This is a genomic window from Streptomyces sp. NPDC018000, from assembly GCF_044328025.1.
Lineage (GTDB): Bacteria > Actinomycetota > Actinomycetes > Streptomycetales > Streptomycetaceae > Streptomyces.
In genome coordinates this window covers 1-461,373 of sequence record NZ_JBIRGM010000004.1, presented here as the reverse complement: position 1 = coordinate 461,373, position 461,373 = coordinate 1, and the positions used below count along the sequence as shown (strand labels likewise).

The following is a 461,373-nucleotide window of genomic DNA, read 5'->3' as shown; positions in this document are numbered from 1 at the left end:
ACATCGACGGCCGTCTTTTGCGTGGCGGCGAAATCCGCCGGCGCGAACCACGACTTGAGCGGACGATGCGGGACATCGGACAGATCTGCCAGGTCGCACAGGTCCGTGGCCTCGGCCAGTGAGCGCGGCTCATCGACGCACAGGAGCCGCGTGAGCTCGCAAGCCGATGCGGTGGTCTTCGTGAGCAGGTCGGCTGCCTTGCTGAAGTCCAAGCGCAAAGCCTGTGCCTGATGCTCAGTCAGACCTGCCAACTCCAGACCTCGCGGCTCAAGAGCAGCCAAGGCTTCCTCCACCGTGGGTGGTTGGGGACGAAGCCTCGGGGAGATCTCCTGCCAGCGGACACCCACCAGGTCCCGTGCGGTCTGCTGGGCACGCTGTACGCGACGCAACACGTTCAGGAAGGACTCGACCGGATCGGTGATGGCGACGGCGGCGTCCGTGTCGGTGAGCCACGACGGGGGTACGGGCTGCCGCGCGTCCAGCAGGTCGAGCAGCCGGACGAGTCGGTCCACCTGGTCCGATGTTGTGAAGGGTGCGCCCGCCGTGTTGAGATCCTGGTAGCCGTCGAGGGCGGCCAGAAGAGCCGTCAGAGATGTGCGCGCCTCCTCCAGAGCCGGACCGGGGTGGGGGCTGTCCGTGCGCAGGCCGCGCCACGGAAAGTCAGGGTCGGCCACGGCCTGCCACGCCTCGCCGATGTCCTTGGCGGCTGTGAGCACGTCGTCCATGCCGACCGAGGAAAGGGATGAAGCATCGAACTGCCGGGACGTGTCGTCACCGGAGGTGGAGAGGTAGGCGACAGGGGCCTCCTCGAGTTGGCCAACCCGTCCGATGACATCGTGCAACGTGCGCCCCAGGGGCTGACGTACTTCGTTCATCGCGGTGGCGTAGGCGGAGAGCGCCTTGCGGTCGAGCTGCGCCTGCATCCGCTCCCGGTCGGGAAGCCCGGACGCCTGTGGCTGCTCGGACAACGCGCGACCCAACTCCTGCGCCACGGCCTTGCGGCTGGTGTTGCGGCTGTGCAGGGCGAAGGCGTACGAGTCCAGTCCCACCGACTTCAGGCGTTGCAGCACGACGTCGAGCGCCGCTGCCTTCTCACTGACGAAGAGCACGCTTCGGCCCGCATGCATCAACCCGGCGATGATGTTGGTGATGGTCTGGCTCTTGCCCGTTCCCGGAGGACCGTCGAGCACGAAGGACCTGCCGGCCACGGCGGCGGCAATGGCCTGCCGCTGCGAGGTGTCCGCGTCCAGGACCAACGGCGTGTCCTCCGGAGGGGTCAGCTCGTCGACCCGCTCCGACGGCACTTCCTCGAAGTCGAAGCGGTCGGAGGCCACCGCGTTCCCGGCGCCCAGGGCCACCGCGCGTACCAGATCGCTCGAGACAAGCCGACTTTCGTTCTCCAGCAGGTCCTGGTGCATCGACTCCTTGTGAGAGGCGAAGAGCGCCATGATGGCCCGCTCTTCCACCTTCCACAGGGACTTGCCGGCCACGGCCTTGCGTACGGCTGCGATCACCGCGTCCATGTCACGGCAGTCGGTATCCGCGACGGGCGCCCAGTCGATGCCGAACTGTTCCAGCCTGATGGGCAGCGCGGGATTGAGTTGTGGATCCTCGTCTTTGTTCGCCTGGAGCAGCACTTGCCCGGTGGACGTGCGTACGAGTTCCACCGGGAAGAGGATCAGTGGTGCCTGACTACTCGTGGAGGCCCCGTCCTCACGCCAGTGCAGAATGCCGATGCCCAGCTGAAGGGTCCACAACCCATAGTCGTTGAACACCTGCGTTGCCTTGGAACGGAGGGTGCGCAGCGCCCTCTGCAAGGCTGGGGCTGTGGCTTTCTGCGTGACGATCTCGTACTCCCCGGGCGGAGAGAGCGCCAACTCCCCTTCCTCCGCAGGCAGATCGTCCGGCAGTGCGGCGAAGTGCAATGCGCGGTGGTCGAGTTGGTTCATCAGAACCGAAGGTGACGGGGCCGACAGCTCAAGCGACGCGGTCCGGGTATGCCTGAAGTTCAACAACCTGTTGCGCCCACTGAGATCCACGAGCGACTTGCGCCAACCCGACAGGGCCCTCTTGAGGCGTTCCAGATCGCTACTGCCCCCGAATTCACCCGGAATGGTTGTCACGGTTGGTCGTCCCTGCTCTCACGTTGCGTTGTCGGGGCCTGGAAGGAAGCATCGACGTCTTCGCTGGGGCGTGGCTGCACGAACGGCCGCACGGTTCCCCGAGCAGTTCCCCCGCGTACGACACGTTCGTCTCATCGCCCTGCCCCCCACGGACAGACGAATTCTAGGGTGACGGTTTGGAAAGCAGAAGCGGACAGGGGCAGGCTGAAGAGGGTGCCGCACAGGCCGCTGGTCGTGCCGGTGCCGGGCACCAGCGCGTTCAGCCGACGAGGGTTCCCTGGTGGAAGTACATACGCCAGCCCGTCTCCGTCAGGCGCCAGAGGGAGCTTCGCCGTGCCCGTCGGCCCTGATGGTCGGCGAAGTACGTCAGGTGGACGACGCCCGGGGCGAGGAGGACTCCCGACATTTCGCTGACCTCGACAGGGGACTCCGGGGACACAGTGTCGCTACTGGTGACCGCGAGGATCGACTCGACGTCCCATTGCCGTCCCGAAGCGCCGATCTCGGTGAACTCCGGGTCCAGAAGCTCCAGGACACGGTAGGGGACTGCGCGTACCGTGGGGTCGAGAAGCCGCATCTCCCCGTCGATGGCCGCTTGAACGAACCGCTCATTCTCATCCGTCATGCGGAAACCCTACGGACCGTCGCCCCTTCGGTACCCTCCCCGTCCTCTGCCGGACGACGTGGTCGTACTCTGCAGGTGATCACTCCGTCACCGGACGCAGGAGGCCAGTTGCACCCCTCGGACGTTCCCCCGGCCGGCTACTTCGAGCGCGTCGACGAACGGACCTATCGGCCCACCGTGCACGCCGGTGGCGCCTGGCAGTCGGACGAACAGCACTTCAGTCCGCTCGGCGGGCTGATTGTCCACGCCATCGAGCGTTTTCTGGCCGCACGCGGGCGTACGGGACCGGAACTGCACTTGAGCCGCATCAGCTACGACATCCTCGGTCGCATCGCCGTCGACGACACCGAGATCCACGTCGAGACGATCCGCCCCGGCCGCACCATCGAGCTGGTCGAGGCGACCGTGGTCATCGCGGGGCGGTCCACGGTGCGCGCCCGCGCCTGGCTGCTCGCGGTGGGCGACACCGCCTCCGTCGCCGGGGGCGAGGCCGAGGCACTGCCCCACCCCGACGGGGTGGACCCGTGGCCGATGTCCTCGATGTGGTCCGGCGGGTTCATCGCATCGCTCGACGTGCGGGCCGTCGACCCGCCACAGCCGGGGCGGGCCAGGACCTGGCTGTCGACCGGCATGCCCCTCGTGGCCGGTGAGACGGCGAGTCCGCTGGCGTCCTACGTGGGCCTCGTCGACACCGCCAACGGCGTCGCGGTACGCCAGCCGCCCGGCAAGTGGATGTTCCCCAACGTCGACCTGACCATCCACCTGCACCGTCGGCCACGGGGCGGCTGGGTCGGTCTGGACACCTCCGTCGTCTTCGGCGCCGAGGGGCACGGCCTCACCAGTACCGTCCTCCACGATGTTCACGGGCCCGTCGGACAGGCCCAGCAGATACTGACGGTGAGACCGTTGCAAACGCCCTGAGGGATGTGACGCGCGAGGACGGCCCCCGCGGAGAGCAGGACGGCGACCGTCTCCGGGTACGCGCCGCTCCGCGCCTCGGACCACCGCTGGGACGAACGCCCGAACTGCCGACCCTGACCGCACGTTTATCCGTACAACCTCTAATATCATCTGACATTCTCGGCGGACGCTGACGCCCGCTCGGCCATGTCCGCCGTCCAACGCCCAACGCGATACGACGACGTCCACCGCATGGCGATGGAGTCGAGCATCGAGGAGAGGAACGTGCATGCGCGCCCGGAGCATCGGCGCGGCCGCCGCAACAGCATTGGCGCTGGTGGCCGCCCGCGACCTCATTCAGAAGAAGCACGCACTGCTCCGGAACTTCCCGGTACTCGGGCACGCCCGGTACCTGTTGGAGACGATCGGGCCGGAACTGCGGCAGTACGTCGTGACCTCCAACGAGGAGGAGCGCCCGTTCAGCCGTGACCAGCGCACCTGGATCTATGCGTCGGCGAAGGAGGAGAACAACTACTTCGGGTTCGGAACCGACGTCGACGTCGAGCACGTGCAGGGGCACGCATACCTGAAGCAGCGCACGTTCGCCGGCACGCTGCCCGACGCGCAGGACCCGCAGGCCCCGCTGCCCTCGGCCAAGGTGCTGGGCGGGCCGCGCGGGCGCGCCAAGGCGTTCCGGCCGGCGAGTGTGGTGAACATCTCGGCGATGAGCTTCGGATCGCTCTCCGGCGCGGCGATCACGGCGCTCAACAAGGGGGCGGCGCTGGCGGGCACGATGCAGAACACGGGCGAGGGTGGCCTCTCGCCGTACCACCGCAACGGCGGCGACCTCGTCCTTCAGATCGGTACGGCGTACTTCGGCTGCCGTGACGAGGACGGCAGTTTCAACCTCGACAAGCTCAAGGACGTGGTCGCCGGCGCCCCGGTCAGGGCGATAGAGATCAAGCTCTCCCAGGGCGCCAAGCCCGGGCTGGGCGGGATGCTGCCGGGCTCGAAGGTGACCCCGGAGATCGCCAAGATCCGCGGCATCCCGCCCGGCAAGGACTGCGCCTCCCCGTCGCGGCACACCGCGTTCAGCGACGTCGACTCGATGCTCGACTTCGTCGAGCTGATCGCCACCGAGACCGGTCTGCCGGTCGGTGTCAAGAGCGCGGTGGGAGAAATGGAGTTCTGGCAGGAGCTGGCCACGCTGATGGCGCGTGGTGACCGTGGTGTCGACTTCGTGACCATCGACGGCGGCGAGGGCGGCACCGGGGCGGCGCCGCTGATCTTCACCGACTCGGTGTCGCTGCCGTTCCGGATGGGCTTCTCCCGGGTCTACGGCACCTTCGCCGAGCTGGGGCTGACCGACGACCTGACCTTCATCGGCTCCGGCAAGCTCGGCCTGCCCGAGAACGCCGCGGTCGCCTTCGCCCTGGGTGCCGACATGATCAATGTGGCCCGTGAGGCGATGCTGTCGATCGGCTGCATCCAGTCGCAGAAGTGCCACACCGACAAGTGCCCCACCGGCGTCGCCACCCAGAACCCGTGGCTGGCCCGCGGCCTCGACCCGGCCTCGAAGGCCACCCGGGCCGCTGTCTACCTGCGCACCCTGCGCAAGGAGCTGATGAAGGTCTCGGCGGCCGTCGGCGTCGCCCACCCGGCACTCATCACAGCCACCGACGTCGAGATCATGAACGGCGACTACGACGCCCGCACCCTGGCCGGCGTCTACGGCTACAAGGACGGCTGGGGCGAACTCGGCCCGCACCTCGCCGATGAGATCACCGCACTGCTCGCCACCAAGCCGACCTCCTCCCAGAAGCCGGCCGTCTGACGCGCCGACAGCGACGAGCACCGCGCTTGCTGCGGGTGGGACCGGAGCCGGCCGCCCGGAAGCACCTGACGTATCGTCAGAGCAGAGGCCGGCAACGGTCGATCTACACTGTGGCCGACTGTCTGTACAGACACCGCACTGGCTGCGCAGGACGCCGAGGGGGAGCGAGGACGCCGTGGAGCCGTTGAGAGGTGATGACCCCACCTGCATCGGGAGCTATGTCCTGCGCGGCCGGATCGGCTCCGGTGGCATGGGCCGAGTGTTTCTCGGCGAGTCGCCCGCCGGTCAGCAGGTGGCGGTCAAGGTGATCAAGTCGTCCGTGCTGGACACCGAAACCCGCAGCAGATTCGTCCTCGAGGTAGAGAATCTGAGGAAGGTCTTCGGCCCGCGCGTGGCGGCCTTCGTCGCCGCCGACCCGGTGGCCGACCGGCCGTGGCTGGCCGTCGACTACGTACCGGGCCCCGACCTCCTGCGGCACGTCCGCGACCACGGCGTCCTCCCGCTGGTGGAGACCGCCAGCCTCGGTGCGTTGCTGGCTGAGGGACTTACCTCGGTCCACCAGGCGCAGCTGCTGCACCGGGACCTCAAGCCGCAGAACATCCTGCTCGGCCCCGACGGCCCCAAGGTGATCGATTTCGGTCTGGCCGTCCTCGCTGAACGCCGTACGACACTCACCGCGACGGGCGTCGTGGTCGGCAGCGTGCTGTGCATGCCGCCCGAGCAGGTGGAGGGCAGTCACCACCTGACCGCGGCGGCGGACGTCTACGCCCTCGGCGTGGTGCTGCTCTTCGCCGCGACCGGCCACTATCCGTACGCCGGTGAGAACTGGCTCGCGGTCGCGGCGCGCATCGGCGACCCGAACCAGGCTCCGGATCTGACCGGGCTGCCCGAGGAACTGGTTCCCGTGGTGTCGTCGATGCTCGCGTTCGACGCGGGGGACCGGCCCGCTCTGCCGGAAGTGGCCGCCGCACTGGTGGCGATCCTCGCCGGCGCGGATGTCACCGCTCGGCAGGCACGGTACCGGTTGATCACGCGGACCGCGCCGCATGCCGACGGCAGGCTGGTGCCGCCTCCAGGGCCGATCGCCGAGTACGCCCCCACGGTCATCGATCCGGAAGCGCAGCCTTTCGAGGAGCAGCCGGACGCACCGGGTGCACCGGACGCACCGGACGCAGAGGATGCAGGGGGCGCAGGGGATGCAGGGGGCGCAGCGGGCTCCGCCGCCGACGAGCCGGGCGGTCCTGCCCTCCCGGTCGACGTCGCCGTCGCCGTCGACGTCGACGTCGCCGTCCCTCCGCCGTCGGCCCCCCGCCCCGCACCTCGGGCGCGTATCCCGCACGGCCGCACCCCGGACGCCGCCACGGCTCACGCCGTCGCCGAAGCCCTGCGCTCCGCCTACGCCCGCGAGGCTTCCTTCGTGCCGGTCCACGCCGGGAGCCGCTGACCGGTCGGCCGCCCGGATCCCGCTTCCCGCAGCGATCCGCACGGACACCGCGCGCCATGGAAGACTTGCACGGCATTCGCCTACTTCCGGGCGACGGCAGACACAGTGTGCGCAGGACGCGGAGGCAGCAGCGTGACCCACCAGCCGGACGGGCGGCCGGAACGGCCGATGGTCGCCGAGGCGTCGGACGCATCGGAGAACAGGTTCCCGCCGGGGGCCCAGATCCTCGTCCGTGACGAGGAGTGGCTGGTCAAGAACGTCACCCCGAGCCGGGACGGCGCCAAGATCGAGGCGGTCGGCGTCTCGGAGTTCGTCCGTGACGAACCGGCCGTCTTCTTCACCGAGATCGAGCGCCTGGCCGGCGACGGCGTCAAGCTCCTCGACCCGGAGGACACCGAGCTGGTCGAGGACCCCACCGACCACTTCCGCCGAAGCCGCCTCTTCCTCGAAGCCCTGCTGCGCAAGACCCCCCTCCCGCAGACCGAACGCGGCCTGGCCCTCGCCGACCGTTTCCTCGTCGACCCGCTCAGCTACCAGCAGCGCCCCGCCGAGCTGGCTCTCTCCCTCGCCAACCTGCGCCCCCGCCTGCTCATCGCCGACGTCGTGGGCCTCGGCAAGACCCTGGAGATCGGCCTGACCCTGGCCGAGCTGATCCGCCGCGGCCGGGGCGAGCGCATCCTCGTCGTCACCCCGCAGCATGTCCTGGAGCAGTTCCAGCACGAGCTGTGGACCCGCTTCTCCATCCCGCTGATCCGCCTCGACTCGGTCGGCATCCAGCGCATCCAGCGGGAGATCCCGGCCGGCCGCAACCCCTTCACCCACTACAAGCGGGTCATCGTCTCGGTCGACACCCTCAAGAACATCGGCCAGTACCGCCACCACCTGGAGAAGATCCACTGGGACGCGGTCGTCATCGACGAGTCCCACAATCTCATCAACCGCGGCAGCCAGCGCAACGCCCTCGCCCGCGTCCTCGCACCCAACACCGATGCCCTGCTGCTGGCGAGTGCCACCCCGCACAACGGCGACGGCAAGTCCTTCGCCGAGCTGATCAGTCTCCTCGACCCGGCGGCGATCGCGGACCCGAGCGCGTACGACGCCGAGAAGGACCTGGGCCATCTCTTCATCCGCCGTACGAAGGTCCACCCGGAGGTACGCGACCAGATCGGCAAGGAGTGGGCCGACCGCGACCCCACCGTCTCCGTTCCGTGCACCGCGACCGACGCCGAGGAACGGATCTTCGCGGAGCTGACGGAACACTGGATCCCGGCCCCCGACACCTCGGCCGAGTTCGGCACCGCGCCGTCCCGCCGCCCGGCGCTCACCGAGGACCGCCTCTTTCCGTACACGCTCCTGAAGGCCTTCCTCTCCTCCCCCCGGGCTCTCGCCAAGACCGTCACCACGCGCAGGAACAACCTGAACGACAAGGCGGCGAAGACGGCCCCCGGCACCCCGGCGGCCGACCGCATCGCGGTCGAACTCGCCGCCCTGGAGCGGCTGTTCGTGCTGACGTCCGCCATCGGGGAGGCCGGTGCGCCGGGCGACGTCGCCAAGCTGGACGCCCTTGTCGAGCAGCTCACCGACATCGGTGTACGGCCCGGCGCAGCCACCCGGGTCGTCGTCTTCTCCGAACGCGTCGAGACGCTGAAGTGGCTCGCCGAGGTCGTCCCCGCCAGGCTCGGCTTCACCGAGGAGCAGGCGAAGCAGGCCGTGAGGATCATGCACGGTGGCCTGTCCGACAAGGAGCAGATGGCCGTCGTGGAGGCCTTCGGGCTGGCCCACCACCCCGTTCGCATCCTCTTCACCGGCGATGTCGCTTCCGAGGGGGTCAACCTGCACCGCCAGTGCCACGACCTCGTGCACTACGACATCCCCTGGTCGCTGATCCGCATCGAGCAGCGCAACGGCCGCATCGACCGCTACGGCCAGAAGCACAACCCCCGCTTCCGGGCGCTGATCCTGCACTCCGCGACCGAGGGCGCCAAGGACGACCGCACGGTCGCCGAGAAGCTCCTCGAGCGCGAGGAGGAGGCCTACCGCCTCGACGGCACCGCGGAGGCGGTCACCGGCCTGTACCGCGCGGAGGAAGAGGAACGCCGCCTGGTCAAGGACCTCCTCGCCGGCCGCACCGTCGAGGAGTCCCTCGCCGCCTCGCCCACCCCCGGCGACCCGCTGACCGCGCTCTTCTCCCAGCCGTCCGTACTGCCGGAGCACCGCCCCGTGCCCAGGGCACAGGTCACGTCGCTGTTCGGCGGCGACACGGAGGCGTTCGTCCGGGCAGCCCTCGACGAGGTCTACGACGAACGCCCGCACGACGCGCTGGACCTCTCCGAGCACCGCCACACCGTCCCGCGCGGCGAACCTGCCCCCTACCTCAGTCTCGCCACGGCGAAGGCACCCGACCTCCTCCACCGCCTGGACATCCTGCCCCCCGACTATCTGCGGGACCAGAAGCTGAAGGAACGGCTCCTGGTCACCTTCGACCGGGGCCTCGGACAGCACAGCCTGGACGAGGCCCGGGGCAGGTCCGGTTCCAGCTGGCCCGCCATCGGCTACCTCACCGACATCCACCCCCTGGTGGAGTGGCTGGTCGACAAGGTGCTCGTCCAGCTCGGCCGCCAGCAGGCCCCCGTCATCCTCACCCCGGACGTGACCGGCCCGGCCTTCCTCGTCCAGGGCATCTACTCCAACAAGCTCGGCCGTCCCACCGTCGTGGAGTGGATGGCCGTCCGTGGCCTGCCCGACGCCCCGGAGGTGGTGCCGATGCCGGACGCCCTGAGCGAGGCGGGCGTCGGCCCCGACATGGCCAACCCGGCCCCGCCCCGCGACCTCCCCGCCCTCCAGACCCTCGTCCCGGCCGCCGTCGAGGCTGCCCGCCGGCACCTGGAGGAGCGCAAGGACGCCTGGACCCGGCAGATCAGTGACCAGCTCGACGACTACCGCGCGCGCCTCGGCCGCTGGGAGCAGGAGTCCCTCCTGCCCGGCCGGATCGTCGAGGACACCATCCGCCACCAGACGGAACTGGCCGACAAGCTCAGCGCCACCGGCCGCCCGCTGCTGCGCGTCCTGGCCGTCCTCGACCGTGCCTGACCGGCAGAACAAGCCCCGCAACCCTCGAAGCCACCCGCAGAAACGGTCCTCGACGTGACGTACGACTCGCTGGTCAACCACGGCGACTACTTCTCCGCGCACTACCTTGCCGAGGTCCTCCCGAAGGACCTCAAGGCGAAGGACGGGCTGCTCGCCCGCTGGTGCGAACACGAGGCCGAGGAGGGCAGGAAGCCGGCGGACGAGCCGCGGACCCTCACCCCCCGCCAGGGCCTGCGGGCCCTGCGCACCCCGTACTTCGCCGACCGGGCCTTCCTCGCCGAGCGTGCCCAGGCCGAAGTGGACGCCCCCGAGGAGGAGTCGGGCCGGCGCACCTACGACGACGCCCGCTGGACCAAGACGGTCGCGGACCTCCACGACCAGGTCCTGCGCGCGCTCGGCTACACCCCCGCCCCGGCGGCGCTCACCGTCGAACGCGCAGGCCGCACCCATGACGTCGAGGTCGCCCACGCCGAACCCGGCCTGGTCGCGATCGCCTGCGGCTGGGCCGCCGAACCGGACGCGGCTCGCGATCCCGCGGGCCCCGGCCGGCTCCTGCACCCGGTCGACGTCCAGCAGGGCGAGCCGATCACCGACGCCGACGCCCTGGTCCGCCTGCTCTTCGCCGCCGACGAGCCGCCCCGCTACGCCCTCGTCCTGGTCGGCGGTGTCGTCGTCCTCGCCGACCGCACCGCCTGGAGCGAGGGCCGCTACCTCGCCGTCAGCCTCGACTCGGCCCTGGAACGCCGGGACGACCGGCCCGGCGGCGAACTGGACACGATCGCCGCCCTGTTCGGCGCGGACTCGCTCCGTGTCCCGGAGACCGGCGGCACGAACCCCCTCGACGACCTCGTCTCCAAGTCGGGCAAACACGCCGTGGGCGTCTCGACGGATCTCCGCGAGGGCCTCAAGGACTCCGTCGAGCTCATCGCCCGGGCCGTGCTGGACCGGCTGTCCGAGCAGGGCGTGAGCGCCGCCGACCTCGACGACCCCCAGCGCCTGGCCCGCCGCCTCACCCGCGAATCGCTGCGCTACCTCTACCGCATCCTGTTCCTGCTCTACGCCGAGGCCCGCCCCGAACTGGGCATTCTCCCCTCGGACTACCCGGAGTACGGGGCCGGATACGGCCTTCAGCGCCTGGGTGACCTGGCCGTCCGGGACCTGGTCGGCCCGACGGCCCGGGACGGCTTCCACCTGTACCAGTCGATCGACCTGCTCACCCGCATGGTGAACAAGGGCCACCGCCCGTACGGCACCGAGTCCGAGGACCGGGCGACGGAGGCGGCGGACCGCGAGGCGGAAGCGACGGAGGCTGCCGAACTCACGGCGTCGTCGAGCGAGAACCTGACGGAATCTCAACTGACCCTGCGTGCCCGCCGTTTCGAACAGGCTCGCCGGGCCCGGCGCAGTGAGGACGTCGGCCTGCGCTTCGAGCCGCTGCGTTCCGACCTGTTCGAACCGGGTGCGATCCGCCTGATCGGTCCCAAGGTCCCCAACCCCGCGCACGACGAGGACGACCCGTCCGCAGGGCCGGAGTTCTTCGACACCAGGCTGCGCAACGCCACCCTGTACAAGGTGCTGCGCGGCCTGATGCTCACCAAGGGCCGCAAGGGCGAGCGCGGCGGTTTCATCTCGTACGCCAAACTCGGCATCAGCCAGTTGGGCGCCGTGTACGAGGGCCTGATGTCGTACACCGGCTTCATCGCGGACGAGACCCTCTTCGAGGTCGCGAAGGGCGGCGACCCCGCCAAGGGCAGCTGGATGATTCCCGAGTCCCGGGCCAACGACTACCCGAGCGAGGTGTTCGTCCAGCGGGAGAGTGACGAGACGGGCCTCACGGAGCGGGCCGAGTATCCGCCCGGGTCGTTCGTCTACCGGCTGGCGGGCCGCGACCGCGAGAACACGGCCTCGTACTACACCCCGGACTCCCTGACCCAGGTGACGGTCGAACTGGCCCTCAAGCACCGCCTCGACCAGAACGGTGAGACGTCCGCGCGCGAGCTGCTGGGGTGGAAGATCTGCGAGCCCGCGCTCGGCTCGGGCGCCTTCCTCAACGAGGCCGTCAACCAGGTCGCCGCCGAGTACCTGAAGCGTCGTCAGGCCGAGACCGGTGTGGAGATCGACCCCGACCATCGGGCGGTGGAACTCCAGAAGGTCAAGGCGTACGTGGCCCTGCACAACGCGTACGGCGTCGACCTCAACGCCACAGCGGTGGAGCTGGCGGAGGTCTCCCTCTGGCTCAACACCATGCACCCCGGGATGCAGGCCCCCTGGTTCGGCCTGCACCTGCGGCGCGGCAACTCCCTCATCGGCGCGGGCCGGAAGATCTACGGCAAGGACGCGCTGGGCAAGGGCAAGTGGCTCTCGAAGAAGGACACACTCGCTCCGACAGAACTTCCCTTCAGGGAGGGCGAGTTGCCGGAGGGCGCGGTCCATCACTTCCTGCTGCCCGCGCTGGGGTGGGGGGCGGTGGTCGGGGACGCCAAGTCCAAGAAGATCGCCGAGGAGCTGGACAAGGCGGCCGTCCAGCGGATGGAGAAGTGGCGGTCCGGCATCCAGCGCGCACCGAAGACGGTGACACAGCGACGCCGGCTCCAGGGGGTCGCGCGGCGGGCCGAGTTCCTGTGGAAGCTGGTGGTCGAGCGGCTGAGCCAGTCCGAGCGGGAGATCTCGCGCGAGATCGACGTCTGGGGCGCCGACTGGCTCGATCACCCCGAACACGCGGTCCCGAAAGAGGTCGTGTACGACGACCTGACGCGTCCCGGGACGCCGTACTGGCGGCTGAAGACGGTCATGGACGTGTGGTGCGCGCTGTGGTTCTGGCCGCTGGACCGGGTGGCGGAACTGGACGGTGCGGGGGTTGCGCCGCACGGCGAAGGCGAGGGTGACGATGCCGGGGCCGGGGCCGGGGCCGAGGAACAGCCGTCGGCGGAGGCCGTCGCAGAAGTGGCCGGTCCCGCGCCCGGGGATCAGACCTGGGTGGAGGGCAGCCTGTTCGACGACGGGCTTCCCCAGCAGCTGGTGATGGAGGCGGGGACCGGGGCGGAGAAGAAGCCGACGCGGAAGAGGAGCGAGGGCCGGCCGAAGGGGCGGCGCGAGGTCATCCCCCTTGCCACGCTGGACGACTGGATCGACTTCCTGGAGTGCGCGCTCGGCACGAAGGACGTGCCGGCGGATTCTCTCGTGGCCGAATTCGCGAACCTGGACGCACTGCGGGACTTCGAGGTGAACCTCGACGGGTTCATGGCGATGGACTCGCCGTTCCGGCTCAAGGCGCGGTTCCCGTGGCTGGACACGGTGGAGGACGTGGCCGGGAGCGAGGACCGGGACGATGCCGGAGCGGACGGAGGGATGGGCTTCTTCCACTGGGAGTTGCAGTTCGCGCATGTCTTCGCGGGGGAGGCCGGTGGGTTCGACTTGCAGGTGGGGAACCCGCCGTGGGTGCGGCCCAGGTGGGAGGAGGACGTGCTGCTCGCCGAGTTCGAGCCGTGGTTCGTCCTCCAGGACAAGCCGGCTAAGGCGGAGAAGGACCGGCGGCGCGCCGAGCTGACGGAGCGGGCCGAGGTCGGCTCCTACCTGTCGGCCGAGCTCGCGTCCAACACGGGCGTGGTGGCCATGCTCGGCTCGCCGGTTGCGTATCCGCTACTCACGGGCACGCAGCCGGACCTGTACCGGGCGTTCATGTGCCAGACGTGGGCGCATGCGGGCGGTGACGGCACGATCGGCCTTGTCCACCCCGACTCGCACTTCAGCGGCGACAAGGAGGCCCGGCTGCGGGAGGCCGCCTACAAGCGGCTGCGCGTGCACGGTGACTTCGTCAACGCGGGCAACCGCTTCTTCCCGCCACCGGTCGGCCGGTCCAGCCACTTCGGTGTGCACGTCTACGGGCCCGAGGGCGAGATTGGCTTCAACCATCTTTCGTGGCTGTTTTCCGTGGATGCGCTGCGGCTCTCCGCACAGCACGACGGTTCGGGGCCGGACCCGGGTGTCCGGTACGGGGACACGTGGGACGAGCGGCCGCACAAGAAGCGGGTCATTCGGGTGGACCGGGCGACGCTGGAGCAGTGGCAGCGGTTGACCGGTGATGAGGGGCAGCCGGCGGAACAGGGGCGGTTGCTGTCGCCGGTGAGTATGGCGGAAGGCAAGGCGATCAAGGCGTTGGCGGACTATCCGCTGAGGCTGGGCGCTCTGAACCCGCAGATTGCCCGAGGTTTCGACGAGAGCGGCGCCAAGAAGGACGGCCTCATCGACTACAACCTCCCCAAGGAGGGCGGCTCGGTCTTCCGGCCCGAGAAGTGGGACGACGTTATCCTCAAGGGGCCCCAACTCGGTCTGGCCAACCCGATGTTCAAGCAGCCCAGCCAGGGTGGCGGGGAGGTGCTCGGCCTCAACCACCTCCTGATTCCCGATGACGCGGTACCGGAGACGGAGTACGTGCGCGTCGCGACGCCGGAGAGGTACGCCGAGAAGCAGGACCAGTGGCTCGACCGGGGCGGGCTGGCTCGGCTGCGGGCGTCGGAGGAGGCGGCGGCTGAGGCTCGGCGGGCGTTGGCGGAGGCTCGGAAGGTGCCGGAGGACGAGATCGCTGCCGATGAGATCGACCGGTACTTTGTGGGGCGGTCGACTGGGCCGTACACGAAGTTCTACAGGGCCGCATGGCGCGAGTTCATTGCACCTGACACCGAGCGCAGCCTGTACGCGGCGATCGTGCCGCCAGGCGCTGCGCACATTCACGCGGTGCGCAGCGCTTACTTGGGCGACAACCGCCTGACTGCTCTCACGGCCGGTTTCTGGGCAGCCATCCCCGTCGACTACCTCCTGCGCACGACACGCCTGCGCCACCTCGATGTGGCACCGGCTGGGCGTATGCCTGTTCCGGATGCGGAGCATCCTTTGGCGCCAGCCCTGCTGCTACGCACTCTGCGTCTGAACTGCCTCACGAAGCACTATGCGACGCTTTGGTCCGAGCTGTACGACCCGACCTGGCCAGGCTACGAGGCCTGGGCCAGGGATTGGCCTCAGCTGGAGCCGCTGCATGAGGTGGGTCCCGAGTGGACCCGGGCCAGCGCACTACGGACCGAACGCGCGCGCCGTGCGGCTCTGGTCGAGCTTGACGCGTTGGTCGCAGTATGGCTGGGCGTGGACGCCGACGCGCTTGTCGCCATGTACAAGGCCCGCTTTCCGATCATGCAGGACTTCGACTCCGTCACCTGGTTCGACGCCGAGGGACGCCGGATCGCGGGCGACCGCTACACGTACGGCCACGACCAGACCAAGGAGCACTACGCACAACTCCGTGCTCACCTCGACGGCGAACGCAAAGATCCGCCGGACGGCTACACGCCCTTCTTCTACAAGGCGAACCGTGAGACCGAGATGAGGGAAGCACACGCCTATTTCTCGGCGCGTCTTCAGAAGGCCATCGATCGGGGGAGGTGGACTCCGCCGTCCACCTGACCGGATACGCCGACGCCCCGCGCCCGGTACAGAACCGGACGCGGGGCGTCAGCATGGTCGTACGTCAGCTATCGGTGGCATACGAGACGAAGGCGGCCCATTCCTGGGGCCCGAAGGCGAGTTGGGGGCCCTGCGTGTGCTTTGAGTCCTGTACGTGAATGGCCTCAGGAGCGAAGGCGACCTCCACGCACGCCGGGCCGTCATTCGTGCTGTAGCTGCTCTTGAACCAATTCAGCACGGGACTGTTCCCTGTCGAGGGGTTGGTCATCATGTCTCTCCCAGCGTTTTCTCGATGTAGGCCAGTGACTCACGGGGCGTGAGAGCCTGGGCCCGGATGATGCCGTGGCGGATCTCGTGGATCTGGACCTCCTTGGGATGAGAGATCAGCCGACTGGTGAGCTGAACCTCGTTGTGTCCCAAGGTGTCCCCGTCCCTGAGTCGGAGCAGCTGAAATGACCCTGCGAGGCCGGCGTGGTCCTCGCGATCTGTGGGCATCACCTGGATCTCCACGTTCCGCTGATGGCCGACCTCCAACAGGTGTTCGAGCTGCTGCCGCATCACCATTCTGCCCCCGATCGGGCGCCGCAGTGTCACCTCTTCCTGGACGAAACCGAAGACGGGGACAGGCTGCTGATCGAAGACCTTCTGGCGTGTCAGTCGTGCGGCGACAAGCCGTTCGACTTCCTCCTCGCTGAAGGCCGGACGCCGCATCCCGTACAGGGCCCTTGCGTAGTCCGGAGTCTGGAGCAGGCCGTGGACGACGGAGTCGTCGTAGGCGCAGATCTCGACCGCCTTCGCCTCCAACTTCGCCAGATCCCGCACCTTCTTCGGCAGCCGAGCCTCCTCCGCATCCTTCCTCAACCCGGCGATCAGCCCACCGGCCTCCAGCACCTCGTCGGCCTTCTCCAGAAACGCCTCACTCGGCGCCCGCCGCCCCCGCTCCACCGAGGACACCTGCTCCTCGCTGTAGCCGATGGCCGTTCCCAACTCGGCCTGGGTGAGCCCCTTCCGCTCGCGGCACGTCTTCACGACCCGGCCGACCGTCCGCAGTACGGCCGCCGACTCCTCGTCGTCACCGTCGTACGGCTCCATGCCGTCGCCGCTCTGTGTTCCCTGACCCGTCACACCCACGTTCGCGTACCTCCACGTCCGCCCCGTCCGTACCCAACTCCTCGTCGGCGCACCGCGTAACGCCGCGCCGCCCGGACAGAGCCGGACAGCACCCGGACAGTGACGCTGCGTACCGTCGTCGTTACTGGTCAGAGTAGAGGCAGCCGACCACGCTGAGTGACATGAATCCCGATACTGCCCACTCGTCGGCACTTCGCCCCGGGCCCGCGCAACACACCGCTCCCGCCCGCCACTTCACCATCCTGCTCTCGGCCACCCCGCGCGGCGCCCGCCTCGCCCGTCGCCTCGCGGCCGAGGAGCTCCACCGCTGGGGCTGGCCGTACGACACCGAGGCCAACCGGACAGCGACGCTCCTCGTGGCGGAACTGGCCGCGAACGCGGTGCGGCACGGGCGCGTACGGGGCCGCGACTTCCGCCTGCGGCTCACCCTCCGCCCAGGGGGCCCAGCCCTCCGTATCGAAGTCACGGACCCGAGCCCCGACCGCGTCCCACCCGCCCCCGGCGCGGTCCCGCCGCCGTCCCCCGACCTCGAATCCGGCCGGGGCCTCCTCCTCGTCGAAGCCCTGTCCACCCACTGGGGAACCGCCGACGACGACCCGTACACCAAGACTGTCTGGTGCGAGGTCGCCCTGTCCTGACCCTGTCTCGTATGGCTACGGCGAACGGACATGTAGCGCTCAGCGACTTCCTTGGCCTCGTTTCCCCTTGAAGTGAACGAAGCCAACAGCACGTGCGCTCACTCAGCGCGATGGCGATACCAAGCCCAGTTCATAGGCGATGATGACCAACTGAACCCGGTCACGGGCCGCCAGCTTGGAGAACAGCCGCCCCACGTGGGCCTTGGCCGTGGACGGGCTGATGAAGAGCCGGCCGGCGATCTCGTCGTTGGACAGGCCGCGTCCGATGAGGGTGAGTACCTCGCGTTCCCGGTCGGTGATGCCTTCGATCGCCCCGTGCCGGGGCGCGGCCGTGGGTTCGGGGCGTGCGGCGAACTCCTCTATGAGGCGGCGGGTCACGCGCGGCGCGATCAGAGCTTCGCCGACGGCGACCACACGGATCGCGGTGAGGATGTCGTCCAAGTCCATGTCCTTGACGAGGAATCCGCTCGCGCCCGCGCGCAGCGCGCCGTAGACGTACTCGTCGTCGTCGAAGGTGGTGAGGACGAGGACCCGTGCCGTGTTCGGGCCGGCGGTGATCAGCCGGGTTGCCTCGATGCCGTCCATGCCGGGCATGCGGATGTCCATCACGACCACATCGGGCCGGACGTCCTGGACCAGCTGGACCGCTTCGGCGCCCGCGCCGGCTTCTCCCAGGATCTCGAGATCCGGGCTGTCCGCGATGAGCACGCGCAGCCCGGCGCGCACCAGCGGCTGGTCGTCGACGAGCACGACACGGACGCGGTCAGGAGTCATCGCATCCCCGCCGGCACCGGCAGCCGCGCCGTCACGCGGAAGCCGCCTTCGGGACGGGGTCCGGCGGTGAACCGGCCGTGCAGGAGGAAGGCCCGCTCGCGCATGCCGGTGATGCCGTAGCCGATGCCCGCAGGTGTGGGCCCCTGACCGTCGTCGGTGATCTCGATGGACAGTTCGTCCTCCTGATAGTCGATGACCACCCGGCACTCGTGCGTGTCCGCGTGGCGAACCACGTTGGTCAAGCCCTCCTGGATGATGCGGAAGGCGGACAGATCGATGTCCATGGGGAGCGGGCGCCCGTTCTCCTCGCCACTCCACGTCGACCCTCACGCCGCCATTCCGTGTCGCCTCGCCCAGCCGGTCGACGTCCGTCATGCCCGGCGCGGCGGCCAACGGCGCCTCTTCCGGCTCGGCCTTGCGGAGGGATCCCAGCATGCGCCGCAGCCCGGCCAGGGTGTCCCTGCTGGTGGTCTCGATGGTGGCCAGCGCGTTGCGGGCCTCGGCCGGCTGGGTCTCGATGACCCGGCGGCCCGTGCCGGCCTGGATGGCGATGATGCCGATGCTGTGCGCGACCATGTCGTGCAACTCGCGGGCGATCCGCAGCCGCTCGGCGGTGACTGCTTGCTCCGCGGCCTGGACCCGCACCGTTTCGGCGTGCTCGCGGCGCTCTTGAACGAGATAGCCGGTCAACCAGGCAAGGGCGAGCATCAGAACGAGGAACACGATGGTTGAGACGAAGACGTCCCGCCCGGTCCGGTAGTGGCCGGCGGCGGCGATCTCCTCGGCGAGCGTCAGCGCTGCAGCGGCGAGCGCGGTCCGGCGCGTCCGGGTGGCAGCGATCCAGGCGACGGCGAGATCGGTCAGCAGAGCCTGCAGACAGCCGATCTGCCATGCCTGCCCCGGCGCCATGAAGGGGAACGCCGCGAATTTCGACGCCGCTGTCAAAGTCGCGGCGAACGAACCGGCGAGCATCAGCATCAGGGCCGGCAACGGTCGACGCCGCAGCAGGGGAATGCTCAGAACCGAGATGACGGTCGGCAGGAGAAGCCGCACACCGGTGGGTTCGCGTTCGTTGAGCACCGCGACGTACAGCAGGATCGGGTAGGTGAGGGCCCCGCACCAGGCCAGGGCCTGCGCCGCGGTCGGCCGCAAGCGCCAGGAGAGGGCGGCGCGGGGTGAGACGCTCATGCCGCGATCATAGGTAGGGGCCGGTTCCGGGGCATCGGCCTCGGGGCGTACGCCCCGAGGCCACAAGCGGATCCTGAGAGTGTGGCCCGCGGGCCGGTGCCGTGCGGGCGCGGCCCACGGCACCGTGGGCCGCGTGATCGAAGCCAACGAACTGACGAAGCGATACGGCGCCACCACCGCGGTCGACCGCCTGACCTTCACCGTCCTCCCCGGCCACGTCACCGGGTTCCTCGGCCCCAACGGCGCCGGCAAGTCCACCACGCTGCGGATGATCCTCGGCCTGAACGACCCCAGCAGCGGCACCGTCACCGTCGACGGGCAGCCGTTCCGGGGACGCCCACGAGGGCTGCGGCACGTCGGGGCCCTGCTGGACGCCCATGACGTGCACGGCGGACGCAGCGCACGGTCGCATCTGTCGGCACTGGCGCACGGCAACGGGCTGCCGCGGCGCCGGGCGGACGAAGTCCTGGAGGAGGTGGGACTGACCGCCGCTGCCCGGCGCCGAATCGGGGGGTTCTCGCTGGGGATGAAGCAACGGCTCGGCATCGCCGCCGCGTTGCTCGGTGACCCGCCCGTCCTGCTGTTCGACGAGCCGCTCAATGGGCTGGACCCGGAGGGCGTGCTGTGGGTGCGCGACCTGTTCCATCGGCTGGCCGCCGAGGGCCGTACGGTGCTGGTCTCCAGCCATCTGATGCGCGAGATGGAGCACACCGCCCAGCAGCTGATCGTCATCGGCCGGGGCGAGCTGATCGCCGCGGAGAGCCTGGCGGAGTTCGCGGCTCGTGGCACCCGGCTGACCGTGACCGTCCGAACACCCGAGGCCGCCCGGCTGACGTCCGTCCTCACCAAGGAGGGAGCGGCCGTCCGCGGTGAGGCCGACGGCTCGTGCACGGTGACCGGCATGGGTGCGGATCGCATCGGCGAGCTTGCCTTCCGCAGCCGCGTCCTGCTGCACGAACTCGCCCCCCGCTCCGCCTCCCTGGAAGAGGCGTTCATGGGACTCACCGCCGACAGTGTCGAATACAGCGCAGGAGATGCACGATGACCGCACAGACAGTCGCCGGGCCCAAAGCGTACGCGACCGCCCTCGACTCACCCACCCGGTTCCACCACCTCCTCATCGCCGAGTGGATCAAACTGTGGTCGCTGCGCTCCACCTACTGGGTCCTCGGAGTCGGCCCCCTGGCCGTCATCGGGATCAACGTGAACTCCGCTCTGTCGAATGCCGACCGGCTGGCGCATCAGCCCGAACTGCCGCCTGCCCCACCACCAGGGCTTCCCGAGCTGCCACAGATGCTGTTCGATCCCCTGTCGTCCGCCTTCGTCGACCCCGCCTGGCAGCTCCTCATCGTCATCGCCGGCAGTGTCGGCGCCATCGCTGTCTTCGGCGAGTACACCAGCGGACTGATCCGCACCACCTTCGCGGCCGTTCCCGCACGCCGTGCGGTGATGACAGCCAAGGTGGCCGTCATGGCGGCTGTCATGCTCGTCCTCGGCACGGTCACCGCCGGCGCCTCGTTCGGCGTCACCCAGGCGATCCTGCAGGATCACCGCGGCATGTCCATCGGCGACACCGGCGCACTGCGGGCCGTTGCCGCCTCCGCGCTGCTCGCGCCACTGTGCGCCCTCGTCGGCATGGCCCTCGGGGCACTCATCCGCCACGCCGCGGGCACCGTCGTCGCTGTCGTCGGCGTGCTCCTGCTGCTGCCCACGCTGTTCATGGGCGAGACCTATCGATGGGTCAAGGAGATCGGCAACGCGATGCCGCTCAGCGCATGGCGAGCTCTGGTCCAGAACCCTGGACGCAACTACAGCGTGGACAAGTACCCGGTGTCGGTCACCGAGGGGGGGATCGTGTTCGGGGCATGGTCGCTCGTCGCGGCGGCCGTCGCCGTGGCCGTCGTGCACCACCGCGATGTGTGAGCGGACCAGGCCGGTTTCGTGTTTCTCACAAATGGCCCTTTGTCCGAGCAAGATCAAAACCGGCGCCCCGGTGATCGCGAAGCGCCGGTTCGGTTCGCAGAACCCGTTCTCACTCAAGGCGGTCGGCGTGGCCATCGATGAGGACGGGCCGGATCCCCGGACGAGGCCCCCGTGACCGGCACGGCAGCGGTGAGAAAGGATGAGGAAGCGGGCACGGCAACCTTGCAGATCGTGAAGCGTAGAGAACTTCATGATCTACAAGTGCCGTGCCCGCTCTGCATTCGGAGCCCGCCACATGATCAAATAAGGCAAACGCAACTCTCCCCCGGGGCCTTGGTAACAACCCTGCAAACAAGACGAGTTGATAATCTGATCCTCATTCGCGCGATTGTGGGACGGTGCATGCGAAGACTCTCCACACCGTCCTGCCCCGGGTTAGAATCTGTCACTCCATCATTCGACTTTCACGGGGGAAGGAGAAGGCGTGACTCGGAGGGTGAGAATCACGCTGATCACCGCCGGCGCTCTCTGCGTGGCGACGACGCCGCTGGTCTGGGCGCTGTTCGGCCAGGAGAACGGGGAGATGGCCGGTGTCGTGCTGCAGGTGGCGGCGGGTGTGGCGGCGTTACTGCTCGGGCTCCTGAAGAGGGAGCCGCAGAGTGTCGTCGTGGAGGCCGTCGACACGGGGAAGGCGGTGGCGAACGTTGGCTCCGCCAACTCCGGCGTCGTCCTGGGCGGATCGGCCGGCACGGTCTCGTCGGCGCGCGCCGAACGGACCGGGGACGCGACCGCTGAAGGCGGAGGGAACGCCAACTCCGGTGTGAGCGGCACATGAGCGGGGAGAAGGTGCCGCCGGACGCCGACATCGTCGCGTCGGCCTCGCGGACCGGGAGCGCCGAGGCGCAGACCGGGGGGACGGCGGTCAGCGGCACGGTCATCAACAGCGCCTTCAGCAGCCAGACGATCGGCCACCAGAGCAACCACTGGTACTCGGTGTTCGCCCGCCAGGAGAAGCGGGCGTCCGGCTGGGGCGGCCTGACCGCGCTGGTCCTGCTGGTCACCGTCGTGGTGCTGTACATGCGGCCGGAGGGGCCGGAGAGCCAGTTCGTCATCTCCTACGTCCTCCTGGCCACCGCCAACGTTGTGTCCGTCCTTCTCGCTGTCGACGCGTGGACCCGGGCGGGAGAATCCCGGTCGGTACGGCTCTGGCCGGGGCGCACAGGAGGCATTCCCGTCGGCGCGAGACTGCTGTTGTCAAGTCTGTGTCTGATTCTGGCCGCGCTCGCACTGCTGCAGATGGACCATGTCAGGAAGTACGGCAGGGTGGACGTCGCCGCCGACGAGATCGACATCAGTCCGAGGGGCCCGCTCGAGAACCTCGAGCAGACCGTGCTCACGGTTCGTCCGGCGGCCGAACGGCGCTACCTCGGGCTGGTGATGACGATCTCGTCCTCGAGCCCCGGCGCGTGCCTCACGACGTTCTCCCTGGCAGTGGGCGAGCAGCCTCCGGAGAAGGAGCACGAGAAGCTCAAGGGCGGAGATCTCGTGAAGCTGGATCTGGAGAAGGGCCGTCCTGAGATCAAGCTGCGGCTGACCGTGGCCACGGCGGCGGACTGCGAAGTGAACATCGGTGTGGCGCAAGCCTCCGTGTACAGCTGAGGAGTGGGTGCGTGAACAACTGGCGACCAAACGCGAGACGGGCAGCCTGCGCGCTGGGGACGGCGGTCCTGCTCGCGGTGACCGTCTCCTGTGACGAGCCGGAACACGAGCCGTCACTCAGGGGCGCGCCGAGAGTGAACGTCGGTTACAAGGGGGACCAGCCCGGTACGTCGTACAAGGACGAGTCGAGCAACGCATTCGACGGCTTCGAGGTCGAACTCGGCCACCACATTGAAAAGGGGCTGAAGACCCGCTTCACACCGTTCGACCTCACCTCCAAGGACAGGGTGGAAGCGCTGAAGAAGGACGTGGATCTGGTTCTCGCCACCTTCTCAGTCGAGGACAAACGGATTGAGCAGGTCGACTTCGCGGGAATCTACATGAAGACGCTGCAGGGGCTCCTGGTGTGGGGGGAAACCTCTGAGTACGAGTCCAAGGGCTCCGGGATGACAGTCTGCACGCTGGAGAATTCCACCAGCTACGACATTCTGACGAAGAATCCGCCCAACGAGTTGTCCGAGGTGGAGGTCGAGTCGAGACCCAAGATCAGGGACTGCGTCGGACTCCTGGAGGAAGGTGAGGTCCAGGGGATCTCGACCGATCAGGTCATCCTTTACGGCCTTGCGAAGGATAACGGAGATTTTCGTGTGGTGCCCGGACTGACCTTTGGTCCTCCTCAGTACTACGGCGTCGGAATCAAGAAGCAGAAGAAGGACAGGGGCGACTGCAGGGAGGTACAAGAAATTGTCGACGACTATGTCGAAAGCAACGCCTGGGAGCAGAATTTCAAGATCAAGCTCCCCTTGGCGGATGAGGCGGAGGGGTTCAGGAAATTCCGCCCGACTCGAAACGACAGCAACTTGATGTCGTGTCGGGACGAGGTGGGGCCATGAGGGCCTCCGTCGCCGGTTCACCATTCTGAGGCCCGTGGCCGCGCGATGACCCGTGCCGGGCACAACTCTCTTGTCTCCATCGCGGAATGGGCACGGCGGTGCGAACCGAAGGTTCTGGCACGACTCGGCTGCCCGTACGATCCCTGCGCCGGGCGCTACCGCGACAACGAACGATCCCGTCGCCGTGCGGTAAACGTTCGGGCATTCCTTCTCTCCGCACTCGCCGTTGCCACTGCCCGTGAGCCGGGTAAGTGCCGCACGCTCAGACATGCCAAACCCCCTTGCTCTGGCCCTGGTTGGACCGCCTGAGCACGACGGTGGAGGGGGCACTGTCGATACGCCTATGCACCCTCGCGACTATGCCCGTTGTTGCATAAACCGGCGGCACCACGGGTGCTGGTCGCGCCTGTGCGGGGCGATCCCGTCCTGCCCCCACTGCGCCGAGCATTCGGCCGTCACCGAGAGTTCACGGCCGGTCGAGCGGGAGGTCACCGAGGAGGGCGTCGATCAGATCACCTCGCCGTTCGACCCCGAGCACATCGACATCGAGACCCGCACGACCACGGTCGACCTGCTGATCTCCCGGCTCCGCAACGAGATGATCGACCTCGCGCCCGACTTCCAGCGCCGGGCCGGCATCTGGACGGACGAGAAGCAGAGCCGCCTGATCGAGTCGCTGCTTCTGCGCATTCCCATTCCGTCCTTCTACGCCGCCGAGCAGAAGGACGGCAGCTGGGCCATCGTGGACGGCATCCAGCGTCTGACCTCGATCGCCCGTTTTTTCGACGCCGAGACAGTCGACGCTCCGCCGCTGAGACTCAAGGGCCTGGAGTACCTGCGCAACTTCGCGGGGGCGGGCTTCCACGACCTCTCCGGCAAGCTCCAGATCCGGTTGCGCGAGACCGAGGTCGTTGTCCACGTGATCAGGCGCGGCACCCCCGAGCCGGTCATGTTCAACGTCTTCGCCCGCATCAACACCGGCGGCGAACCCCTCACCCGGCAGGAGATCCGGCACGCGCTGATCCCGGGCCGCTCCAGGACCCTCTTGGCGAAGCTCGCCGATTCCGAGGATTTCCGCAGCGCCACCGGGTACAGCGTGGTCGGGGACCGGATGGCCGATCGCGAAATGGTCCTTCGCTTCCTGGCCTTCCGGCTCACTCCTCCGGACGGATACCGCAGCGGCGACTTCGACGGGTTCCTGGCAGAGGCCATGCACCGCATCAACCGCTTCGAGCCGGCGGACGAGGCGCAGCTGCGGTACGAGTTCGCCGGCGCCATGACGGCGGCCCAGTCGATCTTCGGCGTCCATGCCTTCCGTAAGTACCGCTCGGGCCAGCAGCGCAAGTCGCCCATCAACAAGGCGCTTTTCGAGACCATCGCGGTGAACCTGGCAGTGCTCGACGAGGACCAGCACGACAGGCTGAGGCAGCTGGACGCGCTGGATGCCTTCGCGGACCTCATGGAGGACACCGAGTTCGAACGATCGATCTCCGTGGCCACCGGCGACCCCAAGAAGGTACAGAAGCGGTTCGAAGCCGTGCAGGAACTCTTCGAAGACCTCCTCGAACACGGAGACGCCTGACAGTGATCAACCAACTCACTCTGGTCAACTTCAAGGCGTTCCGCCGCCTCGAACTCCCCCTGGGACCGCTGACCCTCCTGACAGGCCTGAACTCGTCCGGCAAGAGCAGTGTTGTCCAGTCCCTCGCACTCCTCCGTCAGTCCTTCGAGAACGCTCGGTCGGCCGGTGCCGCAGCCGGGCTGCTGCTCAATGGTGAGCTGGTGGAGCTGGGCACCGCGCGCGATGTCCTGCACGACGACTTCGGCCCCGCCGACGACCTGCTGGCCACGGACGCTCCCGTGGTGGGTCTCGTCGTCGAAGCGGGTGAGTCGGTCAGTTTCACCGCGTTGTACGACTCAGAGGAGCCCGACGAAGATGTGATGGAGGCGCAAGATCCGCATCGCACACATCGGAGGCAAGATCCGGCCGGATCTCTGACCTTCCTCAGAACAGCGCCTCCTGCCCCTCCGGCACGCGCGGCCCCTTCGCCCTGGGTGCCGGGGGAGCCGTTTCCGGGACCGGCGCGGGTGTCGGAGGAGCCGTTTCCGGTACCAACGCGGGCGCGGGCTGGGCCGCCGCCGGCACACATGGCTCGGGCTTCCGCCTGCGCCTCCGCGTCACGCGCGGCTCCGGTACCCCACCCGCCAGCACCGTCTTCAACCGGTCCCGGGCCAGGGTCTCCAGCTGCCGGATGCGCTCCCGCGTGACGCCGTACTCCTTGCCGATCTCGTCCAGCGTCTGACGCTCACCGCCCACCAGCTCGCTGCGCCGCCGCATCACATCGGCCTCGCGCTCGGTGAGGCCGGCGAGGGCCAGCAGCTCCTCCACCCGCTGCCGCGAGTACTTGGGGTGGAGCACTTCTTCCGGTGTCGGCGCCAGGTGGAGTGCCGCCACCAGTTCGCCCAGATGCGTCCCGTCGCCGATCTCGCGGTCTAGGGAGTCCGTGGGCCGGCTGATCCGGCGCACCGTGTCGACCTCGGCCACGGTGAGGTTCGCCGCCACGGCCACCGCGCCGGCGGAGACGGGCTGTCCCTGGGCGGCCAGTCGCGCCTCGGTCACCGCGACCTTGCGCACCTTCTCGTACACGTGCACCGGAATGCGGATCAGCCGGCCCTCGTTGGCCACTGCCCGGTCCAGGGACTGCCGGGCCCACCAGGTCGCATATGTGGAGAACTTGAACCCCTTGCTCGGATCGAACCGGCAGGCCGCGTGCATCACTCCGGTCATGCCGTGCTGCACCAGGTCCTCGTATTCGAGGCCCTGGCCCTGAAACCGCTGGGCCAGCTTGTGTACCAGCCGGCCATTGTGCATGACCAGCGTCTCGTAGGCCCGGCGGCGGACGTCGGTGGCGGGGAGGGCCGCCAGCTCGGTCTCCTCCGGGATACCGTCGAGGTGTTCGGGGCCTCCCTTGAGGAGAACGCTCAGCCCGACCTCCTCCTCGGCGGTGAGCAACGTCTTCCACGCGGTGTGCCGGAAACGGTCCTCGTCCATGCGGGCGTGCGCGGCGGCCATCGCCGCGTCCAGGTCCGTGAGGACCTCGCCCTTTCCGCCGAGCTCCTCCGCCCGGGGCCCCTCGACCGGTTCGTCTCCCTCGGACTTCTCCGCCTCCTCGGCTGTGACGGCCGCGGTCTCCGAAGTCTCCGAAGTATCCGAAGCCTCCGCTCGCCCGGGATCCGGGATCGCGGCGATCGCCACTCCCTCATCCCGCAAGGCCGCCGTCAGCAGCTCCCGCTCGGCGGAATCCAGCCCGCACAGCGAGACCAGCCCGGTGAACGCAGGGGCTGGGACCACACCGGCCGCGATGTACTTGCGGGCGAGCCCCAGGGCCCGGCCGATCCGTGCACTCTCCCGGGAGGCGGGGGCGGCCCGAGCCACGGTCAGACCCTGCTGGGCCAGCGCCGCTTCCAGCCTTTTCAGGCCTTCGGCGTCCAGCCCCAGCGGAGCCGTCGCCGCCCTGAAGTCCTCCTGAGCCACCCGCCCGTCGCGCGCGCAGGTGTGCAGCCCGGCCAGCAACGTCGACAGTGCGCCGCGCAGTTCACGCACCCTGTTCCCCCGGGTGCCCGGTGCGTTCGCGGTCATGAAGAGACTCTGGCACAGGGCACTGACATTCATCCCTGGGACGAGACGCTGTGTGCCGCTCCCATGGCTGGATGTGAGCGATTCCCCGGTACGGTGAGCGCCATCCGGCATATGCCGGATACGATCTTGTGGGCTGGTTGTGTTCGGCCGCCACGGGGGGCATGGGGGAAACGGGAGCCATGGAGCCCAGAGAAGAATTCGTCGAGTTCGTACGCGCCCAGCTCGTCGGGCCCGCCCAGGGTGAGCACGAGACGGTGACCTCCCCGCCCGACCGGCAGTACGTGATGGGCACCCTCTATCCCCAGGACGCCGATCTTCACCGCCAGTTGACGCTCTCCGCCGAAGTGCTCGACGCGCCGGGCGCGGAAGAGCAGCGGGAGGACACCGCCCACCGGGACGATCCCGTTCCCGAGGCGAACTCGTGGCTTCCCTCGTCCCTCGGTCTGTCCTTGTTCACCACGGCCGCGGAGCTTCGCGTCACGGTCGAGGGAGCCCGCTATCTCACCGAGCGGGGTGAGCGCGGCCGGCGCTGGCGGCGTGTCCCGCTGCTTGCCGAGCCGCACTCCTTCAAGCCGGGGGAGCCGGGGGCCCTCGTGTTCGACGGACGCGGGGAGATCCGCGTGACCTGGCGGACGTTCGGGCACGGCCGACTGGTCACGGTCGCCCTCGTCAACACGGCCCGCGCGTCCCGCCAGTCCCTCGGCGCGGCCGAACGCGAGCGGCAGTGGGACAACATGCTGTTCCAGGTGGGACTCGACGTGGACGTGATCGACGGGGAGGTCCTGCCGTACCCGGGAGTCCGGCTGGCCAGCCGCGACGAGGAGGAGCAGGAACTCCGCCTCCAGTACCGGCACGTCAAGACCTACGCCGTCGGCCACGGCTGCGCCGCGCGGGAGGAACACGCGGGCCACGGCCCGGTGACCCGTGTCCGCGCCGAGGTGATGCCGCAGACCGAGGTGCCCGTGGTGCGGGCGGCAGGACCGAAGACCCCCGCACTGCTGCTGGAGCGGCTCGCCGACGAGTCGCTGCCGGTCGCCCGACTCCGCGCGGATCTGTCCGAGTTCGCCGGTGGCTACCGCGACTGGTACGAGAAGCAGCGGGCCACGGACGTACCCCCCTGGGCCCGGCCCGCCGCCCGTCGCGTCCTGGAGCGGATCGAAACCGCCGTACAGCGCATCGAATCCGGTGTGGAAGTGCTGTGTGCTGAGGAGAACGAGGATCTGCGGCGGGCCTTCCGCACCGCGAACGCAGCGATGGCACTCCAGATGCGGCACAGCGAACCCGACCAGGCCGGGCAGCGGCACGCCCGTTCCACGGCCGTACAGCTGGATCCGGCCCCCGACCCGACCGCAGCCTGGAGGCCCTTCCAGCTCGCCTTCTTCCTCATGGCGCTGGAGGGCGCGGCCGATCCGACGCACCCCGACCGGGAGACGGTCGACCTGATCTGGTTCCCCACCGGTGGTGGCAAGACGGAGGCGTATCTGCTGCTCGCGGCGTTCGTCATGGTCCTGCGGCGACTCCGCCCGCGCGGCACCCCCGGCGGCGGGACCGCCGTGCTGAGCCGGTACACGCTGTCTCTGCTGACCACGCAGCAGTTCCAGCGGGCGGCGACCACCGTGTGCGCCCTGGAACGCCTCAGACGAGCCGATCCGGCGGCCCTGGGGAGCGAGCCCTTCTCCATCGGGCTGTGGGTCGGTGAGGCGACGACACCGAACTCGTACCAGGCGGCCGTGGACGCCTTCGACGAGGTGCGCGCAGCCGCCACCCCGGACGACCGTTTCATCCTCGACCGCTGCCCCTGGTGCGGCACCCGCATCGTGCCCGAACGCAAGTCGCCGGACCGCTCCGACTACGGCATCGACGCAGGTGCCTCGTCCTTCCGGTTCTTCTGCCCCCGTGACGACTGCGCCTTCCACGACAGGCTGCCGGTCGCCGTCGTCGACGACCATCTCTACGACAAGCCCCCGACGTTCGTCCTCGGCACTGTGGACAAGTTCGCCCGGCTCGCCTGGGAACGGGACGCCGGCCGGCTCTTCGGCAGCGGCGGCGACCTGCCGCCCGACCTCGTCATCCAGGACGAGCTGCACCTGCTCACCGGTCCTCTCGGCACCACCGTCGGCCTGTACGAGGCGGCCATTCTGCAACTCTGCTCGCCCGCCCAGCAGGGACCGAAGATCGTCGCCTCCACGGCCACCATCCGCCGTTCGGGCGAACAGGTCCGCAGGCTGTACGGCCGGCCCGTGCAACTCTTCCCGCCCGCAGGGCTCGACGCGCGCTCCTCCTACTTCGCCGAGCCCGACACCGGGCGTCCCGGCCGTCTGTACATCGGTGTCATGGCGCAGGGCCACACCGCCGGCCGTGCCACCGTCGCCACCGCCGCGACCCTGCTCCAGGCGCCGTTGCAACTGCCCGAGGAGCACCGCGACGACTACTGGACCCTCGTCGCCTACCACCACAGCCTGCGCGAGCTGGGCCGTACCGTCACCGCCGCGGCCGACGACATCCCCGCACAGCTCGCCGGCATCGGCCCGGTCGACGAGCGGCGCGTGCTCACCGAGGGGCAGGTGCAGGAGCTCACCAGCAGCCTGGACCGCAGCGAACAGCCGCTCGTCCTCGACCGGTTGGAGAAGCCCTGGGACCATCCGTCGGCGATCTCCCTGCTGCCGTGCACCAACATGCTGTCGGTGGGCGTCGACGTGAAGCGCCTCGCCCTGATGCTGATGCTCGGCCAGCCCAAGGCCACCGCCGAATACATCCAGGCCACCAGCCGGGTGGGACGGCACGGCGTGCCCGGACTCATCGTCACGTTCCTCAACGCCACCAAGCCGCGCGACCGTTCGCACTACGAGACGTTCGGCACCTACCACTCGGCCCTGTACCGGCACGTGGAGCCGACGACGGTCACCCCCTGGTCCGTGCCCTCCCGCAGGCGTGCCCTGCACGCGGCCCTGGTGGTGCTCGTCCGGCACGGCCTCGGGCTCAGTGCCGAGGACGCGGCCGGGGAGGTCCTGGACCGGGTCGCCGACATCAGTACGCAGGCGGAAAGGCTCGTGGAATGGGTCACGCGCAGTGATCCGGAGGCGGCGCCCGGAGTCCGCGATGATCTCTTCCGGCTGTTCCATGAGTGGCAGGAAGCGGCGCGGGAGGCGCAGAGCGACGGCAAGCGCCTGCACTACCGCACCCAGGGCAAGGGCCAGCACAACCTGCTGCGCGACTTCGACCGTGGCGGGGGCCTGTGGGAGACCCCGCACTCCATGCGCAACGTCGACCGCGAATGTCAGGTCGTGGTGAAGGGAGCCGACGCATGAGCCGCCGCAGGGTGCGCCAGGCGCAGACCGTGGTGCCCTTCGGCACCGGTGCGGTCCTCGACGTCCAGGGCGAGTCCTTCGTCGCCGCGGGCATCGGCGACTGGCCCCGCGCCCACCAGCCCGTGTCCTCGCCCCGGTTGGCCGCGCGCCTCGGTGTCAGCGGCTTCCGCGCGGCGCCGCCCGCTCCGCACGGCGCCTGGGACATCCCGGACGCCGCCGGGCCGCCGTACATCCGCTTCCCCGCCTGGCTGTTCTGTCCCGCATGCCGTCGGATGACCCACTGGCGCGTGGCCGACGAGCGGCCCGGTATGCCGCCGCGCTGCCGCAGCTGTTCGCCGCAGCGGCAGCTCACCCCGATGCGGTTCGTCCAGATCTGCCCCTCCGGCCATCTCGGCGACGTCGACTGGTGGTACTGGGCACACTCCGAACTCACCCCGGAACAGCGGGAGGCCTGCCACAGCCGCGAGCATCTGCGGTTCCGTTTCGAGGCACGAGCGACCGGTCTGGAGGCCCTGTCGGTCGCCTGCTCGGCACCGGGCTGCCCCGGTCCCTCCCGGGACCTGCTCGACGTTCTCGGTGCGAAACGGCTGCGCTGCACCGGACGCAACCCGTGGCAGCGGCGGAGCGAAGCGGTCAAGGGCTGCCCGGGGCCCGTCCAGATCGTCCAGCGCACCGCCGGAAACCTCTACTACCCCGTCGTCCACTCGGCCCTCGACATCCCCGAGAGCGGCGAGTCCGTCGCGGACGGCGAACTCGCCGAGCACGTACTCCTCCACCCCATGTGGCTCGCCCTGTGCACGGCGCCCGACGGACCGCGCGCCCCGCTCATCAGGTCCATGATCACAGAAGACACGGGGGCCGACGACGCCCTTCTCGACGCCCTGCTCGCGGAGGAGACGGGCAGTCCGGCCGACGAGCCCGCCGGACGCGCCCACCAGGTGGTGTACCCGGACCTCAGCAGCGACGAATGGGCCGCCTTCACGGCTCCCGCCCCGGAGCCCACCCGGGACTTCGTCATCCGGGAGGCGGGGCTCGGACTGGAGGACGAACAGGAGGCTCCCTGGGTGAACCTGCGGGAGAAGGTCGCTCGCGTGGTCGTGGCGGACCGGCTGCGTGAGGTCCGTGCCATCCAGGGCTTCAGCCGGGTCACCCCCACAGCCAGGTTCGTTCCCGTGGACACGGGCCGCCGGGCCCGCTGGCTGCCCGCCGTCGAAGTCTTCGGCGAGGGAGTCTTCCTGGCTCTGGACGAGCGTCGGCTGGCCGAATGGGAGCAGGACGGCGCCGTACGCAAACGGGTGCGCGGACTGCAGGCCGACCTCGACCGGGCCTTCCAGAAGGACCGGCTCGCGGCCCTCACCGGGCCCGAAATGCTGCCCCGGTTCGTCCTGCTGCACACCCTCGCCCACCTCCTGGTCCGACAGCTCTCCTTCGAGTCGGGTTACTCCACCGCGTCCCTGCGCGAGCGCGTGTACGCCCGGTCGGGCGGCGCATTTCAGGCAGGCGTCCTCGTCTACACCGCGGCCGGGGACGCCGAGGGCACCCTGGGAGGGCTCGTCCGGCAGGGCGAGCAACCCCGGCTCGCCGAAACCCTGCTGCGCCTGACCGAGAGCGCCGCATGGTGCTCCGCCGATCCCTTGTGCGCGGAACACACAGGACAGGGGTACGCCAACCTCAACCGGGCGGCCTGCCACGCCTGTTGCCTGCTGCCCGAGACCAGCTGCGAGACCGGCAACGCGCTGCTCGACCGAGTCCTGCTCGTGGGCGGGGCCGGCGTTCCCGGTTACTTCGAGGACGTCATCACGGCGGCCCGGGAGCTCGCCGCCCGGGAGATCGAGGACGATGCCTGATGAGCCTGACCTATCTGGACCTCAGCGAGGAACAGCAGGACCTGCTGCGGGACATGCCCTTCGAGGGGAACCACCTGGTCACCGGGGAGCCGGGCTGCGGCAAGAGCGTGCTCGCCTCCCAGCGCGCCGCCCTGCTCGCCCTCACCGGTGTCCGCGTCCACCTGCTCACCCGGTCCAACCTGCTCCGCCAGAACCTGGCGGTCCACGGGGACGTCGAGGTCTCCACCGTGCACGCGTGGATACACGCCTGGCACCGGGCCCGTACCGGGGAACCCGCCCCGCAGGCCGCCGAGAACTGGTTCGACTGGCCCGAGCTGTTCGCACTCGCCGCGGTCGAGGAGCCGGCGCGGCCGTTCGCCGTCGTCGTGGACGAAGGACAGGACCTGCCCCGCCCCTTCTACCGGCTGTGCCGCCTGCTCGGCGTGCCCGTCACTGTCTTCGCCGACGAGTGCCAGCGCATCACCGACACGCAGTCCACCCTCGACGAGATCAGCACAGCGGTGGGCGACTGCACTCGCCACCAGCTTCCCCACCAGTACCGCACGACCCGGCCCATCGCGGCTCTGGCCGCCCGTTATTACACCGGAGCGACACCACCGCCCCTGCCCTCGCGCACGGGGCCCGTTCCCCGGCTGTGGCGGTACGGCGACCAGCGAGCCCTGGTGGCCCAGCTCGTCGGCCACGCCGAACGGCATCCGCAGCGCACCATCGGTGTGGTGCTGCGCACGACACGGCAGCAGCTCACCCTGCACGAGCAGCTGGAACGCACCGCACCACGGCTGCGCTCCCAGGTCTACGTCGGCGGCGCCGCCGAGGGCCGCCACCGCACGCTCGACCTGCGGCGGCCCGGCATCCGTGTCATCAATCGGACCAGCGCCAAAGGGCTGGAGTTCGACAGTGTCTTCGTGCCCGACGTCCACACCGACAGCGGTGACCCGGGAGCGGCCGCGCTGAGGATGACGTACTACGTGCTTCTCACCCGGGCGCGGGAAGAGGTCCACCTCGGGTACGAGGGACACCGGGAACCGGCGCCGGTCGCCGGCATCCCCGCCGATCTGCTGCTCCGCACCGCATAAGAGACTACGTACCAGCCGGAGTTCCGCACGGGTCACCCGTGACGGGAAGGGAAGACAAGGAGCCAGCCGGGTGCGCCCCACTCTCGCCGCCGAACAGGTCGGGGACAGCCTCACCCAGTACCTGACCACCACGTTCGCCCTGGCGGACGAGGGAGAACGCCGCGCCCTGGAGGACTTTCTGCGGGACGAGCAGGACGGCATCTTCCGCGGCCCGTACCTGCGGATCCGGACCCCCTTCAAACCGGCGGGCAAGGCCTGGAAGCCGGCTCTGGACTGGGTGCCCGACGGCTTCGAACCCCACCGGCACCAGGCACAGGCCTGGCAGCGGCTGTCCACCCTGCGCGGGCCCGCCCGGCCCACGCTGATCACCACCGGCACTGGATCGGGCAAGACCGAGTCCTTCCTGGTGCCCGTGCTCGACCACTGCCGCCGCGCGCGGGCGGCCGGCCGGGACGGCGTCAAGGCGATCCTGCTGTACCCGATGAACGCGCTCGCCACCGACCAGGCCCAGCGCCTCAACGACCAACTCAAGGACCCACGCCTCGCCCAGGTGTCCGCGGCGCTCTACATCGGCGACGAGCCGGCCACCGGCTACACGCACGTGGAGACGGACCGGGCGCACATCCGAGGCAGGCGGCCCGACATCCTCATCACCAACTACAAGATGCTGGACCTGCTGCTCCAGCGCGCCGAGGACATACCGCTCTGGCAGGACGAAGCCCTCGCCTACGTCGTGGTCGACGAGTTCCACACCTACGACGGCGCCCAGGGCACGGACGTGGCCATGCTGATGCGACGGCTCGGTGCGGCCACCGGCAAGGCGCGACCGGGCCGCCCGCTCGGCGACGTCTGCCCCGTCGCCACCTCGGCGACCCTCGGCGAGAGCGCTCCCTCCGCGACAGGGGCACTCCACCTCCCGGCCGCGGAGGGCGGCGGCACCATCCTCGACGTGGCGAGTCAGGTCTTCGGCACGCCGTTCGGCCCGGACGCGGTGATCGGCGAGGACCGCATGACCGTCCAGCAGTTCGCCGGGAAGTCGGACTTCACCCTCCCCTTCCCGGCCCCGCAGGACGTCATCGCCCTCGGTGACCCGCTGCGCGACCCCGACGCCATGGACCGTCTCCTCGACGCCTTCACCCGTCGGCCCGGCGAGCACCGCGACCAGCCACCGACCCCCGTCGAACTGGGTGAGATCCTGCGCACCCACCGGCTCACCGCCGCCGTCCTCGAAATCCTCGACGGACGCCCCAAGACCCGCGCCGAGATCATGGACGCGCTGCCGCGCTACGCCTACCACTGGGGCATGGCCGTTCAGCAGCAGCCCGAGGAGGCCGCGCAGGCCCTGTCCCGGTTCATCGCTCTCCTCTCCGTCGCGCAAGGGGCGGACAGCACGGAGGAACGGCCGCGCCCGCTGCTGACGGTGGAGGTGCACCAGTGGGTGCGGTCGGTCTCGCGTGTGCTGCGCGGGGTCGGTCCCAGGCCGGAGTTCCGATGGGACGAGGACCGGCCCCGGGAGGAGCGGACGGCGTCCGCCGGCGCAGACGACGGCCCCGCGGCAGACGAGCCCGAGGGAGCTGCGGCCCTCGACTCCGCCGTACCCCCGGCCAACGTCTTCCTGCCCGCCGTGCACTGCCGGCAGTGCGGCCGGTCGGGCTGGGCCGCGCTCTCCCGTGAACACGACCGGGCCGAGCTGGAGATGAGCCCGGCGAAGATCCGGCAGGCGTCCCTCAGCAGGGACAAGCGGCTGGTGCGCGCCCTGATCGCCGCCACGGTCGCCGAGGCACACCGGTCCGCCTTCGACCCGGCCGAGGACACGGGACGGCGCGGATCCGTCTTCGTCCTCGACGCGGAAGCGGGCCGCATCCGGCCCATCGACCCCGGCAAGGACTTCGAGCGGCCCGACCGTTACGGCGTGCGGGCGGCCAAGGGCCTGAGGGACGCCGCGTTCGTCCGCGTCGACCTCATGAACGACCAGGCCGCCGCCGACGACCGCTGCCCCAACTGCGCCACCGGCAACTCCATCCGCTTCCTCGGCCGCGGCCTCGCGCCCCTGGCCGCCGCCTCCGTCACCCAGCTGTTCACCGGCGGCGAGCTGGCCCCCGGACCGGAGCGGCGCACCCTGCTGTTCAACGACTCCGTGCAGGACGCCGCCCATCGCGCGGGCTTCGTCGCCAACCGGGCCTACGACTTCTCCCTGCGCGCCCTCCTGGCCGCCCAACTGGACGAGGAGACGGCGCGACCGCTCAACGACATCGTGGCGGACTGCCTGGCCGAGGTCGTCGACCGCGACGTCCTGGCCGCTGTCGCGCCCCCGGACCTGCACGACATCCACGGTGTGGATCTGCTGCTGTCCGGCCGCAGCAAGGGCAGCCGCGCCACCTGGCAGCTGATCGGTGAGCGCCTGTCCTTCGCCGCCGTACTCGAGTTCGGACTGCGCTCCCGCCAGGGCCGCACGCTGGAACTGACCCGCACCGCCGCGGCCGAGGTCGGCCTCGCGGACCCTGCCCTGGCCGGCGAACTGGTCCGGGACCTGTTGCAGAGGACCCCGGCGCTGGTGGCCCTCCCGGACGGAACCGTGCCGGACGAGGAACGCTACCGCGGCTATGTCCGCGGCATCCTGGAACGGCTGCGTATCCGGGGCGCCGTGCGCCACCGCTGGCTCGACCCCTGGCTGGACGAGGCCGGAGTACGCCGCTGGCTGGTGTGGGGCGGGCGTCCGGCGGGCATGCCGGCCTTCCCGCCCGGCATCTCGGCACCCGCCTTCCTCCTCGACCGCGGCAAGGACAGGACACAGTTCGACACCCTCGGCTCCGCACAGAACTGGTACCAGGACTGGACCACTCGCTCCCTCGGCCTGCCCCGCGACGCGGCCGCCGAGTTCGTCCGGGCGCTGCTGCCCCGCCTGGCCGAGGCAGGCATTCTCCGTGCCCGCACGGCCAGGGACGGCGCCACTCGTGTCTACGGCCTCCAGCCCGGCCATGTACGAATCCGGGCGCTCGCCGACGACGTCGTGGGCGACGCCTATGCGCGCTGCCACGCGTGCGCCTGGCAACAGACGGTGCACCCCGATCACCTGGAGCACTGGCACCGTCAGCCCTGCCCGCGCTACCAGTGCCCCGGCACACTCCTCGCCGCCGGATCGGAGAGTTCGGAGCCCGACAGCGGCCCAGTGGTTCGCCTGCGCGACTACACCAAGGACTACTACCGGAGGCTGTACCGGGAAACCGGTGCGTACACCGTGGTGACCGCCGAGCACACCGGCGCCCTCACCCGGAAGGAACGCGAGACCGTCGAGGCCGCCTTCCGGCGTGGCACCCGCTACACCGACCCCAATGTGCTGTCCTGCACCCCCACCCTCGAACTCGGCATCGACATCGGTGCGTTGTCGGCCGTCGTGCTCGCCTCCCTGCCCAAGGGGCCCGCGAACTACGTGCAGAGGGTCGGCCGCGCCGGACGGTCCAGCGGCAATGCCTACCTCCTCACCCTCGTCGACCGCGGCCCGCGCGACCTCTACTACCTCCAGGAACCACGGCAGATGATCGCGGGTGAGATCCACCCGCCGGGCTGCTACCTCTCCGCCGCCGAGATCCTGCGCCGCCAGTACATGGCCCGCCTCATCGACCTCGCGGCCCGCGGCATGCTGCGCGGACCCGACGAGGACGGCACTCCCGAGGTCCTCCCGCTGCCGCGACTGGCCTCCGCGCTCTTCGGCGACACCGGCTGGCTGCACGACCTCACCGACGCGGCCCTGGCCCGGGGCTCGCACCTCGTGGCGGAGTTCCTGGACCTCTTCGTGGACCAGAACGACGTTTCCGCGGTGGACGAGGAAACGGCGGACGCTCTGCGCTCCTTCGCCGCCGAGGGACTGCGTCCGGCCGTCGAACGGGCGGCCGCCACCTGGGAAGAGCGTCTGACCGACCTGCGTCGCCGCCTCACCGCGATCGACGAAGCGCGCGCCCAGCTCATCGCCAGCGACCCCGAGCACGCCCGGCAGGACCGCGAGCTGCGCGCCGAACGAGCCGCCGTCGGCCGCCGATTCGCCGAGATCGGCCGGGAGAGCGCCCACGGCACCCTGGTCGACCTCGGCCTGCTGCCCAACTACAGCCTGGTGGACGGCGGTACGGAACTGGAGGCAACGCTCACCTGGAGCGAGGAGGACGAGGGCGGCAACACGGTCTACGACAGCAAGGTCGTCAGCCATGAGCGGGCAGCCCGGCTGGCACTCACGGACTACGCGCCGGGCAACCTCTTCTACTTCAAGGGCTACAAGCACCGCGTCTCCGGCCTCGACATCGGCAGCGCCGAACGCCCCAAATGGCTGGTGTGGCGGGTGTGCCCCAGCTGCGGCTATGTCCGTACGCACCGGGCCGAGGACGACACGGCCCGCTGCCCGCGCTGCCACGGCACCGCCATCGGCGACCGCGGCTGTCTGCACAGGGTGCTCCAGCCCACCCGCGTCACGTCCCGCGACCGGCGTGACGACGCCCGCGTCAGGGACGAGTCCGACGACCGCGAGCGGCTGATGTACACGGTCGTCACCGCCGTGGACATCGCCACCGACGACATCGAGTCCGCGTGGCGGCACCAACAGGCCACCTTCGGCTGGGACTTCAGCCGACGGGCCGCGGTCCGCGCGTTCAACCTCGGACAGGCCCGCTTCGATGTTCCCGCCGCCGACTCCTTCGCCGGCGAGGACGTCCGGCTCAACCCCTTCTACGTGTGCACCCAGTGCGGCGGAGCGACAGCGAAGGGACGGCCGGCACCGGACCAGTCTCCGGACGCCCTGAGCCCGTCCCTCGCACGCCGCCCCGACCGGTCCCACCACCGGCCCTGGTGCCCGCGCTTCCGGGGCCGGGGCCGACCGGACGCCGACGTCTCCCTGCTGCTCGCCCACGAACTGCACACAGAGGCCCTGCGCATCCTGCTGCCCGCCGCCACGGCCCACGTGGAGGAGCGGCTGTCCTCCTTCAAGGCGCTGTTGCGGGCGGGTATCGCCGAGACCTACGGGGGCAACCCCGACCACCTGGAGGCCGTCGTCGCCTCCATGCCGGACCAGTCCGGCGGCGGGGAGATCCGGCGCCGCTTCCTCGTGGTGTACGACACCCTCCCCGGCGGAACCGGCTATCTGCACCGCCTCGCCGACCCGGCCACCTTCCGGGACGTTCTCGTGGCGGCACGCCACCGTATCGACACCTGTCCCTGCCACGAGGAGGGCAAGGCGGCCTGCCACCGCTGTCTGCTCCGGCATGTCTCGGGCACCGAGTACGCGCACGTCAGCCGGGTGGCGGCACTCGGCATGCTGCGCGAAGTCCTGGGCGACACGGTCGAGGGCTGGGAGATAGCCCCCGTCGCCGCCACCCACGAAATCCCGCTGGGACGCCAGGTGGAGAGCGAACTCGAAGCCCGGTTCCTGGAAGGCCTCGTCGCATGGGCCCGGCGCAAGGACACCCAGGCGAGCGTCCGGCACGCCCAGGACCCGTCCGGCACCATCGCCACCGACCTGCGGCTCACCGCACCGGACGGGCACACCGTCGTCCACTGGCAGATCAAGCCCCAGGAGGACCTCGGCTGGACCCGTCCGGACTTCGTGGTCCGCAGGCTGGACGCCGAGCCCTTGCGTATCGCGATCTACCTCGACGGCTTCCAGTACCACGCTTCGGCGGACCACAACCGCATCGCCGAGGACGCGGCGCGCCGGGCCCGTCTCCGCGGCGAGGGGTGGGTGGTCTTCCAGCTGACCTGGACGGACCTCGCTCGTTGGGACGGGGAGGGCGCTGCGACCGACCGGCCGGTGTGGGAGCCCTACCAGAACAACGCCATGCGGGTGGCCGGACAGGTCCTCCAGGGACAGTACGGCGGTGATCCTCGCGAACTGCGCGACAACGTCTGGCAGAACCCGGTGGTGACGCTGCTGAAGTTCCTTGCCGACCCCGACCCGCGGCGCTGGCGGCACCGCACCCAGGCCGCGCTGTCCGGCCTGATCGCCCTGCCGGAAGCGGCGCGGACGGCGGCGACGGTTCAGGACGCGGCTGCCGTGCTCCACGGTCACCTCCTTGGCGAGGACGGCGCGGGGACCGGCGGCCAGGGGCCCGTCCAGGTGGTGCGAGTGGCCGACGCGAACGGCTGCCCGCTGGTCCTCGCGGTCGACATGTCCCCGGGCCCCGTGGACGCGGCCTGGACCGCACTCGCCGTTCTGGACGACAGCCCCGACGCCGTGACCAAGGACCCGGCGGCCCACCAGCGGCGCTGGCAGGCCTGGCTGTACTGGGGCAACCTCCTCCAGTTCCTCGGCGAGGGCGACGGCGACGCCCGGCAGCTGGCCGCGAGCCGGCTGCCGCACTTCGACACCGCCCAGCTCTCGATCGCCGCAGGCATCGTCGGGCAGGGCGGCGAGCGGCCGCAAGTGGCCCGGGATCCGGCCTGGGACGAGGTGCTGCCCCTCCTCGACGCCGAGGAACCGGCACTCCTCGACCTCGCCCGCCGCCTGGCCGAGGCGGGCGTGCCCGCCGGCCAGGCGGGATACGAACTGGGCGACGCGGGCTGGCAGGCCGAACTGGCCTGGCCCACCGCGAAGGCTGCCGTCGTCCTGGCCGCGCAGGAGGACGAAGGACCGGACTTCGAGGCCGCGGACCGCGACCGTGCCTACGCGGACGCGGACTGGGACGCCCGGACCGCCGTCCAGTGGGACTCCACCGGCCTCGCACGACGTATCACCGGCACGAACCGCACGGGAGACGAACGATGACCACGCCCACCTCCGCCGCACCGGCCAAGGTCACGCTGCGCCTGCTGGAGAAGACCGACCGGGAGATCGTCAGGCTCGACCGTGCGATCGTGGGCGCCGTCTACAAGTTCCAGCACGACTTCCGGGCCAACCCCCGTCACCCCGGCCTGCGGCTGAAGCAGCTGGAAGGCCACGACCGCCTGTACTCCGCGCGCGTCAACGCCGACTACCGGGCCCTTCTGCTGCATCTGAGCGAGTCCGAGTGGCTGCTGGTGGCGGTCAAGCACAGGGGCAATGTGTACGAGAACCTGGACCGGCTCTCGTACGGCATCAACCAGGTCACCGGCAGCATCGACTACGTCGACCTGGAGATCGTCGAATCCGGCGTGCTGCGCAAGGGCAGGCCGCCCGCGGCGCAGGCCACGCCCCAGCAGGACCCCGCCCCGTCCCGGCCCGCGCGGGAGCGTCCGCTGTTCGCGGACGTGACGCCCGACCAGCTGGCCACGCTCGGCGTGGCGCAGCCCCTCATCCCGGTCGTCGGACGGCTCACCACCGACGAGGAGTTGCTCGGCCTCGTCGAGTACGCGCCCCGGCACACCGGCGAAGTGCTGCTGCGGCTGCGGGACGCCCCGTACGAGCAGGTCCTCGAAGAGGTCACCCGGCCCGTGGAGGTCAAGGACGTCGACCCGGAGGACTACCAGGCGGCGGTCGAGCGTACCGACACCACGGTCATCACGACCGACAAGGATCTCGAAAGCATCATCGAGGAGGGCGACTTCGGGCGCTGGAAGGTCTTCCTCCACCCCACCCAGAAGCGGCTCGTGGACCGCCGGTACTCCGGCCCGGCCAAGGTCGGCGGCGGTCCGGGCACCGGCAAGACGATCGTCGCCCTGCACCGGGTGAAGCACCTCGTGGACCGGCTCGGCCCCGGCCACGGCAAGCAGGTCCTGCTCACCACCTTCAACAAGAACCTGGCGGCGGACCTGCGCGCGCGGCTGCTGGCCCTCGGCGGCCCCGAGACCGTCGCCAGGGTGGAGATCGCCCACGTCGACCAGCTGGCGACCCGCGTGGTGCGGGAGGCGGACCCGGGCGGAGGCAAGAGCCGGATCGACGACACACGCGCCCTGAACGAGTGGCGGCAGATACTGCTCGAAACCGGCGAGACCAAGTGGGACGCCGAATTCCTGATGGACGAGTGGACTCAGGTCGTCCTCGGTCAGGCGGTCAACTCCCGTGCCGGATACTTCAAGGCGCGCCGGGCCGGTCGGGGCAGGAGCATCACCCGCGTGGACCGGGCCGAGATCTGGCAGCTGACCGAACGGTTCACCCAGCGGCTCGACGAAAAGAACCTGGAGACCCACCGCCAGGTCGCCGAACGGGCCGCTCGCCTGGAGGTCGAACGCACGTCGCGGATCGAGGCTGCGGCGCGGGCCAAGGAAGAACGTGGCGGACTCGGCAATGTGCACGCCGAGTCCGCGACCGGCGCCTGGCAGCGACACCGCTACCGGCACATCGTCGTCGACGAGGCCCAGGACCTGGCCGCCGCCCACTGGAAGATGCTGCGGGCCATGGTCGCCTCCGGGCCGGACGACATCTTCCTGGTCGGCGACACCCACCAGCGCATCTACGACAACCGCGTCACCCTGGGCAGCCTCGGTGTACATATTCGCGGCCGCTCCGCCAAGCTGACCCTGAGCTACCGGACGACTCGCGAAATCCTCAAGTCCGCCCTCGGCATGCTCGGCGACGAACGCTACGACGATCTGGACGGCGACGAGGAGACGCTGGCCGGGTACCGCTCGGTGCTCTACGGCAGCGACCCGGTGGTGCGACGCACCAATTCCGCCGAGGACGAACTGGACGCGATCACCGAACAGATCACGGCCTGGCACGACATCCGCCGTGAGGACATCGCGGTGTGTGTCCCGACGAACGACATGGTCACCCAGGTGGCAGTGCGTCTGGCGAAGAACGGCATCGTGTCCACCGAGATCACGGCCGACGGCCCGCGGGGCGACGAAGGCGTGCACATCGGCACGATGTACCGGTTCAAGGGTCTTGAGTATCAGCGGATGATCATCGCGGGCGTGCAGCGGGGGCTCGTCCCAAGGGCATCGGTGGAGGCGCTGCGCCGGACCGATCCGCCCCGGTACCAGGCGGAGTGCAAGCGGGCCCGCTCGCTGCTCTTCGTCGCGGCGACCAGGGCCAGGGACGCGCTCACCATCGTCTGGCAGGGCGAGCCCAGCCCTCTGCTGGGAGATCTGCCGGTCACTGCCGGTACGCGCTGAGGGGATGCCGTTCCCGCACGGGCCGTACCGGCATCCGCCGGTCGCGCGGGGTCCGGGACGTATCGCGCGTCCTGGCGTGGACTGCCGAGAACCGCCCGTGGCGGGTGCGGCAGTCCACGCCTCGTCAGCCTGAGCGGTCACCTCTGCCGTGTGCGCGCCGATGACGACGCCGCCGACCTCCTTGGCGATGCTGATCACCAGCGCGTCGACCATGGCCGGCAGCAGGCTGCCTTTGTTCGTTGCTCCTGGGAAGTGTGCTGTGACAGCATTCGGCGGGTGTTCGATAACGGGGATGAGATGGCGGAGCCGCCTGCCAGGCATTCAAAGATCGCCGACTTGGCCGACTGGCCTGCGCCTGACGTGCCGGCGGCCCCGTGTGAGGCGCCGGGCCCGGTTCCTGCCATGACGCCGGAGGTTGATCCGACGGCGGCGGCTCGACACGAATTTGCTGTGTTGCTGGGTGAGTTCCGGCGTACGGCGGTGCTGGTGCCGCTGGATGAGGCCGGGGATCTGTGGTCGGCGGAGCAGAACGGTGTGCGCTGGATCTGTGCGTTCTCGGACGAGGAGGCGCTGGCCCGGTTCGCGCGGGCTCGTGGGGAGGCCGGGCGGGAGTGGGCGTATCAGGCGGTGTTGGGGGCGCGGTTGTTGGATGTGATGGTGCCGTTGTTGCCGGGGCCGGCGGGGGTGGCGCTGGATGCGGGGAGTGAGGACGGCGGGATGTTGTTTCCGCCGGTGGCGGGGATTGTGCCGGATGCGGTCGCGGTGGATCTCGGGGGGATGCAGTGAGCGGGCAGAGTTCTGATCTTCAGGTGCCGCCGGAGGCGTTGGCTGCGATCGCGAAGGGGATCGATCTGGCGCATGCGGAGTTGAAGGATCTCGGCATGATCGGGCAGGCGTCGATGGGGCGGGGGTTCTCGGATCTTGCCCTGTCGGGGCTGGAGTTGGGGCATGGCGGGCTGACGTCGGAGTTCGAGACGTTCTGCAACCGGTGGGAGTGGGGCGTGCGGGCGCTGACGCAGAAAGGCAACAACTTCGCCCTGGGGGTGGGGTTGTCGGCGGGGTCTTTCGCGGAGCAGGAGCAGTACGTCAAGGACTCGTTCAAGATCGGCGTGAACTCTTTGAACGGGAATCCGCACCTGTCCGAGGACGAGGTGAAAACCATGAGCTGGGACACGATCAGCAAGCAGACCGCATATGACGACCCGGACTTCAGCATGGAGTCGATGCTGAAGGCGGATGAAGAGGTGAAGCAGACCTGGAAGGACACCGCCTACGACGTGGAGGACGCCGCGCTCGACTCGATGGAACGCACCGGGCTGGTGGACCCGGCGGTGCGAGCAGCGGCGGACGAGCGGCTGAAGGAGCAGCTTGATCCGTCGCAGGAGACGATTGATCAGGCCGAGCAGCCGCGGTGGGGGGAGAGTCGCTGATGGTGGACTGGGGGAAGCTCGGCGGAGATCTCTACGACGGTGCCGGCAAGCTGGTCGACAAGGGCAAGGAGCTCGTCGGCGAGGGGATCGACAAGGGCACCGATTTCGTCGGCGCCGGTCTGGAGAAGGTCGGCGCCGACGACTGGGCGGACGCGGTCGAGGACTGGGGCGACGAGACCGCGTCCTCGCTCGGTGCGGAGGTCGGTGAGAAGCAGCTCGGACAGACCGAGGAAACGGATGAGCTGATCCACGGCAGGCCGGAGAAGATCAGCGCCGCGGTGAAGAACCTCCGCGACTTCCAGAAGGCGTTCGATCTCGTCGGCGGCGGGATGAAGAAGCTCGACTCCGGCCACTGGAAGGGTGAGGCCGCCGACGCGTTCCGGGCGGCGTTCGAGACCCTGCCGACCGACTGGCTGCGTGCGGCGGATGCGTTCGAGGATGCGGCCAAGGTGCTGGAGACGTATGCCGGGACGGTCACGAGCGCGCAGGGCAAGGCCCGTGAGGCGATCGCTCTCTACAAGGAGGGCAAGCAGGACTACGAAACCGCTGCTGCCGCGTTCCGGGAGAAGGCGGCAGCGTACAACGCGGTCCGCAACACCGATCACCCGCTCCCACACCCGGGGCAGTTCTCCGATCCGGGGGTGGCGAAGCGGCAGCACGCTCAGGAGATCCTTCAGGGCGCGCGGCAAGCACGCAACGAGGCCGCCGAAGCGGCCAAGAGCGCGATCGCCGCGGCGATGGCCCACGCCCCGAAGGAACCCACCGGTCTGGACCGGGCGAAACAGGAGTTCGTCGACTACGAGGTCGGCCAGGGCATCGAGCTGGCCCACTTCGGCGGCGGAGTCATCAAGGGCACCGCGGGCCTGCTGAACTTCGTCCGCTCGGTCAACCCCACCGACCCCTACAACCTGACGCACCCGGCCGAGTACTACAAGGGCGTCAACATGACGCTCGCCGGCCTCGTCTCCACCGCCGCCAACCCCGACCGGGCACTCAAGAACGCCTGGGACGCCGCCAAGGGCGACCCCTCCGAATTCTTCGGCCGCTTCGTCCCCGAGTTGGTCGGGACCAAGGGCGGCGGTCTGATCAAGGGCGGCCTGCGGGCCGGGATGAAGGACGCCGTAAAGGGGGGACTTAAACCGGGCCCCGGGCGGAAGGGAGTCGAAGACCCGGCGAAGCCGTCCCGTACCGAGAGGGCACCTGAGAACGACCCGTCGGACCCGATCGACCTGGCAACCGGCACGATGTACCTCCCACAGACCGACCTCGCTCTGCCCGGCACACTTCCCCTCGTCTTCCGTCGCCGCGTCGCTTCCGACTACCGGGTCGGCCGCTGGTTCGGCCCCTCCTGGGCATCCACCGCGGACCAGCGCCTGGAGATCGACTCCGAAGGAATCGTCTTCATATCCGAGGACGGCCTGCTGCTGTCCTACCCCCATCCCGCACCCGGCGTCCCGGTCCTGCCCAGCCACGGCCCCGAATGGCCACTGGACGTGAACCCCGACGGCGACTACACGCTCACCAACCCGGACACGGGCCACGTCCGGCACTTCACCACACGTCACAGCACCGAAGCACTGCTCGCACAGATCGACGACCGCAACGGCAACTGGATCACCTTCGAGTACGACGCATCCGGGACACCGACATCGATCGTCCACCACGGCGGCTACCACCTCGAACTCACCACCGACAACGGCCGCATCACCGCCCTGCGCCTCAAAGGCGGCGCCCCCGACGGCACCGACCAGCAAATCCTCGCCTACGGCTACACCGACGGTCACCTCACCGACATCACCAACTCCTCCGCCAGCCCCCTGCGCTTCAGCTACGACGAGCGCGGCCGCATCACTTCTTGGACCGACACCAACAACAGCCGCTACGACTACACCTACGACGACCAGGACCGCTGCATCACCGAAGGCGGCGTCGAAGGCCACATAGCACTACGCCTGGACTACGACGGCATCGACCCCGCGACCGGCCTACGGGTCACGACGGCGACCGCCAGCAGCGGCGCCGTCCACCGATACCTGATCAACGACGCACACCAGATCGTCTCGGAGATCGACCCGCTCGGCGCGGTGACCCGCTTCGAACGTGACCGCCGCAACCGGCTGCTGTCCCGCACTGACCCTCTCGGCCACATCACCCGCTTCACCTGCGACGAGACAGGACGACTGACCACCGCGGTCCGCCCCGACGGCCTGGAATCATCCGTGCAGTACAACGATCTCCGGCTACCAGTCCGCGTCACCAACCCGGACCGGACCGTGGTCGAGTACGCGTACGACGAACGCGGCAACCGAACCGCGGTCACCGACCCGTCCGGCGCCATCACCCGCGCCGCCTACAGCCAAGCCGGTCACCTGATCTCCGTGACGGACGCACTTGGCAGCACCACCCGCATCCGCAGCAACACCGCCGGACTGCCCATCGAGATCACCGACCCACTCGGTGCCACCACCCGCATCGCCCGCGACGCCTTCGGCCGCCCCACCACGCTCACAGACCCCCTCGGCGCCATCACCCGCCTGGAATGGACGGTCGAGGGCAAACTCTCCTGCCGCACCGACGCGGACGGCGCCACACAGTCCTGGACCTACGACGGCGAGGGCAACTGCCTGACCCACACCGGCGCCTCCGGCGGCGTCTCGAGCTACGAATACACCCACTTCGACCTTCCGCTCGCCAGCACCCGCGCCGACGGCGGCCGCTACGAGTTCGAGCACGACAACGACCTGCGCCTCACCCGGGTCACCAACCCGCAGGGCCTGACCTGGACTTACGAGTACGACGCGGTTGGCAACATCGTGTCCGAGACCGACTTCGACGGGCGCACCCTGACCTACCGTGTGGATGCCGCGGGTCAGCTCGCCGAGCGGGTCGACGCGCTCGGCGGCACCATCTCGTTCGTCCGTGATCAGCTCGGCCAGGTGCTCCGCAAGAACGTCGACGGCCGGGTGACGACCTACGCCTACGACAGGGCCGGACGCCTGCTGGAAGCGATTGGACCGGACAGCGAACTCCGGTACCAGTACGATCGCCGCGGACAGGTCAAGACCGAGCTGGTCGACGGCCGCCCCCTTGTCTACGCCTACGACAACCTGGGCCGCCGAATCCGCCGCACCACACCGACCGGTCATGTCACGTCGTACTCCTACGGCGCCGACGGCCTGCCCGAGCAACTGACCACCGGCGGCCTGCGGGTCGACTTCACCCACGATGCCGCCGGTCGTGAACTGGTCCGCGCCTTCGGGGACGCGATCGCCATGACATCGGCCTGGGACGAGGCCGGACGGCTCGCCGCGCAGCACATCACGGCAGGAGCCCGGGCCGTCAACAGCCGCGCCTACGCCTACCGCGGCGACGGGCATCTGCTCTCCGTCGCGGACCGGCTGTCGGGCACCCGCACCTTTGATCTCGACCGCATGGGCCGCGCCACCGCTGTCCATGCCCCGGGCTGGACGGAGCGGTACGCGTACGACGACGCGGGCAACCAGACCTCGGCGTCCTGGCCGGACCGGCACCCGGGCAGCGAGGCCACCGGGGAGCGCGCCTACAGCGGCACCAGCATCACCCGCGCCGGAGGCGTCCGCTTCGAGCACGACGCCCTCGGCCGGGTCACCCTGCGTCAGAAGACCCGCCTGTCCCGAAAGCCCGACACCTGGCGCTACAAGTGGGACACGGAGAACCGTCTCACCTCCGTCACCACCCCCGACGGGACCCGGTGGCGGTACCGCTACGACCCCCTGGGCCGCCGCACCGCGAAGCAGCGTCTGGCAGCCGACGGCGAGACCGTGGTCGAGGAGGTCCGTTTCACCTGGGACGGCCTCACTCTCTGCGAACAGACCAGCCACCGACCGGACGGCCCGAACACGGTCACTCTCACCTGGGACCACCGGGACGTCGTCCCACTGGCCCAGACCGAGCGCATCTTGACGGTTGGCAGCCAGCAGGAGGAGATCGACCGGCGGTTCTTCGCCATCGCCACCGACCTCATCGGCACCCCGACCGAGCTGATCGACGAGTCCGGCGACATCGCCTGGCGCAGCCGAAGCACCCTCTGGGGCACCACCGCCTGGGCCCGTGACAGTAGCGCCTACATCCCGCTGCGCTTCCCCGGCCAGTACTACGACCCCGAAACCGGGCTCCACTACAACTGCTTCCGCCATTACGACCCGGAGACCGGCCGCTACACCTCCCCTGACCCCCTCGGCCTCGCTCCCGCGCCGAATCCCATCGGCTACGTGGACAACCCGTACGCGGGGTGCGACCCGCTTGGTTTGATGCCCAAGTACACGAAGGAGGAGAAGGAGGAAAAGAAGGCCCAGCAGGCCAGGGAAAGGGCCGCCAAGGCCGTGGACGGGATCATCGAGAGGGCGCAGGGCGGGGCCTTCCGCAAGCACCCCAAGTATCACGGGGACGAGGGACACGGTTTCACCGACGAACGGGTCTTGGAAATCTTGAAGAATCCGGACGCGGTGTACCAGTCGACGGGTAGCGCCGGAAAGCTCGTCTTCCGGCAGGGCGAGGATATCGTCGTGACCCATGGGCCCGGCTCCCAAGCCGGCCAGGCCATCACGGCGTACGGGCCTTCGGGCATCAAGGGCGAGTCCGGCGCGACGGCGCTGGGCGGTAAGGCCACGGATCCCGGTGCGCCAGTCACACATGAGGACATTGTGAGGGGACGAATCCCCAGCAAGGACGGATTTATGCCCCGCGCGGATCAAGTGAGGCAACACTGACCATGAGGCTGACCTTCGACAACGACTGGCACGCAACGGTGACGGGCGAACCGCTGCCCATCACACCTCGTTTTTCGGGCAACTCTTTGTACATCGCGCACTACAAGGACGTGAAGGAGCGTGAGCGCTTCCTCCTGGACACCTTCGGTAGCCAGGAGTGGCTGTGGGACACCCCGGACACGCTTGGGTTCGACCGGGCCAGCCGTGAGCTGATCGGCGCCGAGTTCGAACTGCCCTGCGAGTCCGCCTCCGCCGAGGACTGCGCCCGCCTCCCCTCCACGCCCCCCGTTCTCCCGGGCGGGCTGCGCGCGGACGAAGAGCGGAACTGCCGCCTTGAGGTGACCTCGGTGCTGTGCCGTGCGCCCGGGGACGCCGTGCTGACCTGTCTGCGCGACCTCGACGTCCTCGACGAACCGCTGGAGGCCCGCATCGGCATTGCTCCGGACGTGGCGCTCCTGGTCCAGCACGGCTCCATCATCGGCTGGAGCCTGACCGATCCCGCGCGCTATCTGACCACCGGTTACGCCGCCCCCAACCCCGCCCCGCCGTCCCCGGCCACCCGTCGACTGCTCAGCGCATGCCTGGACCTGATCACTGATCCGCTGCTCGACGACGTGATGGACCGCGAGCCGGCCGCGCTGGCCCGGCTCCGGACGGTCCACCAGGCCCTGCAGACCCAGCGCGAGGACCGGCACCGAGCCGACGCGCTGCTTGCGCTCATCGCCAACTTGGTGGAGGACTACAGGAACTGGTGACGGACGGTGCCGCCGAGTGAGCGGATGCGTTCGAGGACGCGGCCAAGGTATTGGAGACGTATGTGGGGACGGTCACCAGCGCGCAGGCTGGCGAGTTGATCGCTCTCTGCAAGGAGGGCAGGCAGGACTACGAGACGGCGGCTGCCATGTTCCGGGAGAAGGCGGCGGCCTACAACGCGGTCCGCAACACCGATCACCCGCTCCCGCACCCGGGAAAGTTCTCCGATCCGGGGGTGGCGAAGCGGCAGCGTGCTCAGGAGATCCTGCAGGGCGCGCGGCAAGCACGCAACGAGGCTGCCGAAGCGGCGAAGGGCGCGATCACCGCTGCGATGGCCCACGCCCCGAAGGAACCCACCGGTCTGGACCGCGCCAAGCAGGAGTTCATCGACTACGAGGTCGGCCAGGGCATCGAGCTGGCCCACTTCGGTGGCGAAGTCGTCAAGGGCACCGCGGGCCTGTTGAACTTCGTCGAGGAGGCACACCAACGTGCTGGATAACGTGCCGGAGAAAGCAGCCCTGAGCATCGAATCCATCGAGTCCGTGACGCCGGGCGTTACCGACTCGGCGGACGACGTCGCCGTGTGCGTGGTCCGCTGCGTTGAGGGGACGGCACGGCTGGGCATGGTGTTCCAGCACCCGGGTTCCGTAGTCGGCCCGGGCGCGGCCACGCCAGGGTTCTTGCTGACCGCCATTGAGTGGTACGGCAAGCAGGTCGAGCAACTGGACACCGTTCACTCCGGCAAGGTCACGCTCACCGGAGCCGGAGCGGAGACGCTGGCCAAGCGCGATGTCCTGAACTCGGCACCGCGGCACTGAACGACCCCGTCGGCCCGGCCGCCGAAGACCTCACCCCTCCTGGGGGCCGGCGGGGCAGTTACCGGCCCGCTCACGTGGCTGCAACCGTCGGCCCGCACGTGCGTCACCTGCGCCGGAACGCCCGAACGATCTCTTCCGAAGCGTCGAGAACGATCGAGTGGGAGCCGTCGATCCGGGACACGATGGCCTCGCGCGGACCGTGCCGCCATGCGTCGCTGCCGTAGAACGTCTCCTCCTGAATACGGTGTTCCTCAAGAGAAGCGAACGCGCGGATCAGGTACGCCTCCTCGTGCCCACCTTCTGCCACTAGGGAAGCCCCGCAGTCCACAACCCGGATACCGGCTTTCTCCAGCAACGGCACAGACTCCTCCCGCATGACGCGAACGAACTCGTCACCGGTGCCCGGCTTCAGCCGGTACGTGCGGATCTCAAGAATCACAGCCACTCTCCTGTGGTATGCGGGTCAAGACTCGGCGCAGCGCCGATGTCCATCACCCCCCGACACTACTGGCGACCTCTGACACCCTGACAGGGAGAAAAGCTGACCGTCACCCTGCAGGCCGCTTAATCGCGGACCGAGTCGTTACCAGGAAGCTCACCGATTCGCGAACGAAGACTACGATTGGGAACAGCACATTCCGCTATTCAAGCGGGAAGATTTGGAAGGTGAATGATGATGGCTTCGCTCGTGTATTTTCGAAAGATTTCCGAATCAGCCGAATCGGTCGAATATGTCTTCGGATTCGACACCAATGACCCTCCTCGTCGACTAGTGATGGACACGAAGAGTCGCAGATCTCGACCGATTGACGGAGAAATCGATTATGCATTCCTGAAAGCGTCACGTAAAATTAATGCGCTTTACGAAGAGACATCCCAGTGGCCTGAGCGCGGAATGAGCGTCAGCTAAATATGCGGCAAGGTCGGGACTACGCTTGCACCTGTTTCGGCGCCCTCTCCCCTGGCTGCCATTCACGCCGTGACAGGTGTCGACGTGGAGCCAACTATCACCGTCGCGAAGGGGTAAAAATCCGCCCTTGCGGAACTTGATCGCCTGTGGCGGGCACATATTTCCGATCGACTGGGCCCTTCGGGGAATATCGAATTCATCGTCCTGTCACCCGGAGGTGGGGGTGCTGCTGTCGGTTGGGTTCGGGTGAGATGCGCCATCGGGCTAAACCTTCCGTCAGGGATCGCTGCAGTGACTGATTCGCCAGAATTTCTCAGCAGACGGAAGTTGTCTGTTCGCGGTTTCCGAGGAGGATGACGAATACTGGATCATTGCCCGAAATTTCAATTAAGGCCGTGTCCTGCTTGGCGAGAAAGAGCGAGGGTAACTCTGATCTTGAGGTGCCGCCGGAGGCCGCGATGCGAGGCACCCCGGCCGGCCTCGCACCCCGGCCAGGAAGCCCTCGGCGCACGTGAGTACACCGGCACGACCATCACTCGCGCGGGCAACATCCGCTACGAACACGACGCCCTCGGTCGGCGCACGGCCGAGAGACCCGCGCTCTCCTCAACGAACGTGGCCTCCATGGCCGCATCGCGCCGACGCGGGTCAGTTCGTTTCGCCAGGGCCAGGTGGCGGAGCCGCACGGGCCCTACCGGCATCCGCCGGTCGTGCGGGTGGCTTAGGGCTGTCCCGTAATCCCTGGTGGGCGCGCGACGACAGCTGCGGCACCTCGCCGCGTTGTCGGAACGCCCGAATACATCCAGTATTCGGGCGTCCCTCCGCCTTGCGATGCACCACATCTGACGCCGCGCGCTGATCCACCACGGATTACGGGACAGCCCTTTGGCAGGCGAACAGGCCGGACAGGTCTTCGAACGCCGGCGCGGCCGGGGTGCCTCGTCCTGTCGGAAGGTGATGCGGGGATGTCGGGTCAACGCTGGAGATCAGGCTCCGGGTCCACGAGCACGCAGCGGGTGCCGCTGTAGATGGTGGGCATGCAGCGGTTGCAGTGGACGCACAGGGACGTGCTGCTGGTTCCGGCCGTGTAGCGGTTGACCAGGTCGGGCTCGCGCAGCAGGGCGCGGCCCATGGCCACGAAGTCGAAGCCCTCGGACATGGCCTGTCGAGCGGTCGCGAGGTCGGCGATGCCGCCGAGCAGGATCAGCGGCAGGTCCAGTGCGGCGCGGAACTGACGGGCCGACTCCAGCAGGTACGCCTCCTGGTAGGGGTAATCGATCAGGAAGCGCCCGCCGAACGCCTGCACGCCGAGCCGCTGCGGCTGTGGGAAGGCGGCGGCGAACTGGCGTAGTGGCGCTTTGCCGCGGAAGAGGTACATCGGGTTGAGCAGGGAGCTTCCCGCGGTGAGCTCCAGCGCGTCGACCGTACCGTCTTCCTGGAGCCACCGAGCGAGCTGCAGACTCTCGTCCAGCCAGATGCCCCCGGAGACACCGTCGTCCATATTCAGCTTGGCGGTGACGGCGATCCGGTCGCCGACCGCGTCGCGCACCGCGCGGGCGGCCCCTCGCGCGACCGCGGCCCGGTTGGCGAGGCTGCCGCCGTACCGGTCCCGGCGCCGGTTGAGCTTGGGGCTGAGGAACGCGCTGGCGAAGTAGTTGTGACCGAGATGGATCTCCGCGGCGTCGAAGCCGGAAGCGACGGCGACCTTCGCGGCCTCACCGTGCGCCCGGATGATCCGGGCGATGTCGGCCTCGGTGGCAGCCCTGGTCGTTCTCATGCTGAGTGGACTGAACCGGCGGGTGGGGCCGAGCGCCGGGCTGCGGTTGGAAGCGGCATCGGCGACCGGTCCGGCGTGGCCGATCTGCGCCGACACCGCGGCGCCTTCGGCGTGCACAGCGTCTGTCAGACGGCGCAGGCCGGGGACGGCTTCGGGGCGCATCCAGATCTGGCGACGCTCGGTGCGGCCCTCCGGGGTCACTGCCAGATAGGCGACGGTGGTCATGCCCACCCCGCCGGCCGCGGGTCTGCGGTGATACTCGATCAGCTGGTCGGTGACCAGTGCGTCCGGGGTGGCACCCTCGAAGGTTGCAGCTTTGACAATGCGGTTGTGCAGAGTCAGTGGGCCGAGCCTCGCCGGGGCGAGGACATCGGGGACGTTACGAGGCACCGATGCGAACATCAGTCAGGCATCCTCTCGTGCGCGTGGACGACGGAACAGATCCCACACAGCAGTGCGATGACGTCATGTCGGTTCGAGCCGTTCGGTGTGCAGGCCGCCGAAGGCTGGTCCGTGCCGCGGCGGGCAGGCGTGCCCTGCAGGAGAGCACAGTCTCCCTGCACTTTCAATCACGAGTGCGGATGTGCAATTGACCCTCGCCCGGCGTGACGCCTTCTCGGCATAACCTTGTCCGCCGCACTTCCATTGTTAACGCATGTGCGTTAGCTTCCGCGTCATGGACAGCCAGAGCGCAACTACCAGGCTCTATCTGATCGCGACCGCTGAGCGCCTTTTCGCGGAGCACGGCATCAACGCCGTCTCCATGCGGAAGATCGCCGCGGATGCCGGCCAGCGCAACGACAACGCGGTCCAATACCACTTCGGCTCCAAGCAGGGTCTGGTAGACGCGATCTTCAAGCATCGTCAGGTGCCGATCGACGTGCGCCGCATGGCCCTGATCGACGCATTCGACCGTGAGGGGCGGGGCGACGACCCGTACGCGATCGCCGAGGCGTTCGTCCGGCCCCTGGCCGAACTGCTGGACGATGCGCCGTCGGGCAGTTGGTACTTGCGGTTCTGCGTGCAGGCTGCCTACACCGTGCACCGCGATGTCGCCACGCTGACGCTGAGCGACCTGGAATCGCGTCCCGGTGCGCTCGGCCTGGCGGTGCTGCGTGAGCGCGCCTGTCGGATGCTGCGCGACACCCTGCCCGAGCCGCTGGTCGCACAGCGCTGGTGGCACTTCACGGGTTTCCTCGCCCACGCGCTCGCCGACCTCGAAGCCCGCCGGCATGCAGGCGGGCTGCACCACCTGGGCTCCGCTGAGCTCTTCGTCGCCGGCCTGCTCGACTCGGCGGCGTCTGTCCTCACGGCGCCGTGCCGCCCATCGACCTCGCGACTGGCGAAGACCGAGTCCGGCGCGGCGGTTCGTGGCGGCTGAACCCGGCGCGGCCCGTACGCCGCGGACCCGGAACCTCGCACCCCGTGCCCAGAACCGTCCCAGGGAGGACTGCCATGACCACCCCCAAGTCCGGAACTGATCGCCCGGTCTTCGACAACGGTGTATCGGCCGTGCCCGTCCGCGAGCTGACCCCCACCGGAGGCTTCGGTCCCCGTGCACCGTACGAGTTGTTCGAGCTCGCTCCGTGCAGTCCGACCATCGGCGCCGAGATCTCCGGCGTCGACCTGGCCCGGCCCCTCACGCCGGAGCTGCACCAGGAGTTGCACCGCGCGCTGCTGGAGTGGAAGGTGCTCTTCTTCCGCGACCAGCACCTGACGCCCCACCAGCATGTCGACCTCGCGCGCTGGTGGGGCGTCCCGGAAGTTCACCCCTTTCTGCCCAAGGCCGACCTGCCCGAGGTGGTCCGGCTCTCCCGCGGTGCCGACTCCCCGGCCGTGGAGAACGTGTGGCACTCCGACGTCTCCTTCGAGACCATGCCGCCCATGGGGTCCATCCTGCGCGCCGTACACGTGCCCGACGTGGGTGGCGACACCTTGTGGGCGGACATGGCAGCCGCCTACGACGGACTGCCCGAGGCGACGAAGTCGCAGCTGGAGGGCCTGTGCGCCGTTCACGACTTCACCCAGTCGTTCGGCAAGCAGCTCAGCGCCGAGGATCTCGCACGCGCGCAGGAGAAGTACCCCCCAGTGGTGCACCCCGTGATCCGCACGCTTCCCGAGTCCGGCCGCAAGCTCATCTACGTCAACCGGATCTTCACCAGCCGCATCGAGGGCCTGGAGCCGGAGGAGAGCCGAGAACTCCTGGATTTCCTCTTCGATCAGGCCCGTCACCCCGAGTACCAGTGCCGCCTGCGCTGGCGCCCCGGCACCGTTGCCTTCTGGGACAACCGCGCCGCCCAGCACTACGCCAACGGCGACTACTACCCCCACACCCGTGTCATGGAACGCGTGACCATCCTCGGTGATCGTCCCGAGTGACCAAGGGACCCGAGTGACCAAGGGACCCGAGTGACCAAGGGACCCGAGTGGCCAAGGGACTCGAGTGGCCAAGGGACGTGTGTGCTCCCCGCGCCGGGTAGCTCGCCGAAATGCGAGCACTGCCAGGAATTCCGCTCTCTCCAGTACGAGGAAGGGGCAACATGGAGTCATCACGGTCGCAGGAACGGCGCCGAGGACATCACACAATCCGCGTGATCTTCTGGCTTGCCGGCCTCTACTTCGGCTGGCGTTGGGCCAGCGAACCCGGTCCGGCGTGGCGGCACGCCCTGCACGTGCTGTTCATCATGCTCGCCGCCATGATTGCGGTGCACCTGGTACAACGGTGGCGCAGTCGGCACGACAGAGGCGAGGGCGTCCTCGGGAGCGTCCCCCTGCACGCTCTCTTCCTCGCCAAGCTCGCTCTGGTCGCTTCGGCGCTCGCCCTCGAGTACCTGTTGCGGTGCTGGATTGCCCCACAGCCCGCCCGAACCATCGTCGGAGTCGGGCTGGGTGCGGCCTTCGCCATCATCGGCCTTGTCCTGCACCGGCGACACGACAGCCTGCGACCCGAAGTGGAAGGTCGCTCCTGACACAGATCGCCGTCGAGGACGCGTTTGCCGGTGGGGGCGGACCGGCACGGGGGTGCCACGGTCACGGGGGAGTGCCTTCCAACGGTCGCGGGGCCGGTCAGTGGTTGAAGGCCAGGAGTTTGGCGATGCCGTTGCGCTGGATCTCGGAGGTGCCGGTGAGGATGCGGAACATGCGGATCTTGCGGAAGAGGTACTCGATCTCGTTGCCTTGCGTGAGTCCTTCCTTGCCGTGGATCTGGACGGCCTCGTCAAGGATGCGGAAGGCGGACTCGGCGACGAACAGCTTGCACATGAAGGCTTCCGTGTGGACCTCGCGCCCCTCGTCCAGCGCCGCCAGCGCGGCGTACGTCATGGAGCGCGCGGCGTAGAGTTCGGTGGCCATGTCGGCGACCTTGTGCTGGATGGCCTGCAGCATGAGCAGGGGCTGTCCGCCCGCGACCGTGCGCGTCCGGGTCCGGTTCAGCGTCAGGTCGAGGGCCCGGCGGGTCGCGCCGAGCACTGTGGGGCAGTGCAGCAGTCGGTTGGTGGTCACCCGGCCCAGCGCGATGCGCATGCCCCTGCCCTCCTCGCCGAGGAGGTTGGCGGCGGGGACGTGGCAGTCCTCCAGGACGATGTCGCTCTCGATGTGTTCGCCGGACATCGGGGTCGCCCCGTCCTCGACACGGCAGCCGGGGCTGTCGAGGTCCACCAGGAACGCCGAGAACCGCGGCTTGTCGCCCTCCTGCTCGCCGGTGCCTGCCATCCGCGCGACGACGATCGCGAAGTCGGCGAAGGGGCCCGCGGAGGAGAACACCTTGTGCCCGGTGAGCCGGTAGCCGTCGCCGTCGCGAACGGCGACCGTGCGCATGGAGCGGACGTCGGAGCCGGCGTCGGTCTCGGTGAGGGAGAAGCAGCAGGCCCGCTCGCCGCGGATCAGCGGCAGCAGGTACGTGTCCAACTGGTGCGGGGTGGCGTGCTTGAGGATGTCGCCGGCGCGCAGGGGGCCGCCCATGTCACCGAGCACGCTGTGGGCGAGGACGCGCCCGCTGGCACCGATCTCCTCCTTCAGGGCGGCGAGTTGGGTGTGGGTGAGATTCTGTCCGCCGTGCTCCTCGGGCAGGTGGATGCCGTAGAAGCCGAGTTCGCGGCTGCGGCGCCAGACGGGTTCGAGGTCCGTGCGGGTGAGGCGGGTGGCGGGGGTGATGTCGTGCCGGCGCTCGTAGTCGGCGAGTTCGCCGTCAAGGTAGTCGCGCAGTCGGTCGACGAGATCTGCGGTGGTCGGGTCGTCGTAGGTGGGGTGCAGGGAGAAGGTCACCAGGTGCTCCGAGTGCGATGGGTCAGTTGACGCGGCGGGCGGCGTTGGCCCAGTACGGTTCGCGGACGGCTTTGCGGTCGAGCTTGCCGTTGCGGTTGTGGGGGAGTTCGGTCACGAAGTCGACGGAGCGGGGCTTCTTGAAGCGGTCCAGTCGCTCCGCGCAGAAGGCGATCAGGTGGTCGGCCGTGGCGGTCGTGCCGGGGTGAGGGACGACCACGGCCTTGACGGCCTCGCCCCACTGTTCGTCGGGGACGCCGACGACACAGGCTTCCTGGACGCCAGGGTGCTCGTACAGGGCTGCCTCGACCTCGGTGCAGTAGATGTTGAAGCCGCCCGAGATGATCATGTCTTTCTTGCGGTCGACGAGGAACAGGTAGCCGTCCTCCCGCATCCAGGCGAGGTCGCCGGTGTGCACCCAGCCGTCGCGGAAGGTCTCGGCGGACAGCTCGGGTTCCTGCCAGTACTCGCGTACGCAGTCGGGCCCGCGCACGATGATCTCGCCGATCTCGCGCGGACCGAGCTCTCGGCCCGCCTCGTCCACGATCCGTATCTCGGTGTCGTAGGAGGCGCGGCCGCACGACTGGAGGAGTTCGGGGTCCTCCTTCACCGCGTGGGTGATCTCGTCGCTGCTCAGGCCCGCGACCACGCTGGTGGTCTCGCCGAGCCCGTACCCCTGGGCGACGACGGGCCCGAAGAACGCAACGGCGTCGCGCAGACGCTGAGGCGAGATGGGCGCGCCGCCGATCCGGACGCTCGTCAGGGAGGACAGGTCGTACCGCTCGGCTCCGGGGTGGGCGAGGACCATGTTGACCATGGCCGGTACGAGGAAGGTGGCGGTGATGCGTTCCTTCTCGACGGTCTCCAGGAAGCTCTGCGGGCTCCAGGTGGGCAGGACGTACGTCGTCGAGCCGCCGAACACGCCGGCCAGCAGGCCCATGCCGGTGGCGTGGGTGATGGGGCCGCAGGCCAGGTAGCGGGTGCCCGGGCGGGGCCGGGACTCGTCGGCCATCAGCAACTTGCGCATGTTCGCGAGGCGGTTGCCGACCGTCTGGACCGCGGCCTTCAACGCTCCCGTGGAGCCGGAGGTGAAGTTCAGGACGCACGGCTCCGACTCGTCCACCTCGACGAGGAACGGAGCCTCGTCGCCCTCGGCCAGCAGCGTGCCGTAGGAGACCTCGGCCGAACCGGGCTCCTGCGGGGCGTCGAGCGGGACGGGCAGGCAGTCGGTGCCCGCGGCGGCGATCGCGGCCAGGGCGTCGTCGCGGTGGGCCGCGTCGAAGGCCAGGGCCCGTACGGGGGCGTAGCGCAGGATGTGCTCGATCTCGCGGCGCCCGAGGCGTGCGTTGATCGGGGCTCGTGTCAACCCCGCCTTGTACAGGGCGAATTCGACCTCCACGAGCTCGCCGCGGTTCCATGCGAGCGAGGCCACCGCGTCGCCGGGGCGCAGTCCCCGGGCGGAGAGGGCGGAGGCCAGGCGGTTGGCCGCGCGGTCGAGTCCGCAGAAGGTCCAGGACCGGTCGCCGCACACGAGGGCGGGGGCCTGGGGCCAGTAGCGGGCGCTGCGCGACAGGTAGGTGCCGAGGTTCATGAAGAGACCTGCTTCCGAACGGAAGGGTGAGAAGGCCGAGGCGGCAGGTCTGCCGGCCCCGGCAAGGAAACTGTACTCATTGATCAATTGCAGACAGTTTGTTCAATAACGTGTGGGGTGTCAAGAGTCTCTAGACTGGGCGCGCATGCAGAGCGCTGATCGAGGAGGGGTCCATGGCCGAGGACAGACGGACGAGGCGGTCGCGCGGCGCCCTGCGGGCGGCCCTGGTCGAGCTGGTCCTGGAGCGGGGCTTCACCGCGTTGACCGTGGAGGACATCACCGAGCGCGCGGACGTGGCGCGAGCCACCTTCTACGCCCATTTCCGTGACAAGGAGGACCTGTTCGCCCGTGTGACGGCCGACCTCCTGGACGGGCTCGCCGAGCGGCTGGCCCCCGCGGTCGCCGACAGCGCGATCGGCTTCACGGGCAAGCCGGTCCTGGAGATGCTGCGGCACGCGCGTGAGGAGCGCGACCTGTACCGGATCGTGCTGCGGGGCGAGGGCGACGGCAAGCCGCTGCAGATGTTCGTGGACGCCTGCGCGAAGGCGACGGCGGAGGAGTTCCGTGCCCGCGCGGAGCGCAACGCGGTCCAGCCGCGCATCGACCCCGATCTGCTTGCCCGGGTGTGGGTGGGCGAGCAGATCGCCGTGCTGCGGTGGTGGGCCGAGCAGGAATCCCCGTCCCTGCCCGCCGAGGAGGTCGTGCGGATGCTGCTCGATCTGGCGCTGCACGGGCGGTACTGGGCCAGCGGCTTCGAGCCGTCGGCCTGAACGGACGGGCGGTGAACGCCCCCGGCCTGCCCTGCCGGCCGACGATCTCATGACGTGGGATCGACCGTGACGGTCAGGCCCAACCGTCGGGCGTCGCGCTCCGGCCGGATGGCCGTCAGGGCCGTGAGCCCGCAGACCGTCATCACGCCTGCGGACAGGACGAAGGCTTGGGTGTACCCGGCGCTCTGGGAAGCGGCGGTGTCCAGTAGATACCCGGTCAGATACGGGGCGAGCAGCCCGGGCAGGGTCCCCGTCGCGGCGACGATGCCGAATACCGCCCCGCGCTGGTGCGGGGGCGCGACGGCGGAGGCGGTCATGTAGTGCAGGGGGAAGACAATGACGTGGCCGCCGAACGCCAGGGCGAGCAGGACGAGCCGGGTCCCGCCACCGGCGAACGGGAAGGCGGCCATGGCCAGGGCCGCGACGGTCACGGCGATGCCCTGCGGGGCGCCGCTCGACCACCGGCGCGAGAGGCCGCGCCGGTGCAGCAGGTCGAGGACCGGGGGTACGGAGAGCAGTAGGACGAGGCTGAAGGCGGAGACGGCGCTGATGAGCGTGGCCGCCGTGCCGGGTGTCATGTCGAGCTGTGTGCGCAGGTAGACGGGCAGCCAGGCGTGGCTCAACGCCATCGCCCAGGAGGCGCCGAACGCTCCGGCGATGCTCCCGAGCGCCGTGCCGTTCAGGAGCAGGCGCCGGTAGGGCAGCCTGTCCGTACGAACGGTCGCGCCCGGAGTGCCGGCGGGGGTGTGCGCTCCCGTGCCCGGCGCATGCTCATGGCCGTACGGGCCGTCGTGCCCCACTCCCCACCACACCAGGCTCCACACCAGGCTCGCCGTCGCGAGCACCGCGAACGCGGACCGCCATCCGAAGTCGGTGATCAGCCACGTCAGGACCGGCGCCGCGATGAGCATGCCCAGCGCGGCACCGCTGATCTGCAGAGCCGAGGGCAGGCCGCGCCGGTCTGCCGGGAACCACTTGTACAGGGCGTGCATCGACATCGACGCCGCGGGCCCCTCCGCCGCCCCGAGCAGCATCCGCCCCGCCACCAGCGCAGGCACCGACGCCACGAACAGCACCGGCAGCTGAGCCACCGCCCACAGGGCGGCCATCGCGAAGAGCAGAACCCTGCTGGAAACCCTCGCCGAGACGAAGCCGACGATCAGCCCGGACAGGCTGAACAGCAGCGCGAACGAACTGGAGATCAACCCGTACGCGCTGTTGCTGATGCCCAGCTCGTCCATGACCGGCACGGCCGCGAGTCCGAGCACGGCTTTGTCCGCGTAGTTGATGAGCATGAACGTCACGATCATCGCGGCGATCAGCCAGGCCCGCCGCCGGTCGAATACCGGCCTCGGTGGCACTCCGGCGCTCTCACGGGGCGGAACGGACGAAGACGGTTCGGCCATGGGGTACTCCTGCGGCTCGGAGGGGAAGGGCGCGGAGACGGTACGAACGCGCCGATCCGGCGGGCAGTCGACGGCTCACGCGGGAACGCGCATGGCAGGCGTACGGCGACCGACGTCGATCGAGGCCTGTCGCCTGCTGCTGAACAGGTTGTACGTTAACGGTGTACTTGTTCAAGACCTTTGCCGTAACGGAGTGACCTGTGACCGACATGCCCCGACTGGGAGATCTCTCGTGGACCCGTGGCTACACGGACCCCTCCTGGATCCGCCTCTTCACGTCCGCGGGCCGCGAGCTCACACCCAGCCGCCGCGTGTGGCGCGGCCCGGAGCCCGCCCGAGCTCTGCCCGGCGAGCCCGCCGGCCTCGATACGGTCGCCATCGACCTCGGCGGCACCACGATCAAGCTGCCGGACCTGTTCACCGCGGCCCAGACGGACGCGTTCCTCGTGATGCACCGCGGCTGCGTCGTCCACGAGACGTACCGGCACGGCACCGAAGCGCACACCCCGCACTTCAACGCCTCGGCTGCCAAGTCCTACATCGGCCTGATGGCGGCGACGCTGGCGCACCAAGGACTTCTGGACCGCTCGGCCCGGGCATCCGCCCACATCCCCGAACTCGCCGGTACGGCCTTCGGCGACGCCACGATCGAGGACCTGCTCCACATGGGCACCCAGGTCAGCTACGCGGGACGGCCCTTCGACAAGGCGATCGAGGCCCAGCGGTACTTCGCCGTCATCGCCCCGCAGTTGCGGCCGTTCGGCTACAACGGCCCCACCACCATCCGCGAACACCTGCTGACCGCCCGCGCCACCGGAAAGCTGGGAACCGGGTTCCGCTACGAGAACGGCAACGTCGAGACGCTGGCCGAAGTGCTGCGCCGGATCACGGGCCTCACCACCTCGGCGTTGCTCAGCGAACTCATCTGGTCGAAGATCGGCGCCGAGGAGGACGCCTACTACATCCTCGACAGCGACGGTGTCGAGGCGGCGTGCGGCGGCTTCAGCGCCACGGCGCGCGACGTCGCCCGCCTCGGCGAGATGCTGCGCTGCGGCGGGGCGGTCGGCAGCAGGCAGGTCCTGCCCGAGGAAGTGGCCACGACGATCACCAGTGGCGTCCCCGACGGCTATCCCCGGCGCGTACGGTTCCCCGCCGCACCCCCCGACTCGCCGGCCACGCTCTCGTACCACGACCTGTGGTGGATTCCGAACGACCCCTACGGCTCCTACCTGGCCAGCGGCATCCACGGCCAGCGGCTCCTCGTCTCCCCCGGCCTCGACCTCGTCGCCGTCCACTTCGGCTCCCAGGTCATCTCCCCGGACGTGCCGGTCGCCCCGCTCGTCCAGGCGTTCCTGCGGATCGGGGCCCACCTCGCCGCCGCACGCTGACCGGCATTCGGTGAACCTTCTGTGAATCACGGCGTGACGACCGGGGTAATGCCCGATTTCCGCCGCTCCGGCCCCGTGCGGCCGTCGCACTTCTCAGAGAACTCCCAGGATCTCTCCGGGGGTGATCAGGGTGGGCTGACACCGTCGGTGCCGCGCCGACGTGACGGCTCCGCTCCTCGACTGCCTCTTCCCCGGGCAGGGCAACGGGGCGAGCGCTCGTCGGCCTTCCGATAGTCCTCGACCTGACGTGGAGCCTTTGCTGTGGCCACATTCCTTTCCAGGCTGGGCCGGTTCTCCTTCCGGAGGCGCTGGCTGGTCGCGATGCTGTGGGTGGTACTGCTCGTGGGGACGGGGGTGCTGGCCGGGCGGGCTCCCGCAGCCCCGCCGAACGACTTTTCGATGCCGGGGACGGAGGCGCAGCAGGCGTACGACCTGCTGAACGAGCGTTTCCCGGAGCTGAAGGCCGACGGCGCGACGGCCCGGGTGGTGTTCCGCGCGGAGGACGGCAAGGTCACCGGCCCCGAGGCGAAGAAGGCGATCGGGGAGACCGTCCGAGCGCTCGGCGACAATCCGCAGGTCGCCCGGGTCACCGACCCGTACGCGACCCGATCGGTGAGCAAGGACGGCACCACCGCCTACGCACAGGTCTCCTACAAGGTGCCCACGTCGAAACTTGAGGAGAGCTCGCGCACCGCGCTCCAGGACACGGTCGAGCAGGCACGCTCGCAGGAGCTGACCGTGGAGGTCGGCGGCAACGCCGTCAACGAGGTGCCCACCGGGGGGCATTCCTCGGAGGCCATGGGACTGGCCGTGGCCGCCGTGGTACTCGTCCTCACCTTCGGCTCGCTCCTCGCGGCCGGTCTTCCGCTGCTCACCGCCATCCTCGGAGTGGGCATCGGCGGCCTTGCGATCCGGGTGCTGGCCGAGCCGCTCGGCCTCGGTTCGACGACGACGGGCCTGGCCGTCATGATCGGCCTTGCCGTCGGCATCGACTACGCCCTGTTCGTGGTCTCCCGCTACCGCGCCGAACTCGCCCGTGACCGCAGCGGCGAGGAGGTGGCCGGGCACGCGGTGGGCACCGCGGGATCGGCGGTGGTGTTCGCCGGTCTGACCGTGGTCATCGCCCTCGCGGGACTGAGCGTGGTGGGCATCCCGATCCTGACGCAGATGGGCCTCGCCGCGGCCGGCACGGTCGTCATCGCGGTGCTCATCGCCATCACGCTGATCCCCGCGCTGCTCGGGATCTGCGGCCGACGGATCGGTCCGGCGCGGCCGCGGCGCCGTGGCAAGGACGACAGGCCGAGGCCGGCCATGGGCGTGCGCTGGGCCCGGTTCGCCGTCAAGCGGCCGATCGCCGTCCTTCTGGCCGGGGTGGCCCTGCTCGGCGTGACCGCCGTGCCGGCGGCGTCGCTGGAGATGGGGCTGCCGGGCGACGAGAGCAAGCCCGCCTCGACGACGCAGCGCCGGGCGTACGACCTGGTCGCTGAGGGCTTCGGCCCGGGTTCCAACGGCCCGCTGACCGTGGTCGTCACGGCCGCTGACGGCAGCGGCAGCGCCCAGGCGGCTGCCGAGGGCATCGCCGAAGAGGTCCGCGGCAGGAAGGACGTTGCCGCGGTCGCCCAGCCGAGGCTGAGCGAGTCCGGTGACACCGCCGTACTCAACGTCGTGCCGGCCACCGCGCCGGCAAGCACCGAGACGGCCGACCTCGTGCACGCGCTGCGCGATCCGGAGCTCGCGAGCGGAAGCGATGCCCGCGTCCTGGTCGCCGGAACGACGGCGATGAATGTCGACGTCTCGCAGAAACTGTCCGACGCCCTGATCCCGTACCTGGCACTCGTGGTCGGTCTGGCGTTCCTGCTGCTCATCGCCGTCTTCCGCTCCCTCCTCGTCCCGCTCAAGGCGGCCCTGGGCTTCCTCCTTTCCGTACTGGCCGGCCTCGGCGCGGTGGTCGCGGTGTTCCAGTGGGGCTGGCTCGCGTCCCTCTTCGGGGTCGCGGAACCCGGACCCGTGATGTCGATGATGCCGATCTTCATGGTCGGCGTGGTCTTCGGCCTCGCCATGGACTACGAGGTGTTCCTGGTCACCAGGATGCGCGAAGGGTACGTGCACGGGCAGACGCCGTCCGATGCCGTGATCAGCGGTTTCGAGCACAGCGCGCGGGTGGTGACCGCCGCCGCCGTGATCATGATCTCGGTGTTCGGCTCGTTCATGGGCAGCGACGAACAGATGCTCAAGACCATCGGCTTCGGACTCGCGGCCGCCGTCCTCTTCGACGCCTTCGTCGTTCGCATGGCGCTCGTACCCGCCGTTCTCGCCCTCCTCGGCAGGCACGCCTGGCACCTGCCCCGATGGCTGGACCGACTCGTGCCCGACCTGGATGTCGAGGGCGAGCGGCTCGGACGTGACGCGGGCGATCCCACCGCGATCGCCGTCGAAGCGTCGCCCGGCGGCGAACCGGACCTGGTCATGGAAACCGCGGGAAGCGGCAGCGGCAGCTGAGCCCCCTCCCATTACGGCCTGGGGCCGATAGGGAGCGGGCTCGCGCCGCCCTGCGACTCCGCTTGCCGCGTTGTCGTCGGTCGTCGATGCGCCTTCCCCGAGCTCTCGGCTTCGCTCGACCAGGGGAGACCCCATCCGACTCTCTCCTCCGCCTTGCAATCGAAGCCGCATGACGACGCTCCCTGATCCACTCCCTATCGCCCCCAGGCCGTTACCGGGGCCCGTGCGCCTCGATCCCGCGTCCGCGTCCACGGGGCGGCGGCCCACTCCCGCCGCCCCGTACTCCACCCCGAAACCCCGTAAACACAGGAGCCTGCCCGATGTCCTCCGCCCCACCGCCCTCCGTTCCACCCGGCTCGCCCTGGCGCCACGCCCTCGAAGGAGCACTCTCCGTCGCGACCGCCGTCATGGCGATGACCGCCGCCGCATGGGCGGCACTCACCGTCCTCGGCGCCGGCGCGATCGCACCGGTGAACCGCCTCGTGCCGACGCTGGTCAGCATGGCCTTCGGCGGCGGCCTCACCGTGGCGTCGGCTCCCTCCGCCGAGCCCGCCGAGCCCGCCGGTGACGGCGGCCTCGGCGGCGGCCTCGGTGGTCTGCTCGGGGGGATGGGCGGCGGTGGCGGCATGAGCCTCGGCCTGACCGGTGAGGCGGCGATGACGCCGCTGATGCTGACGTTCCTGGGCACGGCCCTCCTGGCGATCGTCTTCTTCCGGCCCCTGGGCAGGCGGCAGCGGCCCACCCCGGCGCTGCTGTGGGCCCGGTGCGGCGGCGCGCTGCTGACCACGGCGGTGGTCCTGCCGATACTCGCCGGCCTGGCCCAGGGCACGGCCCGGCTGCCGGAGAGCGTGACGGAGAACTTCGGGAAGGGCGCCTCCTCCGGGGCGCTCAGCCGGTTCACCGGGGGCGGCGGGGGAGGGGGCCTCACCAAGGGGCTGTCCTCGGTGACGTTCGAGACGGATGCCGGGGCCACTGTCTTCCTCGGCCTGCTGTGGGTCGCCGCCGTCCTCGCCGTCGGCTGCGTCGCAAGCCGCCGTACGACACTGCCGCGCCCCCTCGCCCTGGGCCGGCTGCGACTGAAGTGGAACGCGGTCACGTCCACGCTGACCGGGATCGCGGCCGTGCTGTGCTGCTCAACCCTCGCCGTCGCGCTCCTCGCCGGGGCCGCGGCCCTGACCGGCCGGGAACAGGCGGCCAAGGCGGCCGGCATACTGCTGCTCCTCGGGCCCAACCTGATCGCCGTACTGCTTACTGCCGGCCTCGGCACCTCCTGGGAGGCGGGGATGCAGCGCCTGCAGTCCGACGGCGGCGGGATGCTCGGCATGCTCGGCGGCGCAGCCCAGGGCGACGCGGCGGGTACGGACAAGTCCCTCGACCTCGGAAGCTGGTCGGGCGCCGGCGTGCCACTGTGGCTCATCGGAATGCTCGTCATGCTGCTTCTTCTGGTGATCGCCGGGTACGTGGCCTCCGCCCGCACCCCGGCCCGCACCCCGCGCGAGGACTCCGAGGCCCTGCTCGACCGTCACACGGAGATCGCCCTGCGCATGGGCGTCGCAGTCGGCCTCTCGGCCCTGCTGCTCCCCCTGCTGACACAGGGGTCGCTGCGGATCGGCATCAGCCTCATGGGCAACGAAATGGGCGGCATGACCGCAGGACTCGACGGAGGCCCGGGACTGTCCGCGCTCACCGGCTTTGCCCTGGCCGCCCTCGCCTCGTACGCTGGCAGCCGCCTGCACAGTCGGCGGGCCCGGCGCTCGGGCCGCGCCCCGCAGCCGCCAGGCATCACGCCCCGACGGTCGGCCACCGCCCGGCCGGCCCCCCGAGTCCCGTCGGACTCGGCGTCGTGAGCGCCATGTGATCTTCTGAGAAGACCCTGTCAGCCCGGCCCAGGCCCCGACCCAGGCCCCAGTCCCCAGTCCGTGAAGGCGGCGATCCACACCATGGCGGCACCCGCCCCTGCACCTTCCCCGCACACCGTGGGTCGCCCCGACCACCACCTGCTCGTCGTCGACGACGAGCCCACCGTCCGGGAACTGCTGCGCACCGCGCTGCGCTACGCCGGATTCGAGGTCGACGCCGCAGCGACCGGCCAGGAGGCCCTGGACCTGGCCGGGCAGCGCACCCCCGATCTCGTCCTGCTCGACGTCATGCTCCCGGACATGGACGGCTTCGAGGTGATCCGCCGCCTGCGGGCCGAGCCGCGCTCACCCCTGCCCGGCCGCGGCGGCGACGTGCCCGTCCTCTTCGTCACCGCACGCGACGATCGCCAGGACCGGCTGCACGGCCTGCGCCTGGGCGGGGACGATTACGTCACCAAACCCTTCGACCTCGAAGAGCTGATCGCCCGCATCCACGCGGTGCTGCGCCGTACCAGGGGCGAGCAGGCGACGCGGATCACGGTCGGAGACCTGGCGATCGAGCCCGAGAGCCACCACGTCACCAGGGCGGGCCGGACCGTGCGGCTGTCCCCGACCGAGTTCCGCCTGCTGCACTTCCTGACGGCCAACGCGGAGCGGACCATGACGAAGGATCAGATCCTGGACCATGTGTGGGAGTACGACTTCGGCGGCGACCCCAGCATCGTCGACACCTACATCAGCTATCTGCGCCGCAAGGTCGACCGGGACGAGCCCAAGCTGATTCACACCGTCCGAGGCGTGGGCTACGTGATCCGCGAACCCCGGCTGTGAAGCGCCCCGCCCTGCGGCTGCCCGGACGCCGACGGCTGCGCCGACTGTCGCTCCGCACCCGTCTGCTCTGTCTGTCCACGACCCTGGTCGCCGTCGGCCTCCTCGGCACGGGCGTGATCGTCACCACGGCCCTGCACGGCTACCTCCAGGACCGGGTCGACGACCGCCTCGTCCTGACCGGGCAGATCGCCGCCCGCCTCGCACCGCCCTCCGGCACCGACACCCCACCGAGCGTGCAGGCCCTCGGCGTCCTCGGCGACACCACCGTGACCTACCTGGACGACGCCGGCGCCACGCGCCGGGCGTTCGACGCGAGCACCGCGCCTCCGGGCGGTGGCCCCGATCTCCCCGCCCTCGACCGCGGGGGCGTCCTCGCCCACCAGGGCCGCCCCTTCACCGTGCCCGCGAAGGACGGCGACCACAGCTGGCGGGTCGTCGCCCTCACCCAGCCCGCCCAGGTCTTCCCGCCCGATCGGACCGATAACCAGGGCACCGTCCTCGTGGCCACCTCCCTGGACCAGGTCGACCGCACCGTCACCCAGACCCGCAACCTCTCCCTGACCGTGGGCGCCGCCCTGCTCGCGCTCCTCACCGCCGCCGGCTGGTTCGCCGTCCGTTCCGGACTGCGCCCCCTCACCCGGATCGAGGAGACCGCCACCGCCATCACCGCCGGCGACTACTCCCACCGCGTCCCCGAACTGGCAGCCCCCCGCACCGAAGTGGGCCGCCTGACCGCCTGCCTCAACCAGATGCTCAGCCAGATCGACACCGCCTTCCAGGCCCGCGCGGAGGCCGAGGCGAGAACCCGGCGCTTCTTCGCCGACGCCAGTCACGAACTCCGCACGCCCCTCGTCGGCATCAAGGGCTACACCGACCTCTACCGCATGGGCGCCCTCCCCACCCGCGAGGACGTCGACCAGACCGTGACCCGCATCGCCGCCGAGTCCGAACGCCTCACCCGACTCGTCGAGGAGATGTTCCTCCTTGCCCGCCTCGACGAGGACTCCCACCGCCAGACCGCCGAGGCAGGCCGGGAACCGGCCTTCGCTCTCGACCTCGCCCCCATGGACCTGCGCACCCTGGCCGCCGACGCCCTCCCATGAGACAAGGCGCCAGGAACAGGTGCGACAGGCCCCGGGCCGAGACCGTGCTGACTCACCCAGTGCCGCGACCGGCACTGGGTGAGCTCGCGTACGGTGCCGCGTGCACAGTCCCCGCGTATCGCTGGGCGAAGCCCGGGTCACTGTCAGCGGTGATGGTGATGTCGTACCGCCCGCCGTCCGCAGGCCACCGCAAGGTGACCCGCTCGCGCGGGCCGACCGGTTGAGTGCGCGCCGTGCCGCCGAAGTCGTTCGGGGTGACCGTGAAGCCCACGGCAGCCGTACCGTCGTTGCTCAGCAGCAACTCGACCCACACCTCGTCATCGCTGCTTCCCAGGACCGCCGCCGCCCGAGGAACAGCGGCGTCGATCCGGTTGGCCCCCGCCACCGTCCCCGCGAAGCGGCAGACGAAGCCGTCGGCGCCGTGGACCGTGAAGTCGTAGCGTCCGCCGGTGCGTACCGCGTCCCACACATAGTCGGCGGTGCTGTGCGGCGAGACGGTGAACGGCGTTCCGGCGAACGGCCGCGCGATGTTCGGGAACACCGTGAAGGGGAAGGCCGCCGTTCCCTCGTTGGCAAGAGTGCAGAGGACCTTGCCGGTGGCGCGGTCCACGGCGATGTCGGCCCAAGGGCGGTACGGCAGTGGCCGGCGCGGGCGTGCGCCACCGGGCTCCTGGGTGGGCACGACCTGTGCGCCGGGCGCCGGGGGCTCCACCGCCGGCAGCTCCGACGCCGCATCGGCCTGCTTCACGAGTGCGCGTGTGTCCGGCAGTACGGGGATCGAGAAATCGGGACGGGCGAAGTCGAAGCAGCTCGTGAGGTCACCGCACACGGCTCTGCGCCACTGCGAGATGTTGGGCTCCCGCACGCCGGTGACGAGCTCCAGGAAGCGCAGCACGGAAGTGTGGTCGAAGACCTGGGAGTTGAACCAGCCGCCGCGCGACCACGGCGATATCACCCACAGCGGGACGCGGTTGCCCAGCCCGATCGGTTGCCCGTCCACGAACTCGTCAGGGGTTCCGGCGGGTGGGAACGGCGGCACCACGTGGTCGAAGTAACCGTCGTTCTCGTCGTACATCACGAGGAACACCGTGTGCCGCCACACCTCCGGGTTCGCGAACAGCGACTGGAGAGCGGTGTTCACCCAGTGCGCGCCATGGGCGGGGCTGGCGGTCGGATGCTCGCAGAACAGGTAGGGCGAGACCAGCCAGGACACCGTCGGCAAGATGCCGTCCTTGCAGTGCGCGTCGAACGCCGACAGGTCCCACTTCGTCATCGCGTTGATGTAACGCGGATCGTCCTTGTCGAAGGTGTGGAACTGGCCGAAGTACTCAAGGGCGTTGTCCTCGTAGTTGCCGTAGCGCTCGTCCAGTCCCGGCGTGTGGTAGACGCGCCAGGTGACGTCGGCGGCCGACAAGCGCTCCGCGTACGTGGTCCAGTCGCAGACCGGGCTTTCGGGCAGCGGTGTGTTGTCGATCCACGGGCCGGTCGTGCCGTCGTGGCCCGGGCCGACCGTGCCGGTCCACAGGTAGAGGCGGTTGGGGCTGGTGGGCCCGGCCAGCGAGCAGAAGTACGCGTCGCACAACGTGAAGGCATCGGCCAGCGCGTACTGGTAGGGGATGTCCTCGCGGGTGAGGTAGCCCATGCTCTGCTCACCCTTGGCGGACGTCCAGCGGTTCATCGCGCCGTTGTTGATGGCATCGTGACCGCTCTCCCAGTCGTGCGGCAGGCCGTCCGCGTTCTGCGCGTCGAACTTCGTGGAGTCCATGCGGTAGGGCAGCAGGAACCCGCCGTCGGGCCGGGCCAGGGCGGGCTGGTGGAAGACGCTGTCGCCGTTCGGGAACGTCAGTGCCTGGCGGTCGTCGAACCCGCGCACGCCGTTCAGCGTGCCGAAGTAGTGGTCGAAACTGCGATTCTCCTGCATCAGGATCACGACGTGGCGGATGTCGTCCATGGCGTCAGTTCCTTTCGGGTGATGTAAGACCGGCGAGCAGGGCCAGATCGGCGCGCTCCAGGGAGTCGAGGACCGTACGGCCGGCCGCGGGCCGGATCGGTACGGTGGAGGGCACGGCCAGCACCGCGCATCCGGCTGCCTCGGCCGAGGCGACACCCGTGGGCGTGTCCTCGACGACCACGCACGCGTGCGGTTCGACGCCCAGGGCGGCGGCCGCGGCGAGGTACGGGTCGGGCGCGGGCTTCGTGCGGACGGTGTCCTCGACTGCGAGAGTCAGAGCGAACCGGTCCTCGCCCAGCGCCTTGCTCACCAGGTCGACGACATGGCGCGGCGAAGCGGAGACGATCGCCGCGGGGACGCCGGCCGCGGCCAGTTCGTCCAGCAGACGCAGTACGCCCGGGCGCGGGACGACCTCGCGGGCGACACGGGCGGTGAACGCGGCGTCCAGCTCGGTGGCGAGCGCGTCGAGGCCGGGGGCCGCCGGGCCGCCGGTGCGGTGCAGGTGAGCGGCGGTGTGCGCGGTGGGGCGGCCCAGCACATGCGGCATGTCCGCGTCGGTCAGCGGCCGCCCGATCCTGTCGGCGACCTGTTCCACTGTGGCCCACCACAGCCGTTCGGTGTCGACGAGCGTGCCGTCCATGTCGAACAGGACAGCGGCGGGAAGGCCGGGTGCTGTTATGCGATGGTTCAAGGCGAGTTTCTCCGGTGATGGAGCGAATATCGCGGCGAATAACGCGGCGAACGGGCGGATGTGCGGGCTTCCCGCTTCGGTTGCCGGGCGTCGGGCGGGTCGATCCGGTCCGACGGCGTCGTCCGGTCGAGCGTCGGCGGGAGCCGTCAGCCCCTGTCACCGCCGCCGTTTCCCCGGCGGCGGTCCACGAGCACCGGGCGGTCCGGCAGGCTCAGCTTCACCGCCGCACCGACCGGGAGCGTGGTCGTGGCGTGAGTCGGCACATCGGCCGTCACCTCGCTGCCGTTGGCCAGCCGCACGGTCAGCCGCGTCGTCGCGCCCAGGAACGCCGCCCCCGTGATCTGGGACGTACCCTTCCCGTCCGCGGTGACCTCGACCGCCTCCGGCCTTACCAGTACGTCCACTTCACCCTTTCCACCGGCGTCCTCGGTGGCGCCGGGCAGCGTCCCGTTGACCGGCAGCGTGCGGCCGAACACATCCACGGTCCCGCCGTCCGCTCCGGCCCGGGCCGGGATCCGGCTCATCACGCCGACGAACTCGGCGACGAACGCGGTCGCGGGGCGTTCGTACAGTTCCGCCGGAGGCGCGCACTGCTCCAGTTTTCCGGCACACATCACCGCGACCCGGTCGGCCATGGAGAGGGCCTCCTCCTGATCATGTGTCACGAACAGGGTGGTGATGCCCAGTTGCTGCTGGAGGCGGCGGATCTCCTCGCGGAGCGTCAGGCGCACCTGTGCGTCGAGTGCCGACAGCGGCTCGTCGAGCAGCAGTACGCGTGGCCGCAGCGCCAGAGCCCGTGCCAGGGCGATCCGTTGCTGCTGGCCTCCGGACATCTGATGCGGAAAGCGGCCGGCGTGCTGCGGCAGTCCGACCAGCTCCAGGAGTTCGGCGGCGCGAGCCCGCCGCGTGGCTTTGCCGATGCCGCTCATCCGCAACCCGAAGGCGACATTGTCGATGGCGGTCAGGTGGGGAAAGAGGCTGTAGGACTGGAACACCATGCCCGCGTCGCGGCGGTGCGCGGGGACGCGCGTGATGTCCTCGCCGTCCACGAGCACCGTGCCCGAGTCGGGCCGCTCGAATCCGGCCAGGGTCCGCAGTGCGGTGGTCTTGCCGCAGCCGGACGGGCCGAGCAGCGCCACGAGTTCGCCCGGCTCGACCGTCAGGTCCAGACCGTTCAGCGCCGTCGTGGCGCCGAAGGAACGATGCAGCCCGCGGAACTCGACGGTGGCGCCGGTCCGCGTCCGGCTGATGGTTTCGGGATCGGTCATCAGGTCGGTCATGAGGTCGGTCATGAGGTCTCCTTGGGACGGCGAGCGCGTCCGGCTGTGGCGATGGTCAACAGCAGCACCCAGGTGACGAGCAGGCCCATCACCGAAACGGCCACCGACATCTGGGCCTGCGATCCGCTGATGGCGAGGATCCACACGGCGAAGGGCTGGTAGCCGAGGATCGCGGCGACGGTGTACTCACCGAGCACCAGCGCCAGGGTGAGAAACGCCGTGTTGAGCAGCGCTCCGCGCAGGTTGGGCAGAACGACATGCAGAAGGGTGCGCGGCCATGGCGCCCCGCAGGCCCGGGCGGCCTCGACGAGCACCCGCAGGTCGATGGCTGCGAGCCCGGTGTCGAGCGTGCGGTACGCCAGCGGCAGCGCCATCAGCGTGTACGCCAGCACCAGGACGAGGGGGAATTGCGGATTCTGCAGTGCGACCAGCGCTTGGAAGAGCGGTGTGCCGACGAAATGATCCGATCCCCAGCCCAGCACCGCGCTGATTCCCGCGACAAGGGCAACGGCAGGTACGACCAGCGGCAGCAGACACACGATCTCTACGAGTGTGCGCAGGCGTGGTGCGGCCAGCCGGACCGTGACCAGAGCGGGCACGAGCAGACCCAGAACGAGCACGATGGTGGCGGCGGCCAGCTTCAGAGTCAGAGCCAGACTGTCGGTGAAGCCGCCGGCGGTGAGGATGCCCGTGTAGGCCTCGAAGCCGATGTCCTGACCCGGGACGCCGGCGCCGATGCTGAAAGCCACGGCACATGCGAGCGGGACGAGGAAGTACGCACCGGTGAGCGCCAACACGGTGGCGCGCCCATATCGGAGCGATTTCAGGCGAGCCATCGCGCGCTCCTGCGCTGAAGCGGCAGCTGAATGGCCATCACGAGCCCCGCGACCAGCACCATGTCGACACCGAGCGCGAGCGCGATGTTGCCCTGGCCGACCAGGACGTTCCCGGACAACGCGTCCGCGATCTGCATGGTGACCAGCGGCACCGAGCTGCCGACCATCGCTGCGGCGGTCGCGTAGGCGCTGAACGCGGTGCCGAACAGCAGGACATAGCCGCCGAGCAGTGACGGCATGAGGACCGGCAGCGCGACATGTATCCAGTACTGGAAGGCGTTCGCGCCGTTGTTGCGGGCGGCTTCCCGCCACTGCCGTCGCAGCCCCTCCAGAGCCGGGGTGAGCGTGAGAACCATGAGCGGCACCAGGAAGTAGAGGTAGACCAGGGCCAGACCCCAGAAGCTGTACAAGCTCCAGCCATGGCTGAGCAGGTTGAACCGGCTCGTCAGGACACCGGCGTTGCCGAGCGTGGCCACGAACGCGAACGCGAGCGGCACACCGCCGAAATTCGCCAGTACGCCCGACCCCGCCAGGGCCGCCTCGCGCAGGGCGCGGAATCGCGAGGTCACGACCACGTACGCGATCGGCAGGCCGACGACGGTGGCGATCAACGCGGAGACGGCGGAGAGCTTGACGCTGCCGAGCAACGCGGTCAGGTAGGGGCCTTGCAGCGAGGAGCTCATGTTCGCGCTGGTGAGGCGGGCCCCTCCCGGCGCGGACTGCGGTGTCGTGAAAGCGCCGAGGACCATCGTCCCGAGAACGAGACCGAACACCACGGTGGCGAACACGAGCAGCGGCACGGCACCGAGCCACCCCGCCGAGCGCGGAATGCGCCGCCGGGCGGACCCGAGCCCGGCCCTGCTGCCGAAGGAGCGGGTCCGGCTGCTGCCCCCGGCCATCTGGACGGCGCTCATCCGGCGACTGCCTGGGACCAGCCCTGGACGACGGCCTGCTTGGCCTTGCTGATCTGGCCCTCGGTGGGGAAGGCGGCCGGGCCGTTGCCGGGTGTCTTCGGCAGTTCGGCGGCGAAGGTCGCGTCGAGAGTCCCGGACTTCTGCATCTCGGGCATCAGCACGGGCCGGGCGTGGCCCTTGAGCCACAGGTTTTGACCCTCGGGGCTGTACAGGAACTCCTGCCACAGGCGGGCCGCGGCCGGGTGCGGTGCCCACTTCACGATCGCCTGGGAGTAGTACTCGGCGTACACACCGTCGGACGGGATGCTCACCTTCCAGTCGACGCCCTTGGGGCGGAGGTCGTCCGCGTACCCGGTGTTGAGGTAGTCCCAGGTGATGCTGATCGGCGTCTCGCCCTTCTGGATGGTCGCAGGGCTCGACTCGACAGGATTGAAGTTGCCGGCCTTCTTCAGGCGGGCGAAGAAGTCCAGGCCGGGCTTGATGTCGTCGAAGGAACCCTTGTTGGCGAGTGCCGAGGCGTACACGGCGCCGAAGGCCGAGCTGGACTTCGTCGGGTTGCCGGTCAGCGCGATCTGACCCTTGTACTGCGGATCCATCAGCTCGGAAAACGTCTTCGGGCACTTCTTGACGCGGGCCGCGTCACAACCGATGGAGACATAGCCGCCGAAGTCGTTGTACCAGCGAGCCTGGGCGTCCTTCTGCGCCTTAGGGATCTGGTCGAACGCGCTGACCCGGTACGGCGCCAGAAGGTTCTGCTCGGCCGCGCTGGTGGCGAAGGCACTGCCCACGTCGATGACGTCCGGAGACCGGTCCTGGCCCTTGCGGGAGGTCACCGCGTTGATTTCGTCCTGGCTGGAGGCGTCGGGGTTCTCGACCTCGACCTTGATTCCGTACTTCTTCTCGAAGGCGTCGATGATCTCGCCGTAGTTCGCCCAGTCACGGGGAAGGGCGATGGCGTTCAACTTGCCCTCCTTCTTCGCGGCAGCGACAAGGGCGTCCATGCCCCCGAAGTCCTCTGCCGAAGTGGCGGTCGCGGCCTTGCCACCGCCGCCACCGGTCTCATTTGCGCTGGTCACGCCGCATGCACTGAGCCCAAGCGTGGCCACGACGACGGAGCAGGCAAGGCCTGCGGTGCGAGCGCGGTGCAGTCTCACAGGGTTCTCCTGGAAAGAGATGGAGTTGGCTGTACAACTTGGCTCATTACCTCTGGGGGCTGTGTACGGGAGGTGAACGCCGATGTACGGGCCGGGGAGCTTCTCCGGAAGAGAGCGCGGGTCACGCAGCGAGAGCGCCCGGCCGGTGAGCCGGGCCCGGGGAGTGGATAGGGTCGGGCCAGAGCGTCGACAGGCGCTGAGGGAAGGAGAACGACATGGCAGTCGCGGGGGGCGGCACCACCGAAGCCCGGTATCGACGGCTGGCGGCCAGCTTGCGTGAGGCCATAGCTGCCGGCGCCTTCGGCTCGGACGGCCGGCTGCCCAGCGAGGAACAACTCGCCCAGCAGTACGGCGTGTCACGCGGCACCGTCCGTCAGGCGTTGGCGGTGCTGCGCGCCAACGGCCTGGTCACATCCCGACGTGGCACGCGGCGGGTCGTGCTCGGCACCGCACCTACCCAGAGCTTCTTCGAACTGCTGAGCTTCACCCGCTGGGCACGTTCGCTCGGAGAGGAGCCGGGAGGCCGCACGATCGACATCAAAAGTTGTCCGGCCAACCCGTCGGAGTGCGAGCAGCTCAGCCTCGCACCCGGGTCGCAGATATACCGGGTGCTGCGGCTACGGACGCTGTCGCGTGTCCCGATCATGATCGAGCGGACCCTCTACCCCGAGCACATCGGCGCCATGATCGCCCGCCTTGAGCCCCATGCGATTTCACATACCGAGCTCCTGGCGGAGGAGGGAGTGGTGTTCGCGGACACAGAGCACACCATTGACCTCGTTCACGCCGAGGCCGACGATGCGCGCCTGCTCGGCTGCGCCCCGGACGCGTCGCTGATGCGAGAGCGGCGGCGGGCCACGGACCAGTCGGGCAGACCGTTGCTGTGGTCGGACGACCGCTTTCTGCCGGGCACGATTGCCTTCACGGTGCACAATTCGGTGGCGACAACGGCTCTGTCGCGCCGACGCGGCTGACCGGCAGGATACGGCGCAGTCTGCCGGGCGGCCCCGGGCGGTTGCGCCACTCGCGGGGATAGCCCACCGACACCTCTTCGAAGCGGACGCCCTCGTGCCAGGTGGTCCGCGGGATGTGGAGGTGGCCGTAGACCATGGCGGCCACGCGGAATCGGCGGTGCCAGTCGGCGGTCAGCCGGGTGCCGCACCACATGGCGAACTCGGGGTACCACAGGACGTCTGTGGGGTGGCGGTCCAGCGGGTAGTGGTTGACGAGGACCGTGGGCAGGTCGTCGGGGAGTGCGGCGAGTCGGCGTTCGGTCTCCGCCACCCGGTCCCGGCACCAGGCCTCGCGGCTCGGGTAGGGGTCCGGGTGCAGCAGGTATTCGTCGTTGCAGACGACGCCGGTTTCGTGCGCGTAGGAAAGCCCCTCGTCCTTGGTGGCGCAGCCGGCCGGCAGGAAGCTGTAGTCGTACAGGAGGAACAGTGGTGCCACGGCGACCGGGCCGCCGGGGCCGTCCCAGACCGGGTAGGGGTCCTCCGGGGTGGTTACGCCCAGTTCGCGGCACAGCTCGACCAGGTGCTCGTAGCGGGCGGCGCCACGGAGGGTGATGGCGTCCTTCGGATGGGTCCACAGTTCGTGGTTGCCGGGAGCCCAGACGACCTTGCGGAAGCGGCTCGCCAGCGTCTTGAGGGCCCAGTGGATGTCAGCCACCTTCTCGGCGACATCCCCGGCCACGAGCAGCCAGTCGTCGTCGGAGTCCGGCGCCATGCGCTCGACCAGGGCACGGTTCTCGGCGTAGCTGATGTGCAGGTCGCTGATGGCCAGCAACTGCCCGGTACCGTCGGCCACCGATGTCCCCCTCGTCCCTCGCACGCACGCGACCGGGACCACGAGAACACACCCTGCCGCGCTCGGACAAGAGTGTTCGAGTGCCAGGGCAGGTGCGTCGCACTGGACCAGCCGCGTACACGTAAAAGACGAAGAGCTGTTGTTTATGTTGTCAACGCACCTCCCTCTGTGACAGGGGTTGCGGCCCGTGTACGCTGGCGGCTATGAGGGACAACTCCGCTTCACCGGTCGGCCCCCTTGTCACCGGTTCCGAGATCGCCCGGTTGGCCGGTGTCACTCGGGCCGCTGTCTCCAATTGGCGTCGGCGCTACGACGACTTCCCCGCGCAGGCGGGAGGTGCCGCGAACAGTCCGCTCTACGCACTCTCCGAGGTCCAGGCATGGCTGGACAAGCAGCGCAAAGGCCATGAGGTGTCACCCGAGGTCGAGCTGTGGCAGGCCATGCGGGCCGCCTACGGGGAACAGATGCTCACGGGCCTGGCCGAGGTGGCTGGGGCGCTGGCCGGAGAGCATGAGCCGGGACTTCCGGGCGATGTCGCCACCCGTGTACAGAGGCTCGCTCGGACCGAAGCGCCTGTCGAGCTCGTCAACGGACTGACGGAACGATTCATGGACTCCGCCCGGCGTGCTGGATCGGACCAGGTGACCTCGGCGCGCGTGGTGCGTGCCGTGTGCCACTTCGCTCCCGAGCTGCCGGCCGACGCCACGGTCCTCGATCCGGCCTGCGGAATCGGGGTGCTGCTCCTGTCCGTCGCCGCCGAAGCGGGAATGCGCTGCTGCGGCCAGGAGACGGATGCCGACAGCGCTCATTTCGCGCAGCGTCGCGCCGACCTCCTGGGTCGTTCAGGCGTGCGCATCGTGCCAGGTGATTCTCTGCGCGCGGACGAATGGCCGGAACTCAAAGCGGACCTCGTTGTCTGCGACCCGCCGGCCGGTGTGACCGAGTGGGGGCGAGAGGAACTGCTGCTCGACTCCCGCTGGGAACTCGGTACCCCGTCCAAGGCCGAAGGGGAGCTCGCGTGGCTCCAACACGCCTATGCGCACACCGAGCCCGGCGGCCAGGTCCTCATGGTCATGCCTGCCTCGGTCGCCTACCGCAAGGCGGGCCGCCGCATCCGGGCAGAACTCGTACGCCGGGGCATCGTGCGCCAAGTGGTCGCCCTGCCACCGGGGACGGCGACCTCGCACGCCCTGCCCGTCCATCTGTGGTGTCTGCGGCGCCCCGAGAACACGGGAACTGCGGACACGAACCGCACCGTGCGCATGGTCGACCTGACCGGCAACAGCCCCGACGGGAGCCTGGAACCACGCCCCGACCAGGTCGCCGACGTGCCGCTGATCGAGCTCCTCGACGACACCGTCGACCTGACGCCCGGCAGCCATATGCGGGCCCGGCACCGGGACTATCCCGGCGAATACGCCACCTTGCGCAAGGAACTGGAGGACCAGATCCGCCGGCTTGCCGCACTCCTGCCCGAACTCGCGCCGGGCGGCGGACCGGGCTCACTGGACGGCGCCACCACCAGCGTTGCGGACCTCGCCCGCGCCGGGCTCGTCGCGCACGACGGTCCGGAACCGGTCTCGGCCAGCGAGCAACTCGACACGGACTATCTGCAGGGATTCCTGCGCAGTTCCTTCAACGCCCGCCGGTCCACCAGTGCCAGCGGGACCTACCGCCTCGACGGCAGGGGTTCGCGCATCCCCCGCATGGGCATCGACGCGCAGCGTCGGTACGGCTCCGCCTTCCGGGCCCTGTCCGTGTTCGGGGAAGGAATGCGCAAGGTCGACGAACTGAGCCGGCAGCTCGCCGAAGTCGCCCGTGACGGCCTGGCCACGGGCGCCCTGACACCGGAGGAGTGAGGGCGGGGCGACTCAAGTGCTTTCCGGAGCGGACGACGAGCGGAGGGGGCGTATGGGGAACCGACGGCTGCATGGGTTTCTCGGCGTTGTGGCCGGGCTGGCTCTCGCGGTGCTTCATGATCACGGGTGTGGTGTGCCCCCGGCCAGCCTTCCGGCGATGTCCCGGAGAGCCGACAGGATCCGTCCAGGTTCCCGGGAGAGGTCGAGGGTGTGCTGGTACAGCCGCACTCCTCGTCCGTCCGGCCCGGTGGTTCCGCGTACCTCGTGGAAGCGCTCCGGTTGCCGTCCCGCCGCGTACACGAGGTGAGCCTCACGCAGACCGAGGACCGTGGCGTACGCGAGGGCCTGGTACAGGTCGGCGTTGAGGAGCCCGTCGGCCTTCTCGATCTTGTACTTGGCGTCGACCACGGCGACCGGAGTGCGACCGTCCCCGGTGCGGACGACGAGGTCGGGACGCATCCTCACCAGACCCGCGGTGTCGAGGCGGTGGGGGTCCTGGAGTCGCGCGGTCAGGCCGTGCTCACGAAGAGCCTCACGCAGCGCGACCGTGACAAAGTCCTCGAACAGCTTGTTCATGTCGAGCAGGAAGCCGTCCACCGCGAGCGGTTCGGCCTCGGCCGGCCGGTGCTCCGGCGAGGCGCCACGCAGGACGGCCTCGGCGAGTCGCAGTGCGGGCTGATAGCGGGAGTTGAGCCGCGACGGATGCCAGAGCGGTAGTTCCTGGCCTCGTATCAGAGGCTGAGCATCGGCGAGACGCAGGCGCTGATGAGCGAGGCGCCGACGGACCGGGCCGGGGACTCCCGGCAGCCGCAACAACTGCTCGACGGCAGCGCGCAGTATGCGGTTCTCGGCGGTGTCGGCGGTGAACGCGTCGTACCTGATCTCCACGGGTGGCGTCCGGCCGAAGTGCCGCCGGATCTGCTCGGCCTCGCACAGCCGCCCGCGCACGACCAGCGCGGACTCCTCCACCTCGCGGTAGCCCTGGAGAACCCCCTGCCGCAGAGCCGCATCGATCTGCCGCTCCACGGCGTGCGCGAGCGCGGGGACGACGTCGTCGTGAGCCCCGGTGTCGACGGCGCCCTCCTGGCTGTCGCGCCAGGCACGTGCCGGGTCGAGGCTGAAGCCGAGGAGGAAGAACAGCCGGCTCACCGGGGTCTTGGGCATGATCCGTACGACAGGACCGCCAGGAGTGCGCACGGCGCCGACCCGGCTGCCCGCTCGTAGCAACCAGTGCCCCTCCCGGCCGGGATCCGGGGTCACGCTCTGCAGGATTCCGGAGGCGGCAAGGGCTCGGCCGGCCTCGGCGGCCAGCGGGACGGAGAGCGCGGGCCCGTACTCGCGCAGCGTCACATCCGGCACGGTCACAGGCGCTGCTCGCGCAGCGAGTCGAGGCCGTAGCGGGCGGCGACGTCGAGACCCTCGCCGTAGTGGTGCTCCTCGAGCAGCGGCAGGATCTTTGTGCGCCAGGTGCGTTCGAGGCCGCCGTCGCGGTACACGCCCGGTTTCATCAAGTAGGAGGGCCCGATGGCGAAGTCCGGGTCGTCGATGCGGGCGTTGAGAGCGTCGAGAAGGTGAGCGGGTTCCAAGTCCTTGCCCTCGCGTCCCAGCCATCGTGCGAGCAGCCCGGCGGTCGGCTCGGTGCGGGGGGACAGCTCCACGAACGCGAAACGGCGCCGCATCGCCGCGTCCACCAATGCGATCGACCGGTCAGCGGTGTTCATGGTGCCGATCACGAAGAGGTTGGGAGGCAGGGCGAAATCGTCTCCGGAGTAGGTGAGACGGACAGACCGCGTCCGGTACTCCAGCAGGAAATACAGCTCACCGAAGACCTTCGCGAGATTGGCCCGGTTGATCTCGTCGATGATCAGGAAGTGTGGGACGTGCCGATTGCCCTCGCGGGAGGCGAGATCGGCGAGTTCCCGCAGCGGCCCCGCCGTCAGCCGGAAGGCCACTTCCCGCGTCTCGCCGTCCTCCACGGGCCGGAACCCCTCGAAGAAGTCCTCGTAGGCGTACGACGGATGGAACTGCACGATCTTGACCTGTTCGGGACCGCCGCCGAAGTGCTCGGCCAACTTCATCGCCAGGTAGGTCTTGCCCGTGCCGGGCGGGCCGTAGAAGACCAACTGCCGCTCATCTGTGAGAAGTTCACGTATCTCATCGAGCCAGTCCTTCTCGTGGACGAGGAGGTCGGCAGCGAGAGCCTCGGTGACGCCCGGCAGCGACAACTCCCGCGGTGCTGCTCGCTCGGTGGTGGGCTGCCGGACGGGCGAGCCGGATGCCACCGGGTCGGAGGGCACGGTGAGTCCGTCCAGCGCTTCCAGGACACCGGTCAGGTCGACGACGTCATGCTGCACGGAGAGCTTCTGCTGTACTTCCTCCGGCAGTTCCTCGTACGGGTGGCTGTCGGGCTGCCAGGAGACGGACCGCCGCAGATTGGACAGGCCGCCCGGGGACCCGGTCTGCACGGCCTCCCCGGTGATCCGCCCGAGGTGAAGTCGGCCGTCACCTATGGTGACCACCGTGTCGCCGATGCGCATCTGCGTCAGGAAGCCGTGCAACTCGTCGACGAGGCCCCGCTTCTGGTTGTACGAGGCCGCGCCCTCATACCCTTCCTCGACGAAGCGACGCAACGCGCTCTTGGTCGGATCGGTCTCCTCCAGGGGTGGCAGATGCGCACCGGCGAGCGAGACGAACCCCTCCTTCAACCACAGTTGCCGCACCAGGTTGTGCCCCGAGACATTGGAGCCACGCACCAACCACGCCTTGCGCGGGGGGCGCCAGGCGGTGGACAGGTAGTCGGCGAGCGGGTGGCCCTCAGCGGTTCGCCAGGACTCCGGCCCGGAACTGTCGTAGCCGTACACCAGCGCGGCGGCGGCGGAGGAGGAGTTGCACGGGATGTGACGTGTCGTCACCCATCGTGGCGGCATCTCTGGCAGGGCGGGGTCCACCGGGGCATCGACCAGTGCGCCGCTCGCCCGCAGATCCGCACGGAGTCGGCGTCCATGGTCACCGAGCCCGGGCCACGCCTCTGCCGCCACCATCGACCCCTCGTGCAGGAGGAACTTGTGCGTGCCGTTCCCGCCGAACTCGGTGAGCAGATGCCCGCGTGCCTCTCCACCGTCCTTGGGGAGCTTGATGCGGAACTCGGGCGCGCCGGGGAGACGGTCGGGCTGTGGCATGGGTGACCTTCCGGTTCGGGCGTGACAAGCGCGACACCGCACAGCCTAACCTGTTGACGCTGTCAAATTACTCTTCGTCACTCCCCGCTGTGAATGTCCCCCTGCTCCACCCGGCTTGACCCCGGCCCAGCACGACTGCCTGAACGCCCTGAAAATCGGCAGTGGCGTCTCTGTGCCGTCTTGCGCGGATGAGAGCGGTAGTCATCGGTCCGGAGCCGTCCGGACCCGGGTCAGGGACAGTGTCACAGTCCAGAAGGCTGAAGCCCGGGCGGCGACCGACCCCGGCTCGGGTTCCGGCCGGCCGGCTCATCCCAGCAGCAGTCGGCGGAAACGACCTCCTGGAGGCTTCACCGACTGGATGGTGTGCGGTTTCAGGCTGCTTCGGCGGGGTGGGCGGCGTTGGTCGGGACAACGTGCGAGAGTCCATGGGAAGCGAGCGGTTTCCGGAACGGTTTCCAGATCGCCGGGTCGGCCAGGTTGGTGAACAGCCCCTGGCAGGTGTTCGTTTCCCCGGTCACCAGTCCGTACACGACAGCCTTGTCCGAGGCGGATGCGTTCGGATCGAACAGCGGCCCGCCGCTGTCGCCGGGCGCGACCCGCGTTGCCGTGGTGCCCGCGCAGATGAACTTCTTGTCCCAGGTGCCTCCTTCGGTGTCGAACTCGGTGACGGGAAGCTTCGCTTCGCGCAGGCGTGACGGTTTGTCCGGATCGGCGAGGTCGGTACGCCCCCAGCCGGCGGCGCGCACGAGGCGACCCGGCTGCAGCTTCGTCCGCAACGGGGCAAGGGACGCACTCGCCTGGTCGGCGGGATCGTCGAGCACGACGAGGCCCAGGTCCGTGTTGGTCAGTGTCGAGAATTCGGGGTGGCTGTAGACGGAGAAGTGAGCATCGGTCACCACCGTTCCCCCGGGCGCACTCGAATCGGCCCGCCCCATGACGAGCCGGATCTTGACCTTGCCCTGTACGACGAACTTCGCGCAGTGCGCCGCCGTGGCGACGACTCGGCTGTCGATGAGAGCTCCACCGCAGAAGTGCGACCATGCCCCGTCGTCATCCTGTTGTTCGATCTGCACGACGAAGGGCCGTTTGCCGTCCGCGACCGGATCTCCGCCTACGATCGCCGAGGCGGATGGCGCGGCGGTACACACGATTCCGAACGCACAGGCACCCGCGAGGGCAGTGACCGCCTGTCGGCTCATTGACTTGCGCAAGAGGACACCCACTTCCGTATGCCACCGGGCACCACCCCGGCGGGCTCGTACGGGACCGGCACCCGGCCGGTCCCTTCAGGCCCCGATCCTGGGCCGGAAGCCCATCCGACGGGTCTCGACACCGTGTCAGGCACATCAGGGCATTCACTCAGCTGTGTATCAGCCATGGGCGGTCGCTTCCGGGGCATGCCCTATGCGGCGCGTCCCGGCACGTGCACGGGTGAGGTGCGGGACCGCCCATCGATCCGACAGATTGTTGTCGAGCTGCACGACCGTCATCCCCTTGCTTCCGGTGTCCGGGAGCCGGTGGCCGTTACGGGCCTGCGGTCTGCCTGACCGGCAAGCGCCCTCCCATTAGCAGGCTATGCGGGCTCTCGTCGGGTAGGGCGATCACTTGCGGGGCAGCGTGGAGAGCACCGCCCGGACGGTCTTGCCGCTGGGCGGGTAGGGGACGGTGTCCCAGTGGTCGGCGAGCGCGGCGACGAGCGCGAGGCCGCGACCGCCGGTGTGGAGCGTTCCGGGTGCGGCGCCCGTGGGTTGAATCAGCGGCCACCGATCTCCGCGGGCGTCGGTGACGTCGATGCGAAGGCGGCCGGGCGAAGCGTCGAACGCGAGCGTGAGCCGGAAGCTCCGGCCGGGCAGGAAGCCGTGGAGGGCGGCATTGTTGGCAAGCTCCGCAATGACACACTCGGCACGCTCCGTGAGGTCCTGCGGAGCGCCCCAGGACCGCAGCTGAGTCACGCCGAGGAGCCGGGCGAGCCGGGCGCCGCGCCGCGTGGACGACAGCAGCTGCGTGAAGGTGAGCTGTGAAACGTCCAGTTGGGGAAGGGACTGGTTCATGGCGTCATCGTGGCGGCCGCATGTGGCCGTATGCGAGCGCCGCACCCCGTACGCGGAGTCAGAGTACGGGCACATGGAGTAGCTGGTACGCGAGATCAGCCGTCACACTGAGTGGTGAACGTGGGTGGCGGCGAAGAGCTGTCGCGGGTGCGGTACGGAGAGAGGAGCGGCGGATGGACATCGTCGAAGGGGAGACGGCCGGGAGTGCCGAAGCCCGGACAACCCCGGCGGGGGAGTGGGAGCGGGAGCCTCATCCGTCGGACAGTCTGCGCACGTTCGGCGCGGTCGCCCAGGCCCTGCGCGAGCACGCCGGGCTCAGCCGGGCCGAGCTCGCCACGCGTGTCCGGTACTCCAAACACACTGTGGAGTCCGTGGAGTTGGGTCGCCGGATGCCGGACGAGGCGTTTGTCGAGCGCGCGGAGGAGGCGCTCGGCAACACGGGTGCCTTACGGAAAGCCGCCCGCCACCTCAGCCGCGGCGAGGTCGGCCTCGCCGCCTGGTTCCGGCAGTGGGCCCGGCTGGAGCGGGATGCGGTGAGCCTCTGCACGTATGAATGTCGGCTGGTGCCGGGGCTGTTGCAGTCGGAGGCGTATGCGCGGGCGGTGTTCGAGGGCACGATCCCGCTGCGGACCGACGATGAGCTGGAGGGCCAGCTCATGGCGCGGATGGAGCGGCAGCGGATGATGCGTGAGCGGCCCACGGTGCCGTTCAGCTTCATCGTCGAGGAGCACGTGTTCCGGCGGCGATTCGGGGACGCGGAGATGATGCGCGGGCTGGTGGACCACGTGTTGGAACGGAGCGCTCCGCGCAATGTGACGCTTCAGGTGGTGCCGTTGGAGGCGGGGTTGCATACGTGCCTGGACGGGCCGGTGCAGGTTCTGGAGACCAAGGAAGGACGGCGACTCGGCTACTCGGAGGGTCAGGAGAACGGGCGACTGATCTCTGACCCGAAAGGTGTGAGTGTGCTCTGCCACCGCTATGAAACACTGCGCTCGCAGGCCCTGAACCCAAAGGAATCCCGGGACCTGCTGGAGCGACTGCGAGGAGAGCTATGAGCAGCGGTACGACGGAACTCGCCTGGTTCAAGTCCAGCTACAGCGGCAGCCAGGGCGACAGCTGTGTGGAGATCGCGGTTGTCGAAGAGGCTGTTCACGTACGGGACTCCAAGGACCTGGCACGCCCGGCCTTCGCCGTGGGGCGCGAGGAGTGGGCGCCCTTCGTGAGGTTCGTGTCGGGTGTCTCGGAGGCGTAACCGAGCGCGGCACGGTTGATGAAACGGTCGCCGAGGTCGGGTTCCGGCCTCGGCACGGCCTTTGGCGTGGATTTCGCGGCCGCCTTCTTCTTCGCGGCGTTCTTGGCGGCCGTTGTGCCGCGTGCCTCGAACTTCTTCCGCAGCAGCGACAGTTGCTCGCGTTCCTGGACGGTCTGGTCGGCGGGCAGGGCGTTGACGAGAGCCCGGGCCCGGCTGAGCCCGTAGCGCTCCTGGGCCCGTTGTTTGGTGTTGATCACCGTACGAATCCGGGTGTGATACTGGTGGGCTCGCGTATTCAACTGTCGCCAGTCCTCGGGGAAACGAGGGCGACGTGGACCGTGTGTAGCGAGAGTAGATCGGTGACCCATTGCCTTGCCCAGGCCGGCTTGGGCGGTGCCGTCGAGTGTGTTCGGCGGCTGCCCTGCTTCGGTGCTCAGTCGTACCTCTCTGCGGGAGTGCTGAACGAGATCCAAACGTCAGGAGGCAAGTCCGGCCGACCTGGCACCCGTCTGCGTTCCTCAGTCCATGCGTCTCCGGCGATCTCCGTGGCGACGCGACGCCAGAAGTTCACCGCGCCCAAGTTGGCGTCCTGAAACGCGACCTCCCACGAACCCGGGTGCTTGGCCACGATCCCCTGAACAGCGCGCAGCCCGATCCCCGTTCTCCGTGCACCGCGCACCACGAAAAAGCTGTTCAGCACGCGCGTCGGGTCGTTCAAACTGCGTACGAACGCGAAGCCGGCAGGGCTGTCACTGATCATCAGGAGGTATGGCGCCCAGTCGGGATCAGAGAAGGCCATGTGGAGTCGATCGTTGCGGAAGGTTCCGTCGGCGTTGGGCAGCAGACCATGGAACTCCGACATGTCATGGCGGAACATCAGCCACAGCCGTTCCGCTATGGGACGGTCGGCAATGCCTGCAAGGCGAATAGATACGTCTGACACGAGACTCCTTTGCAGAGGCGGCCGACCGGCGAGCGCCGCATGCAGGTCAGAAGTCGAAGCACGGCAGCACATGGGTACGACGTCGCCCTTGGCCGTGATCGCCCGGACAGCTCCTAGTAGACCCAGGCCTCCGTGCCGGACCAGCGGCCGTCAGTGATGGCCGGGGTGGCCGTGGTGGCCGGGGTGGCCGTGGCATCTGCCGTGAAGATCAGCGGGCCGTCGCCCCAGTAGTCGTAGAGTGCGAGCAGCGAGTCGCGTGCCCAGGAGCAGGGGCCGTCCTCGTTGCTGTAGCCAGGGGTGTCGGCGGGGGCGGAGCGGCCGCAGGGGCATGCTCCTCCGGGTGGCGGGCAGGGGGTGGGCCGGCCCAGGAGCATGGCGTCCCACGACTTGTCACCCACAGCCGCGCGTTCCAGGAGCCGTTGGATGTCGCCGAACAGATCGATGCCGGCACAGTCTTCGTCGAAGTGCTCGTCCAGCGCCTCGGCGAGCGCGTCGTAACCCTGGCTGTGCCGGCCCGACTTGTAGTTCGCCGTCAGGAACAGGGTCCGGTGCAGTGTCACCGGTATCGGACGGTCGCGTTCGGGGCCGCTGCCGATGTCGCCGAGGTAGTCCAGTTCGGCAGGCGGGTGAGTGGTCCGCAGCTCATGCGCGGGGACGTCGGCGTGGAGGATGACATGATCGGGTTCGGTCTGGACGGACTGTCCCTCGTGGCGGAAGAACCACAGCCAACCGCCGGTCGGCAACCATCCCGCATCGGCCGCACCCGGTACGTCGGCAAGATTGATCTGCGCGGTGAAAGCGAGCGCGGCCTCGGGGGAGTCCGTCACCCTTTTCCCGTTCCGGTACTTGATCTCGACGGTCGGCCATTGCCACCCCTCGGGCAGGTCCGGCAGTCCGCCTATGCGCGAACCGCCGATCTTGGACCGCTCGGTCGCGTTGCGATCCGGGCTGAGCAGCCAGGCGGGACGTACGAGCCCCCGAAGCTGTTCGGTGAGCCGGTCGGCTTCGTCGATCGGCATGTCGGAGGCGTCCCGCACGGCGGCGGTGAGCATCGGGTCCAAGTCGCCGGGAAGCCGGGGCAGATGGTCTGAGGGAGCTGGAGCTGGCATGGGGCGCAGGCTAACCCGTCGCCGAGGAACGAGTGCACGCGACCCGCGTCAACTCGGATTGGCTGAGGTCGCGTTATCGCGCCGGGCGACTTCGACTACCTGCTCCTTGGGCAGCCCTGGCCGATAGGGTCGATCACGTCCGAGAGATCACCGACGCCCTGGTTCGGGGCACCGAGGAGTCGTCGATGCACCACCCGGACCCGCGGTATGCCGCGCGGCTCGCCACATATGGGACCGTGGCCACGCGCCTGTCCCTGCTGAGCGACCGTCGGCTCGGTGAGGTCGTGGCCGATGCCACCCCTCTCGGGTCCGGCATCGGCGGCAGGTCGGCGGAGCTGGACGTCGACGGCACTCGGATTTTCGTCAAGCGGGTCCCCCTGACGGACACCGAGTTGCGGCCGGAGAACGCGCGGTCGACGGCGAACCTCTTCGGACTGCCGATGTTCTACCAGTACGGAGTGGGCTCAGCCGGGTTCGGGGCCTGGCGAGAGCTGGCGGTGCACGTCATGACCACCAACTGGGTCCTCGGGAACCAGTACGAGGGCTTTCCGCTGATGTACCACTGGCGCATCCTGCCCGACTCCTCCCCCGAAGGGTTCGCCGACGAGTTCGGGGGCATCGATGGGGCCGTCGCGCACTGGGAGGGCTCATCTGCCGTGCGCGGGCGTCTGGAGGCCATCGGCCGTTCTTCGTCCAGCCTGGTGCTCTTCTTGGAACACGTCCCGCAGACACTCGGCGACTGGTTGCACGACTACCGGACCGCCGCCCCGGCGGGCGGAGAGGGCTCGCCGTATCTGTGGGCGGAGGAGGCCCTGGCGCGAGGGACTGCCTTCATGAGCTCGCACGGACTCGTCCACTTCGACGCCCACTTCGCCAATGTCCTGACCGACGGTCGACTGCTGTACTTCGCGGATTTCGGACTCGCCCTGAGCTCCGGATTCGAACTGTCAGCGGCCGAGGCGGAGTTCCTCTCCGGCCATCTCGCGTATGACCGCTGCCACACCATGAGCCATCTGCTCCGCCACCACCTGCCCGATGGGCTGCGCGGCGGTCTGGAACACGAGGCGTTCCTGCGCGAATGGATCGCCGGCCACCAGCCCGATGGCGTCCCGCGCGAGATCGCCACGATCATCGACCGGCATGCCCAAGCCGCTGCGGTCATGGGCGAATTCGCCCGCCGTCTGCTCAAAGAGAGCAAGCGGACGCCATTCCCGGCTGCCGAGATCGGGCGGGCATCCAGTGCCGCCCCACTGAGGTCGGACGGCTGCAGGAGATCGCCGTCCTGATGCCGTAGGCCGGTGACAGACGGCCGTCGGCCCGTGACGGGCGTGCAGCACGCGTCACGGGCCGACGGTGGGCTCAGGTGTCCGAACCCGGGAGGTCAGCAGACGGTCATTCCGCGTCGGCCACGACCTCGGCGGAGTTGATCACGACCTGCTCGCGGGGTACGTCCTGCGCGCCCGTCGGGACCTGCCCGATCTTGTCGACGACCTCGTGCCCCTGGACGACCTCGCCGAAGACCGCGTAGCCCCAGCCGTCCTGCCCCGGGTAGTCCAGGAAGGCGTTGTCGACCGTGTTGATGAAGAACTGCGCGCTGGCCGAGTGCGGATCGGAGGTCCGGGCCATGGCTACGCTGTACTTGACGTTCTTGAGCCCGTTGCGCGCCTCGTTCTGCACCTTCTGGGGAGCGGGCTTCATGCGCATGCCGGTGTCGAACCCACCGGTCTGGATCATGAAGCCGCTGATCACTCGGTGAAAGATCGTCCCCTTGTAGTGGCCACTGTTGAGGTAGCTCATAAAGTTCGCGACCGACAGGGGCGCCTTGACATCGTCAAGCGCGAGCACGATGTCGCCCATCGTCGTGGAAAGGCGGACGTTGATCATGGAATCTCCACTCGGCATATCATCATTGGTTCCTTGATTGAACAGAGTACGGACAAGCCCGAGTGGTGGGCGCTGCCATTGGGCCACGCATCCGGGACGGGACCCGGCCCCCGTTGACCAGCGGAATTCTCTCACAGCCACCCGATCGCCGCCCTTGTCGGCGGCCTGGCAGCCCTGTCCTCGGCCGCGTGGTCTACCCGCCGAAGGCGGGGAGAACGAGGACGACCGTCCCGTAGTCGATGAGGGCTGCGACGGCGAGGACGAAGGAGCCGAGGGCCAAGTCACCGGCCACGCCGCCCCACCCTCGGCAGACGACCGCGCGCTTCGGCTTGTGCGGGTGGTAGGCGACCCGGACGCTATCGCCCTTGGGCGGGCTGTAGACGGGGCGGGTCACACCGCTGGTGTCCGTGTACGCATAGGTGTCGTTGCCGTCGAGGAAGATCTGCCTCGCGTCCACGGTGATGCCGTAGCGGGGCAGGTACCAGCTCTCCCACGCCGTCAGCATTGCCGCACATGCGGCGAAGGTGGCCGCAACGCCGAGGGCCCCGAGCAGCAGCGTCGCGATCGCACGGCCCACGTGCTCCCCGGCGATCCCGACGACCACACAGAGAGCCACGAGTGCGACACCGGCGACGAGCGCTGCCCGCTTGACGAGGTTCGGCCCTCCGTCCTCTCCTTCTTCCTCTTCCTCGTCGTCGTCGGCGGCCCTCAGGCTGCGGGTGGTGACGAGCGTGGAGCCGTCGACCGCCTCCTCCCCGGCGGGGCGTTCGGGCAGTGCGCCGTTCACGGCGTCGGCGAAGACGGCAGCCGCGGCCCCGCTCACGTCCTCGACCCGGTACACGGTCGGCTCGGCCCCGGCCGGGGCGGTCAACTCGACGGCGACGTCGCGCCTTTCGGCGCGGACCCGTGCGATCGCCGCGAGCGGGATGCGCAGTTCGTCATCGGGGCGGCGCAGAAGCAGCTCCTCGCCCTCGGAGCGGAGTTCGGTGCCCTTGTCGCCTCGGAGGACGGGTATGGGCGAAGTGATCGACATGCGCGTGATCGTAAAGGCGCATGGGCTCCATGGTGAAGGGGATGTGGGGGTTCCGGTCGGGTCCTGCGCTGCCGTACGGTCCACCTGTGAACATGGTGAATGTAGTGCTCATAGGCTTCGCCGTCGTGTCCGTGCCGGCCTTCGTCTTCTGCTTGATGTTGATGCAGGGCACGCGGGAAGAGCTGAAAAAGATGACGGAGTTGAACGAAACCGGCATCGAGGTCCAAGCGCGCCTGGTGAGCCTGGTGCCGTTCGGCACGAAGGGTTACGCGCACGCCCTGTACGAGTTCGAGGGGCCGAACGGTGAGACCGTCCGGCACCAGAAGGGCGCGACGGCCGGCCCCGCGCACGTGGTGGGCGACACGTACCCGCTCGTCCACCATCCCCAGCGCACGAACCGCCTGCACATGGGGACGAAGAAGACCGTCCGCAAGGAGCGCAGGATGCAGGCGGGCTACATGAGGAACGCGCAGTGGATGGCGCTCATCTCCCTCGTGGCGGGCGCGCTCGCGATCGTGGGCTTTGTCCTCAGCCCTTGACACCGCCGACCGGTCGGCCCGAGCCGATGGACCAACCGCGATCCGGAATCGTGGACGGGCAATGGGCGGGTTCGCCCGGGGGCCGTCATAGCGGGATCGCAGCCGACGCGTCAGAAGTTTCTTGAGTCTTCGGGAAGGCCTCAGGGACGATACAGCGGATGGATCAACCAGCCAGTACGAGGGGGGAACATGATCGATAAGATTCTGCCGTCCCAGGTGGCCGTTAACGAGGCGCTCTCCGACCCGCCCGACGCGGCTCTCCTTCCCGGCGAGGAAGAGCTGATCCGCAATTCCGTGGAGAGCCGGCGCAAGGAGTTCACCACCGTACGCTGGTGCGCCCGCCGCGCGCTCGGCGAGCTCGGTCTCGCACCCGCCCCCATCCTGAAAGGCGAGCGCGGTGCGCCGATATGGCCGCAAGGTGTGGTCGGAAGCATGACCCACTGCGCCGGCTACCGAGCCGCCGCAGTCGCCTTCCGGGCGGATGTGCTCACCGTCGGCATCGACGCCGAACCACATGAGGCGCTGCCCGACGGGGTGCACGAGAGCATCGCGCTCGCAACGGAACAGCAGCGCGAGCTCGAGCTGCGCCGGGCGTCCCCCGAGATCCACTGGGACCGGCTGCTTTTCAGCGCGAAGGAAAGCGTCTACAAGGCGTGGTTCCCGCTCACCCACCGCTGGCTCGGCTTCGAGCAGGCCGACATCGTGCTCCACGAGAACGGCAGCTTCACCGCCGGGCTGCTGATCTCCGCGACTGAGCAGGGTTTGGCCACGGGGGCAACGGCAACCCCTACGGCCTTCAGCGGCCGATGGCTGGTCGCGGACGGTCTCGTGGTGACCGCCATCGCTGTCGAGAGTGAGCCGAACGGACCCACCGGGTAGCGGCCACCGCCGCGGTACATGGCAAGGCGCACAGGTTGGGGGTGACGCGTGAGGAGACCGGCGAGAACCATGCCGGTGGCCGAGCGCGTCGACTCCCTCCTCCGCCTTGGATTCGAAGGTCCCAGACACCGCTCCTTCTCCCACTGCCAATCGTGGGCGAGGTCGTAATCTCTGTACGCATGAGTGCAGACCACATGAGCGAAGACCGCAAGCGTGCACGTGAGTTGAGCATCCCTCTGACAGGTGAGCCGGGGCCGTGGAACGCGATCACGGACGTGCCCGGTGTCGAGGTCGGATACGTCACCCTGGTCGAGGGCGAGGGCGTACGCACCGGAGTGACGGCGCTCCTGCCACGCGGGCGTGACGGTGTGGGTACGCCCTGCGCGGCCGGCTGGCACTCGTTCAACGGCAACGGTGAGATGACCGGAACCGCCTGGATCGAGGAGAGCGGCTCGCTCGCCGTTCCGGTGGTCATCACCAACACGTATGCGGTCGGGCCGGTGCACCGCGGCGTGGTCGAGTGGGTGCGCGCCAATTGTCGTGGTATGGCGCCGGAGTGGCTGCTTCCGGTGGTCACCGAGACCTGGGACGGCCACCTCAACGACATCCATGGCTCGGCCGTGGAGTCCCGTCATGCGGCGGACGCGATCGAGGCAGCGGCCTCCGGCCCGGTCGAGGAGGGATGCGTCGGCGGCGGAACGGGCATGCGCTGCTACGGCTTCAAGGGCGGTTCGGGGACCGCCTCGCGGGTGGTGCGGTACGGCGAGGACCGTTACACCGTCGGCGCCTTCGTGCAGGCCAACTTCGGCGCGCGGCGCGAACTGGTGATCGCCGGTGTTCCGATGGGGCGTGAGCTGTCCGATCCGGCCGGGACGCCGGCCCCCGCACCGGCCTCCGGCGGGGAGCGCCCGGTGCCGCCCGGCGCGGGCTCGGTGATCGTGGTCGTGGCGACCGACGCGCCCCTGCTGCCGGGGCAGTGCAAGGCGTTGGCCCGCAGGGTGACGCTGGGCCTCGCCCGCACCGGCACCACCGGCAGCCACTTCTCCGGGGACCTCTTCCTGGCCTTCTCCACAGCCAACCCGTCTGCGCTGACCAGTACGTTTCCCGAGGACGACGGCAGCGCACCGTACGAGTCGATGCGCTTCGTGCCATGGGGCCGGATGGATCCCTTCTACGGTGCGGTGGTCGAGTCGGTGGAGGAGGCGGTGCTCAATGTGCTCACCGGCGCACACTCGATGACCGGCCGGGCGGGTCACCACGTCCCGGCGCTCCCGCTGGACCAGGTGACCGAACTCCTGGCAGCGAGGAAAGAGTGACGCGGCACGGAAGGCGTCGCTGAACGCGCATTCGGAGGCCGCAGCCGGGAGAGAGGGGCCCACGGTGTGGCGGTCACTGGTCTCGCACAGGTTCGTCGGCCATACTGCCCGCCGTGGAGCAGCGCATAGATCCGAACACTCAGCCCGGGTACGCCGCAGGGACAGACCCGGCGTACATCCCTGGTCTCACGGTCCCCGCTACTGCCGGAAAGCTGGATACGAGCCAGGAGCAGACGGACCAGGAAAAGACAGAGGGGCGGGCGCCCGGCGCCGTCGCCTCCGACGATGCCGGTGCGGAGGTCGTGTCCGAGGATGCGGCAGCCGACGGGGAGGCATCTGCCGAAGCAGCGGCTGACGACAAGGAGGCAGAGGGCGGCCCCGTATTCGAGGTGAGCGACCGCCGCGGGTCGATCACCGTGGACCGTGGCGGCGTCCGGTTCCGGCTGGACGACCAGGAGGCCGAGTTCCGCTGGGACGAGATCGGTGCGTTTGAGGTGAAGACGCCTCGGTTCGGCCGCCGGTTCACTGTCACGGTCCACGTGTCGACCCGTCGATGGTTCAACGCCGAGGTCGAGGCACCGGCCAGGAGCGACCTCAAGCAGTGGGCGGAAGAACTCGACGCGGTCCTGGACGCCTACTTCGAGGAGTCCTGACCACGGCGGCATCGCCCGAGGGGCGGGGCCGGCGGCCGAAACGACCGCCGGCCTCCTCGCGACCGCAGCCGTCGTGTGACCGCTGACCCGCCGCCGGAGCGGATGCCGGGCGGCGGACGGGCTCCGAGGCGGCGCGGGCGTGGGGCACAAGGCCGTCACGCCCTCCCGGCAGGATCCGGGATGCGCTCGACGACGCGCATCGGCCGGTCAGGTGTCCGCGAGCACCACCGAGCGGGTCAGGTGGCGCGGGCTGTCCGGGTCCAGACCGCGGGCGGCGGCGCGGGCGATCGCCAGGCGCTGGACGCGCACCAGCTCGGCCAGCGGGTCCAGGCCGCTCTCCACCCAGCGGGCGCCGGTCGCGAGCACCTGCTCCGCAAGGCCCTCGGGGGCGGTGCCGAACATCCAGGTCGCGGTGCCGGTGGTGGCGATGCTGATGGGACCGTGGCGGTACTCCATCGCGGGGTACGCCTCCGTCCAGGACAGCGACGCCTCCTTCATCTTGAGCGCGGCCTCGTTGGCGAGACCTGCCGTCCAGCCACGGCCCAGGAAGGTGAACTGGGTGCAGTCCAGCAGGCCGTCGGGCAGCGGATCCGCCAGTGCGGTCTCCGCGTCGCGGACCACGGCGTCGGTGTGCAGACCGAGGTGGGCGCGGAGCAGCGTGAGCAGGGTGGTGGCGAACCGGGTCTGCACGACGGACCGCTCGTCGGCGAAGTCGAGCACGACAACCTCGTCGGCGGAGGTCATGACCGGGGTGTCCGGGTCGGCTGTGATGGCCACTGTGCGGGTGACACCACGGAGCCGGTCGAGCAGTTCCAGCACCTCGGTCGTGGTCCCCGAGCGGGTGAGGGCGACGACCCGGTCGTAGCCGCGGCCGAAGGGGAATTCCGAAGCGGAGAAGGCATCGGACTCGCCCTGCCCGGACTCCTCGCGGAGCGCGGCGTAAGCCTGAGCCATGTAGAAGGAGGTGCCGCAGCCGACGACTGCGATGCGCTCACCGGTGGCGGGCAGCGCGGCCGCCTGTGTCCGGGCCAGCTCGGCGGCGCGGCGCCAGCACTCCGGCTGACTGGCTGTCTCGATCTCGACAAATGACACTCTTGCACTCCGTACTCGTAGCGGGATGCTTTTTTGTGCACGTTATGCGCGACGTGTGAGCATTATCAAGCATTCCGTTTTGAGTGAAATCACGCTGGATGTCGCCGTGCTGGGCGTCAACGCGATCGACATCGACACGAGGCATTTCGGCGCCCCCGGTGACAGTGCCGTCCGGCGCCCTCGCCGGAGGTCTTGTTGGAGCTGTTTTCAGCCATGCTCGGTGGGTAGTCGGCTCTTTCCGGTTTGGCGACGGCTCGACGGGTGCCCGTCGTGGCACGTGACACTGCCGGGTGAATTGGGGGTAATCATCCGGAAGGTGCCGTACGGGGGTGCGGCGTGCCGGTCTCGTAGGGTCACCGAGCCGCCGGCGCCGGAGAGTGTGAGAGGCGATTTTGCGCCAATCGGATCTCATGGTGTCCGAGTTCGAACGCATGGCCGGATCTTGGTAGGCATAATCGCGTCCATGCCGAACACGGGTGGAGACGTCGTTGAGCTGGGGCGGGGCCTGTATGCATGGCTTCCGCCGAAACGGGGCTGGGGGCTTGCGAACTGCGGTCTCCTCGTCTCGCACCGTGGCGCGCTATGGATCGACACCCCGTACGACGCCGTGCTGGCCGGCCAGTTCCTGGCCGAGTCCACGAAGCGGCTGCCCGACGGTGTCTCCATCGACCGGGTGATCGTCACCCACGCGAACGGCGACCACTTCTGGGGTGCGGGCGTGCTCCCCGACGCGGAGATCATCGTGACCCGCGAGGCCCGCGAACACATCCATTACGAGCCCACGCCGGGCCAGCAGCACGCGCTCGTCACCACCGGCGATCCGGCCACCGCTCTCGGGGCCTACCTCGGACGTCACTTCGGCCCCTTCGACTGGTCGCAGACCGAGCCGGTCCAGCCGACGACATACTTCACCGGGGAGCTCGAACTGACCCTGGGCGAGTACCCCGTCCAGCTTTCCGCCCTGCCGCCCGCACACACCACCGGCGACCTGATGGTCCATCTGCCCGCGCAGCGTGCCGTGTTCAGCGGGGACATCATCTTCTCCTCCGCCCCCGGCCGGCCGGGCGACCACCCGGTGCACTGGGCGGGTCCGCTGAGCAATGTGATCGCGGCCTGCGAGCGGGTGCTGGCCACCGGCGCCGAGACCATCGTCCCCGGGCACGGGCCGGTTCTCGACCAGGCCGGGGTGCGCGAGCACATCGGGTATCTGGAGTACGTGCGCGAGCGCGCCCACGCCTTTCACGCAGCCGGGATTCCCGCCCTTGAGGCGGCCCGCCGGGTCATCGCCGAGGGGCGCTACCCGGAGCTGGGCCTCCCCGAGCGGCTGGTGGCGACCGTCGGATGCGAGTACCGGCACCTCGACGGCTCCGAAATGCCCGGAGTTCTCCAGGTGATGGCCGATGTCGCCGCGGTCGCCCAAGAGGTGGAGCAGGCCCGCGAGTCGGCAGGCCCGGCGAGATCGTAAGCGAAGCTTCCGCCGCCTCGGCCGGAAGACCGATCCGACAACAGAAACGCGGTGACGGCATGGGATGGATCGTGGCGGTGATCGCCGTCGCTGCTGCCGTGGTGGCCGTTGCCCGCGCGCAGAGCGCGGCACGCTCGGAGCACCTGGCCCTGGCCCGTGCCGAGCTGGCCGAACGGCAGTCGAAGGCCGCCGAGGCCCGTACCGCCGCCCTCACCGACGAGATCCGGCAGCTGGCCCGCGAGCGGATACCCGTCGCGGCGCTCGCCCTCTCCCACCCCACCGCCCGGGTCCCCGGACTGCGGGAAGCGACCGAGGTCGACGGCGATTCCGCCCGGCTGCTCACCGAGGCCGTACAGGCCGCTTGCACAGCGGTCGTCGAGGAGCGCGGGCGCGTCGACGCCGCCGCCCGGGCGGCGATGCGCGGCACCTCGGCCAAGATCCAGTCCCTGCTCAACCAGTCCCAGCAGCTGCTGCACGAGCTCCAGCACGAGTACGACGACCCACGGATCCTGCAGCTGGACTTCCGTAACGAACTGGCCTTGCGGCGTACCCAGTCCACCGCCGTGCTGTGCGACGCCTGGCCGGGGCTCGCCCGCCAGAACTCGCCGCTCGTCGAGATCGTGCTCGGAGCCCAGTCCCGGGTCGCCGGCTACGAGCGCATCAAGGTCGCCAACCATCTGAGAGACGAACGGCTCGCGCTCGTCGCCCGTGCCGCCGAACCCCTCGCGATCGCACTGGCCGAACTGCTGGCCAATGCCACCGCGTACTCGCACCCCGACACCGAGGTACAGGTGACCGTTCAGCAGAGCGGGGGCCGTGGCGCGTTCCTGGTGGTCGACGACGCGGGCATCGGCATGGACGACGATGCGCTCGACCGGGCCCGCGCCCTGCTGGCGGGCCCGTCGGAGATTCTCCTGACCGAGCTGGGCGACCCGCCGCAGACCGGTTTCGCGGTCGTCGGCCGACTTGTCGTGCAGTACGGCTTCAACTGCCACATCGAGGCATCGCCGTTCGGCGGTATGCGTACGATTCTGCGTGTCCCCGCTCATCTGCTCACCGTGATGAAGGACGACCACAGCCTCTCCGCCCTCGCCCCGAAGCCGATGCGGGCGCACGCCTCTTCCCCGGACTCTGCCCCCGTCGAGCCGAAGCCCGTACCGGCACCCCAACCCGTTGGCGGGCCCCCCGCCGAGCTGCCCAGTCGGCGACGACGTCCACCACGCCCGACGCCGGCCCGGTCCGCAGCCGCCGCCGACACCTGGGAGCGGGAAAAGGTGTCTCGTACACCCGAACAGGCCGGGGCTTCCTGGGCGGCACTTCAGCAGGGCACCCTCAATGGCAGGAGCGTCGCCGGGCGGTCATCCGCACCGGCAGCGGACGACCACCACCCGGACAACCACGACGACCAGGACGACCAAGGAGACGACGAGAAGTGAGCGCCCCCACCCCCACCGCCGGTGACATCGCATGGGTGTTGACCCCGCTGCTGGAGCTGCCCGGAGTCCAGCACGCCGTGGTCGCGACCGGTGACGGCCTCGTCGAGGGCGCGTCGCCCGGCCTGGACCGGGCGTCCGGCGAGCGGGTCGCCGCCATGACCGCCACGCTGCACGCCGCCGCCCGTGCGTTCACCACGGCCTTCACCGGCGCCGAGGCACCGCGCCTGGCCCAGACGGTTGTCGAGTCCGATCAGGGCTTCGCCATTGTCGTACCGGCCGGGAACAACACCACACTCGCCCTGTTCGCGGAACCCGGAGCCAAACTCGGCGACATCGCGTACCAGATGCAGGTGCAAGTCACCGCCCTGACCCGGGCGATGAACGCACCCGCCCGCCAACCGGACACCGCCGCCCGGCCATGACATCCGGCCCCGGACGCCGTCTGATCCCCGCCTATCTGGTCACCGGCGGCCGGACCCGGCCCGCCGGTCCCGCGCTCGACCGGCTCGCCGTACTCGTACGCACCGCTACGGACCTGCCCCCGGACACCGACTCGGAACAGCGCAGGCTCTGCGAGCTGCTCGAACCGGGCGCGCTCACCGTCGTCGAATCCGCGGTCCACCTGCATCTGCCGGTCAGCGCCACCGTCTTCCTGGCCACGGACCTCGAGGCCGCCGGACATCTGCACACCCGACCGCCCATCCCCAGCGCCGGGGAAATCGACCGGTCGCTCGTCGAGAGGCTGCTCGTTGGACTCCGCTCCCTCCACTGACCGGACCGGCATCGGCTATCTGCCGCCTGCCGCCCGGACCCTGATGAAGCTCGTCGTCACGGGTCCCTTCGGTGTGGGCAAAACCACCCTGATCCGCACGCTGTCGGAGATCGCCACGCTCCACACCGAAGAGGCGATGACCCAGTCCAGTGCCCGGCTCGACGACACCGCAGGACTGCCGGACAAGACCACGACCACCGTCGCCATCGACTTCGGCCGGCTCACTGTCCTCGACGACCTGGTGCTCTACATGTTCGGCACGCCGGGCCAGCAGCGGTTCCTCCCACTCTGGGAGGACATCGCGCGTGGCGCGCTCGGCGCGCTCGTCCTGGTCGACACCCGCAGGCTCGCCGACTCCTTCGCGGTCATGGACATGGTCGAAGATCAGGGCCTTCCGTACGCCGTCGCCGTCAACCGTTTCCCCGACGCCCCCGCACACGCCGACGAGGTCCTGCGCAAACACCTCGACCTCGCCCCCGAGACTCCGCTGGTGCAGTGCGACGCCCGCGAACGCCGCGGCAGCATCGACGCACTGATCGCGCTCGCCGAGCATGTGCTGACCCGAATGCCCCGGCCCGAGGACCCGTCATGACACCGCCCGTACAGCCGCCGCAGCCCCTCGCGCTGTACGGCCCGGACTTCGCCGCCGACCCGCAGAGCCACTACCGGCGCCTGCGCGAGCACGGCCCCCTGGCCCCCGTCCTGCTCGCCCCCGGCATCGACGCCCTTTTGGTCACCGACTACCAGGCCGCTGCCGATCTGCTGCGCGACACCCACACCTTCACCAAGGACCCGCGAGCCTGGCAGGCCACCGTCCCCGCTGATTCGCCGGTCCTGCCCATGCTCGGCTACCGGCCCACCGCGCTCTTCAGCGACGGCGACGTACACGCCCGCTACCGCGACGCCATCAACGACAGCCTCGCCCTGATCGAGCCGCACGTCCTGCGGGCCGAGGTCGCCCGGGTCGCCCAGCGACTCATCGGCGAATTCGCCGCCACGGGCAGCAGCGACCTGATCGCCCAGTACGCCCGACGTCTCCCGGTGCACGTCTTCGTCACCTCGTTCGGCGTACCGCCGGGCGACAGCGAACGCATCGTCAACGGCATCGCCGGCATGTTCAACTCCGCCGAGGACGCCGCCACCGCGTACGCCGATCTCGTCGAGGTCGTCACCGCCCTGGTCGCCGAACGGCGTGTCCGGCCGCGCCGTGACCTCATCTCGTATCTCCTCACCCATCCGACCGATCTCGACAACGACGAGACTGTGCGTCAGATCACTCTGATCATGAGCGCGGGCCACGATCCGACGACCAATCTGATCGGCAACGCGCTGCTGCACATGCTCACCGACGAGCGCTACGCCGGCTCGCTGCACGGCGGAGCGATGACGGCACACCAGGCGATCAACGAGGTCCTGTGGCAGGACCCGCCGCTGGCCAATTACGCGCCCCACTACCCGCGCCGCGACACGGAGTTCCACGGCGTCCGACTGCGCGCCGGACAGCTGCTCCTGGTCTCCTATGCCGCGGCCAACAATCAGTCCGTGCCCGGCCTTTCGGATCCCGGGGTCCGCTCCGGAGCCAGCGCCCATCTGGCCTGGTCGGCCGGTCCGCACCGGTGCCCGGCGAAGCAGCCGGCGCTGCTCATCGCGATGACCGCCATCGAGCAGCTCACCAGTCAGCTGTGCGACGCGGAACTGGACGTTCCGGTCAGCGGACTGACGTGGCGGCCGGGACCGTTCCACCGTGCTCTGGTGCGGCTTCCGGTACGTTTCACCCCCGTCGACATGACGACGGAGACCGACTGGCACGAAGCGACCGAGGCTGCGTCGGAGGGGCCGTCAGCGGTGTCGATCAGCCCGTGAGCCGTGTCGGTGGTACGCCGAACGGGTGAGGGGCGAGAGAATTGCCCGATGAACAGCGAGCGCAGCGGGCGCAACGCCGACCGAAGCACAGACGGGGTGGTCCGGTGAGCAGGTACGACAGGTACGACGTCACGGACGAGCAGTGGGAGGGGCTTGCCCAGGTCGTACCTCTGCGCGGCCGCAACGAATGGCCGTCCAGGGTCGATCACCGTACGGTCCCCGACAAGGGAGCGGAAGCCGAACAGCGGCGCCTCGTCGTGCTGCGGGTCCAGGTCTTCGCTGACGCGCGGGAGGTGGCGGATTACCTCGTCGCACAGATTCCGGTGCTGCTCGATCTGACCAGTGCGGAGTCGGATGTGGCCAAGCGCATCCTGGACTTCACCAGCGGGGTGGTCTTCGGTCTGGGCAGCGGAATGCACCGGGTCGACCGGAATGTCTTCCTGCTGTCGCCGGTCGGCATGGAGGTCGAGGGGGTTACGGCGGCGGGCGTACCCGGTTCGTAGGGAGACTGCCGGTCGGGTGTTGGCCGTGGGCGTGGTGGTGGACGTCCTCCGATCGTGGGAATGCCGTCCGGGGCAGGGGTTGCCGCGGCGGGGGACATGCCACGCCGGCCGGCAGGCTCGGCGGCGGTGAGTTGAGGTATCTCGCGCTTGCCCCGGTACTCGTCACCGGACCCGGGGTGCCGGCGGTGTCGACCGGGGCGGCCGGGCACCCCAGGCCGGCGGGGACGGTGCGGAGTCAGATGCGGTGCGGGCCCGGGAGACGGCTGGGGTGACGGTGGTAGACCTGGAGCCGTGACAGAACTCGATGTACGTGCCCTGCAGCAACGGCTCGCCGCGTTCGCGGCTGCACGGAACTGGGAGCAGTACCACACCCCGAAGAACCTGGCGGCGGCACTGAGCGTCGAGGCGTCCGAACTGGTCGAAATCTTCCAGTGGTTGACGCCGGAGCAGTCGGCGCGGGTGATGGAGACGCCCGAGACGGCCCACCGGGTGGCGGACGAGGTCGCGGATGTTCTCGCGTATCTGCTGCAGTTCTGCGAGGTGTTGAAGATCGACGCACTGGCGGCACTGGCGGAGAAGATCGACCGGAATGAGACCCGATTCCCGGCGCCGGAACGCCCTGACCCCCCTGACACCACTGAGTCCCCGAATTGTCACTCTTCGGAGTGATCAACTTATTCACAGTCGACTTCGTGTCCACAGATTTCCGAATTCCCCTGGCTTTTCGGTGCTGACGCCCTCACTGTGGGTAGTGGATGAGTTGAGCGGCTTTTCGTACGGACGGGGGTACCGCATGGAAGCGGAGCGGCTTGTGGGAGTCAGTCGTCGTGCTCTGGCACAGAGCCGCGGCACACCGGACATCATTGCCGAGGCATGGCAGGCCCAGGCGCTCGCTCAGGCGATCGGCAGCCGGCTGGCGGCGGACGGGCCCAAAGAGCTACGGGGAGAGGCGCGCGGGCTCAGCGAGATCGGCGGGAGGAGCGGCGGGGCGCTGAACCACCCGGCTGCGCGGGCCTCGGTGGCGCGGGCCGCGCAGCTCTCCGAGCTCGCCGAACCGAGGGCGACGCTGACGGGGCTGGGAACACTGCTCGGGGAGGTGGGGATGGCCCTGGTCGGGGTGGCCTGCGAGACCGACGAGCAGGGGCTCTACTGGCAGTGCATGGAGGCGATCGACGCGGCCGACGAGTCCATGGACCGGGTGCACGGAATGCTCCGGCGCCTCGACGAGCAGGACCGGGAGCGGCAGGAGGACCTGGAGCGCGGCAGGGGGTGGGACGGCCCCTACGGTGTGATCCGCGGACCGGCGGGCTCGGCGGCGGGCCAGCCGTGACCACCAGGATTCGGGAGCGACACCGCCCTCCATCTGCCGGTCGATCGAAGGCGCTTCGGCAGTGGCGGCGCGCGGGAGGAAGGGAATGGCCGGCGTCCGTAGGTGCAGGATGGACGCATGGATCTTCGAATCTTCACCGAACCCCAGCAAGGGGCCGACTACGACACCCTGCTCACCGTCGCCAAGACGGCCGAGGACCTCGGCTTCGACGCTTTCTACCGTTCCGACCACTACCTCCGCATGGGCCCGGGGGACGGGCTGCCCGGCCCGACCGACGCCTGGATCACCCTGGCCGGGCTGGCGCGCGAGACCGAGCGGATCCGGCTCGGCACGCTGATGACCGCGGGGACCTTCCGGCTCCCCGGCGTGCTCGCCATCCAGGTCGCGCAGGTCGACCAGATGTCCGGCGGACGCGTCGAGCTCGGCCTCGGCGCAGGCTGGTTCGAGCAGGAGCACAAGGCCTACGGCATTCCGTTCCCCAAGGAGAAGTTCGGCAGGCTGGAGGAGCAGCTGGAAATCGTCACCGGGCTGTGGGCAACCGAGATCGGCAAGAAGTTCAGCTTCGACGGCACGTACTACCAGCTGACCGATTCGCCCGCGCTGCCCAAACCGGCGCAGGCCAAGGTGCCGATCCTGATCGGCGGTCACGGTGCGACCCGTACACCGCGGCTGGCCGCCCAGTACGCGGACGAGTTCAACATTCCCTTCGCGTCGCTGAAGGACAGCGAGAAGCAGTTCGGCCGGGTCAGGGCGGCGGCGAAGACGGCGGGCCGCGGACCGGACGACCTGGTGTACTCCAACGCCCTGGTCGTGTGCGTCGGCAAGAACGACGCCGAGGTGGCGCGGCGCGCCGCCGTCATCGGCCGTGAGGTGGCGGAGCTGAAGGCGAACGGGCTCGCGGGCTCGCCCGCCGAGGTGGTCGACAAGATCGGCAGGTACGGCGCGATCGGGTCGTCCCGGATCTACCTCCAGGTCCTGGATCTGGACGACCTGAAGCACCTGGAGCTGATCTCCTCCCAGGTCCAGTCCCAGCTCACCTGAACCGGAAGCGTTCCGGTTCACCTGAACCGGAACGATTGCGGCTCACCTGAGGCAGGAGTCGGTCCCTGAGCCAGGGACCGGTCGCCACTCACCCGGGCCAGGTCCAGGCCCGGCTCACGAGGGAGTCACCCGTGCAACCCGTCCGGTCAGCCGACGGTCCGCCCGCCCACGCGCTCGAACGTGCCCTCTTGGAGGGGGCGGTCCTGCTCGACGGCGGGCTCTCCAACCAACTGGAGGCGCAGGGCTGTGATCTGTCCGACGCTCTGTGGTCGGCCCGGCTGCTGGCCGACGGGCCGGGGCAGATCGAGGCCGCGCACACGGCCTATGTGCGGGCGGGGGCGCAGGTGCTCATCACGGCCAGCTACCAGGCGACCTTCGAGGGATTCGAGCGGCGGGGGATCGGACGGGCCCAGGCGGCGGAGCTGTTCGCCCGCAGTGTCCGGCTGGCGCGGCGGGCCGCGGGTGGGGTGGAGCGGGAGATCTGGGTCGCCGCCTCGGTCGGACCGTACGGGGCGATGCTGGCGGACGGCAGCGAGTACCGGGGCCGCTACGGGCTCTCCGTCCGGGAGCTGGAGCGGTTTCACCGGCCGCGGGTGGAGGCGCTGGCCGCCGCAGGGCCCGATGCGCTGGCGCTGGAGACAGTGCCGGACATCGACGAGGCCGAGGCGTTGTTGCGGGCGGTCGAGGTGTGCGGGCTGCCCGTCTGGCTCTCGTACAGCGTGGCGGGAGACCGGACCAGGGCGGGGCAGCCGCTGGAGACGGCCTTCGCCCTCGCCTCGGGGCACGACCAGGTGCTGGCCGTCGGGGTGAACTGCTGTGATCCGGCGGATGCGGACCGGGCGGTGCAGACGGCGGCGGAGGTGGCCGGGAAACCGGTCGTCGTCTATCCGAACAGCGGTGAGCGGTGGGACGCCGGCGGCCGGGGGTGGGTCGGCGCCCCCACCTTCGATCCGGGGAGAGTACGGGCCTGGCAGGACGTCGGCGCCCGGCTGGTGGGCGGCTGCTGCCGGGTCGGTCCGGAGAGCATCGCGAAGCTGGCCGGGCTGCTCGGCGCAGCGACGGCAGGCGAAGGGAAAGGAAAAGAAGGGAAAGGAAAAGGGGCAACAGCGCCGTAAGGGCTGTCCCGCGATCCCTGGCGGGACAGCCCTTGGGCACATGAAAATACCTGGTGGGGGGCGAGTGAAACGGACCATACTCGGACGTGTGTTCCTGACAATCAGCACGACCGGCAACCCGGAACGTCCCGCGACCGATCTCGGCTTTCTGCTGCACAAGCATCCCGAGAAGGCGCAGACGTTCTCCACCTCCCATGGCACCGCGCATGTCTTCTATCCCGAGGCATCCGCCGAGCGCTGCACAGCGGCGCTCCTGCTGGAGGTGGATCCCGTGGCGCTGGTGCGGCGCGGCAAGGGCAAGGGCCGGGGCGGCGCCCCCGATGCGGCGCTCGCGCAGTACGTGAACGACCGTCCGTACGCGGCGTCCTCGCTGCTCTCGGTTGCGATGAGCACGGTCTTCAAGACTGCGCTGAACGGTGTGTGCCGCGCACTGCCCGAACGGGCGCAGGCGCCGCTTCCGCTGCGGATCGAGGTGCCCGCACTGCCCGCACGTGGCGGCGCGGAACTGGTGCGCAAGCTCTTCGGGCCGCTCGGCTGGACGAGCGTGGACGCCGTGGCCGTACCTCTGGACGAGCAGTTCCCGCAGTGGGGGGACTCGAGGTACGTACGGCTGGTGCTGGAAGGCGAGTTGCGGCTGGCGGACGCGTTGCGGCAGCTGTACGTCCTGCTGCCGGTGCTCGACGACGCCAAGCACTACTGGGTCGCACCGGACGAGGTGGACAAGCTGCTGCGGGCCGGTGAGGGCTGGCTGGCCGACCACCCCGAGCAGAAGCTGATCACCAGCCGCTATCTGTCCCGGCGCTGGGGGCTGACCCGGCAGGCGATGCAGCGGCTCGAACTGGTGCGGCTCGCCGAGTCGGACGACCTCGACGTCGAGAGCATCGACAACGCGGTGGACGAGACGACCGACACCGAGGAGAAGCCGGTGCCGCTCGCCGAACAGCGGCGCACCGCGATCCTGGACGCGCTGCGCATCGCAGGGGCGAGCCGGGTCCTCGACCTGGGCTGCGGTCAGGGCCAGTTGGTGCAGGCACTGCTCAAGGACGTGGGCTTCACGGAGATCGTCGGCGTCGATGTCTCCGTGCGCGCCCTCACCATCGCCTCACGACGGCTGAAGCTGGACCGGATGGGGGAGCGGCAGGCCGGACGGGTCACGCTTCGGCAGGGCTCGCTCACCTACACCGACAAGCGGCTGGGCGGGTATGACGCGGCCGTGCTCAGCGAGGTCATCGAACACCTCGACCTGCCGAGACTGCCCGCGCTGGAGTACGCCGTGTTCGGTTCGGCCCGACCGCGGACCGTGCTCGTGACGACGCCGAACGTCGAGTACAACGTCCGGTGGGAGACCCTTCCGGCCGGACATGTGCGCCACGGCGACCATCGGTTCGAGTGGACCAGGGCCGAGTTCCGCGACTGGGCCCAGAAGGTGGCACAGCGGCATGGATACGGGGTCGAATTCGTTCCCGTGGGGCCCGACGACCCCGAGGTGGGGCCGCCCACTCAGATGGCCGTGTTCACGATGACCGCAGTCGATGAGACCAAGACCAAGACCAAGAGCAAGACCGAGAGCAAGAGCGAGAACGAGTCCCGGCGCGAGACCGCCGACGAGACCGAGAAGGAGGCGAAAGTCGCATGAGCAGTACTTCGCGCACGCTGCCGGTGACCGACCTCTCCCTCGTGGTCCTCATCGGAGCCAGCGGTTCCGGTAAATCCACCTTCGCCCGTAAGCACTTCAGGCCCACGGAGATCGTCTCCTCGGACTTCTGCCGCGGCCTGGTCGCCGATGACGAGAACGATCAGAGCGCCAGCCGTGACGCCTTCGACGTCCTCCACTACATCGTGGGCAAGCGGCTCGCCGCCGGGCGGCTGACCGTCGTGGACGCCACCAGTGTCCAGTCCGAGAGCCGCAAGCAGCTGGTCCAACTGGCCAGGAGCCACGACGTGCTGCCCATCGCGATCGTTCTCGACCTGCCCGAAGAGGTCTGCATCGCGCGCAACGCGGCTCGGCCCGACCGCGCCGACATGCCGCGCCACGTCATCCAGCGTCACCGTCGCGAACTGCGCCGCTCGCTGCGCGGCCTGGAGCGCGAGGGCTTCCGCAAGGTGCACATCCTGCACACCGAGGAGGAGGCGGAGCACGCCGAAGTGGTGCTGGAGCGCCGCTACAACGACCTGCGCCACCTCACCGGACCCTTCGACATCATCGGCGACATCCACGGCTGCAGTTCCGAGCTGGAGGCGCTGCTCGGCAAGCTCGGCTACGCCGACGGCAGGCACCCCGAAGGCCGCACGGCGGTCTTCGTCGGCGACCTGGTGGACCGCGGCCCCGACAGCCCCGGGGTACTGCGCCGCGTCATGTCCATGGTGTCGGCGGGTAACGCCCTGTGCGTGCCGGGCAACCACGAGAACAAGCTCGGCCGCTACCTCAAGGGCCGCAACGTCCAGCACACCCATGGACTCGCCGAGACCATCGAGCAGTTGGACCGGGAGGACGAGAAGGACCCCGCTTTCCGCGAGCAGGTGCGGGAGTTCATCGACGGGCTCGTCAGCCACTACGTGCTCGACGAGGGCAAGCTCGTCGTCTGCCATGCGGGACTGCCCGAGAAGTACCACGGGCGCACCTCCGGACGGGTCCGGTCGCACGCGCTGTACGGGGACACCACCGGAGAGACCGACGAGTTCGGCCTGCCCGTGCGTTACCCATGGGCGGAGGAGTACCGCGGCCGTGCCGCCGTGGTCTACGGCCACACCCCGGTGCCCAACACCTCGTGGATCAACAACACAATCTGCCTGGACACCGGTGCGGTCTTCGGGGGGAAGATGACCGCGCTGCGCTGGCCGGAGCGTGAGCTCGTCGACGTACCGGCCGAGAAGGTCTGGTACGAGCCGGCCAAGCCGCTGACCACCGAGGCGCCCGGGGGCAGGGAGGGCCGACCGCTGGACCTCGCCGATGTGCACGGCCGCCGGATCGTGGAGACCCGGCACATGGGCCGCATCTCGGTCCGCGGGGAGAACGCCGCGGCGGCGCTCGAAGTCATGAGCCGGTTCGCCGTCGACCCCCGGCTGCTCGGCTACCTCCCGCCGACCATGGCGCCCACCGCCACCTCGCACGAGGACGGCTACCTGGAGCACCCGGCCGAGGCCTTCGCCCAGTACCGGGCGGACGGTGTCACCAAGGTCGTGTGCGAGGAGAAGCACATGGGCTCGCGGGCGGTGGCGCTGGTCTGCCGGGACGCGAACACCGCCCGCGACCGGTTCGGCGCAGGGGGCACCTCCCACGCTTCCGGTGGTGGGGGAGACCCGACCGGGGCGCTCTACACCCGCACCGGAAGGCCGTTCCTCGACGACGTCGCACTTACCGAGGTGATCCTCGGCAGGCTGCGCACCGCCGTCACCGCCGCCGGACTCTGGGAGGAGTGGGACACCGACTGGGTGCTGCTCGACGCCGAGCTGATGCCGTGGTCACTCAAGGCCGCCGGGCTGCTGCGCTCGCAGTACGCCGCGGTCGGTGCGGCGTCCGGGGCCGTCTTCCCGCAGGCCGGCGCGGCCCTTGCGGCAGCGGTGGCACGTGGGGTGGACGTGGGCGCTCTCGCGGACCGCCAGCAGCGACGAGCCGAGGACGCGGCCGCGTTCACCGAGGCGTACCGCCGCTACTGCTGGAGCACCGAGGGCCTGGACGGGGTACGGCTCGCGCCGTTCCAGATCCTCGCCGTGCAGGGCCGCTCGCTGGCCTCCGTACCGCACGACGAGCAGTTGGCATGGCTCGACAGGCTGGTCGAGCACGATCCGACCGGGCTGCTCCAGGTCACCCGCCGGCTCGTCGTCGACACCGATGACGAGGCGTCGGTGCGCTCCGGCATCGACTGGTGGCTGGAGATGACCGGACGCGGCGGCGAAGGCATGGTCGTCAAGCCGCTCGCCGCGCTCGTGCGGGACGGCAAGGGCAGACTGGTCCAGCCCGGCATCAAGGTGCGTGGCCGGGAGTACCTCCGGATCATCTACGGCCCCGAGTACACCCGCCCGGAGAATCTGGAGCGGCTGCGCGGCCGGTTCCTCGGCCACAAGCGGTCGTTGGCGCTCCGGGAGTACGCGCTGGGACTCGAAGCGCTGGACCGACTGGCCGACGGGGAGCCGCTGTGGCGGGTCCACGAGGCGGTGTTCGCGGTGCTGGCCCTGGAGTCGGAGCCGGTCGACCCGCGGCTGTAGACGGCGGCGTCAGCGGGTTTCCCGATGAGATCAACGGAAAAACCGCTGGCGATTCGCCGGGTGAACGGCGCTCCGCACGGTGAGGATGGAGACATGGGATTCCATGTCGACTCCGAGGCCGGGCGGCTGCGCCGCGTCATCCTGCACCGCCCCGATCTTGAACTGAAGCGGCTCACCCCCAGCAACAAGAACGCGCTCCTGTTCGACGACGTGCTCTGGGTGCGCCGCGCCCGCCAGGAGCACGACGGCTTCGCGGACGTGCTGCGCGACCGCGGAGTGGAGGTGCACCTCTTCGGCGATCTGCTCCGTGAGTCGCTGGAGGTCCCGGTGGCCAGGCGGCTCGTCCTGGACCGGGTCTTCGAGGAGAAGGAGTACGGCCCGCTCGCCACCGAGCATCTGCGGGCCGTCTTCGAGGAGCTGTCCAGCGCCGAGCTGGCCGAGGCGCTGGTCGGCGGGATGACAAAGCGGGAGTTCCTGGAGCGGCACAGCGAGCCGACCTCCGTCCGCTTCCATGTCATGGATCTGGACGACTTCCTGCTCGGCCCGCTGCCGAACCATCTCTTCACCCGGGACACCTCGGCCTGGATATACGACGGGGTGTCGATCAACGCGATGCGCTGGCCGGCCCGGCAGCGCGAGACCGTCCACTTCGAGGCGATCTACCGTCACCACCCGCTCTTCACCGGCCCCGACGCAGGCGTCTTCCACCACTGGTCGGAGGGGCAGCACGACTACCCCTCCACCATCGAGGGCGGCGACGTACTGGTCATCGGCTGTGGGGCCGTACTCATCGGGATGAGCGAGCGCACCACCCCGCAGGCGGTGGAGATGCTGGCCCGCAGACTGTTCGATGCCGGCTCGGCGCACACGATCGTGGCGCTCGACATGCCCAAGCGCCGGGCGTTCATGCACCTCGACACGGTCATGACGATGATCGACGGCGACACCTTCACCAAGTACGCGGGCCTGGGCATGCTCCGCTCGTACACCATCGAGCCCGGTGAAGGGCCGAGGGACCTGAAGGTCACCGACCATCCGCCCGAGCACATGCACGACGCGATCGCGCACGCCCTGGGCCTGGACTCGATCAGGGTCCTCACGGCCATCCAGGATGTGCACGCCGCCGAGCGCGAGCAGTGGGACGACGGCTGCAATGTGCTGGCCGTCGAGCCGGGCGTCGTCGTCGCGTACGAGCGCAACGCCACGACCAACACCTACCTGCGGAAGGAGGGCATCGAGGTCATAGAGATCCGCGGCAGCGAACTCGGCCGGGGCAGGGGCGGCCCCCGCTGCATGAGCTGCCCCGTGGTACGTGATGCGGTATAGCGGTGCATGACCTGGTGCGGCGGTGGGTTCGCACGGTCTCCCGTATAGCGATGCAGGCATTCGTATAGACTTCCAGGGTCACTGTATGTGCGATCCCGCCCCCGACCCAGGAGCAGTCCCATGGCCATAGACCTCGCAGGCCGCCACTTCCTCAAGGAGCTGGACTTCACGGCCGAGGAGTTCCGCGGCCTGATCGACCTCGCGGCCGAGCTCAAGGCCGCCAAGAAGTCGGGGACCGAAGTGCAGCGCCTGCGCGGCAAGAACATCGCGCTGATCTTCGAAAAGACTTCCACCCGCACGCGCTGCGCCTTCGAGGTGGCGGCCGCCGATCAGGGTGCGTCCACGACGTATCTCGACCCCTCCGGCTCGCAGCTGGGGCACAAGGAGTCGGTGAAGGACACGGCCCGCGTCCTCGGCCGGATGTTCGACGGCATCGAGTACCGCGGTGACAGCCAGGCGGCCGTCGAGGAGTTGGCTGCGTACGGCGGCGTTCCGGTATTCAACGGACTCACCGACGACTGGCACCCGACCCAGATGCTCGCCGACGTCCTCACCATGGCCGAGCACAGCGAGAAGCCGCTGGAGCGGATCGCCTTCGCCTACCTCGGCGACGCCCGCTTCAACATGGGTAACTCCTACCTGGTCACCGGCGCCCTGCTGGGTATGGACGTGCGGATCGTCGCGCCCAAGTCGTACTGGCCGGCCGAGGAGATCGTCACCGAGGCCCGCAGGCTCGCCGAGGCCAGCGGTGCGACCGTCACTCTCACCGAGGACATTGCCGGGGGCGTCAAGGGTGCGGACTTTGTCACCACCGATGTCTGGGTCTCCATGGGTGAGCCCAAGGAGGTCTGGGGTGAGCGCATCCAGGCCCTCGCGCCGTACGCCGTGACCATGGACGTCCTGCGCGCCACCGGCAATGCCGACGTGAAGTTCTTGCACTGCCTCCCGGCCTTCCACGACCTCGGCACCGAGGTCGGGCGCGAGATCGAGGCCGCCTACGGGCTGACACAGCTGGAGGTCACCGACGAGGTCTTCGAGTCCACGCACTCGGTCGTCTTCGACGAGGCCGAGAACCGGTTGCACACCATCAAGGCCGTTCTGGTGGCAACCCTGGCGGCCACAGACTGATCGCTGCATGATCATGCGTCCGATTGGGTGAACATGCGTAAAGGCGACTAATATGTTGTCTCCTGGTGGGGTTCGAGCTCGCACGCTCGAACCCCATTTTCATGGGTCACCAGAGCCCGGAGCTCCCCTACGTGCCCCGGGTGCACACCCCCCACGTGCTTCACCAGAGAAGAGACCATCCCCGTGAGTCCGCTACGTCCGCCGAGCTCCCCGCACCCCTCGGGGCCGCGCATCAAGAACCCTCACCAGCTGATCGCCGAGTCCGGCGCCGACCTGGAGGGGCACGGCCTCAAGCGCACCATGGGACTCTTCCAGCTGGTGTGCTTCGGTGTCGGCGCCGTCGTCGGCACCGGCATCTTCGTCGGCCTCTCCGACAGCGTCGCCGAAGCGGGCCCCGCGGTCGTGCTGTCCTTCGTGCTCGCCGCGATCACCTGCATCTTCACCGCGTTCTCCTTCGCCGAGCTGGGCAGCGCGATCCCGGTGTCCGGCAGCTCGTACTCCTTTGCCTACGCGACCCTCGGTGAACGCATCGCGTTCCTCGTCGGCTGGTGTCTGCTGCTGGAGTACGGAGTCTCGGTCTCCGCGGTCGCCGTCGGCTGGAGCCAGTACGTCAATGAGCTGCTGTCCAGTCTGTTCGGCTGGCAGCTGCCCGCGGCGCTCTCGGCGGGGCCCGGCGACGGCGGAGTGATCAATCTGCCCGCGGTCCTGGTGGTCATGATGGCCGCCACCCTGCTGGTGCGCGGCGTCCGGGAAAGCGCGGGGGCCACCACCGCGATGGCGGTCCTCAAGATCGCCATTCTGATCGTTTTCTGCGTCATCGCGTTCACGGCCTTCGAGCACGGGAATCTCACGCCGTTCGCCGCCCACGGGGTGGGCGGGGTGACCGCCGGTGCGTCGCTGGCGTTCTTCTCGTACATCGGCTTCGACGCCATCACCACCGCGGGCGAAGAGGTCAAGAACCCGCGGCGGAACATCCCGATCGCGATCATGGTCTGCATCGGCCTGGTCACCCTGCTCTACTGCGCCGTCGCGCTCGCGGCCATCGGTGCCCTCGGCCCGGAGGCCGTCGCCGACAAGCCGGCCGCCCTTTCGATCGTCGTCGACCAGGTCACTGGCTCGACCGTCGGCGGTGGAATCATCGCCTTCGGAGCGGTCGTCGCGATCGCATCCGTTGTGCTCACGGCGATGTACGGGCAGACCCGCATCCTGATGTCGATGTCCCGCGACGGTCTGATCCCCCGGGTCTTCGAGCGGGTCTCGCCGCGGACGGCGACGCCGGTCGCCAACACCTGGATAGTGGCCGTCGTCTTCGCGATCCCGGCAGCCTTCTCGTCGCTCGACGTGGTGGTGAACCTGACGACCATCGGCACGCTGGCCATCATGGTCGCGGTGAACATCGCGGTGATCGTGCTGCGCCGCCGCAACCCTGAGGTGGCGGGCTCGTTCCGGGTGCCGCTCTACCCGCTGAGCCCGCTCCTGGGCGTCGCCTTCTGCCTCTATCTGATGTACGGGACGGGCCGGGCGGCCTGGGTGCAGTTCGCCGTCTTCCTGATCGCCGGCGCGGCGGTGTATGCCTTCTACGGCCGCAGCCGCTCCCGGCTGGCCGCTGCCGAAGCCGGCCGATGAGGGAGCGGTCGGCCGGTGCCGAGGTGTCCGGTCAGCGCTGAGGCGTACGGGAGGGCAGGGTGAACCACACCGCCTTGCCGTGTTCCGTCGTGCGGTGACCGCAGGACGAGCTGAGCGTACGGATCAGCAGCAGACCCCGGCCGTGTTCCTGCCAGGGGTCCGGCGCGCTGCCGGGCTCCGGATGGGAGAGATCGCCCGGCGGGACCGGATCGCGGTCGTGCACCTCCACCTGCCAGCCGCTCGGCAGGAGCTCCACCACCAGCTCGATGGGCTCATCGCTGCGGGTGTGCTCCACGGCGTTGGCGACCAGTTCGGCAGTGAGGAGCTCGGCAGTGTCGGAATCGGCCGGGGCCTCGATGTCCGCGAGTGCCGTACGGATCAGGGCGCGGGCCACCGGTACGGCCGCCGTCGAATGCGGCAGGGCAATCCGCCAGGAGGCGGGGAGGGGGACATCGGAGAGCACGGCATGGTTCCGTTCCGGAGGTCGTGAACAATCTGGAGGTCGATACTTACGAATTTCAACCTTATGAGGTGAAATGATGCGGACAAGGGTCTGTTGGCCGATATGAGGGGGACGTTCGGCACCACGCTCTCACGCTCCGCTTATTGCGTGCCCGTGACGGCAGTCACGTGCGAGTGATAAGTTCGGTTGCAGGTAGCAGCCCGACGGCTGAAGGGGAGCCCCCTCCATGAGCCCGTTTCCCAGCTCCGCCCCCCGTACGGATGACTGGCGTCATCTGCGGCTGACGACGGATGACGGAGTTGCCACCGTCACCCTCGCCCGGCCCGAGAAACTCAACGCGCTCACCTTCGGCGCCTACGCCGACCTGCGCGACCTGCTTGCCGAACTGTCCCGCGAACGCGCCGTGCGGGCTCTGGTGCTCGCGGGGGAGGGCCGCGGATTCTGCTCCGGCGGAGATGTCGACGACATCATCGGCGCGACACTCGCCATGGACACCGCCCAGCTCCTCGATTTCAACCGCATGACCGGGCAGGTGGTGCGGGCCCTACGTGAAACCCCCTTCCCCGTCATCGCCGCCGTACACGGCGTGGCCGCAGGTGCTGGTGCGGTTCTTGCCCTGGCAGCCGACTTCCGGATCGCCGACCCGTCCGCACGCTTCGCCTTCCTGTTCACCAAGGTGGGCCTCTCCGGCGGCGACATGGGCGCCGCCTATCTGCTGCCGCGCGTCGTCGGCCTCGGCCATGCCACCCGGCTGCTGATGCTCGGCGAACCGGTCCGCGCACCCGAAGCGGAGCGGATCGGACTGATCAGCGAGCTGACCGAAGAGGGCCAGGCGGATGTGCGCGCGGCAGCGCTCGCCCGCCGCCTCGCCGACGGACCCGCCCTCGCCCTCGCCCAGACCAAGGCGCTGCTCACCGCCGAACTCGACATGCCGCTCGCCGCCGCGGTCGAGATGGACGCCGCGACCCAGGCCCTGCTGATGCACGGCGACGACTACGCCGAATTCCACGCCGCCTTCACCGAGAAGCGGCCACCGAAGTGGCAAGGCCGGTAGCGCGATGCCGCCCGACACGAGCGTGACCGGAACCGGGCCCTCCGCCGGGATGATGCCCGGTGCGAATCGGACCGGCGCGACGGCCCCCGGTACGCAGCGGACCGGTGTGAAGCGGATCGCGGTCATCGGCGGCGGCCCCGGCGGGCTCTACGCCGCGGCCCTGCTCAAGCGGCTCGACCCGGAACGCGACATCACCGTCTGGGAGCGCAATGCCCCCGACGACACCTTCGGCTTCGGCGTCGTCCTCTCCGACGAGACGCTCGGCGGCATCGAGCACGCCGACCCCGTCGTCCACCGGGCACTCCAGGCCGAATTCGTACGGTGGGACGACATCGACATCGTCCACCGCGGCGTGACCCAGACCTCCGGCGGCCACGGCTTCGCGGCGCTGGGCCGGCGCAGGCTCCTGGAGATCCTGCACGAACGCTGCGCCTCCCTCGGCGTACGGTTCCGCTTCCGGACCGAGGCCCCGCCGGCCGCCGAGCTGTCCGCCGCGTACGACCTGGTGATCGCCGCCGACGGTGTGCACAGCCTCACCCGTGCCGCTCACGCCGACACCTTCGGCCCCCGTCTCACCACCCACCGCTGCCGCTACATCTGGCTCGCCGCCGACTTCGCCTTCAACGCCTTCCGCTTCGAGATCGCCGAGACCGCGTACGGGGTGATGCAGCTCCACGGCTACCCCTTCTCGGCCGACGCCTCCACCGTCATCATCGAGATGCGCGAGGAGGTCTGGCGGGCCGCCGGATTCGACACCTGCGACGTGGAGCACTCGACCCTGCGCTGCGCGAAGATCTTCACCGACGCGCTCGGCGGCCGGCCGCTGCGCTCCAACAACTCCGCCTGGCTCTCCTTCCGTACCGTCGTCAACGCGCGCTGGTCGCACGGCAACACGGTCCTCATCGGCGACGCCGCCCACACCGCGCACTTCTCCATCGGCTCCGGCACCAAACTCGCCGTCGAGGACGCCCTCGCGCTCGCCGCCTGCATCGAGGAACAGCCCGATCTGGCCGGTGCGCTGTCCGCTTACGAGGCCGAGCGCCGGCCGGTCGTCGAGTCGACCCAGCGGGCCGCCGCGGCCAGCCTGCGCTGGTTCGAGGAGCTCGGCACGTACGTCGACCAGCCGCCCCGCCAGTTCGCCTTCAACCTCCTCACCCGCAGCCGCCGCGTCACCCACGACAATCTGCGGCTGCGCGACGCCTCCTTCACCGCCGCCGTCGAGGAGGAATTCGGCTGTGCCCCCGGCACCCCGCCGATGTTCACCCCGCTGCGGCTGCGCGGTCTCGAACTCCGCAACCGCGTCGTCGTCTCGGCCATGGACATGTACTCGGCCGTCGACGGCGTCCCCGGCGACTTCCACCTCGTCCACCTGGGGGCACGCGCACTCGGCGGCGCAGGGCTTGTCATGACGGAGATGGTGTGCGTCAGCGCCGAAGGGCGTATCACCCCCGGCTGCACCGGCCTCTACACCCCCGAACAGGCCGCCGCCTGGACCCGGATCACCGAATTCGTCCATGCGAGCGCACCCGGTACGGCCATCGGCGTCCAACTCGGCCACTCCGGGCGCAAGGGCTCCACCAAACTGATGTGGGAGGGCATCGACCAGCCCCTCGACCACGGCAACTGGCCGCTCACCGCCGCCTCCCCGATCCCGTACGCCGACGGCGTCAACCAGGTCCCGCACGCCCTGGACCGGGCCGGTCTCGACGCCGTGCGCGAGCAGTTCGTATCGGCGGCCCGGCGCGCCGACCGCTGCGGCTTCGACCTGCTGGAACTCCACTGCGCCCACGGCTATCTGCTGTCCGGCTTCCTCTCGCCCCTCACCAACCACCGCACCGACGAGTACGGCGGGTCGTTGGGAAACCGGCTCCGCTTCCCCCTGGAAGTCTTCGACGCGGTCCGCGCCGACTGGCCCGACGACCGCCCCATGACCGTCCGTATCTCCGCCACGGACTGGGCCGAAGGCGGCACCACGGCCGAGGACGCCGTGGAGATCGCCCGCGCCTTCGTCGCCCACGGTGCCGATGCCATCGACGTCTCCACCGGTCAGGTGGTCCCCGACGAGCGCCCCGAGTACGGCCGCTCCTACCAGACCCCGTACGCGGACCGCATCCGCAACACGTTGTGCGTGCCCGTCATCGCGGTCGGTGCGATCTCCTCCTGGGACGACGTCAATTCACTGCTTCTCGCGGGCCGGGCCGACCTCTGCGCCCTGGCCCGCCCGCATCTCTACGACCCGCACTGGACGCTGCACGCAGCGGCCGAACAGGGCTACAGCGGACCGGGCGCACCCTGGCCGCTTCCGTACCGCGCGGGCAGCCGCACCCCGCCGACGGGCCGCACGGACGCACCGAAGCCCCGGCTCACCCTGGGGTGAGCGTTCGCCTCGCCGTCCGCCCCGCGCCACCGGCCCATTCCCGGGTCAGTCCTCCCGCAGCCGGAAACGCTGCAGCTTCCCGGTGGCGGTCCGGGGGAGTGCGGGCAGGAACTCGATGTCGCGCGGGCACTTGTGCGGAGCCAGTTCGCTCTTCATGTACGTGCGCAGCTCCTCGGCCGACAGTTCCGCACCCTCGCGCAGTACCACGTACGCCGCCACTGTCTGGCCTCGCAGCTCGTCGGCCCGGCCCACCACCGCGGCCTCGGCCACCGCGGGGTGGCGCAGCAGCGCGTCCTCGACCTCGGGGCCCGCGATGTTGTAGCCGGAGGAAATGATCATGTCGTCGGCGCGGGCGACGTAACGGAAGTAGCCATCCGTGTCGCGCACGTAGGTGTCGCCGGTGAGATTCCAGCCGTGCGCCACGTAGTCCCGCTGGCGTTCGTCGGCGAGATAGCGGCAGCCGACCGGACCGCGTACGGCGAGGAGACCGGGCTCCCCGTCCGGCACCTGCCTGCCCGCGCGGTCCAGCACCCGGGCCTGCCAGCCGGGCACGGGAACTCCGGTGGTGCCGGGGCGGATCGCGTCGTCGGCGGCGGAGATGAAGATGTGCAGCAGCTCGGTGGCGCCGATGCCGTTGATGATGCGCAGGCCCGTCCGCTCGTACCAGGACCGCCAGGTGGCGGCCGGAAGGTTCTCGCCGGCCGAGACACAGCGCCGCAGCGCGGTCAGATCGTGCTTGTCGATGTGGTCGAGCATCACGCGGTAGGCGGTCGGCGCGGTGAACAGCACCGAGACACGGTGGGCGGCGAGCGCGGGCAGCAGTTGCGTCGGGCCGGCCTGTTCGAGCAGCAGGGCACTGGCACCGGCCCGCAGCGGGAAGATCACCAGACCGCCGAGCCCGAAGGTGAAGCCGAGCGGCGGACTGCCCGCGAACACATCGTCGGACGTCGGGCGCAGGACATGGCGCGAGAATGTGTCGGCGACGGCGAGCACATCCCGGTGGAAGTGCATACAGCCCTTGGGGCGTCCGGTGGTGCCCGAGGTGAACGCGATCAGCGCGACATCGTCCGCCGCCGTGTCCACGGGGCGGTACGGCCCCGGCCTGGCCTCGGCCAGATGCAGCAGATCGTCCGGGGCGTCACCTCCGTACGCCGTGATGCGCAGCCCCGGCACCTGCGCCTTCACCAGGTCGTCGATCGCCCGGATGTCGCACAGCGCGTGGCTCACCCGGGCGATCGAGCAGATGGTGGCGAGCTCGGCGGACCGCTGCTGGGCCAGCACCGTGACGGCGATCGCGCCCGCCTTCAGCACCGCGAGCCAGCACGCGGCCAGATGGGGTGTGGTGGGGCCGCGCAGCAGAACGCGGTTGCCGGGGACGACGCCCAGACCGGAGGTGAGGACATGGGCGATCCGGTCCACCTGGTCCCGCAGCTCGCCGTAGCTCCAGACTCCGCCGTCAGGGGTACGGAAGGCGGGCCGGCCGGGGCCGAAGCGGGCGACCGTGCGGTCCAGCAGTTCGGCCGCGCAGTTGAGGCGGGCCGGATAGTGCAGTTCGGGCAGGTCGAAGAGCAGTTCCGGCCACTGGTCCGGGGGTGGCAGGTGCTCCCTGGCGAAGGTGTCGAGGTGCGCTGAGGTCTTCGGGTCCATCACGGATCGCCCCCTTGTCGCCTCTGGAGCGTATCGTTTGGGTGACGGTAGTCAACGGTCCGCGATAAGACCGACCGGCACATGGGGGGTGGGAGAAGGAGCGGGGCTGGGTGCGTGCAGCTGCAAGGCGGAGGATTGAGGCAGATGGGGTCTCCCCTGCTCGAGCGCAGCCGAGAGCTTGGGGAAGGAGCCATGGTGATTGACGACAACGCGGCAGATGTGCGTGCCCGGCCCCGCGACGCCGCACCCCATCTGCCGGTCGGTCTAAGACGAGAAGACGGGACGCGCCCGCGCGGGCGCGTCGGACACCGACAAGAGAGGCGCCGGTATGACGGCATTCTCGCTCGATCCGGCACAAACCGCCTGGTGTGAGGAGCTGAGAGTCCTTGCCGAGCAGCAACTGCGCCCCCTCGCCGAGAAGGGCGACCCGGGCCACGTCAACCGCCCCCTGATCGCCGCACTCGGTGAGTCGGGCCTCCTCGGCCGGCTGCTGAACTCCGGCGCCCTCGACCTCTGCCTGCTCCGCGAGTCCCTGGCCCGCGGCTGCACGGAGGCCGAGACCGCACTGGCCCTCCAGGGCCTCGGCACCCATCCCGTGGTCCGGGCGGGAACCCCGGCCCACCGCGAACGCTGGCTCCCCGAGGTGCGCGCGGGCCGCGCCGTCGCCGCCTTCGCACTCAGCGAACCGGGCGCGGGCTCCGACGCGGCGGCCCTCGCCCTCAACGCCGAACACGCCCCCGGCGGCTGGCGGCTGACCGGCGAGAAGTGCTGGATCTCCAACGCGCCCGAAGCCGACTTCTACACCGTCTTCGCCCGTACGACCCAGGGCGCCGGATCCCGTGGCGTCACCGCGTTCCTGGTGCCCGCAGACCGCCCCGGACTGACCGGTACCGCCCTCGACATGCTCTCGCCGCACCCCATCGGTTCCCTGGTCTTCGACGGCGTCCCGGTCACCCCCGACGATGTGCTCGGCGAACCGGACCGCGGCTTCCGGGTCGCCATGGACACCCTCAACCTGTTCCGCCCCAGCGTCGGCGCGTTCGCCGTCGGGATGGCCCGCGCCGCCCTCGACGCCACGGTGGCGCACACCGCCCGACGCACCGCGTTCGGCGGCCCGCTGAAGGACCTTCAGGCCGTCTCCCACCAGGTCGCCGAGATGGCCACCCGTACCGAGGCCGCACGGCTCCTGGTGTACGCGGCCGCCGCCGCGTACGACGCGGGCGAGCCCGGCGTACCGCGCCGCGCGGCCATGGCGAAGCTGTACGCCACCGAGACCGCGCAGTACGTCGTCGACACGGCCGTCCAACTGCACGGCGCCCGCGCCCTGCGCCGCGGCCACCTCCTCGAACACCTCTACCGGGAGGTCCGCGCCCCACGGATCTACGAGGGCGCCAGCGAGGTCCAGCGCACGATCATCGCCAAGGAGCTGTACACGAACCGGGAGGCGTCCGCATGAGTCCGGTCCACCGGATCAACCCCGCCGAACTGTCGCCGCCCGCGGGCTTCTCGCACGCCGTCACGGCCACCGGCGGCCGGCTGATCTTCCTGGCCGGGCAGACCGCCCTCGACCAGGACGGCAAGGTCGTCGGGGCCGGCCTGCCCGAGCAGTTCGCGACGGCGCTCACCAATCTGCTCACCGCCCTGCGCGCGGCGGGCGGCTCCCCGGCGGACCTGGCCAGGGTCACGGTGTACGCCACCGACGTGGCCGACTACCGGGCCCATGCCGCAGAACTCGGCCGGATCTGGCGGCAGTCGGCCGGCCGCGACTATCCGGCGATGGCGGTCATCGGCGTGGCGAGGCTCTGGGACGAGCAGGCGCTGGTCGAGATCGACGGGGTGGCGGTACTGCCGTGAACGCGCCGGTCCGCGGTCCAGGGCGACGGCCGGCCCGAGTGGACACCTGCCGACGGATGGCGCGGCATGGCACCGCCCGGGCGCCCGTGGCTGAGCACCCGAACGGTGCGCGTGCTCGCCGTCGAGGGCGAGTTCACCGGCGTTCGCGCCGCCGGAGAGAGGTCAGGCTGCGCCGCCCTTCGCGTATGCCGTCAGCTCCGCGAGGAACTCCTCGCGCGTGGCGGGCGCCGCCCAGGAGATCTCGATCGCGTTGCGCTGGAGGCGCACCAGGTCGGCGTCGGAGAGCGCAGCGGGCTCACGCAGGGCGGCCAGGTTCTCCGCGACATAGCCCGGGAAGTACGCCGGGTCGTCGGAGTTGACCGTCACCTTCACGTCCTGGTCGAGCAGGGCCCGGATCTCGTCGGCCTTCATGCCATCGGTGACATGCGCATTGGAGATCGGACACACCGTCAGGCCGAGGCCGCGCTCGCGGATCCGCTCGATCAGGGACGGGTCCTCCAGAGCGTTCACCCCGTGATCGATGCGGTCGACGCCGATCTCCTCGATGACCTGGCGGATGTGCTCCGTCGAGTTCTTCTGGTCGACGTCGCAGTGCATCGTCAGGCGGAACCCCTCGGCGCGTGCCCGGGCGAATACCTCGCGGAACTTCACGGGCGGGTTGCCCGCCTCGTCCGAGTCCAGACCGACGCCGGTGATCCACTCCTTGTAGGGGAGCGCCTGCAGCAGCGTGGCCATCGCGAACTCGGCCTGGAAGTCGCGCAGGAAACACATCACGAGGCGGCCCTTGAAACCGGTGGCGCGCTCGGCGTCGTCGAGGGCACGGGTCAGACCGCGGACGACGGTGTCGAAGGCGACGCCACGCGCTGTGTGCGCCTGCGGGTCGAAGAAGATCTCCGCGTACCGCACGTTCTGGGAGTGCGCCTTGGCCGCGTAGGCCGCCGCGAGGTCATAGAAGTCCTGCTCGGCGCGGAGCACGGACATCCCCTCGTAGTAGACGGAGAGGAAGCCGGGCAGGTCGTGGAAGTCGTACGCGGCGCGCAGCGCTGCCTCGTCGGCGTAGGGCAGGTCGATGCCGTTGCGCTGCGCCAGCGCGAACTTCAGGCTGGGTTCGAGGGTGCCCTCGATGTGCAGGTGCAGCTCGCACTTGGGCAGGCCGGCGATGAACGCGTCCACGGGGGCGGGGGCGTTGGTCATGGTGAACTCCTCGACTGGCTCGGTCAGTTGGCGGCGGGGTTCAGGATGTCGACGACGTCCTGGGTGTGGTGGCTGACGACGCCCAGGTCGGTGATGGCGTACTCGGGGATGGCGGTGATCTCCAGGAAGATCAGGTAGCCGAAGGCGGAAGGAAGTTCGCAGCCGAGCACACGGGCGGCGGCCTCCAGACGGTCCTCCGCGGCTGCCATCTCCTCAGGGGTGAGGTCGGCGACGATACCGGCCACCGGCAGCGGCAGGAACTCCTTGATCTCGCCACCGTCCACGACGACCTGACCGCCGCCGTGCTCCGCCAGGTGATTCACGGCGAGGGCCATGTCGGCGCGGTCGGCGCCGACGCAGACGATGTTGTTGTCGTCGGGTGCGGCGGAGGAGGCTATCGCGCCGGAGCGCAGGCCGAACCCGTTGATCATCGCGGTGACGGTGCCGCCGCCGTTCTTTCCGTAGCGTTCGGAAACCGTGACGTACAGGGCGTCCTGTGCGAGGTCGGCGCGGACCGTGCCGTCCACGACCGGCAGGGCCATGTCCACGCCCTTGCGCACGAACGGCACGGTGCGGTCCATCTCGACGACCAGGACGCGGGCCTCGTCGCCCTCGGCCGGAACACCGATCGAGCCCTCGGTGAGCGGGGCGACCTGAAAGGCCGGCGAGAGGGCGGCGGAGCGCTCGGGGGCCTGCGGGGCCTCGACGGTCCGGCCGTCCCGCGCGACCAGCCTGCCGCGCGCGAACACCCGCTCCACCTGGAACGACTCGGGGGAATCGACGATCAGCACGTCCGCGTAGCGGCCCGGCGTGATCGACCCGACGAGGTGGTCGATGCGGTACATCTCCGCGCAGTTGAGCGTTGCCATCTGGATCGCCTCGACCGGCCGCACGCCCGCCCTGATCGCCATGCGCACCAGCTTGTCGAGGTGGCCCTCGCGCAGGATGTCGGCGACGTGCATGTCGTCCGTGCAGAAGCCGACGCGCCGCGACTGGGCACCGAACTCGGTGACGGTGCGCACGTTCTCGTTCATGAAGTGCGCCACCGACGACTCACGGATCAGCAGCGACATGCCCGCGCGCAGCTTCTCCAGTGCCTCCTCGGCGGTGTAGCTCTCGTGGTCGAGCCGGACGCCCGCGGCCGAGAGCGCGTTGATCGTGGTCGTCGCGGCCATGGGCGCGCAGCCGAAGATCGGCAGACGGTTGCGGTGGGCGAGTTCGAGGGCGCGCAGCACCTTCTCGTCGCGGTTGAGGACGAACTCGGCGACGGTCTCCCAAACGCCGAAGCAGTCCGCCCAGTCCTGTGTCTCGGCGTGCTCGTCGGGCCCGAAGGAGAAGCCGACCGTGGTCTCGGGCAGCGTGTACGGCGTCTTGAACGGCGCCCCCCAGAAGATCTTCATCGGGCTGGCGTCCGCCTCGCGCAGCGCCTCGCGCACCCCGTTCAGACCGGCCACGACGAGGAACTGGTCGAGCCCGGAGACGACCGAGGTGGTGCCGTACCGGACGGCGGCGTCGGCGAACATCGTCACCGACAGCTTCGAGCACTCCAGGTGCAGGTGTCCGTCGATGAGCCCCGGCGTCAGGTACTTGCCGGTCGCGCCGACGATCTCGGTGTCCGGGCCCTCGTACGCCGAGACGTCACCGGTCGCGGCGATCCGGTCGCCCGTGATGGCGACATCGGCCGGGTAGATCTCGCCGGTACAGACGTTGACGAGCTGTCCTCCCCTGATGACGCGATCGGCCTTGACGACGCCCTCGGAGGCATCGATGAGTGCGCGGAGGCTGGGCTGGTTCATGAGGTTGGCTCCAGAAGGTGGTACGAGGACGGAGACGGGGCGGAGAGGGAAGCGGGACGGATCAGGCGTCGGAGGTCAGCTCGGCCTCGGCCCGCACGGCGCGGCGGGCGAGCAGCCAGTAGGAGACCCCGGCGACGAGGGCCCCGGCGAACACCGAGAGGTCCAGGCCGCCGGCGGCGCGGGACAGCGGGCCGACGAACACGGTGGAGTTGACCCAGAGCACGGCGGCGGCGAGGCCGAGCAGTACCGCGAGCAGACCGGCCGGGCGGACGCCGCCCCGGTGCCAGTAGATGCCCCGGCGGCCGGTCTCCTCGGGGAACAGCGACGGCACGTCGTAGCGGCCCCGGCGCAGCGCCCAGTCGGTCAGGTAGACGGCGGCCCACGGGCCGAGCCAGAGCACGATCAGGCTCAGGAAATTCGACAGCAGGGTGTAGAAGTCGGCGGAGAAAACCGCCCACAGCGTGATGCCGGTGCACAGCGACAGGTCGATGAAGACGACCATCCAGCGCTTGATCGGCAGGCCGACGGCCAGCAGGTTCAGGCCGGAGGAGTACATGTCGGTGGTGTTCACGGCGAGCAGCGAAACGATCGCGAGCAGCAGGTACGGCGTGCTGAACCAGCTGGGCAGGATCTCCGGCAGACCGGAGATCGGGTCCGTGGCATTGGTGGTCGCGGTGGCGACGGCAGCGCCGAGGACCTGGAGCAGGATGTTGGGCACCATGCCGCCGAGCGCGGCGCACGCGAACACCTTGCGGGGCGCGGAGTCGGCGGGCAGGTAGCGCGAGTAGTCGCTGCCCATGCCGGCCCAGGACAGGCCGCCCGAGGCGGTGACCATGGCGAGGACCAGGGAGACGGTGACGAGGGAGGGCGCCTCGCCGTGGGTGCCGAAGTCCGCCTGGGGGAAGACGAGGAACGCCATCACCGCGAACATCGCGGCAAAGATCCAGGCGAAGTACTTCTGCACCTTCATGATCAGGTGGTATCCGGCCAACGGCAGCAGCATCTGCAGACCCGCGGCAACGGCGATGACCAGCAGCTTCACGGGTGTATCGGTGGTGATTCCGGCCTGGTCGAGCAGCGCGAGCCCGGCGAGCACGATCAGCACCATGCCCCCCGCCTCGAAACCGACGAGCATCACCCAGCCCAGCAGCGCCGGGAGCTTCCCGCCGCGCGGACCGAAGGCGGCCCGCGAGATCGAGTGTGTGGAGGTGCCGGTGCGCGGGCCCTGGAGGCTGGTCAGACCGGTGACGGCGAAGCCCAGCACGTTGCCGGCGACGATCAGCGCGACCGCGTACCAGAAGGACAGGCCGAAGGAGACGACGAGCGCTCCGTAGACGACCGTGAAGACGGTGGTGTTGGTCCCGGCCCAGAGCCCGAGGAGCCGGGTCGGCCCGCCCTGGCGCTCCTCGGCGGGTACGGCGTCGATGCCGCGCTGCTCGACCGTGAAGACGGAGGCGCTGGACGCGGTGGACGGGGTGGATCCGGGCGGGGCGGCGGTGGTGGCCTCGGCCATGGTCGGCAGGCGTCCTTTGCGGACTCGCGTCCCGGCCAGGAGGGACGGGACGGGGGATGTACGGGGAGGTCCGGCGAAGCCGGAACAAGGGGTGCACGACGGTGTGCGAGGGGTTGGCAGCCGGCAGGGCGCGCCCGGGGTATCCGCGAAGGCGTTGCCCAAACGTTTTGGCAACCTGAAGCGGACGCTACTGCCTAAACGTTTTGGCAGTCAACCGGTAAGCTCACCGGCATGTCAGACGTCACAGAGCCGACGGGCGGCACGCCTCGGGAAGCACGTGCCGGTTCCCGTACGCCGGGTGCGCGCAGGGGGGGCGGGCTGCGCGAGGTCGCCCGCCGGGCCGGTGTCTCCGTCACGACCGCCTCGCACGCGCTCAACGGGGTCGGCCGGGTCGGTGCCGGGACCCGCGAGCGGGTTCTCGCCGTCGCCGCGGAGATCGGCTACCGCGCCAATCCCAACGCGCGTGGGCTGCGCGGCGCCCGTACCGGGCTGCTCGGCCTGACACACCGCACCGCCGTCGAGGGCGGCATCACCGACATCGAGTACTTCGTGAAGATCGTGAACGCGGCGACCTGGACGGCGATGGCGCACGACTACTCCCTCGTACTCGTCCCGCCGTCGCTGGACGGGCGCCCCTTCGACTCGTTGCCGCTGGACGGCACCATCGTCATCGACCCGCTCACCCGGGATCCGCTGCTGAGCCGTCTCTCCGGCATGGGGGTTCCCGTCGTCACCACCGGCCGCGACCTGTCCCGCAAGGACGCCTTCCCCTGGGTCGACAACGAGCTGTCCACCTGTGCCGTCGCCGCCCTCGAACATCTCGCCGCCACCGGCGCCCGCCGCATCGGGCTGCTGACCGGTTCGACCGGCCAGTCCTACGACGAGGACGCGGCCGACGCCTACCTCGACTGGTGCGACCGTACCGGCCGCCCCGTGCTGATGGACCGGGCCGAGTCCGGAACCGACTCCACCGCCGCCGCGCACCGCCTGCTCAGCCGCCCCGACCGGCCCGACGCCCTGTACGTCGTGATGGAGAAGTTCGGCTTCGCCACCCTCGCCGTCTGCCGCGAGCTCGGCCTCGGCGTCCCCGACGACGTACAGATCGTGGTGGGTGCCGACGGAGAGTTCGCACGCAGCGCGCGCCCGGAGCTGACCGCGCTCGACCTGGCACCCGAGGAGATCGGCAGACAGGCGGCCGAGCTGCTGATCGACGTGATACGACGGCCGCCTCCGGCCGGAACCAAGCCCGAACACCGTCTCGTCCCGGCCAAGCTGCTGCCGCGCGCCTCCACCCGGCCGGCGGCCGAGCGCTGAGGGCGCTCGGCGCAACGGAGGATGTACGCGGGAGCGGCGTGCCAGTCGGCCCGCCCGCTCCGGCGTGGTCGGGCAGCGCATGCCGGATTGCCGGGCGTCCGTCAGACGTCTTCGTCCTCGGTCGCGCCGACGGTGCTACTCGCCCGCCCGGCAACGCGCGGACCGGCGCGGATCAGTAGGGCTTCACCAGTTCATGCCCCGCGCCCGCGATGCCGACCTTCAGCAGCTCGTCCTCCTCGGGCGTGGTCTCGGTGCCCGTCTCCTGCTTGAGCACCGCACGCGACATGGCCTGCACCCACATGGCCCGGGGGCGACGGCGCGCCTCCCACGCTTCGAGGGCCGCGGTGACACCGGCCTCGGCGTCCAGCGACTCGGCGAGCACCAGCGCGTCCTCGACGGCCATCGCCGCACCCTGCGCGATGTGCGGGGTGGAGGCGTGCGCCGCGTCACCGGCCAGCACCACGCGGCCCACGTGCCACGGTTCCTCGACCGTCACCTGGGAGATCCGCGAGTACACCACCGCCGCCGGGTCGGTGACGGCGGCCAGCGCCTCGGCGACCGGCCCGGAGAACATCGCAAGCCGCTCCGTGAGCTGCTCATGGGCCCGCTCGGGGTCCGGCCGGAAGTCCTCGGGCTCCGCGAACACCGCACCCAGGTACATCAGTTCATCGGTGATCGGGGTGAGCAGCGCCTTGGCCTCCTTGCCCGCGGTGCCCATCACCACCCCCCGCACCCCGGGCTGCCTGGGCACCGTCACCCGCCAGTTGGCGAAGCCGGTGTACTCGGGGGCGTAACGGTCCCCGTACAGCCGGGTGCGCAGCGGCGAACCGATGCCGTCGAAGCCGACCACCAGGTCCCAGCGGCCGGTGGAGCCGTCGGAGAGGGTGACGTCCACGCCCGAGCCGTCGTCGGCCAGTTCGGTGATGGTGGTGCCGAAGCGGATCACGGCCCCGGCGGCGACGGCTGCGGCGTTCAGCACCCGGGCCAGGGCGGGGCGCGGGATGCCGTTGTTGGAGGGGGCGTCGCCCATCCGCGGCTGCGGTATCTCGGCGAGCGTGTTGCCCGCAGGGTCGGCGATGGTCAGGATCTCCCACTCGAAGCCTGCCTTGAGGCAGTCGTCGAGAACGCCGATCTCCCGCATGACATGGAGGGCGTTGGACGGCTGGATGATGCCGACGCCGAGGGCCTCCAGCTCGTCGCGGAGCTCGGCGACCTCGACGGTGTGGCCGCGTCGGGCCAGCGCGGTGGCGAGGGTGAGCCCGCCGATGCCGCCGCCGTGAATCAGGACGCGCAGGGGTGATGCCATCTCAGGTTTCTCCAGAGCGAGAAGAATAGGACCGGTCGGCACATGGGGGGCGTCTCCCGGTCCCCATGCGCCGGCCGGTCCAGGGGGGAACGAACGGTCAGCCGGCCGCGACGGGCAGGCTCATCAGGTGGTCCACCAGGGCCAGGAGCACGTCCCGGCCGAACGGCCGCTCACGGACGTCGCCGACCAGCAGTGGAACATGCGGATCGAGGTCGAGAGCGGCCCTGATCTCGTCCGGCGTACGGGTGTTGTGGCCGTGGAAGCAGTTGATCGCGACCACGAACGGGATGTCCCGGCTCTCGAAGAAGTCGATCGAGGCGAAACTCGTCTCCAGCCTGCGGGTGTCGGCGATCACGACACCGCCGAGCGCCCCGTTGACCAGGTCGTTCCACATGAACCAGAAGCGTTCCTGGCCGGGGGTGCCGAAGAGATAGACCACGAGCTCGGGACTGACCGTGATCCGGCCGAAGTCCAGGGCCACGGTGGTCGTTTCCTTCTGGCCGACACCGGCCAGGTCGTCGACGCCGACGCTGGCCGTGGTCAGGTACTCCTCGGTGCGCAGCGGGGCGACCTCGCTGACCGCGCCCACCATGGTGGTCTTGCCGACGCCGAAACCTCCGGCGATGAGGATCTTGACGGCGGCGGGGGCCGCCTGACTGCTTGTCATTTTGATTCAGAGTCTCCGGAGTCCGTCACGAACGGCGGCCAGCATGCCCATGTCGGTCCCGCCGGCCACCCGCGCCACCGAGAGCGGGGCACGGGCCAGCAGCAGGCCCTGGGCGACGAGGTCGGCCAGCAGGATCTTGGTCACCGACACCGGGAGGCCGAGGCCGGACGAGACCTCGGCGACCGCGGTCGGGCGGTGGCAGCGCTCCAGGATCAGCCGGTGCTCAGGCTGGAGCCTCCCCGGCAGGATCGGCGCACCGTGCTCGTCCCGTGGGTCCTGCGCGGTCGTGAGCACGGTGATGAGGGTGAAGTCGTCCCGCTCGGGAGCGGTCCGGCCGTGGGTGATGGTGTACGGGCGCACCATCGTGTGCGCCCCGTCCTCCTCGGCCTCCTCCTCCCAGTACGGGGTCACGTGCGCTGCCCGTCCCCGGTGCCGAAGGCGTCGAACTCACTGCGGGCCGGGGTGCCGAGCTTCTGGCCGACCTGCTGTACGAGGTTGTGCATGGCGAGCGACATGATCTCGGCATCCACTTCCTGGGAGGCGATCACGGCCAGGTGGGTGCCCTGGGCGGCCGAGATGATGAAGAGCCAGAGGTCCGCCAGCTCGACGATCACCTGGTGCACGCCGCCGCCGTCGAAAAGCTGACCGACACCGCGGGCCAGGCTCTGCTGGCCGGTGCAGATGGCGGCCAGTCGCTCGGCGTCGGGACGCTCGATGGTGCGCGAATGGCTCACCACCAGACCGTCGTCGGAGAGCAGGACGGCGTTCCGGGTCTCGGCCACCGAGTCCACCAGGCCGTCGAGCAGCCAGTCGAGATCCTGGTGAGTGGCGGTTGTGCGTGTCATGACCGATCTTCTCTCGTAGGGAGGGGGGTGGCGGGCGGTGCGGGCTGCGTCGGCGGTTCGTCGGCCGCGCGGGCTGCGCGGGACCGTCGCTGGAAGGCTCCGATCGCGGCTCCGGCACGGCGCGGGGCCGGTCGCAGCAGCGGGTTCTCGGACCTGCTCTGCGGCTTGGGTGCGGCGGACGGGGCAGCCGGGCCGGTCCGCAGCTCGTCCACCAGGCTGGCCTGCCGTACCCGGCGCGGCAGCGGGGGCTCCGCACCGGGCGCGAGCGGGGCGGGCCGGTCGGGCCCGCCGTCCGCACGGACGGCGTCCGGCTCCGGCGGCGCCGGGTGGTCGGGCACGGAGACCGGCAGCTGTGCGGGACGGTCCGCCCCGATGCCGGTGGAAGGGTACGGAGTCCCGTACGGCTGCTGCGGGGACGGGTACGGCCCCTCGGGCGTTGCATACGGCGGCTGGTCCACGGGGTACTGGCCGGCGGCCGTCATGTAGGGCTGCTCGGTCGCGCCGTACGGGGCCTCGTGCGCGGTGTACGGCGCAGCCGGTGCGGCGTACGGGCCGGCGGGCGCCCCGTACGGCATGTCCTGCGCCGGGACCGTGTTCTCCGGCGCCGGGTGGGGCTCTCCACGGCCGCCCGTGAACGCGTTCTCGGACGCCTGGTACGGCTGCTGTTCCTGCTCCGGTGCCGAGTAGGGCTGTTCGGTCACCGTGTACGGCTGCTCGGCGGCGGTGCCGGGCGCGCCGGCCGTGTTCAGCGCGGTGACTCCGGCCAGTGCCTGGCCCTGCACGCGGGTGGGCAGTGCGTCACCGGACGCGGGGGCCGGCTCGGGGGCGGTGGGCGCGGCAGTGGGGGAGGGCACGCCGACCGGGCCGGACTGCGGCTCGGAGACGGTGAGTTCGTCGGGGACGAGCACGACCACCCGCGTACCGCCGTACGCCGAGGTACGGAACTCCACCCGCAGGTCGTGCTGGTTCGCGAGCCGTGCGATCACATACAGACCCAGACGGATGTCGTCGGTGTGGGCCAGCACGTCCATCCGGGGCGGCCGGACCATCAGCTCATTGGCCGCGGCCAGCTGGTCCTCCTCCATCCCCAGGCCCCGGTCCTCGACCTCGATGACCAGACCGCGGCTCACTCTGGCGGCCCTGACCTCGACCGGGCTCGGCGGCCGGGAGAAGCTGAGCGCGTTCTCGATGAGCTCGGCCAGCACATGGGAGACCGGGCCGACGGCTCGCTCCGACAGCCAGGGGCTGCCGTCGAGATCCAGCACCACACGCCGGTAGTCCTGCACCTCGCCCTGGGCGGAACGCATCACGTCCAGCAGCGGAACCGGCTTGCGCCAGCGCCGGTGCGGGGTACCGCCCGCGAGAATCACCAGGTTCTCCTCGTACCGCCGCAGTCGGGCGGTGAGGTGGTCGAGGTCGAAGAGACCGTCCAGCACCTCGGGGTCCTCGTGCTTGCGCTCCATCTCGTCCAGCTTCTTCAGCTGCTGGCCGATCAACTGCTGGGTACGGCGCGCGATGCGCTGGAGCAGCCGCTCGAAGCCCCGGTGCTGGTCGGCCTGTTTGACGGCTGCCGTAAGCGCACTGGTGCGCGCCAGGTTGAGCGCGTCGCCGAGCTGGGTCAGCTCGTCGGTCTTGCTGCCCTTGCTGCCCTTGCTGTCGTGCTCGATGGCGCGGGCCTCGGCCTCGACATCGATGCGCTCGCCCTGTCCCAGCCGCTCGACGACATCGGGCAGGGCCTTCTCCAGTTCCTCGGCCCGCTCCTGCAGGCTGCCGATCCGGCGGCGGAGGTTACGGGTGAGGCGCCAGGTGGTCCAGATGACCGCGATCACGGCCACCAGGCCGATCACCGTGGTCAGCACCGTTCTGAGCAGGAGCGACATCACATGGCTCTTGGCCTCATCGATCACGAGGGTGGTGCGGTGCTCCAGCAGCTTCTCGATCTGGGGATCGAGTTCGTCCATCGCGCCGCGCCAGGTCTTCTCCTTGGCGTCGATGGCGACAAACCCGGAGGCGTCGGCATCGGCCGGGCGCAGCACCTGGTTCTCCACCCGCGTCTTGGTCTTCCAGGCCGAACTGTGGGTGATCTGCTCCCACATGGCCTTCTCGTCCGGCGGCAGATAGGGGACGACCTTGGTGGAGTACTGGAGCGACTGGCCGGAAACAGCCTCCCGGACCTGCTTCAGTTCCTCGGTGCTCAGCTTTCCCTCGGGCCAGCCGCGCGCCAGCAGGGCATCCGAACGGGAGATCATCTCCTTGGTCCAGAACAGATCGACCAGCGGCTGCGAGAGCGTGGTGATCCTGCCGTCGTCGACATGGCTGAGCGCGGTGAAGAGTTCCAGGTCCACCGTGATCAGGTCCGTGTAGTAGCCGTACACGACCTTCTGCTGATCGCTGCCGCCCTCGTCGACGAGGGCGCGCTGGGCGGGCAGTTGGTTCATCGCCTCGCGGGCCTTGTCGACCGCGTCACGGACCTCGGCGGGGGCGTTGTCGGCCGATATGTCGGAGAGCGACTGGAAAGTCTTGACCGCGTCATCGGTCAGCCTGCGCTGCCGCTCCAGCGCATCGGTGGCTCCCTTGTGCCGGGCGAGCGCCTCGGCGCTGAGCCGGCGCTCCTCCTGCAGGTTGTAGTACACGATGTTGGACGGCTGGCCTGCCTTCTCGGCCAACTGTCCCTGGGCTGCCATTCGTTGGAAGTCCAGCAGGGTCTGACCACTGGCGACGGCCCAGAGGGCGGCCAGAGCGACGCCGGGAATGATGGCGAGTACGAGCAGGGCCGTCCGCAGCGACATCGTGGTCGATTCGGTCCGCCGTGAGGCGCGCGTGCGCAGAGCGTGCTCCTTGACGATGATGCCAGCCTCACGACTGGTCAAATCCATTGAGAACTTCGATACATAGATATTAATCACGCTGCAAAAATGAAAAGAAAGTGGGCTCACAAGTGCATCACTGATCAGATCCGGATGTGCCCGGTTCGGGCCGGTTCGAGTAGCGGGCCGGGTGCTCGCGGGGACGCCGGGAGGCAGGTCTGGCGAGAGCACGGGTGAACACACCGCGCCGGGCCGGGTGCGGCGCGCCGTACGGGTGATGCGCCGTCAGGGATATATCTGTATTTAGTGCCCTTTGCCCGTGATGCATCGCCCAGACCCCGGACGCCCGGCCGGGGCGGGCGCGGGACGCCCCCCGGGGTCGTATGACCGCGCTCATCGTCTGCCACTTCGTCCTGGCCGCCTGTGCGCGACCATTGGTACGAGCGCTGGGCAGGCGCGCCTTCGTCGTGCTCGCGCTGCCACCGGCCGCCGCCACCGTGTGGGCGGCCACGCAGTGGGACACCGCCGCGTCCGGCGGCTCGGTCACCTGGTCGTGGCAGTGGATGCCGGCCTACGACGTCACCGCCGATCTGCGACTCGACGCGCTCGCCGAGCTGATGGTGCTGCTCGCGGCCGGAATCGGCACGCTCGTCCTGCTGTACTGCGCCTCGTACTTCACCGACGAGACCCCGCAGCTGGCCGGCTTCGCCGGAAACCTCCTCGCGTTCGCGGGCGCCATGCTCGCCCTGGTCCTCGCCGACGACCTGATCTCGCTCTATGTGTACTGGGAACTGACCACGGTCTTCTCGTACCTGCTGATCGGGTACGACAGCGAGCAGAAACACAGCCGCCGCTCCGCGCTCCAGGCGCTCACCGTGACCACGCTCGGCGGCCTCGCGATGTTCGTCGGCTTCCTGATCATCGGTCAGTCGGCGGGCACCTACCAGATCTCCGCCATCCTCGCCGACCCGCCCGGGGCGAGCCTCGCCGTTTCGGTCGCGGTGGTGCTGATCCTGTGCGGGGCCCTGTCGAAGTCGGCGATCTGGCCGTTCAGCCTCTGGCTGCCGAACGCCATGGCCGCGCCCACCCCCGTCAGCGCCTATCTGCACGCCGCCGCGATGGTGAAGGCCGGTGTCTACCTGGTCGCCCGGCTCGCCCCGGGCTTCGCCGACGTGCCGCTCTGGCGACCCGTCGTGATCGTCCTCGGCGCCACGACCATGCTGCTCGGCGGCTGGCGGGCGCTGCGCCTGAACGACCTCAAGCTCGTCCTCGCCTACGGCACCGTCAGCCAGCTCGGTTTCCTCACCCTGCTCGCCGGGGTCGGCAACCGGGACGCGGCACTGGCCGCCGCGGTCATGATCCTGAGCCACGCCCTGTTCAAGGCCCCGCTGTTCCTTGTCACCGGCATCGTCGACCACGCGGCCGGCACCCGCGATCTGCGCAGGCTCTCCGGCGTCGGCCGGGCACTGCCGCACGTCCTCGCGGTCGCGGCGGTGGCCGCGGCCTCCATGGCCGCCCTGCCCCCACTGCTCGGCTTCGCCGCGAAGGAGGCCGCGTTCGAGGCGCTGCTGCACGGAAACACCGCGGACCGCTGGGCGCTCGGCATCACGGTCGCGGGCTCGGCGCTGACCGTCGCGTACACCGTCCGGTTCGTCTGGGGCGCCTTCGCCCGAAAGCCCGGGGTCGAGGACACCCCCGTGCACCGGGTCGGATGGGCGTTCCTCGCGTCGCCCGCCCTGCTCGCGGTCTGCGGTCTTGTGCTGGGACCGGGCGTCGGACGGACCGACCGGCTGCTCAGCGCGTACGCCGACACGTTTCCCCCGTCCGCGCATCCTTACCATCTCTCGCTCTGGCATGGATTCGGGACCACCCTGCTGCTCTCGGCCGTCGCCATCGCGGGCGGCGTGGTCCTCTTCATGGGCCGCACCACCGTGACCCGGCTCTCCCGGCGGATCGCCTGGCCCACCGCGGACAGTGTCTTCGGACACCTGCTGCTCGGCCTGGAACGGTTCTCCCTCCAGCTCACCGGCTTCGTCCAGCGCGGCTCGCTCTCCGTCTACCTCGCCACCACCCTGCTCGTGATGCTCGCCGGCCAGCTCACCGTCCTCGGCGTGGACCGGCCCTGGAGCGGAGCGGCCGCCCCGAGGGCCTGGGACGTCCCGCTGCAGGGCGCCATCGCCGCACTGACCTGTGCTGCCGCGCTCCTGTGTCTCACCGTCAGCCGCCGGATGAAGGCCGTGGTCCTGGCCGGACTGACCGGATACGGGGCCGCGCTGCTCTTCGTCGTCCAGGGTGGCCCGGACCTCGCGCTCACCCAGTTCTGCGTCGAGACCGTGTCGATGATCGTGTTCGTGCTGGTGCTGCGGCGGATGCCCGTCCACTTCCAGGAGTCGGTCAGTACCTGGCGGCGGGCCGCACACATTCCGGTGGCGCTGGCCGCGGCGGCGACGCTCGGCGTGGTGGTGTGGGTCGCGGCGGCCGCCCGTACGGCGGCCCCGGCGGGCGCGGCCATGGTGGAGGAGACCGCCCACCATGGACTCAAGGACGTCGTGGCCACCATCCTGGTCGACCTGCGCGCCTGGGACACGATGGGGGAGTCCGCCGTGCTCGCGGCCGCGGCCATCGGGGTGACGAGCCTGATCTATCTGCACCGGCGCACCGAGGGACCGTGGCTGCGGGAAGAGGTGCGGGGGCGCACCGCCTGGTCGTTGACGGCCCCCGAGATGACGGGACTTCCGTACGGCGACGAAGGGGCGCCGGAGCGCAGCTGGCTCGCGGCCGGCTCGACGCTCGCACCCGAGCACCGCTCGATCGTCTTCGAAGTCGTGGCCCGGCTGCTGTTCCACCCGGTCCTGGTGCTCTCGCTCTATCTGCTGTTCTGCGCGGAGAACATGCCGGGCGGTGGCTTCGTCGCCGGGCTCGTCGCCGGGCTCGCCCTGATCACCCGCTACCTGGCGGGCGGCCGTTTCGAACTCGCCGAGGCCGCGCCGCTGCAGCCCGGACTCTTCACCGGCCTCGGGCTGTTCATCTCCACCGGCGTCGCCCTGCTCGGCCTGGCCGAGGGAACGGTCCTGCACGCCTGGACCCACCACGGCCGGCTGCCCCTGATCGGCGAATACCACCTGAGTACCGCGGTCCTCTTCGACTTCGGGGTTTATCTGCTGGTCCTTGGCGTGGTGCTGGACATCGTGCGCGCGCTCGGCGCCAAGATCGACCGGCAGACCGAGCGGGCGGCATTCGAAAGGGCCGCCGCGGCGAGCACCGGCGCGCCACCGGGCCCGGCACCCGGGACGGGAGGTGCCCCCGGATGACGGTCAGCTTCTCGCTCCTGGCCACCGCCGCGGTGCTGTGCGCGGTCGGCGGCATCCTCATGCTCACCCGGCCCCTCACCCGCATCCTGCTCGGCGCGGTGATCGCGAGCAACGGCATCAATCTGCTCGTCCTCGCCGCGAGCGGACCGGCAGGCCGGGAACCGCTCCTCTACGGCGTCCCGCTGTGGCAGGTCACCGACCCCCTGCCACAGGCCATCGCGCTCACCGCGATCGTCATCACCCTCGCCACCACGGCGTTCCTCCTCGCCATGGCCTACCGCAGCCACCAGCTGACCGGCACGGACGAGGTCCACGACGACCTGGAGGACCGGCGCATCGCACTCCGCTCCGAAGTGCTCGGGGAACGGGACGAACTGCGCGAGCGGTACCGGGCCGCCACCGACGTCACGGACGAGGAACGCGCCCGATACCGCGAGGAGCGCCGCCGCCTGAGGGCCAGGCTGCGCGCCGACCGCGCCCTGCAGGCCCGCGGCCGGTACGCCACCGGGGACCTCTGGCACGACGTACTGGGCGCGGACCCCGCGGACTACGTCCAGCAACAGGGCCACACCGCCGACGCCGACCCAGGAGCCACCGGATGAACGCACTCGTCCCCCTGCCGGTGCTGCTGCCGCTCTGCGCCACCGGCCTGAGCCTCGCCTTCGGCACCCGGCTCAAGCAGGTCCAGCGCTTCATCAGCGTCGCCGTGCTCACCGCCGTACTCGGACTCTCCCTCGCCCTGATGATCGCCGCCGACACCAGCGGCCCGCTCTCCGTCCACCTCGGCGACTTCGCACCACCGCTCGGCATCACCCTGGTCGCCGACCGGCTGTCCGGGCTGATGCTGACCGTCTCCTCCGCCATCACACTCTGCGTGCTGGTCTACTCCCTGGGCCAGGGCATGGCCGACCGGGACGAGGAAACACCCGTGGCGGTCTACCACCCCGCGTATCTGATCCTGGTCGCCGGGGTGTCCTGCACCTTTCTCGCCGGTGACCTCGTCAACCTCTATGTCGGCTTCGAGATCATGCTGGTCGCCAGCTTCGTCCTGCTCACCCTCGGCGGCACCGGACCCCGCGTCCGCGCAGGCTCCACGTACGTGATCATCTCGCTGTTCTCGTCGATGCTGTTCCTCACCGCAATCGCCATGACATACGCGGCGGCCGGCACCGCCAACTTCGCCCAGCTGGCCGGCCGGCTCGCCGCACTCCCGCTCGGGGTGCAGACCCTGATCCAGGCGATGCTGCTCACCGTCTTCGCCATCAAGGCCGCCGTCTTCCCGCTCGCCGCCTGGCTCCCCGACTCGTACCCGACCGCGCCCGCCCCCGTCACCGCGGTCTTCGCCGGTCTGCTCACCAAGGTCGGTGTCTACTCCATGCTGCGTACGGAGACCCTGCTCTTCCCCGGCAACCGGCTCGGCGACCTGCTGATGGCCGCCGCGCTCGCCTCGATGGTCATCGGCATCCTCGGAGCCGTCGCCCAGACCGACCTGAAACGGCTGCTCTCCTTCACCCTCATCAGCCACATCGGCTACATGGTCTTCGGTATCGGCCTCGCCACCCGGGACGCGTACGGCGGAGCGATCGTCTACGTCGCCCACCACATCACCGTCCAGACCACGCTCTTCCTGGTGGCGGGGCTCATGGAACGCCGGGGCGGCACCACCGAACTCACCCGGATCGGCGGACTGGCCAAGGCCGCCCCGCTGCTCGCCGTCCTCTTCTTCGTACCCGCCATGAACCTGGCCGGCATCCCACCGCTGTCCGGATTCATCGGCAAGCTCGGGCTGATGCGGGCCGGTGTCGCCGACGGCAGCGTCTGGGCGTGGATCCTCGTCATCGGATCGGCCGTGACCAGCCTCCTCACGCTGTACGTGATGGCCAAGGTCTGGAACCTGGCGTTCTGGCGTGCCGCGCCCCCTGGTCAGGCTGCGGACGGCACCGTACTGGAGGCCGACTCCGAGGAGGAGGACAACGACATCGACGAGGGCCCCGACCACATCCGGGGCAGCGGCGACGAACCGGTCCGCCCCCGCCACCAGCCGGCCGGGCGCGCGGTCGCGGCCACCCTGCACGGACATGCCGTCACCACCACCAGGAAACTGCCGAGGCCGATGACCGCGGCCACCGCGGCAGCCGTCGCCCTCGGACTCGCCTTCACCGTGTTCGCCGGACCGCTGACCTCGTACACCGACCGCGCGGCCGCCGAACTCCTCGCACGCGCCCCCTATGTCGAGGCGGTGCTCGGCCGGTGAAACGCCTTTTCGAGCTGTCCTTCCGGAACAAGGACCTACCGCCCTTCAGCTGTGAGTTCGGTGGGCGGGGACGCGTGCTCGACCTCCCGCTGATCGCCTGGCTCACCCTCATCTGGGTACTGCTGTGGTCCAGCCTGAACTGGGCCAACGTACTGACAGGTCTGCTCGTCGCGGTCGCCGTCTGCCTGGCCTTCCCGCTGCCCCGGGTCGACCTCGGCCTCCGCCTGCACCCATGGGGCATCCTGATGCTCGCCGGCTATCTGCTCTACGACATGTACACCTCGGGCGTACGGGTCACCCGTCAGATCTTCGTCGGCCATCCGCACCGGGCCGCCGTCATTGCCGTACCGCTGCGCTGCCGCTCCGACCTCATGCTCGCGGCCACCGCCGTCGCCGTTTCCAATGTGCCCGGCGGATCGGTCGTCGAGGTGCGCCGAGCCACGGCCACCGTCTTCCTGCACGTCCTCGACGCGGACAGACCCGCCGCACTCGAGGCGGCGCGGCACTCCGTCTGGCGGCTCGAGGAGCTGACGGTACGGGCCTTCGGTACCCCCGACGAGATCGCCCGCGTCGCCGAACCGCCTCCGCCGATCAGGCACGACAGGGGGGACGGCGCATGAGCGTGCCGGAGACCATCGACCGGGTGCTGCTCACCGGGGCCGTCGTCATGATCATCATCGCCGGAGCGGGGCTCCTCGCCCGGATCCGGCGGGGCCCCTCCATGCTGGACCGGGCCATCTCGCTGGATGTGTGCGCCGCCCTCATCATCGCGGGCCTCGGCGCCAAATCCGCCTTCGCACGCGACCCGTTCTACTTCCCGATCATGCTGGTGCTGGCCTTTCTCGGGTTCACGGGGTCGGTCGGCATCGCCCGTTTCATCGCCGTACGCGACCGGCCGGCGCCACGACGTGGAGCGGACGGAACCGGGAACCGGGGCGGACGCGACGGCGGCGAGGGGGGAGCACGGTGAGCGCCTGGCTCCAGACCTGCGACACGGCCGGCGCGGTTCTGGTCTTCATCGGTGCGGCGATCTGCCTGCTCGGCGTGATCGGAATGCTGCGGCTGCCGGACGTGCTGTCCCGCAGCCACGCCGCCACCAAACCGCAGACGCTCGGCATGCTCCTGGTCCTGGCCGGGGTGGCCCTGAGGCTGCGCAGCGGTATGGACCTCGGCACGCTCGGGCTGATCGGCTTCTTCCAGCTGATGACCGGACCGGTCGCCGCCCACCTGGTGGCGCGGTCGGCCTACCGGACCGGCCAGACCGGCCAGAGCGAGCTGCTCTTCGACGAACTGGACGAGCAGCTGACCGAGGAGAGGTGAGGCCCTGCGGACCGCCGCAGCGGCGCGGAACCGTCATCCCCGGCCCCTCGCGGAGCCACCGCCACCCGCAGGTTCGGCACACACCAGCGTTCGGATTCCGTGAACCCGCTCGCCCCCGGCCGCAGTAGGTCACGCACCCTGCCTCTCGGCTCCTTGGGCACAGCGACGGTGCTCACCTATGATTCCGGGGATCGCTGCCGCCACGGTGGACTATGGCAGCACCACATTCCGGGGGGAATCATCTGTGGACCCGTACAACGTGCCCGTCGGTCCGGCAGCCATACGCGGGCCCCGTTACCGGTTTCGCGACCCCAGCGGGCCGGCCCTTGTGGCTCAGTCGTTGATCGCCACGTCCGCCATCGCAGACATCTACATCATGGCGACCGGCGGCCCCGACTCGCCTTGGGTCGCAAAGGCTGTCCCTCTTCCCGGCATGCTTCAGGTGGCCTGCTGGATCTCGTTCCTGTTCTGGTTCTACCGCTGCCGCTGCAACGCCGAGGTGCTTGCACCGGGCACCCACAAGTACTCCCCGGCCTTCGCTCTCGGCGCGTGGATCATCCCCCTCGCCATGTGGTGGCTGCCGCGCCGTATCACCCTCGACATCCGCAGGGCCGGCGGTCCGCCCCTTGACGTCTGGCTGATCAACGCCTGGTGGTTCGTCTGGCTCTGCGACGGCCCGATCTCGGTCGCGGTCCACCTCCTGATCCTCCACCAGACCAACTACCACAACCCGGTGGACCACAGCATCTCCGTGCTGACCTCGATCCTGGCGATCGCGATCATCCGCCGGGTGACCGCTGACCAGCCGGCCGGCCCCCTTCCTTACCTGAACATGACGTGAGCCCTTAAGGGTGCACGCTCACCGGGTCTCCGTCGATGCTCCTTCTCCCACTGCCAATCGTGGGTGAGACCGTTAGCCTCCGAACATGCTGCGTATCGCCGACACCCGCACCGGTCACCCCGTGGAGATCCCCGCCGCCCCACGCCGCCTGCTGCGCAGTTGCGTCCATCTGCCGGCCATCGGCACCGGGGTCGGTCCGGTGTACCTGCGTGTGCCGCTGATCGGTGACGTACTGGCGCGCACCGCGGAGCTGAACGGCCTGCAGGTTGTCACGGTCCTCACCACCCCCGACCTGACGGATGAGCAGGCCCGGGCGCTCGGTCGCGTCATGGCCGTGCTCGGCATCCACCCGCCCGTCGTCGTCGCAGGCCACCATCCGGACGGCGCGCTCGGTGGTCCCGCCGACGTACACGTGGTCGCGCGGGGCACCGAAACGGACGACGCCATGGGAGGCGTCCGGATCGATGTGGGGCAGGTCAGCACGGCGCCGCTGGACGAGGGTGTCCCGGACCCCGGCCACCTTCTCTCCCCGGAACTTCCGGACGTACTCGTACCGGAGGTCGCCGATCCACTGGCTGTGCGCCTGCTGTTGCTCGGACACCACTACGGCACACCTGTCACGGTCACCGGTGGAGCGATGGCCGACGCCCGGCGGACACTGCGACAGTGGCGCCGGCAGGTGGCCGACTGGGCGCAGGAGCCGTCCAGGCCGATCCCGGCCGACCTGCTGCGACAGTCATATGCGGCGCTCGTCGACGATCTCGGTGTCGACGCAGTGCTGGATCTGCTGGCCGATGTGGCGGGACGGTCCGACGTACCGGCCGGTGCCAAGTTCGAGACCTTCGCCCATCTCGACCGCGTCCTCGGCCTGGACCTTGTCCGCGACGTCGGCCGACCGCACCGGCCGGAACCGCCGACGGCCTCGTGAATCAGGTGGGGAGCGCATCGCGAAGAGGACGCCGGCCCGTCGTCGGGCGAGGTGCGGACATCTGCGACGACGACGCCCACAGACGCGTCAGCATCTGAGGGCGTCGTCCGCGTGTTCTCCGGATTGCGGAACGCTATGAAGCCGAGGAGGCGGGCTCCGCCACGGCTGCGGCGTCCTTTCCGGGCTGCTTCGCGCGCATGGTGAACAGGAGCAGACCCGCTGCGGCGAATACGACACCAGTGGCTACGTAAAGCGCCCGTGGTGTCCAGCCGGAGTGGAGCAGCCAACCCGCCGCGGAGGGAGCGACGATGGCGCCCACGCGACCGACACTGATGGCCGCTCCCACGCCGGTGGCGCGGAGCTGCGTCGAGTAGACGCCCGGTGTGAGGGCGTAGAGGCCGGCGATGCATCCGTTCACAGCCACGCCGATGACTGCACCGAGGGAAAAGGCCAGGACGAGCACGTCGGTGGAGGCTGCGAACACTGCGACCAGTGCTCCTGCCAGAAAGAGGTAGGTCCGCAGCACGCTGATCAGGGCGAAGCGCGCGGCCAGCGCACCCAGGAGTGCCGTTCCGAAGATGCCGCCCAGGTTGAGCAGCGTGCCGCCGGTCAAGCCCTGGTTCGAGGACATGCCGGCTTCCACCAGCAGCGTTGGCGTCCAGCTGGTGACGAAGTAGAAGGCCGCCATCACCAGGAAGAAGGCTGCCCAGAGCGTCAGGGTGGGGCGGCGCAGCTCCCCTGCGAGCAGAGGACGGAACCCGGCCGGACGTGAGCGCTCGGCTTGGGGCAGGTCGGGAAGCGCGGTGAGCTCGGGATGTCCCATGCGGCGCGCGAGCGAGTTGACCCTGCCCAGGGCGTTCCTGGGTCTCCTCGTGATGAGGAAGTCAAGGGACTCGGGGAGGAACCAGAAGGTGAGCGGTACGACGACCAGAGTGGCTATTCCGCCGACCAGGAATACCGACCGCCACCCGTGGTGGTCGATGAGAGCCACCGATGAGAGGCCGCCGACTGTCGCGCCGACGGCATATCCGGTGGAGTTGAGGCTGACGGCGAGGCCGCGCCAGCGCTGCGAGGCGAACTCGCCGGCGATGACGTTGCTGCAGGCGAGAACGGCGCCTATGCCGACGCCCGTCACGAGACGCAGCGTTGCCAGCTGTTGCCAGTTCTGGCTGGCCGAGGAGAGCATCATGCCGACCGCGGCCGTGATCAGCCCGGCGAGGATGATGGGCCTTCTACCGATCCGGTCCGCCCAGGGGGCGACGAGGAGGGCGCCCAGCGCCATGCCGGCCAGGCCGCTGCTGAGGAGAAGCCCCAGCGTGCCGGAGTCCAGATGCCACTCACCGGAGACCGTCTTCCCGGTGAAGGACATGACCAGCACGTCGAAACCGTCGAGGGTGTTGAGAAGCACACAGATCACGATTGCGCGCCACTGGAAGCGACTCATCCGACCCGTGTCCAGGGCCTCTTGCAAAGAGGCGCTCATCGGACGACTCGCTGAACGGAGACGTGACTGAAGAACATGTACATGGCGGCACTCCACTGTCGACTGCGGTAAGGGTGACGGAGCCCGAAGAGGGGCAAATGGCCTGTGGCGACTTCGGCTGTCGGCGCAGACATGCTCCGAGCACCTGTGCCCGGTGACCAGGGCCTTTTCCGTATGCCGGGAAAGTAATCGTGACGGACACGTGCATCTCAGGAAACATGTGCATCTCAGGAAACATGTGCATCTCAGGAAACACGTGCACCTCAGGAAACACGTGCACCTCAGGAAACAGGCGTGTGAAGTACCCGCGAGATGGCACGGCTGCTGGTTCGTACGAGATCTGCCATTGCCCCCACTGGCATGGATCCGTGCCGGACCACGAGGGAGACAGCCGCCGCGACCTCCCCGGCGGCGGTCGTGACGGGTGCCGCAACCGAGAGGGTGTCGTCAGAAAGTTGCCGGTCACTCACCGCGTAGCCGCACGTCCGCACTTGCGCGAGGACCCTCCTGAGCTGACTGCTGTCGGTCAGGGTGAAGGGGGTGTGGCGCTGAATCGGTCGGGCCAGCGCGGCATCCTGCACATGAGCCGGGGCGTGGGCGAGCAGGACCAGCCCCACGCCGGTAGCCGTGATGGCGAGCCGTCCGCCCACACGTGTCAGCGTGGGCACGGCGCTGCTGGAGCCGATGCGCTCCACGAAGACGATCTCCGACTCTTCACGGACGGCGAGTTGCACGTTCTCGCGTGTGAGGGCAGCCAGATCCTCCAGATAGGGCAGCGCGCGCTCACGCAGCCCTTGGGTACGGGGTGCCAGGGACCCGACCTCCCACAACCGCAGTCCGACACGGTAGCGCCCGTGCTCGTCCCGTTCGAGAGCTCCCCAGGCGAGAAGCTCTCCCAGCATGCGGTGCACGGTGGAGACCGGCAGGTCGGCCTTGCGGGCCAGTTCGCTCAGCGACAGCTGAGGGTGCTGGGCCGTGAAGGTGTCGAGGATCTGCAGGGCGCGGCCGATCACGGGACCCGTGCCGGTGGCCAGGCGGGGCTGCGGCTGCTGCCGCAGGCTGGGCGGGGCTGCTTCAGGAACGCGATAGTGAGGCAAGATGTGACTCCTCATCCGGACCCGGGGCCTGGGGCATCTCGTGCCTGCGTCGATGCGCGGGATGTCCAGGCGCCGGGTGGGCTGTCGCCGAGGCAGCCGCTTACCGGGCGTTACGCCTCGTCGTGGAACGACCTGTCGTCCATGGTGGCAATTCTGTGGAGGATCTCCACGGCCAGAGCCCGCTCGCTCTCGGGGAGTGAGCTCAAGAGCTGCTCGTTGACCCGTTCTGCCGGAGGGATCAGTGAGTCGAGCAGCTCGGCTCCCTGGTCGGTCAGACTCAGCAGGGTTCGCCTGCGGTCGTCTTCGTCCCGCACCTGACTCACGTAGCGCTGGTCGGTCAGACGACGGATCATCTGGTTGACCGTGGAGCGGTCCAGCGAGGTGAGGTGCGCGAGTGTGCGCTGGTCGACGCCCGGCTTCTGGCTCAGAGCGTTCAGGACGGAGAACTGCTGGGAGGTGATCTCCCGGGACACATGCTGGGACCACAGAGCGGTGTGTACCTGTTCCGCACGTCGGATCAGGTGTCCGATGTAGTTGTGCAGATCCAGTGCGCGCGCCACAGTGCTCCGTTCGTCCGTCGCCGAGGTCGTGCCGGCCCGAAAGACGGCCGGCACGACCAGGAGTCTACGAGTGCGCGGCACCACCTCGTGTGCGGCCGCTGCGTCAGCGATCTCGGCGCCCGGGACGCTGCTCGTAGGGGGTGGCCCGGGATCCGTCGACGCCCACTTCCAGGCGACCGACCTGCTCGATGTCCAGAACGACCCGGTCGCCGTGGCTGAGTGGCCCCACACCGGCCGGCGTGCCCGTCGCGATCACGTCGCCGGGGTGCAGCGTCATGACGGAGGAGGTGTAGGCGATCAGTTCACGGACGCCGAAGATCAGGTCTGCCGTGTTGGTCCGCTGCCGGGTGGTGCCGCCCACGTCGCATCGCAGATCGAGGCTGTCCGGGTCCGGTATCTCGTCCGCGGTAACGACCCAGGGGCCGATGGGAGTGAAGGTGTCGAACGACTTCCGCGTGGAGCGGTCCTCGCCGGAACGGACGGTGATGTCCAGCACGCATGTGTAGCCGAACACGTGGTCCAGTGCGTCGTCGGCGCTGACGTGCGTGGCGGTGCGTCCGATGACGACGCCCAGTTCGCCTTCCTGGTCAGTGCGCTTGTCGGTGTAGGGCAGGAGGATGTCCTGGCCGGGCCCGATGACGGACGAGTTCGCCTTGAGGAAGACGCCGAGGTCGGCGACCGAGGTGGTGTACTCCATCTCGGCCTTGTGGTCGAGGTAGTTGACCGGCGCGCCGATGATCTTGCCGGGGCGTGGCAGAGGGGCTTCCAGGACTGCCTCGGCGAGCGGGACGCGTGCGCAGCCGGCGAGGTCGATCTCTGTCGCGCCGCCGCGGGCGGCGGTCTCGATGTGCTGGTGGAGCGCACCGGCCGCACCGGGGGTGCCGGAGCCGGCGAGTTGTTCGGTCACATCGACGAGTTCGTAGCCGTCGACGAGTCCGAGTCGCCCCTTGTTGAACAGGGCCAGACGCATCATGGCCTCCTTCTGAGGTGTCGAATGGGCGGATCAGGCGCCGGGGTCGGCGCTTTCCGTGCGGTAGAGGCCGAGGGAGCGCATGACGGGCTCGTCGCTGTAGGAGAACAGGACGGCGTCCTGCGAGGAGGAGGTGTTCAGGTGCCGGTAGGACGCCCAGCCGGGCACGGCGAAGGTGTCGTTCTCGGACCATTCCAGCCGCACGCCGTCCACGATCGTGGCCCCCTCACCGCGTACGACGCTGAAGATGGTGGAGGCCGTGTGCCTGCGTCCGGCTCCTTGGAAGCCGGGGCGCAGACGCTGGATGCGGCAGCCGATGGTGGGCATCACCGGGCCGCCCGTCCACGGATTCGTGTACTCGAGGACGATGCCGTCGACATCGCTTCCCTCGGCGGTGTCGGCGATGCTTTCCAGGGCCCGATGCGTCTCCTGCCAGGTGTAGCGGGTGACGGGGGAGTTGGGCCCGTCCTGGGAGAGCCAGACGGGGGTCAGCCTGCCGTGCAGGAACTGCCTGCTGCCTGCTTCGTCGGGCCGGGTGACAGGCTGGAGACGCTGGGGGTACTGCTCGTAGAAGCCGGCTTCCAGAGCGTTGACGAGCGGGTAGTCGAGAGCGTCGAGCCAGATCATCGGCTCGTCGCCCTCGTGGGTGTGGTCGTGCCAGTGCCAGCCGGGAGTGAGCAGCAGATCGCCGGGGGACATGAAGACCCGCTCGCCGTTGACGGTCGTCCATGCGCCGCTTCCCTCCAGGATGAAGCGGAAGGCGTTGGACGTGTGCCGGTGCGCCTGCGCGGTCTCACCGGGCAGGATGATCTGCAGGCCGGCATAGAGGGTGTTGACGGTGGCCGGGGGATCGGTCAGGCCGGGATTGACCAGCATGAGGACCCGCCGTTCGGCCTCCTCCAGCGAGAGGGCGTTGGAGAAGTGCAGCAGGTGCGGGCGCAGTTCCTGCCAGCTCCAGCGGTAGGGCACGGCGCGGCTGCGCGGCTGGGCGGGGAACAGGTTCCCGTAAAAGTTCCACAGCGGCGCGGCCCCGAGGCCCTCCAAAGCCTTGTAGGCGAGTTCGTCGGTCATCGTCTCCTCCTGCGGTTGCGGGCTCACAGGGCAGGAACGTCGGTCGCGGTCGGCGTCCACACCCAGGAGATGTCGTCGAAGTCGTCAGGCGTACGGGATGAGAGGAGCACGTTGCGCAGGGTGGCCCCCATGCCCTCCAGGTGACAGATCTCGCCGAAGCGGCGGGCGTTGGTCTGGATACGGGCTGCCCGCTCGCGACGTTGGGCCGCGTACGCGGCGAAAGCGTCGGCCGGGTCGGGGAACCGGCCGAGTGCCTTTCCCAGGGCGACGGCGTCTTCCAGTGCCTGGCAGGCTCCCTGGGCCAGGTACTGCAGCATCGGGTGGGCGGCATCGCCGAGAAGCAGGATCCGGCCGTGCACCCAGTTGTCGATGGGCAGGCGGTCGTACAGCGGCCAGCGCCGGTCGCGCGACACCAGCGGCAGAGAGTCGCGTATGGCCTGACAGGTGCCGGCGAAGCGTTCCTCGAGCTCTGCCTCGGTGCCCCAGTCGTCGGAGTCCGCCGTGTAGTGGTCGCTCTCGAAGACAGCGACCTGGTTGTACAACTCACCGCGCCGCACAGGGTATTGCACCAGATGCATGCGGGGCCCGGCCCACACCATCACCGCCCCCGAAGCGGCATGCTGCGACATCCGGCCGGTCATCTTCTCGGTCGGCAGAGCGCCGCGGAAGGCGACGTAACGGGAGCAGACCGGTTCCCCATCGCCCACCAGAGCCTGGCGCAGACGTGAATGCAGGCCGTCCGCGGCAACGACCGCGTCCGCGGTCAGGATCTCCGACGATTCGGCGAAGTGCAGCTGCGCCCCGGACGCGTCCTGTTCGACGTGGGTGACGGTGTGCCCCGTACGAAGTGTGACGGCAGGGTGCTCCTGGCAAGCGGTCAGCAGCGCGGCGTGCAGATCCGTGCGGTGCGTGACCAGGTAGGGATGCGTGAAGCGCTCGGTGTAGGCCGCGCCGCGAAGGTCGAGGGAGGTGATCTGGTGCCCCGTCAGAGCGTCCATCATCACGAGTCGGGGTGGGGCAACAGCGGTGCGCTGAACAGCCGTGAGGACGCCGAGTTCCTCAAGTGGGAGAGAGGCGTTCGGGGCGAGCTGCAGGCCGGCTCCGATCTCGCCGAACTGGGCGGCTCGTTCCACGAGCGTCACGTGGTGCCCGGAGCGGGCGACTGCCAGCGCCGCGGCCAGTCCGCCGATGCCGCCGCCGACGACGGCGATGCGGAGAGGATCAGGAGTCACGGGCATATGGCCTCCTAGCGTCGAAGGGGTGGAGGACACCGAGAGAGGAGGCGGTGAGCGCGAGCCTCAAAATGATCTGTACGTCAATCATTGGTGTACGGATTATCTTGCGGTGGTGTTACCCCGATGTCAATGGGTTGCCATGGAGAGGTCCGCATCACCCGAACCGGTGGCTCGGGTGATGCCGGCCACCGCGGCGGCGACGTCCTCGGCGCTGCCTCGCCGGGGTACGCACCGCAGGGGGGTGCATGTCGTTCGATGAGGAATGGGCAAGCCTGAAAGCGGAGGCGCTCGCACGCCGGTCCACCGGTATGCAGCTCAACCAGCTGCCGGCCGGCCTTCGTGACATGTTGGCAGAGGCTGACGAGCCCGCCGAGCGGGCTGAGGAAAAGACGCACTGGCATAGTGAGGGAATTCAGCACTATGGGGCTCGCGTCGCCGAGGCGCGCAAGCTGGTGACCAACCTTGCAGAAGGTTGTCGGTGGCCGCGCGGTACAACGGCGGGCCCTACTGGGAAGGAGACCAGGCCCAGGCGTACGGCCGGGGATTCAACAACGACCTCGATAGCGCCAGGGAAGCACTGCGCTGATGTCCGACCAGTTCGAAACCACACGTGCGCCCGGGGATGGCAGCGGTTGCCTTCGACGGGTCATGGCCGTACCGCTGACACTCCTCTACGCGATCGCAGCATTCTGTTGCTATACGGCGCTGATCACACGCCCTTCGGGGAGCTGGGACCAGGATGCGTACGGTGCGATCACAATGATGTGTTTTCTCGCCATCGTGGTCAGCGGCCTCGGACTGCTCGTCACGGTCGTCCCTTCCACCGTTCGGCGCGTGATGGGCCCCTGGTGGCTGGCGCCGCCGCTGAGCCTCAGTGCGATCGCGGTGGCCCGGTGGGTTTTGGGAGGCTGATGGCTGTCCTGATGATGGGGCAGCTTCCAGGCCGGCCGTAACCGCCCGGCGCATCGTGCGCACGTCGCACCCCACCCGACCTGCATCCGTGCAGGTCAGGCAGAGTGCGGCGGCACCCGTCCCTCAGATGTCCCGGAAGATCTCGATCTGCGCGCCCACGGAGTTGAGCCGCTCCGCCAGCTCCTCGTAGCCGCGGTTGATGACGTACACATTGCGCAGTACGGACGTGCCCTCCGCCGCCATCATGGCGAGCAGCACCACCACGGCGGGCCGCAGCGCGGGCGGGCACATCATCTCGGCGGCACGCCACCGGGTCGGACCCTCGACCAGCACCCGGTGCGGGTCCAGGAGTTGCAGTCTGCCGCCGAGGCGGTTCAGATCGGTGAGATAGATGGCCCGGTTGTCGTAGACCCAGTCGTGGATGAGGGTCTGACCGTGAGCCGAGGCGGCGATGGCCGCGAAGAAGGGCACATTGTCGATGTTGAGCCCGGGGAACGGCATGGGGTGGACCTTGTCGATCGGCGCCTCCAGCTTGGAGGGGCGGACCGTGAGGTCGACCAGCCGAGTACGGCCGTTGTCGGCGGCGTACTCAGTCGTACGGTCGCAATCGACGCCCATCTCTTCCAGTACCGCGAGTTCGATCTCGAGGAACTCGATCGGTACCCGACGGATCGTCAGCCGGGACTCCGTCACCACAGCGGCGGCCAGGAGGCTCATCGCCTCGACCGGGTCCTCGGAGGGGGAGTAGTCGACATCCACATCTATGTGCGGGACGCCGTGCACGGTCAGTGTGGTCGTGCCGATGCCGTCCACGCGTATGCCCAGGGCCTCCAGGAAGAAGCACAGGTCCTGGACCATGTAGTTGGAGGAAGCGTTGCGGATGACGGTCGTGCCGTCGTGCCGGGCGGCGGCCAGCAGCGCGTTCTCGGTCACGGTGTCCCCGCGCTCGGTCAGCACTATGGGACGGTCGGGCGTGACCGAGTGGTTTATCTGGGCGTGGTAGAGCCCCTCCGTTGCGGCGATCTCCAGCCCGAACCGGCGCAGCGCGATCATGTGCGGCTCGATGGTCCGCGTACCGAGGTCGCAGCCGCCTGCGTACGGAAGCTTGAACGAATCCATCCGGTGCAGCAGCGGACCGAGGAACATGATGATGGAGCGGGTCCGACGGGCGGCGTCCGCGTCGATGGCGTCCATGTCGAGCCGGGCCGGCGGGACGATCTCCAGATCGACTCCCTCGTTGATCCACTTCGTCCGCACGCCGATGGAGTTCAGTACCTCGAGGAGTCGGTAGACCTCCTCGATGCGGGCCACGCGGCGAAGTACCGTACGGCCCTTGTTGAGCAGCGAGGCGCAGAGCAGTGCCACGCACGCGTTCTTGCTCGTCTTGACGTCGATGGAGCCCGAGAGCCGACGCCCGCCGACCACCCGCAGATGCATGGGCCCGGCGTAGCCGAGCGACACGATCTCGCTGTCGAGTGCCTCACCGATGCGCGCAATCATCTCAAGGCTGATGTTCTGATTGCCGCGCTCGATGCGATTGACGGCGCTCTGACTGGTGGCGAGCGCCTCGGCGAGCTGACTTTGTGTCCAGCCCCGGTGCTGACGGGCGTCACGGATGAGCTTGCCTATGCGTACGAGGTAGTCGTCTGACATGACGAAAGGTTATCTCAGATATGAGATGAGCCTTGCGGCGGGGTGCGCCGTTCGGGTGATGGTTGTGCGCAGGCACGGCAACTGTCCGGCCCTGGCGTGTGATGGGCGGTGTGACAGGCGGTGCGAGTCACCGGTGCGCCGTGCGTTCCATAGTTCACCCGGTTCGCCGCGACGGCGCGCGGTGTACGTCCATCCGGGGTGGGCAGAACCGGCCTGGGCCCGGCCCCGCAGGTCGGGCGATGCCGGGCCGCCGCTGCGCAACGGCGGGGGCGGGGCTGAAGCCTGGTGTCGGATCAGCCGGGCCAGTACGCGCATCAGTACTGGAGCCGCTGTCCGGACCGGCCCGGGAACGTGCGGTAATTCCACGCCACAAGGATCGGGCTCCGAGTGAATTCGCACTCGGAGCCCGATCCTGCGTATATTTGATTCTTCACGACTTCGACAAAAAGCATGAAGAAAAACTCTCTACAAAAACCATATCGCGTCAGGAGCGGAATTGTCAAGCGAGGAAATGCGGCAGGAACAGCAATTCATCACCGGCCTCTACGCACGGCTCGATCTCCTCAGGAAGCAGGCCGAGGAGTCGGTGCGTGCCGCGCTCGCGCAGGTGGGGAACGGTTTCCAGGCAAGGATCGAGCGGGACGTCCTGGTGACAGAACAGTCCGGGCTGCTCAGTGCGATTCAGGCGGGGGAGAACGGGCTGTGCTTTGGGCGCCTCGACTTCCGGGACGGTCGTACCCACCACATCGGACGCATCGGAATTCGACAGGACGACGAATCCCGCACACCGCTGGTCATCGACTGGCGGGCGGATGTGGCACGTCCCTTCTATCTGGCCACCGGCCACACCCCGATGGGGCTGCGGCGACGGCGGCACATCACCACGCAGGGGCGCACCGTCACCGCGCTCCACGACGAGTTGATGGACCTCGCCGACCCGACCCGCACCGGACACGAGGGGGCCGATGCCGACGAGGTCCTGCTGGCCGCGCTCGACGCGTCCCGCACGGGCCGGATGCACGACATCGTCCGGACCATCCAGGCCGAACAGGACGGCATCATCCGGGCTCCGCACCGGGGCGTGCTGGTCGTCGAGGGTGGTCCCGGCACCGGGAAGACCGTCGTCGCGCTGCACCGCGCGGCGTACCTGCTGTACGAGCACCGGGAACTGCTGGCCCGCCGCGCGGTGCTGATCGTCGGACCGAACCCCGCCTTCCTGAGCTACATCGGCGACGTGCTGCCGTCCCTGGGCGAGACCGGGGTACTCCTGGCCACCGTCGGTGAACTCTTCCCCGGGGTGTGCGCCACCGGTACCGACAGTCCGGCCGCCGCCGAGGTCAAGGGCCGGGCCGGGATGGCCGAGGTGCTGGCCACAGCGCTGCGGGACCGGCAGACCGTGCCCGAGCGGGCGACCGCGATCGACCACGAGGGGTACGGGACGCTCCTCCTTGACCGGGCCATGGCCGAGGACGCGCGCCACCGGGCGCGCGAGAGCGGACTGCCCCACAATCTGGCCCGCCCCGTCTTCACGTTCCACATCATCGACGCGCTCACCGAGCAACTGGCCGAGCGGATCGGTGCCGACCCGTTCGGCGGCCCCAATCTGCTGGGGCCCGACGACCTCGCCCAACTGGGCAAGGAGATCGCGACGAGCCGGGAGGTCCACGCCGCCGTCGACGAACTGTGGCCGCTGCTCACCCCGCAGGAGTTCGTCACGGACTTCCTCGCGGAGCCGGTCCATCTCGACGACGAGGAGGCCGAACTGATCCGCCGGCAGGACGAGGAATGGACCCCGGCCGACGTGCCGCTCCTCGACGAGGCGGCGGAACTGCTCGGCGAGGACGACAGCGCCGCCCGTGCCGCGGCCGAGGCCGAACGGCAGGAGCGGATCGCCTACGCGCAGGGGGTGCTGGATCTCTCGGCGGGCTCGGAGACGTACGAGTTCGAGGACGAGGAGTCCGAGGTCCTCGCCGCGCACGACATCATCGACGCCGAGCGGATGGCCGAACGCCATGAGGAGGCCGACCACCGCACCGCCGCCGAACGGGCGGCGGCCGACCGCACTTGGGCGTTCGGCCACATCGTCGTCGACGAGGCGCAGGAACTCTCGGCGATGGCCTGGCGGCTGCTGATGCGGCGCGTACCGACCCGTTCCATGACCCTCGTCGGTGACCCGGCGCAGACCGCCGAATCGGCCGGGCTCGGCTCCTGGGAACGCATTCTGGAACCGTACGTGGGCGACCGCTGGGAGCACGTACGACTGGGGGTCAACTACCGGACGCCCGCCGAGATCATGGAGGTGGCGGCCGGGTTCCTGCGGGCGTACGACCCGTCGTTCGTGCCGCCTGGTTCGGTGCGGTCGACCGGGGTGCGGCCCTGGGCGCTGCGGGTCACCGCGGACGGGCTCGCCGCCGCCGTGGCCCGGGAGGCCGCTGCGGCCGAGGGCGGGGGACGGGTCGCCGTCGTCGCTCCGGCCGCGTTGCACGCGTCGCTCCTGACGCGGTTGCCGGACGCGGGGTACGGGCCGGCACCCGACCTCACCCGGGACGTGGTGCTGCTGGACGCGCGGCAGGCGAAGGGCCTGGAGTTCGACACCGTGCTGGTCGTGGAACCGTCCGCGTACGGGGTGAGCGACCTGTACGTCGCGCTGACCCGCGCCACCCAGCACCTCGGGGTGCTGCACACCGGTGATCTTCCCGAGGCACTCGGGGGACTGGAGAGGGTGCGCCGCTGACCGTTGTCGCCCGTTGCCCGCGGAGCCGTTGAGGCGCGGTCGGGAGCCGGGGCGGGATGTCGGGTGCCGCGCGTTCGGATGCGCCCAGACCGCAGCAGTGGGTCCAGGACTCACTCATGCGCACTGGTCAGGAACGGTCAGGGGACGAGGACGGTGAGGGAAGTACTGGTGAGCCGGAATCCGAGCTTCTCGTAAAGATGACGGGCGCGATTGCCGTCACTCACCACCAACGCCATCTCTGTGAGACCGCGGGACGCGGCGTCTGCCAGCATCCGGCGCAGAAGCACGGAGCCAAGACCGGCACAGTGGGGATCTGGCCGGCGGAAGACGGTCGCGATCCACGGAAGGCCGTCACGGTCCGTAATGATGACTCCGGCGACCACGCGGTCTGTTTCATCTACCGCCAGTGTGCTGCAGGGCATGACCGGGCCCAGCACTTCGCCGGTCAGCAGCGGGGCCAGTTGTGTGTCCAGGGCTTCCCCGTCGCTCCCCTGGAAGTGATCCGGATGTTCGGGAGAGAAGGCAGCCCGCCACGCGGGGAACAGCTCATGGGCCGGACGGTTGCAGGGAGCGATGTGGAGTCCGTCCGGCAGGCTGATGGTTGACCACTCGGACGGGGAAGGGCCGGAGGCCAAGTCAACGTGCATGCTGTGGGCGTGTCGCATGACACGTGCGCCGTGCTGGATCAGCTTTTCGCCAAGTTCCACGGATCCTGACACGGCCCACCCGGACATGCTGGTGAGGATGGACGGCACAGGATCGGGGCCAACCGCCTCGGTGAGGTCGGCCCAGGGGTGACCGTCGCGAGTGCCTCGGATGTAGGTCAGAACGGGCAGCCCATCGGGGCCGGTGAGGGTCTGACGTTGTTCGTCGTGCTGAGTCACCTATGTGTACCTGTCGATAGCGCAATCACTTTCAGTCGGCCCATGCTCCGGTGTCCGACTCGGATGTGCAATCGAAATAGGGCTGCACCAGGGCCAGGACGTGCTTGTCTCCGAGGCGTGCCCGTACCCGCTCCATGAGAGCGGTGTGCGAGATCTCGTCGAAGCAGGCTTTGATGTCGCCTTCCACGATCCACTCGTACTTCTTGGGCATCGTGACCCGCCTGGCGCGTGATCCCCTCGTGGGCGATGGTGGCGCCTAGGGCGTGTTTCGAAAGCAGCGTCGCTTGCTGCCGCCCCCTGCGGTTCATGGCCGAACAGGCCGGCTTGCGCATCGCGGACATTGACGCCGCGCATGCGGTGCCGGTCTCACAGCCTCAGGCTGCCACCGTCTCCTGAAGGAACCAGTCATGTCGAACTTCACCCCGTACCTGGAGCGCAACCGGGCTTTCGCGGCCTCCGGTGCCCAAGCCGACGTCCCCCAGGTCCCGTTCGTCCCCTTCAAGCAGCTGTACCTGATCATCTGCATCGATCCGCGCGTGGAGCCTGCGGCTGTGCTGGGCGCCCGGCTCGGAGAAGCGATCGTCGCACGTAACGTCGGCGGCCGCGTGACGCCGGCGGTCATCAAAGACCTCGCCTGGATCGTGCACCTGCACGAGAACAAGACCCCCGACGCGGACTGGTTCGAGATCGCCGTCATCCACCACACCGACTGCGGCTCGGGACTGCTCGCCGACGACGATCTGCGCGCCGGCTACGCCGCCCGCGGCGGCTGGGACGAACAGACATCCTTGCAGATGGCCGTCCTGGAGCCGTCCAAGACGGTCCAGAAAGACATCGCCAAGCTGCGCTCGGCACCCGAGCTCGCGCCGGCCATCGGCGACATCAAGATCGGCGGCTACGCCTACAACCTCGGGACCGGGGAGATCACCACCGTCGTGCAGCCCGGCTGAGCAGGACACGGCCGGCCCCGGCAGACCCGGTCCGGCGACGAGACGCTGTGACCTGGGGCGACCAGAACGGCTGAGACACCTGGGTGGCCGAAAGAATCTCAGTCGATCTGGAACCTGGCGTCTGAATACTGGCTGTCGTCTCAGTCGATCTGGACTGTTTCCGTCGTTACGAACCGGACAAGTGGAAGGGCCTGCGAGATTGACCATGCACGATGACCAAGTGGACGTGACCACCGACAACGTTGCGACCTTGATCCAAGAACAGTTCCCTCAGTGGAGCGGCAAGGCGATCCAACTCCTGTCGTCGACCGGGACGGTCCACGCCATCTTCCGTATCGGGGACGACCTCTCCGCGCGCTTCCCGCTGCGCCTGACCGATGCCGCGGAGACGCTGGCGGTTCTGGAACGGGAAGCCCAGGCGAGCGCGGAGCTGGCACAGGTGTCTCGGTTCCCCGTTCCGGAACCCGTCGCCCTGGGAAAGCCTGGAGCGGGTTACCCCATGCCGTGGTCGGTCCAGACATGGCTGCCGGGAACGGTCGCCTTCGATGCCGACCCGAGTGGGTCGGACGCTTTCGCCGAGGACCTTGCGGCCTTCATCGCAGCCCTGCGGGACGCCGAGACGCGGGGGCGGCGTTTCAGCGGTGAGAACCGTGGCGGCGTTCTCGCTCACCACGACGACTGGATGGCGAAGTGCTTCGAGGAGAGCAAGGGGCTGCTCGACGTGCCCCGGCTGCGCCAGGTGTGGAGTCACCTCCGGGAGTTGCCACGCACGGCTGCCGACGTGATGAGCCATGGTGACCTGATTCCCGGCAACGTACTGGTCGCCGGAGACCGGCTCAGCGGCGTCCTTGACACCGGCGGCTTCGGCCCGGCCGACCCCGCGCTGGATCTGGTCAGCGGCTGGCACCTGTTGCAACCGGGCCCACGGGAAGTGCTCCGGCGGACACTGGCCTGCGACGATCTGGAGTGGGAGCGCGGCAAGGCATGGGCCTTCGAACAGGCGATGGGTCTTGTCTGGTACTACGTCGAGAGCAATCCGACGATGAGCAGAATGGGGCGCCGGACACTCGACCGCCCGCATCCTGGAGTCGACGAAGTAATGCCGCCCCGATCGTGGGTCGTGACAGAGACGAACGCTTGCCGCCCCCACCGACAACAGCACGAACGGGAACGGATCAGCTGAGACGGCACATCTCGTCTCGATTCAGGAAATTACTGAAAGCGACCCTGGGGAGAGCGGGGGTTTCCTCTTGCGGCATTGTGCCGTGGAGGGCAGTACTGACGGACGTAGTGGCGGAGCATCCTGTAGGGCACGGAGGCTTCGTAGTCGTCCATGAGCCTCAGCCATATCTGTTTCGGCCCGAGGCCCTCACCACGCGACCAGCGAAACGGCCGTACCGCCGGCACGTCCTCGAACCGCGCCGTCACGCAGTCCAGCAGCGGACGCCGTCGACACTCGCGTACAGCGTCCACGTACGGCAGCTCGACATAAGGCTCCGCAAGATCCACTCCGACCGGTAGGGCCACCCAGTACCCCCAGTACGTCCCCTCGTACGACTGGGTTCGCCGGCAAGGAAGGCGGAACGACTGGGTTCGCTGTCAAACGCCTCGTTTGGATGACAGCGGACAACACCCGCCCGCGCATGACCGTGCGGCGGTGATGTACTAGAGTTATCTCGACATCGAGATATATGCCGAAGGCGCACTGCAGTCCGCCAGTCGGTAAGGGTTACCTAACTAAGCCTTACCTTAGCGGATGGTCGAGGGGCCGTAGGCGGCACCACGCGGCGCCCGCCGTAATGAGGCGCGGCGCGGAGTACGCGCACATTGATGAAGGAGACTGTCGTGTCGGCGAACAGCTTCGACGCCCGCAGCACGCTGCGCGTGGGCGACGAGTCGTACGAGATCTTCAAGCTGGACAAGGTCGAGGGCTCCGCGCGCCTCCCTTACAGCCTGAAGGTGCTGCTGGAGAACCTGCTCCGCACCGAGGACGGCGCGAACATCACCGCCGACCACATCCGGGCGCTCGGCGGCTGGGACTCCCAGGCGCAGCCCAGCCAGGAGATCCAGTTCACGCCTGCCCGCGTGATCATGCAGGACTTCACCGGTGTGCCGTGTGTCGTGGACCTCGCCACCATGCGTGAGGCCGTCAAGGAGCTGGGCGGCGACCCGGCCAAGATCAACCCCCTCGCGCCGGCCGAGCTGGTCATCGACCACTCCGTCATCGCGGACAAGTTCGGTACCAACGACGCGTTCGCGCAGAACGTCGAGCTGGAGTACGGCCGGAACAAGGAGCGCTACCAGTTCCTGCGCTGGGGCCAGACCGCCTTCGACGAGTTCAAGGTCGTCCCCCCGGGCACCGGCATCGTCCACCAGGTCAACATCGAGCACCTGGCCCGTACGGTCATGGTCCGGGGTGGCCAGGCGTACCCCGACACCCTCGTCGGCACCGACTCGCACACCACGATGGTCAACGGCCTGGGCGTGCTGGGCTGGGGCGTCGGCGGCATCGAGGCCGAGGCCGCGATGCTCGGCCAGCCGGTCTCCATGCTCATCCCGCGCGTCGTCGGCTTCAAGCTGACCGGCGAGCTGCCCACCGGCACCACCGCCACCGACCTCGTGCTGACCATCACCGAGATGCTCCGCAAGCACGGTGTCGTCGGCAAGTTCGTCGAGTTCTACGGTGAGGGCGTCGCCGCCACCTCCCTCGCGAACCGCGCCACCATCGGCAACATGTCGCCGGAGTTCGGCTCCACCGCCGCGATCTTCCCGATCGACGACGAGACCCTGAAGTACCTGCGTCTGACCGGCCGTGACGAGCAGCAGGTCGCGCTCGTGGAGGCGTACGCCAAGGAGCAGGGCCTCTGGCTGGACCCGGCCGCCGAGCCGGACTTCTCCGAGAAGCTGGAGCTGGACCTGTCGACGGTCGTCCCGTCGATCGCCGGCCCGAAGCGCCCGCAGGACCGCATCGTCCTGGCCAACGCCAAGGAGCAGTTCGCGCAGGACGTCCGCAACTACGTCTCCGAGGACGAGGAGGCAGGCAAGGAGTCCTTCCCGGCCTCCGACGCCCCGGCCTCCTCCAACGGTGTGCCGTCGCGTCCGACCACGGTCACCGCCCCCGACGGGACGACGTACGAGATCGACCACGGCGCCGTCACCGTCGCCGCGATCACCTCCTGCACCAACACCTCGAACCCGTACGTCATGGTCGCCGCGGCGCTCGTGGCGAAGAAGGCCGTCGAGAAGGGCCTGACCCGCAAGCCGTGGGTCAAGACCACCCTCGCCCCGGGCTCGAAGGTCGTCACGGACTACTTCGACAAGGCGGGCCTGACCCCGTACCTCGACAAGGTCGGCTTCAACCTCGTCGGCTACGGCTGCACCACCTGCATCGGCAACTCCGGCCCGCTGCCGGAAGAGGTCTCCAAGGCGGTCAACGAGCACGACCTGGCCGTGACCTCGGTGCTCTCCGGCAACCGTAACTTCGAGGGCCGGATCAACCCCGACGTCAAGATGAACTACCTCGCGTCCCCGCCGCTGGTCGTCGCGTACGCCATCGCCGGTTCGATGAAGGTCGACATCACCAAGGACGCCCTGGGCATCGACCAGGACGGCAAGCCGGTCTACCTGGCGGACATCTGGCCCTCCGAGGCCGAGGTCAACGACGTCGTCGCCAACGCCATCGGCGAGGACATGTTCAACAAGTCCTACCAGGACGTCTTCGCGGGCGACGCCCAGTGGCAGGCGCTGGCCATCCCGACCGGCAACACCTTCGAGTGGGACCCGCAGTCCACCTACGTGCGCAAGCCCCCGTACTTCGAGGGCATGACGATGGAGACGACCCCGGTCGAGGACATCACCGGCGCCCGGGTGCTCGCCAAGCTCGGCGACTCGGTCACCACCGACCACATCTCCCCGGCCGGTGCGATCAAGGCCGACACCCCGGCCGGCAAGTACCTGACGGAGCACGGCGTCGAGCGCCGTGACTTCAACTCCTACGGCTCGCGCCGCGGTAACCACGAGGTCATGATTCGCGGCACCTTCGCGAACATCCGCCTGCGCAACCAGATCGCCCCGGGCACCGAGGGTGGCTTCACCCGCGACTTCACGCAGGACGGCGCGCCGGTGTCGTTCATCTACGACGCCTCGCAGAACTACCAGGCCGCCGGCACCCCGCTCGTCATCCTGGCGGGCAAGGAGTACGGCTCCGGTTCGTCCCGCGACTGGGCCGCCAAGGGCACCGCGCTCCTCGGCGTCAAGGCCGTCATCGCCGAGTCGTACGAGCGCATCCACCGCTCGAACCTCATCGGCATGGGCGTCCTTCCGCTCCAGTTCCCGGAGGGCGCGAGCGCCGAGGCCCTCGGCCTGACCGGCGAGGAGACCTTCTCCTTCACCGGCGTGACCGAGCTGAACAACGGCACCACGCCGCGCACCGTCAAGGTCTCCACCGACACCGGTGTGGAGTTCGACGCGGTCGTCCGCATCGACACCCCCGGTGAGGCGGACTACTACCGCAACGGCGGCATCATGCAGTACGTGCTCCGCAGCCTGATCCGCAAGTAGGCGATCCGGCAGGGCAGTGGGCCGCACCTCTTCGCAGGACGAAGGGGTGCGGCCCTTTCCCGTACCGGCTCACCGCTGCGCGGCCACCGTCAGAGCTTCTTGGGCGAGGTGCAGCCGACGACGTACGGCGCCACCGACAACGGCCACCCCGTCCCGGGCACGTGGAATGCGATCGTGGACCGGGGGTTGCCGACTTCGCAGTACGAACAGCACAGAGAGCGGATGAGACGCATGGGCGAGTTGATCTTGATCCGGCACGGCGAGACCGAGTGGTCGCGGTCCGGGCAGCACACGAGCCACACCGATCTGCCGCTGACCCCCCTCGGCGAACGACAGGCCCGCGCGCTGGCTCCGCTGCTCGCGGACTGGCGGGTCGTGCTCACCCTGGTCAGCCCTGCCGCACGCGCCCGGCGCACCGCGGAGCTCGCCGGGCTCGTCGCACCCCGTGTCACCCCCGAACTGCGCGAATGGGACTACGGCGGCTACGAAGGGGTGACCACCGACGAGATCCGCCGCACCCGTCCCGACTGGAATCTGTGGACCGACGGGGTCGCCCCCGGCCCCGAGGCGCACCCCGGCGAGACACCCGCCGAGGTCGGTGCCCGAGCCGATCGGGTGCTGGCCGAAGTCGCCGAGGCGGCGGACCGGGACACGGATGGGGACATCGCGCTCGTCGCCCACTCCCACTTCCTGCGCGTGCTCACCGCCCGTTACCTCGGCCTGACGCCGGCCGAGGGCACACTGTTCCAGCTCGGCACGGGAGCGGTCTCGCGGCTCGGCACCGAGCATGGCAATCCGGTGATCACGGCATGGAATGTGACATTGCCCGAGAGTCTGTTGCCCCGGGCCGTTCCGGACACCTCGGAGCGGGACTGACCGAAGAGGCTCGGCCGCTCCGCACCCGGCCGACCGCCCGGCATGCGGGTGGCCGGTGCCTCGGAGCGAGACACCGGCCGTCCGCGTGACCCGGAGCGGGCGGAGGATCAGGAGAGCAACTCCACCTCCGCGAGGCTCCCTTCACTCGCGAACACCAAACGGTAGTGCGCGTACGAGCCCGGCGTGCTCACCGAGAAAACCCTCGTCTGCTTGTCCCAGGCGAACGACTGGGCCGACCGCCTGTCGAGGTTCTTCCACCTGGTGCCGTCCGACGACGCCTGGAGGACCCACCCCGTCGGGGCCTTGTCCGCCGCACTCGAAGTCAGCGTGTACTGGACCGCGTTCGTGGCCGAAGGCACCGGCAGGTCCACCGAGGCAACCGGCGCAGAGGTGGCCGAGGTGTTGTCGAACAGGGCGCCCGCGCCCTTCAGCACGTCCGCCTTCGGCGTCGCCACGCTGTCGTCCGTGGTGATCGAGACCGGCGCGGCGTTCTTGCCGGTGCCCCACGAAGAAGGCTTCGCACCCATGTCGAAGTCCAGGGTGCCGCCCTTGGCCAGCAGGTCGTGCGGCAGTGAAGTCGACTTCCACTTCTTGCCGTTGACCCTCAGGCCCTGCACATAGATGTTCTTCGCGCTGTTCTTCGGAGCCCTGACGACCAGGTCGTGGCCGTTCTCCAGATGGACCGTGGTCTTCTTGAAGAGCGGAGAGCCGATTGCGTACTCGCCACTGCCCATCACGAGCGGGTAGAAGCCGAGCGAGGAGAAGAGGTACCAGGCCGACTGCTCGCCGTTGTCCTCGTCGCCGTGGTAGCCCTGGCCGATCTCACTGCCCGTGTAGAGGCGGCTCAGGACCTCGCGGACCTTCTCCTGCGTCTTCCAGGGCTGCGAGGCCGCGTCGTACATGTACGTGACATGGTGCGCGACCTGGTTGCTGTGGCCGTACATGCCCATCCGTACGTCACGGGCCTCCGTCATCTCGTGGATGACACCGCCGTACGAGCCGACGAACTCGGGGCCGGCCGTCTCCGGTGTGGCGAAGTACGTGTCGAGCTTCTTCGCCAGGCCGGCACGCCCGCCGTACAGATTTGCCAGGCCACGGCTGTCCTGAGGGGCCGTGAAGGCATAGCCCCAGCCGTTCGTCTCTGTGTAGTCGTAGCCCCAGACCCGCGGGTCGTACCGGTCCGAAGGGAGTCGCCAGTCGCCCTTGGCTTCCTTGCCCTGGAAGAAACCGGCCTTGCTGTCGAAGAGGCCGACGTAGTTGCGGGCGCGGTTCAGGAAGTACTGGGACTCCTCCTTGTACCGCTCCTTCTTCGTCTTCCTGTGGAGCGTCCGGCCCATCTGCGCGATGCCGTAGTCGTTGAGGTAGCCCTCCAGCGACCAGGACAGGCCCTCGTGCGTGGAGGTGTTCGCGTAGCCGACGAACGGGGACGTCTCCATGCCCTTGCGGCCGACGCCCGAGGACGGCGGGACCACGGTGGCGTTCTTCACGGCCGCGTCGTATGCCGCCTCGGCGTCGAACTTCACGCCCTTGACGTAGGCGTCCGCGAAGGCGACATCCGAGGAGGTGCCGGTCATCAGATCGGAGTAGCCGGGGGACGACCAGCGGGAGATCCAGCCGCCGTCCTTGTACTGCTGGACGAAGCCGTCCACCATCTCGCCGGCCTTGTCCGGTGTGAGGAGGGAGTACGCGGGCCACGTCGTCCGATAGGTGTCCCAGAAGCCGTTGTTGACGCACACCGTGCCGTCGACGATCTTCGCGCCCGTGTGGGTCGGGGTGTCGGAGCCGACCTGCGGGGAGAAGGGGCTGGCGTACTTGTGCTTGCCATCGACCTTCTCGAAGCCCGAGTTCGGGTACAGGTACAGCCGGTACAGGCTGGAGTACAGGGTGGTCAGCTGGTCGTCCGTGGCGCCCTCGACCTCCACCTTGCCCAGGATGTCGTCCCAGGCCTGCTGCGCCCGGTCCTCGACCCGGCCGAAGGAGCGGGAGGCGGGGATCTCGTCGGCGAGGTTCTGCTTCGCCTGGTCGATGCTGATCAGTGAGGTCGCCAGTCGCAGGTTGACCGTGCGGTCCTTGCCCGCGTCGAAGCGGAGGTAGCCCGTGACGTCGTCGCCACCGCCGCCGGACAGCTTCCCGCTCGCGGTGACCGGTGCGTCGAAGACGCCGTGGACGAAGAGGCGGGTGGCTCCGGTCGAACCGCCGCTCTTCACATCGGAGAAGCCGCTGAACGAGCTGCTCTTCGGGTCGAGGGTGAGCCCGCCGTCGTTGGAGACGTTGTCGAAGACGATGCTCGCGTCGTCACCGGGGTAGGTGAACCGCATCCGGGCGGCGTGGTCGGACGGTGTCATCTCGGCCTTGAGGCCGTTGTCGAATGTCACACCGTAGTAGTGCGGCCTCGCCGTCTCGTTCTCGTGGTGGAACGGCAGCGCACGCGCCTTGCGGGAGGCGTCCGGGGTCCCGGAGACCGCCGACGGCATCAGCTGGAAGGTCTGCCGGTCGCCCATCCAGGGACTCGGCTCATGGCTGGCGCTGAAGGCCTGGAGGGTGGGCAGGTTGTCGTCGTTGTTGCCGCGCGCGTACTCGTACAGCCAGCTGGTCGATCCGGCGTTGGTGACCGGCGTCCAGAAGTTGAAGCCATTCGGGACCGCGGTGGCGGGGAAATTGTTGCCGCGGGAGAAACCACCGCTGGAGTTGGTGCCACGGACCGTCGACGCGTAGTCGGAGAGGTGCGAGCGGCGCTTCCCGGGTGCCTTCGGCGCGATCTCGATGTCGTCGATCCAGCCCTGGAACTTCGCCGGGCCCTTGGGGGAGTCGTACGCCACCAGAATCCGGTCGACGGTCCTGCCCGCCGCGACCGTGCCGATCGTCGAGTCGACCTTGTTCCACTGGTTGACGTACAGCCGCTTGGCATCGGCCTGGCCCTGCGGGGTCAGCAGGCCGCCGTTGCTGTCGGTGGCCCGCAGATCGCTCAGATACGTGCCGTCCGTGAACGCCAGGTCGACCGCGACATGCGTCGCCGGGTAGGAGAGGTCCGTCTCACTCATCTGAGGGTAGATCAGATAGGAGAGTGAAGTGTCGCGGGTTACAGCCGTGTTCACATCGAAGATCTTGTTGTACGAGTAGGCGCGGCCGTCCGCCTTGTGCGAACCGGCGTACCGCAGGCCCTTCTTGCCGGTGAAGCCCGCGCCCGCCTTGGCGGTGGGGGAGCCGGACGGGCCGCGGTCGATCTGGCTGCGCATCGAGTCGGGTGCCGGGGCCGAGATGCTGCCGTCGGAGAACTGGACGTCGGCGAGCTGGGTCGCGTCAGAGGCGCCGTTGTTCTTCGTGATCCGCAGACGATAGTGCTGATAGGCCGTGTCAGATGTGAAGTCGTACGACTTCGTCCGGAACCGCTCGCTGAACGTCTGGCCGGTCCGGGAGTCGAGGTCCTTCCAGTCCTTGCCGTCGGTGGAGCCCTGCAGCGTCCAGTCCTTCGGATCGCGCTCGTCGTGATCATTGGCCGACGTCAGTGCGTACGTCACGAGCCTCACCGGTTCGGTGAGGTCGAACTCGACCCAGGCGGTGGGCTCGAAGGACAGCCACTTGGTGCCGGATTCCCCGTCGATCAGGTTCTCCTTCACCTCCCCGCCGCCGGTGTTCTCCCCGCTGGCGCGGACGTCTGTCACCTTGTCTGTGACATTGCCCGGTATTCCTGCGGAGAAGCCGCCATCGACGCCCGATGACCGCTTCTTGCCATCAGGACCTTCTTCGACGGTGTTGCGCCAGTCCGGCTGCTTCTCGTCCGCTTCGAAGGATGAACTGAATGTCCTTTCCTCCAAGGCGCTTTGGCTCATTTCGCCTGTCCCGGCCGACTGCGCGGCGGCCACGGTGGGGGCTGTCACGACCAGAACCAGTGAAGCCGCGATCAGTGCGGCCGTACGGCTTTGTCTCTTGCGAGAACCATGTCGGGGCTGCATGCCGAGCCATTCCTCCCGAGGAAGTGCGCTAGGACAACGTTGTCATGGAAGTGCACAAGGTCCAGTAGGGAGCCAAGTGTGGGATGTGTCAAGGGTGTTGGGTGTGAATCGCCAGTCGAATCGACCGTAATGCGGAAGTCGTTGCACCTGGGCCGGGGCGCACGAGGCCCAGGTATCCGCGAGGTCTCAACTCGGGAAAGACTGCTGTCCGACCTTGCTTTCGATCTTGCTCAGGCGGCTGGGAGTGGACTATACCTGTCGGCGTCTGCACAGCTTTTCCGGCGACGCGGACACGGGGGACACGGGGGGTACGGTCAAGGAGTGCGCAACACGTGCATCCACTGTCCGATTTCCCGAAGCTCCCGCTGCACATGGCTAGCCTGAAATCAGTACCACCCAAGCGCAACTGACCGCGGTGGCGGGGCCCTTCGCCTGAGGCGAGTTTCGACGGGCGACCGGTACACACCGCCTGAGTCCTGGAGAAGGCGAGGACTTGAGCATGGGATCCACCTCCGCCCACAAGAATGAGGGCCTCGGCCGTCGCGATGTGATCAAGCGATCTGCCGCACTCGGCCTGATCACCGTTCCGGCGATGAGCTTCCTGTCGGCGTGTGCGAGCGGCGACAGCAGCAGCGACAAGAAGGTCGAGAAGGGCAAGGTCACCAAGGCGAACCCGCTCGGCGTCAATGAGACGGCCCCGCTCGAAGTAGTCATCTTCAACGGTGGTTTCGGTGAGCAGTACGCGATCGACGCGGAGAAGAAGTACAACGCGGCGTTCCCGAAGGCCCCGAAGGTCAAGCACGTCACGACCCAGAAGATCGCGACGCAGCTGCAGCCGCGCTTCAACGGCGGCACCCCGCCGGACCTGATCGACAACTCGGGTGCCGAGCAGATGGACATGGGCATCCTGGCCGGCAAGAAGCAGCTCATGGACCTGACGCCGCTCATGGACGCCCCGTCCTACGACGACCCGAACAAGAAGGTCCGTGACACGCTGCGCCCGGGTGTCCTGGAGATGGGCCAGCTGGAGGGCGACCCGGTCTGGATCATGTACTACGCGTACACCGTGTACGGCGTCTGGTACTCGCAGACCGCGCTCGACAAGCTCGACGCGAAGTACCCACAGACCTGGGACGAGATGCTCGCCCTGTGCGCGAAGGCGAAGAAGCAGGGCATCGCCGGCTGGACGTACCCGGGCAAGTACCCCTACTACCTGGCGTACTCGCTCTACCCGTTCATCGCGAAGATCGGCGGCCGCGAGGTCCTCGACCGGATGGACAACCTGGAGCCGAATGCCTGGAAGGACCCTGCGGTCAAGGCGGCGTTCGAGGCGTACTACGAGCTGTACAAGAAGGGGTACATCCTCAAGGGCACCCCCGGCCTGACCCACATCCAGTCGCAGACCGAATGGACCAAGGGCAAGGCGCTGTTCATCCCGAACGGTTCGTGGGTGGAGAACGAGGCGTCGCCGACCACGCCCAAGGACTTCAAGATGATGGTCTCGGCGCCGTCCGGCCTGGACGCCTCCGACAAGATGCCGTTCGGCACCATCTGGGCCTCCGGCGGTGAGCCCTTCATCGTCCCGGCCAAGGGGAAGAACACCGAGGGTGCCATGGAGCAGCTGCGCATCATGCTCTCCGAGGATTCCTCGAAGAACTTCACCAAGCAGGTCAAGTCGCTCACCTCCTTCAACGGTGGCACCGACGGCCTGGCCCTGTCGACCGCCCTGCAGTCGGGCGTCGACGCGCTCAAGCTGGCCGGCGACAACGTGCTGAACCCGCGTCTTGAGGGCTGGTACTCGAAGTTCCAGAAGGAGCAGGTCGGCATCGCCGGTCTCGGCGAGATGCTGGCGGGCCGCGCGACCCCGGCCGAGACCATCAAGAAGATCCAGGCCTTCGCCGATGCGACGGCCAAGGACCAGTCCATCAAGCACTACAAGCACTAGTGAGCAACCGTCACCAGCGGCGGCACCCGCGGAAAGATCGGGGTCGGTAAACGATGCAGCACGGCAAGTACCGTTTCATCGTGGGGTTCTTGGCAGTCCCACTGGCGTTGTACGCGGTCTTCGTCATCTGGCCGTTCATCCAGTCGATCTACTACTCGTTCACGGACTGGACCGGTCTGAGCCCGGACTTCAAGATGGTCGGGTTCGACAACTACACGAGGATGCTGAAGGACGACATCTTCTGGAAGTCGTTGCAGCACAGCGTGTTGCTTGTGCTGCTGCTGCCGCTGGTGACGCTGGGCCTGGCGCTTTTCTTCGCCTTCATGCTCAATGTCGGAGGCCGGCGGCGCAAGAACGCCGCGGTCTCCGGCGTGCGCGGGTCGAGTTTCTACAAGATCGCCTATTTCTTCCCGCAGGTGCTCTCGATCGTCATTGTCGCCCTGCTCTTCCAGTTCGCGTTCAACCCGCGTGACGGGATGCTGAATGCGACGCTGAAGGGAATCGGCCTGGGTTCCGTCCAGCCGGACTGGCTGGGTGACCCGAGCCTGGCGCTCGTCTGTGTCATGTCGGTGCTGATCTGGTCGACGGTCGGTTTCTTCGTCGTCCTGTTCTCGGCCGGAATGGCGTCGATTCCGAAGGACTTCTACGAGGCGGCGCTCCTCGACGGTGCCAACCGCTTCACGACGTTCTTCCGGATCACGCTTCCGCTGCTCTGGGACACGGTGCAGTCGGGCTGGGTCTACATGGGCATCCTCGCCCTCGGCGCGGAGGCGTTCACCGTCGTACAGGTCATGACCGTGGGCCCCGGTGGTCCCGACTACTCGACCACGGTCCTGCCGCTGTACGTGTACCAGACGGCCTTCCGCGACGGGCAGGCCGGATACGCGACGACGATCGGTGTCGGACTGCTCATCGTCACCATGGCCTTTGCCGCCATCGTGATGCGACTGGGCCGTCGCGAGCGGCTGGAGTTCTGATGCTGCGATGGACGGGAGACGGCACCCGGACCCCCAGCAGGCACCACAGGTCGGCCTCCGTGTCCGGCTCGACAGTACGAGGTGAGTACACGTGAAGACCACTGAAACCCCTCCCGCGGTCCCGGCGGTGGACCCGGTCCCCGTGGCCAAGGCGTCCGTGCCCGCGGTCAAGGAGAAGAGCAGCGAGGGCCAGGTCCTCAATGTCTTCTCGCACGGTGTGCTGATCATCTGGGCGATCCTGGTCGTCATGCCGTTGCTGTGGGCGGTGATGGCGTCGTTCAAGACCGACGACTCGATCCTTTCGGCGCCGTGGTCACTGCCCGACAAGCTGCACTTCGAGAACTGGTCGCGCGCCTGGAGCCAGGCGCACATGAGCGACTACTTCTTCAACACCGTTGTGGTGGTGGGCTGTTCGCTCGTCGGCACGCTGCTGCTCGGTTCGATGGCGGCGTACGTACTGGCCAGGTTCGACTTCCCCGGCAACCGCTTCATCTACTTCTTGTTCATCGGCGGGATGAGCTTCCCGATCATCCTGGCGCTGGTCCCGCTGTTCTTCGTCATGAACAACATGGCCCTGCTGAACACGCGACACGGACTGATCATGGTCTACATCGCGTACTCGCTGCCGTTCACCGTCTTCTTCCTCACCTCGTTCTTCCGGACGCTGCCGACCTCGGTGGCGGAGGCGGCGATGCTGGACGGAGCTTCGCACAGCCGGACGTTCTTCCAGGTCATGCTGCCGATGGCGAAGCCGGGCCTGATCAGCGTCGGCATCTTCAACTTCCTCGGGCAGTGGAACCAGTACATGCTGCCGACGGTGCTCAACGCCGATCCGAAGTACCGGGTGCTCTCCCAGGGGCTGGTCGAACTGGCCAACAGCCAGGGATACAAGGGTGACTGGTCCGGTCTCTTCGCCGGTCTGGTGATGGCGATGCTGCCGGTCCTCGCGGCCTACATCATCTTCCAGCGTCAGGTCGTCGCAGGGCTCACCGCGGGTGCGGTGAAGTAGCACCCGAACTCTGTGCACGGATGAACCGCCCGCCGGCCATGCGTCGACGGGCGGTTCATCCGTGCACAGACGCTTTTCCGGGCGCGGGCACTGTGCTCACCCGAGGCTCCGCATGCTCAAGGTCTTGACGGGGAGCACTCCAAAACGCTCAGCTTAGAGTTCACATGTTAGAGAAAACGGTAGGAGTGAGAGAGTCGATGGAGACTCCGGGGTCGCAGACATCTCTGCATCGCGCCAACCTTGAGCGGGTCGTGCGCGCGGTACGCATGGCCGGCTCGCTCACCCAGGCGGAGATCGCACGGAGCACCGGCCTGTCAGCGGCGACCGTCTCCAATATCGTTCGCGAGCTGAAGGAGGGCGGCACGGTCGAGGTGACCGCCACATCGGCGGGCGGCCGCCGGGCCCGCAGCGTCTCGCTCAGCGGCGACGCGGGCATTGTGGTCGGCGTCGACTTCGGGCATACGCATCTGAGGGTGGCGGTCGGCAATCTCGCCCACCAGGTGCTCGCCGAGGAGGCCGAGCCGATGGATGTCGACGCCTCGGCGGCTGAGGGGTTCGGCCGGGCGGAGCGGCTGGTCAAACGGCTGATCGAGACGACCGGTATCAGCCCGGACAAGGTGATCGGGGTCGGCCTCGGTGTTCCCGGCCCGATCGACGTCGAGTCCGGCACGCTGGGCTCCACGTCGATCCTGCCGGGCTGGACGGGCATCAACCCCAGCAAGGAGCTCGCAGGCCGGCTCGGTGTGCCGGTGCATGTCGACAACGACGCCAACCTCGGGGCGCTCGGCGAGCTGGTCTGGGGGAGCGGCCGGGGGGTCAAGGACCTCGCCTACATCAAGGTCGCCAGCGGGGTCGGCGCCGGTCTGGTGATCGACGGGCACATCTACCGGGGGCCGGGCGGCACAGCCGGTGAGATCGGGCACATCACGCTCGACGAATCGGGTCCGGTGTGCCGCTGCGGCAACCGGGGATGCCTCGAGACGTTCACGGCCGCGCGATACGTCCTGCCGCTGCTCCGGCCCGGCCACGGGCCCGATCTCACCATGGAACGGGTGGTCCAGCTGGCCCGCGAGGGCGATCCGGGCTGCCGTCGGGTGATCGGGGACGTCGGGCGGCACATCGGCAGCGGGGTGGCCAACCTCTGCAATCTGCTCAACCCCAGCCGGGTGGTGCTCGGCGGTTCGCTCGCCGAGGCGGGCGAGCTGGTGCTCGCACCGATCCGCGACTCGGTCTCCCGCTATGCCATTCCCAGCGCCGCCAGGCAGCTCTCGGTGCTGCCCGGGGCCCTCGGCGGCCGGGCCGAGGTGCTGGGTGCGCTGGCCCTGGTACTGAGTGAGATGGGCGATTCGACTCTTTTGGACAGCACTCGTCCGACGAGCTCCTTGCCTTCACTTAGATAACGAATGGCACCGTTGTCATCTCGTTAAGGATTTACTCCTTGACGCTGATGATGCGGCCGAGTTGACTTCCTGTCACCTCGGCCGCAACGTCGCGGCCTCGTCAGGGAGGTTCGAGAATGAACACGCGTATGCGTCGTGCCGCTGTTGCCGTTGCCGCCACCGCGATGGCGGTGTCCCTCGCTGCCTGTGGCAGTGCCAAGGACGCCGATGGCAAGAAGAGCACGGAGTCGAGCGCCAAGAAGGGCGACGACATCACCATCGGTCTGCTCCTCCCGGAGAACCAGACCGCGCGCTACGAGAAGTTCGACAAGCCGCTCATCGAGAAGAAGGTCAGCGAGCTGACCAACGGCAAGGGCAAGGTCCAGTACCTCAACGCCAAGCAGGACGCACCGACCCAGGCCCAGCAGGTCGACACGATGATCACCAACAAGGTCGACGCGCTGATCGTCGACGCGGTCGACTCCGCCTCCATCAAGACCTCGGTCCAGAAGGCCCACGACGCCGGTATCCCGGTCGTCGCCTTCGACCGCCTGGCACAGGGCCCGATCGACGCGTACGTCTCCTTCGACAACGTCCAGGTCGGACACGTCCAGGGCAAGGCGCTGCTGGAGGCGCTCGGCGACAAGGCCAAGTCCGGCAAGATCGTCATGATGAACGGTGCGATCACCGACCCCAACGCCGCCGACTTCAAGAAGGGCGCGCACGCCGAACTCGACGGCAAGGTGAACATCGGCAAGGAGTACGACACCAAGGAGTGGAAGCCGGAGAACGCCAACGCCAACATGGACGCGGCGATCTCGGCCATCGGCAAGGACAAGATCGTCGGTGTCTACTCCGCCAACGACGGCATGGCCGGCGGTATCATCACCGCGCTCAAGGCCGCCGGTATCTCCCCGCTCCCGCCGGTCACCGGCCAGGACGCCGAGCTCGCGGGTGTGCAGCGCATCGTCGCCGGTGAGCAGTTCATGAGCATCTACAAGCCCTACGTCCAGCAGGGCCCGATCGCCGCCGAGATGGCCGTGAAGCTGGCCCAGGGCAAGGAGCTCGGCTCCCTCGCGACCTCCACGGTCGACAGCCCGACGACCAAGAAGATCCCCTCGGTGATCATCCCGGTCGTCGCGCTGACCAAGGAGAACATCCAGGACACCGTTCTCAAGGACGGCATCTACCAGGTGAGCGAGATCTGCACCCCGAAGTACAAGGCCGCCTGCGACAAGCTCGGCCTGAAGTAGGGATCTCCCTGCCGACTTCCGCGGAACTTTGGCCGGTCGGCCTCTCCATGGCTGCAAGTACGCTGATTCCTCCGCGACTTGCAGCTATGACCGACCGGCAAATGGGGGGGGCGGAACGCTTCCCCCGCTCTCTGTTCTCTTGTTCTCTTCTGCTCGACCACCGCGCCTTCCCCCAGGCGTGGCATCCCCGCCGGTCAGGCGGCGAAGGAGATGGTTCATGTGTCCGCTACGCCCGTGCTGGCGTTGCGAGGGGTCTCCAAGCGATTCGGTGCTGTGCAGGTACTCACCGACGTAGAGCTTGAGGTCCACGCCGGTGAGGTCGTCGCCCTGGTGGGCGACAACGGAGCCGGTAAGTCCACGCTGGTCAAGACGATCGCCGGTGTGCATCCCATCGATGACGGCGTCATCGAGTGGGAAGGCAGGGCCGTCCAGGTCAACAAGCCGCAGGACGCGCAGCACTTGGGCATCGCGACGGTGTACCAGGACCTTGCGCTGTGCGACAACATCGATGTCGTCGGCAACCTCTATCTCGGCCGGGAGTTGCGCAGACGCGGCATCCTCGACGAGGTGGAGATGGAGCGCCGTTCGCTCGAACTGCTCAACACCCTCTCCATCCGCATCCCCAGTGTGCGCATTCCGATCGCCTCGCTCTCCGGCGGTCAGCGCCAGACCGTCGCGATCGCGCGCTCGATGCTCGGCGAGCCCAAGCTCGTCATCCTGGACGAGCCCACCGCGGCGCTCGGTGTCGAGCAGACCGCCCAAGTCCTCGACCTGGTCGAGAGGTTGCGCGAACGCGGCCACGCGGTCATCCTCATCAGCCACAACATGGCGGACGTCAAGGCCGTGGCCGACAAGGTGGCCGTACTCCGTCTCGGCCGCAACAACGGCGTCTTCGACGTGAAGAGCACGTCACAGGAAGAGATCATCTCCGCCATCACCGGAGCCACGGAGAACGCCGTGACCCGTCGTGCGGCGCGCAACGCGGAGGTTCAGAAGTGAGCACCGAAAAGACCGCCGCCCCCACGACCGAGGCCGCCAAGGGCGCCGTCACCGCGGTCGACCCCCGGCTGCTCGTACGCGAACAGGGCCTCAAGGGCTATGTGTCGGAGTTCCAGCGCAAGATACGAGCCGGGGACCTGGGATCCCTGCCCGTCGTGCTCGGCCTGCTGATCATCTGGGTGATCTTCCAGAGTCTCAACTCGAACTTTCTCTCCGCGGAGAACCTGAGCAACATCTCCGTCACGATGGTCGGCACGGGCATGATCGCCGTCGGTATCGTCTTCGTGCTGCTGCTGGGCGAGATCGACCTCTCGGTCGGCTCGGTCAGTGGTGTCTCGGGTGCCGTCGTCGCGGTGATCACGGTCACGCACGGCATGAACGAATGGTTCGCGATTCTCGTCGCGATCGCCAGCGGTGCGGTCATCGGCGCCATCCACGGATTCTTCTTCGCCCGCGTCGGCGCCCCCGCGTTCGCCGTGACCCTGGCCGGTCTGCTGTTCTGGCTGGGCTTCATGCTCCAGATCCTGGGCAGCAACGGCACGATCAACCTGGACTCCGAAGGCGTCGTCGGGCATCTGACCACGTACTACTTCACCGATGTGGCGGCCGCCTACGGTCTGGCCGTATTCGCCGCGGCTGTGTACTTCCTCAGCACGTTCTTCGAGAACCGGCGGCGTGAGGCGGCGGGCATCCCCTCCCGGCCGCTCACCGAGATCCTGGTGCGCACGGGCCTGCTCGCGGTCCTGGCCCTGGTCGCCGCCTATGTGCTCAACCAGTACAAGGGCCTGCCGCTCGCCTTGGTGATCTTCCTCGCGTTCCTGGTGGCCACGGACTTCGTGCTGCGCCGTACCGCCTACGGCCGCAAGATCTTCGCGCTCGGCGGCAGCGTCGAGGCATCGCGCCGAGCCGGTATCAACGTCACGGCGATCCGCATCTCCGTCTACACCATTGCCGGGACGTTCGCGGCCATCGGCGGCCTGTTCCTGGCCTCCAAGATCGCCGCGGCCAACCAGAGCGCGGGCACCGGCGACCTGCTGATGAACGCCATCGCGGCGGCCGTCATCGGCGGCACCAGCCTCTTCGGCGGCCGCGGCCGCACCTGGAACGCGCTGCTCGGTGTCATGGTGATCACCTCGATCCAGTACGGCCTCGCCCTGGAAGGCATCGCCACCCCGATCCAGTACATGATCACCGGTGGTGTGCTTCTCGCCACGGTCGTCATCGACTCGGTCACCCGCAAGACCCAGAAGACCGCGGGCCGCGCCTGACCACGGCCGCGCTCCTGTGCCCGGCACCCTCCGTGGTGCCGGGCACAACTGTGTTCGCGCGTACACACGGTGCCACGGTCACGTACCGAGTACGTCCCGAACACCCCGCCCGATGACCTCGTGCGCGGACGGAACATTAGACTCATCGGATCGGCATGCTCGACCAGCTCGAACGCAAGGAGGAACGGGTGGCTCTGCTGACCCGCATCGGTGGACCGCGTGACCTGGACCGGCTCACTCCCGAGCAGCTGGACCAGCTCGCCGAAGAGATCCGGACCTTCCTCGTCGACGCCGTTTCGAAGACCGGCGGCCACCTCGGCCCCAACCTGGGCGTGGTCGAGCTGACGATCGCCCTGCACCGGGTCTTCGATTCGCCGAAGGACAAGGTGCTGTTCGACACCGGTCACCAGAGCTATGTGCACAAGCTCCTCACCGGTCGCCAGGACTTCTCGAGGCTCAAGAGCAAGGGCGGCCTGTCCGGCTACCCCTCCCGCGCCGAGTCCGAGCACGACATCATCGAGAACTCGCACGCCTCCACCGTGCTCGGCTGGGCCGACGGCCTCGCCAAGGCCAACGAGGTGCTGGGCAAGGACGACCACGTCGTCGCGGTCATCGGGGACGGCGCGCTCACCGGCGGTATGGCCTGGGAGGCGCTCAACAACATCGCCGCCGCCAAGGACCGCCCGCTCGTCATCGTCGTCAACGACAACGAGCGCTCCTACGGTCCGACCATCGGCGGCCTCGCCAACCACCTCGCGACCCTGCGCACCACCGATGGCTACGAGCGCTTCCTGGCCCGCGGCAAGGACATCCTGGAGCGCACCCCCGTCGTCGGCAAGCCGCTGTACGAGACGCTGCACGGCGCCAAGAAGGGGCTGAAGGACTTCATCGCCCCGCAGGGCATGTTCGAGGATCTCGGCCTGAAGTACGTCGGCCCGATCGACGGCCACGACATCGAGGCCCTGGAGTCCGCGCTCCAGCGCGCCAAGCGCTTCGGCGGCCCCGTCATCGTGCACTGCCTCACCGAGAAGGGCCGCGGCTACACCCCCGCCCTGCTCGACGAGGCCGACCGTTTCCACGCCGTCGGCAAGATCCACCCGGACACCGGCCTCCCGGTCGCCACCTCGGGCCTCGACTGGACCTCCGTGTTCGGTGAGGAGATGGTCAAGCTCGGCAAGGAGCGCAAGGACATCGTCGCGATCACCGCGGCCATGCTCCAGCCGGTCGGTCTGACCAAGTTCGAGAAGGAGTTCCCGGACCGGATCTACGACGTCGGCATCGCCGAGCAGCACGGGGCGGTCTCCGCGGCCGGCCTCGCCACCGGCGGACTGCACCCCGTCTTCGCGGTGTACGCCACCTTCCTCAACCGGGCCTTCGACCAGGTCCTGATGGACGTCGCGCTGCACAAGTGCGGTGTGACCTTCGTCCTGGACCGGGCCGGTATCACCGGCACCGACGGCGCCTCGCACAACGGCATGTGGGACATGTCGATCCTGCAGTGCGTGCCCACGCTCCGGATCGCCGCGCCCCGCGACGCCGACCAGGTGCGCGCCCAGCTGCGCGAGGCCGTCGAGGTCGATGACGCACCGACCGTGGTCCGCTTCTCCAAGGGCGCCGTCGGCCCGGCGGTCAAGGCCGTCGGCAAGGCCGGCGGGATGGACGTCCTGCGCGAGCCCGGCACCACCCGGCCGGACGTCCTCCTGGTCTCCGTCGGCGCGCTCGCCCCGATGTGCCTGGAGATCGCCGGTCTGCTGGACGCCCAGGGCATCTCGACGACCGTCGTCGACCCGCGCTGGGTCAAGCCGGTCGACGAGGCCATGGCCCCGCTCGCCGAGCAGCACCGGGTCGTCGTCACCGTCGAGGACAACAGCAGGGCCGGCGGCGTCGGCTCCGCAGTCGCCCAGGCGCTCCGCGACGCCGGGGTCGACGTACCGCTGCGCGACTTCGGCATCCCGCCGCGCTTCCTCGACCACGCCTCCCGCAACGAGGTCATGGCCGAGATCGGGCTGACCGCACCGGACATCGCCCGCCAGGTCACCGGCCTGGTCGCCAAGTTGGACGGCCGCTACGGGGCGGGCACGGACAGCGCCTCCGTGATAGAGCCCGTCCGCGACTGACCGGTACGGCCCCGGTCCTCGCGACCGGCACGCGACACCGCCAATGGGCCGGTCGGAACACCCTGTACGGGTGGTCCGACCGGCCCGTTCGCGTGAAATCGTCCGGTACACGGCACTTTGCTCAAGGCGCGGTCCCAATCATGGCGTACACGACGAGTGCGTGGAGGTACGCCGGTGACTGCCCAGCAGGACACACCACCCAGTAGTGGCGGACTGTTCCGGACCAAGACGGTCGAACAGTCCATCCGCGACACCGAGGAGCCGGAGCACGCGCTCAAGAAGTCCCTCTCCGCGCTGGACCTCACCGTCTTCGGAGTGGGCGTCATCATCGGCACCGGCATCTTCGTGCTCACCGGCAAGGTCGCCAAGGAGACCGCGGGCCCCGCCACCGCCATCGCCTTCGTGGTCGCGGGCGTCGTCTGCGCCCTGGCCGCGCTCTGCTACGCCGAGTTCGCCTCCACCGTCCCGGTCGCCGGCTCCGCCTACACCTTCTCGTACGCCTCGCTCGGCGAGCTGGTCGCCTGGATCATCGGCTGGGACCTGGTGCTGGAGTTCGCGCTCGGCACGGCGGTGGTGGCGGTCGGCTGGTCCGGCTATGTCCGCTCGCTGATGGACAACTTCGGCTGGAGCATGCCCGAAGTGCTCTCCGGAACCGATGTGGCGAAAGGATTCGGCTTCGACATCCTGGCCTTCATCCTGGTGCTTGTTCTGACTGTTGTGCTGGTGCTCGGCATGAAGCTGTCCGCCCGGGTCACCACGATCGTGGTCGCCATCAAGCTTGCCGTGGTCCTGATCGTCATCGTCGCCGGGCTGTTCTTCGTCGAGGCCGCCAATTACTCGCCCTTCATCCCCCCGGCACAGCCGCAGCCTTCCGGTTCCGGACTGACCGCGCCGCTGGTCCAGCTGATGTTCGGCTATGCGCCCACGAACTTCGGCGTCATGGGCATCTTCACCGCCGCCTCCATCGTCTTCTTCGCCTTCATCGGCTTCGACGTGGTGGCCACCGCCGCCGAGGAGACGAAGCTTCCGCAACGTGACATGCCACGTGGCATCCTCGCCTCCCTCTTCATCTGCACCGTGCTCTATGTCTGCGTGTCACTGGTGGTCACGGGCATGGAGGAGTACAGCAAGCTGTCGGTCGAGGCCCCGCTGGCCGATGCCTTCAAGGCCGTCGGTCATCCCGCCTACGCGGGATTCATCAGCTTCGGCGCCGCGATCGGCCTCACCACGGTCTGTCTGATCCTGCTGCTCGGGCAGACTCGGGTGTTCTTCGCGATGAGCCGCGACGGTCTGCTCCCACGGTTCTTCTCCGTGACGCACCCCCGCTTCCACACCCCGTACCGCCCGACCATCCTGCTCGGCGTGATCATCGCGATCGTCGCGGGCTTCACGAGCATCAACGAACTGGCGACGCTGGTGAACATCGGCACGCTCTTCGCGTTCGTCGTCGTGGCCCTGGGCGTCCTGGTGCTGCGCCGTACACGCCCCGATCTGCACCGCGCGTTCCGCACCCCGTGGGTGCCGCTCATCCCGATCCTCTCGGTGGCCGCCTCGGTCTGGCTGATGCTCAATCTGCCGGCCGAGACGTGGCTCCGGTTCGCCATCTGGATGGTCCTCGGCGTGATCATCTACTTCACGTACGGACGCAGCCACAGCCGGATGGCGCAGGGCGATGCCCCGTAGCCGTGGAGCGTCCGGCATGTCGTCAACCGCCGGTGGCGGGGGACTTCTTGGCGGACTCGGGAAGGGTGGCGTCCTTCCGGATCGACCCGTTCTCCCTCTCCGTCGTTCCGAGCCCGAATGAGCGGACGGGCCGTACGGAGGTGATCCCGTACGGCCCGTCCACTGAGAAACCAGGTGCTACGCCGGAACGCTCGCCACGCCCTGCGCCAGGAACTTCTTGCCGTTCACCCGCTCCGACACGCCCTCACGGTCCAGGTACGGCGTGATGCCGCCCAGGTGGAAGGGCCAGCCCGCGCCGGTGATCAGACAGAGGTCGATGTCCTGGGCCTCGGCGACAACGCCCTCGTCCAGCATCAGACCGATCTCCTGCGCCACCGCGTCCAGGACGCGGTCGCGGACCTGCTCCTCGGACAGGACGACATCGCCCTGCTTGAGGAGCGCGGCGACCTCCGGGTCCAGCTCCGGCTGCCCGGAGTCGTACACGTAGAAGCCGCGCTTGCCGGCCCTGACGACCGCGGCCAGGTTCTCGGAGACGGTGAACCGGTCCGGGAATGCGCGGTTCAGGGTCTCGGAGACATGCAGACCGATGGCCGGGCCGACCAGCTCCAGCAGTACCAGCGGCGACATGGGCAGGCCGAGCGGCTCGATGGCCTTCTCGGCGGCCTCGACCGAGGTGCCCTCGTCGATGACGTTCTGGATCTCGCCCATGAAGCGGGTGAGGATACGGTTGACGACGAACGCCGGGGCGTCCTTCACCAGCACCGCGGTCTTCTTCAGCTTCCGCGCCACACCGAACGCCGTGGCCAGCGAGGCGTCGTCGGTCTGCTCACCGCGGACGATCTCCAGCAGCGGGAGGACCGCGACCGGGTTGAAGAAGTGGAAGCCGACGACCCGCTCGGGGTGCTGCAGCTTCGACGCCATCTCGGTGACCGAGAGGGACGAGGTGTTGGTGGCGAGGATCGCGTGCGCCGGGGCGACCGCCTCGACCTCCGCGAACACCTGCTGCTTGACGCCGATCTCCTCGAAGACGGCCTCGATGATGAAGTCGGCGTCGGAGAAGCCCTCCGCCTTGTCCAGCACACCGGAGACCAGGGCCTTGAGGCGGTTGGCCTTGTCCTGGTTGATGCGGCCCTTGCCGAGCAGCTTCTCGATCTCGGCGTGGACATAGCCCACACCCTTGTCGACGCGCTCCTGGTCGATGTCGGTCAGCACGACCGGCACCTCCAGACGGCGCAGGAACAGCAGCGCCAGCTGCGAGGCCATCAGACCGGCACCGACGACGCCGACCTTGGTGACCGGGCGGGCCAGGCCCTTGTCCGGAGCACCGGCCGGGCGCTTGGCGCGCTTCTGGACCAGGTTGAAGGAGTAGATCCCGGAGCGCAGCTCGCCGCCCATGATCAGGTCCGCGAGGGCCTGGTCCTCGGCGTCGAAGCCGGCGCTCAGGTCGCCGTCCTTCGCCGCGGCGATGATGTCCAGCGCGCGGTATGCGGCCGGGGCGGCGCCGTGCACCTTGGAGTCGGCGATGGCCCTGCCGCGGGCGACGGCGTGGTCCCAGGCGTCACCGCGGTCGACCTCGGGGCGCTCCACCGTGACCGTGCCGTTCAGCACGGAAGCCGTCCACACCAGCGACTGCTCCAGGAAGTCCGCGCCCTCGAAGATCGCGTCGGCGATCCCGAGCTCGAAGACCTGCTTGCCCCGCAGCTGGCGGTTCTGGTTCAGCGAGTTCTCGATGATGACGGAGACCGCGCGGTCGGCACCGATCAGGTTCGGCAGCAGTGCGCAGCCGCCCCAGCCGGGGACCAGACCGAGGAAGACCTCGGGCAGCGAGAACGCGGGCAGCGCCTTGGAGACGGTGCGGTACGAGCAGTGCAGACCGACCTCGACACCGCCGCCCATCGCCGCGCCGTTGTAGTACGCGAACGTCGGGACCGAGAGGCCGGAGAGACGGCGGAAGACGTCGTGGCCGCCCTTGCCGATGGCCAGCGCGTCGTCGCGGTTCTTCAGCAGCTCGACGCCCTTGAGGTCGGCGCCGACCGCGAAGATGAACGGCTTCCCGGTGATGCCGATACCGACGACTTCACCCTCGGCGGCCTCCTTCTCGACCTGGTCGAGGGCGGTGTTCAGGTTCGCCAGCGACTGCGGTCCGAAGGTGGTCGGCTTGGTGTGGTCCAGGCCGTTGTCCAGCGTGATGAGGGCGAAGCGGCCCGCACCGGCCGGAAGGTCGAGGTGGCGCACGTGCGCCTGCGTGACGACCTCGTCGGGGAACAGCTCGGCCGCACCCTTCAGAAGCTCAGTGGTGGAACTCACTTGTTGCCTCCGTCTGCCTTGTCGAAGTGCGGGTTCTCCCAGATGACCGTCGCGCCCATGCCGAAGCCGACGCACATCGTCGTCAGGCCGTAGCGGACCTCCGGCTGCTCCTCGAACTGGCGGGCCAGCTGCGTCATCAGACGTACACCGGAGGAGGCGAGCGGGTGACCGTAGGCGATGGCGCCGCCGTACTGGTTGACGCGCGCGTCGTCGTCGGCGATGCCGTAGTGGTCGAGGAAGGCGAGCACCTGCACGGCGAACGCCTCATTGATCTCGAACAGACCGATGTCACCGATGGTCAGCCCGGCCTTGGCGAGGGCCTTCTCGGTCGACGGGATCGGGCCGTAGCCCATGACCTCCGGCTCGACGCCCGCGAAGGCGTACGACACGAGGCGCATCTTGACCGGGAGGCCGAGCTCGCGGGCGACGTCCTCGGCCGCGAGCAGCGAGGCGGTGGCGCCGTCGTTGAGCCCCGCGGCATTACCGGCGGTGACCCGGCCGTGGGCACGGAACGGGGTCTTCAGACCGGCGAGGGACTCCAGGGTCGTACCCGGGCGCATCGGCTCGTCGGCGGTGACCAGGCCCCAGCCCGTCTCGCCGCCCTCCGGGCCGGTGCGGCGCACCGAGACCGGCACCAGGTCCTGCTGGATCTTGCCGTTGGCGTACGCCTTGGCGGCCTTCTCCTGCGAGCGGACCGCGTACTCGTCCGCACGGAGCTTGGTGATCTGCGGGTACCTGTCGTGCAGGTTCTCCGCGGTCATGCCCATGAACAGGGCGGACTCGTCGACCAGCTTCTCCGATACGAAGCGCGGGTTCGGGTCCACGCCCTCGCCCATGGGGTGACGGCCCATGTGCTCGACACCACCGGCGACGACGACGTCGTACGCGCCGAAGGCGATGGAGCCGGCAGTCGAGGTGACGGCGGTCAGGGCGCCCGCACACATGCGGTCGATGGAGTAACCGGGGACGGACTGCGGCAGACCGGCCAGGATTCCGGCGGTGCGGCCCAGCGTCAGACCCTGGTCACCGATCTGGGTGGTCGCGGCGATGGCGACCTCGTCGATCAATGCGGGGTCCAGGTCCGGGTTGCGGCGCAGCAGCTCCCGGATGGCCTTCACGACGAGATCGTCGGCGCGGGTCTCGTGGTAGATGCCCTTCGGGCCCGCTTTGCCGAACGGGGTGCGGACGCCGTCGACGAAGACGACGTCCCGGATGGTACGAGGCACGATGGCTCTCCTCCAGGGTGCGGGATGGCACTGCTGCGGGGCACGCGCACAGGCGCGCCACTCCCCTCATGCTACTTGCGGGTAACCAGACTGCCCAGCCCCTGTGACGGGAGCGGCGAAGGTCACATGCGGGCGGGGCGGGCGCGAGGCCCGTTTCGTCCTCGAACGCCGGACGTGCCGGCAGTGGGCTGCCGGATGTGTCGAGCCTGCGCCGGAAAGCGGCAGTCGCCGGACGGGGCGGTGAAAACAGCCCGTCCGGCGACTGAGGACAGAGTGCGGCGTGCGGCCGTGCAACCTGGCGTGAATACGACCCTGGGCGGCGAGATCTCAGGCCGCCGAGATCAGTGCTCGGACCAGCAGTGGGGTCACCTGTTCGATCTGCCAGCGCCGTGCCCCGTACCCGGTGAGCGCGGACTCGATCGCGTCCGCGGTCGGGTTCTTCGGCGGCTCCCAGCAGATCCGGCGCACTGTGTCCGGGGTGATCAGGTTCTCCTGGGGCATGTGGAGCCGCGCGGCGAGCTCCGACACCGCGGTGCGGGCGGCCGAGAGCCGGGCCGCTGCCGCCGGGTCCTTGTCCGCCCAGGCACGGGGCGGCGGGGGGCCGGCGAGGGTCTGGCCGGGCTGGGGAAGCTCGGCGTCGGGCAGTGCTTTGGCCCGGTCGATGGCCGCCTGCCACTGTTCGAGCTGGCGGCGGCCCATGCGGTGACCGAACCCGGGCAGTGCGGTCAGCGCATGCGTGTTCGGCGGGAGCGCGAGCGCCGCCTCGACGATCGCTGCGTCACCCAGCACCTTGCCGGGGGAGATGTCCCGGCGCCGGGCGACCTGGTCACGGGCGGTCCACAGCTCCCGTACCGCCGCCATCTGACGTCTGCGGCGGACCTTGTGCATGCCGGAGGTACGGCGCCACGGGTCCTTGCGCGGGGGTGCGGGCGGCGCCGAGGCGATCGCGTCGAACTCCTCCCGAGCCCATTCCAGCTTGCCCTGCCGGTCGAGCTCGTCCTCCAGGGCGTTGCGCAGATCGATCAGCAGTTCGACATCGAGCGCCGCGTAGCGCAGCCAGGGGTCGGGCAGTGGGCGTGTGGACCAGTCGACGGCGGAGTGGCCCTTCTCCAGCGAGTACCCGAGCACGCTCTCGACCATGGCGCCGAGGCCGACCCGCGGGAAGCCGGCCAGCCGTCCGGCCAGCTCCGTGTCGAAGAGCCCGGTGGGAGTCATCCCTATTTCGCGCAGACAGGGCAGGTCCTGAGTGGCGGCGTGCAGGATCCACTCGCTGCCGCGCAGGGCGTCGCCCAGTCCCGACAGATCGGGGCAGCCGACCGGGTCGATCAGTGCGCTGCCCGCACCGTCGCGGCGCAGCTGTACGAGGTAGGCGCGCTGGCCGTAGCGGTAGCCGGAGGCGCGCTCGGCATCGACGGCCACCGGGCCGGAGCCCGCGGCGAAGGCGGCGACCACCCGGGCGAGGGCGTCGTCGGATGCCACCACCGGGGGAATGCCCTCTCGAGGTTCGAGCAAGGGGATCGGCGCCGGGGCGACGTCGTCCGGGGGGGCGCCCCCGGTGGTTCGCAGTGAAGTGTCTGCTGCGGTCTCTTGGGCGTCGGTCACGTGTAAAGGGTATCTGTGTATGTAAGGCGCCCGCCGACGGAACGTTCCGTCGGCGGGCGCCGATGAATGTAAACCAGCCGGTCCGTACGGCTGTGTGTACCTTGCGGAGGTGCGGGTTCAGTGGATGATGCCCGTTCGCAGGGCGACGGCGACCATTCCTGCGCGGTCTCCGGTGCCGAGCTTGCGGGCGATTCGGGCGAGGTGGCTCTTGACGGTCAGGGCGGACAGGCCCATGGAGACGCCGATGGCCTTGTTCGACTGGCCTTCGGCGACCAGTCGGAGGACCTCGACCTCGCGACCGGACAGTTCGCGGTAGCCGCCCGGGTGGCTCGGGGTGCCGGGGGGGCGGCGGTGCATACGGGCGGCAGTGGCGCCGATGGGAGCGACGCCTGGACGGGTGGGGTGGCCGATATTGGTTCGGGTGCCGGTGACGACGTAGCCCTTCACGCCGCCCGCGAGGGCGTTGCGTACGGCGCCGATGTCATCGGCGGCGGAGAGGGCGAGGCCGTTCGGCCAGCCGGCGGCTCGGGTCTCGGACAACAGGGTCAGCCCGGAACCGTCGGGCAGATGGACGTCGGCTACACAGATGTCGCGTGGATTGCCGACGCGGGGACGGGCCTCCGCGATGGACGACGCCTCGATGACGTCACGTACTCCGAGTGCCCACAGATGGCGGGTGACGGTGGAACGGACGCGCGGGTCGGCCACGACGACCATGGCCGTCGGCTTGTTCGGGCGGTAGGCGACCAGGCTTGCGGGCTGCTCTAGGAGAACGGACACCAGGCCTCCTGGGGAGTGGCGGGACGGGCCGGCTCGGGGATGAAGCCGGGGCGAACCGTGCTTGAAGGGTCATTGACCTCTTCGGCAGCAGACCCGTCCTCCTTTAGAGGAAGATCACTATTTGGTGAGTAACAATTCGGGCAAATCAGACGTGTGGTCGATTGTACGAAAAAAATGCCGGTGGTTTTGTGACGGTTGTGGCGCGGTGTCGGGGAAAGGTTCAGGCCGGATTCAGGGAGCCTGGGGGCCGCGCCGCTGGGGCAGTGTCACCACCGCAGCATCGGCGGGCCCGGAGGGGGGCAGTCCGGCGATCTGACACAGCAGATCGCCCCACGCCATCAGATGTGCCGCCGTGTCGGGCACCCCGCCACGGCCCTCGCGCGGTGTCCACGACGCCCGGATCTCGATCTGCGTCGCCGGACGCCTAGTGGCCAGCGCACCGAAGTAGTGCGACCCCGTCCGGGTCACCGTGCCACCCGCCTCCCCGTACGACAGACCGCGCGCCTCCAGCGCACCGGTCAGCCACGACCAGCACACCTCCGGCAACAGCGGGTCGGAAGCCATCTCCGGCTCCAGCTCGGCCCGTACCAGCGTCACCAGGCGGAAGGTGCCGTGCCAGGCTTCGTGCCCGGCCGGATCGTGGAGCAGCACGAGGCGGCCGTCCGCGAGATCGTCCTCGCCGTCCACGACCGCGGCCTCCAGGGCGTACGCGAACGGAGCGAGCCGCTTGGGCGGCCGTGTCGGCTCCACTTCCAGCTCGGGGCGCAGCCGCGCCGAGTGCAACGCGTCCACCGCTGACCGGAACGCGGGCGGGACGGATCCACCCTCCGCGCTGTCCTTGCTGTCAGCGCCATCGGATTGATCGGAGAACTGTCCCTGAGCCGGAGCCATGCGGGGAAGAGTAGGCGGAACCGGAGCCTCGTGCAGGGAGAGACACCCGGGCGGGCCCGGCTGCTTACGGCCTCGTGCGAAGATTCTTGGTGTGAGTGCCAACGATCGCCCCATGGGCCAGCAGACGAAGACATCCGCCACCCATGAGTCGGCGTTCCTGAAGGCGTGCCGGCGCGAGCCCGTCCCGCACACACCGGTCTGGTTCATGCGCCAGGCAGGGCGTTCGCTGCCGGAGTACCTGAAGGTGCGCGAGGGCATCCCGATGCTCGACTCCTGCATGATCCCGGAGCTGGTCGCGGAGATCACGATGCAGCCCGTCCGCCGCCACAAGGTCGACGCCGCGATCTACTTCAGCGACATCGTCGTACCGCTCAAGGCCATCGGGATCGACCTCGACATCAAGCCCGGCGTGGGACCGGTCATCGCGGATCCGATCCGCACCCGCGCCGATCTGGCCCGGCTGCGCGATCTCACGCCCGAGGACGTCGGCTACGTCACCGAGGCCATCGGCCTGCTCACCGCCGAACTGGGCTCCACCCCCCTCATCGGCTTCGCGGGCGCGCCGTTCACGCTCGCGAGCTACCTCGTGGAGGGCGGCCCGTCCCGCAACCACGAGCACACCAAGGCCCTGATGTACGGCGACCCGCAGCTCTGGGCGGATCTGCTCGACCGGCTCGCCGAGATCACCGGCGCCTTCCTCAAGGTCCAGATCGAGGCCGGTGTCTCGGCCGTCCAGCTCTTCGACTCCTGGGTGGGCGCTCTGGCCCCCGCCGACTACCGGCGTTCGGTGCTCCCCGCCTCGGCGAAGGTCTTCGAGGCCGTCGCCCCGTACCGGGTCCCGCGCATCCACTTCGGTGTCGGCACCGGCGAACTCCTCGGCCTGATGGGCGAGGCGGGCGCGGATGTCGTCGGCGTGGACTGGCGGGTGCCGCTGGACGAGGCAGCGCGCCGCGTCGGCCCCGGCAAGGCGCTCCAGGGCAACCTCGACCCCGCGGTGCTGTTCGCGCCGACGGCGACGGTGGAGCAGAAGACCCAGGAGGTACTGGACGCGGCTGCCGGTCTCGAGGGCCATGTCTTCAACCTGGGCCACGGCGTGATGCCGTCGATGGACCCGGACGCCCTGACGCGGCTCGTGGAGTACGTGCACGAACGGACCGCGCGCTAACGACCTGGGGGCCGATAGGGAGCGGGCTCGCGCCGCCCTGCGACTCCGCTTGCCGCGTTGTCGTCGGTCATCGATGCGCCTTCCCCGAGCTCTCGGCTTCGCTCGACCAGGGGAGACCCCATCCGACTCTCTCCTCCGCCTTGCAATCGAAGCCGCACGACGACGCTCCCTGATCCACTCCCTATCGCCCCCCCAGGTCGTAAGCGGAGCAGGACACCGGGCACCGCACACGCAGAGCCTGTCGGGTGACCTTCGATCGTCCGCCCGATCAGAGTTCGCCCGACAGGCTCTCAGGCGGTGCCCGCCCGCCGCAGCGCCGTCACCGCCTTGCGAGCCGCCACCAGGACCGGGTCCCAGACCGGTGAGAACGGCGGGGCGTAGCCCAGGTCCAGGGCGGTCATCTGGTCCACCGTCATCCCGGCCGTGAGCGCCACGGCCGCGATGTCCACGCGCTTGGCCGCCCCCTCCCGGCCCACGATCTGCACACCGAGGAGCCGCCCCGTGCGGTACTCCGCGAGCATCTTCACCGTCATGGGCTGCGCCCCCGGGTAGTAGCCCGCCCGGCCCGTCGACTCGATCGTCGCCGTGACGAACCGCAGGCCCACCGCGCGGGCGTCCTTCTCCCGCAGCCCGGTGCGGGCGATCTCCAGATCGCAGACCTTGCTCACCGCGGTGCCCACCACCCCCGGGAACGTCCCGTAGCCGCCGCCCACATTGGCCCCGATGATCTGGCCGTGCTTGTTGGCATGGGTGCCCAGCGCGATATGGCGGGTACGGCCCGCCACCAGGTCGAGGACCTCGACACAGTCGCCGCCCGCCCAGATGTTGTCGTGCCCGACGACCCGCATCGACAGATCGGTGAGCAGGCCGCCGTGCGGGCCCACCGGGAGGCCGACGGCGCGCGCCAGCGTCGTCTCCGGCTCCACACCGATACCGAGCACCACCACGTCCGCAGGGTAGGAGGTGTCGCCGGCGGCGACGGCGCAGACCCGGCCGTCCGGGCCGGTGCTGATCGCGGTGACCTCGGCCCGGTTGACCGTGGTGATGCCCAGGCCGTCCATCGCGTCATGGACCAGCCGCCCCATGTCGGGGTCGAGCGTCGCCATCGGCTGCTCGCCGCGGTTGAGCACGGTCACCTCGAAGCCGTGCTTCAGCATCGCCTCCGCCATCTCGACGCCGATGTAGCCTGCCCCGACGACGACCGCCCGCCCGCGCCCCGGCGCCACCCTGTCCAGCGACTCCAGCAGCGCCTGCCCGTCGTCCAGAGTCTGCACGCCGTGCACCCCGGGCGCGCCCATGCCGGGCAGCGCCGGACGCACCGGCCGGGCCCCCGTCGCGATCACCAGCTTGTCGAAGCCCGTCCAGTACGACTCACCGGTCTCCCGGTCCAGGGCCCGCACCCGCTGTCCGGCCACATCGATCTCCGTGACCTCGGTGCGCATCCGCAGGTCGATGTCGCGGGCCCGGTGCTCCTTCGGCGTACGGGCGATGAGGTCGTCCCGCTCCGTGACGTCGCCCCCGACCCAGTACGGGATGCCGCAGGCGGAGTACGAGGTGAAGTGGCTCCGCTCGAAGGCGACGATGCTCAGCTCGTCGGGACCCTTGAGCCTGCGGGCCTGGGACGCGGCGGACATGCCCGCCGCGTCACCGCCGATGACCACCAGTCTCTCCGCCGTCATGCCTGGTCCCTTCGACACCGAGTCCGAAGGGACCACGCTACGACGCCGGGGGCGTGGACGAGGACCCGGACTGCTCGGGCGCCCGCGGCGCACGGCGTCCGGGCAGGCGGCCCTTCAGCAGCCGCCACAGCAGCAGGAGTACGGCGGCCGCGGCCAGGAACGGGGCCGCGGCGCCCACCGCCATCGCGAGCCACCGCAGCATCGTGACGAACGCGTGCCAGCCGCCGCCGAGCGCGTCCAGGAATCCGGGGTCGTCGTCGCCGTCCTCCGTCACCGTCTCCGGCTCGGAGAGGTCGAGCGTGATCGTGGCGAGCGTGGTGCGGTCCTTCAGCGACTTCTGCCGGGCGAGCAGCGACTCCAACGAGGCCTGACGGCTGCTCAGTTCACCTTCCAGCGCGACCACATCGGTGATCTTCTCGGCCTGGTCCATCAGCTTGCGCACCCGTGCCACACTCGCCCGCTGGGTGGCGATCCGGCTCTCCACGTCGACCACCTGGTCGGTGACGTCCTTCGCCGACGACGTGCGCGACAACAGCCTCCCGGCGCCCGCGAGATCCCGTAGCACCGCGTCGTACTCGCCCTGCGGAACACGCAGCACGATATGTGAAATTTCATATGTATCGTCGATCCGCTCCGTCTCCTCGCGGGCCACCAGGCCGCCCGAACTCTCCGTGACCGAGCGGGCGGCCGCGGCGGCCTTCGGCACGCTCTTCACCTCCACGGAGAGCGAGGCGGTACGTATGACATGGGTGCCGGCGGGCAGGGCGTCGGGCTTCTTGAGCTCCGCCGATGAACCGCCGCCCTCCGGCGCCGCCCTTTGCCCCGGCTTTTCGGCCGCGGAGTCCGCGGCGCCCTGCCCGGCCGGGGCGATCGCCTTCTTGGCGTCCCCGGAACTCACGTCGCTCGTACCGTCGGAGCCGCCGCAGCCGCTCAGCGTGAGGAGGCCGGCCAGAAGCCCGGCGGCCAGGATCGTGCGCGAACGACGGACGGATGAACGGCCAGGATGCCGGTCTGTCTGCATGGCTCGGTCTGTCTGCATAACTGCTCTCCCGGGGCGGGTGGTTGATGGTGCCGGTTCGACGTGCGGGGCAGGGGGCGGGTTGCCCGATACCGGTTTCGAAGCGGTCACGTTCAGGACTCGGAACAGGCTTTGAGAGAGTGGAGGCATGCAGCGTTCAATAAACCGCGCAGACACAGGTACGGGTCATGTCGTCGTCATCGGCGGTGGCATCGCCGGTCTCACCGCCGCCCACCGGCTCCTCGGTGCAGGGCTGCGGGTCACCCTCCTCGAGGCCACCGACCGGCTCGGCGGCAAGCTCATGACCGGTGAGATCGCGGGTACCCAGGTCGACCTGGGCGCCGAGTCGATGCTCGCCCGGCGCCCGGAAGCGGTCGCCCTGGCACGCGCCGTCGGGCTCGGTGACCGCCTCCAGCCGCCCGCCACGGCCGCCGCATCGGTCTGGACGCGCGACGCCCTGCGGCCCATGCCCAAGGGCCATGTGATGGGCGTACCGGGCGACCCGGCGGCGCTCGGCGGAGTGCTCTCCCCGGAGGGCCTCGCGCGCATCGCGCAGGAGCGCGACCTCACCCCGACCACCGTCGGCGACGACGTCGCGGTCGGTGCGTACGTCGCCGACCGGCTGGGCCGCGAGGTCGTCGACCGGCTCGTGGAACCGCTGCTCGGCGGTGTGTACGCGGGCGACGCCTACCGGATCTCGATGCGCGCCGCCGTACCGCAGCTCTTCGAGGTGGTACGGGAGGGCGGCTCGCTGCTCGACGGTGTCCGGCGCATCCAGGAGCGGGCAGCGGTCCTGCAGCAGACCGGACCGGTCTTCCAGGGCATCGACGGCGGCATCGGCACCCTGCCGTACGCGGTCGCCGACGCCGTACGCGCTGCGGGCGGGGAGATCGTGACCGCCACCCCCGTCCTCGGCCTGACCCGTACCACCGACGGCTGGGACATCCGCACGGACAGCCGGGTGATCACCGCCGACGGCGTCGTGCTGGCCGCCCCCGCATGGTCCGCCTCCACCCTGCTCGCCGCCGAGTCCCCGGCCGCCTCCGCCGAGCTCGCCGGTGTCGAGTACGCGTCGATGGCGCTCGTCACCATGGCGTTCCGCCGCTCCGACGTGGCTGCCACCGGCGCACTCGAGGGGCGCTCCGGCTTCCTCGTACCGCCGGTCGACGGCCGCACCATCAAGGCCTCCACCTTCTCCACCCACAAGTGGAACTGGGTCGCCGATTCCGCCCCCGACCTGTTCGTCCTGCGCACCTCCGTCGGCCGGTACGGCGAGGAGGACCATCTGCACCGCGAGGACAGCGAGCTGGTCGACGTATCACTGCGCGATCTCGCCGAGGCGACCGGGCTGGCCGCGAAGCCCGTGGACACCGAGGTCACCCGGTGGATCGGCGGACTGCCCCAGTACCCGGTGGGTCACCTCTCCCGGGTCGCCCGGATCCGCGACGAGGTCGCCAAGCTGCCCGGCCTGCGGGTCTGCGGAGCGGTCTACGACGGGGTCGGCATCCCGGCGTGCATCGCGAGCGCCCACCGTGCCGCGGACGAGATCGCCCGCGACCTCACCGGCGGATCCGGGGAAGAGATCATCGCCACGTCGACCCTGGTTCAGGGCACACGGAGCGAGGCGGGACAATAGCCGTATGAGTGCGCCTGAGAAGATTCCCAACGCCGGCAAGAAGGCCAAGGACCTCAATGAGGTCATCCGCTACACGCTGTGGTCCGTCTTCAAGCTGCGCGATGTCCTGCCCGCGGACCGTACCGGTTACGCCGACGAGGTCCAGGAGCTGTTCGACCAGCTCGCGGCGAAGGACATCACCGTCCGCGGCACCTACGACCTCTCCGGTCTGCGCGCCGACGCCGACATCATGATCTGGTGGCACGCCGAGACCGCGGACGAGCTGCAGGAGGCGTACAACCTCTTCCGGCGCACGAAGCTGGGCCTGGCGCTGGAGCCGGTCTGGTCGAACATGGCGCTGCACCGCCCCGCCGAGTTCAACAAGTCGCACATCCCGGCGTTCCTGGCCGACGAGACGCCGCGCAACTACATCAGCGTCTACCCCTTCGTGCGCTCCTACGACTGGTACCTGCTGCCGGACGAGGACCGTCGCCGCATGCTCGCGGACCACGGCAAGATGGCCCGCGGCTACCCCGACGTCCGGGCCAACACCGTCGCCTCCTTCTCGCTCGGCGACTACGAGTGGGTCCTCGCCTTCGAGGCCGATGAGCTGCACCGCATCGTCGACCTGATGCGTCACCTGCGGGCCTCCGAGGCGCGGATGCACGTCCGCGAGGAGGTTCCGTTCTTCACGGGGCGCAGGAAGTCGGTTGCAGACCTGGTGGCCGGGCTCGCGTAGCGAGCGGGCTTCGACCACCCCAACCCGGAAGATCAGAAGGCGGGCACCGGCGCGTTCCGCGCCGCCCGCCGTTCCAGCGACACCGGGTTCGGCTCCGGGTTCGCCGCAGGCTCCCACCTGCGGCGACCCCGGAACCTACAGAGAAGTCAGCCCGAACCGGACGAGCAGCGAGACCACCGGGACGCCGCCGCCACTCAGGAACTGCTGCCACAACCGGACCCGCCACCGCAGCTGGAACCGCTGCTGCTGGAGCAACTGGAGCCGCTCGACCCGCCGCAGCCGGACCCCGAACCGCAGCTCGACCCCGAGCTGCAACCGCCACCTCCGCTGCTGCTGCCACCGTCATGGGAGCTTCCGCAACTGCCGTTGCCGGGGCCCGTACCGGCACACCACACCGCCGGTGCGACGAACATGCCGGAGGAGTCCGAGGACGAGGAGGACCGTGAGCCAGAGAGCAGCGGCCGCCCGGCCGGGCGCATCCGGGCCGCCGCCGACAGCTGAGCCTGCAGCGCGGGATCGGGGTGGGCCCGCAGTCCGCGCGTGGCCACCAGATGGGCCGGGTGCGGGTTGTACGCATGGGCGGTGCGGTACGCCTCGGCGGCCCGACGCCCCGCCTTGGTGACCCGCCCCCGGGCGACAACGGCGCAGACGAAGCCGATCGGGGAACCGACGAGCAGGGCCGGGAGCACCTTGAAGACGAACGGCACGGAGAAGCCCACGTCGGGCGAGACCTCGGCCATGACCTGCGTAGCCGTCACCACGAAGCTGACCGGAATGGCCAGCACACAGACCAGCCCCTGCGCGATGCCCCAGCGACACCACGTCCGTCTCGCGGCGGGCACGGCCAGCAGGCCGCGGGCCGCGAGCCCGTCGCCGATCTCCTGCACCGCGGGGTGCCGCATCACCGCATAGCGCAGGGTGTGCAGCGCGCCGCTGGGTGCCATGGCGTGTTCCTGGAGCACCGCGCGCTCCACCAAGTCACGGGCATCCACCTGCTGGACGGCGACGATGCCGGGACCACCGATGGCGAGCCGCCCGTCCGTCTGCATCGCGGTGAGCACGGTGTCCACCACCCTGCCCGGGCCACCGTTCAGAAAAGCGACTTCGAAGAGGTCGTGGACGGAGCCGCCGGACCCGCCACGGGCACGCGCCAGACCCACGATCAGGAGGACCGACGAGACCACGACGCCGAGATCCACCAGCACTGCGAGGGCGTTCATACCGGTCACCTTCCGGCCAGGGCCGCGCGGGCCGCTCGTATCAGCCGGGTGGAGCGGCGCGGCGGTCGGGCGGCGGCCCGGTCCTGCCACCAGTGGGTCAGCCGGCGCCGTGCCGCGTCGTCGGCGGGCTCGCCGGCGATCAGCAGCGCCTCGGCGAAGTCCAGCGCGTCGCGCCGGTAACCGGCGGACATGGGACGGGTTCTGGCGTACGCGAGGAAGGCGCCCCGGTAGCCGGCGCCCAGAATCTCCGGCAGCTCGGGTGCCACCTTGGCGACGACCCCGGCCCGCTTGGCGGCCAGGGCACGGCTCTGAATCCCGAGCCGGCGGTGGTCGAAGCCCTGCGGGGCGGGGGTGCCCTCGACGAGGGCGGAAAGCAGCGCGGTCTGGTCGACCGCGGCCCGGTCGCGCACGGATTCCAGGGACGGACCGGGGCTCCGGCCAGATCGCGACACGGAATTCCCGGCGTGCACGGACGCGTCGGCGCCCAGGGCGTGTTTCGGAAGCAGCGTCGTCCGCCCCCGGCCGGACGGGACTTTCGAAACACGCCCTGGGGCCAGCGTGGCGCGGATCGTGATCAGTTCGCCCGCCAGCTCCTCGGCCGACGGGAAGTCGTCGTCCCGTTCCAGGAGGACGCCGGGCGGGTCGACCCGCGAGCGCAGCTCGGCGAGGACGTCGAGCACGGGCTCGGTGACCGGGTGGGCGTGGGTGTCGTGCCAGACGCCGTCCTTCTCGACGCCGCCCGCCACATGTACGTACGCGATGGCCTCCACCGGCAGTTCGTCGAGCGCGGTGGCCGGGTCCTCACCGCGGTTGACGTGGTTGGTGTGCAGATTGGCGACATCGATCAGCAGCCGGACACCGGTGCGCTCGACCAGCTCCGCCAGGAACTGTCCCTCGGTCAGCTCCTCGTCGGGCCAGGAGATCAGCGCCGCGATGTTCTCCAGTGCCAGCGGCACCGGCAGCGAGTCCTGCGCGATCCGTACGTTCTCGCACAGCACGTCCAGCGCGTCCCAGGTCCGCGGCACGGGCAGCAGATGGCCCGCTTCCAGCCCCGGCGAAGCGGTGCGTGGCCCCCCGGCCCGTACGAACGCGATGTGCTCGGTGACCAGCGGCGTGCCGAGCAGCTCGGCCCTGGCCGCGAGATCCGCGAGCCGTCCGGTGTCGGGACGCTCGGCCCCGCCGAGGCCGAGCGAGACGCCGTGCGGGACGACGGTGACACCGCGCGCCCTGAGCCGCACCAGCGAATCGGGCAGATGGCCGGTGCAGATGTTCTCCGCGACCGCCTCCACCCAGTCGATCCCCGGCAGCGCCTCGACGGCGTCCGCGATCTCCGGCCGCCAGCCGATGCCGATTCCCAGCTTCATGCTCGTCCCCCTCCTCCACTCCGTGCAGGGCTGATAGCCCTGCCGGGTGGTGGTGAATCCGAAGAGGGGGACGTTCAGAGGTTGATTTGAGGTTCCCGGCCCGGGGCGGTCAGGGAATCGGCATCGTTGAGAGGTACGCATCGCCGCAGCGGGAGGTTCAACGGGCCCTGCGGGCACGGGGGAACGGCCTCGCCCCCGCTCAGCCGCGCAGCGCGGGGTGGTCGGCGACCACCGTGCACGACCCCGGAGCGATCTCGGTGAACCCGGCGTCGCGCACCACCGGAAGCCCGCTCACCGTGAGTACCTGCCAGCGGCTCGCCTCCGCGGTGGCGACCGACAGCGGGAAGCCCGCCTCGCGCCACGCCTTGCGCTCCGTCCCGGACAGCTCCCACCAGGCGAGCTGCGCACCGTGTCCGGCCTGCGCCATCGCCTTGCCCGCGGACATGTCCAGCTCCGGGTTCAGCCAGAGCACCGGGCCATCGGGATCGGGCGCGGCCGGCGGCTCGGGGTCGTCCAGATCAGTCCCCGACACCTGGAGCTTCGCCAGCTCCTTCGGCCAGCCGTCCAGAGGCACCGGAGGGAAGACCCGTACCTCGGCGCTCTCGCCCGTGACCGTGATGCCGGGCAGCGTGGAAGCCTTGCGCCACTCCGCGCCGCGCGCCCGCCGCACCACCTTGCGGATCCGGGCGTCCTGCCAGTCCCGCATCGCCCGCGCCCACTCGCCCTCGTCGGCCGACCGCTCGTCGGAGAGCATCTCGAGCACCGCGCGCGCGGCGGTCCGCAGCGCGTCGGTGCGGGCCGGAGGAGCCGTCTTCTCGATGTGCACGACCAGCGGCAGCACGTACTGCCGGGCCTCGTCCCGGCGCGTCCGCTCGGACCTGAACGGGCTGTCCGCCGCAGCGGAGCAGGGGGTGGCCGGGGGTACGGACAGGGATACGGGGGTGTCGTTGTCGCTCACTCGTCCCAGTCTGCCAGCCGCCCGAGAATCGTTTCTTGGTGAAATGAATCGCTCTGGGTGAGGATGCACCGCATGAAGAGCGATCTCTTTTCCAGCGAGAACATGGCGCAGCAGGCAACCGCCCCCGGGATGACCCTGCAGAACGCCAAATCCATCAAGTACGCCGTCAACGGCGAGATGCACGCCCGACAGGGATCGATGATCGCCTTCCGTGGTGATCTGCAGTTCGAGCACAAGAGCCAGGGCCTCGGCGGCCTGCTCAAGCGTGCCGTCACCGGCGAGGGGCTGCCGCTGATGGTGGTCCGCGGCCAGGGCGAGGCCTGGTTCGCGCACGAGGCGGCCAACTGCTTCATCGTGGACATGGAGCAGGGTGACGTCCTCACCATCAACGGCCGCAACGTGCTCTGTTTCGACGCCACGCTCTCCTACGAGATCAAGACCATGAAGGGCGCAGGCATGACCGGCGGCGGCCTCTTCAGCACCGTCTTCACCGGGTACGGCAAGCTCGGCCTGATGTGTGAGGGCCACCCCATAGTGATACCCGTCATGCCCCAGCAGCCGGTGTACGTCGACACGGACGCGGTGGTCGGCTGGAGTGCAAACCTGACCACTTCGCTGCACCGTTCGCAGAGCTTCGGCTCGATGATGCGCGGCGGGTCCGGAGAGGCCGTCCAACTGCGGCTGGACGGCGAGGGCTTCGTGATCGTACGACCCAGTGAGCTCAAGCCCGAGAAGGCGTCGGCCAACTGAACCCGAGCGGGGTGGGCCGTCGGTGCGCCTAACGGCGCGTTCGCATCAGGTCGGAGACCTTCACGAAGCGGTACCCGCGCTTGCGCAGCTCCGGGACCAGCCGGCGTACGGCCTCGTCCGTGACCGGAGCCGCGCTGCGGGTGCAGTGCATGACGACCACCGAGCCCGGCTTCACCCCGTCCAGCACCTGCTGCGCCACCGCGTCCGCATCCGTCGCGAACGCATCGCCGCTGACGACGTCCCACTGCACCGCCGTCACCTTCGCGGGTGCGAGGGCGCGCCGTGCCGCGTCGTCGTAGCAGCCGCCGGGGAAGCGGAAGTACGGCACCACATTGCGCACACCCGCCTTCCGGAACGCGGCGAAGGCCCGCTCCACATCGCCGCGCATCTCGTTCTTCGCCACGGTCGGCAGCCCGTAGCAGGGGGACTTGAAGGCGTAGTGGCTGTACGAGTGGTTGGCGACCTCGAAGAGCGGATCGGCGCCGATGGACCGGGCCTGCGCCGGGTACTCATCGGCCCACCGTCCCGTCATGAACACGGTCGCGGGCACCTTCAACCGGCGCAGCAGCGCGATCAGTTCGGGGTTGTCGAAGTGCTCGCCCGCAGCCGCGCGCGGCCCCTCGTCGGCCGTCATGTCGGCGTCGAAGGTCAGCGCCACCACCTTCTCGCCGGTCTTCGCCCCGCGTGCGAAGACCGGCGTCGGCGCGCCGGGAACCGGAGCCGAGGCGGGTGGCTGCTCCCTTGCGGTGGGGGCCGCGCTCACGGGCGGCGGTTTCGGGATCGCATGCGACGGGGCATGGCCGGCAACGGCCGTTCGCCCCGCGTCCGGGTGCCGGTCGGCAGGGGAGCCTGCGGGGCCTCCGCAGGCGGCGAGGCAGCCGAGAGCCGTACCCAGAACAGTCAGAGACGCAAGTTTGCGGGCTGAGTTGATCACTCAGGGAAGGTATCGGGATATCGCATTATCGGTCGCCCGTGGCGCTCCTTCGCATCGAAGTCGGTCTCGGATTCACTCGGGCCGATCAGCGCCACGGCCCCGTCACCGCGAACGTCGTCCCCGGCGTATAGCAGTTGACGAACATCGTCCCGCCGTCCGGAGCGAACGTGACCCCGGCGAACTCGCCCCACGCGGGCTCCTCGGGCGTCCCGATGTTCTGCCGCCCCCGCGCCATCGCGTACACCTCACCGCCCCGCGTCAGGCCGAACACATGCTGTGCGCCGTCGCCGTCCTCGCACACCATCAGCCCGCCGTCGGAAGCAAGGCAGATGTTGTCGGGGGACTCGCCGGGCAGCTGGACGTCCGTACCGGGACCGAAGACGATCACCAGCGTGAGGCGGCGCCGCTTCGGCTCGTACCGCCACACCTGGCCGTAGTGGTCGGCCGCCGAACCCTGCGAGCTGCGCGCGAAACTGGAGACGAAGTAGACCGCGGACCCGCCCCAGTAGCAGCCCTCCAGCTTCTGCGCGTGGGTGATGCCCTTCGGGCCGAAGTCCTGGAACCGGATCGGAGTCACGGCCGCCTGCGGATCCGGTACGGGAACCCACTCGACGCCCTCGAAACTCGCACCGGTCTCCTGGACCGCGGAGAGATCGGGGACGCCAGGCACCCGCATGGCCTCCAGATGGCCGCCGGCCCGCAGCGAGCCCGTCCCGCCGAGTGGTTTCCTCGGCAGGAAGCGGTAGAAGAGCCCGAACGGCTTGTCGAACGCGTCTTCCGTCTCGTACACGATCCCGTTCTTCGGATCGATCGCGATCGCCTCGTGCTGAAAGCGGCCCATCGCGGTGAGCGGCACGGCCCCGGTGCGGTGCGGATCGGCGCCGTCCACCTCGAAGACGAAGCCGTGGTCCTTGGTGTAGCCGTTGGTGCCGGCCTTGTCCTCGGTCTCCTCACAGGTCAGCCAGGTGTTCCAAGGGGTGCGGCCGCCCGCGCAGTTGACCGCGGTACCGGCGATGGCGACGCGTTCGCCGAGGACGTTGTTGCGGCCGTCCAGCTCCAGGGCCGTACAGCCGCCCTTGCCCATCGGGTCGTAGGTGAGGCCCTCGACGGCCGGTACCGGGATTCTTCCGGTGGCGCGGTTCTCGTGATTGCGTACGAGACGGACGTGTCCGTGCCGGCCGGCGAAGGCGGCCATGCCGTCGTGGTTGCTGGGGACCTGGCCCTCGCCGGAGCGGAGCGGGTCGCCCTCCCGGGACAGGACCCGGTAGCGGAATCCCTTCGGGAGGTCGAGCAGCCCGTCCGGGTCGGGCACGAGCGGGCCGTAGCCGCTGTGTCCCCGGGCGGCGGCGGTACCCGCGAAGAGTTCGCAGAACGCCCCGGCGAAGGCGATCGAGGCAACGGCCGCGCCGCTGCCGGCCAGGACCTGTCGTCGTGTTGCGGACTGTCGTGCCGATGCTGATGACATGAGGCAACTCCCTGCTGGCGGACAGGAGATGTGACCCGCATGTGTGTACCACGCGTATCGTCGCGCGGGAACCATGCGGGTCACGAGCCTCATGCGTGTCACTGGCCCACAAAGACCCCCGTGGGGTCAGACCAGGGACGCGGTGAGCGTGATCGTCGTGCCCGTGAGTGCCTGGCTGACCGGGCAGTTCGCCTTGGCGCCCTCGGCGGCCTTGACGAAGCCCGCCTCGTCGAGACCCGGCACCTCGCCCTGGACGGTGAGGTGAATACCGGTGATGCCGGTACCGGCCTGGAAGGTGACATCGGCCTGGGTGTTCAGCCGGGTCGGCGGGGTGCCGGCGGCGGCCAGGCCGTGGGACAGCGCCATCGAGAAGCAACTGGAGTGTGCCGCCGCGATGAGCTCCTCGGGACTGGTCTTCCCGTTCGCCTTCTCCGTGCGGGACGGCCAGGAGACCTCGTAGTCCCCGATGCCGGAGGAGTCGAAGGTGACGACACCCTTGCCCTCGATCAGGTTGCCTTCCCAGACCGTGTGCGCCTGACGCGTGGTAGCCATGCTGGATCCCTTCAAACGGTGTGCGCGGTGATACGGGAGATACGAGGCGCCCGGGGCACCTCGGGCGTACCACCCGAACCTGCATCGGGTGGTGCGCCCCCGAACCTACTGCGCCACCAGACCCTTTGCGTCGCGTGCCAGCGCCGTCAGCCGGGAGATCGCCCGGAAGTACTTCTTCCGGTACCCGCCGTTCAGCATCTCCTCACTGAACAGCTTGTCGAACGGGACCCCGGAGGCGAGTACCGGAACCTCCCGGTCGTACAGCCGGTCGGCGAGGACGACGAGCCGCAGCGCGGTCGACTGGTCCGGCACCGGCTGGACCTCGGTGAGGCAGACGGCCCGCAGGCCGTCCGTCAGCGCGCCGTAGCGGCTCGGATGGACCCGGGCGAGATGGTCGAGGAGCGAGGGGAAGTCGTCCAGGCTGGCGCCCTCGGTGGTGTATGCGGCCTTGGTGACCTGCTCGCCGGAGTACGGCGCGGGGGCCTCGGGCAGCCCGCGGTGGCGGTAGTCCTCGCCGTCGATCCGCAGCGGACGGAAGTGCGAGGACAGTCCCTGGATCTCCCGCAGGAAGTCGGCGGCGGCGAACCGGCCCTCACCGAGCTTGCCGGGCAGCGTGTTGGAGGTGGCGGCGAGCGCGACCCCGGCCTCGACCAGCCGGCTGAGCAGCGACGACACCAGTACCGTGTCACCCGGGTCGTCCAGCTCGAATTCATCGATGCACAGGAGCCGGTGCCCGCTCAGTGTCTGCACGGTCTGCTGGAAGCCCAGCGCACCGACCAGGTTCGTCAGCTCCACGAAGGTGCCGAATGCCTTCAGCGACGGCGCGGCGGGCGTGGCGTGCCAGAGGGAGGCCAGCAGGTGCGTCTTGCCGACGCCGTAGCCGCCGTCGAGATAGACCCCGAGGGGTGCCGCGGGCGCCGCCGGCTTCTTGCTGAACCGCCCACCCGTCGCCCGCCACCACCCCTCCAAGGAAGCGCTTCGCGCGCTCCTGTTCTTGCCGGAGCCGGTGGCATGTGCCCCGCCGAGCCCGGCCGCGAAGCCGCTCAGGACCTTGACCGCCTCGAACTGGCTCGGCTGGCGGGGGTCCGGGACATACGTATCGAAGCGTACGGAGTCGAAGCGGGGCGGCGGCACCATCTCGGCGACCAGGCGGTCGGCGGGGACGTGCGGCTCAAGGGCGCACAGGGACAGCGGGGCCGTTTCGGCTATGGGGCTCTGCCCCGGCACGGCGGTGGAGGACGACACAACCGTCAACCTTACGACCTCGCCCACGATTGTCAGCAGCGTCGCGGCGTCTGGGACCGCACCCCATTTGCCCTTCTGCCCCGAGCGCCGTGCCAGACTGCAGAACATGCGACGCCTCTTCCCTGTGACCGATCTGACACCGGCTGATAACGAGGGGGAGTGGAGCCTGGACCGTCTGGCCGATGCCTACGCGTACCCCGAGCAGGAGGGCCCCTGGCTGCGCGCCAACATGGTTTCGACGCTCGACGGCGCCGCACAGCACGACGGGCGCTCGCAGCCGATCTCCTGCAAGAGCGACATGCGGATCTTCGGTACCCTGCGCGGTCTGGCAGATGTGGTCGTGGCGGGGGCGGAGACCGTACGGCTGGAGGGCTACCGGCCCGCCAGGGCCCGCGAGGCCTTCGCTGCCCGCCGGGCCGCGGCCGGGCAGGGGCCCGCACCGGCGATCGCCGTGGTGAGCGGCAGCCTGGACCTGGACTTCTCGTTGCCGCTCTTCGTCTCGCCCCTCGTCCCGACCCTTGTGCTGACCGGCGCCGGAGCCCCTGCGGACCGGATCGAGGCGGCGCGGAAGGCGGGCGCCGAGGTGGTGATCGCGGGGGAGGGCTCCGGGGCGGACCCCGCCAGGGCCGTACGGGAGCTGGCGGACCGTGGGCTCAAGCGGCTGCTGACCGAGGGCGGACCCAGGATGCTGGGCCAGTTCGTGGCGGCCGGGGTGCTGGACGAGCTCTGTCTGACGCTCTCGCCGATGCTGACCGCCGGAGACGCGCAGCGGATCGCCGGGGGCCCCTCGGTGGCCGTGCCGGAACGATTCGCCCTGACATCGGTGCTGGAAGAGGCCGGGTTCCTCTTCACCCGATACCGTCGGATCTGACATTCGGCGGAATTTGCCGTTCCGGTTAGCTTCCGGTGGGCACAATCACTCTCGCCGGGCCCCGTGCGAGCACGGGGAAGGATCGTTTCAGCAGGGGCCGGTGACGGTCACTGAAGCAGAAGGGCGCCTGTGGTGTTCACCAGCGTTTTGATGATCGAGAAGGCCCTCACTTCCGAGGACGTCGAGTTCGTCACCACCCTGCACGGGGAGGAGCAGACCTCTTTCGTCGTGCTCATGCAGCCGCGCGGTGATCAGGCCGATGTGCTGTTGCGGGCCATTGACGACCTGGCGATGGGTGAACTGAAGGAAGCGGCCCGGGAGGGTGAGGAGCCGGAGGGCAATAATGCCCGGCAGCCCGCCGAACTGGCGCTCGAAGTGTCACTCGAGGCTCTGCGGCAGGCAGGTTCCGAAGCGGTCGGACAGGTGATCGAGGAACACCCGCTGGACAAGCTGAGGGCCGTGGTCGACGACGCGGGGGCTGATGAGGTCATCGTGCTCACCGCGCCGCACTACGTGGAAGAGTTCTTCCACCGGGACTGGGCTTCCAGGGCCCGGCACAAGGTCGGCGTACCGGTGCTCAAGCTCTTCGCGCACAGCGAATAGGCTGGGCGGGTACTGGTTTCGACTTCTGGGGAGACACACGCATGGCACCCGGTATTCCTGCCGCCATGGAACGGCCGCACTTCATCGGCATCGGCGGCGCCGGAATGTCGGGCATCGCGAAGATCCTCGCCCGGCGCGGCGCGAAGGTCGCGGGCAGTGACGCCAAGGAATCGGCAACGGCCGAGGCGTTGAGGGCCCTGGGAGCGACCGTCCACATCGGACATGCCGCCGGACATCTGGCGGACGACGCCTCGTGCGTGGTCGTCTCCAGCGCCATCCGCCCCGACAACCCGGAGCTGGTGCGCGCCGCCGAGCTGTCGATCCCTGTCGTGCACCGCTCCGACGCGCTCGCCTCCCTGATGGGTGGCCTGCGCGCGATCGCGGTGGCCGGTACGCACGGCAAGACGACCACCACATCGATGCTGGCCGTCGCCCTGTCCGAACTGAACCTCGACCCCTCGTACGCCATCGGCGGCGACCTCGCGGGCCCCGGCACCAACGCCGCACACGGCGAGGGCACGATCTTCGTCGCCGAGGCGGACGAGAGCGACCGCAGCTTCCAGAAGTACGACCCCGAGGTCGCGATCGTCCTCAACGTCGAACTGGACCACCACGCGAACTACGCCTCGATGGACGAGATCTACGAATCCTTCGAGACGTTCGCCGGCAAGATCGTCCCCGACGGAACCCTGGTGATCGCCGCCGACCAGCCCGGCGCCGTCGAGCTGGCCAAGCGGGTGCGCGCCCTGTCGTCGGTGAAGGTCGTCACCTACGGCGAGTCCGAGACCGCCGACGTACGCGTCCACAAGGTCACCCCGCGCGGTCTGACCAGCGAGGTCACGGTCCTCCTGAACGGGAAGTACCTCGCGTTCACGGTCTCCGTGCCCGGCCGCCACTACGCCCACAACGCGGTCGCGGCCCTCGCCGCCGGTGTCGCCCTCGGTATCCCGGCCCACGATCTGGCCTCGGCCCTCGGCAAGTACACCGGGGTCAAGCGCCGCCTCCAGCTCAAGGGCGAGGCGGCCGGGGTGCAGGTCATCGACTCGTACGCACACCATCCCACCGAGATGACCGCGGACCTCGAAGCGATGCGCGGCGCCGCATCCGACACCCGCCTCCTGGTCGTCTTCCAGCCCCACCTGTTCTCGCGCACCCAGGAGCTCGGCGCCGAGATGGGCCAGGCCCTCGCGCTGGCCGACGCCTCCGTGGTCCTGGACATCTACCCGGCCCGCGAGGACCCGATCCCCGGCATCACCAGCGAACTGATCATCGATGCCGCGAGGTCAGCGGGCGCAGATGTCACCGCGGTCCACGACAAGGCGGCGGTCCCCGAGGTCATCGCGGGAATGGCGAAGCCCGGCGACCTCGTTCTCACCATGGGAGCGGGCGACGTCACGGACCTCGGCCCGCAGATCCTGGACCACCTGTCGAGCTGAGGGAGCGACGTGCCGTACGACATCGAGAAGCCGGACGAGCAGTGGCGGGCGGAGCTGACCCCCGCCGAGTACGCGGTCCTGCGCCAAGCCGGCACCGAACCCGCCTTCGTCGGCGAGTACACCGAGACCAAGACCACAGGCGTCTACTCCTGCCGCGCCTGTGACGCGGAACTGTTCCGCTCCGACACCAAATTCGAGTCGCACTGCGGCTGGCCGTCCTTCTACGACCCGAAGGACACGGACGCGGTCGAACTGATCCAGGACCGCAGCCACGGCATGGTCCGCACCGAGGTCCGCTGCGCCCGGTGCGGTTCGCACCTCGGCCATGTCTTCGAGGGCGAGGGCTACCCCACCCCGACGGACCAGCGGTACTGCATCAACTCGATCTCGCTGCGGCTGACACCCGACGAGGGCTGACGGCGGAGCGGCCGGGGGCCGAGGGGCGCGACTGAGCGAGGGCCGGCGCCGGGCGTGCGTCAGCCCTCGTTCTCGTCCTCGGGGTTCTCCGGTCGCAGCAGCGGGTGGGCGACCCCCGGGAAGACCCGGGCCCGCACGACCGGCTCCGCCGACCCGCCGCGGACGGCCGTCTCGGCGACGCCCCACGGCCGACCGGGCAGCACCACGGTCAGGATGTACGAGGACGCGCAGCCCATGCAGTCGTAACGGTCCGCCCAGGTCTCCACGTCCGTGACACTGCCGGGGTAGCGCGCCACATGCCGGTGCAACGCGTGACAGCGCTCGCACCTCTCGCCGGGCTCGCACGTACCACCGCAGGGGCACGGAACGTCGAGCGAGTCGGCGGGACGCCAGCGCTGGGTGAGGACGGCCTCACGCGTGGCGCCCATGTCCTTCATCGCCTTCAGATTGCGGGCGGCGACGTTGTACGACTCCCCGGTCGCGGCCATCCGTTCCCGGATGACGTCCTTGCGTCCGCGGTTCGTCGTCATCTGTTCCTCCTGGGGATGTCACGCAGCCCGCCAGGAGCACACGAGATCGATATGTCACACCGTACCGGTCGCCCCGGGCGGGTCATGACATCCCGGGTTCCCGGCGAGACTCCTGCCCCACCACCGCCGCACCCGTGCCGTCGGCCTGCTGCCAAGCCGTCTGCCGAAGCCGCCCGGACGGTTCCACGCCCGGAACGCCTCCACCGTGCGGCTGCCGCCCGTACGCCCGGCGGCCTCCACCGGTTCGGCCCGGCGCGCGGCAAGGATCCCGTCCAGTGCTCCACCATCACGCCAATGGCCTACACACCGCCGGCCCCTTTGGTCGTTGGTCGTCTTCGGATTGATGAATCCCCCGTGGGCGCCGCGATGCGGGCCCAAGGGTCTTTCTGGCTACAGGAGTTGCTCGGATGAATCTCAAGACTCTCTCCGCGACCGCCGCCGTTCTGGCGCTGGCCGGTCTCACCGGTACGTCCACGGCCAACGCGGTGCCCGGCACGGTCTCCGGTGACGGCGGCAACCGCATCGGCACCCTGCGCGCCAACGGTGACGCGTACGTGAAGGAGGGTGGCCTCAGCGCCACTTGGGTCAAGGAGCGCGACAACGTCAAGCAGGTCGCCCTGTCGGGCAACCGCATCGGCGTCCTCACGGGTGACGGCGTCGCCTGGGTGAAGGAGGGCGGCCTCAGCGCGACATGGGTTCGCGAGTCAGACGACGTCAAGCAGATCGCCCTGTCCGGCGACCGCATCGGCGTCCTCAAGGACAACGGCGACGCGTACGTGAAGGAGGGCGGCCTCAGCGCCACCTGGGTCAAGGAGGCTGACAACGTCAAGGAACTGGAACTGTCCCGAAACCGCATCGGTGTCGTGAAGGGCAACGGTGACGCGTACGTGAAGGAGGGTGGCCTCAGCGCCACCTGGGTCAAGGAGCGCGACAACGTCATCGGCATCGACCTGTCGGGCAACCGCATCGGCGTCCTCACGGGTGACGGCGTGGCGTGGGTGAAGGAGGGGGGCCTCAGCGCGACGTGGGTCCGGGAGTCCGACGACGTCATCCAGCTCGAACTCTCGGGCAACCGCATCGGCGTCCTGAAGGACAGCGGTGACGCGTACGTGAAGGAGGGCGGTCTCAGCGCCACGTGGGTCCACGAGTACACCCACACCATTCAGATCGCCCTGTCCGGCAAGCGCATCGGCGTCCTCAAGGGCGACGGTGACGCCCGGGTCAAGGAAGGCGGCCTGAGCGCGACGTGGGTCCTGGAGGCCAACAACGTCACGGAGCTGGCGCTGTCCTGACACTTGATGCCTGACGCGTGATACCCGCCGCGCCGCGCCCCGGAGTTGATCCGGTGCGCGGCGCGGTGTCATGCCGGTTTCGCTTCTGGTCAGCCGTTCACGGCGTACGCGACGAAGCCGGTCCAGGCGGCGGGGGAGAGGGCGAGCTGGGGGCCCTGCTCGACCTTGGAGTCCCGGACGTGGACGGTGGTGGGGCAGGTGGCTACTTCTACGCAGTCGTCTCCGGAACCGCCGCTGTAGGTGGATTTGTGCCAGGAGTGGGCGACTTCTACGCAGGAGTCGCCTGAGGGGCTGCTGTAGCTGCTCTTGAACCAGGCCAGATCTGTGGTGCTCATACCGCTCCTCGCATCCGCTGCAACAGGCTCACGGAGTCTTCGAGGGAGTGAGCCTGTGAACGCATCCTGGCATACCGCATCTGGAGCGTGCTGACCACTGTTGGGTCGGCGTGGAAGTGACCACTCTCTTGACCCTCGCCGTAAGCGAACCACTTGTGGTCGGGCGTCTCCAGTAGCCGCATAGGGCCGTCGAGCCCTGCATGGCTCTCCCGAACCTGAGGCATGATCTGTACCTCGATGTTCCGGAGCTGGGCCAGCCGGAGAACGTGATCGATGAGGTTCCGCGTGACCTCCGCACCGCCTGTTCGGCGCAGGAACAGGTGCTCTTCGAGGATGAAGCTGTACGCAGTGTTCGGCCGTTCTGTCAGTAGTCGCTGTCGGTCGAGTCGAGCCGTGAGCTGCGCCTCGATCTGCTCGTCCCCCAGGGGCGGAAGCTGATTTACGAACAGTGCCCGCGCGTACGCCTCCGTCTGCAACAGCCCAGGAATCAACCGGCACTCGTAGGTGTACAGGCTCAGCGCCTCAGCCTCCAACTGCGCCCACTGCCGGAACCAACTGGCCAACCCCGGCCGCCGTGACAGATGCTTCGCCGCAGCTTTGATGACCCCGAACGCGTCCAGCACCTCTTCCGCCCGCTCCACGAAAGCGAGTGGCGGAAACCGTCTCCCTTGCTCGATCGAGGCGACCGTCGGCACCGAGTACCGCACCTTCGGGGCGAACTGTTCCTGTGTCAGCAGCGCTCGTTTACGGAAGGTCTTGACGACCTCCCCGAACGCCTTCAGGCTGTCCGAGGGCTCCGGCTCCCCGTTCACGCCCGTCGCTCCGCCCGTTCCGCCGATGCCGTCCGTCATGTCCGGCTACCTCCTGTGCCCTGCGCCTGTCCAGGTCCGCAACTCACCCATGGTCACGGACGGTTACACGTACCGTCCACCCTCCGCACCCGTACGCTGACTCAGCGTACGAGTCGCTGAGCTGGTCCGATGGGTGTTCCGGCCGCAACGGTGGGCGCATGGAAGCACTCGTCAACCCCCAACCTCCGTTCACCGTACGTGTGTTCGCGCAACGCTTCAGCTCGACTCCACGAGGAGCGAGGCTCGCCCGTCATCTCGCACTGCACGTGCTGCACGACTGGGGCATCCCGTACCGCAGTGACGCATCGGAGGCGGCGGCGCTGATCGTCGCCGAGCTGGCCACGAACGCGGCAACGCACGGCCGGGTGCCGGGCCGTGACTTCGAGTTGCAGCTCACCCACGCACCGGGTGATACGGATCTGCTCGGCGTCCTGCGGATCGAGGTCAGCGATACGCGGGGCGAGCGGCGCCCACCGGGGCCGGGGGAGCTTGTGGCGCCGCCGCCCGGTTCCGGCTGCGGGCACGGGCTGATGCTGGTGGAGGCGCTGGCCGACCGGTGGGCGGTGCTGGACCGCGTACCGCCGGGGAAGACGGTCCGCGCCGAACTGGACCTGCTGTACTGATCGCGGTGACCGCCGCCACCAGCCCGTTCTGCTTGTTGTGGCGATCGAAAATGGGGCACTCTGGGCACATGACCGCCGAGCCTGCCGACTACAGCCGAGGCATCGACCCCGAACGTGCCCTGAAGTACGCCGTCCAGAACATCCGAGGCGATCGTGCTCAGATCGTCGAAGGGATCATCGAGCCCGTGTCGCCCACCTGGGATCACGAGGCCACGGCCGAGGCGATCCGCGACCAGATCAAGCCGCGCGCCCGTGAACTGGGGTGCGTCACCGGTTCAGGGAACCTGGATCTGCCCGGTTCGTCGAACTGGTACGTACCGGACATCGCTGTTGTGCCGGCCGTGGACGCGAAGGGCGCGGGTGCGTTGCTGCCCGATCAGACGTTGCTCGTGGTCGAGGTGACCAGTGAGTCCAACGCGGGGACGGACCGGGTGGTGAAGCGACGACGGTATGCCGAGTACGGGGCGCCGCTGTATCTGCTGGTCGACCGGGTGGAACGGAGCATCACTCTGTTCGCCGATCCAGGAAAGCTGGGGTACACGCGGGTGGACGGGCCGCACCCGTTCGGGGCCGTGCTTCATCTTCCGGGACCATTCGATCTGGACCTGGACACGGGCGAGTTGTGAGTGCGGGGGGAGCGGCTCCGTCCCAGGAATGCGGGATCGTTGATCGATCCGGGAATTCCGTAGCCGCCGAAACCGCTGGAAAGGTGTGCCATGCCCGCCCTGACAAGTGCTGAGGCACGGGAGAGATTCGCCGCGGCGCGCATCGCCCGCCTTGCGACGACCGACACGGCGGCCCACCCGCACCTGGTGCCGGTGGTGTTCGCCTTGGACGGCGATGCGGTGGTGCTGGCCGTGGACCACAAGCCGAAGCGGACGACGCGGCTGAAACGCCTGGCCAACATCGCCGCCAACCCGTCGGTCTGCCTGCTGGCCGACCACTACGAGGACGACTGGGACCGCTTGTGGTGGGTCCGGGCCGATGGTGAAGCCCGTGTGCTCCCGCCGCCGGACCGGTCAGCCGAGGCAGCCCGCTGCGTCAGCCTGCTCGCGGCGAAGTACCCGCAGTACGCCGACCGGCCCCCCGACGGACCGGTGGTCGAGGTCGGGGTCCTGCGCTGGAGCGGCTGGCGCGCTTCGTGACAGTACGTCCGCAGACAGCAACCTCCGTCGGCTCGTTGGCATGCCGCACCGTCGATGACCTGGTCAGGCCGCATCAGGCGGAGTCGCGGCTCCGCGTCAACCGGCGCAGCCGGCCCCTCCCTCGGAGATCAGCCTTCAACGCGGATCAGGTAGGGACTCATGTCGTCATCGGCATCGCCAGCCTGAAAGCCCGCGGATCCGAGAATTGCGATCAACGTCGCGTACATGTGCTCGGTCACAAAGCTGAAATACCGGAACGCCGATGACTGGATCTCGCCCTTCTGCGCACTCTCCGCTGCAGCGCGATTCAGGGACGGATTGATCAGCCACTGGACGAAGACTCCTCCCCTGGAGTCATCTGCCGGGTCCACCCAGACCAGCGCGCCCTCCGCGGCAGACGCCCGGTTTACGTCCTGATGCACGGTGAACCCAGCCATCGCCAACGCTTCGGCCACCCCACCGGCCAGATCGTTCCGTTGAGCGATCTCCGCCTCGCTCGCCTTTTTGATTTCGAACATCACTACCTGCTGTCATTTCGCCATGAGGTGAGGAGAAGGGGTGGGTGACCCATCGGGTCACCCACCCCATTGCGTCTTACAGGGCTAGCCGGCCGAGATCAGGAGCTAGGGGCGCCCTTGGGCCTGGATCAGACCCGCCAGAATCTTCTCGAATGACTTGTTCATCAATCCATTCGATCCCCACTGCACGGACCACGTGATCTCCGTGCCCTCCTTGAGGAGGTTCTCCAGATTCGGTGTACTGACGTCTGCTGCGAGGGGTGGGCGGGACGTGCGTCCCGCCCACCCCTCGTAACGTCAGTCCCTCTGAAGGCCCTGGTCGACTGCACCTTCCGGGTAGCCGAGACGTTCGCCGAGCGCCACCAGCGCTGCCCGGCACGGGCCGTCTAGCGGCAGCGCGTGGCGTTTGACCGCGCGCAGGAAGAGCCGGAAACCGAGGTCGGCACACGCCCCGGTGATCACCTGCTCCAGCGTTGGTACCAGGGGGGCGGGCAGCGGCAGCGGGTTGAACACCTCTCCTTCCTCGTGCGCCCGCGTCAGCGCGGCGGCCACCGCAGCCGTCGCCCTGTGCACCGCGGCGCACAGCGACTCGTCTGTCACGGGGTCGGCCGGGGGCGGGGTGAAGCCGGGGTCACGGTGGGATTCCGCCGCGAGCCAGGCCGATTCGATCCGCTCCAGCCACTCCCGCGCTCCGACCTGCTGCTTGGCCGGGTCGAACGCGTGGTCGGTTGAGCCGACCCAGGCCGTGCGGATCGTGTCGTCCGCCAGGCCGGAGTCCAGTAGCCGCCGTACGTCACGGCCCAGCTGCAGGGACGCCGGGTGGCCGAGCTCCCGGACCGACCGTTCGGTGATCAGGAGCATGGCCGAGACCGGCCCCCGCTCGATGAGGCAGTCCATCTCCGCAGGAGGCAGGTCCGCCAGCTCATCGCACTGCTCGGAGAGCCAGGTGAGGCCGGTCTCGTATGTCATGTTTACTCCGGGTAGGCGGTGTAGACGACCCAGGTCTTGGGCTTCATATGCCCCTTGGCGAACTTCAGCTGGATTACCACCGTGTTGCCGACGGCCTCGCCTGCCGAGCTGCCGCCTTTCACCCACTTCGTACCGAGCGAGGCGCCGTGCCCGGTGACCTGCAAGCGGATGGGCAGCAGGTCCTTTCTCGGGTCGAAGCCGATGCCCTTGCCGGCCCGCTGGGCCTGCCTGAGGCGCCAGGCCTCCAGCTTGTCCCCGTTGCCGGGCAGCTTGATCCAGTCTGCCATGGCCTGGTCGACCGCCGCGACGGCGATGTCCTTGCTGGCCCACTGCGTGGCCACGCCGTCCTTGGCCAGTTTGTCGGCCAGCTTCTGGGGGCTGAGGTCCACATGGTCCTCGAGGGTGTGCGCACCCTCGAGGCCCTCGTCGGCGAGGATGTTGGTGCAGTTGTGCACCAAGACGTCGCGGGAACGCTGCCCGGCGGTGCCGACGTAGAACGAGTGGAACCCGTCGACCGTGAGGTCGAACACCTCACGGGGCGCCAGGCTGGCGCGGTCCCGCAGGCCCTGCACCCGGTGCCGGATTCCGTCGGGGGTGCGCAGGCGGTCGCCCACCCGCAGGTCCGAGACCAGCGTCCAGCCGCGCTCCGCGACGTAGAACCGGTGACCGGCCGTGCTGGTCAGGACTCCGCCGCTGACGGTGATGTCCACCAGCCGCGTGGTGTCGTGGCTGAAGGTCGCGGTCACCGGCTGGGCCGCGGACTGCCCGCTCTGCGGATCGGTGGCCAGCACCGTCTCACCGACGTGCACGTCGCGGATCGCCTTGTGGGAGCCGTCCGCCATGAGTACCTGGGTGCCTCCGGGGAAACTGTTCCGGATGCAGGTGGTAACCAAGTCCTCGTACGTGTCGACAGTGTTCTCGATCTTGGCGAGGGTCGCCGGGGCGACGTCCAGTGCCTTCAGCGCGTTGAACGCCTCCCGCACCCCGGTGCCCGTGCGCATGGCGGTCTTCAGGGCGTTGAGCCCCTCGACGACCTTGCCCAGCGCCTTACCCGGGATGAAGTTGGACGCCGCCCAGGCGCAGCCGGACACACTGCCGTGCCAGCAGTCCAGGAAGTCCTGGACCAGGATCTGCTTGCCGATCTCGAGATAGGTCTTGAGCAAGCCCTGCAGGATCTCCAACTGAGTGAATGTCTTGGTGATGTCCTTCTTCAGGCCGGTGAAGGGCTCTGAACCCAGGTGCACCGTGTCCACCGAGGGGCAGCCCGACTGGGTCGCCGGCACGTTGGAGTTGGTGCACAGGTAGTAGTCGACCTTGACGTCGAAGGTGTAGGTGAAGGTGACCGTGCAGCTCGTGCCGAGGCCGGGCGGCAGCTCGCACGGCTGGTGCTGCCTGACATCCGTGACCTTGACGCTGTCCTCGTCCACGACGAAGAACGTGCCGCCGCCGAAGCTGGTGCCGGCGCCGTCGCTGACCGTCTGGTTGGCGGCCTTGCGTTCGGCGGACTCGGCTGCCTGCTGTGCTGATTCGGCGTACGCCTGGGCGTCCTTGGCGGCTTCCTCCGCCGCCGTCGCGGCGGCGTCGGCCCGCTCGGCGGCGGCCCTGGCCTGGCTGGCGGACTCTTCCGCCTGGGTGGCGGCCGCGCGAGCGGCGGCGGCGTCGAGGGCGGCGGCGTCGGCGGAGGTGCGGGCGGCTTCGGCGTAGCCTTCGGCGCGGCCCGCGGCCTGGTCGGCGGCAGCCGCGTCGGCCGCGGCCTGCTGGCCGTACTCGATGGTGCGGGCCAGCGACTGCTGCGCCTTCGCCGCGGCGGTCGCCGCTGCGGCCGCGTAGGTCAGTGCCTCCTTCGAGTAGCCGCGGGCGTCCGCGGCGTGCTTGGCGGCGTTCGCCGCGTGCTGGTAGGCGGCCTTGGCGTCGCCCTGTGCCTGGTCGGCGATGACCTGGGCGGCAGCCGCTTCCTCGGCCGCGTTGGTGGCGTGGGCGTCCGCGACGGCCTTCTGCTGCTCGGCGATGGTCTTCGCCGCCTGGCCGGACAGGACCACCAGAGAGGCGGCCGAGTCCTTGGTGACGTATGGCGAGCCGAGCTGGATCGCGTCGTTCGCGGGAGCCGCGACCTGCGCGGCCGAGTTCCCGGCGTCCACTGCGGCCTGCGCGGTGACATAGGCGAATCCCGCCGCCTTCGCCGAGGCGGCGGTGGCCTTGTCGGCCTCGGCCTTGGCCGCGTCCGCCTCGGCCTTGGCCGTCTTCGCCTGCGCCTCGGCCTCGTTGGCTGCCTTGACCGACAACGCGGCCTCGGCCGAGGCGTGCTCGGAGGCGTCGATGGCGTCGGCAGCGGCGCTGGTCGCGGTGCGCACCGCGGCGTCCGCCCGCAGCTTCGCCGCCTGCGCCTCGTCAGCGGCTGCCCGGGAGCGCTTGGCGGCGGCCTCCGCGCGGGTCGCTGCCGCGTCCGCGTCCGCTGCCGCCTGGGTGGCCGCGTCGGCCGCGGTACGAGACCGGCCGGCAGCCGCCTCGGCGTCGTCCGCGTGCCGGTCGGCCTCATTGGCCGCCGCCCGCGCGGCGTCCGCCGCATCCCCCGCTTCCAGAGATTCGGCGTAGGCCTCTTTGGCGTCGGCCTTGGCGCGCGCCGCGTCCGCCTTCTGCTCGGCGTCCCACGCGTCGTCGCGCAGTTCCCTGGCACGATCCCGGGCGGTCTCGGCGTCCTTCTTCCGGGCGACCGCTGTCGCCTCCGACGTCTCGGCCCTGCCCTTGGCGGCCTCGGCGTTGGCCGCTTCGGCTTCTGCGGTCTGCCGGTGCTGGGCCGCCTCCGACTTCTTGAGGTCGGCGGTCTCCTTCTCCTTCTTCGCCGTGGCCTCTTCGGCCTCGGCCTTCAGCCGCTTGGCGTGCGCGTCGGCCGCCGCCGCCTTGGCGTCCGCCTCCGCGACCAGGGACTCGGCGAGCTTGGCCTCGGCCAGCTCCTTGTCCTTCTTGGCGTTGTCACGGTGCAGCTTGGCCGCGTCCGCGGCCGCCTTGGCCTGCAGTTCGGCCCGGTAGGCCGCCTGCTTGCGGAACTCCGCCTTGGACTGCGCGGCCTGCGCCAGCGCCCGCTGGGCGATCGTGGCGCTGTCCGCGGCCGCCGCCCGGGTGGCCGCCTCGGCGGTCTCGCCGGCCTTCACCAGCGCCGCGACCGCGGCCGCAGCGCCCTGCGTGACCTGCGCCTTCTGCTGGCCTACCAGCAGACCACGGCCCCGCGGCGCCCCGTTGGCGTCCGCGATCGCGTACGCCGCCTGTTCGGCGGTGGCGCTGGCGGTCTGGGCGGCCGTCGCGGCCGTCGCCTGGTGCTTGAGCTCGGCCAGCTCGGCCTGCGCTCCTGCGCGCGCGGCGCTCAGCCGCTGCGACGCCTTGGTGAACTCCGTCGACGGCGGAACGCTGCCGTTGTGCTCGGAGACCTTGAACAGCACCTTCTGCGTGGCAGCGTCGCTGCAGGCGGCCGCGAGCACCTCCTGTCCGGCGTTGTACACGGGGGTCAGGCACTTGTTCGCCCCCAGATTCTGCAGGGCGGCTTCGGCCCGGACGCTGAACTTCCACACCTGCATGGGCGTGCCGTTGCAGGTCCAGATCTGGAGTTTCGTCTGATTGGTGGCGACGTCGAGGCACTTCTGCGAGTTCACGTTCTGCAGGCTGTAGCCCTCGCCGTATTCCCCGTTGATCCTCCACTGCTGGGCGGCCGCCGTGGAGCAGGCGACGACCTCGACAGCCGTGCCGTTCGCGGTGCCGGAACCCTGCACGCCCAGGCACTTGCCGGTCGCGCCCGGGAAAGTCGCACCCAAGATCTTGACGGCCATCGGGGAGGTGCCGATCCAACCGATGCCGCCCGAGGACCAGTAGTCCTGCCAGCGGGTGATGTGGTCGGCGACCCACGAGTGGCCGAGCATCTTACCCATCGACTCGGAGCCCACGGTCAGCGCCTGGACGGCGTTCTTGTTCGCGGTCAGGATGTCGTTGCGCTTGGCGGCCTGCGAGCCGATCTCCTGCTGCCACTCCGCCCCGGCGGTCGCGGAGACCTCGGCCAGAACCTTCTCCGGGTCCATCGGATCACGCCACGCACAGGCGGCGAACCGGGACTTGAGGTCCTCGACCGCGACCCGGTGCTCGGCGGTACCCGGCACCGGCGCCTTGTTAGGGAAGCCGCCCGAGCTCAGGAACATGCGGGCGTTGTCCGCGCCCGTCGGCTCCAGGCTCCAGTCCGTCAGGCGCTCGTAGGCGTCCCGCAGGGCGACCTGTCGGTTCCAGTCCGGCAGGGACGGATTGGGGTCGCTGCCGTACAGCGGCTGCCCCAGAGCCTTGACCGCCGCAACGGTCTCCGCGTCGGCCGGCGGAGTTGCGTCCTCGTAGAAGTCGCTCTCGTCCTTCCAGAACCGGTCGGCGATCCACGCCGTGAGGCCGGTCTGGGAGTGGAAGTCCTCACCGTCGTCACCGCTGGTCCCGGGCGGCCACTCGAAGTCGGCGACAGAACCGAAGCCGCCCGGCGTCTCGAGCCCGTATATCTTCCAGCTGTCGTGGAGCGCGTCGAGCCGGTCCAGCTCAGCAAGTGCGGCATCCTGGTCCGACTTGTACGCGGTGGCGAGCGGCGTGTCCTCCCAGTAGTCCCGGTTCGCCAGCTCCCGCAGCCGCTCCGGGCTCTGATTGAGCCCGTCCTTCGCGGTGGCGGCCATGGCCGGCCCGCCCAGCCGCAGTACGTCGCTCATCAGGCACTGGTCCTGCCGCAACTGCTCGGCGGCGGTGTCCTCGTACCAGTCGTAGTCGGCGGCCAACTCGGTCTGCGGTGCCGTGTACCCGTCGCTCACACCCACCCCGGCCAGCAGGGCCATGGCAAGCAACGGCGGGAGCAGACGGCCGGTCAAGCGGGAGAGTCGAAGCAGGGGTCTGGGAGACCCTGGGGGTCTGGAGCGCAATGGAGTACCAGTTCTGGTCAAGGAGCCGACCGAAGGATGCGGCGCGGCCGGCATGACTCAGCGGCCCCGCGCTCTCGAACCTGACGGTCACTCAAGTGGTGGTCCGGACATAGAAAAAGGCCCGAACCTGGGGGCAGGATGGTACCCAGAGGGCGGCAGGCGCGGATAGAGAATTAGCTCTCCCCGTAGGAGAGTTGAGCAGATCAGAGGCGGCCCCGCGGTGCTGCCGAGAGCGGCGTTCTCTGCGCGGGCAGTGCGGCCATTGTCATCCCGAGCGAGGAGAACGTGAGCTCATGGTCGCCCGTGATCTCGGCGGCCGGAACGCCTCCGCATCCGCGGGCAGCACGTGGCCATTCGGTATACGGAACGTCTCGTCGAGGCTGCCTCTTTGGTGTCGTACCCCGCCGTGGCCCAACACGACAGCTACGTCTGCACCGGAAAACTTGGCCCCCTGAACGGCGCGGCCTGCCAAGGTAGGCCGCGCACCACACCACACGACCGCGCACCGAGCACGGACCGCACCATGCGAGGGGACACCATGGCTAAACAGCGCATCACTGTCTGTCTGCCGCCCGTCGGCCCCGACGGGCTGAAGCAGGCGATCGAGCAGGCGATGGCCCCCTTCCGGTACTACCGTGAAGACCGCCCCCACCCTGACTGGGTGGGAGAGTGGGACTACTGGTTCGTCTCAGGGGCGAACTGTCTCTTCGACGTGCTGCCAGGCCACGAGGACGACCCCCGGCTCGTGCGGTACGACGACTGGACCAATTCCCCCGAGGACCTGCCGCCCTCCCGCTGCCACGGCGGGCCGCGCGGCATCCTCGACCTCGACACCCCCCGCGCCGCCGAGGCCCGCCGGGCGGCCGACACCTGGACGGCGTACCAAGCCTTGGCCGACCGCTACCCGCCCGCGCTGCGCTTCCGCCACTTCGAAGAGCGGGCCAGGTTCCTGGAGCCCGAACACGCCAGGGAGGCGGCCGTGGCCGCCTTCCGTGAACAGCCTCTGATCAGGGCGATCGAGGCCGACCCCGCTCTGGAGGAGCGGTTCACCTTCGACCCCGTCCGCCACTTCGACGCGGACCTGGAGACCTACGTGACCCGCCATGTGGCCGCCGTGCTGCCCACCCCCGCCCTGCTCACCCTCGACGGGCGGTGGGTGGAGGCCGGCGGCCTCGACTACAAGCAGATGTTCAACGCCTATCTGGACGGCCTGCCCGGCGACACGATGGTCGTACGGGTGCTCTACCACTCGTGACGGACTAGCTAAGGGCTGTCCCGCAGTGATCGCGGCTCCAAGTAGGTAGCCACCTGAAGAGCCGGCGATGTGTTCAGCCGGTGGTTCGTGGAGTGTCCAGGGACTGGGCGAAGTCGGCGAGCGCGAGGAAGTCGTTCTCCCGTAGGCCGATCCGGGGATTGACGTGGTGCAGCAGCCCGGACCCGCGATGGTGGGCGGTTACGTACGTCTGATCCAACTCGCTCTGTTCGTCGTCCACCCAGGCGAAAGGACGGCCGTTGGCGTAGTCCACCAGCGGACCGGTCTTCCAGTGAACTCCATCAGGGCGCTCTTGGAGCAAGGCGTCGCCGAAGTCGACGAAGGGTAGTTCCGGAAGGCCGAGCACCGGTGCGATCCACCGGTTGGCTTCGTCCATCCATGTGGTGGCCCAGCACAGCTCGAAACCGAGCTGGGGCAGGAATCGCCCGTGCTCTGGGTTGAGCCAGACCCGCGGGGGGCGTCGCCGGGACGAGAGACCCGTGTCCTCCTTATGGGCCCCGCCGTCCAAGGGCACTCTGAGTGTGGTGTACCCGTCGGGACGCTTCTCCGGCTTGGCCGCATAAGGGTTGAGCGGCCCGTCCACATCGAGGAACAGCAGTGGTCGGTTCACGGTTTCCCCCGTCTTGCTCACTATCGACTGCCCCGAGAAGCGTAGCTGCAGAGATCGTCTCGGCATTGGGCCGACCTGAGTGATGATCACGATGTGGTGGGTGTGATCACGGCATCGGAGCCGTCCTGAATAGCCCCGTTACCGGGCTGAGTCCGCGCTGCTTCGGCAAGCTGCTGACCACGCTGCGGCGCAACGGAGCAGACGTGGTTCATCGGGACCGGCCGTGGAGTCTGCCGCTGGAGGACCGGGTGCTGCTGGTCACGGCCTACTGCCGTACCAACTTGACGCTGCGCCAGCCAGCCCCGTTGTTCGGCGTCCGAAGTCCACAGCCTGCCGAGTCATCAACCACCTCGGACCCCTACTCGCGCTCCGGCCCCGCAAGCGGTTCGCCAAGGACAGCGGTCTCATCGTCGACGGCACCCTGGTCCCCACCCGCGACCACACCATCGCCGAGTGGTCGAAGAACTACCGGCCCACGGCTGGCTGTCTGGCCGGTTGTTGCGTCGGACGAGTCCGTAGATCGTCTCCTGCCGAGCAGTTGCGAGTCCCGTATTGAAGGCGGAATGGGCGCCATCGCTGCTCGTTGAGATCTTGCCCTGCTGGTGTGCACGCTCAAAGGTCCACCGGACGTAGTTGCGCAGGATGCGGTTGCCGTCCGGTGCCTTCGCTTCCCGGCCGTCCCAGTTCTCGGGTTCTGCCATGTCCGCCAAGCGGTCGAAGAGGTCGGGATCGCCCGTGCCGCCCCGAAGACTTGCGCCCGATCGCACATACCCCATGTGCGCGTACTCGTAGAGCGCATTGCCAGACAGACCCGACGGACGGTTCGTTCGTGCTGCGGAGAGTAGCGTCGGGCCGTCGAAGTGCTGCTTCAGACGAGCAAGGTCGGCTGGTGACACCATGGGCTGGTTCTCGCTGGTCACCAGCTGACGCGGCTGGGGTCGGCCGGATAGTCCGGCAGGGCCACGGTGCTGCTGACTTTCTCGCCCAGTTTGAGCATGCCGTTCAGGAAAAGGGAGCGCGAGAGCAAGGTATTGCGGAGGCGCATGGCGGTGGCGGTGGCGGGGGCGAGGAACTTCCCGGTGCGGTCGCCGCCTGTCTGGCAGCCCTTGGCGTACTTGCGGAGCCTGCTCTTGTGGGCTGACGGGAAAGGCGATGTGAACAACCTCCCCTTCGACGATGGAAGTCCATTGACTCAGCAACTCATGCTGGACGGGCCTCACCAGGAGGTATTGAAAGGCCTGGCCCTGAAAGTCATCGCGGCTGGCTTCGATGCCCCAGTGGATGAACTCGGAGGTAACAGAGACCATGTGGACGCGAAGTCGAATTTCGGGAAGGATATTCTGGGTATGCTCACGGATGGTGGGGCTGGAAATGAAACGCCTACCGCTTTCCTCGGTAGCTACAACATGGAATACCAGGTGATCGCGCAATCGAAGGAATCTCGCTCCTTCACGGTTGCTTTCGCCTCTTACAATAAGGCGGGAATGGGCTCGCTGACGCATATCCCCGGGGTGAATGACATCCCTTCCGGTCATGCTTTCGCCAGTATTGCGCAGGAGTTCTACGGTACGGTGACAGTTCGTGTCCGATGATTCCGGCATCGCCCAGCCGCTCAGGTCCGCGAAATTGCTGGCTACGACGGCACGGCTTGTCTCTCTGCTGCTCTTGATCGTGTCGTATGCGGCGTATGTGTGCCAGGCGTTCCCGATTCCGAGTACGCAGGAAGACCTCGTGAGTGCTCTCCGGTCGGACAGGCCACCGGCGGTTGAGATCGGGTACGACGATCGTGGGGTGAACCTGCTCTGGGAGACGGCTCCGCTGATCTACCGCGAACTGCACATGCACGTACCGGGTGTGCTCCACGGCAGCAATGACGTGGCCGCTGTGGAGGAAGCGATCGCCGCCAAGGCGGGCATGCGCGTCAAGGATCTCCCTTTCCGGGACCGGCAGCCGCAGTATGAACCAGGCGGCCTGGCCGTTCTTCTGCCCGCGACCTATCCGCTCTTTCTTCGGTCCGCCGTCCTGCGCTTGGCTGTGGTCGGCGTGGGCGTGGCTGTGTTGACTGCGGCTTACGCGCTGCCGCGCAGGTACATGCGGGTGAAGAACCGTGGCGTATGGTTCACCGTCTGTCTGACCACTGGGTTCGGATTCTTCACCTGCCTGTGGCTCGAACGCTTTGCGGCTCCCGATACTGGAGAGCCGCCTGAGCTCAAGCCGCGACACGCGTGGGGAGCGTCGCTTGCGACCGGTGTGATCCTGGCAGCGGGCGGATGGGGGTTGGTCCATGTGATGCGGTGGATGCTGGCTTGATCTTCAATCGGGTCGGGCACGTGGAGAAGTGGCAGCCGGCTCTGGACATGCTCGATGAGACACGCTCGTGGGGCATCGAGGTGCCGCTGGCCATCGCGGACGCCGGATACGGCGACGCCGCCGCGTTCCGGCACGGGGTGCAGGCTCGCGGCCTGAACTACGTGGTGGGGATCTCCACTACGCTCTCGGCCCAGCCCGGCGACGCGGCGCCGGTGACCGAGCCGTACTCCGGGGCCGGACGCCCGCCGGCGGCGAAGTACAGACCCTGCTCGCGGTCTGGACCGGTGCCTACCCCCACCTGCCACCGCGACATACCCACCCCAATACCGACCTGACCAAGCACTGCTAGCCGATATATGACGATGCGGAAGTCGCGCTGCGCCGGCCGCCAGGACCCCGTCCTGGAAGAGCCGGCCGTGTCGCTCAGGCGAGGAGGCCGCGGGTCAGTGCCGCGAGCCGTGCGCGTGCCGTGCCTCGCCGACGAGTTCACCCCCAGGAACGCGACACCCTGCGAGAGCTGCTCGCGCGCTGCGTCACGGCCATCCGGCAGGACTGAGCGCGCGGCGGCATGAAGCGCAGCTGCGGGCGCGCTTAAGAAAACCTCGATGGACCTGTGGCGCGGGGTGCGGCAGATTTCTCCGTGACGGCGCAGGATGGTGCGCGGCAGCCGGTCGACGCGCGCTGCCATGCCGTCCCTCTCATTTTTCCCCGGGCCGCAGGCTTGTCCTCAAGGCTGCCCCCGGCCCGGGGCACTCAACGCCGTACAGCGCAGGGAGCCACCGCCGTGAAGGCACTCGTGAAGCAGAAGGCCGAGCCGGGACTCTGGCTGATGGACGTGCCCGAGCCGGAGATCGGCCCCTCGGACGTACTGATCAAGGTGCTCCGCACCGGCATCTGCGGCACCGATCTGCACATCCGGAACTACGACGGCTGGGCCCGGCAGGCTGTACGCACCCCGCTCGTCCTCGGGCACGAGTTCGTCGGCGAGGTCGCGGAGACCGGTGCCGATGTCGTCGACATCAGCGTCGGCGACCTGGTGAGCGGCGAGGGACACCTGGTCTGCGGGAAGTGCCGCAACTGCCTGGCCGGACGCCGCCACCTGTGCCGCTCCACGCTCGGGCTCGGCGTCGGCCGGGACGGGGCGTTCGCCGAGTACGTCGCCCTGCCCGCGTCCAACGTCTGGGTGCACCGGGTCCCCGTCGACCTCGACATCGCCGCGATCTTCGACCCGTTCGGCAACGCTGTCCACACCGCGCTGTCGTTCCCGCTGGTCGGCGAGGACGTACTGATCACCGGCGCCGGTCCGATCGGCATCATGGCCGCCGCCGTCGCCCGGCACGCGGGCGCCCGTCACGTCGTCATCACCGACGTCAGCGAGCCCCGGCTGCAACTGGCCAGGAAGGTCGGCGTCAGCCTCGCTCTCAACGTCAGCGAGGAGACCGTCTTCGACGGGCAGAAGCGCCTCGGACTGCGCGAGGGCTTCGACGTCGGCCTGGAGATGTCCGGGCGGCCCGAGGCGATGCGCCACATGATCGAGAACATGACGCACGGCGGCCGGATCGCCATGCTCGGACTGCCGTCCGAGGAGTTCCCCGTCGACTGGTCCCGCATCGTCACCTCGATGATCACCATCAAGGGCATCTACGGACGCGAGATGTACGAGACCTGGTACGCCATGTCGGTACTGCTGGAGGGCGGCCTCGACCTCGCCCCCGTGATCACCGGCCGGTACGGCTACCGCGACTTCGAAGCGGCCTTCGACGACGCGGCGAGCGGCCGCGGCGGCAAGGTCATCCTCGACTGGACCGCCTGACCTCCGACCGCCTCCGTACTCAGCTGGGAGACACCTCATGTTCGAATCCGTACGCGACGACATGCGCACCACCCTCGAAGAGATCCAGGCCGCCGGACTCCACAAGCCCGAGCGTGTGATCGGCACCCCGCAGTCCGCGACCGTTGCCGTCACCGCAGGTGGCCGCCCCGGTGAGGTGCTCAACTTCTGCGCCAACAACTACCTGGGCCTCGCCGACCACCCCGAGGTGATCGTCGCCGCCCGCGAGGCGCTGGACCGCTGGGGCTACGGCATGGCCTCGGTCCGCTTCATCTGCGGCACCCAGGAGGTCCACAAGGAGCTGGAGCAGCGGCTCTCCACGTTCCTCGGCCAGGAGGACACGATCCTCTACTCCTCCTGCTTCGACGCCAACGGAGGTGTCTTCGAGACCGTTCTCGGCCCGGAGGACGCGGTCATCTCCGACGCCCTCAACCACGCCTCCATCATCGACGGCATCCGCCTGTCCAAGGCCAAGCGCTTCCGCTACGCCAACCGCGACATGGCCGACCTGGAGACCCAGCTGAAGGAGGCGTCCGGGGCCCGGCGCCGGCTCATCGTCACCGACGGCGTCTTCTCCATGGACGGATACGTCGCCCCGCTGCGCGAGATCTGCGACCTGGCCGAGCGCTACGACGCCATGGTCATGGTCGACGACTCGCACGCCGTCGGCTTCGTCGGCCCCGGCGGTCGCGGTACGCCCGAGCTGCACGACGTGATGGACCGCGTCGACATCATCACCGGCACCCTCGGCAAGGCCCTCGGAGGTGCCTCCGGCGGCTATGTCGCGGCCCGCGCCGAGATCGTCGCGCTGCTGCGCCAGCGCTCCCGCCCGTACCTCTTCTCCAACTCGCTCGCCCCGGTCATCGCGGCGGCCTCGCTCAAGGTCCTCGACCTCCTGGAGGCCGCAGGCGACCTGCGCGAGCAGCTCAATGCCAACACCGCGCTCTTCCGTACCCGGATGACCGAGGAAGGCTTCGACATCCTGCCCGGCGACCACGCCATCGCCCCCGTCATGATCGGGGACGCGGCGAAGGCAGGCAGGATGGCGGAGCTGCTTCTGGAGCGCGGTGTGTACGTGATCGGGTTCTCGTACCCGGTCGTCCCGCAGGGCGCGGCCCGTATCCGCGTCCAGCTCTCCGCCGCGCACTCCACGGCGGATGTGCACCGGGCCGTCGACGCGTTCGTCGAGGCACGGGCCGCGCTGGGGGAGTAGCGCCGCTGGCAGTCGTGGGTGAGGTCGTAAGGACGGGGCGCTGTACGGGCCCCGTCCAAGAGCCTCACCCGCGCGACCGGGTTCCCGCCGTGACCTGGGACAATGGGCCACATGATCGATGCACGGCGGCTGCGCATTCTCCGTGCGGTGGCGGACCACCGCACGGTGACCGCCGCAGCCGCCGCGCTGTATCTCACGCCCTCCGCGGTCTCCCAGCAGCTCGCCGCGCTGGAGCAGGAGACCGGACACCGGCTGGTCGAACGCAACGCACGCGGCGCCCGGCTCACTCCACCCGGCGAGATCCTGCTGACCCACACCAACGCGGTGCTGGCCCAGCTGGAACGGGCCGAGGCGGAGCTCGCCGCATACAGCGCCGGGGATGCCGGTACGGTCACGGTCGCGGCGTTCGCCACCGGCATCGGCCTGGTTCTTGCCCCCGCGATCGCCGAACTGACGCTCACCGCGCCCGGCATCCGGGTCCGCGTCCAGGACGCCGAGGGCGATGCGAGCGTGCCGATGGTGCTCGACCGGCAGGTCGATGTCGCGGTCGCCGTCGAATACCGCGGCGCGCCGGACGAGAACGACCGGCGGCTGACCCGGGTACCGCTGTACTCGGAGCCGTTCGACGCGGTGCTGCCGGTGGACCATCGGCTGGCCGACCGGGAACAGGTGGCGATCGCCGACCTGGAGAAGGACTCGTGGATCGGTCCGTACCCCGGCAACCCCTGCCATGACGTGGTGGTCCTGGCCTGCGAGTTCGCCGGGTTCCAGCCGAGGCTGGAGCATTCCTCGGACGACTTCCGCGCGGTCGTCGCGCTGGCCGGCGCGGGTGCCGGAGTGGCGCTGGTGCCGCGGTCGGCGCTGCGGGGGATGGAGCTGGCGGGGGTGGTGGTGCGGCCGGTGGAGGGCAGCGCCCCGACCCGCCGGGTCTTCGCCGCGGTGCGGCACGGGGCGGAAGGGCATCCGCTGATCGCGCCGGTGCTCGATGCGCTGGCCACGGCGGCGGTACGGGAGGCGGCGCTGCCGCTGTCGGCCTCGCCCTGACGCGCGCCCGGGTGCAGGGGCGTCCGCCTGTCGTGAGGCGCGTCCGCGGTGGGTGCTGTCCTCAACGGCCGTACGGGCTCACGTGCGGCGCTTGAGGACGAACCGGCAGCCGGCGCTGCGGTGGCATTGCGTACTCGCGGATCTGTCGGCGAGCTGGACCCGGTCCCTACTCACCGGAACTCGACGGTGTGGAGGACGGGCGACGGCTGCCGGCCGCGATCGAGGCCGCCGCCTACTTCGTCATCGCCGAGGCCCTCACCAACATCAGCAAACACAGCGGCGAGGGACCGTACGGATCGACCGGACCGTTCCTAACCAGTGCGCAGGAGTGAGTCCTGGACCCACTGCTGCGTTCTGGGCGCATCCCGAACGGTGTTGGATGCGCTGGGTTCCCGCTTTCGCGTCCCGTTCGGCGGCACGCCTCCAGGGGCGTGATCCGTTGCGGGTGGGCGGGTCCCCTCACGTCCCCGGGTGCCTGGTGGGGCCTGGGCGGTCCGATGCCCCGCACGATCACTCCGGTCGTGTGGGGGCGGTGCCGTCCGACGCCTGACCGGGTGTCCGAGGGCGCGGCGTCCGATCGCGATGCCGGCGGCATCGTGACGGGACATCTTTCGCTTGGGGGTGGCCAGTGGTTTCTGCCAGTGCTGGGCACCCCACATGCTGGTGTAGGCGGGGTCGACCGCGACAATACTCAGGCCCTGTTCGGCAGCCATGGAGACCAGCCGCGCCTTGAGTCTGCCAGTCGGAATACCCGAGATCAGCTGCCTGAATTGTTTCCTGCGGCCGTGTTTCTCGCGGGTCTTGTCGGTGGTGAAGTCGAGGTCTTCGATGGCGATCGCGGCGGCACCGGTCTGCTTGGCCCAGTGCAGCAGCTGGGTCAGGGCGTGGCGGATCTGTGCGTCGCGGTGGGTGGTGGTGCCGGAGAGGTCATAGGGGAAGTGGTGGGGGTTGCCGATGGGGTTGCCGTGTGGGTCGAGGTGGTAGGCGGCGAAGTGGTCGGCGTTGGTGTCGACGCCGACCATGCCCCGAGCGCGGGCGGTCTCCAACGGGATGGTCTGCACGGTGGGGCGTTGCCAGGAGGCGGTGAGGTACCAGCGGTGGCGGTCGGTGTCGAGGTGGATGCGGTAGGCGACGGCCCGGTTCGCGGCGATGCGGTCCGCCCACTCCACGCCCCGGTGCGCGAAGCCGATACGGGCGGTGAGGGTGTAGCGGCCGTGCGGGGTGTTGGCCAGGTGGGCGAGCGGGGCGGGCAGCTTGATGGACACCTCACCGTCCGGGGTGACGCGGATCGTCTCGTTCCCGAACCGCTTCCCCGACTCACCGTCCGCCGCGATGAACCAGCGCTCCGCCTCCCACCGCTCCCGCCACCGGCCCTCGGTCAGCCGGGCCCGGGTGAGGTGGTGGCGGGTATTGAGGAGACGTCTGCCGCCCCGCACCACACGCACCCGCCCGGCCTGCCGGTCGGCGACAACGGCCGCATGCCGCGCCTCCAGCGCGGCCAGGCGCCGGGACTTGTGGAACCACCCACTCCGGGAGCGGTAGCCGCCCGCGGCCCGCTTCGTCCCCGGCGTACCGATCGGTAGGGACAGGCGGTGGCGCAGCGTCCTGATCCCGGCTTCCAGTGTCTGGATGTGTGTGGCCTGGCAGCGGCGGGCCAGTGCCCACTGGTCGTGTGTGGCCTTGGTGATCGCGCCCGCGATCCGTGACGACGACAGCGCGGTCAGGGCCCGTTTGCGCGATGCCCAGGTGTCCGCGCTGTGCTGCAGACCATCCGCGCAGCGGGCTTTGAGGTCACGCGAGGCCAGACGGCCCTGATGCTCACCGACCGCGCGGAGCACGGTCTCGTCCTGGGGCGTGAGGTGCTTCAGACGGTCCCGGACCGCCACCCCGCGAGGCCCGGGCACCACGAAGGACGCGGCCAACTCCCGCAAACCACCCACCACATCACCCCCTCCCACCAGGCTGGACACCTGCCACCCAGCCCAACGAGCAACAGCTGCCAAGGTCACCCATTCGGCTTCAGAACCCCCGTTCCCACCCCGCGAACCCGCCACCAGGACTCACTCCCGCTCACCACAACTCGCTTCAGTGCAGCAAACCGGCAGCAGCTCGCAACCCCCACTCGCGTGGACCGGCACGCACGGGCAGGATGCTGTGTGCCGTGTCGCGTCGCCAGGAGGTCCGCATGTCCAGCCCGAACCAGCCCGTACCGTTCACCGCCGACGACTACCGGGCCCGCATGGTGCGTGCCGCCGAGAGCGCCGCCGAGGCCGGGCTCGCGGGAGTGCTGGTCGCCCCCGGACCCGATCTCGTATACCTCACCGGCTACCAGCCCGTGAACACCGAACGCCTCACCGTCCTCGTCCTCACGGCCGGCCAGGACCCGGTTCTCGTCGTCCCCACCCTGGAGGCCCCGGACGCCGAGAAGGCCGTCGGCGCACCCGCCCTCACCCTCCGCGACTGGACCGACGGCAAGGACCCCTACGCCGTCACCGCCCCGCTGCTCGACGGCCGGGGCCGGTTCGGGATCAGCGACAACGCCTGGGCGATGCACCTGCTCGGGCTGCAGCGGACGCTCCCGGACACCTCGTACGTCTCCCTCACCGAAGCCCTGCCGATGCTGCGCGCGGTGAAGGACGCCGCCGAGCTGGAGCGGATCGCCGCCGCGGGGGCCGCCGCCGACGCCACGTACGGCGAGATCCTCAAGGTGCGCTTCGCCGGCCGAAAGGAGACCGACATCGCCGCCGATCTGGCCGGTCTGCTCAAGCAGTTCGGGCACTCCCAGGTCGACTTCACCGTCGTCGGCTCCGGCCCGAACGGCGCCAATCCGCACCATGAGGCGGGCGACCGCACCATCGAGCGCGGCGACATGGTCGTGCTCGACTTCGGCGGCCTCAAGCACGGCTACGGCTCCGACACCTCCCGTACGGTCCATGTCGGCGAACCCACCGCCGAGGAGCAGCGGGTCCACGACATCGTGCGGGAGGCCCAGGAGGCGGGCTGCAACGCGGTCCGGCCCGGCGTCGCCTGCCAGGAGATCGACCGGGCGGCCCGCGCCGTCATCACCGAGTTCGGCTACGGCGAGCGCTTCATCCACCGGACCGGCCACGGGATCGGCGTCACCACCCACGAGCCGCCGTACATGATCGAGGGCGAGGAACAGCCGCTGGTGCCCGGGATGTGCTTCTCCGTGGAGCCGGGCATCTATCTGCCGGGCCGGTTCGGTGTCCGGATCGAGGACATCGTCACCGTGACCGAGGACGGCGGCCGACGCCTCAACGGCACCGCGCGCGAACTGGCGATCGTCGAGTAGCCGGATACGGCACCGCGTGGATACGGCACCGCGCGTTCGCGGAGATCAGTCGTCGGCCAGCACCACGCACGACTCCGGCGGCAGATGCAGCAGCCCGTCGTCGCCCGGGGCCTCCACCGGCTCCCACGCGGCCACCACCCTGCCTCCGGCTCCCAGAAGCCGGCCGCCCAGCGGGATCGCGGCCGGCTTCTCGTCGAGGTTGACCGCGATCCGCAGATCTCCCCTCCGGTACGCCAGCCAGCGTGCCTGCTCGTCGTGTGCGGTCCGCACCGATGCCAGATCCGGGTCGGAGAGGTCGGGCAGGGCGCGGCGCAGTGCGATCAGCTCGCGGTGCCAGGCGTGCAGACGGGCGTGCGGCTCCTGAGCCGGTTCGCTCCAGTCCAGGCAGGAACGGTTACGGGTGGCCGGGTCCTGCGGGTCCGGAATGTCGTCCGCCGCCCAGCCGTGCGCCGCGAACTCCCGCCGTCTGCCGCTCCGGACCGCCTCGGCGAGCGCGGGATCGGTGTGGTCGGTGAAGAACTGCCAGGGGGTGCGGGCGCCCCACTCCTCGCCCATGAACAGCATCGGGGTGAAGGGCCCGGTCAGTACGAGGGTCGCGGCGCAGGCCAGCAGCCCGGGGGAGAGCGTGGCGGAGAGCCGGTCGCCCAGTGCCCGGTTCCCGATCTGGTCATGGGTCTGGGCGTATCCGACGAAGCGGTGTGCCGGGGTGCGGGTGATGTCGACGGGGCGGCCGTGGGTGCGGCCGCGGAAGCTGGAGTACGTACCGTTGTGGAAGAACACGCTCGTCACGGTCTTGGCGACGGCGGCCAGCGGGGCAGCGGCGAAGTCCGCGTAGTAGCCCTGGGACTCACCGGTCAGCGCAGTGTGCAGGGCGTGGTGGAAGTCGTCGTTCCACTGGGCGTGCAGGCCGATACCGCCCGATTCGCGCGGTGTCGTCGTCCGCGGGTCGCAGAGGTCGGACTCGGCGATCAGCGAGAGCGGACGGCCGAGTTCGGTGGCGAGCGCGTCGGTCGCCGCGGACAGCTCCTCCAGGAAGGTCAGTGCCCGTGTGTCGGCCAGGGCATGGACCGCGTCCAGTCGCAGCCCGTCGAGCCGGTAGTCGCGCAGCCAGGCGAGCGCGCTGCCCAGCAGATACGCCCGCACCTCGTCCGATCCCGGGGCGTCGAGGTTGACCGCCGCGCCCCACGGCGTGCGGTGGGTCTCGGTGAAGTACGGGCCGAAGGCCGGAAGGTGATTGCCTGACGGGCCGAGGTGGTTGTGGACCACGTCCAGGACGACCGCGATCCCGAGACCATGCGCCGTGTCGACGAAACGCTTGAGCCCCTCCGGGCCGCCGTACGGCTCGTGCACGGCCCAGAGCGACACCCCCTCGTACCCCCATCCGTGGGTACCGGGGAAGGGACAGACCGGCATCAGCGACACATGGGTGATGCCCAGTTCGGCGAGGTGGCCGAGCCGGGCCGCCGCGGCGTCGAAGGTGCCCTCGTCGGTGTACGTACCGATGTGCAGCTCGTACAGGACGGCGCCCGGGAGCCCCCGGCCCGCCCAGTCGTTGCGCCAGGTGTACGCCGAGTGGTCGACGACGGCGCTCTCGCCGTCCGGCCCGTCCGGCTGTCGGCGCGAGCGCGGATCGGGCAGCACCGGCCCGTCGGCCCCGCCGCCCTCGCCCCCGTTCAGCACAAAGCCGTAGCGGTCCCCGTCCGACGCCTCAGCCTCAACCGTCCACCAGCCGGCCCGCTCGGGATCACGCTCCAGCGCCCGCGGCGCACCCGCCAGCCGCAGTTCGGCCGAGTCCGCATCCGGTGCCCATACCTCGAACAGCATGCAACGCTCCTCGTCTCCTCGTCCCCGTGCTCCATGGTCGGCATCAGCCGCGACGACTGACTCGCGACACTGGATCGAGCCCGTTACTGGCGATTAAGGTCTGGTTCTGATCACTGCCCCGCCAGGTTCTGCTCAATACGCACTCCTCGATACGCACTCCCTCATACGGCTGTGGAGGCTCGTACGGCTGTGGAGGCCGAGATGAATGTGCCCTGTCCGGCCTCGGCGCCGACGCCTTCCGGTTCTCTTACGAACGGCCCCCTGTCTGATCAATACTTCGCGTCATGGTTGCTTCATGGTGGTCCCGGGCACGACTGGGGATCTTTGTGCACTGGACTCCCGCCTCCGTACCGGGCTGGGCCCCGCCGTACGTACCCGCGGACGAGCTGCCCCTGGCGGGCCGCCGCTCACCGCTCGGCTGGACGTCCTACGCCGAGTGGTACGAAAATGCGCTCCGCTTCCCGGACAGCCCCGTCTCCGCCCACCACCGCGCGACCTACGGCACCCGCCCGTACACCGCCTTCGGGGGCGACTTCAACGACGCCCTGGACACCTGGGACCCCACCGCCTGGGCCCGCAGCTTCCGCGCTGCGGGCGCCCGCTACGCCGTCCTCGTCACCAAGCACCACGACGGATTCTGTCTCTGGCCCTCCGAGGTCGGAAACCCGCACCGCACCCGCTGGCACACCACGCGCGACGTGGTCGGTGAATTCGCCGAGGCCGTAAGGGCCGAGGGGCTCTGCTTCGGCGTCTACTACTCCGGCGGTCTCGACTGGACCTTCGACGACCGTCCCATCGGCACCGGCGCGGACACCGTCTCGGCCGTCCCGCGCGGCAGCTACCCCGTGTATGCGGGCGCCCAGATGCGCGAACTGATCCGCCGCTACCGCCCCGACGTCCTCTGGAACGACATTGCCTGGCCCGGATCCCGCACTGACGTCCAGCGGCTCCTGGAGTACTACCGCTTCGCCGTCCCGCACGGAGTCGTCAACGACCGGTTGTACCCGTACACGCCGATGTGGCGCGCACTGCAACTCCCGGGCGCCAAGGCCCTGTACGACCGCTGGGAGCGCCGCACCATCGCCCGGGGCGAGGGCTTCGTCCCGCGCAAACCCCCGTACTACGACTTCCGAACCCCCGAATTCGCCCGCTACACCGGCCCCGACCCGTACGAGATCACCCGTGGCATCGACCACAGCTTCGGCTACAACCGCAACTCCCCGCCCGAGGCGTTCCTGGGCAGGGACGCGCTGGACTCGCTGGTACGCGAGACGGCGTCCGCAGGCGGCAATCTGCTGCTCAACGTGGGGCCGCGCGGAGAGGATGCGACGATCCCCGCCGAGCAGCAGCTCCGCCTGGACTGGCTGGCTGAACTCACTCCTGAACTCGCACCGGACGGATGCATTCCTGGCTGATGCGGTGGCCGGCCTGCGGGGCTGTCCTGGACACTCCGGGGCGGTCGGCCCGACAATTGGCTCCGTGACGTCCCCCTTTGAGTTCCACACGTATCCCGCGCGGCTCTCCGACGCCCAGCGCGACCGTGTTCTCGGCGTACTCAGAGACGGCGCGGCACAGGGCAAGCTGTCCCACGACACCTTCATGCGGCGCATGGAACTGGTCCTCACTGCCCGGCGCCCGGAGGAACTGGAGGCGCTCACCGCCGACTTGGAGAGCGAAGGACGCTGGTCACGGCGGATACTCCGGGTCGTGAGCGCAGTGTCCGGCTTTCCCGGCCGCGTGCGCCGGGTCTGGCAGACCGAACGCCTCCCGAAGCTCTTGCTCCCCACTCCCAGCCCGTACCCCCTGCTGATCGGCCGCGATCCGGGCAACGGGCTGCGGCTCAACCACGAGACCGTCTCCCGGCTCCACGCGGAACTCGCCGTGCAGGGCGGCCGCTGGCTGCTGCGCGACCTCGGCTCGACCAACGGCACGTGTGTCAACGGACAGCGGGTCACCGGTACGGTCCCGGTCCGCGACGGGGACCAGGTGAGCTTCGGGCGGATGAGCTTCCGGCTCTCCGCGCCCGTCCTCGGGCCCCCTGCCTGAGCCGGCCGAAGGCCGGCGGCGGCGACGTATACAGCGTACGGACGCGGAGTGGCCGCCCTTCAGCACAGCGCCGTGCTGCCGGCATACCGCCCGGACGTGTGGCGCCCACCTCTGGCTGTCAGGTGCCGCATTGCTCCGGGGGTGCCGGGTGGTCGCCCCTTCTCGCCTCGGCGCCTGCCGTTTGCGAGTCGCCTCACCTTCCGGGGTGCCGCATACCCCCAAGGGTATTTGACATCCACGGTGACGCATGCCTACCGTGGTCACCAGGTAATACCCAGGGGGGTATGTTGAGCGAGGTCGTTGCGGTGCGTGAAGTGGATCTGGACCTCAGTGGCTGGGTCGCGAGGCTCGCCCGCTCGTCACCGGAGTGGGCGACCGGCGGCGCGTGAGGGAAGGGTGCGTCGCCCGGGCGGACGTTCCGCCGGTTTTCTTTTGACCATTCTTATACCCCCCAGGGTATAAGTCCATCGTTACGGAGGATTCCTGTGTTCTTCGCTCAGTACTACCTCGACTGCCTCTCCCAGGCGTCGTACATGATTGCCGACGAGGCCGGCGGGCAGGCCGTGGTCGTCGACCCGCGCCGCGACATCTCGGAGTACATGGCCGATGCCGAGACACGCGGCTTCACCGTCGTAGGCGTCATCAACACCCACTTCCACGCCGACTTCATCTCCGGACACCTGGAGATGGCGGCCCGCACCGGCGCCTGGATCGGCTACGGCCACCACGCCGAGACCGAGTACCCCATCCGCAAGCTCACCGAGGGTGAGCGCATCAGCCTCGGTGACGTCACCCTTGAGATCATGGAGACCCCCGGGCACACCCCGGAGTCGATCAGCGTCCTGGTCCACGAGCACGCCGCCGACACCGTCCCGTACGGGGTGCTGACCGGTGACGCGCTGTTCATCGGCGACGTGGGCCGGCCCGACCTGCTCGCCTCGGTGGGCGTGACCGCCGAGGAGCTCGGCGCGATGCTCCATGACAGCGTCCAGAACAAGTTGATGGGCCTGCCGGACGAGGTCCGGGTCTTCCCCGCCCACGGCGCGGGCTCTGCCTGCGGCAAGGATCTCTCCACCGAGAAGCAGTCCACCATCGGCGAGCAGCGCGCCACCAACTACGCCTGCGCGCCCATGAGCCAGAAGGACTTCGTGGCCCTTGTCACCGCGGGCCAGTCCGCGGCGCCGGGCTACTTCTCCTACGACGCGGAACTGAACCGCAAGGATCGTGAGCTGTACAACCCGGCCGCGGTACCCCGGCCGCTGACCGTCGAGGAGTTCTCGGCGCTGCGTGGGGCCGGAGCCGTTGTGGTCGATGCCCGCGGCCCCCAGGAATTCGGTGCCGGGCACCTGCGCGGGTCGATCAACGTGCCGGCCGACGGCCGGTTCGCCGAGCAGGCCGGGACCGTGCTCACGCCCCATGGCGAACTGCTGGTCATCGCACCTGAGAACCGCGAGGAGGAGATCGTCACCCGTCTCGCCCGGATCGGCTTCGACCGGGTGGCCGGCTACCTGCGCAACCCCGACGACGCCCTCGCGGCCCTGGCGGACGAGGCCGGCCCCGCCAGCCGGCTGACCGCCGCCCAGCTCCGTACCGCCCTGGAGAGCGGAGAGCCTCCGCTCGTGGTCGACGTACGCAACTGCTCGGAGCGCGCGGCGGGATTCATCGACGGCTCGCTGCACATCTCCCTCGGCGAGCTGCCCCGCCGCCTGGAGGAGATCCCGCGCGACCGTCCGCTGGTCCTGCACTGCGCGGGCGGTCACCGCTCCTCCATCGCCGCAAGCCTGCTGCGCCATCACGGCTTCTCCGACGTCTCCGACATCCTCGGCGGCTACGCCGCCTGGGCGCTGCTGACCGAACCGACCACCGCCTGATCCCAGGCATTACCCCGATACCACCGGCATGCCCGTGAGGAACAGTCCGTTCCCCAACGAGCCCCGGCGGACTGCCGATCACCTATGGAGCCCCCATGACCAGCAACGCCTCCCGCACCGCCGTAATCGACTCCGCCGCCCTCCAGCGGCTGATCCAGGAAGGCCGCGGGCCCCGCCTTCTGGATGTCCGTACTCCCGGCGAGTTCCGCACCGTCCACATACCCGGCGCCTGCAACGTGCCCATGGCCGTCCTGCGCGAGCACCGTACGGAACTCCTCAGCCACCTCGACGAAAATGTCGTCCTCGTCTGCCGCTCCGGCAGCCGCGCCTCACAGGCGCAAGCCTCTTTCGCCGAGGCGGGGCTGCCGAACCTGCGCGTCCTGGACGGCGGCATGATCGCCTGGGAGTCGGCGGGCGCCCCCGTCGATCGCGGCTCCGAACGCTGGGACATGGAACGCCAGGTCCGCCTCGTCGCCGGATCCATCGTGCTGACCACTGGGCTCGCCGGCTTGCTCGTACCCGGCGTCCACCTGATCGGCACCGCCGTCGGCGCGGGCCTGGTCTACGCGGCCGTCAGCAACAGCTGCGCCATGGGTGTGTTGCTGTCCAAGACGCCCTACAACCGTGGCCCGCGCACCGACATCCGCACCGTCGTCAAAGCCCTGCGGGACAAGCCGTGATCAGGGTCGCCGGCGCGGCAACGCCGTTCGTCGGGACCGGCCTCGGCGGCCTCACGGGCGGCCGCCTCGCCGGGCGCGTCCCCCAGGACACACTCCGCGGCCCGCTCCGCCGGCCCTGCCGGTAGGCGACCACGAGACGGCAACTCACCCCTGGCCGAGATACCCTGTGGGGTATCGTGTGACGCACGGAACAAGGAGGAGCCCGGTGAAGGTAGAGGAAGAAGCCATGAGTGCGGTCCTGAACCGGCTGCGCCGGGCACAGGGCCAGCTCGCCGGCGTCATCGCCATGATCGAGGCCGGGCGGGACTGCAAGGACGTCGTCACCCAGCTCGCCGCCGTCTCCAGGGCCCTGGACAGGGCCGGCTTCAAGATCGTGGCCAGCGGGATGCGCCAGTGCCTCGCTCACAGCGAAGCCGACGCCCCGCCCATGACCGAAGAGGAACTCGAGAAGCTGTTCCTCGCGCTCGCCTGACCTCACCGACCGGCGCGCCGATTCCCGTCGGCGCGCCGGTCGCCACATGCAGGAGGGCGAGACCGGGCTCGCCGGCCGGAGGCCCAGCAAGGCCTGCGCGCCCTGCTCGACGCGATGCCCCGGCTCCGCCGGGCGGATGGATTCCGCCCGGCCGGCACCGGGGTGCTCACGCGCGGTCCGCGGGCCCTTCTCGTCCGACCCGGCTGAGCAGCGCCACCGGACGTTCCGCGAAAAGCTCGACGAGCGCGATCGTGGCCCCGGTGAACTTCCGGCCGGGTGCCAGCAGATCGGTCCACGGCCCCTCGTCCGGCAGCGTCAGCTCCGTCCCGCGCCAGCCACCCGACTCCGCCAGCCGGACCGACAGCCTGGTCACCGCGGTGACCACCTCGCCCGAGCGGCAGAAGGCCAGACAGTGCGCGGCCGCCGGGCCATGGGCGCTCAGCGGGACGTACGTACCCGACTCGCCGAACACCTCCGGCCGTTCGCGCCGCAGCCGCAACGCCGCCCCGGTGAGCTCCGCCTTTTCGCTGAAGGCCCCGTTCCCGGACGGGTGGCGGAAGGGTCGCCGGTTGTCGGGATCGACCAGTGCCACGTACTCCCGCTCCGTGCCCTGATACAGATCCGGCACACCCGGCATCGTCAGGTGCACCAGCGCCGCTCCGAGCACATTGGCCCGTACGTACGGGTCGAGCGTGCCCGCGAGCCGCTCCAACGCCTCGCGCACCGGACCGTTGTCGGCGGCCGGTCCCGCCGCGACGAAGTCCGTCACCGCCCGCTCGTACGCCGGATCGGGCTCGGTCCAGCCGGTGAAGAGCCCCGACTCGCGGACTGCTTTCAGCAGTGCGGGCTCCAGCCGGCCCGCCACCTCCCGGACCGGCAGCTTCACGCAGCCGAAGGCCGTCTGCCAGGCCTGCCAGGCGAGCTGCGCGTCGGGAGCGGTCGCGGGAGTCACCCGTCCCAGCTCCACCAGCAGCCAGGACCACTGCTCCGGACACTCGGTCAGCACCGCGACCCGGGCCCGCACATCGGCGCTCCGCTTGGTGTCGTGCGTCGTCAGCGCCGTGCCGGTGGCCGGCCAGTCGCGCGCCAGCCGGGCACAGAACGCATGGAAATCCTCCGGAGTCACCGCCGGCTGCCCGGGATCGCCGCCCACCTCGTTGGCCGAGATCAGCGGTACGTACCGGTAGAACGCCCTGTCCTCGACCGACTTGGCGCGCAACGCCGACGCGGTCTGGGCGAACCGGGCGCAGAACGCCGCCCGGTCGGGCCCTTCGCCCAGCCGCCCCAGGGCCAGCTCCCGCACGACCTCGACGGCCGACGCCTCCTCCGGAACAGAGAACACCGCCTTCGCATCCCGTACGGCCGCATCCGTGAGCGTCGCCTCCGCCGTCTTTGTGCGGGGTCCGCCGGGTGTCGCATACGGGCGGTAGACGGGTACGCGTACGAGAAGTTCGCGCACGGCGGTGTGCAGCGTCCACGGTGCGTGGTCGCGCAGTGCGGGGTCCTCGGCGCAGATGCGTACGGCGAGCCGGGTCAGCTGCCCGGTCTCGGCGGCCAGTTCATGCGTCACCACCCCGTACGCGGCCCCTCGGACGGTCGACGTCCAGTCGCCGCCGCGGTCCCAGGCGGGCCCCGTGTACTCCCGGTAGCGGCCGAGCAGCTCAGCGGCGCCCATCGGATCGACGAAGAGGCCGTCGATCCGGTGCAGCGCGTCGTACCCGGTCGTCCCCGCGACGGCCCAGCCCGCGGGCAGCGGCTCGGTGCGGTTGAGAATCTTCTCCACCACTGTCCACCGCCCGTCGGTTGCCGTCGAGAGCCGCTCCAGATAGGCCTCGGGATCGGCGAGTCCGTCGGGGTGGTCGACGCGCAGCCCGTCGATGACGCCGTCCCGGACCAGGTCGAGGATCTTGCCGTGGGTCGAGGCGAAGACTTCGGGGTCCTCCACCCGCACCCCGATGAGGTCGGAGATGGTGAAGAACCGCCGGTAGTTCAGCTCGGTACGGGCCAGCCGCCACCAGCCGAGCCGGTAGTGCTGGGCATTCAGCAGCTCGGGCAGCGGCAGGCGGGCGGTACCGGTCCGGAGCGGGAACTCCTGCTCGCCGTAGCGCAGCACCTCCCCGTCGACCCGGATCTTGTCGATCTCGTCGCCGATCCGTCCGGCCAGCACCGGCAGCAGCACCTTGCCGCCGCCCGCCGCCCAGTCGATGTCGAACCAGCGGGCGTAAGGGGACTCGCAGCCCTCGCGCAGCACCTCCCGCAGTGCGTGGTTGTGGCGGGGGGCGGCGGCCATGTGGTTGGGCACGATGTCCACGACCAGCCCGAGACCGTGCTTACGCGCCGTGCGGGCCAGCTCCCGCAGCCCCTCCTCGCCGCCCAGCTCGGCGCGTACCCGGCTGTGATCGACGACGTCGTACCCGTGTCTGGAGCCGGGCACGGCTTCCAGGACCGGGGACAGATGCAGATGGGAGACGCCGAGCGCGGCGAGATACGGCACGGCGTGTCCGGCGGCCGCGAACGGGAAGTCCGGCTGGAGCTGGAGCCGGTAGGTGGCGGTGGGCGTCATGCGCCGTTACGTACCCGGCCCGCGGGCTCCTGTGTCACCGGAGGCCGCAAAGGGCTCGACCGGCGGTGTCGTCGATCCAACGGCCAGGGCGGGACGTCGCGACCCCCGAAGGCGAACCGGACTGATTCCCGGCTCACTCAGGGCGCGTGCCCAGCCCCGCGACGCCGCCCCCCCCAGGTCGTCAGGCGGGCCGCTGCAGCACCGCCATGCTCCGCCCGACCAGCGTCAACCGTTCGCCAGCCGATACCTTCGGCCCCGAGCGGGGAAGAACCCCGGCGGGGCGCGCCGTGTCGACCACCACCATCCACTGCCGGCCGTGATTCACCGGAACGGTAAATTCCAGCGTGTCGGCGCTCGCGTTGAACATCAGCAGGAACGAGTCGTCAGAGATCCGTTCGCCGCGCGGCCCCGGCTCCGAGATCGCATGACCGTTGAGAAAGACCGTCAGTGCCTTGGCATGCGCGGCCTGCCAGTCCCGTTGCTTCATCTCGCCGCCCTCCGGTGTGAACCACGCGATGTCGGACAGCTCGTCGTGCGTGCCCTGGACGGGACGGCCGTGGAAGAACCGGCGGCGCCGGAAGACCGGATGGTCGCGGCGGAGCCAGACCATGGCCCGGGTGAACTCCAGCAGACTGCTCCCGAGACCGTCTCCTTCCGCCGGATCGGCCTCGTCCGCCTCGTCCGTCGCGGCCTCGGCCGGGTCGGGCCAGTGCACCCATGACAACTCGTTGTCCTGGCAGTACGCGTTGTTGTTGCCCTGCTGCGTGCGCGCGAACTCGTCGCCGTGGCTCAGCATCGGCACGCCCTGCGACAGCATCAGCGTGGCGATGAAATTCCGCATCTGTCGTTCGCGCAGCTCCAGGACCTCCGGCTGGTCCGTCTCGCCCTCGGTGCCGCAGTTCCAGGACCGGTTGTGGCTCTCGCCGTCCCGGTTGCTTTCGCCGTTCGCCTCGTTGTGCTTGTCGTTGTACGAGACCAGGTCGTGCAGCGTGAAACCGTCGTGGCAGGTGGTGAAGTTGATCGAGGCGAGCGGCCGTCGGCCGTCGTCCTGGTACAGGTCCGACGACCCCGTCAGCCGCCCCGCGAACTCGGCGAGGGTCCGCGGCTCGCCCCGCCACAGGTCCCGCACGGTGTCCCGGTACTTGCCGTTCCACTCGGTCCACAACGGCGGGAAGTTCCCCACCTGGTAGCCGCCCTCACCCACGTCCCACGGTTCGGCGATCAGCTTCACCTGGCTGACCACCGGGTCCTGCTGCACCAGATCGAAGAACGACGACAGCCGGTCCACCTCGTGGAACTGCCGGGCCAGGGTGGCCGCCAGATCGAAGCGGAAGCCGTCCACATGCATCTCCGAGACCCAGTACCGCAAGGAATCCATGATCAGCTGTAATACGTGCGGCGACCGCATCAGAAGGGAGTTCCCGGTCCCCGTGGTGTCCATGTAGTACTGCTGGTCGTCCGCGAGCCGGTAGTACGAGGCATTGTCCAGGCCCCGGAAGGAGAGCGTCGGGCCCAGGTGGTTGCCCTCCGCGGTGTGGTTGTAGACCACGTCGAGGATTACCTCGATGCCGGCCTGATGCAGCGCCCGAACAGCCTGCTTGAACTCCAGCACCTGTTCACCACGGTCCCCCCAGGAGGCGTACGCGTTGTGCGGGGCGAAGAAGCCGATGGTGTTGTAACCCCAGTAATTGGCCAGCCCCACGTCCACCAGCCGGTGGTCCTGGACGAACTGGTGAACCGGCATCAATTCGATCGCTGTGGCGCCCAGTTCCGTCAGATGGGCGATCACCTCCGGATGGGCCAGCCCCGCGTAGGTGCCGCGCAGCTCCTTCGGCAGCGCCGGATGAAGCATCGTCAGACCCTTCACATGGGCCTCGTAGATCACCGTGCGGTGGTAGTCCGTACGGGGCCGCCGGTCGTCGCCCCAGTCGAAGTACGGGTTGACCACGACCGAGGTCATGGTGTGCGGCGCCGAGTCGAGATCGTTGCGTGCGTCGGGCCGGCCGAACGGATAGCCGTACACCGCCTCGCCCCACCGGATCTGCCCGGCGATGGCCCTGGCGTACGGGTCGAGCAGCAGTTTGGCCGAATTGCAGCGGACGCCGCGCTCCGGTTCGTACGGTCCGTGGACCCTAAATCCGTACCGCTGACCGGGCATCACCCCGGGCAGATAGGCATGGCGGACAAAGGCATCGGTCTCCCTGAGCTCCACCGCCGTCTCGGAACCGTCGTCGTGCAGCAGGCACAACTCGATTCGGTTGGCGGCCTCGGAGAAGACCGCGAAGTTGGTCCCGGCGCCGTCGTACGTGGCACCGAGGGGATACGCCTGTCCCGGCCAGACCTGCATAGGTTGACTCTTCCACTCCTGATCCGGGTGCCTGGGGCTTGTGGGCCGGGCGTGTTTCGAAAGTCCCGTCCGGCCGGCGGCATCCGGTACGGCACCTTGCCGCGTTGCCGAAACACCCGAATGGCTCCGCTGTCAGGACGCTTCGGTGCCTTGCGATGCACCGCACCGGACGCCGCGACCTCTCCGACCCCGACCCGCCGGACACGCCCAGCCAGATCTTCCCCGAAAGAGGTGCGACAGCCTAGGACGTCGTGCGGTCCGGTCAACATCGGGCCTCTCCGTGTCGCCCGGAACCGGGATCCGGAGGCCTGAGCCGGCCGAAGGCCCGCCACTGGGCCCCGGACGGGGTGCTCAATCACTATGAATCCGCTCACTACGGCAGATCTCGCCGCAGAGAACATGCTTATGACATAGGGGAGTTGAAGAACCAGCCTGAGCATCCAGCTGCACCGGCTGCCGCTCGCGGAGTACCCTTCCTTGATCGTTGGTGGGGGAGTGGAAGGCGGTGCGCGGGTGAGCTCGGGAGGATTCGAGCTGCCCCCAGGTGACACAGGTCACGAGGGGGACTCCACCGATGCCCCGCCCGGGGCGGTGTCACTTGCGCAGCCCATGGAGATCGGCGCGGAACTGGACTGGGGAGCGGACGCCTGGAGCGAGGTGCGCACGCGCGCCCAGCGGGCCGGGCGTGCCTATATCTGGCTGAATCTCGTGGAGCAGCGGCTGCGTGCCGTGGTCGCCGCGGTGCTCCGGCCCATCTACGAGCCGGTCCACGGCGAGGACTGGGTGGTGGCCGCCGCCGGACCCGCCGGGCAGGAGTGGGTGCAGCGTGCCGTCGCCGTACGCGAGGTCTCCCGCCGCAAGGGGTATCTGCTGGACCCGGCCGACGACAACGTTCTCAGTTTCCTCACGTTGCCGCAGCTGCGTGAGCTGATGGTCCAGCACTGGCCTTGCTTCGAACCGTACTTCGACGACCGGCGCGAGGTGGAGCTGGCGCTCGACGAGCTGGAGGTCGCCCGCAACGTGGTCTCCCGCAACCGCGCCCTCAACGAGGCGGTCCTCGCTCAGGCCGAGCGCGCCTCGGCCAGGCTCCTGGAGATCCTGGGGGGCGGCGCCGCGGTCCCGTCCTCCGACCGGCTCCCGGTCGACGCCGTCGAGCAGCTGGTCGGCGACCGGTACGCGGACGTGGTCTCCGTCCACTCCGACCGGGTGCGGCTCCAGCGCCAGCTGCCCGCCGAGGACCTCTTCGGAGGATCACGCCGTCTCGACGCGATCGGCATAGGACTCAACCTGCTGGTGCAGAACTTCTCCGGCCGCAGGCTGATCCGGCTCGCCGAGTCGGGCTGCCGGGTCCGGCTGCTCTTCATCAACCCGGCGAGCAGCGCGGTCAAGCGCCGGGAGCGGGAGCTGGGCCTCAAGAAGGGGGAGTTGAGCCGATCGGTGGAGATGAACATCCTCCATATGCGCCGGGTCCGCTCCAAGCTCCGCGATCCGGGCGCCTTCGAGATCCATGTCTTCGACGAGACGCCGCGCTTCACGGCCTATCTGGTGGACGGCGACGGGACGGACGCGGTCGGGGTCGTCCAGCCGTATCTGCGGCGCGCACGCGGCATGGAGTCGCCCGTGCTGGTACTGCGGGGCGGTGGGCGCGCGGTGGTCCGGGCGGGTCAGGACAGTGAGCACGGGCTGTTCGAGACGTACCGCGAGGAATTCGAGTCGGTGTGGACCGACTCCCGGCCCGTCTCCTGAGGGGCTGTTCCCGAGGGACTGTCCGTCCGTTGTCAGTGGTGCATGCGAGGGTGGTCATCACTTGGGGGAGAGCACCACGAAGGAGGTACGGGATGAGTTGGCACCGGGAGGCGCTGGTCGGCTTCGACCTGGAGACGACGGGCACGGAACCGCTGGAGGCCCGGATCGTGACAGCCGCGGTCATCGGCGTCGGCGGCAGGGACGGGGAGCCGGTGCGGCAGCGCACCTGGCTGGCGGATCCGGGCATCCGGATTCCGGCGCAGGCCTCGGCGATCCACGGAATCAGCAGCGAGCGGGCGGCGGCGGAGGGCCGGCCGGTGCGCGAGGTGGCCGACGAGATCGCCGAGACACTCACCGGCTACTGGCGCCAGGGGGTGCCGGTCGTCGCGTACAACGCGGCTTTCGATCTGACGCTGCTGACTGCGGAGTTGCGGCGGCACGGGCTGCCGTCGCTGAGCGACCGGCTCGACGGGGCCGGGATCGGGCCGGTCATCGACCCGTACACCATCGACCGGGCCGTCGACCGCTATCGCAAGGGCAAGCGCACCCTCGAAGCGGTCTGTGTCGAGTACGGCGTGGTGCACGGCGGAGCCCATGACGCGGGGGCGGATGCGCTGGCCGCGGTCCGAGTGGCGTACGCGATAGCCGAGCGGCACAGCTCGGTGGCCGAGCTGACCGCCGCCGAGCTGCATGAGCGCCAGGTGGAGTGGTACGCGCAATGGGCGGCGGACTTCCAGCAGTTCCTGCGCCGCAAGGGCACGGCGGACGCGGTGATCGACGGCCACTGGCCCCTGCGGGAGCCGGCCTGGGCGACCGGCTGAGACTTCAAGCCCGTCCGGCGCGCGCAGCTGCTGCGGCGTCCGGCGGAGTCAAGCCCTTCCGGCGATTGAGGACGCGGCGGCCACCGGCCGGCCCCGGTTCAGAACGGATACCACCGCACCGCCGCGTCGCCGTCGCGCAGCGAGGCCACGCGGCGGCGGAACTCCGCGAGCGCCTTCGGATTGGTCGGCGCGTGCTGGGACACCCAGGCACAGCTGGCTGTCTCCCGCGCCCCGCGCAGCACCGCGCAGCCTTCCCATTCGCGGACGTCCCAGCCGTACGTGGCGGTGAAGGCGTCATACGCCTCGGCCGCCAGCCCGTACCGGTCCCGGGACAGCGCGAGCACCACCAGGTCGTGCTCGCGCAGATCCGCGGAGAAGGTCTCCAGATCGACCAGCACGGGCCCGTCCGGACCGACATGGACATTGCGGGGGAGAGCGTCACCATGGATCGGCCCGGGCGGCAGGCGGGGGACCAGCGCGGCCGCGGCCGCCGCGAAGCCGTCGCGGCGCTCACGCAGATAGTCGGCGTCGGCCGGGTCGATCGCATCGCCCGCCAGCCGTAGCCAGCGCTCGACCCCGCCCAGTAGCTCACGGCGCGGAAGGGCGAAACCGTCCGGGGCGGGCAGCGCGTGCACCTGGGTGAGCAGCGGGGCGAGATCGCGCGGCTCGGCAGGACGTACCGCGTCGGGCAGCCGGTGCCAGAGCGTCACCGGGTGGCCCTCCACCAGCCGCGCCCCGGGCTCGGCGGCCCGTACAGCGGGGACACCGGAGGCTGCCAGCCACTGAGCGACGGCCACCTCGTGCTCGGCCCGATCCCGCAGTTCCGGGTTCTGCACGGTGTCCCGGCCGACCTTGACCACCAGGTCGTCCACGGCGAACACCGCGTTCTCACCCAGCGCGAGCAGCTCCGCACCGCCGGACAGTCCGGCAGCGGTCAGCACCTCGCGCGCACGCATCTCGTTCATGGCTCTGATTTTCGCATTTGTGCAGGTTGGGTTGACGAACCGGTGGCCCGTCAGCGCGATGGCGAGGGCTACCTGAGCGGCTGGAACGGCACGAAACCGATGAAATGACGCAAGGGAGCGAATTCATGACATTGGCTAGCGCAACCGTGCGATCCGGGAGAGAGGTCCGCCCGGCGCCCGCCCAGTCGGTCCGCAGCGGTACTGGCCTGCTATCGGCACTGAGGTGCCCGAAAATGACATGGACGAGACGTCTCGTCTTGTCTACGGTGGGGGCATGCCGAAGATCGAGCGCGCCCATATCGCCATGTTCTCCATCGCCGCCCACGGGCACGTGAACCCGAGTCTGGAAGTCATCCGGGAGCTCGTCGCCCGTGGGCACCGCGTCAGTTACGCCATCCCGGCGTCCTTCGCCGAGAAGGTCGCCGCCACCGGCGCCGAACCGGTGCTCTACACCTCGGTGCTGCCGACCGAAGAAACCCCGGACGCCTGGGGCACCGAACTGATCGACAACCTCGAACCCTTTCTGGACGACGCCGTCCAGGCCCTGCCTCAGCTCATCAAGGCCTTCGACGGGGACGAGCCCGACCTCGTCCTGCATGACATCACCTCCTACCCGGCGCGGGTCCTCGCCCACCGCTGGGGTGTGCCGGCCGTTTCCCTCTCGCCCAACCTGGTGGCCTGGGACGGATACGAGGAAGAGGTCGGCGAGCCGATGACCGCCGAGCTGAAGCGGTCCGAGCGCGGACGGGCGTACTACCGGCGCTTCCAGGACTGGCTCACCGAGAACGGGATCGACCAGCACCCGGACCCGTTCGTCGGCTGGCCGCCGCGGTCGCTCGTCCTGATCCCCGAGGTGCTCCAGCCGAACGCCGACCGCGTCGACAGGACAGTCCACACCTTCGTGGGCGCCTGTCAGGGCGACCGTGCCGACCAGGGGGAGTGGCGGCGCCCGGAGGGCGCAGACAAGGTGCTGCTGGTCTCGCTCGGCTCGACCTTCACCAATCAGCCCGGTTTCTACCGCGACTGCGTCACGGCCTTCGGCTCTCTGCCGGGCTGGCACGTCGTACTTCAGATCGGGGCCTGGGTCGATGCTGCCGAACTCGGCGACGTACCGGCCAATGTGGAGGTTCATTCCTGGGTGCCGCAGCTCTCCGTGCTGAAGCAGGCGGACGCCTTCATCACCCACGCGGGCGCCGGGGGCAGCCAGGAGGGGCTCGCCACCGCGACTCCGATGGTCGCCGTGCCGCAGGCCGTCGACCAGTTCGGCAACGCCGACATGCTCCAGGCGCTCGGTGTCGCCCGTCACCTACCGATGGCGGAGGTGACACCCGAGTCACTGCGGGCCGCCGTGCTCGCCCTGGTGGGTGACCCCGAGGTGGCGAAGAGGGCCGCGGCCGTGCGGGATCGGATGGCCGGGGAGGGCGGAACGAAGCAGGCGGCCGATCTCATCGAGGCCGAACTTCCCGCCTGACGGGCGGGGACGGAATCAAAGCCACCCCGGCGGAGGTCGCTACGGCACTGACCGACGGAGCCGCCCCTCGCGGCCGTGACCGGGCAGCAGGCGCCCGGGCAACGCAATCGGCGGCCGTCGCGCCCTTCCCCACGGGGTGCGGCGGCGGGACTGTAAAACGTTCGGCAGCACGCCGAGCAGCGCCATGTCGCGCATGTACGAGGTGTGGGGCAGAGCCGGGCCGCCGAGGTGCTCGATGACGAGCAGCATCCGCCGGTTCGTCCACAGCGGTTTGACGACGGGAAAACCACACCTGCTTCGCGGGCGACGTCGGTGACCGGCGGCCGTCATCTGAGCTTGCCCACGACCGCCTTCATGAGCTGTGTCTTCGCCACGGTCAGCGCGAACCGCTTGTCGGCGCCGGGCGTTGGCTTCGCGTACCAGGGCAGGCCCCGGCGGCGCCACTTGGCGGGCTCCAGGTCCTTGGGGAGGGCGGGCAGGGGCACCGACCAGGTGCCGAGGCGGAGTTCCCCGCTCCATAAGCCCGGGGCGAGGTCGCGGACGGGCACGTGGACGGAGAACAGGTCCGCGTGCGGGGAGCGGGTGACGGGGAAGAGGGCGGTGGCCCCGCCGTCACCGGTGAGGGCCGCGACGAGCGGGGTGGCCGTGGGGGACGCGCTGAGCGTGCAGCGCCCGCTGACCAGCAGCTCGGTGGGGGAGCCGGCGTTCCAGCGGACGGCCCCGAACGTGAAGTGGGACCGTACGCGGTGCTTCTTCTCGCCGAGGTCGAGGGTGTAGTTGCCGTGTGGCTTGGTGGTGTAGAGGGTGACGGCACGGTCGCCGCGTGCGCTCTCCACGATCCGGGTGTCCGGCTCGCCGGACAGCTGCTCGGCGCGCCTGCTGCCGATCCGCACCTCGCGGGTCAGCCCCTGGGCGCCCACGGCCAGCGAGACGTCCCACAGCCCGTCGTCGAGCGGGGCGCCCCCGGCGGCGGTGTCCATGTCGACGACGACCTCGAACCCGGCCTTCTCGTACGCGTACCGCCCCGCGTCCTCGTCGGCGCCGAGCCCGGGAGTCGCGGTGTGCGTGACGGGCAGCCGGTACTCGGTCCCGCTGCCGCGTTCCCGCAGCACCAGCTCGGTGGTGACGTCATCGGTGGCGACGCGGTGCAGATACGCGTGCCCGGCCAGCCGCAGCTCGGTGCCGCGCAGTTCGGCCCGCGCGACATGGTGCCGCACGCCGACCTGGGCGGTGACGTCGTAGCACGCGTCGGGGACGGCTGCGGCGGGGTCGCGGAAGAAGGGGTACTGGGCGTAGGCGCGGCCCTGCTCGACGACGAGCGGGGTGGCGGACGCGGACTTGGCCAGCCGTTTCTCGAACGCGGTGAGTTCGAGGACCTCGTCGAGCATCTGGTGGCGCACGAGGTGCAGCCGCAGCCTCGCCATCGCCGAGAGCCGGTCGGCCAGGCCGTCGTGCCAGAGGGGTTCGATGATCTCGGCGAGCCGCCTCAGCGTCTTGACCTGTGTCTCGCGGGGTTCCCACACCAGGTGCCCGCCGAGCAGTTGCTGGACCTCGACGGTCAGGTGCCGGTGGGCCAGGTGGTCGCGGCCGGGGCCCGGCGGCACGTTCTCGAGGATCATGTCGACGACGCGCGGCAGGAAGCGCAGCCGGGGCTCCGAGCCCGAGGTCCGCTTGGTGATGTTGCCGTTGTCGTCCCGCTCGACCCAGAACAGGCAGTCGTAGTCGGCCAGTACGGATATGCCGGAGGCGTGGATGTACGCCGGGCCGACGAACAGTTGGTCCTCGCCGATCTTCAGGTCCGTCGGGAACCGCAGCCGGTGCCGTTCCAGCAACTCGCGGCGGAACAGCTTCATGGGATTGAGCGTCCAGTAGACGCGCGACGAGTAGACGTCGGTCCTCGGCTGGTTGCGCCGGAACATCGAGGTGGGCGCACCACGGCCCCCGACGCCGACCATTTTGCCGAGGACGACGTCGGTGCCGTTCTCCTCGGCCAGGGCGACCATGCGCTCCAGCGCCTCGGGCCCGAGAAAGTCGTCGGCGTCGAGGAAGAAGACGAACTGTCCCCGGGCCTGGTCGAGGCCGACATTGCGGGGCGCGGACGGGCCGCCGGAGTTCTCCTGGTGGATGACGCGCAGAAGGCCCGGGTGGACGCCGGTCAGCCGCTCGAGTTCCTGGGGCGTTCCGTCGGTCGACCCGTCGTTGACGACGATGACCTCCAGGGTTTCTTGGCCCATGCTCTGCTCGGCGACGGACGTGATGCACCGCGTCAGATAGGGCATCGCGTTGTACGCAGCGATAATCACCGAAACGGTGGGGCCGGTCATCGTCATGCTCTCCCAAGTGATGCGTGGCACGGCCCATTTCGCCGGCTGTGATGCGGCTGTCGCGGTTCACTCATGGGTGAGGTGCCGGTAAGTGCGTGAAAATACCATGGGTTGACTGTGTGTTCAGAGTGAATGGGCGATGAAGCAAGGCCGGGCCGGGCGTTCAGCCGGAGCGTGTACGGTGTGCCGTAGCTCGTGTGGCGCGTGATCACCGACACGCAATCCTCCGTGTCGTGGAGCCGCACGGCGGCCGGGGTGGGGCCCCACCATGTGAGGGACGCCATGGGACGCGGGCCTCGTCGTACCGGTTCAGCAGCAGCCGCGCCAACTCCGGTGACGGGCCGAGCACATCGGCCAGCACGTCCGCCTCGGCCGCGCCTGCGGCGACGCGGTCCGGGAGCCGGCCGGGAGCGATGACGTACGGGGCCACCGCCACGCGTCGCACCCCCTCGGCCCGCAGGGCCCGCACCGCGTCCTCGGTGCGGGGGAACCCCGCGAAAGACGCAGCGGAGGCGAACGCAGGCCGCACGGCGCACCAACCGGTGTGCCGCAACTCCCGCGCGATTTCAGCGATCACTGCGATCGCCTCCGGGTCCGTGGAGCCTGCCGAGGCCAGGACCAGCCCGGTGGAGCCCCGGTCACCGGGACGGACTCCGGCTTCGTACAGCCGCCGTTCCAGGGCCGAGTTCAGCAGGGGTGACGGGCCGAGCACCTCGGCCTGACGGATGCGCAGCCGGGGCTGTCGGGTCCGGGCCTCGTGCAGCACCGCGGGAATGTCGGACTTCGCGTGGAAGGCCCGGGTGAGAAGCAGGGGAAGCGCGATGACATCTTCCGTTCCCTCCGCCTCCATGCGCTCCAACACCCTTGTGACGGAAGGGGCGTTGAAGTCCAGGAATCCGGTCTCCATGCGCAGCCCCGGCCGCAGCGACCGCACCCGCGCGGTGAGCGCGTGCACGGTCGCCGCGTGCCGCGGGTCGCGGCTGCCGTGAGCGACGACAAGGAGGACCGGGGCGGACATGGCGTGGCTCAGTTCTTGACGAGGAGACCGCGGCTGCGCAGCACCCACCGCTCCAGCGGACTGAAGATCAGCAGATCGATCGCGACGCCGACGAACAGAATCAGGATGACGGCGAGGAAGATGCCGGGCATGTCCGCGTTGTTGCGGCCGTTCTCCAGCAACTGACCGAGTCCCAGGCCGAGATCGGGGGAGGATGCGATGATCTCGGCGGCCATCAGCGAGCGCCAGGAGAACGCCCAGCCCTGCTTGAGACCGGCCAGGTAGCCCGGCATCGCGGCGGGCAGCACGATGTACCGGGTCCCGCGCAGCCCGGTCGCGCCGAGCGTGCGGCCCGCTCTGAGGACCAGCGGCGGCACCTGGTCGACACCGGACACCAGCCCGTTGGCGACCGAGGGGACGGCGCCCAGCAGGATCACCGCGTACATCATCCCGTCGTTCAGCCCGAGCCAGATCACGGCCGGCGCCACCCAGGCGACCGACGGCAGCGACTGCAGCCCGGAAAGGATCGGGCCGATCGCCGACCGTACGGACTTCACCCGGGCCACCAGCAGACCCAGCGGCGTACCGATGGCCACGGCCATCAGGAAGCCGAGCAGACCGCGCGAGACGCTGGTCCAGACGACCCCCAGAAGCGTCCCCTGCAGCCACATGTCGGCCACGCTGTTCCACACCGCGGCCGGTGAGGGCAGCTTGTAGTCGTCGGTGACCTGGGCTTCGACGAGCAGCTGCCAGATGGTGATCACCAGTGCCACCGCGAGGGCCGGCGGCAGCACCTTGCGCAGCAGCACCTCGCGCACGGGGGTGCGGCGCACCTGCACGGCGTCCAGCGCGTCGAGTCCGGCCTCCAGACCGGCCAGGTCGTCGGGCTTCGTGTCAGTGCCGGCCATGACGGCGGATCTCCCCACGCAGTTGTTCGGTGATCTCGACGGACAGTTCCGCGACGGCGCTGTCCTCGATACGACGCGGCTGCCCGATGCCGACCGTCCACTCCCGGGCGATCCGTCCGGGGCGGGACGACAGCAGGACGACCCGCTGGGCGAGCCGCACCGCTTCGCGCACATTGTGTGTGACGAAGAGAACCGAGACGTTCGTCTCGCGCCAGATCCGGGTCAGCTCGTCGTGCAGCACATCCCGGGTGATGGCGTCGAGCGCGGCGAACGGCTCGTCCATCAGCAGCAGTTGACTGTCCTGGGCGAGGGCCCGTGCCATGGCCACCCGCTGCCGCATACCGCCCGAGAGCTCATGCACACGCTTCTTGTACGCCCCGCCCAGCCGTACGAGTTCGAGCAGCCGCTCCGCCTCCGTGCGGCGCTCCGACTTGGCCATGCCGCGCAGCCGCAGCGCGAGTTCGATGTTCTTTCCGGCGGTCAGCCACGGGAACAGGGCGTGCTCCTGGAACATCAGGGCCGGCCGCCCGCCGGGGGTCTCGATGGACCCCGCGGTCGGGCGGTCGAGTCCGGCCACCAGATTGAGCAGCGTCGACTTTCCGCACCCGGAGGCTCCCAGAAGGGTGACGAACTCGCCCGGTGCGACATCGAGCGTGATGTCGTCCAGGACGAGCTGCTGCCCTCCCGGTCCACCGAAGGACTTGGAGACATGCGCGATACGGGCGGCGTGCCCGACCGCTGTACGGGCCCCGGCCTCGGTGAGGGTGGTCGCCATGGTCGTCACCTCCTGAGAGTGGATCCTGGATTCGTGGTAGGACAGCCCTCACTTGACACCGAGACCGGCGTCGGAGACCTCGGGCCTGCCCGCGGCTTTCAAAACCTTGTTCAGTGGCTTCAGGTCGTAGATACCGTTGAGGTCCGGCTTCTCCAGCAGCCCGGCCTTCACCGCGTGCCCGGCCTGCGTGTCGAGCGTGGCGGCCAGCGGGTCATCGGTGATCTGGATCGACTTCCACGCCGGGTCGAGGATCTGGGCGGGCAGCGCCTTGCCGGTCAGGTTCTCGAGCGCGGCGTTGGCGGAGGACTTCGCCCTGTCCGGGTTGGCGTTGATCCAGGCGTTGGTCTTCACCGAGCCGCGCAGCACCGCCTCGACGACATCCGGGTGCTCACTCAGGAACTTCTGCGACACGATGATGTTCGTGATCACGAACTTGTTGTCCGGCCACAGTGTCGACTCGTCGAGCAGTTCCTCGGCACCCTCGGCCACCAGCTTCGACGCGGTGGGCTCGGGGACCCAGGCGCCGTCGACGGAACCGGACGTGTAGGCGTCCGGGGTCACCTTGTTGTCCGTACGGACCACGGAGACATCGCCCTTGCCGCTCTGGGCGTCGACCTTCCAGCCCTTCTCGGAGATCCAGTCGAGGAAGGCCACGTCCTGCGTGTTGCCGAGCTGCGGGGTGGCTATCTTCTTGCCCTTGAGATCGTCCAGGGACCTGATCTTCTTCGGGTCGACGACCAGTTTCACCCCGCCGGAGGCCGAACCGCCGATGATCCGCAGGCTCTTGCCCTTGGACTTGGTGAAACCGTTGATGGAGGGCGACGGGCCGATGAAGCCGATGTCGATCGAGTTGGCGTTGAGCGCCTCGATCTCGGAGGGGCCGGCGTTGAACTGCGAGGTTTTCAGCCGGGTGCCGCCCAGTTCCTTCTGGAAGATCCCCTCTTGGTCGCCGACCAGCGCGGTGGCGTGCGTGAGGTTGGGGAAGTAGCCGATCCGCACGGTGTCCGCGGAGAGCTTCTTCGCACCGGCGGCGACGTCCGGCTTCCTGGAGTCGTCGTGCTTCGCCTCGGAGCCGTAGCCGCAGGCGGTGAGTGCGACAGCGAGCAACGGCAGGGCGGTGGCAGCGGCGAGGCTGCGGCGGTGCGCGGTACGGGGGGCAGGCACGGGAGGCTTTCCTCTCGTTGGCCCGGTGCTCGCATCCCTCGGAAATTACGGGGGCGCGGCCGGGAGGTCGGCAGATCTTCGTCCGAACTGACGGTGCAGGCGGTGCGGTTGGTGCAGGCGGGCGCGCAGGCAGTGCGCGTACGTCATCGCGCACATCGCGCGACCCCGCCCTGGCCGCTGCCGAGGGCGCCGCTGCCGACGCGACCGCCCTCCTTCGCGAACGTGGAGTAGATGTCGATACTCATCAGAAGTCCCATTCGGCGTCGTCGCCGGCCGCGGCCTCGGGCTCGGTCGCGGCGGCGAACGAGGCGCCGGCCATGCCGGCCGTCAGCGTGGTGCCGTCCGCCGGGTCGATCAGGAGGAAGGAACCGGTGCGCCGGGAGTCCGCGTAGGCGTCGAGGGCCAGCGGTTCGGCGGTGCGGACGACGACCCGGCCGATGTCGTTGGCGACGAGTCGGCCGGGTGCCGGGTGCTGGGAGAGGTCGTCCAGTGCGAGGCGCGAGGGGATGTCCTTGACGATCGCCTTGACCGTACGGGTGGTGTGCTTGAGCAGCACCCGCCGGCCCACGGTGAGCGGCTGGTCGGCGACATGGCAGACGGTCGCCTCCACGTCCTGGGTGACCGTCGGCGCTTCGTCGGCCGGTGCGATCAGGTTGCCGCGCGAGATGTCGATGTCGTCGGCCAGCCGGATCGTCACCGACCGGGGTGCCCAGGCGGTGTCCACGCTCTCGCCGAGCGCGTCGATCGCGGTGATCGTCGACGTGCGTCCCGAGGGCAGGACGGTGACGGCCTGGCCGACACGGAAGGCACCGGTCGCGATCTGGCCCGCGTAGCCCCGGTAGTCCGGGTGCTCGGCCGTCTGCGGCCGGATGACGTACTGGACGGGGAAGCGGGCCTGGCCGGCGGTGAGGTCATGGCTGACCGGCACCGTCTCCAGGTGTTCCAGGACGGTGGGGCCGCCGTACCAGTCCATGTGCGAGGAGGGCTCCACGACATTGTCACCGGCCAGCGCGGAGATCGGGATCGCGGTACACCGGTTTTCCTGGGGGTCCCCACCGGCCCCCCAGCCCGGGACGCCGAGGGATGCGGCGTACGCGGTGAACTCCTCGGCGATGGCGGCGAACACGGGCTCCGCGTAGTCGACCAGGTCCATCTTGTTGACGGCCAGCACCACGTGCGGCACCCGGAGCAGCGCGGCGACCGCGGCATGGCGGCGGGTCTGCTCGACGACACCGTTGCGGGCGTCGACCAGGACGACGGCCAGCTCGGCCGTCGAGGCGCCCGTCACCATGTTCCGGGTGTACTGCACATGCCCCGGGGTGTCGGCCAGGATGAACCGGCGGCGCGGTGTCGCGAAGTAGCGGTAAGCGACATCGATGGTGATGCCCTGCTCGCGCTCGGCCCGCAGCCCGTCGGTCAGCAGCGCCAGGTCGGGCGCCTGCTGGCCCCGGCTGCGCGAGGCGTGCTCAACGGCCTCCAGCTGGTCGGTGAGGACCGACTTGGAGTCGTGCAGAAGACGTCCCACGAGGGTGGACTTGCCGTCGTCGACGGACCCCGCGGTGGCGAACCGCAGCAGGGTGGTGGCCGACAACTGTTCTGCGTGCTGGGTGAGTGTGGTCATCTCAGAAGTACCCCTCGCGCTTGCGGTCTTCCATCGCGGCCTCGGACAGCTTGTCGTCGGCCCGCGTCGCACCCCGCTCGGTGAGCCGGGAAGCGGCGATCTCGGCGATCACGGCGTCCAGCGTCGTCGCATCCGAGTCGACGGCGCCGGTGCACGACATGTCGCCGACCGTGCGGTAGCGCACCTGCCGGGTCTCGACCTGCTCGCCCTTCTTGGGGCCGCCCCAGTCGCCCGCGGTCAGCCACATGCCGGAGCGGTTGAAGACCTCGCGGTCATGGGCGAAGTAGATCTCCGGCAGCTCGATGCCCTCACGGGCGATGTACTGCCAGACGTCCAGCTCGGTCCAGTTGGAGATCGGGAAGACCCGGACGTGCTCACCGGGGGCGTGCCGGCCGTTGTAAAGCTGCCACAGCTCGGGGCGCTGGCGGCGGGGATCCCACTGGGAGAACTCGTCGCGCAGCGAGAAGACCCGCTCCTTGGCGCGCGCCTTCTCCTCGTCGCGGCGCCCACCGCCGAACACGGCGTCGAAGCGGTGCTGCTGGATCGCCTCGGTCAGCGGTACGGTCTGCAGCGGGTTACGAGTGCCGTCCGGGCGTTCGCGGAGCTTCCCGGCGTCGATGTACTCCTGCACGGAGGCGACATGAAGCCGCAGTCCGTGCCGGGCCACCGTCCGGTCGCGGTACTTCAGCACCTCCGGGAAGTTGTGACCGGTGTCGACGTGCAGCAGCGTGAACGGCACCGGCGCGGGCGTGAACGCCTTCAGCGCCAGATGCAGCATCACGATGGAGTCCTTGCCGCCGGAGAACAGGATCACCGGCCGCTCGAACTCGCCCGCCACTTCACGGAAGATGTGTACGGCCTCGGACTCCAGCAGGTCCAGGTGGCTGAGTGCGTACGGATTGCCGGTGCCTTCCGGCACAGCCGCGACGGTCGTCACGCCGCACCCCTCTCGCTCAGCAGCGCATACAGCTTTGCCGTGGACTCCTGCACGGTCTGCAGGTGCGAATCGATCCGCAGATCCGGCGACTCGGGCGCCTCGTACGGGTCGTCGACCCCGGTGAGCCCGCTGATCTCGCCGGCCGCCTGCTTGGCGTAGAGGCCCTTCACATCGCGTACGGAGCACACCTCGACGGGAGTCGCGACATGCACCTCCAGGTACGCGGTGCCCTCGGCCCGGTGCCGTTTGCGTACAGCGTCCCGGCTGTCCGCGTACGGGGCGATGACCGGGACCAGCACCTTCACGCCGTTGGCGGCCAGCAGCTCGGCGACGAAGCCGATGCGCTGGACGTTGGTGTGGCGGTCCTCGCGGGAGAAGCCGAGGCCCGCGGAGAGGAACTCCCGGATCTCGTCGCCGTCGAGCACCTCTACGCGGTGTCCTTCGCCGCGCAGCCGCCCGGCGAGTTCGTACGCGATGGTGGTCTTGCCCGCGCTCGGCAGACCGGTCAGCCAGATGGTGGCTCCCGTCTCCGTCACGCTCATCGAATTCTCCTGATCAGTCGTCATCAGTCGTGCAGCCCGCACTCGGTCTTGCCCCGACCGGCCCAGCGTCCGGCGCGTGCGTCCTCGCCCTCCAGCACCCGGCGGGTGCAGGGCGCGCAGCCCACGGAGGCGTAACCGTCCATCAGCAGCGGGTTGGTGAGGACGCCGTGCTCCGCGACGTACGCATCGACGTCGTCCTGCGTCCAGCGGGCGATCGGTGAGATCTTCACCTTCTGCCGCTTCTCGTCCCAGCCGACGACCGGGGTGTTCGCCCGGGTGGGGGAATCGTCGCGGCGCAGCCCGGTCGCCCAGGCCGCGTACGAAGTCAGGCCCTCTTCAAGGGGCTCGACCTTCCGCAGCTTGCAGCACAGGTCGGGGTCGCGGTCGTGCAGCTTCGGCCCGTACTGGGCGTCCTGTTCGGCAACGGACTGGCGCGGGGTCAGCGTGATGACGTCGACGTCCATCACGGCCTCGACCGCGTCGCGGGTGCCGATCGTCTCGGGGAAGTGGTAGCCGGTGTCGAGGAAGAGCACGTCCACGCCCGGAAAGGCACGCGAGGCGAGGTGCGCCACGACCGCGTCCTCCATGGACGAGGTGACGCAGAACTTCCTGCCGAAGGTGTCGGCGGCCCACTGGAGGATTTCCGGCGCGGAGGCGTCCTCCAGCTCCCGGCCCGCGCGTTCGGCCAGTGCCTTCAGTTCTTCCACCGTGCTTTCTCCTTGCAGAGCGTCCGTCATATCCCGTCCCGCTCAAAGTCGTTGCGCTGCGTTGCCCGGCTCAGCAGACCCAGGAACTTCAGCTGGAATGCGCGGTTGCAGGAAGCGCATTCCCAGGCCCCGTGCCCGCTCTCGTGCGGGCGCAGGTCCTCGTCGCCGCAGTACGGGCAGTGGAACGGAGCGGCGCGCTCGCTCATGACAGCGACTCCGCACTGGCCCGCGCCGCCCAGGTCGCGAACCGCTCGCCGTCCTCACGCTCCTCCTGGAACCGGCTCAGCACCCGCGCGACATAGTCCGGCAGTTCGGCCGAAGTGACCTTCAGACCACGGACCTTGCGGCCGAAACCGGCCTCCAGCCCCAGCGCGCCGCCCAGGTGCACCTGATAGCCCTCGACCTGGTTGCCGTCGGCGTCCAGGACGAGCTGGCCCTTGAGGCCGATGTCGGCGGTCTGGATGCGGGCGCAGGCATTGGGGCAGCCGTTGAGGTTGATGGTGAGCGGCTCGTCGAAGTCCGGCAGGCGGCGCTCCAGTTCGTCGATCAGTGAGGCGCCGCGGGCCTTCGTCTCGACGATCGCCAGCTTGCAGAACTCGATGCCGGTGCAGGCCATCGTGGAGCGCCGGAACGGCGACGGCCTCACCTGGAGGTCGAGCGCCTCCAGTCCGGCGACCAGGGAATCCACCTGGTCCTGCGGCACGTCGAGGACGAGCATCTTCTGCTCGACGGTGGTGCGCAGCCGGTCCGAGCCGTGTGCGGCGGCCAGGTCGGCGATCTCGGCAAGTGCGGAGCCGTCCACGCGGCCGACCCTGGGTGCGAAACCCACGTAGAAGCGGCCGTCCTGCTGCCGGTGCACACCCACGTGGTCGCGCCAGCGGCTGCTCGGCTGCCCGGGTGCGGGCCCGTCGATCAGCGGCCGCTTCAGGTACTCGTCCTCCAGCACCCGGCGGAACTTCGCGGGGCCCCAGTCGGCCATCAGGAACTTCAGACGGGCCCGGGTACGCAGTCGCCGGTACCCGTAGTCACGGAAGATGCCGACGACTGCGGCCCAGACGTCCGGAACCTCGTCGAGCGGCACCCAGGCGCCCAGCCGCTCGGCGAGGCGCGGGTTGGTGGAGAGACCGCCACCGACCCAGACATCGAAACCCGGACCGTGCTCGGGGTGGACCACGCCGACGAACGCGATGTCGTTGATCTCGTGCACCACGTCCTGCACCGGCGAGCCGGAGATCGCGGTCTTGAACTTGCGCGGCAGGTTGGAGAATTCCTTGTTGCCGATGTAGCGGTCGTGGATCTCGTCGACCGCGGGCGTGCCGTCGATGATCTCGTCGGCGGCGATCCCCGCCACCGGCGAGCCGATGATCACACGCGGGCAGTCGCCGCACGCCTCGGTGGTGGAGAGCCCGACGGCCTCCAGCTTCTCCCAGATCGCCGGGACGTCCTCGATCCGGATCCAGTGCAGCTGGATGTTCTGCCGGTCGGTGATGTCCGCGGTGCCGCGAGCGTACTCCTGCGAGATCTCGCCGATGACGCGCAGCTGCGCGGTGGTCAGCCGGCCACCGTCGATCCGGACCCGCAGCATGAAGTACTTGTCGTCCAGTTCCTCCGGCTCCAGGATCGCGGTCTTGCCGCCGTCGATCCCGGGCTTGCGCTGGGTGTAGAGGCCCCACCAGCGCATGCGCCCACGGAGGTCGTTGGGGTCGATCGAGTCGAAACCGCGCTTGGAGTAGATCGTCTCAATGCGTGTCCGCACATTGAGACCGTCGTCGTCCTTCTTGAACTGCTCATTGCCGTTGAGCGGGGTGTGGTGACCCATGGCCCACTGGCCTTCGCCACGGTGGCGTCCGGCCTTGCGGCGGGGTGTGGTGGTCGCAGACTGTTCCGGGGTAGCGGCCATGACAGTACGTCCTTCGGGACTGCAGTGAGGGCGGCTCTGAACTGCACACTCGCGCTGAGGCGCGGCGGTGCGCAGGGTTTGCAGAGAAAAGGGGGATCGCGGCGGTGCTGGGAACCTCAGCTCACCGGACAGATGGCGCTGGAGACGCGGCCGAGATCGACGTGACGTCGACTCACCAAGGCGGTTCCAGTTCCAGACATGACGGAAGCGTGTCACGCGAATCTCGGACCAGTCCACCACAATCCATGATATGGACGGCACTGTCTTGCCATGTGAGACGAAGCAGCTTCCATCGCTCGACCCGCCGGGGCCGGGCCGGCCGCAATGGCCGCAATCTCCCGACCTGTCACCGGCAGTCGCTGTCCGCCCGCTGCCGCGCCGCCCCCGGCCACGGCCCCGGCGTCGCCACCTCGGGCTCCAGCTCCACCTTCGTGCCGAAGAGCTTGAAGCCGCGCCGCAGATAGTTGTCCATGGCGTGCGGGCCGTCCTTGGAGCAGGTGTGCAGCCACACCCGCTTCGTCGGCGTCCGCTCCGGCCAGCGTTCCGCCAGGTCCCAGGCGCGGGCGACGCCGTAAGAGAGCAGATGGCCGCCGATCCGGCGCCCCCGGAAGGCCGGTATCAGCCCGAAGTACATGATCTCGACCACGCCGTCGTCCTGCGGGTCAAGCTCGATGTATCCGGCCGGGGTGCCGTTCTCGTACGCCACCCAGGTCTCCGCCCCGGGGCGGTCCAGGGCCGCCTGCCACTGCGCGTACGTCATCGTGAGCCGGTCCGTCCACTGGATGTCGCCGCCGACCGCCGTGTACAGGAACCGGCTGAACTCGGGCAGCGGAACCTCGGACCGCGCGATCCGCACGTCTCCTTCCGGGACCGCGGCGGGGCGCAGATCGTCGGGGGAGGTCTGTTCCAGGGACCAGATGGTCACCTCGGCGGTGGTGGAAGCGGTGCGCGCGGGGTTGCTCATGACTGCCAGGGAATCATGCCGCGGGGCCGTGGCCCAAGCCGGTCCCGCGGCTCGGACAGCGGGGCCGTCCATCGGCGGCGACAGAGCGCCCTATGCGGCCGTACGCGCTCTGACCACCACCGGAGCCGTCGAGCGCGGCAGCAGATCGGCCGGGTGATCCGGTTGGATCACCTCCACCTCCACCCCCTCGCCGAAGCGGTACGGGCGGTGTGCGAGCACCTCCGCGAGATGGCGGCGCATCCGCGAGACCTCCGCCCGCACCGTCACCGTCCGGGTCGCGTCGCCGAAGATGTCCTCTGCCAGTTCTGATGCCGTACGCCCCTCGCGGTGCAGCGCCAGGGCGTACAGCAACTCCGCATGGCGCGGCGAGAGCTTCTGCGTCCAGGTGCCCGTCGCACTCACCACATTGACCGTGAGCCCGCGCGGTCGGCTCAGATCCAGCACGATCCGTCGGGGCATCCCGTCCGAAAGCCCGTCCGTGACCTGCACCAGCCAACCGCCGGGCAGCGGCTCGGCCCGGCACATACCGAGCGACGGCAGCCACACCCGGCCCGGCCGCAGCGACTTGGGCAGCGGCAGCCGGTCGACCGGCGGCATCCCGGTCACCGCGGCGAGCCAGCCGTGGCTGTCCACCGCCAGGGCCCGGCCGCCCATCCGGCACAGCAGAGGCGCCGCCACCGAACGCAGCCGGTCGATCGCTTGCAGATGCCTGTTCCTGAACTCGCTCTCGGCCAGCCTGGCGACCGAACGGACCAGGGCGAGCATCGTCGGATGGAACGTGGAAGCGGCACCGCTCATGTCGACGATGCCCATCATCCGGCCGTCCCGCGGATCACGGACCGGGGCCGCCGCACACGTCCAGTTGTGCAGCCTGCGTACGAAGTGCTCCGACGAATGGACCTGGACCGGTGCGCGCGAGGCGAGCGCAGTGCCGATCGCGTTCGTCCCCATGCTCGCCTCCGCCCAGGCCGCGCCCTCGGCCAGACAGACGGAGTCGGCCCGCCGAAGCACCCCCGGGTTGCCCTGGCGCCACAGCACCAGGCCCTCCATATCGGTGACCACCATGATCTGCTGGGCGGCGTCGGCGAGGGGGCGAAGGCCCTCGCTCAGCAGTGGCATCACCTCGCCCAGCGTCGAAGTCCGCCGCCGGCGCTCGATCTCGTTCATCTGCAACAGTGCGCACTCGGTGGACCGGTCCGGATCGAGGCCGCTGCGCAGCACCCGGTCCCACGAGGCGCCGATCTCCGCCCGCGGGGCGACGGGTGAACGATTGCCCGCGAGCCCGGCCTCCCTGGCCCGGTGGGACCCGGGCGCGGCCCGGACGGGCTGCGGGGCAGCCGATCGTGTCACCTCGGCGGCGGCTGTCTCCACTCTCATTCCCCCCAGATGCCGTGGCCGGCTCAACGGCCCACGGGCCCATCCTGCCCGCTGCGAGATGACCGACACCGCGCACTCCACACAATGGTTGCAACCCTTTGCAACTCTGGCGACGGGGTGCGGGTCCGTACGAGAGTGACGGAACACCGTACGGCGGAGCCTGTGCCCCGCCGACCGGTATGCACAGCATGGAGGGTGGTGCCGTGTCGGCGCAGCACCACCCTCCGTCGCTGTACTTCTCCGGCCCGATGGGACTTTCGAAACACGCCCTAACGCTCGACCGGCCGTGCCCGTTCCACGACCGATGCCAGATCGAGGCTGTGCGGCAGCGTCCCGAACGCCGTGCCCCAGTCCCCGCCCAGCCGTGATGCACAGAACGCGTCGGCGACCTCCGGCGGCGCCCAGCGCACCAGCAGCGAACCCTGCAGCACCAGAGCCATCCGCTCGACCAGCCGGCGGGCCCGTGCCTCGATCCCGTTCAGATCGGCGAGCTCCGTCAGCATGTCCTTGATCGCCGCGTCCAGCCGGTGATCGGCGCCGCGCGCCCTGCCGACCTCCTGGAGGAACGCGTTCAGCGCCGGCGGCTCGCGCCGCAGCGCCCGCAGCACGTCCAGCGCCTGTACGTTCCCGGAGCCCTCCCAGATCGAGTTGAGCGGCGCTTCGCGCAGCAGCCGCGGCATCCCGGACTCCTCGACGTAACCGTTGCCGCCGAGACACTCCAGCGCCTCACCCACCATCGGCGTGCACCGCTTCGTCACCCAGTACTTCGCCGTCGGCACCGCGATCCGCAGGAAGGCCCGCTCGCTCTCCGTATCGGCGTCGTACGCCGCCGCCAGCCGAAGCGCCAGCACCGTCGCGGCCTCCGACTCCAGCGCCAGATCGGCCAGCACATTGCGCATCAGCGGCTTCTCGATCAGCACCCCGCCGAACGCGCTGCGGTACGTGCAGTGGTGGATCGCCTGCGCCACCGCCTGCCGCATCAGCGCCGTCGAACCGACCACACAGTCCAGCCGGGTCGCCGCCACCATCCCGATGATGGTGCGCACCCCGCGCCCCTCGTCGCCGACCCGGCGCGCCCACGTCCCGTCGAACTCGACCTCGCTCGACGCATTGGACCGGTTGCCCAGCTTGTCCTTCAGCCGCTGGATCGCGAACGTGTTGCGCGTGCCGTCGGGCAGCACCCGGGGCAGCAGAAAACACGTCAGGCCTGCGGGCGCCTGCGCCAGCACCAGGAAGCCGTCGGACATCGGTGCCGAACAGAACCACTTGTGCCCGGTGAGCAGATACTCGCCCTCCGCCGCCAGCGGCTCGGCCCGCGTCGTATTGGACCGCACGTCCGTGCCGCCCTGCTTCTCCGTCATGCCCATCCCGAAGAGCACACCGGCCTTCTGCGCCACGGGCCGCAGCCCCTGCTCGTACACCGTCGAGGTCAGCAGCGGCTCCCAATCGGCGGCCAGCGCCGGATCGGTCCGCAGCGCGGGCACCGCCGCGTGCGTCATCGACAGCGGGCAGCCGTGGCCCGCCTCGGCCTGCGTCCACACCAGGAACCCGGCCGCCCGCCGCACATGGCCGCCCGGCCTGCCCCAGGCGTCGGTCAGACCCGCGGAGACCGCATGACCCAGCAGCCGGTGCCAGGCCGGATGGAACTCCACCTCGTCGATACGATTTCCGTACCGGTCGTGGGAACGCAGTACCGGCGGATTCTCGTTCGCCTGCACCCCCCACGCCTGCACCTGCGCGGAGCCCGCGGATCTGCCCAGCTCGCCGAGCTCGCCCCGGGCCTCGGCGAGGAGCTCGGTCGGCAGATGACGTTGCACCGCCTCGGTGAGCGCGAGGTCGGCGGCGAAGACGTCGTAGCCGACCAGCGGCGGTACCTGGTTGGACACTGTGTGGGTGGTGGCTGTCATGCCGATACGGTAAGGACGTGCTGGCAGCAAATGAAACACCCGAGCGGCTACCGGGTCGGATCCACCGGGCCCGAGCCCTCTACCGCAACGTATCGAAGCGGCAGATGGTATGGCAGTTGCTCAAGGACACTGTCAACTCGTGCATGGAGTACCGCATTCTGGGACTCGCAGCCGAGGCGGCGTTCTTCACCCTGCTGTCCCTGCCTCCGCTGCTCCTCGGCCTGATCGGCCTGCTCGGTTACGTCGACGAGTGGACCAACACCACCACGGTCGCTTCCATCGAGCGCAACATCCTCAACGCCGCGCACACGGTGCTCAGCGAGCGGGGTGTGAACGACTTCGCCAAACCGCTCCTGGCGGACGTCTCCACCGGCGCCCGGCCCGATGTCATCTCGATCGGCTTCGCCATCGCGCTCTGGTCCGGCTCCCGCGCGGTCAACGTCTTCATCGACACCATCACGGTCATGTACGGCCTCGACGGCCGGCGCGGCATCGTCAAGACGCGGCTGCTCGCCTTCCTGCTGTACGTCGTCGCCCTGCTGCTCGGTGCCGTCGTGCTGCCGCTGCTCGTGGTCGGCCCCGACCGGGTCGTGGAGTTCATACCGTGGGGCACCGAGGTCATAAGCGTTCTGTACTGGCCGGCGGTGATCCTGCTGTCGATCGCGTTCCTGACGACGCTCTACCACGTGTCCGTACCGGTCCGTTCGCCGTGGATCGAGGACGTGCCGGGCGCGCTGGTGGCGCTCGCGATGTGGGTGCTCGGCAGCTTCCTGCTGCGGATCTACCTCACCAGTGCGGTCGAGGGGCCCACGATCTACGGCTCGTTGGCGGCTCCGATCGCCGTCCTGCTGTGGATCGGTGTCTCCGCGTTCGCGGTGCTGGTCGGAGCGGCGGTCAATGCCGCGATCGACCGGGTGTGGCCCTCGCTGGCGACGGCCGCGGCACGTGCGGCCAATGACCGGCTACGGGCGGCCCAGGCCGTGGAGTTCGTCGCGCGGACGCAGGCGAACCGGGACGAGGGCGATGACGAAGGTGACAGCCCCTATATGCCGTCCGAGTTCCCGGAGCGCTGGTCGAGGTTTCTTCCGCCGGACGATGTGAAGTCCAGGCTGCAGCCGAGCCGGGACAAGGAGTCGGACAAGGCGAACCACCCGTCCGGCGACTGAGGACGCCCGCTGCCCGGCGGCCACGGCAAGCCGATCCGTTCACCTACGGGAATAGCGTGGGGGCATGGGCGACAAGTACGAGGAGTGGGCGTCGCGGTTCGACGGTGCGACCCTGTGGACACTGAGCGTCTCGGGCGGATCGGTCCATCCGGTGCTGCCCGACGGCTGCATGGACCTGCTCTGGATCGGCGGACGGCTGCTCGTCGCGGGCCCCGACACCCGTGCCGAGACGTCGGCCGTCGGGACCGGTGGGCAGTACACCGGCATCCGCTTCGCGCCCGGCACGGCTCCCGCGCTCCTCGGAGTGCCGGCGCACGAACTGCGCGACCGCCGGGTCGACCTTGCCGATCTGTGGCCGGGCGCGCTGGTCCGCGTACTCAACGAGCGCCTCGCCGAAGCCCCCGACCCCGCCGCCGCGCTGGAGACCATTGCCCTGCGGCGGGCGGCCGACACCGCACCGCCGGACCCTGTGATGCGGTCCGTCGCCGCGCAGCTCGGTGCCGGGCGGTCCGTCGCGCACACCGCGCAGACCGCCGGCCTCGGCGCCCGACAGCTGCACCGCCGCTCACTCGCGGCCTTCGGTTACGGGCCCAAGATGCTCGCCCGCATCCTGCGGCTGCAGCGTGCGCTCACCCTCGCCCGATCCGGAACGCCCTACGCCGAGGCGGCGATCGAGGCGGGCTGCACCGACCAGGCCCATCTCGCACGGGAGATGCGCGACCTGGCCGGGACCACCCTGACCGCCTGCCTCACGCCCTCGTAACGGGGCCGGACAGGCACTCAGCCGTTGCCCGCGAACAACGACACCGCGCAGCCGTCCGGGTCGAGGACCGTCGCGTATCGCTGCCCCCACACCGCGTCCCACGGCTTCAGATGCCCCCGGTACCCGGCGCCCGTCAGGTCCTCGTACACCGCGTCCACCTCCGCCGGGCTGTCGCAGAGGAAGGCGAGCCCGAGGCGTTCCCCGCCGCGCGGCGCGGTCCAATCGGGGTCGAACGAGCGGGTGACGTCCTCGGTGTCCCACAGCAGGCGCTGCCCGCCCGGGAGCGTCACTTCGACATGAGGTGCGGATTCCGCATCGGCGGGGATGTCGAGACCGAGCCGGCGGTAGAAGGCGAGCGATGCGGCCAGATCCGCGGTGACGATGCCGATCGCGTCCATTCGTGGAGTCATGTGCCGACCGTAGGCCGAGCCCCACCACGGGTCTTGTACGAAACGGACATGGGCCGTGACCTTCGGACATCTCCGAGGACGCGGACCGCGTACGGCGGGACCTGCCGGGACTGCGGTCCCCGGCAGGTCCCGCCCGCCGTCACGACGACGCGGGGCCGGCCGTGCAGTCGGCAGGTGACGTCCCCGGATCCGTCAGCGCCAGACCGAGCTGGGCGCGTTCGGTGACCCAGCGGCTCGGGCGGTGGCGCGGGTCGCCCGTCGTGCGGTGCAGCGCCCGGTGCAGCTCCAGCATCCGTTCGGCGCCGACCCGGTCGCCCCAGGCCAGCGGGCCGACCGGGTAGCCGAGTCCGGCCGTGACGGCCAGGTCGATATCGGCGGGCGTGGCGATGGAGCGCTCCGCGATCGACGCGGCGACCGAGACGACCGAGGCGAGCAGCCGCTGAGCTACCGAGCCGGCCGTGTCCCGTACCACCGAGACCGCGTAGGGCCCGCCGCCGTCCGCCGCCCGGGCCAGCACCGCGCGGGCGTCGCGCGCGGCGGCCGGGTCCGCCGCCGGGGTCACGGCCAGCACCCGGCGCCGGCCGGCCGGAGGGAGTGGGTCCACACCGAAGGTGCGCCCTGCGGGCAGCCGGTGTGCGGTGACCGCGGAGGCCACCGTGACGCCCCAGACCGGAACCAGTACGAGGGCGTCGGCGGACGGCTCCGTGCCCGTCTCGACGACGGCGCCCGCTGCGGTCAGCGCCCGCCGCAGTGCGGCCGCGTCCCGGTCCTGAGGCGCGGCGCCGTGAACGTACACCGGGCGGTCCGCGTCGCCCGTGACCGGCGCTTCCGGGGCCGGGGCGGGTGCCTCGGGGCCGTAGCCGAACCAGCCGCGCCCGGTCTTGCGGCCGTGGAGTCCGGCGGCCACCCGGTTCGGGGTGAGGTAGGAGGGGCGGAGCCGGTCCGCGTACCGGAATCCCTGCCAGATCGAGTCGATCACCGCGGCCGTCACATCCAGACCGGTGAGATCCATCAGCTCGAACGGGCCCATCCGCAGGCCGAGCACATCACGGGCGATCCGGTCGATGTCCGCAGGTTCGGCGACCGTCTCCTCCAGCAGTGCGAGGGCTTCGGTCACCAGGCCGCGACCGGCGTGATTGACCAGGAAGCCGGGGGTGTCGGCGACCGTGACGGCACGGTGTCCGCAGCTCTCGACAAGCGCGGTGAGGGCCGGCGGGATCTCCTGGCGGGTGGCCGCGCCCGGCACGATCTCGACGATCTTCATCAGCGGTACCGGGTTGAAGAAGTGCAGCCCGGCCAGGCGCGTCGGGTCCTTCAGCGCCGCGGCGATCCGGGTGACCGACAGGGAGGAGGTGTTGGTCGCGAAGACTGCCGTCGCGGGCAGGGCCTGCTCCAGCCGGCCGAAGACCTCCGTCTTGGTGTCGAGGTCCTCCCGTACGGCCTCGATGACCAGCTCCACGCCCGGGCCCTCCCCCCAGGGGTCGTCCAGCGGGATCAGCCGTTCCAGGGCGGCGGCGGAGTCCTCGGCGGACATCCGGCCCTTCTGCACGGCCCGTTCGAGCATGGACCGTACGAAGTCCACGGCGGCCGTCACCGCCTCCGTACGTACGTCGCACAGCTCGACGGTATGTCCGGCGGTCGCCGCCCACTGGGCGATGCCGCGGCCCATGGCCCCGGCGCCGACGATCCTGATACGCATGGCAGTTGCGGTCCTCTCGGGGTGTGGCATGTGATTCGTCTCAGCGAAGATAGACGCGGTCCGGCTTCACGTCCTCGCGCAGCATCCGCAGTTCGGCCGTGGTCGGCGGCGGATCAAGGTCGCATCAAGACATCTGAGACCGACCGGTCTCAGCCGCCGGGTGCAAGGGGCGGCGGCATACGCCCCGCGCCACCGAAAGGGCGACATGCGCCCCTCACCACCGAAAGGTCACGCCGTGCCCGACCAGCATCTCGATGTCGTCATCTGTGAACCGCTGCGCACCCCCATCGGCCGTTTCGGCGGAGTGTTCGCACAGCAGACGCCGGCCGCACTCGCCGCACGCGTCATCGCCGAGGTCGTCGCCCGTACCGGAATCGACCCCGCCGCGGTCGACGAGGTGATCCTCGGACACGCCTACCCGTCCGCAGAGGCCCCCGCCATCGGCCGGGTCGCAGCCCTCGACGCCGGACTGCCCGAGACCGTCACCGGCGCCCAGATCGACCGCCGCTGCGGCTCCGGCCTCCAGGCGGTCCTCGACGCGGCGATGCAGATCCGGGCCGGCTTCAGCGAGGTCGTCATCGCCGGCGGCGTCGACGTGATGAGCGCCGCCCCGTACTACACGCACGAAGGCCGCTGGGGCATCAAGGGCCCCGGCCTCCAGCTCCACGACGCGCTGGCCCGAGGCAGGGTCACCGCCGGCGGCGTCAACCACCCCGTACCGGGCGGCATGATCGAGACCGCCGAGAACCTGCGTCGGGCGTACGGCATCAGCCGCGCCGACCAGGACGCCCTCGCCCTGCGCTCGCAGCAGCGCGCCGGGCGGGCCGCGGCGGAGGGACGGTACGACGCGGAGACCGTCCCCGTCACCGTACGGACCCGCAAGGGCGAGACCGTCGTCACCGTCGACGAGCACCCCCGCCCCGAGACCACCGCCGAACAACTCGCCGCGCTGCGCCCGATCATGGCGAAGTCCGACCCAGGGGCCACCGTCACCGCGGGCAACGCCAGTGGTCAGAACGACGCGGCCGCAGCCTGCCTGGTGACCGGCGCGGCCACCGCCGAACGGCTCGGCCTCACTCCGCTGGTCCGGCTGGTCTCCTTCGCCCGCGCCGGGGTGCCCGCCGCGACCATGGGGATCGGTCCCGTCCCGGCGACCCGGGCCGCCCTCGACCGCGCCGGACTTACCCTCGCCGACCTCGACCTGATCGAGCTCAATGAGGCATTCGCCGCCCAAGTTCTCGCCTGCACCGCCGAGTTGGGACTCGGCGAAATCGATCACGAGCAGCGCGTCAATGTCAACGGCTCGGGCGTCTCCCTCGGCCACCCGGTCGGCGCCACGGGCGCCCGGATCCTCGCCACACTGACTCGAGAGTTGCACCGGCGCGAGGCCCGGTACGGCCTGGAGACCATGTGTATCGGCGGCGGACAGGGCCTCGCCGCGATCTTCGAGCGCATCGCGTCCTGAGACACACCACGTGCGTGCCGAATCGGCATTCAGCCCGCCACCGGGCCTGACGGTTCGTGTGCTGTAAACGCGGCAGGTCCGGTCGGACAGCATTGGCTGTCCGACCGGACCTGCTCGTCTCTCGGCCGGCTGATTCCTGGATCAGCCCTGCGAGCGGCGGGCTCGACGCATCAGTACCGCGCCACCGAGCAGCAGCGCGGCGCTCGCGCCGGCAGCCAGGCCGAGGTCAGCGGCACCGGTGTGGGCCAGCTGCGGGCTGGGGCTCAACGGCTCCGCGACGGCCGCCGGCACGCTGTTGGGCTGGGGCTCATTGACGGTGGGAGTGGTCACCGGGGGCGTGACCACGGGAGGAGTGACCACGGGGGGTGTGACCACCGGGGGTGTGACTACGGGGGGCTTCACCACCGGCGGTGTGACGACGGGGGGTTCGACCACGGGGGGTTCGACCACCGGCGGTTCGACCACGGGGGGCTCGACCACCGGCGGTTCGACCACGGGGGGCTCGACCACCGGCGGTTCGACCACCGGCGGTTCGACCACGGGGGGCTCGACCGCGTTGGAGCACTTGTTGTCGGACACCGGGTTCGACGCACCGATGACGCCGACGCTGTTGCCGCAGACGTTGACCGGGACGTTCACCGGAGCCTGGATCAGGTTTCCGGACAGCGCACCGGGAGAGTTGGTCGCGACGCCCTCGGCGCTCGCACTCTGGCCGCCGTTGCTGCTCCCGGCGCCTCCCCCGTTGTTGCACTCATTGCCGAACGCGGGATTCAGTACACCGACCACACTGACCGTGTTGCCGCACACGTTGACGGGAACGTGCACCGGCGCCTGCACGGTGTTGCCCGAGCCGACGCCCGGCGAACCGTTGGTGGCACCATCGGCCGACGCGTCCGCGAACGCGTACCCGCCTGCCGCGGTCAGAATGCCTGACGCCGCCGCCATGACCAGCACGCTCTTACTCAAGGCTTTTCGCATTGGTTGCCCTTCCTTAGGACATTCCGTGCGAGCAGAACGCTCGCGATTCATTCATCAGGCGATGCAGCTTGCGCCGGGGACGCCACCCCGGGGGTCTTCCCACGTGAGTCGGCAAGCGGCGATTGCGGAAAGGCGGAGAGACCACGAACGAAGCGTTCTTCATGTGATAAGTCCTATTCCTGCTCGGTGAACGCCCAAGCTGCACGCTTGATGAAAGGCATAACGAGGAGAAATTGTTGAGGAAACTCGAAAGGTCGTGGAAATTTTGTGACCGCTCGAATGGATTACATATGCATGCTCGCGTTGACGTCATTCGCCGCGCGTGGGTGCTCAACCCTGCATGGAGCCCACGCCGTTGACGCCTTGGGGCAGGGCTGGGGAGGCTGAATGATCCTTCGCCCCTGCGGTGCTGCAGCGTGCCGCTGCCGTGCGCCTTGGCATTCGGGTGAACGGAGAGAACCAAACGCCCGATCGCGAGTTGGGCAGGGGGCTCCGATACGGGGCATTCAGTACGAGAAGGGTTCAGCGTGTTCAAGAAGGTTCTGGCTACGGGTGCCGTTGCCTCCTCCAACAGCTGATCCAGCTGCAATGACAGGCTCGGGCCGTCGGCATTCCTCCTCCGCGTGACCCGGGCTCGCTGCCGCCTTTCTCAGTACTGGCACATGGGATTGTCCGATAATCGCGCCCGTGGCGTGGAGTGATCGATGCTGCGTCAGCCGGGCGGTTTTTCGGGAATCTTCTCCTCAAAGAGTTTCGCCTACGGTCTTACATCGTTATGAATTGCAGTGGCGGAGTTACGAGTGATCAGGACCGCGCTCGTGCGGCACGAAAGACGTGGCCGCTCCGAACTCCGTCAAAGAAAGGGAAAAAAGTGAAGTACACCAAGGTCGCCGCCATCGCCGCCGGAACCCTGATGGCGATGGGTGCCGCCGCGCCCGCCTTCGCCGACGCCGGTGCCGACGGCAGCGCCACCAGCTCCCCGGGCGTGGCGTCCGGCAACGCCGCCGTGCTTCCGGTCCACGTTCCGGCCCAAGTCTGCGGCAACACCGGGAGCGTGGTCGGCGGGCTCAACGCTGCGTTCGGCACCGTCTGCACCAACACCTGATCTCCGGTCACGAGCTGAGCGCTCGTGTCGGAAGGCCCCGGTACTCAATCCGATGCGTACCGGGGCCTTCCCCTTTTCCGGTAGTCGATCGAGTGGTCCCGGAGGGAAGGCGGCGTGAAGACCGTTGCGTTCGTTGCCGGTTCCGTGGTTGCTCCTGGAACGGCTGCTCCTGCCTTCGCCGTTACCACCGTCACAGCCCCCGACTTCAGCCTCGACGGCGCAGCCGGCCCCTCGAACGGACGAGCGGACTGGTCCGGTTGCCGTAGTGGCGGCAGACGTCACCCGTTGCACCGGGTAGGGGCCAGGCATGGACCAGTACGACAGCCAACGCCCCAGCGGCCGACAGCGGCACGCGCAGGACGTCACACCCATCTACGACCGGCTGCTCGCCGAATGGCGCGCGGCCTGCGGCGGCCCGGAGCCGGCACCGTCCGCCCAGCCCCGTAGACCTTGTGCGGGAAGTCGCGTTCCCGCGGCCCGTATCTCCGAAGAAGACGTCGACGGGTGAGGTCGCAGCGTCGAACTCGCGTTGGATCGAGCCCATTTGATCGGTGCTGCGGGACCGGCGCTTCCGCAGCGGGTTGATCGGTACGTTCCACAGCGTGACGCGGGGTGCAGCCCCAGGGCTTCACGCATGACGATGCCCACCGTTCCACGGGGGCGGTGGGCATCTGGCGTGGTGCCGTCCAAATGTGTTGGCGCCACCCGAAGTCTGCGGGCTATCGTGTGCAGCGTTCCGGACGGCGGACAAGAACCGCCGGTGTCGGCCCGGTGCTTGAACCAGGAGGTGAGGACATTGATGACTGTCGCTGCGGTGGGCGCTGCCCACAACCAGATGAACATCGTTCCCACCCCCGTGGTCGCCGGCTGACCTCTTCGTAACTCTCCGCGCCTGTACGCGCGTTGCCGGGGCCACCCTTCGAAGGGTTTCCCTTGTCTTTCCCGTCTTCTCCGTTCTTCGCTTCTTCTCTCCAGGACTCGTCCGCGTCGCATCCGCTGTCCCCGTACGGCTGGGACGACGACTGGGCCGCCGAGTTCGCCCCGTACGCCGGACAGGGTCTGCTGCCCGGACGGGTGGTGCGGGTGGACCGCGGGCAGTGCGATGTCGTCACCCCGCACGGCACGCTCCGGGCCGACACCGCCTTCGTCGTCCCACGTGATCCGATGCGGATCGTCTGCACGGGCGACTGGGTCGCCGTCGACTCCGCCGGTGATCCGCAATTCGTACGGACGCTGCTGCCGCGGCGTACGGCCTTCGTGCGCTCGACGTCGTCGCAGCGCTCCGAAGGGCAGGTGCTCGCCACCAATGTCGACCACATCGCCATCTGCGTCTCGCTCGCCGTGGAGCTCGACCTGGGGCGGGTGGAGCGCTTCCTCGCGCTCGCCATGTCCAGCGCCAGTGGCGACGCCCTGCTGCGCGACGGGGTGTCCGCCGGGGACGGTGCCGCCCAGCCGATCGTGGTGCTGACCAAGGCCGATCTGGTGCCGGACACCGCCACACTGTCGTACCTCGTCCAGGACATCGAGGCCATCGCGCCCGGTGTCCAGGTGCTGCCCGTCAGCTCCGCCACCGGGGAGGGGCTCGATGTGTTCGCCGCCATCGTCTCGGGCGGGACGAGCGTGCTGCTCGGGGTGTCCGGCGCGGGCAAGTCGACCCTCGCCAACACCCTCCTCGGCCGCGACGTGATGGAGGTGCAGGCCGCCCGTGATGTCGACGGCAAGGGCCGGCACACCACCACCACCCGCAATCTGCTGGTCCTGCCCTCCGGGGGCGTACTGATCGACACCCCCGGACTGCGCGGGGTCGGCCTCTGGGACGCGGAGACCGGCGTCGGCCAGGTCTTCTCCGAGATCGAGGAGCTGGCCGAGCAGTGCCGGTTCCACGACTGCGCCCATGAGTCGGAGCCCGGCTGCGCGGTACTTGCCGCGATCGAGGACGGTTCGCTGCCCGAGCGGCGCCTCGACAGCTTCCGCAAGCTGCTCCGCGAGAACCAGCGCATCGTCGCCAAGACCGATGCCCGGGTGCGGTCCGAAATGCTGCGTGAATGGAAGCGCAAGGGCGCCGAGGGCCGGGCGGCCATGGACGCGAAGCGGGGCCGACTGCGGTAGGCGGCAGCCTCTGGTCGACGTCCGAATACCGCCAGTGCGGTGACCGGAGGTGCCGGACACTGGACGGTGTGATGGACGAACAGACCAGGTACGAGGCGGTGAGCAGCCGCGACGCCCGTTTCGACGGGGAGTTCTTCTTCGCCGTCGAGACGACCGGCATCTACTGCCGGCCGAGCTGCCCCGCCGTCACCCCGAAGCGGAAGAATGTCCGCTTCTTCCTGACCGCGGCCGCAGCCCAGGGAAACGGCTTCCGGGCGTGCCGACGCTGCCGCCCGGACGCCGTGCCCGGCTCCGCCGCCTGGAACGTACGGGCCGATGTCGTCGGCCGGGCCATGCGGATGATCGGCGACGGCGTGGTCGACCGGGAGGGCGTGCCCGGTCTCGCCCACCGGCTCGGCTACAGCTCACGCCAGGTGCAGCGGCAGCTCAATGCGGAGCTGGGTGCCGGACCCGTCGCGCTCGCCCGCGCCCAGCGGGCCCACACCGCGCGGGTGCTGCTCCAGACGACCGGGCTGCCCGTGACCGAGATCGCCTTCGCGTCCGGCTTCGCCAGCGTGCGCCAGTTCAACGACACGGTCCGGCAGATCTACGCCCGCACGCCGAGCGCACTGCGCGCCGAGGCCGGGACGGGGCTGGGAGCGGCGGGCCGGCAGGCGCGCACCACCGGGATCCCGCTGCGGCTCGCCCATCGGGGGCCGTACGCGGCCCGCGAGGTCTTCGATCTCCTGGCCGGCGAGACGGTCGCCCGGATCGAGGAGGTCGGCGGGGAGCCCGGCGCCCGTACCTACCGGCGCACTCTGGGGCTCCCGTACGGCACGGGCATCGTGGCCGTCGACGAGCGGTCCGCCGGGCCCTGGCTGGACGCCCGGATCCACCTCACGGACCTGCGGGATCTGGCGACGGCCGTGCAGCGGCTGCGGCGCCTCTTCGACCTGGACGCCGATCCGTACGCCGTCGACGAGCGGCTCGGCGCCGACCCGGGACTCGCACCGGGGGTCGCCGCCCGCCCGGGGCTGCGTTCGCCGGGTGCCGCGGATCCGGATGAGTTCGCCATACGGGCGCTGGTGGGCAGGGCCGGGGCCGAACGGCTCGTCGAGATGTACGGGAAGATCCTCGACGTGCCCTGCGGCGGGCTTACGCATGTGTTTCCCGAGCCGGGAGTGCTGGCCGATGCGGTGCGCGAGCCGGCGCTGCGGGCACTGGCGACCGCACTCGCCGACGGGGACGTACGGCTCGACGCCGGGGCCGACCGCGCCGAGGCCGAGCAGGCGCTGCTGCGGCTGCCGGGGATCGACCCGCCGGTCGCGGCGCTCATCAGGATGCGTGCGCTCGGCGACCCCGATGTGGATCCGGAGGGAAGGCCCGAATCGGAGCGGTGGCGGCCATGGCGCTCGTACGCCGTACGTCACCTGAGTCTTCAGACCGGGCGATGGTCAGGCCCAGAGCACTACACCCAGCCAGGCCCCCGTCACCAGCAGACATGAGAAGAGCTCGATGAGCACGGAATATCCCGTCGCCCGCATCACTGAGCGGACCGATGCCCACCCCGCCCCGCGGCTGCCGAGCCGCAGCCGCTCCGCCCCGTAGATCGCCCCCACATATCCGGCGATACCGCCCACCACCGGCACCACGAAGAAGCCCACGATCGCGCAGGCCCCGCCCAGCATCAGAGTCTTGCGCGGCGCTCCCGACTCACGGGGGCGGCGCGGTGGCAGCAGCGGTTTCAGCGCCTGGTTCAGCAAGAGCAGTGCCGTAGCGCCTATGAGTACACCCCAGGCGGCCGGAGTCATGTCGGTCAACGCCCACCACAGCACGGCGGCCCAGACGATCGCCTGCCCCGGCACCCCCGGCACCAGCACGCCGACCAGGCCGAGAAGCATGACCAGGCCGACAGCGACGAGCTGCCACACACCCATCTGACCAGCCTGCCGGAGTCCGGCCGCTCCCGCCTGCCAGCGCGGTTCGGGGCGGGGACCGTCGATACGGCTCGGAGTCGTTCCGGCGCGGCGGGAACACCCGGCCGGGGTGCCCGGTGGCGTGGACCTCGTCAGGCCTGTGGTGTCCGGGCCACCCAGCCCCGCTCGTACGCATGCCAGCCCAGCTGCAGCCGGGTCGACACCCCGGCCAGCTCCATCAGCCCCTTCACCCGCCGCTGCACGGTCCGCAGCCCCAGGTCCAGTTGCTTGGCCACGCTCGCGTCCGTCAGCCCGGCCAGCAGCAGCGACAGGATCTCCAGGTCCGTCGCATCGGGCCCGGCGGACACCTCCTCGGGCAGGCCGCGCCCGCCGAGCCGGAGCGGCATCGCCTCCCGCCACACCGCCTCGAACAGCCCCATCAGCGATTCCAGCAGCCCGGAGGCGTGGACGACCAGCGCCGCGGGTTCCGCGCCGCGGCCGGTCAGCGGCACCATCGCCAGGGCCGCGTCGGCGACGACCAGCTTGGTGGGCACCCGGTCGACAACCCGGCACTGCTCGCCACGGCTCAGGGCCGCCGACAGCTCCAGCATGCCGGACGGCAGGGCGAGCGCCTCACGTTCGAGCACCGCCCGGTAGGACACCCCGCGGGTCGCCACCTGCTCCTCGGAATTGTTCTCCGAGCCGCTGACGGCGACCGGCTTCCCTGTGACCAGGACGCAGACCTCGCTCGTCGCGCCCAGCTGCAACTGGTGGAAGCGGTGCGCCACCGCGCTCGCGCCCGTGACCACCTCGACCAGATCGTGTACGGCGGGTTCGGCCGCATCCGCCCGGAACTCCTCGGCGAGCAGCGCGGCCGCCAGCTCCGCCTGCTCCAGTTCGTGGCGCTGCTGGGTCAGCAGAGCGCCCAGGGCGACACCCGGCGGCGCGGCCACCCACCGGCCGGTGTGGGCGGACGACTGCGCGGCGAGGCCCTGCTGCTCCAGCCTGCGCAGCGCCCGTTCGGTGTCCGGCTCGGGAAGTGCCAGCCGGTGTGCGAGGTCGGAGACCTCCGCGGCTCCCACCGCCACGAGCGCGCGGTAGGTCGACTCCTGCGTCTCGTCAAGACCTATGGCTCCCAGCATCCCTGGTCCTTCCCGGACGCATTGATTCCGCACAATTTCGCCATCTTCGGGCGCCCGGTCGTGGCGAAAAACGGCCACGGCGTAAACCCGCCGTGTACATCATCCCTTTAACGCGTGTCGCTCTGCCAATGTGGCGCCACCGCAGTACAACAACATCCGGAATATTGCGGTTTGTTCAGAAGCGTTCCGGTTTTATTTGGGGAGAACGATGCGTCCGATATCGCGTACGGCACTGGGAGCGGCCACGGCCGCCGTCCTGGCCGTCACCGCGATCGCACCGTCCGTGGCAGCGCCGCAGGACGACACGACCGCGAAGAGACCACTGACCGGCAGTGCTGCCGCCACCGCCAAGGCGGGCAAGCCGGTCACCGTGACTCTGATCACCGGCGACAAGGTCCTGGTGACCACGGACAGTTCGGGAGCCGCTTCGGCCACCGCGCTGCCGCGCGAGGACGGCACCGTCCCGCTCGTACAGACCAGGCAGTCCGGCAAGGACCTCTACGTCTACCCCGACACCGCCGCCGCCGCGCTGGCCGCGGACAGGGTCGACGAGGAACTCTTCAACGTCACCGGGCTGATCAGCCAGGGTTACGACGACGCGAGCACCAAGTCGCTGCCGCTGATCGCCGTCTACGGCGAGGACACGGCCCGCTCCGCGTCCGTCACCCCGCGTGGCGCCCAGCGCGGAATCGCGCTCGACGCCATCGACGGCGTCGCGCTCACGGCGGACAAGGCGAAGGCCGCGGACTTCTGGTCGGACGTCACCAACGCCCGTTCCCGTTCGGCCTCCGGTCTGAAGAAGCTCTGGCTCGACCGCAAGGTCCAGGCCACCCTCGACAAGTCGACCAAGCAGGTCGGCGCCGACCTCGCCTGGGCCGCCGGATACGACGGCAAGGGCACCAAGGTCGCCGTCCTCGACACCGGTGCCGACGCGGAACACCCCGACCTCAAGGGCCGGATCGCCGCCTCGAAGAACTTCACCGACTCCGCCACCGCCGGCGACCGGCAGGGCCACGGCACCCACACCATCTCCACCGTGGGCGGCACCGGCGCGGCCAGCGACGGCAAGAAGAAGGGCGTCGCCCCCGGCACCGACCTGCTCAACGGCAAGGTCCTCAACGACAAGGGCTCCGGCGCCGAGTCCTGGGTCATCGCCGGTATGCAGTGGGCCGTCGACCAGAAGGCCGACGTCGTCTCCATGAGCCTCGGTGGCATGAGGCCGTCGGACTGCACCGACCCGATGAGCGCCGCCGCCGAGGAACTCTCCCAGAGCAAGGACACCTTGTTCGTCATCGCGGCCGGCAACCTGGGCGCGGGACAGAACACCGTTTCCTCGCCGGGCTGCGCCCCGAGCGCACTGACCGTCGGTGCCGTCGACCGCGACGACTCCACGGCACAGTTCTCCAGCCGCGGACCCGTGACCGGATCGCACACCCTCAAGCCCGAGATCGCCGCTCCCGGCGTCGGCATCTCGGCGGCCGCGGCCGGTGGTCGCGGAGTGTACGCGTACCAGTCGATGTCCGGTACCTCGATGGCCACCCCGCATGTCGCGGGCGCCGCAGCCATCGTGAAGCAGCGCCACCCGGAGTGGACCGCCCAGCAGATCAAGGCGGCCCTCGTCTCGTCCGCGAAGAGCGACATCCCCGGCGACGTACGTGAGACCGGCGGTGGACGCCTCGATGTGAAGGCCGCCATCGACACCACCGTCGTCGGTGCCCCCGCCGTCCAGGGTGGCTCCTTCAACTGGCCGCAGGACAGGTCCGACCGCACCACGGTCGACGTCCCGTACACCAACTCCGGCTCCAAGCCGGTGAAGCTGTCGCTGAAGGTCTCGGGTGTCACCGGGAACGACGGCTCGGCCGTCCGCTCTTCCGTCGCCGAGCTCGACGCGAGCACCGTCACCGTTCCGGCCGGAGCCACCGTCAAGGTCCCGCTGGAGATCGACCCGGCCGCGAAGCTGAAGGCCGCCCAGTACGGCGATGTCACCGGGCGCGTGCTGGCCACCGGGCCCGACGGCGTGAAGGTCTCCACCCCCTTCTCGGTGTACGTCCAACCGGAGACCGTCACCCTGCGCGTCAAGCTCGTCGACCGCGCCGGTAAGCCCGCCAAGGGTCTCTCCTCGGTGGACCTCATCGGTACCGACACCTCCGCCGGCGATCGCCGCTTCAACAACGGCGTCACCGAGCAGGTCTACCAGGTGCGCCCCGGTGCGTACTTCGTCTCCAGCTTCATCGCGACGCCCGACGCGAAGGACGCCACCGGCAAGATGCTGGAGTCCGTGGGCTACCTCGCGCGGCCGCAGCTGAACGTCACCAAGGACGCCACCCTGGTCCTGGACGCCCGCAAGGCCCACCGGATCCAGATGAAGACCGAGGACCGGAAGTCCGAGAACCACGCCACGACGCTCGCTTTCGGCCGCAGCTGGGACGACACATGGCTGCACTCGGGCTCCCTCTCCGCCGGCAGTCTCGTCAAGAACTACCTGGTCGACGTGCAGGGCACGGCGAGTGACGGCGACTTCGAGTTCAACAGCTTCTGGCGTGCGTACGCCCCCCAGATCGAGAAGCTCTCGGTCGTCGGCGGCATCGAACTGCACCCGACGACGGCCAACACCAGCTCCGTCAACCTCGACGGTACGGGCGAGGCCGCACTCGTCGACGCGGGCACAGGCACCCCCGACGAGCTGAAGGCCGCCGACGTCTCGGGCAAGATCGCCCTGGTCGAGGTCACCGACAAGAGCTCCTACGTGGGAGCCCAGGCGAAGGACGCCAAGGCCGCCGGTGCGAAGGCGATCATCGCGCACCGGCCGTCCGCGGGCCTCTGGAAGCCGAACGCCGGCCCCGTTCCGGCGCCGCTGCCCGCGCTCGGCATCGAGGCGAGCGAGGCGGACGCCCTGAAGGCCGCTCTGGCCGACGGCCCGGTGAAGCTGAGCTGGAAGGCCACCGCCAAGAGCCCGTTCGTCTACAACCTGGCCTTCCCCGAGACCGGCCCGGTCACCTCGGACCGCACCTACAAGGTCCGTGACAGCAAGCTCGGCAAGACCACCGCCACGTACGAGTCGATGGGTGTCCCGGCCGACTACGTGGACCTGATGAACATCACCCGGCCGTACGGCGGGCTCTACTCCAACGGCCTCGACACCGTCGCTGTCCCCGGCAAGCGCACCGAGTACTACTCGGCGGGCGACACCGCTTGGAGGCACTTCATCTCGTCCAGCTTCCCCTTCGGCGAGTTCATGGCCGACCAGGTCCGCACCTACACGAAGGGCGCGAAGCGCTCGGAGAACTGGTACCGGGGAATCCCGGTCCCGGCCGCCCCGCGCGACGCCGAGGGCAAGCTCCAGCTCGCCGCCGAGCGGCAGGACAACCTGATCGGCGTTGCCCCGGCCTTCTGGAGCGACAGCGAACACGCCGGTTTCCAGGGTGAATTCGGAGACCTCGGCCGCATGCGACTGACCAGCGGCGGTAAGGAGCTGGGCACGTCCCCCTATCCGTACGGGGTGTTCACCGTCCCGGCCGAGGACGCCGCGTACGAACTCACCATGTACACATCAAAGATGGGTGCGCCCGCCGCCGTGTGGAAGCGCTCCACCCAGATCGAGACCACCTGGAAGTTCCGCTCGGAGCGGGACGAGAACGTCTACTCCCAGGCGATCCCGATGCTCTTCCCCGGCTACGACCTGGACGCCGACGGGCTCAAGACCCTCGCGGCGAAGGACGGTCAGAAGATCGGCCTGAGCGTCACCGGCCACGGGGGCTACACCCCCGGCAAGCTGGTCGCCGCCAAGGTCTCCTACTCGTACGACGGTGGTCAGACCTGGACCGCGGCCACCACCGCACAGCAGGACGGCCGGTGGACCGCGACCGTGAACCACGCGGGCGCGGACGGCAAGCCGGTCACCCTGAAGACCGAACTGACGGACGCCAACGGCAACTCCGTCATCCAGACCGTGAAGAACGCGTACGCCGTGCGCTAATCACGTCCTGACCGGTCCGCCGGGCGCCTTCCCGTGGGGGGAGGGTCGCCCGGCGGACCTTTTTTCATGGCCCCTGTTCCGGATGACCTGTCGAACCGCTGCGCGGCGAGCCCCCCGCTCGTGCGTCGGCGTCCGGGAGGCGCAACCGCGCGCGGCATGGGTTGATGGATGCGGAGTCCGGAAGCCGAAGCGCGGAAAGGGTACGCATCCATGGCCAAGCAGAATGTGTCGGAGCAGTTCGTCGACATCCTCGCCCGGGCGGGCGTCAAGCGTATGTACGGCGTCGTGGGCGACAGCCTCAACCCGGTCGTCGACGCCATCCGCCGCAACTCGGCCATCGACTGGATCCAGGTCAGGCACGAGGAGACCGCCGCGTTCGCCGCCGGAGCCGAGGCCCAGATCACCGGCTCGCTGGCGGCCTGCGCCGGATCCTGCGGCCCCGGCAATCTGCACCTCATCAACGGCCTCTACGACGCCCACCGCTCCATGGCACCCGTTCTCGCCCTCGCTTCGCACATTCCTTCGAGTGAGATCGGCCTCGGCTACTTCCAGGAGACCCATCCGGAGCTGCTCTTCCAGGAGTGCAGTCACTACAACGAGATGATCTCCAACCCGCAGCAGATGCCCCGGCTGCTCCAGACGGCCATTCAGCACGCGATCGGCCGAGGCGGCGTCAGCGTCGTCTCGATGCCGGGAGACGTCGCATCGCAGCCGGCCCCGGAGAAGGCGGTCGAGCACGCCCTGGTCACTTCGCGGCCGACGGTACAGCCTGGTGAAGAGGAGATCGAGAAGCTCTGCCGGATGGTCGACGAGGCAAAGCGTGTGACATTGTTCTGCGGCAGCGGCACGGCGGGTGCCCATACCGAGGTGATGGAGTTCGCCGAGCGGGTGAAGGCCCCGGTCGGCCACGCGCTGCGTGGCAAGGAATGGATCCAGTACGACAACCCGTACGACGTCGGCATGAGCGGACTGCTCGGCTACGGCGCTGCCTACGAGGCGACCAACGAGTGCGATCTCCTCATCCTGCTCGGCACCGACTTCCCGTACAACGCCTTCCTTCCCAGCGATGTGAAGATCGTCCAGGTCGATGTGCGCCCTGAGCGCCTCGGCCGCCGCTCCAAGCTGGATCTGGCGGTCTGGGGCGATGTCCGCGAGACGCTGCGATGTCTGACCCCGCGGGTCAAGACCAAGACCGACCGCAAGTTCCTCGACCGGATGCTGAAGAAGCACGCCGATGCGCTGGAGGGTGTGGTCAAGGCGTACACCCGCAAGGTCGAGAAGCACATCCCGATCCACCCGGAGTGCGTCGCCTCCGTGCTGGACGACCTGGCGGACGACGACGCCGTGTTCACCGTCGACACCGGTATGTGCAATGTCTGGGCCGCCCGCTATCTCTCGCCCAACGGCAAACGCCGTGTCATCGGTTCGTTCAGCCACGGCTCGATGGCCAACGCGCTGCCGCAGGCCATCGGCGCCCAGTTCATCGACCGCAACCGGCAGGTGGTCTCGATGTCCGGCGACGGCGGATTCACCATGCTCATGGGTGACTTCCTCACCCTGGTGCAGTACGACCTGCCGGTGAAGGTCGTGCTGTTCAACAACTCCTCGCTCAGCATGGTCGAACTGGAGATGCTGGTCGCCGGCCTGCCGTCGTTCGGTACGACCAACAAGAACCCGGACTTCGCGGCGATCGCCCGGGCCTCCGGGGCGTACGGCGTACGGGTGGAGAAGCCCAAGCAACTCGAAAGCGCCCTCAAGGACGCCTTCAAGCACAAGGGACCGGCGCTCGTCGATGTCGTCACCGACCCCAACGCGCTCTCCATCCCGCCGAAGATCAGCGCGGAGATGGTGACCGGCTTCGCGCTCTCCGCCAGCAAGATCGTGCTGGACGGCGGAGTCGGCCGGATGGTCCAGATGGCCCGCTCCAACTTGCGGAACGTGCCACGCCCCTGAACGGATCCGGGCAGCGATGACGGTTGATCAACTGACCCTGCACACACCCTTGGCGCCCTCAAAACAATGTGACATATTACTGTCGTGCTCATGAGACAGCCCCTGGATGTCGTCATCGTCGGGGCCGGAGTGGTCGGTGCCGCCTGCGCCTACTACGCTTCCCGGTCCGGACTGTCCGTAGCCGTCGTCGACCGCGGGCCGGTCGCCGGAGGCACCACCGGAGCCGGGGAGGGCAACCTCCTGGTCTCCGACAAAGTGCCAGGACCCGAACTGGAACTGGCCCTGCTCTCCGCCTCCTTGTGGCGCCAACTGTCGGAGGAACTGCCTGCGGACATCGAGTACGAGCTCAAGGGCGGCCTGGTCGTGGCGGCGTCCGAGGATTCCCTGGCCACACTCTCCACGACAGCCGCCGGTCAGCGTGGAGCCGGAGTCGAGGCGCACCACGTCACGCCGGACCGGCTCCGGGATGCCGAGCCCCACCTCGCGCCGAACCTCGCCGGAGGCTGCCACTACCCGCAGGACGCCCAGGTCCAACCAGCCCTTGCCGCAGCCGAGTTGTTGCGGGCGGCCCGTCGCGCGGGGGCAGTGCTGTGCCCCGGTGAGGAGGTCGTCGGGATGCTCAGGGACCGGCAGGGCGCGGTACGCGGGGTGCGCACCGCACGGGGCGAACTGCGTGCCCACGCGGTAGTCAACGCGGCGGGTACCTGGGGCGGGGACCTGGCCGCACTGGCCGGGGTGGACCTGCCGGTCCTGCCGCGCAGGGGTTTCGTACTCGTCACCGAGCCGCTGCCGCGGCTGATCCGGCACAAGGTCTATGCGGCGGAGTACGTGTCCGACGTCTCGAGCGGGTCCGCGGCGCTGCAGACCTCGCCCGTGGTGGAGGGAACCCCCGCGGGGCCGGTGCTGATCGGGGCCAGCCGTGAACGGGTCGGCTTCGACCGGACGCTGTCCGTTCCGGTGGTCGCCCGGCTGGCCGCCCAGGCTGCCGCGCTCTTCCCCGTACTGGCGGATGTGCGGGTGCTGCGCGCCTACCACGGGTTCCGCCCCTATCTGCCCGACCATCTGCCCGCGATCGGCCCGGACCCCCGGGTGCCAGGCCTGTTCCACGCCTGCGGCCATGAAGGCGCCGGGATCGGATTGGCCCCCGCGACCGGACTGCTGATCGCCGACGCGATCGGCGGGCGGAAGCCGGTACTGGATCTCGGACCGTTCGCGCCCGACCGGTTCGACGCGCCCCTCGTGCCCGAGGAGAGGAACCTGTGAGACGCACCCGCGCACGTACCCCGGCCGAATTCGTCGGGGCCGAGCCCGAACCTGAATTCCAACTGACCTTCGACGGGCGCCCGATCCGTGGGCTGCCCGGTCAGAGCATCGCCGCCGCGCTCTGGGCGGCGGGCATCCTGACCTGGCGCACCACTCGGGTCCATGGCCGGCCGCGGGGAGCCTTCTGCGGCATCGGTGCCTGTTACGACTGCCTGGCCACCGTCAACGGCCGGCCCAACCAGCGCGCATGCCTGCTTCCCGCACGTCCCGGCGACGCCATCACCACACAGGAGGGCGACGGGCATGCCTCACTCGACAGATGAACGCAGGCCACCGGACGCCGACCGCGCCGAACTCGCCGTGGTGGGCGCGGGCCCGGCCGGACTGGCCGCCGCCGTCACCGCGGCCGACCACGGGCTCGACGTGGTGCTGCTGGACGCGGCCGTCGCGCCCGGCGGACAGTATTACCGCAGTCCGGCCGACGGGCTCGGCGCCACCCGGCCCGACGCCCTCCACCACGGCTGGCCGGTCTTCGCCGAACTCTCCTCGAGGCTGGCGGCGCACCGTGACTCCGGCGCGATCCGTCACCTCCGTGACCACCAGGTGTGGACGGTCGAACGGGCCGCCGACGGGGACCGGGTCCTGCACGCCGTCACCGGAGCCGAAGGGGACAACCGCCGTGTCGTCCGGGCCGGCCGGCTGCTGCTGGCGACGGGTGCTCACGAACGCCAACTGCCCTTTCCGGGATGGACACTTCCGGGCGTGGTGAGTGCTGCCGGTGCCCAGGCCATGCTCAAGTCCGGCTTGGTGCTGCCGGGTCGGCGGATCGTGGTCGCGGGGAGCGGGCCGCTCCTTCAGGCCGTCGCACTGTCGCTGACGCGCGCCGGTGCGAGCGTTCCGGCGGTCATCGAGGCGTCCGGCTACGCGGCCTACGCGCGCGCGCCCCGGGTGCTGGCAGCCAACCCCGGCAAGGCGGCGGAGGGTGTCAGGTACGGGGCGGCTCTGGCCCGCGCCGGTGTCCGGATGCTGACTCACCGCGCGGTCACCGGCGTGCACGGCGACAACCGGGTGGAGGCGGTGACCGTCAGCCGGGTGGACCAACGGTGGCGTCCCGTGCCGGGGTCCGGCCGCGAGATCGCCTGCGATGCGCTCGCCGTGGGCCATGGACTAGTCCCTCAGCTGGAACTCGCCCTGGCGGCGGGCTGCGGTACGCGCGTGCGCGCCGACGGTTCGCATGCGGTCGTCCTCGACGAGCAGCTCAGGACCACCGTGCAGGGGGTCTGGGCGGCGGGCGAGGCAGGCGGTATCGGTGGAGTCGAACTCGCCCTGTGCGAAGGAGAACTGGCGGCATTGTCGATCGCTCGGGAGATACGGGGCGGGGTGCGGAGGGACGTGGCGCGCAGAGCGGTCGCGCTGCGTCGTTCCCGGCGTCGTCTGCGGGCCTTCGCCGAGCTGATGGGCACCGTGCACCGGCCGGGCGCGGGATGGAGCGAGTGGCTGACCGACGACACGGAGGTCTGCCGTTGCGAAGAGGTCACCGCCGGCCGGATCCGTCACGCCTGCGAGGAGCTGGGAGCCGATGACACCAGGACCGTCAAACTTCTCACCCGAGCCGGGATGGGGTGGTGCCAGGGCCGGACGTGCGGATTCGCCGTCCGTGAACTGGCCGGCGCACACGGCACCGGACACGGCGCCGGTGAAGCCACGCAGGGACCCGACCGGCGCCCGCTGGCCTGCCCCGTGAAGCTGTCCACGCTCGCGGACCTGGCCGGCCCGGGGTAAGGGCTGTCCAGTAATCCCCGGCGGGGGCATGGGCCATCTGTTGCCCACGCTTCTACCACTCAATGAAATGTCACACCTCACTCAAGGAGCAACAATGCAGACGAACACCCACCCGCGCACCCGACCCTGGCGCGGTGTCATGGTCGCCACCCCGCTCACCCTGCGGGATGACGGCACGATCGACTACGACGCCTATGCCACACACGTCCAACAGCTCATCGAGGCGGGTTGCGACGGTGTGGTGCCCAACGGGTCACTGGGGGAGTACCAGACCCTGACCGACAGCGAACGCGAGCAGGTGGTCCGGGTCGCCGTCGAGGCGGCGGGCGACGGCAGCCGCGTCATGCCGGGCGTCGCCGCCTACGGCAGCGCGGAGTCACGGCGCTGGGCGGAACAGGCCGCGGAGGCGGGCGCCGGTTCCGTGCTGCTCCTGCCGCCCAACGGCTACCGCTGCGAGGACGCGGCGGTCCGCGCCCACTACGCCGATGTGGCCGAAGTCGGGGTTCCGGTCGTCGCGTACAACAACCCGTACGACACCAAGGTGGATCTGACACCGAGCCTGCTTGCCGCACTCCACCAGGAGGGCAGCATCGTGGCGGTCAAGGAGTTCAGCGGCGACGTCCGAAGGGCCTACGAGATCGCTGAGCAGGCGCCCGGCCTCGACCTGCTCGTGGGCGCCGACGACGTACTGCTGGAACTGGCACTCGCCGGAGCCGTCGGCTGGATCGCGGGCTGCCCGAACATGCTGCCGTCCTGCTGTGTCGAGCTCTACCGAGCCGCTGTGACGGGTGACATGGCAACCGCCCTGCCGCTGTACAGGGAGCTGCATCCTCTGCTGCGGTGGGACTCGAAGCCGGAGTTCGTCCAGGCCATCAAGGCGTCCATGGACGTTGTGGGACGCCACGGCGGCCGTACCCGTCCGCCGCGCCTGCCCCTGCCCGCCGACGACGCGGCCGCCGTGCGTGCCGTGACGGAGAAGCTGCTCGCCGAGGGCCGCGGCTGAGCCTGTCGGGTGACCTCGGATCGGAGAGCGGACGCGGCGTGGTGCGTGCGAAACGCCGGAAGCGCGCGTGCCACGCCGCAGCCGCCCGATCAGAGGTCGCCCGACCGGCTCCGAGCGCCGCTCCGCCGTCGTACGTACGGTCAGTACCCGACCCAGCCCGTTCTTCGCGTTCTTCACCTTCTCCGTGACGAACCAGGGGGAGCCTTGCAGACACGTCACATATTCCACGCAGTCGACTCACACACCGAGGGCATGCCCACCCGCGTCATCACCGGCGGCGTCGGCATCATTCCCGGTGCCACGATGGCCGAACGGCGCAGGTACTTCCTGGAGCACCGGGACGCCGTGCGCACCCTGCTCATGTACGAACCGCGCGGCCATGCCGCCATGAGCGGCGCGATCCTCCAGCCGCCCACCCGGCCCGACGCGGACTTCGGCGTCCTCTACATAGAGGTCTCCGGGTGTCTGCCGATGTGCGGGCACGGCACCATCGGGGTCGCGACCGTGCTGGTGGAGACCGGCATGGTCGAGGTCACCGAACCCGTCACCACCGTGCGGCTGGACACCCCGGCCGGACTCGTCAGCGTCGACGTACAGGTGCGTGACGGCGCGGCCACCGCCGTCACCCTGACCAATGTTCCCGCGTTCAGCGTCGCACTCGACAGGACGGTGGACGTACCCGGCTACGGACCGGTGCGCTACGACCTCGCCTACGGCGGCAACTTCTACGGGATGGTGCATCTGTCCGACCTCGGGCTGCCCTTCGACCGGGCGCGCAAGGACGACATCCTGGCGGCCGGACTCGCTCTGATGGATGCGGTGAACACGGCTGACCGGCCCGTTCATCCGGAGGACCCGGACATTCACAGCCTCAAGCACGTGCAGTTCATCGCACCCGGTTCCGATGCCCGCCACTCCCGGCACGCGATGGCGATCCACCCCGGATGGTTCGACCGGTCGCCCTGTGGAACCGGCACCTCGGCACGCATGGCCCAACTGCACGCACGCGGTGAACTGGCCCTGGGAACCGACTTCGTGAATGAGTCCTTCATCGGAACCTCGTTCACCGGACGTCTCATCGAGACGACCACCGTGGGCGGACTGCCCGCCGTCGTCCCGACTGTCACCGGCCGCGCCTGGATCACCGGTACCGCACAATTCTTCCTGAACCCGTCCGACCCCTTCCCCGAAGGATTCCTGCTGTGAACCTCCCCCTGCTCGGCGCCGCCGACATCGAGGCCCTGGGGCCGACCGGAGCCGTGGACGCACTGGAGGAGGCGCTGAGCGGGGGCCTCGATCCGGAGACGTCCCCGGCCCGGCACCATGTCACAGTGCCCGGCGGGGAACTGCTGCTCATGCCCGCAACCACCCGGCAGATGACCGGAGTGAAGATCGCCGGAGTCGCCCCCGGCAACCCGGCACGTAACCTGCCCCGGATCACCGGAAGCTATCTGCTGCTCGACGGCCCCACCCTGCTGCCGGTCGCCCTGCTCGACGGTGCCGCGCTCACCACGCTGCGCACACCGGCCGTGTCCGCACTCGCGATCCGACACCTCACCGGGCCCCTCCTGCGTCATCTGGTGCTCTTCGGAACCGGTCCCCAGGCCTACGGACACCTTGCCGCGGTGCTCGCGCAGCGGCGCGTCGAACGGGTCACGGTGATCGGCCGTACCCCGCACAGGGTCGCCGCCCTGGTCGAGCACGCCCGTCAACTCGGGGTGGACGCCCGTGCGGGTGACTCCCAGGGGGCCGAGGAGGTTGCCACGGCCGATCTGGTGCTCTGCTGCACCACGTCCGCAACCCCGCTGTTCGACGGCACACTCGTACCGGACGGGGCAACGGTCGTCGCGGTCGGCTCGCACACCCCGGATGCCCGGGAGGTCGACACCGCGCTGGTGTCCCGCTCCGCCGTCATCGTCGAATCGAGGGCGGCAGCTCTGTCGGAGCCGGGCGATCTGCTGATCCCGATGGCGGAAGGAGTCTTCAGCGCCGAGGATATCGCCGGCAACCTCGCCGACCTGGTGACCGGCCGGATCCTCGACGAGAAGCCGGCCGCCTTCGAGCGTCCCCGATTCTTCAAGAGCGTCGGAATGGGCTGGGAGGACCTCGCGGTCGCCGCGGCGGTGTACCGGGCGTCGGCGCCCTGACCGAGTTGTCCACACGGCCAGGAAACGGCGGGCCCGACCAGAAAACGTGACATTGTATTCTGAGGGCCCGTACGGCGCTGGAGGAACAAATATGGCCCGCCTGACGACGCTCAACGCCATCTCGGCGCAAGAGCACTTGCGCGACAGAGTGGCGAACGCCCTCAGGGCGGCCCTGATCGCCGGGGATCTCCGTCCGGGCACGATCTACTCCGCCCCCACGCTCGCTGCCGAGTTCGGAGTGTCCGCGACCCCGGTCCGGGAGGCCATGCTCGACCTGGCGCGTGAGGGCCTTGTCGAAGCGGTCCGCAACAAGGGCTTTCGGGTCACCGAGCTGACCGATCAGGACCTCGATGATTTCACCGAACTCCGTGCCATGATCGAGGTACCCACCGTCGGCCGCATCGCCCGGATGGGCAAGACCCGGGATCTGAAGGCGCTGCGACCGCTCGCCCTGGCGATCGTCGCGGCCGCCGCCGAGCACGACATCATCGGCTATCTGGAGGCGGACCGACGCTTCCATCTCGAACTGCTGGGACTGGCCGGAAACCGCAGGCTGGTCGAGGAGGTCGGCAACCTTCGCAAGCGGTCGCGCCTCTTCGGTCTCAACCGGCTCGACGCGAAAGGGCAGTTGACCGCGTCGGCGGAGGAGCATGTCCAACTGCTCGACCTCCTGATCGCCGGTGACGCCCAGCGCGCCGAGAGCTGCATGCTGGCTCATATGTCACATGTCAGGTCGCTCTGGGCCGAGGAGGAGGACGGCGACACGGGCGCGGGAGGCGTCCGGGCCGCAAGGGTGCCGCTGCCGGCCGCGGAGGCCTGAACCGCCGTTCGAGTCACGCGGGGGACGCGCCGTCCTCGGGCGGCCGCCCCGGTGTGCGGGGTGACCGCCTGAGTGGGTCGCCCCGGTGTGCGGGGTGACCGCCTGGGGGCGTCCGGGTCAGCCGTCCAGCAGGGCGGCCATCCACTCCTCGATCCCGTCGGCGGTGCGCGGCAGCGCGGACGACATGAGCTGTGCGCCGTCGGACGTGATCACGAGGTCGTCCTCGATCCGCACCCCGATTCCGCGTAGCGAGGGGGGCAGTGTCTCGTCGTCGGGCTGGAGGTAGAGCCCCGGTTCCACGGTCAGTACCTGGCCGACTTCCAGGCGGCCGTCCAGATATGTGTCGGCGCGTGCCTGGGCGCAGTCATGAACGTCCATGCCGAGCATGTGGCCGCTGCTGCAGAGCGTGTACCGGCGGTAGAAGCCGTTGTCGGCGTCGAGCGCCTCATCGGCGGACATCGGCAAAACGCCCCATTCGTGAAGCCCTTCGGCGATGATCCGCATGGCCGCCATGTGGAAGTCACGGAATCGCGCCCCGGGACGCAGGGCCGCGATGCCCGCTTCCTGCGCGGCCAGCACCAGCTCGTAGACGCTGCGCTGTACGGGGGAGAAACGGCCGGACAGCGGCAGGGTGCGGGTGATGTCGGCCGTGTAGAGCGAATCGGTCTCCACCCCGGCGTCCAGGAGCAGCAGCTGGTCGCGGTCCAGTGGACCGTCGTTGCGGATCCAGTGCAGGACACAGGCGTGTGCCCCCGCTGCGGCGATCGTGGAGTAGCCGGGACCGTTGCCCTCCAGCCGGGCCCGCAGATCGAATACGCCCTCGATCCAACGCTCGCCGCGTGGGTGTCGCAGTGCCTGTGGAAGGCTCCGCACCACATCCTCGAAACCAGCCACCGTCGCATCGACGGCATGCTGCAACTGACCTGTCTCCCAGGGGTCCTTGACGAGCCGGAGCTCGCTCAGCACTGCGGCCAGTCCGGCCGGAGCCGCCCGTCCGGGAGGGAAAGCACCATGGGCACTCAGGAGTTCGTCGACGGACGGGTCCACACCGCCCAGCACCCGTACCGGGGGCTGCGGTCCGGTCAGCAGTTTCTCCCAGGCGTCCAGGTGCGCACAGCGGATGCCGGTCATCCGGGTTGCCTCCGCCAGGTCGGGCCGGCGCCCCACCCAGAACTCCCCGTACCTGCGGTCACGGTAGAACTCGTGGCCGGTGCGCGGTGACCGGGGACGCAGATACAGCACCGCTTCGTGCCGCTCGTCGCCGTCGGGTTCCAGGACGAGGACGTGGCCGGCCTGATCCTCGCCGGTGAGGCCGGTGAGCCAGGCGTAGCCCGTGTGCGGACGGAAGCGATGGTCGGTGTCGTTGGAGCGGACCGCGAGCGCGCCCGCCGGGATGACCAGGCGCTCGCCCGGGAAGCGGGCGGCGAGCCGGGCCCGGCGGGCGGGGGTGGCGTCGTACGAGGGAACGCGAATGTCCGCCGGCAGTGGGGTGTCGGCCCACGCCGTGCGCATGAAGGCGTCGAGCGCGGGCGACACCGGAAGGTCATGGCTGCTGGTTCCGGGCGCGGGGAGGGAATGGGACACGGGCGTCTTCTCCTCAAGGCTCTGTCGGGGCTCGGGGCTCGGGGCTCGGGGCTCGGGGCTCGGGGCGCTGGCCGGGCAGTGCCCCGGTGGTGAGGGAGCCGATGGCGACGGCCGTCTGCGTACGGGCCGCCACTGAAGTCCGGTGCGGTGTCTGTGAGTTGTCACAGAGATGAATGTGCGTGAGAGGGCTTCCAAAGAACATGTGACATGTGCCATTGTACAGCGCGCGGAGGGGAGAGGTCGTGTCCATGCCACGGTGCGCGCACCGGGACCCGGCCCGGACCCACCCCCTCGCATTCCCCCACAGCCGCGCGCGGTCGCGCGGTCACCACTCCGCTGGGAGGCGGCACGTGAAGAACCGAACGGTTCTACAGAGATTCACCGGATTGTCCACTGCGGTCCTGGCAGCATGCCTGGGCGTGGGCCTGCTCTCCGCACCGAGCCAGGCCGTCGAGCAGCGCTCCACCGTATCGGCAGCCGCAGCGTCGACCGGTCACACCCGGACCGCCGACGCCGGATCGGCGCGGACGGTCAACGGACCCGCTGGGCCGGGCGGTCCCACCGCCGAGGCGTCGACCGCACCCACCGACGACGCCGACCACATCAGCCGCAAGCCCCTCAAGGTCGCCGACCGGCCGCCGTTGTCCGCATCCAAGGACGCACTCAGGCGGGACTACGACGACCCGAGCACAGCACTCCCGAGCCACCCGGCACCCTCGATGACGGCCAAGGCACGAGCACGGGCCAAGGCCGCCGGTCTCACCGCGACCACCGGCGGGGCCTCGGCCGCGTGCAATGTCGGCGACTTCACCAGCCGTACCGGAAGCGCCCTGGTCCAGCAGGTCAAGTCCTCGACGACCGACTGCGTCAACACGCTGTTCCGGGTCAAGGGCAACGACGGCTATCTGGCCTTCCGCGAGGAGCAGATGGCCACCATAGCCAACGCCCTGCGCGACGGATCGGCCGCATATCCCGGCGACAGCAGTACCGGCATGCCGCAGCTGGTCCTCTATCTCCGAGCCGGCTACTACGTGCAGTACTACGACCCCGACACCGTGGGCAGCTACGGGCCGCAGCTGCGTTCGGCCATCCAGGGCGGGCTCGACGCGTTCTTCGCCTCCTCGCACGCCTTCGATGTCACCGACGCCAACGGTGAGACTCTGTCGGAGGCCGTCATACTCATCGACAGTGCCGTGGAGAACGCCCGCTATCTGCATGTCGTCAAGCGGCTGCTGGCCGACTACAACTCCTCGTACAACAGCTCCTGGTACATGGTCAATGCCGTGAACAATGTGTACACGGTGCTCTTCCGCGGTCACCAAGTGCCGGAGTTCGTCGCCGCCGTGGAGGCCGACCCCAGCCCGCTGAGCGCGCTCCGCGACTTCGCCTCCCGTCATCTCGACCTGCTGGGCACGAAGCAGTCGTTCCTGGCCTCCAACGCGGGACTTGAGCTCGGCCGCTTCCTCAAGGAAGACTCCCTGCGGCCCAAGGCAAGCCCGATGGCCGCCGGACTGCTCGGCCAGAGCTCCATCACCGGCCCCACCGCCCCGCTCTGGGTCGGCTTGGCGCAGATGGTTGAGGCCTACGACAAGGCGAACTGCTCATACTACGGCACCTGCGACCTCGTCCAGCGCCTCAAGAAAGCCGTCCTGCCCGTCAACTACACCTGCAGTGACAGCATTCGCATCCTGGCGCAGCAGATGTCCACCGCGGACCTCGCCGCGAGCTGTACGAGTCTGCGCAACCAGGACGCCTACTTCCATGACGTCGCCCGGGACAACGGGCCGGTCGAGGGCGACCGCAACACCACCATCGAGGTCGTGGCCTTCGACTCCAGCACCGACTACCAGACCTACGCCGGTGCCATATACGGCATCAACACGAACAACGGCGGCATGTACCTGGAAGGTGACCCCACCGCGGCCGGGAACCAGCCCCGGTTCATCGCCTACGAGGCCGAGTGGGTCCGCCCCCAGTTCCAGATCTGGAACCTCAACCACGAGTACACGCACTACCTCGACGGCCGCTTCAACATGTACGGCGACTTCGAGGCCGGAATGACCACGCCGACCGTCTGGTGGGTCGAAGGCTTCGCGGAGTACGTCTCCTACTCCTACCGCAAGGTCACATACGCCGCTGCCGTCGCCCAGGCCGCGGCCCACACCTACCCCCTGCGGACCCTGTTCGACACCACCTACGACAACGCCGACCAGACCCGCGTCTACAACTGGGGCTACCTGGCGGTCCGTTACATGCTGGAATCCCACCGCTCCGACGTCGACAACCTCCTCCGCCTCTACCGCAAGGGCGACTGGAACGGTGCCCGCACCCTGCTCACATCGACCATCGGGAGCCGCTACGAAGCCGACTGGAACACCTGGCTGACCGCCTGTGCGAGCGGTAGCTGCAGCACCGGCGACACACCTCCGGTCGAGTGCGCCGCGAGCGACACCAGGCAGCTGGGCAAGAACTGCAAGCGCAGCGGTCTGGCGGCCACCAAGGGCAACTACGCCTACATGTACCTGTACATACCGGCCGGTACCGCCAAGCTGGAGATCAAGGCAACGGGAGGCAGGGGCGAAGCCGACCTCTACTACAGCGCGAACGGCTGGGCGATGACCAACCAATACACCCGTCGGGCCACGGGTGCCGGCAACGAGCACACGCTGACCATCGACCGCCCGGCGGCCGGACCCCACTTCATCAGCCTGTACGCCGTTGAGAATTTCGACGGCGTGACCGTCTCCACCAAGTACTGAGCACCTTCGGACGCACAACAACGGCCGGCCTGCGGAGGGATCTCCTCCGCAGGCCGGCCCCGTGCCGAGCCTCACCGGCTCACAGAAGCCACAGGTCCCGCCATTCGGTGACGAAGTCGTCCGGGGTGCCGTCCCGCCGTCGAATCCGACGCGCGCCCCGGGCCGTGCCGCCCGTTCTCCGTTCACTTATTGATGAGTCGACGAGCGTGGCGGCCCGTCTGTGGGGCATGCATCCCCGTGAAGGTGTTCGGCGAAGGCATTCGACCGGTCGACGAGACACGACGAGGCACGACGAGGCACGACGAGAAGACGAGACAACAAGGCAACGAGACGTCGAGAAGGGGGCGATTCACTGTGCGGGCGGGGGAAACGATGGAGCGTCGGGGAGATGCCGATTCCATGGCAGGCGGGGCGGCGCACGAGCCAGGGGTGCAGGGACAGCGACCGGTCCGGCTGCTTCGCAGACTGGCCCACACGGATCTGGCTGCCCTGAGCGAAGTGCGTTGTGCGTTGAGGGAGTTCTTGCGATACCGGTGGCGCGCGGAGCCGGTCGAGGTGGCGGAGCTCCTGCTCAGCGAGCTGGTGACCAACGCGCTGATCCATACGAGGCACGGCGCGGTCGTTACGGTGAGTGTGGCACCCGCGAAACTACGGGTGGAGGTCCGGGACTTCGTATCCGCAATGCCCCTGTCGTACGTACCGAACGCCGACGACGGTACGCATGGCAGAGGGCTGATCCTGGTACAGAGCCTCGCGGACGCCTGGGGAGTCAGGGCACACGCGCTCGGCAAGGTCGTCTGGTTCGAGCTGGACGGCGAAAAGCCCTGAGAGCCCGGAAGGGACCGGGCCGTCAGGGCCTTTCTGCGGCGGATCAGCCGAACTGCTGCTCCAGATCCTTCAGTTTCCGCTCCAGCGAATCGAGCCGGGGCAGTGCCTGGGTGTCGTCCTCGGCGGTGAGGTCGACGGTGACCGGGTCATTGGAGTTCTGGTCCGAGGCGCTGGAGCTCTGACCGGTAACGGCCTGCAGGGATGGCCGGGGGCGCAAAGGCAGTTGTTCCGGCTCGGATATGGCGGGCTCCGCGACGGACTGCGCGGAGCCCGCCGCGGGGGCGATGGTCTGGATGTCCACCTGGGTGCCACCCCGGCCGATCCGGCGCCAGGCCCGGTTCTGCCGGTTCAGCGCCTTGATGCGGGCCCGGTCCAGCCTCGCCTGGTCCTTCCTGCGAAGACGGTTCTGCTCCTTCTCCCGCCGGTCCTCACGGACCTCTTCGACCGCTTCGTCCAGGGTGCGTACACCTTCCAGCAGCATTAGCGACCAGGCGCCGAAGGTCTCCCGGGGGGCGCGCAGCCACCGCACGATCCGGATCTGCGGCAGCGGACGAGGTACCAGGCCCTGCTCGCGCAGCGCGGCCCGGCGGGTCTGCTTCAGCGCCCGGTCGAAGAGCACGGCTGCCGAGAGCGACATCCCCGCGAAGAAGTGCGGGGCGCCCGCGTGGCCGATTCCGCGCGGCGCGTGCACCCAGTTGAACCAGGCGGCCGCGCCGGCGAACGTCCATACGAGCAGCCGTGATCCGAGCGCCGCGTCACCGTGGCTGGCCTCGCGCACCGCGAGTACGGAACAGAACATCGCGGCCCCGTCGAGGCCGAACGGAACGAGATACTCCCAGCCCCCGGAGAGGCCGAGGTTCTGCTTGCCGAAGCCGACGAGCCCATGGAAGGAGAGCGCGGCGGCGACCGCCGCACAGCAGAACAGCAGGACGTACGAGGCGGTGGCATACAGCGCCTCCTTGCGCCTGCGACGCTCCTCGCTGCGCTCCCAGCTGTCTTCGGTCGCGGCCTTGCCGGCGGCGCGCTTGCCGCGTGTGACCACCGCCACCGCCGCCAGGACCCCCACGAGCAGCACGGCGCCCGGAAGCAGCCAATTCAGCGATATGTCGGTCAGTCTCATGCGCGGTCCCTTGCGTCGCGTAGGGCATTTCGGGCGCCATAATTGCCGAAACCCCGTCACACTCAGAGGGTTTCGGGGCAAGAGAACGCCATTGGGTTGGCAGGGCATACGGATAGCCAGGATCTGATCGAATATCCGCACACGGCCAGTGATCTGTGTTCGAATACTACTACTCGTACGAGCGGTGTCGTTCAGTGAGTGGCCGTCAGTTTCCGTACCCGGTCGGCATCACAGGTGCGCGGGCAGGTGACGCAGGTGTCCTCGGGGCGCAGCGTGTAGAAGAGGCAGCAGCTCGCCCGGTCGCGAGTGGGCAGCGACTCGCCGTTCGGCCCGGTCAGTTCACGGAAGCCCGCCGAGCCGACGTACGGCTTCGTGGTGCCCGGCAGGAGCGCCTCCAGCTCGGCCATCGCCCGCCGTTCCTCGCCGAGCAGATGGGCGATGTACCAGAGGCCCTCGACGACCTCGTCCGTCGCCATGCCCCACAAGGCCCGCCTGCCGCGCCGCATCCGCGATCCGAAGCCGTCCAGCACCGGACCGATGTGGTCGGCCACGGCGGCGAGCACCTCGGCCCGCAGTGCCGCCTCGTCCGGGACCACCCGGGCGCCCGGCAGTCCGGCCGCCGGGTCGTCCGGAAGGCAGGCGAATTCCCTTGCACGGACGGTCAGATGCCCCATTGTCCGCTGGAACGCCACAGCACCGACGGGGATCCGGGGCACCCGCCGGTGCAGGAACCACGGCACCGTCACCAGCAGACAGGCGGGCCAGGCGTACCGGTGCAGACCGAAGCCGGCGACCACATCGGGCCGGGGCTGCTGCCCGTAGTCCCGCAGCAGTTGCGCGTGGTCCCAGGCGAGGAAGGCGTCGAGTGCGGCACCACCCGCCGCGAGCTCGTCCGCACCCACCCAGCCGGCACCGCAGGGGGCGGCCTCGTCGTCCGCCAGCACCTCTGCGCGCAGCCCGGGGAACACCTCGGTCAGGCGTGCGTACGCGCCCGTCACGACGGACGCGGTGGTGCCGGGAAGCAGAGTGGGGAGGGTCATGCAGGGACCACCGAATCACGATCGTTTGCAGGTAAGCCTTACCTTACCCGAATCGGTCGATGTTTGAACTGCGGCCTGTGCCGCCTATCGTGCACAGGGGCATGGCGCACGCGAGCCGCGCCCACGGCAGGCCGAGGAGGTCCGAGTGGAGCAGAGCAGAGCGCGTGAGCAGGCACCGCCGCCGTACGCGTCCGTCGCGTCCGCGACCACCCGGGCGTCCGTACGCGTGCCCGGGCAGACGCGTGGCGAGCAGACGCATGGCGAACAGGTACGTGGCGAGCACATCCACAGCGAGCCGCCCGCCCCGCGGCCGGCGGTGCAGCGGCACTCCGTACGCGGCCAGATCCTCGACGCCCTGCGCGCCGCCCTGGTCGACGGTGAGCTGGTCCCGGGGCAGGTCTACTCCGCCCCGGCTCTCGGCGCCCGATTCGGGGTCTCAGCGACGCCGGTGCGCGAGGCGATGCAGCAACTGGCCATCGAGGGCGCCGTCGAGGTCGTACCGAACCGCGGTTTCCGGGTGTCCCAGCGGGGCCCGCGTGAGCTGGCCGAGCTGGCCGAGGTACGGGCCCTGATCGAGGTCCCCGTCATGCTGCGGCTGGCCCGTACCGTGCCCCCGGCCCGCTGGTGCGCCCTGCGCCCGCTGGCCGAGGCCACGGTCGCGGCGGCCGCCGTGGGCGACCGGGCGAGTTACGCGGAGTCCGACCGGGCCTTCCATGGCGCGGTCCTCGCGCTCGGCGGCAACGAGCAGCTGGTGATGGTCGCCGACGATCTGCACCGCCGCTCCCAGTGGCCCCTGGGGAACAACCCCGCCACCCGCCGCGCCGACCTGCTCGCCGACGCCGCCGAGCACACCGCCCTGATCGACGCGCTCATCGCCCAGGACATGGCCGTCGTGCAGTCGTTGGTACGGGAACACTTCACCGGCGCCTAGGGCGTGTTTCGAAAGTCCCGTCTGGTCGGGGGCGTCCGGCACGCACGCTCGCTGCGTTGTCGCTCGTCGGCGCAGCCCGCTGCGCTCTCCTCCCTCCGCCTTGCGATCGCACGCACCGGACGCCCCCGACCCCGCCCTGCGGGCGGACGACGCTACTTTCGAAACACGCCCTAGTGCCGCGACCGGCACGGTATGCCGGCAAACCTTGCCGGTCGCGGCAGTAGAAGACGCCGCACCGGCACTCCGGGGTCACGACGTCGTCAGTTCGCCTCGGTCTTCTCCGGGGGCGGCGGGTCCAGGTGCGGAGCCAGCCATGTCGGTACGCCCCCGAGCAGCCGGAAGAGCCGGCCCGCCTCGGCGCGCAGCCGGGTCGCCGCCTCGGGCTCCGGCTCGCAGTCGGCGAGGGCGATGAGGGCCGGAGCCGTACCGATGAGATAGCCCAGCTCCTCCCTCAACCGCAGGGACTCGGCGAAACCGTGCCGTGCCTCCGCCAGTTCCCCCTCGCGCAGGGCGAGCAGGGCGAGATGGCGCCAGGTCGAGGAGAGTAACAGCGCGTCGCCCTGGGCGGTGGCGCCGGCGTGGGCCCTGCGGTACGCGGCACGCGCGGCCTGGGGCGAGCCGGCGATGTTCTGTGCGATCAGACCGCGGCGGAAGTCCAGCAGCGGTCGGTCCGGCGCGGACGGAGCGAGCAGCGCGGCGGCCCGGCTCAGGGCGACGCTGGCCTCGTCCGCCCGGTCCCGTACCCCCAACAGCGTCGACGCGTACGCCAGATGGCCACGCTCACAGGCTGCCGCTCCGCGCTCGGCGTCGTCGTGGGCCAGCGCCTCGGCGGTGCGCAGGGCGTCCTCGGCGTCGGTCCAGCCCTGCCCGGTGTACAGGCACCGCTCGGTCAGCAGCGCGGTCCGCTGGAGTGCCGCCGCCGGATCGGTGACGGCGTCGTGTTCGAGCAGCGCGGCGGCGTCCGTCCAGCAGGCGCGTGATCGCAGCCGCCATACCGCTGTCTGGAGCGGCGGATCGTCATCTGCTGTCGTTCCGGAACCAGACATGGCGGTATGCGCCACATTGCCCTCCCCGAGCGCGCCATTGAGGTGTTGGGTCTGGCCGCATCTCAGCATGGAATGGCACGCCGGGCCAAGGGGTCGGATCAATGTCAGGTGAAAGATTTCACAAACGGCCGGACCCGCCGTGAGCCGTGGTAGGGCCCGGAACTCAGCTCATGCGCAGGGCGAGGAAGAAATCGAGCTTGTCCTCCAGGCGCGAAAGGTCACGCCCCGTCAACTGCTCGATACGCCCGACCCGGTAGCGCAACGTGTTGACATGCAGATGCAGCCGGGACGCGCATCGGGTCCAGGAGCCGTCGCAGTCCAGGAACGCCTCCAGCGTCGGGATCAGCTCCGCGCGATGGCGCATGTCGTAGTCGCGCAGCGGGTCGAGCAGCCGTGCGGTGAACGCGCGGCGCACATCATCGGGGACGAACGGCAGCAGCAGTACGTGCGAGGCCAGCTCGTGGTGCCCGGCCGCACAGACCCGGCCGGGGCGGGCCGCAGCCACCCGGCGGGCGTGCCGGGCTTCCTCCAGAGCGCCGCGCAGACCTTCGGGGGAGTGCACGGCCGCGCTGACACCCAGTGTCAGCCGGCCGTCGTCGGCGAGGCCGGCGGAGAGCGGTTCGCGGACAACGGCGAGCAGCACATCGGCGTGCAACGCCGGGTCCTCACCGGCGGCCGACTCGGCGGGTGCCGCATCCGGGCCGGCTTCGTGGGCCGGTGCGAGCGCTGTGACGGCGGGCAGCGGTACGAGGGCGACGGCCTCGTCGCCCGTGTGGGCGACCGCGATCCGGTCCGCGGAGTCCGGGCCGGTGACCGCAGGGTCGACCAGGATCTCCTCCAGCAGCGCCTGGGCGACCGGACCGCCCGGAACGGCGGAGCCGGAGCTGCCGGCCGGGGCACCCGTGGCGGCGGAGCCCTCCGCGCCGCCCCACTCGACCCGGGCCACCACGACCTGCCAGTGCGGTGCGGCCCCGAGACCCGGGAGCAGCACCGGGGCGGCGACCCGCAGCCTGGCGGCGATCTCGGCCGGCGGGGCGCCCGTCTGGACCAGTTCCAGGACTTCCTGGGCGAGCCTGCGGCGTACCGTACGGGCGGCGTCGCGCCGGTCCCGCTCGACCGCGATCAGCTGGGTGACGCCCTGGAGCAGATCCAGCCGGGCGGGCGGCCAGTCGCTCGCGTCCGCCTCGACCGCGAGCAGCCAGTCGGAGAGCACCGACTCGCGCACATCGCGGGAAGCGGGCACCGCGCCCCGCCCGGCGCCGCGGATCGGGAAGAGTGAGTACGTGATGCCGCCGACCGTGGCCCGGTGCGGGGCCCGGCGGCCGGTGCGGGTGGCGGCCAGATGGTGGCCGGCGAGCGCAGCGCCGACCGGCCCGGCCAGCGGTGCGTCACCGGCGCCCGCGATCTGCCGGCCGGTGGGGGAGAGTACCCAGGCGTGCAGGTCGAGGTCGGAGCCGAGCAGATCGAGGACCACCTCTGGCCCACCGCCCGCCGGGCCAGAGGTCATGAGCCTGCGGTGCCGGTCCACGACCGCGGCCAGATCGCCCGCACGCTCGCCGGACACCTGGCGCACCACATGCTCGGTGATCGTTGCGAACGCGACGGTCTCATGGACGGCGAAGAGCGGCATCCGGTGCCGCGCACACGCCTCGACCAGATCGCCGGGGATGTCGCCGAGCTCCGCCTCGCCCGCCGCGAGCCCGGCTACCCCGGCGCCCGCCAGGATCCGTACGAAAGGCTCCGAGTCCGTCGCGTCCCGGCGCCAGGCCAGGCCCGTCAGGACCAGCTCGCCCCCCGACAGATAGCGGCTGGGGTCCCGCAGGTCGGTGGTCATCACGCCGCGGACGGACCGGTCCAGCTCGTCCCCGCCGCCGAGCAGCCGCAGGCCCAGCGCGTCGGTCTCCAGCAGTGCGCGCAGCCGCATCTCGTCGCCGCCGATCTCTTTCGTTGGTGCGGGTGAAAACTGGGTATTGCGGTGAGGTCTCTGAACCCCGCCATTCGTTCGAATCTACAAGACGAGGAGATCGGCCAGCCAACTCCTTCATGGTTTCGGTGACTGCACCGGGTGGAGCACGGCTTGTGTACTTGGCCCCACATCGCGTCAACAACACATGAGCGACCAGTCGAGGGCCGGCCGTCCCCAGGGCCTGTCGTCAGTCCGCCGTCTGCGGTGCGACGCCTGACACGCACGCTCGCAGCGTTGCCGAAACGCCCTGGTAGCTCTGGGGCGAGGATTCTCCGGCGCCTGACGGGCGCACGCACGGACGCCGCGCGGCCGTCCTGCGGACGACGACGGCGGACCGACGAGAGGCCCTGGCCCCACCGAAAGACCCGATCCGAGAAGAAGAGAGCCACTCATGGACTTCCTTCGCCCCGCCGGCTGGGAGGAGGCGCTCGCCGCCAAGGCCGAGCACCCGACGGCCGTGCCCATCGCGGGTGGCACCGATGTGATGGTCGAGATCAACTTCGGCCACCGGCGGCCTGAGTACCTCCTGGACCTGAACCGCATCGGAGAGCTGTCCGAATGGGAGGTGGGCCGGGAGAACGTACGGCTCGGTGCCTCCGTTCCGTACAGCCACATCATGGAGCATCTGCGCGCCGAACTGCCCGGACTGGCGCTCGCCTCGCACACCGTCGCCTCGCCGCAGATCCGCAACCGCGGCGGCGTCGGCGGCAACCTGGGCACCGCGTCGCCCGCCGGAGACGCCCACCCGGCGCTGCTCGCCGCGGGCGCCGAGGTCGAGGCCGAATCCGTACGCGGCACCAGGATGATCCCGATCGACGCCTTCTACACCGGTGTCAAGCGCAACGCCCTCGCCCCGGACGAGCTGATCCGGGCCGTGCACATCAAGAAGGCCGACGGGCCGCAGCAGTACTCCAAGGTCGGCACCCGCAACGCGATGGTCATCGCGGTCTGCGCCTTCGGCCTGGCCCTGCACCCCGAGACCCGTACGGTCCGCACCGGCATCGGCTCCGCCGCCCCCACGCCCGTTCGGGCGAAAGAGGCCGAGGAATTCCTGAACGCCGCGCTCGAAGAGGGTGGATTCTGGGACAGCCGCATGATCATCACCCCATCCATCGCCGAGCGGTTCGCCGACCTCGCCGCCGGGGCCTGCAACCCGATCGACGATGTCCGCGGCACCGCGAGCTATCGCAGGCACGCAGTCGGGATCATGGCCCGCCGCACCCTCGGCTGGACCTGGGATTCGTACCGCGGCAACGGCCGCAGCACCGAAGGAGCTGCCTGATCATGCGCGTCACTTTCACGGTCAACGGCCGCAGGCACGAGGCGGACGACGTCTGGGAGGGCGAGTCCCTCCTCTACGTGCTGCGGGAGCGGATGGGCCTGCCCGGCTCGAAGAACGCCTGCGAGCAGGGCGAGTGCGGTTCCTGCACGGTCCGTCTGGACGGTGTCCTGGTCTGCTCCTGTCTGGTTGCCGCAGGCCAGGTGGAGGGCCGCGAGGTCGTCACCGTGGAGGGCCTCGCGGACTTCGCCGCCCACCGCTCCCGGGCACACCCCGGCGGTGCCTGTGCCTCCGGCGCCTGTGGCACCGCACTCGACAAGGCCCGGCAGCGGGAGGCCGAGCCGGCCGGCGAGGAGATGCGGGACACCGGTGAACTCTCCCCGATCCAGCAGGCGTTCATCGACGCCGGAGCCGTGCAGTGCGGCTTCTGCACCCCCGGCCTGCTGGTCGCCGCCGACGAGCTGCTCGAACGCAACCCGGAACCGTCCGACGCGGACATCCGCGAGGCGCTCTCCGGCAACCTCTGTCGCTGCACCGGCTACGAGAAGATCCTCGACGCGGTCCGCCTCGCGGCCGCCCGCGCGGAAGAAACGGTCTGACGATGGGCGTTACCGGCAACCCCACCAGCATCAACCAGGGCACCCGCACCAAGGGCGGCATCGGCGAGTCCACGCTGCGCCCCGACGGCATCCTGAAGGTCACCGGCGAGTTCGCGTACTCCTCCGACATGTGGCACGAGGACATGCTCTGGGGCCACACGCTGCGCTCCACGGTCGCCCACGCCGAGATCGTCTCGATCGACATCTCGGAAGCCCTCGCCACGTCCGGCGTCTACGCCGTACTCACCTACGACGACCTGCCGGCCCCGGTGAAGAACTACGGGCTCGAGATCCAGGACACCCCGGTCCTCGCCCACGGCAAGGTCCGTCACCACGGCGAACCCGTGGCGCTGGTCGCCGCCGACCACCCGGAGACGGCCCGCCGCGCCGCCGCGAAGATCAGGGTCGACTACCGCGAGCTGCCCGTCGTCACCGACGAGGCCTCCGCCACCGCCCCCGACGCCCCTCTCGTCCACGAGGGTCGCAACGACCGCCACGCGGGGCATGTACCGCATCCCAACATCGTCCACCGCCAGCCCATCGTCCGCGGCGACGCGGACGCGGCGGCGGCCCGCGCCGATGTCATCGTGAGCGGTGAGTACGTATTCGGCATGCAGGACCAGGCCTTCCTCGGCCCCGAGTCCGGGCTGGCCGTGCCCGCCGAGGACGGCGGCGTCGACCTGTACGTCGCCACCCAGTGGCTCCACTCCGACCTGCGCCAGATCGCCCCCGTCCTCGGCCTGCCCGAGGGCAAGGTCCGCATGACGCTCTCCGGGGTCGGCGGTGCCTTCGGTGGCCGCGAGGACCTGTCGATGCAGATCCACGCCTGCCTGCTCGCCCTGCGCACCGGCAAGCCGGTCAAGATCGTCTACAACCGGTTCGAGTCGTTCTTCGGACATGTCCACCGCCACCCCGCCAAGCTCTGGTACGAGCACGGCGCCACCCGTGACGGCAAGCTGACCCATATGAAATGCCGCATCGTACTGGACGGCGGAGCCTACGCCTCCGCTTCTCCGGCCGTCGTCGGCAACGCCTCCTCGCTCAGCGTCGGCCCTTACGTCGTCGACGACGTCGACATCGAGGCCATCGCGCTCTACACCAACAACCCGCCGTGCGGCGCCATGCGCGGCTTCGGAGCGGTCCAGGCATGCTTCGCCTACGAGGCCCAGATGGACAAGCTCGCCGCCGAACTCTCCATGGACCCGGTCGAGTTCAGGCAGCTCAATGCCATGGAACAGGGCAGCCTCCTGCCGACCGGGCAGGTCGTCGACTCGCCCGCCCCGGTCGCCGAGCTGCTGCGCCGGGTCAAGGCCAGGCCGCTGCCGCCCGAGCGTCAGTGGGAGGTGGCAGGCGAGCAGGCCGATGTACGGGCCCTGCCCGGTGGACTGTCCAACACCACCCACGGCGAAGGCGTCGTACGCGGCATCGGCTACGCGGTCGGCATCAAGAACGTCGGCTTCTCCGAGGGCTTCGACGACTACTCCACCGCCCGGGTGCGCATGGAGGTCATCGGCGGCGAACCCGTCGCGACCGTGCACACCGCGATGGCCGAGGTCGGGCAGGGCGGAGTCACCGTCCACGCCCAGATCGCCCGTACCGAACTCGGCGTCGCCCAGGTCACCATCCGCCCGGCCGACACCCGGGTCGGCTCGGCCGGCTCCACCTCCGCCTCCCGGCAGACATATGTCACCGGTGGAGCCGTGAAACACTCCTGCGAGGCCGTCCGCGAACGCGTCCTGGAGATCGGCCGCCGCAAGTTCGGTGCGTACCACCCCGCCTGGGCCACCGCCGAGCTGCTTCTCGAAGATGGCAAGGTCGTCACCGACGGCGGCGAAGTGCTGGCCGATCTGGTCGACGTGCTGGAGGACGAGGCGGTCGACATGGAGCTGGAGTGGCGCCACCGTCCCACCGAGGCGTTCGACCTCCGTACCGGACAAGGCAACGGCCATGTCCAGTACTCCTTCGCCGCCCACCGCGCGGTCGTCGAGGTCGACACCGAACTCGGCCTGGTCAAGGTCATCGAACTGGCCTGCGCGCAAGACGTCGGCAAGGCACTCAACCCGCTGTCCGTCGAAGGGCAGATCCACGGCGGTACCACCCAGGGCCTGGGCATCGCCGTCATGGAGGAGATCATCGTCGACCCAAAGACCGCGAAGGTGCGCAACCCGTCCTTCACGGACTATCTGATCCCCACCATCCTCGACACCCCGGCGATCCCGGTCGATCTGCTCGAACTCGCCGACGACCACGCCCCGTACGGGCTCCGTGGCATCGGCGAGGCCCCCACCCTGTCGTCGACCCCGGCCGTCCTCGCGGCGATCCGGAACGCGACGGGCCTGGAGCTCAACAGGACGCCGGTACGCCCCGAGCACATCACCGGCACCTGAGACGGCAAGCGGGGGGAGGCGCCACGGTGCCGGTCTTCCTGACGGTGGCCGTGGCCGTGGGTGCCGGCCGGTGTGTTCGTCGTGTACTTCGCGCTCAGCCCGATCGAGAGCTGGACCGGCGCCGAACTGGACCGGCGCCGAACTGGACCGGCGCCGAGCGGGACCGGCCCGCACAAGGCTTTTCCGCCCCTCCGCCCCCTCCGCGCACCCGTAGAAGGAGAAACGCCAATGCTGGACATCGCCGAAGAGCTCAACCGGTGGGTCGAGCAGGGACGCGACTTCGCGGTGGCCACCGTCGTGGCGGTCGGCGGCAGCGCGCCCCGGCAGCCGGGAGCCGCCCTGGCCGTCGACCGCGAAGGCACGGCGATCGGATCGGTCTCCGGCGGGTGTGTGGAGGCCGCGGTGTACGAACTGTGCGGGCAGGCGCTGGACGACGGCATCACCGTGCGCGAACAGTTCGGCTACAGCGACGAGGACGCCTTCGCGGTGGGGCTGACCTGCGGCGGCGTGATCGACATCCTGGTGACACCGGTCCGTGCGGACCACCCCGCGCGGGCGGTGTTCGCCGCCGCGCTCGCCGCCGCCGCACGAGGGGAGACGGTTGCGGTCGCCAGGATCACCGACGGGCCCGCGGAATTCCTCGGCCACCCGCTGCTCGTCCACCCCGACGGCTCGTACGAGGGCGGGCTCGGCGGACACCCGGAGCTGGACCGCACCGCTGCGGCCGACGCCCGCGCGATGCTGGACGCGGGCCGTACCGGCTCCGTCACCATCGGCGCCGATGGCGCGCGCTGTCGGCAACCGCTCACCCTGCTGGTCGAATCGAGCGTCCCGCCGCCCCGGATGATCGTCTTCGGAACCATCGACTTCGCCTCGGCGCTGGTCCGGGCGGGGAAGTTCCTCGGATACCACGTCACATTGTGCGACGCCCGCCCCGTCTTCGCCACAAGGGCCCGCTTCCCGGAGGCCGATGAGCTGGTCGTCGACTGGCCGCACCGCTATCTCGCGACGACCGACGTCGACGCGCGCACCGTCCTGTGCGTCCTCACCCACGACGCCAAGTTCGACGTCCCGCTGCTGGAACTGGCGTTGAGGCTTCCGGTGGCGTACGTCGGAGCGATGGGCTCGCGCCGTACCCACCTGGAGCGCAACGACCGGCTGCGTGACGTGGGCGTCACGGAACAGGAACTGGCCAGGCTGCACTCGCCGATCGGCCTCGACCTCGGCGCCCGTACCCCTGAGGAGACCGCGCTGTCGATCGCCGCCGAAATCGTCGCCGACCGGCGCGGCGGCAGCGGCGTACCGCTCAAGGGCGCACACACCCCGATCCACCGCTAGTGCCGCGACCGGCAAGGTATGCCCCGTCGCGACGCCCGGCACTTCCCCAAGCTCTCAGCTTCGTTCGAGCAGGGGAGACCCCATTGCTCGCGGCGTTGGCCAAAAGCCCAGGTAGCTCCGCTACAAGGGCTTTTGGCCGCCTTGCGATCACACGCACCTGCCGCCGCTCCTTGACGGGCAAACCTTGCCGGTCGCGGCACTAAGGCGTGTTTCGAAAGTCCCGTCCGGACCGATCCGGCCACCAGCAATGGTTCCATCATGGCCGAGAACGGCTGATCGCGCCGCGTGCGACCGCGGCCGCACACAGCAGCGCAGGGACCGCCGCGACCGCGAAGCAGACAGCCGTCGGCAGGCGGTCCACCAGCAGACCCACTGCCGCGGCGCCCACCGAGGACCCGGCATTGACACCCGTGTTGACCCATGCGCCCGCCTGTGTGCGGCTGTCCGCCTCCACGGACTCGTCCGCGACGAGATACGCGGTGGTCAAGGCCGGAGCGACGAAGACCCCGGCGGCCGTGACCACCGCGACCAGCACGTACACATTCGGCGACATGCCGGCCACGACCATCGCCACACCGAGACCGGCGGCCGGTACAGGCAGACGTACCCGGTTCGACGCACGCCATGAGACGGCACCGTTGACCAGCCCCCCGACCGCGCTTCCGGCGGAGAGGGCGGCCAGCACCCACACCACCGCCGCACCCTGGTGGTGCTGCTCGGTGAACGCCACCACCAGCAGATCCACGCCCCCCAGACACAGCCCCACGGCCGTTGCCACGATCGCGGCGTGCCGCAACCCGACGATGCCGAGCAGCCGCTGCCTGCGCGGCATGTTCTGTGACGCGGCGTCCTTCTCCGCCGACGGTTTCGCACCGACTCCGCGCACCGCGGGTGAGGACACCAGTGCCAGCGTGCCCACCAGCACGAGCGCGGCACTGATCGCGACGCCCGCCGCGGGGACGGCAGACCTCATCACCAGGCCCACGAGCAACGGCCCGCTGACGAAAAGCAGTTCCTCGGCGACACCGTCCAGGCTGTACGCGCGCTGCAACAACTCACGGTCGGGAACGAGACTGCTCCACAGGGTCCGCATCACCGGTCCCAGCGGCGGGCAGCAGGCGCCTGCCGTCACGGCAAGCACCCCCAGCAGGAGTGAGGAAGCCCCCGGCCGCCAGGTGACGTACGCCAGGGCGGCGAGCAGTGCGGCGTAGACACCGGCCATCGGTGGCAGGGCCCGGCACGGCCCGTACCGGTCGATCAGCGCGGCACGGACGGGGGAGAGGAAGACGCTGGCCGCCCCGAACAGGGCCATGACGGTGCCCGCGACGGAGTACGAGCCGGTGGCATCCTTCACCGCCAGCATCAGGGAGAGGGAGACCATCCCGTACGAGAGCCGCCCCAACAGAGCGGCACCGAAGGTGCGGGTGGCGTGACGGGTGCGCAGGACGGTGGCATACGAAGGAGCGCGCGAAGGCGCGGGTGAAGGCGAAAGCATGAGGACGTTCCTCGTGAGGGCAGCGCGGCACAGGGCGCTGCGGGCATGCGGGGACACCGAAGCGCCGCACCCGGTGGGACGGGGTGCGGTCAGTACGGGGTCCTACACACGGGAGAGGAACATGCCGGTCAACTTATCAGGAGCAGGACCGGTCCGAAGCCGGGAATCGGGCAGGCCCCATGTGGGTGAACGACAGCTCAGTGCAGAGCGCACAGTGTGTCTGCCGTTGCAGGCGCGCACGCTGCGCGGAGTATGGCTTCCACAGTGAAGGACAACAGCTGACGGTGGCGGGCTACGAGGCGGAACTCTCGTTCCTGAACATCTTGCAACGAACCCCCGACTTGCGCATTCACCGCGTATCGAGCGTCTGCAGTGTGCACCGAGGGGCGGACGCTGCAGCCTCTGGGGCGGGCCGCGCCCCGGGCCGCTCGGAGAACTCATGAAAGGACTGGCAATGACACTTGGCGCCGAGGACCGCATGGCCATCACGGAACTCATCTCCCTGCACGGGCATCTGATCGACGAAGGCGAACTCGACCGCCTGGACGAGCTGTTCACCGCCGATGTCGTCTACGACGCCTCGGACCTGGGCCACGGAACGATGAACGGACTGGAGGCATTCCGGGACACGGCCAGGACGATGGGGGAACACGGCCCGGTCAGTCATCTCGTCACCAATGTCATCCTCACCGAGGTCGGTGACGATCAGGTGCGCGCCCGGTCCAAGGGGATCGGAATCAAGGCGGACGGTACGAGCGGAAGTGTGACGTACGAGGACGTGATCGTACGTGGTGAGAAGGGGTGGCGCATCAACCGTCGCAAGGTCGCCGCCCGACGCAGGCCTTCCGGCACGAATGACGCGGACAAGCGGCCCGAATGACATGTCGCATGTACGCGGGTGCCGCAGGCGGACGCTGACGGCGCCCCTGCGACCGGCAGGAGCGCCGTCAACGGATTCCGGGCGACACGTCAGGTGTTCAGCATCCCTGACGTGTCGATGACCTGGCGGATCGCCCGTCCCGAAGCCAGTTCCTCCAGCGCCGTGTTGATGCCGGTCAGCGGCAGCGTGCCCGTGTGCATCTGCTCCACCGGCATCAGGCCCGCCCGCCACAGGTCCAGGAACCTCGGGATGTCGCGGCGCGGGACCGCGTCACCCATGTACGAGCCCAGCAGGGACTTGCCCTCGCCCGCGAACGCCAGGGCCGGGACCTCCAGCATCCGGTCGGGGGCGGGAAGGCCCACCGACACGACCTTGCCGCCCCGGGCCACGGCGGTGAGGCACTCGGCCATGACCTTGGGGCTGCCCACCGCCTCCACCGCCAACTCTGCGCCACCGGAAGTGAGTTCGCGCACCGCATCGATCGCGTCGCCGGGGGCGTACACATGCGTCGCGCCCAGTCGGACGGCCAGGTCGCGTTTCTCCTGGACCGGGTCGACCGCGATGATCGGGTACGCCCCCGCGGCACGGGCACCCAGGACCGCGGAGAGGCCCACGCCGCCCAGGCCGTAGACCACCGTCGACTGGCCGGGGCGCAGGGCCGCCGTATTGATGACGGCGCCCGCGCCCGTCAGGACCGCGCAGCCGAACATCGACGCCACGGTGAACGGGATGTCCTTGGGTATCGGGACCACCGACTCCTGGGCCAGCACCGCGTGTTCGGAGAAAGCCGAGACGCCCAGCTGGTGGTGGACCTGATTGCCGGAGGCGTCGGTCAGCAGCGACGGGCCGTGCAGCAGCGCACCCGAGCCGTTCGCCGCCGCTGCCTGTGCGCACAGGGCCGGGCGGCCGGCCGCGCAGTCCCCGCAGAACCCGCAGCTGGGCACGAAGACCAGCGCCACATGGTCGCCGGGGGAGACACGGCTGACACCCGGTCCGGTGTCCTGGACGACACCCACCGCCTCGTGTCCGAGCGCCATCGGCAGCGGACGGACCCGGTCGCCGTTGACCACCGAGAGGTCCGAGTGGCAGAGCGAGGCGGCCGCGATACGGACCAGCACCTCGCCCTCGCGCGGGGCGCCCAGCTCCAGCTCCTCCACCTCGACCGGGCGGGTATCGGAATAGGGGCGGGCCGTCGATGTCCCGCGCAGCACCACCGCACGGGTCCTCATGCCCGGACCTCCGGACGCGGGGCGCAGCGCAGCACGTCGCGGCTCTCCAGCAGCGGGACGATCCTGCCGAGCACGATCTCCTGGAAATGTGCCGTCTCACAGTGCGCGGTGAAGTCGGCCTCGGAGACGTACTCCTCGTACAGCACTATGGCCCGCGGGTCCTCGGTGCCCTGGTGGACCCGGTAGGCGAGATTGCCCGGCTCCTGGCGGGAGGCGGCGGCCATCGTGTCGAGCAGAGGAAGAACGGTGTTTTCCTCGCCGGCCTTGGTGCGGTAGCGGGCTACGACCACATATGTCATGGGGGACTACTCCTGGGGTGCGGAGGGCCTCTTCGACGCGGCGGGCGGGACCGGCGGCAACTGGTCCCGGCGCAGATGCCAGAGGCGGGGATCGGACGTGGCGGCCGCGGCCGACCCGAGGGCCAGCGCGAGCGCCACGTCCGCGGCGGTTTCCACGAAGCCGGCCGCGACCGACGGGGACATCGCGCGCTGTGCCTGCGCGCTCATCCGGGCCACGATCGGGGCGGGCATGATCTCGACCAGGTCCGGCGCCCCGCGTGAGATGGCGTCCGTGGAGCGGCGCAGATTGGACCGGTCGGTGACGAACACCTTCATCATCGTCAGCAGGCCGAGCGGGCGGCCCTTCTCTATGAGGGAGAGCCGGGTGCTGACCACGCCGTGCGCGCCCATGTTCTTGATGAACTCCAGCGCGCCCCGGTCCTGAGCCAGACCGGGGCTGCTGTCCACGTTCACGAACACGGTCTTCCCCGCCCGGCCCAGCGCCGGCACGACCTGGGGCAGCTGCCCCACCGCGAGCGACGCGAGGATGCACACCTTCGCCGGTGCGGTCAGGAACTGCCGCAGCGGCTGGGTGCCGACGACCGACGCGACGACCGGCACCTCGGCGAAGGCCGAGGCGAGCCGGGGGTCGAGTGCGGCACCGGACCGGGAGGGGGAAGGGGTCATGGCGAGGGCCTGCCTGGAGAAGGAGGGTTCGTGGCCGCTGACATCAGTTCAGCGGGGACGTACCGAATCGGCTGGGAAGGCCCAGTTTGCCAGGGTTGAGAATGCCGGCCGGGTCCAGGGCTTTCTTCACCGCGACGAACGTCGCGAAGCCCGCCCCGAGGGATTCCTCCAGGTAGGGGCCGCGCAGCAGACCGCAGCCGTGGTGGTGGCTGAGCGCCGCCGCGTGCTTGATGAGTACGGCGTTGGCCGCGTCCCACACCGCGCGGTACCAGTCGCGGCGTGAATCGGGCGCCACATCGCCGCGCAGCGAGAAGTAGACGCAGGCGCCGTCGGTGTACGCGTGGGACTGGTGGGCCGAGGCTACCAGGGTGCCGTCCACCGACTGGATGGCGGCGACCACCTCGTCGTAGATGACCGGGAGGTCGGTCCAGGACGCGGCCATCTCCAGGGTGTCGGCGACGAAACCCGGACCGGGCTTGAAGCCGTCGGCGGACTTGCCGACCAGCATCCGCTCGTCCAGCCAGCGTTCGAAGACCGCCTGGCTGTCCAGCTCGGGGCCGTACGTCTCGCAGACCTCCTTCGCCACCTTGATCGAGGCGTCGACGATGGCCGGGTCGCCCTCGTCGGCGATGAGCAGGAGGTTGGTCTCCGGATGACCGAAGTGGGTGCCCGACTCCAGGGTGTCGTACAGCCGCAGGACGGCCGGGGTCGCACCGCGCTGCATGATCCGGCGGCAGGCGTCCAGACCCTCCGCGAAGGTCTTGAAGCCGAACGCGGCGGCGTTCGCGTACTCCGGCAGCGGGTGGACCCGCAGACGCGCCGAGACGATGACTCCGAGGGTGCCCTCGGAGCCGACGAACAGCTGGCGCAGGTCGGGGCCGACCGCGGCGCGGGCGTAGTCGCCGTACGTGGCTCGCGTACCGTCCGCGTGCACGACCTCCACGCCGACGACCATGTCCTCGATCTTGCCGTAACGGGTCGAGAGCTGACCGGCGCCGCGGCAGGCGATCCAGCCGCCGACCGTGGAGACGGCGAACGCGGACGGCCAGTGGCCGGTGGTGACGCCGTACTCCTCCTGGAGCTGCTTCTCGAAGAGGTCGCCGAACATGCCGGCCTGGACGTCCACGATGTTCGACTCGGCGTCGAAGCCGGTGATCCGGTTCAGTCCGCAGACATCCAGGACGACGCCGCCGAAGACGGGGAGCGCCGCGCCCGTGACGTTCGAGCGGCCCGCGGACGGGGTGACCGGGATGCCGGCCTCGTGGCAGATCCGCAGCACGGCCGCGACCTGGTCGGCGTCGGCCGCCTCGACGATCACGGCGTTCGGCGTCGCCGGACGGCCCTCGGTCTCACCGATCATCGAGCCGGCCCACCAGTCACGGGTCCGGGTGACGACCTCGTCGCGGGAGGTGTGCACCGCGTGCGCGGACTCGCGCAGTGCCTCGACCACGGTCTCGGGGACCTCCACCGGGTCGGTCTGGAGGGCGGCCTCGCCGTCCCCGATCGGGGTGTTCTGCGCCCACTTGGCGAAGCTGGGGGCGCCGATCGTGTAGTTGCCCCGGTTGAACGGGTGGGTGATGGTCTGACGGCTGATCATGCTGCTGCCCCTTCGAGGAGTACGGACTTTTCGTGGCGGACGGCTGCGAGGTATTCGGAGACCGAACGTTCCACCTCGGCCTGGGAGAGGTTCAGTTCCTGGCCGAGGATCGCGCCGACGGCCTCGGCGGCGTCGACGGAGGCGTCCCGGGCGAACAGGCGGGCGCGCGTCCGGCGGGAGAGCACGTCGTCGACCGAGCGGGCCAGTTCGGCGCGGGCCGCGTAAACGACCTCCGCCTTGGTGTACGGGAGTCCCGCGACGATCGGTTCGGCCAGCGCCGGGTCGCCCTGGATCAGGTCGCCGACGAAGCGGGCCTCGGTGCCGAAGCGCTCGCCCAGGTGCGCGGCGATGCCGCCGGACGCGGCGACGGCCTCGGCGTCGTAACCGGCGCCGCCGAGCAGCGGGAGATCGGTGGTACGGCTCTTCCCCTTGCGGCCGAGGACCGTCATCACCTTGTCGATGACGAGCTCACCCATGTGCCGGCTGGTGGTGAGCTTGCCGCCGGTCACCGTCACCATGCCGGTGCGGCCGACGGTGATGTGGTGGTCGCGGCGCATGTCGAGGGTCGCGCCCTCCTTGCCGCCGACCAGCGGACGCAGGCCGCCGATGGAGCCGACCACGTCGTCCGGGGTGAGCTTCCCCTCGAAGGCGGTGTTGGCGCCCTCCAGCAGGAAGTCCATCTCCTCACGGGTGCAGTGCACATCGTCCGGGGAGCCCTGGTAGTCCTCGTCCGTGGTGCCGAGCACGACACTGTTGCCCCAGCGGGTGCAGGTCGCGCGGCGGGCCCGGCCGGGGATCGGCACGGTGACGGTGCAGTTGATCCGCACCTTGTCCCACGGCACCACGATGTGGACGCCCTTGGCGGGCCGTACCTGCGGCTTGTGACCGTCGTCCGCCTTCGCGTCGAGCTCGTCGGTCCACACCCCGGTGGCGTTGACGACGGCCCGCGAGCGGATGTCGATGATGTCGCCGTCCGCCGAGACCCGGGCGCCGGACACCTTCCCCATCTGCATCAGCAGACCCTCGGCCCTGGCACCGTTGAGGACCGTCGCGCCGAGCGCGGCGGCGGTGCGGACGATCGTGAGGACGAGGCGGGCGTCATCGGTACGGGCGTCGAAGTACATCAGCCCGCCCTTGAGGTTCTCGGCGCGCAGCGTCGGCGCCTGGGCGAGTACCTCGGGGACGGTGAGCCGCTGGTGGAGCTTGCCGATCCGCCAGCCGCCGACCAGGTCGTACGTCCACAGCAGACCCTCGAAGCCCTTGGCGAGGCGGGCGTCGAAGATGCCCTCCTTCTCCAGGATCGGGAAGAGGAACGGCAGCCTGTGCACCAGATGCGGGGCGTTCTTGCGGAAGCGGTGACGTTCCAGGAGCGAGTGGCGGACCAGGTTGACGTTGCCCTGCTCGATGTAGCGCAGGCCGCCGTGCACCATCTTCGAGGACTTCGACGACGTACCGGATGCGAAGTCGTCCTTCTCGACGAGTGCCGCGCGCAGCCCGCGCGAGGCGGCGTCGAGCACGGCGTACGCCCCGGTGATACCGCCGCCGATGACGAGCACGTCGTACGTGTCGTCGGCCAGCCGGCGCTTGAGGGCTGCCCGGTCGAGCAGCAGGGGCGTTCGGCGGGTCGCCGCGGCGCTGCGCCGCGGTTTCCGGGCGGGCATGGTGATCACAACATCAACTCCTGGTGTGTCGGTGCGGCGGCAGTGGTCGGGTACGGGCCGCCGGTGCGACGGTCGGGTGCCGTCAGCGGGGGGTGTGAGGTCCGGGGTTCTTCAGGGGGAGCAGCGCGGGGTCGTTCAGGTGGGCGATCAGCACGTCGCGCCAGGCGGACCGCTGCGCGGCGCGTTCGGCCGCGGTGATCGCGGGTTCGAAGATCCGGCCGTGCGGCTGTGCTTCGACGACCTCTTCGAGCGAGGACCACAGGCCCTGGGCGACACCGGCCAGATAGGCGGTGCCGCGCAGGCTGGCGGTCGCGGAGTCGGAGACCCGCTCCAGCGGCAGGCCGGTCAGGTCGGCCTGGATCTGCATGAGCGGGTCGCTGCCGGAGACGCCGCCGCCGACCCGGAGCCGGGTGAACGGCGTGCCCATGGTGTCGGCGACCCCGTCGATGAGGTCGCACACCGAGTGCGCGATCCCGTCCAGCACGGCGCGCGCGAGATCGGCACGGGTGGTGGCGAGGGTGAGCCCGGTGAGGGACGCGGTGGCCTCCGGGTGCCAGACCGGCGTACGGACCCCGGCGAGTGCCGGGACGAAACGCGGGGTGCGGCCCGGCCGGGTGGGGACCCGGCCCGCCTCCTCACCGAGCTCCTTCGGCGATGCGAACAGGCCCAGGTCGTCGCAGAGCCAGCGCAGCGCCGAACCCGCCGTGGAGGTGTAGGCCTCCAGGCTGTAGTGGCTGATGTCGCCCTGCCTCCGGCCGGGCTGGGCGAGCACCCCGGAGATGTCCGGCCGGGGCAGGGCGGGTGTGGTGCCGGTCGCCGCGTCGACGAAGGCGCCGGTCCCGTACACGCACATGCCCTGCCCGGCGGCGAGGCCGCCGAGCGCGACGAGTGCGGCGTGCTGGTCGCCCATGGAGGCGGCCAGCGGGACGGCGATGCCGAGGGCGGCCGGGTCGGTCGTACCGAATCCGGCGTCGTCGGAGCGGAGTTCCGGCAGCAGGTCGAGGGGGAAGCCCAGGTGGCTGATCCACTCCTCGTCCCAGGCATGCCGCTCCAGCAGATAGCCGCCGGTGGATGCGGCGTTGGTCGGGGTGGTGGCGTGCACGGCGCCGCCGGTGAGGAGCCAGATCAGCCAGGTGTCGACGGTGCCGAAGAGCAGCCGGCCCTCGCGGTGGGCGGCGGCCACCTCCGGGTGCGCGGCGATCTGCCGGGCGGCCCAGAGGAACGGGGCGCGGGCACCGACCGGCCGGCCCTGACGGGCCAGCAGCGCGGCGTCCCACTCCGCCTCGTACGCGGTGAGCTCGGTCGCGTGACGCCGGTCCTGCCACACCACCGCGGGCAGCAACGGCCGTCCGGTGACCCGGTCCCACAGCATCGCGGTGGCCCGCTGGGTGGAGAGCGCCACCGCGGTGATCTTGATGCCCTCCTCGCGGGCCCGGCCGACGGCCCGGCGTGCCACCTCGACGGTGGCGGTCCAGATTTCCATCGGGTCCTGCTCGACCGAGAGGTCGTCCGGATGGCTGACCCTGATCGACCGGTAGAACACCTCGTGGGCGGCGCCCGAGTCGAGGACGACTCCGGCCCTGGTGCCCGTGGTGCCCTCGTCGATGGACAGCACACCGCGCCGTGGGGCGGCGCCGGGGAACGTCTGCGTCATGGCAGCCCTTTCATTGCGAGCATCGCGAGCTGTGCGGAGGGAAACGGAAGGGAGGGGACCATCGTGTGATGCGGCAGGTCCGGCGGCCGGTCAGCGCGCGGTCACGGACTCCTCGGATTCCGTCGAGCCGGCCCGTGCGCCACCGGCGGCACGGTCCTGTCCGGCGGTCTCGTCGGGCGAAGCGGCCTTGGTGGGGTCCCACTTGATCGCCAGACAGGTGATCAGGCCGAGCAGCGGTACGACGGAGATCACCAGGAACGTGTCGGCGAGCCCGAGCGAGTCCTTGATCTGCGGGAAGACGTACAGCCCGGCGACACTGCCGAAGCTGCCGACCATCCCGGTGACGCCGGTGCCGAGCGCACGGACATCACTGCTGTACGAGAGCGCGGCGATGGACTTGCCGTTGGCGCCGGGGCCCGCGGAGTGGCAGAGGATGAACAGGACCGGCAGCAGGAACGCCACGGCCGTGGGTACCTTCTCGAAGGTCAGCCCCATCGCGAGCAGGGCGACGAAGACTCCGGCGAATCCGGCGGCGGAGCTGAGCCGCAGTCCGAGCCGGCGGCCGAAGTACGCGGACAGGAGCCCGCCCGCGATACCGAAGGCGTTGAAAACCATCGAGCCGATGGTGGCCTTCTCGAAGCTCTCGCCGAAGATCGTCAGGCTGATCAGCGGGAGGTACCAGCCGACCGCGAAGTACTGCATCGACTGCCCGAGCGAGATCACCGAGGAGAGGATCGTGCGCGGCAGGTACTCGCCCTTGAAGAGCAGCCCGGCCTGCCGGAATCCGATGGCGGGAGCCTCGGCGGCGGCGCGGGTCGCCTCGTCGGGCCTGCCGGCGACGGCCTTGATCCCGTAGATCCTGTCCAGGTTGACGACGGCTTCGTCCAGGCGGCCCTTGCTGGCCAGCCAGGTGGGGCTCTCCCGGAGCATCAGCCACTGGCCCACGAGCAGCGCGGCTGCGACGACCGCGGCCGAGCCGACCGACCAGCGCCAGATGTCCGCGCCGACGTCCAGGTTGAAGAAGAGCAGGGCGAGGGCGAGGTTGCTGGTGGTGGCGACGTACCAGACGGCCTGCCACAGGTTCAGCCGGCCGCCCAGCTTCGCGGGCGTGTACTCGGCGAGCAGCGCCATGGCGACCGCGAAGTCGACGCCGTACGCGACACCCACCAGCACCCGGCCGAGCCAGACGACGGTGAAGTCACCGGCGAAGGCGGCGATCAGGGCGCCCGCGATGGCGAACACCTTGGCGATGAGCAGCGGGGGGACACGGCCGATCCGGGTGGCGAGCCAGCCGCCGACCGGGTTGAAGATGATCGCCAGGGCCGGAGCGGTGGCCGTGAGGATCGAGACCTGGGTGCTGGTCAGCTCCATCTGGGACGTCATCGGTCCCAGACCGGCGCTCAGCGCGGCATTCGAATAGGCGTCGAGGAACAGCCCGCCGAACACGAGAAACCAGATGACTTGCGCTCGGCCGGTGATCTTTCCCAGCCCGTCGATGAGCGCAACGACGTCGGCGACGCCTTTGACGCTCGGACGTTGTGCCATGAATCCGCCTTCGAGGAAGACCCATCGGCGGCACGGGGAGCACAGAGAAACAGGCACGACGAAACCACCGACAGGTGGTCTATGTCTGTGCCTGTCAAAACACTGCGGAAAGCGCCGCAGCACGTGAACTGCAAAAAGTACGAACTACGCAGTGAGGTTAAGAACGAGTCAGGAGAAACGTCAAGGGTTTCCGGCAGGTTACTCAAACGTGACGCAGGGCTTGACGATGCCGGGGGCGGGGCGGGGCGGTGCGCTGTCCGCACCACCCCGCCCCGCCCCCGTGAGGTCTTCGTCAGTACCCCGCCTGCAATGCCGTTTAGGTGCCCGGCCCCACGATGCCGTCGGCCGTCAGGCCCCGGCTCGCCTGGTAGGTGCGCACTGCCGTCAGCGTCGCCGAACCGGAGCTGCCGTCCACCGCGCCCGCCACGTAGCCCTGCTCGCCCAGCAGCCGCTGAACCGCCTTGACCTGAGCGCCCGTCGAGCCGCTCCGCCGGGCCGCGTACGCGGTGAAGTCCAGCCCGTCACGGCTGGAGCCGCCACCGGTGTCCCCGCCCACCAACTGCATGTAGCGCGTCCAGTCCCAGTACCGGCCCGGGTCCGTGTGGTCGCTGCCCGCTGCCTCGTTGTGTCCGATGATGTGCGCCCGGTCCTTCGGGATCCCGTACCGGTCGCACAGATGCTTTGTCAGGGCCGCCGAAGAGCGGTACATCGTGTCCGTGAACCAGGACGGGTCGTCGACGAACCCCTCGTGTTCGATGCCGAGCGCCGAGGCGTTCTGGCCCCGCGCGTGGTACGCGGTGTCGCGGTCACGCACCATCTGGGTGATCCGGCCGTCGGAGGAACGCACCACGTAGTGGGCGCTGACTTCTGCCGTCGGGTTCTGGAACCAGCTGATCGAGCCCGCGTACGAGCCCTGTGTGACATGGATGATCACCTTGTCGATCTTCGCCGACCGGCCGACGGCGAAGTTTTCCGCATGGGCCGGAACCCACACGGCCGACGGGTAGTCGGGACTCTGGGCAGGTACGTCGGTGGTGTCGAGCGAGCCCTTGTGCGGCGAGACCGGACGGGCCGTCACCGAGATCTGCTCACCGCCGGGGACGGTGGCGTGGAGCCCGTGGGCCAGAAAGGTGTACACGGTGTCGGCGTAGAGGGCGGCGGCGTGCCCCGTCGAGCCGCTGTACCGGGCGACGGCCGGGTACCAGGCGTTGACGTCGTCGCGTTCCCGGTCGCCGAGGCCGACCTTGTCCGCGTAACCGCGCAGCACCGCCGCGCCGCCCATGATGTTGGCTGCGGTGTCGGTGCGGAGGTCGGCGAGGGGTTCGCCGGTGAGGGCGGCCGCCTGCTCCAGTGTCCGGTTCGTGGGGTTGCTCACCAGGTGCATCACGCCGTACCCGTTCGCCTGGCTGGGGCGCCCGGAGTGGCCGTCGAGATGGGTCTCGCCGTAGCCGACGGCGGCGAGCAGATCACGCGGTACGTCGAACTTCGCGGCCGCCCGTGCGAACGCCTGGTTCATCGAATGGCCGCCGGCCGGAGCGGCGAAGGCCGGGCTGCCGGTCGCGGCCAGGGCCGTGACCGTGAGGGCCGCTAGGACGGATGCGCCGACCTTGGCGTGGTGGGCGGCGGCTCGTCTGGGCATACCTGCTCCTGCTCTGTGGGGGAGAAGAACGGCCCCCGGGCCCGAGTGGGGTGGGCCCGGGGCGTGTTTCGAAAGCCCCGTCCGGCCGGGGGCGGACGACGCCACTTTCGAAACACGCCCCGGGGGCCGAAGCCCGCTGAGAGTATCGGCGTGTTCAGGGCATGACAATCACTTGACCGTGTGTCGAAGCCCTTTTCACTCCGATGCGGTTGAGGCGCAGGTCAGAGCCCTGCCCGTGACCGTTCGGCGGTCACGGGCAGGGCTGGGAGGTGGACGTCGGACGACCGGCCGCTCCCACGCGGCCCGCGACATCCGTTCAGGTCCTGAGGTCAACGCCCGTGGTAGCCCCGGGCGTTGACGTCCACCCGCACGATCTGCGGGTCGTGGTCGCTTGCCTGGTTCGCGAACTCCGCGTTGATGTGCACCACGTCGTAGTCGAAGCGGCGGACGCCGGGGCTGGTCAGAATGTGGTCCAGCGTCTGCGAGTTGCCCTCGTAGACATAGCTGTACTGCTCGTTCGCGGGCAGCGTGGTGATCAGTGGCTTGAGTACCTTGCCGCTGGTCAGCGCGTCCATCGTCGGGGAGAAGGCGAAGTCGTTGAGGTCGCCGAGCGTGATGATCCGGGCCGAATCGTCCGCGGCCAGCAGCGACTTGACGAAGGTGTTCACCTCTGTCGCCTGCTTCACCCGCTTGGTCTCCGAGTTGCGCCGCGGCTCCTGGTACCGGCCGTGCAGGGGCTGGTCGCCGCCCTTGGACGTGAAGTGGTTGGCGATGACGAAGACCGGCTTCCCATGGAAGCGGAACTCGCCGACGAGCGGCTTGCGACTGTCGGCCCACGCATCGTCGGCCGGGGCGATCCGGCCGGGCGATGCCGAGAGCTTCACCCCCTTCTTCGTCTTCACCGCGCTCACGGCGGTGGTCGCGTCGCCGCCCGCGCGGTCCACGAAGTCGACCCTCTCGGGATTGAAGAGGAAGACGTTACGGATGTTGCCGCCGGGTTCGCCGCCGTCCTTGCCGTTCTCGGGGGCGATGTACCGCCATGCGTACTGCGGACCGCCCGCGGCCACGATCGCGTCGGTGAACCGCTTCAGCGTCGCCTCTGAGCCGACCGTGCCGTCGTTCACCGCACCGTTGTCGTCCTGGATCTCCTCCAGCGACACGATGTCCGGGGAGGAGAGGTTGGCCGCGACGCCCTTGGCGAGGTCGTCGAACTTGGCCTGCTCGTCGAGGGCGTCCAGGTTCTCCACGTTGTACGTGGCGACGGCGAGCTCGTTGCCCTTCTGCTTCCGCGTGACTTCGCGCCGGAGGCGGTTGTCGGTGAGCGTGCCGAGCTCGGTGGCCTGGAGGCTGTAGCCGCCGAAGGACGCGTAGTCCACGACGCCGGTGGTGGCGCCGGACAGCTCGTCGCCCACGTCGGCGACGGGCACGGGCCGGGCCGGGTCGAGCGACATCACCTTGATTCGGCCGGTGTTCTGGTCGTCGTACGAGGAGTACAGCGTGCCGCCCCGACGGGTCCGGTTCTCGTCCGGCTTGACGGTCACCCAGACCTCGTCGTACGCGGTCGTCGCCCCCGTCACCCGGGTGTCGGAGATCCGGACCCGGGCGCCTTCGAGCGACTCGTAGAAGTCGAGGGCGTACACCGACGGGGCGAGGGCCAGCGGGTCGATCGAACCGCCGCCCGCCGAGGGGACGTACGCGTCCGGCACCGAGGCCGCGTCGAGCACGACCGGGGCCGGCAGCGCGTTGCCCGAGGACAGGACCGTCGTCTTCGGGGCGGTGATCTCGGTGATCGACTGGGTGGTCGACGACGGGTAGTACTCGTCCACCTTGCCGCTGACCAGCACCGAGTCGCCCACGGCGACGTTTGGCGCGGTGGAGCCGGTGTAGACGAACACACCCTCGCTGGTACGGGGGTCCGTGTCCGGCGTGGTGTCCTGGATCCAGAAGCCGCGCGAACCGGTGGTCCGTACGCCGGTGACGATGCCGGGGACACCGGCCACCGGCCGGCCCTTCAGCGGCGACACACGGGTGGTGCCCTGGATGTCGTGGATCCGGACGGTGCCTGGTTCGGTCGGGCCGCCGGGGTCCTCCGGACCGGATCCACCGGATGTCTCACCGGCCGAGTTGACCGGTGTCGGGGTGCCCGCGGTGAGGTCGTGGGCGTTGTCGTCGGTGTCGGCGAGGGACGTACCGCGCGCCACCGAGGAGGTGTTCGACGCTCCCGCCGCCGGGCCGCTGCCCTCCCGTACGACCGCGGTGCCGTAGCCGACGAGGTCCACGATCCGCGTGTCGGCGGCGCAGTCAGCCGCCGTCTTGCAGGTCAGCGGAGTCTTGCCGGAGACAAGCGCGACGGTTCCGCCGCCGGCTGCCATCGCGACCGTGCCGGTGGCGTCCGGCGTCGGCAGGGCGACGGTTCCGCCGGTGCCCGCTGCCTCGGCGACGAGGTAGCGGCCACCGGGAGCGACGGACCCGCTCAGCGCGGAGACCTGCCACAGCGAACCGGCGGAAGGCGCGGCGGGCAGATACTGCACGCTGAGACCGGAGAGGTCGTACGCGGCGGAACCGGCATTGGCCAGCTCGATGAAGTCGCGGGTGAGCGCCGCACCCGAGTTGCCCCCGCCGCCGTACACCTCGGAGATCACGGCGGTCGAGGACGGAGCCGCGAAGGCGGCGGGCAGCGCGGTGGCTGAGAGGGTTACGGCGACGGCGCCGGCCAGCAGGACGGAACGGGGTCTGGATATGTGCACGGTGGGCTGCTCCCGAAGTGTGGTGAGGGCAAAAACTATGCGCGTAGAACCAGCCGTGACAAGACATCAGAAGTTAATTCCAGAAATCGTCGAGGCGGCCCGGAGGCGATGGGGCGACAGGCGGAGGTGTGGTGGGGCCTTCGGGCCGGTCACGGCTCGGCATGCAACCAAAAGGTTGCCTATGGTGGGGTAGGGAAGGCGAGCAGGCGATGGTGACCGTGTTGGCGGATGGTGACGGTGATGGCGGCGATGGACCCGATATTCAAGGCGCTCGCCGATCCGAGCCGCAGGGAGCTGCTCGACCGGCTCGACGCGCGGGGCGGCCAGACCCTGCGCGAGCTGGGCGAGGGTCTGGGCATGAGCCGGCAGGCGGTGAGCAAGCACCTGGCGGTGCTGGAATCGGCGCTGCTGGTCACCGCTGTGCGCCAGGGCCGGGAGAAGCTGCACTACCTCAACCCGGTGCCGATCCAGGAGGTCGCAGACCGCTGGATCGGCCGGTACGAACGTCACCGTCCGACCGCGCTGTCCCGCATCGAACAGACCCTGGAAGGAACGGCCATGGACAAGCCCGAGTTCGTCTACGTCATTTACATCCAGACCACCGCCGGGAAGCTCTATCAGGCGCTGACCGACCCCGAGTTCATCAAGATCTACATGGGCGGTTACGGCCCCGAGTCGACTTGGGAGGTCGGTGCGCCGGTGCGCTGGAAGATGGACCCGGACGGCGAGTTCGAGGAGGTCGGCCAGCGGGTCCTGGAGGCGGAGCCCGGCAAGCGGCTCTCGTACACCTGGCACACCCTGCAGCCCATGCACCGCCAGATGTTCGACTTCGCCTCGGACGAGGAGTGGGACAAGGCCGTCCGGGAGCGGTCGAAGGTCACCTTCGACATCGAGCCTGCCGACGAGCCCGAGATGGGCATCAAGCTGACGATCACCCATGACGGGTTCGACAGCCCGGACAGCAAGATGCTGGAGGGTGTCAGCGGCGGCTGGGTCGCGATCGTCTCGTCGCTCAAGACCCTTCTGGAGGGCGGGAAGTTCCTCGACGAGCCGGCCTGACACAGGCGGCCGCCACGGCTTTCTCCAGGGCCGGAGGGGGTGGCCCTCTCACGCCAGGCTGTCCGGGACGACATGCATGGCCGCTTCCTCGGCCGATGCCGCCGCTCCGTCGATCCCGACGTCCTCGGCTGCGAGGGTGTCCGGCTCATTGATGTCCAGCTGCCGGGTGAGACGGCCGGCGCGTACCGAACCGACCTCCGCGTCCCAGAGCTCGCCGTCACCGTCGGACAGATCTCCCAGGTCGTCACCGTCGGCTTCGGTGACATCGGGCAGTTCCCGTGCCAGGCGGCCCTCCAGTGGCTCGCCACTGTGCTGTTCGGCGGCCGTGGTGCCCCGGTCTTCCACCGCCCACGGCCGCTCGGGCGGGGAGTAGCCCTCGTCGAGGAGGTCGGTCAGCCCCCGGTTGTCCAGGGTGTCCTCGAGGACGAGCTGCTCGGTGGGGTCGGAGGCCTCTGGCTCTTGGGGCTGGTAGACATCGTCTCCCATGTCGGCATCCTTCATGGTGTGTCCCTTCCCGGTTTCGGGGATCCCGGTCGTGCATGCCGCACACGCGACTCGGGGGAAAGGGGGCATGTCTTCGATAAGCGCCCGAGTGCCGTCGAACCGCCCGTATGGCTTCAGGATAAGGCCGACCGGCCCGAGTGGCCCGGGTATCGGCCCGCAGCCGCGGGCCGCTGCCCGGGCGCGGTGGGCTCGTCCGGGGGACGATGGGATGTGCAGGCGGACCATGCCCTGTCCCATCCGTATCGGGAGAACCGCCATGGATTACCCGGAGAGCTACCAGTTGGTATTTCAGGCGTCCGCTGTGGAGGACGACACGGTGATCGTCCGGCGTACGGCGCAGTCGGGGGCGGGCGGATACCCGATCTACGAGGACGAGACCGGAATCGTGCGCGCGGAGATCAGCGACCGAGGAGAGGTGCGCATGCTCGCCAGCGGCGGACACCAGGTGCTCGGCACCCCGCTGGTGGTGCGGGAGCCGAGTGCCTGAATGCGCCTGACGCCTGTCCGGCGGATCATGACCGTACGGCAGGGAGGTCAGCCCTCGGTCCAGCCGTGGTTCTTGGCGAACTGCAGCAACCCGCTCCGGACCTGCAGAATCTGAGCACCCGTCAGTGACGGTGCCGACTGCAGCAGGACGTCGGTCACCTCCTTGGTGTACTCGGCCGCACTGAGCACATCGCACAAGGCGTCGTCGTCCGCCGCCCGGGAAGCATTGACCGCAGCGGGCCTGGGAGGAGTCAGCGGCTTTCCGTCGGGGCCCTCGGCGAGCCGGACGGATGACGCCTTCAGTCCGCGGTCACCGTCCTCGATCTCGAACTCGACCGCCGTACCCGTGTGTACGTAGGACTCAGGGATCAACATGTCGTTCACATGGAGAAACACATCCTCACCGCCGTGATCGGGTGAGATGAAGCCGTATCCCCGTGCGCCGTCGAACCGCACCACGCGACCAGAAACCACACCAACCCCCAAGAAAGAATCGGGCCCCTTGCCCATGTGCCACACATGGCTCGACCGGAGAATAGCCCCGCGCGGCCGGGCGGCGCGACCCGATCGCGGGGAATCGCCGGTACCGGGGCGAGGGCTTCGGGCCGGGCGGCGGCCGGGGGTGTACGGGTCGGAGCGCGGCACCCGATGAGGACAGGAGATGTCCGCAAGCCTGCGTGGCGTGCCGTCCATGGCCGCGAAGAGGGTGAGCTCCCGCCGTCGCGCTACGGCAGCAGTCCTGCCCGCCGTGCCGCCACCACCGCCTCCAGACGTGTGTGCGCACCCAGCTTCCGCATCGCCGAACGCAGATACCCCTTCACCGTCTCCGGCCGCAGTCCCAGCCGCTCCGCCACCACCGCGTTCGTCGTCCCCGCCGCCACGCAGGCCAGCACATCCACCTCGCGCGGCGCCAGGTGCACCCCGCAGGGCTTCGGCGCGCGGGCCCCGGCCGCCGAGGTGAGCCGCCCGCACACCGAGAGCAACTCGTCGCGCAGCGCCGGGTCGACGATCTTCGGGATCAGGGAACGCAGTTCGCGATGGGCCTCGCGGACGTCCTCCCAGGCCTCCGGCGCCGCCCTCGGGTCCGTGACCTGCTCCCGGGTCACGGACAGGAGCTGCTGCACCTCGTCCCGTACGACCAGGGTCTGTTCCACATCGCGGGCAGCGGCGACCGCCGCGTCGAACGTACGGTCCCCGAGCGCGATCGGCTCGCGCAGCGCCCCGTACAGCACGCCGCGCACTTTACGCCGTACGACGACGGGCACCGCGACCACCGAGCGCAGGCCCTCCGCCGCCACCGCCAGGTCGTACTCGTGGCTGATGTGCCGCGAGGAGCGGTAGTCGGTCACCGCACACGGCCGGGACAGGGCGATCGACTTGCCGCCGAGCCCGCTGCCCGCCGAGATCACGAGGCCGCGCAGGACGGTGGTCTGCGCCCCGTTCAGCTCGGCGATCCGGGCATGCCGGGCGTCCGAGAGCAGCCCGCCGAAGGCCACGGGCAGCCCACTGGTCCGGCGCAGCCGCAGCAGCGCTGCTTGCATCTCGACCGCATCGACGGGTTCCGGCACGCTGACGCCTCTCTGCCCGGTCCTTGCCGGGCCGCAGGGGATCGACAGCCTCGCCTGCTGCACCCCCGTTCGGGGGTAGTGAGACCTGGATCACCGTTTACATGATGTCAAACGACCGGTTTACATGATGTGAAACGACCGGTCCGGAATGAGGAGGGCACATGTCGGCAACCAGCGCGACGGAAACGTTTCGGGCCGCCCGGGACTTTCTGCTGCGGCATCGCGAGGATTACCACGCGGCCTACGAGGGCTTCCGCTGGCCCCGGACCGGCCATTTCAACTGGGCGCTCGACTGGTTCGACGCCGTCGCCGAGAACAACGACCGCACCGCCCTGCATATCGTGGAGGAGGACGGCGGCCGCACCGAGGTGTCCTTCGCCCGGATGTCCGCCCGCTCCAACCAGGCCGCGAACTGGCTTTGCGCCCAGGGCGTACGGGCCGGGGACCGCATCCTGGTCATGCTCGGCAACCAGGTCGAGCTGTGGGAGACGGCCCTCGCCGCGATGAAGCTGCGCGCCGTCGTCATCCCTGCCACCCCGCTCCTCGGCCCGGTCGATCTGCGCGACCGGGTGGAGCGCGGCCGGGTCCGGCACGTCCTGGTACGGCACACCGACACCGCCAAGTTCGACGAGGTGCCCGGCGACTACACCCGGATCTCGGTCGGTGCCGACATTCCCGGCTGGCTGTCGTACACCGGCGCAGACGACCAGCCGGAGACCTTCGGGGCGGACCGGGAGACCGACGCCGACGAGCCGCTGATGCTCTACTTCACCTCCGGTACGACCGCCAGCCCCAAGCTCGTCGAGCACACACATGTCTCCTACCCCGTGGGCCACCTGTCGACGATGTACTGGATCGGCCTCAAGCCCGGGGACGTCCACCTCAACATCTCCTCGCCCGGCTGGGCCAAGCACGCCTGGTCGAATCTCTTCGCGCCCTGGAGCGCCGAGGCGACCGTGTTCATCTTCAACTACACCCGCTTCGACGCGGGCCGGCTGATGGCCGAGATGGACCGCTCGGGCGTCACCAGCTTCTGCGCACCGCCCACCGTCTGGCGGATGCTGATCCAGGCCGACCTCTCCCAGCTGAAGACCCCGCCGCGCGAGGTCGTCGCGGCTGGTGAGCCGTTGAACCCGGAGGTCATCGAGACGGTACGGCGCACCTGGGGCGTCACCATCCGGGACGGCTTCGGTCAGACCGAGACCGCCGTCCAGGTCGCCAACACCCCGGGCCAGCTGCTGAAGGCCGGGTCGATGGGCCGGCCCAGCCCCGGCTTCAAGATCGAGCTCCTCGACCCGGTCACCGGTGAGCCCGGCGCGGCCGAGGGTGAGATCTGCCTCGATCTGTCGGACCGTCCGGTGGGTCTGATGACCGGCTACCACGGCGACCCGGACCGGACCGCCCAGGCCATGGCGGGCGGCTACTACCGCACCGGAGACATCGGCTCCCGCGACGAGGACGGCTACATCACCTATGTCGGCCGCGCCGACGACGTCTTCAAGGCATCCGACTACAAGATCTCGCCCTTCGAGCTGGAGAGCGCCCTGCTGGAGCACGAGGCGGTCGCCGAGGCCGCCGTCGTCCCGGCCCCCGATCCGGTACGGCTCGCGGTGCCGAAGGCGTACATCGTGCTCGCGGAGGGCTGGGAGCCCGGACCGGACACGGCGAAGATGCTCTTCGAGCACTCCCGGGCGGTCCTCGCCCCGTACAGGCGAGTCCGCCGGCTGGAGTTCGCCGAGCTGCCCAAGACCGTCTCCGGCAAGATCCGCCGCATCGAGCTGCGCGAGCGCACGGCCCAGGGCACCGGAACCGAGTACGACGAGGGGGATCTGCGATGAGCGAGCAGTCCTACGCACACGGCACCGGCACCTCGGCGCTGCTCGGCGACACCATTGGACGCAACCTCGACCGCGCGGTCGAGGCGTTCGGTGAGCGCGAGGCGCTCGTCGACGTCGTATCGGGGCGACGCTGGACGTACGCCGAATTCGGCGCGGCGGTCGACGAGCTGGCGCGAGCGCTGATGGCGTCGGGCGTGGCCAAGGGGCACCGGGTGGGGATCTGGGCGGTCAACTGCCCCGAGTGGGTGCTCGTGCAGTACGCCACCGCCCGCATCGGCGCCGTCATGGTCAACCTCAACCCGGCCTACCGGGCGCACGAGCTGGAGTACGTACTGAAGCAGGCCGGGATCTCACTCCTCGTCTCCTCGCTCTCGCACCGCACCAGTGACTACCGCGCCCTGGTCGACCAGGTCCGCGCGGGCTGCCCCGCCCTGCGCGCCGTGCACTACATCGGCGACCCGTCCTGGGACGAGCTGCTGGCCGTGTCCGGAGCCGTGACGGCGGAGCAACTTGCCGCCCGGGAAGCCGAGTTGTCCTGCGGCGACCCGATCAACATCCAGTACACCTCCGGCACCACCGGCTTCCCCAAGGGCGCCACCCCGCCCCGGGCGCTGTCAGGCGGCCTCGATGATGTCGCCGGAAACGCCCCGGGTCGCGGCCGCCCATTCGATCAGCAGTACCTCGTAGGCTGCGGACTCCGCGGAGGACCAGTCCTGTCCGGCTCGAGCGTCGACCAGAGCCCGTATCGCCTCGTTCGCCTTGGTGGCGGACGGGGTCGGTCGGGTCGTGCGCGGCGGGTGGAAAGGTGGTGTGTTCCGTGGAGTTAAAGCCATGCCCCCTACCTTAGGGCCCGCCACTGACAACCGACCGAACATTTGTGGCCCTCGGCCCGAAAGTGACCGATTGCACTCACTGTTGCCGGTCGGTTCCGCTGAGGTGCGGGTCGTGTTAGGCGCGCGGGATCTCGCGCCGCATGCAGACCCTCGGTCAGCGGTCCAGCCCGTGTTTCGCCTCCTCCGCCCTGATCTTCCTCAGCCCGTCGGTGAGTTCGGCCTCGCCCAGCGTGCGGAAACCGAGGCGAGCGTAGTACGCCGCGTTCCACGGGACGTGGGAGAAGGTCGTCAGCGTCAGCGCGCCCAACCCCCGCTCGCGCGCCCACCCGGCGAGGTGGTCGATGAGAGTGCTGCCCAGGCCGCGCCGTGCGGCGCACGGATGGACGGAGACCTGTTCTATGTGGGCCGCGTCGGCCTCAGGCGCCGGTGCTGATCAGCTCGTCCGCCGCGCTGTTGACCGGCTGCGGCATTCCCGTGAGGTCCATGGCGAAGAGCGGGATGCCGAGGCCGTCCGCGCGTGCTTCGGCGTCCTGCGCATACCCCGCGAGCGAGAAGAAGACACCCGTGACCGACGCGCTCAGCGCGTTCAGCCAGAGGCACTCGACGTCGCGCAGGGTGGCCGGGCGGGTGGCAGCGTCGACCTGGGCGATCAGCCCGGTGGCCCGCAGGTCGATCCGCGCGGGGGAACGGTCCGCCGGCTGTACGACATCGCGGTAGCCCAGCCATTTCAGATACAGGGCGGCGCTTGCGACCGCATCGCGTGCCGTACGGATCGGCAGGGGCTGGAACACCGGCCTGGGCGGCGGCGCCGTATGCGGCAGCGGAATGCGGGACGGCCGGCCGCGCCGGGCCCCGTCGGCGGCTCCGGGGGTGCTGTCGGTTTCCGTCACCGGCCGGACAGGTATCCGCAGCACCGTCCCACACGGACAGCACAGCTCCGGCTGCGGCCACTGGTCGTGGCGCCCGCAGCTGCGACAGCGCACCGTCACCCAATCGTCGTTCCACGTGCGGTGCGTGATCGGCACGACCGGGGCGCCGCGCAGTACGGCAGGGGCGGTCGGCGCGCCGCACGGACAGGGATAGGCCGGCGTGCTGTACGCGTGGTCACGGCGGCAGGCCGGGCAGCGTACCGGCACCGACTCCACCATGAACTCCCTCCGGCCCCGGGTGCGTGCCCCGGCGCACCGGGGCACGCCGGTGCCGACCGATACGGCCCGACTCCGCTCCGTGCCCCCATGCTCCACCAGGAGCGAGGTCCTGGGGAGCGACTTGGCGTACTTCGTGGACCGACAGCCTCTGAGGGCGAAGCCGCCACCGGACGGTCCCGGCGCCCGTCCGTTAGGGTCGGGCCCGAGCCGCGGGGCCAGCGAGGCGTGGCCGACGCATGAGGAGGCACAGTGCGCTTGAGAGTGGAGTTCACCACCGAGCCCTTCGATCTCGACGAGGCGCCCGCCCACGCGGTCGTGGCCCGCGAGGTCATCCAGACCGCCGACCTGGACGCCGTGGACGTCGGCCCCTTCGGCAATACGGCGGAGGGCGGCGCGGACGAGGTGCTCGCCGCGGTGGACTCCCTGCTGCGCAGCGCGCTGGCATCGGGTGCCACCCGGGTGTCGCTCCAGATCAATGTCATCGGGGAGGGCTCGAAGTGACCGAACCGGCGGACCACCCTCTCGTTGCCGCGGTCAAGCCGCTCGTCGACGCCATGGGTGCCGAGTTGCTCGGGCCCGAGCGGGCGCAGGACGACGACGTCGTGCTGGCCTGGGAGGGCGAGGACGTGATAGCCGTCCGGCTGCCCCAGCTCTCGGAATCGCTCGACCACATCCTGGCCGCCATGGAGCGCCGGCACGGCATGCCGCTCGCAGAGCTGGACCGCAAGGCCAAGCAGTCGGTGGTGCGGACCCTGGAGGTACGCGGCGCCTTCTCCGTGCGGCACGGTGTGGAAACGGTGGCGGGTGCGCTGGGAGTCAGCCGCTTTACCGTCTACAACTACCTCAACAGGAGCGAGTAGTTGAGGCCGTGGACGATCCAAGGCGGCGGAGGGCCACGGGAGGCTGTCGTCCGGAGCATCGAGCGACGGCTTTCTGCGTTCGCGTAATTTCAACAAAGTGTTGACGTGGTGTTGTGGAGGGCGTTAGCTGTCCGCAGCCCGACAGCCATCCGCAGCCCGACCGACGCGACGCGAAGAGACGCACAGGAGAAACGCACAGCGGAAACAGCCACGGAGGCTCCCGTGACTTCGAACTCCACACCGGGCCTCACCCGGTTCAACACCCTGGCGGACGACGAGGCCGCCACCGCGTTGCACCAGGTGTGTGCCAGTGCGGCATGGGGGAGAGCGATCCTCTCCCGACGCCCGTACGCCACCGCGGAAGCCCTTCTCCGTGCCGGTGACGCCGCCACGGCCGCGCTGACCACGGAGGATCTGGCCGACGCGATGGCCGGGCACCCACCGATCGGCCGTCCGAAGCCCGGAGACCCGGCCTCCTCCCGTGAGCAGCGCGGGATGGCCGGCGCCACCGAGGAGCTCAGGGCCGAGATGCTCGAACTGAACCTGGCCTACCGGAAGCGGTTCGGCCATGTCTTCCTGATCTGCGCCACCGGAGCCACCGGTGAGCAGATGCGCGACGCGGTGAAGTCCCGGATCGGGAACTCGCCCGAGCAGGAGCGCGAGATCGTGCGCACCGAACTGGGCAAGATCAACCGCATCCGGCTCACCCGTCTCGTCACAGAAGACGCGTAACACAGGACGCGCAGCAGAAGGAGAGTGAAGGTCTTGAGCACCTCCGCCACCGCATCGGTGTCCACCCACATCCTGGACACCAGCATCGGCCGCCCCGCCGCAGCCGTCGCCGTCCGCCTCGCAGCCCGCCGCGGCGGCGACGCACCGTGGACGGCACTCGGCGGCTCCGCGACCGACGCGGACGGGCGCTGCAAGGACCTGCCGGCACTGCCGGAGGGCACCACCCACGTACGGCTCGACTTCGACACCGAGACGTACTTCGCCCATGAGCACAGTTCCAAGGAGCAAGCCGAGGCGCAGCAGGACGCCCCCCGCGCAAGGGACAGCGGCGTGTTCTTCCCCGAGGTGGTGATCACCTTCGCCGTCACCGAGGGCGAGCACCATCATGTACCGCTGCTGCTCAGCCCGTTCGGCTACTCCGTCTACCGAGGGAGCTAGCAGCGACATGACCGCCGAATCCCACCGCACCAGCCCCGTAATCCTCGGCCAGAACCAGTACGGCAAAGCGGAGAACCGCGTCGTCAGGATCACCCGGGACGGCGACACCCACCACATCAAGGACCTGACCGTCTCCATCGCCCTCTCCGGCGACATGGACGACGTCCACTACTCCGGCTCCAACGCCCACGTCCTGCCGACCGACACCACCAAGAACACGGTGTACGCGTTCGCCAAGGAACACGGCATCGAGTCGGCCGAACAGTTCGGCATTCACCTCGCCCGTCACTTCGTGACGTCGCAGGAGCCGATCAGGACGGCCAGGATCCGGATCGAGGAATACGCCTGGGAGCGCATCGCCGCGTCGGACGCCCACTCGCGGTTCATCGGCGCCGACGAGGTCAAGCACTCCTTCGTACGCAAGGGCCAGGAGACGCGCACCACCCAGATCACTTTCGACGGCGAGCAGTGGCAGATCATCTCGGGGCTCAAGGACCTCGTGGTGATGAACTCCACCGACTCCGAGTTCCGGGGCTACGTCAAGGACAAGTACACGACGCTCAAGGAGGCGTACGACCGCATCCTGGCGACCGAGGTGTCCGCCAAGTGGCGGTACAACTGGACCAGCGACGACGCGCGGATGCCGAACTGGGAGCAGTCCTACGAGCAGACGCGGGGGCATATGCTCCAGGCCTTCGCCGAGACGTACTCCCTCTCCCTGCAGCAGACCCTGTACCGGATGGGCTCGCGCGTCATCGAGAGCCGCAGCGAGGTCGACGAGATCCGCTTCTCGCTGCCGAACAAGCATCACTTCCTGGTGGACCTGGAGCCGTTCGGCCTCGAGAACGACAACGAGGTCTACTTCGCGGCGGACCGCCCGTACGGCCTGATCGAGGCCACCGTGCTGCGGGACGGTACCGAGCCGCAGATCCCGGTCGACATGACCAATCTCTGACGCGGCGTCGAGCCGGTCCCCGCCCGCACACAGCCGGCATCGGCGCCGGAGAGTCCGCCGCAGTCAGTCCTGCAGAAGAGGAAGTGCCATGACAGCATCGGCAGCCCGTGAGCACGCGGAACGCATCGTCATCGAGAACTGTTCGATCGCGACCGTCGACGCCGACGACACCGAGTACACCTCGGGCCATGTCGTCGTAGCGGGCAGCCGCATCGAATCCGTCGGTGCGGGCCGGGCAGCCGGGGGCCTGGAGAACGTCGTACGCCGCATCGACGGCAGCGGGCATCTGGTCACCCCCGGCCTGATCAATACGCACCACCACTTCTACCAGTGGATCACCCGTGGCCTCGCCACCGACCACAACCTGTTCGACTGGCTGGTCGCGCTGTACCCGATGTGGGCGCGCATCGACGAGCCGATGGTCCGCGCCGCCGGGCAGGGTTCGCTCGCCATGATGGCCCGCGGCGGCGTCACCACCGCCATGGACCACCATTACGTCCACCCGCAGGGGGCCGGCGATCTGTCCGGCGTCGTCATCGGGGCCGCTCGTGACATGGGCGTGCGGTTCACACTCGCCCGCGGCTCCATGGACCGCAGCGTGAAGGACGGCGGGTTGCCGCCGGACTTCGCCGTGGAGACCCTCGACGGTGCGCTCGCCGGCACCGAGGCGACCGTCGACGCGCACCACGACACCTCGTTCGACGCGATGACCCAGGTCGCCGTCGCACCCTGCTCCCCGTTCTCCGTCTCCACCGAACTGCTGCGACAGGCAGCGGAGTTGGCCCGCCGTAAAGGGGTGCGCATGCACACCCACGGTTCGGAGACCGTGGAGGAGGAGAGGTTCTGCCACGAGCTGTTCGGGATGGGGCCGACCGACTACTTCGAGTCGACCGGCTGGCTCGGCGACGACGTATGGATGGCGCACTGCGTCCATATGAACGACTCCGACATCGCCGCTTTCGCCCGCACCGGAACGGGCGTGGCGCACTGCCCCTCGTCCAACGCCCGGCTCGCCGCCGGGATCGCCCGGGTGCCCGACATGCTCGCCGCGGGCGTCCCGGTCGGCCTCGGCGTCGACGGCACCGCCTCCAACGAGTCCGGCGAACTCCACACCGAACTGCGCAACGCCCTCCTCATCAACCGCCTCGGCGCCCACCGTGAGAAGGCCCTGAGCGCCCGCCAGGCCCTGCGTCTGGGAACGTACGGTGGCGCCCAGGTACTCGGCCGCGCCGACCAGATCGGCTCCCTGGAGCCCGGCAAGCTCGCCGATCTGGTGCTCTGGAAGCTGGACACCCTCGCCCACGCCTCCATCGCCGACCCGGTGACCGCACTTGTCTTCGGTGCCGCGGCCCCCGTCACCCTCTCCCTCGTCAACGGCAAGCCGGTCGTCGAGGGCAACCGCCTGATCACCGCGGACGAGGACGCCATCGCCCGCGCCACCCGCGACGAGGCCCGCCGTCTCGCGCGGATCGCCGCCGGAGCCTGACGCTCCGGGGGCCGGTACCGCGCTGTGGCGGGTACGGCGCCCCTGGCGGGTTGCCGTACACGCCACAGCTGTGACCCGGGAGTGCGTCAGCCGATGTGGTAGCTGTCGCCGTACACCTTCCAGTCGAGTGGCGGATTCAGGTTCAGATTGCCCTGCTTCAGGAAGACCCGCTGGGCGGTGTCCACCCGGCTGGTGTCCGAGTGGGCCTCTTCCTGTTTCATCGCCCAGACCCGGGCGTCGAGGAAGGCGTTGAGATACGTGACCTCGTTGCCGCCCTGCGACGGCGGCTTCGCCTTGGCGAGGGCCCGCTTGCGGATGGAGCTGAAGCTGGTGCTGTCGCCGCCGTCGCCGTGCATGACGATGGCGTCGTAGTAGGCGAACTGGCCCAGCGTGCCGATGCCGTCGGTCTTGCCCTGGCGGACCGCCGGGTTGAAGTACACCCGGTCCCGCTCGTCGTTCTGCGCCTGCTTGAACGCCGAGTCGGCCGCGGCGGTCGCCCAGTCCTTCGTGAAGTTCGGGTCGAGACCGCTGTGCGAGTCGGTGCCGTTGACCTTCCGCAGCGCGGGGAGGTACTTCGCGAGGACGTTGCCCGGCTTGCGCTGGGTGTACAGCTCGACGAGGTCGAGCATGTCGCCGGTGCCGGAGCAGAAGCCGATGATGCCCGCGGTGTAGCCGCGGCCGTCGTCGATGTCCTCGATGTACTTGTACTGGGCCTTCCAGCTGAGCGTGGAGTTCTCCGCACTGGAGACCAACTGCATGGCGATCTCCTTCTTCGCCGGATCGTCGAGCCCGGTCGCGGCGACGGCCTGTCGGGCCGCCGCCGTCTGCTGATGGACCGCCGGGTGCGTGGGGGCACCGGCGTGGGCCGCGACGGGTATCGCAGTGAGGGCCAAGCCGACAGCGATGACCGCGAAGCGCACGGAGCGGGTGTTGCGACGTGCGGTGCGCTTATGGGGAGCGTGCACCAGTCCTCCAAAGGGAGTTCGTCGTTCCAACATTCTGTTAGGAAGCTTTCCTATCAGAGTGGAGCGAGTGCCGTACACCCCTACGACACAAGGGAGTGGGGAAGGTGTCGACGTCAGCAGCCAACGCGGTGGCAGCGATGAGCAGCGGGCGAGGAAGGGTGATCACCCCCAACCCTGCCGGGCCGCGGGTGAAAGGTCTCCGCTCTTCGGCTGTAGCGTCATGGGTATGGAAGATCAGTCTGTTGTGGACGTCGGCGATGTACGGCTGGCGTATCGGACCTGGGGCGACCCCTTCGGCTCGCCCGTGGTCCTGCTGCACGGCCTCGGCGGCAGTGCAGCGAGCTGGGAGGCGGCCGGGAGTCTGCTCGGCGAACAGTGGCGGGTGTACGCCATCGACCTGCGCGGTCACGGCGAGAGCGACTGGCCGGACGAGTACTCCGTCGAGCTGATGCGGGACGACGTCCTCGGCTTCCTCGACGAGTGCGAGCTCGACCGGGTGGGCCTGGTCGGCCACTCGATGGGCGGTGTCGTCGCCCATCTGCTCGCCCAGGAGCACGCGGACCGGGTGGAGCGGCTGGTGCTGGTGGAGACCCCGCCGCCGTTCCCGAGCGAGAGGAAACCGGCCGCCGAACCGGAGGGACCGGTGGACTACGACCGGGCCGTCGTCGCTCCCATCCGGGCCGAGGTGGCCGACCCCGACCCCGAGTGGGCGGCCGGCCTCGGCGAGATCGTCGCGCCGACGCTGATGATCGCCGGCGGCCCGGAGTCCACCATGCCCCAGGGGCGCCTGCAGGACATGGCCTCGCTGATCCCGGACTGCCGGCTGATCACGATCGGGGGCGGCCACCGGGTGCATGAGACCCACCCCGACCAGGTCGCCCAGCAGATCACGGAGTTCTTCACCAGCTGAGCGCGGAGGCTGTCGGCCCGGTCTCAGGAGGTGACGCGTACGGTCTCCACCCACCGCGGGGGCTCCGGGGCTTCCTGGCCGATGAGCGCCGCGACGAGCCGGCACGAGGGGGCCTCGTCCGGCCAGGGCGTGTAGCCGTCGGTGAGGACGACGACGATGTCCGGGCGGTCCCGGGCCGCGAGGGCGGCGGCGATACCCACCCGCATATCGGTGCCGCCGCCCCCGCTCAGCGTGATCTGCTCGGCGGCCGTCACCCGGGACACGCTCTGCACATCGGCGTCGCAGGCCAGCACGGTGACTCGGTTGCCCCGGATGCCCACTTCCCGCAGCACACCGGTGACCTCCGCCAGCGCCGAGGCGAGCTCGTCGTCACCCATCGACCCAGAGGTGTCGATGACGACGGCGACACGGGGCAACGGACGGCGCAGGCTGGGCAGGACGACGCCGCGGAGCGCCGCGCTGCGGCGGGAGGGGCGGCGATAGGTGTAGTCGATCGCCCCGCCGGCCCACGCGGCGGCCTCCCGGACCGCGCCCGCGAGCGCCTGCCGCCAGTCGACCGTGGGCTCCAGGACCTGGTCCGCCCAGCGCTCCCAGCCCGCCGGGAGGCTGCCCCGGCTGCGCCGATGGGCGCGCATGGCCTCCGCGGTGTGACGCCGCAGCGCCTCGGCCTCGACCGGACCGAGACGTGTCGGTCCGTCGGCACCGGTCAGCTCCCAGGGCACCGGTTGTCCATGGGCGCCCGATCCGCAGTTGTGCGTGGGCGGGCCCGGCGGCAACGCGTGGAGATACGTCTCGAAGAGCTGCCCGGCCGACAGGCCGAAGAGCCGCGGCTCCATCCGCCCGGCCGGCAGGGGCAGCCCGTCCGCGAGGAGATCGTCGTTGATCTCGCAGTCCTGCGCGACATTGACGCGGTGCGCGTCACGCTGGTCGGCGGCGGGCAGCCGTTCGGCACGCCCGTGGTGATCACGCAGCAGATGCGCCACTTCGTGCACCCACACCGCAGCGAGCTCCGCCACCGGCGTCGCATCGACGAAGGCGGGCGACACGTAGCAGCGCCAGTGCCGGTCCACGCCCATCGTCGGGACCTCGGTGCTCGCCACCACCGTCAGGGCGTACAGAGCCGAGGCCAGGTAGGGCCGCTCCGTCGCCGCCCGGTAGCGGGCGGCAAGCAGCTTGGTCATGTCCAACTCGGGCCGCTCCGGGGCGGATTCCGGTCCCGGCACCGTCGTGCCGCCTCAGCCGCTCTGCGGCAGCGCACCGGACAGCTGCAGCAGTTCCACGAAGGCGTCGATGCCCTCCGGCACCGGCCAGTCGGTGTCCCGCATCGCCGCCAGGTCGACCGCCGCCCTGGCCGCCACATCGGGCACACCCGCGTCCACGGCCTTCGCCAGCACCGCCCAGCCGGCCTCCCAGCGGGAGCGGGTGAGGTCGCCCTGGACGGCCGCGACGACCGCGATGAGGAAGGCCAGCTGCCGGTCGCCGCGCTCGGGCAGGGCGAACGCGGCAGGGTCCGCCAGTACGCGGTCGGGGTCGGGCAGATCGAGGTTCTCCAGGTAGGACAGCAACTCGATTCCCGCACCGTCCCCCACCGCCCCGGTCAGCGCGGCGGCCACCGCCTCCCGCCCGGCTCCGGTCGCATACCCGGTGGCGAGCAGACGCAGCGCCATGTCCCAGGTCCGCGGGGACGGCCAGGCCCGGCCCCGGCTCTCCGCATCGGCCGGAATGTGATGGACCAGGCCCGGTCGCGCGGTCAGGAAGCCGGAGACCGCACCGCGGGCCCGCGCCGCCGAGCCCGCCACCCTGGCGGCGTCGACGACCGGGACCGCCACCTCGGGCCACGTACCGGCCATGCCCCGCGCGACGGTGCGCGGATCGTGCGTCCACTGCAGGTGAACGAAACGATTGGCGAGCGGAGGGCTGAGGTGCCAGCCGTCCGCCGCGCTCGACGGAGGATTGGCCGCCGCCACGATGCGTACGGACTCCGGCAACGTCAGGCTGCCCACTCGCCGTTCGAGGACGACGCGCAGCAGTGCCGCCTGCACGGCCGGGGGAGCGGACGACAACTCGTCGAAGAACAACAGTCCCTGGCCCGTGCGCGCGAGCCGGACCGCCCAGTCGGGCGGGGCCATCGGTACTCCGGTCACGGCCGGATCGTCACCGACGACCGGCAGCCCGGCGAAGTCGGACGGTTCGTGCACACTGGCGATGACCGTTTCCAGCCCGAGGCCGAGCCCGGCGGCGAGCTGCTCCATGCCGGCCGACTTGCCGATGCCCGGCTCACCCCAGAGAAGCACTGGCTGATTGGCTGTCACCGCCAGTGTCAACGCCTCCAGTTGATGGCTGGTGGCGGCTTCGGTACGCGAGGTCCGCAGCCTGCGATTGAGCTCGTCGGCGGCGTCCAGCGGTCCCGGCGCGGCGGCCGGAGACGGCGATACGGACGGCTGCCCCGGAGTGCTGCGGGCGATGGTGCTCACCCTTCCTCATCCTCTTCGTCTTCGTCGTTCTCCCACTCCTCCCACCAGTCGGCCCCGATGCCGGGATGCTCCTTCTCCACCCGTTCCCTGAGGAAGTCGAGGTCCGTCCGCCGGTACTTGCGGATCAGCTGGTCCAGCGAGAGTTCCATCCCGTCGACCACGTCGATCCGTGCCCCGGCCTCGATCAGCGCCCTCACGAACTCCGGCGAACCGCCGTTGCCGACCGCGGTGCAGAGCGGAGTGCACTCCCGGTGATCCAGCGCCTCCAGATCGAGACCGGCTGCCAGGAGCCGGGGCAACAGGGGCTCGTGGTCCAGCAGATGCAGCACATGGAGCAGACTGCGCTGCCCGCCGTCCCGCACCCGGAGGTCGACCCCCGCGTCCAGGAGCTCCAGGACCCCCGGTGTGTCCCCGTGCTGGGCGCGCAGAAAGAGATCCCGTCGCTGCGCCCGCAGGGCCTTGGGCAGCCGCCCCGTGCCGGAGGTGCAGGCGTGCTCCACGGCGAAGCAACCGGTCACCGCGCCGCCGAAAGCACGCAGGGCGTTCTCGCGCTGCCGCTCCTGGGGGCTGTGCGGGGAGTGGAGTGTGCCGTCACGGAAGACGACGTCATGCCATTCGCCACGGCACCTGACCCGAACCGGTTCTGGAGGCGTGGGCCCCGGCGGACCCACCGCCGTGCCGAGGCCGGGGAAGAGGGAACCGGCGACCAGCGGATGCAGGTGCGCGGGGGCCACGCCGCCGGTCCGCAGCAGGTCGAGGTCCGGCAACCGCTGCCGGAGCGCCTGGGGCAGGAAAGCCGATTCCTCGGCCGCCTCCCGATCGACGAGTCTGATCCGCGGCCTTCTGTCGCTGCCGCTGCCCGTGAACTCCAGCAGGACGCAGGCGCGCCAGTCCTCGCCGATCCGAAAACGCTCCGTCGTACTCAGCTCCGCGTACCGCCCGGCCTCCGACTCCAACCGGGGAACATCGAGTGCCAGCCGGGCCAGGATCGTTTTCGGCGTCGCCTGGTACCACGCCGGCATTTCCGGCATGGCCGGATCCAAGTCGATGCCGGCCGCCGCCAGCGACTCGGTCACGCGGCCCCGCTGGTACAGCTGTGTCACCCATTCGGCACGGGTCACCGGATCACCGGTGCCCGGGTCCGCGTCGGGCAGTTCGTCCGCCCCGCGCGGTGTGCCGTCGGCGTGGAGGAACGGCAGCCGGTCCGCACCGCCGACGCGTGCGCGCAGTTCACCGGTACGGCGCGCGTCCCACAGGCACCGGGAGATCCGCCAGTCCTCGACGTGCCCGCGGAAGACGCCGGGTGCCGCGCCATGCCGCACCGCCCCGAACCGGAGCGGGATCCGCTGCGGTCCGTCGACCATCGCAGGGGTACGCAGGTACAGGTACGGCGCCGTGGCCCCGGGCCCGTCCCCTGTGACTCCGTAACCCGCGAGGACCACGGTCCGGTCGGTGGCGAGTGTCGAGCGCCCGCCCAGGACCCGCGGCAGATGCCAGCGCACCAGGTCGGGCACGAGATGAAGGAGATCGGCCTCGAGCGCCCCGGCCACGTCCGGACCGTACCGCGCGGAGACCGCAGGCAGGTCGAATGCCACATCGAACCGGGCCGCCGCGCAGGCACCCCGCCAGTCCCCGGCCGCGCGCCGCTCGGCCGACGCCTCGATCATCCAACGGGGCACCGCATACCTGCGAACCTGCCGTCGGCTCGCCAGCTCGCCAGGGTTGAAGTACCCGGCTGCCTCGTCCGGACTCACCGGTAGACACTCCTGACCGCGCGCAGGTCGGCATGGGCCCCGCGGTCCGGGCGCAGCCGCGCCGAGAAGGACCGCTTCACCTTGCGGGGAAGGCCGGGGCCCAACCCCACGTACTCCAGACAGGAGTCGGCGTCGACGGCCGCGAGCAGGGTCTTCGCGCCCCGCCCGGTGAGCCCGGTGTGGCACAGCTCCAGCCTGCGCAGCGGACTGCCGCGCATCGCACCGGCCAGCGCAGCGGCTCCGATGTCACCGGTGACATTGGACCGTGCCCCGAGGCTGCGCTCCGACGGCGGCCGGCCCAGATCGAGCGCCTCGATCCCGCCGAGCGCATCGGCCAGGGCGCGTGCACCGGTGGGCCCGATCCCATTGCCGCCGAGACCGAGCCGGACCGGACGGGAGGGGTCGGCCGCGGCCGCGAGCACGGCGGCTCCCTCATCACCGAGATGATTGGCCGGAAGGTACAGCTCCCGCACGCCCGCGTCCCGGATCAGCGCGGCCAGCAGCGGGGCGGCGTCGGCGCCGAGGCCATTGCCTCCGAGGAACAGCCGCTCGACCGGCCGGGACCGCTGACTCAGTACGGCAAGCAGCGCCGCGAGGCCGTCGGCCGTGAGCCCGCTGTTCACCAGGTCGAGGGTGCGCAGAACGGTGTTGCGGCGCAGCATCGGAACGAGCGCCCGGACACCGGCGTCACCCACGGGATTGCGTTTCAGCCACAACGCTCTGACGGTGTCGTCCTCGCTCAGCGCACCGGCGAGCGCGCTGACCCCGTCGGCCCCGATGCGATTGCAGCCGAGGTAGACGGTACGAAGCCCGTGGCCGCCACGGCCGAGCGCGTCGGCGACGGCCCGCGCTCCTTCGTCCCCCAACGAGTTGGTGCCGAGCAGCACATGCGCGGCGTGCGGGGAGCGCGCGACTGCGGGCATCACCCGGATCGCACCTGCCGCCCCGAGTCCCTGCTTGCAGAGATCGACCCGTCCGTCCACCCGCAGCGTGCCGAGCGGAAAGGTCTCGTCGGTCTCGATGGGGTGCGCCGATGCCAGCCGCTCCAGCAGCGGATCCAGCAGGGCCGCGTCGGCGAGCGGAATGTCCGGGTGCTCGATCGCGGGACAGCGCACGGGCATCGGCTGCAACATCACTACTCCCCAGGTCCCTCGCCGGCACCCGGCCAGGAGAGGGCGACCGCGTACTCCGCCCGCTCAGGACGAACCGACGCCATCGACTCTCCTCCACGAAAAGGCGGCAAGACCGGTCGGATTCGAACCGACGTCCTCCAGCTTGCTGCTAGGGCGCGACGACCTCTGCGCTACAGCCTTGCCGTACGTGATCCTAGCCGTACCGATTCCGAATTCGCACACCAGTGCCAGTATCCCTGCTTGATTGCCTCGTGGCTTCACCTCCGACCGCCAGGCCCTGAGGTCCTCCGCTCGGCGAGGCGGCAAGGCGGCGAAGCCACGAGGCCGGGCGAAGAAGGCTGATTGAAATCCGTGTGCATGCTCGTACAACGTGCATGCACGTACAAGAGGACGCCCCGCCACCGGAATGTCTCGGTGGCGGGGCGCCGTCGTCCACGCGGTGTCAGCTCTGCGCGGCGAATTCCACGAAGGCTGCCCAGCCACCAGCGGCGACAGACAGGACTGGCCCCGTCCTGTCCTTCGAGTCGCGGACGTGGACGGTACCGGGGCAGGCCGCGACCTCGACGCATTCGCCGCCCGCTCCGCTGCTGTAGCTGCTCTTGAGCCACGCGGACTCAGGCAACGTCCCCACAAGCGCTTCGGCGTTCATGTCTCTCCCAGAAGTTTCTCGATGAGGGCCAGCGATTCGCGCGGAGTGAGTGCCTGGGCCCGGAGGACTCCGTACTGCTCCTCGAACTCCCGGACGGACCTTCGCTCCGTGTAGAGACGGCTGTCCTTGTGCGCCTCAACGTATGCGATCCTCCGCTCTTCCTTGGTCTCGATCAAGGTGAAGGGACCGGCCATCCCGGCATGCTCCTCGCGCCGGGTTGGCATCACCTGGATCTCGACGTTGCGGTACTGGCCGACCAGGAGAAACTGCTCCAACTGACCACGCAGCACTGCTTCCCCGCCCAGGGGGCGGCTCAGGATGCACTCCTCGATCACGAAGCTGATGGTTGGCCTCGGGCGACGAGAGTAGATCTCGTGCCTGGCCAGGCGTGCTGCCACTCGTTGCTCCACGACCTCGTCTTCCAGTACTGGTCGCCACATCGCGAACACGGCTCGCGCGTAATCTTCCGTTTGCAGCAGCCCAGGCACGCCGTGGTTGGCGTACACGTGCAGCTCAACCGCCTCCGCCTCCAGCCGCGCCGCATCCCGGAAGAACGCCGGATACTGCGCCCGAGAGACCTCCTTCTTGCTGGCCTTCAACACCCCGGACGCGTCCAGCAGTTCGTCCGCCTGGTCGATAAACTTCGGCTGCGGGATCCTGCGCCCCTGCTCGAACGACGCGATGGACGAAGCCGAGTACCCCGTCATCGCTCCGAACTCCGCCCGTTCCAGACCGGCCCGTACCCGGAACAGCTTCAAGTGCTGCCCGAACACGTGCAAGATGCCCGACCCGACCTCGTACTCGTACCCCGGCTGCTGTCGCTGATCGTCCATGTCCCGCGCCTCCCGTACCGTCCCGCGTAGCCCTGCCTGCCCCGAACACTCCGCACCCTCGAATCGGCCAACGCGTCCCAACGGGGCGGGTCACGCCCCGCACCGCGTACAGCTTGCGCGCCGACGCGTACACAATGCGATGTCGCCGGCGTATCCCTCTCGATCACGGTAGCCACGGGCCCAGAGCGCTTTCGGGATGAACTCAGCGGTTCCCCTGGGCGTGCGAGCCCGTAAACGTCGGCGAGGCCCACGCGGGGGGCAACACCTCACTCGTCCCCGACAACCGCACCCGTCGGTGATGACGCAATCCAAGCCATCCAGGGGTGTTGTCCCTTCAGGGAGCCACCCCGGGCGCCCGGAAGGACTGCCCGACCCAGCTCGCATCCTCACCAACGAAGGTCTCCCCACCCATCGCCCCTGATCGAGCGGAAACCGGCCCGAGGTCATATATGCGCCGAGGCAGCCTCCGTCCCGCCGAAAGCGCTGGCTAGGGTGATCGTTCCTGGTGGACCGGAACGAGGGGGCGGGCCGGATGGCGGCGGCGAGTGGTGAGCGGCGGCGCAGGGCGGACATTGTGCGCTACTGGCGTGCGGTGGAGATGTTCAGCCCGCAGAAGGTGGAGAGGGTCGCACCGCCGAAAGGCGTGTACCCCGTCGAAGCCGGGCGTCCTCTGCCGTGGGAGGAGGGGCATCCCGTGCGGCGGCGGGGTCTGGCCCGGAACATGGTCAGGCAGCACACCGTCTACTGCGGCGTGTACCAGGTCGCCTCCGTCCGTGATGTGATCCTCGACGTCTTCGGGAGCAGCGAGGAGGACCACGACGGCCGGGTGGACGGCGACAGCGCCCTGCTGGCCTTCGAGGTGACGGATGAAGGGCTGCTGGTCCAGGACTCCCTCACCTTCTCCGCGTGCGCCTGGGCGGTGGGGCGCAGCCGTAAGCCAGGTCCGGCGGCTCGCGGATGGCTCGACGGTTTCGAGGCGGATGCCGAGGAGTGCGAGAGCGTCGTGCTGGGCGTCGGTGACGGCAAGCTGCACATCGCGGATGTGGCCCCTGGGCGGCGGACACGGCACTTCGCGGGGCTGCTGTGCGAGGTCGCGCTCGGTGCGGCGGGCGGCGCACTGACCGCGGTGCTCGGGCCGGTGCTCGGTGACCTGGCGGCGGGCGCCCTCTCCGGCGCTGCTGATGCGGTGACCGGCCGGAGTTCCGGACGCTCGGCCGGGCGCGAGGGTGAAGAGGGCCTGGACGGGAGCCCGTTGGACGAGAGCGGCGCCGCTGATGCGGGGAACGACGACGAGTCCCCGCCTCGGCTCGGGGAGAAGCCACTGACCGTGCGGGACCTGTCGGCCGTCACCCGGTGGGTGGCCGAGCAGTTCGGTGTGAGCGACGACCTGCGACCGGAGACGATCCGCGTCCAGAGCAGAGCGGTGTCCCGGCGCAAGGCCGGCCGGTCGGGCGGGTCGGACTTCCTGAACAGCTTCATCGCGGCAGACCTCGACCTCGTCGCGGACAGCCTGGGTAGGGACGAGCCGGGCCCGGCGCTGCGGGACTACCTGACCGCTTCCGACGCGCTGCGCGGCCGTATGCGCACCGACGTCAGGGACGAACCGGAAGCAGTGATCAACGGCGTACAGCCGGCTCTCTTCCCGCTCGGACGGTGGCCTGCGAAGACGGAGCATCCGCTGGTGCTGAGCCAGCAGTTCGCGGTCAACCGGATCGTGGAGCAACTCGCCGACACCGATGGGCTGTACGCGGTGAACGGCCCGCCCGGCACGGGGAAGACCACACAACTGCGGGACCTCATCGCCTCCGTCCTGGTCATGAGGGCCGAGCGGCTGTCCGAGTTGCGACGGCCCGAGGACGCGTTCACCGCCCAGGTGCACCGCTGGAGCACCGGTACGTACCAGCGGTCCGTCGCGTCACTCAAACCCGAGCTCGCGGGCTACGAGATGGTGATCGCGTCGGCCAACAACGGCGCTGTCGAGAACATCTCCAACGAGATCCCCGCGCTCGAATCCATCGCCGAGGAGTGGCGGGATGAGGCGTCCTTCTTCCCGGAGCAGGGACGGCTTGTGCTCGACGGCGCACCGGCGTGGGGGACCCTCGCCGCGAAGCTCGGCAACAAGGGGAACCGTTCGGACTTCCGTGGCCGGTACTGGTTCGGCCCGCCGCGCGAGAAGAGAGCCGAGCTGGGTGAAGGCATGCGGGACGTCCTGAGGGCGGCTGCGTCGCGCGGTGGCGACCTGGCGGCGTGGCGGGAGGCCGTGGCCCGCTTCCGGGAGGCGCGGCAGACGGTGCTCGCCCTGCGGGACGAGCGCCAGCGTGTGGATGACGCACTCCTGGACTTCAGCCGCGCCGACACAGCCGTCAGTACCGCTCAGCAGTCCGTTCGGATGGCCGAGCAGGACTTGGAGGCGCTCCGGGAGCCAGCGGTGGCTGCCAGGGCGGCCCGTCTCGCAGCGCAGAGGGACCTCGCGGACCCCGCCGGTCGTAGGGCGGAGCATCGCCGGCACCGCCCCGGTCTGACCGCGGGCATCTTCACCCTCGGCTCGGCACAGCGGGACTGGCAGGCGGAGGACCAGCGGCTGGCCGAAGCGGAGCAGGCGGCTCGGACCGTGTTCGAGGAACAGGCGCGGGTGGCCGCCTCGTACGACCGGGCCGAGGGCGCGGGCCGGGCGGCTCTGGGGGAGGCGGTGCGTGCCCGCGACGTGGCGGAGCGGCACCTCGCGCAGCTCCGTAGCACCGTCGGGGCCGCGGTCGAGCGCTGGGACACCTACCTGCCCGGCTCCGAGGAGCGAGGCGACCGCACGGAGGAGGAAGCGAGGGAGCTTTCCTCGCCCTGGTCCGATCCGGAGTTCACACGGGCCCGCACCCGGCTCTTCCTGGCCGCGATGGACCTGCACCGCGCGTTCATCGAAGGCGCGGCCGACCGGATGCGCAAGAATCTCGACGCGGCGATGGACGTCCTCTGCGGCGACGCTCCCAAGACCCTGAAGCCCGAAGTGGTGCTGGCAGCCTGGCAGAGCCTGTTCCTTGCCCTGCCCGTCGTCTCCACGACGTTCGCCTCCCTGGACCGGATGTTCGCCGGTCTGGGGCCCCGGTCGCTGGGCTGGATGCTGATCGACGAGGCCGGCCAGGCGACCGCCCAGATGCCGGTGGGTGCGCTGTGGCGGGCGCGCAGAGGCGTCATCGTGGGCGACCCGCTGCAACTGGAACCGGTGGTCACGCTGCCGCACACGGGGCAGCAGGCTCTTCGCCGTACGTTCGGCGTGGCCGAGGAGTGGGAACCGTCCCTCACGTCGGCGCAGCGCGTGGCCGACCGGCTGAACCGCTACGGCACATGGCTGCCCGCGCCTCAGGGATCGGAGGAGGACCGGGTGTGGGTCGGGTCGCCTCTGCGCGTGCACCGGCGCTGCGACGATCCGATGTTCACGATCAGCAACGACACCGCCTACGACGGGCTCATGGTGCACGGCGTACACCGGAACGACGACTACGCGGTGGCCCGTCGCAGCGTGTGGTGGCCGGTGCGTGGCGGACGGGCGGCACAGGGAAAGTGGTCTCCGGATGAGGGGGACTGCGCCAATGTCATCGTGCACCGGCTCGTCGACCAGGGCTTGGACCCCGAGCGGGAGCTGTTCGTCATCAGCCCGTTCCGTGACGTCGTGGCCGGTCTGCGACGCGGACTGTGCACCGTGGTTCCGCGCGACAGGGTGGGCACCGTGCATACAACCCAGGGGAAGGAAGCCGATGTCGTGCTGCTGGTCCTCGGGGCGGGAGGGGAGAAGCGGGGCCCCCGGACCTGGGCGGCCACGGCACCGAATCTGCTGAACGTCGCGGTGAGCCGCGCCCGCAGGCGGCTTTTCGTCGTGGGCGACCACGAAGCGTGGAGCGGCCACCGGTACTTCGACGTACTCGCAGGGCAGTTGCCGTGCATGTCGGAGGCCGAGCAGGCAGCCATGCGGAACCTCGCTCCGCCGATGCTGGCCGAGGGGTGCCGCTGTCGCTGAGCAGGGTGCCGGCCTACGTGGTCTCCCGGCAGATCAGGGGTACGGCGCCTCCGCCCGCCTCAGCCCAGCTGCTCGTACGCCGGCAGCGTCAGGAAGTCCGTGTAGTCCTGGTCCAGGGAGACCTGGAGCAGGAGGTCGTGGGCCTGTTGCCACTTGCCGGACGCGAACGCCTCGTCGCCGATCTCGGCGCGGATCGCGGTGAGTTCCTCGGCCGCGATCTTGCGGGCCAGGTCCGCCGTGGCGTGCTCGCCGTTTTCGAAGACCACGTCCGCGTTGATCCACTGCCAGATCTGCGAGCGCGAGATCTCGGCGGTGGCCACGTCCTCCATCAGGTTGAAGATGGCGACGGCGCCCATGCCGCGCAGCCAGGCCTCGATGTAGCGGATGCCGACCGCGACGGCGTTGCGCAGGCCGTCGTACGTGGGCTTGGCTTCCAGGGTGCCGATGGCGATCAGGTCGCCCGCGGCCACCGAGACGTCCTCGCGCAGGCGGTCCTTCTGGTTCGGCTTCTCGCCGAGTACCGCGTCGAAGGAGGCCATGGCGATCGGGACCAGGTCCGGATGCGCGACCCAGGAGCCGTCGAAGCCGTCGTGCGCCTCCCGGTCCTTGTCGGCCTTGACCTTCTCGAAGGCGACCTTGTTGACCTCGGCGTCGCGGCGGGACGGGATGAAGGCCGCCATGCCGCCAATGGCGTGTGCGCCGCGCTTGTGGCAGGTGCGGACGAGGAGTTCGGTGTACGCGCGCATGAACGGGGCGCTCATCGTTACCGCGTTGCGGTCCGGGAGGACGAACTCGGCGCCGCCGTCACGGAAGTTCTTGATGATGGAGAAGAGATAGTCCCAACGGCCCGCGTTCAGCCCGGAGGCGTGTTCGCGGAGCTCGTACAGGATCTCCTCCATCTCGTACGCGGCAGTGATCGTCTCGATGAGGACGGTCGCGCGGACCGTGCCCCGAGGGATGCCGACGTAGTCCTGGGCGAAGACGAAGATGTCGTTCCAGAGACGGGCCTCCAGGTGCGACTCCGTCTTCGGGAGGTAGAAGTACGGGCCCTTGCCGAGGTCGATGAGGCGCTGGGCGTTGTGGAAGAAGTAGAGGCCGAAGTCGACCAATGCGCCCGGCACCGGGGTGCCGTCGAGCTGGAGGTGACGCTCATTCAGATGCCAGCCGCGGGGGCGGGTGACGGCCGTCGCGAGCTCGGCGGCGGGCTTCAGGGCGTACGACTTACCGGACTCGGGGTCGGTGAAATCGATGGTGCGGGTGTAGGCGTCGATCAGATTGAGCTGGCCGAGGATGACGTTCTCCCACGTGGGGGCGGACGCGTCCTCGAAGTCGGCGAGCCAGACCTTGGCGCCCGAGTTCAGCGCGTTGATGGTCATCTTGCGGTCGGTCGGACCGGTGATCTCCACCCGGCGGTCGTTCAGCGCGGCCGGTGCCGGTGCGACCTGCCAGGAGCCGTCCGCCCGGATCGCCGCCGTCTCTGGCAGGAAGTCCAGCGTGGAGGTACGGGCGATCTCGGCGCGGCGCTCGCCCCGGCGGGCGAGCAACTCGTCACGGCGGGGCGTGAACTGCCGGTGCAGCTCGGCCACGAACGCGAGGGCCGCGTGATTGAGGACCTCGCCCTGCCGGGGCAGAGGCTCGGCATCGATGATGGCCAGCGGGGACGGCGCTGGTGCGGGCATGAGCTGTCACTCCTTCGGCGGGTGGTGCGGGCGGCCTCTCAGAGGACTTCTGTTCGGTGGATAATAATTTTCTCATGGTGGAAGTTCAATCGTTTGTTGATGTCGAGAATCTCTGATTCGGCAGAAGTGGGGCGGTGCCGCCGCCGGGTGTCGCCCCGTTCAATCAAGGTGCTTTAGGTCCTCCACCGTGTCGATGTCGAACGCCTGAGCCACATCGGAACACTCGACGAGCGTGATCGCATCGCGGTGCGCCCGCAGATACGGCCGAGCGCCCTGGTCGCCCACCGCTTTCGCCGCGATGTCCGCCCACCGGTCGGCCCCGAACAGCACCGGATGGCCGCGTTCCCCGTCGTACGAGGCGGCCACGAGACTCGTCCGGGAGCGGTACGCCGATCGCACCCGTGCCACCGCGTCCGGTCCGATGCCCGGCTGGTCGACGAGGAGGACGAGCGCCGCGTCCGCGCCCGTACCGGAGAGCGCCGCGAGCCCCGCCCGCAGGGACGAGCCCATGCCCTCGGTCCACTCGGGGTTGACGGTCACCGTGCAGCCGGCGAGGTCGGCGCGTGCTCGTACCTCTTCTGCCGCGGCGCCCAGGACCACATGGACACGGTCGCAGCCGCCCTCCCGCAGCACGCGTACCGCGTGCTCCACCAGCGGCCGGCCGTGGTGTTCGAGCAGTGCTTTGGGCCGCCCGCCGAGTCGCCGTCCGCCGCCCGCGGCGAGCACCAGCCCGGCGACCACCGGCGTCTGTGTTGTCCGAGTCATGCGGACTGGATACCCCAGGCCGGTCGGCACAGGCGGGCAGGGGAGGGCGGTACCGTCCCCGGAGCCATAGGTGCTTCACCCTTTCGGGGCACCCTGAATTCTGTCTGTGGAGTGGCGCTCGATACCTGTCATGGCGTTAACTTGCGCGCATCCCAGGAGACTTGGCCGAGGTCCGGGACCCGGTCGAAACACTGGCACAAGGATGTGCGAGGGGGAGTGCTTTGTTGCGAAGCGTGGGGCAGACGCGGGTGACCGGCAGTGGTGAGGACCCGAGGGTGACGGAGCTGCGTACGGCCGTCTCCCGGCTGCGCCGAGAGCTGGCGGGGCACCCCGCGGAGTTCCCGGACCGGGGGATCGCCGAGGACGAGCTGGCCGCGCTGGATGCGATGGCCGTCAGTGGCGCACCCGAGATCCCGCGCCTGCGCCGTTCGCTGCTGCTGATCGCGGGGGCGATCGGCTCGGTCAGCGCACTGGCCTCCGCACTCAGGGACGTACGCGTCGCCGTGGATCTCTTCGGCGAGCCGCCGCGCCGCTGACGTACGGCAGCCGGCAATCAGCGGCGGATCAGCCGCCGGGCCGTCGCCGCCGCGACCGCCGAGGTGCGGGAGTCCACACCCAGCTTGGCGTAGATGTGCACCAGATGGGACTTCACGGTCGCCTGGCTGAGAAAGAGCTTCTTGCTGATCTGCAGGTTCGACAGACCCTCGCCGACCAGCTGCAGAACTTCCAGTTCGCGCTTGGTCAGGGCCTCGGCCGGGGTCCGCATGCGGTCCATCAAGCGGTGGGCGACAGCCGGGGCGAGTGCGGACCGGCCGGCCGCAGCCGTGCGTACCGCCGCCGCCAGCTCCTCGGGCGGGGCGTCCTTCAGCAGGTAGCCGGCGGCGCCCGCTTCGACCGCGGCCAGGATGTCGGCGTCCGAGTCGTACGTGGTGAGGATCAGTACCCTGGGCGCGCCCGCCTCCGCTGTGATGGCCGCGGTGGCCTGCGAGCCGTGCATGCCCGCACCGAACTGGAGGTCCATGAGGACGACGTCGAACTCGCCGGTCGCGGCGAGCGCGACGGCCCGCTCGGCGGTGGCCACATCCGCGACCACGCGGAAGTCGGGTTCGGCGTCGAGCACGGCCCGCAGTCCCGCCCGTACCACCGGGTGGTCGTCGGCGAGCAGCAGCCTGATGGGGGTGGTCATGCGGCGTCCTGTCCTGGTCGGCCGTCGGAGAGCGGAAGCGGAAGGGTGAGGGCCACGGCCGTGCCTTGACCGGGCGCGGATTCGACACTGAGCGTGCCGCCCAGTGAACGGGCCCGGGAACGCATCGCGGGCAGCCCGAAGCCGCCGGTGCCGGTGCCGGCCGCGACCGGCCCGCGCCCCGGGGTGAAACCGCGACCGTCGTCGACGACGTCCAGCGACACGGACGTGTCCATGTAGCTGAGAGTGATCTCGGCGCGCCGGGCCCCGGCGTGCTGCACCGTGTTGGCCAGCGCCGACTGGGCGGTGCGCAGCAGCGCGACCTCGTAGGGGGTGGGCAGCTCCACAGGAGTGCCGCTGACCGCGAACTGCACCGTGAGGCCGGGGGTCGTGGTGCGGGACGAGAGGCGCTCCAGGGCGGCTGACAGGGAGCCGTTCTCCAGGTCGGGCGGCGACAGGGCGCGGACGAAGCGGCGGGCCTCGGCGAGATTGTCCTGTGCGGCCTCGCGGGCCCGCAGGACATGCGCGGTGGCGGGGTCGTCGACGGGCAGCGTGCGTTCGGCGGCACGCAGCAGCAGCTGGATGCTGGACAGGCCCTGCGCCAGCGTGTCGTGGATCTCGCGGGCCAGCCGCTCACGTTCGGCGAGCGTGCCCGCCGTACGTTCCGCCTCGGCCAGCTCCGCCCGGGTCGACACCAGCTCTTCGATGAGCTCGCGGCGCCGTTCGCTCTCCCGGAACAGTGCCTCGTACCCCAGGACCGTCGCGACCGCGACCGCCGCACCGAGCACCGGGCCGATGAACGTGCCGGGATTGACGGCCTGGCCGTGCAGCACGAAGCTTGCGATGCCGACCGCCGCGGTGACGGCGACGGTCGGCAGGGACCAGCGCGTCGGCAGCAGATGCAGCTGCAGGAAGTAGAGCGGGAAAGCCACCCACAGCGCGTCGGGCGACAGGACGAGCAGCACCAGCCAGACGGCGCCGAGCAGCGCCAGCCACAGGGCGGCCGCACGGTTGTGCGGCTGTACGGCGTCGGCGAGCGCGCCCGCCGCGTACACGCCGGCCATCACACAGCTGACCACGACGACGGCGGTGGCGTGCGGTGCGTCGTCACCGACGGCCCGCAGCGCCGCGAGCGCGAGCAGCCCCACCAGCAGCGCATGCAGACACATCCGCAGCGCGACGGCGACCGGGGGGTGGGCACGGGGTTCCATAATTCTTCCAGCGTAGACGGACGGTGCCCGCGGCCGGTCAATCGAAAGGTTGATGTCATTACCCACCGCCGAGCGATGTTTCCGAGGGCCCGCGCGCCGAAGCTGGAAGCATGTTCGTCGCATGGAGAGATCTCCGGTTCGCCAAGGGCCGGTTCGCGCTCATGGGCACGGTCGTGGTGCTGATCACGCTGCTCGTGGGCCTGCTGTCCGGTCTTACGGCCGGTCTGGCCCGGGAGAACACCTCGGCCGTCACAGGGCTGAACGCCGACCACCTCGCGTTCGCCGCCCCGCCCGACGGTCAGTCGGTGTCCTTCACCAATTCGACCGTGGAGGAGAGTGCCTGGCGGAGCTGGGCGAAGCAGCCCGGTGTGAGCGCCGCGGAGCCGCTCGGCATCCGTACCCTCAACGCCACCGCCGCCGACGGGAAGCACACGGCCGCGGTGTCGGCGTTCGGCGTCGAGCCGGACAGCGGTCTGGCGCCCGGCGGCGGTGCGCCGGTCGCCCCGGGGAAGGTGGTGCTGTCCGAACAGGCCGCCGATGAGCTGGGCGCCGAGACCGGAGACCGGCTGCGGCTCGGCAGCACCGAGGTCACGGTCGCGAGGGTCGCGGGAGACGCCTCGTACAGCCACACCCCGGTCGTGTGGACCTCGCTCGACGACTGGCAGCGATTCGGGGCCGACGGCTCCGGCCGGGCGCAGCACGCCACGGTGATCGCGCTGACCACCACCGGCGACGCCGACCTCCCCTCGGGCGACAAGGCGGCGGACACCAGCACGCTCTCCCTCGAGGACTCCCTCACCGCCATTGGCTCCTACCAGGCCGAGAACAGCTCGCTTCAGATGATGCGCGGCTTCCTCTACGCCATCTCCGCCCTGGTCATCGGTGCCTTCTTCACCGTCTGGACGATCCAGCGCAGCGGCGATGTCGCCGTCCTCAAGGCCCTCGGCGCCTCCACCCCGTATCTGCTGCGCGACGCACTCGGCCAGGCCGTCGTGATGCTCGCCATCGGCACGGGAGTGGGCACCGCGCTCGCCTCCGGCATCGGTGCGCTGGTCAGCGGCGGGGCCGTGCCGTTCGTCCTCGACGCGGCGACCGTCCTGGTCCCGGCGGCCGTGATGATCGTCCTGGGTGCCGTCGGGGCGGCCCTGTCCATCCGGCGGATCACCGCCGTCGACCCGCTCACCGCACTCGGGAGTGCCCGATGACCCTCACCCTTGCCGATGTCACCCTCACCTACCCCGACGGCGACGGCCGGCTCACCGCCCTGGACCGGGTATCGCTGGAAGTGCCCGCGGGTTCGCTCACCGCGGTCGTCGGCCGGTCCGGCTCAGGCAAGTCAAGCCTTCTGGCGGTGGCCGCGACCCTGGTCACCCCGGACGAGGGACGGGTCGTCGTCGCCGGTACGGACACCGCGGGCCTCGGCCGCGCCGAGAAGGCGGCGCTGCGCCGCGAACGCATCGGCATCGTCTTCCAGCAGCCCAATCTGCTGCCGTCCCTCACCGCGGCCGAACAGCTCCAGGTGATGACCCATCTGTCGGGCGGCTCCGTGCGCGCAGCCCGCGGCCGGGCGCTGGAGCTGCTGGACGCGGTCGGCCTCGCGGACAAGGCCGACCGCAGGCCCCACCAGTTGTCGGGCGGACAGCGTCAGCGGATCAATATCGCGCGAGCCCTGATGAACGACCCGGCGGTCCTGCTCGTCGACGAACCGACCAGCGCACTCGACCACGAGCGGGGTGCGGCGGTTCTCGAGCTGCTGGTCACGCTGACCCGACAGCGGTCGACGGCGACGGTGATGGTCACCCACGACAGGGCCCATCTGGACCGGGTGGACTGCACGGTCACGATGGACGACGGCCGTCTGACGGTGCCCGCACCGGCCTGAGACGTGTGGGAGGGGTGGCCTCGGCCACCCCTCCCACACGTCTCAGCCGGTGGAACCGTTGCCGGCCAGCGCGTCGGAGAGCTCCTTCGCGGCCTGCTGCAGAATCGGCACGATCCGCTCCGTCGCCGCGTCCGTCAGCCGGCCCGCCGGGCCGGAGACCGAAATCGCGGCCGAGGTGGGGGAGTCGGGTACGGAGACCGCCAGGCAGCGCACCCCGATCTCCTGCTCGTTGTCGTCGACCGCGTAGCCGGCCCTGCGAACCTGCTCCAGTGCGTCGAGGAAGCCGTCAGGGGTGGTGATCGTCTTCTCGGTGGCGGCCGGCATTCCGGTACGGGCGAGCAGTGCGCGTACCTCATCCGCGGATGTGTGCGCCAGCAGTGCCTTGCCGACCCCCGTGGAGTGGGGGAGCACCCGGCGGCCCACCTCGGTGAACATGCGCACCGAGTGCTTGGACGGCACCTGCGCCACGTACACGACCTCGTCGCCGTCGAGCAGCGCCATGTTCGCGGTCTCGCCGGTCTCCTCCACCAGGCGCGCGAGATACGGGCGGGCCCAGGTGCCCAGCAGCCGGGACGCGGACTCGCCGAGCCGGATCAGACGCGGGCCGAGCGCATAGCGCCGGTTCGGCTGCTGGCGCACATATCCGCAGAGCACCAACGTGCGCATCAGGCGGTGAATGGTCGGCAGCGGGAGTCCGCTGCTCGCGGAGAGTTCACTCAGCCCGACCTCGCCCCCGGCGTCCGCCATCCGCTCCAGCAGATCGAAGGCGCGCTCAAGGGACTGCACACCACCGCTGGAAGCAGCGGGCTTGGGGTCGGATGTGCTGGCGTGGGACGGCGGCACGTCAACGGTCCTTTCGAGGCGGAGGCGGAAGAGCGGGTGCCCCGCCCGGCGAGGCACCCAGCAGCCTACCGGGCGGCTCCCGACCGGCCCACTGCTCCGGGGACGGCGTCCTGGCCGGTCAGGGCCTGTTCGTCCCCGTGCCGGCAGTCGGCGGAGCAGTGCTGCGGCTCCGCACTGACCCCCTATGGTATTCCACGTCCCGAGATCCTTCTTTTGCCTTGTGGAAATTCCCGGCCGCAGGTGGAGTGGTCCACCGGTCGTCCGTCGAGGAAAGTGGGGCCTTGACGGGTCTGAATCCCGAGTGAAGACTCCTTCAACAGTTCGTTGAATTCGTCGGCGGTCGAAAGTCCGAAGCGAGGAGCACGGGTGTCCGGTGCGGACGTGAATCTGGTACTGCGCTCGACGCGTGTCGTCACCCCGAACGGGACGCGCCCCGCAGCGGTCGCCGTCGCCGACGGGAGAATCGACGCCGTCCTGCCGTACGACACCGAAATTCCGGCCGGTGCCCGGTCGGAGGACTTCGGTGACGACGTCCTGCTGCCCGGACTCGTCGACACCCATGCCCATGTGAACGACCCCGGTCGCACCGAGTGGGAAGGCTTCTTCACCGCCACCCGCGCCGCGGCGGCGGGCGGCATCACCACCCTGCTCGACATGCCGCTCAACTCCCTCCCGCCGACCACCACCGTCGGCCATCTGCGTACCAAGCAGCAGGTGGCCGCGCGCAAGGCGCACATCGACACCGGATTCTGGGGCGGAGCGATCCCCTCCAATGTCAAGGACCTGCGCCCGTTGTACGAGGCCGGGGTGTTCGGCTTCAAGTGCTTCCTCTCACCCTCCGGCGTCGACGAGTTCCCGGAGCTCGACCAGGAGCAGCTGGCCAGGTCCATGGCCGAGATCACCGGCTTCGGCGGGCTGCTGATCGTGCACGCCGAGGACCCGCGCCGTCTGGCCTGCGCGCCGCAGCGGAGCGGGCCCGCGTACGCCGACTTCCTCGCCTCCCGGCCCCGTGACGCCGAGAACACCGCGATCGAGGGGCTCATCGCGCACGCCGAACGACTGAACGCCCGGGTTCACGTGCTGCATCTCTCCTCCGGAGAAGCGCTGCCGATGATCGCCGCAGCCAAGCGCGAGGGCGTACGGGTCACCGTCGAGTCCTGTCCGCACTACCTCACCCTCACCGCCGAGGAAGTCCCGGACGGTGCGACGGAGTTCAAGTGCTGCCCGCCGATCCGGGAGGCCGCCAACCAGGACGCGCTGTGGGACGGGCTGGCCGACGGGACGATCGACTGCATCGTCTCCGACCACTCGCCGTGCACCACCGAGCTCAAGACGCCGGACTTCGCCTCGGCCTGGGGCGGCATCTCCTCCCTCCAACTGGGACTCCCCGCCATCTGGACCGAGGCCCGCAAACGCGGCCACTCGCTCGACGACGTCGTCCGCTGGATGTCGGCCGCACCCGCAGAACTGGCCGGGCTCACCCGCAAGGGCGCCATCGAGGCCGGCCGCGACGCCGACTTCGCCGTCCTCGCCCCGGACGAGACCTTCACCGTCGACCCCGCCGAACTCTTCCACCGCAACCAGGTCACCGCCTACGCCGGCAAGACCCTGCACGGCGTAGTGAGATCGACCTGGCTGCGCGGCGTACGGATCGCCGCGGACGGCATCGTCGCCGAACCCACCGGACGCCTCCTTGGAAGGAACCGCTGACCATGACGGCGACAGCCCGCTTCACCGGCGACGCGAATCCATACGGCGGCGGCGACCCGTACGCCGACTACCGCACCGCAGACCTCCCCTTCACCGACCTTGCCGACCTCGCCGACCGGCGGCTCGGCGCCGGAGTGATCGCCGCCAACGACGAGTTCTTCGCCGAACGCGAGAATCTGCTGAAGCCGGAGCCCGCAGAGTTCGATCCCGAGCGCTTCGGCCACAAGGGCAAGGTCATGGACGGCTGGGAGACCCGCCGCCGTCGAGGCACGAGCGCCGACCGGCCGCACCCCACGGACGAGGACCACGACTGGGCACTCGTACGGCTCGGCGCGCCCGGGGTCGTACGCGGCATCGTCGTCGACACCGCCCACTTCCGCGGCAACTACCCGCAGGCGGTCTCCGTCGAGGCGGCGTGCGTCCCCGGCTCCCCGTCGCCCGAGGAACTCCTCGCGCCCGGGGTGAAGTGGACAACGCTCGTACCGCGTACGGCCGTTGGCGGACACGCGGCCAACGGCTTCGTCGTCGCGGCCGAGCAGCGCGTCACCCATCTGCGGGTCAATCAGCACCCCGACGGGGGGATCGCCCGACTCCGGGTGTACGGCGAGGTGGCCCCCGACCCCGCCTGGCTGGCCGCCCTCGGCACCTTCGATCTGGTCGCCCTGGAGAACGGCGGCACGGTCGAGGACGCCTCCGACCGCTTCTACTCCGCGGCCACCAACACCATCCAGCCGGGCAGGTCCGGCAAGATGGACGACGGCTGGGAGACCCGCCGCCGACGCGACAAGGGCAACGACTGGATCCGCTACCGGCTCGTCGAGCAGGCGGAAATCCGCGCCGTCGAGATCGACACCGCGTATCTGAAGGGCAACTCGGCAGGCTGGGCGAGCCTTTCTGCCCGCGACGGGGAGAGCGGCGACTGGACCGAGGTGCTGCCCCGTACCCGGCTGCAGCCCGACACGAACCACCGCTTCGTCCTGCCGGAGGCGGTGCGGGCCACGCACATCCGGATCGACATCTTCCCCGACGGCGGCATCTCCCGGCTGCGGGTGTTCGGCTCATTGACGGAGGAGGGCGCCACGCGAATGGCCGAGCGGCACCGCGAGCTCGCCGCCGACCATCGTGGGCGAGGTCATTAGGGCCTCCGGCTGACCGGCGCCGTTCGGGTGTGCCCGATCGGTCCGCATCCAAGGCATATGGGACCCTGAGGGCATGATCTTCATCGCCGTCAAATTCACCGTCCACAGCGCCGACCGCGACAACTGGCTCCCGGCCGTCGAGGACTTCACTCTCGCCACCCGGAAGGAGCCCGGCAATGTGTTCTTCGAGTGGTCGTACAGCGTCGAGAACCCGGATCAGTTCGTCCTGCTGGAGGCCTTCGCCTCCCCCGAGGCCGGGGAGGCCCATGTGAAGTCGCAGCACTTCGCGGCGGCGATGGACACGATGGCGGATCTCGTCGCCGTGACTCCGGAGATCATCAACGTCGAGGTGCCGGGCGAGGGCTGGTCCCGGATGGCGGAGCTCACCCCGCGCTCGCGGTGACCCGGACACCGCGGGTGGCTCCGGCTGCTCCTTGAGCCGGTCTGCCGCCACCGTCACCGCCCCACCCGTCACGGCCGGCACGACGTTCACGAAGGTCGCGTACGGACCGACGAATCCCGGCCGCGGTGCACGACGCGGGCCTGCTCGACGACGACGGCGCAGGCCCGGCGGCATAGGCTGAACCAGTCGATTGCACGCGATCGAGCCGATCAGACCGCGAGGGGCGATCCCATGTCCGATGCCAGTGGCCACGTCGATGCCGATCTGCGCGGAGTCAAGGACTTCACCGCGAATCCCTATCCGTACTACGAGAAGCTGCGCGCAGCGGGTCCCGTGCACACCGTCCGTACCGACGAATTCGAGCGGATCTGGCTCGTGGTGGGATACGGCGAGGGCCGCGCGGCCCTCGCCGACCAGCGGTTCGGCAAGGCGTGGCAGGGGCTGGTGGACCGGCCCGAGGGGAACGACCCGATCTTCGCCAACATGCTGGAGCTGGACGCACCCCATCACACCCGGCTGCGCAAGCTCGTCACCAGTGAGTTCACCGCCCGCCGGGTCGAGGCCCTGCGCCCGCGCGTCCAGCAGATCACCGATGAACTCCTCGATGCGATGGTGCCCGCCGGGCGGGCCGATCTCGTGGACGCGCTCGCCTTCCCGCTGCCGATGACCGTCATTTGCGAACTGATCGGTGTGCCGGACCTGGACCGGAACACCTTCCGCAAACTGTCGAACGGGGTCGTCGTCCCGACCACGCCGGAGCAGGAGGCCGAGGCGGTGGCCGCCATGGGCGCGTACCTCGCCGAACTCATCGAGGACAAGCGGTGCTCGCCCGGTGACGACCTGATGAGCGCGCTTGTCAGGGCACGCGACGAGGAGGGGGACGGGCTGTCGCCCGACGAGCTCGTGGGGATGGCCTTCCTGCTGCTCGTCGCCGGCCATGAGACCACCGTCAACCTGATCTCCAACGGGGTACGGGCCTTGCTCCACCACCCGGACCAACTGACCGCACTCCGCGCGGACTTCGGCCTGATCGACGGCGCGGTCGAGGAGATGCTGCGCTACGACGGACCGGTGGAGACCGCCACGTTCCGCTTCCCCCGCGAACCGGTCGAGATCGGGCAGAAGGTCATTCCGGCGGGCGAGCCGGTGCTGATCTCCCTGGCGGGCGCCGACCGCGACCCCGGCCGCTACCCGGAACCGGAACGCTTCGACATCCGCCGCGACGCCCAGGGCCATCTGGCCTTCGGGCACGGCATTCACTTCTGCCTGGGTGCGCCGCTGGCCCGGATGGAGGGCCGGATCGCGATCCGTACGCTGCTGGAGCGGTGCCCCGGTCTCGCACTGGACGCGGACGCCGGGGAGCCGGACTGGCTGCCGGGGATGCTGATCCGTGGGGTGCGCGAGCTGCCCGTCCGCTGGTGAGGTAACGGCCTGGGGGCCGACAACGGCAGTTCATCCCGTGGCGCGAGCGCCGGACCGGGCGGCGGCTCTGTCGGCGATCTCCGCGATCTCCACGGGGCGCCGCTCCCGGCCGGACACCTCGCACGCCTCCGCGATCAGCAGCGCGTACCAGGCTTCCCGCCCGTCGCACGGATTGGGCAGTTCGCCTCGCACCACCCGTACGAACGCGTCCAGTTCCGCCTCGTACGCCGGGGCGAACCGCTCCAGGAAGCCCGGCCAGGGGCTGAGCGGTGCGGCGGGGCCCTGCGGCTCCGCCGAGGTGACCGGCGTACGGTCGTCCAGGCCGACCGTGATCTGGTCCAGCTCGCCCGCCAGTTCCATCCGTACGTCGTAACCGGCGCCGTTGCAGCGAGTGGCCGTCGCCGTGGCCAGGGTGCCGTCGTCGAGGGTCAGCAGGGCCGCCGCCGTGTCGATGTCGCCGGCCACCCGGAACATCTCGGGCCCGGCATCCGATCCCGCGGCGTACACCTCGGTCACCTCGCGGCCCGTCACCCACCGCAGCATGTCGAAGTCATGGACCAGACAGTCCCGGTACAGCCCTCCGGAGAGCGGCAGATACGCGGCGGGCGGAGGTGCGGGGTCCATCGTCATCGCCCGTACGGTGTGCAGTCTGCCCAGCCGCCCCGCCCGCACGGCGGTGCGCGCCGCCGTGTACCCCGCGTCGAATCTGCGCATGAAGCCCAGTTGGAGAACGCTCCCTGCCCTTTCGACCTCGCACAGCGCGCTCAGTGTCCCCGGCAGGTCCAGTGCGATCGGCTTCTCGCAGAACGCGGGCAGTCCCGCCTGTGCGGCCTGCCCGATCAGTTCCGTGTGCGCCGAAGTGGCCGAGGCGATCACCACGGCGTCCACCCCCGCGCCGAACACCTCGGCGGCACTGTCCGCGGCCGTCGCGCCGATGCGCTCTGCGACCTCGGCCGCCCGCGCCCGGTCGGTGTCCGTCACCACCAGGGTGTCCACCTCGGGATGGCGGGCCAGCACGCCCGCGTGGAAGGAACCGATCCGGCCGGTGCCGATGAGTCCGATACGCATGGACCCAACGTGCCGCCCACCGGCTGCGCTGTCAACTATATGTCATGACAAATAGAGGGATGTTCGGTATTCATGCTGTCCGGACAACAGAACGACCTGACTACCGGAGGTTCTGATGTGGGGATACCCTCCACGCGTGCCCAGACCCACCACCGACCCCGCCGCACTTGAACTCGGCGTGGACCGCTCCAGTCCGGTCCCCCTGTACTACCAGCTGGCCCAGCAGCTGGAAGCGGCCGTCGAGCAGGGCCGGCTCGCCCCCGGCAGCCTCCTCGGCAACGAGATCGAACTCGCGGCCCGGCTCGGCCTGTCCCGGCCCACCGTCCGCCAGGCCATCCAGTCACTGGTCGACAAGGGGCTGATGGTCCGTCGCCGCGGCGTCGGTACCCAGGTCGTGCGCAGCGGGGTCAGGCGCCCGCTCGAACTGAGCAGCCTCTACGACGACCTGGAGGCCGCCGGCGGGCACCCCACGACCCGCGTCCTGCGCAACACCGTCGAGCCCGCCGACGCCTCCGTCGCCGACGCACTCGGAGTCGCGGAAGGCACCGACGTTCACCTTGTCGAGCGGCTGCGGTACGCGCACGACGAGCCGCTGGCACTCCTGCGCAACCATCTGCCCGTCGGGCTCATCGACCTGGACACCGAACGGCTGGAAACCACCGGCCTCTACCGGATGATGCGCAGCGCGGGCATCAGCCTGCACAGTGCCCGCCAGACCGTCGGCGCCCGGCTCGCCACCGCCGCCGAGGCGGCCGGACTCGCCGAGGCCGAGGGCGCCGCGCTGCTGACGATGGAGCGCACCACCTTCGACGACACCGGGCGGGCGGTCGAGTTCGGCTCCCACATCTACCGGGCCTCGCGCTACTCCTTCGATTTCCAGCTGCTCGTACGGTGACGACGGCCACGCGGCCCCGTTGACGTCTCGTACACCCACCGCTAGAACTCCCCCAGCCGCACTCGGGCGGCCGGGAGAGAAGGCGGACCCACCATGCGTACCTCTCGCAAGGCAGCAGCCCTGATCACCGTCGCCGCCATCGGCATCGCTGTCGCTCTCACCCGGTGCAGACTCATGTGCCTCGCCCCTGCCGGGCGGCTCCGTCGGCGGCTCGGGGATACTTGGCCAGCCGGGCAGGGGGTGATCCGTCCCCGGCCCCACCAAGCAGTACAGCGAGCAGCACAAGAAGGGCACGGCGTCGTGGCAAGGGTTCGGACAGGGGTACGTGCGATGGGCGCCGTGCTTGCGGTGGTGCTCGGGGCTTCCCTCGTGGGATGCAGCAGCACCGGCGGCAAGCAGGCGGAGGAGCGCGCGGCCCGGGCCGCAGCCGAAGGCCGGTCCGCGGTGAACACGCCCCGCTGGACCTTCGCCATGGTCACCCACTCGGGCGACGGCGACACCTTCTGGGACATCGTCCAGCGGGGCGCCGAGCAGGCGGCCGCCAAGGACAACGTCAAGTTTCTGTACTCGCACAGCGACGAGGCGCAGGAGCAGGCCCAGCTCGTCCAGGCCGCCATCGACCAGAAGGTCGACGGGCTGATCGTCACACTCGCCAAGCCTGACGCGATGAAGGACGTCGTCGCCAAGGCCACCAAGGCCGGTATCCCGGTGATCACGGTGAACTCGGGCTCCGCCGAGTCCAAGCAGTTCGGCGCGCTCACCCATGTCGGCCAGGACGAGTCGATCGCCGGTGAGGCCGTCGGCGACGAGCTCAACGCGCGGGGCCGCAAGAAGGCCCTGTGCATCCTGCACGAGCAGGGCAACGTGGGCCATGAGCAGCGCTGCGCCGGAGCGAAGAAGACGTTCGACGGGCAGATGCAGAACCTGTACGTCGAAGGCACCAACATGCCCGACGTCCAGGCGTCCATCGAGGCCAAGCTGCAGTCCGACAAGGACATCGACGCGGTCGTCACCCTCGGGGCGCCCTTCGCGGACGCCGCCGTCAAGGCGAAGAAGACCGCGGGCAGCAAGGCCGAGATCGACACCTTCGACCTGAACGCCAAGGTCGCCACGGCCCTCCAGGACGAGACCCTCGGCTTCGCGGTCGACCAGCAGCCCTACCTCCAGGGGTACGAGGCCGTGGACCTGCTCTGGCTGAACCGGTTCAACGGCAATGCGCTCGGCGGCGGACGTCCGGTCCTCACCGGCCCGCAGATCATCACCTCGAAGGACGCCGCCGAGCTCGCGGAGTACACGAAGCGGGGGACCCGATGAGCACGGTTGCAAGGCCGTCCGCCCCGGTCGGCGCCGATGAGCGGCTGCTGCGCACCTCGCCGCTGCGTAGGCTCCTCGGCCGCCCCGAGCTCGGCTCGGTGGTCGGTGCCGCGGCCGTCTTCATCTTCTTCTCGATCGTCGCCGACAGTTTCCTGCGCGCCTCCAGCTTCGGCACGGTGCTGTACGCGGCCTCCACCATCGGGATCATGGCCGCGCCCGTGGCACTGCTGATGATCGGCGGCGAGTTCGACCTCTCCGCCGGTGTGCTGGTCACCAGCTCCGCGCTGATCTCGTCGATGTTCAGCTATCAGATGACGGCCAACGTCTGGGTCGGCGTCTTTGTGTCGTTGCTGGTCACGCTGGCCATCGGGGCGTTCAACGGCTTCATGCTGACACGGACCAAACTGCCGAGCTTCATCATCACGCTCGGTACGTTCCTGATGCTGACCGGGCTCAATCTGGGCCTCACCAAGCTGATCAGCGGGACCGTGTCGACGAAGTCCATCAGTGACATGGAGGGCTTCGACTCGGCCCGTCAGGTCTTCGCCTCGCAGTGGACCATCGGCGGCGTCGAACTCAAGGTCACCATTCTGTGGTGGGCCGTACTCGTCGCGATCGCCACCTGGATCCTGCTCCGCACCCGCTTCGGCAACTGGATCTTCGCGGTCGGCGGCGACGCCGACGCGGCCCGCGCGGTCGGCGTCCCGGTGATCCGTACCAAGATCGGGCTCTACCTCGGGGTCGCCTTCGCGGCCTGGGTCTCCGGGCAGCACCTGCTGTTCTCGTTCGACGTGGTGCAGTCCGGCGAGGGCGTCGGCAACGAGCTGATCTACATCATCGCGGCCGTCATCGGCGGCTGTCTGATCACCGGCGGCTACGGCTCCGCGATCGGCTCCGCGGTCGGTGCCTTCATCTTCGGCATGACCAGCAAGGGCATCGTGTACGCGGAGTGGAACCCGGACTGGTTCAAGTTCTTCCTCGGAGCCATGCTGCTCCTGGCCACCCTGCTCAACGCATGGGTACGCAAGCGCGCGGAGGCGACGAAATGACGGCCCCCCAGGCACCGGCCGGCCGGGAGACGTCCCACCGGGCGCTCGTCGAGCTGGACCACGTCAGCAAGTACTACGGCAACATCAAGGCCCTGACGGATGTCTCGCTGGAGGTGCACGCGGGGGAGATCTCCTGCGTGCTCGGCGACAACGGCGCCGGAAAGTCCACCCTGATCAAGATCATCGCGGGGCTGCACCGGCATGACGCGGGGACCTTCCTCATCGACGGCGAGGAGACCACCCTGGTCAACCCGCGCGACGCCCTCGACCGCGGCATCGCCACGGTCTACCAGGACCTGGCCGTCGTCCCCCTGATGCCGGTCTGGCGGAACTTCTTCCTCGGCTCCGAGCCGACCACCGGCGCGGGCCCCTTCAAGCGCCTCGATGTGCGGCTGATGCGCGAGACGACCCGCTCCGAGCTGCTGCGCATGGGCATCGACCTGCGCGACGTCGACCAGCCGATCGGCACGCTCTCCGGCGGCGAGCGTCAGTGCGTCGCCATCGCGCGGGCCGTCTACTTCGGCGCCAAGGTCCTCGTCCTGGACGAGCCCACCGCCGCGCTCGGCGTCAAGCAGTCCGGGGTCGTCCTCAAGTACGTCGCTGCCGCCCGCGACGCGGGTCTCGGCGTGGTCCTCATCACGCACAACCCGCACCACGCGTATCTCGTCGGCGACCGGTTCGTCCTGCTCAAGCGGGGCGCCATGTCCGGCAGCCACACCAGGGCGAGCATCACGCTGGACGAGCTGACCCGCCAAATGGCGGGCGGCAGCGAGCTGGAGGAACTCAGCCACGAGCTGGAGCGGGCCCCCGGTCCGACCCGTCTCGGCGGCCGGCCGGTCGCCGACGACCCCCAGTAGCCCCGGGCCGATACCGGGCCCTCAGGAACCCGGTACGCCAGCCGCGGTGTCCCGGCAGTGGCAGAATCGAGCCCGACGGGCGCAGTCCGCCGCCGGGAGCACCGCCCCCGGCCCCCCAGACCCCGCAGGGACGATGAGCACGTACCGCGACTTCACCCACCGCGGCTCCGCCCGCGCTACCGTCCTGCGGACCGTGGGCACCCGGGAACGGCGCTCGCACCTCACGGCGCCGCGGGTACCCACCGTCGGCATCGACATCGGGGGTACGAAGGTGATGGCCGGCGTCGTCGACGCCGACGGCAACATCCTGGAGCAGTTGCGCACCGAGACTCCGGACAAGTCCAAGAGCCCCAAGGTCGTCGAGGACACCATCGTCGAGCTGGTCCTGGACCTCTCCGACCGGCACGATGTGCACGCCGTCGGCATCGGAGCGGCAGGCTGGGTCGACGCGGACCGCTCCAAGGTGCTCTTCGCCCCGCACCTCGCCTGGCGCGACGAACCGCTCCGCGACGCCCTCGCTTCCCGCCTCGTCGTCCCCGTCATGGTCGACAACGACGCCAACACCGCCGCTTGGGCGGAGTGGCGCTTCGGAGCGGGCCGTGGCGAGGACCATCTCGTCATGATCACGCTCGGTACGGGTATCGGCGGCGCGATCCTGGAGGACGGTCAGGTAAAGCGCGGCAAGTACGGCGTCGCCGGTGAGTTCGGCCACATGCAGGTGGTGCCCGGCGGGCACCGCTGCCCCTGCGGGAACCGCGGCTGCTGGGAGCAGTACAGCTCGGGCAACGCCCTGGTCCGCGAGGCCAAGGAACTGGCCGCGGCCGACTCCCCGGTGGCGTACGGCATCATCGAGCGGGTCAAGGGGAACATCCCCGACATCACCGGGCCCCTGATCACCGAACTGGCCCGCGAGGGCGATGCGATGTGTGTCGAGCTCCTCCAGGACATCGGTCAGTGGCTCGGCGTCGGCATCGCCAATCTGGCCGCCGCGCTCGACCCCTCCTGCTTCGTCATCGGAGGCGGTGTCAGCGCCGCCGACGACCTGCTGATCGGCCCCGCCAGGGATGCCTTCAAACGCCACCTCACCGGCCGCGGCTACCGGCCCGAGGCCCGGATCACAAAGGCGCAGCTCGGCCCGGAGGCAGGTATGGTCGGCGCCGCGGACCTGGCCCGGCTGGTGGCCCGCAGGTTCCGCCGTACCAACCGTCGCCGCGTCGAGCGGCACGAGCGGTACGCGCAGATCTACGACCAGGCCGCGAGCACCATCCGTAACACGCGCAACACTCGCACCCCCTAGGGATCTCCGGAGAAATGACCACAGCCGAGCACCCCGTCCTGCCGCGCCAGTCCTCGCCGCCCGACGACGACAAGCCGCCGCAGGACCGGCGCCGGTTGATCCGCCGCCGCCTGATCACTGCGACGATCATCGTGTTGCTCATCGGCATTCCGGCCGGCTATCTGCTGATCTCCGCGGGGCAGAGTCGCCGCTCCGGCCAGAACAAGGAGGCCGAGGCCTCCGCGCAGGGGCTCAGGGAGGGCTGGCCGTCCCGGATGCAGCGCCGGATCTACGAGCTGCCGATGCCCGGCAATGCCCTGGACGTGCAGTACTACGAGACCAACAACTGGAAGGCCAGCCGGCTGTACGTGGAGTTCCGCACCACGTCCGCCGGGCTCGACCGGTTCCTGAGCCGGATGGGCAGCGGCCGTGCCGCCCTGGAGACCGGCAAGGTCACCATCAGCGACCGCGACCAGCAGGTCTCGGGCTGGAGCTTCGGCCCCGGCGTCGAGTGGGCGGGCACCACGCACACCAACGAGGACCCGCGGCCCACCCAGGACATCACCGTGAACATGTCCGATCCGATGAACCCTGTCGTATATGTCGTATCTGCGGCGACGCCCTGACCGGAAGCCGGTAGACCGCTCACTGAACTGGAGCAAGTGAGCGACGCCGTGGGCGTCCCGGCCCGGGGCAGGCCGTGTGTCTCGCTCTCCCCGCCGCGACGCGGCCGGGATGGACCCGCCAGGTCCTGGCCGGGGGCCATCCGGCCCATGCGCAGCGGGCTCATGCCGGGACAGTCTGGCAGTGACCTGTACTGGGTGAGGTCGTAAGGGCGATGTCATGAAGGCACTCGCCTTCCATGGCGCGCCGGGCCCGAACGTCTTGTCGAGCACCTCACCGCAGCACTTGGCCCGCGGCACAATGCCGTCACCATCTGCGACCGACAGTGACCAAGAGGACGTGAGGACCATGGGCGAGAACATGCCCACACCCCCGCCGACCGGCGCACCGGCCGGCCAGAGCGACCTCGGGCGCCGAGTGGCTGCGCGGCGCCAGGAGCTCGGCCTCACCCGTGAGGAACTGGCCGAGCGCTCCGGCGCCGCTGCCTCGTACATCGCCTACCTGGAAGAACGGGCAGCCATACCGGACGTCCGTGCTCTTGTCGGGCTCGCGGACGCGCTGGAGACGACTGTGGCCGAGCTGGCCGGCACCACGGTCGAGCGTCCCCCCGGCCCGGGCGTGGCGCTGCCCCATGCCCGACTGGTCGCGATGAGCCACGAGGAGTGCCGGCGATCGGTTTCGACGCACGGAGTGGGCAGGATCGCGTTCGTCACGTCGCAGGGGCCTGCCGTCTTCCCGGTCAACTACGTGGTGGCGGGCGACGACATCGCGTTCCGGACCACCGCCGACGGGCTTCTCGCCGCGGCTGCGGGGACCGAGGTGGCATTCGAGGTCGATCACATCGACGACGCAATGAGCAAGGGCTGGAGTGTGATGGCGGTGGGCAGGGCAACCGCGATCACGGACGACGCGGCCATCCGGCGACTGGACCTCGTTGCCCGTTCCCTTCCCTGGGCAGGCGGTTCACGTACCCACTGGATGACGGTTACACCCACCCGGGTCACAGGCCGTCGCGTGGTGCAGCGCTGAACCTGCTGCGTGCCGCCGTCCGGCGACCGTCGTCCCGCCGTCCGCACACCTCTCGTGCCGGCACGCAGCGCCGCGGACGCCTGATCCGGCAGAGGGCCGGCGGCATGGCAGCCTCACGTCCCGGTGGTGGAACTCCCGACGTCGTCGGTCCGGTAGGCCAGGTGCTCGGTGACGGACACCACACCGTCGACGCTCCGGCACAGCCGTTCGATGATGGGAATCAGGCTCTTGAACTCGACGGGGCCGCTGAGCACGACCTGCCCCTGCCGGACCTCGGCCGTCACCGCTGAGGGATCGAGTCCCATCGTCTGCTGCAGCACGTCCCGGTTGATTTCCTCACGGATGGCATCGTCGTGGCGCAGGAAGACCCGGAGCAGGTCGCTGCGGCTGACGATGCCCAGCAGTTTGTCCGTCTCGTCCACGACGGGCAGGCGTTTGACGTTCTGCACTTCCATGAGGCGGGCCGCCTCGACCACGGTCCATTCCGGGCGCGCGCACACCGCGGGAGCCGACATCAGCTCCTCCGCTCTGGCGCCCTCGGCCTTGGCCCGCTCCCACGCCTCCATGTGCGGGATCGGTGTCAGGCCGGACGGGTCGGCCTGGTCGGAACACTTGCGCAGCAGGTCGGCCTCGGAGACCACCCCCATGGGACGGTCCAGCTCGTCCACCACGGGTACGGCGGTGACGTCGCTCTCCGCCAGCAGCTTGACGATCTCCTTGAACGGCAGGTCACGCCGTGCCCGGACGACATCCCGGGTCATGAGCTCTGCGACCGTTCGGTGATGCATGTGACTTCCCCCTTCGGGGTGTGACGGTCAGAAGTGGTCATTCGGGGAACCGGCGGGACTGAAACCGGCCGGCCGGACCCCGCGGGTCTGTCTTTCGCTCCCCGTGCGGCGGCACGCCGCGCGTGGCAGTTCGAGCACAGCAACATCATGAGGAAAAGGTGACGGTCCTGCGAACTCGGCTCGCCGCCCGGGCCGGCGACAGGTGCCGGTTCCCGGCCCCGCCCTGCGGGCGGACGACGCTACTTTCGAAGCACGCCCTGAGCGCCCCTGTACAGGCGTTCGAGGTCAACGAGCATGACCTCACCGCGAGCGTTCGCCGCATGCAGGTCGGGGCTGAATCCCGAGGCACCGTAGAGGGCCGGACGGGCTCGGCTGAGGTCCTCACGGGAACCGAGTGCGTCCAGTACGCGCCTCAGGTGCTGCAGATGGTGGATGTCCATGCCGGTGTGCCATCGCGCCAGCCCCACCGACAGAAGGGGACCTCTCATGTGGTCGTCCCCTTGGCGGACCACGACCTCGGCGTCAAGGCCGGCGGCCGCCGACGGGTCGCTGAGGGAGCCGTACGACGCCGTGCCATGATCAGAGCCGGGGGTGGCCCAGTCGGCGAAGCGGGCCGCCCAGTCCCGGCAGACCTGGGCGAACCGGGGACCGGCTACGCGAGTGTTGAAATCGGTTCGCGCGTCTTCCCACACCGTCTCGGCGTCACTCTGTTCGAGAGCGGCCCTGCGCGGGCGCGCCACGGCGTGCTCGAAGGCAAGGAGCGGGTCCGCGATGTGGTGACGCGTGATCCCCGGCTGGAGTCCGTCCGTCTGCGACTGGAGCAGGCCGTGGTCGCGGAGGAGGGAGAGGGCGCGTGAGGCGTCGGTGAGCTGCTGTCCCAGGAATGTGGCGATTTCGCCATGGGTCGTGCAGCCTCTGGCCAGGGCGGCGAGTACGGAGTGACAAGCCCCGCGGTCCCATGGCCCGGTCTCCTCGTCGAGCAGATGGCGGGCTTCGTGGAACAGCGGCGTGCACGGATTGAGGACGGTGCGGCAGACCCAGGCATCGAAGTCGTCACTGTCGACGGGAACGTCGTCGCCCACGTAGTCGTGCCGGTAGGCGGGCGTCCCGCCGACGACCGTGTAGACAAGAAAGGCGAGCCTCGGGTCGTCGATGCCCCACAGTTGTGCCGCTGCGCGAAAATCCAGGGGCTGGATGTCGAGTTTCAGCGCGGCAAGGGCGCGCAACGGCGAAGAGGAGGCGAACAGCCGGGTCATGACCGGTGCGGTCTCGCCGCCGAGCAGCAGTCGAGCACGGTTCTTCAGCGGCGCTCTGTCACGGTGGCGGAGGGCGCCGTGGATGACGGACGGCAGGGCCGGGCTCGCCGCGACGAGGTCGGGGAACGAGTCGATGACCACGGGCAGCGGCCTGGTGTCACCCAACGCCAGCAAGGTGTCGAGACATTCCTTCCAATCACGCCAGTGGCTGGGCTGTGCGACCCGCCGGTAGCACGCGTACTCCTCGCCCACCCTGCGCAAGGACTCGGCTTCGGTGGCTTGCTGTCCACAGAAATAGAACCCGCCCGTGGCCTGTGCCACCGATTCCATCAGGAGCGTCTTGCCCTGGCGCGGCCGCCCCATGACGACGCCCAGCCCGACTCCCGGATGCGGATCGCCCGCGAAGGCCATCAAAGCTTCCCATTCGTCCTCCCTGTCGAAGAGACGATCGGGCTTGGCCGAACGTTCAGGAGGGTCCTCGACAGAGGTCTGTTGCTGCCCATGTACGGCCTTCACACCATGCACCTCCACAACCGGCTGAGGGCTATTTCATTCTCGGACTCGTGGCCCTCGGGCGCGCGCGCTGCCGGCCCTCGTGCCGTGGCGGGCCGCGCGGAATCCGCAAGAGGTCAGCGCCCGGACAGACGGAACCAGCGTTGTTCCCCCGCGGCCACGGTCACCAGCCGCTCACCCGGCAGACACACGCGCAGAGGGGGAGCGAACCGGGCGGGCGGGACACGAATTCCCAACCGGCCCGGAAGGAGGCGGACCCGGATGTCCCGGTGCCCGTGGTAGCAGAACGTGAACGTGCAGCGTGGCATCTCTCGGAGCGGTGCGGGGTCGAGGCGGAGTCCGTCCGGGCCTGCCTCCAGCCCCGCGAAGCCCCGTTCGACGAGTTCGAGGGTTCCGGCCATGGCACCGAGGTGTATGCCCTCGCCGGTGGTGCCGCCCTGAATGTCCGCCACATCGCTGAGCAGGGCTTCCTCGCAGTAACGCCAGGCGTCCGGACCTCCCTCACGGGCGAGCACCCAGCCGTGCACCAGGCTGCTGAGAGTCGAACCGTGGCTGGTACGGGCCAGGTAGTAGCTGACCGTCCTGCGCCACACCTCGTCATCGAGCCGGTATCCGAGACTTTCGAAGAGTGCCCGTAGCTCGGCGGGGCGGAAGAGATAGCCGAGCATGAGTGTGTCGGCCTGCTTGGATGCCTGATACCGGTTGACCGTGTCTCCCTCGGACTCCAGGATCCGGTCGAGGCGGCGGATGTCGCAGTACCGGGTGCGATAGGCATCCCAGTCCAGTTCGGCCAGTTCGCCATAGCCCTCGAACTGGCTGATGACGCCGCCGTGGAACGGCACGTACACGCGTCGTGAGACGACCTCCCAGCGGCTCAGTGTTTCGTCGTCCAGGCCGAGCCGCTCAGCCAGCTCCCGCCGACGGGTCGCAGGCAGTCCGTCGAACACCTCACGTGCGCGTGCGAGCGTCCAGGCGGCCGTCACGTTGGTGTACGCGTTGTCGTCGACCCCGGGGGCAGCGGCCTCGGGGTAGGCGTCGTGGTATTCGTCGGGGCCCACCACACCACGGATGCGGTAACGGTCGCGATCGGCGTCGTACGTGGCGGCGGCGCCCCAGTAGCGGGCGATGTCGAGCAACAGCTCGGCCCCCGGTCCTTGGATGAACCCGGTGTCGCCGGTGCTCTGCCCATATCGCCAGATGTTCCAGGCGATGGCCGATCCGACGTGGCGCTGCAAGTGCGAGTGGTCGGGCAGCCAACGGCCCGATCGGGGATTGAGGTGCAATGCCTGCGTCTCCTCCTTGCCCGAGCTGCCGCTCTGCCAGGGGAACATCGCTCCTCGAAGGTCTGCCCGCCGGGCCGCGGTACGGGCTGCGGGCAAGCGGCGGTGGCGGTACATGAGCAGGCCACGCGCCACCTCCGGAAAGTGCAGGGTGAGGTACGGCAGCACGAACAGCTCGTCCCAGAAGACATGCCCTCGGTAGGCCTCGCCGTGCAAGCCCCTGGCGGGCACTCCCACGTCCAGTTCGGCCGTGTGCGGGGAAAGGGTCTGCAGGACGTGGAAGAGATGAAGCCGAAGGATGCGACCCGATTCGCCGGGCACCTTCAGTTCGCCCTGTCTCCACAGATGTTCCCAAGCGGCACGGTGAGAAGCGAGCAGTTCAGCGAACGCCGGCGCTTGTGACACGTGCTCGACGGCAAGTGAGAGGGGATCGCCCGGAGGCCGGTCCAGCGATGTGTACAAGGCGGCGCACTTCACGACGGCCGCGGAATGCCCGCGGGAGACCGGCAGTCTGAATCTCTGGGCCGTTTCGGTCTGCGTGCAGCTCGCTCCCACGGCGACGAGTGGCCGCGACGACGTCCTGACGGCGATGGCGATCCGGATCCGGGACGAACGGGTCCGGCAGGACAGCCAGGCCACGCCGTCCGTCCCCGCCCCGGCACGGTGGCCGGTGAGGTGGTGGCCTTCCAGGCCGCGGTAACGCTCGACGCCGGCGTTGGTGACGCTGCCGTCGATGACGGACTCGATCTCGATCGCCCCGCTCCAGCCGTACACGTGGAAAGCGGTCCTCTGGACGGCGAGATACGGATCACCCATGTGGACGAGCCTGGTGTGGGTGACGCCGAGTCGGCGGCCGTGACCGTCCTGGAAGAAGAAGTGGCGAGTGAGAACGCCGCCTCGCAGGTCGAGCGAGACACCGCAGTGCCGCAGACTCGGGTCGTCGGGTGTGAGCCACCGCCCTGCCGGTCCGTCGTCCGGGAGGCAGCGGTAGCGCAGCCGCGACCAGTCGGGGAGGTTGACCAAGTCCTCGTTGCAGACCTGTTGTCCTGCGATGCTCGAGGAGAGCCGGTCGGAACACCCGGCAGCGTACGTACCTGGGTAGTGGGCCACGCCGGCCGCTGACTCGGGTGTGGCTCCCCGGGTGGCGAACCTTCCGTTGCCGAGGGTGCACAGAGCCTCGACAGTACGCTCCTTCCTGGGGTCGTAGCCGCCGAAGTCCCAAGTCCATTTCGTGCCCATGTCCACTCTCCGCGGTGCTCCGGCGCTACCGGTCCCGGAATTGCTGGGAAAGTTCGCCCTCCACCTCGTCCCACTCCTTCTCCCACCCCATGTACCTGAGCCTGTCCACCAGCTTCGTGAAGGCTTTCCACACTGCGACGAAAAGTCCGGTCACCACTGCGAAGGTCCCTGCTGCCGTCAGCCATGCGGATGCAACGGCCTGACCGGGCGTCGGGGGTGCGCTGCTGGTGATCACGCCTTGAGCAGTGGTCCAGATCGGTACGGACGCGCCGGCCGGGCTGCCCGCCCGGACACTGACCACTGCCGTGCGCTCGGTTCCGTCGGGCTGTGTCCACCGGACGGGTGCACGCACCGTTGTCTGTCCTACCGCGGCTGCGGCGGGGACGCCCGTGCCGGAAATCAGGCGCGCCTCCACCTTCCTCACATGGGGGAGCGTGTGGAGACGATGTGTCTCGGCGTCATGCACGGCACGGCCGGCGGTGGCCGATGCCAGCGGTGCCGCCAGCAAGAAGACCACGGCCAGAACCACCCTGCCCCAGCGCTGGATACGATCCGAGGTCCGGATCGGCAGCCTGCGCGTACTGGGCACGCCGTGTCCCTGTCCTTCTCCGGGGCGCGTTTCCTCAGCCATGGTCCGGCCTCCTTCCCCTGCCGCAACGGAGCGTGCCCGCAGTGCGTCGCAGGGTGAAGCGTGCGGGCAGAAGCGCCTACCACCATCCTCTGCACATCGCACGGCTCCCGGCATGGGCTGGGCGGGGCGCGAGACCAGGCCGGTCGGCCCAAGCGCCGTGCAACGCCGAGCGGCACACGGCGGAGAGCACGAGGAGCACGCGCGAGTGGCCCCACCCCCTCCCTTGAGGAATTGCGAGATATGGGAGCGTGGGCGGGTGAGTGAGACGACGACTGAAACCCTGCAATACCGCTTTGACGGGCCCCAGGACGCACCGGCCCTGGTGATCGGCCCCTCCCTCGGTACTTCATGGCACATGTGGGACCGACAGATACCGGAGCTCACCCGGCACTGGAGAGTCTTCCGCTTCGACCTCCCCGGTCATGGCGGCGCCCCCGCCCACCCCGCGACCGCCGTCACCGAACTCTCCGATCGGCTGCTCGCCACCCTCGACGGGCTCGGCGTCCAGCGCTTCGGGTACGTGGGCTGCTCCATCGGCGGCGCGATCGGCGCCGACCTCGCGCTGCGCCACCCGCACCGGGTCGCCTCGCTGGCCCTGGTCGCCGCCTCGCCCCGGTTCGGCAGCGCCGACGAGTTCCGCCAGCGCGGGGTGGTCGTCCGTACCAACGGCCTGGAGCCGATGGCCCGCACCGCACCGGAACGCTGGTTCACCCCCGGTTTCGCCGCCGCCCAGCCGGCCATCGTCGAGTGGGCCGTCCAGATGGTCCGCACCACCGACCCCGGCTGTTACATCGCAGCCTGCGAAGCCCTCGCCACTTTCGACATCCGCGGCGAACTCGGCCGCATCACCGCCCCCACCCTCGTACTGGTCGGCGCCGAGGACCGGGTCACCGGACCGGGCGACGCCCGCACCCTGGTCGCGGGCATACCGGACGCCCGGCTCGCCCTCGTCCCCGGCGCCTCCCACCTCGTCCCGGTCGAGCAGCCAGGAGCCGTCACCGATCTGCTTCTCACCCACTTCTCCTCGGCCTGGCCGGACACACTCGCCGCCATCCCCGTCGCGCCCTCCGCCCCGCAGGTCTCCACCCCGCAGATCTCCACCCCTGTGCTGCCCGTCGCGGAGATCACCGCCGCCACACCGCGGCCCGAGACCGGGACCACCGGACGCACCGACCCGTACGAGCCCGGCATGAAGATGCGCCGCGAGGTGCTGGGCAATGCCCATGTGGACCAGGCCATGGCCGCCTCCGACGATTTCACCGGCGACTTCCAGGAGCTGGTCACGCGCTACGCCTGGGGCGAGGTCTGGACCCGGGAAGGCCTGGACCGCCGCGTCCGCAGCTGCGTCGCGCTCAGCGCGCTGGTCGCCTCCGGCCGTCTGGAAAGCCTGGCCGTGCATGTCAGGGCCGCGCTGCGAGGCGGCGTCACCCCGGCCGAGATCAAGGAGGTGCTGATGCAGACCGCCGTGTACTGCGGAGTGCCGGCCGCGAGCGCCGCCTTCTCGATCGCCCAGACCGTGATTCAGGAAGAAACCACGCCCCGCCCGTAGAAGGATGGGCCCATGAACGCTGTGAACCCCGTGCACCTGACACTGACCAAGAAGACGCACTCCTGTATCCGTCTGGAGAAGGACGGTCGGACACTCGTCATCGACCCGGGTGGCTTCTCCGAGCAGGACGCCGCCGTCGGCGCCGACGTGATGCTGGTGACGCACGAGCACCTGGACCACTTCAACGAGGAGCGGCTGCGTGCCGGTATGGAGGCCGACCCGGCCGCCGAGATCTGGACCTTGCGCAGCGTCGCCGACCAGCTCTCCGCGGCCTTCCCCGGCCGTGTCCACACCGTCGGCCACGGCGACACCTTCTCCGCGGCGGGCTTCGACGTACAGGTGCACGGCGAGCTGCACGCGGTGATCCACCCGGACATTCCGCGGATCACCAACATCGGCTTCCTGGTGGACGGTTCGGTCTTCCACCCGGGCGACGCGCTCACCGTCCCCGACCAGCCGGTCGACACGCTGATGCTCCCGGTGATGGCCCCCTGGAACAAGATCTCCGAGGTCATCGACTACGTACGCGAGGTCAAACCGCGCCGCGCCATCGACGTCCACGACGCCCTGCTCACCGATCTCGCCCGCCCGATCTACGACACGCAGATCGGCAGCCTCGGCGGCACCGACCACGGCCGGCTGGCCCCGGGGGACTCGACCGGCCTGTGACCACCGCCGGTCCGGCGAGTGTCAGTGGGAGCCGCTAGGTTTACGTATATGCGCATCGCCACCTGGAACGTCAATTCGATCACTGCCCGGCTCCCGCGGCTGCTGACCTGGCTGGAGAGCACCGGCACGGATGTGCTGTGCATTCAGGAGACCAAGTGCACGGCCGAGCAGTTCCCGGCGGACGAGCTCCGGGAGCTCGGCTACGAGTCCGCGGTCAACGCCACCGGCCGGTGGAACGGGGTCGCGCTGGTCTCCCGGGCTGGCCTGTCCGACATCGTCGAGGGGCTGCCCGGCGGCCCCGAGTACGAAGGTGTGCAGGAGCCCCGGGCGATCTCCGCGACCTGCGGCCCGGTCCGCCTCTGGTCGGTGTACGTGCCCAACGGCAGGGAGGTCGAGCACGCGCACTACGCGTACAAGCTGCGCTGGTTCGATGCCCTGCAGAAGGCCGTTGCCGCGGACGCCGCCGGTTCGCAGCCGTTTGCGGTCCTGGGCGACTTCAATGTGGCCCCGACCGACGAGGACGTCTGGGATCCGGCGCTGTTCGAGGGCGCGACCCATGTCACCCCCGCCGAGCGCGCCGCCCTCGCCGCACTGCGCCATGAGGGGCTGGCCGACGTCATGCCGCGCCCGCTCAAGTACGACCGCCCGTATACCTTCTGGGACTACCGGGAGCTGCGCTTCCCGAAAAACAAGGGCATGCGGATCGATCTCGTCTACGGCAACGCGCCCTTCGTCTCGGCGGTCAAGGACAGCTATGTGGACCGCGAGGAGCGCAAGGGCAAGGGTGCGTCCGACCACGCCCCGGTGGTCGTGGACCTCGATCTCTGACGGTCCGCTCCGCCGCCGGGCTTCCGCCTCCGCACCCGGAGCCCCCATGTGCCGGTAGGTCTTACGACTGCTCGCTGTGACCAGGACAGCCCCGCCCGTTCAGCGCCGGGCGGGGCTTCCTCCGTTGCCCGTCAGAGCGCAGGAACTTTGTCCTGGCTCCGATCGGTGGCCCGGCGCATCCCCAGTGACGCCCCGGCGGTGCACAGCGCCAGGACCATCAGCAGCGCGCTCACCCACAGCGGCGACCGGAAGCCGAACCCCGCGCCGATCGCGAGCCCTCCGAACCAGGGGCCGAGCGCTCCGCCCACATTGAACGCGGATGTGGCGAACGAGCCGGACAGAGTCGGTGCGTCGGCCGCCAGCCGGAATACCCACGAGATCAGCGCCGTCCCGGTGCCGAACGCAAGCGCACCCTGGACGAAGACGAGTGCGACCGTGGCGAGCGGGCTCCCCGCGGTCAGCGCGAATGCGGTCCAGCCGACGGCGAGCGAGACCAGACCGGCCGTGGTGAGGGCGACCGGCCGAGTGTCGGTGATCCGGCCGGCGACGGTGACCCCGACGAACGAACCCAGGCCGAACAGCGCGAGCAGGGTGGGCACCCAGGCGGTACCGAGTCCGGTGACATGGGTGGCGAGCGGTTCGAAGTACGAGAACGCGCAGAACGTCGCCCCTTGCACAAGGGCACTCGTCAGCAGGGTCAGCAGCAGCCGCGGACGGGCCAGAGCCCGCAGTTCGTCGCGTGCGGGTGCGGGGGTGGACTTTGGCCGTGTCCCCGGAATCGTCCTTGCGATCACGACGACGGCCGGTACGGAGACGAGGGCCACGGCCCAGAACGCCGACCTCCACCCCCAGTGCCCGCCCAGCGCCGCACCGGCGGGCACCCCGGCCACACAGGCGATGGTGACGCCCCCGACCACCACGGACGTGGCGCGTGCCCGTGCCTCGGGGCCGGCCATGGAGACCGCGGTCACCAGGGCCACGGCCCAGAAACCGGCATTCGCCAGCGCCCCGACGACCCGCGTCGCGAGCAGCACCCCGTAGCTGGGCGTGAGCGCGCCGAGGACATGGACGGCGCCGAAGACACCGAGGAAGAACAGCAGGGCACGACGGCGCGGCCAGTTCCGGCTGAAGAGCGCCATCAACGGCGCCCCGACGACCATCCCGATCGCGAAGGCCGAGGTGAGCAGCCCCGCGGCCGGAATGGATACGTGGAGGTCGGAGGCGATGTCCGAGACCAGACCGGACAGCATGAATTCGGATGTGCCCTGGGCGAAGACGGCGAGCCCGAGTGCATAGACAGCAAATGGCATGAAGGAACCCCATGGACGGCTGATGGATGGACCAGGAAGGGGGTGTGGGCCGCGCCCGCCCGTCATGACGAGCGGCAACACGGAAGAACGTCCGGGGTGTTCATGGACGGGACTCGACAGCCCGGCAGACGCCGGAGCCGGAGAATCTGCGCACGAATGGATCACGAGCGCATACGGGAAGGCGCAGCCCACACTGCGGTGGTCCTGCGGCGGCAGCCAGGCAGCAGCGACCCCACGGCCGGTGCTCGGCCGTACGGGATCACCTCGACAGCGGATCAGCCACCGGTGGACCGGTGGCTAGTCTCTGTCGGACTCGGGGCTGGACATGATTGCGAAGCTACCAGTGCGGATCTCCTCGCTCCACCCCATTCTCCGCCGCAGCACCGGAGCGCCGGAGCCTGGCGGTTGCGGGCGGTGCGCACGGCGGCGCGCGGCCGGGGTGCTCGCGTCCGGTTCAGCACTGCAACGACAGGCCGCGCGCCTTGTGGTGCGTAACACGCCAGGGATGCGACCCTGAGTGGCATGAACATCCCTTTCCTGGACAACTGGCGTAAGCGTCATGACGGTACGCGAGGGGCGGGGCTCTCAGCTGCCGCCGCGGCTGATCCCGCGGGCGTGGCCGAGCTTCTCGCCGAGTGCGAGCTGCTGCGTGTCCGGGCGGGGCAGCGGGGGCTCGAACTCGATGACAGCCCCGGTTCGTTGGCGGCTCTCGACCAGCTGCCGCCGCGCTGGCGCGACGATCCCGAGGAGCTGCCCTGGCTGGGCAACGATGCGGGGCTGTACCTGGGCACGGTTCTGGTGCGCAACGTCCCCGATGCGGTCTGGAGCATCTGGCCGAGTGGGCAGCCCGTGGTGCGGCTTGCCTCGGGGCGGGAGATCGATGTGGTCGAGGCCGGGCTGGACTGGGCGATGACGGGCAGCCCCGAGCTTTCGCAGGTGTACTCGGAGTCGGCCGAGGGATAGAGCTTCCACCAGAACCAGATAAGCAGCCTTATGTCTCATTTATGCGTGTCGGAGGCGAAGCCCCTTTTTCGCGCTGGATAGTTTGCGCTGACCTCGACATAGCGACAAGTGGGTGGGGCAGCGTATGGCCGTCGATCCGTTGATCGAGCTGCGGGACGTCAACAAGTTCTATGGGCAGTTGCACGTACTGCGGGACATCAGTCTCACCGTCGGTCGTGGGGAAGTGGTAGTGGTCATCGGTCCCTCCGGCTCCGGTAAATCAACGCTCTGCCGGACCATCAACCGGTTGGAGACGATCGAATCGGGTTACATCGCGATCGACGGCAGGCCTCTTCCCGCGGAGGGAAAGGGGCTGGCCCAGCTCCGGGCCGAAGTGGGTATGGTCTTCCAGTCGTTCAACCTGTTCGCGCACAAGACCGTGCTGGCCAATGTCTCGCTCGCCCAGCTCAAGGTCCGCAAGCGAAAGAAGGACGAGGCGGACCGGCGCTCCCGCGAGCTGCTGGAGCGGGTCGGACTCGCCTCGCACGCCGACAAGTTCCCCGCACAGCTCTCCGGTGGCCAGCAACAGCGGGTGGCCATCGCGCGCGCCCTCGCCATGGATCCCAAGGCGCTGCTCTTCGACGAGCCCACCTCGGCGCTCGACCCGGAGATGATCAACGAGGTGCTGGAGGTCATGCAGCAGCTCGCCCGGGACGGCATGACCATGGTCGTCGTCACACACGAGATGGGCTTCGCCCGCTCCGCCGCCAACCGTGTGGTCTTCATGGCCGACGGCCGCGTCGTCGAGGACCGCACTCCCGAGGCGTTCTTCACCGCTCCGGAGAGTGACCGTGCCAAGGACTTCCTGTCCAAGATCCTCAAGCACTGACGGGGATCTCCGTGTTGCGTACGAGAAGAGTTCTGGCTCTCTGCGCCGGTCTCCTGCTGGCCGTGCTCGCCGCCGGTTGCGGCAAGGAAGGAAGCCCGCCGGTGAAGGGCCCGAAGCCCGGGCAGCTGCCCGTATACACGGTCGACACCAGCTTCCGGCTGCCCGAATCGCCGACCTGGAAGAAGGCGAAGGAGCGCGGATACCTTCGGGTCGGGGCCAAGGAGGACCAGCCCTATCTGGGCGAGAAGGACCCGGCCACCGGTGTCTACTCCGGCTTCGACATCGAGATCGCCAGGATGATGTCGGCCTCGCTCGGCTTCGACCCGAGGACGACCCGCTTCAGGACCATCGCCTCCGCCAACCGCGAGACGGCGCTTCAGAACGGCCAGATCGACTACTACGTCGGCAGCTACACCATCAACGCCATGCGCAAGAAGCTCGTCGGATTCGCCGGGCCCTACTTCATGGCCGGACAGTCACTGCTCGTCCGCACCGACGAACACGACATCGACGGCCCGCAGGACCTGGCCGGCAGGACCGTCTGCTCGGCTGCGGGATCGACCCCGTACCAGCGCATCGCCGCCGACTACCCGAAGGCGGTCCTGGTCGCCTACGACACGTACTCGATCTGCGTCGACAACCTGTTGACGTACCAGGTCGACGCCGTCACCACCGACGACGCGATCCTGCTGGGCTTCGCCGCCAAGGCGCCCAAGGAGCTGAAGGTGGTGGGCAAGCCGTTCTCCAAGGAGCCGTACGGCATCGGCGTACCGCGCCGCGACAACGCGTTGCGGTTCGCCCTCAACGACGCCCTGGAGGCAAACGAGAAGAACGGCAACTGGAAGAAGGCGTTCGAGGCCACACTCGGTCTGTCGGGGGCGCCCGCACCGACTCCGCCGCCCATCGACCGCTACCCGGCGACCTGAGAGGGCGGGCATCGACCGTGGACGTACTCACAGAGAACTTCTCGCTCTACCGCCAGGGCTTCCTCGGCACGGTCGAACTGGCCGTCTACTCCTCGATCCTGGCCCTGCTCCTCGGCTTCGTCATGGCCTCCTGCCGGGTGGCGCCCGTCGGCTCGCTCCGGGTGTTCGGCACGGTCTGGGTGACGGTGCTGCGCAACACCCCGCTGACGCTGCTCTTCTTCGCCGTCCTGCTCGGGCTGCCGCGCTTCGGCCTGGTGCTTCCCTTCAAGGTCTTCGCGGTCCTCGCGCTCGGCTGCTACACCTCCGCGTTCATCTGCGAGGTGCTGCGCTCCGGTATCAACACCGTGCCGACGGGGCAGGGGGAGGCGGCCCGCAGCCTCGGCATGACGTTCGGTCAGACGCTGAACAGCATCGTGCTGCCGCAGGCGTTCCGATCGGTGATCCCGCCGATCGGCTCCACGCTGATCGCCCTCACCAAGAACTCGGCGATCGCCGGGGCATTCAGCGTCACCGAGCTCCTCGGCACCTACAAGACCCTCAACGAGCTGGGCTACAGCATCATCTGGACCTTCGTCTGGATCGCCGTCGGCTACCTGGTCATCACCCTGTCCATCAGCGCGCTCTTCAATGTGCTGGAGAACCGCTGGGGAGTCGCCCGATGACCACCCGCACCGCGCCGTCCCCCACCGCGCTCTACGACATCCCGGGCCCGGTCACCCGTAGACGCCATCGCTTGTACGGGATCGTCTCGACGGTCCTGATCCTCGCCGTGGCCGGCTGGGTCGTCCATCTGCTCTTCGACACCGGACAGTTCACCAGCGCCAAATGGACACCCTTCGCTTACAAGGGCATTCAGGAACTTCTGCTGCGCGGACTGGGCAACACCCTCAAGGCGTTCGGGTACGCCGCGGTGCTCTCCCTCGTGCTTGGGGCAGTGCTCGCCGTCGGCCGGCTCTCCGACCACCGGGCCGTGCGCTGGGTCTCGACGCTGCTGGTCGAGTTCTTCAGGGCCATGCCCGTACTGGTGATGATCTTCTTCATCTTCGTGGCACTGAAGGTGCAGCCGCTGCCCGCGCTGGTCTCCGGTCTGACCCTGTACAACGGCTCGGTGCTCGCCGAGGTGTTCCGTACCGGAATCAACTCGGTGGAGCGCGGCCAGCGTGAGGCCGCGTACGCGCTGGGGATGCGCAAGACGCAGGTCACCACGTTCGTACTGGCCCCGCAGGCGGTGCGTGCCATGCTGCCCGCGATCATCAGCCAGCTGGTGGTGGCGCTGAAGGACACCTCGCTCGGCTATCTGATCACCTACGAGGAATTCCTCCACGCGGGCAAGCTCATCGCGTCCAACCTCGACTACGATCTTCCCTTCATCCCTGTGGTGATGGTGATTTCGCCGATCTATATCGGAATGTGCATGCTGCTCTCCTGGTTCGCGACATGGGTGGCCAAGCAGGAGCGGCGCAGTCCGAAGACGAAGGCCGTGGCAGTCGCACCGGCCGAACCAGGAACGCTGCTGCCGGGAGTGCAGTAGCCGGGAGCCGCTGCGAAGCGGTCCCCGAGGAGCAGTGCCCGCCCGGCAGCAGCCGGTGATCACTTCTCGCCCCCGGCGGACACGTACGACGGGTCCGCCGGGGGCGAGGAGAAGGTCAGCTGCGAGCCGGTCGGGCTGTGCTCGATGCACAGTCTCCTGTCAGCATCGGCAGCAGCAGCGCCGCGGACCAGCTGAAGTTGGGGGAGTTGAGCGGCGCGCCGGTGGTCGGGTCGTAGTTCTCCATGATCGGTCCGTTGCCCGTGAGACCCGACGCGTGGGTGAGAAGCCGGTCCGTCAGGGCGTCCGCATCCTTGCCGTATCCGTAGCGACGCAGGCCGCCGAGGGCGAAGCAGGCCTGGTCGAGCCAGACGGGGCCGCGCCAGTACGCGGTCGGCGAGAAGTAGGGGGAGCTCTTGGCCACGGTCGGGAACGGGACGGTGGTGGCGAACTCCCCGGGATCCGTCAGCTTGTCGCGCACGGCACGGGCCTGCGCCTCGGACGCTGTGCCGGTCCACAGCGGGACGGCGCCCTCGATGCCGCGTCCGCGGGCCGTGAGCGGTGCGCCGGTGTCGAGCGCGGTGTCATGGAACCAGCCGTCCTCGGGGTCGTACATCGTCATGCGGACGGCGGCGGACGTGGCGGCGGACCGCTGCTTCCACCGTTGGGCGTCGGCGCCGCGGCCCAGCGCACCCGCGATGCGCGCCAAGTAGCCCTGATCTGCGGCGAGATAGGAGTTCAGGTCGACGGACTCCTGGTTGAGGGAGTAGCCGAGGAGTGTTCCGTCGGCCGCGTGGTTGGCGACGACGCCGGTGCCGAGGGCGCCGTCGAAGCGGGGCGCGTTGTCCATGCCGCTCTCCCAGGCCGCGGCAAGACGCCGCTCCTCGGGCGAGTCGTTGGCGGGGTCGACGGTGGCGCCGTACTCGGCGAGGCCGTCGTGGTCGTGGTCGCGGTTGCGGTACCACCAGGCTTGGTAGGCGGCGAGTTTCGGGTACATCTCGCGCAGAAAGGCCTTGTCCCCGTTCTTCGCGTACACCTCCCAGACCGCCCAGGCGGCCAGTGGGGGCTTGGAGTTGCGCTCGTTCCAGTTGCCGCCGTCGCGCGAGGGGTCGTTGTAGAAGACGACGTCGGGGATCATCCCGGCGTCCTGCGGACGGGTCGTGGAGTCGGGGGATATCTGCCAGTCGAACATGGCGCGGATCTGCGACTCGGCCAGGTCGGGCGCGAAGCGTGCCGTGCCCACGGCCTGCTTCCAGGTGTCCCAGGCCCAGATGCCGCCGGTGAACCACTTGTAGGAGATCGACGGCGTGATCCCGTCGTGTTTGATCTGCCCTGCCGCGCCCCGCCAGTTGGTGACGAGCGTCTCCAGCGACTTCACGGCCGTGCGCCGCCGGTCCGCCGGCACGCCCCGGGTCACCCCGGCGACATAGCCCCGCCAGCGCGCGTCGGAGGCGGAGACGACGGCGTCGGGGTGCGCGAGTACGTCACGGACCTTCGCCTTCTCCTTCGCGCGCTCGGCGGCGGTGAAGGTGTAGGACTCGGTCCAGTCGAAGCTGTGCGAGCGGCCAGGCGCGAGGGTCACCGGTTTCGTGACCTCGGTGCGGTACGTGTCGCCGTCCACCGTCGTGCGGACGGCGTCCTTGTGCGTGACCTCGAAGCGCTCCGTGCCGTCGGTGAGGTAGTCCCAGGTCTCGCGGACCTTTGCGAAGCCGACGCCGACACCGGAGCCGGTGGCGGTCAGTGAGGGCGCGTCGCGCATCGGCCGGTCGGCGGGCCGCAGCAGGCTGCCTGTCCAGTCGGCGCCCAGTGTGCGGGGCGCCGGGCCGGTGTTGCGGATCTCGGCCCGCACCAGGGCGCTGCGGCCGGTGGCGAAGCGGAGTTCGAGGGTGAGGCGCAGGCCGCGGCCGAGGTCGTACGACTGGAGGAGCCGGCCCGGGAGCGAGGTGAAGCGTGGCGCGCCTCCCTCGGCCAGGTCCAGGGTGCGGCCGTGTTCGGTGAGGCGGATGCGACTGAAGGACTTGCTGAGCCACCAGGGGTATTCCTGGGCGATGTAGAGGGGCCCGGAAAAGCCTCCGTACGTGTGCTTGTCGCCGGCCTTCGGCAGGGCGTAGGCGTGCCAGGCCCCCTGGTCGGCGAAGACGGTGACGGGGTTGTTGTCGTCCTTGCCGTCGCCGGGCAGGGCGGCGGTGGGGGTGCCGTGCAGATCGAGGACGTCGGCGTACGAGGGCGGTGGCGCCGGGCGCCCGTGGGCGGAGGCCGACTGCGGCACGGCGAGGGCGCCGACGGCGAGGAGGAGTGCGGTGAGGGCGCTCAGAGGCCGGTGTCCGGTCACGTGTGGGTCTCTCCCTGGGAGTCGGTGGTGGCGATGCGCAGGACGGCGGCGCCGAGCGGGCCGAGGCCGACGTGGTCGCGGACACGGGCTCCGGTGAGCAGGTCGGTGCCGCCGGCCGCGTACGGGCCGCTCAGTGGCGTCCGCGTGCGGTGGTCGTTGTGGTTGAGGACGAAGAGGTACGTGGCCCGCTCGCCGCGTCGGACGGTCGCCTCGACCCCGCCGGGGACGTCGAGCACGGGGCGTACGCCCGCGGCGCGCAGCGCGTCGTCGAGCAGCGCTGCGATGCCGTCGCCGAGGTGGGCGCTCGCGTACCACGCGGTTCCGGTGCCGTAGGGGTGGCGGGTGACGGCGGGGCGCCCGGTCAGCTCTCCGGACGCGTACGAGTCGACGACCTCGGTGTCGGGGGCGTCGGGTTCGATCCACTCGCTCCACAAGGTGGCCTCGGCTCCGGAGGCGAGCCGCACCACCTCGACGTCGGGGATCGGCCAGAACTCGTCGACGGACACGCCGAGTACCTCCCTCAGCGGTCCCGGTGCGCCCCCGTCGTGGATGTGGTCGTGGCCGTCGACGACGCCGCTGAAGGGGCCGCACACGAGGTGGCCGCCATCGCGGACGTAGGCGGCGATGCGGTCGGCGTTCTCGGGCCGCAGGAGGTGGAGGTTGGGCGCGAGGACCGCCCGGTATCCGTCGAGGTCGGCGTCCGGGGGCACGAAGTCGGCCGGGACGGCCCGGGCGTGGAGGGCGGCGTACCAGGGACGGAGCAGGTCGGGCCAGCGCATGCGGGCCGAAGGATGGTCGTCGGCCTCCAGGGCCCACCAGGAGTCCCAGTCGAGGACGATCGCCACGTCCGCCGGGGTGGTGGTGGCGCCGGTGACCTCGCCCAGCCGGGCGAGTTCGGCGCCGAAGCGGACGGTCTCACGCCAGCCACGGGAGGCGGTGCCGCGGTGCGGGAGCAGCGCGCTGTGGTACTTCTCGGCGCCGGCGCGGGAGGCTCGCCATTGGAAGTACATGATGCCGTCGGCGCCGCGGGCCAGGGCCTGGAGGGACCAGAGGCGTTGCAGGCCGGGCTTCTTGGGGACGTTGACCGGCCGCCAGCTGACCGCGGACGGCGCCTGTTCGAGGAGCAGCCAGGGCCTGCCGCCCTTGAGGGAGCGCATCAGGTCATAGTTGAGGGCCGCGTTGACATGGGCGCGCGGGTCGGCCGGGTCCGGGTAGGCGTCGTCGGAGACGAGGTCCTCGTGCGCTGCCCACTTCCAGTAGTCGAGGGCCTTGAACATCGACATGAAGTTGGTGGTGGCCGGGGTGTCCGGACTCAGCTCCCTGAGTGCCTCGCGCTCGGCGCGGTGGCAGTCGAGGAGGGCGTCGGAGCAGAAGCGCCGCCAGTCGAGGAGCTGCGTCGGGTTGACGGGACCCGGCGCGGTGCGTGGCGGTTCGATCTCTTCGTACGTGCCGTAGCGCTGGGACCAGAACGCGGTGCCCCAGGCGTGGTTGAGGCCGTCGATCGTGCCGTAGCGGTCGGTGAGCCAGGCCCGGAAGTGGTCGGCGGAGTGGGCGCAGAAGCACTCGGTGACATGGTCGCCGTACTCGTTGTGGATGTGCCACAGGGCGAGGGCCGGGTGGTCGGCATAGCGTTCGGCGAGGGTGCGGGTCAGGCGCAGGGCGGCGGCGCGGTACTCGGGCGAGGACGGGCAGTAGTGTTGCCGCGAGCCGAATTCGAGACGTACGCCGTCCGCGGTCACCGGCAGGATCCCGGGGTGGGCGCGGACCAGCCATGCGGGCGGCGAAGCGGTCGCGGTGGCCAGGTCGACGGCGATGCCGTGGGAGTGCAACAGATCGAGGAGCCGGTCGAACCAGGCGAAGTCCCATGTGTCCGGGCCGGGTTGGAGACGCGCCCAGGAGAAGACGCCGACGGTCACCATGGTGACACCGGCCTCGCGCATCAGTCCGGCGTCATCGGCCCAGACGTCCTCGGGCCACTGCTCGGGGTTGTAGTCACCGCCGTAGAGGACACCCGGGACGCGGGTCAGGCGGCTCATCCCTTCACCGCCCCACCGAGAAGTCCGGCGGCGCGGAAGCGGTCCGTGCGGTAGTAGAGCGCGCAGGGGCCTGTGTCCCAGGGCAGTGCGAAGACGGCGCCGGCCTCGCCGGTGACGGTGCGCCACGCGGCGCGGTCGAAGTCCCCGCCGTAGCGGCCGCCGAGGCTCGTCAGGTCGTAGAAGCCGCTCGGGAAGTTGCCTGTGTAGCGCGGCATGTGGCTGCCCTCGACCGTGAGGACATCGGCGAGGCCCGAGCCGCCGCGCAGGCCGACGGTGATTTTGTCGTAGGCGTTGTCGTAGCCGATGTCGACGGTGGTGCCGGGGTGGCGCTGCTCGAAGGTGCGGGCGAGGCGCTCCATGGCCTTGGCGGCCACGTCCCACGACCAGACGGTGATCTTTCCGCTTGCCTTGTCCGTTCCGTCGCCCCCCATGTCACTGATGTCGCGAGCGCCTCCGCCGCCCGCACCGCCCATGGCGCATCCGCTGACCAGGGACGATGCCGCGGCTGCGAGACCTGCGGTCGGAACAACCCGTCGGGTGGGTGCTGTTGGCACTCTTGCCTCCCGAAGTCCCAATGCCTAATGCTGTATTCAGAACACTGAATGACGGAGCCCGTCGTCAAGAGGTGTACACACAAAGACTTTTGTTGCCGTGGTTCAGACTTCCGTCGGCTCACGCGAAAGGCGCGGCATGACGTCACCCCGAAACCCCGTCCACCCCTACATCCCGAACGCGGTACCGGCCGTGCGGCAGGCGATGCTGGAGGAGATCGGCGCAACGAGCGTCGAGGACTTCTACGCCGACATCCCGGACGCCGTCCGGTTGCGCCGCCCCCTGGACCTGCCGGCCCCGCTGCGTTCGGAAGCCGAACTCACCCGCCACATGGAGCAGCTGCTCGGGCGCAACACCTCGACGCGGCAGGCGCTCAGCTTCCTCGGCTCCGGCTGCTACCAGCACCACGTACCGGCGGTCGTGGACGAGGTGGTCAACCGCAGTGAGTTCCTCACCGCGTACGCGGGCGAGCCCTACGAGGACCACGGGCGCTTCCAGGCGCTGTGGGAGTACCAGTCGATGATGGCCGAGCTGCTCGATGTGGAGATCGTCAACGTCCCCGTGTACGACGGCTTCCAGGCCTCGGGAACCGCGCTGCGCATGGCCGGCCGGATCACGGGCCGCCGCCGCGTGGTCGTCGCCACCGCGATCGACGCCGACAAGCTCTCCCGCCTGCGCGACTACGTGCGCCCCGACCATGACGTGACAGTGGTCCCGGTCGACCCGGAGACCGGCTGCGCCGACCTCGACGCGGTGCGCGCGGCGCTCGCCGCCGGTGACACGGCGGCGGTGTACGCGGACACACCCTCCGCGTACGGCATCGTCGACGATGCGCTGCCCCGCCTCGCCGAACTCGCCCACTCCGCAGGAGCGTTGTACGTCGTCGGCTGCAATCCGCTCACGCTCGGCGTGCTCGCGCCGCCCTCTGCGTACGGTGCGGACATCGCGTGCGGCGACATCCAGCCCCTCGGCCTCCACCAGAGCTTCGGCGGCGGCAACGCGGGTTTCATCGCCACGCGGGACGAGGAGGCGCTGGTCGCCGAGTACCCGTCACGCCTGTTCGGTCTTGTGCCGACAACCGTCGAGGGCGAGTACGGCTTCGGCGACGTCGCCTACGAGCGGACCTCCTTCGCGCTGCGCGAGGAGGGCAAGGAGTGGGTCGGCACGGCCGCCGCGCTGCACGGCATCGGCGCCGGGGTCTATCTCGCGCTGATGGGACCGCAGGGCATGCGGGAGATCGGCGACACGATCCTCGCGCTCACCGCGTACGCCCGCCGGCGCCTCGCCGAAGTCCCCGGCATCGAGATCCCGTACGGCGACGCCCTGCACTTCGCCGACTTCACCGTCCGTTACACGGGCGGCAGAACCGCCGCCGAGATCCGTGCCGGCCTCAAGGAGCGCGGCATCTTCGGCGGTGTGCCGACCGGCGCGTACGAGGCTGCCTACTGCGTCACCGAAGTCCACACCAAGGCCGACATCGACCGGCTCGCCGCGACCCTCGAGGAGATCGTCAAGTGACCGCCCCGCACGCGCCCGTGTCCGTCTCCCACGAGGAGGCGCGCATCGCCGACAAGCCGCGCCTGCGCCGTTTCCAGCAGGCATCCTGGGACGAGAGGCTGATCTTCGAGCTCGGTTCGCCGGGCGAGCGAGGAGTCCTCGTACCGGCTGCGGACCCGTCGATCGAGAAGGTCGCCATACCCGCCGCCCTGCGCCGAGCCGAACCGCCCGCCCTGCCGGAGATTTCCCAACAGCAGGTCCTGCGCCACTACTTGCGCCTGTCGCAGGAGAACCTGGGCGCCGACCTCAACATCGACGTGGGCCAGGGCACCTGCACCATGAAATACAGCCCCAAGGTCAACGACCAGTTCGTCCGCGACCCGCGGATCGCGGCGCTGCATCCCCTCCAGGACGAGGACACGGTGCAGGGCGTCCTCGGGATCATCCACGGTCTGGAGCAGCTCCTGAAGGAGATCTCCGGCATGGACCGGGTCTCGCTCCAGCCCGGCGCGGGCTCCGCCGCGATCTACACCAACGTCGCCATGATCCGCGCCTTCTTCGCCGCGCGCGGCGAGCTGGAGCAGCGCGACGAGGTCATCACGACGATCTTCTCCCACCCGTCGAACGCGGCTTGCGCGAAGACGGCGGGCTTCAAGGTCATCACCCTCCACCCGGACGCCGACGGCTACCCCGACATCGAGGCCCTCAGGGCGGCGGTCGGTCCGCGCACCGCGGCGCTCCTCATCACCAACCCCGAGGACACGGGAATCTACAACCCGCGCATCGAGGAGTTCGTACGGATCGTGCACGAGGCCGGCGGCCTGTGCTCGTACGACCAGGCCAACGCGAACGGCATCCTCGGCATCACACGCGCGCGGGACGCGGGCTTCGACCTGTGCCACTTCAACCTGCACAAGACATTCTCGACGCCGCACGCATGCGGCGGCCCGGCGGCCGGGGCGTGCGCGGTCACCGCGGAACTCGCCCCGTATCTGCCGCGCCCCACAGTCGAGTTCGACGGCTCGACGTACCGTCTCGACGACGACAGGCCCGAGTCCGTCGGCAAGATGCGGCCGTTCTACGGGGTCGTCCCGAACCTGGTCCGCGCCTACGCGTGGATCATGTCGCTGGGCGCCGAGGGCCTGCGCACCGCCGCCGAGACGGCGGTCCTCAACAACAACTACCTGCTCCACAAGGTCCGGCAGATCCCGGGCGTCCATGTCCCCTACGCCGCCGGGCGCCCGCGCGTCGAGCAGGTCCGCTACAGCTGGGAGCAGCTCCACGAGGACACCGGCCTGCACTCCGAGGACATCGGCCTGCGCGCCGCGGACTTCGGCACGCATTACTGGACCAGCCACCACCCGTACGTCGTACCGGAACCCATGACGCTGGAGCCGACCGAGTCCTACACTCGCGCCGACCTCGACGAATACGCGGCGATCCTCGCGGAGATCGCCCGTGAGGCCTACGAGGACCCGGAGACCGTGCGCACGGCGCCGCACCGCTCGACCATCCACCGCGTGCGCCCCGAGGCCCTGGACGACCCGGCGACCTGGGCGGTCTCCTGGCGCGCCTACCGCCGCAAGGTCCTCGGCGAGGCCGGCCGGTGACGAGGGTCGGCCTGGTGGTCAACCCGGTCGCCGGCCTCGGCGGCCGAGTGGGCCTGGGCGGCACCGACGGCCCCGACCGGCCCCGCGTGGCGCTCTCGCTGGGCGCACGCCCCTCGGCGGGTGCGCGTGCCGCTGCGGCTCTGGGTGAACTGACGGTGAGATCGGGGAAGTTGACAGGGGTCGGGTGTCCTGCGTGGGACGGTCGAGGCAGCGAGCCGACAGCGGCGGCGCACCCCACGCCCGGCCGGCACACACAGGCCGGCGCCGCTTCGGCGGCCATCGCTCCGGTCGGTCACCCGCCGGGCTCCGGACTCCTCGTCGTCACCGCCGCCGGCCGCATGGGCGCTGACTCCGTCGCCGCCGCAGGGCTTGCGGGGCGGGTCGTGTACGCCGCCGGGGCCGGGCGGGACACCTCGGCCGCGGACACGGCCGCCGCGGTGCGGGCCGTCGTCACCGAGGGCGTCGACCTCCTGCTCTTCGCCGGCGGCGACGGCACCGCGCGGGACGTGCTCGACGCCCTCCGTGGAGCGCCCTGCCCGGTTCTCGGCGTGCCGACCGGCGTGAAGATGCACTCGGCCGTCTTCGCCGTCAGCCCGCGCGCCGCGGGTGAGGTCGCGGCGGCGTGGCTCGCCCGCACGAGCACCGTTCGGCTGCGGGACGCCGAGGTGATGGACCGGGACGAGGACGCCCTCAGCGAGGGCCGCGTCACCTCACGGCTCTTCGGCTGGCTGCCCGTCCCCGACGTGCCGGTCCGCGTACAGCAGCGCAAGACCGGCAGCACCACCACCGCGCCCGAGGAGGTCGGCGGCATCGCGACCGACGTCGCCGAGCGCGTCGGGGACGGGCTGCTCGTGCTCGGCCCCGGCAGCACCACCCGGGCGGTCGCGACGACACTCGGCGCGGACGTCTCCCTCACGGGGGTCGACGTGCTCCGCCTGCGGCCCGGCCACCGGCCGCGAATCATGGCCCGTGACGCGGGCGAGGACGCCCTCCTCGCCATCGGCCCGGCCTGGATCGCCCTCTCCCCGATCGGAAACCAGGGCTTCCTCCTCGGCCGCGGCAACCAGCAGATCTCGCCGCGAGTCCTGCGCGCGGCGGGCGGCCGTGAGCGCCTGCTCGTGCTGTGCACGGAACAGAAACTGGCCGCGCTCGGCGGCCGCCCACTTCTCCTCGACACCGGCGACGACGCGCTCGACCGGGAGCTGTCCGGCCACCTCCCCGTCATCACCGGCAGACGGCGCACATCGCTGTACCGCGTGGCCGGATGACCCCTTGCCTCCCATGACCCCCGTACCCCCGGAAGGAGCCCAAGATGATCTCCCTTGACGGCAAGCGTGCCATTGTGACCGGCGGCGGAGCCGGAATCGGCCGTGCCACCGCCCAGGTGCTCGCAGAGCTCGGCGCCCGCGTGCTGATCGCCGACATCCACACGGACGGCGGCGAGCAGACGGCGAAGGACACCGGAGGGACGTTCGTACGCTGCGATGTGTCACGGCGCGAGGACTGCGAGGCCGTTGTGGACACCGCGCAAGAACTGTTCGGCGGCGTGGACGTCCTCTTCAACAACGCGGGAATCATCCGCCGCTCCACGGTCTGCGAGATCACCGAGGACGACTGGGACCTGGTGATGGCCGTGAACATCCGCTCGGTGATGCTGATGAGCCGCCTCGTGATCCCGGGCATGGCGGCGCGCGGCGGCGGTTCCATCGTCAACACCGGCTCCGGATGGGGCATTCGCGGTGGCGGCCGGGCCGTCTCGTACTGCGCGTCGAAGGGCGCCGTCGTCAACATGACCCGTGCCATGGCCATCGACCACGGCCCCGACAACATCCGCGTCAACTGTGTCTGCCCCGGCGACACGGCCACCGGGATGCTCGCCGAGGAGGCCCGCCAGCTCGGCGAGAGCCCCGACGCCTTCTACGCCGATGCCGCCGACCGGCCCCTCGGCCGGATAGGCCGGCCCCGCGACATCGCCCAGACGGTGGCGTTCCTCGCCTCCGACGCCTCGGCGTTCCTGAGCGGCGCGATCATCCCGGTCGACGGCGCCGGTACCGCGTGACCCGCCGGTAGCGGATAATCGACCGGACCGAAGGGGAGGGCAGCCGCACATGCCAATCGAAAACCGCCCGCTGCGCGAACAGGTCAAGGAGGAACTGATCAAGCGCCTCGGGCGCGGCACGATCGCGACCGGCAAGCCGATCAACGAAGGACAGCTCGCCACCGAGCTCGGTGTCAGCCGTACTCCGCTGCGCGAGGCACTGATCACGCTGGAGCGCGAAGGCGTCATCACCAGCGAGCGCGGCAAGGGCTTCCGTTTCACGCCTCTCAGCGCCCAGGAGTTCCGTGACCTGTCCGCGATCGTCGCGGCGCTGGAGGCGCTTGCCCTGGAGTCCAGCGATCCCGAGCACCTCGCGGCGACGGCTCCCCGGCTGCTCGAGGAGGCGCGCGCGTTCTCGGTCCCGCAGGCGCCGCACGACGTCATAGAGCGTTACGACGACGCGTGGCACGACCTGCTCCTGTCCGGCTGCACGAACGACCGCCTGATGAAGCTGCTCACCTCCCTGAAGGTGACGATGCACCGCTACGAGCGGGTGGCCCTGGGCGACCAGGACGTCCTGGAGCGTTCGGCCGAGGAGCACGAGCGGATCGCCGAGTGCCTCCAGCGCGGTGACCTCGACGCGGCCGTCGCCGCGCTCAAGGAGAACTGGAACAGCGGGATGCACCGGATCCTGGAGCATCTGGCACCGCCTCCCCATGTGCCGGCCGGTCGGAAGGACTGACCGCGGGCGACGGGGCCGTGGCGCGGTCGGTGGTGCGGGTCGAGCGGACGAGGCCTGACCCGCACGGTCCCTTCAGGGTCGGACCGCAGTCCCAGGCCCGGGGCGGCCGGCAGGCCCGTCCGCCCCGGGCTCTGAGGACCCGCGACCGACCGCGCCGCTGTCAGGGCTGGGCCAGACGCTCGAACATGGCCGTGATCTGGTCCTGGTTGGCTATCAGGGGCAGAGTGTCGAAGTACAGCTCCCACTCACCCGCCGGACCGAAGCGCTCCACGATTCCGAAGGGGACGTTCGCGCCCTTGACGCTGGAGACGGTGCCGTGCCACTCCACGAAGGTGTGTGTGCGGCCGAACGCGACCTGGCCCGGCTTCAGCTGGACGTTGGCGTGGTCGAAGAGCCGGCGGAGATAGGCCGACTTGCCGTCGGCGGTCGTGAGGGGCGCGTCGAGGCCGGGCGCGGTCAGGCGACCGTGTCCGGCGCCGCCGACGAGAGCGTCGACGTTCTCGGTGTTCCAGGCCGCGAGCCGCGCCGTGATGTCCCCGGCGCGGAAGGGGCGCGGCGCGGGGCCCCGGCCGGCGTCGGCCGCCGGGCGCGTGTCCGCGTCCGGACCTGTGTCTGCGACACCCTCGAAGAGGTTGTGCAGCTCGGGGGCGGCCGAGCGGTACACGGTGTACCGGTCGTAGTAGCGCCGGGCCTGGATCGTCTTGCCGTCGTCGGAGAGGACGTTGCGGGCGATCTGCGGATAGCCGACCTTGTGACCCTTGACGGTGACCTCGTTCCACTGACCGAACATCACCACCGCACCGTCCGCGACGACTTCGGTGCCCCGGTAGCGCAGGTCCGGTACGAGACGCAGCGAGTTGACGATGGACTTCCCGACGACGGCGTGTCCGCGCTGCGGATCGCTTCCGGCCTCCCAGAGAGTGGCCTCCGGGTCGAAGATGTCGAGATAGGCGGCGACCCGCGGGTGTCCGATCTCACCCGGCTGCGGCGGCGTCCCGGTGGCGGTCTCGCCGAATGTGATCTGCCGCTTCATGAACGCGCAGGCGTTGGGGGTGATGTGCCCCTCCAGTGTGCCGACCTTGTCACGAACCTCCGCGCACCCGGCCGGGGTTGGTGCGGCGGCGGTTGTCGCGTGCAGCACGGTTCCCGCGTCCGTGTTCGGGTTCGTATGTGCCGTGCCGAATGCCATCCCGGACACCATCGCGACCGTGACGGCTCCCGCACGCCCCAGCATCTTCGTACCGCGCATCTTCGACCTCTCACCCGTCGTAGGGGGAACACCCGTGACTTCAGGCCCTGGTGGAGTGCGCGTTCCGCGCTCCCTGGCCTGTGACGGCAACCCTGCCCGCGTCCGCTCCGAAGATCGATTACCTGCCAGGTAATGGGCCCCGGCCCGGGGCGGGAGGGGTGACGGACGACAGCGGTAGTGACCGGGTGGGTCTGATCGCTGGTCGTGATGTGTGGCGGTACGGCGCATCAGCCGGCGTACCGCCGCGTCCGTGAGACCGACCGGATCGCCGTCCAGCGGTGGGCCGTTCGTCAGCCTTGAGCCTCGGACTGTCCGCAGGTGTGATCGGCATCGCGTTCGGGATCGGCGCGACCGGTGCCCTGCTTGGCGCGGTGTTCGCCCCGAAGGTCTCGCGATGGTTCGGTATGGGGCGCGGGCTCTGGGGGCTGTGGCAGCGTACATGCGCTCGCCCATCACGTTCCCCGGGTACAGGCGCTCCGCCTTGCGGCGCGCCGGATTCCCCGACCTGCCCCAGACCCCGAGATTCAGCACCCCGCAAACACGGACTCCCCGCCTGCGAACCGACGAGGGCTCATGAACTATCGAGGCTGGGGCGGGAACTCAAGGAGCTGACGGACATGTCCGGAAAGGAATGGGCGCCGGCCCGGCCGACGTCAAAACGTAATGAAAATGCCTCTCTGTCGCCGGTAAGATCATTCTGCTCATTCTTCGCCAGCGAGAGACGCCAGGAAATAACCACATGAGACTGTGCAGGGTCCTCCCGATTGCCGCCGTATTGCCGGCCCTCCTCGCGATGTCCGCGTGCAGTGGCGAACCGGCGGATTCCGGCGAGAAGAAGCCAAAGGTGAGCGCGAAGAGCACGCCGGGTTCGGCCGACGCGGACGCTAAGGTCGCGGCCGAGGCCGAGCGGATCGGCGCGATGGCCCCGCAGGCCCTCGAAAAGGCCACGCTCTCCGGAAAGAAGAACGGATTCGAGGCCAAGAAGGTCGCCAAGGTGAACGTCGAGGCCGGTCGCGACATGAAGGCGGACAAGGCCGAGTGCCAGCCGCTGGCGAGCCTGGCCGGCGGCTTCACCCACATCGCCGCGGTGGGCGTCGAGCACCGCACCCTCGAACCCACCGAGGCGAAGAACGCCACCGTCGGCTCGATGTGGCTGGCCTCGCACTCCGAGAAGAATGCGAAGAAGGTCATGACGGACCTGCGTACGGCCGTCAAGAAGTGCCCCGATGGCTTCAAGACCCTCGGACTCAGCTACAGGCCGGTGGAGCAGCTGAAGGATCCTGGCCTCGGGGACGACGCCGTCGGCTACCGGATCACCAGCGTGGTCGGCAAGCAGAAGGTGCCGATGACCTACACGGTGGTCCGCAAGGACGGGGTGATCGCGGCCTTTTACGGCGTAAACATGCTCACCCCGAAGAAGGCCGCGATCCCGGAGGCGGTCATCGAGGGGCAGCTGAAGCAGCTGGGCTGACGGCGATACGCGTCTGCGAAGAGAGGGCCGCCCCGTCGGGGCGGCCCTCTCGCGTGTGCCAGCGCGCCCGCGTGGCGGATGGTTGGGCGCGTCGTGTGGCCTGGAACCGTGCCCGTCGCCAAGCCGCCAAGCCGCCGACCCCGAACCGGCACACGGACTGAAGCACTCCCGGTGCGCGCTGTGGAAGAACCCCGAAGACCCACACATCGGGCAGGAGAGCCCAAAAGGGAGGCCGCCTCCCCGCCATACAGCGCGGGGAGGCCTCTGAAGACCGACCGGCCAGATCCCGAAGTAGCCGACCGGTGCGGTCAGATCCCGATCGAGATCTTCTCGATCACCCGGCTGAGCTCGTCGCCGCCGGTGCGCGGCGACAGCTGGACGGTCGCCCTGACGGCGTCGGCCCTGTAGCGCACCTGCCGGTCCGGCGGGCATGGCCCAGTGGGCGCCGCACCAGCCCTCGCACTGGAGGACAACTGCCCCCACGTGACGGGGCCGGAGACCACCAGGCCGTACTGTTCACGGATCTCCGCGGCCAGTTCCGGCATCGAGTCGATCCGGTGCGGGTGAATGGACAGCCACTGGCACGCCCAGTCGGGCTCGCCGCCGAACGTGGCCTCGGCCAGGCCGAAGTCGATCCGGAGGAACCGGTTCGGACCGCGGCCGTGGACCTGCCGCACTCCGGACCCGAGACGTTCCTCGACGTCGGCCGGTCGCATTCCAATCCTTGCGCCGAGGAATTCACCCGTCTCCAGGGCGTACGAGAGTGCGTCCGTGATCAGCATCCGGTCATCCTAGCTTCTTCAGGGCCCTGATGATCCGGGCCATTTCTGCCGCCCTGTTCAATGCCATTCCCCAGTTTCCGCCCTTCGATGCAGGGGTGTTCATGATATTCATCGCCTCGGTCGCCTTTGCGATGAAATCGGCTCGCAGCGAGGCGTCGGACTTGATGGCGGCGATGGTGCCATCGATCTCCGCCTTGGTGGCCAGTCCCGCCTTGACAGGGATGGCCGAACCCGCGAAATTCCCTTCGTGGTCGATAAAGATTCTGACTTCCCGGCCGTTCTTCAGGTTGATGTGGGCTCCCTTCACGCCCCAGTCCTGGTCGACCATCGAAACCCATTTGATGCCGCAGAATTTGCTGCTTCCGGCACGTGCGGTCGCCGCTCCGTAAGCGGATACGGTGCCGGAATTCGCACGCGTCGAGAGAGCGCCCTCGATCCCTTCGACGAGGCATTCCACCGCCTCGTGCTGCTTGATGATGTTGCGGAGCCACTCAAGGGTCTTCTTCGCGGTCCGCGTCTGCTCGAAGAACTTCCCGATGCCCGACACGACCCGGTAGATCGCCTTGCTGACCGCGGGAAGCTTGCCGACCACGGCCACCAGGGACGCGACGTCCACCAGCGCCCACAGGCAACTCTCGACGTCACCGGCGCCGAGGCAGCGGCGGACGTTGTTCACGCCCACCACCTCGAGCAGGATGTCCGCGCCGTTCTCCGTGACCCAGTCGATAACGTCCATGGACGCCAGAGCCTTGGCCTTGCGGAACTCGTCGACACAGTCCTGTCCGCACTGCGCGAGCAGGATCGCCTCCTCGTCGGCGGTCAGGTCACCGCCCACATCGACCGGGCCCGCCTCCGCGCGCGCCGCGTTCTCCTCCGCGAGCCTGGCCCGTTCCTCGGCCTCCGTACGGTCCGCGGCCGCCTCGGCGTCCTCGGCCGCACCATGGGCGTTCTCAGCGGCCTGCTCCGCCGCCGTCGCGTCCGTCTCGGCCTTGGCCGCCGTGTCACGGGCGCTTGCTGCGTCCGTCTCGGCAGCCGTTGCCGCGGCGCGGGCACTGCCCGCGTCTTGCTCGGCCTCCGTCGCCTCACGGTCGGCTGCGGTCGCGTCCACCTCGGCGTCGGACGCCGCGGACAAGGCGAAGCCGACGTCGATGCCCGCCTGGTGGGCGTATCCCGATGCCCGCCCGGCTGCTGCCTGCGCTGCCTTCGCGGCGGCTGCTGCCGCCTTGGCCGCCGCCTGTGCCCGAGCCATCGCTTGTGCGGCACGTTCGGCATCCGCAGCGGCGTTCGCCGCGGCCGTCGCGGCCAGCTTCGCGTCTCCGGCGGCCTGCTCGGCCAGCGCCTGCGCCTGCTTGCTCATGGCAGCGGCCTCCGAGGCCTTCGCCTCAGCCGCCGACGCCTGCTGTTCGGACAGGGTGAGGGCGCTCTGCCCCGTCAGCACCGCGAAGGCGGCCGAGGCATCCGTCTCCTGATACGGGGATCCGATGGCGATGGCCTCGGTGGCCGGCTTCACCGCGTGGGTCGCGGTATCACGGGCCGCCAGCGCCGCTTGGGCGGTGGCATAGGAGTGGCCTGCCGTCTTCGCGGCCCAGGCCGCTGTCTTCGTGGCCTCGGCCTGGGCCCCGGCGGATTCCGCCTTCGCGACCGCAGCCGCCGCCGATGCCTTCTTCGCATCCTCCTTCGCCTTCTCGGCGTTGACCGCCGCGGCGCCCGCGGCATCGATCGCTTCTGCGGCAGCCGCGTGGGCCGCGGCGGCGGCCCCGGCCGCGGTCATGTATGCGGCCCACGCGTTGTCCGCGGACGCCCGGGCCCGGGACGCGGCGCCCTGTGCCTGGGTGGCCGCCGTACGAGCAGCGACGGCCGCGTTCGTGGCATCGTGTGCCGCGTCGCGAGCCCTGCCCGCAGCACCGGTTGCCTCGTCGGCGGCCGCACGCGCCTCACCCGCAGCCGTCCGCGCCTCCGCGGCGTCGGCCGTGCCCTCGGCCGCCGCGGCGGCCGCCTCCAGGGCGGAAGCACGTGCGACGAGGCTGTCCCGCTCCTTCTCCGCCTGCTCCGCTCGATCCCGGGCAAGATACGCTTCGATCTCGGAGCTCTCCGCAGATGCTCGCCGGTCGGCCGCGGTGGCTCCCGCCGTGTCGGCCGCGCTGCGGGCCTCCGCGGCGTTTGCCCGCTCGGTCTGGGCTCGCGCCTCGGCTTTCCCGGCCTTGCCGCGTTCGATTTCCGCGGTGGCACGGTACGCAGCCGCGTTGGCCCGCTCCATCTCTGCCTTGGCACGTTCCGCCTGTGCCGTCGCAGCGGCCTTGCGGGCTTGTTCCTCTTCCTTCTCGGCTGTGGCCTGTGCGGCCTTCGCTGTCTTGGCGTTGGCCTCGGCCTCCGCCGCCTGCTTGTCCGCGCTGTCCGCGGCGGCCTTCGCCTGGGCGGCGGCCTCCTGGGCGGCGATGCGGCGGAACTCGGTCTTCACCGCGTTCGACTCGGTCTGGGCCAGGGCGAGCAGTGTCTGGGACGTCGAGACCGTGGCATTCGCCGCGTTGAGGGCCGTCTCCGTCGCCTTCGCGGCAGCCGTGGCGGCCGCGCCGGAGGCGCGGGCGACCTGGACCGACTGCTGGGCGTACATCAGGCCTCGGCCGCGCGGCACCTCGGCGGCGTCCGCGATCGTCCATGCCTCCTGCTGGGCGGTCACCGCACGCTGCGCGGCGGCGTTGGCGGTGGCGGCCTGCTCCTTGGCGGCGGCGACGAGCGCTTGGACCTTGCCCCGGGCCTTCGCGAGGTCTGTCTTCGCCTGGTCGAAGAGGGCCTGCTTCGGCTTGAAGATGTCGTCCGGGTCGTTCTTCAGCTGGTCGTGCCAGTACTTCTGCCAGCGCAGGATCTGGTCGGCGAACCAAGCCTGGCCGATGGCCTCGACCATGTTGTCGGCGGCGGCCCGGGTCGCGGCGGCGGCGTCGGCCTCCGCCTGCACGATGACCGCGCGCGGGGCTGCCTGGCCGGCGTACTCCGCCTCCCACTCGGCCGAGGCCTGCGAGACGACCTCGCTCAGGGAGTTGCGCGGGTCCACCGGGTCCTGGTGGTTGCACGAGGCCCAGGCCTGCTTGAGGTTCTCGACCTCGATGCGGAACTCGGCGGAGCCTTCGGTGACCTTCTTGTCGAGGAAGCCGCCGTGCCGCAGGTAGGTGGCGATGTCGGCGGAGGTCGTACCGCCGGAGTACCGGGTGTTGCTCACGTTGGAAGACCGCAGCATGACATCGGCCTCGGCGTCGTGCCAGCTGTCCTTGCCCCGGTTCTGCTCGGTGATCTCCCGGGCCTTCGCCAGCGCCTCGTCGCCGGCGTTGGTGTGGTTGTCCCAGCCCAGACGGTGGGACAGCTCGGCCTGGGAGGCCAGGGTGAACCCGAGGATCTCCGCGCCGAACTCCGGCGCGTGCAGGGTGATTCCGTCGTCGAACGAGCTCATCGCGTAGGGCCGGTTGGCGTCCTCCAGGAGGGCCTCGCGGGCGGCCATGGCGTCCATGAAGGCGTAGCCGGCCTTCTCGTCCTGGTCCCTGGCCTGCCCCAGGGGCATGAACCCGATCCAGCCGACGTCACCGATGACGGCGTCGAGCTGGTCGTTGGTGCCGGTCAGGCCCTCGATGGCCTTGGCCTTCATCTTGGCGCCGCCTGCGTGCAGGGCGACTCCCGCGAGGCACTGGTTGAGGCGCGGGGTGGAGCGGACGTCACTGATGACGGCGGTGAGCTCGGTGAGCCGGCGCAGGGCGTTGTCGGCGTCGACGAAGATCTGTCGGACGCCTTCGGAGACCTTCTCGACCGCCTGGGCGAGCGCGGGCACACGGCCCACGATCACGGCAGACGAGGCGATGTCGACGAGCTCCCAGAGGCAGTCCTCGACGTCGTAGCCGGCCAGGCACTCCTTCACCTTGGCCGCGTCGAGCTCTTCGAAGAGGATCTGCCCGCCGTTGGCCGTCGCCCAGGCGACGATGTCCACCGAGACGGCCGCGAGACCCTTCCGGTAATCGTCGACACAGGCCTGGCCGCACTCGTCGAGAAGGATCTTCTCCTCGCGCTCGCCCAGGACCGGCCAGTTGGAGGCGCCGCCCTTGATGGGCGTGACGCCCTCGGTGAGCGCGTCCTTGTGCGCGGCCTCGTTCTTCTCGCGTTGCTCCTGCTCGGCCTCCTTCGCGGCCTCCTCGGCGGACGTGCTGTTGCCCGCAGCGTCGGACGCCTTGTCCTCGGCGTCCTTGGCGTCCTTCTCTGCCTGGGTTGCCTTGTCCTGGGCTCCCTTGGCGGCGTCCGCGGCCCGGCCGGCCTTCTCGTTCGCCTCGGCGACGTGCCGCTCGGCGTCGGTCGCCTCGCGGTCCGCCTCGTTGGCGGCGTTATTCGTGTCGTTCGCGACGAGGCGGGCACTGGCCGCGTCGACACCGGCTTGCTGGGAGTAGCCGGCCGCAGCGTCGGATGCGCTCTTGGAACCCTTCTGGGCGTCGGCCGCGTCGGCGGCGGACGTCTGGGCGCGGGTCGAAGCCTCGACGGCGCGCGCCGAATCGCTCGCGGCGCGTGCGGCGGCCTCGGCGGCGAGCTTGGCGTCGCCCGTCGCCTGCGCGGCAGCCTGCTGTGCGGACTCGGCTGCCGCTGCCGCCTCGGTGGCCTTGGCCTCGGCCGCCGCCGCCTGCTGCTCGGCGATCGTCTTCGACGACTGGCCGACGAGTGCGGCGAACGCGGCCGAACTGTCCTTCACCCGGTACGGGGTTCCCACCGCGACCGCCTCGCTGGAGGCGGCGATCGTTTCCTTCGCGCTGTCGCGCGCGGCGAGCGCCGCCTGTCCGGCCGCGTAGGCACGGCCGACCACGGTCGCGGCCGACTTGACGGCCTCGGCCGCGCTCGTCGCGGCGGCCACGGCCTCCTGCTCGGCCTTCTCGGCCAGTTCCGTGGCATTCTCCGACGCCGTGGCGGCGTTGTCCGCGCGGAGCGCCGCGTCCTGCGACGCGTCCAGGGCGACGGCAGCGGCCGCGTACGCCGAAGAGGCCGCGTTGAGGGACGTGTGGTAAGCCGACCACGCGTTACCGGCGTTGGACTCGGCGCGCTTGGCGGCGCCCTCCGCCGTGGTCGCGGCGGTCCGCGCGCCGACGGCGGCGGTGGTCGCCTCGTCCGCCGCTGTCTGCGCGACGGTGGCGGCCTGGGCTGCCTGGTTCGCCGCCGTACGGGCGGCGGTGGCCGCGGCCCGGGTTTCGGCGGAGGCGGCGGTGCCCTCGGCAGCGGTGGCCGCGGCTTCGAGCGCGGCGGCGCGGGCCGCGACGGCCTGCTTCGCCTGTAGCGCGGCGACGGCCTTCTCGCGCGCGGTCTGCGCGGCCTTCGCCTTCTCGTCGGCGAGCTTGCGCTTCGCCGTTGCGTCGGCGGTCGCGGTCGCGGCGGCGGTGTCGGCGTTCCTGGCCGTGGTCTGCTGGGTCGCCGCGCGCTGCTCGGCCTCCTGTGCCTCGGCCCGCTCAATGGCGGCCTTGGCGCGGGAGGCGACGGCAGTGGCCTTCTCCGCCTGTGCCTTGGCGTGCTCGGTGGCGGCGGTGGCGGCGGCGGCCTTTGCCTTGTCGCGCTTCTGCTCCGCCGTCGTACGGGCGTCCTTCGCCGTCTTCGCGCTGTCGGCAGCAGCCTTGGCATTGGCTTCGGCGCTGTCGGCGGCGGCCTTCGCCTGGGCGGCGGCTTCCTCGGCCGCGACGCGGCGGAACTCGGTGCTGATGGCGTGCGAGTCGGTCTGTGCCTTGGCGAGCAGGGCGTCCGCGTCGGCGATCGTCGCGTTGGCGGCGGCGAGCGCGGTCTCGGTCGCCTTCGCGGCGGCCGTGGCGGCGGCCGCCGAGGCGCGGGCGACCTGGACCGACTGCTGGGCGTACATCAGGCCACGGCCGCGCGGCACGCGGGTGGTGTCGGCGACGGCCCAGGCCTCCTGCTGCGCGGTCGCGGCCTTCTGGGCGGCCGTGGTGGCCTTGCCGGCCTGCGCCTTGGCCGAGGCGACGAGGGCGGCCACCTTGGTGCGGGCGGCGTTCTGATCGGCTGTGGCCTTGTCGTAGAACGCCTGGTCGGGCTTCTCGAAGATCGTGTCGGGATCGTTGGCGAGCTCGTCCTGCCAGTACTTGCGCCAGATCAGGATCTGCTCGACGATCCAGGCCTGGCGGATGGCCTCGACCATGTCATTGGTCGCGGCCTGGGTCGCCGCGGCGGCGTCCGCTTCCGCCTGGATGATCGTGGCACGCTGGGCGGCCTGCCCCGCGTACTCCAGCTCCCACTCGACCATTGCCGTCATGACCGGGGCGTTGAGCACGCGCCGCGGGTCGATCGGGTTCTGGTAGTCGCAGGCCGCCCAGGCCTGCTTGAGGTCCTCGACCTCGACGTGGTACTCGGCGGACTCCTCGGCCGGCGCCTCGGACGCGAATCCGCCGCGCCGCAGGTAGGAGGCGATGTCGCTGGAGGTGGTGCCGCCCGAGTACTTGTATCCGACGTCCCGCAGCATCACGCCCGCCGCGGCGTCGTGCCAGTCGTCCTTGCCCGAGTTCTCCTCGGTGATCGCACGGGCCCGGGCGATCGCCTCGTCGCTGGCCTCGCTGTGGCCGTCCCACCCGAGCGGGAAGGCGAGCTGGACCTGGTTGATCGCGGTGAAGTAGTTCACGTCCGCGCCGAAGGCCGGCGCGTGCCACTCCATGTCCTCGCTGGCCCATGCGGACTCGACGTAGGGCTTGTTGGCCTTGTTGAGCTCTTCGGTACGCTGGTTACTGGCGTTCTGGTATGCTTTTCCGTCCTCCTCGTCGGCGGTTCCGGCCATGCCCAAGGGGCCGTAACCGATCCAGCCGATGTCTCCGATGGCCTCGCGGAGCTGCTCGTTGGTGCCGGTCAGTGCCTCGACGGCCTTGGCCTTCATCCGGGGGCCGCCGACGTGCAGTGCCACACCGGCGAGACAGCGGTCGCGCCGGGGGTCCTCGCCGATGCTGTTGCGGCTGACCCCGGTGTCCTTCTCGTCCGCCGGGTCGGCCAGGGCCGGAGCGGCCTGTAACACGCCCGCCAGTACAGCCGCGGTGGTGACGAGTGCCGTCGTACTGGTGGCTCTGGCCAGTGTGGAGCGTATGCGACGCCGGCGTCTGCCGATGTCTCTGAGCAATGACATGTCTGCCTTGCAATCTCTGAGATCGTTCGGCAGCACTCCACGTGAGCATGACAGGCGACCCCGCCGCCCGGGCCATACTTCCCTCGGTACGGCAGTTGTCGGCGTGCTCGCCCCTCCCCACGAGTTGACGCTGCCGCTTGCCCCGTGACCATGTCACGCGCGGTTCTTCACGTGAAGATCAAATAATCTTCATCAACAGGGCACGGAACCCAGTGGCGGACAAAGTGATCCGCTTGTTGATCATCTTGTTACCCGGCGTGGACAGTCTTCCGCCCTCCACCGGCACGGAAGTGACCGTCTCGTATCCCAAGGCGCGCGGATGCCCCCGGAGTGACAGGTATGGACCACAGGTTGACGCCCCTCCTCGGACGAGCCCACGAAGCCCGCCGCCGGACCCTCCGCGCCCGGCACCCGGACGCCACCGGCCGTCTACGTCCTCGACCTCTCCGTCTCCGCCTCATCGCAGGTACTGCCACCCCACCCCGCGAAGAAGCCCATGACGGGCGGAGATCGGCCTGCACCACTCGACCAGCTGCGCCACCTCGTACTCGCCGGGGCCGAGCGGATCGTCTGCTCATGCTTCGGTTGCCTCCGAATGCGCGTGCTGTGGACGGTACAGGCGGTGACGAAGGCTGCGATCTGTGCGAATACACCCCTGACGGCGAGCTCAGCCGGACGTTGAGGAACGTTGGCGATCCTCATTTTCCAGCCATGTTGCGGAGCCCCCGGATACGAGGCGTTTCCCACCCGGGAGGCCGAGTCCGGGGCCGTCCAGGGTGGGGTGCAGACCGGCCAAACAGCCAATGGCGGGATTCTGACGGCGGGATAGGGTTCGGCCGAGAAGAATCCGCTCGGTCCACGCGAGCTGCGCCAGGGCCGGACACGGTGGCCGCCCGAGGAGGAGCCGGATGCTGCAGGCGCTGGGATTGGGCCCGGCCGAAGAGGCCCTCTACACGGCACTGCTGGCCCGCCCGGCGGCCTCCGCGCAGGATCTCGCCCGGCAGACGGGAATCGAGAAGGCCGAGACCGCCCGCATCCTGCTCGACCTGGTGGCACGTGGCCTGGTGGCGGTCGCCACCGAAGCCGAGAGCGGGGCACCTGACTCGGCCGACCCCGGGGCCGGCCTTCAGCCCGCCCGCTACCGGCTCGCACCACCCTCGGTGGCCCTGGCACCGCTGCTTGTCGAGCAGCGCAACGCGCTGCACCGGGCCGAGTCCGCGTTCTCGATGCTGACCGAGCAGTACCGCAGTACAGCCGCACACCCTGCGAGCAACGTCGTGGAGGTGGTCGTCGGCGTGGAGCAGGTCGCACACCGGTTCCACCAACTGCAGCGCGGAGCCCAGCGGGAGTTGCTTGTCTTCCTCGTCGGCGAGCCCATCGCGGTGCCGCGCGAGGATGCCGACATGTCGGAGAATGCCGCGCTGGACCGCGGAGTCGACTTCCAGGTCGTGGCTGCCAGGAACTATCTCGACGGTCACGACGCAGTACAGGACGTGCGAGCAGCCATGATGGCGGGCCTCAAGCTCCGCCTGGTCGAATCGCTGCCGCTGAAGATGATCGTGTCGGACCGGGAACGTGCCATGGTGCCACTGGACATGGCGGACTCCGGCGGTGAGCCGAGCGCAATCGTGGTGCACCGCAGCGGGCTGCTGACTGCCCTGGTCCATCTCTTCGAGAAGGAATGGGCGCAGGCCCGGCCGCTCTACACCACCACCACGGGTTTGCGCGCGGATCCGGCAGCCGACCGGCAGCCGACCGAGGGGGAACTGGAGGTCCTCGCCCTGCTGTTGGCAGGGATCTCCGACCGGCGGGCGGCCTCCCAACTCGGTCTCTCCGTACGCACCGTGGAGCGGCGGATACGCCGCCTGATGGACCTTGCCGCAGTGGATTCGCGCCTGCAACTCGGGTGGCACGCCGCACGTGCGGGCTGGCTTTGACCTCCTCCTCGACTCTGTCGCTCAAGTTCGGGTTGGTGACGATCGCATCCCGCCAGTGCCGCCATCAGCATGGCTCGCCCGTGAGGAACTCCCCGATCGCCCCGCCCGGGCGTGGTTCCCGCCGGCGCCGACATGCCCCGCGCGGGTCGGATGCGAACGGTCAGTGCGGCCACGTCCATTCGGCGACCTCGGGCAGGTCGACGCCGTGTTCACGGATCCAGTCGTGGTGCCGGGTGCGCTGGTCGGCCATCTGCCGGCGGACGGCTGCGGCGCGCACGGTGAGCCCGGGCACGCGGTCGATGACGTCCATGACGAGCCGGTAGCGGTCCAGGTCGTTGCGGACCACCATGTCGAAGGGCGTGGTGGTGGTGCCCTCCTCCTTGTAGCCGCGCACATGCAGGTGGGGGTGTCCGGCGCGGCGGTAGGCGAGGCGGTGGATCAGCCAGGGGCAGCCGTGGGCACGCTGCGGATGACGGTCGTCGGCGCCGGTTCCCGGGGGACCACGCTTGCGTCGCTTGCCGCCCGCGATGGCCCGGTGCTGTTGTGGGCGTGAGCCGGGACTGGCCGAGCACATCACCGCGGCGCACGAGAATCCGGACTACTTGCCGGGCCGGCCGTTGCATCCGGAACTGCGGGCAACAGCGCTCCTGTCCGATGCCGCAGAGCAGGCGGATGTGGTCGTCATGGCCGGGCCGACACACGCCTTCCGGCAGGTCCTGGCAGAACTGGCGCCGCCCGTCCGACCGTGGGTCCCCGTGGTGAGTGCCGCCAAGGGCTTCGAGGAACGCACCGACAAGTGGATGACCGAGGTGATCACGGAGGAGCCCCCGCCAGAACCCGCCCAGCCCCCGGGGCGCCGCCCTGAGCGCCCTCACTGACGGTCGCTCGGCGAGGTGGCGTATCGGTGAGAGGCGAGCCACTGTCGGTGCACGCTCGGACGGCCTGGTGAGCCGAATTCGCGGCGGCCAGTGCGGTCAGGGACAGCCCTAAGGTGGCTCCCATGACAGAGCTCGGTCTTCCGGACGGTATCCAGGCCTGCCTTTTCGACCTCGACGGGGTCATCACCAAGACCGCCGTCGTCCATGCGGCCGCGTGGAAGCAGACGTTCGACGACTTCCTGCGCCGACGGGACGGGGACTCCTACCGGCCCTTCAGCGACGCCGACTACCACGAACACGTCGACGGGCGCCCCCGCTCCGACGGCGTGCGCACCTTCCTCGAGTCCCGTGACATCCACCTGCCCGAGGGCGACCCCGGCGACCCGCCCGACAGGCAGACCGTCAACGGCCTCGGCAACCGCAAGAACGAACTTCTCCTGGAACTGATCCGCACGCACGGCGTCGAGGCCTACGACGGCACGATCCGCTTCATCGAGGCCGTGCGCGCCGCGGGCCTGCGTACGGCCGTCGTCTCGTCCAGCGCCAACTGCCGCGACGTCCTGCTGTCGATCGGCGCGGAGCACCTCTTCGACGTCCGCATCGACGGAATCGTCGCCGCCGAGCGGCATCTGCCGGGCAAGCCGCGCCCGGACACCTTCCTCGCCGCCGCCCATGACCTCGGCGTCGAACCGAAGGCCGCCGCCGTCTTCGAGGACGCACTGGCGGGCATGGACGCCGGGCACTCGGGACACTTCGGGTACATCGTCGGCGTGGACCGCGTCGGCCAGGCGGACGCGCTGCGCGCCCACGGTGCCGACGTGGTCGTACGGGACCTCGCGGAACTGGGGGCAGGCTCGTGATCAAGCACACGTCCGACTCCACGAGGCCGTCGCCGCCGCGCGCACCCACGCCGACAGGTGCCTGTCCCGCGCGCCCCCTTCGGCGAGATCAACGGGCCAGTGCCGGCCCGGGCACACCTCCACCTGTCAGGCCCGAAGTCCCACCGGGCCGCCGCACCACGTGATGTGACCGCGTGACGGAATACCGACACGCGGGAAACCCGTCACACGCGGCATCCCTACACGATCCGTGTGTCTGCCAGGCTGCGGAATGGCATGTTCACGGCGTCAAGTAGGGAGTCTCATGCGCCCCATAACGCGTACAGCCCTGGGCACGGCGACCGCCGCCGTCCTGGCCGTCACTGCGATCACGCCATCCGGGGCGGCGGATACGCCGCCTGACGGTGCATCAGGGAAGAGGCCCGTCATCGGCAGCGGCAAAACGCCGGGCGGCAAGCAGGTGACGGTCACGCTCGTCACCGGCGACAAGGTGCTGGTGACCACGGACACGTCGGGCCACAGCTCGGCGGCCGTGCTGCCTCGCGAGGACGGCACGCAGCCGATGTTCCAGACCCATCAGATGGGCAAGGACCTCTACGTCTACCCGGAGGACGCCTCCCAGGCGATCGCCGAGGGCAAGGTCGACGAGCAGCTGTTCAACGTCACTGGGCTCATCCGCCAGGGATACGACGACACACACACCGACACACTGCCACTTATCGCCACTTACCAGAGCAGTGTGAACGTTGCCGACAGCGCGCCGGCGGCACCTCGCGGGGCCGAGCGGGGCCTGAGCCTCCCGGCTGTGGACGGCGTCGCGCTCAAGGCCGGCAAGGACACTGCCGCCGCCTTCTGGCAGGACGTCACCAACCCCCGCTCACGCTCTGCCTCCACGCTGAAGAAGCTGTGGCTGGACGGCAAGGTCGAGGCCACCCTGGACCGGTCCACCGCGCAGGTGCACGCGCCGGAGGCCTGGGCGGCCGGTTACGACGGCAAGGGCACCAAGGTCGCCGTGCTGGACACGGGCGTGGACGCCGAGCACCCGGACATGGCGGGCCGGGTCACCGCGTCCAAGAACTTCACCAACTCCTCGAGCGTCAACGACCGGCAGGGTCACGGCACCCACACCGCGTCCACGGTCGGCGGCTCGGGAGCCGCCAGTGACGGCAAGAAGAAGGGCGTCGCGCCCGAAACGGACCTGCTCATCGGCAAGGTCCTCAACGACTCCGGCTCCGGCCAGGCCTCCTGGATCATCTCGGGTATGCAGTGGGCCGTCGACCAGAAGGCCGACGTCGTCTCCATGAGCCTCGGCAGCTCCGCTGTCGGCGACTGCGCCGACCCGATGGCCGAGGCCGCGAAGGAACTGTCGAAGAACACGCACACTTTGTTCGTCGTCGCGGCCGGCAACTTGGGTTCGGGCATGGAGACGGTCTCCTCGCCCGGGTGCGCGCCCGGTGTGCTGACCGTCGGCGCGGTCGACCGCGATGACAGCACCGCATGGTTCTCCAGCCGGGGTCCCGTGGCGGTCACCCGCACTCTCAAGCCCGAGATCGCCGCGCCCGGTGTTGGTATCTCGGCGGCGGCCGCGGGCGGCCGGGGCGTGTACGCGTACCGGTCGATGTCGGGTACGTCCATGGCGACCCCGCATGTCGCGGGCGCTGCGGCCATCGTCCGCCAGGCCCACCCTGACTGGACCGCGCAGCAGATCAAGGCCTCCCTGGCCTCCTCCGCCCGCACCGGCGGCAAGGTCGCCGGCGCCGACGAGACCGGGGCCGGTGTCCTCGACGTGTTCGCCGCGGTGAACCAGAAGGTGCTCTCCGCGCCCGCCGTCCAGGCCGGCAGCTACAACTGGCCGCAGGACGCCTCGGACCGCACCACGGTACAGGTGCCCTTCACCAACACCAGCGGCAGCGACCTGACCCTGCATCTGAAGGTCAGTGGTGTGCACGGCAACGACGGCAGCGACGTCAACTCCGGCATCATCAAGCTGGAGCAGGGCAAGGTGACCGTCCCCGCGGGGGCCACCGCCCAGGTGCCGCTGCGGATCGACCCCACGGCCCGCCTCAAGGCCGGCCAGTACGGCGCCGTCACCGGCCGGATCCTGGCCACCGGCGGCGATGAGCATGTCTCCGTGCCCGTCACGCTCTACGTCCAGCCGGAGACGGTCACCCTCCGGGTCAAGGTCATCGACCGCAATGGCAAGCCGGCGACCGGCCCCTCCTCCCTGGACCTGGTCAGCCTCGACACCGACAAGGGCGAGCGCCGCAACAACAACGGCGCGGCCGACCAGACATACAGCGTGCGCCCGGGTGACTATGCCCTCAGCAGCTTCGTGGCGTCGTACGACGCGAACAACGTGCCCGAGTCGGTCGGCTATCTCGCGAAGCCGCAGCTGCGGATCACCCATGACACCACCGTCGTCCTCGACGCCCGCAGGGCCCACCGGCTGAGCCTGCACACCGACCGGCCCTCGACGGTGAGCAACACCACGTTCAGCTACGCCCGCACGTGGGACGACACCTGGCAGGTGACCGGATCGATCATGGCCGGCAAGACCGTCCAGAAGTTCTACGCAGACGTCGACGGGCGTGCCGAGAACGGCACCTTCGAGTTCCGGCCCACCTGGCGCGCGACCGGCTCCGAGGACGGCTCGCCCTACATCTACAACCTGTCGTTCCCGACCGAGGGTCCGCTCCACTCCGACCAGGTCTACAAGCCCAAGGGCTCCAAGCTGGCCCAGGTCACCGAGACGTGGAACGCCATGGGCAAGGAGGGCGACTACATCGACGCGATGTTCATCCGTCCCTCCGGGAGCAGCAACACTCAGGTCCCCGTGAGCCTGTTCGGCCAGGTCCATGTGCCCACCACCCGCACCGCCTACTACACGACCGGTGACGACGCCTGGTACCACGGCGCGATGACCAGCTTCCCGTGGGCCGCTTTCATGAGCGACCAGGAGCGCGCCTACCAGCCCGGAGAGCGGCGCACCGAGGAGTGGTACGGCGGCCCCCTGCGGCCGGCCGCGCCGCGCGACGCCGACGGCAAGCTGATGCTGACCGCCGAGCGGCAGGGCGACCTGATCGGCTTCCAGAACGCACTCTGGGTCGACGGCTCCGGCGACCACTGGTCCTACGGCGGCTCGTTCGGCGACCTCGGCAACCTGGTGCTGAAGCGCAACGGTGAGCAGATCGCCAGAAGCGCTTGGCCGTACGCGGTGTTCCAGGTGCCGGACGAGGACTCCGCGTACGAGCTCACCCAGAACCTGTTCAAGATCGACACCGCGGACCGGAACTGGCTGCGCTCCACCGCCGTCACCACCACCTGGAGCTTCCGCTCCCACCGGGAGACTGACGTCTACTCACGCGGTCTGCCGATCCTCTACCCGGCATACGACCTGCCCGTGGACGGCCTGAACACCCTGCCGGCGCAGAGCGGCATCAAGGTCGGCCTGTCGGTCGAGGGCCACGCCGGGTACACCCCGGGTGCGATCACGGCGGCCTCGCTGTTCTACTCCTATGACGGCGGCACCACCTGGACGCAGGCGCCGACCGAGCAGCGCGACGGCAAGTGGACGGCGGTCCTCGACCACACCGGCGCCTCCGGGAAGCAGGTCACGCTGAAGGCCACCCTCACCGACGCCAACGGCAACGCGGTCACCCAGACCATCACCCGCGCCCACGACGTTCGGTAACCACATGGTCCGGCCGGGCGGTCTCCCACAACGGGGGCCCGCCCGGCCGGAGCACGGAGGTGGTCCGGTTGCCACCTGTGTCCGTGTCCGGCCCGCGACGGGCCGGCGTGCCGGGTCAGGCCTTCTTGACCACGCTGGACTTGAGCTGCATGGGGCCGAACCCATCGATCTTGCAGTCGATGTCGTGTCCGTCCACCCCGTCCACCAGGCGGATGTTGCGCACCTTGGTGCCGGCCTTGATCCCGGACGGGCTGCCCTTCACCTTCAACGTCTTGACCACCGTCACCGTGTCGCCGTCGGCGAGCACGTTCCCGACCGCATCCCTGATCACCCCGTCCTCGGCGCCATCCGCTGCCCCGGTGGCCGCGGGCGACCACTCATGGGCGCACTCGGGACAGATCAGAAGCGCGCCCATCTCATACGTGTACGCGCCGGAGCACTCGGGGCACGGCGGCAGCGCCTCGGTCACATCGCTCATGGTCTTTCCTTGCCTTGGTTGTTCCTGTGCATCACTTACATCAGGTTCTGGCTAGGGCGCGTTTCGAAAACAGCGTCGTCCGCCCCCGGCCGGACGGGACTTTCGAAACACGCCCTGGTGCCGCGACACGCGCGCCGGGCCACTCATCGGGAAGCGTCTTCGGTGACAGGAACACCGGGCAGGAGCCCGGCCCGGCGCAGGTGGGCACGGGCCCCGGCGATCGCCTCCGGCGTGGTGGCGTACTCCCGCCCCTCCAGCTGGAGCAGGTCCAGCGCGCCGACCGATTCGAGCACCTGGCGCTGACCGGGACGTATCCCGGAGGTCATCACCGCGATACCGCGCCGGTTCAGCTTCTCCACCGCGTCCTTGAGGACCAGGGCGCCGGTGGCGTCCATGGTCGACACCCGCGACATCCGCAGGATCACCACCCGCACGTCCGCCACCTCGGAAAGTTCCAGCAGGAAGCGATGGGCACCGGCGAAGAACAGCGGCCCGTCGATCCGGTAGGCGACGATGTGTTCGGCCAGCAGGGCGTGTTCCTCGTCGCTGTGCTCGCCGGGCAGGTCGGGGCGGAAGTCGACCTGATCGATGCGGGCCTGCTGGGCGACTGCCCGCAGCGCCAGGGCGCCCGCGACGACCAGGCCGATGATGACCGCGTAGACCAGGTCGAGGACGAGCGTGGCGGCGGCGGTCAGCACCAGCACGATCGCGTCCGAGCGGGTCGCGCGGGCCATCGCCCGCAGCGCACCCACCTCCACCATACGTATCGCGGTCGCCAGCAGTACCCCGGCCAGCGCGGCCAGGGGGATCTTGGAGACGAGCGGGGCGGCGGCGAAGACGATCACCGCGAGGACCGCGGCGTGGGTGAGGGCGGCGAGCCGGGAGCCCGCGCCGGTGCGGACGTTGACGGCGGTCCGGGCGATCGCCGCGGTAGCGGGGACGCCACCGAACAGCGGGGCGGCCAGGTTCGCGATGCCCTGCCCGAAGAGCTCCTTGTCCGGGTCGTGCTGCTGGCCTACCGTCATCCCGTCCGCGACGGTCGCCGACAGCAGCGACTCCAACGCGGCCAGCGCCGCGACCGCGACGGCCGGGGCGAGCAGCGAGCCCAGCGCGGACAGGTCCAGGAAGCCGAGCGAGGGGGCGGGCAGCCCGGAGGGCAGGTCACCGATCGGGGCGGCCGCGTCCAGGTGGAACAGCTGGGCGGCCAGGGTGGCAGCGATCACCGCGACGATCGAGAACGGGATCGTGGGCCGCCAGCGGGCGCCCAGCAGCATCACGGCCGCCACAGCGAGGGCCATGGTGAGGGCGGTCCAGTTCGGGGTGCGGACGAACTCCTCGACCGCGTGCCACGTGACCTCGAGGACCTTGTCGCCCTCCGGCTTGGCGACGCCGAGCGCGTTGGGCACCTGCTGGAGACCGATGACGCATGCGATGCCGAGCGTGAAGCCCTCCACCACCGGCGCCGGGATGTAGCGCATGTACCGGCCGGCCTTCAGTAGCGCGAGCACGATCAGCAGCACGCCGGCCATCAGCCCGACCGTCAGCACCCCGCCGGGCCCGTACTGGGCGACGATCGGCACCAGGACGACCGTCATCGCGCCGGTCGGCCCGGACACCTGGAGGTTGGAGCCGCCGAACAGCGCAGCCAGCGCCCCCGCCACCACGGCGGTCGCCAGCCCCGCCTCGGCGCCGAGGCCGGAGGAGACACCGAAGCCGAGCGCGAGCGGCAGCGCCACGATGGCGACGGTGAGTCCGGCGAGCAGGTCGCGGCGCGGATTGCGGCCCATGACGGCGAAGTCGGCGCGGGCAGGAAGCAGAGCGGAGACCCGGTCCCAGGAGCGGGCAAGCAACGTACTCACCGGGCGGCACCGTCGGCTTCCCGCAACTCTTCCAGGAGTTCGTTCTGCCCGGCCAGCATCTCCGTCAGGATCCGCCGCGCAGCCCGCATCAGCTCCGCCACATCCCCGCCCGCCAGCTCGTACACCACCGTCGAGCCCTCCCGGGTGGAGGTGACGATGCCGGAGCGGCGCAGCACCGCCAGCTGCTGCGACAGCGCCGAGGGCTCCACCTCGATCGCCGTCAGCAGGTCGCGCACCGGCATCGGACCGCCCTGCAGCAGCTCCAGCACGCGTATGCGGACCGGGTGCCCGAGCATCCGGAAGAACTCGGCTTTGGCCTGGTACAGCGGAACCGGCACGGTCTCCAGCACTCCTCATCACCCCGGGCACCCGAGGCATCGACTGGTGCCGTGTCCGCGGCTACCTGCGGACACGGCCAACACAGCATGTAGTGAATTGCAGAATTTTGCAATTCGTGTATGGGTGGAGAGCCCGGTGCTGCTCCGCCGGTGTCTCCGCCGGTGTGCACGTTTCGGGTGCCGCCGGCGTCCTGGATCCCGACGAGCCGGACCTGCGGATGCGCGTCGGCAGCCCTCGCCCGGCGTGCAATAACGCGGGTGCCCTCGGCGCCGCGGTGCTCGGAAGCGACGGAGTTCCAGGGCTGTCCCGTAATTCCTGGCGGGCGCACGACGGCAGCTGCTTCCCCAAGCTCTCGGCTGCGCTCGAGCAGGGGATGCCCCATCCTCGCCGCGTTGTCGGAACGCCCGAATACATCCAGTATTCGGGCGTCCCTCCGCCTTGCGATGCACCACATCTGACGCCGCGCGCTGATCCACCACGGATTACGGGACAGCCCTTAGCGCGGCACGGCCGTGCGGCTCACCTCAGCGCGCTCTTCGCCTGCCAGTCGGACCACGTCACATTCCATGCCCCGTACCCGTTGCCCTCCGCGACCGTGCCCTTGGCGTCCGCGCCGGTGATCTCGAACGGGTCGCCGACCCTCACCTGCTGGTACAGCGCAGCGGCATTGGCGTCGCTCATCCCGACACAGCCCGAGCTGTGGTTGGCCACCCCGAAGTAGGCGGCGTTCCACGGCGCCGCGTGGGCGTACATCCCCGACCAGGTCAGCCGCATCGACGAGTCGACCATCTTGTCGTAGGCGTCGCCCAGGCCGACCGTCTCGGAGCGCATGTTGATCGTGCCCTCCTTGGCCATCAGCACGGCCGTGCCGCGCCAGGACGCCTTCTCGCCGCCCGGGGTGCCGGCCGACATGGGCACGTCCATGACGGCCTTCCCGTCCCGCTTCAGCGCCAGGCGGTGACGGTCGAGGTCGACCTTGACCACCTGCTCGGCGCCGATCGTGAAGGTGGTCCGATAGTCGCGGACGAACCAGCCGCCGGACGGGCCCGAGTCGATTCCGTTGAGGTCGGCTTCGAGGGTGACCTTCGTACCGGACTTCCAGTACTCCTTGGGCCGCCAGTCGACACGGTCCTTGCCGGAGTAGTCCTGGAGCCAGCCCCAGGAGCCCTCGGTGTTGTTCGAGGTGGAGACCTTCAGGGCCTTCTCGACCGCGGCCCTGTCCTTCACCGGGCTGTCGAAGACGATCGACAGGGGCTGGGCGATGCCGACCGTGGTGTTCTTGCCGGGAGCCAGCGTCAGCTTGTTGACCTTGCTGACCCCGGCGGTGGTGAAGTCGGCCGTGTCGCTGCCGCCCTCGGTGTCCTTCGCCTCGACGCTGTACGTCATGCCGGGCGAGGCCACCCGGTCCGACGTCCAGGTCCTGCCGTCGGCGGATATCCGGCCGGTGAGCGCTTTCCCCTCGGTCGGGCTCACCTTGACGGTCTTCAGCTTTCCGGCGTCGAGAGTCACCTTCACGGGCTGCCCGGGGGCGGCCTTGGTGCCCTGGAGGTTCACCGAGATCTTGGCGTTGCGCGCCGGCGCCGGTGTGGTCCGGGCAGCCCCCTTGCCCGAGTCCGGCGCGGAGGTGCCGGAACAGGCGGTGAGCGTGGCGCCGAGCACCGCGGTACCGGCGATCAGGGTGAGCCGGACCGGGTGGGCGAGCGGGGCAGTACGGCGTATGCGCCGACGTGCGGAGAACAACGGCAAGACCTCCAAGGCGTTACTTCTCGTCGATGGAGAGGAGTTTCACCCGACGATAGGTTTCACAAAACGACCGAAAAGAAGGAAGTCCCCTGTGTGACACGGATTGCAGCACAACGGTCATCGTTCGGTCACATTCGCCGCTCGGCTCCGTCACGGACCGCTGTGAGCATCCTGTGCAGCCCCGCAGAGCCGACAACGGGGCGGACCAGGGAGGGCTACGAACATGTCAGCGCTGCTCGCGACCGGAGACCGCAGCCATGACCACGAGCTGCGGATACGCAGCCTGACCGGCGCCGAGCACCGGGCGTTCGTGTCCACCCGTGCGGAGGCGAGCTTTCTGCAGTATCCGTCCTGGGCCTCGGTGAAGGACCAATGGACATCCGAAATGGTCGGCTGGCACAGCGACTTGGGTGACCTGACCGGGGCCGCGCTGGTGCTCTACCGGCAATTCCCCGGAACCCGCAAATACTTCGCCTATCTGCCCGAGGGGCCGGTGGCCGACTGGGCCGACCCCGACATCGACCGCTGGCTGCGGCCGCTCATGGCGCACCTGCGGAAGTCCGGCGCCTTCGCCGTACGGATCGGCCCCTCACCGGCGTACCGCCGCTGGGACACCGCCCGCCTCAAAACGGCCACCGGCCCCGGCCGCACGGTCGGCGACGTACTGGCGAATGAGGTGGATCCACTCGGCACGGCCGTCGCCGAACGGCTCCGGGCCCGCGGCTGGCGCCGCTGCGGAGGCGACGGGGGAGGGGACGCCGACGCACAGCCGCGCTATGTCTTCCAGGTGCCGCTCGCCGGACGGACCCCCGACGAACTGTGGTCGGGACTCAACCAGGAGTGGCGCCGCAATGTTCGCAAGGCCCAGAAGGCCGGGGTGCGGATCGTCATCGGCGGCGCGGCCGAACTGCCGGAATTCCACCGACTGCTGCGGATCACCGAGGAGCGCGACGGCTTCCGGCTCGGCCGCTCCCTCGCGTACTACCAGCAGCAGTACGCCGTACTGAACGCCGAACACCCCGGCCGGATGAAGCTCTATCTGGCCGTCCATCAGGGCGAGATCCTTGCCGCCCACACCGTGATCAGCACCGGTCGGCGGGTCTGGTACCAGACCGGCGCCTCCGCCGACCACCGCCGCGAGGTCCGTCCCAGCAACGCGTTGCAGTGGAAGATGATGCTCGACGCCCATGGGCTCGGTGCCGATGTACACGACATGCGCGGAGTACCCTCCACCCTTGACCCCGACGACCGTCCCTTCGGGCTGCTCCGTTGGAAGCTCGGCACCGGAGGCCAGGTAGTCGAGACCCTCGGAGAGTGGGAGACATCGGTGGGCGGAGCCGCCAACAACACCTTGTACCGGGCGTTCCAGGCGTACCTGGCCCGCCGATGACGGCCACCGGGACGACCTCCCCGAAGGCCGCGGGGCGGAAGTCGGGCTCGGTGCTGCGCAGCGGCGCCGTCATGGCGTCCGGCTCCATCGTCTCCCGGGCGACCGGCTTCGTACGCTCGGCGGTCGTCGTCGCCGCGCTCGGCACCGGACTGCAGGCCGACGGGTACACGGTCGCCAACACCGTGCCCAACATCCTCTACATACTGCTCATCGGCGGCGCGCTCAACGCCGTCTTCGTCCCGGAGCTGGTGCGGGCCGCAAAGAACCACGCCGACGGCGGAGCCGCGTACACCGACCGGCTGCTGACCCTCTGCACGGTCGGCCTCCTCGCCCTCACCGCGCTCACGGTCGTCGGCGCCCCGTGGATCGTCGCGGCCTACGCCGACTACCACGGCGCGCAGGCGGAACTCACCGTCGCCCTCGCCCGCTACTGCCTGCCGCAGATCCTCTTCTACGGACTCTTCACACTCCTGGGTCAAGTCCTCAACGCCCGCGGCCGGTTCGGCGCGATGATGTGGACCCCGGTCCTCAACAACGTGGTGATCATTGCGGTGTTCGGGATCTATCTGGCCGTTGCGACAGGCTCCGACGGTACGTTGACCTCGGCGCAGGCCCAGTGGCTCGGCTGGGGGACGACCGCCGGGATCGCGGTGCAGACACTCGCCCTGGTGCCCGCGCTGCGGGCCGCGAAATTCCGCTGGCGGCCGCGGTTCGACTGGCGGGGCAGCGGTCTCACCCGGCCGCTGCGCGCGGCCGGCTGGCTCGTCATGCTCGTGCTGACCAACCAGATCGCCTACTGGGTGGTCACCAGGCTCTCCACCGCCATCGGTCAGCACGCCGTCGAACAGCACGTGGCGGGCGGCGCCGGATACACCGCCTACAGCTACGCCTATCAACTGTGGGTGGTGCCGCACGGCATCGTGACCGTCTCGCTCGTCACCGCGCTGATGCCCAGGATGAGCCGGGCGGCAGCCGACAACGACCTGACGGGGGTGCGGCGCGATGTCTCGTACGCCCTGCGCACCTCGGCCGCGGTCGTGGTGCCCGCGGTGGCCGTGCTGTTCGCGCTGGCGCCTTGGGTGATGGGGGCCGTGTACGGGTACGGGCGTACCGGCGACGCGGACATCACGGTCATGGCCGGGATGATGATGGCGTTCGCGCCGGGGCTGATCGCCTACTCGGGGCAGTACGTGCTCTCCCGCGCGTTCTACGCGATGGGCGACACCCGCACTCCGTTCTTCCTCAATCTGGTGATCGCGGCGCTCAATGCCGGGCTCTCCGTTGCCGCCTATCTGCTGCTGCCGGCCCGCTGGGCCGTGACCGGGATGGCCGGGGCGTACTCGGTGGCGCTGTTCGCGGGCTTCGCCGTCACCGCGTATGTGCTGCACCGCAGGGTCTCCGGCAGCGATGCCACCCGGCCCTCGCTGATGCGTTCGCCCGGGCTGTGGGCGCAGCTCCGGCTGGTGGTGGCTTGTGTGCCCGCAGGGCTGCTGGGGTACCTGGCCGCTCGCGTCTGCGAGGGGTCCGGGGACTTCGCCGCCGTGGGGGCGGGGTCTGTCGTGCTCCTGCTCACGGTTGCGCTGCTGGCGCGGCCGCTCCGGCTGCGGGAGATCAGTGCCGTGATCGCGGCGGGCCGGGGGCGGCTGCGGCGGGCGTGAGCCCCTCGGCACACAGTCCGATCAACGGTTCGAATCCATTTCTTGATCGCTGGGATACTGCTGCCATGCCTCGCGTGTTGCTGATCGAAGACGACCCCTCCGTACGCGAAGGGGTCGAGCTGGGGCTGCGGCGGCGCGGTCATGAGCTGCGGGCCGTCGAGACCGGTGAGGAGGGGCTGGCCGCGCTGGGGGAGTCCCGGCCCGATCTGGTGCTCCTCGATCTGATGCTTCCGGGAATGAACGGGGTCCAGGTCTGCCGCCGGATACGCGAGACCAGCCAGCTGCCGATCATCATGCTCACGGCGCGCGGTGACGACTTCGACGTGGTCGTCGGGCTGGAGGCCGGCGCCGACGACTACATCGTCAAGCCCGCCCGTACCGAGGTGATAGAGGCCAGGATCCGCGCCGTACTGCGCAGGCTCGCCGAACCCGCGGGGCGCAGCGGCATCGAACTCCACGGCGAACTGGCCGTCGACCGTACCGGGCTCTCGGTCGCCAAGGCGGGGCAGCGCATCCTGCTCGCGCCCTCCGAACTGAAGCTGCTGCTCCACCTCTCGGCCTCGCCCGAGCAGGTCTTCAGCAGGCAGCAGCTTCTCGAATACGTCTGGGAGCACAGCTACCACGGAGACGCGCGCCTGGTCGACGCCTGTGTGCGGCGGCTGAGACAGAAGATCGAGGACGTGGCCGGCAGCCCGCGCTACATCCAGACCGTCCGCGGTTTCGGCTATCGCTTCGGACCGCTCGCATGAAGCTCTTCGCCGCGCGGTTCGGACTGCGGACACGTCTCATCGGCGCCTTCCTCCTGGTCGCGGCGATCAGCGTCGTCACCACCGCCACCCTGACCTACCGGGAGGCCCGCTCCGCCATTCTTCAGCAGGCGCAGGACACGGCCGTCGCCCAGTTCCGCGACCGGATCGCCGCACAGACAGTGACCCTGCCGGTTGATCCGGAGCAGCTGCGGCGCACCTGCCAGATACTCGCCAGGGAGGGCAAGCCGCACACCTGGAGAGTCTTCGCCGAATACGGGAAGATCCGGGTTTCCTCGACGGACCAGCCCACCTCCGGTGTGATCACGCCCGCACTGCGCAACGCCGCCCGCGACAACGCGCACGGCTCCTTCCAGCGGGTCGTCAAGGACGGCGATCCCTGGCTGACCATCTCAATACCCGCAGTCTTCGACCGGGGTGACGGACGCCAGCCCACCGGGCTCGTTCTCTACGCCGTGATGCCGCTCTCCACCGAGGAGGCCAATGTCAACGCCATGGTCACCGCGGCCCGCGACGGTGCCCTGCCCGCCCTCCTGATCGCGCTGGTGCCCGCCCTGCTTGCCGCCCGCAGTGTGCTGCGCCCGGTTCGCGATCTGCGGCGGGCCGCCGCCGGTATCGGCCGCGGTGAGCTCGACACCCGTATCGAGGTCAAGGGCTCCGACGAACTCGCCGAACTCGCCCTGACGTTCAACGAGTCGTCGACAAAGCTCCAGGAGTCGGTGGAGGAGCTCCAGCGGGCGGAGGCGCGGGCCAGACGCTTCGCCTCGGACGTCTCGCACGAGCTGCGCACCCCGCTCACCGGGATGCTCGCCGTCACCGAGGTGCTCGACGAGGACGCCGCCCAACTGCATGCCGACACCGCGGCGGCCGTCCGGCTGATCAGCGCCGAGACCGGGAAGCTCGCCATCCTCGTCGAGGATCTGATGGAGATCTCCCGCTTCGACGCGAAGGCCGCGGATCTCCACCTTGACGAGGTCGACGTCGCCGAGACGATCCGCAAGACCCTCCAGAACCGGCAGTGGGAGGACCGGGTCCGCACCGAACTCCTGGGCGGGGTACGGGCGATGATCGACCCGCGTCGCTTCGACGTCGTCGTCGCCAACCTCGTCGGCAATGCCCTGCGGCACGGTGCGCAGCCCGTCACCGTACGGCTGCGGACCGAGCGACGGGGTGCGGCTTCCTGGCTGGTGACCCAGGTCTCGGACAACGGGCCGGGTATCGATCCCGCGGTCCTGCCGCACATCTTCGACCGGTTCTACAAAGCCGACGCGGCCCGCACCCGGTCGGCGGGCAGCGGGCTCGGACTGGCGATCACCCAGGAGAACGTACGGCTGCACGGCGGTACCGTGCACGCCGCCAACACTCCCGGGGGCGGTGCGGTCCTCACCGTGGAACTACCGCTGGAGGGGCAGTGAGACGCGTACGTGCCCTCGGCGCCCTGCTGCCCGTCGTGCTGCTGGCGGCCGGGTGTGGTATACGGGCGACGGATGTCGTCGAGGTCGGCGATCCGGCGATCGTGCAGGTGGCGCCGGGCGGACCGCAGGGCACGGTGCTCTACTTCGTGTCCTCGTCGTCCGCGAGCCGGCTGATGCCCGTCGTACGGCCGGACTGGATGCCGACGGACGGCATCTCGGCGGGTACGGGGCGAGCGTGGGGTGGCTTCGACAAGGCGCTCGCCATGCTCTTCGACGGGCCCACCGACGCCGAGGCCGAAGCGGGCCTGCGTACCGAACTTCCGGACATCCGGACGGTGTCGAGCCTGAATCTGGGCCCGGACGGGGTGTTGGTCCGGGTGAACACCGCCGTCACGGAGCTCTCCGAGGTGGCTCGGCAGCAGCTGATCTGCACCGCCGCGCAGGCCCGCACCGCGGACCGGGGCACCGCGGTGACGGTGACCGGCTCCGACGGTGCCATCGGGCCGGCCCATTGCACGGTCTGACCGCGGCGGGGCCCATGCCCGCCCGTTCGCGCGGCAGGGGGGGGCAGCCCGCCGCCCGGTGCGAGTTGCGCGGTGCCGGTACGGGGGTCTGCGCGGCCCGGGTCACATCGGCGACGAGCTCCACCACATCGGGGCCGTACGCCTGTGAGTTGACCACCTTCAGCAGCAGGCAGAAGGTGTTGTTGCCGTACTTGCGGGCCGGCTTCTCGTAGTTGCGGGCCGGACAGCGGGAGGCCGCCTGATTGGTGATCGCCTGCTGTCCTCGGAACAGAAAGACCGGACGGGCCTCCTGAACGACCGTCAGCCGCGTCAGCAGCACATGTTCGGCGACACCCTTCGCTCGACCATGGCCCGGCGGTGCGGCTCACCTCCGCTCGCGCGGAGAGCACGTGTGGGTCGACGTCCTTCCCAATATGTCGAACGGCTTACCTCCGCTCGCGCGGAGAGCACGCGTCGATCAGTCGCATCGCGTAAGAACGTTCCGGCTCACCTCCGCTCGCGCGGAGAGCACCACAACGCCCTCCTGGACCTGCGCGACATGGCCGGCTCACCTCCGCTCGCGCGGAGAGCACGGCACCGTCGTCGCCGACCGCAACTCGGTGGACGGCTCACCTCCGCTCGCGCGGAGAGCACGGTGGCCGCGGTTGCGTTGACCTCGTCGAGGACGGCTCACCTCCGCTCGCGCGGAGAGCACTCGCAGTCGCAGCCACAGCCGCGGCCCGCGCACGGCTCACCTCCGCTCGCGCGGAGAGCACCTCGGCGCCCTGGTGCTCCCGCGCGTCATCTCCGGCTCACCTCCGCTCGCGCGGAGAGCACGACGACAACCTCGCTGGCGGTCAGTCCCAGCACGGCTCACCTCCGCTCGCGCGGAGAGCATATGAGGTGGGCGGCCGCCATGTCGATGCCCTTCGGCTCACCTCCGCTCGCGCGGAGAGCACTGGCGCGGCCCCTGGACGCCCTTCTTGAGCTTCGGCTCACCTCCGCTCGCGCGGAGAGCACGCCCACACGACGATGATTTCCGCCGCCCGGTACGGCTCACCTCCGCTCGCGCGGAGAGCACGGCTCTACGCCGCATCCGAGACCGTGGTCACGCGGCTCACCTCCGCTCGCGCGGAGAGCACACAGCGTTTCCGTACTGGCGGACACGCTCACGCGGCTCACCTCCGCTCGCGCGGAGAGCACAAGGAAGCCGCCGGGATGATGGAGAAGATTGGCGGCTCACCTCCGCTCGCGCGGAGAGCACGATCCCGGCGGACCGGGCCTCCATGACCAGGCCGGCTCACCTCCGCTCGCGCGGAGAGCACACGTCCTACGGCACCACCGGCAGTTTCGTGGACGGCTCACCTCCGCTCGCGCGGAGAGCACGATGGTGGTCCGGTGACGGTGGGGCCTCTCGCCGGCTCACCTCCGCTCGCGCGGAGAGCACTTTCTCCAGCGTGTCCAGGGCACGCGCCTGTACGGCTCACCTCCGCTCGCGCGGAGAGCACCATCCCGACTAAGGATGCGCTAGCTGACAGTCCGGCTCACCTCCGCTCGCGCGGAGAGCACGTCTCGGGTTGTTCAGCCGTGACGAACAAAGACGGCTCACCTCCGCTCGCGCGGAGAGCACGGGGTGAGCCCCGTGTGGGCTGCCCTGTACCCCGGCTCACCTCCGCTCGCGCGGAGAGCACGCCTTCACCCGCAGCTCGGTGGCGGAGATGACCGGCTCACCTCCGCTCGCGCGGAGAGCACCCGCCGTTGCCCCGCTGGCGGCGTTCCGACCGCGGCTCACCTCCGCTCGCGCGGAGAGCACGGCTCTACGCCGTATCCGAGACCGTGGTCACGCGGCTCACCTCCGCTCGCGCGGAGAGCACAAGGCCGGCGCCTTCGGTATCGCGCTGGGCACCGGCTCACCTCCGCTCGCGCGGAGAGCACCACCGAGGGAGAGGAAGGGGAGCCGGGCGAGGCGGCTCACCTCCGCTCGCGCGGAGAGCACCCTTTCTGACCTGGCACGTTAGAGAGGGTTTGCCATTTCTTGGCTTTCTCGCTGGAAGGCGATCAGGGTGAGGCCGTCGAGGTCGAGGGGTTCGCGGCGGCGGGTGCCTGCTGTTCGTAGCTGGAACCCCTGTTCGTTGTTGGCCGGGTGGGCGAGCACCGCCATGCCGTCGTCAGAGCAGGCGGCGACGGCCGACCAGAGTTCGTCGCGGACCTTGGCTGAGACGGTGCCTACGTACAGCTCGGGTGTGACTTCGAGGAGCCAGCGCGTGAGGGCGCCGCGCAGGTGGTCGGGGACGGCGGTGGCTGAGATGACGATCATTGAGGACATGGGGCGTGCCCTTCCGGTGGGCGGGTCACAGCGGTTTCCCGTGATTGACGCCGGCCGGTACGGAGCCTGTGATCGGGTCCCACAGGTCGACCAGTTGTTCTTCGGGGTCAGGGCATTCGTAGGTGTGGTTCGGGTCGAGGAGCTGCTGGATGTCGGTGACGATGCGGGGGAGTAGTTGGAAGAGGCGGAGTTCGTGGCGGAATGAGCGGCGTGCTTCGCTTTCAGGGTTGGGTGATGCGTGGAGGGAGAAAGCGAGCGGGATGGTCAGTTCGGCCTTGTAGAGGTCCGCGACGTCGTACACGAAGGCTTGTTGGTTGCCACTGTGGACGAAGCCGAGGGCTGGTGAGCAGCCGAGCGCGGTGATTGCGGCGTGCACGATGCCGTAGAGGCAGGTGTTGGCCGAGGACAGAGCGAGGTTGACGGGGTCTTGGCTGTCCCAGGAGGCGGGGTCGTAGGACCGGCGGAAGCGGCCGATCTTGTATTGGCGGGCGAGGAGTTGGTAGTGGGCTTTGACTCGTTGGCCTTCCATGCCGCGGAGCTTGTCGAGGTTGGTTCCACCGGTCGCGGTGCCGTCTCCGAAGCGGCGCTCGTACATGGCCTGAGCGATGGCCAGGCGGTGGGAGTCGTTGGCCCAGGCGCGGGTTTGGTGTTCGAGCCAGAGGGTGGTGAGGGATTCGGGGACGGCTGCGGAGTAGCAGCGGACGCCTCCAGATCCGGTTGTGACGACGGTGGTGCCGTTTCTGGCGAAGGTGGTGAGGGCGCGTGCGGTGATGGAGGTACCGGGGCCGAGGAGGACGCAGCTGAGGGCTGCGGTCGGGAGATAGACGGTCTCTGTCCCTCGTTGTTCGCTGGTGACTTCCGCGCAGACTCCGGTGTCGTCCTGATGGATGCGGACGATGTCGAGGTAGAGGAAGGAGAGGGAGTCGGCGATACGGGGGAGCATGGCGACGGTGGGTGCGGCGAGTTTGCGCCGGGCGTTGCTGGTGGTGAGGGGCGTGGTCGCGGGGCGTGGGGTCACTGGGGCTGCCTTGTGGGGGCGATGCTGAGGAGGCCGCAGCCGTAGGCCTTGCCGCGTCCGATGCCGCTGAGGATTTTCGTCCGGAGCAGGTCGGTGTCGATGATGGCTGCGGTCCCGTCGAACTGGGTGCGGGCGTGGCGGATGCGCTGGGGCGGGGTGCCGTCGGGGCGGCGCTCTCCTTGTACGGCGTCCAGGGGATGGGAGTGGAGGGTGAGGGGTTTGAGGCCGCTGAGGTCGGCTTGGCGGAGCCACCAATCGTCGGCTGCAGTGCCGGTGAGCGGGACCACGGGCGGGAGGTTGTAGAGGGCGCGGGTGGTGGCGCCGGGCTTGCGGACGGGGCTGGCGACGCATCGGTAGCGGATGTTGAGGCCGGGCCGGATGGCGTCGATGAGAGCGTCGAGGGGGCGGGTGAGGGCGGATCCGTAGCCGTCGGGGAGGCGGCTGGTGTCAGGTTCATGGGTGGACTGGATGAGCAGGTGCGGCCCGGTGGGGGTGTCTTCGGTTCGGAAGAGGACACCGAAGCGTGCGCGGGGGTCGGGTCCGGCGTCGGACGGGAAGAGGCTCATGATGCGGCGGTGCATGCCGATGGGGCCGCTGAGGTCGCGACGGGCGTCCCGGGAGCGGGTGTCGGGGACGATCCGGGTGAGCCAGAGGGTCATCGTCGGCTCCCTTCGGTGGTGTTCAGCCGGGTGTCGAGGTAGTGGCCCAGTGCGGTGAGCTGCTCTCTTCCGATTCCGGCGAACTGGGAGGGCGGGAGGAGCAGGGTGCGCCGGTACAGAGGCCTGGCGCGGTAGGTGCGTTGGAGGGAGTGGTAGCTGACGGGTTGGTCGTTGAGTTCGCCGGAGGGGTGGGAACCGTCCTCGTCTGTGTCGCTGGTCGTGTGGGCCGGGGCGGGCAGGTGGTTCAGCGGGCGGTCGGCCAGGAATTCCACCGGCCTGCCTCCCGGCCCGGAGCCGGTGGTCGGGAGGGCTGCGAGGGGCAGGTGGACGAGGTGGTGCAGTGCGTCGTCGCTCTGCCCGAGCAGGACGGGGCCTTCGGGCGGGCAGGAGCGGCGTCCGAGGTGCAGGGGCCACTGCGGGCTGCGCAGGGCGTCGGCGCAGCGGTCGAGGAGTGCGCGGTCCTCGGCGTTCGACCGGGGTGTGGTCAGGGCGAGGGTGAAGACGGCATCGGCGAGGTAGTAGCGGTGGGTGAGAAGGGTCCCGGTATCGCCGGTGCGTTTCTTACCTTTGGCTGTGGTCACGGTGGCTTTGGCGGGGAGTCCGCCGCCGACGGTGTGCAGGTCGCGCAGCGTCACGCCGGGCCGGTCGGTGCGCACGGTCATGTGCAGTGATGTGAGGTCGTTGATGGGCTGGCCGCGGCGTCGCCCGAGAGCCGAGGCGAGGAGGCCGATGACGCCGGAGCGGGTGGGGAAGGTGGCGGTGTCGCGTTCGTTGAAGTGACTGTGCAGGCCCCAGGACTGGAGGGGACCAGCCAGGCGGAGGAGAAGTCCCGGTTCGGGATCGGGGAGAGGGGCGCTCATGCCGCGTCTCCGGCGGGGCGTGAGGTCAGAGCGCTACTCAGGGCGGCGTCGATGAGGGCGTCGAAGCCGGTGTGGCGGGTGCCGAGTCCGTCGAGGTCCTTGATGTCGACTCCGGCCCAGCCGGAGCCGAGGATGTTGCTGGTGCCGAGGAGGCGGTTGGCGGTCTCGGCGTATTCGGAGAGGGCAGTGCGGGAGGCGCCGGCGAAACCGCCCTGCCCGGACGCGGTGACAGGGCTTTCGAAGGCTGCGGCGTAGGAGAGGGGCCGGTCGGCGCGTACGGAGATGTGTGCGAGGTCGGGGATGGTGTGGGGAGCTGTGGAGTTCTTCTTCGCCTGGGGCAGGGACAGGATGAACGCGCTGAGGAAGGCGGCAGCGAGTTCGCGGAGCTCGGTGGGATTCCCGCCGGTGTTGGCAGCAAGGTCGCGGAGGTCGATGGTGGCGTACCGGTAGAAGGTGCCGGCGCTGAATTCGGTGTGGCCCATGTGGCCGCTGCCGGTCTGGTCGCCCCAGGTGGCGGTGACATCGTCCACGGCGGAGAAGTAATCGAGTTCGACGTCGGTCTCGTGGGTAGTGAGGGCGTGGGCGACCTGGACGGCGCCGTCGACACCGGCGTTGTCGACCTCGGCGAGCATGCGGCCGAAGAGGTTGATGACGCCGTTGCGGGAGCGGAGGACTTCCTCGACCCGGTCGACGGGCAGGATGCTCTTGTCCGTGGGCTTCTTGATGTCCTTCGCCCCTTGCAGTTTCTCGCGGTATTCCTCGGCCAGATCGGCGAGTTCGGCGACGGCGCTCTGGGGGACGTAGACCATAGCGTTGGTGAGGACCTTGTTGGGAACGCTCTGCTTGGGGTCTGTCGGTTTCTTCGCGAGTTCGAACTTGATGCTGCTGGCTGCGGCCGTGTGCGCCCCCGCCTTCTCGGCGAGATCCAGCGGCCACCCCCGGTCCTCGGTGAGGAGGCGGGTGACGCGCTCGCCGATGCGGCGGGTGCGCAGGGCTGTCTGGCCGATGCGGTCCTCGAACACGCTGCGGACAGCCCGCTTCCAGGACTGGCTGCTGACCCGAGTACGCAGCACATTGCCGTACTGGACCGTTTTGACGGAGTTCGTGTCGTCCCGGTTCAGGTTGGCGAACGGGACGCTCTGGATGATGTGGATGTCGATGAAACGGGCGGCCATGGGCATACTGGTGTGACTCCTTCGTACGGATGTGCGTGACGGGTGCGCTGCGTGGTTCATGTGGTCGGTGAGGATGCGGTCAGAGAGAGGCGGGGGCCGCCGTCGGATCCGCTGAGAGTTCCTTCTCGTCGGCGTCGTCGGCCTGTTGCGCGGCGTCCTTTTCCCGCAGCCGGTAGAAGTCCTGGAGCCAGGTGCGCGAGATCCGCCCGGAGCGATGGCGCCAGTGGCTGATGTCGTCGAGCAGTTGCGCCCAATCGACCTCCACGCCCAGCGAGCGCAGGTATCCGACGGAGGCCGGGAGGTGCCGGTGCAGGCCGTTGACGCTCTGACGGGTGAGGAGGTTGAGGCGGCTTTCTGCGGTGCCTGCCCGCATTTCCTTCTCCCTGCCCGGCCCCTCGGTGACGGCAATGGCGAATGCCGTGCCGAGACTGGTGCGTCGCCGCCGTGTGCTGGGAGAGGGCTCCTGCTCATCGGGCTGTACCGGATCGGCGGCCGTGTGGTCCGGTGCTGCCAATGCGCTGCGCGGCTGGGCGGCGATCATCGCGGCGACTGCGTAGTACGCCCGCTCCACGTCTGCGGAGCGGGGTTCGGGCAGCCACGGGGCGACCAGGCGGTGCATGCGCCGCAGCGAGTCGAGATCCTTCCGCAGTCCGCTGCGCAACGCACTGCGGGCGCCGGCGTCTTCGCGGCAGACCCGCTCGACCCAGTAGGTGTACGCCCGCGAGCGGCCGGCCTGCTGTGTGCTGTTCTGCTGCGGGATTTTCCCGGTTGCTGTATCCGGTGGGCTGGTGATGCCGCCGGTGGCTGGTGGGGGAGTGGTCGTCATCCGATGGGCTCCTTGGTCTTCGTGCGGGGGCCGGGTGTGGTCTCTCGGTTCTTCGGTGTTCCGCCGTAGAGGTCGATGCGGGCCTGTGAGACGGCCTTCGCGCCGCGCAGTGTGCGGGTGACAGGCGCGGTCACCATGTCGTACGCCTCCTCGGCCAGGCGCAGGAACGCCCGGCGGGTGGCTGCCGGGTCGAAACCGCCGTTGGTGACGTGCCCGGTGCGGTCCAGGAGGCGAAAACGTGCCCAGAACTCGGCCTCGGCGCGAGGCCAGTACCGGGCGCCGGCCTCCGCGGCCCAGGCCGCGCCATCCGCTTTGGCATCCCTGACATAGGCGGCCCAGGCGCGTTTGACCGCCCGGTCCAGGCGGCGTCCGTACAGTTCACCGAACTGCCGCAGGCGACCCACCGCAGGGACGGTGCGAGCGTCGTTGCGCTCAGCGAATCCGAGGACGGCCGGGGTGCTGGCGTCGATGAACTGCGTGTCCTTGGCCTGCCCCTCCTGATCGAAGCCGAGCGCCCGCACCCGCAGGTCCTCGGACACCTCGACCGCACTGAGAAACACGCGAGGCTGCTGCGGGTGTGCACTGCCCGCGGGCGGATGCTGGAGCAGCAGGGCGTCCAAGTCACGCCACAGCGCCCGGCCTGCGTCGGCAGGTCGCGGATAGCGGTTGCCTTGCTGACTGACCTGCCAGATCAGGTAGTCGTCCTCTCGCGGCATCCGTTCCCCTCGGTACGCCCAGGTGATGAACGCATCCCGCACATGGGTGCTGTCCTCGTCCGGAACCAGGAGCAGCGCGTGCTGGGAGCGGCCGGTATGCCGGGAACGCGGCCCGCGGGATGCCCTCGGCGAACTGTCCGGGTCGGGCAGTTCATGCTGCTCCCACGGGCACAGGTCCTCTTCCCCGCGCACGCTGTCCTCCGGCGGCACCAGACCGGCGAGCAGCGTCTCGAAGAGTGACGTGCCTTCGGGGTGGTAGGACAAAGCGGTCCGCAGCGGACCGGCGGTGGCGCTCGAGCTCTTCACTCCGTTCACTTCGCGGGACGAACACTGACCGGCCGGGCCGTAGTAGTGCCACACCAGGAGACTGAGGAAGGCTTCGGACGCGGTGGGCGGCTCGGCTGCGGTGTCCGAGTCGTGCCGGAACCAGGAGTGGTTGTTGCCCGAAGGCCGGGTGACGATGAGTTTGTTGACACCAGCGGTCTTCGTGACGTCGCACTGGTCCGCCAGTCGGGGATCCTGCATCCACGGGCGACCGCCAGGGGCGAACAGGAAGAACCGGTCCTCGAACATCCTGAAGTACGCGTTGACCTCTCCGGGCGGAAGTCGGCCTGCGTCGAGAACATCCAGCCGACGTTCGTCCCAGTCGCCTTCAGGGCCCTGCTCGGTCAGGCCGGCCACCCGGGCAGTGAGTGCGTAAAGGACCCGGAGCAGCGCCGCGTGCGCGGGCGCGTCGGCGACGGCGAGGCACTCGATGTCGTGGCTGCGCAGCAGGAGTTCGCGCAGCCCCACCCGGTCCGGGAACCCGCCTGCGGCAGAAGCGGCGCTGTCGGGTTTCCAGCGCACGGGGACACACGGTTTGTCGATCAGGTTGTACGTGCCGGTTGGCATGGCTGTGTCCTGTCGTCATTCAGAAGATGCTGGCCGGGTCGGAAGCCGATGGTCCTCGCCGCGCGCTGTCGGCGTCCTTGCCTTACGCACCTGGGGGAGTTCTGGTGCAGGGCGGCGGGCGGTGACAACTCGACTGCGCGAGGCCTCACTTGGAACGTAGTGGAAATATGTGATGCAAGTGGTGAAAGCGTGAATCATTCATTCGGCTTCGAGGCCGACCGCGGACATGGAGACCGTGTAGCGCCCGTGCCGGCACCTCCAGGTGCCGTCCCCCACGGGGCTCATGCTCAGCAGAACGAGGTTGCGAAGCGAAGGATGCTTCCCCCACTTCTCTGGGACAGAGCCGGCGGGCTCGCCGCCCCGTAGCCATCGCCCTGGCACAGGTGCCACCCGCCGTGCGACGCCGGCCAGTTCCCCCGCTTTGAGTCCGTGCCTGCCCCCGGCAGGAACCGGGTCCTTGCCCTCGGGGTCGAGCGTCACCGCCCCGTCTGCCTGTTCGTACAGGCAGAGCACCCGGCCAGTGTCGGCACCGAGACGGGTCGTCAGCAACTCCTCGGTTACCCCCACCTCCCGCAGGGAGAGCTTGCTGAGATCGCCCTTCACATCCGCAGGCGCGCAGATGCCGGTCCACGCCGCGAGATGCCGCTCGGCCGCCTCTGCCGCCGCCCGCTCCTCATCCAGCCGGGCCAGCTCCTCACGGGCCGCGCCCTCCAGCCGGTCGACGAAGCCATCCTCGTACACCTCGTCCACCAGCTTCTGCACACCACCGGGAACCGGGATGCCGTCCCCGGCGCACTCCGCCAGAATCAGGGAAGTGCGCCTGAGCAGTCCCGCGTCGTAGACCGTCCCCCATGAACGCGGGACGGAGCCGTCGGGTGCGGCCAGCGGATCGAGTACGACCAGCTCTGGTTCGTCCTCCGCCGCTGCCCACTGCGGACGGCCGAGAGGTCCGCGTTCATGCCGTCGCCCGCGGCCGGCACGCTGCAACAGCTGTGCCAGCGGGGCAAGGTCGCTCACCACCAAGTCGAAATCGAAGTCCAGGGACTGCTCCACCACCTGCGTCGCCACCAGTACCGACGCCGGACGTGCCGCAACCGCTCCCTCGGAGGGGCGGGGCTTGCCGTACATGCGCTCACAGCGGGCCGTGATGGAGGCCCGCATATCTGCCGGAAACCGGGAGTGCAGCAACCGCAACCCACCCGGACGAGCTGCGAGACCGGGGAACGCCGCCCGCACATCCCGGTACGTCTGCTGAGCCTCGGCCACAGTCGTGCAGCACACCAGGGCTGTTCCGCCCTCCGCGACGACGGGAGCCAGCACCTCCCGCAACACCGCACGCCGACCGCCTTCCCGGACCTGTGTACCAGCCGGCTCCGCGGTGTCCCACACCACCGGCCGTCGTGACACCTTCAATGTCCGGGCACGGTTGCTCGCGGTACTCCGTGCAGCCGACACCTCCCCCGAGACCCCGCTCGCGAACAACCAGCCCGGATACCGCGGAACCACACGGGACGGTTCAGAGAACCCGGTACCACGCCGATACGCGTCGACCAGCGATCCGGCCGAACGGCCCGTCAATGTGGCCGACAGCAGCACGACCGGGGCGCCCATCGCGCCCAGCCACTCCAGAAGCCGCACGAGGAGCTGATGCATCCACGGACCGTAGGCATGCGCCTCGTCAACCACGAACACCTTGTCCGACAACCCGAACAACCGCAGCGCGTTGTACCGCAGAGGCAGCACAGCACTCAGGGCCTGGTCGATCGTGCCCACACCCAATGGAGCGAGCAGCCCACGCTTCGGACCCCGCAGCCACCCGTCCGCCTCGACCACCGTCCTCCTCCCAGCACTCATCAGGCCCTCGCTGACCGGGGCTTCGAAGAAGGCCGCTTTGCCCCCACTGCCTGCGGAACTCAGCCACGCCATCGAATGCAACAGCATCAACGCACGCTCACCGGACAAGGATCGAGAGGCGAACGCCTCTACCCGCGGCAGCATCGCGTCCGCCGTACCCATCGTCGGCAATGCGAAGTACAAACCCCGGGCCCCCGCCGCCCGGCCCAGCAACGAAGACGCGAACAACGCTGCCTCCGTCTTCCCGTCACCGGTCGGGGCCGTCACCAGCACCAGCCCAGCCCCGTGCTCATCGACCAATCTGGGAAGATGCTCCGCCAGATCCCGCTGCAGGCTGTTGGGAGCGAAGGGGAACATCGCACCGAACTCCTTGGCCGAGAACCGGGCCCGGCCCAGCCGCGCAGCCTGCACCAGCCCCGGCGCGGCCTTCACCGCTGCCTGCCAGTGCGCATCGACCTCCTCCGCCGTGCCCGACCAGCCATAATCAGGGATACGCGGCTCGATCGCGGACGTCTGGCTCGCCAGCCAGTCCGCCACCACGACCAAACCGGCCACCACCACAGCCAGACCGGCGGGCAGCCCACGCAGAGGAACTGCGAACGCCCCCATGGCACGCCGAAGCTCCTCGAAGTGCGCGCGCCGCTGGCCAGCCCAACCTTTCGTCCCCAGACCAGAGTTGTAGCGGCCGGCCTGGGCCACCTCCTTCGCCTTCATCACGGCCCCGAAAAGGCCGTGATGACCGCCTAACAACTGTGCGACCTGATGGCCTACGGACTTCCGGAGCAGACGCCTGTCGCCGGGGTAGCCTGCCGCCTCGAACAGCTCGGAAAGGGCCCAGTGAGATGCGATCTCGTGGCGGAAGCTCTTCTCCGCCTCGGCACCCGGCGCGCTGACGTAGATGGGGTCGTTGCGAACCGGGCTGTAACAGGCTGGAACCTGAGCCTGGAACGGGGGCGTGATTTTGCCGATGTCATGCAATCCGGCCCAGAACGAGACCAGCGTGCGCGCATCCACCACGCTCAGACCGAGTACATCCGCTATGGCAGCCCGGGTCTTGTCGCTCAGAACGACGTCCCAAAGCTCTTGGAACACCGCCCCGGTGTCCAGGAGGTGACACATCACCGGATACGGCCGCGATAGCCCCTGCTCCTTCCCCCACATACGAGTATCCAGAAAGCAGTTCCCTGAGGGGCCAGCCCCCTCGCGCTTCACCATGTGCTCATGGATAGCACCCCGCGCTGACAACAGCTCCAAATAGCCCGATGTGCTTGCGATATGAGGACCTGGCCTTACACTCGCTGCGCGACCACGACGAATCGAGAAGCGTGCACAACGAGACTCGGCAAAGAAACTGCAAAGGTGTCGGATAAGGGCAGGTCGCGAAGGGTGCTCTCCGCGCGAGCGGAGGTGAGCCGGCCGGCGCATCATCATCTACAACCAGGAGTACGTGCTCTCCGCGCGAGCGGAGGTGAGCCGGACGAGGAGACGCGACGGGCCGCAGGGAAGGCGTGCTCTCCGCGCGAGCGGAGGTGAGCCGTCGCCACCTGGTGCGGCGGCCGAGTCGTGGGTGTGCTCTCCGCGCGAGCGGAGGTGAGCCGTACTCGACGTTTTTAGTTTTACCCTTGCCGCCGTGCTCTCCGCGCGAGCGGAGGTGAGCCGTCCCCCGGCGGCGGTCAGGGCCCGGACACGGAGTGCTCTCCGCGCGAGCGGAGGTGAGCCGTATTCGAAATGATCTCGCCCATGGTCGGCTGCGTGCTCTCCGCGCGAGCGGAGGTGAGCCGGTGCCCAGCGCGATACCGAAGGCGCCGGCCTTGTGCTCTCCGCGCGAGCGGAGGTGAGCCGGACCTCAAAGACGACCTGGCGATGACCACGGAGTGCTCTCCGCGCGAGCGGAGGTGAGCCGAAGAGCAACAGTGCGCTGACCAGTGACGAGGTGTGCTCTCCGCGCGAGCGGAGGTGAGCCGCCGTCTCCCAGGGTGATGGTCTTTGCGTCGATGTGCTCTCCGCGCGAGCGGAGGTGAGCCGTCTGCCTTGCCACCGGACACGAGGCCGGCCAGGTGCTCTCCGCGCGAGCGGAGGTGAGCCGAAGCCGATCCGGGCCAAGCGCCCCCGCTCGGCGTGCTCTCCGCGCGAGCGGAGGTGAGCCGAAGACCGCCCGGGTCCGGGTCGTCGTGGACGAGTGCTCTCCGCGCGAGCGGAGGTGAGCCGAGACTACGCCGTGTGTGGGACCGTCTTCCCTTGTGCTCTCCGCGCGAGCGGAGGTGAGCCGCAGCGCATGGAGCGGGCCGCGCTGATCGCGGCGTGCTCTCCGCGCGAGCGGAGGTGAGCCGGCCGCGAAGCGGGCCATCCAGCGCGGCCTGGAGTGCTCTCCGCGCGAGCGGAGGTGAGCCGCGCCCGGACAGCGTCGGCGACGACCTGGAGGCGTGCTCTCCGCGCGAGCGGAGGTGAGCCGTCGGTGCTGCTGCGGGCGATCCTCGCCCCGTAGTGCTCTCCGCGCGAGCGGAGGTGAGCCGCGCGAGCCGATCGCGATCATCCCGCGCGACACGTGCTCTCCGCGCGAGCGGAGGTGAGCCGTCCAGCTCCTCATGCCGACCGTGGCCCCTGCCGTGCTCTCCGCGCGAGCGGAGGTGAGCCGCACCTCTCCGAACCCGAGGTCGAGGAGGTGGTGTGCTCTCCGCGCGAGCGGAGGTGAGCCGTTCTACGTCGAGGTGCGGACCGGGTACTAGGGGTGCTCTCCGCGCGAGCGGAGGTGAGCCGAACTTCTGGATCGACACCTGGGGCAAGACCCCGTGCTCTCCGCGCGAGCGGAGGTGAGCCGGAGAGAACTCGTGAGCACCCCTACCCCCGACGGTGCTCTCCGCGCGAGCGGAGGTGAGCCGCTCCAGACAACGACGGCGACAGCCACCCGCAGCGTGCTCTCCGCGCGAGCGGAGGTGAGCCGCCCTCGACTGGCGCCACGACCGAGAAGGTCGGGTGCTCTCTGCGCGAGCGGAGGTGAGCCGATGTGGCAGCGCGCCAAGAAGGCCCACGGGATGTGCTCTCCGCGCGAGCGGAGGTGAGCCGGACGAATCGCGGGGGATCAAGCGTAAGCCCGGGTGCTCTCCGCGCGAGCGGAGGTGAGCCGCTTCCATGTACTTCGGCGCGGCCAACTGCCGTAGTGCTCTCCGCGCGAGCGGAGGTGAGCCGCCAGGCGACTTCCGCCCCACGCCACGCCCGGGGTGCTCTCCGCGCGAGCGGAGGTGAGCCCGCTCACGATCCAGGCTGCTGCCCTAGTGGCGAGTGCTCTCCGCGCGAGCGGAGGTGAGCCGGCGTGGTCAGAGCTGGACGGCGTCAGGCAGGGGTGCTCTCCGCGCGAGCGGAGGTGAGCCGACCTCTCCCACGGCCTCGCCAGCGTCGACGCAGTGCTCTCCGCGCGAGCGGAGGTGAGCCGTCCGCGCGGCCCCCTCGGCGTCGGCCGGAGTGGTGCTCTCCGCGCGAGCGGAGGTGAGCCGGTCAAACACCAGGGCGGGAAACCCATAACCCTGTGCTCTCCGCGCGAGCGGAGGTGAGCCGTCCGTCCAGTAGCCGGGGGTGCTCGCCGAGATGTGCTCTCCGCGCGAGCGGAGGTGAGCCGCTGCTGGCGCGGTACCAGATCATCGTCCTGGAGTGCTCTCCGCGCGAGCGGAGGTGAGCCGTCGCCGACGGCGTCGGTGGATCCGGTGGCATCGTGCTCTCCGCGCGAGCGGAGGTGAGCCGAATGATCTCGCGGAGCCCTGCTCTCTCTCCGGGTGCTCTCCGCGCGAGCGGAGGTGAGCCGCTCCTCGCCCAGCTCGACGAGATCGACGCCGAGTGCTCTCCGCGCGAGCGGAGGTGAGCCGAGCCCACCAACCTCTGGTGGACACACGAGTTCGTGCTCTCCGCGCGAGCGGAGGTGAGCCGTTCACCCTGTCCGGAGAGAACGGGCTGACGGTGTGCTCTCCGCGCGAGCGGAGGTGAGCCGCTTGAAGAGCTCGGCAACAGCATGCGCACTGGGTGCTCTCCGCGCGAGCGGAGGTGAGCCGTCCAGCCGGCCGTCCCGCCAGATCACCGCCTCGTGCTCTCCGCGCGAGCGGAGGTGAGCCGGAGGCGCGGACGAACTACCCGGCGACCCTGACGTGCTCTCCGCGCGAGCGGAGGTGAGCCGCCCGCCTGACCCGACCCGCAAGAGAGGACCCCGTGCTCTCCGCGCGAGCGGAGGTGAGCCGACCCTGCCCTACGCCTCCCCCTGGATCAGCGCGTGCTCTCCGCGCGAGCGGAGGTGAGCCGCTCATGCCTGGTTCAGTGGAGAAGTAGCTGTAGTGCTCTCCGCGCGAGCGGAGGTGAGCCGTCCCGGTCCGCCGTCACCGGCCATCCCCGCAAGTGCTCTCCGCGCGAGCGGAGGTGAGCCGTGAGCACGCACGAAGGAGAGATGACCATGACTGTGCTCTCCGCGCGAGCGGAGGTGAGCCGGAAGTCTCCGGCCTCCTGATGCGAGTCGGTCGGTGCTCTCCGCGCGAGCGGAGGTGAGCCGCCCGTCCAGTTCAGATCTGCTGGCCCGGGATTGTGCTCTCCGCGCGAGCGGAGGTGAGCCGAGCCGGTCGACCGACAGAGCGCTGATCGAGTCGTGCTCTCCGCGCGAGCGGAGGTGAGCCGCCTGGTCTCGACCCCCGCCTCTTCGACGGCGAGTGCTCTCCGCGCGAGCGGAGGTGAGCCGGACCGGGATGACTACGGACGGCCGCGCTACGAGTGCTCTCCGCGCGAGCGGAGGTGAGCCGTCCGTACTCCTCGTGATCCTCGGCATCAGCCTGTGCTCTCCGCGCGAGCGGAGGTGAGCCGTCCGAGCACACCGTCTCCTACGACGACGAGGAGTGCTCTCCGCGCGAGCGGAGGTGAGCCGATCATCGGCACCTGCGGGGACACGGTCAGGAGGTGCTCTCCGCGCGAGCGGAGGTGAGCCGCAGGTCGCATCCCTCGTCGTGCGGGTCCAACGGTGCTCTCCGCGCGAGCGGAGGTGAGCCGCGCGAGTTCACGATCGGGGGCGAGTGACCATGGTGCTCTCCGCGCGAGCGGAGGTGAGCCGGTAGGCGCGGAGGTTGTCGGTCGCCAGCTGGTGTGCTCTCCGCGCGAGCGGAGGTGAGCCGGCCATCCGGTGTTCACGCACCGGGTGGCCGTTGTGCTCTCCGCGCGAGCGGAGGTGAGCCGATCGGGCTGGAGCTGGCATCCGACAACAAGGCGTGCTCTCCGCGCGAGCGGAGGTGAGCCGCGGGCAGCGGGAAGGGAGGGTGGTCGGCGCGGGTGCTCTCCGCGCGAGCGGAGGTGAGTCGCGCGAGCCGATCGCGATCATTCCCCGCGACACGTGCTCTCCGCGCGAGCGGAGGTGAGCCGCAGGCACGCGGCGGCAACATGAAGGCCATGGAGTGCTCTCCGCGCGAGCGGAGGTGAGCCGTCCGGGTTCGCGGCGGTGACGCCGTCGATCCAGTGCTCTCCGCGCGAGCGGAGGTGAGCCGGTGGTCACGGCCGGAGCGGGCATCCTGTTGCCGTTCTCTCCGCGCGAGCGGAGGTGAGCCGCGGTTCACGGTGACCATTTCCCCCTGCCGGTCGTGCTCTCCGCGCGAGCGGAGGTGAGCCGCTCAAGGACGCCCAACTGTCCGACGAGCAGCGGTGCTCTCCGCGCGAGCGGAGGTGAGCCGGCCTTCGAGCGGCTACCGACAAAGCAGCGGCGGTGCTCTCCGCGCGAGCGGAGGTGAGCCGGGCAGTTGGGGCAATCGGCCGGGGCCGGGCGTGTGCTCTCCGCGCGAGCGGAGGTGAGCCGCAGCAGTCCCGTGCCGACCGCGTATACGTCCTGTGCTCTCCGCGCGAGCGGAGGTGAGCCGTTCGCTGGTGGTGCGGCGACTTGGCGGGTTACGTGCTCTCCGCGCGAGCGGAGGTGAGCCGTCGCCCTGTTCCGCTGGTCCGAGAACCACCAGGTGCTCTCCGCGCGAGTGGAGGTGAGCCGAGGACCAGGCGGTGATCCACGTACTCCGACGCGTGCTCTCCGCGCGAGCGGAGGTGAGCCGGTCGATGACTGGCGAGCGCGTTGGATCATCAGTGCGAAGACGTCGTGGCGGTGGACGGCACCGTTGCCGCCCGCGTCGCGGTTGACGACGAGCAGGCATTCGGAGTTGCCCGGCAGCCCGAAGAAAGCCTGTTTGCGGCGGAGCTTGCGGTGCCAGAGACAGGTGCGGGCGATCCAGCCCAGCGCGCCACTGATACCCGCGGCTATCACGCCCAGCACTATGTTGCGTATGTCGTCAGTCATGGGCGGGCAAGTCAGCAGGCGAACGGCCTGCGGCTGACGACGGTCCTGACGCGGCGGGCGGGGCGGCGTTACCCTGCGGCGGACAATCCTTCACTGGAGGTGCGCATGCGACGTTCCGTCGTAAGGAATGTGTCGTTTCCGGCTGTTCTCGCCGTCGTCGTCATGGTCGGGGCAGCCGCCCCGTCGTGCTCGTCCGCACCACCGACCTCGTCACCCCCCAAGTCGCCTGTCGCGGTGGGTTACGGAGGGGCGGTCGCCAGCGTCGACGCGGACGCGTCGGCTGCGGGAATCGAGGTGCTCCGCAAGGGCGGCAACGCGGTGGACGCCGCGGTGGCGACCGCGGCCGCGCTCGGTGTGACCGAGCCCTACTCGGCAGGTCTCGGCGGTGGCGGCTACTTCGTCTACTACGACGCCAGGAAGCACACCGTGGAGACGATCGACGGCCGGGAGACCGCACCGCGCAGCGCGGACTCCTCGCTGTTCCTGGAGAACGGCAAACCGCTCGCCTTCGCCGACGCTGTCACCAGCGGACTGAGCGTGGGCACCCCAGGCACCCCGGCCACCTGGGACACCGCGCTGGACACCTGGGGCAGCAAGCCGCTGCGGCAGGTGCTGAAGCCGGCCGAGCGGCTTGCCAGGGACGGCTTCGTCGTCGACAGCACCTTCCGCTCGCAGACCGAGGGGAATCAGTCGAGGTTCGCCGACTTCCCGGCGACCAGGAAGCTCTTCCTGCCGGACGGCCGGCTGCCGGTGGTCGGCTCCGTCTTCAAGAACCCCGATCTGGCGCGTACATACGAACAGGTGAGCCGCAAGGGCATCGACGACTTGTACAAGGGCGAGCTGGCGGACGACGTCGTACGCACCGTACGCAACCCGCCCGTGGACCCGAAGGCCGGCCGGGTGGTGCGTCCGGGCGACCTCACGGCCAAGGACCTGCGGTCCTACCGGACGCTGCGGCAGGCTCCGACGAAGGCCGGCTACCGCGGCCTGGATGTGTACGGCATGGCACCGTCCTCGTCCGGCGGTACAACCGTCGGCGAGGCGCTCAACATCCTTGAGTCCACGGATCTTTCGAAGGCGAGCGAGGCGCAGTATCTGCACCGCTACATCGAGGCGAGCCGGATCGCGTTCGCGGACCGCGGGCGATGGGTCGGCGACCCCGCGTTCGAGGACGTACCGACGCAGGGGCTGCTCAGCCAGCGGTTCGCCGACTCGCGGGAGTGCCTGATCAGGGACGATGCGGTGCTGGCCAGCCCGCTGGCGCCGGGCGACCCCGGCCACCCGGCCGACTGCAAGACCGGTGGCACGGCCGCCCCGACGACGTACGAGGGGGAGAACACCACACATCTGACGACGGCCGACAAGTGGGGCAATGTCGTCGCGTACACCCTCTCGATCGAGCAAACCGGGGGCAGCGGCATCACCGTGCCGGGGCGTGGCTATCTGCTCAACAACGAGCTGACGGACTTCTCCTTCGCGCCCGCCGATCCGGCGGTCCACGACCCGAATCTGCCGGGTCCGGGCAAGCGTCCGCGTTCGTCCATGTCACCGACGATCGTGCTGAAGCACGGTGAGCCGGTGCTGGCCCTGGGCTCGCCGGGTGGCGCCACGATCATCACGACCGTGCTGCAGTCGCTCATCGGCAAGGTCGACCGGGGGCTGCCGCTGGTCGACGCCATCGCGGCGCCGCGCGCCAGCCAGCGCAACTCGGCGACGACGGAGCTCGAACCGGGGCTGTGGAACAGCCCCGTGCGGACGGAACTGGAGTCGCTGGGGCATGTCTTCAAGCTGAATCCCGAGATCGGGGCGGCGACAGGGGTACAGCGGTTGCCGGACGGACGGTGGCTGGCGGCTGCGGAGAAGGTGCGCCGGGGCGGAGGGTCGGCCATGGTCGTGAAGCCCGGCGGACGGCCATGACGTCCCATCAATAGACCTATGTGCGGGGCTGGTTCCTCGCAGTCGTCTCGCGAGGAACCATCCCGCCAAGCAGTTCATTCAGAAAAACTGGAGGTAAGCGAGGGGATGTCGATCACAACGCGGTGAGGATGCGCGGACCCTCGTCGGTGATCGCCACCGTGTGCTCGGCGTGTGCCGCCCGGCTGCCGTCGGACGTACGCAGCGTCCAGCCGTCCCGGTCCGGATGGAATGCGTCCTTGCCGCCGCCGATCAGCATCGGCTCGATCGCCAGCACCATTCCGTGCCGCAACGGCATGCCGCGCCCCGGTCGTCCCTCGTTGGGGACGGCCGGGTCCTCGTGCATCGACCGGCCCACGCCATGGCCGCCGAACCCCTGCGGAATGCCGTAACCGGCGCTGCGGCACACTGTGCCGATCGCATGTGCGATGTCGCCGATCCGATTGCCGACGACTGCCGCCGCGATCCCCGCCTCCAACGCCGCGAACGCCGTGTCGATCAGCCGGGTGTCCGCCGGTTGGGCGCGCCCGACGGTGAAACTGATCGCCGAATCGCCCGCCCAGCCGCCGAGCGTCGCACCTGCGTCGATGCTCACCAGATCACCGTCGCGCAGCCGCTGGTCGGTCGGGATGCCGTGCACGATCGCATCGTTGACCGACGCGCAGATCACGGCGGGAAACGGGCTGGGGGCGAAATGCGGCCGGTAGTTCAGGAACGGCGACCCGGCGCCCGCCTCGCGGAGGACCTCGCGGGCCACCTCGTCGAGTTCGCGCAGTAAGACGCCGACAGCCGCCGCTTCCCGCACGGACGTCAGCAGCTGTGCCACGACCCGGCCGGTCTCGCGCATGGCTTCGATGGATGTGTCTGTCTTGAGCTGCACCATGCCAATTACTATACCGGTTGTAGCGGTATTACAATGACGGCATGGTACGAACGCCCCTGACCCAGGAAGAGCGCCGCCGCGGTGAGCGCCTCGGAGCACTGCTCCGCGAGGCGCGCGGGAGGCGCAGCATGGTCGAGATCGCGGCGAGCGCCGGAATCTCCGCCGAGACGCTGCGCAAGATCGAGACGGGCCGCGCGCCGACCCCTGCCTTCTTCACCGTCGCGGCGCTGGCCGGGACGCTCGGACTCTCGATGGACGAACTGCTGACCCGCTGCGCCCCGGAGCCGGATGCGGTGCCGCTGGCCGGGTAGAGCCGCTCCCTGGCCAGGGAGCGGCGGCCCTGTCGGCGACCGTCGGCTGTTTGCGCCGGTGGCGCGGATCGTCGATCTCCTCCAGCAGCGCGATGGCGAGAGACATGCCGGCACCTGCGGACGAGTGCCCGCTCCCGAACAATTCACGGTTCAGGAGCGGGCCTTACCGAGGGAGCTCCAGCAGTGAGCTCCGCGATGGACTCGTCACCTCGAAGGCGATCAGATCACGCTACCGGTCCAGTGCTTGACTGGTGCCTTGATATCGGTGCCGGTGCTGGTGAAGGTGAACAGGGAGTCGATCCGGCGGCCGTCGGCAGTGGTTCCGGAGCGGTAGAGGACGCCGATGTCGTGCTTGCCGTCCTTGTTGTAGTCGCCGGACGTCAGCCCGCTCGCGTCCCAGTTGAATGAGCCGGTGCTGGTCCACACTTCACGGGGGGCGGCGAGGTCGGTGCCATTACTCGTGAAAGTGAAGAGCGAGGTGACGAACTTGCCGTCGGCTGCCGTGCCCCGGTCGTAGAGGACGGCGACGTCGTCCTTGCCGTCTCCGCTGTAGTCGCCGGAGGTGACCTTTGAAGCGTTCCAGTTGAACGAGCCCGAACTGGTCCACGTCTTGCGCGGGTCGTCGAAGCCGGTTCCGTTGCTTGCAAAGGTGAAGAGTGAGGTGACGCGCTTGCCGTCGGCCGAGGTGCCGGCGTCGTAGAGGACGGCGACGTCGTCCCTGCCGTCTCCGCTGTAGTCGCCGGAGGTGACCTTTGAAGCGTTCCAGTTGAACGAGCCCGAACTGGTCCACGTCTTGCGCGGGTTGTCAAAGCCGGTGCTGTTGCCGTTAAAGGTATAGAGCGAGGTGACACGCTTGCCGTCGGCCGAGGTGCCGGTGTCGTAGAGGACGGCGATGTCGTCCTTGCTGTCGCCGTTGTAGTCGCCGGAGGTGACCTTGCTCTTGCTCCAGGTGAAGCCGCCGGTCGTGGTCCAGGTCTTCTTGGGGCTACTGAAGCCGGTGCCGGTGCTGGTGAAGGTGTAGAGGGAGGAGATGTTGCCGGTGTCCGAGGCGCCTCCGTCGTAGAAGACCGCGACGTCGTCCTTGCCGTCGCCGTTGAAGTCGCCCGATGCCAGCTTGCTGGCGGCGTAGGTGAAACCGCCGGGAGTGCTCCATACCTTCTTGGGTTCACCGAAGCCGGTGCCAGTGCTGTAGAAGGCGAAGAGCGAAGACCTGTTCTTGCCCTCGGTCGACGTGCCGTTGTCGTAGAAGGCCGCGATGTCTTCCTTGCCGTCGGCATTGAAGTCCCCGGAAGCAACTTGGCTTTCCTGAGGCAGAGCGCGGATCTGCCGGATCCAATCACCGAGATCGTCCAGACGGGTTTCCACGGCGCCGTTACGGGTTTCGTCGGACCCCAGGCAGCCGGCCTGCCAGGACGTACTGTGAACGGCGACGAGTTCGACCTTGCCGTCCCTCTCGCGCAGCGCGGGACCGCCCGCGTCACCCTTGCAGATGCTGCCGCCGTCCCGGTCGACGGCCACGGTGGTGGCACCGACCTGCGTCACGGTGAAGCTCCCGGCGTGCAGGCGGTCGGGCACCCAGACGTCCTTGGTACGACCGTAACCCACGGCCTGAAGTGTCTCGTCCGCCACTGGTGTGGAGCCGGCCAGGACGACGGGGGCGATATCGGTAACCGGTTGGGCGAGCTTGGCCATCACCAGGTCCCGGTCCGTCCGGGACACCAACTCGGTAATTTCGACGACTTTGCCGGTCGTACCGGTCAGGTCGGTACGACCGATGGTCGCCATGGTCTTCACGGCTGGTGCACCGGCGGGAAGCGGGAACGCAGGCTGCCCGGCGGCCGCGAAGCAACTGCTCGCGGTCAGGATCCACTGGGCGTCGACAAGAGATCCAGTGCAGGCGCGCTCGCCGCCGATGCCAAGCTTTGCAGTGAACGCATAGGTGTTGTCGGCGACGGTGTCACCGATAACGGCCTGGGCCGGTGCAGTGACGGTGAGCGCACCTGCCGCGGCAATGGCGACGATCAGTGCAGTGGTCCGCACACGGCGGGATGGACTGAGAGGCATGTGGTTCTCCTTGCTCGCGGGTATCTTCTGGGGGATACGAGAGCACTGACCAAGAACGGATGGAGACGCCGGTACGTCGGACTCGGCCGGAAGCTCTTTCCGGTTTCGGTACCGAGACCGGAAAGAGCTTCCTGGGCTTGCGCGGGTGGTACGGGCGCAGGTTTGCGCGTGTGGTCAGTCGGCGCTGCCGGTGAGCGCGACGGTGGCAGGGGTGCCGGGGTAGCCGACGACCTGCTCCGTGGCGTCCCACTTCCCGTTGTCGTGACGCAGGGTGTGCTTGATCCTGCCGTCGGCGGTGACGACGGCGGCCTGGAATTCACGGGTGACGCTTGCGGCGTCGACGCTGATGGTCGGTTCGTTGCCGAGCTTGCCGCCGAGGTCGCCGAAGGCACTCCAGTGGCCGGTGGCGTCGGCGCGGATCGCGTGCTTCTTGCCGCCGGTAGGGCTGGTGAGGATGACCTGGAGGTTGCTGCCGGTGCCGGCAAAGGCCATGCCGTTGATTGCGTCCAGGCCGGTAGGAAGGTTACTGACGTTGCCCCAGGCGCTCCAGGTGCCGTCGGAGTGCCGGGTGGCGTGGTAGGCCTTCTTGTCCGCGACGACGCCGACCTGTGTGTCTCCATTTGAGGTCTGAGCGGTGGTGACCTGGGTGGCGTTGCCGAGCAGGCCGAGCTTGGCGCTCACGTCGCCCCACTTGGACCACTTCTCGTCCGCGTCCTGTGTGGCGTGGTAGACACGGCCGGACGCAAGGCCGATGAGCGCCAGACCAGACCCGGTGGAGGTGACCGCGACGCGGGTCAGCCCGGGCTTGGAGCCGACTTCGTCGGTGATGTCGCGGAAGGCCTCCCAGCCGCCGGTGGGGCGGCGGTTGGCTTCGTAGAGATGTCCGTCGCCGCCGACGGCGAAGACGTAGTTCTTGCCCTTGATCGCGGCATCAGCGGCATGAGCGAGGTCTGTGATGCTGCCGGCGGCTTTCTGGACGTCTCCGAAACCGGTCCAGTCGCCGTTGCTGTTGCGCATGGCGTGGTAGAGCCCAGTGCTCGTCCTGGTGAGCATCTGAAGGTTCCAGTTGTTCAGGGTGGAGGCGGTGTTCTCGGTGATCCAGGCGCGGATGTCGTCGACGCGGCTGGCAACCGCCCCGGTGCGGGTCTCGTTCGAGCCCAGGCAGCCGCCCTGCCAGGAGTTGGTGGCGATGGCGACGAGCTCGGGGCGGCCCTCCTTCTCCCGGAAGACGGGGGCACCGGAGTCTCCCTTGCAGACGGAGGTGCCGTCAATGTTCACCGAGGTCGCCTCGACGGCCTCAGCGGTGAAGGCGGCGCCGTGCAGGACGTCGGGAACCCAGGTGTTCTTCGTCCGTCCGTAGCCGGCGCCCTTGAGCGCTTCTCCCTGAACGGGGGCGTCGGATCCGGGGTGCAGGAAGCTGATCCCGTAGACAGGGGCGTCAAGTTTGGCGAGGACGAGATCCCGGTCCTGGCGAGGGATCAGCTGGGTGATCTGGCGTACCTCGCCCGTGGCCGTGGTGAGGTCGGTGCGCCCGATGACTGCGGTGGACTTGAGCTTGGGTGCGCCGGCCGGAAGGGAGGTCGCCTGGGTGGGGTCCTCAGCGAAGCAACTGGAGGCCGAGATCAGCCACTGATTGTTGATGAGCGTGCCCGAGCAGGCTCGCACCCCACCCACGTCGATCTTCGTGGTGAAGCTGTAGCTGCCGTCCGCAGCAGTGACGCCGTCCAGCGCCTGCGCCGGCGACGACGTGAGGGTTCCTGTGGCAACCACGATGGTGAGCAGTGCGGCGCCCCATGCACTTCGGGCATGTCTGTGGGACATCTCTTCCTTATGGATCATGTGGTTCCGTGAGCTGGACACGCCGCGTAATACGCGGTCTGAGCTGCCTTGTGCCAGGAAAGGCACTACTTGGCGGTCCTGATCTCCACGAGCATGTGGTCGCGCCCCTGCTCGTCCGCGCTCTCGCCGACCGCGGTCCAGGCGTTCTTGTCGATGTCGAAGGTCTTCTCCTCGGTGCCGACGGTCATGTCGACCTGGGCTGTGTAGTCATTGCCCTTGACGCCGTAGACCGAGGGGATCTCCATCGTCAGCCAGCCGGAGTTGCCCACGACCTGGAAGCAGATCTTTTCCTTCTCGCGGGCCCAGACCTCGAGGTAGCCGGTGCCATTCGCGCAGTCGACCAGCGTGATGTGGCCGTCGCCGCGCTTGAGGACGATGTTCTTCTCCGCGAGGATCTTGTCGGCATGCGGGTAGCTGAAGTCCTCCACCACGTAGCCGGGCGCCGCGTCCGCGACGGAGGCCGACACCTGCACCGTCCGGTCCGGCCCCGAAGTGGACCAGAGCACTGCCACCGCTGCGGCGGCGCACGCCGCAGAAAGGGCCCGAGTAACGAGTTTCATGGGTTTTTTCCTTACGCAGATGAGATGCCGCCTTCCCCAGGTCCGAAGCGGGCGGCAAAAGCACGCAGAAGCACTTGAGCGGTAAGCAGAGACTTTCCGGCCTTACCCCTCCGTGAACCCGGGGCGTCTCATTGAAATCAGTGCGGCCCACCAATGTCCAGACGGTTAAATCGGTCATTTGGGCTCTGATCCGAAATGGCATGAGGTCGCATCATGGCTGGCCAGAAAGATTGCAGCAGCCTGGATCACGACTGTGTAAATGTATGATCACGCTCCGATGACGGCCGCTAAAGGTTTTATGCGAATTGATCACAAATGCATGAAATCCGGCGTTGGCGGCTGAAATGTTATTCGCTCGCGCCTTCCTGTACTCGGTCGTGGTGGTTGTGCGAATATCTGTTTCCAGTTCGGCGCATGTAGCGCCTTGAATTTGGCTCTCACACCGAGAAAAAGGTGTGCGCGATATTCCACATAGGAAGGATGCGCGTTTTGTCGTCATCGTTGTGGAGCAGGCGCCGGGTACTCGCCACCCTGACCGGGGTGGTCGCGGCACCTGCCCTGCCCTCTATCCTCACGCTGTCCGCCGGCCCCGCCCGCGCCGCCGAGGCCGACCCCAGCGACACGCCGTACGGCCTCCCCGACACCGACCGGGGCAGGGTCGTCTGGGCGTACAAGATCGGCGGCCGCTCGACCCGCGAGTCCGCCGCCGCCGCTCTGCTCGGTTCCTCGGCCGCCGTCTCCGCGTTCCTCAGCCAGGAGTTGCCGGCGGTCAAGGCGGAGGACAACCGCTTTGCCGTCCTTGCCGCACTTCCCTACGCGGGCAAGGCAGTTCGCAACTCGGCCTCCATCGCGCTGTCCAGCGGGGACGGCGCGGTCGCCACCTACCTGACCAACGGCTACCAGGCCCCCCTCCTCGAGGACTTGCGGGTGGCCACGGCCACGGTCAGCAACAACAGTGGCTCCGCGGTGAAGCGGGCAGCCGCCAAGGCGCTGGACCTGAACACCCAGGACGCGCTGAAAACCTTCCTGGAGCAGACCCAGTACAGCGCCCAGGCCGAGGACGACCGGGTGAAGGTCATGGCCATCCTCAACACCGCGTCCCCACAGGTGAAGGTGTACGCGCAGCGCGCACTGGATGACGGATCGCCCGAGGCGATCGGCCGGTTCCTCGTCGCGGGCCAGCACATCGCCAGGGCCCGCGACGACGAGGCCGCGACGATCGAGCAGTTGGTCGAGATCGTGGAACGGGAGGGAAAGCAGGCGGCGCTGAAGACGGAGAAGGCTGTCGCCGCCTCCGACAAGGCGAAGGAGGCCGCCGAGAAGGCGAAGGCCGCCGCGCTCAAGGCTGCCGAGGAAGCGAAGGCCGCCGAGAACGATGTGAAGAAGTCGGCCGCAGCGGCGAACAGCGCCGCGAACGCCGCACGCGGCGCCGCCAGCGCCGCGGCCACGGCCATCTCCGCATCCCGCACCGCCCAGGCCGCATCGCGCCGCGCCGCGCAGGCCGCGCAGGCGGCCGCCGCGGCCGCGGCCACCGCGGGCAGTGCCGCATCGCGCGCCTACAACGCCGCGATCGCCGCCTCCAAGGATGCTTCGAAGGCCGCCGCGGCCCGCTCGGCCGCCCAGGGCGCACGCAACGCCGCTGCCAAGGCGCGTACCGCGGCCAAGGCCGCCGACCAGGCATCCATCGCCTCCAAGCAGGCTGCATCCGCCGGTTCCGCCGCCGCGAGCGCGGCCCAGAACGCCGCCGCGGCAGCCAACGCCGCCGCCGACGCCGCCACCGCCGCGGGCGCCGCCCAGTCCCAGGCAGCCGCGGCGAAGCAGGCCGCGGCCGAGGCCAACGCCGCCGCCGCACAGGCCACGCGCGCAGCGGGCACCGCCCAGACCCTGGCGAACCGGGCCGCCACCGCGGCCGGTGTGGCCCGCGATGCCGCCAACAGCGCCGCCGAACACGCCGACAACGCGGCGGCCGCGGCCGAGGAAGCGGCCAATCACGCGGGCGAGGCCATCGACTACGCCAAGCGCTCCACCGCCTACGCCGAGGCTGCCGTGACGGCGGCCAACACAGCCTCCAACGCCGTCAAGGAAGCCCAGGCCGTGGAGCGGGCGGCGCGCGACTCGGAAACGGCCCGCATCGCCGAGGACCAGGAGATCGGCGTCGCGGAGGCCCGCCTCAGAGCACAGGCCGAGACCGAGGACGCCATACGCATCGAGCAGCAGCGTACCCAGGCGCAGCAGACCAGCCAGGAGACCAAGGACCTCATCGCCGCCGCCGAGGCGGAACTGAAGGGCGGCGACACCGCCAAGGCGGTTACGACCGGCCGGCAGGCCGCTGTCAAGATCCTTGATTCGAGCGGCAGTTGGTCCCGCGAGGCGGCCGAATTCGCCCTCGCCGGAACCGACGACGACGTGGTCAACTGGATCGGCACCGACCGTCTCCTGGCCCAGCGTCAGGACGACCGGGAGAGCGTACTCAGCCTCACCCTGTCGGCCACGGCCGACGTCGCCGAGGCCGCCCATCAGGCACTGGCCAGCGACAACGAGGAAGCGGCCCGTACGTTCATCGAGACCGGGGCCATCGCGGCGGCGGCCGAGAACTACCGCGTCACCATCCTGAAGGTCCTGAACGCGAACCCGGGGAAGGGGGTCAAGGCGAAGGCCCAAGCCGCGCTCGACAACGGCAGCGCCACGGCCCTGCACCGCTTCCTCGCCGTCGAGTGGGCGGAGGCGATCAAGGAGGACGACCGAGTCGAGATCCTCAGCCTGCAAGCGACCGGCGGCCCCTACATGAAGTCGGCCGCGCAGATCGTCCTCGAGGGCTCCTCGCGGATGCGGCGCGCCTTCGTCGTCCACGACAAGTACAACATCGCCCGCCTCGACCAGGACCAGGCCACCCACGTCGCCGCCATGCGTGCCACCATCGCGCACGCCTCGAAGATCGCCGCACAGGCACAGAAGGACGCCGCACTCGCGTCCAAGGCCGCGGCGGAGGCCCGCCAGGCCGCGCAGGAGGCGGCCGACTGGGCGGCGAAGGCGGACGGCTACGCCAAGGACGCCGCCGACTCGGCCGCCGAGGCAAGGTCCAACGCGGACGACGCCGACAAGTCCGCCGCAGCCGCGAAGAAGTCGGCGGAGGACGCCAAGGCAGCCGCCCTCACCGCGCGCGGCGCGGCCCGGACCGCCAACTACTCGATGCGCCAGGCGTCGGCGTCCGCGAAGCAAGCGGTGTCCTCGGCCGTGTCCGCACAAACCTCAGCCACCGCTGCGCAGGCCTCCGCCATCCAGGCCGGCAAGGACGCCAAGGCGGCCGCCGCCGCCGCCAGCGAGGCCCGCTCGATCGCCGTCACCAAGCGCAAGGCCGAGATCGCAGAGGCGGCACGCAAGGCGGCCGAGGCGGCGAAGCAGGCCCAGCAGAACGGCACCAACCCCGCCGACAGCCCCGACAACGACGACGACAAGACCGGCGACACCAAGTGGTGGGGCCTATGGCCCGAGGACATGGCCGACGCCAAGGACTGGGCGTCGGCCACCGTGCACTGGAGCACCTGGGCCGGCACGATCTCGGTCGTCTCCGGAACCGTGGCCGTGGTCTTCCCGCCGTCGGCGGAGATCACCGGTCCCCTCGCTGTCGGGGCCGGCTACGCCTCCTGGGCGTTCCAGGGTGCGAGCGCCGTATTCAGCGGATTCGGCTACGGCTGGAAGAGCGAGCAGTTCCAGTCGGCGCTTGGCCTGACCGTGCTCGGTGGGGCCTTCATCGGCAAGTCGAAGCTGACCCGGAAGCTGCTCGATAAGGTCGGTGTGGACGAGGCAATGATCGGCGAGAAGGTCTCGGACATTGCGACCAACGTGACGACCACCGTGATCGGCTGGGTCACCTGGTAAGAAGTCTGCGTAGACAGCTGGGTGGGGCGAGCCGACAGCTCGTCCCGCCCAGCCAAGCGCTCCCTGCCAGGCATTGCGCCACACCGAACAGGAGGACCCTTCGTGCTGACATCCACATTTTCCACTGCTGATTGGTGGATAGCCACCGTTGTATCCGGTCTTGTGTTCGGTCTGGTCCTGCAGTCCTGGGCCAGCACGAGACGACAGAAACTGGGCCTCGCGACAGCGCCTGCCCTGGCCGGCGCCCTCGCGGTCGGCGTGTTCTCGGCTGTGCGAGGGGACGAGGGGCAGACCCCGCTCATGCTCTACACGGGCACCATGCTGGGCCTGACCGTGACGATGGCCATCTTCACCAGATACATCAAGCGTCAGCTTGCTCTGGTGCGATCAGGGAAACCGATGGAACGAGCGACGGGCAAGCAGGTTTCGATCTTCCTTCTCACCTGCTTCGTCGTCACGCTGTCCATGGCCGCCGTCTTGTGACCCCGCCGCCGCAACGCGGTTGAGGTGCCGCCTTGGAACGCTGCAGTCAGAACGGCGTTGGATCGGCGGGTTCGGAGGCGGCCCGCAACGCTCACGGCACTTCCGCACCGTCGCTTCGCTCGCTCTGGTTGAACCGCGCGTCGTCCCCGTCCTGGGGCGGTGGATAGAACCGCCGGGCCCAGCGCCGGAACGGGCCGATCGGCCCGTCACCGGGAGCGAGCCGGGGCGGCTGCTGGTACTGCTTGTGATTCCAGATCGGAAAGTCGGCGGCGGTGAATTCGCAACTGGAACGGAAGACGGCGCGGTCCAGCAGCCGGGCGGCGATCCGGCTCACCACTCGTGCGAGAGGGGCCGGTAACCGGGCCGGTTCCGCGAAGGCGATGCGGTTCTTCTGCCGGAACTGCATCCGGTTGGGCGCGATCGCCGTCGGCATGACCATCGTGCACATCCGAAGCCCGAGCCGAGGCGTGTACACATCTGCGTGCAGACAACCGAGTCCGTAGCCATCCACCTCCACCTCGACGACGAAGTTTCCCAGCAGCGGCGCCGACTCGTGGGCCCGCATGGACACGTGGAACGCGGCGTCGTCGTAGACGACGGGCCCGCCGATCTCGGCCTTGGCCCAGCCGTGCAGGGTGGCAAAGTGTCCGAGGTCCACCGAGTTTTCGATGACTTCCTGGACATTTCCGGCCAGCTCCCAGGCGGCGCTACGGGCAGGCAGGTGGCCGATCTCGTGCCAGTCGGGGATGAACCAGTCCGGTGCCCGGCCGTCGTGGTGCCGCCATACGAAGACAGCACCGTTGACCTCGTGCACCGGCAGCTGCGCCAACGGCGATCTCGGCGGCTTTGTGTCGTATCCCGTCCGCACGCATGTGCCGTCGGGGCCGAACGCGAAGAAGTGGAAGGGACATACGAGATCGTCTCCGTCGACCTTCGCCAGACCGAGATGGGCACCGAGGTGCGGACAGTACGGACGGATGGCGCGGACAGCACCTGTCCCGAGCCGGTACAGCACCACGTCCTGTCCCGCTAAAGGCCGGGTGAGTACAGCGCCCGGCCGCAGCTCGTCGGAGAAGGCCAGCGCGGACCAGCCGCTCGGACAGGGCAGGGCAGGCGCCCCCGCAGCATCGGCCGGCGTCGGCCCTTCGCTGATGGCGCGCCCGTACTCGCGTGAAAGTCCCACCACTTCCCCTCTCAGGATCGGTCGCCCGGAGACTGCCCAGACCGCTCCGGGATCCTCCCGGCACGCCCTACGTCACCCGAACGGGAATGAACGTGGAAGGTGTTGACGAGGCACGTGATAGCGCGCTCCGGTCCGTCTCTTGGTGCGGAGGCACATGTTGCGCACGCGGAAGCGGACGGAACTGCCGCCGAAGTCCTCCAGCATGCCGCATCGAAGGAGTGGAACACTCTGCCGGCCGCGGTCGTGATGGCTGGTCTCTGAGCTGGAAAGCGAATGAACTGTGGACCGCACGGGTGTGAAACATGATCGACTCCGCCGGTTCACGGCGATGGTCTTGCCCCGCTGTGTGACGGGGCTTACGTTCTCCCCTACGCACGTGTCTACGGGCGTAGAAATGCGTAGAGGCTCTCTGACGCCGCGTCGAAGGAGCAGCTCATGTCCCAAGTCGTACGCGCCGCACTTGTCCAGGCGACCTGGACCGGCGACACCGAATCAATGATCGCCAAGCATGAGGAGCATGCGCGCGAGGCCGCCCGCCGGGGCGCGAAGATCATCGGCTTCCAGGAGGTGTTCAACGCCCCCTACTTCTGTCAGGTGCAGGAACCCGAGCACTACCGCTGGGCCGAGGCCGTCCCGGACGGGCCCACCGTCCGGCGGATGCAGGAACTCGCCCGCGAGACCGGCATGGTGATCGTCGCGCCGGTCTTCGAGGTCGAGCAGTCCGGCTTCTACTTCAACACCGCCGCCGTCATCGACGCCGACGGTTCATATCTCGGCAAGTACCGCAAGCATCACATTCCGCAGGTCAAGGGGTTCTGGGAGAAGTACTACTTCAAACCCGGAAACGTCGGCTGGCCGGTCTTCGACACCGCCGTCGGCAAGGTCGGTGTCTATATCTGCTACGACCGGCACTTCCCGGAGGGGTGGCGTCAACTCGGGCTGAACGGAGCTCAGTTGGTCTACAACCCGTCCGCCACCTCGCGCGGCCTCTCCGGATATCTCTGGCAGCTGGAACAGCCCGCGTCCGCCGTCGCCAACGAGTACTTCATCGCCGCGATCAACCGCGTCGGTCAGGAGGAGTACGGCGACAACGACTTCTACGGAACCAGCTACTTCGTCGACCCGCGCGGCCAGTTCGTCGGCGAGGTCGCCAGCGACAAGGAGGAGGAACTCCTCGTCCGAGACCTGGACTTCGGTCTCATCGACGAGGTCCGCCAGCAGTGGGCGTTCTACCGGGACCGCCGCCCCGACGCGTACGAAGGACTGGTGGAGCCGTGAGCAGCCTGCACCAACGCCATCTTGCCATCAGCCCCGACTGGCTGACGATCTACTACAAGAACCCGCTGGAGATCACCCACGGCGAGGGCCGCCATGTCTGGGGCGCCGACGGCAGGCGCTACCTCGACTTCTTCGGCGGCATCCTCACCACCATGACCGCCCACGCCCTGCCCGAAGTGACCAAGGCGGTCAGCGAGCAGGCCGGGCGGATCATCCACTCCTCCACGCTCTACCTCAACCGGCCGATGGTCGAGCTGGCCGAACGCATCGCCACGCTCTCCGGCATCCCGGACGCCCGGGTCTTCTTCACCACCTCCGGTACCGAGGCCAACGACACGGCCCTGCTGCTCGCCACCACGTACTGCAGGTCGAACCAGATCCTTGCGATGCGCAACAGCTACCACGGCAGATCATTCTCCGCGGTCTCCATCACCGGTAACAGTGCCTGGTCGCCCACGAATCTGTCCCCGCTGCAGACGCTGTACGTGCACGGCGGCGTCCGCACCCGGGGGCCGTACGCCCACCTCGGCGACGCGGAGTTCATCGCGGCCTGTGTCGCCGACCTGGAGGACCTGCTCGGCCACACCCGCGAGCCCGCCGCCCTGATCGCCGAACCCGTCCAGGGCGTAGGCGGGTTCACCTCACCGCCGGACGGCCTGTACGCGGCCTTCCGCAGGGTGCTCGACCGCCACGGCATCCTGTGGATCTCCGACGAGGTGCAGACCGGCTGGGGCCGCTCCGGCGAACACTTCTGGGGCTGGCAGGCACACGGCGAGAACGGACCGCCGGACATCCTCACCTTCGCCAAGGGCATCGGCAACGGCATGTCGATCGGCGGTGTCGTGGCCCGCGCCGACGTCATGAACTGCCTCGACGCCAACTCCATTTCGACCTTCGGCGGCTCCCCGGTCACCATGGCGGCCGGCCTCGCCAACCTCTCGTACCTCCTCGAACACGATCTCCAGGGCAACGCCCGGCGCGTCGGCGGACTGCTGATCGAGCGGCTGCGTGCGATCGGCGCGGCTTCGGAGTGTGTACGAGAGGTACGCGGCCGGGGACTGATGATCGGCATCGAGCTCGTGAAGCCCGGCACCGACGAGGCGGACCCGGAGGCGGCCACCGCAGTGCTCGAAGCGGCCCGCGAGGGCGGCCTGCTCATCGGCAAGGGCGGCGCTCACAACACCAGCGTGCTGCGGATCGCACCACCGCTCTCGCTGACCATCCCGGAGGCGGAGGAAGGCGCGGACATCCTGGCCGAGGCTCTGCGGTCGGTGGGATGAGAAGCGGCGGCTGAGAGCCTGTCGGGTGACCTCTGACCGGGCGACCGAAGGTCACCCGACAGGCTCTGGGCGACGGAACGGAACGGTGCCGCGCCGTGTCGCGCTGTGGGCCAGTGGAGTGCCAGGCGAGTGAAACAGAAACGTCTTCAGCGGTTGGCCGCAGTGGTATTGCCACAGTGGGTAGCCCGCTTCTACGTTCTTCACCACGCACCTTGTCTACGTGCGTAGACCCATTCCGCCACAGTGAGGAGGGGTACATGAGCCGCACCGTCATCCACGGTGGTCTCGTCATCACCGCGTCCGACGAAATGCATGCCGACGTACTCATCGAAGGTGGCCGCATCGTCGCCCTCGCGGCGCACGACACCGACGCGGCCGAGAGCTGGAGCGCCGACCGGAGGATCGACGCCACCGGCAAATACGTCATCCCGGGCGGTGTCGACGCGCATACGCACATGGAGATGCCGTTCGGCGGCACCTACGCCGCCGACACCTTCGAGACCGGCACCCGCGCGGCCGCCTGGGGCGGCACCACCACGATCGTCGACTTCGCCATCCAGTCCGTGGGCCGCGCGGTACGCGAAGGACTCGACGCCTGGTACGCGAAGGCCGACGGCAACTGCGCCGTCGACTACGCCTTCCACATGATCCTCTCCGATGTGAACGAGTCGTCGCTCAAGGAGATGGACCTGCTGGTGTCGGAGGGCGTCACCTCCTTCAAGCTGTTCATGGCCTATCCCGGTGTCTTCTACAGCGACGACGGGCAGATCCTGCGCGCCATGCAACAGGCCTCCCGCAACGGCGGTCTGATCATGATGCACGCGGAGAACGGCATCGCCATCGATGTACTCGTCGAACAGGCACTGGCCGAGGGCTGCACCGACCCGCGCTACCACGGCGACGTGCGCAAGGTGGCGCTGGAGGCCGAGGCCACCCACCGCGCCATCCAGCTCGCCCGCGTCGCCGGATCCCCGCTGTATGTCGTGCACGTCTCCGCCGACGAGGCCGTCGCCGAGGTCGCGGCCGCCCGCCACAAGGGCCTTCCCGTCTTCGGTGAGACCTGCCCGCAGTACCTCTTCCTCTCCACCGACAACCTCGCCGAGCCCGACTTCGAGGGCGCGAAGTACGTCTGCTCCACCCCTTTGCGCCCCAAGGAACACCAGGAAGCACTCTGGCGGGGCCTCAGGAACAACGAACTCCAGGTCGTCTCGACCGACCACTGCCCGTTCTGCTTTTCCGGTCAGAAGGAGATGGGCCGCGGCGACTTCTCGAAGATCCCCAACGGGATGCCCGGCGTGGAGAACCGGATGGACCTCCTCCATCAGGCGGTCGTGGACGGCCACATCTCGCGCCGCCGCTGGATCGAGATCGCCTGCACCTCCCCGGCCCGGATGTTCGGCCTCTACCCGAAGAAGGGCACTATCGCCCCGGGCGCCGACGCCGATGTCGTCATCTACGACCCAGCGGCCGAACAGACCATCTCCGCCGAGACCCATCACATGAACGTCGACTACTCGGCGTACGAAGGGAAGCGGATCACCGGCCAGGTCGAAACGGTCCTCTCACGCGGTGAGGTCGTCATCGACGGACGGAAGTTCACCGGCCGGGCCGGCCACGGCATGTACACTCCGCGCGCCACCTGTCAGTACCTGGACTAGGAGCACCCGTCATGGACTTCGGACTCGTCCTCCAGACCGACCCGCCCGCCTCGGCCGTCGTCGGCCTGATGCGCCGCGCCGAGCGCAACGGCTTCCGCTACGGCTGGACCTTCGACTCGGCGGTGCTCTGGCAGGAGCCGTTCGTCATCTACAGCCAGATCCTCGAACACACCGACCACCTCGTCGTCGGCCCCATGGTCACCAACCCGGGCACCCGCACGTGGGAGGTCACCGCCTCCACCTTCGCCACCCTCAACGACATGTTCGGCAACCGCACCGTCTGCGGCATCGGCCGCGGCGACTCCGCGATGCGCGTCGCCGGACGCAAGCCCAACACCCTGGCCCGCCTCGGCGAGGCCATCGACGTCATCCGCGACCTCGCCGAGGGGCGGGAAGCCACCGTCGACGGGCAGCCGGTCCGGATCCCATGGGTGAAGGACGGCAGACTGCCCATCTGGATGGCCGCGTACGGTCCGAAGGCGCTCGCCCTCGCCGGGCAGAAGGCCGACGGATTCATCCTGCAGCTCGCCGACCCGTTCCTCACCGAGTGGATGGTGAAGGCCGTACGGGACGCGGCGGCACAGGCGGGCCGAGACCCGGACTCCGTAACCATCTGCGTTGCCGCACCCGCCTACGTGGGCGACGACCTCGACCACGCCCGCGAGCAGTGCCGCTGGTTCGGCGGCATGGTCGGCAATCACGTCGCCGACCTGGTGTCCCGGTACGGCGAACACTCCGGACTCGTACCCGAGGCGCTGACCGCGTACATCGCGGGCCGGTCCGGCTACGACTACAGCCACCACGGCCGCGCCGGAAACCCCGACACGGCCTTCGTGCCGGACGAGATCGTCGACCGGTTCTGCCTGCTGGGCCCCGCCGAGGCACACATCGAGAAGCTCCGGGCCCTGCGGGACCTGGGCGTCGACCAGTTCGCCGTCTACAACATGCACGACGCACGCGAGGCGACGATCGATGCCTACGGCTCCGAGATCATCCCCGCCCTGTCCACCTGACCCCGCCGCCCCGCGGTTCGTACACACCCACCACCGGTGGTACACACCGCCCTCCCGGTTGTACGCACCCCCGTGCCCCGCCCCGCCCCGCACGGCACCGCTCCCGAGCGAAGGGTCCAGCCGTTATGACGTCGACCGTCCCACCCACCCCACCCCTCCCACCACAGGGCCGGATATCCGACCCGCCGGGCCGCATCGAACTCGCCCCCGGCGCCGTCCCCTCCGACAACCGGTTCGTCAATGAGGACCTGCTGCCCGTTCCGCTGGAACGGCGCCGCTGGACGACGTACAACTTCGCCGCGCTCTGGGTCGGGATGGCCCACAACATCCCGTCCTGGCTGCTCGCCTCCGGCCTGGTGGCCCTCGGCATGGACTGGAAGCAGGCCGTCCTCACCATCGCGCTCGCCAACCTGATCGTGCTCGGCCCGATGCTGCTCACCGGGCACGCCGGACCCAAGTACGGCATTCCCTTCCCCGTTCTGGCCCGCGCCTCCTTCGGCCTGCGCGGCGCCAATCTGCCCGCCCTGATCCGGGCCGCGGTGGCCTGTGCCTGGTTCGGCATCCAGACCTGGATCGGCGGCGTCGGCATCTTCACCCTGCTCGGGAAGATCTTCGGCGGCTGGGCGAAGGCATCCGAGATCGGCGGGCAGCCGTGGACACTCTGGCTCTGCTTCATCCTCTTCTGGGCGCTCGAACTCGCCATCATCCACCGGGGGATGGACACCCTGCGTCGGTTCGAGAACTGGGCCGCCCCGTTCGTCATCGTCGGCGCCGTGGTGCTGCTGGTCTGGGTCGCCGTCAAGGCGGGCGGCTTCGGCCCGCTGCTCGACCAGCCCTCCGAGCTCGGCTGGGGCAAGGAGTTCTGGCCGGTCTTCTTCCCCTCCCTGATGGGAATGATCGCCTTCTGGGCCACGCTCTCCTTGAACATCCCCGACTTCACCCGCTTCGGAGCCGGTCAACGCGCCCAGATCTGGGGCCAGTCGCTCGGCCTGCCGACCACGATGACGCTCTTCGCCCTGCTCTCGGTCCTGGTCACCTCCGGCTCACAGGCCGTGTACGGGGAGGCGATCTGGGATCCGGTCCAGCTCGTCGCCAGGACCGACAATGTCTTCGGGCTGCTCTATGCCCTGGTCACGGTGCTCGTCGCGACGATCTCCGTGAACATCGCGGCGAACGTCGTCTCACCCGCGTACGACCTGGCGAACCTCGCACCCAGGCTCATCGACTTCCGTACGGGAGCCTTGATCACGGGTGTCGTCGGCGTTCTCATCATGCCGTGGAGACTCACCGAGACCCCCGAGCTGTACATCTTCACCTGGCTCGGCCTGGTCGGCGGACTGCTCGGTACGGTCGTGGGCATTCTGATCGCCGACTACTGGATCGTCCGCCGCACCGTGCTCGACCTCGCGGACCTCTATCGTCCCGGCGGCCGCTACTGGTACGCGAACGGCTGGAACTGGCGGGCGGTCGCCGCGTTCGCCGTCGGCGGCATCCTGGCGATCGGCGGCTCCCACTCGGCCCCCGGCACGGGCCCGTTCCCGGCCGACGGGCTGATCCCCGTCCTCAAGCCGCTCGCGGACTACGGCTGGGCGGTCGGGCTGGCCTCGTCGCTGGTGCTCTACGTGGTGCTCAGCGGCCGGGCCGGGATGACATCGGCGACGTCGTACGGCTCAGCAGCGCGTTGATGCCGAAGCTCCGGTCCGGCGGCGGGGTGGCCGTCGGTACCGGCTTGTCGAAAGCCGATGGCAGTCTCCGGCCTCCGTCCACCGAACGGTTGAGTGGAACGCCCCCTACTCGTTACCCTCCGGTAAGTTCGATGGGGCGTACAGGTGCGGGCGTGCGCACCTGCCGATACGAGGAAGGCAGGGCAAGCCCATGTCCTCAGCGGAAGCCGTCGAAACCACCGAACCGGCCCGCCCGACCGGACTGGCCTACAGCGCACAGGAGCTGGCCGAAGGCCGTACCACTTCGACCGAGCAGGTCTCCGCCGCCCTGAGCCGTATCGAAGCGAGTCAGGGCACCCTCAACGCTTTCAGGCACCTGCGCGCCGAGGCCGCACTCGCCGAGGCCGCCGAGGCCGACCGCCGGCTCGCCGCGGGGGAGCGGCTGCCCCTGCTCGGGGTTCCGGTCGCCGTCAAGGACGACACCGATGTCGTCGGGATGCCGACCTACTTCGGCTGCGACGGCGATCTGCCCGCCGCCACCGCCGACAGCGAGGCCGTACGCAGGCTGCGGGCGGCCGGGGCCGTGATCGTCGGGAAGACCAATTCCTGCGAGCTGGGCCAGTGGCCGTTCACCGAGGGGCCGGCCTTCGGCGCCACCCGCAACCCCTGGAACACCGGACACACCCCCGGCGGCTCGTCCGGCGGTTCGGCGGCGGCCGTCGCGGCCGGGCTCGTACCCGCCGCGCTCGGCTCGGACGGCGCCGGGTCCGTCCGTATCCCCGCGGCCTGGACCCATCTCGTCGGCATCAAACCGCAGCGTGGCCGGATCTCCGTCCATCCACAGAGCGACGCCTTCCAGGGCCTGACCGTCAACGGCCCCCTGGCCAGGACCGTCGCCGACGCCGCCCTGCTGCTCGACGCGGTCGCCGGACCCCATCCCGAGGACCCGCACCGCCCGCCCCCTGTCGAGGCATCGGCCGCCGCCCGCCGCGACCCGGGCAGACTGCGCATCGCCCTCGCCTGGCGCCCCCCGCTCACCCTCACCGGCTCCGCACCCCACCCCGATGTACGACGGGCCGTCACCGCATTGGCCGAGTCCCTCGCCCGCCTCGGCCACGACGTCGAGGAGGCCAGGCCCCGCTACGGGCTGATCGGCCTCGGCTTCGTCCCCCGCGCCACCGCCGGGATCGCCGAACTCGCCGCCCGCCACCCCGACCCCGCCCTCCTCGACCCGCGCACCCGCAGCGCACTGCGCACCGGCACCCGGCTGGGCGGCTGGGTGGTGCGCGCGGCCAGGGACCGGGAGGTGCGCCAGCACCGCAGGATCGGCGCGTTCTTCCGCACGTCCCGGGGCGGCGCCGGCTATGACGTACTGCTCACTCCGACGACCGCCCTGCCACCGCCCCCGATCGGCAGGTTCGACGGGCTGAGCGCCTGGCGCACCGATGTGACGATGGCCGAGGCCTGCCCGTATGCCTGGCCCTGGAACGTACTGGGCTGGCCCGGTATCAACGTACCGGCCGGGTTCACCTCCGACGGGCTGCCCGTCGGCGCCCAGTTGCTCGGGCCCTCCCGCAGCGAGGAACGGCTGATCTCGCTCGCCGCCCAGCTGGAGGCCGACCGGCGCTGGTACGAGCACCGGCCCCCCGAACCGCCCCCGTCGGCCGGGCCGGGCGGCGGGGGCTGACCGCCCGCATCTCCGTCGGCCGGACGCTGCGGCAGCCGATGCCGAGGACCCGTTCGGCGGCACCGACCGCCGCTTTGTCGCACAGCGGAGACTCGAACGGCGTCGCGGTCCCGAGCCCGCCGATCCACGGCTGCGGACATTCGCACCGGAGGGCCGTACGCGGGATCATGGATGGGAACGGAGCGGATGGGTGGTGACCACTATGGCGTCCGTAGGTCCGCAGTCGGCGCCCGGAGCCGAACCGCCGCGGCCCAGCAACCAGCACTTCTTCGGCACGGCGAATGACGCGACCGCAGTGGTCGCCGGGACCGGAACGGTCGTCGGCTGGACACAGAGCGCACAGGAACTGCTGGGATACCGCGCCGTGGAGGTGGTCGGCCGGTCCGCCGGCTTCCTCCTCGCGATGCCCGAGGACCCGGTGCGCGTGGCGGGCATCGCCGAGCGGTGCCGCGCGGGCGTGGGATGGAGCGGTGCGGCGGACGTGCGGCGGCGCGACGGCCGGCGGATGGAAGTGGATCTACGGGTCTCGGCCTCGTTCCATCTGGACGGCCGGGAGTGTTTCCTGATCTCCGGACGCGAACGGAGACCGGAGCGGATGATCGGGCAGTCCGTGCTGGACGCCTTTCTCACCAGCTCGCCGATCGGTATCGCGGTGATGAGCCGGGAACTGCGCTACGTGTGGGTGAACGACACCCTGGAGCGCCTCGGCGGTGTCCCGCGTGGGCAACGCGTGGGCCGCCGGATGAGCGAGGTGCTGCCGGGGCTGGAGGCCGACGCCATAGAGACCCTGATGCGCGGTGTGCTGGACACCGGGGTCCCCGTCATCGACTACGAGTACCGGGGCTGGAGCTGGGCCGATCCGCACCGCCAGCACGCCTACTCCACCTCGTTCTTTCCCCTGTCCGAGGGCGGCGGCACCGTCACCGGCGTCTGCTACATGGTGATGGACGTCACCGACCGGTGGAAGGCCCAGCAGCGCCTGGCCCTGGTCAACGACGCCGGAGCCAGCATCGGCAGCACCCTGGACGTGATGCGCACGGCTCAGGAACTGGCCGACTTCGCGGTGCCGCGCTTCGCCGACCTGGTCTTCGTCGACCTGCTGGAGCCTGTCGCCAGCCCGGAGGAGCCCGGACCATGGCCCTTCGGCATGGGGCCCGCCGACATCGGGCGCGTCGGCGCCGGGGCTTCCGGTACGGGTGTACGTCCGGGTGCCGAGTCCGCGTCGCCCCGGCCGAGGTTGCGCCGCGCCGGGATGAGCTCGGTGCGGGAGGGCTGCCCGGAGGCGAACTTCCGGGTCGGGGAAACGGTGGACACCGTGCCCCCGCCCCACGGCATCCGGTTCCTCACGGAGGGGGAGCCCCTCCTGATCCCGGTCCTCGACTCCGTCGTCGATCTGTGGGCGGTCGAACAACCCGCCAGGGCGGCCAGCGTCCGCGAGTACGGCTGCCACTCCCTCATCGCCGTACCCATGCGGGCCCGGGACACGGTGCTCGGCCTGACCACCTTCGTACGGTCGGTGAACCTGGTTCCTTTCGAACCCGATGACGTGATTCCGGCCCGCGAACTGGTGACCAGGGCCGCGGTGTGCGTGGACAACGCCCGCCGCTACACCCGCGAGCACGCCGCGGCGGTCACACTGCAGCGCAGCCTGCTCCCGCACATGCTGCCCGGAGGGATGGCCCTGGACGTGGCCTCCTCGTACCTCCCGGCGGACGCCAAGGACGGCGTCGGCGGCGACTGGTTCGATGTGATCCCGCTGTCCAGCGCCCGGGTCGCCCTGGTCGTCGGCGACGTCGTCGGACACGGCATCAGCGCCGCAGCGACCATGGGCCGGCTCCGCACGGCGGTGCACACCCTCGCCGACATGGACCTTCCCCCCGACGAACTGCTGGCCCACCTCGACGACCTCGTACTGCGCCTGGGCGACGCGGAACCCGAGGGCGGGGCGACCGGCACGACCGTGCTCGGCGCCACCTGCCTGTACGCCGTCTACGACCCGGTCACCCAGCTCTGCACGATGGCGCGCGCCGGCCACCCGCCCCCCGTGATCGTCTCCCCGGACGGGCGCGTCAACTTCCCCGAACTGCCCGCAGGACCCCCGCTCGGCCTGGGCGGGCTGCCCTTCGAGACAGCGGAGATCGAGCTGCCGGAAGGCAGCCTGATCGCCCTCTACACCAACGGCCTCATCGAAGGCAGGGACCGGGACGTCGAACTCGGGATGTCCCGCCTCGGCGGCGCTCTGTCCCAGCGCGGACTTCCCCTCGGCACACTGTGCGCGACGGTCGTGGAGCAGCTGCTCCCCGTGCCGCAGCCCGACGATGTCGCCCTGCTGCTCGCACGCACCCACGAGCTGAGCGCCGACCACGTCGTCTCGTGGGACGTGCCCTCCGACCCGGCAGCCGTCGCCGGCGTCCGGGCCCGGACGGCCGGCCTGCTGAGGACCTGGGGACTCGAAGCGCTGGAGATGACGACCGAGCTGATCGTCAGCGAGCTGGTCACCAACGCGCTGCGCCACGCCACCGGGCCGATCCGGCTACGACTGCTGCGCCAGTCCGTCCTGACCTGCGAGGTCTCCGACGCCAGCAGCACCTCACCCCGGCTGCGCCACGCCAGGACCACGGACGAGGGCGGTCGCGGCCTTTTCCTCGTAGCCCAGCTCACCCGCCGCTGGGGTACCCGCTACACGCCCGGAGGAAAGACCATCTGGACCGAGCAGGAACTACCACCGGCGACGGATGCGTGAGGATGTTCCGGGGAAGCCATTCGCGGCAACGCCGTCGCAGCACCGGCTCTACGGCACCCGAGCGGTCCACTCCTCGGTGCCGAACTTCGTACGCACGAGTTCCTCGGCCTGAGCCATCTCCTCGTCCGTCACCTTGCCCCGCGTGAGGCCGTACCTGTTACGGAACGAGTCGATCATCCGCTCGATGACGGCCTCGCGCGCCAGTCCGGTCTGGCGGCGCAGTGGGTCGACACGCTTCTTCGCGCTCTTGGTGCCCTTGTCGGACAGCTTCTCCTTGCCGATCCGGAGCACCTCCAGCATCTTGTCGGCGTCGATGTCGTACGACATGGTCACGTGGTGCAGAACGGCTCCAGGGCCGCCGTCGGGGCCGACCATTCGCTTCTGGGCGGCGCCGGCGATCTTTCCGGCGTCGGTGGCGATGTCGTTGAGGGGCTGGTACCAGGCTTTGATGCCCATGTCGCCGAGCGCGCCGAGGACCCAGTCGTCGAGGTAGGCGTAACTGTCGGCGAAGGAGAGGCCGGAGACCAGTGACTCCGGCACGGACAGGGAGTACGTGATGGTACTCATGGGCTCCACGAACATGGCCCCACCACCAGAAATGCGGCGTACCACGGTCATTCCGTGCTTTGCCGCCCCTGAGGGGTCCACCTCATTGCGCAGCGACTGGAAGCTGCCGATGACCACTGCAGGCGAGGCCCATTCCCAGACCCGCAGCGTGGGAGCCCGCCGTCCGGCGGCCACCTCGGCGGTGAGGACCTCGTCCAGTGCCATGTGCAGGGCCGGGGCCTGCGCTTCCGTGTGCACCAACTGCCAGTCGTAGTCGCTCCACTCGGTCGCATGGGCCAGCGCTCGCCGAACAGCGATGCCAACGCCCTCCGCGGTCAGTCCGAACATCACGGTCGACTCCGGCAGTGCTGCCGTGATCCGGGCCGCCAGACCTGCGGCGTCCGTCGAAGACGGGGTACCTTCCAGGGCCCTGTCGATCGAGAGGATTGCCTCGTCGGGCTCCAGGAAGAAGTCCCCGGCGACGCGCACGTTGCGCAGTACGCCTTCCTCGACGTCCAGATCTACGACGACAAGCTTGCCGCCGGGCGCCTTGTACTCGCCATGCACGGTTTTGTTCCCTTCCGGTGCGCGGCGTGGATCCTGAGCCTGTTGCTCCGATGTGGGACGGACGCGCACATACTCCCTCTCGCACTTTAATGCTCGCTCGTGACGAGCGGCTAAGGGCTGTCCCGTAATCCGTGGTGGATCAGCGCGCGGCGTCAGATGTGGTGCATCGCAAGGCGGAGGGACGCCCGAATACTGGATGTATTCGGGCGTCCCGACAACGCGGCGAGGTGCCGCGGCTGTCGTCGTGCGCCCACCAGGGATTACGGGACAGCCCTTACGCAGCCTCGATGCCGCTGGATCGGCATGGGAAGTGCGACCGCCGCATGCTCGGCATGGGAAGTGCGACCGCCGCATGCTCGGCCTCGCCCAGCACCTTCGCACCGTGCGGTGTTCCACGACACGACGGAGCTCCGTCATGCTCTTGGCGGGACTTCGTCATGTGCGGCACGGGAGCGGCCCCGGGCTCACTGTTCGTCACCCGCTTTGCTCTGCCGCGCTGTCCTGCGGCTAGTTTGTGTGCAGGACAGGTACGCAGGCCCGTGGTGGCAGAGATGCACGGGGGACGGGAGGTCGGGAAGAGTGTCGCTGCGCGTAGGTGATCCAGCCGAGATCGGCGGCTATCCGCTCGAGGCGCGGCTCGGCACGGGTGGCATGGGCACGGTCTTTCTGGCCCGTACGAGTTCGGGGCGGCCTGTCGCGATCAAACTGATCCACCAGCAGTTCGCGGCGGACGACGAGTTCCGCATCCGTTTCCGGCAGGAGGTGGCGGCGGCGAGGCGGGTGAGCGGCGCGTTCACCGCCGCCGTGGTCGACGCTGCCCCTGAGGCCGAGCAGCCGTGGATGGCCACGACCTATATCGAGGGGCACACGCTCGCCCAGCGCATCGCCACGAAGGGCCCGCTGAACGGAGCGGAGCTGAGGAGGCTTGCCATCGGGCTGGCGGAGGCACTGCGCGACATCCACCGGGCGGGGGTCGTCCACCGTGATCTGAAGCCCTCGAACGTCGTGCTCTCGCCCGAGGGCCCGCGCGTCATCGACTTCGGCATTTCGCGCGCCGTGGACCAGCAGACGCTGACGATGACAGGGCGGGTCATCGGCACGCCGCCCTTCATGTCGCCGGAGCAGTTGCAGGCGCCGCGTGGTGTGGGGCCGCGGTCCGATGTCTTCTCGCTGGGGACGCTGCTGGTGTACTCAGCGACGGGCCGCGGGCCCTTCGACGCGGACAGCCCATACATGACGGCGTATCAGGTGGTGCACGAGGAGCCGTCGCTGGATGCCGTGCCGGTGGCTCTGCGCGCGGTCGTCGAGTTGTGCCTGGACAAGGAGTCCGAGGGGCGCCCCTCGGCGGACGAACTCCTCGTGCTGCTGCGGGACCTGCCGGCCGACCTCGGTGGGACCGAAGCGAACGGGGATGGCGCGGGCCGCACCCGCGACATGATCACCCAGCATCACTTCGCGACGCGGGCCACCCCGGCGTCGGCTGCCCCGGCCACCGCCCCGGCCGGTCCCGATACAGGGAGCGCCGGCACCCCTATCGGCCGGCGTCTGCGTCGCCGATGGCGTCCTGTGCTCGCGGCCGCGGTCGCGGTGGCAGCGATCGGCGGGGGAGTAGCCGCACTGAAGGCGGGCGGCTTCGGGGGCAGCAGCGGCGGCGACAAGGGCAACGGCGCTGCGGCGCCGGGTGCCGCACTTCCGGACGGTTTCGAGCCGTGGCGCAAGACCGTGCAGGGCGGTCTCGAGGACATCCCCGACGAGCTGCGTTGCGTCGCGCGCGGCGACGCGCTGTTCTGCGGGGGCGGCGGGGTTGTCGCGACCCGTATCAGGGTTTCGGACGGCTCGCGGGTGTGGACGGCGAAGAGCCCGGGCGTCCCCGTCCAGGGCATGCACCTGGTGGGCGCCACCGACGACACGGTGCTCGGTTACCGCTTCGCCGCCCAGGACGCCCCGCAGGACCCTCACAGCGAGGTGGTGGCCATCGACGCCGACAACGGCCGGGAGCTGTGGTCCGTGCCGTCCGGCGCCCAGTCGAAGGCCGTCACGGGTCGGACTCAGGACGCCGTTGTGGTCGGCTCCGCCGTCGTGACGGTCGACGCTTCCAACTCCCGCTTCGAGGCCCGGGACGCGCACAGCGGTGAGGTCACCTGGACGACGTCGTTCCCCGCGGGTACGCAGTGCGCTCCCGTCCCCGTGGGCCCACAGCTCTTCGCGATGTGCGCGACGGAGGCGGAGGTGGATGTTCTGGAGGTGCGCCACCCCACCCTGTACGCGGTCGACCGCGCCTCGGGGACACTGGGCAGGCCCATCGCGGTCAACGGCCCCGCCGTGCCGGTGGGCGTCACCAACGGCAGGCTCGTACTCCTTCAGGGACACATGAAGGGGACGGCGCTGGCCGGCTACGACGGGGTGGCGCGGGTCGACCCGGCCTCGCGGAAGGTCACGTACTCCCGACTGGCCAAGACATATGCGGGGACGCCCGGCATGGCGGACGGCACCGTCTACGTGAGCCGGCAGACCGGTCTCGTCACAGCGCTCGACCCCGCGACCGGCCGGGAGAAGTGGTCGCGGCAGACCGGCGTGGAGGGTGCGTCGGGTCCCGTTGCGGGAGCCGACGCGCTGTATTTCAGCTCGGCCACCGGCCGGGTGGTCGCGCTGTCGCCGTACGGTGGCAAACCCCTGTGGACAACAGACCCGCAGGCCGATGGTCTGACGGGCGAGCAGGGCGCAAGCCCGCGCGTGACCGTTGCGGGGCGTGCGGTGATCGTGGCCGCGGCCAAGAACACTCTCTTCGCCTTCGACGCGCAGAAGCCGCCGAAATCGAGCTGACCCGGCCACCCCGACATGGGGGCGGCCGGGTCAGCGGCGGGAAGCTACGAACCGTGCTGCGTGGCGAGGTCCCCGATCTTCGCGGTCCTGCTCACCCACTGGGACAAGGTGAGCTGCGTGGCCTCGGCCGTGCGGGCCGGACCGCGCCGGCAGGGTGCCGCATGGCGGCGTTCGGCCCGGCCGTCGCTGTCTGCCAGAGCGTCGCGGAGTAGGAACAGGTGTGCGGGCAGGGTGGCCGGGCAGTCGTGCACGTCCCGGCACGTGGGGCAGGTTGCCAGGTGAGCATCCGCCGTGATCGCCTCGTCGGCTGCGGGGGCCGTGAGAGCGTGCTCTTCGGCCGGTCGTTCACTGACCGTGCGGCGCTTCTGCGTTGCGGTGAGCATGGGACGTGTCCTTCCTGTGCTGGGCTGCCGGTCGCGCGGTCGTCGCGGCGCGCGTTCGGGCGTGGGTCCTGGGGAGGTCGGCGCCGAGCCGACGAGTGAGGGAGACGGCGTCGAGGGCGCCGTCACTCCCGCGGCTGCCGTTGGGCGCGCCCGGGTGTCGCCGTGCGTTGGCCGGGCCCGATGCCCGGGGCCCGGAAGAGCGGTTCTCCGTACGAGGCGTACTCCCCGGCCGACGGCACGGACAGCCGCCGGGGTCGCGCTGGGTGTGGCCCGAGTGGTTCCCGTGGAGTACGTGCCCACGGCCGCCGCGGTGGCGATCAGGGTGATCGGCGCGCAGCGCACGGTGCGCGGCTTGATCGGTTCGGGCTTGTATCCCTCGGCCGGGCAGTGGGCTTCGGTCATGGCGACACCTCCGTTCGCCCTTTCACCTTCGCCCAGGAACGGCCCCTCGCGCGTCGTCCCCCCGCAGCGATTCCCAGCTACCACGGCTGCGGTACTCGGCACGCCTGCCTACGACCGGGACCGGCACGCACGCACCGGATCGACGACTACGACGACTGCATGGACGCCTGTGAACCCTCTGATTCCGGAGCTGGACTGACCAGGCCGCACTGATAGGCGATGACGACGAGCTGCGCCCGGTCACGAGCCGCCAGCTTGGTCATGGCCCGATTGACGTGGGTCTTGGCGGTCAGCGGGCTGACGAACAAATGCTCGGCGATGTCGTCGTTCGACAGCCCCAGCGCCACCAGCCCCACGACGTCGCGCTCCCGCCGGGTCAGACACTCCAGCCGCTCGTGCACGCCCGCCGGGCACGGGTCCGGCTGCGCAAGAAAACGTCTGATCAGCGCACGGGTCGCTGACGGGGACAGCAACGCCTCGCCGGCGGCGATGGTGCGGACGGCGTCAAGAAGTTCATCGGGCCGGGCCCCCTTGCCGAGAAAGCCGCTCGCACCGGCGCGCAGCGCCTCGGCAACGTGCTCGTCGTCCTCGAAGGTGGTCAGGATGAGCACCTTCACCTCTGTGAGGTCCTCGGACTCACTGATGAGCCGTGTGGCGTCGAGGCCGTCCATCTCCGGCATGCGGATGTCCATCAGGACCACATCGGGGTGGTGCGCACGCGCCAGCTCCAGTGCCTCCTGCCCATCGGACGCCTCCCCCACCGTCTCCATGTCTTCCGTGGAGTCGAACAGCATCCTGAAGGTGCCCCGCAGCAGGGCCTGGTCATCGGCAAGCAGTACGCGAATCGTCATGCCCGTCTCTCCTTGGTGGGTGGCCCGATACCAGGCCGGCACGCAGCGGAAGCTCAGCCGTCACGGTGAAACCGCCCTCCGGGCGCATCCCCGCGTACAGCACGCCCCCGACCGCGGAAGCGCGCTCACGCATCCCGATCAGCCCGTGACCCGTCCCTGGACGGGCGGGGTCCCCTCCGGTTCGTCCATCGTCCTCGACGGTGATCGTCAGCCGCTCGGGAAGGTAGTGCAGGATCAAGCGGGCATGGTCGGCCCCGGCGTGCTTGTGGACGTTGGTCAGGGCCTCCTGCACGATGCGGTACGCGGCCAGGTCGACCGCCGGCGTCAGCGGTTCGGTGATGCCCCGCCGGACATGGCTCACGGTCAGGCCTGCGCGTTCGAACGACGCCAGAAGCGCCGGTACGCTCGCAAGGCCCGGCATCGGATCACGCGGTGCCACCGGGTCGCCGGACTGCCGCAGCAGCCCTACGGTCACCCGTAGTTCGTCCAGCGCGGACCGGCTGGTGTCCCGGATGTCCTCCAAGGCGGCCAGAATCTGTTCCGGCCGCCGTTCCACCAGATGCACGGCCACGCCTGCCTGAGCGTTGATCAAGGCGATGTGGTGCGCGACGATGTCGTGCAGCTCGCGCGCGATCCGCACCCGCTCGGCCGCCACCCGCTGCTGCGCCTCCTGCTCACGCGTCCGCTCCGCGTTCTCCGCCCGCTCCTCCACGGCGGCCACATAGGCACGACGTGAGCGCACCCCGTCCCCGATGGCAGCAGGCAGAGCCGTCCACGCCAGCATTGCCCAGTTGTCGGGCGCCACCCAGGAGCGTGGGTCGCACAGCACGGCGGCACCCACCAATACGGCAGCCGAGAACGATCCCGCCATCCAGGTGACACGCCGGTCGGTCAGCGCGGCCACGGTGTAGATGGAGATCAGGACCGGGCTGATCACCAGCGGACTCTCCCGAATCCCGAGTATCTGAAAGGCCACCCCGCAGCCAACCGCGACGGCCAGTACGCCGAACGGGTGACGGCGCCGCCACACCAACGCAGAGCAACCGACACCCGCCAGCACCACGACAGGCCATCGCAGGGCGAAGTGGTGCTCCTGCCGTACGAGCGAGGCAGCCACGACCGACAGCACGAACAGCACAGTCAGGCCCAGTGCCTCCAACGCACTGATCCGAGCCCGCGCCCCTTGCTTCCGACCGCTGATCACTGCCATGTCACCACCGTAGGGTCGACGGCTGCATCGGGCATCGTGTCGCAGGACACGGGCGCCTCGGCCGGATCACGCTCGACGGGACGTTCATGAACTTGTTCCCGGGACGCAAGGCGGTCCGGGGCCGCGTGGTGGGTTCACACCGCGCGGCCCCGGGCTTTGGGACGGGGTACAGCTCGACAGCGGGTCAGCCCTTGCGGGACTTGACTTCCTCGGTGAGCTGGGGGACGACCTGGAAGAGGTCGCCGACGACGCCGTAGTCGACGAGGTCGAAGATCGGGGCCTCGGCGTCCTTGTTGATCGCGACGATCGTCTTGGACGTCTGCATGCCCGCCCGGTGCTGGATCGCGCCGGAGATACCGGAGGCGATGTACAGCTGCGGGGAGACGGACTTGCCGGTCTGGCCGACCTGGCTGGAGTGCGGGTACCAGCCGGCGTCGACCGCGGCACGCGAGGCACCGACCGCCGCACCCAGGGAGTCGGCGAGGGCCTCGATGACCGCGAAGTTCTCGGCACCGTTGACACCACGGCCGCCGGAGACGACGATCGCGGCCTCGGTCAGCTCCGGACGGCCCGTCGACTCGCGCGGAGTACGGGACAGCACCTTCGTCCCCGTGGCCTGCGCGCAGAACGACACCGCCAGCGCCTCGACCGCACCCGCGGCCGGAGCAGCCTCGACCGGAGCCGAGTTCGGCTTGACCGTGATGACCGGGGTCCCCTTGGAGACACGGGACCTGGTGGTGAACGACGCGGCGAACGCGGACTG

The 461,373-nt window shown here is 69.6% G+C and carries 356 protein-coding genes, 1 tRNA gene, 12 pseudogenes and 2 CRISPR repeat arrays (1 of these 371 only partly in view); of the genes and pseudogenes, 201 read left to right on the top strand and 168 right to left on the bottom strand.

Annotated elements, in window-relative coordinates:
- Together ACH4EW_RS13665 and ACH4EW_RS13660 are read right to left on the bottom strand one after the other, a co-directional pair.
- A protein-coding gene (locus tag ACH4EW_RS13665; protein ID WP_398256062.1) for a DUF4011 domain-containing protein crosses the window boundary here: on the bottom strand, positions 1-2,039 show its 5' portion. It extends 1,849 nt beyond the left edge of the window; only the first 2,039 of its 3,888 coding nucleotides appear in the window; its start codon is at positions 2,037-2,039; its stop codon lies off the left edge, out of view.
- Between the two features lie 343 nt (positions 2,040-2,382).
- Positions 2,383-2,748 carry a DUF4440 domain-containing protein gene (locus ACH4EW_RS13660; protein WP_398255644.1) on the bottom strand — a complete coding sequence of 122 codons (366 nt, stop codon included), beginning with the start codon at positions 2,746-2,748 and terminating at the stop codon, positions 2,383-2,385.
- A 108-nt stretch (positions 2,749-2,856) separates the two neighbouring features.
- Between ACH4EW_RS13660 and ACH4EW_RS13655 the strand changes: the two genes are divergently transcribed.
- From ACH4EW_RS13655 to ACH4EW_RS13635, 5 genes are all read left to right on the top strand, one after another.
- Positions 2,857-3,669: a thioesterase family protein gene (locus ACH4EW_RS13655; RefSeq protein WP_398255642.1), complete on the top strand. Its 813-nt coding sequence runs from the start codon at positions 2,857-2,859 to the stop codon at positions 3,667-3,669.
- Positions 3,670-3,937: 268 nt separating this feature from the next.
- Complete coding sequence (locus ACH4EW_RS13650; protein ID WP_398255639.1) at positions 3,938-5,482, top strand: FMN-binding glutamate synthase family protein; 1,545 nt, start codon at positions 3,938-3,940, stop codon at positions 5,480-5,482.
- Between the two features lie 175 nt (positions 5,483-5,657).
- The gene (locus ACH4EW_RS13645; protein WP_398255637.1) at positions 5,658-6,926 is read left to right on the top strand and encodes a serine/threonine-protein kinase; all 1,269 of its coding nucleotides are present in this window, start codon (positions 5,658-5,660) and stop codon (positions 6,924-6,926) included.
- Positions 6,927-7,058: 132 nt separating this feature from the next.
- Positions 7,059-10,016 (top strand): SNF2-related protein, encoded by a 2,958-nt coding sequence (locus tag ACH4EW_RS13640; protein ID WP_398255635.1) that lies wholly within the window; start codon positions 7,059-7,061, stop codon positions 10,014-10,016.
- Between the two features lie 54 nt (positions 10,017-10,070).
- Positions 10,071-15,470 (top strand): hypothetical protein, encoded by a 5,400-nt coding sequence (locus ACH4EW_RS13635; RefSeq protein ID WP_398255632.1) that lies wholly within the window; start codon positions 10,071-10,073, stop codon positions 15,468-15,470.
- Between the two features lie 64 nt (positions 15,471-15,534).
- Here the strand turns inward: ACH4EW_RS13635 and ACH4EW_RS13630 are convergent, their stop codons facing one another.
- Positions 15,535-15,738, bottom strand: a complete 204-nt coding sequence (locus ACH4EW_RS13630; RefSeq protein ID WP_398255630.1) for a DUF397 domain-containing protein — start codon at positions 15,736-15,738, stop codon at positions 15,535-15,537.
- Positions 15,738-16,562 (bottom strand): Scr1 family TA system antitoxin-like transcriptional regulator, encoded by an 825-nt coding sequence (locus ACH4EW_RS13625; RefSeq protein WP_398256060.1) that lies wholly within the window; start codon positions 16,560-16,562, stop codon positions 15,738-15,740. The genes ACH4EW_RS13630 and ACH4EW_RS13625 overlap by 1 nt, the downstream gene beginning before the upstream one ends.
- Positions 16,563-16,762: 200 nt before the next feature.
- On the opposite strand from ACH4EW_RS13625, the gene ACH4EW_RS13620 reads away from it, so the two are divergent.
- On the top strand, positions 16,763-17,239 hold the full coding sequence (locus ACH4EW_RS13620; RefSeq protein ID WP_398255627.1) for an ATP-binding protein: 477 nt from the start codon (positions 16,763-16,765) through the stop codon (positions 17,237-17,239).
- Between the two features lie 102 nt (positions 17,240-17,341).
- Here the strand turns inward: ACH4EW_RS13620 and ACH4EW_RS13615 are convergent, their stop codons facing one another.
- From ACH4EW_RS13615 to ACH4EW_RS13605, 3 genes and pseudogenes are all read right to left on the bottom strand, one after another.
- Entirely contained in the window at positions 17,342-18,013 is a 672-nt protein-coding gene (locus tag ACH4EW_RS13615; RefSeq protein ID WP_398256057.1) for a response regulator, read from the bottom strand.
- Positions 18,010-18,297 (bottom strand): sensor histidine kinase, encoded by a 288-nt coding sequence (locus ACH4EW_RS13610; protein WP_398256054.1) that lies wholly within the window; start codon positions 18,295-18,297, stop codon positions 18,010-18,012. Before ACH4EW_RS13610 ends, ACH4EW_RS13615 begins: the two co-directional genes overlap by 4 nt.
- A gap of 187 nt (positions 18,298-18,484) precedes the next feature.
- Positions 18,485-18,589: pseudogene (locus tag ACH4EW_RS13605) on the bottom strand (hypothetical protein); the annotation flags it as partial.
- Between the two features lie 745 nt (positions 18,590-19,334).
- Here ACH4EW_RS13605 and ACH4EW_RS13600 point away from each other — a divergent pair.
- The 6 genes from ACH4EW_RS13600 (at position 19,335) to ACH4EW_RS13575 (ending at position 25,258) form a co-directional block, all read left to right on the top strand.
- Positions 19,335-20,246, top strand: coding sequence for an ATP-binding cassette domain-containing protein (locus tag ACH4EW_RS13600; protein ID WP_398255625.1), 912 nt, complete (start codon positions 19,335-19,337; stop codon positions 20,244-20,246).
- Entirely contained in the window at positions 20,243-21,124 is an 882-nt protein-coding gene (locus ACH4EW_RS13595) for an ABC transporter permease (RefSeq protein WP_398255622.1), read from the top strand. Before ACH4EW_RS13600 ends, ACH4EW_RS13595 begins: the two co-directional genes overlap by 4 nt.
- A gap of 484 nt (positions 21,125-21,608) precedes the next feature.
- Positions 21,609-21,959 carry a hypothetical protein gene (locus tag ACH4EW_RS13590; RefSeq protein ID WP_398255619.1) on the top strand — a complete coding sequence of 117 codons (351 nt, stop codon included), beginning with the start codon at positions 21,609-21,611 and terminating at the stop codon, positions 21,957-21,959.
- Positions 21,956-22,783: a hypothetical protein gene (locus tag ACH4EW_RS13585; protein WP_398255617.1), complete on the top strand. Its 828-nt coding sequence runs from the start codon at positions 21,956-21,958 to the stop codon at positions 22,781-22,783. The genes ACH4EW_RS13590 and ACH4EW_RS13585 overlap by 4 nt, the downstream gene beginning before the upstream one ends.
- 11 nt (positions 22,784-22,794) lie before the next feature.
- Entirely contained in the window at positions 22,795-23,676 is an 882-nt protein-coding gene (locus ACH4EW_RS13580) for a transporter substrate-binding domain-containing protein (protein ID WP_398255614.1), read from the top strand.
- 343 nt (positions 23,677-24,019) lie between these two features.
- The gene (locus ACH4EW_RS13575; RefSeq protein ID WP_398255612.1) at positions 24,020-25,258 is read left to right on the top strand and encodes a DUF262 domain-containing protein; all 1,239 of its coding nucleotides are present in this window, start codon (positions 24,020-24,022) and stop codon (positions 25,256-25,258) included.
- A gap of 423 nt (positions 25,259-25,681) precedes the next feature.
- Here ACH4EW_RS13575 and ACH4EW_RS13570 read toward each other — a convergent pair whose 3' ends face one another.
- Positions 25,682-27,316 carry a sigma-70 family RNA polymerase sigma factor gene (locus tag ACH4EW_RS13570; RefSeq protein WP_398255609.1) on the bottom strand — a complete coding sequence of 545 codons (1,635 nt, stop codon included), beginning with the start codon at positions 27,314-27,316 and terminating at the stop codon, positions 25,682-25,684.
- A gap of 179 nt (positions 27,317-27,495) precedes the next feature.
- On the opposite strand from ACH4EW_RS13570, the gene ACH4EW_RS13565 reads away from it, so the two are divergent.
- The 11 genes and pseudogenes from ACH4EW_RS13565 (at position 27,496) to ACH4EW_RS13515 (ending at position 50,308) form a co-directional block, all read left to right on the top strand.
- Entirely contained in the window at positions 27,496-30,624 is a 3,129-nt protein-coding gene (locus ACH4EW_RS13565; RefSeq protein WP_398255606.1) for a helicase-related protein, read from the top strand.
- On the top strand, positions 30,621-32,471 hold the full coding sequence (drmB, locus tag ACH4EW_RS13560; protein WP_398255603.1) for a DrmB family protein: 1,851 nt from the start codon (positions 30,621-30,623) through the stop codon (positions 32,469-32,471). The genes ACH4EW_RS13565 and drmB overlap by 4 nt, the downstream gene beginning before the upstream one ends.
- On the top strand, positions 32,471-33,547 hold the full coding sequence (locus tag ACH4EW_RS13555; protein ID WP_398255600.1) for an AAA family ATPase: 1,077 nt from the start codon (positions 32,471-32,473) through the stop codon (positions 33,545-33,547). Before drmB ends, ACH4EW_RS13555 begins: the two co-directional genes overlap by 1 nt.
- Before the next feature lie 70 nt (positions 33,548-33,617).
- Positions 33,618-40,292: a DEAD/DEAH box helicase gene (locus tag ACH4EW_RS13550; protein ID WP_398255598.1), complete on the top strand. Its 6,675-nt coding sequence runs from the start codon at positions 33,618-33,620 to the stop codon at positions 40,290-40,292.
- On the top strand, positions 40,289-42,559 hold the full coding sequence (locus tag ACH4EW_RS13545; RefSeq protein ID WP_398255595.1) for a UvrD-helicase domain-containing protein: 2,271 nt from the start codon (positions 40,289-40,291) through the stop codon (positions 42,557-42,559). The genes ACH4EW_RS13550 and ACH4EW_RS13545 overlap by 4 nt, the downstream gene beginning before the upstream one ends.
- A 276-nt stretch (positions 42,560-42,835) precedes the next feature.
- Positions 42,836-43,345: an SseB family protein gene (locus ACH4EW_RS13540; protein ID WP_398256051.1), complete on the top strand. Its 510-nt coding sequence runs from the start codon at positions 42,836-42,838 to the stop codon at positions 43,343-43,345.
- A complete protein-coding gene (locus ACH4EW_RS13535) occupies positions 43,342-43,989 on the top strand; it encodes a hypothetical protein (protein ID WP_398255593.1) in 648 nt (215 codons plus the stop codon). The genes ACH4EW_RS13540 and ACH4EW_RS13535 overlap by 4 nt, the downstream gene beginning before the upstream one ends.
- Positions 43,989-48,737: a putative T7SS-secreted protein gene (locus tag ACH4EW_RS13530; RefSeq protein ID WP_398255590.1), complete on the top strand. Its 4,749-nt coding sequence runs from the start codon at positions 43,989-43,991 to the stop codon at positions 48,735-48,737. Before ACH4EW_RS13535 ends, ACH4EW_RS13530 begins: the two co-directional genes overlap by 1 nt.
- Before the next feature lie 2 nt (positions 48,738-48,739).
- Positions 48,740-49,492: a hypothetical protein gene (locus ACH4EW_RS13525; protein WP_398255588.1), complete on the top strand. Its 753-nt coding sequence runs from the start codon at positions 48,740-48,742 to the stop codon at positions 49,490-49,492.
- Positions 49,493-49,524: 32 nt separating this feature from the next.
- Positions 49,525-49,989, top strand: a pseudogene (locus ACH4EW_RS13520) (putative T7SS-secreted protein); the annotation flags it as partial.
- A complete protein-coding gene (locus tag ACH4EW_RS13515; RefSeq protein WP_398255585.1) occupies positions 49,979-50,308 on the top strand; it encodes a hypothetical protein in 330 nt (109 codons plus the stop codon). The pseudogene ACH4EW_RS13520 and the gene ACH4EW_RS13515, both read left to right, overlap by 11 nt.
- Positions 50,309-50,411: 103 nt before the next feature.
- Here the strand turns inward: ACH4EW_RS13515 and ACH4EW_RS13510 are convergent, their stop codons facing one another.
- A complete protein-coding gene (locus tag ACH4EW_RS13510; protein WP_398255583.1) occupies positions 50,412-50,753 on the bottom strand; it encodes an NIPSNAP family protein in 342 nt (113 codons plus the stop codon).
- Between the two features lie 1,438 nt (positions 50,754-52,191).
- Positions 52,192-53,397, bottom strand: coding sequence for an NADH:flavin oxidoreductase (locus ACH4EW_RS13505; RefSeq protein ID WP_398255580.1), 1,206 nt, complete (start codon positions 53,395-53,397; stop codon positions 52,192-52,194).
- 274 nt (positions 53,398-53,671) lie between these two features.
- On the opposite strand from ACH4EW_RS13505, the gene ACH4EW_RS13500 reads away from it, so the two are divergent.
- From ACH4EW_RS13500 to ACH4EW_RS13490, 3 genes are all read left to right on the top strand, one after another.
- The gene (locus ACH4EW_RS13500) at positions 53,672-54,376 is read left to right on the top strand and encodes a helix-turn-helix domain-containing protein (protein ID WP_398255577.1); all 705 of its coding nucleotides are present in this window, start codon (positions 53,672-53,674) and stop codon (positions 54,374-54,376) included.
- Between the two features lie 74 nt (positions 54,377-54,450).
- A complete protein-coding gene (locus tag ACH4EW_RS13495) occupies positions 54,451-55,374 on the top strand; it encodes a TauD/TfdA dioxygenase family protein (RefSeq protein WP_398255574.1) in 924 nt (307 codons plus the stop codon).
- Between the two features lie 212 nt (positions 55,375-55,586).
- Positions 55,587-55,964 carry a hypothetical protein gene (locus ACH4EW_RS13490; RefSeq protein ID WP_398255571.1) on the top strand — a complete coding sequence of 126 codons (378 nt, stop codon included), beginning with the start codon at positions 55,587-55,589 and terminating at the stop codon, positions 55,962-55,964.
- A gap of 97 nt (positions 55,965-56,061) precedes the next feature.
- Here ACH4EW_RS13490 and ACH4EW_RS13485 read toward each other — a convergent pair whose 3' ends face one another.
- Together ACH4EW_RS13485 and ACH4EW_RS13480 are read right to left on the bottom strand one after the other, a co-directional pair.
- On the bottom strand, positions 56,062-57,258 hold the full coding sequence (locus ACH4EW_RS13485; protein ID WP_398255568.1) for an acyl-CoA dehydrogenase family protein: 1,197 nt from the start codon (positions 57,256-57,258) through the stop codon (positions 56,062-56,064).
- Between the two features lie 22 nt (positions 57,259-57,280).
- Positions 57,281-58,846, bottom strand: coding sequence for a class I adenylate-forming enzyme family protein (locus ACH4EW_RS13480; protein ID WP_398255565.1), 1,566 nt, complete (start codon positions 58,844-58,846; stop codon positions 57,281-57,283).
- A 173-nt stretch (positions 58,847-59,019) separates the two neighbouring features.
- Here ACH4EW_RS13480 and ACH4EW_RS13475 point away from each other — a divergent pair, with 173 nt between their 5' ends.
- On the top strand, positions 59,020-59,616 hold the full coding sequence (locus tag ACH4EW_RS13475) for a TetR/AcrR family transcriptional regulator (RefSeq protein ID WP_398255562.1): 597 nt from the start codon (positions 59,020-59,022) through the stop codon (positions 59,614-59,616).
- A gap of 47 nt (positions 59,617-59,663) precedes the next feature.
- Here the strand turns inward: ACH4EW_RS13475 and ACH4EW_RS13470 are convergent, their stop codons facing one another.
- Positions 59,664-61,022, bottom strand: a complete 1,359-nt coding sequence (locus ACH4EW_RS13470; protein ID WP_398255560.1) for an MFS transporter — start codon at positions 61,020-61,022, stop codon at positions 59,664-59,666.
- Between the two features lie 209 nt (positions 61,023-61,231).
- Between ACH4EW_RS13470 and ACH4EW_RS13465 the strand changes: the two genes are divergently transcribed.
- From ACH4EW_RS13465 to ACH4EW_RS13445, 5 genes are all read left to right on the top strand, one after another.
- Positions 61,232-62,410, top strand: coding sequence for a serine hydrolase domain-containing protein (locus ACH4EW_RS13465; RefSeq protein ID WP_398256048.1), 1,179 nt, complete (start codon positions 61,232-61,234; stop codon positions 62,408-62,410).
- Positions 62,411-62,671: 261 nt separating this feature from the next.
- Positions 62,672-64,909: an MMPL family transporter gene (locus ACH4EW_RS13460; protein WP_398255557.1), complete on the top strand. Its 2,238-nt coding sequence runs from the start codon at positions 62,672-62,674 to the stop codon at positions 64,907-64,909.
- A 320-nt stretch (positions 64,910-65,229) separates the two neighbouring features.
- Positions 65,230-66,756: a streptophobe family protein gene (locus ACH4EW_RS13455; protein ID WP_398255554.1), complete on the top strand. Its 1,527-nt coding sequence runs from the start codon at positions 65,230-65,232 to the stop codon at positions 66,754-66,756.
- Between the two features lie 93 nt (positions 66,757-66,849).
- Complete coding sequence (locus ACH4EW_RS13450; RefSeq protein WP_398255551.1) at positions 66,850-67,599, top strand: response regulator transcription factor; 750 nt, start codon at positions 66,850-66,852, stop codon at positions 67,597-67,599.
- Entirely contained in the window at positions 67,596-68,702 is a 1,107-nt protein-coding gene (locus tag ACH4EW_RS13445) for a histidine kinase dimerization/phospho-acceptor domain-containing protein (protein WP_398255548.1), read from the top strand. The genes ACH4EW_RS13450 and ACH4EW_RS13445 overlap by 4 nt, the downstream gene beginning before the upstream one ends.
- A 52-nt stretch (positions 68,703-68,754) precedes the next feature.
- Here the strand turns inward: ACH4EW_RS13445 and ACH4EW_RS13440 are convergent, their stop codons facing one another.
- From ACH4EW_RS13440 to ACH4EW_RS13415, 6 genes are all read right to left on the bottom strand, one after another.
- On the bottom strand, positions 68,755-70,653 hold the full coding sequence (locus ACH4EW_RS13440) for a phosphocholine-specific phospholipase C (RefSeq protein ID WP_398255545.1): 1,899 nt from the start codon (positions 70,651-70,653) through the stop codon (positions 68,755-68,757).
- A 4-nt stretch (positions 70,654-70,657) separates the two neighbouring features.
- Positions 70,658-71,344 carry an HAD family hydrolase gene (locus tag ACH4EW_RS13435; RefSeq protein ID WP_398255543.1) on the bottom strand — a complete coding sequence of 229 codons (687 nt, stop codon included), beginning with the start codon at positions 71,342-71,344 and terminating at the stop codon, positions 70,658-70,660.
- 146 nt (positions 71,345-71,490) lie between these two features.
- The gene (locus ACH4EW_RS13430) at positions 71,491-72,624 is read right to left on the bottom strand and encodes an ABC transporter ATP-binding protein (RefSeq protein ID WP_398256045.1); all 1,134 of its coding nucleotides are present in this window, start codon (positions 72,622-72,624) and stop codon (positions 71,491-71,493) included.
- An 8-nt stretch (positions 72,625-72,632) separates the two neighbouring features.
- Positions 72,633-73,460: an ABC transporter permease gene (locus tag ACH4EW_RS13425; protein WP_398255541.1), complete on the bottom strand. Its 828-nt coding sequence runs from the start codon at positions 73,458-73,460 to the stop codon at positions 72,633-72,635.
- Positions 73,448-74,374 carry an ABC transporter permease gene (locus ACH4EW_RS13420; RefSeq protein WP_398255538.1) on the bottom strand — a complete coding sequence of 309 codons (927 nt, stop codon included), beginning with the start codon at positions 74,372-74,374 and terminating at the stop codon, positions 73,448-73,450. The genes ACH4EW_RS13425 and ACH4EW_RS13420 overlap by 13 nt, the downstream gene beginning before the upstream one ends.
- Positions 74,371-75,528 carry an ABC transporter substrate-binding protein gene (locus ACH4EW_RS13415; protein ID WP_398255536.1) on the bottom strand — a complete coding sequence of 386 codons (1,158 nt, stop codon included), beginning with the start codon at positions 75,526-75,528 and terminating at the stop codon, positions 74,371-74,373. The genes ACH4EW_RS13420 and ACH4EW_RS13415 overlap by 4 nt, the downstream gene beginning before the upstream one ends.
- 215 nt (positions 75,529-75,743) lie before the next feature.
- Between ACH4EW_RS13415 and ACH4EW_RS13410 the strand changes: the two genes are divergently transcribed.
- Entirely contained in the window at positions 75,744-76,502 is a 759-nt protein-coding gene (locus ACH4EW_RS13410) for a GntR family transcriptional regulator (RefSeq protein WP_398255533.1), read from the top strand.
- Here ACH4EW_RS13410 and ACH4EW_RS13405 read toward each other — a convergent pair.
- A complete protein-coding gene (locus ACH4EW_RS13405) occupies positions 76,450-77,334 on the bottom strand; it encodes a metallophosphoesterase family protein (protein WP_398255530.1) in 885 nt (294 codons plus the stop codon). The two genes, ACH4EW_RS13410 and ACH4EW_RS13405, sit on opposite strands and share 53 nt — an antisense overlap.
- A gap of 203 nt (positions 77,335-77,537) precedes the next feature.
- Between ACH4EW_RS13405 and ACH4EW_RS13400 the strand changes: the two genes are divergently transcribed.
- Positions 77,538-79,193, top strand: a complete 1,656-nt coding sequence (locus ACH4EW_RS13400; protein WP_398255528.1) for a class I SAM-dependent DNA methyltransferase — start codon at positions 77,538-77,540, stop codon at positions 79,191-79,193.
- A 120-nt stretch (positions 79,194-79,313) separates the two neighbouring features.
- Here the strand turns inward: ACH4EW_RS13400 and ACH4EW_RS13395 are convergent, their stop codons facing one another.
- From ACH4EW_RS13395 to ACH4EW_RS13380, 4 genes are all read right to left on the bottom strand, one after another.
- Positions 79,314-80,558 (bottom strand): McrC family protein, encoded by a 1,245-nt coding sequence (locus ACH4EW_RS13395; protein ID WP_398255526.1) that lies wholly within the window; start codon positions 80,556-80,558, stop codon positions 79,314-79,316.
- Positions 80,555-82,372 (bottom strand): AAA family ATPase, encoded by a 1,818-nt coding sequence (locus tag ACH4EW_RS13390; RefSeq protein WP_398255524.1) that lies wholly within the window; start codon positions 82,370-82,372, stop codon positions 80,555-80,557. The genes ACH4EW_RS13395 and ACH4EW_RS13390 overlap by 4 nt, the downstream gene beginning before the upstream one ends.
- Before the next feature lie 371 nt (positions 82,373-82,743).
- Entirely contained in the window at positions 82,744-83,520 is a 777-nt protein-coding gene (locus tag ACH4EW_RS13385) for a S1 family peptidase (protein WP_398255522.1), read from the bottom strand.
- 453 nt (positions 83,521-83,973) lie between these two features.
- Entirely contained in the window at positions 83,974-84,423 is a 450-nt protein-coding gene (locus ACH4EW_RS13380; protein ID WP_398255521.1) for an ATP-binding protein, read from the bottom strand.
- Positions 84,424-84,596: 173 nt separating this feature from the next.
- Here ACH4EW_RS13380 and ACH4EW_RS13375 point away from each other — a divergent pair, with 173 nt between their 5' ends.
- Both ACH4EW_RS13375 and ACH4EW_RS13370 read left to right on the top strand, forming a co-directional pair.
- Positions 84,597-85,478 carry a Scr1 family TA system antitoxin-like transcriptional regulator gene (locus ACH4EW_RS13375; protein ID WP_398255519.1) on the top strand — a complete coding sequence of 294 codons (882 nt, stop codon included), beginning with the start codon at positions 84,597-84,599 and terminating at the stop codon, positions 85,476-85,478.
- A complete protein-coding gene (locus ACH4EW_RS13370; protein WP_398255517.1) occupies positions 85,475-85,675 on the top strand; it encodes a DUF397 domain-containing protein in 201 nt (66 codons plus the stop codon). Before ACH4EW_RS13375 ends, ACH4EW_RS13370 begins: the two co-directional genes overlap by 4 nt.
- 433 nt (positions 85,676-86,108) lie before the next feature.
- On the opposite strand, the gene ACH4EW_RS13365 is transcribed toward ACH4EW_RS13370, so the two are convergent.
- Together ACH4EW_RS13365 and ACH4EW_RS13360 are read right to left on the bottom strand one after the other, a co-directional pair.
- Entirely contained in the window at positions 86,109-86,618 is a 510-nt protein-coding gene (locus ACH4EW_RS13365; RefSeq protein WP_398255515.1) for a GNAT family N-acetyltransferase, read from the bottom strand.
- 113 nt (positions 86,619-86,731) lie between these two features.
- On the bottom strand, positions 86,732-87,727 hold the full coding sequence (locus ACH4EW_RS13360; RefSeq protein ID WP_398255513.1) for a DUF1963 domain-containing protein: 996 nt from the start codon (positions 87,725-87,727) through the stop codon (positions 86,732-86,734).
- Positions 87,728-87,912: 185 nt separating this feature from the next.
- Between ACH4EW_RS13360 and ACH4EW_RS13355 the strand changes: the two genes are divergently transcribed.
- The gene (locus ACH4EW_RS13355; protein ID WP_398255511.1) at positions 87,913-89,013 is read left to right on the top strand and encodes a protein kinase family protein; all 1,101 of its coding nucleotides are present in this window, start codon (positions 87,913-87,915) and stop codon (positions 89,011-89,013) included.
- 106 nt (positions 89,014-89,119) lie between these two features.
- Here ACH4EW_RS13355 and ACH4EW_RS13350 read toward each other — a convergent pair whose 3' ends face one another.
- Together ACH4EW_RS13350 and ACH4EW_RS13345 are read right to left on the bottom strand one after the other, a co-directional pair.
- Complete coding sequence (locus tag ACH4EW_RS13350; RefSeq protein ID WP_398255509.1) at positions 89,120-89,611, bottom strand: peptidylprolyl isomerase; 492 nt, start codon at positions 89,609-89,611, stop codon at positions 89,120-89,122.
- Positions 89,612-89,804: 193 nt separating this feature from the next.
- On the bottom strand, positions 89,805-90,644 hold the full coding sequence (locus ACH4EW_RS13345; RefSeq protein WP_398255507.1) for a hypothetical protein: 840 nt from the start codon (positions 90,642-90,644) through the stop codon (positions 89,805-89,807).
- 86 nt (positions 90,645-90,730) lie between these two features.
- Between ACH4EW_RS13345 and ACH4EW_RS13340 the strand changes: the two genes are divergently transcribed.
- The 4 genes from ACH4EW_RS13340 to ACH4EW_RS13325 all read left to right on the top strand — a co-directional run bounded on the left by ACH4EW_RS13340 (position 90,731) and on the right by ACH4EW_RS13325 (position 94,031).
- A complete protein-coding gene (locus ACH4EW_RS13340) occupies positions 90,731-91,183 on the top strand; it encodes a hypothetical protein (protein WP_398255505.1) in 453 nt (150 codons plus the stop codon).
- A 189-nt stretch (positions 91,184-91,372) separates the two neighbouring features.
- Entirely contained in the window at positions 91,373-92,062 is a 690-nt protein-coding gene (locus tag ACH4EW_RS13335; protein WP_398255503.1) for a 4'-phosphopantetheinyl transferase, read from the top strand.
- A 194-nt stretch (positions 92,063-92,256) separates the two neighbouring features.
- Positions 92,257-93,378 (top strand): P1 family peptidase, encoded by a 1,122-nt coding sequence (locus ACH4EW_RS13330; RefSeq protein WP_398256043.1) that lies wholly within the window; start codon positions 92,257-92,259, stop codon positions 93,376-93,378.
- A 113-nt stretch (positions 93,379-93,491) separates the two neighbouring features.
- Positions 93,492-94,031, top strand: a complete 540-nt coding sequence (locus tag ACH4EW_RS13325) for a hypothetical protein (protein ID WP_398255501.1) — start codon at positions 93,492-93,494, stop codon at positions 94,029-94,031.
- Positions 94,032-94,238: 207 nt separating this feature from the next.
- On the opposite strand, the gene ACH4EW_RS13320 is transcribed toward ACH4EW_RS13325, so the two are convergent.
- The gene (locus ACH4EW_RS13320; protein ID WP_398255499.1) at positions 94,239-95,123 is read right to left on the bottom strand and encodes an SIS domain-containing protein; all 885 of its coding nucleotides are present in this window, start codon (positions 95,121-95,123) and stop codon (positions 94,239-94,241) included.
- Positions 95,124-95,586: 463 nt separating this feature from the next.
- Here ACH4EW_RS13320 and ACH4EW_RS13315 point away from each other — a divergent pair, with 463 nt between their 5' ends.
- From ACH4EW_RS13315 to ACH4EW_RS13240, 16 genes are all read left to right on the top strand, one after another.
- Positions 95,587-96,588, top strand: a complete 1,002-nt coding sequence (locus tag ACH4EW_RS13315) for an MBL fold metallo-hydrolase (protein ID WP_398255497.1) — start codon at positions 95,587-95,589, stop codon at positions 96,586-96,588.
- A 59-nt stretch (positions 96,589-96,647) separates the two neighbouring features.
- Positions 96,648-98,024 (top strand): ATP-binding protein, encoded by a 1,377-nt coding sequence (locus ACH4EW_RS13310; RefSeq protein WP_398255495.1) that lies wholly within the window; start codon positions 96,648-96,650, stop codon positions 98,022-98,024.
- On the top strand, positions 98,021-98,446 hold the full coding sequence (locus ACH4EW_RS13305; protein ID WP_398255492.1) for a roadblock/LC7 domain-containing protein: 426 nt from the start codon (positions 98,021-98,023) through the stop codon (positions 98,444-98,446). The genes ACH4EW_RS13310 and ACH4EW_RS13305 overlap by 4 nt, the downstream gene beginning before the upstream one ends.
- A complete protein-coding gene (locus tag ACH4EW_RS13300) occupies positions 98,443-98,796 on the top strand; it encodes a DUF742 domain-containing protein (RefSeq protein ID WP_398255490.1) in 354 nt (117 codons plus the stop codon). Before ACH4EW_RS13305 ends, ACH4EW_RS13300 begins: the two co-directional genes overlap by 4 nt.
- On the top strand, positions 98,774-99,388 hold the full coding sequence (locus ACH4EW_RS13295; protein ID WP_398255488.1) for a GTP-binding protein: 615 nt from the start codon (positions 98,774-98,776) through the stop codon (positions 99,386-99,388). Before ACH4EW_RS13300 ends, ACH4EW_RS13295 begins: the two co-directional genes overlap by 23 nt.
- The gene (locus tag ACH4EW_RS13290; RefSeq protein ID WP_398255485.1) at positions 99,385-100,659 is read left to right on the top strand and encodes a cytochrome P450; all 1,275 of its coding nucleotides are present in this window, start codon (positions 99,385-99,387) and stop codon (positions 100,657-100,659) included. Before ACH4EW_RS13295 ends, ACH4EW_RS13290 begins: the two co-directional genes overlap by 4 nt.
- Positions 100,660-100,763: 104 nt before the next feature.
- Positions 100,764-101,162 (top strand): cell division protein SepF, encoded by a 399-nt coding sequence (locus ACH4EW_RS13285; RefSeq protein ID WP_398255483.1) that lies wholly within the window; start codon positions 100,764-100,766, stop codon positions 101,160-101,162.
- A 291-nt stretch (positions 101,163-101,453) separates the two neighbouring features.
- Positions 101,454-101,831, top strand: coding sequence for a nucleotide pyrophosphohydrolase (locus ACH4EW_RS13280; protein ID WP_398255480.1), 378 nt, complete (start codon positions 101,454-101,456; stop codon positions 101,829-101,831).
- Between the two features lie 124 nt (positions 101,832-101,955).
- On the top strand, positions 101,956-102,492 hold the full coding sequence (locus ACH4EW_RS13275) for a DUF6099 family protein (protein ID WP_398255478.1): 537 nt from the start codon (positions 101,956-101,958) through the stop codon (positions 102,490-102,492).
- Between the two features lie 117 nt (positions 102,493-102,609).
- The gene (locus tag ACH4EW_RS13270) at positions 102,610-103,533 is read left to right on the top strand and encodes an LLM class F420-dependent oxidoreductase (RefSeq protein WP_398255475.1); all 924 of its coding nucleotides are present in this window, start codon (positions 102,610-102,612) and stop codon (positions 103,531-103,533) included.
- A 131-nt stretch (positions 103,534-103,664) separates the two neighbouring features.
- The gene (gene mmuM, locus ACH4EW_RS13265; protein WP_398255473.1) at positions 103,665-104,648 is read left to right on the top strand and encodes a homocysteine S-methyltransferase; all 984 of its coding nucleotides are present in this window, start codon (positions 103,665-103,667) and stop codon (positions 104,646-104,648) included.
- Positions 104,649-104,736: 88 nt separating this feature from the next.
- Positions 104,737-106,284, top strand: a complete 1,548-nt coding sequence (locus tag ACH4EW_RS13260; RefSeq protein ID WP_398255470.1) for a 3' terminal RNA ribose 2'-O-methyltransferase Hen1 — start codon at positions 104,737-104,739, stop codon at positions 106,282-106,284.
- Positions 106,281-108,854, top strand: coding sequence for a polynucleotide kinase-phosphatase (locus tag ACH4EW_RS13255; protein ID WP_398255468.1), 2,574 nt, complete (start codon positions 106,281-106,283; stop codon positions 108,852-108,854). The genes ACH4EW_RS13260 and ACH4EW_RS13255 overlap by 4 nt, the downstream gene beginning before the upstream one ends.
- A 93-nt stretch (positions 108,855-108,947) precedes the next feature.
- Entirely contained in the window at positions 108,948-110,180 is a 1,233-nt protein-coding gene (locus ACH4EW_RS13250; RefSeq protein WP_398255465.1) for an arginine deiminase, read from the top strand.
- 120 nt (positions 110,181-110,300) lie between these two features.
- Positions 110,301-111,308 (top strand): ornithine carbamoyltransferase, encoded by a 1,008-nt coding sequence (argF, locus tag ACH4EW_RS13245; RefSeq protein WP_398255462.1) that lies wholly within the window; start codon positions 110,301-110,303, stop codon positions 111,306-111,308.
- 183 nt (positions 111,309-111,491) lie between these two features.
- A complete protein-coding gene (locus ACH4EW_RS13240) occupies positions 111,492-112,934 on the top strand; it encodes an amino acid permease (RefSeq protein WP_398255459.1) in 1,443 nt (480 codons plus the stop codon).
- Between the two features lie 31 nt (positions 112,935-112,965).
- Here the strand turns inward: ACH4EW_RS13240 and ACH4EW_RS13235 are convergent, their stop codons facing one another.
- The gene (locus ACH4EW_RS13235; RefSeq protein WP_398255456.1) at positions 112,966-113,397 is read right to left on the bottom strand and encodes an ATP-binding protein; all 432 of its coding nucleotides are present in this window, start codon (positions 113,395-113,397) and stop codon (positions 112,966-112,968) included.
- 226 nt (positions 113,398-113,623) lie between these two features.
- Between ACH4EW_RS13235 and ACH4EW_RS13230 the strand changes: the two genes are divergently transcribed.
- Together ACH4EW_RS13230 and ACH4EW_RS13225 are read left to right on the top strand one after the other, a co-directional pair.
- Entirely contained in the window at positions 113,624-114,451 is an 828-nt protein-coding gene (locus ACH4EW_RS13230; protein WP_398255454.1) for an enoyl-CoA hydratase family protein, read from the top strand.
- Between the two features lie 52 nt (positions 114,452-114,503).
- Positions 114,504-116,828, top strand: coding sequence for a bifunctional salicylyl-CoA 5-hydroxylase/oxidoreductase (locus ACH4EW_RS13225; RefSeq protein WP_398256040.1), 2,325 nt, complete (start codon positions 114,504-114,506; stop codon positions 116,826-116,828).
- 45 nt (positions 116,829-116,873) lie between these two features.
- On the opposite strand, the gene ACH4EW_RS13220 is transcribed toward ACH4EW_RS13225, so the two are convergent.
- A complete protein-coding gene (locus ACH4EW_RS13220; protein ID WP_398255452.1) occupies positions 116,874-118,475 on the bottom strand; it encodes an AMP-binding protein in 1,602 nt (533 codons plus the stop codon).
- 328 nt (positions 118,476-118,803) lie between these two features.
- Between ACH4EW_RS13220 and ACH4EW_RS13215 the strand changes: the two genes are divergently transcribed.
- Together ACH4EW_RS13215 and ACH4EW_RS13210 are read left to right on the top strand one after the other, a co-directional pair.
- Positions 118,804-119,931 carry an acyl-CoA dehydrogenase family protein gene (locus tag ACH4EW_RS13215; RefSeq protein ID WP_398255450.1) on the top strand — a complete coding sequence of 376 codons (1,128 nt, stop codon included), beginning with the start codon at positions 118,804-118,806 and terminating at the stop codon, positions 119,929-119,931.
- Entirely contained in the window at positions 119,928-120,329 is a 402-nt protein-coding gene (locus tag ACH4EW_RS13210) for a RidA family protein (protein WP_398255447.1), read from the top strand. The genes ACH4EW_RS13215 and ACH4EW_RS13210 overlap by 4 nt, the downstream gene beginning before the upstream one ends.
- Before the next feature lie 162 nt (positions 120,330-120,491).
- On the opposite strand, the gene add is transcribed toward ACH4EW_RS13210, so the two are convergent.
- The 3 genes from add to ACH4EW_RS13195 form a co-directional block, all read right to left on the bottom strand.
- Complete coding sequence (gene add / locus ACH4EW_RS13205; RefSeq protein WP_398255444.1) at positions 120,492-121,523, bottom strand: adenosine deaminase; 1,032 nt, start codon at positions 121,521-121,523, stop codon at positions 120,492-120,494.
- A 23-nt stretch (positions 121,524-121,546) separates the two neighbouring features.
- Positions 121,547-123,319: an adenine deaminase C-terminal domain-containing protein gene (locus ACH4EW_RS13200; RefSeq protein WP_398255441.1), complete on the bottom strand. Its 1,773-nt coding sequence runs from the start codon at positions 123,317-123,319 to the stop codon at positions 121,547-121,549.
- A gap of 61 nt (positions 123,320-123,380) precedes the next feature.
- Complete coding sequence (locus tag ACH4EW_RS13195) at positions 123,381-124,832, bottom strand: purine-cytosine permease family protein (protein ID WP_398255439.1); 1,452 nt, start codon at positions 124,830-124,832, stop codon at positions 123,381-123,383.
- Positions 124,833-125,063: 231 nt separating this feature from the next.
- Here ACH4EW_RS13195 and ACH4EW_RS13190 point away from each other — a divergent pair, with 231 nt between their 5' ends.
- A complete protein-coding gene (locus ACH4EW_RS13190; RefSeq protein WP_398255436.1) occupies positions 125,064-126,146 on the top strand; it encodes a LacI family DNA-binding transcriptional regulator in 1,083 nt (360 codons plus the stop codon).
- A 172-nt stretch (positions 126,147-126,318) separates the two neighbouring features.
- Here the strand turns inward: ACH4EW_RS13190 and ACH4EW_RS13185 are convergent, their stop codons facing one another.
- The 5 genes from ACH4EW_RS13185 to ACH4EW_RS13165 all read right to left on the bottom strand — a co-directional run bounded on the left by ACH4EW_RS13185 (position 126,319) and on the right by ACH4EW_RS13165 (position 131,840).
- The gene (locus tag ACH4EW_RS13185; RefSeq protein WP_398255434.1) at positions 126,319-127,452 is read right to left on the bottom strand and encodes an FAD-dependent monooxygenase; all 1,134 of its coding nucleotides are present in this window, start codon (positions 127,450-127,452) and stop codon (positions 126,319-126,321) included.
- A 97-nt stretch (positions 127,453-127,549) separates the two neighbouring features.
- Complete coding sequence (locus tag ACH4EW_RS13180; RefSeq protein WP_398255431.1) at positions 127,550-128,119, bottom strand: GTP-binding protein; 570 nt, start codon at positions 128,117-128,119, stop codon at positions 127,550-127,552.
- 6 nt (positions 128,120-128,125) lie between these two features.
- Positions 128,126-128,530 carry a DUF742 domain-containing protein gene (locus ACH4EW_RS13175; RefSeq protein ID WP_398255429.1) on the bottom strand — a complete coding sequence of 135 codons (405 nt, stop codon included), beginning with the start codon at positions 128,528-128,530 and terminating at the stop codon, positions 128,126-128,128.
- Entirely contained in the window at positions 128,527-128,964 is a 438-nt protein-coding gene (locus ACH4EW_RS13170) for a roadblock/LC7 domain-containing protein (protein WP_398255426.1), read from the bottom strand. Before ACH4EW_RS13170 ends, ACH4EW_RS13175 begins: the two co-directional genes overlap by 4 nt.
- Entirely contained in the window at positions 128,961-131,840 is a 2,880-nt protein-coding gene (locus ACH4EW_RS13165; protein WP_398255424.1) for a nitrate- and nitrite sensing domain-containing protein, read from the bottom strand. The genes ACH4EW_RS13170 and ACH4EW_RS13165 overlap by 4 nt, the downstream gene beginning before the upstream one ends.
- Before the next feature lie 314 nt (positions 131,841-132,154).
- Here ACH4EW_RS13165 and ACH4EW_RS13160 point away from each other — a divergent pair, with 314 nt between their 5' ends.
- The 8 genes from ACH4EW_RS13160 (at position 132,155) to ACH4EW_RS13125 (ending at position 140,425) form a co-directional block, all read left to right on the top strand.
- Complete coding sequence (locus ACH4EW_RS13160) at positions 132,155-135,082, top strand: Na+/H+ antiporter subunit A (RefSeq protein ID WP_398255422.1); 2,928 nt, start codon at positions 132,155-132,157, stop codon at positions 135,080-135,082.
- Positions 135,079-135,684 carry a Na(+)/H(+) antiporter subunit C gene (locus ACH4EW_RS13155; protein WP_398255420.1) on the top strand — a complete coding sequence of 202 codons (606 nt, stop codon included), beginning with the start codon at positions 135,079-135,081 and terminating at the stop codon, positions 135,682-135,684. Before ACH4EW_RS13160 ends, ACH4EW_RS13155 begins: the two co-directional genes overlap by 4 nt.
- Complete coding sequence (locus tag ACH4EW_RS13150; protein ID WP_398255417.1) at positions 135,681-137,336, top strand: Na+/H+ antiporter subunit D; 1,656 nt, start codon at positions 135,681-135,683, stop codon at positions 137,334-137,336. Before ACH4EW_RS13155 ends, ACH4EW_RS13150 begins: the two co-directional genes overlap by 4 nt.
- A complete protein-coding gene (locus ACH4EW_RS13145) occupies positions 137,333-137,956 on the top strand; it encodes a Na+/H+ antiporter subunit E (protein ID WP_398255415.1) in 624 nt (207 codons plus the stop codon). The genes ACH4EW_RS13150 and ACH4EW_RS13145 overlap by 4 nt, the downstream gene beginning before the upstream one ends.
- Positions 137,953-138,306, top strand: coding sequence for a monovalent cation/H+ antiporter complex subunit F (locus ACH4EW_RS13140; protein WP_398255412.1), 354 nt, complete (start codon positions 137,953-137,955; stop codon positions 138,304-138,306). Before ACH4EW_RS13145 ends, ACH4EW_RS13140 begins: the two co-directional genes overlap by 4 nt.
- Positions 138,303-138,656 (top strand): monovalent cation/H(+) antiporter subunit G, encoded by a 354-nt coding sequence (gene mnhG, locus ACH4EW_RS13135; protein ID WP_398255410.1) that lies wholly within the window; start codon positions 138,303-138,305, stop codon positions 138,654-138,656. The genes ACH4EW_RS13140 and mnhG overlap by 4 nt, the downstream gene beginning before the upstream one ends.
- Positions 138,657-138,996: 340 nt before the next feature.
- Positions 138,997-139,497, top strand: coding sequence for a DUF4328 domain-containing protein (locus ACH4EW_RS13130; RefSeq protein ID WP_398255407.1), 501 nt, complete (start codon positions 138,997-138,999; stop codon positions 139,495-139,497).
- Between the two features lie 85 nt (positions 139,498-139,582).
- Positions 139,583-140,425, top strand: coding sequence for a hypothetical protein (locus ACH4EW_RS13125; protein WP_398255405.1), 843 nt, complete (start codon positions 139,583-139,585; stop codon positions 140,423-140,425).
- A gap of 133 nt (positions 140,426-140,558) precedes the next feature.
- On the opposite strand, the gene ACH4EW_RS13120 is transcribed toward ACH4EW_RS13125, so the two are convergent.
- From ACH4EW_RS13120 to ACH4EW_RS13095, 6 genes are all read right to left on the bottom strand, one after another.
- The gene (locus tag ACH4EW_RS13120; RefSeq protein WP_398255402.1) at positions 140,559-141,833 is read right to left on the bottom strand and encodes an MFS transporter; all 1,275 of its coding nucleotides are present in this window, start codon (positions 141,831-141,833) and stop codon (positions 140,559-140,561) included.
- A 356-nt stretch (positions 141,834-142,189) separates the two neighbouring features.
- Complete coding sequence (locus ACH4EW_RS13115; RefSeq protein ID WP_398255399.1) at positions 142,190-143,005, bottom strand: IclR family transcriptional regulator; 816 nt, start codon at positions 143,003-143,005, stop codon at positions 142,190-142,192.
- A gap of 110 nt (positions 143,006-143,115) precedes the next feature.
- On the bottom strand, positions 143,116-143,619 hold the full coding sequence (locus ACH4EW_RS13110) for a MarR family winged helix-turn-helix transcriptional regulator (RefSeq protein WP_398255397.1): 504 nt from the start codon (positions 143,617-143,619) through the stop codon (positions 143,116-143,118).
- Positions 143,620-143,668: 49 nt separating this feature from the next.
- Complete coding sequence (locus ACH4EW_RS13105; RefSeq protein WP_398255395.1) at positions 143,669-144,535, bottom strand: fumarylacetoacetate hydrolase family protein; 867 nt, start codon at positions 144,533-144,535, stop codon at positions 143,669-143,671.
- Positions 144,536-144,568: 33 nt separating this feature from the next.
- A complete protein-coding gene (locus tag ACH4EW_RS13100) occupies positions 144,569-145,606 on the bottom strand; it encodes a cupin domain-containing protein (RefSeq protein WP_398255393.1) in 1,038 nt (345 codons plus the stop codon).
- Between the two features lie 23 nt (positions 145,607-145,629).
- Positions 145,630-146,844 carry an FAD-dependent monooxygenase gene (locus ACH4EW_RS13095; protein WP_398255390.1) on the bottom strand — a complete coding sequence of 405 codons (1,215 nt, stop codon included), beginning with the start codon at positions 146,842-146,844 and terminating at the stop codon, positions 145,630-145,632.
- A gap of 582 nt (positions 146,845-147,426) precedes the next feature.
- Between ACH4EW_RS13095 and ACH4EW_RS13090 the strand changes: the two genes are divergently transcribed.
- Complete coding sequence (locus ACH4EW_RS13090) at positions 147,427-147,753, top strand: hypothetical protein (protein ID WP_398255387.1); 327 nt, start codon at positions 147,427-147,429, stop codon at positions 147,751-147,753.
- Between the two features lie 123 nt (positions 147,754-147,876).
- On the opposite strand, the gene ACH4EW_RS13085 is transcribed toward ACH4EW_RS13090, so the two are convergent.
- Positions 147,877-149,406, bottom strand: coding sequence for a helix-turn-helix domain-containing protein (locus tag ACH4EW_RS13085; RefSeq protein WP_398255385.1), 1,530 nt, complete (start codon positions 149,404-149,406; stop codon positions 147,877-147,879).
- 511 nt (positions 149,407-149,917) lie between these two features.
- On the opposite strand from ACH4EW_RS13085, the gene ACH4EW_RS13080 reads away from it, so the two are divergent.
- Positions 149,918-152,140, top strand: a complete 2,223-nt coding sequence (locus ACH4EW_RS13080; RefSeq protein ID WP_398256039.1) for a HelD family protein — start codon at positions 149,918-149,920, stop codon at positions 152,138-152,140.
- A gap of 137 nt (positions 152,141-152,277) precedes the next feature.
- Here the strand turns inward: ACH4EW_RS13080 and ACH4EW_RS13075 are convergent, their stop codons facing one another.
- Together ACH4EW_RS13075 and ACH4EW_RS13070 are read right to left on the bottom strand one after the other, a co-directional pair.
- Positions 152,278-152,787, bottom strand: coding sequence for a GNAT family N-acetyltransferase (locus ACH4EW_RS13075; RefSeq protein ID WP_398255382.1), 510 nt, complete (start codon positions 152,785-152,787; stop codon positions 152,278-152,280).
- A gap of 268 nt (positions 152,788-153,055) precedes the next feature.
- A complete protein-coding gene (locus tag ACH4EW_RS13070) occupies positions 153,056-153,235 on the bottom strand; it encodes a hypothetical protein (protein ID WP_398255379.1) in 180 nt (59 codons plus the stop codon).
- A 196-nt stretch (positions 153,236-153,431) separates the two neighbouring features.
- Between ACH4EW_RS13070 and ACH4EW_RS13065 the strand changes: the two genes are divergently transcribed.
- The 4 genes from ACH4EW_RS13065 (at position 153,432) to ACH4EW_RS13050 (ending at position 159,410) form a co-directional block, all read left to right on the top strand.
- A complete protein-coding gene (locus tag ACH4EW_RS13065) occupies positions 153,432-153,974 on the top strand; it encodes a carbonic anhydrase (protein ID WP_398255377.1) in 543 nt (180 codons plus the stop codon).
- A 205-nt stretch (positions 153,975-154,179) separates the two neighbouring features.
- Entirely contained in the window at positions 154,180-155,157 is a 978-nt protein-coding gene (locus ACH4EW_RS13060; RefSeq protein ID WP_398255375.1) for an aminoglycoside phosphotransferase family protein, read from the top strand.
- A gap of 662 nt (positions 155,158-155,819) precedes the next feature.
- Positions 155,820-158,534 carry an aconitate hydratase AcnA gene (acnA, locus tag ACH4EW_RS13055; protein WP_398255372.1) on the top strand — a complete coding sequence of 905 codons (2,715 nt, stop codon included), beginning with the start codon at positions 155,820-155,822 and terminating at the stop codon, positions 158,532-158,534.
- Positions 158,535-158,765: 231 nt separating this feature from the next.
- Entirely contained in the window at positions 158,766-159,410 is a 645-nt protein-coding gene (locus ACH4EW_RS13050; RefSeq protein WP_398255369.1) for a histidine phosphatase family protein, read from the top strand.
- 107 nt (positions 159,411-159,517) lie between these two features.
- Here the strand turns inward: ACH4EW_RS13050 and ACH4EW_RS13045 are convergent, their stop codons facing one another.
- Positions 159,518-163,363 (bottom strand): GH92 family glycosyl hydrolase, encoded by a 3,846-nt coding sequence (locus ACH4EW_RS13045; protein ID WP_398255366.1) that lies wholly within the window; start codon positions 163,361-163,363, stop codon positions 159,518-159,520.
- Positions 163,364-163,862: 499 nt separating this feature from the next.
- Between ACH4EW_RS13045 and ngcE the strand changes: the two genes are divergently transcribed.
- From ngcE to ACH4EW_RS13000, 9 genes are all read left to right on the top strand, one after another.
- Complete coding sequence (gene ngcE / locus ACH4EW_RS13040; protein ID WP_398255364.1) at positions 163,863-165,308, top strand: N-acetylglucosamine/diacetylchitobiose ABC transporter substrate-binding protein; 1,446 nt, start codon at positions 163,863-163,865, stop codon at positions 165,306-165,308.
- Between the two features lie 53 nt (positions 165,309-165,361).
- Positions 165,362-166,285, top strand: coding sequence for a carbohydrate ABC transporter permease (locus ACH4EW_RS13035; RefSeq protein WP_398255361.1), 924 nt, complete (start codon positions 165,362-165,364; stop codon positions 166,283-166,285).
- Positions 166,286-166,376: 91 nt separating this feature from the next.
- Positions 166,377-167,294: a carbohydrate ABC transporter permease gene (locus ACH4EW_RS13030; RefSeq protein WP_398255358.1), complete on the top strand. Its 918-nt coding sequence runs from the start codon at positions 166,377-166,379 to the stop codon at positions 167,292-167,294.
- A gap of 197 nt (positions 167,295-167,491) precedes the next feature.
- Complete coding sequence (locus ACH4EW_RS13025) at positions 167,492-168,694, top strand: ROK family protein (protein WP_398255356.1); 1,203 nt, start codon at positions 167,492-167,494, stop codon at positions 168,692-168,694.
- 116 nt (positions 168,695-168,810) lie between these two features.
- Positions 168,811-169,926 (top strand): sugar ABC transporter substrate-binding protein, encoded by a 1,116-nt coding sequence (locus ACH4EW_RS13020; protein ID WP_398255353.1) that lies wholly within the window; start codon positions 168,811-168,813, stop codon positions 169,924-169,926.
- 210 nt (positions 169,927-170,136) lie between these two features.
- Positions 170,137-170,925 carry an ATP-binding cassette domain-containing protein gene (locus tag ACH4EW_RS13015; RefSeq protein ID WP_398255350.1) on the top strand — a complete coding sequence of 263 codons (789 nt, stop codon included), beginning with the start codon at positions 170,137-170,139 and terminating at the stop codon, positions 170,923-170,925.
- Positions 170,922-172,193, top strand: a complete 1,272-nt coding sequence (locus tag ACH4EW_RS13010) for a sugar ABC transporter permease (protein WP_398255348.1) — start codon at positions 170,922-170,924, stop codon at positions 172,191-172,193. The genes ACH4EW_RS13015 and ACH4EW_RS13010 overlap by 4 nt, the downstream gene beginning before the upstream one ends.
- 188 nt (positions 172,194-172,381) lie before the next feature.
- Entirely contained in the window at positions 172,382-174,310 is a 1,929-nt protein-coding gene (dxs, locus tag ACH4EW_RS13005) for a 1-deoxy-D-xylulose-5-phosphate synthase (protein ID WP_398256036.1), read from the top strand.
- Positions 174,311-174,484: 174 nt separating this feature from the next.
- The gene (locus ACH4EW_RS13000; protein WP_398255346.1) at positions 174,485-175,993 is read left to right on the top strand and encodes an amino acid permease; all 1,509 of its coding nucleotides are present in this window, start codon (positions 174,485-174,487) and stop codon (positions 175,991-175,993) included.
- A gap of 177 nt (positions 175,994-176,170) precedes the next feature.
- Here ACH4EW_RS13000 and ACH4EW_RS12995 read toward each other — a convergent pair whose 3' ends face one another.
- The 5 genes from ACH4EW_RS12995 to ACH4EW_RS12975 form a co-directional block, all read right to left on the bottom strand.
- On the bottom strand, positions 176,171-178,300 hold the full coding sequence (locus tag ACH4EW_RS12995; protein ID WP_398255344.1) for a 3-hydroxyacyl-CoA dehydrogenase NAD-binding domain-containing protein: 2,130 nt from the start codon (positions 178,298-178,300) through the stop codon (positions 176,171-176,173).
- Positions 178,297-179,526: a thiolase family protein gene (locus tag ACH4EW_RS12990; protein WP_398255341.1), complete on the bottom strand. Its 1,230-nt coding sequence runs from the start codon at positions 179,524-179,526 to the stop codon at positions 178,297-178,299. Before ACH4EW_RS12990 ends, ACH4EW_RS12995 begins: the two co-directional genes overlap by 4 nt.
- Positions 179,527-179,853: 327 nt before the next feature.
- The gene (locus ACH4EW_RS12985; protein WP_398255339.1) at positions 179,854-181,128 is read right to left on the bottom strand and encodes an HRDC domain-containing protein; all 1,275 of its coding nucleotides are present in this window, start codon (positions 181,126-181,128) and stop codon (positions 179,854-179,856) included.
- 117 nt (positions 181,129-181,245) lie between these two features.
- A complete protein-coding gene (locus ACH4EW_RS12980; protein WP_093899280.1) occupies positions 181,246-181,908 on the bottom strand; it encodes a response regulator transcription factor in 663 nt (220 codons plus the stop codon).
- A gap of 231 nt (positions 181,909-182,139) precedes the next feature.
- Positions 182,140-182,799 carry a DUF3000 domain-containing protein gene (locus ACH4EW_RS12975; protein WP_398255336.1) on the bottom strand — a complete coding sequence of 220 codons (660 nt, stop codon included), beginning with the start codon at positions 182,797-182,799 and terminating at the stop codon, positions 182,140-182,142.
- Between the two features lie 91 nt (positions 182,800-182,890).
- On the opposite strand from ACH4EW_RS12975, the gene hemE reads away from it, so the two are divergent.
- Positions 182,891-183,964, top strand: a complete 1,074-nt coding sequence (gene hemE, locus ACH4EW_RS12970) for a uroporphyrinogen decarboxylase (RefSeq protein ID WP_398255334.1) — start codon at positions 182,891-182,893, stop codon at positions 183,962-183,964.
- A gap of 290 nt (positions 183,965-184,254) precedes the next feature.
- On the opposite strand, the gene ACH4EW_RS12965 is transcribed toward hemE, so the two are convergent.
- The gene (locus ACH4EW_RS12965; protein WP_398255331.1) at positions 184,255-185,643 is read right to left on the bottom strand and encodes an FAD-dependent oxidoreductase; all 1,389 of its coding nucleotides are present in this window, start codon (positions 185,641-185,643) and stop codon (positions 184,255-184,257) included.
- Between the two features lie 37 nt (positions 185,644-185,680).
- The gene (locus ACH4EW_RS12960; RefSeq protein WP_398255329.1) at positions 185,681-186,682 is read right to left on the bottom strand and encodes a DUF4349 domain-containing protein; all 1,002 of its coding nucleotides are present in this window, start codon (positions 186,680-186,682) and stop codon (positions 185,681-185,683) included.
- Positions 186,683-186,809: 127 nt separating this feature from the next.
- On the opposite strand from ACH4EW_RS12960, the gene hemG reads away from it, so the two are divergent.
- Together hemG and hemQ are read left to right on the top strand one after the other, a co-directional pair.
- On the top strand, positions 186,810-188,297 hold the full coding sequence (gene hemG, locus ACH4EW_RS12955) for a protoporphyrinogen oxidase (RefSeq protein WP_398255327.1): 1,488 nt from the start codon (positions 186,810-186,812) through the stop codon (positions 188,295-188,297).
- Positions 188,298-188,301: 4 nt separating this feature from the next.
- Entirely contained in the window at positions 188,302-189,015 is a 714-nt protein-coding gene (hemQ, locus tag ACH4EW_RS12950; protein ID WP_398255325.1) for a hydrogen peroxide-dependent heme synthase, read from the top strand.
- A gap of 194 nt (positions 189,016-189,209) precedes the next feature.
- Here the strand turns inward: hemQ and ACH4EW_RS12945 are convergent, their stop codons facing one another.
- The 3 genes from ACH4EW_RS12945 to ACH4EW_RS12935 all read right to left on the bottom strand — a co-directional run bounded on the left by ACH4EW_RS12945 (position 189,210) and on the right by ACH4EW_RS12935 (position 192,557).
- Complete coding sequence (locus ACH4EW_RS12945; RefSeq protein ID WP_398255323.1) at positions 189,210-190,235, bottom strand: TIGR04222 domain-containing membrane protein; 1,026 nt, start codon at positions 190,233-190,235, stop codon at positions 189,210-189,212.
- Positions 190,236-190,240: 5 nt separating this feature from the next.
- Complete coding sequence (locus tag ACH4EW_RS12940) at positions 190,241-191,599, bottom strand: DUF692 domain-containing protein (RefSeq protein WP_398255320.1); 1,359 nt, start codon at positions 191,597-191,599, stop codon at positions 190,241-190,243.
- Between the two features lie 199 nt (positions 191,600-191,798).
- Positions 191,799-192,557 (bottom strand): peptidyl-tRNA hydrolase, encoded by a 759-nt coding sequence (locus tag ACH4EW_RS12935; protein ID WP_398255317.1) that lies wholly within the window; start codon positions 192,555-192,557, stop codon positions 191,799-191,801.
- Positions 192,558-192,629: 72 nt separating this feature from the next.
- Here ACH4EW_RS12935 and ACH4EW_RS12930 point away from each other — a divergent pair, with 72 nt between their 5' ends.
- Entirely contained in the window at positions 192,630-193,307 is a 678-nt protein-coding gene (locus ACH4EW_RS12930; protein WP_398255315.1) for an AIM24 family protein, read from the top strand.
- Positions 193,308-193,335: 28 nt separating this feature from the next.
- Here ACH4EW_RS12930 and ACH4EW_RS12925 read toward each other — a convergent pair whose 3' ends face one another.
- The 4 genes from ACH4EW_RS12925 to zapE form a co-directional block, all read right to left on the bottom strand.
- Entirely contained in the window at positions 193,336-194,238 is a 903-nt protein-coding gene (locus ACH4EW_RS12925) for a polysaccharide deacetylase family protein (protein ID WP_398256034.1), read from the bottom strand.
- Between the two features lie 88 nt (positions 194,239-194,326).
- A complete protein-coding gene (locus ACH4EW_RS12920; protein ID WP_398255312.1) occupies positions 194,327-195,706 on the bottom strand; it encodes an alkaline phosphatase PhoX in 1,380 nt (459 codons plus the stop codon).
- A 126-nt stretch (positions 195,707-195,832) separates the two neighbouring features.
- Positions 195,833-196,258: an OsmC family protein gene (locus tag ACH4EW_RS12915; RefSeq protein ID WP_398255309.1), complete on the bottom strand. Its 426-nt coding sequence runs from the start codon at positions 196,256-196,258 to the stop codon at positions 195,833-195,835.
- A 105-nt stretch (positions 196,259-196,363) separates the two neighbouring features.
- A complete protein-coding gene (gene zapE, locus ACH4EW_RS12910; protein ID WP_398256031.1) occupies positions 196,364-197,503 on the bottom strand; it encodes a cell division protein ZapE in 1,140 nt (379 codons plus the stop codon).
- A gap of 106 nt (positions 197,504-197,609) precedes the next feature.
- Between zapE and ACH4EW_RS12905 the strand changes: the two genes are divergently transcribed.
- From ACH4EW_RS12905 to msrB, 4 genes are all read left to right on the top strand, one after another.
- On the top strand, positions 197,610-198,374 hold the full coding sequence (locus tag ACH4EW_RS12905) for a pyrimidine reductase family protein (protein WP_398255306.1): 765 nt from the start codon (positions 197,610-197,612) through the stop codon (positions 198,372-198,374).
- A 150-nt stretch (positions 198,375-198,524) separates the two neighbouring features.
- Positions 198,525-198,977, top strand: coding sequence for an indole-3-glycerol phosphate synthase (locus ACH4EW_RS12900; protein WP_398256028.1), 453 nt, complete (start codon positions 198,525-198,527; stop codon positions 198,975-198,977).
- 41 nt (positions 198,978-199,018) lie between these two features.
- Positions 199,019-200,413, top strand: coding sequence for a UDP-N-acetylmuramate--L-alanine ligase (gene murC, locus ACH4EW_RS12895; protein ID WP_398255303.1), 1,395 nt, complete (start codon positions 199,019-199,021; stop codon positions 200,411-200,413).
- 9 nt (positions 200,414-200,422) lie between these two features.
- The gene (msrB, locus tag ACH4EW_RS12890; protein ID WP_398255301.1) at positions 200,423-200,830 is read left to right on the top strand and encodes a peptide-methionine (R)-S-oxide reductase MsrB; all 408 of its coding nucleotides are present in this window, start codon (positions 200,423-200,425) and stop codon (positions 200,828-200,830) included.
- Between the two features lie 59 nt (positions 200,831-200,889).
- Here msrB and ACH4EW_RS12885 read toward each other — a convergent pair whose 3' ends face one another.
- Positions 200,890-201,360 carry a hypothetical protein gene (locus ACH4EW_RS12885; RefSeq protein WP_398255298.1) on the bottom strand — a complete coding sequence of 157 codons (471 nt, stop codon included), beginning with the start codon at positions 201,358-201,360 and terminating at the stop codon, positions 200,890-200,892.
- 407 nt (positions 201,361-201,767) lie between these two features.
- Here ACH4EW_RS12885 and ACH4EW_RS12880 point away from each other — a divergent pair, with 407 nt between their 5' ends.
- Positions 201,768-202,652, top strand: a complete 885-nt coding sequence (locus ACH4EW_RS12880) for a peptidase S1 (protein WP_398255295.1) — start codon at positions 201,768-201,770, stop codon at positions 202,650-202,652.
- An 89-nt stretch (positions 202,653-202,741) separates the two neighbouring features.
- Here ACH4EW_RS12880 and ACH4EW_RS12875 read toward each other — a convergent pair whose 3' ends face one another.
- The gene (locus ACH4EW_RS12875) at positions 202,742-202,987 is read right to left on the bottom strand and encodes a DUF397 domain-containing protein (protein ID WP_398255293.1); all 246 of its coding nucleotides are present in this window, start codon (positions 202,985-202,987) and stop codon (positions 202,742-202,744) included.
- Complete coding sequence (locus tag ACH4EW_RS12870) at positions 202,984-203,838, bottom strand: Scr1 family TA system antitoxin-like transcriptional regulator (protein WP_398255290.1); 855 nt, start codon at positions 203,836-203,838, stop codon at positions 202,984-202,986. Before ACH4EW_RS12870 ends, ACH4EW_RS12875 begins: the two co-directional genes overlap by 4 nt.
- Positions 203,839-203,996: 158 nt before the next feature.
- Here ACH4EW_RS12870 and ACH4EW_RS12865 point away from each other — a divergent pair, with 158 nt between their 5' ends.
- From ACH4EW_RS12865 to ACH4EW_RS12855, 3 genes are all read left to right on the top strand, one after another.
- Positions 203,997-204,461: an ATP-binding protein gene (locus ACH4EW_RS12865; RefSeq protein WP_398255288.1), complete on the top strand. Its 465-nt coding sequence runs from the start codon at positions 203,997-203,999 to the stop codon at positions 204,459-204,461.
- Positions 204,462-204,529: 68 nt separating this feature from the next.
- Positions 204,530-205,087: a Uma2 family endonuclease gene (locus tag ACH4EW_RS12860; protein ID WP_398255285.1), complete on the top strand. Its 558-nt coding sequence runs from the start codon at positions 204,530-204,532 to the stop codon at positions 205,085-205,087.
- A gap of 90 nt (positions 205,088-205,177) precedes the next feature.
- Entirely contained in the window at positions 205,178-205,606 is a 429-nt protein-coding gene (locus tag ACH4EW_RS12855) for a TIGR03668 family PPOX class F420-dependent oxidoreductase (protein ID WP_398255282.1), read from the top strand.
- 128 nt (positions 205,607-205,734) lie between these two features.
- On the opposite strand, the gene ACH4EW_RS12850 is transcribed toward ACH4EW_RS12855, so the two are convergent.
- The 3 genes from ACH4EW_RS12850 to ACH4EW_RS12840 form a co-directional block, all read right to left on the bottom strand.
- Positions 205,735-206,124 (bottom strand): hypothetical protein, encoded by a 390-nt coding sequence (locus ACH4EW_RS12850; RefSeq protein ID WP_398255279.1) that lies wholly within the window; start codon positions 206,122-206,124, stop codon positions 205,735-205,737.
- A 297-nt stretch (positions 206,125-206,421) separates the two neighbouring features.
- The gene (locus ACH4EW_RS12845) at positions 206,422-207,093 is read right to left on the bottom strand and encodes a hypothetical protein (RefSeq protein WP_093900453.1); all 672 of its coding nucleotides are present in this window, start codon (positions 207,091-207,093) and stop codon (positions 206,422-206,424) included.
- A 2-nt stretch (positions 207,094-207,095) separates the two neighbouring features.
- Positions 207,096-211,937: an RICIN domain-containing protein gene (locus tag ACH4EW_RS12840; RefSeq protein WP_398256025.1), complete on the bottom strand. Its 4,842-nt coding sequence runs from the start codon at positions 211,935-211,937 to the stop codon at positions 207,096-207,098.
- A gap of 622 nt (positions 211,938-212,559) precedes the next feature.
- On the opposite strand from ACH4EW_RS12840, the gene ACH4EW_RS12835 reads away from it, so the two are divergent.
- The gene (locus tag ACH4EW_RS12835) at positions 212,560-213,276 is read left to right on the top strand and encodes a hypothetical protein (RefSeq protein WP_398255276.1); all 717 of its coding nucleotides are present in this window, start codon (positions 212,560-212,562) and stop codon (positions 213,274-213,276) included.
- Positions 213,277-213,349: 73 nt separating this feature from the next.
- Here ACH4EW_RS12835 and ACH4EW_RS12830 read toward each other — a convergent pair whose 3' ends face one another.
- Entirely contained in the window at positions 213,350-213,904 is a 555-nt protein-coding gene (locus ACH4EW_RS12830) for a hypothetical protein (protein ID WP_398255273.1), read from the bottom strand.
- 93 nt (positions 213,905-213,997) lie between these two features.
- On the opposite strand from ACH4EW_RS12830, the pseudogene ACH4EW_RS12825 reads away from it, so the two are divergent.
- Positions 213,998-214,376, top strand: a pseudogene (locus ACH4EW_RS12825) (transposase family protein); the annotation flags it as partial.
- Here the strand turns inward: ACH4EW_RS12825 and ACH4EW_RS12820 are convergent.
- Both ACH4EW_RS12820 and ACH4EW_RS12815 read right to left on the bottom strand, forming a co-directional pair.
- A complete protein-coding gene (locus ACH4EW_RS12820; RefSeq protein WP_398256022.1) occupies positions 214,309-214,605 on the bottom strand; it encodes a DUF3825 domain-containing protein in 297 nt (98 codons plus the stop codon). The pseudogene ACH4EW_RS12825 and the gene ACH4EW_RS12820 sit on opposite strands and share 68 nt — an antisense overlap.
- Positions 214,606-214,820: 215 nt before the next feature.
- Entirely contained in the window at positions 214,821-215,066 is a 246-nt protein-coding gene (locus ACH4EW_RS12815; protein ID WP_398255271.1) for a hypothetical protein, read from the bottom strand.
- On the opposite strand from ACH4EW_RS12815, the gene ACH4EW_RS12810 reads away from it, so the two are divergent.
- The 7 genes and pseudogenes from ACH4EW_RS12810 (at position 215,059) to ACH4EW_RS12780 (ending at position 220,634) form a co-directional block, all read left to right on the top strand.
- Positions 215,059-215,496: a hypothetical protein gene (locus tag ACH4EW_RS12810; protein WP_398255269.1), complete on the top strand. Its 438-nt coding sequence runs from the start codon at positions 215,059-215,061 to the stop codon at positions 215,494-215,496. The two genes, ACH4EW_RS12815 and ACH4EW_RS12810, sit on opposite strands and share 8 nt — an antisense overlap.
- Positions 215,486-216,214, top strand: a complete 729-nt coding sequence (locus ACH4EW_RS12805; RefSeq protein WP_398255266.1) for a hypothetical protein — start codon at positions 215,486-215,488, stop codon at positions 216,212-216,214. Before ACH4EW_RS12810 ends, ACH4EW_RS12805 begins: the two co-directional genes overlap by 11 nt.
- Positions 216,215-216,222: 8 nt before the next feature.
- A pseudogene (locus ACH4EW_RS12800) lies at positions 216,223-216,549 on the top strand (transposase); the annotation flags it as partial.
- 449 nt (positions 216,550-216,998) lie between these two features.
- Positions 216,999-218,027 carry an L-threonine 3-dehydrogenase gene (gene tdh / locus ACH4EW_RS12795; RefSeq protein ID WP_398255263.1) on the top strand — a complete coding sequence of 343 codons (1,029 nt, stop codon included), beginning with the start codon at positions 216,999-217,001 and terminating at the stop codon, positions 218,025-218,027.
- 37 nt (positions 218,028-218,064) lie between these two features.
- Entirely contained in the window at positions 218,065-219,258 is a 1,194-nt protein-coding gene (locus tag ACH4EW_RS12790) for a glycine C-acetyltransferase (RefSeq protein WP_398255260.1), read from the top strand.
- A gap of 111 nt (positions 219,259-219,369) precedes the next feature.
- Complete coding sequence (locus tag ACH4EW_RS12785) at positions 219,370-220,302, top strand: LysR family transcriptional regulator (protein ID WP_398255257.1); 933 nt, start codon at positions 219,370-219,372, stop codon at positions 220,300-220,302.
- A 188-nt stretch (positions 220,303-220,490) separates the two neighbouring features.
- Positions 220,491-220,634: a hypothetical protein gene (locus ACH4EW_RS12780; RefSeq protein ID WP_398255255.1), complete on the top strand. Its 144-nt coding sequence runs from the start codon at positions 220,491-220,493 to the stop codon at positions 220,632-220,634.
- On the opposite strand, the gene ACH4EW_RS12775 is transcribed toward ACH4EW_RS12780, so the two are convergent.
- The gene (locus ACH4EW_RS12775; RefSeq protein ID WP_398256020.1) at positions 220,614-222,242 is read right to left on the bottom strand and encodes an IS200/IS605 family accessory protein TnpB-related protein; all 1,629 of its coding nucleotides are present in this window, start codon (positions 222,240-222,242) and stop codon (positions 220,614-220,616) included. The genes ACH4EW_RS12780 and ACH4EW_RS12775 overlap by 21 nt on opposite strands.
- A gap of 245 nt (positions 222,243-222,487) precedes the next feature.
- Here ACH4EW_RS12775 and ACH4EW_RS12770 point away from each other — a divergent pair, with 245 nt between their 5' ends.
- A complete protein-coding gene (locus ACH4EW_RS12770) occupies positions 222,488-223,615 on the top strand; it encodes a M24 family metallopeptidase (protein ID WP_398255252.1) in 1,128 nt (375 codons plus the stop codon).
- A 45-nt stretch (positions 223,616-223,660) separates the two neighbouring features.
- Here ACH4EW_RS12770 and treZ read toward each other — a convergent pair whose 3' ends face one another.
- Positions 223,661-225,439 carry a malto-oligosyltrehalose trehalohydrolase gene (treZ, locus tag ACH4EW_RS12765; RefSeq protein WP_398255250.1) on the bottom strand — a complete coding sequence of 593 codons (1,779 nt, stop codon included), beginning with the start codon at positions 225,437-225,439 and terminating at the stop codon, positions 223,661-223,663.
- A gap of 284 nt (positions 225,440-225,723) precedes the next feature.
- Between treZ and ACH4EW_RS12760 the strand changes: the two genes are divergently transcribed.
- From ACH4EW_RS12760 to ACH4EW_RS12735, 6 genes and pseudogenes are all read left to right on the top strand, one after another.
- Positions 225,724-226,854, top strand: coding sequence for an alpha-L-fucosidase (locus ACH4EW_RS12760; protein ID WP_398255247.1), 1,131 nt, complete (start codon positions 225,724-225,726; stop codon positions 226,852-226,854).
- A 64-nt stretch (positions 226,855-226,918) separates the two neighbouring features.
- Positions 226,919-227,485, top strand: coding sequence for an FHA domain-containing protein (locus tag ACH4EW_RS12755; protein ID WP_398255244.1), 567 nt, complete (start codon positions 226,919-226,921; stop codon positions 227,483-227,485).
- A gap of 485 nt (positions 227,486-227,970) precedes the next feature.
- Positions 227,971-229,356, top strand: a complete 1,386-nt coding sequence (locus ACH4EW_RS12750) for a rhodanese-like domain-containing protein (RefSeq protein ID WP_398255242.1) — start codon at positions 227,971-227,973, stop codon at positions 229,354-229,356.
- A 95-nt stretch (positions 229,357-229,451) separates the two neighbouring features.
- Complete coding sequence (locus tag ACH4EW_RS12745; RefSeq protein WP_398255239.1) at positions 229,452-230,036, top strand: rhodanese-like domain-containing protein; 585 nt, start codon at positions 229,452-229,454, stop codon at positions 230,034-230,036.
- Positions 230,037-230,262: 226 nt separating this feature from the next.
- Positions 230,263-230,508, top strand: a complete 246-nt coding sequence (locus ACH4EW_RS12740) for a metal-sensitive transcriptional regulator (protein WP_398256017.1) — start codon at positions 230,263-230,265, stop codon at positions 230,506-230,508.
- A gap of 72 nt (positions 230,509-230,580) precedes the next feature.
- Positions 230,581-230,715, top strand: a pseudogene (locus tag ACH4EW_RS12735) (cytochrome); the annotation flags it as partial.
- Here the strand turns inward: ACH4EW_RS12735 and treY are convergent.
- Complete coding sequence (gene treY, locus ACH4EW_RS12730) at positions 230,675-233,071, bottom strand: malto-oligosyltrehalose synthase (RefSeq protein ID WP_398255236.1); 2,397 nt, start codon at positions 233,069-233,071, stop codon at positions 230,675-230,677. The pseudogene ACH4EW_RS12735 and the gene treY overlap by 41 nt on opposite strands.
- Positions 233,072-233,252: 181 nt before the next feature.
- The gene (gene glgX, locus ACH4EW_RS12725; protein ID WP_398255235.1) at positions 233,253-235,418 is read right to left on the bottom strand and encodes a glycogen debranching protein GlgX; all 2,166 of its coding nucleotides are present in this window, start codon (positions 235,416-235,418) and stop codon (positions 233,253-233,255) included.
- A 513-nt stretch (positions 235,419-235,931) separates the two neighbouring features.
- Here glgX and ACH4EW_RS12720 point away from each other — a divergent pair.
- Positions 235,932-237,164 (top strand): SAV2148 family HEPN domain-containing protein, encoded by a 1,233-nt coding sequence (locus ACH4EW_RS12720; protein WP_398255232.1) that lies wholly within the window; start codon positions 235,932-235,934, stop codon positions 237,162-237,164.
- 92 nt (positions 237,165-237,256) lie between these two features.
- Complete coding sequence (locus tag ACH4EW_RS12715) at positions 237,257-237,985, top strand: 3'-5' exonuclease (protein ID WP_398255229.1); 729 nt, start codon at positions 237,257-237,259, stop codon at positions 237,983-237,985.
- A 98-nt stretch (positions 237,986-238,083) separates the two neighbouring features.
- On the opposite strand, the gene ACH4EW_RS12710 is transcribed toward ACH4EW_RS12715, so the two are convergent.
- Positions 238,084-238,950: a phosphotransferase enzyme family protein gene (locus ACH4EW_RS12710; protein ID WP_398255227.1), complete on the bottom strand. Its 867-nt coding sequence runs from the start codon at positions 238,948-238,950 to the stop codon at positions 238,084-238,086.
- A gap of 238 nt (positions 238,951-239,188) precedes the next feature.
- Here ACH4EW_RS12710 and mgt point away from each other — a divergent pair, with 238 nt between their 5' ends.
- Positions 239,189-240,421 carry a macrolide-inactivating glycosyltransferase gene (gene mgt, locus ACH4EW_RS12705; protein ID WP_398255224.1) on the top strand — a complete coding sequence of 411 codons (1,233 nt, stop codon included), beginning with the start codon at positions 239,189-239,191 and terminating at the stop codon, positions 240,419-240,421.
- A 326-nt stretch (positions 240,422-240,747) separates the two neighbouring features.
- On the opposite strand, the gene ACH4EW_RS12700 is transcribed toward mgt, so the two are convergent.
- The 15 genes from ACH4EW_RS12700 to ACH4EW_RS12630 form a co-directional block, all read right to left on the bottom strand.
- A complete protein-coding gene (locus ACH4EW_RS12700; RefSeq protein ID WP_398255221.1) occupies positions 240,748-242,745 on the bottom strand; it encodes a glycosyltransferase family 2 protein in 1,998 nt (665 codons plus the stop codon).
- Positions 242,746-242,953: 208 nt separating this feature from the next.
- Positions 242,954-243,763, bottom strand: a complete 810-nt coding sequence (locus ACH4EW_RS12695) for a sirohydrochlorin chelatase (RefSeq protein ID WP_398255218.1) — start codon at positions 243,761-243,763, stop codon at positions 242,954-242,956.
- Between the two features lie 8 nt (positions 243,764-243,771).
- Positions 243,772-244,650: an ABC transporter permease gene (locus ACH4EW_RS12690; protein WP_398255216.1), complete on the bottom strand. Its 879-nt coding sequence runs from the start codon at positions 244,648-244,650 to the stop codon at positions 243,772-243,774.
- A complete protein-coding gene (locus ACH4EW_RS12685) occupies positions 244,637-245,425 on the bottom strand; it encodes an ABC transporter ATP-binding protein (protein WP_398255214.1) in 789 nt (262 codons plus the stop codon). The genes ACH4EW_RS12690 and ACH4EW_RS12685 overlap by 14 nt, the downstream gene beginning before the upstream one ends.
- Positions 245,426-245,473: 48 nt before the next feature.
- Entirely contained in the window at positions 245,474-246,589 is a 1,116-nt protein-coding gene (locus ACH4EW_RS12680) for an aliphatic sulfonate ABC transporter substrate-binding protein (protein WP_398255211.1), read from the bottom strand.
- Between the two features lie 244 nt (positions 246,590-246,833).
- Positions 246,834-248,210, bottom strand: coding sequence for a sulfate adenylyltransferase subunit 1 (locus ACH4EW_RS12675; protein ID WP_398255209.1), 1,377 nt, complete (start codon positions 248,208-248,210; stop codon positions 246,834-246,836).
- A gap of 1 nt (position 248,211) precedes the next feature.
- Entirely contained in the window at positions 248,212-249,147 is a 936-nt protein-coding gene (gene cysD, locus ACH4EW_RS12670) for a sulfate adenylyltransferase subunit CysD (protein ID WP_398255206.1), read from the bottom strand.
- Positions 249,144-249,689 carry an adenylyl-sulfate kinase gene (gene cysC / locus ACH4EW_RS12665; protein ID WP_398255204.1) on the bottom strand — a complete coding sequence of 182 codons (546 nt, stop codon included), beginning with the start codon at positions 249,687-249,689 and terminating at the stop codon, positions 249,144-249,146. Before cysC ends, cysD begins: the two co-directional genes overlap by 4 nt.
- A 23-nt stretch (positions 249,690-249,712) precedes the next feature.
- Entirely contained in the window at positions 249,713-250,426 is a 714-nt protein-coding gene (locus tag ACH4EW_RS12660; protein WP_398255201.1) for a phosphoadenylyl-sulfate reductase, read from the bottom strand.
- Entirely contained in the window at positions 250,423-250,602 is a 180-nt protein-coding gene (locus tag ACH4EW_RS12655) for a hypothetical protein (protein ID WP_398255199.1), read from the bottom strand. The genes ACH4EW_RS12660 and ACH4EW_RS12655 overlap by 4 nt, the downstream gene beginning before the upstream one ends.
- The gene (locus ACH4EW_RS12650; RefSeq protein WP_398255197.1) at positions 250,599-252,296 is read right to left on the bottom strand and encodes a nitrite/sulfite reductase; all 1,698 of its coding nucleotides are present in this window, start codon (positions 252,294-252,296) and stop codon (positions 250,599-250,601) included. The genes ACH4EW_RS12655 and ACH4EW_RS12650 overlap by 4 nt, the downstream gene beginning before the upstream one ends.
- Positions 252,297-252,412: 116 nt before the next feature.
- Positions 252,413-252,496, bottom strand: coding sequence for a putative leader peptide (locus ACH4EW_RS12645; RefSeq protein WP_398256015.1), 84 nt, complete (start codon positions 252,494-252,496; stop codon positions 252,413-252,415).
- A gap of 146 nt (positions 252,497-252,642) precedes the next feature.
- Positions 252,643-253,260, bottom strand: a complete 618-nt coding sequence (locus ACH4EW_RS12640; protein ID WP_398255195.1) for a GNAT family N-acetyltransferase — start codon at positions 253,258-253,260, stop codon at positions 252,643-252,645.
- 90 nt (positions 253,261-253,350) lie between these two features.
- A complete protein-coding gene (locus ACH4EW_RS12635; protein WP_398255192.1) occupies positions 253,351-254,637 on the bottom strand; it encodes a GAF domain-containing protein in 1,287 nt (428 codons plus the stop codon).
- 269 nt (positions 254,638-254,906) lie between these two features.
- The gene (locus ACH4EW_RS12630; RefSeq protein WP_398255190.1) at positions 254,907-256,544 is read right to left on the bottom strand and encodes an acyl-CoA dehydrogenase family protein; all 1,638 of its coding nucleotides are present in this window, start codon (positions 256,542-256,544) and stop codon (positions 254,907-254,909) included.
- Between the two features lie 104 nt (positions 256,545-256,648).
- Between ACH4EW_RS12630 and ACH4EW_RS12625 the strand changes: the two genes are divergently transcribed.
- Positions 256,649-257,710: a YihY/virulence factor BrkB family protein gene (locus tag ACH4EW_RS12625; RefSeq protein ID WP_398256012.1), complete on the top strand. Its 1,062-nt coding sequence runs from the start codon at positions 256,649-256,651 to the stop codon at positions 257,708-257,710.
- A gap of 64 nt (positions 257,711-257,774) precedes the next feature.
- Positions 257,775-258,455 (top strand): annotated as a pseudogene (locus ACH4EW_RS12620) (DUF6597 domain-containing transcriptional factor); the annotation flags it as partial.
- Positions 258,456-258,490: 35 nt separating this feature from the next.
- Here ACH4EW_RS12620 and ACH4EW_RS12615 read toward each other — a convergent pair.
- Positions 258,491-258,883 (bottom strand): VOC family protein, encoded by a 393-nt coding sequence (locus ACH4EW_RS12615; protein ID WP_398255187.1) that lies wholly within the window; start codon positions 258,881-258,883, stop codon positions 258,491-258,493.
- A 139-nt stretch (positions 258,884-259,022) separates the two neighbouring features.
- The gene (locus ACH4EW_RS12610; protein WP_398255184.1) at positions 259,023-260,582 is read right to left on the bottom strand and encodes a 3-hydroxyacyl-CoA dehydrogenase; all 1,560 of its coding nucleotides are present in this window, start codon (positions 260,580-260,582) and stop codon (positions 259,023-259,025) included.
- 235 nt (positions 260,583-260,817) lie between these two features.
- Here ACH4EW_RS12610 and ACH4EW_RS12605 point away from each other — a divergent pair, with 235 nt between their 5' ends.
- The gene (locus tag ACH4EW_RS12605) at positions 260,818-262,047 is read left to right on the top strand and encodes an acetyl-CoA C-acetyltransferase (protein WP_398255182.1); all 1,230 of its coding nucleotides are present in this window, start codon (positions 260,818-260,820) and stop codon (positions 262,045-262,047) included.
- 141 nt (positions 262,048-262,188) lie between these two features.
- On the opposite strand, the gene ACH4EW_RS12600 is transcribed toward ACH4EW_RS12605, so the two are convergent.
- The gene (locus ACH4EW_RS12600; RefSeq protein ID WP_398255179.1) at positions 262,189-263,025 is read right to left on the bottom strand and encodes a chaplin; all 837 of its coding nucleotides are present in this window, start codon (positions 263,023-263,025) and stop codon (positions 262,189-262,191) included.
- Positions 263,026-263,896: 871 nt separating this feature from the next.
- Between ACH4EW_RS12600 and ACH4EW_RS12595 the strand changes: the two genes are divergently transcribed.
- The 4 genes and pseudogenes from ACH4EW_RS12595 to ACH4EW_RS12580 all read left to right on the top strand — a co-directional run.
- Positions 263,897-264,130 carry a chaplin gene (locus ACH4EW_RS12595; protein ID WP_398255176.1) on the top strand — a complete coding sequence of 78 codons (234 nt, stop codon included), beginning with the start codon at positions 263,897-263,899 and terminating at the stop codon, positions 264,128-264,130.
- Between the two features lie 307 nt (positions 264,131-264,437).
- Complete coding sequence (locus ACH4EW_RS12590) at positions 264,438-264,638, top strand: hypothetical protein (protein ID WP_398255173.1); 201 nt, start codon at positions 264,438-264,440, stop codon at positions 264,636-264,638.
- A gap of 425 nt (positions 264,639-265,063) precedes the next feature.
- Positions 265,064-266,239 (top strand): ribosome small subunit-dependent GTPase A, encoded by a 1,176-nt coding sequence (gene rsgA / locus ACH4EW_RS12585; protein ID WP_398255170.1) that lies wholly within the window; start codon positions 265,064-265,066, stop codon positions 266,237-266,239.
- 71 nt (positions 266,240-266,310) lie between these two features.
- Positions 266,311-267,745, top strand: a pseudogene (locus ACH4EW_RS12580) (DNA-3-methyladenine glycosylase 2 family protein); the annotation flags it as partial.
- On the opposite strand, the gene ACH4EW_RS12575 reads toward ACH4EW_RS12580, so the two are convergent.
- The gene (locus tag ACH4EW_RS12575; RefSeq protein ID WP_398255168.1) at positions 267,673-268,155 is read right to left on the bottom strand and encodes a DUF456 domain-containing protein; all 483 of its coding nucleotides are present in this window, start codon (positions 268,153-268,155) and stop codon (positions 267,673-267,675) included. The pseudogene ACH4EW_RS12580 and the gene ACH4EW_RS12575 sit on opposite strands and share 73 nt — an antisense overlap.
- A 131-nt stretch (positions 268,156-268,286) precedes the next feature.
- Positions 268,287-269,276, bottom strand: a complete 990-nt coding sequence (locus ACH4EW_RS12570) for a helix-turn-helix domain-containing protein (RefSeq protein ID WP_398255165.1) — start codon at positions 269,274-269,276, stop codon at positions 268,287-268,289.
- A 208-nt stretch (positions 269,277-269,484) separates the two neighbouring features.
- Here ACH4EW_RS12570 and ACH4EW_RS12565 point away from each other — a divergent pair, with 208 nt between their 5' ends.
- From ACH4EW_RS12565 to ACH4EW_RS12525, 9 genes are all read left to right on the top strand, one after another.
- Positions 269,485-273,252: a S8 family serine peptidase gene (locus ACH4EW_RS12565; protein WP_398255162.1), complete on the top strand. Its 3,768-nt coding sequence runs from the start codon at positions 269,485-269,487 to the stop codon at positions 273,250-273,252.
- Between the two features lie 210 nt (positions 273,253-273,462).
- Positions 273,463-275,205, top strand: coding sequence for a pyruvate dehydrogenase (locus ACH4EW_RS12560; protein ID WP_398255159.1), 1,743 nt, complete (start codon positions 273,463-273,465; stop codon positions 275,203-275,205).
- Between the two features lie 84 nt (positions 275,206-275,289).
- The gene (locus ACH4EW_RS12555) at positions 275,290-276,468 is read left to right on the top strand and encodes an NAD(P)/FAD-dependent oxidoreductase (protein ID WP_398255157.1); all 1,179 of its coding nucleotides are present in this window, start codon (positions 275,290-275,292) and stop codon (positions 276,466-276,468) included.
- Complete coding sequence (locus ACH4EW_RS12550) at positions 276,465-276,791, top strand: (2Fe-2S)-binding protein (protein ID WP_398255154.1); 327 nt, start codon at positions 276,465-276,467, stop codon at positions 276,789-276,791. Before ACH4EW_RS12555 ends, ACH4EW_RS12550 begins: the two co-directional genes overlap by 4 nt.
- The gene (locus tag ACH4EW_RS12545; protein WP_398255152.1) at positions 276,772-278,250 is read left to right on the top strand and encodes an NAD(P)/FAD-dependent oxidoreductase; all 1,479 of its coding nucleotides are present in this window, start codon (positions 276,772-276,774) and stop codon (positions 278,248-278,250) included. The genes ACH4EW_RS12550 and ACH4EW_RS12545 overlap by 20 nt, the downstream gene beginning before the upstream one ends.
- Positions 278,251-278,344: 94 nt before the next feature.
- A complete protein-coding gene (locus tag ACH4EW_RS12540; protein ID WP_398255149.1) occupies positions 278,345-279,253 on the top strand; it encodes a dihydrodipicolinate synthase family protein in 909 nt (302 codons plus the stop codon).
- A gap of 204 nt (positions 279,254-279,457) precedes the next feature.
- Positions 279,458-280,459: a proline racemase family protein gene (locus tag ACH4EW_RS12535; protein ID WP_398255146.1), complete on the top strand. Its 1,002-nt coding sequence runs from the start codon at positions 279,458-279,460 to the stop codon at positions 280,457-280,459.
- Positions 280,456-281,400, top strand: coding sequence for an ornithine cyclodeaminase family protein (locus ACH4EW_RS12530; RefSeq protein ID WP_398255144.1), 945 nt, complete (start codon positions 280,456-280,458; stop codon positions 281,398-281,400). The genes ACH4EW_RS12535 and ACH4EW_RS12530 overlap by 4 nt, the downstream gene beginning before the upstream one ends.
- A 91-nt stretch (positions 281,401-281,491) precedes the next feature.
- On the top strand, positions 281,492-282,220 hold the full coding sequence (locus ACH4EW_RS12525) for a GntR family transcriptional regulator (protein ID WP_398255141.1): 729 nt from the start codon (positions 281,492-281,494) through the stop codon (positions 282,218-282,220).
- A 117-nt stretch (positions 282,221-282,337) separates the two neighbouring features.
- Here the strand turns inward: ACH4EW_RS12525 and ACH4EW_RS12520 are convergent, their stop codons facing one another.
- Positions 282,338-283,804 carry an aminopeptidase P family protein gene (locus tag ACH4EW_RS12520; RefSeq protein WP_398255138.1) on the bottom strand — a complete coding sequence of 489 codons (1,467 nt, stop codon included), beginning with the start codon at positions 283,802-283,804 and terminating at the stop codon, positions 282,338-282,340.
- A gap of 350 nt (positions 283,805-284,154) precedes the next feature.
- On the opposite strand from ACH4EW_RS12520, the gene ACH4EW_RS12515 reads away from it, so the two are divergent.
- Positions 284,155-286,563, top strand: a complete 2,409-nt coding sequence (locus ACH4EW_RS12515) for a M9 family metallopeptidase (RefSeq protein ID WP_398255136.1) — start codon at positions 284,155-284,157, stop codon at positions 286,561-286,563.
- A 465-nt stretch (positions 286,564-287,028) separates the two neighbouring features.
- Positions 287,029-287,391 carry an ATP-binding protein gene (locus tag ACH4EW_RS12510; RefSeq protein WP_398256011.1) on the top strand — a complete coding sequence of 121 codons (363 nt, stop codon included), beginning with the start codon at positions 287,029-287,031 and terminating at the stop codon, positions 287,389-287,391.
- A gap of 43 nt (positions 287,392-287,434) precedes the next feature.
- Here ACH4EW_RS12510 and ACH4EW_RS12505 read toward each other — a convergent pair whose 3' ends face one another.
- Both ACH4EW_RS12505 and ACH4EW_RS12500 read right to left on the bottom strand, forming a co-directional pair.
- Positions 287,435-288,511, bottom strand: a complete 1,077-nt coding sequence (locus tag ACH4EW_RS12505; RefSeq protein ID WP_398255133.1) for a DUF2637 domain-containing protein — start codon at positions 288,509-288,511, stop codon at positions 287,435-287,437.
- Positions 288,512-288,702: 191 nt separating this feature from the next.
- Positions 288,703-289,551, bottom strand: coding sequence for a (2Fe-2S)-binding protein (locus tag ACH4EW_RS12500; protein WP_398255130.1), 849 nt, complete (start codon positions 289,549-289,551; stop codon positions 288,703-288,705).
- Positions 289,552-289,696: 145 nt separating this feature from the next.
- Between ACH4EW_RS12500 and ACH4EW_RS12495 the strand changes: the two genes are divergently transcribed.
- Positions 289,697-290,482 carry a GntR family transcriptional regulator gene (locus tag ACH4EW_RS12495; protein ID WP_398255128.1) on the top strand — a complete coding sequence of 262 codons (786 nt, stop codon included), beginning with the start codon at positions 289,697-289,699 and terminating at the stop codon, positions 290,480-290,482.
- A 260-nt stretch (positions 290,483-290,742) separates the two neighbouring features.
- Here ACH4EW_RS12495 and ACH4EW_RS12490 read toward each other — a convergent pair whose 3' ends face one another.
- The gene (locus ACH4EW_RS12490; RefSeq protein WP_398255126.1) at positions 290,743-291,528 is read right to left on the bottom strand and encodes a hypothetical protein; all 786 of its coding nucleotides are present in this window, start codon (positions 291,526-291,528) and stop codon (positions 290,743-290,745) included.
- Positions 291,529-291,691: 163 nt separating this feature from the next.
- On the bottom strand, positions 291,692-293,452 hold the full coding sequence (locus tag ACH4EW_RS12485) for a PucR family transcriptional regulator (protein WP_398255123.1): 1,761 nt from the start codon (positions 293,450-293,452) through the stop codon (positions 291,692-291,694).
- 433 nt (positions 293,453-293,885) lie between these two features.
- Between ACH4EW_RS12485 and ACH4EW_RS12480 the strand changes: the two genes are divergently transcribed.
- The 4 genes from ACH4EW_RS12480 (at position 293,886) to ACH4EW_RS12465 (ending at position 299,097) form a co-directional block, all read left to right on the top strand.
- Positions 293,886-294,776 (top strand): FAD binding domain-containing protein, encoded by an 891-nt coding sequence (locus ACH4EW_RS12480; protein WP_398255121.1) that lies wholly within the window; start codon positions 293,886-293,888, stop codon positions 294,774-294,776.
- Between the two features lie 2 nt (positions 294,777-294,778).
- Positions 294,779-295,372, top strand: coding sequence for a (2Fe-2S)-binding protein (locus tag ACH4EW_RS12475; RefSeq protein WP_398255118.1), 594 nt, complete (start codon positions 294,779-294,781; stop codon positions 295,370-295,372).
- A gap of 2 nt (positions 295,373-295,374) precedes the next feature.
- Positions 295,375-297,759, top strand: a complete 2,385-nt coding sequence (locus ACH4EW_RS12470; RefSeq protein WP_398255116.1) for a xanthine dehydrogenase family protein molybdopterin-binding subunit — start codon at positions 295,375-295,377, stop codon at positions 297,757-297,759.
- 228 nt (positions 297,760-297,987) lie between these two features.
- Complete coding sequence (locus ACH4EW_RS12465) at positions 297,988-299,097, top strand: XdhC family protein (RefSeq protein WP_398255114.1); 1,110 nt, start codon at positions 297,988-297,990, stop codon at positions 299,095-299,097.
- A gap of 256 nt (positions 299,098-299,353) precedes the next feature.
- On the opposite strand, the gene ACH4EW_RS12460 is transcribed toward ACH4EW_RS12465, so the two are convergent.
- Entirely contained in the window at positions 299,354-300,592 is a 1,239-nt protein-coding gene (locus ACH4EW_RS12460) for an MFS transporter (RefSeq protein ID WP_398255112.1), read from the bottom strand.
- A gap of 454 nt (positions 300,593-301,046) precedes the next feature.
- Here ACH4EW_RS12460 and ACH4EW_RS12455 point away from each other — a divergent pair, with 454 nt between their 5' ends.
- A complete protein-coding gene (locus ACH4EW_RS12455; protein WP_398255110.1) occupies positions 301,047-301,472 on the top strand; it encodes a nuclear transport factor 2 family protein in 426 nt (141 codons plus the stop codon).
- Between the two features lie 89 nt (positions 301,473-301,561).
- Here the strand turns inward: ACH4EW_RS12455 and ACH4EW_RS12450 are convergent, their stop codons facing one another.
- The 9 genes from ACH4EW_RS12450 to ACH4EW_RS12410 all read right to left on the bottom strand — a co-directional run bounded on the left by ACH4EW_RS12450 (position 301,562) and on the right by ACH4EW_RS12410 (position 314,509).
- Entirely contained in the window at positions 301,562-302,701 is a 1,140-nt protein-coding gene (locus tag ACH4EW_RS12450) for a zinc-binding dehydrogenase (protein ID WP_398255108.1), read from the bottom strand.
- A complete protein-coding gene (locus ACH4EW_RS12445) occupies positions 302,698-303,000 on the bottom strand; it encodes a putative quinol monooxygenase (protein WP_398255106.1) in 303 nt (100 codons plus the stop codon). Before ACH4EW_RS12445 ends, ACH4EW_RS12450 begins: the two co-directional genes overlap by 4 nt.
- Positions 303,001-303,006: 6 nt before the next feature.
- Entirely contained in the window at positions 303,007-303,666 is a 660-nt protein-coding gene (locus ACH4EW_RS12440; protein ID WP_398255104.1) for a glycerol-3-phosphate responsive antiterminator, read from the bottom strand.
- Between the two features lie 43 nt (positions 303,667-303,709).
- The gene (locus ACH4EW_RS12435; RefSeq protein ID WP_398255102.1) at positions 303,710-305,263 is read right to left on the bottom strand and encodes an FAD-binding oxidoreductase; all 1,554 of its coding nucleotides are present in this window, start codon (positions 305,261-305,263) and stop codon (positions 303,710-303,712) included.
- Positions 305,260-306,933, bottom strand: a complete 1,674-nt coding sequence (locus ACH4EW_RS12430) for an FAD-dependent oxidoreductase (protein WP_398255100.1) — start codon at positions 306,931-306,933, stop codon at positions 305,260-305,262. The genes ACH4EW_RS12435 and ACH4EW_RS12430 overlap by 4 nt, the downstream gene beginning before the upstream one ends.
- 73 nt (positions 306,934-307,006) lie before the next feature.
- Positions 307,007-308,578, bottom strand: a complete 1,572-nt coding sequence (locus ACH4EW_RS12425; protein ID WP_398255098.1) for an FGGY family carbohydrate kinase — start codon at positions 308,576-308,578, stop codon at positions 307,007-307,009.
- 90 nt (positions 308,579-308,668) lie between these two features.
- Positions 308,669-310,123 carry an MFS transporter gene (locus tag ACH4EW_RS12420; RefSeq protein WP_398255096.1) on the bottom strand — a complete coding sequence of 485 codons (1,455 nt, stop codon included), beginning with the start codon at positions 310,121-310,123 and terminating at the stop codon, positions 308,669-308,671.
- A 316-nt stretch (positions 310,124-310,439) separates the two neighbouring features.
- On the bottom strand, positions 310,440-311,762 hold the full coding sequence (locus ACH4EW_RS12415) for an N-acetylmuramoyl-L-alanine amidase (RefSeq protein WP_398255094.1): 1,323 nt from the start codon (positions 311,760-311,762) through the stop codon (positions 310,440-310,442).
- A gap of 329 nt (positions 311,763-312,091) precedes the next feature.
- Positions 312,092-314,509 carry an endonuclease/exonuclease/phosphatase family protein gene (locus tag ACH4EW_RS12410; protein WP_398255092.1) on the bottom strand — a complete coding sequence of 806 codons (2,418 nt, stop codon included), beginning with the start codon at positions 314,507-314,509 and terminating at the stop codon, positions 312,092-312,094.
- 249 nt (positions 314,510-314,758) lie between these two features.
- Here ACH4EW_RS12410 and ACH4EW_RS12405 point away from each other — a divergent pair, with 249 nt between their 5' ends.
- Positions 314,759-315,568: an ArsR/SmtB family transcription factor gene (locus ACH4EW_RS12405; protein WP_398256008.1), complete on the top strand. Its 810-nt coding sequence runs from the start codon at positions 314,759-314,761 to the stop codon at positions 315,566-315,568.
- Positions 315,569-315,616: 48 nt separating this feature from the next.
- Here ACH4EW_RS12405 and ACH4EW_RS12400 read toward each other — a convergent pair whose 3' ends face one another.
- A complete protein-coding gene (locus ACH4EW_RS12400; protein ID WP_398255090.1) occupies positions 315,617-316,069 on the bottom strand; it encodes a DUF5709 domain-containing protein in 453 nt (150 codons plus the stop codon).
- A gap of 259 nt (positions 316,070-316,328) precedes the next feature.
- Here ACH4EW_RS12400 and ACH4EW_RS12395 point away from each other — a divergent pair, with 259 nt between their 5' ends.
- Positions 316,329-316,559, top strand: coding sequence for a DUF6296 family protein (locus tag ACH4EW_RS12395; RefSeq protein ID WP_093895936.1), 231 nt, complete (start codon positions 316,329-316,331; stop codon positions 316,557-316,559).
- Between the two features lie 47 nt (positions 316,560-316,606).
- On the opposite strand, the gene ACH4EW_RS12390 is transcribed toward ACH4EW_RS12395, so the two are convergent.
- Together ACH4EW_RS12390 and ACH4EW_RS12385 are read right to left on the bottom strand one after the other, a co-directional pair.
- A complete protein-coding gene (locus ACH4EW_RS12390; RefSeq protein ID WP_398255087.1) occupies positions 316,607-317,032 on the bottom strand; it encodes a cold-shock protein in 426 nt (141 codons plus the stop codon).
- A gap of 251 nt (positions 317,033-317,283) precedes the next feature.
- On the bottom strand, positions 317,284-318,126 hold the full coding sequence (locus ACH4EW_RS12385) for a response regulator transcription factor (RefSeq protein WP_398255085.1): 843 nt from the start codon (positions 318,124-318,126) through the stop codon (positions 317,284-317,286).
- Positions 318,127-318,287: 161 nt separating this feature from the next.
- On the opposite strand from ACH4EW_RS12385, the gene ACH4EW_RS12380 reads away from it, so the two are divergent.
- Complete coding sequence (locus ACH4EW_RS12380) at positions 318,288-319,964, top strand: AMP-binding protein (protein WP_398255083.1); 1,677 nt, start codon at positions 318,288-318,290, stop codon at positions 319,962-319,964.
- Positions 319,961-320,563, top strand: a pseudogene (locus tag ACH4EW_RS12375) (AMP-binding protein); the annotation flags it as partial. The gene ACH4EW_RS12380 and the pseudogene ACH4EW_RS12375, both read left to right, overlap by 4 nt.
- Before the next feature lie 15 nt (positions 320,564-320,578).
- Here ACH4EW_RS12375 and ACH4EW_RS12370 read toward each other — a convergent pair.
- The 3 genes and pseudogenes from ACH4EW_RS12370 to ACH4EW_RS12360 form a co-directional block, all read right to left on the bottom strand.
- Entirely contained in the window at positions 320,579-320,797 is a 219-nt protein-coding gene (locus tag ACH4EW_RS12370; RefSeq protein WP_398255081.1) for a hypothetical protein, read from the bottom strand.
- Between the two features lie 157 nt (positions 320,798-320,954).
- A pseudogene (locus tag ACH4EW_RS12365) lies at positions 320,955-321,218 on the bottom strand (GNAT family N-acetyltransferase); the annotation flags it as partial.
- A complete protein-coding gene (locus tag ACH4EW_RS12360; RefSeq protein ID WP_398256006.1) occupies positions 321,214-321,942 on the bottom strand; it encodes a hypothetical protein in 729 nt (242 codons plus the stop codon). The gene ACH4EW_RS12360 and the pseudogene ACH4EW_RS12365, both read right to left, overlap by 5 nt.
- A 252-nt stretch (positions 321,943-322,194) precedes the next feature.
- Between ACH4EW_RS12360 and ACH4EW_RS12355 the strand changes: the two genes are divergently transcribed.
- The 6 genes from ACH4EW_RS12355 (at position 322,195) to ACH4EW_RS12330 (ending at position 326,416) form a co-directional block, all read left to right on the top strand.
- Complete coding sequence (locus ACH4EW_RS12355) at positions 322,195-322,446, top strand: thiamine-binding protein (protein WP_398255078.1); 252 nt, start codon at positions 322,195-322,197, stop codon at positions 322,444-322,446.
- The gene (locus ACH4EW_RS12350) at positions 322,443-322,805 is read left to right on the top strand and encodes a helix-turn-helix domain-containing protein (protein ID WP_398255076.1); all 363 of its coding nucleotides are present in this window, start codon (positions 322,443-322,445) and stop codon (positions 322,803-322,805) included. The genes ACH4EW_RS12355 and ACH4EW_RS12350 overlap by 4 nt, the downstream gene beginning before the upstream one ends.
- A 222-nt stretch (positions 322,806-323,027) precedes the next feature.
- The gene (gene uraD, locus ACH4EW_RS12345) at positions 323,028-323,537 is read left to right on the top strand and encodes a 2-oxo-4-hydroxy-4-carboxy-5-ureidoimidazoline decarboxylase (RefSeq protein WP_398255073.1); all 510 of its coding nucleotides are present in this window, start codon (positions 323,028-323,030) and stop codon (positions 323,535-323,537) included.
- A 33-nt stretch (positions 323,538-323,570) separates the two neighbouring features.
- A complete protein-coding gene (gene uraH, locus ACH4EW_RS12340; protein WP_398255071.1) occupies positions 323,571-323,975 on the top strand; it encodes a hydroxyisourate hydrolase in 405 nt (134 codons plus the stop codon).
- A 7-nt stretch (positions 323,976-323,982) separates the two neighbouring features.
- Positions 323,983-324,930 (top strand): factor-independent urate hydroxylase, encoded by a 948-nt coding sequence (gene pucL / locus ACH4EW_RS12335; protein ID WP_398255068.1) that lies wholly within the window; start codon positions 323,983-323,985, stop codon positions 324,928-324,930.
- 88 nt (positions 324,931-325,018) lie between these two features.
- Entirely contained in the window at positions 325,019-326,416 is a 1,398-nt protein-coding gene (locus ACH4EW_RS12330) for an 8-oxoguanine deaminase (RefSeq protein ID WP_398255066.1), read from the top strand.
- Positions 326,417-326,502: 86 nt separating this feature from the next.
- On the opposite strand, the gene ACH4EW_RS12325 is transcribed toward ACH4EW_RS12330, so the two are convergent.
- On the bottom strand, positions 326,503-327,381 hold the full coding sequence (locus ACH4EW_RS12325; RefSeq protein WP_398255063.1) for a chitosanase: 879 nt from the start codon (positions 327,379-327,381) through the stop codon (positions 326,503-326,505).
- Between the two features lie 226 nt (positions 327,382-327,607).
- On the opposite strand from ACH4EW_RS12325, the gene ACH4EW_RS12320 reads away from it, so the two are divergent.
- The gene (locus tag ACH4EW_RS12320; RefSeq protein WP_398255060.1) at positions 327,608-328,291 is read left to right on the top strand and encodes an alpha/beta fold hydrolase; all 684 of its coding nucleotides are present in this window, start codon (positions 327,608-327,610) and stop codon (positions 328,289-328,291) included.
- Between the two features lie 23 nt (positions 328,292-328,314).
- Here the strand turns inward: ACH4EW_RS12320 and ACH4EW_RS12315 are convergent, their stop codons facing one another.
- From ACH4EW_RS12315 to ACH4EW_RS12285, 7 genes are all read right to left on the bottom strand, one after another.
- Positions 328,315-329,472: a VWA-like domain-containing protein gene (locus tag ACH4EW_RS12315; RefSeq protein ID WP_398256003.1), complete on the bottom strand. Its 1,158-nt coding sequence runs from the start codon at positions 329,470-329,472 to the stop codon at positions 328,315-328,317.
- A 54-nt stretch (positions 329,473-329,526) separates the two neighbouring features.
- Positions 329,527-330,765, bottom strand: coding sequence for a sigma 54-interacting transcriptional regulator (locus tag ACH4EW_RS12310; RefSeq protein WP_398255057.1), 1,239 nt, complete (start codon positions 330,763-330,765; stop codon positions 329,527-329,529).
- Positions 330,762-332,519: an ankyrin repeat domain-containing protein gene (locus ACH4EW_RS12305; RefSeq protein ID WP_398255054.1), complete on the bottom strand. Its 1,758-nt coding sequence runs from the start codon at positions 332,517-332,519 to the stop codon at positions 330,762-330,764. The genes ACH4EW_RS12310 and ACH4EW_RS12305 overlap by 4 nt, the downstream gene beginning before the upstream one ends.
- Positions 332,516-333,652, bottom strand: coding sequence for a gala protein (locus tag ACH4EW_RS12300; protein WP_398255051.1), 1,137 nt, complete (start codon positions 333,650-333,652; stop codon positions 332,516-332,518). Before ACH4EW_RS12300 ends, ACH4EW_RS12305 begins: the two co-directional genes overlap by 4 nt.
- Positions 333,653-333,759: 107 nt before the next feature.
- Positions 333,760-333,832 (bottom strand) — tRNA-Cys (locus ACH4EW_RS12295).
- Positions 333,833-334,094: 262 nt separating this feature from the next.
- Positions 334,095-334,301 carry a DUF397 domain-containing protein gene (locus ACH4EW_RS12290; RefSeq protein WP_398255049.1) on the bottom strand — a complete coding sequence of 69 codons (207 nt, stop codon included), beginning with the start codon at positions 334,299-334,301 and terminating at the stop codon, positions 334,095-334,097.
- The gene (locus ACH4EW_RS12285) at positions 334,298-335,134 is read right to left on the bottom strand and encodes a helix-turn-helix domain-containing protein (RefSeq protein WP_398255047.1); all 837 of its coding nucleotides are present in this window, start codon (positions 335,132-335,134) and stop codon (positions 334,298-334,300) included. The genes ACH4EW_RS12290 and ACH4EW_RS12285 overlap by 4 nt, the downstream gene beginning before the upstream one ends.
- A 505-nt stretch (positions 335,135-335,639) precedes the next feature.
- Here ACH4EW_RS12285 and ACH4EW_RS12280 point away from each other — a divergent pair.
- On the top strand, positions 335,640-339,140 hold the full coding sequence (locus ACH4EW_RS12280) for a DEAD/DEAH box helicase (RefSeq protein WP_398255044.1): 3,501 nt from the start codon (positions 335,640-335,642) through the stop codon (positions 339,138-339,140).
- Positions 339,141-339,199: 59 nt separating this feature from the next.
- On the opposite strand, the gene aceB is transcribed toward ACH4EW_RS12280, so the two are convergent.
- Together aceB and ACH4EW_RS12270 are read right to left on the bottom strand one after the other, a co-directional pair.
- Positions 339,200-340,819, bottom strand: a complete 1,620-nt coding sequence (gene aceB / locus ACH4EW_RS12275) for a malate synthase A (protein ID WP_398255042.1) — start codon at positions 340,817-340,819, stop codon at positions 339,200-339,202.
- A gap of 159 nt (positions 340,820-340,978) precedes the next feature.
- Positions 340,979-341,584 carry an NTP transferase domain-containing protein gene (locus ACH4EW_RS12270; RefSeq protein ID WP_398255039.1) on the bottom strand — a complete coding sequence of 202 codons (606 nt, stop codon included), beginning with the start codon at positions 341,582-341,584 and terminating at the stop codon, positions 340,979-340,981.
- Between the two features lie 233 nt (positions 341,585-341,817).
- On the opposite strand from ACH4EW_RS12270, the gene ACH4EW_RS12265 reads away from it, so the two are divergent.
- Positions 341,818-342,120 (top strand): DUF5955 family protein, encoded by a 303-nt coding sequence (locus ACH4EW_RS12265; RefSeq protein ID WP_398255037.1) that lies wholly within the window; start codon positions 341,818-341,820, stop codon positions 342,118-342,120.
- A 17-nt stretch (positions 342,121-342,137) separates the two neighbouring features.
- Here ACH4EW_RS12265 and ACH4EW_RS12260 read toward each other — a convergent pair whose 3' ends face one another.
- Both ACH4EW_RS12260 and ACH4EW_RS12255 read right to left on the bottom strand, forming a co-directional pair.
- Positions 342,138-342,770, bottom strand: a complete 633-nt coding sequence (locus ACH4EW_RS12260) for a response regulator (RefSeq protein ID WP_398255035.1) — start codon at positions 342,768-342,770, stop codon at positions 342,138-342,140.
- Positions 342,767-343,978 (bottom strand): sensor histidine kinase, encoded by a 1,212-nt coding sequence (locus ACH4EW_RS12255; RefSeq protein ID WP_398255032.1) that lies wholly within the window; start codon positions 343,976-343,978, stop codon positions 342,767-342,769. The genes ACH4EW_RS12260 and ACH4EW_RS12255 overlap by 4 nt, the downstream gene beginning before the upstream one ends.
- A 110-nt stretch (positions 343,979-344,088) precedes the next feature.
- Here ACH4EW_RS12255 and ACH4EW_RS12250 point away from each other — a divergent pair, with 110 nt between their 5' ends.
- Both ACH4EW_RS12250 and ACH4EW_RS12245 read left to right on the top strand, forming a co-directional pair.
- Complete coding sequence (locus ACH4EW_RS12250) at positions 344,089-345,183, top strand: ABC transporter permease (RefSeq protein WP_398255030.1); 1,095 nt, start codon at positions 344,089-344,091, stop codon at positions 345,181-345,183.
- Complete coding sequence (locus tag ACH4EW_RS12245; protein WP_398255027.1) at positions 345,180-345,860, top strand: ABC transporter ATP-binding protein; 681 nt, start codon at positions 345,180-345,182, stop codon at positions 345,858-345,860. Before ACH4EW_RS12250 ends, ACH4EW_RS12245 begins: the two co-directional genes overlap by 4 nt.
- Positions 345,861-345,902: 42 nt before the next feature.
- On the opposite strand, the gene ACH4EW_RS12240 is transcribed toward ACH4EW_RS12245, so the two are convergent.
- The gene (locus tag ACH4EW_RS12240) at positions 345,903-346,703 is read right to left on the bottom strand and encodes an IclR family transcriptional regulator (RefSeq protein WP_398255025.1); all 801 of its coding nucleotides are present in this window, start codon (positions 346,701-346,703) and stop codon (positions 345,903-345,905) included.
- Between the two features lie 366 nt (positions 346,704-347,069).
- Between ACH4EW_RS12240 and allB the strand changes: the two genes are divergently transcribed.
- The 4 genes from allB to ACH4EW_RS12220 all read left to right on the top strand — a co-directional run bounded on the left by allB (position 347,070) and on the right by ACH4EW_RS12220 (position 351,377).
- Entirely contained in the window at positions 347,070-348,413 is a 1,344-nt protein-coding gene (allB, locus tag ACH4EW_RS12235; protein ID WP_398255022.1) for an allantoinase AllB, read from the top strand.
- Between the two features lie 2 nt (positions 348,414-348,415).
- Positions 348,416-349,552, top strand: coding sequence for an allantoicase (gene alc, locus ACH4EW_RS12230; RefSeq protein ID WP_398255020.1), 1,137 nt, complete (start codon positions 348,416-348,418; stop codon positions 349,550-349,552).
- 73 nt (positions 349,553-349,625) lie between these two features.
- A complete protein-coding gene (locus ACH4EW_RS12225) occupies positions 349,626-349,955 on the top strand; it encodes a putative quinol monooxygenase (protein ID WP_398255018.1) in 330 nt (109 codons plus the stop codon).
- A gap of 231 nt (positions 349,956-350,186) precedes the next feature.
- On the top strand, positions 350,187-351,377 hold the full coding sequence (locus ACH4EW_RS12220) for a cytochrome P450 (RefSeq protein ID WP_398255015.1): 1,191 nt from the start codon (positions 350,187-350,189) through the stop codon (positions 351,375-351,377).
- Positions 351,378-351,407: 30 nt separating this feature from the next.
- On the opposite strand, the gene ACH4EW_RS12215 is transcribed toward ACH4EW_RS12220, so the two are convergent.
- Entirely contained in the window at positions 351,408-352,445 is a 1,038-nt protein-coding gene (locus ACH4EW_RS12215; RefSeq protein ID WP_398255013.1) for a Gfo/Idh/MocA family oxidoreductase, read from the bottom strand.
- A gap of 115 nt (positions 352,446-352,560) precedes the next feature.
- Between ACH4EW_RS12215 and ACH4EW_RS12210 the strand changes: the two genes are divergently transcribed.
- The 7 genes from ACH4EW_RS12210 to ACH4EW_RS12180 all read left to right on the top strand — a co-directional run bounded on the left by ACH4EW_RS12210 (position 352,561) and on the right by ACH4EW_RS12180 (position 359,489).
- On the top strand, positions 352,561-353,340 hold the full coding sequence (locus ACH4EW_RS12210; RefSeq protein WP_398255010.1) for a GntR family transcriptional regulator: 780 nt from the start codon (positions 352,561-352,563) through the stop codon (positions 353,338-353,340).
- 330 nt (positions 353,341-353,670) lie between these two features.
- Positions 353,671-354,654 carry a sugar ABC transporter substrate-binding protein gene (locus ACH4EW_RS12205; protein WP_398255007.1) on the top strand — a complete coding sequence of 328 codons (984 nt, stop codon included), beginning with the start codon at positions 353,671-353,673 and terminating at the stop codon, positions 354,652-354,654.
- Positions 354,651-355,703, top strand: a complete 1,053-nt coding sequence (locus ACH4EW_RS12200) for an ABC transporter permease (RefSeq protein ID WP_398255005.1) — start codon at positions 354,651-354,653, stop codon at positions 355,701-355,703. Before ACH4EW_RS12205 ends, ACH4EW_RS12200 begins: the two co-directional genes overlap by 4 nt.
- Positions 355,700-356,560, top strand: a complete 861-nt coding sequence (locus tag ACH4EW_RS12195; protein WP_398255002.1) for an ATP-binding cassette domain-containing protein — start codon at positions 355,700-355,702, stop codon at positions 356,558-356,560. The genes ACH4EW_RS12200 and ACH4EW_RS12195 overlap by 4 nt, the downstream gene beginning before the upstream one ends.
- 133 nt (positions 356,561-356,693) lie before the next feature.
- Positions 356,694-357,857 carry an ROK family glucokinase gene (locus ACH4EW_RS12190; protein ID WP_398254999.1) on the top strand — a complete coding sequence of 388 codons (1,164 nt, stop codon included), beginning with the start codon at positions 356,694-356,696 and terminating at the stop codon, positions 357,855-357,857.
- A gap of 14 nt (positions 357,858-357,871) precedes the next feature.
- Positions 357,872-358,462, top strand: a complete 591-nt coding sequence (locus ACH4EW_RS12185) for a hypothetical protein (protein ID WP_398254997.1) — start codon at positions 357,872-357,874, stop codon at positions 358,460-358,462.
- Between the two features lie 346 nt (positions 358,463-358,808).
- Positions 358,809-359,489 carry a helix-turn-helix domain-containing protein gene (locus ACH4EW_RS12180; protein WP_398254994.1) on the top strand — a complete coding sequence of 227 codons (681 nt, stop codon included), beginning with the start codon at positions 358,809-358,811 and terminating at the stop codon, positions 359,487-359,489.
- A gap of 113 nt (positions 359,490-359,602) precedes the next feature.
- Here the strand turns inward: ACH4EW_RS12180 and ACH4EW_RS12175 are convergent, their stop codons facing one another.
- The 4 genes from ACH4EW_RS12175 to ACH4EW_RS12160 all read right to left on the bottom strand — a co-directional run bounded on the left by ACH4EW_RS12175 (position 359,603) and on the right by ACH4EW_RS12160 (position 365,196).
- The gene (locus tag ACH4EW_RS12175) at positions 359,603-360,277 is read right to left on the bottom strand and encodes a CBS domain-containing protein (protein WP_398254992.1); all 675 of its coding nucleotides are present in this window, start codon (positions 360,275-360,277) and stop codon (positions 359,603-359,605) included.
- A 239-nt stretch (positions 360,278-360,516) separates the two neighbouring features.
- Positions 360,517-362,049: an ATP-binding protein gene (locus ACH4EW_RS12170; RefSeq protein ID WP_398254990.1), complete on the bottom strand. Its 1,533-nt coding sequence runs from the start codon at positions 362,047-362,049 to the stop codon at positions 360,517-360,519.
- Positions 362,050-362,162: 113 nt separating this feature from the next.
- Complete coding sequence (locus tag ACH4EW_RS12165) at positions 362,163-364,565, bottom strand: glycoside hydrolase family 65 protein (protein WP_398254988.1); 2,403 nt, start codon at positions 364,563-364,565, stop codon at positions 362,163-362,165.
- A gap of 25 nt (positions 364,566-364,590) precedes the next feature.
- Positions 364,591-365,196: a hypothetical protein gene (locus ACH4EW_RS12160; protein ID WP_398254986.1), complete on the bottom strand. Its 606-nt coding sequence runs from the start codon at positions 365,194-365,196 to the stop codon at positions 364,591-364,593.
- A gap of 256 nt (positions 365,197-365,452) precedes the next feature.
- On the opposite strand from ACH4EW_RS12160, the gene pcaC reads away from it, so the two are divergent.
- Genes pcaC through ACH4EW_RS12145 form a run of 3 tightly spaced genes read left to right on the top strand, consistent with a single transcriptional unit; the run spans position 365,453 to position 368,242 of the window.
- Positions 365,453-366,745: a 4-carboxymuconolactone decarboxylase gene (gene pcaC / locus ACH4EW_RS12155; protein WP_398254983.1), complete on the top strand. Its 1,293-nt coding sequence runs from the start codon at positions 365,453-365,455 to the stop codon at positions 366,743-366,745.
- Between the two features lie 12 nt (positions 366,746-366,757).
- Positions 366,758-367,414, top strand: a complete 657-nt coding sequence (locus ACH4EW_RS12150; RefSeq protein WP_398254981.1) for an MBL fold metallo-hydrolase — start codon at positions 366,758-366,760, stop codon at positions 367,412-367,414.
- Between the two features lie 48 nt (positions 367,415-367,462).
- The gene (locus tag ACH4EW_RS12145; protein WP_398254978.1) at positions 367,463-368,242 is read left to right on the top strand and encodes an exodeoxyribonuclease III; all 780 of its coding nucleotides are present in this window, start codon (positions 367,463-367,465) and stop codon (positions 368,240-368,242) included.
- Between the two features lie 131 nt (positions 368,243-368,373).
- Here the strand turns inward: ACH4EW_RS12145 and ACH4EW_RS12140 are convergent, their stop codons facing one another.
- On the bottom strand, positions 368,374-369,552 hold the full coding sequence (locus ACH4EW_RS12140; protein ID WP_398254976.1) for a Cmx/CmrA family chloramphenicol efflux MFS transporter: 1,179 nt from the start codon (positions 369,550-369,552) through the stop codon (positions 368,374-368,376).
- A 522-nt stretch (positions 369,553-370,074) separates the two neighbouring features.
- Between ACH4EW_RS12140 and ACH4EW_RS12135 the strand changes: the two genes are divergently transcribed.
- The 5 genes from ACH4EW_RS12135 to ACH4EW_RS12115 all read left to right on the top strand — a co-directional run bounded on the left by ACH4EW_RS12135 (position 370,075) and on the right by ACH4EW_RS12115 (position 373,840).
- Positions 370,075-370,515 (top strand): DUF6278 family protein, encoded by a 441-nt coding sequence (locus tag ACH4EW_RS12135; RefSeq protein WP_398254973.1) that lies wholly within the window; start codon positions 370,075-370,077, stop codon positions 370,513-370,515.
- 124 nt (positions 370,516-370,639) lie between these two features.
- Entirely contained in the window at positions 370,640-371,383 is a 744-nt protein-coding gene (locus ACH4EW_RS12130) for an amino acid ABC transporter ATP-binding protein (RefSeq protein ID WP_398256001.1), read from the top strand.
- A 14-nt stretch (positions 371,384-371,397) separates the two neighbouring features.
- Entirely contained in the window at positions 371,398-372,309 is a 912-nt protein-coding gene (locus ACH4EW_RS12125) for a glutamate ABC transporter substrate-binding protein (RefSeq protein ID WP_398254971.1), read from the top strand.
- 17 nt (positions 372,310-372,326) lie between these two features.
- Positions 372,327-372,971 carry an amino acid ABC transporter permease gene (locus ACH4EW_RS12120; RefSeq protein WP_398254969.1) on the top strand — a complete coding sequence of 215 codons (645 nt, stop codon included), beginning with the start codon at positions 372,327-372,329 and terminating at the stop codon, positions 372,969-372,971.
- Positions 372,968-373,840, top strand: a complete 873-nt coding sequence (locus ACH4EW_RS12115; protein WP_398254966.1) for an amino acid ABC transporter permease — start codon at positions 372,968-372,970, stop codon at positions 373,838-373,840. Before ACH4EW_RS12120 ends, ACH4EW_RS12115 begins: the two co-directional genes overlap by 4 nt.
- A 115-nt stretch (positions 373,841-373,955) precedes the next feature.
- On the opposite strand, the gene ACH4EW_RS12110 is transcribed toward ACH4EW_RS12115, so the two are convergent.
- Genes ACH4EW_RS12110 through ACH4EW_RS12100 form a run of 3 tightly spaced genes read right to left on the bottom strand, consistent with a single transcriptional unit; the run spans position 373,956 to position 378,759 of the window.
- Complete coding sequence (locus ACH4EW_RS12110) at positions 373,956-376,169, bottom strand: MGH1-like glycoside hydrolase domain-containing protein (RefSeq protein ID WP_398254964.1); 2,214 nt, start codon at positions 376,167-376,169, stop codon at positions 373,956-373,958.
- Positions 376,166-378,205 (bottom strand): beta-galactosidase, encoded by a 2,040-nt coding sequence (locus tag ACH4EW_RS12105; RefSeq protein ID WP_398254961.1) that lies wholly within the window; start codon positions 378,203-378,205, stop codon positions 376,166-376,168. Before ACH4EW_RS12105 ends, ACH4EW_RS12110 begins: the two co-directional genes overlap by 4 nt.
- A complete protein-coding gene (locus ACH4EW_RS12100) occupies positions 378,202-378,759 on the bottom strand; it encodes an extracellular solute-binding protein (RefSeq protein WP_398254959.1) in 558 nt (185 codons plus the stop codon). Before ACH4EW_RS12100 ends, ACH4EW_RS12105 begins: the two co-directional genes overlap by 4 nt.
- A 136-nt stretch (positions 378,760-378,895) precedes the next feature.
- Between ACH4EW_RS12100 and gcvPA the strand changes: the two genes are divergently transcribed.
- From gcvPA to ACH4EW_RS12075, 5 genes are read left to right on the top strand one after another with little or no spacing between them, the layout of a single operon-like run.
- Positions 378,896-380,275, top strand: a complete 1,380-nt coding sequence (gcvPA, locus tag ACH4EW_RS12095; protein ID WP_398254956.1) for an aminomethyl-transferring glycine dehydrogenase subunit GcvPA — start codon at positions 378,896-378,898, stop codon at positions 380,273-380,275.
- Positions 380,272-381,864: an aminomethyl-transferring glycine dehydrogenase subunit GcvPB gene (gcvPB, locus tag ACH4EW_RS12090; RefSeq protein ID WP_398254953.1), complete on the top strand. Its 1,593-nt coding sequence runs from the start codon at positions 380,272-380,274 to the stop codon at positions 381,862-381,864. The genes gcvPA and gcvPB overlap by 4 nt, the downstream gene beginning before the upstream one ends.
- On the top strand, positions 381,861-383,132 hold the full coding sequence (locus tag ACH4EW_RS12085) for an ATP-NAD kinase family protein (RefSeq protein ID WP_398254951.1): 1,272 nt from the start codon (positions 381,861-381,863) through the stop codon (positions 383,130-383,132). Before gcvPB ends, ACH4EW_RS12085 begins: the two co-directional genes overlap by 4 nt.
- A 44-nt stretch (positions 383,133-383,176) precedes the next feature.
- Positions 383,177-383,923, top strand: a complete 747-nt coding sequence (locus ACH4EW_RS12080; RefSeq protein ID WP_398254949.1) for an SDR family NAD(P)-dependent oxidoreductase — start codon at positions 383,177-383,179, stop codon at positions 383,921-383,923.
- Between the two features lie 49 nt (positions 383,924-383,972).
- Positions 383,973-384,644 carry a GntR family transcriptional regulator gene (locus ACH4EW_RS12075; protein WP_398254946.1) on the top strand — a complete coding sequence of 224 codons (672 nt, stop codon included), beginning with the start codon at positions 383,973-383,975 and terminating at the stop codon, positions 384,642-384,644.
- Between the two features lie 160 nt (positions 384,645-384,804).
- Here the strand turns inward: ACH4EW_RS12075 and ACH4EW_RS12070 are convergent, their stop codons facing one another.
- Complete coding sequence (locus ACH4EW_RS12070) at positions 384,805-385,893, bottom strand: hypothetical protein (RefSeq protein ID WP_398254944.1); 1,089 nt, start codon at positions 385,891-385,893, stop codon at positions 384,805-384,807.
- An 844-nt stretch (positions 385,894-386,737) separates the two neighbouring features.
- Here ACH4EW_RS12070 and ACH4EW_RS12065 point away from each other — a divergent pair.
- A complete protein-coding gene (locus ACH4EW_RS12065) occupies positions 386,738-387,364 on the top strand; it encodes a hypothetical protein (protein ID WP_398254941.1) in 627 nt (208 codons plus the stop codon).
- Positions 387,365-387,672: 308 nt separating this feature from the next.
- On the opposite strand, the gene ACH4EW_RS12060 is transcribed toward ACH4EW_RS12065, so the two are convergent.
- Positions 387,673-388,146 (bottom strand): hypothetical protein, encoded by a 474-nt coding sequence (locus ACH4EW_RS12060; RefSeq protein ID WP_398254938.1) that lies wholly within the window; start codon positions 388,144-388,146, stop codon positions 387,673-387,675.
- A 4-nt stretch (positions 388,147-388,150) separates the two neighbouring features.
- Positions 388,151-395,272 (bottom strand): hypothetical protein, encoded by a 7,122-nt coding sequence (locus ACH4EW_RS12055; RefSeq protein WP_398254936.1) that lies wholly within the window; start codon positions 395,270-395,272, stop codon positions 388,151-388,153.
- Positions 395,273-396,180: 908 nt separating this feature from the next.
- Between ACH4EW_RS12055 and ACH4EW_RS12050 the strand changes: the two genes are divergently transcribed.
- Entirely contained in the window at positions 396,181-397,209 is a 1,029-nt protein-coding gene (locus ACH4EW_RS12050; RefSeq protein WP_398254934.1) for a helix-turn-helix domain-containing protein, read from the top strand.
- 160 nt (positions 397,210-397,369) lie between these two features.
- On the opposite strand, the pseudogene ACH4EW_RS12045 reads toward ACH4EW_RS12050, so the two are convergent.
- Positions 397,370-397,666, bottom strand: a pseudogene (locus tag ACH4EW_RS12045) (phosphoketolase); the annotation flags it as partial.
- Positions 397,667-397,736: 70 nt separating this feature from the next.
- On the opposite strand from ACH4EW_RS12045, the gene ACH4EW_RS12040 reads away from it, so the two are divergent.
- The 3 genes from ACH4EW_RS12040 (at position 397,737) to ACH4EW_RS12030 (ending at position 402,617) form a co-directional block, all read left to right on the top strand.
- Positions 397,737-398,087 carry a hypothetical protein gene (locus tag ACH4EW_RS12040; RefSeq protein WP_398254932.1) on the top strand — a complete coding sequence of 117 codons (351 nt, stop codon included), beginning with the start codon at positions 397,737-397,739 and terminating at the stop codon, positions 398,085-398,087.
- A 122-nt stretch (positions 398,088-398,209) separates the two neighbouring features.
- Positions 398,210-398,947, top strand: coding sequence for a beta-phosphoglucomutase family hydrolase (locus tag ACH4EW_RS12035; protein WP_398254930.1), 738 nt, complete (start codon positions 398,210-398,212; stop codon positions 398,945-398,947).
- A gap of 283 nt (positions 398,948-399,230) precedes the next feature.
- Positions 399,231-402,617 carry a S8 family serine peptidase gene (locus tag ACH4EW_RS12030; RefSeq protein WP_398254927.1) on the top strand — a complete coding sequence of 1,129 codons (3,387 nt, stop codon included), beginning with the start codon at positions 399,231-399,233 and terminating at the stop codon, positions 402,615-402,617.
- A gap of 115 nt (positions 402,618-402,732) precedes the next feature.
- On the opposite strand, the gene ACH4EW_RS12025 is transcribed toward ACH4EW_RS12030, so the two are convergent.
- From ACH4EW_RS12025 to ACH4EW_RS12010, 4 genes are all read right to left on the bottom strand, one after another.
- Complete coding sequence (locus ACH4EW_RS12025; RefSeq protein WP_398255998.1) at positions 402,733-403,086, bottom strand: zinc ribbon domain-containing protein YjdM; 354 nt, start codon at positions 403,084-403,086, stop codon at positions 402,733-402,735.
- 152 nt (positions 403,087-403,238) lie between these two features.
- Positions 403,239-404,954 carry a SulP family inorganic anion transporter gene (locus ACH4EW_RS12020; protein ID WP_398254925.1) on the bottom strand — a complete coding sequence of 572 codons (1,716 nt, stop codon included), beginning with the start codon at positions 404,952-404,954 and terminating at the stop codon, positions 403,239-403,241.
- Positions 404,951-405,292, bottom strand: a complete 342-nt coding sequence (locus tag ACH4EW_RS12015) for an ArsR/SmtB family transcription factor (RefSeq protein ID WP_398254922.1) — start codon at positions 405,290-405,292, stop codon at positions 404,951-404,953. The genes ACH4EW_RS12020 and ACH4EW_RS12015 overlap by 4 nt, the downstream gene beginning before the upstream one ends.
- A gap of 520 nt (positions 405,293-405,812) precedes the next feature.
- The gene (locus ACH4EW_RS12010; RefSeq protein ID WP_398254920.1) at positions 405,813-407,033 is read right to left on the bottom strand and encodes an Ig-like domain-containing protein; all 1,221 of its coding nucleotides are present in this window, start codon (positions 407,031-407,033) and stop codon (positions 405,813-405,815) included.
- A 226-nt stretch (positions 407,034-407,259) separates the two neighbouring features.
- Here ACH4EW_RS12010 and ACH4EW_RS12005 point away from each other — a divergent pair, with 226 nt between their 5' ends.
- From ACH4EW_RS12005 to ACH4EW_RS11985, 5 genes are all read left to right on the top strand, one after another.
- A complete protein-coding gene (locus ACH4EW_RS12005) occupies positions 407,260-408,426 on the top strand; it encodes a lipid II:glycine glycyltransferase FemX (RefSeq protein ID WP_398254918.1) in 1,167 nt (388 codons plus the stop codon).
- Positions 408,423-410,084 carry a murein biosynthesis integral membrane protein MurJ gene (gene murJ, locus ACH4EW_RS12000; protein ID WP_398254915.1) on the top strand — a complete coding sequence of 554 codons (1,662 nt, stop codon included), beginning with the start codon at positions 408,423-408,425 and terminating at the stop codon, positions 410,082-410,084. Before ACH4EW_RS12005 ends, murJ begins: the two co-directional genes overlap by 4 nt.
- Before the next feature lie 65 nt (positions 410,085-410,149).
- Complete coding sequence (locus tag ACH4EW_RS11995; protein ID WP_398254913.1) at positions 410,150-410,833, top strand: response regulator; 684 nt, start codon at positions 410,150-410,152, stop codon at positions 410,831-410,833.
- The gene (locus tag ACH4EW_RS11990; RefSeq protein WP_398254911.1) at positions 410,830-412,266 is read left to right on the top strand and encodes an ATP-binding protein; all 1,437 of its coding nucleotides are present in this window, start codon (positions 410,830-410,832) and stop codon (positions 412,264-412,266) included. The genes ACH4EW_RS11995 and ACH4EW_RS11990 overlap by 4 nt, the downstream gene beginning before the upstream one ends.
- Positions 412,263-412,790: a hypothetical protein gene (locus ACH4EW_RS11985; RefSeq protein WP_398254908.1), complete on the top strand. Its 528-nt coding sequence runs from the start codon at positions 412,263-412,265 to the stop codon at positions 412,788-412,790. The genes ACH4EW_RS11990 and ACH4EW_RS11985 overlap by 4 nt, the downstream gene beginning before the upstream one ends.
- Positions 412,791-412,839: 49 nt before the next feature.
- On the opposite strand, the pseudogene ACH4EW_RS11980 reads toward ACH4EW_RS11985, so the two are convergent.
- The 10 genes and pseudogenes from ACH4EW_RS11980 to ACH4EW_RS11935 form a co-directional block, all read right to left on the bottom strand.
- Positions 412,840-413,124 (bottom strand): annotated as a pseudogene (locus ACH4EW_RS11980) (hypothetical protein); the annotation flags it as partial.
- 26 nt (positions 413,125-413,150) lie between these two features.
- A CRISPR array of direct repeats spans positions 413,151-414,765; the repeat unit is 29 nt; unit sequence CGGCTCACCTCCGCTCGCGCGGAGAGCAC.
- A gap of 18 nt (positions 414,766-414,783) precedes the next feature.
- Complete coding sequence (gene cas2e, locus ACH4EW_RS11975; RefSeq protein WP_398254906.1) at positions 414,784-415,095, bottom strand: type I-E CRISPR-associated endoribonuclease Cas2e; 312 nt, start codon at positions 415,093-415,095, stop codon at positions 414,784-414,786.
- A gap of 25 nt (positions 415,096-415,120) precedes the next feature.
- Positions 415,121-416,038, bottom strand: a complete 918-nt coding sequence (cas1e, locus tag ACH4EW_RS11970; RefSeq protein ID WP_398255995.1) for a type I-E CRISPR-associated endonuclease Cas1e — start codon at positions 416,036-416,038, stop codon at positions 415,121-415,123.
- Between the two features lie 71 nt (positions 416,039-416,109).
- Positions 416,110-416,772 carry a type I-E CRISPR-associated protein Cas6/Cse3/CasE gene (gene cas6e / locus ACH4EW_RS11965; RefSeq protein WP_398254903.1) on the bottom strand — a complete coding sequence of 221 codons (663 nt, stop codon included), beginning with the start codon at positions 416,770-416,772 and terminating at the stop codon, positions 416,110-416,112.
- Positions 416,769-417,632, bottom strand: coding sequence for a type I-E CRISPR-associated protein Cas5/CasD (cas5e, locus tag ACH4EW_RS11960; protein ID WP_398254900.1), 864 nt, complete (start codon positions 417,630-417,632; stop codon positions 416,769-416,771). Before cas5e ends, cas6e begins: the two co-directional genes overlap by 4 nt.
- Positions 417,629-418,813, bottom strand: coding sequence for a type I-E CRISPR-associated protein Cas7/Cse4/CasC (gene cas7e / locus ACH4EW_RS11955; RefSeq protein ID WP_398254897.1), 1,185 nt, complete (start codon positions 418,811-418,813; stop codon positions 417,629-417,631). The genes cas5e and cas7e overlap by 4 nt, the downstream gene beginning before the upstream one ends.
- Positions 418,814-418,886: 73 nt before the next feature.
- On the bottom strand, positions 418,887-419,633 hold the full coding sequence (casB, locus tag ACH4EW_RS11950) for a type I-E CRISPR-associated protein Cse2/CasB (protein WP_398254895.1): 747 nt from the start codon (positions 419,631-419,633) through the stop codon (positions 418,887-418,889).
- Entirely contained in the window at positions 419,630-421,240 is a 1,611-nt protein-coding gene (casA, locus tag ACH4EW_RS11945; protein WP_398254892.1) for a type I-E CRISPR-associated protein Cse1/CasA, read from the bottom strand. The genes casB and casA overlap by 4 nt, the downstream gene beginning before the upstream one ends.
- Positions 421,241-421,438: 198 nt before the next feature.
- A complete protein-coding gene (gene cas3, locus ACH4EW_RS11940; RefSeq protein ID WP_398254889.1) occupies positions 421,439-424,213 on the bottom strand; it encodes a CRISPR-associated helicase Cas3' in 2,775 nt (924 codons plus the stop codon).
- A 267-nt stretch (positions 424,214-424,480) separates the two neighbouring features.
- A CRISPR array of direct repeats spans positions 424,481-429,147; the repeat unit is 29 nt; unit sequence GTGCTCTCCGCGCGAGCGGAGGTGAGCCG.
- 26 nt (positions 429,148-429,173) lie between these two features.
- A pseudogene (locus ACH4EW_RS11935) lies at positions 429,174-429,389 on the bottom strand (hypothetical protein); the annotation flags it as partial.
- A gap of 105 nt (positions 429,390-429,494) precedes the next feature.
- Between ACH4EW_RS11935 and ggt the strand changes: the two are divergent.
- Positions 429,495-431,306, top strand: a complete 1,812-nt coding sequence (gene ggt, locus ACH4EW_RS11930) for a gamma-glutamyltransferase (protein ID WP_398254887.1) — start codon at positions 429,495-429,497, stop codon at positions 431,304-431,306.
- A 112-nt stretch (positions 431,307-431,418) separates the two neighbouring features.
- Here ggt and map read toward each other — a convergent pair whose 3' ends face one another.
- Positions 431,419-432,186 (bottom strand): type I methionyl aminopeptidase, encoded by a 768-nt coding sequence (map, locus tag ACH4EW_RS11925; RefSeq protein ID WP_398254884.1) that lies wholly within the window; start codon positions 432,184-432,186, stop codon positions 431,419-431,421.
- A gap of 41 nt (positions 432,187-432,227) precedes the next feature.
- On the opposite strand from map, the gene ACH4EW_RS11920 reads away from it, so the two are divergent.
- The gene (locus ACH4EW_RS11920) at positions 432,228-432,497 is read left to right on the top strand and encodes a helix-turn-helix domain-containing protein (RefSeq protein ID WP_398254881.1); all 270 of its coding nucleotides are present in this window, start codon (positions 432,228-432,230) and stop codon (positions 432,495-432,497) included.
- A gap of 219 nt (positions 432,498-432,716) precedes the next feature.
- Here ACH4EW_RS11920 and ACH4EW_RS11915 read toward each other — a convergent pair whose 3' ends face one another.
- From ACH4EW_RS11915 to ACH4EW_RS11905, 3 genes are all read right to left on the bottom strand, one after another.
- Entirely contained in the window at positions 432,717-434,561 is a 1,845-nt protein-coding gene (locus ACH4EW_RS11915) for an FG-GAP-like repeat-containing protein (RefSeq protein WP_398254878.1), read from the bottom strand.
- A 174-nt stretch (positions 434,562-434,735) separates the two neighbouring features.
- The gene (locus tag ACH4EW_RS11910) at positions 434,736-436,382 is read right to left on the bottom strand and encodes a trypsin-like serine protease (RefSeq protein ID WP_398254875.1); all 1,647 of its coding nucleotides are present in this window, start codon (positions 436,380-436,382) and stop codon (positions 434,736-434,738) included.
- An 83-nt stretch (positions 436,383-436,465) separates the two neighbouring features.
- Positions 436,466-436,960, bottom strand: a complete 495-nt coding sequence (locus tag ACH4EW_RS11905; RefSeq protein ID WP_398254873.1) for a hypothetical protein — start codon at positions 436,958-436,960, stop codon at positions 436,466-436,468.
- A 489-nt stretch (positions 436,961-437,449) separates the two neighbouring features.
- On the opposite strand from ACH4EW_RS11905, the gene ACH4EW_RS11900 reads away from it, so the two are divergent.
- Both ACH4EW_RS11900 and ACH4EW_RS11895 read left to right on the top strand, forming a co-directional pair.
- Positions 437,450-440,839 carry an ALF repeat-containing protein gene (locus ACH4EW_RS11900; protein WP_398254870.1) on the top strand — a complete coding sequence of 1,130 codons (3,390 nt, stop codon included), beginning with the start codon at positions 437,450-437,452 and terminating at the stop codon, positions 440,837-440,839.
- Between the two features lie 102 nt (positions 440,840-440,941).
- Positions 440,942-441,322 (top strand): hypothetical protein, encoded by a 381-nt coding sequence (locus ACH4EW_RS11895; RefSeq protein WP_398254868.1) that lies wholly within the window; start codon positions 440,942-440,944, stop codon positions 441,320-441,322.
- 91 nt (positions 441,323-441,413) lie between these two features.
- Here the strand turns inward: ACH4EW_RS11895 and ACH4EW_RS11890 are convergent, their stop codons facing one another.
- Positions 441,414-442,505, bottom strand: a complete 1,092-nt coding sequence (locus ACH4EW_RS11890; RefSeq protein ID WP_398254865.1) for a Rieske 2Fe-2S domain-containing protein — start codon at positions 442,503-442,505, stop codon at positions 441,414-441,416.
- 435 nt (positions 442,506-442,940) lie between these two features.
- Between ACH4EW_RS11890 and ACH4EW_RS11885 the strand changes: the two genes are divergently transcribed.
- From ACH4EW_RS11885 to ACH4EW_RS11855, 7 genes are all read left to right on the top strand, one after another.
- The gene (locus ACH4EW_RS11885; RefSeq protein ID WP_398254863.1) at positions 442,941-443,783 is read left to right on the top strand and encodes a nitrilase-related carbon-nitrogen hydrolase; all 843 of its coding nucleotides are present in this window, start codon (positions 442,941-442,943) and stop codon (positions 443,781-443,783) included.
- A complete protein-coding gene (locus tag ACH4EW_RS11880; protein ID WP_398254860.1) occupies positions 443,780-445,063 on the top strand; it encodes an aspartate aminotransferase family protein in 1,284 nt (427 codons plus the stop codon). The genes ACH4EW_RS11885 and ACH4EW_RS11880 overlap by 4 nt, the downstream gene beginning before the upstream one ends.
- Before the next feature lie 257 nt (positions 445,064-445,320).
- The gene (hydA, locus tag ACH4EW_RS11875) at positions 445,321-446,721 is read left to right on the top strand and encodes a dihydropyrimidinase (protein WP_398254858.1); all 1,401 of its coding nucleotides are present in this window, start codon (positions 445,321-445,323) and stop codon (positions 446,719-446,721) included.
- A gap of 11 nt (positions 446,722-446,732) precedes the next feature.
- Positions 446,733-447,734 carry a TIGR03842 family LLM class F420-dependent oxidoreductase gene (locus ACH4EW_RS11870; protein WP_398254855.1) on the top strand — a complete coding sequence of 334 codons (1,002 nt, stop codon included), beginning with the start codon at positions 446,733-446,735 and terminating at the stop codon, positions 447,732-447,734.
- A 125-nt stretch (positions 447,735-447,859) separates the two neighbouring features.
- Positions 447,860-449,419, top strand: coding sequence for an NCS1 family nucleobase:cation symporter-1 (locus tag ACH4EW_RS11865; RefSeq protein ID WP_398254853.1), 1,560 nt, complete (start codon positions 447,860-447,862; stop codon positions 449,417-449,419).
- 190 nt (positions 449,420-449,609) lie between these two features.
- The gene (locus tag ACH4EW_RS11860; RefSeq protein WP_398254851.1) at positions 449,610-451,085 is read left to right on the top strand and encodes an amidase; all 1,476 of its coding nucleotides are present in this window, start codon (positions 449,610-449,612) and stop codon (positions 451,083-451,085) included.
- 202 nt (positions 451,086-451,287) lie between these two features.
- Positions 451,288-453,828 carry a SpoIIE family protein phosphatase gene (locus ACH4EW_RS11855; RefSeq protein ID WP_398254848.1) on the top strand — a complete coding sequence of 847 codons (2,541 nt, stop codon included), beginning with the start codon at positions 451,288-451,290 and terminating at the stop codon, positions 453,826-453,828.
- 48 nt (positions 453,829-453,876) lie between these two features.
- Here the strand turns inward: ACH4EW_RS11855 and ACH4EW_RS11850 are convergent, their stop codons facing one another.
- Entirely contained in the window at positions 453,877-454,941 is a 1,065-nt protein-coding gene (locus ACH4EW_RS11850) for a biotin/lipoate A/B protein ligase family protein (protein WP_398254846.1), read from the bottom strand.
- A 579-nt stretch (positions 454,942-455,520) separates the two neighbouring features.
- Here ACH4EW_RS11850 and ACH4EW_RS11845 point away from each other — a divergent pair.
- Positions 455,521-457,764 carry a serine/threonine-protein kinase gene (locus tag ACH4EW_RS11845; RefSeq protein WP_398254844.1) on the top strand — a complete coding sequence of 748 codons (2,244 nt, stop codon included), beginning with the start codon at positions 455,521-455,523 and terminating at the stop codon, positions 457,762-457,764.
- A 44-nt stretch (positions 457,765-457,808) separates the two neighbouring features.
- Here ACH4EW_RS11845 and ACH4EW_RS11840 read toward each other — a convergent pair whose 3' ends face one another.
- From ACH4EW_RS11840 to ACH4EW_RS11825, 4 genes are all read right to left on the bottom strand, one after another.
- Positions 457,809-458,147, bottom strand: coding sequence for a zf-HC2 domain-containing protein (locus ACH4EW_RS11840; RefSeq protein WP_398254842.1), 339 nt, complete (start codon positions 458,145-458,147; stop codon positions 457,809-457,811).
- Between the two features lie 548 nt (positions 458,148-458,695).
- Positions 458,696-459,400, bottom strand: coding sequence for a response regulator (locus ACH4EW_RS11835; protein ID WP_398254839.1), 705 nt, complete (start codon positions 459,398-459,400; stop codon positions 458,696-458,698).
- Entirely contained in the window at positions 459,372-460,610 is a 1,239-nt protein-coding gene (locus ACH4EW_RS11830) for a sensor histidine kinase (RefSeq protein ID WP_398254836.1), read from the bottom strand. The genes ACH4EW_RS11835 and ACH4EW_RS11830 overlap by 29 nt, the downstream gene beginning before the upstream one ends.
- A gap of 184 nt (positions 460,611-460,794) precedes the next feature.
- Positions 460,795-461,373, bottom strand: a 579-nt coding sequence (locus ACH4EW_RS11825) for an electron transfer flavoprotein subunit alpha/FixB family protein (RefSeq protein WP_398254834.1), incomplete at its 5' end; no start/stop codon positions are given.

Bases quoted from the DNA above. Each gene is read 5' to 3' on its own strand.
- ACH4EW_RS13660 (WP_398255644.1), bottom strand. From the start codon at position 2,748: ATGACGGATGAGAATGAGCGGTTCGTTCAAGCGGCCATCGACGGGGAG.
- ACH4EW_RS13650 (WP_398255639.1), top strand. From the start codon at position 3,938: ATGCGCGCCCGGAGCATCGGCGCGGCCGCCGCAACAGCATTGGCGCTG.
- ACH4EW_RS13630 (WP_398255630.1), bottom strand. From the start codon at position 15,738: ATGACCAACCCCTCGACAGGGAACAGTCCCGTGCTGAATTGGTTCAAG.
- ACH4EW_RS13625 (WP_398256060.1), bottom strand. From the start codon at position 16,562: ATGGAGCCGTACGACGGTGACGACGAGGAGTCGGCGGCCGTACTGCGG.
- ACH4EW_RS13620 (WP_398255627.1), top strand. From the start codon at position 16,763: ATGAATCCCGATACTGCCCACTCGTCGGCACTTCGCCCCGGGCCCGCG.
- ACH4EW_RS13615 (WP_398256057.1), bottom strand. From the start codon at position 18,013: ATGACTCCTGACCGCGTCCGTGTCGTGCTCGTCGACGACCAGCCGCTG.
- ACH4EW_RS13610 (WP_398256054.1), bottom strand. From the start codon at position 18,297: ATGGACATCGATCTGTCCGCCTTCCGCATCATCCAGGAGGGCTTGACC.
- ACH4EW_RS13595 (WP_398255622.1), top strand. From the start codon at position 20,243: ATGACCGCACAGACAGTCGCCGGGCCCAAAGCGTACGCGACCGCCCTC.
- ACH4EW_RS13585 (WP_398255617.1), top strand. From the start codon at position 21,956: ATGAGCGGGGAGAAGGTGCCGCCGGACGCCGACATCGTCGCGTCGGCC.
- ACH4EW_RS13575 (WP_398255612.1), top strand. From the start codon at position 24,020: ATGCACCCTCGCGACTATGCCCGTTGTTGCATAAACCGGCGGCACCAC.
- ACH4EW_RS13570 (WP_398255609.1), bottom strand. From the start codon at position 27,316: ATGACCGCGAACGCACCGGGCACCCGGGGGAACAGGGTGCGTGAACTG.
- ACH4EW_RS13565 (WP_398255606.1), top strand. From the start codon at position 27,496: ATGGAGCCCAGAGAAGAATTCGTCGAGTTCGTACGCGCCCAGCTCGTC.
- drmB (WP_398255603.1), top strand. From the start codon at position 30,621: ATGAGCCGCCGCAGGGTGCGCCAGGCGCAGACCGTGGTGCCCTTCGGC.
- ACH4EW_RS13555 (WP_398255600.1), top strand. From the start codon at position 32,471: ATGAGCCTGACCTATCTGGACCTCAGCGAGGAACAGCAGGACCTGCTG.
- ACH4EW_RS13545 (WP_398255595.1), top strand. From the start codon at position 40,289: ATGACCACGCCCACCTCCGCCGCACCGGCCAAGGTCACGCTGCGCCTG.
- ACH4EW_RS13530 (WP_398255590.1), top strand. From the start codon at position 43,989: ATGGTGGACTGGGGGAAGCTCGGCGGAGATCTCTACGACGGTGCCGGC.
- ACH4EW_RS13525 (WP_398255588.1), top strand. From the start codon at position 48,740: ATGAGGCTGACCTTCGACAACGACTGGCACGCAACGGTGACGGGCGAA.
- ACH4EW_RS13505 (WP_398255580.1), bottom strand. From the start codon at position 53,397: ATGTTCGCATCGGTGCCTCGTAACGTCCCCGATGTCCTCGCCCCGGCG.
- ACH4EW_RS13500 (WP_398255577.1), top strand. From the start codon at position 53,672: ATGGACAGCCAGAGCGCAACTACCAGGCTCTATCTGATCGCGACCGCT.
- ACH4EW_RS13495 (WP_398255574.1), top strand. From the start codon at position 54,451: ATGACCACCCCCAAGTCCGGAACTGATCGCCCGGTCTTCGACAACGGT.
- ACH4EW_RS13480 (WP_398255565.1), bottom strand. From the start codon at position 58,846: ATGAACCTCGGCACCTACCTGTCGCGCAGCGCCCGCTACTGGCCCCAG.
- ACH4EW_RS13475 (WP_398255562.1), top strand. From the start codon at position 59,020: ATGGCCGAGGACAGACGGACGAGGCGGTCGCGCGGCGCCCTGCGGGCG.
- ACH4EW_RS13470 (WP_398255560.1), bottom strand. From the start codon at position 61,022: ATGGCCGAACCGTCTTCGTCCGTTCCGCCCCGTGAGAGCGCCGGAGTG.
- ACH4EW_RS13465 (WP_398256048.1), top strand. From the start codon at position 61,232: ATGCCCCGACTGGGAGATCTCTCGTGGACCCGTGGCTACACGGACCCC.
- ACH4EW_RS13455 (WP_398255554.1), top strand. From the start codon at position 65,230: ATGTCCTCCGCCCCACCGCCCTCCGTTCCACCCGGCTCGCCCTGGCGC.
- ACH4EW_RS13450 (WP_398255551.1), top strand. From the start codon at position 66,850: ATGGCGGCACCCGCCCCTGCACCTTCCCCGCACACCGTGGGTCGCCCC.
- ACH4EW_RS13440 (WP_398255545.1), bottom strand. From the start codon at position 70,653: ATGGACGACATCCGCCACGTCGTGATCCTGATGCAGGAGAATCGCAGT.
- ACH4EW_RS13430 (WP_398256045.1), bottom strand. From the start codon at position 72,624: ATGACCGACCTGATGACCGATCCCGAAACCATCAGCCGGACGCGGACC.
- ACH4EW_RS13425 (WP_398255541.1), bottom strand. From the start codon at position 73,460: ATGGCTCGCCTGAAATCGCTCCGATATGGGCGCGCCACCGTGTTGGCG.
- ACH4EW_RS13420 (WP_398255538.1), bottom strand. From the start codon at position 74,374: ATGAGCGCCGTCCAGATGGCCGGGGGCAGCAGCCGGACCCGCTCCTTC.
- ACH4EW_RS13410 (WP_398255533.1), top strand. From the start codon at position 75,744: ATGGCAGTCGCGGGGGGCGGCACCACCGAAGCCCGGTATCGACGGCTG.
- ACH4EW_RS13400 (WP_398255528.1), top strand. From the start codon at position 77,538: ATGAGGGACAACTCCGCTTCACCGGTCGGCCCCCTTGTCACCGGTTCC.
- ACH4EW_RS13390 (WP_398255524.1), bottom strand. From the start codon at position 82,372: ATGCCACAGCCCGACCGTCTCCCCGGCGCGCCCGAGTTCCGCATCAAG.
- ACH4EW_RS13380 (WP_398255521.1), bottom strand. From the start codon at position 84,423: ATGAACCAGTCCCTTCCCCAACTGGACGTTTCACAGCTCACCTTCACG.
- ACH4EW_RS13375 (WP_398255519.1), top strand. From the start codon at position 84,597: ATGGACATCGTCGAAGGGGAGACGGCCGGGAGTGCCGAAGCCCGGACA.
- ACH4EW_RS13370 (WP_398255517.1), top strand. From the start codon at position 85,475: ATGAGCAGCGGTACGACGGAACTCGCCTGGTTCAAGTCCAGCTACAGC.
- ACH4EW_RS13360 (WP_398255513.1), bottom strand. From the start codon at position 87,727: ATGCCAGCTCCAGCTCCCTCAGACCATCTGCCCCGGCTTCCCGGCGAC.
- ACH4EW_RS13355 (WP_398255511.1), top strand. From the start codon at position 87,913: ATGCACCACCCGGACCCGCGGTATGCCGCGCGGCTCGCCACATATGGG.
- ACH4EW_RS13350 (WP_398255509.1), bottom strand. From the start codon at position 89,611: ATGATCAACGTCCGCCTTTCCACGACGATGGGCGACATCGTGCTCGCG.
- ACH4EW_RS13345 (WP_398255507.1), bottom strand. From the start codon at position 90,644: ATGTCGATCACTTCGCCCATACCCGTCCTCCGAGGCGACAAGGGCACC.
- ACH4EW_RS13335 (WP_398255503.1), top strand. From the start codon at position 91,373: ATGATCGATAAGATTCTGCCGTCCCAGGTGGCCGTTAACGAGGCGCTC.
- ACH4EW_RS13330 (WP_398256043.1), top strand. From the start codon at position 92,257: ATGAGCGAAGACCGCAAGCGTGCACGTGAGTTGAGCATCCCTCTGACA.
- ACH4EW_RS13315 (WP_398255497.1), top strand. From the start codon at position 95,587: ATGCCGAACACGGGTGGAGACGTCGTTGAGCTGGGGCGGGGCCTGTAT.
- ACH4EW_RS13310 (WP_398255495.1), top strand. From the start codon at position 96,648: ATGGGATGGATCGTGGCGGTGATCGCCGTCGCTGCTGCCGTGGTGGCC.
- ACH4EW_RS13300 (WP_398255490.1), top strand. From the start codon at position 98,443: ATGACATCCGGCCCCGGACGCCGTCTGATCCCCGCCTATCTGGTCACC.
- ACH4EW_RS13290 (WP_398255485.1), top strand. From the start codon at position 99,385: ATGACACCGCCCGTACAGCCGCCGCAGCCCCTCGCGCTGTACGGCCCG.
- ACH4EW_RS13275 (WP_398255478.1), top strand. From the start codon at position 101,956: ATGGAAGCGGAGCGGCTTGTGGGAGTCAGTCGTCGTGCTCTGGCACAG.
- ACH4EW_RS13270 (WP_398255475.1), top strand. From the start codon at position 102,610: ATGGATCTTCGAATCTTCACCGAACCCCAGCAAGGGGCCGACTACGAC.
- ACH4EW_RS13255 (WP_398255468.1), top strand. From the start codon at position 106,281: ATGAGCAGTACTTCGCGCACGCTGCCGGTGACCGACCTCTCCCTCGTG.
- ACH4EW_RS13250 (WP_398255465.1), top strand. From the start codon at position 108,948: ATGGGATTCCATGTCGACTCCGAGGCCGGGCGGCTGCGCCGCGTCATC.
- argF (WP_398255462.1), top strand. From the start codon at position 110,301: ATGGCCATAGACCTCGCAGGCCGCCACTTCCTCAAGGAGCTGGACTTC.
- ACH4EW_RS13230 (WP_398255454.1), top strand. From the start codon at position 113,624: ATGAGCCCGTTTCCCAGCTCCGCCCCCCGTACGGATGACTGGCGTCAT.
- ACH4EW_RS13225 (WP_398256040.1), top strand. From the start codon at position 114,504: ATGCCCGGTGCGAATCGGACCGGCGCGACGGCCCCCGGTACGCAGCGG.
- ACH4EW_RS13220 (WP_398255452.1), bottom strand. From the start codon at position 118,475: ATGGACCCGAAGACCTCAGCGCACCTCGACACCTTCGCCAGGGAGCAC.
- ACH4EW_RS13215 (WP_398255450.1), top strand. From the start codon at position 118,804: ATGACGGCATTCTCGCTCGATCCGGCACAAACCGCCTGGTGTGAGGAG.
- ACH4EW_RS13210 (WP_398255447.1), top strand. From the start codon at position 119,928: ATGAGTCCGGTCCACCGGATCAACCCCGCCGAACTGTCGCCGCCCGCG.
- add (WP_398255444.1), bottom strand. From the start codon at position 121,523: ATGACCAACGCCCCCGCCCCCGTGGACGCGTTCATCGCCGGCCTGCCC.
- ACH4EW_RS13200 (WP_398255441.1), bottom strand. From the start codon at position 123,319: ATGAACCAGCCCAGCCTCCGCGCACTCATCGATGCCTCCGAGGGCGTC.
- ACH4EW_RS13195 (WP_398255439.1), bottom strand. From the start codon at position 124,832: ATGGCCGAGGCCACCACCGCCGCCCCGCCCGGATCCACCCCGTCCACC.
- ACH4EW_RS13190 (WP_398255436.1), top strand. From the start codon at position 125,064: ATGTCAGACGTCACAGAGCCGACGGGCGGCACGCCTCGGGAAGCACGT.
- ACH4EW_RS13185 (WP_398255434.1), bottom strand. From the start codon at position 127,452: ATGGCATCACCCCTGCGCGTCCTGATTCACGGCGGCGGCATCGGCGGG.
- ACH4EW_RS13180 (WP_398255431.1), bottom strand. From the start codon at position 128,119: ATGACAAGCAGTCAGGCGGCCCCCGCCGCCGTCAAGATCCTCATCGCC.
- ACH4EW_RS13170 (WP_398255426.1), bottom strand. From the start codon at position 128,964: ATGACACGCACAACCGCCACTCACCAGGATCTCGACTGGCTGCTCGAC.
- ACH4EW_RS13165 (WP_398255424.1), bottom strand. From the start codon at position 131,840: ATGGATTTGACCAGTCGTGAGGCTGGCATCATCGTCAAGGAGCACGCT.
- ACH4EW_RS13160 (WP_398255422.1), top strand. From the start codon at position 132,155: ATGACCGCGCTCATCGTCTGCCACTTCGTCCTGGCCGCCTGTGCGCGA.
- ACH4EW_RS13155 (WP_398255420.1), top strand. From the start codon at position 135,079: ATGACGGTCAGCTTCTCGCTCCTGGCCACCGCCGCGGTGCTGTGCGCG.
- ACH4EW_RS13150 (WP_398255417.1), top strand. From the start codon at position 135,681: ATGAACGCACTCGTCCCCCTGCCGGTGCTGCTGCCGCTCTGCGCCACC.
- ACH4EW_RS13140 (WP_398255412.1), top strand. From the start codon at position 137,953: ATGAGCGTGCCGGAGACCATCGACCGGGTGCTGCTCACCGGGGCCGTC.
- ACH4EW_RS13125 (WP_398255405.1), top strand. From the start codon at position 139,583: ATGCTGCGTATCGCCGACACCCGCACCGGTCACCCCGTGGAGATCCCC.
- ACH4EW_RS13105 (WP_398255395.1), bottom strand. From the start codon at position 144,535: ATGCGTCTGGCCCTGTTCAACAAGGGGCGACTCGGACTCGTCGACGGC.
- ACH4EW_RS13100 (WP_398255393.1), bottom strand. From the start codon at position 145,606: ATGACCGACGAACTCGCCTACAAGGCTTTGGAGGGCCTCGGGGCCGCG.
- ACH4EW_RS13095 (WP_398255390.1), bottom strand. From the start codon at position 146,844: ATGCCCGTGACTCCTGATCCTCTCCGCATCGCCGTCGTCGGCGGCGGC.
- ACH4EW_RS13090 (WP_398255387.1), top strand. From the start codon at position 147,427: ATGTCCGACCAGTTCGAAACCACACGTGCGCCCGGGGATGGCAGCGGT.
- ACH4EW_RS13085 (WP_398255385.1), bottom strand. From the start codon at position 149,406: ATGTCAGACGACTACCTCGTACGCATAGGCAAGCTCATCCGTGACGCC.
- ACH4EW_RS13080 (WP_398256039.1), top strand. From the start codon at position 149,918: ATGCGGCAGGAACAGCAATTCATCACCGGCCTCTACGCACGGCTCGAT.
- ACH4EW_RS13075 (WP_398255382.1), bottom strand. From the start codon at position 152,787: ATGCACGTTGACTTGGCCTCCGGCCCTTCCCCGTCCGAGTGGTCAACC.
- ACH4EW_RS13070 (WP_398255379.1), bottom strand. From the start codon at position 153,235: ATGCCCAAGAAGTACGAGTGGATCGTGGAAGGCGACATCAAAGCCTGC.
- ACH4EW_RS13065 (WP_398255377.1), top strand. From the start codon at position 153,432: ATGTCGAACTTCACCCCGTACCTGGAGCGCAACCGGGCTTTCGCGGCC.
- ACH4EW_RS13060 (WP_398255375.1), top strand. From the start codon at position 154,180: ATGCACGATGACCAAGTGGACGTGACCACCGACAACGTTGCGACCTTG.
- ACH4EW_RS13050 (WP_398255369.1), top strand. From the start codon at position 158,766: ATGGGCGAGTTGATCTTGATCCGGCACGGCGAGACCGAGTGGTCGCGG.
- ACH4EW_RS13045 (WP_398255366.1), bottom strand. From the start codon at position 163,363: ATGCAGCCCCGACATGGTTCTCGCAAGAGACAAAGCCGTACGGCCGCA.
- ngcE (WP_398255364.1), top strand. From the start codon at position 163,863: ATGGGATCCACCTCCGCCCACAAGAATGAGGGCCTCGGCCGTCGCGAT.
- ACH4EW_RS13035 (WP_398255361.1), top strand. From the start codon at position 165,362: ATGCAGCACGGCAAGTACCGTTTCATCGTGGGGTTCTTGGCAGTCCCA.
- ACH4EW_RS13025 (WP_398255356.1), top strand. From the start codon at position 167,492: ATGGAGACTCCGGGGTCGCAGACATCTCTGCATCGCGCCAACCTTGAG.
- ACH4EW_RS13020 (WP_398255353.1), top strand. From the start codon at position 168,811: ATGAACACGCGTATGCGTCGTGCCGCTGTTGCCGTTGCCGCCACCGCG.
- ACH4EW_RS13015 (WP_398255350.1), top strand. From the start codon at position 170,137: ATGGTTCATGTGTCCGCTACGCCCGTGCTGGCGTTGCGAGGGGTCTCC.
- ACH4EW_RS12975 (WP_398255336.1), bottom strand. From the start codon at position 182,799: ATGGCTCCGGCTCAGGGACAGTTCTCCGATCAATCCGATGGCGCTGAC.
- ACH4EW_RS12965 (WP_398255331.1), bottom strand. From the start codon at position 185,643: ATGACGGCGGAGAGACTGGTGGTCATCGGCGGTGACGCGGCGGGCATG.
- ACH4EW_RS12960 (WP_398255329.1), bottom strand. From the start codon at position 186,682: ATGCAGACAGACCGAGCCATGCAGACAGACCGGCATCCTGGCCGTTCA.
- hemG (WP_398255327.1), top strand. From the start codon at position 186,810: ATGCAGCGTTCAATAAACCGCGCAGACACAGGTACGGGTCATGTCGTC.
- hemQ (WP_398255325.1), top strand. From the start codon at position 188,302: ATGAGTGCGCCTGAGAAGATTCCCAACGCCGGCAAGAAGGCCAAGGAC.
- ACH4EW_RS12945 (WP_398255323.1), bottom strand. From the start codon at position 190,235: ATGAACGCCCTCGCAGTGCTGGTGGATCTCGGCGTCGTGGTCTCGTCG.
- ACH4EW_RS12940 (WP_398255320.1), bottom strand. From the start codon at position 191,599: ATGAAGCTGGGAATCGGCATCGGCTGGCGGCCGGAGATCGCGGACGCC.
- ACH4EW_RS12930 (WP_398255315.1), top strand. From the start codon at position 192,630: ATGAAGAGCGATCTCTTTTCCAGCGAGAACATGGCGCAGCAGGCAACC.
- ACH4EW_RS12920 (WP_398255312.1), bottom strand. From the start codon at position 195,706: ATGTCATCAGCATCGGCACGACAGTCCGCAACACGACGACAGGTCCTG.
- ACH4EW_RS12915 (WP_398255309.1), bottom strand. From the start codon at position 196,258: ATGGCTACCACGCGTCAGGCGCACACGGTCTGGGAAGGCAACCTGATC.
- ACH4EW_RS12905 (WP_398255306.1), top strand. From the start codon at position 197,610: ATGCGACGCCTCTTCCCTGTGACCGATCTGACACCGGCTGATAACGAG.
- ACH4EW_RS12900 (WP_398256028.1), top strand. From the start codon at position 198,525: ATGATCGAGAAGGCCCTCACTTCCGAGGACGTCGAGTTCGTCACCACC.
- murC (WP_398255303.1), top strand. From the start codon at position 199,019: ATGGCACCCGGTATTCCTGCCGCCATGGAACGGCCGCACTTCATCGGC.
- ACH4EW_RS12885 (WP_398255298.1), bottom strand. From the start codon at position 201,360: ATGACGACGAACCGCGGACGCAAGGACGTCATCCGGGAACGGATGGCC.
- ACH4EW_RS12880 (WP_398255295.1), top strand. From the start codon at position 201,768: ATGAATCTCAAGACTCTCTCCGCGACCGCCGCCGTTCTGGCGCTGGCC.
- ACH4EW_RS12875 (WP_398255293.1), bottom strand. From the start codon at position 202,987: ATGAGCACCACAGATCTGGCCTGGTTCAAGAGCAGCTACAGCAGCCCC.
- ACH4EW_RS12870 (WP_398255290.1), bottom strand. From the start codon at position 203,838: ATGACGGACGGCATCGGCGGAACGGGCGGAGCGACGGGCGTGAACGGG.
- ACH4EW_RS12865 (WP_398255288.1), top strand. From the start codon at position 203,997: ATGGAAGCACTCGTCAACCCCCAACCTCCGTTCACCGTACGTGTGTTC.
- ACH4EW_RS12860 (WP_398255285.1), top strand. From the start codon at position 204,530: ATGACCGCCGAGCCTGCCGACTACAGCCGAGGCATCGACCCCGAACGT.
- ACH4EW_RS12855 (WP_398255282.1), top strand. From the start codon at position 205,178: ATGCCCGCCCTGACAAGTGCTGAGGCACGGGAGAGATTCGCCGCGGCG.
- ACH4EW_RS12850 (WP_398255279.1), bottom strand. From the start codon at position 206,124: ATGTTCGAAATCAAAAAGGCGAGCGAGGCGGAGATCGCTCAACGGAAC.
- ACH4EW_RS12845 (WP_093900453.1), bottom strand. From the start codon at position 207,093: ATGACATACGAGACCGGCCTCACCTGGCTCTCCGAGCAGTGCGATGAG.
- ACH4EW_RS12840 (WP_398256025.1), bottom strand. From the start codon at position 211,937: ATGGCCCTGCTGGCCGGGGTGGGTGTGAGCGACGGGTACACGGCACCG.
- ACH4EW_RS12835 (WP_398255276.1), top strand. From the start codon at position 212,560: ATGGCTAAACAGCGCATCACTGTCTGTCTGCCGCCCGTCGGCCCCGAC.
- ACH4EW_RS12820 (WP_398256022.1), bottom strand. From the start codon at position 214,605: ATGGCAGAACCCGAGAACTGGGACGGCCGGGAAGCGAAGGCACCGGAC.
- ACH4EW_RS12790 (WP_398255260.1), top strand. From the start codon at position 218,065: ATGTTCGAATCCGTACGCGACGACATGCGCACCACCCTCGAAGAGATC.
- ACH4EW_RS12785 (WP_398255257.1), top strand. From the start codon at position 219,370: ATGATCGATGCACGGCGGCTGCGCATTCTCCGTGCGGTGGCGGACCAC.
- ACH4EW_RS12770 (WP_398255252.1), top strand. From the start codon at position 222,488: ATGTCCAGCCCGAACCAGCCCGTACCGTTCACCGCCGACGACTACCGG.
- treZ (WP_398255250.1), bottom strand. From the start codon at position 225,439: ATGCTGTTCGAGGTATGGGCACCGGATGCGGACTCGGCCGAACTGCGG.
- ACH4EW_RS12760 (WP_398255247.1), top strand. From the start codon at position 225,724: ATGGTTGCTTCATGGTGGTCCCGGGCACGACTGGGGATCTTTGTGCAC.
- ACH4EW_RS12745 (WP_398255239.1), top strand. From the start codon at position 229,452: ATGACCAGCAACGCCTCCCGCACCGCCGTAATCGACTCCGCCGCCCTC.
- ACH4EW_RS12740 (WP_398256017.1), top strand. From the start codon at position 230,263: ATGAGTGCGGTCCTGAACCGGCTGCGCCGGGCACAGGGCCAGCTCGCC.
- treY (WP_398255236.1), bottom strand. From the start codon at position 233,071: ATGACGCCCACCGCCACCTACCGGCTCCAGCTCCAGCCGGACTTCCCG.
- glgX (WP_398255235.1), bottom strand. From the start codon at position 235,418: ATGCAGGTCTGGCCGGGACAGGCGTATCCCCTCGGTGCCACGTACGAC.
- ACH4EW_RS12715 (WP_398255229.1), top strand. From the start codon at position 237,257: ATGAGTTGGCACCGGGAGGCGCTGGTCGGCTTCGACCTGGAGACGACG.
- ACH4EW_RS12710 (WP_398255227.1), bottom strand. From the start codon at position 238,950: ATGAACGAGATGCGTGCGCGCGAGGTGCTGACCGCTGCCGGACTGTCC.
- mgt (WP_398255224.1), top strand. From the start codon at position 239,189: ATGGACGAGACGTCTCGTCTTGTCTACGGTGGGGGCATGCCGAAGATC.
- ACH4EW_RS12700 (WP_398255221.1), bottom strand. From the start codon at position 242,745: ATGACCGGCCCCACCGTTTCGGTGATTATCGCTGCGTACAACGCGATG.
- ACH4EW_RS12695 (WP_398255218.1), bottom strand. From the start codon at position 243,763: ATGTCCGCCCCGGTCCTCCTTGTCGTCGCTCACGGCAGCCGCGACCCG.
- ACH4EW_RS12690 (WP_398255216.1), bottom strand. From the start codon at position 244,650: ATGGCCGGCACTGACACGAAGCCCGACGACCTGGCCGGTCTGGAGGCC.
- ACH4EW_RS12685 (WP_398255214.1), bottom strand. From the start codon at position 245,425: ATGGCGACCACCCTCACCGAGGCCGGGGCCCGTACAGCGGTCGGGCAC.
- ACH4EW_RS12675 (WP_398255209.1), bottom strand. From the start codon at position 248,210: ATGACCACACTCACCCAGCACGCAGAACAGTTGTCGGCCACCACCCTG.
- cysC (WP_398255204.1), bottom strand. From the start codon at position 249,689: ATGAGCGTGACGGAGACGGGAGCCACCATCTGGCTGACCGGTCTGCCG.
- ACH4EW_RS12660 (WP_398255201.1), bottom strand. From the start codon at position 250,426: ATGACGGACGCTCTGCAAGGAGAAAGCACGGTGGAAGAACTGAAGGCA.
- ACH4EW_RS12655 (WP_398255199.1), bottom strand. From the start codon at position 250,602: ATGAGCGAGCGCGCCGCTCCGTTCCACTGCCCGTACTGCGGCGACGAG.
- ACH4EW_RS12650 (WP_398255197.1), bottom strand. From the start codon at position 252,296: ATGGCCGCTACCCCGGAACAGTCTGCGACCACCACACCCCGCCGCAAG.
- ACH4EW_RS12645 (WP_398256015.1), bottom strand. From the start codon at position 252,496: ATGTCTGGAACTGGAACCGCCTTGGTGAGTCGACGTCACGTCGATCTC.
- ACH4EW_RS12640 (WP_398255195.1), bottom strand. From the start codon at position 253,260: ATGAGCAACCCCGCGCGCACCGCTTCCACCACCGCCGAGGTGACCATC.
- ACH4EW_RS12635 (WP_398255192.1), bottom strand. From the start codon at position 254,637: ATGAGAGTGGAGACAGCCGCCGCCGAGGTGACACGATCGGCTGCCCCG.
- ACH4EW_RS12630 (WP_398255190.1), bottom strand. From the start codon at position 256,544: ATGACAGCCACCACCCACACAGTGTCCAACCAGGTACCGCCGCTGGTC.
- ACH4EW_RS12625 (WP_398256012.1), top strand. From the start codon at position 256,649: ATGGTATGGCAGTTGCTCAAGGACACTGTCAACTCGTGCATGGAGTAC.
- ACH4EW_RS12615 (WP_398255187.1), bottom strand. From the start codon at position 258,883: ATGACTCCACGAATGGACGCGATCGGCATCGTCACCGCGGATCTGGCC.
- ACH4EW_RS12610 (WP_398255184.1), bottom strand. From the start codon at position 260,582: ATGCGTATCAGGATCGTCGGCGCCGGGGCCATGGGCCGCGGCATCGCC.
- ACH4EW_RS12600 (WP_398255179.1), bottom strand. From the start codon at position 263,025: ATGCGAAAAGCCTTGAGTAAGAGCGTGCTGGTCATGGCGGCGGCGTCA.
- ACH4EW_RS12590 (WP_398255173.1), top strand. From the start codon at position 264,438: ATGGACCAGTACGACAGCCAACGCCCCAGCGGCCGACAGCGGCACGCG.
- ACH4EW_RS12575 (WP_398255168.1), bottom strand. From the start codon at position 268,155: ATGGGTGTGTGGCAGCTCGTCGCTGTCGGCCTGGTCATGCTTCTCGGC.
- ACH4EW_RS12570 (WP_398255165.1), bottom strand. From the start codon at position 269,276: ATGCTGGGAGCCATAGGTCTTGACGAGACGCAGGAGTCGACCTACCGC.
- ACH4EW_RS12565 (WP_398255162.1), top strand. From the start codon at position 269,485: ATGCGTCCGATATCGCGTACGGCACTGGGAGCGGCCACGGCCGCCGTC.
- ACH4EW_RS12560 (WP_398255159.1), top strand. From the start codon at position 273,463: ATGGCCAAGCAGAATGTGTCGGAGCAGTTCGTCGACATCCTCGCCCGG.
- ACH4EW_RS12545 (WP_398255152.1), top strand. From the start codon at position 276,772: ATGCCTCACTCGACAGATGAACGCAGGCCACCGGACGCCGACCGCGCC.
- ACH4EW_RS12540 (WP_398255149.1), top strand. From the start codon at position 278,345: ATGCAGACGAACACCCACCCGCGCACCCGACCCTGGCGCGGTGTCATG.
- ACH4EW_RS12525 (WP_398255141.1), top strand. From the start codon at position 281,492: ATGGCCCGCCTGACGACGCTCAACGCCATCTCGGCGCAAGAGCACTTG.
- ACH4EW_RS12505 (WP_398255133.1), bottom strand. From the start codon at position 288,511: ATGAGACTGACCGACATATCGCTGAATTGGCTGCTTCCGGGCGCCGTG.
- ACH4EW_RS12500 (WP_398255130.1), bottom strand. From the start codon at position 289,551: ATGACCCTCCCCACTCTGCTTCCCGGCACCACCGCGTCCGTCGTGACG.
- ACH4EW_RS12490 (WP_398255126.1), bottom strand. From the start codon at position 291,528: ATGTCTGGTTCCGGAACGACAGCAGATGACGATCCGCCGCTCCAGACA.
- ACH4EW_RS12485 (WP_398255123.1), bottom strand. From the start codon at position 293,452: ATGCGGCTGCGCGCACTGCTGGAGACCGACGCGCTGGGCCTGCGGCTG.
- ACH4EW_RS12480 (WP_398255121.1), top strand. From the start codon at position 293,886: ATGGACTTCCTTCGCCCCGCCGGCTGGGAGGAGGCGCTCGCCGCCAAG.
- ACH4EW_RS12475 (WP_398255118.1), top strand. From the start codon at position 294,779: ATGCGCGTCACTTTCACGGTCAACGGCCGCAGGCACGAGGCGGACGAC.
- ACH4EW_RS12470 (WP_398255116.1), top strand. From the start codon at position 295,375: ATGGGCGTTACCGGCAACCCCACCAGCATCAACCAGGGCACCCGCACC.
- ACH4EW_RS12465 (WP_398255114.1), top strand. From the start codon at position 297,988: ATGCTGGACATCGCCGAAGAGCTCAACCGGTGGGTCGAGCAGGGACGC.
- ACH4EW_RS12460 (WP_398255112.1), bottom strand. From the start codon at position 300,592: ATGCTTTCGCCTTCACCCGCGCCTTCGCGCGCTCCTTCGTATGCCACC.
- ACH4EW_RS12455 (WP_398255110.1), top strand. From the start codon at position 301,047: ATGACACTTGGCGCCGAGGACCGCATGGCCATCACGGAACTCATCTCC.
- ACH4EW_RS12450 (WP_398255108.1), bottom strand. From the start codon at position 302,701: ATGAGGACCCGTGCGGTGGTGCTGCGCGGGACATCGACGGCCCGCCCC.
- ACH4EW_RS12445 (WP_398255106.1), bottom strand. From the start codon at position 303,000: ATGACATATGTGGTCGTAGCCCGCTACCGCACCAAGGCCGGCGAGGAA.
- ACH4EW_RS12440 (WP_398255104.1), bottom strand. From the start codon at position 303,666: ATGACCCCTTCCCCCTCCCGGTCCGGTGCCGCACTCGACCCCCGGCTC.
- ACH4EW_RS12435 (WP_398255102.1), bottom strand. From the start codon at position 305,263: ATGATCAGCCGTCAGACCATCACCCACCCGTTCAACCGGGGCAACTAC.
- ACH4EW_RS12425 (WP_398255098.1), bottom strand. From the start codon at position 308,578: ATGACGCAGACGTTCCCCGGCGCCGCCCCACGGCGCGGTGTGCTGTCC.
- ACH4EW_RS12420 (WP_398255096.1), bottom strand. From the start codon at position 310,123: ATGGCACAACGTCCGAGCGTCAAAGGCGTCGCCGACGTCGTTGCGCTC.
- ACH4EW_RS12415 (WP_398255094.1), bottom strand. From the start codon at position 311,762: ATGCCCAGACGAGCCGCCGCCCACCACGCCAAGGTCGGCGCATCCGTC.
- ACH4EW_RS12405 (WP_398256008.1), top strand. From the start codon at position 314,759: ATGGACCCGATATTCAAGGCGCTCGCCGATCCGAGCCGCAGGGAGCTG.
- ACH4EW_RS12400 (WP_398255090.1), bottom strand. From the start codon at position 316,069: ATGAAGGATGCCGACATGGGAGACGATGTCTACCAGCCCCAAGAGCCA.
- ACH4EW_RS12395 (WP_093895936.1), top strand. From the start codon at position 316,329: ATGGATTACCCGGAGAGCTACCAGTTGGTATTTCAGGCGTCCGCTGTG.
- ACH4EW_RS12380 (WP_398255083.1), top strand. From the start codon at position 318,288: ATGTCGGCAACCAGCGCGACGGAAACGTTTCGGGCCGCCCGGGACTTT.
- ACH4EW_RS12370 (WP_398255081.1), bottom strand. From the start codon at position 320,797: ATGGCTTTAACTCCACGGAACACACCACCTTTCCACCCGCCGCGCACG.
- pucL (WP_398255068.1), top strand. From the start codon at position 323,983: ATGACCGCCGAATCCCACCGCACCAGCCCCGTAATCCTCGGCCAGAAC.
- ACH4EW_RS12330 (WP_398255066.1), top strand. From the start codon at position 325,019: ATGACAGCATCGGCAGCCCGTGAGCACGCGGAACGCATCGTCATCGAG.
- ACH4EW_RS12320 (WP_398255060.1), top strand. From the start codon at position 327,608: ATGGAAGATCAGTCTGTTGTGGACGTCGGCGATGTACGGCTGGCGTAT.
- ACH4EW_RS12315 (WP_398256003.1), bottom strand. From the start codon at position 329,472: ATGACCAAGCTGCTTGCCGCCCGCTACCGGGCGGCGACGGAGCGGCCC.
- ACH4EW_RS12300 (WP_398255051.1), bottom strand. From the start codon at position 333,652: ATGTTGCAGCCGATGCCCGTGCGCTGTCCCGCGATCGAGCACCCGGAC.
- ACH4EW_RS12290 (WP_398255049.1), bottom strand. From the start codon at position 334,301: ATGAACGCCGAAGCGCTTGTGGGGACGTTGCCTGAGTCCGCGTGGCTC.
- ACH4EW_RS12285 (WP_398255047.1), bottom strand. From the start codon at position 335,134: ATGGACGATCAGCGACAGCAGCCGGGGTACGAGTACGAGGTCGGGTCG.
- aceB (WP_398255042.1), bottom strand. From the start codon at position 340,819: ATGCCCGCACCAGCGCCGTCCCCGCTGGCCATCATCGATGCCGAGCCT.
- ACH4EW_RS12270 (WP_398255039.1), bottom strand. From the start codon at position 341,584: ATGACTCGGACAACACAGACGCCGGTGGTCGCCGGGCTGGTGCTCGCC.
- ACH4EW_RS12260 (WP_398255035.1), bottom strand. From the start codon at position 342,770: ATGACCACCCCCATCAGGCTGCTGCTCGCCGACGACCACCCGGTGGTA.
- ACH4EW_RS12255 (WP_398255032.1), bottom strand. From the start codon at position 343,978: ATGGAACCCCGTGCCCACCCCCCGGTCGCCGTCGCGCTGCGGATGTGT.
- ACH4EW_RS12250 (WP_398255030.1), top strand. From the start codon at position 344,089: ATGTTCGTCGCATGGAGAGATCTCCGGTTCGCCAAGGGCCGGTTCGCG.
- ACH4EW_RS12245 (WP_398255027.1), top strand. From the start codon at position 345,180: ATGACCCTCACCCTTGCCGATGTCACCCTCACCTACCCCGACGGCGAC.
- alc (WP_398255020.1), top strand. From the start codon at position 348,416: ATGACGGCGACAGCCCGCTTCACCGGCGACGCGAATCCATACGGCGGC.
- ACH4EW_RS12225 (WP_398255018.1), top strand. From the start codon at position 349,626: ATGATCTTCATCGCCGTCAAATTCACCGTCCACAGCGCCGACCGCGAC.
- ACH4EW_RS12220 (WP_398255015.1), top strand. From the start codon at position 350,187: ATGTCCGATGCCAGTGGCCACGTCGATGCCGATCTGCGCGGAGTCAAG.
- ACH4EW_RS12215 (WP_398255013.1), bottom strand. From the start codon at position 352,445: ATGCGTATCGGACTCATCGGCACCGGCCGGATCGGTTCCTTCCACGCG.
- ACH4EW_RS12210 (WP_398255010.1), top strand. From the start codon at position 352,561: ATGTGGGGATACCCTCCACGCGTGCCCAGACCCACCACCGACCCCGCC.
- ACH4EW_RS12205 (WP_398255007.1), top strand. From the start codon at position 353,671: ATGGGCGCCGTGCTTGCGGTGGTGCTCGGGGCTTCCCTCGTGGGATGC.
- ACH4EW_RS12200 (WP_398255005.1), top strand. From the start codon at position 354,651: ATGAGCACGGTTGCAAGGCCGTCCGCCCCGGTCGGCGCCGATGAGCGG.
- ACH4EW_RS12195 (WP_398255002.1), top strand. From the start codon at position 355,700: ATGACGGCCCCCCAGGCACCGGCCGGCCGGGAGACGTCCCACCGGGCG.
- ACH4EW_RS12190 (WP_398254999.1), top strand. From the start codon at position 356,694: ATGAGCACGTACCGCGACTTCACCCACCGCGGCTCCGCCCGCGCTACC.
- ACH4EW_RS12185 (WP_398254997.1), top strand. From the start codon at position 357,872: ATGACCACAGCCGAGCACCCCGTCCTGCCGCGCCAGTCCTCGCCGCCC.
- ACH4EW_RS12180 (WP_398254994.1), top strand. From the start codon at position 358,809: ATGGGCGAGAACATGCCCACACCCCCGCCGACCGGCGCACCGGCCGGC.
- ACH4EW_RS12175 (WP_398254992.1), bottom strand. From the start codon at position 360,277: ATGCATCACCGAACGGTCGCAGAGCTCATGACCCGGGATGTCGTCCGG.
- ACH4EW_RS12165 (WP_398254988.1), bottom strand. From the start codon at position 364,565: ATGGGCACGAAATGGACTTGGGACTTCGGCGGCTACGACCCCAGGAAG.
- ACH4EW_RS12160 (WP_398254986.1), bottom strand. From the start codon at position 365,196: ATGGCTGAGGAAACGCGCCCCGGAGAAGGACAGGGACACGGCGTGCCC.
- ACH4EW_RS12150 (WP_398254981.1), top strand. From the start codon at position 366,758: ATGAACGCTGTGAACCCCGTGCACCTGACACTGACCAAGAAGACGCAC.
- ACH4EW_RS12145 (WP_398254978.1), top strand. From the start codon at position 367,463: ATGCGCATCGCCACCTGGAACGTCAATTCGATCACTGCCCGGCTCCCG.
- ACH4EW_RS12140 (WP_398254976.1), bottom strand. From the start codon at position 369,552: ATGCCATTTGCTGTCTATGCACTCGGGCTCGCCGTCTTCGCCCAGGGC.
- ACH4EW_RS12135 (WP_398254973.1), top strand. From the start codon at position 370,075: ATGAACATCCCTTTCCTGGACAACTGGCGTAAGCGTCATGACGGTACG.
- ACH4EW_RS12130 (WP_398256001.1), top strand. From the start codon at position 370,640: ATGGCCGTCGATCCGTTGATCGAGCTGCGGGACGTCAACAAGTTCTAT.
- ACH4EW_RS12115 (WP_398254966.1), top strand. From the start codon at position 372,968: ATGACCACCCGCACCGCGCCGTCCCCCACCGCGCTCTACGACATCCCG.
- ACH4EW_RS12105 (WP_398254961.1), bottom strand. From the start codon at position 378,205: ATGAGCCGCCTGACCCGCGTCCCGGGTGTCCTCTACGGCGGTGACTAC.
- gcvPA (WP_398254956.1), top strand. From the start codon at position 378,896: ATGACGTCACCCCGAAACCCCGTCCACCCCTACATCCCGAACGCGGTA.
- ACH4EW_RS12080 (WP_398254949.1), top strand. From the start codon at position 383,177: ATGATCTCCCTTGACGGCAAGCGTGCCATTGTGACCGGCGGCGGAGCC.
- ACH4EW_RS12075 (WP_398254946.1), top strand. From the start codon at position 383,973: ATGCCAATCGAAAACCGCCCGCTGCGCGAACAGGTCAAGGAGGAACTG.
- ACH4EW_RS12070 (WP_398254944.1), bottom strand. From the start codon at position 385,893: ATGCGCGGTACGAAGATGCTGGGGCGTGCGGGAGCCGTCACGGTCGCG.
- ACH4EW_RS12060 (WP_398254938.1), bottom strand. From the start codon at position 388,146: ATGCTGATCACGGACGCACTCTCGTACGCCCTGGAGACGGGTGAATTC.
- ACH4EW_RS12055 (WP_398254936.1), bottom strand. From the start codon at position 395,272: ATGTCATTGCTCAGAGACATCGGCAGACGCCGGCGTCGCATACGCTCC.
- ACH4EW_RS12050 (WP_398254934.1), top strand. From the start codon at position 396,181: ATGCTGCAGGCGCTGGGATTGGGCCCGGCCGAAGAGGCCCTCTACACG.
- ACH4EW_RS12040 (WP_398254932.1), top strand. From the start codon at position 397,737: ATGGCCCGGTGCTGTTGTGGGCGTGAGCCGGGACTGGCCGAGCACATC.
- ACH4EW_RS12035 (WP_398254930.1), top strand. From the start codon at position 398,210: ATGACAGAGCTCGGTCTTCCGGACGGTATCCAGGCCTGCCTTTTCGAC.
- ACH4EW_RS12030 (WP_398254927.1), top strand. From the start codon at position 399,231: ATGCGCCCCATAACGCGTACAGCCCTGGGCACGGCGACCGCCGCCGTC.
- ACH4EW_RS12005 (WP_398254918.1), top strand. From the start codon at position 407,260: ATGTCAGCGCTGCTCGCGACCGGAGACCGCAGCCATGACCACGAGCTG.
- murJ (WP_398254915.1), top strand. From the start codon at position 408,423: ATGACGGCCACCGGGACGACCTCCCCGAAGGCCGCGGGGCGGAAGTCG.
- ACH4EW_RS11995 (WP_398254913.1), top strand. From the start codon at position 410,150: ATGCCTCGCGTGTTGCTGATCGAAGACGACCCCTCCGTACGCGAAGGG.
- ACH4EW_RS11990 (WP_398254911.1), top strand. From the start codon at position 410,830: ATGAAGCTCTTCGCCGCGCGGTTCGGACTGCGGACACGTCTCATCGGC.
- cas2e (WP_398254906.1), bottom strand. From the start codon at position 415,095: ATGTCCTCAATGATCGTCATCTCAGCCACCGCCGTCCCCGACCACCTG.
- cas1e (WP_398255995.1), bottom strand. From the start codon at position 416,038: ATGCTCCCCCGTATCGCCGACTCCCTCTCCTTCCTCTACCTCGACATC.
- cas6e (WP_398254903.1), bottom strand. From the start codon at position 416,772: ATGACCCTCTGGCTCACCCGGATCGTCCCCGACACCCGCTCCCGGGAC.
- cas5e (WP_398254900.1), bottom strand. From the start codon at position 417,632: ATGAGCGCCCCTCTCCCCGATCCCGAACCGGGACTTCTCCTCCGCCTG.
- cas7e (WP_398254897.1), bottom strand. From the start codon at position 418,813: ATGCCCATGGCCGCCCGTTTCATCGACATCCACATCATCCAGAGCGTC.
- casB (WP_398254895.1), bottom strand. From the start codon at position 419,633: ATGACGACCACTCCCCCACCAGCCACCGGCGGCATCACCAGCCCACCG.
- casA (WP_398254892.1), bottom strand. From the start codon at position 421,240: ATGCCAACCGGCACGTACAACCTGATCGACAAACCGTGTGTCCCCGTG.
- cas3 (WP_398254889.1), bottom strand. From the start codon at position 424,213: ATGTGTCACCTCCTGGACACCGGGGCGGTGTTCCAAGAGCTTTGGGAC.
- ggt (WP_398254887.1), top strand. From the start codon at position 429,495: ATGCGACGTTCCGTCGTAAGGAATGTGTCGTTTCCGGCTGTTCTCGCC.
- map (WP_398254884.1), bottom strand. From the start codon at position 432,186: ATGGTGCAGCTCAAGACAGACACATCCATCGAAGCCATGCGCGAGACC.
- ACH4EW_RS11920 (WP_398254881.1), top strand. From the start codon at position 432,228: ATGGTACGAACGCCCCTGACCCAGGAAGAGCGCCGCCGCGGTGAGCGC.
- ACH4EW_RS11915 (WP_398254878.1), bottom strand. From the start codon at position 434,561: ATGCCTCTCAGTCCATCCCGCCGTGTGCGGACCACTGCACTGATCGTC.
- ACH4EW_RS11910 (WP_398254875.1), bottom strand. From the start codon at position 436,382: ATGTCCCACAGACATGCCCGAAGTGCATGGGGCGCCGCACTGCTCACC.
- ACH4EW_RS11905 (WP_398254873.1), bottom strand. From the start codon at position 436,960: ATGAAACTCGTTACTCGGGCCCTTTCTGCGGCGTGCGCCGCCGCAGCG.
- ACH4EW_RS11885 (WP_398254863.1), top strand. From the start codon at position 442,941: ATGTCCCAAGTCGTACGCGCCGCACTTGTCCAGGCGACCTGGACCGGC.
- hydA (WP_398254858.1), top strand. From the start codon at position 445,321: ATGAGCCGCACCGTCATCCACGGTGGTCTCGTCATCACCGCGTCCGAC.
- ACH4EW_RS11870 (WP_398254855.1), top strand. From the start codon at position 446,733: ATGGACTTCGGACTCGTCCTCCAGACCGACCCGCCCGCCTCGGCCGTC.
- ACH4EW_RS11865 (WP_398254853.1), top strand. From the start codon at position 447,860: ATGACGTCGACCGTCCCACCCACCCCACCCCTCCCACCACAGGGCCGG.
- ACH4EW_RS11860 (WP_398254851.1), top strand. From the start codon at position 449,610: ATGTCCTCAGCGGAAGCCGTCGAAACCACCGAACCGGCCCGCCCGACC.
- ACH4EW_RS11855 (WP_398254848.1), top strand. From the start codon at position 451,288: ATGGCGTCCGTAGGTCCGCAGTCGGCGCCCGGAGCCGAACCGCCGCGG.
- ACH4EW_RS11840 (WP_398254842.1), bottom strand. From the start codon at position 458,147: ATGCTCACCGCAACGCAGAAGCGCCGCACGGTCAGTGAACGACCGGCC.
- ACH4EW_RS11835 (WP_398254839.1), bottom strand. From the start codon at position 459,400: ATGACGATTCGCGTACTGCTTGCCGATGACCAGGCCCTGCTGCGGGGC.
- ACH4EW_RS11830 (WP_398254836.1), bottom strand. From the start codon at position 460,610: ATGGCAGTGATCAGCGGTCGGAAGCAAGGGGCGCGGGCTCGGATCAGT.